417 protein-coding genes, 11 pseudogenes and 1 riboswitch (2 of these 429 running past the window's edge) are annotated in these 458,321 nt (G+C 58.8%); of the genes and pseudogenes, 204 read left to right on the top strand and 224 right to left on the bottom strand.

The window, feature by feature from the left end:
- The 5 genes from AM571_RS32245 to AM571_RS32225 form a co-directional block, all read right to left on the bottom strand.
- Positions 1 to 467: the 5' end (the start) of an alpha-mannosidase gene (locus AM571_RS32245; RefSeq protein ID WP_074064998.1), read on the bottom strand. The gene continues 2,557 nt to the left of window position 1, outside the view; 467 of the gene's 3,024 nt are visible here — the first part of the coding sequence; the start codon lies at positions 465 to 467; the stop codon falls past the left edge of the window.
- A 28-nt stretch (positions 468 to 495) separates the two neighbouring features.
- Positions 496 to 1,338, bottom strand: a complete 843-nt coding sequence (locus tag AM571_RS32240) for a carbohydrate ABC transporter permease (RefSeq protein WP_074064997.1) — start codon at positions 1,336 to 1,338, stop codon at positions 496 to 498.
- Positions 1,335 to 2,267, bottom strand: coding sequence for a carbohydrate ABC transporter permease (locus tag AM571_RS32235; RefSeq protein ID WP_081377259.1), 933 nt, complete (start codon positions 2,265 to 2,267; stop codon positions 1,335 to 1,337). Before AM571_RS32235 ends, AM571_RS32240 begins: the two co-directional genes overlap by 4 nt.
- 91 nt (positions 2,268 to 2,358) lie before the next feature.
- Positions 2,359 to 3,642, bottom strand: a complete 1,284-nt coding sequence (locus AM571_RS32230; RefSeq protein ID WP_074065706.1) for an extracellular solute-binding protein — start codon at positions 3,640 to 3,642, stop codon at positions 2,359 to 2,361.
- Between the two features lie 266 nt (positions 3,643 to 3,908).
- Positions 3,909 to 4,805, bottom strand: coding sequence for an AraC family transcriptional regulator (locus AM571_RS32225; RefSeq protein WP_074064996.1), 897 nt, complete (start codon positions 4,803 to 4,805; stop codon positions 3,909 to 3,911).
- 212 nt (positions 4,806 to 5,017) lie between these two features.
- Between AM571_RS32225 and AM571_RS32220 the strand changes: the two genes are divergently transcribed.
- The 9 genes from AM571_RS32220 to AM571_RS32175 all read left to right on the top strand — a co-directional run bounded on the left by AM571_RS32220 (position 5,018) and on the right by AM571_RS32175 (position 16,947).
- The gene (locus AM571_RS32220) at positions 5,018 to 6,484 is read left to right on the top strand and encodes an alpha-glucosidase/alpha-galactosidase (protein ID WP_074065705.1); all 1,467 of its coding nucleotides are present in this window, start codon (positions 5,018 to 5,020) and stop codon (positions 6,482 to 6,484) included.
- A 117-nt stretch (positions 6,485 to 6,601) separates the two neighbouring features.
- Positions 6,602 to 8,689 carry an ABC transporter substrate-binding protein gene (locus AM571_RS32215; protein WP_074064995.1) on the top strand — a complete coding sequence of 696 codons (2,088 nt, stop codon included), beginning with the start codon at positions 6,602 to 6,604 and terminating at the stop codon, positions 8,687 to 8,689.
- 117 nt (positions 8,690 to 8,806) lie between these two features.
- Positions 8,807 to 9,814 (top strand): ABC transporter permease, encoded by a 1,008-nt coding sequence (locus AM571_RS32210; RefSeq protein ID WP_074064994.1) that lies wholly within the window; start codon positions 8,807 to 8,809, stop codon positions 9,812 to 9,814.
- Between the two features lies 1 nt (position 9,815).
- Entirely contained in the window at positions 9,816 to 10,949 is a 1,134-nt protein-coding gene (locus AM571_RS32205) for an ABC transporter permease (protein ID WP_074064993.1), read from the top strand.
- A gap of 10 nt (positions 10,950 to 10,959) precedes the next feature.
- On the top strand, positions 10,960 to 12,627 hold the full coding sequence (locus AM571_RS32200; RefSeq protein WP_074065704.1) for an ABC transporter ATP-binding protein: 1,668 nt from the start codon (positions 10,960 to 10,962) through the stop codon (positions 12,625 to 12,627).
- A 22-nt stretch (positions 12,628 to 12,649) separates the two neighbouring features.
- Positions 12,650 to 14,020 (top strand): alpha-glucosidase/alpha-galactosidase, encoded by a 1,371-nt coding sequence (locus AM571_RS32195; protein WP_074064992.1) that lies wholly within the window; start codon positions 12,650 to 12,652, stop codon positions 14,018 to 14,020.
- Positions 14,021 to 14,377: 357 nt separating this feature from the next.
- The gene (locus AM571_RS32185) at positions 14,378 to 14,659 is read left to right on the top strand and encodes a hypothetical protein (protein ID WP_155774562.1); all 282 of its coding nucleotides are present in this window, start codon (positions 14,378 to 14,380) and stop codon (positions 14,657 to 14,659) included.
- A 217-nt stretch (positions 14,660 to 14,876) separates the two neighbouring features.
- A complete protein-coding gene (locus AM571_RS32180) occupies positions 14,877 to 15,767 on the top strand; it encodes a LysR family transcriptional regulator (RefSeq protein ID WP_074064989.1) in 891 nt (296 codons plus the stop codon).
- Between the two features lie 61 nt (positions 15,768 to 15,828).
- Entirely contained in the window at positions 15,829 to 16,947 is a 1,119-nt protein-coding gene (locus tag AM571_RS32175) for an HPP family protein (RefSeq protein WP_074064988.1), read from the top strand.
- 513 nt (positions 16,948 to 17,460) lie between these two features.
- Here AM571_RS32175 and AM571_RS32170 read toward each other — a convergent pair.
- From AM571_RS32170 to speB, 5 genes are all read right to left on the bottom strand, one after another.
- Positions 17,461 to 18,258, bottom strand: coding sequence for an ABC transporter permease (locus tag AM571_RS32170; protein WP_074064987.1), 798 nt, complete (start codon positions 18,256 to 18,258; stop codon positions 17,461 to 17,463).
- Positions 18,255 to 19,109, bottom strand: coding sequence for an ABC transporter permease (locus AM571_RS32165; RefSeq protein ID WP_074064986.1), 855 nt, complete (start codon positions 19,107 to 19,109; stop codon positions 18,255 to 18,257). Before AM571_RS32165 ends, AM571_RS32170 begins: the two co-directional genes overlap by 4 nt.
- Entirely contained in the window at positions 19,106 to 20,143 is a 1,038-nt protein-coding gene (locus AM571_RS32160; protein ID WP_074064985.1) for an ABC transporter ATP-binding protein, read from the bottom strand. Before AM571_RS32160 ends, AM571_RS32165 begins: the two co-directional genes overlap by 4 nt.
- Positions 20,144 to 20,250: 107 nt before the next feature.
- Complete coding sequence (locus tag AM571_RS32155; protein WP_074064984.1) at positions 20,251 to 21,339, bottom strand: ABC transporter substrate-binding protein; 1,089 nt, start codon at positions 21,337 to 21,339, stop codon at positions 20,251 to 20,253.
- Positions 21,340 to 21,397: 58 nt separating this feature from the next.
- Complete coding sequence (speB, locus tag AM571_RS32150) at positions 21,398 to 22,459, bottom strand: agmatinase (RefSeq protein ID WP_074064983.1); 1,062 nt, start codon at positions 22,457 to 22,459, stop codon at positions 21,398 to 21,400.
- A 168-nt stretch (positions 22,460 to 22,627) separates the two neighbouring features.
- On the opposite strand from speB, the gene AM571_RS32145 reads away from it, so the two are divergent.
- From AM571_RS32145 to AM571_RS32135, 3 genes are all read left to right on the top strand, one after another.
- A complete protein-coding gene (locus tag AM571_RS32145; protein ID WP_074064982.1) occupies positions 22,628 to 23,659 on the top strand; it encodes a LysR substrate-binding domain-containing protein in 1,032 nt (343 codons plus the stop codon).
- A gap of 24 nt (positions 23,660 to 23,683) precedes the next feature.
- Positions 23,684 to 24,847: an aminotransferase gene (locus AM571_RS32140; protein ID WP_074064981.1), complete on the top strand. Its 1,164-nt coding sequence runs from the start codon at positions 23,684 to 23,686 to the stop codon at positions 24,845 to 24,847.
- A 63-nt stretch (positions 24,848 to 24,910) separates the two neighbouring features.
- Positions 24,911 to 25,858 (top strand): lytic transglycosylase domain-containing protein, encoded by a 948-nt coding sequence (locus tag AM571_RS32135; protein WP_074064980.1) that lies wholly within the window; start codon positions 24,911 to 24,913, stop codon positions 25,856 to 25,858.
- Positions 25,859 to 25,866: 8 nt separating this feature from the next.
- Here the strand turns inward: AM571_RS32135 and maiA are convergent, their stop codons facing one another.
- From maiA to hmgA, 3 genes are read right to left on the bottom strand one after another with little or no spacing between them, the layout of a single operon-like run.
- Positions 25,867 to 26,526 carry a maleylacetoacetate isomerase gene (gene maiA, locus AM571_RS32130; RefSeq protein ID WP_074064979.1) on the bottom strand — a complete coding sequence of 220 codons (660 nt, stop codon included), beginning with the start codon at positions 26,524 to 26,526 and terminating at the stop codon, positions 25,867 to 25,869.
- Positions 26,527 to 26,535: 9 nt separating this feature from the next.
- On the bottom strand, positions 26,536 to 27,552 hold the full coding sequence (locus AM571_RS32125; protein WP_074064978.1) for a fumarylacetoacetate hydrolase family protein: 1,017 nt from the start codon (positions 27,550 to 27,552) through the stop codon (positions 26,536 to 26,538).
- A 39-nt stretch (positions 27,553 to 27,591) separates the two neighbouring features.
- Complete coding sequence (gene hmgA / locus AM571_RS32120; protein WP_074064977.1) at positions 27,592 to 28,947, bottom strand: homogentisate 1,2-dioxygenase; 1,356 nt, start codon at positions 28,945 to 28,947, stop codon at positions 27,592 to 27,594.
- 67 nt (positions 28,948 to 29,014) lie between these two features.
- On the opposite strand from hmgA, the gene AM571_RS32115 reads away from it, so the two are divergent.
- Positions 29,015 to 29,464: a MarR family winged helix-turn-helix transcriptional regulator gene (locus tag AM571_RS32115; RefSeq protein WP_074064976.1), complete on the top strand. Its 450-nt coding sequence runs from the start codon at positions 29,015 to 29,017 to the stop codon at positions 29,462 to 29,464.
- 174 nt (positions 29,465 to 29,638) lie between these two features.
- Here the strand turns inward: AM571_RS32115 and AM571_RS32110 are convergent, their stop codons facing one another.
- The 3 genes from AM571_RS32110 to AM571_RS32100 all read right to left on the bottom strand — a co-directional run bounded on the left by AM571_RS32110 (position 29,639) and on the right by AM571_RS32100 (position 32,104).
- Positions 29,639 to 30,031 carry a hypothetical protein gene (locus AM571_RS32110; protein WP_074064975.1) on the bottom strand — a complete coding sequence of 131 codons (393 nt, stop codon included), beginning with the start codon at positions 30,029 to 30,031 and terminating at the stop codon, positions 29,639 to 29,641.
- Between the two features lie 71 nt (positions 30,032 to 30,102).
- Complete coding sequence (gene groL, locus AM571_RS32105; RefSeq protein WP_074064974.1) at positions 30,103 to 31,737, bottom strand: chaperonin GroEL; 1,635 nt, start codon at positions 31,735 to 31,737, stop codon at positions 30,103 to 30,105.
- A gap of 49 nt (positions 31,738 to 31,786) precedes the next feature.
- A complete protein-coding gene (locus AM571_RS32100) occupies positions 31,787 to 32,104 on the bottom strand; it encodes a co-chaperone GroES (RefSeq protein ID WP_074064973.1) in 318 nt (105 codons plus the stop codon).
- 1,058 nt (positions 32,105 to 33,162) lie between these two features.
- Between AM571_RS32100 and AM571_RS32090 the strand changes: the two genes are divergently transcribed.
- From AM571_RS32090 to nuoG, 14 genes are all read left to right on the top strand, one after another.
- Positions 33,163 to 33,657, top strand: coding sequence for an NADH-quinone oxidoreductase subunit J (locus tag AM571_RS32090; RefSeq protein ID WP_074064971.1), 495 nt, complete (start codon positions 33,163 to 33,165; stop codon positions 33,655 to 33,657).
- A complete protein-coding gene (gene nuoK, locus AM571_RS32085; RefSeq protein ID WP_074064970.1) occupies positions 33,657 to 33,959 on the top strand; it encodes an NADH-quinone oxidoreductase subunit NuoK in 303 nt (100 codons plus the stop codon). The genes AM571_RS32090 and nuoK overlap by 1 nt, the downstream gene beginning before the upstream one ends.
- A 4-nt stretch (positions 33,960 to 33,963) precedes the next feature.
- Positions 33,964 to 35,427, top strand: a complete 1,464-nt coding sequence (locus AM571_RS32080; protein WP_074064969.1) for a monovalent cation/H+ antiporter subunit D family protein — start codon at positions 33,964 to 33,966, stop codon at positions 35,425 to 35,427.
- Entirely contained in the window at positions 35,424 to 35,678 is a 255-nt protein-coding gene (locus tag AM571_RS32075; RefSeq protein ID WP_074064968.1) for a hypothetical protein, read from the top strand. Before AM571_RS32080 ends, AM571_RS32075 begins: the two co-directional genes overlap by 4 nt.
- Positions 35,671 to 37,431, top strand: a complete 1,761-nt coding sequence (locus AM571_RS32070; RefSeq protein WP_074064967.1) for a Na(+)/H(+) antiporter subunit D — start codon at positions 35,671 to 35,673, stop codon at positions 37,429 to 37,431. Before AM571_RS32075 ends, AM571_RS32070 begins: the two co-directional genes overlap by 8 nt.
- A 9-nt stretch (positions 37,432 to 37,440) precedes the next feature.
- Positions 37,441 to 38,916: an NADH-quinone oxidoreductase subunit M gene (locus AM571_RS32065; protein ID WP_074064966.1), complete on the top strand. Its 1,476-nt coding sequence runs from the start codon at positions 37,441 to 37,443 to the stop codon at positions 38,914 to 38,916.
- Positions 38,913 to 40,352: an NADH-quinone oxidoreductase subunit N gene (locus AM571_RS32060; protein ID WP_074064965.1), complete on the top strand. Its 1,440-nt coding sequence runs from the start codon at positions 38,913 to 38,915 to the stop codon at positions 40,350 to 40,352. Before AM571_RS32065 ends, AM571_RS32060 begins: the two co-directional genes overlap by 4 nt.
- 150 nt (positions 40,353 to 40,502) lie before the next feature.
- Positions 40,503 to 40,868: an NADH-quinone oxidoreductase subunit A gene (locus AM571_RS32055; RefSeq protein WP_074064964.1), complete on the top strand. Its 366-nt coding sequence runs from the start codon at positions 40,503 to 40,505 to the stop codon at positions 40,866 to 40,868.
- Positions 40,856 to 41,359 (top strand): NuoB/complex I 20 kDa subunit family protein, encoded by a 504-nt coding sequence (locus AM571_RS32050; protein WP_074064963.1) that lies wholly within the window; start codon positions 40,856 to 40,858, stop codon positions 41,357 to 41,359. The genes AM571_RS32055 and AM571_RS32050 overlap by 13 nt, the downstream gene beginning before the upstream one ends.
- The gene (locus AM571_RS32045; protein ID WP_074064962.1) at positions 41,356 to 41,919 is read left to right on the top strand and encodes an NADH-quinone oxidoreductase subunit C; all 564 of its coding nucleotides are present in this window, start codon (positions 41,356 to 41,358) and stop codon (positions 41,917 to 41,919) included. Before AM571_RS32050 ends, AM571_RS32045 begins: the two co-directional genes overlap by 4 nt.
- Before the next feature lies 1 nt (position 41,920).
- Positions 41,921 to 43,135 (top strand): NADH dehydrogenase (quinone) subunit D, encoded by a 1,215-nt coding sequence (nuoD, locus tag AM571_RS32040; protein ID WP_074064961.1) that lies wholly within the window; start codon positions 41,921 to 41,923, stop codon positions 43,133 to 43,135.
- An 18-nt stretch (positions 43,136 to 43,153) separates the two neighbouring features.
- Positions 43,154 to 43,666 carry an NADH-quinone oxidoreductase subunit NuoE gene (gene nuoE, locus AM571_RS32035; protein ID WP_074064960.1) on the top strand — a complete coding sequence of 171 codons (513 nt, stop codon included), beginning with the start codon at positions 43,154 to 43,156 and terminating at the stop codon, positions 43,664 to 43,666.
- A gap of 4 nt (positions 43,667 to 43,670) precedes the next feature.
- Complete coding sequence (gene nuoF, locus AM571_RS32030; protein ID WP_074064959.1) at positions 43,671 to 44,936, top strand: NADH-quinone oxidoreductase subunit NuoF; 1,266 nt, start codon at positions 43,671 to 43,673, stop codon at positions 44,934 to 44,936.
- Positions 44,937 to 44,968: 32 nt separating this feature from the next.
- A complete protein-coding gene (gene nuoG, locus AM571_RS32025) occupies positions 44,969 to 47,605 on the top strand; it encodes an NADH-quinone oxidoreductase subunit NuoG (protein WP_074064958.1) in 2,637 nt (878 codons plus the stop codon).
- Here the strand turns inward: nuoG and AM571_RS32020 are convergent.
- From AM571_RS32020 to AM571_RS32005, 4 genes are all read right to left on the bottom strand, one after another.
- On the bottom strand, positions 47,599 to 48,039 hold the full coding sequence (locus AM571_RS32020) for a CBS domain-containing protein (protein WP_074065703.1): 441 nt from the start codon (positions 48,037 to 48,039) through the stop codon (positions 47,599 to 47,601). The two genes, nuoG and AM571_RS32020, sit on opposite strands and share 7 nt — an antisense overlap.
- 44 nt (positions 48,040 to 48,083) lie before the next feature.
- Positions 48,084 to 48,650 carry an NADH-quinone oxidoreductase subunit I gene (locus tag AM571_RS32015; RefSeq protein ID WP_074065702.1) on the bottom strand — a complete coding sequence of 189 codons (567 nt, stop codon included), beginning with the start codon at positions 48,648 to 48,650 and terminating at the stop codon, positions 48,084 to 48,086.
- Between the two features lie 30 nt (positions 48,651 to 48,680).
- Positions 48,681 to 49,667 carry an NADH-quinone oxidoreductase subunit NuoH gene (gene nuoH / locus AM571_RS32010; protein WP_074064957.1) on the bottom strand — a complete coding sequence of 329 codons (987 nt, stop codon included), beginning with the start codon at positions 49,665 to 49,667 and terminating at the stop codon, positions 48,681 to 48,683.
- Positions 49,668 to 49,984: 317 nt separating this feature from the next.
- Positions 49,985 to 50,464, bottom strand: a complete 480-nt coding sequence (locus tag AM571_RS32005; RefSeq protein WP_074064956.1) for an Lrp/AsnC family transcriptional regulator — start codon at positions 50,462 to 50,464, stop codon at positions 49,985 to 49,987.
- 128 nt (positions 50,465 to 50,592) lie between these two features.
- Here AM571_RS32005 and hppD point away from each other — a divergent pair, with 128 nt between their 5' ends.
- The gene (gene hppD / locus AM571_RS32000; protein WP_074064955.1) at positions 50,593 to 51,705 is read left to right on the top strand and encodes a 4-hydroxyphenylpyruvate dioxygenase; all 1,113 of its coding nucleotides are present in this window, start codon (positions 50,593 to 50,595) and stop codon (positions 51,703 to 51,705) included.
- Between the two features lie 77 nt (positions 51,706 to 51,782).
- Here hppD and AM571_RS31995 read toward each other — a convergent pair whose 3' ends face one another.
- Positions 51,783 to 52,382, bottom strand: a complete 600-nt coding sequence (locus tag AM571_RS31995) for a HupE/UreJ family protein (RefSeq protein WP_074064954.1) — start codon at positions 52,380 to 52,382, stop codon at positions 51,783 to 51,785.
- A 190-nt stretch (positions 52,383 to 52,572) separates the two neighbouring features.
- Positions 52,573 to 53,589 carry a substrate-binding domain-containing protein gene (locus AM571_RS31990; RefSeq protein ID WP_074064953.1) on the bottom strand — a complete coding sequence of 339 codons (1,017 nt, stop codon included), beginning with the start codon at positions 53,587 to 53,589 and terminating at the stop codon, positions 52,573 to 52,575.
- 320 nt (positions 53,590 to 53,909) lie between these two features.
- Here AM571_RS31990 and AM571_RS31985 point away from each other — a divergent pair, with 320 nt between their 5' ends.
- The 7 genes from AM571_RS31985 (at position 53,910) to AM571_RS31955 (ending at position 61,234) form a co-directional block, all read left to right on the top strand.
- Positions 53,910 to 55,160 (top strand): ABC transporter substrate-binding protein, encoded by a 1,251-nt coding sequence (locus AM571_RS31985; protein WP_420493407.1) that lies wholly within the window; start codon positions 53,910 to 53,912, stop codon positions 55,158 to 55,160.
- A 67-nt stretch (positions 55,161 to 55,227) separates the two neighbouring features.
- Complete coding sequence (locus AM571_RS31980) at positions 55,228 to 56,214, top strand: carbohydrate ABC transporter permease (RefSeq protein WP_074064951.1); 987 nt, start codon at positions 55,228 to 55,230, stop codon at positions 56,212 to 56,214.
- Entirely contained in the window at positions 56,214 to 57,044 is an 831-nt protein-coding gene (locus AM571_RS31975; protein WP_074064950.1) for a carbohydrate ABC transporter permease, read from the top strand. Before AM571_RS31980 ends, AM571_RS31975 begins: the two co-directional genes overlap by 1 nt.
- A gap of 11 nt (positions 57,045 to 57,055) precedes the next feature.
- On the top strand, positions 57,056 to 58,081 hold the full coding sequence (locus AM571_RS31970; protein WP_074064949.1) for an ABC transporter ATP-binding protein: 1,026 nt from the start codon (positions 57,056 to 57,058) through the stop codon (positions 58,079 to 58,081).
- 65 nt (positions 58,082 to 58,146) lie between these two features.
- Entirely contained in the window at positions 58,147 to 58,932 is a 786-nt protein-coding gene (locus AM571_RS31965; protein ID WP_074064948.1) for a ThuA domain-containing protein, read from the top strand.
- Positions 58,933 to 58,943: 11 nt separating this feature from the next.
- A complete protein-coding gene (locus AM571_RS31960; protein WP_074064947.1) occupies positions 58,944 to 60,059 on the top strand; it encodes a Gfo/Idh/MocA family protein in 1,116 nt (371 codons plus the stop codon).
- A 113-nt stretch (positions 60,060 to 60,172) separates the two neighbouring features.
- Positions 60,173 to 61,234: a Gfo/Idh/MocA family protein gene (locus tag AM571_RS31955; protein ID WP_074064946.1), complete on the top strand. Its 1,062-nt coding sequence runs from the start codon at positions 60,173 to 60,175 to the stop codon at positions 61,232 to 61,234.
- 43 nt (positions 61,235 to 61,277) lie between these two features.
- Here AM571_RS31955 and AM571_RS31950 read toward each other — a convergent pair whose 3' ends face one another.
- From AM571_RS31950 to AM571_RS31940, 3 genes are all read right to left on the bottom strand, one after another.
- Entirely contained in the window at positions 61,278 to 63,176 is a 1,899-nt protein-coding gene (locus AM571_RS31950; protein WP_074064945.1) for an ABC transporter ATP-binding protein, read from the bottom strand.
- A 23-nt stretch (positions 63,177 to 63,199) separates the two neighbouring features.
- Positions 63,200 to 65,053 (bottom strand): ABC transporter ATP-binding protein, encoded by a 1,854-nt coding sequence (locus AM571_RS31945; RefSeq protein ID WP_074064944.1) that lies wholly within the window; start codon positions 65,051 to 65,053, stop codon positions 63,200 to 63,202.
- A gap of 168 nt (positions 65,054 to 65,221) precedes the next feature.
- Positions 65,222 to 66,481, bottom strand: a complete 1,260-nt coding sequence (locus AM571_RS31940; RefSeq protein WP_081377257.1) for an acyltransferase family protein — start codon at positions 66,479 to 66,481, stop codon at positions 65,222 to 65,224.
- Here AM571_RS31940 and AM571_RS31935 point away from each other — a divergent pair.
- The 3 genes from AM571_RS31935 (at position 66,480) to AM571_RS31925 (ending at position 70,845) form a co-directional block, all read left to right on the top strand.
- Positions 66,480 to 67,409: an alpha/beta hydrolase gene (locus tag AM571_RS31935; RefSeq protein WP_074064942.1), complete on the top strand. Its 930-nt coding sequence runs from the start codon at positions 66,480 to 66,482 to the stop codon at positions 67,407 to 67,409. The two genes, AM571_RS31940 and AM571_RS31935, sit on opposite strands and share 2 nt — an antisense overlap.
- Before the next feature lie 322 nt (positions 67,410 to 67,731).
- Positions 67,732 to 69,144 (top strand): FAD/NAD(P)-binding protein, encoded by a 1,413-nt coding sequence (locus AM571_RS31930; RefSeq protein ID WP_074064941.1) that lies wholly within the window; start codon positions 67,732 to 67,734, stop codon positions 69,142 to 69,144.
- 75 nt (positions 69,145 to 69,219) lie between these two features.
- On the top strand, positions 69,220 to 70,845 hold the full coding sequence (locus AM571_RS31925) for a PAS domain-containing sensor histidine kinase (RefSeq protein ID WP_237358615.1): 1,626 nt from the start codon (positions 69,220 to 69,222) through the stop codon (positions 70,843 to 70,845).
- Here AM571_RS31925 and AM571_RS31920 read toward each other — a convergent pair.
- From AM571_RS31920 to cyoA, 5 genes are all read right to left on the bottom strand, one after another.
- Positions 70,748 to 71,437 (bottom strand): SURF1 family protein, encoded by a 690-nt coding sequence (locus tag AM571_RS31920; protein WP_237358614.1) that lies wholly within the window; start codon positions 71,435 to 71,437, stop codon positions 70,748 to 70,750. The two genes, AM571_RS31925 and AM571_RS31920, sit on opposite strands and share 98 nt — an antisense overlap.
- Positions 71,438 to 71,556: 119 nt before the next feature.
- The gene (gene cyoD, locus AM571_RS31915; protein WP_074064939.1) at positions 71,557 to 71,958 is read right to left on the bottom strand and encodes a cytochrome o ubiquinol oxidase subunit IV; all 402 of its coding nucleotides are present in this window, start codon (positions 71,956 to 71,958) and stop codon (positions 71,557 to 71,559) included.
- Positions 71,955 to 72,575 carry a cytochrome o ubiquinol oxidase subunit III gene (cyoC, locus tag AM571_RS31910; RefSeq protein WP_074065701.1) on the bottom strand — a complete coding sequence of 207 codons (621 nt, stop codon included), beginning with the start codon at positions 72,573 to 72,575 and terminating at the stop codon, positions 71,955 to 71,957. The genes cyoD and cyoC overlap by 4 nt, the downstream gene beginning before the upstream one ends.
- 2 nt (positions 72,576 to 72,577) lie before the next feature.
- Positions 72,578 to 74,584, bottom strand: a complete 2,007-nt coding sequence (gene cyoB / locus AM571_RS31905) for a cytochrome o ubiquinol oxidase subunit I (protein ID WP_074064938.1) — start codon at positions 74,582 to 74,584, stop codon at positions 72,578 to 72,580.
- A 46-nt stretch (positions 74,585 to 74,630) separates the two neighbouring features.
- Entirely contained in the window at positions 74,631 to 75,806 is a 1,176-nt protein-coding gene (gene cyoA / locus AM571_RS31900) for a ubiquinol oxidase subunit II (protein WP_420493394.1), read from the bottom strand.
- A 377-nt stretch (positions 75,807 to 76,183) separates the two neighbouring features.
- On the opposite strand from cyoA, the gene AM571_RS31895 reads away from it, so the two are divergent.
- A complete protein-coding gene (locus tag AM571_RS31895; RefSeq protein ID WP_074064936.1) occupies positions 76,184 to 77,518 on the top strand; it encodes an MFS transporter in 1,335 nt (444 codons plus the stop codon).
- Positions 77,519 to 77,592: 74 nt separating this feature from the next.
- On the opposite strand, the gene AM571_RS31890 is transcribed toward AM571_RS31895, so the two are convergent.
- The 10 genes from AM571_RS31890 to AM571_RS31845 all read right to left on the bottom strand — a co-directional run bounded on the left by AM571_RS31890 (position 77,593) and on the right by AM571_RS31845 (position 92,226).
- Positions 77,593 to 78,063, bottom strand: coding sequence for a cyclic nucleotide-binding domain-containing protein (locus AM571_RS31890; protein ID WP_022716669.1), 471 nt, complete (start codon positions 78,061 to 78,063; stop codon positions 77,593 to 77,595).
- Positions 78,064 to 78,167: 104 nt separating this feature from the next.
- On the bottom strand, positions 78,168 to 80,882 hold the full coding sequence (locus AM571_RS31885) for an ABC transporter ATP-binding protein (protein ID WP_074065700.1): 2,715 nt from the start codon (positions 80,880 to 80,882) through the stop codon (positions 78,168 to 78,170).
- Positions 80,883 to 81,076: 194 nt separating this feature from the next.
- A complete protein-coding gene (locus tag AM571_RS31880) occupies positions 81,077 to 82,225 on the bottom strand; it encodes a glycosyltransferase family protein (RefSeq protein ID WP_074064935.1) in 1,149 nt (382 codons plus the stop codon).
- Positions 82,207 to 83,454: a glycosyltransferase family 4 protein gene (locus AM571_RS31875; RefSeq protein ID WP_074064934.1), complete on the bottom strand. Its 1,248-nt coding sequence runs from the start codon at positions 83,452 to 83,454 to the stop codon at positions 82,207 to 82,209. The genes AM571_RS31880 and AM571_RS31875 overlap by 19 nt, the downstream gene beginning before the upstream one ends.
- Before the next feature lie 11 nt (positions 83,455 to 83,465).
- Positions 83,466 to 84,674 (bottom strand): glycosyltransferase family protein, encoded by a 1,209-nt coding sequence (locus AM571_RS31870; protein WP_074064933.1) that lies wholly within the window; start codon positions 84,672 to 84,674, stop codon positions 83,466 to 83,468.
- A 90-nt stretch (positions 84,675 to 84,764) separates the two neighbouring features.
- Positions 84,765 to 85,937, bottom strand: coding sequence for an ABC transporter permease (locus AM571_RS31865; protein WP_074064932.1), 1,173 nt, complete (start codon positions 85,935 to 85,937; stop codon positions 84,765 to 84,767).
- Entirely contained in the window at positions 85,937 to 86,935 is a 999-nt protein-coding gene (locus AM571_RS31860; RefSeq protein WP_074064931.1) for an ABC transporter permease, read from the bottom strand. Before AM571_RS31860 ends, AM571_RS31865 begins: the two co-directional genes overlap by 1 nt.
- 1 nt (position 86,936) lies before the next feature.
- Entirely contained in the window at positions 86,937 to 88,847 is a 1,911-nt protein-coding gene (locus tag AM571_RS31855) for an ABC transporter substrate-binding protein (protein WP_074064930.1), read from the bottom strand.
- A complete protein-coding gene (locus AM571_RS31850; protein WP_074064929.1) occupies positions 88,841 to 90,736 on the bottom strand; it encodes an ABC transporter ATP-binding protein in 1,896 nt (631 codons plus the stop codon). The genes AM571_RS31855 and AM571_RS31850 overlap by 7 nt, the downstream gene beginning before the upstream one ends.
- Positions 90,737 to 90,882: 146 nt before the next feature.
- Positions 90,883 to 92,226, bottom strand: coding sequence for an adenylate/guanylate cyclase domain-containing protein (locus AM571_RS31845; protein WP_074064928.1), 1,344 nt, complete (start codon positions 92,224 to 92,226; stop codon positions 90,883 to 90,885).
- Between the two features lie 443 nt (positions 92,227 to 92,669).
- Between AM571_RS31845 and AM571_RS31840 the strand changes: the two genes are divergently transcribed.
- A complete protein-coding gene (locus AM571_RS31840) occupies positions 92,670 to 94,010 on the top strand; it encodes a nucleotide sugar dehydrogenase (protein ID WP_074064927.1) in 1,341 nt (446 codons plus the stop codon).
- Here the strand turns inward: AM571_RS31840 and AM571_RS31835 are convergent.
- On the bottom strand, positions 94,000 to 95,175 hold the full coding sequence (locus AM571_RS31835; protein WP_074064926.1) for a DUF3095 domain-containing protein: 1,176 nt from the start codon (positions 95,173 to 95,175) through the stop codon (positions 94,000 to 94,002). The genes AM571_RS31840 and AM571_RS31835 overlap by 11 nt on opposite strands.
- Positions 95,176 to 95,300: 125 nt before the next feature.
- Between AM571_RS31835 and AM571_RS31830 the strand changes: the two genes are divergently transcribed.
- Positions 95,301 to 95,780, top strand: a complete 480-nt coding sequence (locus AM571_RS31830) for a class I SAM-dependent methyltransferase (RefSeq protein WP_074064925.1) — start codon at positions 95,301 to 95,303, stop codon at positions 95,778 to 95,780.
- Between the two features lie 120 nt (positions 95,781 to 95,900).
- Here AM571_RS31830 and AM571_RS31825 read toward each other — a convergent pair whose 3' ends face one another.
- Together AM571_RS31825 and AM571_RS31820 are read right to left on the bottom strand one after the other, a co-directional pair.
- On the bottom strand, positions 95,901 to 96,779 hold the full coding sequence (locus AM571_RS31825) for an FkbM family methyltransferase (RefSeq protein ID WP_074064924.1): 879 nt from the start codon (positions 96,777 to 96,779) through the stop codon (positions 95,901 to 95,903).
- Positions 96,779 to 98,497 carry an adenylate/guanylate cyclase domain-containing protein gene (locus tag AM571_RS31820; RefSeq protein ID WP_074064923.1) on the bottom strand — a complete coding sequence of 573 codons (1,719 nt, stop codon included), beginning with the start codon at positions 98,495 to 98,497 and terminating at the stop codon, positions 96,779 to 96,781. Before AM571_RS31820 ends, AM571_RS31825 begins: the two co-directional genes overlap by 1 nt.
- Positions 98,498 to 98,797: 300 nt before the next feature.
- Here AM571_RS31820 and AM571_RS31815 point away from each other — a divergent pair, with 300 nt between their 5' ends.
- Entirely contained in the window at positions 98,798 to 99,886 is a 1,089-nt protein-coding gene (locus tag AM571_RS31815) for a glycosyltransferase family 4 protein (RefSeq protein WP_074064922.1), read from the top strand.
- Positions 99,883 to 100,662: a polysaccharide deacetylase family protein gene (locus AM571_RS31810; RefSeq protein WP_074064921.1), complete on the top strand. Its 780-nt coding sequence runs from the start codon at positions 99,883 to 99,885 to the stop codon at positions 100,660 to 100,662. The genes AM571_RS31815 and AM571_RS31810 overlap by 4 nt, the downstream gene beginning before the upstream one ends.
- On the opposite strand, the gene AM571_RS31805 is transcribed toward AM571_RS31810, so the two are convergent.
- Positions 100,644 to 101,474 (bottom strand): MBL fold metallo-hydrolase, encoded by an 831-nt coding sequence (locus tag AM571_RS31805; protein WP_074064920.1) that lies wholly within the window; start codon positions 101,472 to 101,474, stop codon positions 100,644 to 100,646. The genes AM571_RS31810 and AM571_RS31805 overlap by 19 nt on opposite strands.
- A 660-nt stretch (positions 101,475 to 102,134) precedes the next feature.
- On the opposite strand from AM571_RS31805, the gene AM571_RS31795 reads away from it, so the two are divergent.
- Positions 102,135 to 102,659, top strand: coding sequence for a GNAT family N-acetyltransferase (locus tag AM571_RS31795; RefSeq protein WP_074064918.1), 525 nt, complete (start codon positions 102,135 to 102,137; stop codon positions 102,657 to 102,659).
- Here AM571_RS31795 and AM571_RS31790 read toward each other — a convergent pair.
- From AM571_RS31790 to pcaD, 11 genes are all read right to left on the bottom strand, one after another.
- Entirely contained in the window at positions 102,656 to 103,372 is a 717-nt protein-coding gene (locus AM571_RS31790; protein ID WP_074064917.1) for an ABC transporter ATP-binding protein, read from the bottom strand. The two genes, AM571_RS31795 and AM571_RS31790, sit on opposite strands and share 4 nt — an antisense overlap.
- Positions 103,353 to 104,117 (bottom strand): ABC transporter ATP-binding protein, encoded by a 765-nt coding sequence (locus AM571_RS31785; RefSeq protein WP_074064916.1) that lies wholly within the window; start codon positions 104,115 to 104,117, stop codon positions 103,353 to 103,355. Before AM571_RS31785 ends, AM571_RS31790 begins: the two co-directional genes overlap by 20 nt.
- On the bottom strand, positions 104,114 to 105,112 hold the full coding sequence (locus tag AM571_RS31780; RefSeq protein WP_074064915.1) for a branched-chain amino acid ABC transporter permease: 999 nt from the start codon (positions 105,110 to 105,112) through the stop codon (positions 104,114 to 104,116). Before AM571_RS31780 ends, AM571_RS31785 begins: the two co-directional genes overlap by 4 nt.
- A gap of 13 nt (positions 105,113 to 105,125) precedes the next feature.
- Positions 105,126 to 105,989: a branched-chain amino acid ABC transporter permease gene (locus AM571_RS31775; protein WP_074064914.1), complete on the bottom strand. Its 864-nt coding sequence runs from the start codon at positions 105,987 to 105,989 to the stop codon at positions 105,126 to 105,128.
- A gap of 183 nt (positions 105,990 to 106,172) precedes the next feature.
- The gene (locus AM571_RS31770) at positions 106,173 to 107,345 is read right to left on the bottom strand and encodes an ABC transporter substrate-binding protein (RefSeq protein WP_074064913.1); all 1,173 of its coding nucleotides are present in this window, start codon (positions 107,343 to 107,345) and stop codon (positions 106,173 to 106,175) included.
- 178 nt (positions 107,346 to 107,523) lie between these two features.
- The gene (locus tag AM571_RS31765) at positions 107,524 to 108,570 is read right to left on the bottom strand and encodes a 3-carboxy-cis,cis-muconate cycloisomerase (protein ID WP_074065699.1); all 1,047 of its coding nucleotides are present in this window, start codon (positions 108,568 to 108,570) and stop codon (positions 107,524 to 107,526) included.
- 111 nt (positions 108,571 to 108,681) lie between these two features.
- A complete protein-coding gene (locus AM571_RS31760) occupies positions 108,682 to 109,851 on the bottom strand; it encodes an acyltransferase family protein (RefSeq protein ID WP_074065698.1) in 1,170 nt (389 codons plus the stop codon).
- 183 nt (positions 109,852 to 110,034) lie between these two features.
- Positions 110,035 to 110,646 carry a protocatechuate 3,4-dioxygenase subunit alpha gene (gene pcaG, locus AM571_RS31755; RefSeq protein ID WP_074064912.1) on the bottom strand — a complete coding sequence of 204 codons (612 nt, stop codon included), beginning with the start codon at positions 110,644 to 110,646 and terminating at the stop codon, positions 110,035 to 110,037.
- 2 nt (positions 110,647 to 110,648) lie between these two features.
- On the bottom strand, positions 110,649 to 111,398 hold the full coding sequence (gene pcaH, locus AM571_RS31750; protein WP_074064911.1) for a protocatechuate 3,4-dioxygenase subunit beta: 750 nt from the start codon (positions 111,396 to 111,398) through the stop codon (positions 110,649 to 110,651).
- A 9-nt stretch (positions 111,399 to 111,407) separates the two neighbouring features.
- Positions 111,408 to 111,812 (bottom strand): 4-carboxymuconolactone decarboxylase, encoded by a 405-nt coding sequence (gene pcaC, locus AM571_RS31745; protein ID WP_074064910.1) that lies wholly within the window; start codon positions 111,810 to 111,812, stop codon positions 111,408 to 111,410.
- The gene (pcaD, locus tag AM571_RS31740; protein ID WP_074064909.1) at positions 111,805 to 112,617 is read right to left on the bottom strand and encodes a 3-oxoadipate enol-lactonase; all 813 of its coding nucleotides are present in this window, start codon (positions 112,615 to 112,617) and stop codon (positions 111,805 to 111,807) included. Before pcaD ends, pcaC begins: the two co-directional genes overlap by 8 nt.
- A 93-nt stretch (positions 112,618 to 112,710) precedes the next feature.
- Between pcaD and pcaQ the strand changes: the two genes are divergently transcribed.
- A complete protein-coding gene (pcaQ, locus tag AM571_RS31735) occupies positions 112,711 to 113,634 on the top strand; it encodes a pca operon transcription factor PcaQ (protein ID WP_074064908.1) in 924 nt (307 codons plus the stop codon).
- 314 nt (positions 113,635 to 113,948) lie between these two features.
- Complete coding sequence (locus AM571_RS31730) at positions 113,949 to 114,488, top strand: DUF2380 domain-containing protein (RefSeq protein ID WP_074064907.1); 540 nt, start codon at positions 113,949 to 113,951, stop codon at positions 114,486 to 114,488.
- A gap of 76 nt (positions 114,489 to 114,564) precedes the next feature.
- Here AM571_RS31730 and AM571_RS37160 read toward each other — a convergent pair whose 3' ends face one another.
- Complete coding sequence (locus tag AM571_RS37160) at positions 114,565 to 114,735, bottom strand: hypothetical protein (protein WP_165921951.1); 171 nt, start codon at positions 114,733 to 114,735, stop codon at positions 114,565 to 114,567.
- 232 nt (positions 114,736 to 114,967) lie between these two features.
- Between AM571_RS37160 and AM571_RS31725 the strand changes: the two genes are divergently transcribed.
- Together AM571_RS31725 and AM571_RS31720 are read left to right on the top strand one after the other, a co-directional pair.
- Positions 114,968 to 115,282 carry a hypothetical protein gene (locus AM571_RS31725; RefSeq protein ID WP_074064906.1) on the top strand — a complete coding sequence of 105 codons (315 nt, stop codon included), beginning with the start codon at positions 114,968 to 114,970 and terminating at the stop codon, positions 115,280 to 115,282.
- 16 nt (positions 115,283 to 115,298) lie between these two features.
- Entirely contained in the window at positions 115,299 to 115,553 is a 255-nt protein-coding gene (locus AM571_RS31720) for a glycine zipper domain-containing protein (RefSeq protein WP_074064905.1), read from the top strand.
- 4 nt (positions 115,554 to 115,557) lie between these two features.
- Here AM571_RS31720 and AM571_RS31715 read toward each other — a convergent pair whose 3' ends face one another.
- Entirely contained in the window at positions 115,558 to 116,607 is a 1,050-nt protein-coding gene (locus AM571_RS31715; RefSeq protein WP_074064904.1) for a GlxA family transcriptional regulator, read from the bottom strand.
- A 172-nt stretch (positions 116,608 to 116,779) separates the two neighbouring features.
- Here AM571_RS31715 and AM571_RS31710 point away from each other — a divergent pair, with 172 nt between their 5' ends.
- Together AM571_RS31710 and AM571_RS38585 are read left to right on the top strand one after the other, a co-directional pair.
- A complete protein-coding gene (locus AM571_RS31710; protein ID WP_074064903.1) occupies positions 116,780 to 117,856 on the top strand; it encodes a class I SAM-dependent methyltransferase in 1,077 nt (358 codons plus the stop codon).
- A gap of 161 nt (positions 117,857 to 118,017) precedes the next feature.
- Entirely contained in the window at positions 118,018 to 118,323 is a 306-nt protein-coding gene (locus tag AM571_RS38585; RefSeq protein WP_081377254.1) for a DUF1127 domain-containing protein, read from the top strand.
- Here the strand turns inward: AM571_RS38585 and pobA are convergent.
- A complete protein-coding gene (gene pobA, locus AM571_RS31700) occupies positions 118,320 to 119,492 on the bottom strand; it encodes a 4-hydroxybenzoate 3-monooxygenase (protein ID WP_074064901.1) in 1,173 nt (390 codons plus the stop codon). The genes AM571_RS38585 and pobA overlap by 4 nt on opposite strands.
- Before the next feature lie 111 nt (positions 119,493 to 119,603).
- Between pobA and AM571_RS31695 the strand changes: the two genes are divergently transcribed.
- On the top strand, positions 119,604 to 120,485 hold the full coding sequence (locus tag AM571_RS31695; RefSeq protein WP_074064900.1) for a helix-turn-helix domain-containing protein: 882 nt from the start codon (positions 119,604 to 119,606) through the stop codon (positions 120,483 to 120,485).
- A 34-nt stretch (positions 120,486 to 120,519) separates the two neighbouring features.
- On the opposite strand, the gene AM571_RS31690 is transcribed toward AM571_RS31695, so the two are convergent.
- Entirely contained in the window at positions 120,520 to 121,275 is a 756-nt protein-coding gene (locus AM571_RS31690) for an IclR family transcriptional regulator (RefSeq protein ID WP_074064899.1), read from the bottom strand.
- 146 nt (positions 121,276 to 121,421) lie between these two features.
- Between AM571_RS31690 and AM571_RS31685 the strand changes: the two genes are divergently transcribed.
- The 6 genes from AM571_RS31685 to AM571_RS31660 all read left to right on the top strand — a co-directional run bounded on the left by AM571_RS31685 (position 121,422) and on the right by AM571_RS31660 (position 128,333).
- The gene (locus AM571_RS31685; protein ID WP_074064898.1) at positions 121,422 to 122,129 is read left to right on the top strand and encodes a 3-oxoacid CoA-transferase subunit A; all 708 of its coding nucleotides are present in this window, start codon (positions 121,422 to 121,424) and stop codon (positions 122,127 to 122,129) included.
- Positions 122,126 to 122,830: a 3-oxoacid CoA-transferase subunit B gene (locus AM571_RS31680; protein WP_074064897.1), complete on the top strand. Its 705-nt coding sequence runs from the start codon at positions 122,126 to 122,128 to the stop codon at positions 122,828 to 122,830. The genes AM571_RS31685 and AM571_RS31680 overlap by 4 nt, the downstream gene beginning before the upstream one ends.
- 10 nt (positions 122,831 to 122,840) lie before the next feature.
- Entirely contained in the window at positions 122,841 to 124,046 is a 1,206-nt protein-coding gene (gene pcaF / locus AM571_RS31675; RefSeq protein WP_074065697.1) for a 3-oxoadipyl-CoA thiolase, read from the top strand.
- A gap of 203 nt (positions 124,047 to 124,249) precedes the next feature.
- Positions 124,250 to 125,044, top strand: coding sequence for an SDR family NAD(P)-dependent oxidoreductase (locus AM571_RS31670; RefSeq protein ID WP_074065696.1), 795 nt, complete (start codon positions 124,250 to 124,252; stop codon positions 125,042 to 125,044).
- 77 nt (positions 125,045 to 125,121) lie between these two features.
- Complete coding sequence (gene glgX, locus AM571_RS31665; RefSeq protein WP_074064896.1) at positions 125,122 to 127,275, top strand: glycogen debranching protein GlgX; 2,154 nt, start codon at positions 125,122 to 125,124, stop codon at positions 127,273 to 127,275.
- A gap of 14 nt (positions 127,276 to 127,289) precedes the next feature.
- The gene (locus AM571_RS31660; protein WP_074064895.1) at positions 127,290 to 128,333 is read left to right on the top strand and encodes a DNA topoisomerase IB; all 1,044 of its coding nucleotides are present in this window, start codon (positions 127,290 to 127,292) and stop codon (positions 128,331 to 128,333) included.
- 48 nt (positions 128,334 to 128,381) lie between these two features.
- Here the strand turns inward: AM571_RS31660 and AM571_RS31655 are convergent, their stop codons facing one another.
- On the bottom strand, positions 128,382 to 128,942 hold the full coding sequence (locus tag AM571_RS31655) for a DJ-1/PfpI/YhbO family deglycase/protease (RefSeq protein WP_074064894.1): 561 nt from the start codon (positions 128,940 to 128,942) through the stop codon (positions 128,382 to 128,384).
- A gap of 135 nt (positions 128,943 to 129,077) precedes the next feature.
- Here AM571_RS31655 and AM571_RS31650 point away from each other — a divergent pair, with 135 nt between their 5' ends.
- A complete protein-coding gene (locus AM571_RS31650) occupies positions 129,078 to 129,569 on the top strand; it encodes a cupin (RefSeq protein ID WP_074064893.1) in 492 nt (163 codons plus the stop codon).
- A gap of 122 nt (positions 129,570 to 129,691) precedes the next feature.
- On the opposite strand, the gene AM571_RS31645 is transcribed toward AM571_RS31650, so the two are convergent.
- Both AM571_RS31645 and AM571_RS31640 read right to left on the bottom strand, forming a co-directional pair.
- Positions 129,692 to 130,735 (bottom strand): L,D-transpeptidase family protein, encoded by a 1,044-nt coding sequence (locus tag AM571_RS31645; protein ID WP_074064892.1) that lies wholly within the window; start codon positions 130,733 to 130,735, stop codon positions 129,692 to 129,694.
- Between the two features lie 238 nt (positions 130,736 to 130,973).
- Positions 130,974 to 132,320, bottom strand: a complete 1,347-nt coding sequence (locus AM571_RS31640) for a DUF882 domain-containing protein (protein WP_074064891.1) — start codon at positions 132,318 to 132,320, stop codon at positions 130,974 to 130,976.
- A 650-nt stretch (positions 132,321 to 132,970) separates the two neighbouring features.
- Here AM571_RS31640 and AM571_RS31635 point away from each other — a divergent pair.
- The 4 genes from AM571_RS31635 (at position 132,971) to ligD (ending at position 135,536) form a co-directional block, all read left to right on the top strand.
- Positions 132,971 to 133,237 carry a hypothetical protein gene (locus tag AM571_RS31635; protein ID WP_074064890.1) on the top strand — a complete coding sequence of 89 codons (267 nt, stop codon included), beginning with the start codon at positions 132,971 to 132,973 and terminating at the stop codon, positions 133,235 to 133,237.
- A 15-nt stretch (positions 133,238 to 133,252) separates the two neighbouring features.
- A complete protein-coding gene (locus tag AM571_RS31630; RefSeq protein ID WP_074064889.1) occupies positions 133,253 to 133,483 on the top strand; it encodes a DUF2188 domain-containing protein in 231 nt (76 codons plus the stop codon).
- Positions 133,484 to 133,502: 19 nt separating this feature from the next.
- Positions 133,503 to 134,348, top strand: a complete 846-nt coding sequence (locus tag AM571_RS31625) for a Ku protein (RefSeq protein ID WP_074064888.1) — start codon at positions 133,503 to 133,505, stop codon at positions 134,346 to 134,348.
- Between the two features lie 285 nt (positions 134,349 to 134,633).
- Positions 134,634 to 135,536, top strand: coding sequence for a non-homologous end-joining DNA ligase (gene ligD / locus AM571_RS31620; protein ID WP_420493393.1), 903 nt, complete (start codon positions 134,634 to 134,636; stop codon positions 135,534 to 135,536).
- Positions 135,537 to 135,609: 73 nt separating this feature from the next.
- On the opposite strand, the gene fdhA is transcribed toward ligD, so the two are convergent.
- From fdhA to AM571_RS31585, 7 genes are all read right to left on the bottom strand, one after another.
- A complete protein-coding gene (gene fdhA / locus AM571_RS31615; RefSeq protein ID WP_074064887.1) occupies positions 135,610 to 136,800 on the bottom strand; it encodes a formaldehyde dehydrogenase, glutathione-independent in 1,191 nt (396 codons plus the stop codon).
- 131 nt (positions 136,801 to 136,931) lie between these two features.
- Entirely contained in the window at positions 136,932 to 137,747 is an 816-nt protein-coding gene (locus AM571_RS31610) for a Ku protein (RefSeq protein ID WP_074064886.1), read from the bottom strand.
- Positions 137,748 to 138,047: 300 nt separating this feature from the next.
- Complete coding sequence (locus tag AM571_RS31600; RefSeq protein WP_074064884.1) at positions 138,048 to 138,779, bottom strand: glutathione S-transferase; 732 nt, start codon at positions 138,777 to 138,779, stop codon at positions 138,048 to 138,050.
- Positions 138,780 to 139,054: 275 nt separating this feature from the next.
- Positions 139,055 to 139,369, bottom strand: a complete 315-nt coding sequence (locus AM571_RS31595) for a plasmid stabilization protein (RefSeq protein WP_074064883.1) — start codon at positions 139,367 to 139,369, stop codon at positions 139,055 to 139,057.
- A 119-nt stretch (positions 139,370 to 139,488) separates the two neighbouring features.
- Positions 139,489 to 139,659: a hypothetical protein gene (locus tag AM571_RS37150; protein ID WP_165918494.1), complete on the bottom strand. Its 171-nt coding sequence runs from the start codon at positions 139,657 to 139,659 to the stop codon at positions 139,489 to 139,491.
- A 300-nt stretch (positions 139,660 to 139,959) separates the two neighbouring features.
- Positions 139,960 to 140,214 carry a DUF2934 domain-containing protein gene (locus tag AM571_RS31590; protein ID WP_074064882.1) on the bottom strand — a complete coding sequence of 85 codons (255 nt, stop codon included), beginning with the start codon at positions 140,212 to 140,214 and terminating at the stop codon, positions 139,960 to 139,962.
- A gap of 133 nt (positions 140,215 to 140,347) precedes the next feature.
- Positions 140,348 to 140,989, bottom strand: coding sequence for a UdgX family uracil-DNA binding protein (locus AM571_RS31585; RefSeq protein ID WP_074064881.1), 642 nt, complete (start codon positions 140,987 to 140,989; stop codon positions 140,348 to 140,350).
- A gap of 127 nt (positions 140,990 to 141,116) precedes the next feature.
- On the opposite strand from AM571_RS31585, the gene treZ reads away from it, so the two are divergent.
- From treZ to AM571_RS31555, 6 genes are all read left to right on the top strand, one after another.
- Positions 141,117 to 142,943, top strand: a complete 1,827-nt coding sequence (treZ, locus tag AM571_RS31580; protein ID WP_074064880.1) for a malto-oligosyltrehalose trehalohydrolase — start codon at positions 141,117 to 141,119, stop codon at positions 142,941 to 142,943.
- Between the two features lie 76 nt (positions 142,944 to 143,019).
- Complete coding sequence (locus AM571_RS31575) at positions 143,020 to 144,483, top strand: phospholipase D-like domain-containing protein (protein WP_074065695.1); 1,464 nt, start codon at positions 143,020 to 143,022, stop codon at positions 144,481 to 144,483.
- 91 nt (positions 144,484 to 144,574) lie between these two features.
- A complete protein-coding gene (locus AM571_RS31570; protein WP_074064879.1) occupies positions 144,575 to 145,405 on the top strand; it encodes an endonuclease/exonuclease/phosphatase family protein in 831 nt (276 codons plus the stop codon).
- 340 nt (positions 145,406 to 145,745) lie between these two features.
- Positions 145,746 to 146,204, top strand: a complete 459-nt coding sequence (locus AM571_RS31565; protein WP_074064878.1) for a (2Fe-2S)-binding protein — start codon at positions 145,746 to 145,748, stop codon at positions 146,202 to 146,204.
- Between the two features lie 3 nt (positions 146,205 to 146,207).
- Positions 146,208 to 148,364: a xanthine dehydrogenase family protein molybdopterin-binding subunit gene (locus AM571_RS31560; protein ID WP_074064877.1), complete on the top strand. Its 2,157-nt coding sequence runs from the start codon at positions 146,208 to 146,210 to the stop codon at positions 148,362 to 148,364.
- An 11-nt stretch (positions 148,365 to 148,375) separates the two neighbouring features.
- Positions 148,376 to 149,029 carry an Isoquinoline 1-oxidoreductase subunit gene (locus AM571_RS31555; protein WP_074064876.1) on the top strand — a complete coding sequence of 218 codons (654 nt, stop codon included), beginning with the start codon at positions 148,376 to 148,378 and terminating at the stop codon, positions 149,027 to 149,029.
- Positions 149,030 to 149,045: 16 nt separating this feature from the next.
- Here AM571_RS31555 and AM571_RS31550 read toward each other — a convergent pair whose 3' ends face one another.
- Complete coding sequence (locus tag AM571_RS31550) at positions 149,046 to 149,396, bottom strand: hypothetical protein (protein ID WP_074064875.1); 351 nt, start codon at positions 149,394 to 149,396, stop codon at positions 149,046 to 149,048.
- Positions 149,397 to 149,813: 417 nt separating this feature from the next.
- Between AM571_RS31550 and AM571_RS31540 the strand changes: the two genes are divergently transcribed.
- The 7 genes and pseudogenes from AM571_RS31540 (at position 149,814) to AM571_RS31515 (ending at position 155,572) form a co-directional block, all read left to right on the top strand.
- Positions 149,814 to 150,803: an ABC transporter substrate-binding protein gene (locus tag AM571_RS31540; protein WP_074064873.1), complete on the top strand. Its 990-nt coding sequence runs from the start codon at positions 149,814 to 149,816 to the stop codon at positions 150,801 to 150,803.
- Positions 150,800 to 151,618, top strand: a complete 819-nt coding sequence (locus AM571_RS31535; protein WP_081377253.1) for an ABC transporter permease — start codon at positions 150,800 to 150,802, stop codon at positions 151,616 to 151,618. The genes AM571_RS31540 and AM571_RS31535 overlap by 4 nt, the downstream gene beginning before the upstream one ends.
- A complete protein-coding gene (locus tag AM571_RS31530; RefSeq protein ID WP_074064872.1) occupies positions 151,587 to 152,327 on the top strand; it encodes an ABC transporter ATP-binding protein in 741 nt (246 codons plus the stop codon). The genes AM571_RS31535 and AM571_RS31530 overlap by 32 nt, the downstream gene beginning before the upstream one ends.
- Before the next feature lie 355 nt (positions 152,328 to 152,682).
- Positions 152,683 to 152,808 carry a hypothetical protein gene (locus AM571_RS38090; protein WP_257788703.1) on the top strand — a complete coding sequence of 42 codons (126 nt, stop codon included), beginning with the start codon at positions 152,683 to 152,685 and terminating at the stop codon, positions 152,806 to 152,808.
- A 114-nt stretch (positions 152,809 to 152,922) separates the two neighbouring features.
- A pseudogene (locus tag AM571_RS37885) lies at positions 152,923 to 153,284 on the top strand (S-(hydroxymethyl)glutathione dehydrogenase); the annotation flags it as partial.
- 71 nt (positions 153,285 to 153,355) lie between these two features.
- The gene (gene gfa, locus AM571_RS31520; RefSeq protein WP_074064870.1) at positions 153,356 to 153,931 is read left to right on the top strand and encodes an S-(hydroxymethyl)glutathione synthase; all 576 of its coding nucleotides are present in this window, start codon (positions 153,356 to 153,358) and stop codon (positions 153,929 to 153,931) included.
- 312 nt (positions 153,932 to 154,243) lie between these two features.
- The gene (locus tag AM571_RS31515; RefSeq protein ID WP_074064869.1) at positions 154,244 to 155,572 is read left to right on the top strand and encodes an MFS transporter; all 1,329 of its coding nucleotides are present in this window, start codon (positions 154,244 to 154,246) and stop codon (positions 155,570 to 155,572) included.
- Positions 155,573 to 155,786: 214 nt separating this feature from the next.
- On the opposite strand, the gene AM571_RS31510 is transcribed toward AM571_RS31515, so the two are convergent.
- Both AM571_RS31510 and AM571_RS31505 read right to left on the bottom strand, forming a co-directional pair.
- Positions 155,787 to 156,581, bottom strand: a complete 795-nt coding sequence (locus AM571_RS31510; RefSeq protein ID WP_074064868.1) for a DUF899 domain-containing protein — start codon at positions 156,579 to 156,581, stop codon at positions 155,787 to 155,789.
- Between the two features lie 301 nt (positions 156,582 to 156,882).
- Positions 156,883 to 157,083: a DUF2905 domain-containing protein gene (locus AM571_RS31505; RefSeq protein ID WP_074065693.1), complete on the bottom strand. Its 201-nt coding sequence runs from the start codon at positions 157,081 to 157,083 to the stop codon at positions 156,883 to 156,885.
- Between the two features lie 85 nt (positions 157,084 to 157,168).
- Between AM571_RS31505 and AM571_RS31500 the strand changes: the two genes are divergently transcribed.
- Positions 157,169 to 157,321 carry a hypothetical protein gene (locus tag AM571_RS31500; protein ID WP_196776367.1) on the top strand — a complete coding sequence of 51 codons (153 nt, stop codon included), beginning with the start codon at positions 157,169 to 157,171 and terminating at the stop codon, positions 157,319 to 157,321.
- Positions 157,322 to 157,516: 195 nt separating this feature from the next.
- Here AM571_RS31500 and AM571_RS31490 read toward each other — a convergent pair whose 3' ends face one another.
- Entirely contained in the window at positions 157,517 to 159,310 is a 1,794-nt protein-coding gene (locus tag AM571_RS31490) for a methyl-accepting chemotaxis protein (RefSeq protein ID WP_074064866.1), read from the bottom strand.
- 474 nt (positions 159,311 to 159,784) lie between these two features.
- Between AM571_RS31490 and AM571_RS31485 the strand changes: the two genes are divergently transcribed.
- Positions 159,785 to 160,507 carry a helix-turn-helix transcriptional regulator gene (locus tag AM571_RS31485; RefSeq protein ID WP_074064865.1) on the top strand — a complete coding sequence of 241 codons (723 nt, stop codon included), beginning with the start codon at positions 159,785 to 159,787 and terminating at the stop codon, positions 160,505 to 160,507.
- 46 nt (positions 160,508 to 160,553) lie between these two features.
- On the opposite strand, the gene AM571_RS31480 is transcribed toward AM571_RS31485, so the two are convergent.
- From AM571_RS31480 to AM571_RS31460, 5 genes are all read right to left on the bottom strand, one after another.
- Entirely contained in the window at positions 160,554 to 161,486 is a 933-nt protein-coding gene (locus AM571_RS31480; protein ID WP_074064864.1) for a sugar phosphate isomerase/epimerase family protein, read from the bottom strand.
- Positions 161,487 to 161,517: 31 nt separating this feature from the next.
- On the bottom strand, positions 161,518 to 162,648 hold the full coding sequence (locus tag AM571_RS31475; protein ID WP_074064863.1) for a sn-glycerol-3-phosphate import ATP-binding protein UgpC: 1,131 nt from the start codon (positions 162,646 to 162,648) through the stop codon (positions 161,518 to 161,520).
- Positions 162,649 to 162,678: 30 nt separating this feature from the next.
- Positions 162,679 to 163,566 (bottom strand): ABC transporter permease subunit, encoded by an 888-nt coding sequence (locus AM571_RS31470; protein ID WP_074064862.1) that lies wholly within the window; start codon positions 163,564 to 163,566, stop codon positions 162,679 to 162,681.
- A gap of 7 nt (positions 163,567 to 163,573) precedes the next feature.
- Positions 163,574 to 164,464: a carbohydrate ABC transporter permease gene (locus AM571_RS31465; RefSeq protein ID WP_074064861.1), complete on the bottom strand. Its 891-nt coding sequence runs from the start codon at positions 164,462 to 164,464 to the stop codon at positions 163,574 to 163,576.
- A 76-nt stretch (positions 164,465 to 164,540) separates the two neighbouring features.
- Positions 164,541 to 165,884 (bottom strand): extracellular solute-binding protein, encoded by a 1,344-nt coding sequence (locus AM571_RS31460; protein ID WP_074064860.1) that lies wholly within the window; start codon positions 165,882 to 165,884, stop codon positions 164,541 to 164,543.
- Positions 165,885 to 166,485: 601 nt separating this feature from the next.
- On the opposite strand from AM571_RS31460, the gene AM571_RS31455 reads away from it, so the two are divergent.
- The 6 genes from AM571_RS31455 (at position 166,486) to AM571_RS31430 (ending at position 175,640) form a co-directional block, all read left to right on the top strand.
- The gene (locus AM571_RS31455; RefSeq protein ID WP_074064859.1) at positions 166,486 to 167,664 is read left to right on the top strand and encodes an acyltransferase family protein; all 1,179 of its coding nucleotides are present in this window, start codon (positions 166,486 to 166,488) and stop codon (positions 167,662 to 167,664) included.
- Between the two features lie 3 nt (positions 167,665 to 167,667).
- Positions 167,668 to 168,771 (top strand): glycosyltransferase family 2 protein, encoded by a 1,104-nt coding sequence (locus tag AM571_RS31450; RefSeq protein ID WP_074064858.1) that lies wholly within the window; start codon positions 167,668 to 167,670, stop codon positions 168,769 to 168,771.
- A 109-nt stretch (positions 168,772 to 168,880) separates the two neighbouring features.
- A complete protein-coding gene (locus AM571_RS31445) occupies positions 168,881 to 170,665 on the top strand; it encodes an ABC transporter ATP-binding protein (RefSeq protein ID WP_074064857.1) in 1,785 nt (594 codons plus the stop codon).
- A gap of 407 nt (positions 170,666 to 171,072) precedes the next feature.
- A complete protein-coding gene (locus AM571_RS31440; RefSeq protein ID WP_074064856.1) occupies positions 171,073 to 171,282 on the top strand; it encodes a hypothetical protein in 210 nt (69 codons plus the stop codon).
- Positions 171,283 to 171,637: 355 nt separating this feature from the next.
- Positions 171,638 to 173,185 (top strand): MFS transporter, encoded by a 1,548-nt coding sequence (locus AM571_RS31435; protein ID WP_081377252.1) that lies wholly within the window; start codon positions 171,638 to 171,640, stop codon positions 173,183 to 173,185.
- A gap of 265 nt (positions 173,186 to 173,450) precedes the next feature.
- Positions 173,451 to 175,640, top strand: coding sequence for a putative bifunctional diguanylate cyclase/phosphodiesterase (locus tag AM571_RS31430; RefSeq protein ID WP_074064855.1), 2,190 nt, complete (start codon positions 173,451 to 173,453; stop codon positions 175,638 to 175,640).
- 82 nt (positions 175,641 to 175,722) lie between these two features.
- Here the strand turns inward: AM571_RS31430 and tnpA are convergent.
- From tnpA to AM571_RS31405, 5 genes and pseudogenes are all read right to left on the bottom strand, one after another.
- A pseudogene (tnpA, locus tag AM571_RS31425) lies at positions 175,723 to 175,935 on the bottom strand (IS200/IS605 family transposase); the annotation flags it as partial.
- A gap of 325 nt (positions 175,936 to 176,260) precedes the next feature.
- On the bottom strand, positions 176,261 to 177,046 hold the full coding sequence (fabI, locus tag AM571_RS31420) for an enoyl-ACP reductase FabI (RefSeq protein WP_074064854.1): 786 nt from the start codon (positions 177,044 to 177,046) through the stop codon (positions 176,261 to 176,263).
- A 17-nt stretch (positions 177,047 to 177,063) separates the two neighbouring features.
- Entirely contained in the window at positions 177,064 to 178,248 is a 1,185-nt protein-coding gene (locus tag AM571_RS31415; RefSeq protein WP_074064853.1) for an acetate/propionate family kinase, read from the bottom strand.
- Positions 178,249 to 178,252: 4 nt separating this feature from the next.
- On the bottom strand, positions 178,253 to 179,209 hold the full coding sequence (locus AM571_RS31410; protein ID WP_074064852.1) for a phosphate acetyltransferase: 957 nt from the start codon (positions 179,207 to 179,209) through the stop codon (positions 178,253 to 178,255).
- A 23-nt stretch (positions 179,210 to 179,232) separates the two neighbouring features.
- Positions 179,233 to 181,434, bottom strand: coding sequence for a DUF3141 domain-containing protein (locus tag AM571_RS31405; RefSeq protein ID WP_074064851.1), 2,202 nt, complete (start codon positions 181,432 to 181,434; stop codon positions 179,233 to 179,235).
- 555 nt (positions 181,435 to 181,989) lie between these two features.
- Here AM571_RS31405 and AM571_RS38085 point away from each other — a divergent pair.
- From AM571_RS38085 to AM571_RS31395, 3 genes and pseudogenes are all read left to right on the top strand, one after another.
- A pseudogene (locus AM571_RS38085) lies at positions 181,990 to 182,097 on the top strand (class I fructose-bisphosphate aldolase); the annotation flags it as partial.
- Positions 182,098 to 182,113: 16 nt separating this feature from the next.
- Positions 182,114 to 182,272, top strand: a pseudogene (locus tag AM571_RS35960) (class I fructose-bisphosphate aldolase); the annotation flags it as partial.
- 131 nt (positions 182,273 to 182,403) lie between these two features.
- Positions 182,404 to 182,973: a histidine phosphatase family protein gene (locus tag AM571_RS31395; protein ID WP_074064849.1), complete on the top strand. Its 570-nt coding sequence runs from the start codon at positions 182,404 to 182,406 to the stop codon at positions 182,971 to 182,973.
- A gap of 206 nt (positions 182,974 to 183,179) precedes the next feature.
- On the opposite strand, the gene AM571_RS31390 is transcribed toward AM571_RS31395, so the two are convergent.
- Together AM571_RS31390 and AM571_RS36710 are read right to left on the bottom strand one after the other, a co-directional pair.
- Positions 183,180 to 185,684, bottom strand: coding sequence for a glycogen/starch/alpha-glucan phosphorylase (locus AM571_RS31390; RefSeq protein ID WP_074064848.1), 2,505 nt, complete (start codon positions 185,682 to 185,684; stop codon positions 183,180 to 183,182).
- A gap of 315 nt (positions 185,685 to 185,999) precedes the next feature.
- Entirely contained in the window at positions 186,000 to 186,494 is a 495-nt protein-coding gene (locus AM571_RS36710; protein ID WP_155774560.1) for an SH3 domain-containing protein, read from the bottom strand.
- 869 nt (positions 186,495 to 187,363) lie between these two features.
- Between AM571_RS36710 and AM571_RS31375 the strand changes: the two genes are divergently transcribed.
- The 5 genes from AM571_RS31375 to AM571_RS31345 all read left to right on the top strand — a co-directional run bounded on the left by AM571_RS31375 (position 187,364) and on the right by AM571_RS31345 (position 190,518).
- Entirely contained in the window at positions 187,364 to 187,684 is a 321-nt protein-coding gene (locus AM571_RS31375; RefSeq protein ID WP_074064845.1) for a hypothetical protein, read from the top strand.
- A 270-nt stretch (positions 187,685 to 187,954) separates the two neighbouring features.
- Positions 187,955 to 188,173, top strand: coding sequence for a hypothetical protein (locus tag AM571_RS31365; protein ID WP_074065691.1), 219 nt, complete (start codon positions 187,955 to 187,957; stop codon positions 188,171 to 188,173).
- A 477-nt stretch (positions 188,174 to 188,650) separates the two neighbouring features.
- The gene (locus AM571_RS31355) at positions 188,651 to 188,860 is read left to right on the top strand and encodes a cold-shock protein (protein ID WP_022719019.1); all 210 of its coding nucleotides are present in this window, start codon (positions 188,651 to 188,653) and stop codon (positions 188,858 to 188,860) included.
- Positions 188,861 to 189,041: 181 nt separating this feature from the next.
- Complete coding sequence (locus tag AM571_RS31350; RefSeq protein WP_074065690.1) at positions 189,042 to 189,401, top strand: DUF6481 family protein; 360 nt, start codon at positions 189,042 to 189,044, stop codon at positions 189,399 to 189,401.
- 82 nt (positions 189,402 to 189,483) lie between these two features.
- Positions 189,484 to 190,518: a fatty acid desaturase gene (locus tag AM571_RS31345; protein ID WP_074065689.1), complete on the top strand. Its 1,035-nt coding sequence runs from the start codon at positions 189,484 to 189,486 to the stop codon at positions 190,516 to 190,518.
- Positions 190,519 to 190,654: 136 nt separating this feature from the next.
- On the opposite strand, the gene AM571_RS31340 is transcribed toward AM571_RS31345, so the two are convergent.
- A complete protein-coding gene (locus AM571_RS31340; protein ID WP_081377251.1) occupies positions 190,655 to 191,935 on the bottom strand; it encodes a GGDEF domain-containing protein in 1,281 nt (426 codons plus the stop codon).
- A 305-nt stretch (positions 191,936 to 192,240) separates the two neighbouring features.
- Between AM571_RS31340 and AM571_RS31335 the strand changes: the two genes are divergently transcribed.
- The 6 genes and pseudogenes from AM571_RS31335 to AM571_RS31310 all read left to right on the top strand — a co-directional run bounded on the left by AM571_RS31335 (position 192,241) and on the right by AM571_RS31310 (position 198,267).
- Positions 192,241 to 193,020, top strand: coding sequence for a DUF1194 domain-containing protein (locus AM571_RS31335; RefSeq protein WP_074064842.1), 780 nt, complete (start codon positions 192,241 to 192,243; stop codon positions 193,018 to 193,020).
- A gap of 271 nt (positions 193,021 to 193,291) precedes the next feature.
- Positions 193,292 to 194,546, top strand: a pseudogene (locus AM571_RS31330) (diguanylate cyclase).
- A gap of 391 nt (positions 194,547 to 194,937) precedes the next feature.
- Positions 194,938 to 195,351 carry a hypothetical protein gene (locus AM571_RS31325; RefSeq protein ID WP_074064841.1) on the top strand — a complete coding sequence of 138 codons (414 nt, stop codon included), beginning with the start codon at positions 194,938 to 194,940 and terminating at the stop codon, positions 195,349 to 195,351.
- A gap of 67 nt (positions 195,352 to 195,418) precedes the next feature.
- Entirely contained in the window at positions 195,419 to 195,667 is a 249-nt protein-coding gene (locus AM571_RS31320) for a hypothetical protein (protein ID WP_074064840.1), read from the top strand.
- Between the two features lie 538 nt (positions 195,668 to 196,205).
- Positions 196,206 to 197,288, top strand: a complete 1,083-nt coding sequence (locus AM571_RS31315) for a YihY/virulence factor BrkB family protein (RefSeq protein ID WP_074064839.1) — start codon at positions 196,206 to 196,208, stop codon at positions 197,286 to 197,288.
- 577 nt (positions 197,289 to 197,865) lie between these two features.
- Entirely contained in the window at positions 197,866 to 198,267 is a 402-nt protein-coding gene (locus tag AM571_RS31310; RefSeq protein WP_074064838.1) for a hypothetical protein, read from the top strand.
- Between the two features lie 714 nt (positions 198,268 to 198,981).
- On the opposite strand, the gene AM571_RS31305 is transcribed toward AM571_RS31310, so the two are convergent.
- The gene (locus AM571_RS31305) at positions 198,982 to 199,161 is read right to left on the bottom strand and encodes a hypothetical protein (RefSeq protein WP_074064837.1); all 180 of its coding nucleotides are present in this window, start codon (positions 199,159 to 199,161) and stop codon (positions 198,982 to 198,984) included.
- Between the two features lie 148 nt (positions 199,162 to 199,309).
- Here AM571_RS31305 and AM571_RS31300 point away from each other — a divergent pair, with 148 nt between their 5' ends.
- A complete protein-coding gene (locus AM571_RS31300) occupies positions 199,310 to 199,822 on the top strand; it encodes a DUF2937 family protein (protein WP_074064836.1) in 513 nt (170 codons plus the stop codon).
- A gap of 788 nt (positions 199,823 to 200,610) precedes the next feature.
- Here AM571_RS31300 and AM571_RS31295 read toward each other — a convergent pair.
- Positions 200,611 to 200,904 (bottom strand): hypothetical protein, encoded by a 294-nt coding sequence (locus tag AM571_RS31295; RefSeq protein WP_074064835.1) that lies wholly within the window; start codon positions 200,902 to 200,904, stop codon positions 200,611 to 200,613.
- 408 nt (positions 200,905 to 201,312) lie between these two features.
- On the opposite strand from AM571_RS31295, the gene AM571_RS31290 reads away from it, so the two are divergent.
- From AM571_RS31290 to AM571_RS31265, 6 genes are all read left to right on the top strand, one after another.
- The gene (locus AM571_RS31290) at positions 201,313 to 202,035 is read left to right on the top strand and encodes a FadR/GntR family transcriptional regulator (protein ID WP_074064834.1); all 723 of its coding nucleotides are present in this window, start codon (positions 201,313 to 201,315) and stop codon (positions 202,033 to 202,035) included.
- A complete protein-coding gene (locus tag AM571_RS31285; RefSeq protein ID WP_074064833.1) occupies positions 202,032 to 203,198 on the top strand; it encodes a PLP-dependent transferase in 1,167 nt (388 codons plus the stop codon). Before AM571_RS31290 ends, AM571_RS31285 begins: the two co-directional genes overlap by 4 nt.
- A 38-nt stretch (positions 203,199 to 203,236) precedes the next feature.
- The gene (locus AM571_RS31280; protein WP_074064832.1) at positions 203,237 to 204,496 is read left to right on the top strand and encodes an ABC transporter substrate-binding protein; all 1,260 of its coding nucleotides are present in this window, start codon (positions 203,237 to 203,239) and stop codon (positions 204,494 to 204,496) included.
- 86 nt (positions 204,497 to 204,582) lie between these two features.
- A complete protein-coding gene (locus tag AM571_RS31275) occupies positions 204,583 to 205,515 on the top strand; it encodes a carbohydrate ABC transporter permease (protein WP_074064831.1) in 933 nt (310 codons plus the stop codon).
- 4 nt (positions 205,516 to 205,519) lie between these two features.
- Positions 205,520 to 206,350: a carbohydrate ABC transporter permease gene (locus tag AM571_RS31270; RefSeq protein ID WP_074064830.1), complete on the top strand. Its 831-nt coding sequence runs from the start codon at positions 205,520 to 205,522 to the stop codon at positions 206,348 to 206,350.
- 4 nt (positions 206,351 to 206,354) lie between these two features.
- Positions 206,355 to 207,410, top strand: a complete 1,056-nt coding sequence (locus tag AM571_RS31265) for an ABC transporter ATP-binding protein (protein WP_074064829.1) — start codon at positions 206,355 to 206,357, stop codon at positions 207,408 to 207,410.
- Positions 207,411 to 207,476: 66 nt separating this feature from the next.
- Here the strand turns inward: AM571_RS31265 and AM571_RS31260 are convergent, their stop codons facing one another.
- The 6 genes from AM571_RS31260 to AM571_RS31235 form a co-directional block, all read right to left on the bottom strand.
- Positions 207,477 to 208,514, bottom strand: coding sequence for an MBL fold metallo-hydrolase (locus tag AM571_RS31260; RefSeq protein ID WP_074064828.1), 1,038 nt, complete (start codon positions 208,512 to 208,514; stop codon positions 207,477 to 207,479).
- A gap of 41 nt (positions 208,515 to 208,555) precedes the next feature.
- A complete protein-coding gene (locus AM571_RS31255; protein ID WP_074064827.1) occupies positions 208,556 to 209,218 on the bottom strand; it encodes a peroxiredoxin in 663 nt (220 codons plus the stop codon).
- A gap of 195 nt (positions 209,219 to 209,413) precedes the next feature.
- Positions 209,414 to 210,457, bottom strand: coding sequence for a sulfate/molybdate ABC transporter ATP-binding protein (locus AM571_RS31250; protein ID WP_074064826.1), 1,044 nt, complete (start codon positions 210,455 to 210,457; stop codon positions 209,414 to 209,416).
- A gap of 10 nt (positions 210,458 to 210,467) precedes the next feature.
- Positions 210,468 to 211,340: a sulfate ABC transporter permease subunit CysW gene (gene cysW / locus AM571_RS31245; protein WP_074064825.1), complete on the bottom strand. Its 873-nt coding sequence runs from the start codon at positions 211,338 to 211,340 to the stop codon at positions 210,468 to 210,470.
- Positions 211,330 to 212,187, bottom strand: coding sequence for a sulfate ABC transporter permease subunit CysT (gene cysT / locus AM571_RS31240; protein ID WP_074064824.1), 858 nt, complete (start codon positions 212,185 to 212,187; stop codon positions 211,330 to 211,332). The genes cysW and cysT overlap by 11 nt, the downstream gene beginning before the upstream one ends.
- An 8-nt stretch (positions 212,188 to 212,195) precedes the next feature.
- On the bottom strand, positions 212,196 to 213,221 hold the full coding sequence (locus tag AM571_RS31235) for a sulfate ABC transporter substrate-binding protein (protein WP_074064823.1): 1,026 nt from the start codon (positions 213,219 to 213,221) through the stop codon (positions 212,196 to 212,198).
- Between the two features lie 301 nt (positions 213,222 to 213,522).
- Here AM571_RS31235 and AM571_RS36705 point away from each other — a divergent pair, with 301 nt between their 5' ends.
- Entirely contained in the window at positions 213,523 to 213,855 is a 333-nt protein-coding gene (locus AM571_RS36705) for a hypothetical protein (RefSeq protein WP_155774559.1), read from the top strand.
- A gap of 49 nt (positions 213,856 to 213,904) precedes the next feature.
- On the opposite strand, the gene AM571_RS31225 is transcribed toward AM571_RS36705, so the two are convergent.
- From AM571_RS31225 to AM571_RS31165, 12 genes are all read right to left on the bottom strand, one after another.
- Complete coding sequence (locus AM571_RS31225; RefSeq protein ID WP_074064822.1) at positions 213,905 to 214,597, bottom strand: response regulator transcription factor; 693 nt, start codon at positions 214,595 to 214,597, stop codon at positions 213,905 to 213,907.
- Positions 214,594 to 217,302 (bottom strand): sensor histidine kinase, encoded by a 2,709-nt coding sequence (locus AM571_RS31220; protein ID WP_074064821.1) that lies wholly within the window; start codon positions 217,300 to 217,302, stop codon positions 214,594 to 214,596. Before AM571_RS31220 ends, AM571_RS31225 begins: the two co-directional genes overlap by 4 nt.
- Before the next feature lie 63 nt (positions 217,303 to 217,365).
- Complete coding sequence (gene kdpC, locus AM571_RS31215; RefSeq protein ID WP_074064820.1) at positions 217,366 to 217,935, bottom strand: potassium-transporting ATPase subunit KdpC; 570 nt, start codon at positions 217,933 to 217,935, stop codon at positions 217,366 to 217,368.
- A gap of 12 nt (positions 217,936 to 217,947) precedes the next feature.
- Positions 217,948 to 220,035 carry a potassium-transporting ATPase subunit KdpB gene (gene kdpB, locus AM571_RS31210; RefSeq protein ID WP_074064819.1) on the bottom strand — a complete coding sequence of 696 codons (2,088 nt, stop codon included), beginning with the start codon at positions 220,033 to 220,035 and terminating at the stop codon, positions 217,948 to 217,950.
- A gap of 185 nt (positions 220,036 to 220,220) precedes the next feature.
- The gene (kdpA, locus tag AM571_RS31205; protein ID WP_074064818.1) at positions 220,221 to 221,924 is read right to left on the bottom strand and encodes a potassium-transporting ATPase subunit KdpA; all 1,704 of its coding nucleotides are present in this window, start codon (positions 221,922 to 221,924) and stop codon (positions 220,221 to 220,223) included.
- A 33-nt stretch (positions 221,925 to 221,957) separates the two neighbouring features.
- A complete protein-coding gene (locus AM571_RS31200) occupies positions 221,958 to 222,047 on the bottom strand; it encodes a K(+)-transporting ATPase subunit F (protein WP_074064817.1) in 90 nt (29 codons plus the stop codon).
- 446 nt (positions 222,048 to 222,493) lie between these two features.
- Complete coding sequence (locus AM571_RS31190; RefSeq protein WP_074064815.1) at positions 222,494 to 223,681, bottom strand: galactarate dehydratase; 1,188 nt, start codon at positions 223,679 to 223,681, stop codon at positions 222,494 to 222,496.
- A 12-nt stretch (positions 223,682 to 223,693) separates the two neighbouring features.
- Positions 223,694 to 224,911: a mandelate racemase/muconate lactonizing enzyme family protein gene (locus tag AM571_RS31185; RefSeq protein WP_074064814.1), complete on the bottom strand. Its 1,218-nt coding sequence runs from the start codon at positions 224,909 to 224,911 to the stop codon at positions 223,694 to 223,696.
- Positions 224,908 to 226,635 (bottom strand): ABC transporter ATP-binding protein, encoded by a 1,728-nt coding sequence (locus tag AM571_RS31180; protein WP_074064813.1) that lies wholly within the window; start codon positions 226,633 to 226,635, stop codon positions 224,908 to 224,910. The genes AM571_RS31185 and AM571_RS31180 overlap by 4 nt, the downstream gene beginning before the upstream one ends.
- A gap of 7 nt (positions 226,636 to 226,642) precedes the next feature.
- Positions 226,643 to 227,764, bottom strand: a complete 1,122-nt coding sequence (locus AM571_RS31175; protein ID WP_074064812.1) for an ABC transporter permease — start codon at positions 227,762 to 227,764, stop codon at positions 226,643 to 226,645.
- An 11-nt stretch (positions 227,765 to 227,775) separates the two neighbouring features.
- Positions 227,776 to 228,762, bottom strand: a complete 987-nt coding sequence (locus AM571_RS31170; protein WP_074064811.1) for an ABC transporter permease — start codon at positions 228,760 to 228,762, stop codon at positions 227,776 to 227,778.
- Between the two features lie 95 nt (positions 228,763 to 228,857).
- Entirely contained in the window at positions 228,858 to 230,795 is a 1,938-nt protein-coding gene (locus tag AM571_RS31165) for an ABC transporter substrate-binding protein (RefSeq protein ID WP_074064810.1), read from the bottom strand.
- A 287-nt stretch (positions 230,796 to 231,082) separates the two neighbouring features.
- Between AM571_RS31165 and AM571_RS31160 the strand changes: the two genes are divergently transcribed.
- The 11 genes and pseudogenes from AM571_RS31160 to AM571_RS31110 all read left to right on the top strand — a co-directional run bounded on the left by AM571_RS31160 (position 231,083) and on the right by AM571_RS31110 (position 240,886).
- Entirely contained in the window at positions 231,083 to 231,796 is a 714-nt protein-coding gene (locus tag AM571_RS31160) for a FadR/GntR family transcriptional regulator (protein WP_074065687.1), read from the top strand.
- A 22-nt stretch (positions 231,797 to 231,818) separates the two neighbouring features.
- Complete coding sequence (locus AM571_RS31155; protein WP_074064809.1) at positions 231,819 to 232,649, top strand: NAD-dependent epimerase/dehydratase family protein; 831 nt, start codon at positions 231,819 to 231,821, stop codon at positions 232,647 to 232,649.
- The gene (locus AM571_RS31150) at positions 232,646 to 233,521 is read left to right on the top strand and encodes an SMP-30/gluconolactonase/LRE family protein (protein ID WP_074064808.1); all 876 of its coding nucleotides are present in this window, start codon (positions 232,646 to 232,648) and stop codon (positions 233,519 to 233,521) included. The genes AM571_RS31155 and AM571_RS31150 overlap by 4 nt, the downstream gene beginning before the upstream one ends.
- 15 nt (positions 233,522 to 233,536) lie before the next feature.
- Positions 233,537 to 234,478 carry a dihydrodipicolinate synthase family protein gene (locus AM571_RS31145; RefSeq protein WP_074064807.1) on the top strand — a complete coding sequence of 314 codons (942 nt, stop codon included), beginning with the start codon at positions 233,537 to 233,539 and terminating at the stop codon, positions 234,476 to 234,478.
- Positions 234,479 to 234,561: 83 nt separating this feature from the next.
- Entirely contained in the window at positions 234,562 to 236,148 is a 1,587-nt protein-coding gene (locus AM571_RS31140) for an ABC transporter substrate-binding protein (protein WP_074064806.1), read from the top strand.
- Positions 236,149 to 236,154: 6 nt separating this feature from the next.
- The gene (locus tag AM571_RS31135) at positions 236,155 to 237,252 is read left to right on the top strand and encodes an ABC transporter permease (RefSeq protein WP_074064805.1); all 1,098 of its coding nucleotides are present in this window, start codon (positions 236,155 to 236,157) and stop codon (positions 237,250 to 237,252) included.
- A 5-nt stretch (positions 237,253 to 237,257) separates the two neighbouring features.
- Positions 237,258 to 238,193, top strand: a complete 936-nt coding sequence (locus AM571_RS31130; protein ID WP_074065686.1) for an ABC transporter permease — start codon at positions 237,258 to 237,260, stop codon at positions 238,191 to 238,193.
- Complete coding sequence (locus AM571_RS31125) at positions 238,190 to 239,047, top strand: ABC transporter ATP-binding protein (RefSeq protein WP_074064804.1); 858 nt, start codon at positions 238,190 to 238,192, stop codon at positions 239,045 to 239,047. Before AM571_RS31130 ends, AM571_RS31125 begins: the two co-directional genes overlap by 4 nt.
- Positions 239,044 to 239,790, top strand: coding sequence for an ABC transporter ATP-binding protein (locus AM571_RS31120; protein ID WP_074064803.1), 747 nt, complete (start codon positions 239,044 to 239,046; stop codon positions 239,788 to 239,790). The genes AM571_RS31125 and AM571_RS31120 overlap by 4 nt, the downstream gene beginning before the upstream one ends.
- A 177-nt stretch (positions 239,791 to 239,967) precedes the next feature.
- Positions 239,968 to 240,423: pseudogene (locus tag AM571_RS31115) on the top strand (SDR family NAD(P)-dependent oxidoreductase); the annotation flags it as partial.
- 271 nt (positions 240,424 to 240,694) lie between these two features.
- Positions 240,695 to 240,886, top strand: coding sequence for a hypothetical protein (locus AM571_RS31110; protein ID WP_237358612.1), 192 nt, complete (start codon positions 240,695 to 240,697; stop codon positions 240,884 to 240,886).
- Between the two features lie 96 nt (positions 240,887 to 240,982).
- Here AM571_RS31110 and AM571_RS31105 read toward each other — a convergent pair whose 3' ends face one another.
- The 3 genes from AM571_RS31105 to AM571_RS31095 form a co-directional block, all read right to left on the bottom strand.
- The gene (locus tag AM571_RS31105) at positions 240,983 to 241,384 is read right to left on the bottom strand and encodes a RidA family protein (RefSeq protein WP_074064802.1); all 402 of its coding nucleotides are present in this window, start codon (positions 241,382 to 241,384) and stop codon (positions 240,983 to 240,985) included.
- Between the two features lie 122 nt (positions 241,385 to 241,506).
- Positions 241,507 to 242,247: an SDR family NAD(P)-dependent oxidoreductase gene (locus tag AM571_RS31100; RefSeq protein ID WP_074064801.1), complete on the bottom strand. Its 741-nt coding sequence runs from the start codon at positions 242,245 to 242,247 to the stop codon at positions 241,507 to 241,509.
- Between the two features lie 267 nt (positions 242,248 to 242,514).
- The gene (locus AM571_RS31095; RefSeq protein WP_074064800.1) at positions 242,515 to 243,372 is read right to left on the bottom strand and encodes an alpha/beta fold hydrolase; all 858 of its coding nucleotides are present in this window, start codon (positions 243,370 to 243,372) and stop codon (positions 242,515 to 242,517) included.
- A gap of 134 nt (positions 243,373 to 243,506) precedes the next feature.
- Here AM571_RS31095 and AM571_RS31090 point away from each other — a divergent pair, with 134 nt between their 5' ends.
- Both AM571_RS31090 and AM571_RS31085 read left to right on the top strand, forming a co-directional pair.
- Entirely contained in the window at positions 243,507 to 244,076 is a 570-nt protein-coding gene (locus AM571_RS31090) for a TetR/AcrR family transcriptional regulator (protein WP_081377250.1), read from the top strand.
- Positions 244,077 to 244,207: 131 nt separating this feature from the next.
- Complete coding sequence (locus AM571_RS31085) at positions 244,208 to 245,005, top strand: carbon-nitrogen hydrolase family protein (protein ID WP_074064799.1); 798 nt, start codon at positions 244,208 to 244,210, stop codon at positions 245,003 to 245,005.
- Between the two features lie 113 nt (positions 245,006 to 245,118).
- On the opposite strand, the gene AM571_RS31080 is transcribed toward AM571_RS31085, so the two are convergent.
- The 7 genes from AM571_RS31080 to AM571_RS31050 all read right to left on the bottom strand — a co-directional run bounded on the left by AM571_RS31080 (position 245,119) and on the right by AM571_RS31050 (position 252,613).
- The gene (locus AM571_RS31080) at positions 245,119 to 246,717 is read right to left on the bottom strand and encodes an MFS transporter (RefSeq protein WP_074064798.1); all 1,599 of its coding nucleotides are present in this window, start codon (positions 246,715 to 246,717) and stop codon (positions 245,119 to 245,121) included.
- Positions 246,714 to 247,157, bottom strand: coding sequence for a DoxX family protein (locus AM571_RS31075; protein WP_074064797.1), 444 nt, complete (start codon positions 247,155 to 247,157; stop codon positions 246,714 to 246,716). Before AM571_RS31075 ends, AM571_RS31080 begins: the two co-directional genes overlap by 4 nt.
- Before the next feature lie 168 nt (positions 247,158 to 247,325).
- Positions 247,326 to 249,308 carry an amidohydrolase gene (locus tag AM571_RS31070; RefSeq protein WP_074064796.1) on the bottom strand — a complete coding sequence of 661 codons (1,983 nt, stop codon included), beginning with the start codon at positions 249,306 to 249,308 and terminating at the stop codon, positions 247,326 to 247,328.
- Positions 249,308 to 249,634, bottom strand: coding sequence for a XapX domain-containing protein (locus AM571_RS31065; RefSeq protein ID WP_074064795.1), 327 nt, complete (start codon positions 249,632 to 249,634; stop codon positions 249,308 to 249,310). Before AM571_RS31065 ends, AM571_RS31070 begins: the two co-directional genes overlap by 1 nt.
- A 27-nt stretch (positions 249,635 to 249,661) precedes the next feature.
- The gene (locus AM571_RS31060) at positions 249,662 to 250,357 is read right to left on the bottom strand and encodes a hydrolase (RefSeq protein ID WP_074064794.1); all 696 of its coding nucleotides are present in this window, start codon (positions 250,355 to 250,357) and stop codon (positions 249,662 to 249,664) included.
- A gap of 233 nt (positions 250,358 to 250,590) precedes the next feature.
- Positions 250,591 to 251,103 (bottom strand): nuclear transport factor 2 family protein, encoded by a 513-nt coding sequence (locus tag AM571_RS31055; RefSeq protein WP_074064793.1) that lies wholly within the window; start codon positions 251,101 to 251,103, stop codon positions 250,591 to 250,593.
- Between the two features lie 31 nt (positions 251,104 to 251,134).
- Positions 251,135 to 252,613: an aldehyde dehydrogenase family protein gene (locus tag AM571_RS31050; RefSeq protein WP_074064792.1), complete on the bottom strand. Its 1,479-nt coding sequence runs from the start codon at positions 252,611 to 252,613 to the stop codon at positions 251,135 to 251,137.
- A 502-nt stretch (positions 252,614 to 253,115) separates the two neighbouring features.
- On the opposite strand from AM571_RS31050, the gene AM571_RS31040 reads away from it, so the two are divergent.
- Positions 253,116 to 254,027 (top strand): LysR family transcriptional regulator, encoded by a 912-nt coding sequence (locus tag AM571_RS31040; RefSeq protein WP_081377249.1) that lies wholly within the window; start codon positions 253,116 to 253,118, stop codon positions 254,025 to 254,027.
- Between the two features lie 231 nt (positions 254,028 to 254,258).
- Here the strand turns inward: AM571_RS31040 and AM571_RS31035 are convergent, their stop codons facing one another.
- Positions 254,259 to 254,723, bottom strand: a complete 465-nt coding sequence (locus AM571_RS31035) for a winged helix-turn-helix transcriptional regulator (RefSeq protein WP_074064790.1) — start codon at positions 254,721 to 254,723, stop codon at positions 254,259 to 254,261.
- Positions 254,724 to 254,858: 135 nt separating this feature from the next.
- On the opposite strand from AM571_RS31035, the gene AM571_RS31030 reads away from it, so the two are divergent.
- The 4 genes and pseudogenes from AM571_RS31030 (at position 254,859) to AM571_RS31015 (ending at position 257,954) form a co-directional block, all read left to right on the top strand.
- Positions 254,859 to 255,812: an NmrA/HSCARG family protein gene (locus tag AM571_RS31030; RefSeq protein WP_074064789.1), complete on the top strand. Its 954-nt coding sequence runs from the start codon at positions 254,859 to 254,861 to the stop codon at positions 255,810 to 255,812.
- A gap of 132 nt (positions 255,813 to 255,944) precedes the next feature.
- Positions 255,945 to 256,343 carry a nuclear transport factor 2 family protein gene (locus AM571_RS31025; protein ID WP_074064788.1) on the top strand — a complete coding sequence of 133 codons (399 nt, stop codon included), beginning with the start codon at positions 255,945 to 255,947 and terminating at the stop codon, positions 256,341 to 256,343.
- A gap of 8 nt (positions 256,344 to 256,351) precedes the next feature.
- Positions 256,352 to 256,609 (top strand): annotated as a pseudogene (locus tag AM571_RS31020) (SDR family oxidoreductase); the annotation flags it as partial.
- Positions 256,610 to 256,910: 301 nt separating this feature from the next.
- Entirely contained in the window at positions 256,911 to 257,954 is a 1,044-nt protein-coding gene (locus AM571_RS31015) for an NAD(P)-dependent alcohol dehydrogenase (protein WP_074064787.1), read from the top strand.
- Between the two features lie 7 nt (positions 257,955 to 257,961).
- On the opposite strand, the gene AM571_RS31010 is transcribed toward AM571_RS31015, so the two are convergent.
- The 3 genes from AM571_RS31010 to AM571_RS31000 form a co-directional block, all read right to left on the bottom strand.
- Positions 257,962 to 259,359, bottom strand: a complete 1,398-nt coding sequence (locus AM571_RS31010) for an FAD-containing oxidoreductase (protein ID WP_074064786.1) — start codon at positions 259,357 to 259,359, stop codon at positions 257,962 to 257,964.
- On the bottom strand, positions 259,356 to 259,817 hold the full coding sequence (locus tag AM571_RS31005) for a DUF4126 family protein (RefSeq protein WP_074064785.1): 462 nt from the start codon (positions 259,815 to 259,817) through the stop codon (positions 259,356 to 259,358). The genes AM571_RS31010 and AM571_RS31005 overlap by 4 nt, the downstream gene beginning before the upstream one ends.
- Positions 259,818 to 260,072: 255 nt before the next feature.
- On the bottom strand, positions 260,073 to 261,260 hold the full coding sequence (locus tag AM571_RS31000) for an acyl-CoA dehydrogenase (protein ID WP_074064784.1): 1,188 nt from the start codon (positions 261,258 to 261,260) through the stop codon (positions 260,073 to 260,075).
- Between the two features lie 161 nt (positions 261,261 to 261,421).
- Here AM571_RS31000 and AM571_RS30995 point away from each other — a divergent pair, with 161 nt between their 5' ends.
- On the top strand, positions 261,422 to 261,760 hold the full coding sequence (locus tag AM571_RS30995; protein ID WP_074064783.1) for a cupin domain-containing protein: 339 nt from the start codon (positions 261,422 to 261,424) through the stop codon (positions 261,758 to 261,760).
- On the opposite strand, the gene AM571_RS30990 is transcribed toward AM571_RS30995, so the two are convergent.
- Positions 261,761 to 262,705, bottom strand: a complete 945-nt coding sequence (locus AM571_RS30990; RefSeq protein ID WP_074064782.1) for a LysR family transcriptional regulator — start codon at positions 262,703 to 262,705, stop codon at positions 261,761 to 261,763.
- A 254-nt stretch (positions 262,706 to 262,959) separates the two neighbouring features.
- Between AM571_RS30990 and AM571_RS30985 the strand changes: the two genes are divergently transcribed.
- The 7 genes from AM571_RS30985 to mmsB are packed head-to-tail and all read left to right on the top strand — an operon-like array spanning position 262,960 to position 270,040.
- Positions 262,960 to 264,165: an ABC transporter substrate-binding protein gene (locus AM571_RS30985; protein WP_074064781.1), complete on the top strand. Its 1,206-nt coding sequence runs from the start codon at positions 262,960 to 262,962 to the stop codon at positions 264,163 to 264,165.
- Between the two features lie 4 nt (positions 264,166 to 264,169).
- Complete coding sequence (locus tag AM571_RS30980) at positions 264,170 to 264,952, top strand: ABC transporter ATP-binding protein (protein ID WP_074064780.1); 783 nt, start codon at positions 264,170 to 264,172, stop codon at positions 264,950 to 264,952.
- Positions 264,952 to 265,653, top strand: coding sequence for an ABC transporter ATP-binding protein (locus AM571_RS30975; protein WP_074064779.1), 702 nt, complete (start codon positions 264,952 to 264,954; stop codon positions 265,651 to 265,653). Before AM571_RS30980 ends, AM571_RS30975 begins: the two co-directional genes overlap by 1 nt.
- 4 nt (positions 265,654 to 265,657) lie before the next feature.
- Entirely contained in the window at positions 265,658 to 266,545 is an 888-nt protein-coding gene (locus AM571_RS30970; RefSeq protein ID WP_074064778.1) for a branched-chain amino acid ABC transporter permease, read from the top strand.
- Position 266,546: 1 nt separating this feature from the next.
- Entirely contained in the window at positions 266,547 to 267,536 is a 990-nt protein-coding gene (locus AM571_RS30965) for a branched-chain amino acid ABC transporter permease (RefSeq protein ID WP_074064777.1), read from the top strand.
- Positions 267,537 to 267,553: 17 nt separating this feature from the next.
- Positions 267,554 to 269,149 (top strand): GMC family oxidoreductase, encoded by a 1,596-nt coding sequence (locus AM571_RS30960; RefSeq protein WP_074064776.1) that lies wholly within the window; start codon positions 267,554 to 267,556, stop codon positions 269,147 to 269,149.
- Between the two features lie 9 nt (positions 269,150 to 269,158).
- Positions 269,159 to 270,040, top strand: coding sequence for a 3-hydroxyisobutyrate dehydrogenase (mmsB, locus tag AM571_RS30955; protein WP_074064775.1), 882 nt, complete (start codon positions 269,159 to 269,161; stop codon positions 270,038 to 270,040).
- On the opposite strand, the gene AM571_RS30950 is transcribed toward mmsB, so the two are convergent.
- The 8 genes from AM571_RS30950 to AM571_RS30915 all read right to left on the bottom strand — a co-directional run bounded on the left by AM571_RS30950 (position 270,041) and on the right by AM571_RS30915 (position 278,075).
- The gene (locus tag AM571_RS30950; protein ID WP_074064774.1) at positions 270,041 to 270,808 is read right to left on the bottom strand and encodes a fumarylacetoacetate hydrolase family protein; all 768 of its coding nucleotides are present in this window, start codon (positions 270,806 to 270,808) and stop codon (positions 270,041 to 270,043) included.
- Positions 270,809 to 270,891: 83 nt separating this feature from the next.
- The gene (locus tag AM571_RS30945) at positions 270,892 to 272,274 is read right to left on the bottom strand and encodes an FGGY-family carbohydrate kinase (protein ID WP_074064773.1); all 1,383 of its coding nucleotides are present in this window, start codon (positions 272,272 to 272,274) and stop codon (positions 270,892 to 270,894) included.
- Positions 272,271 to 272,591, bottom strand: a complete 321-nt coding sequence (gene rhaM, locus AM571_RS30940) for an L-rhamnose mutarotase (protein ID WP_074064772.1) — start codon at positions 272,589 to 272,591, stop codon at positions 272,271 to 272,273. The genes AM571_RS30945 and rhaM overlap by 4 nt, the downstream gene beginning before the upstream one ends.
- Entirely contained in the window at positions 272,588 to 273,598 is a 1,011-nt protein-coding gene (locus AM571_RS30935; RefSeq protein WP_074064771.1) for an ABC transporter permease, read from the bottom strand. Before AM571_RS30935 ends, rhaM begins: the two co-directional genes overlap by 4 nt.
- Positions 273,595 to 274,596 (bottom strand): ABC transporter permease, encoded by a 1,002-nt coding sequence (locus AM571_RS30930; protein WP_074064770.1) that lies wholly within the window; start codon positions 274,594 to 274,596, stop codon positions 273,595 to 273,597. Before AM571_RS30930 ends, AM571_RS30935 begins: the two co-directional genes overlap by 4 nt.
- A gap of 9 nt (positions 274,597 to 274,605) precedes the next feature.
- On the bottom strand, positions 274,606 to 276,141 hold the full coding sequence (locus AM571_RS30925) for a sugar ABC transporter ATP-binding protein (RefSeq protein WP_074065683.1): 1,536 nt from the start codon (positions 276,139 to 276,141) through the stop codon (positions 274,606 to 274,608).
- A 73-nt stretch (positions 276,142 to 276,214) separates the two neighbouring features.
- The gene (gene rhaS, locus AM571_RS30920) at positions 276,215 to 277,210 is read right to left on the bottom strand and encodes a rhamnose ABC transporter substrate-binding protein (RefSeq protein WP_074064769.1); all 996 of its coding nucleotides are present in this window, start codon (positions 277,208 to 277,210) and stop codon (positions 276,215 to 276,217) included.
- A 52-nt stretch (positions 277,211 to 277,262) separates the two neighbouring features.
- Positions 277,263 to 278,075, bottom strand: coding sequence for a DeoR/GlpR family DNA-binding transcription regulator (locus tag AM571_RS30915; protein WP_074064768.1), 813 nt, complete (start codon positions 278,073 to 278,075; stop codon positions 277,263 to 277,265).
- A gap of 176 nt (positions 278,076 to 278,251) precedes the next feature.
- Here AM571_RS30915 and AM571_RS30910 point away from each other — a divergent pair, with 176 nt between their 5' ends.
- Positions 278,252 to 280,348 (top strand): bifunctional rhamnulose-1-phosphate aldolase/short-chain dehydrogenase, encoded by a 2,097-nt coding sequence (locus tag AM571_RS30910; RefSeq protein WP_074064767.1) that lies wholly within the window; start codon positions 278,252 to 278,254, stop codon positions 280,346 to 280,348.
- 4 nt (positions 280,349 to 280,352) lie between these two features.
- Here AM571_RS30910 and AM571_RS30905 read toward each other — a convergent pair whose 3' ends face one another.
- Complete coding sequence (locus AM571_RS30905) at positions 280,353 to 280,511, bottom strand: YqaE/Pmp3 family membrane protein (RefSeq protein ID WP_074064766.1); 159 nt, start codon at positions 280,509 to 280,511, stop codon at positions 280,353 to 280,355.
- Between the two features lie 79 nt (positions 280,512 to 280,590).
- Here AM571_RS30905 and rhaI point away from each other — a divergent pair, with 79 nt between their 5' ends.
- Together rhaI and AM571_RS30890 are read left to right on the top strand one after the other, a co-directional pair.
- Positions 280,591 to 281,883, top strand: a complete 1,293-nt coding sequence (rhaI, locus tag AM571_RS30900) for an L-rhamnose catabolism isomerase (protein ID WP_074064765.1) — start codon at positions 280,591 to 280,593, stop codon at positions 281,881 to 281,883.
- A gap of 395 nt (positions 281,884 to 282,278) precedes the next feature.
- The gene (locus AM571_RS30890; RefSeq protein WP_074064763.1) at positions 282,279 to 282,782 is read left to right on the top strand and encodes a GNAT family N-acetyltransferase; all 504 of its coding nucleotides are present in this window, start codon (positions 282,279 to 282,281) and stop codon (positions 282,780 to 282,782) included.
- Positions 282,783 to 283,086: 304 nt separating this feature from the next.
- On the opposite strand, the gene AM571_RS30885 is transcribed toward AM571_RS30890, so the two are convergent.
- Positions 283,087 to 284,349 (bottom strand): aminotransferase class V-fold PLP-dependent enzyme, encoded by a 1,263-nt coding sequence (locus tag AM571_RS30885; RefSeq protein ID WP_074064762.1) that lies wholly within the window; start codon positions 284,347 to 284,349, stop codon positions 283,087 to 283,089.
- Positions 284,350 to 284,377: 28 nt separating this feature from the next.
- Positions 284,378 to 285,403, bottom strand: a complete 1,026-nt coding sequence (gene adhP / locus AM571_RS30880; RefSeq protein WP_074064761.1) for an alcohol dehydrogenase AdhP — start codon at positions 285,401 to 285,403, stop codon at positions 284,378 to 284,380.
- 719 nt (positions 285,404 to 286,122) lie between these two features.
- Here adhP and AM571_RS30875 point away from each other — a divergent pair.
- The 5 genes from AM571_RS30875 (at position 286,123) to AM571_RS30855 (ending at position 291,282) form a co-directional block, all read left to right on the top strand.
- Positions 286,123 to 287,649, top strand: a complete 1,527-nt coding sequence (locus AM571_RS30875; RefSeq protein WP_074064760.1) for an ABC transporter substrate-binding protein — start codon at positions 286,123 to 286,125, stop codon at positions 287,647 to 287,649.
- Between the two features lie 82 nt (positions 287,650 to 287,731).
- Complete coding sequence (locus AM571_RS30870) at positions 287,732 to 288,673, top strand: ABC transporter permease (protein ID WP_074064759.1); 942 nt, start codon at positions 287,732 to 287,734, stop codon at positions 288,671 to 288,673.
- Positions 288,673 to 289,542 (top strand): ABC transporter permease, encoded by an 870-nt coding sequence (locus AM571_RS30865; protein WP_074064758.1) that lies wholly within the window; start codon positions 288,673 to 288,675, stop codon positions 289,540 to 289,542. The genes AM571_RS30870 and AM571_RS30865 overlap by 1 nt, the downstream gene beginning before the upstream one ends.
- Positions 289,543 to 290,751: an amidohydrolase/deacetylase family metallohydrolase gene (locus AM571_RS30860; protein ID WP_074064757.1), complete on the top strand. Its 1,209-nt coding sequence runs from the start codon at positions 289,543 to 289,545 to the stop codon at positions 290,749 to 290,751.
- An 18-nt stretch (positions 290,752 to 290,769) separates the two neighbouring features.
- Positions 290,770 to 291,282: a RidA family protein gene (locus tag AM571_RS30855; RefSeq protein ID WP_074064756.1), complete on the top strand. Its 513-nt coding sequence runs from the start codon at positions 290,770 to 290,772 to the stop codon at positions 291,280 to 291,282.
- A gap of 12 nt (positions 291,283 to 291,294) precedes the next feature.
- On the opposite strand, the gene AM571_RS30850 is transcribed toward AM571_RS30855, so the two are convergent.
- Positions 291,295 to 292,134 carry an IclR family transcriptional regulator gene (locus tag AM571_RS30850; protein WP_074064755.1) on the bottom strand — a complete coding sequence of 280 codons (840 nt, stop codon included), beginning with the start codon at positions 292,132 to 292,134 and terminating at the stop codon, positions 291,295 to 291,297.
- A gap of 102 nt (positions 292,135 to 292,236) precedes the next feature.
- Between AM571_RS30850 and AM571_RS30845 the strand changes: the two genes are divergently transcribed.
- Entirely contained in the window at positions 292,237 to 293,433 is a 1,197-nt protein-coding gene (locus tag AM571_RS30845) for an aminotransferase class V-fold PLP-dependent enzyme (protein WP_074064754.1), read from the top strand.
- Between the two features lie 36 nt (positions 293,434 to 293,469).
- Positions 293,470 to 295,305, top strand: coding sequence for an ABC transporter ATP-binding protein (locus tag AM571_RS30840; protein ID WP_074064753.1), 1,836 nt, complete (start codon positions 293,470 to 293,472; stop codon positions 295,303 to 295,305).
- Between the two features lie 344 nt (positions 295,306 to 295,649).
- Here AM571_RS30840 and AM571_RS30835 read toward each other — a convergent pair whose 3' ends face one another.
- Complete coding sequence (locus AM571_RS30835) at positions 295,650 to 295,868, bottom strand: hypothetical protein (RefSeq protein WP_074064752.1); 219 nt, start codon at positions 295,866 to 295,868, stop codon at positions 295,650 to 295,652.
- A gap of 128 nt (positions 295,869 to 295,996) precedes the next feature.
- Between AM571_RS30835 and AM571_RS30830 the strand changes: the two genes are divergently transcribed.
- Positions 295,997 to 296,620, top strand: coding sequence for a TetR/AcrR family transcriptional regulator (locus AM571_RS30830; RefSeq protein ID WP_074064751.1), 624 nt, complete (start codon positions 295,997 to 295,999; stop codon positions 296,618 to 296,620).
- Positions 296,621 to 296,702: 82 nt separating this feature from the next.
- Positions 296,703 to 296,891, top strand: a complete 189-nt coding sequence (locus tag AM571_RS30825) for a hypothetical protein (RefSeq protein ID WP_074065682.1) — start codon at positions 296,703 to 296,705, stop codon at positions 296,889 to 296,891.
- Here the strand turns inward: AM571_RS30825 and AM571_RS30820 are convergent.
- Together AM571_RS30820 and AM571_RS36700 are read right to left on the bottom strand one after the other, a co-directional pair.
- Entirely contained in the window at positions 296,888 to 297,325 is a 438-nt protein-coding gene (locus tag AM571_RS30820) for a DUF1810 domain-containing protein (protein ID WP_074064750.1), read from the bottom strand. The two genes, AM571_RS30825 and AM571_RS30820, sit on opposite strands and share 4 nt — an antisense overlap.
- A gap of 69 nt (positions 297,326 to 297,394) precedes the next feature.
- Positions 297,395 to 297,709 (bottom strand): hypothetical protein, encoded by a 315-nt coding sequence (locus AM571_RS36700; protein WP_074064749.1) that lies wholly within the window; start codon positions 297,707 to 297,709, stop codon positions 297,395 to 297,397.
- A 228-nt stretch (positions 297,710 to 297,937) separates the two neighbouring features.
- On the opposite strand from AM571_RS36700, the gene AM571_RS30810 reads away from it, so the two are divergent.
- The 3 genes from AM571_RS30810 to AM571_RS30800 are packed head-to-tail and all read left to right on the top strand — an operon-like array spanning position 297,938 to position 301,035.
- Entirely contained in the window at positions 297,938 to 299,308 is a 1,371-nt protein-coding gene (locus tag AM571_RS30810) for an amidase (protein WP_074064748.1), read from the top strand.
- Positions 299,309 to 299,356: 48 nt separating this feature from the next.
- The gene (locus AM571_RS30805) at positions 299,357 to 300,238 is read left to right on the top strand and encodes a sugar phosphate isomerase/epimerase family protein (protein WP_074064747.1); all 882 of its coding nucleotides are present in this window, start codon (positions 299,357 to 299,359) and stop codon (positions 300,236 to 300,238) included.
- Positions 300,235 to 301,035 (top strand): HpcH/HpaI aldolase family protein, encoded by an 801-nt coding sequence (locus AM571_RS30800; RefSeq protein WP_074064746.1) that lies wholly within the window; start codon positions 300,235 to 300,237, stop codon positions 301,033 to 301,035. Before AM571_RS30805 ends, AM571_RS30800 begins: the two co-directional genes overlap by 4 nt.
- Here AM571_RS30800 and AM571_RS30795 read toward each other — a convergent pair.
- The 5 genes from AM571_RS30795 to AM571_RS30775 all read right to left on the bottom strand — a co-directional run bounded on the left by AM571_RS30795 (position 301,032) and on the right by AM571_RS30775 (position 305,219).
- Positions 301,032 to 301,712: a spermidine synthase gene (locus AM571_RS30795; RefSeq protein ID WP_074064745.1), complete on the bottom strand. Its 681-nt coding sequence runs from the start codon at positions 301,710 to 301,712 to the stop codon at positions 301,032 to 301,034. The two genes, AM571_RS30800 and AM571_RS30795, sit on opposite strands and share 4 nt — an antisense overlap.
- A 100-nt stretch (positions 301,713 to 301,812) precedes the next feature.
- Complete coding sequence (locus tag AM571_RS30790; protein ID WP_074065681.1) at positions 301,813 to 302,112, bottom strand: hypothetical protein; 300 nt, start codon at positions 302,110 to 302,112, stop codon at positions 301,813 to 301,815.
- 111 nt (positions 302,113 to 302,223) lie between these two features.
- On the bottom strand, positions 302,224 to 302,865 hold the full coding sequence (locus tag AM571_RS30785) for a ThuA domain-containing protein (RefSeq protein ID WP_074064744.1): 642 nt from the start codon (positions 302,863 to 302,865) through the stop codon (positions 302,224 to 302,226).
- A 19-nt stretch (positions 302,866 to 302,884) separates the two neighbouring features.
- On the bottom strand, positions 302,885 to 303,985 hold the full coding sequence (locus AM571_RS30780) for a Gfo/Idh/MocA family protein (protein WP_074064743.1): 1,101 nt from the start codon (positions 303,983 to 303,985) through the stop codon (positions 302,885 to 302,887).
- Between the two features lie 34 nt (positions 303,986 to 304,019).
- Positions 304,020 to 305,219 carry an ROK family transcriptional regulator gene (locus AM571_RS30775; RefSeq protein WP_074064742.1) on the bottom strand — a complete coding sequence of 400 codons (1,200 nt, stop codon included), beginning with the start codon at positions 305,217 to 305,219 and terminating at the stop codon, positions 304,020 to 304,022.
- Between the two features lie 206 nt (positions 305,220 to 305,425).
- Here AM571_RS30775 and AM571_RS30770 point away from each other — a divergent pair, with 206 nt between their 5' ends.
- From AM571_RS30770 to AM571_RS30760, 3 genes are all read left to right on the top strand, one after another.
- Positions 305,426 to 306,733: an ABC transporter substrate-binding protein gene (locus AM571_RS30770; protein WP_074064741.1), complete on the top strand. Its 1,308-nt coding sequence runs from the start codon at positions 305,426 to 305,428 to the stop codon at positions 306,731 to 306,733.
- Positions 306,734 to 306,810: 77 nt separating this feature from the next.
- Positions 306,811 to 307,749, top strand: a complete 939-nt coding sequence (locus tag AM571_RS30765) for a carbohydrate ABC transporter permease (protein ID WP_074064740.1) — start codon at positions 306,811 to 306,813, stop codon at positions 307,747 to 307,749.
- Positions 307,742 to 308,590, top strand: a complete 849-nt coding sequence (locus AM571_RS30760) for a carbohydrate ABC transporter permease (RefSeq protein WP_074064739.1) — start codon at positions 307,742 to 307,744, stop codon at positions 308,588 to 308,590. The genes AM571_RS30765 and AM571_RS30760 overlap by 8 nt, the downstream gene beginning before the upstream one ends.
- Before the next feature lie 12 nt (positions 308,591 to 308,602).
- Here AM571_RS30760 and thiD read toward each other — a convergent pair whose 3' ends face one another.
- Positions 308,603 to 309,406 carry a bifunctional hydroxymethylpyrimidine kinase/phosphomethylpyrimidine kinase gene (gene thiD / locus AM571_RS30755; protein ID WP_074064738.1) on the bottom strand — a complete coding sequence of 268 codons (804 nt, stop codon included), beginning with the start codon at positions 309,404 to 309,406 and terminating at the stop codon, positions 308,603 to 308,605.
- Positions 309,407 to 309,786: 380 nt separating this feature from the next.
- Positions 309,787 to 309,883: riboswitch (TPP riboswitch) on the bottom strand.
- Positions 309,884 to 310,111: 228 nt separating this feature from the next.
- Positions 310,112 to 310,915 carry an FkbM family methyltransferase gene (locus AM571_RS30745; RefSeq protein WP_074064736.1) on the bottom strand — a complete coding sequence of 268 codons (804 nt, stop codon included), beginning with the start codon at positions 310,913 to 310,915 and terminating at the stop codon, positions 310,112 to 310,114.
- A gap of 106 nt (positions 310,916 to 311,021) precedes the next feature.
- On the opposite strand from AM571_RS30745, the gene AM571_RS30740 reads away from it, so the two are divergent.
- Positions 311,022 to 312,290, top strand: coding sequence for an O-antigen ligase family protein (locus AM571_RS30740; RefSeq protein WP_074064735.1), 1,269 nt, complete (start codon positions 311,022 to 311,024; stop codon positions 312,288 to 312,290).
- Here the strand turns inward: AM571_RS30740 and AM571_RS30735 are convergent, their stop codons facing one another.
- Genes AM571_RS30735 through AM571_RS30725 form a run of 3 tightly spaced genes read right to left on the bottom strand, consistent with a single transcriptional unit; the run spans position 312,291 to position 314,975 of the window.
- On the bottom strand, positions 312,291 to 313,016 hold the full coding sequence (locus tag AM571_RS30735) for an HAD family hydrolase (RefSeq protein ID WP_074064734.1): 726 nt from the start codon (positions 313,014 to 313,016) through the stop codon (positions 312,291 to 312,293).
- Positions 313,009 to 313,989, bottom strand: a complete 981-nt coding sequence (locus AM571_RS30730) for an ATP-grasp domain-containing protein (protein ID WP_074064733.1) — start codon at positions 313,987 to 313,989, stop codon at positions 313,009 to 313,011. The genes AM571_RS30735 and AM571_RS30730 overlap by 8 nt, the downstream gene beginning before the upstream one ends.
- 59 nt (positions 313,990 to 314,048) lie before the next feature.
- Positions 314,049 to 314,975: a methionyl-tRNA formyltransferase gene (locus AM571_RS30725; RefSeq protein ID WP_074064732.1), complete on the bottom strand. Its 927-nt coding sequence runs from the start codon at positions 314,973 to 314,975 to the stop codon at positions 314,049 to 314,051.
- A gap of 156 nt (positions 314,976 to 315,131) precedes the next feature.
- Between AM571_RS30725 and AM571_RS30720 the strand changes: the two genes are divergently transcribed.
- Together AM571_RS30720 and AM571_RS30715 are read left to right on the top strand one after the other, a co-directional pair.
- Positions 315,132 to 316,265 carry a glycosyltransferase gene (locus AM571_RS30720; protein WP_074064731.1) on the top strand — a complete coding sequence of 378 codons (1,134 nt, stop codon included), beginning with the start codon at positions 315,132 to 315,134 and terminating at the stop codon, positions 316,263 to 316,265.
- A gap of 68 nt (positions 316,266 to 316,333) precedes the next feature.
- On the top strand, positions 316,334 to 316,951 hold the full coding sequence (locus AM571_RS30715) for a sugar transferase (protein ID WP_074065680.1): 618 nt from the start codon (positions 316,334 to 316,336) through the stop codon (positions 316,949 to 316,951).
- Positions 316,952 to 317,026: 75 nt separating this feature from the next.
- Here AM571_RS30715 and AM571_RS30710 read toward each other — a convergent pair whose 3' ends face one another.
- On the bottom strand, positions 317,027 to 317,827 hold the full coding sequence (locus AM571_RS30710) for a class I SAM-dependent methyltransferase (RefSeq protein WP_196776366.1): 801 nt from the start codon (positions 317,825 to 317,827) through the stop codon (positions 317,027 to 317,029).
- 488 nt (positions 317,828 to 318,315) lie between these two features.
- On the opposite strand from AM571_RS30710, the gene AM571_RS30705 reads away from it, so the two are divergent.
- The 4 genes from AM571_RS30705 (at position 318,316) to AM571_RS30690 (ending at position 325,809) form a co-directional block, all read left to right on the top strand.
- The gene (locus tag AM571_RS30705) at positions 318,316 to 319,299 is read left to right on the top strand and encodes an acyltransferase family protein (protein WP_074064729.1); all 984 of its coding nucleotides are present in this window, start codon (positions 318,316 to 318,318) and stop codon (positions 319,297 to 319,299) included.
- Positions 319,300 to 319,978: 679 nt separating this feature from the next.
- On the top strand, positions 319,979 to 322,177 hold the full coding sequence (locus tag AM571_RS30700; protein ID WP_081377306.1) for a nucleoside-diphosphate sugar epimerase/dehydratase: 2,199 nt from the start codon (positions 319,979 to 319,981) through the stop codon (positions 322,175 to 322,177).
- Between the two features lie 69 nt (positions 322,178 to 322,246).
- Positions 322,247 to 323,563: a glycosyltransferase family 4 protein gene (locus AM571_RS30695; protein WP_237358611.1), complete on the top strand. Its 1,317-nt coding sequence runs from the start codon at positions 322,247 to 322,249 to the stop codon at positions 323,561 to 323,563.
- A complete protein-coding gene (locus AM571_RS30690; RefSeq protein ID WP_074064726.1) occupies positions 323,560 to 325,809 on the top strand; it encodes a GumC family protein in 2,250 nt (749 codons plus the stop codon). The genes AM571_RS30695 and AM571_RS30690 overlap by 4 nt, the downstream gene beginning before the upstream one ends.
- A gap of 157 nt (positions 325,810 to 325,966) precedes the next feature.
- Here AM571_RS30690 and AM571_RS30685 read toward each other — a convergent pair whose 3' ends face one another.
- Complete coding sequence (locus AM571_RS30685) at positions 325,967 to 327,241, bottom strand: glycosyltransferase family 4 protein (protein ID WP_081377245.1); 1,275 nt, start codon at positions 327,239 to 327,241, stop codon at positions 325,967 to 325,969.
- Positions 327,242 to 327,784: 543 nt separating this feature from the next.
- Here AM571_RS30685 and AM571_RS30680 point away from each other — a divergent pair.
- A complete protein-coding gene (locus AM571_RS30680; protein WP_196776365.1) occupies positions 327,785 to 328,813 on the top strand; it encodes a hypothetical protein in 1,029 nt (342 codons plus the stop codon).
- A gap of 83 nt (positions 328,814 to 328,896) precedes the next feature.
- On the opposite strand, the gene AM571_RS30675 is transcribed toward AM571_RS30680, so the two are convergent.
- From AM571_RS30675 to AM571_RS30665, 3 genes are all read right to left on the bottom strand, one after another.
- Positions 328,897 to 330,069, bottom strand: coding sequence for a DegT/DnrJ/EryC1/StrS family aminotransferase (locus AM571_RS30675; RefSeq protein WP_074064723.1), 1,173 nt, complete (start codon positions 330,067 to 330,069; stop codon positions 328,897 to 328,899).
- 51 nt (positions 330,070 to 330,120) lie between these two features.
- Positions 330,121 to 330,822, bottom strand: coding sequence for a PIG-L deacetylase family protein (locus AM571_RS30670; RefSeq protein WP_074064722.1), 702 nt, complete (start codon positions 330,820 to 330,822; stop codon positions 330,121 to 330,123).
- Between the two features lie 70 nt (positions 330,823 to 330,892).
- Positions 330,893 to 332,119 carry a polysaccharide biosynthesis/export family protein gene (locus tag AM571_RS30665; protein WP_196776364.1) on the bottom strand — a complete coding sequence of 409 codons (1,227 nt, stop codon included), beginning with the start codon at positions 332,117 to 332,119 and terminating at the stop codon, positions 330,893 to 330,895.
- Between the two features lie 460 nt (positions 332,120 to 332,579).
- On the opposite strand from AM571_RS30665, the gene AM571_RS30660 reads away from it, so the two are divergent.
- The 4 genes from AM571_RS30660 (at position 332,580) to AM571_RS30645 (ending at position 337,392) form a co-directional block, all read left to right on the top strand.
- Positions 332,580 to 333,842, top strand: a complete 1,263-nt coding sequence (locus AM571_RS30660; RefSeq protein WP_074065679.1) for a UDP-N-acetylglucosamine 1-carboxyvinyltransferase — start codon at positions 332,580 to 332,582, stop codon at positions 333,840 to 333,842.
- Positions 333,843 to 333,854: 12 nt separating this feature from the next.
- Positions 333,855 to 334,874 carry a UDP-N-acetylmuramate dehydrogenase gene (murB, locus tag AM571_RS30655; protein WP_081377243.1) on the top strand — a complete coding sequence of 340 codons (1,020 nt, stop codon included), beginning with the start codon at positions 333,855 to 333,857 and terminating at the stop codon, positions 334,872 to 334,874.
- Entirely contained in the window at positions 334,874 to 335,863 is a 990-nt protein-coding gene (locus tag AM571_RS30650; RefSeq protein WP_074064720.1) for a glycosyltransferase family 2 protein, read from the top strand. Before murB ends, AM571_RS30650 begins: the two co-directional genes overlap by 1 nt.
- Positions 335,864 to 335,928: 65 nt before the next feature.
- Positions 335,929 to 337,392 (top strand): lipopolysaccharide biosynthesis protein, encoded by a 1,464-nt coding sequence (locus tag AM571_RS30645; protein WP_074064719.1) that lies wholly within the window; start codon positions 335,929 to 335,931, stop codon positions 337,390 to 337,392.
- Between the two features lie 403 nt (positions 337,393 to 337,795).
- Here AM571_RS30645 and AM571_RS30640 read toward each other — a convergent pair whose 3' ends face one another.
- The 19 genes from AM571_RS30640 to AM571_RS30550 form a co-directional block, all read right to left on the bottom strand.
- Complete coding sequence (locus tag AM571_RS30640; protein WP_074064718.1) at positions 337,796 to 338,791, bottom strand: dihydroxyacetone kinase subunit DhaK; 996 nt, start codon at positions 338,789 to 338,791, stop codon at positions 337,796 to 337,798.
- A gap of 59 nt (positions 338,792 to 338,850) precedes the next feature.
- Positions 338,851 to 339,261 carry a hypothetical protein gene (locus AM571_RS30635; protein WP_074064717.1) on the bottom strand — a complete coding sequence of 137 codons (411 nt, stop codon included), beginning with the start codon at positions 339,259 to 339,261 and terminating at the stop codon, positions 338,851 to 338,853.
- Position 339,262: 1 nt separating this feature from the next.
- Positions 339,263 to 340,867 (bottom strand): putative PEP-binding protein, encoded by a 1,605-nt coding sequence (locus AM571_RS30630; protein WP_074064716.1) that lies wholly within the window; start codon positions 340,865 to 340,867, stop codon positions 339,263 to 339,265.
- Complete coding sequence (locus AM571_RS30625; RefSeq protein WP_074064715.1) at positions 340,851 to 341,195, bottom strand: HPr family phosphocarrier protein; 345 nt, start codon at positions 341,193 to 341,195, stop codon at positions 340,851 to 340,853. Before AM571_RS30625 ends, AM571_RS30630 begins: the two co-directional genes overlap by 17 nt.
- Entirely contained in the window at positions 341,195 to 341,596 is a 402-nt protein-coding gene (dhaM, locus tag AM571_RS30620; protein WP_074064714.1) for a dihydroxyacetone kinase phosphoryl donor subunit DhaM, read from the bottom strand. Before dhaM ends, AM571_RS30625 begins: the two co-directional genes overlap by 1 nt.
- Positions 341,593 to 342,207, bottom strand: coding sequence for a dihydroxyacetone kinase subunit DhaL (gene dhaL, locus AM571_RS30615; protein WP_074064713.1), 615 nt, complete (start codon positions 342,205 to 342,207; stop codon positions 341,593 to 341,595). The genes dhaM and dhaL overlap by 4 nt, the downstream gene beginning before the upstream one ends.
- Positions 342,208 to 342,235: 28 nt before the next feature.
- Complete coding sequence (locus AM571_RS30610; protein ID WP_074064712.1) at positions 342,236 to 343,891, bottom strand: dihydroxyacetone kinase subunit DhaK; 1,656 nt, start codon at positions 343,889 to 343,891, stop codon at positions 342,236 to 342,238.
- 52 nt (positions 343,892 to 343,943) lie between these two features.
- On the bottom strand, positions 343,944 to 344,951 hold the full coding sequence (locus AM571_RS30605) for an ABC transporter ATP-binding protein (RefSeq protein ID WP_074064711.1): 1,008 nt from the start codon (positions 344,949 to 344,951) through the stop codon (positions 343,944 to 343,946).
- Positions 344,944 to 346,041, bottom strand: coding sequence for an ABC transporter ATP-binding protein (locus AM571_RS30600; RefSeq protein ID WP_074064710.1), 1,098 nt, complete (start codon positions 346,039 to 346,041; stop codon positions 344,944 to 344,946). Before AM571_RS30600 ends, AM571_RS30605 begins: the two co-directional genes overlap by 8 nt.
- Before the next feature lie 3 nt (positions 346,042 to 346,044).
- Positions 346,045 to 346,257 carry a hypothetical protein gene (locus AM571_RS30595; protein ID WP_074064709.1) on the bottom strand — a complete coding sequence of 71 codons (213 nt, stop codon included), beginning with the start codon at positions 346,255 to 346,257 and terminating at the stop codon, positions 346,045 to 346,047.
- Positions 346,254 to 347,207, bottom strand: a complete 954-nt coding sequence (locus AM571_RS30590; RefSeq protein ID WP_074064708.1) for a carbohydrate ABC transporter permease — start codon at positions 347,205 to 347,207, stop codon at positions 346,254 to 346,256. Before AM571_RS30590 ends, AM571_RS30595 begins: the two co-directional genes overlap by 4 nt.
- Positions 347,204 to 348,169 carry a carbohydrate ABC transporter permease gene (locus tag AM571_RS30585; protein WP_196776363.1) on the bottom strand — a complete coding sequence of 322 codons (966 nt, stop codon included), beginning with the start codon at positions 348,167 to 348,169 and terminating at the stop codon, positions 347,204 to 347,206. Before AM571_RS30585 ends, AM571_RS30590 begins: the two co-directional genes overlap by 4 nt.
- A gap of 101 nt (positions 348,170 to 348,270) precedes the next feature.
- Positions 348,271 to 349,596, bottom strand: coding sequence for an ABC transporter substrate-binding protein (locus AM571_RS30580; protein ID WP_074064706.1), 1,326 nt, complete (start codon positions 349,594 to 349,596; stop codon positions 348,271 to 348,273).
- Between the two features lie 470 nt (positions 349,597 to 350,066).
- Positions 350,067 to 351,179 carry an ABC transporter permease gene (locus AM571_RS30575; protein ID WP_074064705.1) on the bottom strand — a complete coding sequence of 371 codons (1,113 nt, stop codon included), beginning with the start codon at positions 351,177 to 351,179 and terminating at the stop codon, positions 350,067 to 350,069.
- Positions 351,180 to 352,328 carry an ABC transporter permease gene (locus tag AM571_RS30570; protein ID WP_155774558.1) on the bottom strand — a complete coding sequence of 383 codons (1,149 nt, stop codon included), beginning with the start codon at positions 352,326 to 352,328 and terminating at the stop codon, positions 351,180 to 351,182.
- Positions 352,325 to 354,067, bottom strand: a complete 1,743-nt coding sequence (locus AM571_RS30565; RefSeq protein ID WP_074064703.1) for an ATP-binding cassette domain-containing protein — start codon at positions 354,065 to 354,067, stop codon at positions 352,325 to 352,327. Before AM571_RS30565 ends, AM571_RS30570 begins: the two co-directional genes overlap by 4 nt.
- Entirely contained in the window at positions 354,064 to 355,074 is a 1,011-nt protein-coding gene (hlyD, locus tag AM571_RS30560; protein ID WP_074064702.1) for a secretion protein HlyD, read from the bottom strand. Before hlyD ends, AM571_RS30565 begins: the two co-directional genes overlap by 4 nt.
- Positions 355,071 to 355,769, bottom strand: coding sequence for a CerR family C-terminal domain-containing protein (locus AM571_RS30555; RefSeq protein WP_074064701.1), 699 nt, complete (start codon positions 355,767 to 355,769; stop codon positions 355,071 to 355,073). The genes hlyD and AM571_RS30555 overlap by 4 nt, the downstream gene beginning before the upstream one ends.
- Positions 355,770 to 356,151: 382 nt before the next feature.
- Positions 356,152 to 358,713: a GcvT family protein gene (locus AM571_RS30550; protein WP_074064700.1), complete on the bottom strand. Its 2,562-nt coding sequence runs from the start codon at positions 358,711 to 358,713 to the stop codon at positions 356,152 to 356,154.
- Between the two features lie 309 nt (positions 358,714 to 359,022).
- Between AM571_RS30550 and AM571_RS30545 the strand changes: the two genes are divergently transcribed.
- The 3 genes from AM571_RS30545 to AM571_RS30535 all read left to right on the top strand — a co-directional run bounded on the left by AM571_RS30545 (position 359,023) and on the right by AM571_RS30535 (position 360,996).
- Entirely contained in the window at positions 359,023 to 359,334 is a 312-nt protein-coding gene (locus AM571_RS30545; RefSeq protein ID WP_074064699.1) for a PadR family transcriptional regulator, read from the top strand.
- Complete coding sequence (gene chrA / locus AM571_RS30540) at positions 359,306 to 360,538, top strand: chromate efflux transporter (RefSeq protein ID WP_074064698.1); 1,233 nt, start codon at positions 359,306 to 359,308, stop codon at positions 360,536 to 360,538. Before AM571_RS30545 ends, chrA begins: the two co-directional genes overlap by 29 nt.
- 74 nt (positions 360,539 to 360,612) lie before the next feature.
- Entirely contained in the window at positions 360,613 to 360,996 is a 384-nt protein-coding gene (locus AM571_RS30535; RefSeq protein ID WP_074064697.1) for a VOC family protein, read from the top strand.
- Positions 360,997 to 361,024: 28 nt separating this feature from the next.
- On the opposite strand, the gene AM571_RS30530 is transcribed toward AM571_RS30535, so the two are convergent.
- From AM571_RS30530 to AM571_RS30520, 3 genes are all read right to left on the bottom strand, one after another.
- Positions 361,025 to 361,423 carry a DUF779 domain-containing protein gene (locus tag AM571_RS30530; RefSeq protein ID WP_074064696.1) on the bottom strand — a complete coding sequence of 133 codons (399 nt, stop codon included), beginning with the start codon at positions 361,421 to 361,423 and terminating at the stop codon, positions 361,025 to 361,027.
- A gap of 69 nt (positions 361,424 to 361,492) precedes the next feature.
- Positions 361,493 to 363,001 carry an aldehyde dehydrogenase gene (adh, locus tag AM571_RS30525; protein WP_074064695.1) on the bottom strand — a complete coding sequence of 503 codons (1,509 nt, stop codon included), beginning with the start codon at positions 362,999 to 363,001 and terminating at the stop codon, positions 361,493 to 361,495.
- A gap of 148 nt (positions 363,002 to 363,149) precedes the next feature.
- Positions 363,150 to 364,109 carry a helix-turn-helix domain-containing protein gene (locus tag AM571_RS30520; protein WP_074064694.1) on the bottom strand — a complete coding sequence of 320 codons (960 nt, stop codon included), beginning with the start codon at positions 364,107 to 364,109 and terminating at the stop codon, positions 363,150 to 363,152.
- A 449-nt stretch (positions 364,110 to 364,558) separates the two neighbouring features.
- Here AM571_RS30520 and AM571_RS30515 point away from each other — a divergent pair, with 449 nt between their 5' ends.
- Positions 364,559 to 365,329, top strand: coding sequence for a transporter substrate-binding domain-containing protein (locus AM571_RS30515; protein WP_237358610.1), 771 nt, complete (start codon positions 364,559 to 364,561; stop codon positions 365,327 to 365,329).
- Between the two features lie 9 nt (positions 365,330 to 365,338).
- Positions 365,339 to 366,709 (top strand): GGDEF domain-containing protein, encoded by a 1,371-nt coding sequence (locus tag AM571_RS30510; RefSeq protein WP_074064693.1) that lies wholly within the window; start codon positions 365,339 to 365,341, stop codon positions 366,707 to 366,709.
- 120 nt (positions 366,710 to 366,829) lie between these two features.
- Here AM571_RS30510 and AM571_RS30505 read toward each other — a convergent pair whose 3' ends face one another.
- The 8 genes from AM571_RS30505 to AM571_RS30475 form a co-directional block, all read right to left on the bottom strand.
- A complete protein-coding gene (locus AM571_RS30505) occupies positions 366,830 to 367,108 on the bottom strand; it encodes a DUF982 domain-containing protein (protein ID WP_074064692.1) in 279 nt (92 codons plus the stop codon).
- Between the two features lie 985 nt (positions 367,109 to 368,093).
- Positions 368,094 to 368,252: a hypothetical protein gene (locus AM571_RS36695; protein WP_155774557.1), complete on the bottom strand. Its 159-nt coding sequence runs from the start codon at positions 368,250 to 368,252 to the stop codon at positions 368,094 to 368,096.
- 324 nt (positions 368,253 to 368,576) lie between these two features.
- Positions 368,577 to 368,915 carry a slr1659 superfamily regulator gene (locus AM571_RS30500; RefSeq protein ID WP_022717797.1) on the bottom strand — a complete coding sequence of 113 codons (339 nt, stop codon included), beginning with the start codon at positions 368,913 to 368,915 and terminating at the stop codon, positions 368,577 to 368,579.
- Between the two features lie 18 nt (positions 368,916 to 368,933).
- Entirely contained in the window at positions 368,934 to 369,488 is a 555-nt protein-coding gene (locus AM571_RS30495) for a slr1658 superfamily regulator (protein ID WP_074064691.1), read from the bottom strand.
- 4 nt (positions 369,489 to 369,492) lie between these two features.
- The gene (locus AM571_RS30490; RefSeq protein ID WP_132553026.1) at positions 369,493 to 371,853 is read right to left on the bottom strand and encodes a SpoIIE family protein phosphatase; all 2,361 of its coding nucleotides are present in this window, start codon (positions 371,851 to 371,853) and stop codon (positions 369,493 to 369,495) included.
- Positions 371,850 to 373,028, bottom strand: a complete 1,179-nt coding sequence (locus tag AM571_RS30485) for a class I SAM-dependent methyltransferase (RefSeq protein ID WP_074064690.1) — start codon at positions 373,026 to 373,028, stop codon at positions 371,850 to 371,852. Before AM571_RS30485 ends, AM571_RS30490 begins: the two co-directional genes overlap by 4 nt.
- Complete coding sequence (locus AM571_RS30480) at positions 373,025 to 373,483, bottom strand: ubiquinone biosynthesis methyltransferase UbiE (protein WP_074064689.1); 459 nt, start codon at positions 373,481 to 373,483, stop codon at positions 373,025 to 373,027. The genes AM571_RS30485 and AM571_RS30480 overlap by 4 nt, the downstream gene beginning before the upstream one ends.
- A gap of 84 nt (positions 373,484 to 373,567) precedes the next feature.
- On the bottom strand, positions 373,568 to 375,262 hold the full coding sequence (locus AM571_RS30475; RefSeq protein ID WP_074064688.1) for a putative bifunctional diguanylate cyclase/phosphodiesterase: 1,695 nt from the start codon (positions 375,260 to 375,262) through the stop codon (positions 373,568 to 373,570).
- A 508-nt stretch (positions 375,263 to 375,770) separates the two neighbouring features.
- Here AM571_RS30475 and bcsN point away from each other — a divergent pair.
- The 5 genes from bcsN to AM571_RS30450 are packed head-to-tail and all read left to right on the top strand — an operon-like array spanning position 375,771 to position 384,725.
- Positions 375,771 to 376,736, top strand: a complete 966-nt coding sequence (gene bcsN, locus AM571_RS30470; protein ID WP_074065675.1) for a cellulose biosynthesis protein BcsN — start codon at positions 375,771 to 375,773, stop codon at positions 376,734 to 376,736.
- A 51-nt stretch (positions 376,737 to 376,787) separates the two neighbouring features.
- Positions 376,788 to 378,977: a UDP-forming cellulose synthase catalytic subunit gene (bcsA, locus tag AM571_RS30465; protein WP_074065674.1), complete on the top strand. Its 2,190-nt coding sequence runs from the start codon at positions 376,788 to 376,790 to the stop codon at positions 378,975 to 378,977.
- Positions 378,977 to 381,418 (top strand): cellulose biosynthesis cyclic di-GMP-binding regulatory protein BcsB, encoded by a 2,442-nt coding sequence (locus AM571_RS30460; protein ID WP_074064687.1) that lies wholly within the window; start codon positions 378,977 to 378,979, stop codon positions 381,416 to 381,418. The genes bcsA and AM571_RS30460 overlap by 1 nt, the downstream gene beginning before the upstream one ends.
- Positions 381,415 to 382,461, top strand: coding sequence for a glycosyl hydrolase family 8 (locus AM571_RS30455; RefSeq protein WP_074064686.1), 1,047 nt, complete (start codon positions 381,415 to 381,417; stop codon positions 382,459 to 382,461). Before AM571_RS30460 ends, AM571_RS30455 begins: the two co-directional genes overlap by 4 nt.
- Positions 382,458 to 384,725, top strand: coding sequence for a tetratricopeptide repeat protein (locus AM571_RS30450; protein WP_074064685.1), 2,268 nt, complete (start codon positions 382,458 to 382,460; stop codon positions 384,723 to 384,725). The genes AM571_RS30455 and AM571_RS30450 overlap by 4 nt, the downstream gene beginning before the upstream one ends.
- Before the next feature lie 51 nt (positions 384,726 to 384,776).
- On the opposite strand, the gene AM571_RS30445 is transcribed toward AM571_RS30450, so the two are convergent.
- The 6 genes from AM571_RS30445 to AM571_RS30415 form a co-directional block, all read right to left on the bottom strand.
- Positions 384,777 to 385,871 carry a GGDEF domain-containing protein gene (locus AM571_RS30445; RefSeq protein WP_074064684.1) on the bottom strand — a complete coding sequence of 365 codons (1,095 nt, stop codon included), beginning with the start codon at positions 385,869 to 385,871 and terminating at the stop codon, positions 384,777 to 384,779.
- Positions 385,872 to 386,158: 287 nt separating this feature from the next.
- The gene (locus AM571_RS30435) at positions 386,159 to 387,904 is read right to left on the bottom strand and encodes an acetyl/propionyl/methylcrotonyl-CoA carboxylase subunit alpha (RefSeq protein WP_074064682.1); all 1,746 of its coding nucleotides are present in this window, start codon (positions 387,902 to 387,904) and stop codon (positions 386,159 to 386,161) included.
- Positions 387,905 to 387,932: 28 nt separating this feature from the next.
- Positions 387,933 to 389,543 (bottom strand): 5-oxoprolinase/urea amidolyase family protein, encoded by a 1,611-nt coding sequence (locus AM571_RS30430; protein ID WP_074064681.1) that lies wholly within the window; start codon positions 389,541 to 389,543, stop codon positions 387,933 to 387,935.
- Between the two features lie 7 nt (positions 389,544 to 389,550).
- A complete protein-coding gene (locus tag AM571_RS30425; RefSeq protein WP_074064680.1) occupies positions 389,551 to 390,357 on the bottom strand; it encodes a putative hydro-lyase in 807 nt (268 codons plus the stop codon).
- A 21-nt stretch (positions 390,358 to 390,378) separates the two neighbouring features.
- Positions 390,379 to 391,143, bottom strand: a complete 765-nt coding sequence (locus tag AM571_RS30420) for a LamB/YcsF family protein (RefSeq protein WP_074064679.1) — start codon at positions 391,141 to 391,143, stop codon at positions 390,379 to 390,381.
- Between the two features lie 10 nt (positions 391,144 to 391,153).
- Positions 391,154 to 392,419, bottom strand: a complete 1,266-nt coding sequence (locus AM571_RS30415) for an NRAMP family divalent metal transporter (protein WP_074064678.1) — start codon at positions 392,417 to 392,419, stop codon at positions 391,154 to 391,156.
- Positions 392,420 to 392,795: 376 nt separating this feature from the next.
- On the opposite strand from AM571_RS30415, the gene AM571_RS30410 reads away from it, so the two are divergent.
- Positions 392,796 to 393,458 (top strand): GntR family transcriptional regulator, encoded by a 663-nt coding sequence (locus AM571_RS30410; protein ID WP_074064677.1) that lies wholly within the window; start codon positions 392,796 to 392,798, stop codon positions 393,456 to 393,458.
- Between the two features lie 149 nt (positions 393,459 to 393,607).
- On the opposite strand, the gene AM571_RS30405 is transcribed toward AM571_RS30410, so the two are convergent.
- The 3 genes from AM571_RS30405 to AM571_RS30395 all read right to left on the bottom strand — a co-directional run bounded on the left by AM571_RS30405 (position 393,608) and on the right by AM571_RS30395 (position 396,090).
- Complete coding sequence (locus AM571_RS30405; RefSeq protein ID WP_074064676.1) at positions 393,608 to 393,829, bottom strand: hypothetical protein; 222 nt, start codon at positions 393,827 to 393,829, stop codon at positions 393,608 to 393,610.
- 418 nt (positions 393,830 to 394,247) lie between these two features.
- Positions 394,248 to 395,378: a helix-turn-helix domain-containing protein gene (locus AM571_RS30400; RefSeq protein ID WP_074064675.1), complete on the bottom strand. Its 1,131-nt coding sequence runs from the start codon at positions 395,376 to 395,378 to the stop codon at positions 394,248 to 394,250.
- A gap of 319 nt (positions 395,379 to 395,697) precedes the next feature.
- The gene (locus AM571_RS30395) at positions 395,698 to 396,090 is read right to left on the bottom strand and encodes a hypothetical protein (protein WP_074064674.1); all 393 of its coding nucleotides are present in this window, start codon (positions 396,088 to 396,090) and stop codon (positions 395,698 to 395,700) included.
- A gap of 361 nt (positions 396,091 to 396,451) precedes the next feature.
- Here AM571_RS30395 and AM571_RS37145 point away from each other — a divergent pair, with 361 nt between their 5' ends.
- Positions 396,452 to 396,904, top strand: a complete 453-nt coding sequence (locus AM571_RS37145) for a hypothetical protein (RefSeq protein ID WP_074064673.1) — start codon at positions 396,452 to 396,454, stop codon at positions 396,902 to 396,904.
- Here AM571_RS37145 and AM571_RS30385 read toward each other — a convergent pair.
- Both AM571_RS30385 and AM571_RS30380 read right to left on the bottom strand, forming a co-directional pair.
- On the bottom strand, positions 396,894 to 397,544 hold the full coding sequence (locus tag AM571_RS30385) for a response regulator (protein WP_074064672.1): 651 nt from the start codon (positions 397,542 to 397,544) through the stop codon (positions 396,894 to 396,896). The two genes, AM571_RS37145 and AM571_RS30385, sit on opposite strands and share 11 nt — an antisense overlap.
- The gene (locus tag AM571_RS30380) at positions 397,541 to 398,941 is read right to left on the bottom strand and encodes a sensor histidine kinase (RefSeq protein WP_074064671.1); all 1,401 of its coding nucleotides are present in this window, start codon (positions 398,939 to 398,941) and stop codon (positions 397,541 to 397,543) included. Before AM571_RS30380 ends, AM571_RS30385 begins: the two co-directional genes overlap by 4 nt.
- A 277-nt stretch (positions 398,942 to 399,218) precedes the next feature.
- Here AM571_RS30380 and AM571_RS30375 point away from each other — a divergent pair, with 277 nt between their 5' ends.
- The gene (locus tag AM571_RS30375) at positions 399,219 to 399,974 is read left to right on the top strand and encodes a hypothetical protein (RefSeq protein WP_074064670.1); all 756 of its coding nucleotides are present in this window, start codon (positions 399,219 to 399,221) and stop codon (positions 399,972 to 399,974) included.
- Positions 399,975 to 400,260: 286 nt separating this feature from the next.
- Here AM571_RS30375 and AM571_RS38580 read toward each other — a convergent pair whose 3' ends face one another.
- The 3 genes from AM571_RS38580 to AM571_RS37875 all read right to left on the bottom strand — a co-directional run bounded on the left by AM571_RS38580 (position 400,261) and on the right by AM571_RS37875 (position 401,308).
- On the bottom strand, positions 400,261 to 400,503 hold the full coding sequence (locus AM571_RS38580) for a diguanylate cyclase (RefSeq protein ID WP_081377241.1): 243 nt from the start codon (positions 400,501 to 400,503) through the stop codon (positions 400,261 to 400,263).
- 185 nt (positions 400,504 to 400,688) lie between these two features.
- Positions 400,689 to 401,042, bottom strand: coding sequence for a hypothetical protein (locus AM571_RS30365; protein ID WP_132553031.1), 354 nt, complete (start codon positions 401,040 to 401,042; stop codon positions 400,689 to 400,691).
- A 62-nt stretch (positions 401,043 to 401,104) separates the two neighbouring features.
- Positions 401,105 to 401,308 carry a LytS/YhcK type 5TM receptor domain-containing protein gene (locus tag AM571_RS37875; protein WP_237358691.1) on the bottom strand — a complete coding sequence of 68 codons (204 nt, stop codon included), beginning with the start codon at positions 401,306 to 401,308 and terminating at the stop codon, positions 401,105 to 401,107.
- Between the two features lie 409 nt (positions 401,309 to 401,717).
- On the opposite strand from AM571_RS37875, the gene AM571_RS30355 reads away from it, so the two are divergent.
- The 5 genes from AM571_RS30355 (at position 401,718) to AM571_RS30335 (ending at position 407,765) form a co-directional block, all read left to right on the top strand.
- Entirely contained in the window at positions 401,718 to 403,847 is a 2,130-nt protein-coding gene (locus AM571_RS30355; RefSeq protein ID WP_074064666.1) for a bifunctional diguanylate cyclase/phosphodiesterase, read from the top strand.
- A gap of 92 nt (positions 403,848 to 403,939) precedes the next feature.
- Positions 403,940 to 404,662, top strand: coding sequence for a septum site-determining protein MinC (gene minC, locus AM571_RS30350; protein WP_074064665.1), 723 nt, complete (start codon positions 403,940 to 403,942; stop codon positions 404,660 to 404,662).
- A 32-nt stretch (positions 404,663 to 404,694) separates the two neighbouring features.
- Positions 404,695 to 405,510 (top strand): septum site-determining protein MinD, encoded by an 816-nt coding sequence (gene minD, locus AM571_RS30345; RefSeq protein ID WP_040115446.1) that lies wholly within the window; start codon positions 404,695 to 404,697, stop codon positions 405,508 to 405,510.
- Entirely contained in the window at positions 405,507 to 405,767 is a 261-nt protein-coding gene (gene minE, locus AM571_RS30340) for a cell division topological specificity factor MinE (protein WP_074064664.1), read from the top strand. Before minD ends, minE begins: the two co-directional genes overlap by 4 nt.
- A gap of 717 nt (positions 405,768 to 406,484) precedes the next feature.
- Positions 406,485 to 407,765, top strand: coding sequence for a DUF3422 family protein (locus AM571_RS30335; protein ID WP_074064663.1), 1,281 nt, complete (start codon positions 406,485 to 406,487; stop codon positions 407,763 to 407,765).
- Between the two features lie 490 nt (positions 407,766 to 408,255).
- Here AM571_RS30335 and AM571_RS30330 read toward each other — a convergent pair whose 3' ends face one another.
- The 7 genes and pseudogenes from AM571_RS30330 to AM571_RS30305 form a co-directional block, all read right to left on the bottom strand.
- A complete protein-coding gene (locus tag AM571_RS30330) occupies positions 408,256 to 409,374 on the bottom strand; it encodes an IS110 family transposase (protein ID WP_074061284.1) in 1,119 nt (372 codons plus the stop codon).
- Positions 409,375 to 409,493: 119 nt separating this feature from the next.
- Positions 409,494 to 409,630: pseudogene (locus AM571_RS37870) on the bottom strand (IS30 family transposase); the annotation flags it as partial.
- A 27-nt stretch (positions 409,631 to 409,657) separates the two neighbouring features.
- The gene (locus AM571_RS30325) at positions 409,658 to 411,094 is read right to left on the bottom strand and encodes an NAD-dependent succinate-semialdehyde dehydrogenase (protein WP_074064662.1); all 1,437 of its coding nucleotides are present in this window, start codon (positions 411,092 to 411,094) and stop codon (positions 409,658 to 409,660) included.
- A gap of 55 nt (positions 411,095 to 411,149) precedes the next feature.
- The gene (locus AM571_RS30320) at positions 411,150 to 411,932 is read right to left on the bottom strand and encodes a polysaccharide deacetylase family protein (RefSeq protein WP_074064661.1); all 783 of its coding nucleotides are present in this window, start codon (positions 411,930 to 411,932) and stop codon (positions 411,150 to 411,152) included.
- Positions 411,932 to 412,795, bottom strand: a complete 864-nt coding sequence (locus AM571_RS30315) for a polysaccharide deacetylase family protein (RefSeq protein WP_074064660.1) — start codon at positions 412,793 to 412,795, stop codon at positions 411,932 to 411,934. Before AM571_RS30315 ends, AM571_RS30320 begins: the two co-directional genes overlap by 1 nt.
- A 24-nt stretch (positions 412,796 to 412,819) precedes the next feature.
- Entirely contained in the window at positions 412,820 to 414,148 is a 1,329-nt protein-coding gene (locus AM571_RS30310) for an aminotransferase class III-fold pyridoxal phosphate-dependent enzyme (protein ID WP_074064659.1), read from the bottom strand.
- Between the two features lie 88 nt (positions 414,149 to 414,236).
- Positions 414,237 to 415,358, bottom strand: a complete 1,122-nt coding sequence (locus AM571_RS30305; protein WP_074064658.1) for a C45 family autoproteolytic acyltransferase/hydolase — start codon at positions 415,356 to 415,358, stop codon at positions 414,237 to 414,239.
- 129 nt (positions 415,359 to 415,487) lie between these two features.
- Between AM571_RS30305 and AM571_RS30300 the strand changes: the two genes are divergently transcribed.
- From AM571_RS30300 to AM571_RS30280, 5 genes are all read left to right on the top strand, one after another.
- Entirely contained in the window at positions 415,488 to 416,396 is a 909-nt protein-coding gene (locus AM571_RS30300; protein WP_074064657.1) for a GntR family transcriptional regulator, read from the top strand.
- 235 nt (positions 416,397 to 416,631) lie between these two features.
- Positions 416,632 to 418,191 carry an ABC transporter substrate-binding protein gene (locus tag AM571_RS30295; protein ID WP_245520019.1) on the top strand — a complete coding sequence of 520 codons (1,560 nt, stop codon included), beginning with the start codon at positions 416,632 to 416,634 and terminating at the stop codon, positions 418,189 to 418,191.
- Positions 418,192 to 418,204: 13 nt separating this feature from the next.
- Positions 418,205 to 419,149 (top strand): ABC transporter permease, encoded by a 945-nt coding sequence (locus AM571_RS30290; RefSeq protein ID WP_074064656.1) that lies wholly within the window; start codon positions 418,205 to 418,207, stop codon positions 419,147 to 419,149.
- Complete coding sequence (locus AM571_RS30285) at positions 419,146 to 419,961, top strand: ABC transporter permease (RefSeq protein ID WP_074064655.1); 816 nt, start codon at positions 419,146 to 419,148, stop codon at positions 419,959 to 419,961. Before AM571_RS30290 ends, AM571_RS30285 begins: the two co-directional genes overlap by 4 nt.
- Positions 419,962 to 419,963: 2 nt before the next feature.
- Positions 419,964 to 421,616: a dipeptide ABC transporter ATP-binding protein gene (locus AM571_RS30280; protein ID WP_132659836.1), complete on the top strand. Its 1,653-nt coding sequence runs from the start codon at positions 419,964 to 419,966 to the stop codon at positions 421,614 to 421,616.
- 110 nt (positions 421,617 to 421,726) lie between these two features.
- Here AM571_RS30280 and AM571_RS37865 read toward each other — a convergent pair.
- Positions 421,727 to 421,869 (bottom strand): annotated as a pseudogene (locus tag AM571_RS37865) (IS30 family transposase); the annotation flags it as partial.
- 204 nt (positions 421,870 to 422,073) lie between these two features.
- Positions 422,074 to 423,084, bottom strand: a pseudogene (locus tag AM571_RS30270) (IS30 family transposase).
- Positions 423,085 to 423,858: 774 nt separating this feature from the next.
- On the opposite strand from AM571_RS30270, the pseudogene AM571_RS37860 reads away from it, so the two are divergent.
- Positions 423,859 to 423,987 (top strand): annotated as a pseudogene (locus AM571_RS37860) (ATP-binding domain-containing protein); the annotation flags it as partial.
- Positions 423,988 to 424,065: 78 nt separating this feature from the next.
- On the opposite strand, the gene AM571_RS30255 reads toward AM571_RS37860, so the two are convergent.
- The gene (locus tag AM571_RS30255) at positions 424,066 to 424,872 is read right to left on the bottom strand and encodes a sulfite exporter TauE/SafE family protein (protein ID WP_074064651.1); all 807 of its coding nucleotides are present in this window, start codon (positions 424,870 to 424,872) and stop codon (positions 424,066 to 424,068) included.
- 527 nt (positions 424,873 to 425,399) lie between these two features.
- Between AM571_RS30255 and AM571_RS30250 the strand changes: the two genes are divergently transcribed.
- Positions 425,400 to 425,849: a helix-hairpin-helix domain-containing protein gene (locus AM571_RS30250; RefSeq protein ID WP_074064650.1), complete on the top strand. Its 450-nt coding sequence runs from the start codon at positions 425,400 to 425,402 to the stop codon at positions 425,847 to 425,849.
- A gap of 74 nt (positions 425,850 to 425,923) precedes the next feature.
- On the opposite strand, the gene AM571_RS30245 is transcribed toward AM571_RS30250, so the two are convergent.
- A complete protein-coding gene (locus tag AM571_RS30245; RefSeq protein WP_074064649.1) occupies positions 425,924 to 426,433 on the bottom strand; it encodes a GNAT family N-acetyltransferase in 510 nt (169 codons plus the stop codon).
- A gap of 190 nt (positions 426,434 to 426,623) precedes the next feature.
- Here AM571_RS30245 and AM571_RS30240 point away from each other — a divergent pair, with 190 nt between their 5' ends.
- Both AM571_RS30240 and AM571_RS30235 read left to right on the top strand, forming a co-directional pair.
- Positions 426,624 to 427,139, top strand: coding sequence for an AAA family ATPase (locus AM571_RS30240; RefSeq protein WP_074064648.1), 516 nt, complete (start codon positions 426,624 to 426,626; stop codon positions 427,137 to 427,139).
- Between the two features lie 590 nt (positions 427,140 to 427,729).
- Positions 427,730 to 428,062, top strand: coding sequence for an ATPase inhibitor subunit zeta (locus AM571_RS30235; protein WP_074064647.1), 333 nt, complete (start codon positions 427,730 to 427,732; stop codon positions 428,060 to 428,062).
- Positions 428,063 to 428,458: 396 nt separating this feature from the next.
- On the opposite strand, the gene AM571_RS30230 is transcribed toward AM571_RS30235, so the two are convergent.
- The 5 genes from AM571_RS30230 to AM571_RS30205 form a co-directional block, all read right to left on the bottom strand.
- Positions 428,459 to 428,722, bottom strand: a complete 264-nt coding sequence (locus tag AM571_RS30230) for a hypothetical protein (RefSeq protein ID WP_074065672.1) — start codon at positions 428,720 to 428,722, stop codon at positions 428,459 to 428,461.
- A gap of 354 nt (positions 428,723 to 429,076) precedes the next feature.
- Positions 429,077 to 430,291 (bottom strand): 5-aminolevulinate synthase, encoded by a 1,215-nt coding sequence (gene hemA, locus AM571_RS30220; RefSeq protein ID WP_074062737.1) that lies wholly within the window; start codon positions 430,289 to 430,291, stop codon positions 429,077 to 429,079.
- A 218-nt stretch (positions 430,292 to 430,509) separates the two neighbouring features.
- Positions 430,510 to 430,962, bottom strand: coding sequence for a cytochrome c maturation protein CcmE (gene ccmE / locus AM571_RS30215; RefSeq protein ID WP_074060630.1), 453 nt, complete (start codon positions 430,960 to 430,962; stop codon positions 430,510 to 430,512).
- A complete protein-coding gene (locus AM571_RS30210) occupies positions 430,959 to 431,138 on the bottom strand; it encodes a hypothetical protein (RefSeq protein ID WP_074064645.1) in 180 nt (59 codons plus the stop codon). Before AM571_RS30210 ends, ccmE begins: the two co-directional genes overlap by 4 nt.
- Before the next feature lie 72 nt (positions 431,139 to 431,210).
- Positions 431,211 to 431,939, bottom strand: a complete 729-nt coding sequence (locus tag AM571_RS30205; protein WP_074065671.1) for a response regulator — start codon at positions 431,937 to 431,939, stop codon at positions 431,211 to 431,213.
- Positions 431,940 to 432,180: 241 nt separating this feature from the next.
- Here AM571_RS30205 and AM571_RS30200 point away from each other — a divergent pair, with 241 nt between their 5' ends.
- The gene (locus tag AM571_RS30200; protein WP_074064644.1) at positions 432,181 to 432,843 is read left to right on the top strand and encodes a Crp/Fnr family transcriptional regulator; all 663 of its coding nucleotides are present in this window, start codon (positions 432,181 to 432,183) and stop codon (positions 432,841 to 432,843) included.
- Positions 432,844 to 432,888: 45 nt separating this feature from the next.
- Here the strand turns inward: AM571_RS30200 and ccoS are convergent, their stop codons facing one another.
- The 9 genes from ccoS to ccoN all read right to left on the bottom strand — a co-directional run bounded on the left by ccoS (position 432,889) and on the right by ccoN (position 441,149).
- Positions 432,889 to 433,044 (bottom strand): cbb3-type cytochrome oxidase assembly protein CcoS, encoded by a 156-nt coding sequence (gene ccoS, locus AM571_RS30195; RefSeq protein ID WP_074064643.1) that lies wholly within the window; start codon positions 433,042 to 433,044, stop codon positions 432,889 to 432,891.
- Positions 433,041 to 435,332: a cation-translocating P-type ATPase gene (locus AM571_RS30190; protein ID WP_074064642.1), complete on the bottom strand. Its 2,292-nt coding sequence runs from the start codon at positions 435,330 to 435,332 to the stop codon at positions 433,041 to 433,043. Before AM571_RS30190 ends, ccoS begins: the two co-directional genes overlap by 4 nt.
- Entirely contained in the window at positions 435,329 to 435,826 is a 498-nt protein-coding gene (locus tag AM571_RS30185) for a FixH family protein (RefSeq protein WP_074064641.1), read from the bottom strand. The genes AM571_RS30190 and AM571_RS30185 overlap by 4 nt, the downstream gene beginning before the upstream one ends.
- A complete protein-coding gene (gene ccoG, locus AM571_RS30180; RefSeq protein ID WP_074065670.1) occupies positions 435,823 to 437,400 on the bottom strand; it encodes a cytochrome c oxidase accessory protein CcoG in 1,578 nt (525 codons plus the stop codon). Before ccoG ends, AM571_RS30185 begins: the two co-directional genes overlap by 4 nt.
- 164 nt (positions 437,401 to 437,564) lie before the next feature.
- Positions 437,565 to 437,753 carry a hypothetical protein gene (locus tag AM571_RS30175; RefSeq protein ID WP_074064640.1) on the bottom strand — a complete coding sequence of 63 codons (189 nt, stop codon included), beginning with the start codon at positions 437,751 to 437,753 and terminating at the stop codon, positions 437,565 to 437,567.
- A 10-nt stretch (positions 437,754 to 437,763) separates the two neighbouring features.
- On the bottom strand, positions 437,764 to 438,627 hold the full coding sequence (gene ccoP, locus AM571_RS30170) for a cytochrome-c oxidase, cbb3-type subunit III (protein WP_074064639.1): 864 nt from the start codon (positions 438,625 to 438,627) through the stop codon (positions 437,764 to 437,766).
- A gap of 1 nt (position 438,628) precedes the next feature.
- Entirely contained in the window at positions 438,629 to 438,781 is a 153-nt protein-coding gene (locus AM571_RS30165; protein WP_074064638.1) for a CcoQ/FixQ family Cbb3-type cytochrome c oxidase assembly chaperone, read from the bottom strand.
- A gap of 10 nt (positions 438,782 to 438,791) precedes the next feature.
- Positions 438,792 to 439,523 carry a cytochrome-c oxidase, cbb3-type subunit II gene (gene ccoO, locus AM571_RS30160; protein WP_074064637.1) on the bottom strand — a complete coding sequence of 244 codons (732 nt, stop codon included), beginning with the start codon at positions 439,521 to 439,523 and terminating at the stop codon, positions 438,792 to 438,794.
- 9 nt (positions 439,524 to 439,532) lie between these two features.
- Positions 439,533 to 441,149 (bottom strand): cytochrome-c oxidase, cbb3-type subunit I, encoded by a 1,617-nt coding sequence (gene ccoN, locus AM571_RS30155; protein WP_074065669.1) that lies wholly within the window; start codon positions 441,147 to 441,149, stop codon positions 439,533 to 439,535.
- Positions 441,150 to 441,427: 278 nt separating this feature from the next.
- Between ccoN and AM571_RS30150 the strand changes: the two genes are divergently transcribed.
- The 5 genes from AM571_RS30150 (at position 441,428) to AM571_RS30130 (ending at position 447,115) form a co-directional block, all read left to right on the top strand.
- Positions 441,428 to 442,159 (top strand): Crp/Fnr family transcriptional regulator, encoded by a 732-nt coding sequence (locus tag AM571_RS30150; RefSeq protein ID WP_074064636.1) that lies wholly within the window; start codon positions 441,428 to 441,430, stop codon positions 442,157 to 442,159.
- 28 nt (positions 442,160 to 442,187) lie between these two features.
- Positions 442,188 to 444,113, top strand: coding sequence for a hybrid sensor histidine kinase/response regulator (locus AM571_RS30145; protein WP_074064635.1), 1,926 nt, complete (start codon positions 442,188 to 442,190; stop codon positions 444,111 to 444,113).
- Positions 444,114 to 444,388: 275 nt separating this feature from the next.
- The gene (locus AM571_RS30140; RefSeq protein WP_074064634.1) at positions 444,389 to 444,835 is read left to right on the top strand and encodes a pseudoazurin; all 447 of its coding nucleotides are present in this window, start codon (positions 444,389 to 444,391) and stop codon (positions 444,833 to 444,835) included.
- A gap of 89 nt (positions 444,836 to 444,924) precedes the next feature.
- Positions 444,925 to 445,452 (top strand): YcnI family protein, encoded by a 528-nt coding sequence (locus AM571_RS30135; protein ID WP_074065668.1) that lies wholly within the window; start codon positions 444,925 to 444,927, stop codon positions 445,450 to 445,452.
- A gap of 25 nt (positions 445,453 to 445,477) precedes the next feature.
- Positions 445,478 to 447,115, top strand: a complete 1,638-nt coding sequence (locus AM571_RS30130) for a copper resistance CopC/CopD family protein (protein WP_196776391.1) — start codon at positions 445,478 to 445,480, stop codon at positions 447,113 to 447,115.
- A 41-nt stretch (positions 447,116 to 447,156) separates the two neighbouring features.
- On the opposite strand, the gene AM571_RS30125 is transcribed toward AM571_RS30130, so the two are convergent.
- Both AM571_RS30125 and AM571_RS37140 read right to left on the bottom strand, forming a co-directional pair.
- On the bottom strand, positions 447,157 to 447,609 hold the full coding sequence (locus tag AM571_RS30125; protein WP_074064633.1) for a hemerythrin domain-containing protein: 453 nt from the start codon (positions 447,607 to 447,609) through the stop codon (positions 447,157 to 447,159).
- Between the two features lie 15 nt (positions 447,610 to 447,624).
- The gene (locus AM571_RS37140; protein WP_196776390.1) at positions 447,625 to 447,780 is read right to left on the bottom strand and encodes a hypothetical protein; all 156 of its coding nucleotides are present in this window, start codon (positions 447,778 to 447,780) and stop codon (positions 447,625 to 447,627) included.
- A gap of 117 nt (positions 447,781 to 447,897) precedes the next feature.
- Here AM571_RS37140 and AM571_RS30120 point away from each other — a divergent pair, with 117 nt between their 5' ends.
- The 6 genes from AM571_RS30120 to AM571_RS30095 all read left to right on the top strand — a co-directional run bounded on the left by AM571_RS30120 (position 447,898) and on the right by AM571_RS30095 (position 453,424).
- Positions 447,898 to 448,443, top strand: a complete 546-nt coding sequence (locus AM571_RS30120; protein WP_074064632.1) for a cytochrome c oxidase subunit 3 — start codon at positions 447,898 to 447,900, stop codon at positions 448,441 to 448,443.
- Positions 448,440 to 448,724: a cytochrome C oxidase subunit IV family protein gene (locus tag AM571_RS30115; RefSeq protein WP_074064631.1), complete on the top strand. Its 285-nt coding sequence runs from the start codon at positions 448,440 to 448,442 to the stop codon at positions 448,722 to 448,724. The genes AM571_RS30120 and AM571_RS30115 overlap by 4 nt, the downstream gene beginning before the upstream one ends.
- Positions 448,725 to 448,856: 132 nt before the next feature.
- Positions 448,857 to 449,309, top strand: coding sequence for a c-type cytochrome (locus AM571_RS30110; RefSeq protein ID WP_074064630.1), 453 nt, complete (start codon positions 448,857 to 448,859; stop codon positions 449,307 to 449,309).
- Positions 449,310 to 449,331: 22 nt separating this feature from the next.
- Complete coding sequence (locus AM571_RS30105; protein WP_074064629.1) at positions 449,332 to 450,675, top strand: cbb3-type cytochrome c oxidase subunit I; 1,344 nt, start codon at positions 449,332 to 449,334, stop codon at positions 450,673 to 450,675.
- A gap of 33 nt (positions 450,676 to 450,708) precedes the next feature.
- Complete coding sequence (locus AM571_RS30100; RefSeq protein ID WP_074064628.1) at positions 450,709 to 451,521, top strand: CbbQ/NirQ/NorQ/GpvN family protein; 813 nt, start codon at positions 450,709 to 450,711, stop codon at positions 451,519 to 451,521.
- A gap of 10 nt (positions 451,522 to 451,531) precedes the next feature.
- Positions 451,532 to 453,424, top strand: coding sequence for a nitric oxide reductase activation protein NorD (locus AM571_RS30095; RefSeq protein ID WP_074064627.1), 1,893 nt, complete (start codon positions 451,532 to 451,534; stop codon positions 453,422 to 453,424).
- A gap of 62 nt (positions 453,425 to 453,486) precedes the next feature.
- Here AM571_RS30095 and hemN read toward each other — a convergent pair whose 3' ends face one another.
- The gene (gene hemN / locus AM571_RS30090) at positions 453,487 to 454,839 is read right to left on the bottom strand and encodes an oxygen-independent coproporphyrinogen III oxidase (protein ID WP_074065666.1); all 1,353 of its coding nucleotides are present in this window, start codon (positions 454,837 to 454,839) and stop codon (positions 453,487 to 453,489) included.
- Positions 454,840 to 455,066: 227 nt separating this feature from the next.
- On the opposite strand from hemN, the gene AM571_RS30085 reads away from it, so the two are divergent.
- The 4 genes from AM571_RS30085 to AM571_RS30070 are packed head-to-tail and all read left to right on the top strand — an operon-like array spanning position 455,067 to position 457,543.
- Positions 455,067 to 455,351: a DUF2249 domain-containing protein gene (locus AM571_RS30085; RefSeq protein WP_074064626.1), complete on the top strand. Its 285-nt coding sequence runs from the start codon at positions 455,067 to 455,069 to the stop codon at positions 455,349 to 455,351.
- Positions 455,317 to 456,726, top strand: a complete 1,410-nt coding sequence (locus tag AM571_RS30080; RefSeq protein ID WP_237358668.1) for a hypothetical protein — start codon at positions 455,317 to 455,319, stop codon at positions 456,724 to 456,726. Before AM571_RS30085 ends, AM571_RS30080 begins: the two co-directional genes overlap by 35 nt.
- A gap of 5 nt (positions 456,727 to 456,731) precedes the next feature.
- The gene (locus tag AM571_RS30075) at positions 456,732 to 457,247 is read left to right on the top strand and encodes a DUF2249 domain-containing protein (RefSeq protein ID WP_074064625.1); all 516 of its coding nucleotides are present in this window, start codon (positions 456,732 to 456,734) and stop codon (positions 457,245 to 457,247) included.
- On the top strand, positions 457,244 to 457,543 hold the full coding sequence (locus AM571_RS30070) for a metal-sulfur cluster assembly factor (protein ID WP_074064624.1): 300 nt from the start codon (positions 457,244 to 457,246) through the stop codon (positions 457,541 to 457,543). Before AM571_RS30075 ends, AM571_RS30070 begins: the two co-directional genes overlap by 4 nt.
- 84 nt (positions 457,544 to 457,627) lie before the next feature.
- Here the strand turns inward: AM571_RS30070 and AM571_RS30065 are convergent, their stop codons facing one another.
- Positions 457,628 to 458,321 carry the 3' portion of an NnrS family protein gene (locus AM571_RS30065; RefSeq protein ID WP_074064623.1) on the bottom strand. Its footprint extends 515 nt past the window's final position, so 694 of the gene's 1,209 nt are visible here — the last part of the coding sequence; its start codon lies beyond the right edge, outside the window; its stop codon occupies positions 457,628 to 457,630.

Here is a 458,321-nt window from a genome sequence, read left to right as displayed (position 1 = left end):
GCTTCGCTGACCTGCCGCAAGAGCAGCCACAGCCTGTCGACGGCCGTGTCCAGCCAGATGACTGCACCACGTTCCAGCCTCGGGTGCTGCACGGGTTCTCCAAAGGGCAGGCGCGCGACAGTTTCGGAAAAGATGCGGATGCTGCGCGAAGGCACGAGGAATTCCCGGTGATAGGGATCGAGGCCGAGCCGACGCTCCTTGCCCGCCTCGTCGACGATCGTGATCAGGCTTTCGCCGCCAAGGTCAAGCACGAGCCGAGCTTCGTCGAGGGGCCAATGGCCGGGCAAGGTGATTGCACCGGAAAATCGTACAGTACCGTCTTTGCGTGGCCATGAACTGCCGATTGCGATCGGCTCTCCTTCAAAGGTCCAGCCGTCTATCTCAATGGTCTCGCGAGAGCGCCAGTATTCCAGCTCTGCGATACGGACGCGAATGCGGTCGAGGCGTTGGGTCAGAGTAAGCGTCATGATGAGATCCTGAGATGTGAATGCAATGTCAGCCCTTGACGGCGCCCTCCGTCATGGCGCCGAGGATGAGCCGCTGGAGGGCGAGAAAGGCAACGATGGCGGGAACGACCGATACAAGGCAGGCGGCTGCCAGCAACTGCAGGGAGGAGTCGTTTTGTGTTCCGGCATACTGGAATATCCCGACGCCAATGGGCATGAGCGATTCCTTGCTGATGAGAAGAAATGGGACGAGAAACTGCGACCAGCCGGCGATGACCGAGATGATGAAGGCCGAGGCGATGCCTGGTGCGGACAAGGGAAGGATGATGCGCCAAAAGACGCTGAAATGACCGCAGCCGTCAATGACTGCAGCTTCGTCGAGGCTTTTCGGAATGCCGTCGATTGAGCCTTTCAATATCCACGTCACCATTGGTACCGCGAGTGCGATGTAGACCATTGTCGCACCGAAATGGCTGTCGGTAAGATGAAGTGCTGCCATGTAGCGGTAGAGGGGTACCATGATAACAAGCGGTGAAATCATCTGAAAGGCAAGCAGGACCATCATCCAAGTTCCTTTTCCGCGAAACGGAAATCGGGAAAAGGCGTAAGCTGCAGGCAGCGCCACGATCAGGCAGCCGATTGCGCTGCACGAGGACAGGATCAATGCATTCCAAAGATATCCTGCGAACTTGTCGGACGATAAGATGGCGCCGAAATTTTCCAGAGTCGGCGCTTTGGGGATGAGACGGCTCACGCCCAGAAAGATTTCCTTGCGCGTCCTTAGCGCAAGCGACAGCAGCCAAAGCAACGGCCAGGCGAAGAAAAGAAACGTTATGGCAAGGAACAGATAACTGAGCGCATCGCCGATGCGATCTTGTCTGAGAGGCCTCAAGACGGTTCTCCTCTTGGCAGAAAACGAGCATAGACGAGTGCAAGGCCAAGGCTGATTGTAAGCATCAGGATCGACAAGACCGCGCCGGCTGCAAGATCGTAGTTTCGGAACACGACGTTGAAGGTGTAGAGCGAAAGAACCTCGGTCGCGCGTCCGGGGCCGCCGCCGGTGAGCGAAATGATTGCATCAAACGTATTCAGGGTTTGGATCGTGATGAGGATCATGTTGACGAGAATAGCGGTGCGCAGCTGGGGCAGAGTGATATAGATCAGCCGTTGCCATGGATTTGCACCGTCAACTTCGGCAGCCTCGTAAAGAACAGGATCGATGGCCTTGCTCGCCGCATACATCACAACCATCGAGAACGCCGTGCCGCGCCAGACATTGGAGATCACGACCGACCACATGACCATGTGTGGATCCGACAACCACTGCACAGCCGGGACGCCGATCAGCCGCAAGAGACTGTTCAATCCGCCAAACGGCGCTTCGTTGAAAAGCATTTTCCAGATGATGCCGCCGGCAATGCCCGGAACAACCCAGGCCACAAGGGCTGTTGTTCGCACGATCGTCGAGCCGAAGAGCCGGCGCTTTTCGCTATGCAAAACGATCAAGGCGATGAAAAGCCCGAAGAATTGCTGCGCAACGACGCTCGACGCGGTGAAGACGAGTGTCACCCACAGGATTTGCAAGAGCTCGGGCTTCGACAATGTGGTGACGATCGTCTGCAGCGTATACACCTCGTCCGTGCCAAGCAGCGAGACGTTGGTGAACGCGAAGCGGAAGACGTCCAGCAAGGGATAAAGATAAAAGACGCCAAGGACAAGGATGAGGGGCATAAGCCAAGGCAGCGGGGAGGGGCTATGCCGTCCGTCGGCTTTCCTGCCGATCCTCTGGCGGCCATTGGCGGCAATGCTTGCATCCATCATCGATCCGATCCGGCCATTTCGTCGTCAGGCAGCGGTTGCGCAGGCTTCCTGGCGGCACGGAGGCATTTGTGCCCGCGCCGCCAGATGATGTTCAGCTGCGTTTGAAGGCGCTAAGCGAGGCGGCGAATGCCTCGTCCACGGCAGCCTCGGTCGGCTGGACGCCCGTCAGCACCTTGCCCATCATGATCTGAATCTGATTTGAGATTTCGGGATAGACGGGTGCGCCGGGCCTTGCCTGCCCGAACTTCAGCGCTGCAGCAAAGGTCTTGTTGGCGTCTGAGGAAAAGACCTCGTATTTGTCATAGAGATCGGCGCGGGTCGGAAGCTGTTCCTGCAGCGCATTGGCAGGTCCCATGTAGATGTCGCGGGCAAGTTCGGCGCAAAGCTTCACCTTTCCAGTATCCTTGCTGAAAGCCGCCACCGTCCACCCGCCGGTGCCCGTTGAGCGCTGGTCTGCTGTCGGGCCAGGAAGCGGAGAGAAAGCCCATTTGGCGAATTCATCGGCATCAAGCGCTGTTTTGAGCTGTGCGTATTGCCAGTTGCCACCGACAAATAGCGCCGTCGTGCCGGCCGCTGCCGCTGCATTGAAGTCGTCATAGTTACCGATGGTCGCCACGCGTTTCGGAGCGGCCCCGGACTCCACGAGATCGCGGTAGTAGTTGACGGCTTTAATGAATTTATCCCGGTTTTCGCCCTCGCCGAAGATCGGCTTGCCATCGTCATCCACCAGTTTGCCGCCTTGGGCCCAGAAGTTGGCGAGCCAGTCGAATGTCGTCCCTTCATAGCGCCCGCCGTTGAACAGAACGCCTTCCATTCCCTGCTCGACCGAGGAAAGGGCCGCCTTCTTCAAGTCGTCCCAGGTCTTCGGCGCGTCAGGAACAATTTCCTTGTTCCGGTAAAGCACGCGAAGGTCGGTCGACCACCACCATGCGTAGATGCTGCCGTCAGAGCCGGTGATGCCCTCGCGGATAAAGGGGAAGAGCTGGTCAATTTCCTCTTTGGTGAAGTACGGTGAGAAGGACTGCAGGACGCCGGCTTTCTTGAAGAGCGGCAACACGAAGGAATCGACGGCTGCACAATCGGGGGCCGAGCCCGATTTGGCCTGTTCGAGCATGCGCGCTTGTTCCTGTCCGATATCCCCGGACATCATCTGCAACTCGATCTGCCAGTCGGAATGCTTGCCGATGAAGTCGTTGAACAGCTTGCTGTAGCCTTGCGCGTAAGCCGGCTCGTTGTTGCGCGGACCATCCGTCGTCATCCGGAAAACCAGCTTGTTGGGTGCGTCGGCCTTGCCGACGATGTCGCCCGTGATGGTCTCTTGTGCCGTGCCGTCATGCGGCACGGCCAGGAAAGTGGTGGCCGCCAGTGCAAGAATGAGTGCTTTATTCCTCACGAGTATCTCCTCCCGGGGTCAAGGATCCGATTTGAGCAGCTGCCTCCAACAACGCTCCGATCCGCGAATTAGATTAAGTCACATTCATTTGGTGTCAAGGTTGCACCGGAAGCAGGGCTCACAAATGCGAGATACCGCACCTCAAAAACCTCCGTTGCAAAAAGGCCGCCGGGCCAATGGCTTGAGGAGCAAGCAGCGGTCCAAGAATGTTGCCTGTGATCTTTGGCGAGGACGAGCGCAATGATGTCTCAGTCGGGACCCGCCGATCGATGTCTGGCATTGCCGATGCTTGCATACATGCCGGTTGTTCGAAATTCCGTGGGCGTGATGCCGTAAACGCGGCGGAAGACCTTGGAAAAATAGTTGGAATCTTCGAAGCCGCACATGATGGAGACCTCCTTGACCGGCAGGAAGTCGGCTTTCGTCAAAAGTTTTGCCGCACGCTGAAGCCTTTGCTGCAGCACATATTCGGCAGGCGGCATGCCTTCGCTCTCTGCGAAGCTGCGGGAAAAATGCGCGCGGCTGAGACCGACGATGCCCGCAAGTTCGCTCACCGGCAATGGCTGATCGAGATTGGCGTGGATATGATCGATCACCGGCTGCATGGCGCTGAGATCCGCCGCTAAAGCCGCAGAGCCGAAGACGTCGTCATAAAGGGCCATGGCCGCCTCATAAGCGATCGCCGACGCTGCTCCAGGCGTTGAAGCACCCTTGACAAGGCGAAGGCTGCAGTCGGCGAGATGATCGATGGTCGATGGCTTGAGCCTTAGAACCGGACCTGCAAGCCCAAGCACCATCTTGTGGATCCTCAACGTCTCCTCGCCATGCATGGATATCCAGAAATATTCCCAACGGTCGCCCTTTTCGAGCCAGTAGCGGTGATTGTGCGGCACGAGAACCAAGAGCGTATCACCGCTTTGGAGCCGGTAATTTCGGTTCTGGTAGCGCAGGCGGCCGGTGCCGCCGATTGTGTGCTGCAGGACGGTGAAGGGGGTCTGGCCGCGCCGCCTGCCGTCCCAGTCGTAGACTTCGTTTTCCCGAACCTCGTAGCCAGCACTCGTCGGCATGGCGTGCAGTCGCTGGCGCCCGCGCGGCAGGGAGATTGTCCTCATGGACTGGCCGTTGGCGATCAAATCCCGCAGCACAAAATTACCCTCGAAAGCATAATCCTTCTCTGGCCACCTCCGCGAATATCCGCATAATCGCCCTTCATAAGAGGAAGAGATCGCGGTCGAGAGAACGGCCAGGAGGAAATATAAGCGTTATTCATGCTTGTTCGGACTGCATGCGTCTGCATGTGGTCTTTCCTCTCCTGCCCATCTTTTACCTAGCATCTGATCAGATTGAGGTGAAGATTATGAGTTTCAAAATCGCTATCATCGGGGCAGGCAGCGTCGGCTTTACCAAGAAGCTGTTTACCGACATCTTGTGCGTTCCCGAATTCAGGGATGTCGAATTCGCGCTGACGGATCTCAGCGAACACAACCTTCAGATGATCAAGGCGATCCTCGACAAGATCGTTCATTCGAACAAGCTGCCGACAAAGGTTACGGCTACAACCGACCGACGCAAAGCGCTTGAAGGGGCTCGCTACATCATCAGCTGCGTGCGCGTAGGGGGACTGGAGGCCTATGCCGACGATATCCGCATCCCGCTGAAATATGGCATCGACCAGTGCGTCGGTGACACGATCTGCGCCGGTGGCATCCTTTATGGGCAGCGCAACATTCCCGTCATTCTCGATTTTTGCAGCGACATCCGCGCAGTCGCTGAGCCCGGCGCAAAATTCCTGAACTATGCAAACCCGATGGCAATGAACACGTGGGCTGCGATCGAATACGGCAAGGTCGATACGGTCGGCCTGTGCCACGGTGTACAGCATGGGGCCGAACAGATTGCCGAGGTTCTCGGCGCAAGATCGCTTTCGGATCTCGACTACGTCTGCTCGGGCATCAATCATCAGACCTGGTTCGTCGACCTGCGTCTCAACGGCCGCAAGATCGGCAAGGACGAGCTTGTTGCAGCCTTCGAAGCGCACCCGGTCTATTCGCAGCAGGAGAAGCTGCGCATCGACGTCTTGAAGCGCTTCGGCGTCTATTCGACGGAAAGCAACGGCCACCTTTCGGAGTACCTGCCGTGGTATCGCAAGCGTCCGGAGGAAATTACCAAATGGATTGACATGTCCGACTGGATCCACGGTGAGACCGGCGGCTATCTCCGCCACTCGACGGAAACGCGCAACTGGTTCGAGACGGAGTTCCCGCAGTTTCTTGAATCGGCGTCGAAGCCAATCGATCCGTCTAGGCGCTCCAACGAGCATGCAAGCCATATTCTTGAGGCTTTGGAGACCAACCGGGTCTATCGCGGCCACTTCAACGTCAAGAACAATGGCGTCATCACCAACTTGCCGGCCGACGCTGTCATCGAGTCGCCAGGGTTCGTCGATCGCTTCGGCATCAACATGGTCTCCGGCATCACCCTTCCGGAAGCCTGTGCGGCAACGTGCATCTCGTCGATCAACGTTCAGCGCATGTCCGTCCATGCGGCGATCAGCGGCGATATCGAACTTTTGAAGCTTGCGGTGCTGCACGACCCGTTGGTCGGTGCCGTCTCGACGCCCGAAGAGGTCTGGCAGATGGTCGACGAAATGGTCGTGGCTCAAGCCCGCTGGCTGCCTCAATATGCCCACGCCGTGCCGGCTGCGCAGGAGCGCCTGTCGAAATCGAGCGTGAAGACGCGTGATTGGGCCGGCGCTGCACGCCGCAGCGTGCGCTCCATCGAGGAGCTGCGCGCCGAAAAGGCGGCCTTGAAACAGGCTGTTTGATCTTCGTGAAAGGCGGGCTGCGGCGGTGTTCGGGAGGAAAAGCTGTCGCGTCGCACTGATTTCACGCCGTTTAGGAGAACCGGAGAGCGCAAGTGCTCCGAACAGGAGGGAGAAACGATGAAACATCTTCGTAAAATTGGCATTCTTGCCGGACTGGCGCTGAGCGTCTCCGGCCCGGCCTTGAATGCCTATGCATCCGAACCGACCATTCCACCGGAACCGGCGCCGTTTCCGGCTGAAGGCAAGATCAATTACGTTGCCCGCGACTCCATTTTGGAGTTCAAGGCGTTGCCTGACTATAACGAACCCGACTGGGTGAAGAAGAATTTCGTGGATACCGGCAAGCTGCCGCCGGTCAAGGATCGGCTTCCAAAGGAGCCGCTGGTCTTCAAGACGGAAAACATGCCGGACGGTATCGGCGTCTACGGCGATACGATGCGTCATGTCATCGGCGGGAGGCCTGAAGGCTGGAACTACGGCGCCGGCCAGACGCAGGGCTGGGGCGGTATCGATATCGGCCTTTCGGAATGCCTGACGCGCACCGCGCCGCTCTTCCAGGTGGAGGCCAAGGATACCGAGCCGCTTCCGAACCTTGCCAAGAGCTGGGAGTGGTCCGAAGACGGTCACAAGCTGACGATGCACCTGATCGAAGGTGCGAAGTGGTCAGACGGCGCTCCCTTCACCGCCGATGACATCATGTTCTACTGGGAAGACGAGGTTATCGACCCGAACGTGTCGCCGCTTGGCGGGGGCGCATCGCCGGAAGCCTTCGGCACCGGCACGACCCTGAAGAAGGTTGATGACTATACCGTCGAATGGACCTTCAAGGAGACCTTCCCCAAACAATATCTATACACGATGGCCTATCCCAACTTCTGCCCGGGTCCGTCGCATGTCCTGAAGCCGCAGCATCCGAAATATTCGAAGAACACGTACGACCAATTCAAGAACGCGTTCCCGCCAGAATATATGAATATGCCGGTGATGGGCGCCTGGGTGCCTGTCGAATACCGTCCAGACGACATCATCGTGCTGCGCCGCAATCCCTATTATTGGAAGGTCGACGAAAAGGGCAACCAGCTCCCCTATCTCAACGAGCTGCACTACAAGCTTTCGACCTGGGCGGATCGTGACGTCCAGGCGGTCGCGGGCTCGGGCGACTTCTCGAACCTCGAACAGCCTGAGAATTTCGTTGCCTCGCTTAAACGCGCTGCCGAAAAAACGGCACCCGCCCGTCTCGCCTTCGGTCCTCGGTTGATTGGCTATAACCTGCGCATGAATTTCTCGGCCAACGGCTGGGGCGATCCGGACGCGCGTGGCCAGGCGATCCGAGAGCTGAACCGCAACGAGGATTTCCGCAAGGCGGTCACGATGGCGTTCGACCGCAAAGCCATCGGCGATTCGCTCGTCAAGGGACCTTTCACAGCGATCTACCCCGGCGGCCTGTCCTCCGGCACGAGTTTTTATGACCGGCAATCGACCGTCTACTATCCATACGACCTTGAGGGCGCCAAGGCCGGGCTTGCGAAGGCGGGCCTGAAGGATACGGATGGCGACGGCTTCGTGAACTTCCCCGCCGGGCAGGCGGGCGGAAAGAACGTCGAAATCGTGCTGCTCGTCAACAACGGCTATGCCACCGACAAGAGCCTCGCAGAAGGCGTCGTCGGCCAAATGGAGAAGCTTGGCCTCAAGATCATCATCAATGCACTCGATGGGCCGAAGCGCGATGATGCGCACTATGCCGGCCGCTTCGACTGGCTGATCCAGCGCAACACCACGGAACTGGCTTCGGTCGTGCAAAATACCGAGCAGCTCGCGCCTGTCGGCCCGCGCACCAGCTGGCATCACCGTGCCGGCAAGGACGACCAGCTCGATCTGATGCCCTTCGAAAAAGAGCTGGTCGATATCGTCAACAAATTCAGGACAAGCCAGGACAATGACGAGCGGGTCAGCCTGATGAAAGAGTATCAGAAGAATTCGACGGAGCATGTGAACACCGTCGGCCTCACCGAATATCCGGGGGCACTGATCATAAACAAGCGCTTCTCGAACCTCCCGCAGGGCACTCCGATCTTCATGTTCAACTGGGCTGAGGATTCCGTCATCCGCGAACGCCTGTGGGTGGCTGCCGACAAGCAGCAGAAGTATGAACTTTTCCCCGAGCTACTTCCCGGCAAGCCGGGAGAAAAGGGTCCGCTTAACTAGAGCTTCCTCCCAAATGAAAGTGAGCTTCCGGCCGCGCGTGGCGCGCGGCCGGTCATAATCAACAAGCCGGCCGCGCTGACGAAGAGCGACTGGCGGCAAGGAGAAGCGAACCGTCCGATGTTGCGATTCCTGCTCGTGCGCATAGCCTCAGCGATCCCTGTGCTCTTCATCCTGAGCGTGGTGACCTTCGCGATCATTCAGGCGCCGCCCGGCGATTACGCCGATTACATTCGCTCCCAGCTCATCAACCAGAGTGGAGCCTCCTACGCGCAGGCGGAAGCCCAGGCCCAGGCCTACCGCGTCGAGCACGGCCTCGATCAAACCATGGTGGTCCAGTACTTCAACTGGATCGGCGGTATCGTCACTCGCGGCGATTTCGGCTACAGCATGTACTATAACAAGCCGGTTGCCGACGTCGTCGCAGAGCGCCTGCCGCGCACGCTGCTCTTGGCCCTGGTCTGCCATCTCTTTGCCTCCGTACTCGGCATCAGCTTCGGCATCTGGGCAGCGACACGCCAATATACCTGGATCGATAGCCTTCTTTCCGGCGTTTCATTTCTCGGCATGACGGTGCCGCGCTTCTTGATGGCGCTGATCATCGTCTATTTGCTGGTGTTCCAGTTCAACATTTCCGAGATCGGCAGCTTCTTTTCGCCGCAGTATGGCGGCGCGCCATGGTCGTGGGCGAAGTTCGTCGATCTGGTCAGCCATGTCTGGCCGGTCGTTGCGATCGCCACCTTCGGGGGACTCGCCTACAATATGCGCGTCATGCGCGGCAATCTCCTGGATACGCTGAATGCGCAATATGTCGAGACGGCCAAGGCGAAAGGGTTGACCGGCAGCGCGGTCGTCATGCGCCATGCAGTGCCCAATGCGCTGCATCCACTCGTGATGTATCAAGGCGTCGTGCTTCCCTACATGCTGACCGGAGAAATCGAGACCGCGATCATTTTCGCCCTGCCGACCGTCGGTCCTGCCATCGTCGGCTCCATGGCGATTGGTGATGTCTATGTGACCGCGACCTTCATGATGGTGCTGTCGGCAACGCTGATTGTCGGCAACATCATCGCCGATATGCTGCTCGCCCTGCTCGACCCGCGTGTCCGTCAGTTCTCAGGAGCCTGACATGTTGGCCTTCGATTCCTCCCTGCCGCCCCCGCACGAAGAAACCGTCAAGAAGCCGCCGCACGGCAACGAAAGCTACATCGCACTTGTTTGGCGGCGCATGAAGCGCTCCTGGACAGGCATGATGGGCCTCATCCTCGTCGGGCTGCTGATTATCATGGCCGTCTTTGCGGATTTCTTCGCGCCGATGGATCCGAAGGCAACTGACGTCGGCTTCGCGCCGCCGCAGGCCATCAGCTTCCACGACAAGGATGGCAACTTCGTCTTTCAGCCGCGCGTCTATGCGCTTGCCGATTCAGAAGAACTCGATCCCGTCACCTTTCAGCCGATCGTCGGCCCGGATTATGACAATCCCCGCCACCTCGGCTTCTTTGTAAAAGGGGCCGACTACAAGCTTTTCGGCCTCATCGCCGCAAACCGGCATTTCTTCGGATCGACAGATGGCGAGCCGGTGCATTTTCTCGGCACGGACAAATTTGGACGCGACGTGCTTTCGCGCGCGATCATCGGCTCGCGCATTTCGCTGGTGATCGCTCTCACCGTCGTCTTTATCGTCACGCTCGTCGGCACGACCGTCGGTATGGTCTCCGGCTACTTCGGCGGCACATTCGACGTGTGGGTCCAGCGCTTTGTCGAACTGGTTCTGGCATTTCCTCAGCTGCCGCTCTATCTGGCGCTGACGTCGCTGATCCCGGTGACGGCTCCGACCAACGTCTTCCTTGCCTTCGTCATCGTCGTCATGTCGGCACTCGGCTGGGCGCAGATGTCGCGGGAGGTTCGCGGCAAGACGCTGGCATTGGCGCGTATCGACTATGTGCGGGCGGCGATGGCCGTTGGCGCGACGGACCGGCGCATTATCTTCCAGCATATCTTTCCCAACGTGATGAGCCACGTGATCGTATCGGTGACACTGCACATCCCCAGTGTCGTGCTGCTCGAATCCTTCCTCGGTTTCCTGGGCTTTGCGGTGAAGCCGCCACTGATCTCCTGGGGCCTCATGCTGCAGGATACGGCGAACTACTCCGTCATCGGCACCTATCCTTGGATCCTTGCCCCTGTCGGATTCGTGCTTGTGACCGTCTTTGCCTTCAATGCGCTGGGCGATGGCCTGCGCGACGCAGTCGATCCTTATTGAGGTGGTGAACATGGCCCTTTCTCTCGTCAATTCCTTTGCGCCGCCCGTTCGCCATGACCATGACGGCCGCAAAGACGCCCCAATCATCGACGCGCGCAACATCGCGGTGAACTTCAAGGTCGAAGACGGCTTCGTTGAGGCGGTCAAGGATGTCTCGTTCCAGCTCTATCGCGGGGAGACGATCGCGATCGTCGGTGAGTCCGGATCCGGAAAATCGGTAACCGCGCGCACGGTGATGGGGCTTCTTACGAAGCGCGCCGTTGTCTCGCCGAAATCGACCATTGACTATGATGGCGCCAATATCCTGAAATTTTCCGAAAGCGCCCGCCGCAAGTTGCGCGGCAACCGCATCTCGATGATCTTCCAGGAGCCGATGAGTTCGCTGAACCCGATCTATACGATCGGCAGTCAGATCGTCGAGGCAATCCGTGTACACCAGAAGTTCGGCCGCCGGCAGGCGCAAGCGCGGGCGCTGGAACTTTTGAAGCATGTGCAAATTCCCGATCCAGAAGCCCGGCTTAAGCAATATCCGCATCAGCTGTCGGGCGGTCAGCGTCAGCGCGTGATGATTGCCATGGCGCTCGCCAACGATCCGGATGTCTTGATCGCCGACGAGCCGACGACAGCGCTTGACGTCACCGTGCAGGCACAGATCCTGAACCTGATCCGCAAACTGCAGAAGGAACTGCAGATGGCGGTGATCCTGATCACCCACGATCTCACGGTCGTGCGGCAGTTCTCGGACTATGTCTATGTGATGCAGCATGGCGAGATGCGCGAGCACAACACGACCGAAAGGCTCTTTGCCAATCCGCAGCATCCTTACACGAAGCATCTGCTCGGCTCTGAACCGCGCGGTCAGGCCAATCCATTGCCGGAAAATTCCGAAATCATTCTTGATGCCAGAAGGGTGCGCGTTTCTTTCATGCTGCGCCACGGTACGTTCTTCAAGCCGGAAATGAAGGAACTTGTTGCTGTGGACAGCCTGAGCCTTGCGCTGCGCCGTCATGAGACGCTTGGGCTCGTCGGCGAATCCGGTTCTGGCAAAACGACCTTTGGCCAGGCACTGGTCCGGTTGAATGATCCGGACGGCGGGGAGATCTATTTCGACCGCCAGCCCATCCACGGCCGCTCGCGCGCCGAGATGCGACCGCTGCGATCGCGCATGCAGATCGTCTTCCAGGATCCGTTCTCGTCGCTCAATCCGCGCATGACGATCGGTCAGATCATCGAAGAGGGGCTGGTCGTCAACCGGCTCGGTGCAACCAAAGCCGAGCGCATGGATCGGGTTCGCGAGGCGTTGATTGCGGCCGGCATGCCTGGCCATATTCTCTCGCGCTTCCCGCACGAATTCTCCGGCGGCCAGCGCCAGCGCATCGCCATTGCCCGCGCTATCGCCCTCGAACCCGAATTTATCTTGCTCGATGAGCCGACTTCCGCGCTCGATCTTTCCGTCCAGGCGCAGATCATAGAGCTCTTGCGCAGGCTGCAGGACGAGCGGGGACTGAGCTACCTCTTCATCTCGCATGATCTCAAGGTCGTGCGGGCGCTGTGCCACCGGGTGATCGTCATGCAGCATGGCCGCATCATGGAAGAGGGGCCCGTCAACGAAGTTCTATCCAATCCCAAGACCGCCTACACGGAACGGCTGGTGAAAGCCGCTTTCGAGGTAGCATGATTGCCGAATGCCGGAGGTTATAATGGCACGAAATCCCAAGATCACGTTCATCGGAGCAGGCTCCACCGTCTTCATGAAGAACATCGTCGGCGATGTCTTGCAGCGTCCCGCGCTGTCGGGCGCCACGATCGCGCTGATGGACATCAATCCGCAGCGTCTCGAAGAGAGCGCCGTCGTTGTCAACAAGCTGATTTCGACCCTGGGCGTAAAGGCCAAAGCCGAAACCTATTCCGATCAGCGCAAAGCGCTGACAGGCGCAGACTTCGTCGTCGTCGCCTTCCAGATCGGCGGCTATGAGCCCTGTACCGTCACCGATTTCGAGGTGCCGAAGAAATACGGTCTGCGCCAGACCATTGCCGACACACTCGGCGTTGGCGGCATCATGCGTGGCCTTAGAACCGTGCCGCACCTTTGGAAGGTATGCGAGGACATGCTCGCCGTCTGCCCGGAGGCGATCATGCTGCAATATGTCAATCCGATGGCCATCAACACCTGGGCGATCGCGGAAAAATATCCGGCAATCAAGCAGGTCGGCCTCTGCCACTCCGTCCAGGGCACGGCCATGGAGCTGGCGCATGACCTTGACATTCCCTACGAGGAAATTCGCTATCGCTCGGCCGGCATCAACCATATGGCCTTCTACCTGACGTTCGAGCACCGGCAGGCGGATGGTTCCTTCAAGAGCCTCTATCCCGATCTTGTCCGCGCCTATCGTGAAGGCCGTGCCCCGAAACCCGGCTGGAATCCGCGCTGCCCCAACAAGGTGCGCTACGAGATGCTGACACGCCTTGGCTATTTCGTTACCGAGAGCTCGGAGCACTTTGCCGAATATACGCCCTACTTCATCAAAGAGGGCAGAGAGGACCTGATCGAGAAGTTCGGCATTCCGCTTGACGAATATCCCAAGCGTTGCGTCGAGCAGATCGAACGCTGGAAGGGACAGGCCGAAGCCTTTCGCTCGGCCGAGACGATCGAGGTCGCACAATCGAAGGAATATGCTTCCTCCATCATCAACTCGGTCTGGACTGGCGAACCGTCGGTCATCTACGGCAATGTCCGCAACAACGGCTGCATCACGTCGCTGCCGGCAAACTGCGCCGCCGAAGTGCCTTGCCTGGTCGATGGCTCGGGCATTCAGCCAACCTTCATCGGCGACCTGCCGCCACAGCTGACAGCGCTGATCCGCACCAATATCAATGTTCAGGAGCTGACCGTCCAGGCACTGATGACGGAAAACCGCGAACACATCTACCACGCTGCGATGATGGATCCGCATACGGCAGCTGAACTCGACCTCGACCAGATCTGGTCGCTCGTCGACGATCTTCTTTCCACCCACGGTGACTGGTTGCCGGCCTGGGCGAGAACAGCCAAGAAGGTGCAGGCAGCCTAGTGTGAAGGGCCACGCCGGTCGGGAATCTCGTTTGAGCCGGCGAGGCTTGTCGCCGGCTTCGCCTCCAGTTCGCCGCTCGGCCACAGCCTCTCGATCCCAGAAAGGCTAATCAAGCTGCAGGATCGCCTTCGGGTCACCATTGGGGCGAGGCTCAATGCCAGGACGTTTTACAGTTTCTCCAGTTAGCTCTGCGCAGGCGACAGATAAAGGTAAATAACGAGGCAGGTTGCCGCGATTGCGACCATGGCGGCCGGGCGAAGAATTGTTCTTGCGACCGAAGCAACAGCGAGCCCCGACGCTAGAATCGCGCCTCCCAGCAAGACGCCGCGGCCCGAAAAGGCCAGAGCGAGGGCTGAGATGCAGATCGCTGTCGCCAGCATGGTGAGCGTGATTTTCCGTGGAGCCAGTTCCGGACACGCGGCAAAAGCCGGCAAGCATCCCCGCACGCTGAAGCCGATTGCGATGCTCAGAAAAACAAAAGGCAATACCATCGACCGGAACCTTTCAAAAAGAACTGGAATGAAAAAGCAAGCGGCGTGCCATGTGTTTGCCGTGCATTACCAGTGGCGTCGTGCCGGCGCTGCCGATATATTGCGCTCAATGCTCAAAGAGCGTGCAGGGGTGTTCACTGTCCAATGAGCTATCTGCATGCCGTTGGACGCAGAAGAATCGCAGACGGCGTCGAGCGAGCTCGACCGTCCCTGCGGGTCATCGTCACAGCTGCGGCATCTGGAAAGATGCGCAATTCCTTCCCGTCAGCGACTGAAATTTTGAAAAATCCGTTCTCTGCGGCGGCTTGATCGCATTCTGTTTATGAGAATAATGGCGGCATTGTATTCTGGAATAGAGACTTTACTTGGATTTTCCGTCGCTGCGTGTCTTTCTTTCCGTCGCCGAGCATCGAAGCGTGACGCGTGCTGCCGCCGCGCTTGGGCGCGTCGCTTCGAATGTCACGACGCGCATCCAGCAGTTGGAGGAGGATTTCGGTGTCCTGCTCTTCAACCGGGACGGAAGGCAGATGACTCTGACCCGCGAAGGGCGGCTGTTCTTGTCTTACGCGAAGCGAATGGCGGCATTGGCCGACGAGGCGCGCCATTCATTGTCGGCCTCCAGCCGGCCGGCGACTTTGCGTGTCGGTACGATGGAAAGCACGGCTGCAAGCCGGCTACCGCATATTCTGCCACGCTTCGCAACCGTTGCTCCTCATATTTCTCTTCGGCTGACAATGGGTGCGACGCGGGATCTCGCGCGTGCCGTTTTGGCAGAGGAAGTCGATTGTGCCTTGATCGCGTTGCCCATCGGCAAGAATGCAGCCGCCTGGCTTGCCGACGTTGATCTTTGTCAGCTCGAGCTGGCGCCGCTCTGGAGCGAGGAGGTTCTGATCATTCTTCCTCCGGATCATCCGCCAGTTCGTCATGCGTCGGACATCACCGTTGGCGCACTCGCCGCCCTTGAGGCCGGTTGCACCTATCGCCGCATGGCCGAGGATTGGCTTGGCCGTCTTTCACCGTTCATGACGATCGAGATGTCATCTTACCACGCCGTGATTGCGAGTGTCCTTGCAGGAGGCGCCGTTGGTGTCGCTCCAGCGTCGGTTCTGTCCCAGTTGCAGCTATCCCGTGACATGGTCCAGACGGTTGTTGCGGGTTCAGCCGAAACCGCTCTTCTTTCCCGCAAGAATGGGGGATCTTCAGAGCTGGATATCTTTCGAACGGCCCTCCTTTCGGCCGGCGGGGACAATCCATAACCGTGCCATCGCCCCAATCCTTTGTCGCGGCACATCTCATTGACAAATCCACAGGTGATCTATGCGTTTCCCAAATCGGCAAGCCTTGTCTGGCTGGCGTTTTCGTTTGTTTGCGCCCATCCTTGCCGGTGCGACACTTCGCGAGCGACTGGTTTCGTGTGTGGGTGCGCTTGCATGCATCGCTTTGACCGGCCTTATTTGCGGTGGCCTCCTCGGCGAAGGTCCTCACCTTCCGCTGATTGTCGCGCCGATGGGGGCTTCTGCTGTGCTGCTCTTTGCTGTTCCGTCAAGCCCGTTGGCGCAGCCCTGGCCGATTATCGGTGGAAATACGATTTCTGCTTTCATGGGTGTCATTGCCGCAAATCTCATTCCTGACCCGATCATCGCGATTGGTGTGGGCGTTTCTCTGGCGATTGCGGCAATGTCGTTCACCCGCTGCCTGCATCCACCCGGCGGAGCGGCGGCCCTGACTGCAGTCCTCGGCGGCGCGCCCGTGGCGAGTTGGGGTTTTTTCTTCCCGTTTGTGCCGGTGGGCTTGAATTCGTGCATCCTGGTGGCACTCGGACTTCTGTTCCACAGGTTGTCCCGGCACAATTATCCGCATCGTGTCGTCAGCGCGACCAACACGCATCACACGAAGGATCCGCCCGCAAACCTGCGGATCGGATTTCGTGAGGAGGACGTCGATGCGGCGCTGCAAGTGCTGAAGGAAACGTTCGACATCGATCGTTCGGATGTGAGCCGGCTTTTGCGAGAAGTCGAAATTCAAGCGACGGTCCGGTCCAACAAGGACCTGAAATGCGCAGATATCATGTCGCGTGATGTCATTGCAGTCAGCCCCGATACCACTGTCGAGGTGGCGCATGCGCTTTTGATCCGGCACAATGTTCGCACACTGCCGGTCAAGCAGCCGGACGGCACGCTCGTAGGCAGCGTCGGACTTCGAGAACTCGCGCTTGCGTCCGGTCCGGTTAAGGCTCTCATGACGCCACCGGCGACAACTTCGGCCGACGCGCCCGCGCTCGCACTTTTGCCAGTCCTGACGGACGGGAAAACACACGCCGTTGTCGTGATCGATCAGGCCTGGCAGATCATCGGGCTGATCTCGCAGACCGATCTTCTCGCTGCTATGGCACGTCTCGTTCCGACGGACCGCGTCGTCCAGGAGAGTGTCGCCTGAAGCTTCTGACAGCTACGCGGCAAGATCGGAGCCCACGGGGCGACGTCCTCGTCGGCACCCGTCTTAACTCGTCCCGGCCGATGACCGATAAAATCGCGGCTGGCAAGAACCGGTCGTGCCCGGCTGAAGAGTTTCGTTGCGCCCTTGAGTTTTCACGGGCTTCGACAGTCAGCCCGGCTGAGGGTCTTCTCAACGGCGCGTTTTACAGCCAGGTGCACTCTTGTCATCGGCGCTACAGGCGGCATCGGACTTGCCGGGCAAGGCAAATGCCGCCGAAGAGGCGTCTGCGCGACAGGTGTCAGTGACGATCATATTGCGCAGGCAAGCAAGCTATTCCCTCCAAGGGATCTGCGAGCACGGTTGAAGTGCAGATACTCAGCCATGTGATGTCGGCCGAGAAGGTGGCCACGGTGGCGCCGGTTTACGTCTTGACGATGCCACGCTCGTTGCCGGTCGCCAATATGCCAGTCATTGCGGCTTGACGATGCGATGAAAGCGGGGCGGCCATTGTCTTCATTTTTCTGCCGCCATGGCGCCCAGCAGCTTCGGAAGGTCGCCGAAGCGCGCGATGAGGCCGAAGACGAGCGCTGCAATTGCGACAAAGAGGATCGTCACCGAAGCCATGGTCGGCGTATAGCCATAGCGCAGCGCGTTGAAGATCTTGATGGGCAAGGTTTCCATCGTAAAGCCGACGGTCATGTAGGCGACGATGTATTCGTTCAGCGATAACACGAACGCAAAGGCGTAACCAGAAATCAGGTAGGGCCGGATCAGCGGTAAGACGACCGTCTTGAATATCGTCCGCTCATTCGCCCCCATTGTCGCCGCCGCTTCGACCAAGGAGCGATCGATGGCGGTGAAGCCGAGCGACAGCGTCACCAATGGTAGTGTGACGAAGAAGATCGCGTGGCTGATCACGGCGGTCCAAGATGCGCCGTAAAAGCCGGTGGTCGCCCAGAAAGTCAAAAGGCCGAGTGCAGTGATGACCGGTGGCAAGGTGAAGGGCGCGACGCCCAAAAGCTGGAAGATGTTCGCCCATGGCGCAATTCTGCGCCACAAGAACCAGGCAAGCGGCAAAGCGATGAGCACTGCAAGTGCGGCGGACAGAACCGCAAGCGTGAGCGAAGCAATAAGCGCGTTGCGCCATTCCGGATTGGTGAATATCTCTCCGTACCAGGCAAGCGAAAAGCCCTGGGGCGGGAAGGTAAGGCTCTGTTTCACATTTACAGATACCCCGGCAACGACGATCATGGGTGCCGTCAGAAAAAGCCCGATGAGCAAGAAATAAAGACGGCGGAGCAACGTGTTCATGGCGCATCTCCCTTCCGGCCGATCAGCACCGTCAGCCCGACCATGGCAAGTGTCACCAGCACCAGAAAGACGGCCATCGCGGCGGCGAAGGGCATGTTCGACTGATAGACGGCCTGGTCAGTAATCAGCACCGACAGGGTCCAGTGTGATGGACGGCCGAGAATCTGTGGCAGCAGATAGGAGCCGAGCGCAAAAATGAAGACCATGATGAGCGTTGCGATAATGGTGTTGCGCAATGTCGGCACGACAACCGTGAAAAATGCCCTGACCGGCGATGCTCCGAGCGTGCGCGCCGCTTCCGTCAAGGTCGGGTCAAGCCTGACCAGCGCGGGATAGAGGATCAAGATCGTATAAGGCAGGGCCTGATAGACCATGCCTGCCAGGACTGCGCCGAAGCTCGGCGTCAGAGCCACGGGCTCTTGCATGAGGCCTGCCATGACAAGCAGATTGGTGATGCCGGCGGTGCGTGAGAACAATGTCGACCACGCAAAGCCGATGATGACTTCGGAAAGCGAAAGAATCGCCAGAAGCGCCACCAGCCACATCACCTGAGCTTTGCGTCCCATGCGCGTCAGCAGATAGGTGAATGGAATGCCAAGCACGATGCAGCAGATCGCCACGGCGATCGCAAGCATCAGCGAAAAGCCCAGCACCCTACCGAAAAACAGACTGACGAAGCGGGCGTAATTATCAAATACAAAGGCCGGCGTGTAAAAACCGCCCTGCTGTCGCTGGAAAAAGCTCACGGCAATCATTGTTGCGAACGGAATGACGAAGAAGACCGTCAGCATTCCGGCCGGGAAGGCAAGCGGCCAGTAATCGGCAATTTTTTGCGGTGGTTCGCGTCTCATTTCTGCAGTACCACGCAGACTTCCGGCGAGAGCTTGACACCAACCTCCTGGCCAACGGTGACGGCCGGGCGTTCGCGCGGTGTCGAAACGGCGACGACCTGTGTTCCAGATAGATCGAGGAAAGTCTCGATCGTGCCGCCGAGATCGCGAATGAAGGTTACTTTGCCAGTGATAGTGTTGCCGCCTGGCGCCGTCAGATGCACGTCCTCCGGCCGCACCGAGATCGTTGCTCTGTTGAGGCCGGGAGGAAGCAGAACGCCTTCGATGACCTTGCCGAAGACCGTCGCGCGGCCGGCGCTGTCGGCCTCCGTCGTGAGCAGGTTGGTCGAGCCGATGAAATCGGCGACGAAACGGTCGGCGGGACGGCGGTAGATTTCGATCGGACTTGCTGCCTGGCGCAGTTCGCCACTGTTCATGACGACGACGATATCTGCCATCGTCATTGCTTCGCGCTGGTCGTGGGTCACGACGATCGTCGTGATGCCAAGCGTCTGCTGGAGCTGCCGCAGTTCCACCTGCATCGCCTCGCGCAGTTTTGCATCGAGCGCCGACAGCGGTTCATCGAGCAGGAAGAGCTTCGGCGAAATCGTCAGTGCACGGGCAATTGCGACGCGCTGGCGCTGGCCGCCGGAAAGCTTGTTCACCGGCCGGTCTGCATAGCCGGGCAAATGGATCAGCGACAGCAGCTCATCGACACGCTTCTTCTGGGCTTCCTTGGCCGTGCCACGGATGCGCAGCGGATAGGCGATGTTTTCGCCGACGGTCAGGTGAGGGAAAAGCGCGAGGGACTGAAACACCATCCCCAGATCCCGCTTATGGGTCGGGACGGCCGTTATGTCGTTGCCGTCGAGCACAATGGCGCCGCTCGTCGGCATGTCGAGACCGGCAATCATGCGCAGCAGCGTTGTCTTGCCGCAGCCGGAGGGGCCGAGCAGGCAGACGAACGTGCCATGCGGAACGTTGAGCTGGACATTGTCGACGGCGGTGAAGGCGCCGAATTGTTTGGTGATATTGTTGAGTGTCAGTCCGGACATAAATCCCCCGCATGGGCCACGTGCATAGGACGATTGCCCCGCATGGGCCTTGGCCGTCAAAGGCACAAGGCGCATGCATTGTTATGGAACGGTCAGTCTCGAAAACTTCAACCGACGATAAGTTCCGTCCATTTCTGGTTCAGCCAATCGGACTTGGTCTGATAAAGATCGTAGCGCGGCGTGATCGGCTCGATGTCGGAGGCGACGGCTGCAAACTCCTTGTCGGTCAGGTCAAGCAACTCGCGCTTGATCGTTGGCGCCGTGCCGACCTTGCGCGACATCAGTGCCTGGATGGCCGGCTGACACATGTAGTCGATGAAGATATGTGCCTCTTCCGCCTTCTTGGAGGCACGCGACAACGCCCAGCAGCCGGAATCCTGGATGCCGCCTTCCTTGGGGAAAGTCGAGCGGACCGGAAAACCATCGGCCGCGGCAAGGCCGGTGACGTCGTGATAATACTGTCCCATCGGGATTTCACCGGACTTCAGCGCCTGCTCGAACTGTGCCTCGTCGCGATACCACAGGCGGACATTCGGCTTCACCTCGGCAAGCTTTTCGAATGCCTTCAGGAGACCCTCTTCCGTATCGAGTGCGTTTGTGCCGCCGAAATGGGTCTTGGCCGTCACTTCCAGCAAAAAAGAGTTGGAAACAAGAGCAAGCAAGCCGAGTTTGTCGGCATTTGCCGGATCCCAGAGGGCATTCCAGGAAGTCGGCGCTTCTTTGAAGACGTCGGTATTGGTGACGAGCGTGATGTACCACGCAACGGCTCCGACGCCGGCAATGCGGCCATCGGGATACTTATTGACGAAGCGGTCGATGAGGCCGGAGGCGTTCTTGAGCTTTGCTGTGTCAATTGCCGTCCACAACTCGGTCGCCTGACCCTTGAGCATTGCGACCTGAGACATCATCGAAAGGTCGGCAGGCGCCTGGCCGGCCTTGGCAGCCTGCTCCAGCTGCACCAGCCAGGCCTCGCCCGTCGGTTCGGCCACAGATTCGACGGCAATGCCTGTTGCCTTGGTGAATTCCGGGAAGATGTTCTTGTCGAACGAATCCTTGAAGTAGCCGCCATAGACGCCAACCTTCAGCGACTTGTCCTGCGCGCGCAGAATGGCGGGCATCGATAGCATGCTGGTGGCGGCGAGGCCGGTCGCCAGTAGGTTTCGGCGGCTCATGGCCGCCTCGAGTATGGTTTTCATGACTTTGTTCCCTCTTTTGTTTGGTCTGACATGTTGCAGTTTCCGGTCGTTGCCGTTTTTAGTCGCCCTTTCCGCCGATGGACGGGCTGAAGACCATCAGGCTCAGGATTTCGAACAGGACCTGGGCGCCGGCATGGGCGGTATTCGTGGTCGCGTCATATTGCGGGGCGACCTCGACAACATCTCCGCCGACAAGATTGATCCCTTTCAGGCCGCGGATCAATTGCAGAACTTCACGCGTCGTCAAGCCGCCGACTTCCGGCGTGCCGGTGCCGGGGGCAAAGCTCGGATCGAGGCTGTCGACGTCGAAGGAAAGATAGGTCGGCGCGTCGCCGACAATTTTCTTCGCCCTTTCGATGATCGCGGACATGCCCATCTCCGTCACCTCCTCGGCGTGGATCACCGTCATTCCGGATTCGTAGGAAAACTCCCACAGATATTCTGCCGAACCGCGGATCCCGATCTGCACCGTGCGTGTCGGATCGAGCACGCCGTCGAGAACGGCATTGCGGAAGGGACCGCCGTGGTGGAATTTTGTCTGGTCGAAGGCGCCGCCGGTGTCACAATGCGCATCGATGTGAATCATGCCGACCGGCTGCTTCTTGCCCAGTGCCTTGAGGATCGGGTGAGTTATCGAGTGATCGCCGCCGACGCAAAGCGGTGCGATTCCTGCATCGACGATCTGGCCGATGCGTTTTTCGATGTCGTCATGGCTGAGCTCCAGTCGGTAACGGCTCTGGAAGGGAACGTCGCCGATGTCGGCTGCGCGAAGATCGAAAAGCGGCGCCGTGCCCAGCACATGGTTATAAGGGCCAATGCGCTCGATTGCGCGCAGTGCCCGCGGTCCGAAGCGCGATCCCGGACGGTTGGTGACGCCGAGATCCATCGGAACGCCGGTGATTGCGACCTGCAGATTGCCGAAATCCGGCTCGTCGGCGCCAACGGGCATATAAGGAGCGCTGAGGAATGTCGGAACGCCGGCATAGGGCGCAAGGCGCGTGCCGCTTTTTGAGAAGATCTTGTCGGCTACCTTGCGGAAGTCGGGGTCGAATATCTCGCCGCCGTGGCTGTCGGCAAACTTTGCGCGCAGTTCTTCGAGCTTCGTCTGATTCCAGGCCAATTCAGTTCACCTCTCATCTTGAACGGCTGGGAAGCGGAACCTTGTTGCGGCATCACATCATTCCCCTCGTCGCTCTTGCTTTTTACCCATTACCTAACAAAATGGTTGGAAATGCAACTCACATTGTTATAGCAGTTAGCGTGAGATTTACTCACATATAGATTGGCCATGTTCAACCGACTGCCGCCGCTGAATTCCCTGCGCGCTTTCGAAGCTGCTGCCCGCCGGGGCTCGGTCTCGGCGGCTGCGCGCGAGCTCAATGTTACGCATGGTGCCGTTAGCCATCAGATCAAGGCGCTGGAGGCGGTCTTCGGCACGCCGCTCTTTGAGCGCAATGGCAAACGGCTGAAGCTTACGCCGCAGGCTGCCCTGCTGTTGCCGGCTCTGACGCATGCATTCGAGAACATTGCGGCGGCAACAGCCCTGGTGACCCGGCCTTCGACAAGCGGGAGCCTTAGAATTTCCTGCGTTCCGGCTTTGCTGTCCTTCTGGCTGATCCCGCGCATGCACCAGTTCAGCGAGCAATTCCCCGATATCAGCCTGACGCTCGTCGCCTCCAATGATCCTGAGCTGCTTTACTCTCCGGATATCGATGTCTGTATTCTCTATGGTGATGGGACCTGGCTGGACTGCTGGGCGCGTCTTTGGAGCAACCTGCAACTCTTTCCGGTCGTCAGCCCAACCCTGATGAACAGCCGGGCACTGCGTTCGGTGCGCGATCTGCGCGACCATGTTCTGCTTCACGGCGACGATGGACGCGAATGGAATACGTGGTTGGCGGCAGCCGACGCGCTGGACATGCCGCGGGGCCGGCAGCACTTCATGAGCGATGCGCGCCTGTCGACGGAGGCGGCCTTGAGCGGGCAGGGGGTCGCACTCGGCGATACGATTACGGCCGGCAGCCTGATTGCTCAAGGCGAACTCGTCGTGCCCTTCGATCTCTCCGTTCCTGCCAATGATGCCTTTTATGTCGCCTGCCGAAACGAGGTGCGCTCCGCGCCGATCGTCAAGGTCTTTGTCGACTGGTTCTTCTCGGCGCTCGAAAGCGACCGCGGAGCAGAACTGCAGGCGTCGGCCCGGCGTGCGATCCGCGGGCGCGGACGCGTCGATGCTTTGGCGGCGGCAGCTGAAAGCTTCACGCCGGTCTCCCGTGCGCGCGCTGCGGCACAACGGCCCGTCAAGCGCCGTTTGAAATCCTGATCGATCTCTCAAGGAAGCCCTGGAATGCCGCTTGCTCATCCAAATCCGCTCGTCGCCCGTCTGTCGCCGCCGCCCATCCCATCGGTACTTGCCTGGGCTTGTGACTATGATGGTGCCAAAGGGCCGCTGATTGATCTGTCCCAGGCTGTACCCGGCTATCCGGCGCATCCAGAGATGCTGCGGCTGCTCGGCGAGGCGGCCGCCTCTCCGGCCATGACCAGCTATGGTGCGATCGAGGGGGAGGAGGTGCTCAGGAAGGCTTATGCGGCACATGTGTCGGCGGTCTATGGCGCCAGCGTTTCTGCCGCCAACATCCACATTACCTCCGGCTGCAACCAGGCCTTCATGTGCAGCACCATCGCGCTTGCCAAGTCGGGCGAGACGATGGCGCTCACCAATCCCTTCTATTTCAACCACGAAACCACGCTTTCGATGCTGGGGATCGGACGTGTTCTCGTCGATTGCGATGCCGCAAATGGCTTCCTGCCGTGCCTGAGATCGGCAGAAGAGGCCCTGATGTCGGGAGTGCGAGGCCTTGCGGTCGTTTCGCCGAACAATCCGACCGGTGCTGTCTATCCGCCGGTGCTGCTTCGCGAACTCTTTCACCTCTGTCAAAAATATGGAGCGTGGCTGATTTTGGACGAAACCTATCGGGACTTCTTGCCGACCGATGCCGGAGCGCCGCACGACCTGCTCTTGATCGAGGATTGGGAAGAGACGCTCGTCCTGCTCTACAGTTTCTCCAAGTCCTTCTGTATTCCGGGTCATCGATTGGGGGCAATCACCGCAGGTCCGCGCATCGTCAGCGAGATCACCAAGATCATGGACAACATGCAGATCTGCGCCCCGCGGGCAGCTCAGGTCGCCGTAGCGGCAGCGCTTCCGATTCTGGCGGAATGGCGGGTGGCAAATCGGCTGGAGATCTTACGCCGTGCCGATGCGCTGAAAGCTGTCATGGCAGCAACAGACGGCTGGTCGATCGCCGCCGTCGGTGCCTATTTTGCCTTCATCCGGCATCCTTACGGCAACACACCTTCCGCCGAGGTGGCGGAAAAGCTGGCGAAGGAAGCTGGAGTGATATGTATCCCCGGAAGCTATTTCGGCGAGGATCAGGAAGATTATCTCCGATTTGCCTTCGCCAATGCCGAAGTTGGCGTGATCTCGCAGTTGCACGAGCGTCTGCGATAGGCGGCTTGCGCGCAATTTTGTGATAGTCTCGCCCGACGATCCGATGGAGTAGGGAGGGCACCGATGAGGCGCTCCAAAGGGAAGGCAGCTCAAAGACTTGCGCCGATCGCAGGTGCGTTCATTGCCACTTTTCTTGTCAGCCACGCTGCGCATTCCCAGCCCGAATGGAGCGTCGCGCCGTCTGCATGTCTTTATTCTCTAGAGGCTTCGGCAGGCGGGCCGGCCCTTTGCGTTAGAAAGGAGAGCTTCAGCGTCGACATTTGCACGGCGATCGATCATTTTGCCCGCGCTAACCGACTTCCTCCTGATTACTTTGCCCGGCTCATCTGGCGGGAAAGCCGTTTCCGCCCCGATGCTCTAAGTCCGAAAGGCGCTGAAGGTATCGCCCAATTCATGCCGGACACTGCCAAATTGCGTGGCCTGGAAAACAGCTATGATGCGCTCAGCGCGCTGCAGGCATCGGCGTCCTATCTTGATGAATTGCGTAACCGTTTCGGCAATTTGGGGCTTGCCGCGGCAGCTTACAATGCCGGCGAGAAAGGTCTTTCGTCATTCCTCGAACATGGCACGTTGCCTTTCGAGACACGAAGCTATGTCACGGCGATAACCGCACACAGCGTTGAAGAATGGAAAAACGGCCCGCCCGACAAAGCAGCACTGGAACTCGATAAGGACAAGACGTTCCTGGAGGCTTGTACTGTTCTTGCCGAAAGCCGCCGCCTAAAGAATGCGCCATGGCAAGGGGAAGGCAAGTGGGCGCCCTGGGGCGCGCAACTCGCCGCGCACTTCGATCCTGCGGCCGCGCGTAGCCGCTTTCAGGAAGACGTTTCCAAGTTGCCGGCGCCTTTGAACGCTGAAAAACCGCTCATTCTGCGCCAGCGTGACCGCAGCTTCGGCTACCGGCCTCGCTATGTCGCTCGGGTTGCGCGCCAAACGAGGACGGAGGCAAATCAGGTCTGCACCGAGGTGCGCAAGCGCGGCGGTGTCTGCCTCGTGTTCAAGAATGAATAAGTGCCTTTCTATTTGGCCGGAGAGTTCAGGGCCGTCGCCCGATCGGGATGAGCCGCAGCAAAGGCAGGCAGCCTTTCGCATTTTTCGGCGATGGTGCTCGCGCGCGGGAAAGCGGAAAGATCGACGTTCCATCGCCGGGCGTTGTAGATCTGCGGCACGAGGCAAAGATCAGCCATGGTGGGCTGATCTGCATGGCAGAACTCACCAGCCTCTGTCGCCTTCAACATACGCTCGAAGGCCTCAAGACCCTCGCGGATGAATTTTCCCATCCATGCCAGCCGGGCAGCGTGGGGATCGTCCGATTGCCGCATGACATGGGAAACGACGCTCAGATTGCAGACAGGGTGAATGTCCATCGCGATGGCATAAGAAAGGGCCCTGACGCGCTGCCGACCCAAAGCATCTGGAGGCAGCAGGCCGGCGTTCGGCCGCGTTTCCGAAAGATACTCGATGATGGCGAGCGACTGCGTCAGCGTCTCGCCGTCGATGGCAAGCACGGGAACCAGACCCTGGGGATTTCGCGCGAGATGAGCCGCCTGCTTGTGTTGGCTTGCCAGCAGATCGACGGGAACCGACCGATAGGGAATTGCCAGCATGTTGAGTGCGATACGGACGCGATAGCTTGCCGAAGAGCGCCAGTAGTCGAAAAGAACGGTATCGCTTGGCATGGTCTGACCTCATGGTCTTTCGTAGCTGGCAACGACCTGCTCGATGGCTCCGAAGATCGAGCGTCCCTGTGCATCCTTCATCTCGATGCGGACGGTATCGCCGAACCGCATGAAGGGTGTTGCGGCCGCGCCGGTCGCGATTGTCTCGATCATGCGGATCTCCGCGATGCAGGAATACCCGGCGCCGCCTTGGGAGATTGGCTTGCCCGGCCCGTCGTCGAGCTTGTTTGAGACGGTCCCCGAGCCGATGATCGTGCCGGCGCCAAGCGGTCGGGTCTTTGCAGCGTGGGCGATGAGTTCACCGAAATCGAAGGTCATGTCGATGCCGGCATTGGCTCGCCCGAAGGGCTGGCCGTTGAGGTTGACGAGGAGCGGCAGATGCAGTTTTCCCCCATCCCAGGCATCACCAAGCTCGTCTATCGTCACCGCAACCGGCGAGAATGCAGAAGAGGGTTTTGACTGGAAGAATCCAAAGCCTTTTGCAAGTTCGGCCGCGATCAGTCCGCGCAGGGAAATATCGTTGGCGAGCATGACGAGCCGGATGGCTCTACGCGCCTCGTCGATCGTTGAGCCCATTGGCACGTCGTCGACGATGACGGCGATCTCCGCTTCCATGTCGATGCCATAGGATTCGTCCGCCATGAGAATGGCATCGCGCGGCCCAAGAAAGCTGTCGGATCCACCTTGATACATCAACGGCTCGGTCCAGAAGCTGGCCGGCATCTCGGCGTTGCGCGCCTTGCGAACCAGCTCGACGTGGTTGACGTAGGCTGAACCATCCGCCCATTGATAAGCGCGCGGGAGCGGCGATGCGGCATGGTGTTCGTGAAATCGCACAGCAGGTTGCGCGCCGGTTTCCAGACCCTCTGCAACCGCGGCTAGGCGTGGTGCGGCGTGCGCCCAGTCATCGAGCGCGGCCTGAAGCGTCCGGGCGATATGACCGACTTCGGAGCATTGGCTGAGGTCTTTGGAGACGACGACCAGGCGGCCGTCACGGGTGGAGTCCTTGAGCGATGCAAGCTTCATGCGTTGGGGTTCCGTTTCTTTTATAGCTGGTAACCGGCTTCACTTGATCCCGGGCGTTCCGTCGAATTTGCGCTCCAGGCCATCCCAGCATTCGAGATAGTTATCCTGCAGCGTCTCCAGCTCGGCAGCGTATCGTGTTAGTTGCTGCGGATAGCGGGTCTCGAACATGAAGGCCATCGTGTGGTCGAGCTTCACGGGCTGCAGATCGACGCTGGATGCCATTTCGAAGCCAAGCGAGTCCGGTCCATGCGGCAGCATCATGTTGTGCAGGCTCATGCCGCCCGGGACGAAACCCTGCGCCTTGGCATCGTATTGACCATGGATGAGCCCCATGAACTCGCTCATGATGTTACGATGGTACCACGGCGGACGAAATGTATGTTCTGCCACCAGCCATCGCGGCGGAAAGATGACGAAGTCGACATTGGCCGTTCCCTCTTCGCCCGAAGGCGCCGTCAGCACGGTAAAGATCGATGGATCGGGATGATCGAAGAGGATTGCGCCGACGGGCGCGAAAGTGCGCAGATCATACTTGAACGGCGCATAGTTGCCGTGCCAGGCCACCACGTCGAGTGGCGAATGGCCAATCTCGGTCGCATAGAACTTGCCGCACCATTTGACGTGGAGACGGCACGGGATTTCCTTGTCTTCGTAGGCGGCCGCCGGCGTCTTGAAATCGCGCGGGTTGGCAAGGCAATTGGCACCGATCGGTCCGCGATCCGGCAGGGTGAACTTGGCGCCATAGTTCTCGCAAATATAACCGCGCCACTCGGGACCCTGGCCGAGGCGCTCTACCTTGAAGATCATCCCACGCGGAATAAGGCAGATCTCCAAAGGCTCGACATCGATGATCCCCATTTCGGTGAACACGCGGATAGGGCCAAGCTGCGGCACGACCAGCAATTCTCCATCGGCATTGAAGAAATAGTCATCAACCATGTCGCCATTGAAGACATAGGCATGGGCAGCCATGCCGGTCTGGGTCATGACATCGCCGGCTGCTGTCATCGTGCGGATGCCGGCGAGGAAGCTGAGTTCGTCCGCTGGCGCCGGGATGGGGTCCCAGCGCAACTGACCGAGCGGCAGCGAATGATCATCGAGACAGGGCGCTGATTTCCAGAAGGGATAACTGGCGTTGGAAAAGCGGCCTGTGTGGCGCACACTCGGACGAATGCGGTAGAGCCAGGAGCGTTCGTTGGTGCCGCGCGGCGCGGTAAAAGGCGAGCCTGACAATTGTTCGGCATAAAGCCCGTAATTGCATTTCTGCGGACTGTTCTGGCCCTGCGGCAGCGCACCGGGCAGGGACTCCGTCTCGAAATCATTGCCAAAGCCAGGCATGTATTTCGGATTGTTGACGACGGCATGGGCAGCCGTGCTCCTCGTCTTGTCCAGCATCGCTTGCACCTCCTCTGCAGATATAGTTACAAACGTAACTGTCGATTTTGTAACTATCAAGGAAGCCATGGACATCAGTGATTTCGATCTCGAGCAGTTCCTGCCGTTTCGCCTCAATCGCGCCGCGGAATTCGTCGCCCTGCGCTTTGCTGCCGCCTACAAGGCCAAATATGACCTGACGAGGCCGGAGTGGCGCACGCTGGCGGCACTTGGAAGTTCAGGGCGTATGACGGCAAAGGAGATCGGCGTTCATTCGACGATGCACAAGACCAAGGTCAGTCGTGCGGTTTTTTCGCTTGAGAGACGCCGCTGGCTGAAGCGGACGCAGCACGAGGAAGACCGGCGCGTCGAGTATCTCGAGTTGACGGCTGCCGGAAGCACCGCCTATCGCGAACTGACGATGCTCGCCGTTCACTATTCGGCGGAAGTAGCGTCGCTTCTCGGCGCGGAAGGCCTGAAGGCGCTCTCCTCCGGTTTGAGCGCTGTGGAGGCTGCCATGGTCAAACGGCGCCGCTAGCTTTGACCGGGTTCGCGTGTAGGACCTGCAGGTTCAAATCCTGTGGTCATCGAAGCCTCCATCGGCGAGCGTCGGAGGCTCCTTTTTCGAAACGATCACGCTTCATGTGCTGTTGTGGCGGATAGAGGAAGCACCGCCGGATTGGGGCGCCAAGCGAGTCTCAGGCAGGAGGCTTCAGGCCGAGAGCGCGGTGCTGCAGCCTTCGGCGATCTTGCTGTCGGCTGAGGTTTGTCCTGGCATGGTTGCCCATCCGCCGGCTTCGATGAACTGGCGCTTCTTATAGCTGTCTGGAAGAGCCTTGAATTCGACTAGTTTTGCGGCGGCATCCGGCGCACTGTTGAACCGGTCAACGCATATGGCCGATGCAAGTTCTCCACGGGCTGTTTCGCCCGCAGTCGTCGCCGCTTTGAGGGAAGTGCTGCCCGTCACCCAGCCCCCCCAGCTAAATCCGACGATGATCGTGGCCACTGCAGTGACGACACAAGCCCATACGAGGATCGTCTTCGATGGCTGATAAGTGTCGAAACGTTGCGAAATCGATGTTTTGCTGCTGCTTTGCACTGCCATTGGAATTCTCCTTGCAATGTTGTTTGATTCACCGCTGCGGCCGTCCTGGCCGAGCGGCTCAGGCACTTTCCTCAGTATCCCATGCCACTCATGCCGCCGCTTCCGGCCGGCAGTGCAGATTCTCTTTCGGGAATATCGGCAATCACCGCTTCGGCGGTGATCAGAAGTGCTGCGATCGAGCCGGCGTCTTGCAAAGCGGTCCGCACCACCTTGGCAGGATCGACGATGCCAGCCTTTATCATATCGACATAGGTCTCCATTTGTGCGTCGAACCCCTGGTTGTAATCCGTGCTGTCGGCGAGTTTACCAATTACGATAGAGCCTTCGACGCCGGCATTGTCGGCGATCTGCCGGATCGGGGCTTCCAGCGCCCTCAGCACGACAGAAATCCCCGCCGTCACGTCGGCGTTTTCTGCAGATAGCCCCGCCAGGACCGACTTGGCGCGCAACAGGGCGACGCCTCCGCCCGGAACGATACCTTCCTCGACTGCCGCACGCGTGGCGTTAAGGGCATCGTCGATGCGGTCCTTCTTCTCCTTGACTTCAATTTCGGTCGAGCCACCGACGCGGATCACCGCAACGCCGCCGGCGAGTTTTGCAAGGCGCTCTTGCAGCTTTTCCTTGTCGTAGTCGGAGGTGGTTTCCTCGATCTGCGCCTTGATCTGGCTGATGCGTCGAGCGATCTCGGATTTTTCACCTGCGCCGTCTATGATCGTGGTGGTATCCTTTTCGATCAGGGCCCGCTTGGTGCGCCCAAGCATATCCAGCGTGACATTTTCCAGCTTGACGCCGAGATCCTCGGAGATCATCTGGCCAGCCGTCAAAATGGCGATGTCCTCAAGCATGGCCTTGCGGCGATCGCCGAAGCCCGGGGCCTTGACGGCAGCGACCTTCAATCCGCCACGCAGCTTGTTGACGACCAATGTGGCCAGAGCCTCGCCTTCGACATCTTCGGAAATAATAAGCAGCGACTTGCCGCTCTGCACCACGGCTTCGAGGATGGGCAGCATTGCCTGCAGATTGCCGAGCTTCTTCTCATAGACAAGAATATATGGGTCCTCCAGCTCCACGCGCATTTTTTCGGCATTGGTTACAAAGTAAGGCGAGAGATAGCCCCGGTCGAACTGCATGCCCTCGACGACATTGAGTTCAGTATCGGCCGTCCTGGCCTCCTCGACTGTGATCACACCATCGTTGCCAACCTTTTCCATCGCATCAGCGATCATTTTTCCCACAGTCGCATCGCCATTGGCGGCGATTGTGCCGACCTGGGCGATCTCGCTTGATGAGCTAACCTTCGTGGCGCGCGCTTTGATTTCCGCGAGTACGGCCGCAACGCCAAGATCGATGCCGCGCCTCAAATCCATCGGGTTCATCCCGGCCGCAACAAGTTTGGCGCCTTCGCGAAAGATCGAGGCTGCGAGCACGGTCGCGGTTGTGGTGCCATCGCCCGCAAGATCGTTGGTCTTGGATGCCACCTCGCGCACCATCTGCGCGCCCATGTTCTCGAATTTGTCTGCAAGTTCGATTTCCTTGGCGACCGCGACGCCGTCCTTCGTGATGCGTGGCGCGCCATAGGACTTGTCGATGACGACGTTGCGGCCTTTGGGGCCTAGCGTTACCTTGACGGCATTGTTGAGCACCTCGACCCCGCGAAGCAGACGATCGCGCGCGTCGGTGGAGAAGATGATTTGCTTGGCAGACATTGTCTGTGGTCCAGTTCTGTCTTGAGAGTCGGGGTCGGAATTCGGTGGATCAGCCGGCCGTATCGGCGGTCGCCTCGGTCTTTTCGGCGATGCCCATGATGTCGCACTCCTTGACGATCCGGAGATCTTCGCCGTCGATTCCGATCTCTGTTCCCGTCCACTTTGCGAACAGGATCACGTCGCCGGACTCCACGTCGAGCGGCATCAGTCGCCCATTTTCGTCGCGCATGCCCGGCCCAAAGGCGATCACTTCGCCCTCCTGCGGCTTTTCCTTGGCGGTGTCGGGAATGATGATCCCGCCCTTGGATCTAAGGTCACCTTTCGCGCGCCGTATGACGACGCGGTCGTGGAGAGGACGGAATGTCATGAAGATCTTTCTGCGGTCGGCGCATAGGGTGGCCGCATCTATTACATAACATCTCTGGCACTCGATTGGTAGGAGTGCCAAGAAATATTATCTGCAAGCGAATAATCCAGATCATTATCGTTCAGAAATACAAAAAGCTCTTCGCTAGACCGTAGAGTTTTAGTTCGATTTTCATGAAGTTTTCATTTGAATCCTGAACTTATACCGCAGAACTGACCGCGAGGTCGTTAAAGTATCCAAGACGATTTTCGGACCATTAGCTCTCCGCGCTCGGGGCCATTTCCAACGCCCGGCTGGCGATATCGCTGCCGTCATAGCCGAACCCAAACTGCCTTGCCCGGTGCTGGTGGGCTCGTCGCTTGGTGGCTTCGTCGCTGGCCGCGGAACGAACGGTGGCGACGGCGGATTTCCTCGTTTCATGCTTTCATCAACCTCCAACGGGTGACAAATTGCAGGGATGCTTGTCATCAACGGCATGACGCCGCGTCGCGGTGAACGAAGGTTTCGTGAAGACCTCAGATCCGGAGCCTGCGTGCCGCGACTTTTCGCACCCCACTGTCCTGACGCACGGCAAGCACGATCGGCCCATCGGTCGGACATGTCGCAATAATAAGAGCGATGGACGGCCGCTTGTGGATCTTTGCCGAGAGCGCCGCTTCGCCCTTTTTACGACGGGGCCGACGCTTTGGGCGCGAACTGGCGATGTTCGTGAAGGCAGCAAATCGAGAGTGAATATAAAGGCTGGCCCCGGCCAAGCAGATTGGTTGACGCTGGCCGGAAGCAGACCAGGGACGAAGCCGTGGCGGCGCGCCCGTCGCAACCAAAACCTCCTTGCCGTAAGACTGGTGGACGAGCTTTCCGGCGGGCAACGCAAGCCTCTGGATTGCCTTGGCGCGCGGCCGGCCACATCACAACCGCAGTGGCTTGTCTGCCGACGACAATAATCTTGTGAAAAATCCGATACTAGGGCACAATTTATAAATGCACCTGAAGTGCGGAGCTATCTCAAATCCGGCCGTCTCGCGCCGAGTGACAGCTCGCGTGGGAGGGTCGCGTCGATGGGTCAGGGGTTCTTTCTTCTGTTCGCTGCGGTGTCCGTGATCACGGCCCTGACCGTGGTCCTGGCGCGGAATCCGGTTCACTGCGCATTGGCGCTGATGGCATGTTTCCTGCAGATTTCGGCAATCTTCGTCCTGCTCGAAGCGCCACTGCTCGCGGTCATCCAGATCTTCGTATATGTCGGCGCAATCATGGTCCTGTTCCTGTTCGTGATCATGATGATCGATGTGCGTGAAGCAATGTCGCAGCGGTTCCTGCCAGGCGGCAACCTGCCGGCTCTGGTGATGCTGGTTCTGCTGGGGATCGAGATGTCGGTATTGGTGCTTTGGAGCGATCGATTTTCCGTCACGGTTCCTGCAGGCGGCGGTGATGAGATCAGGCAGCTCAGCACGACGCTGTTCGCCGGTTATCTTCTGCCGTTTGAGGCCGCCTCCGTCATCCTGTTGGTGGCCCTGATCGGCGCCATCGTACTGGCGCGCAAGGAGCAGGGGTGATGGTTCCGCTATCGTGGTATATCCTGCTTGGGGTGATCCTGTTCGTGATCGGAGCAGCTGGCGTGCTGCTCAGGCGCAATATCCTGGTCGTGCTGATGTCGCTGGAGTTGCTGCTAAACTCGGTCAACATCAATTTCGTCGCTTTCGGGCGCATCTACGACGACTTCCGCGGGCAGATCTTCGCCATCTTCGTCATCGCAATCACTGCGGCGGAGGTCGCCGTTGCTCTTGGCATCGTGGTTGCTCTTGTAAGGAACAAATCCACCCTCAAGGTCGACGACGTGACCATGATGAAAGGATAAGGGCTTGGACCCGGTGATATCGATCAGGCCGCTGCTTGCCATCGCCGTCCCGGGCCTGACCGCTGTGGCAGTTCTTCTTCTGAATAACCGTGAGAAATTTCGCGATCTCGTCTCGCCGTTGGCCGCGATCGTCCTGTTTGCGATTGTCGCCTCTATGGCGCCCACGGTGTTGGCGGGCGGAACCGTCGATTTGCGCCTGTTCGAGATCCTGCCGGGGGCCGACTTCGCTTTCCGGGCGGATGCGCTCGGAATGGTGTTTGCCAGCGTCTCTTCCCTTCTATGGATCGTCGCCGCCGTCTACTCCCTCGGCTACATGCGGCACTTGAACGAGCATGCGCAGACCCGATTCTTTGCCTGTTTCGCCACCAGCCTCGCGGCGGCCATCGGAGGTGCATTTGCCGCCAACCTGTTCACCTTGGTGATCTTCTACGAAGTGCTCAGCCTCGTTACCTATCCGCTCGTCTACCACCACGAGGATGAAGAGGGATGGGCGGGCAGCCGCAAATACCTCGTCTATTTGATGGGCGCGTCGAAAAGCGCGCTGCTTGCCGCGCTGGCACTGACCTATTCCATCGCAGGATCGCTGGACTTTGTGGCGGGGGGGCTATTGCAGGGCGTCAATGCCTCGGCGCCGCTGCTGACGGTCGTCTATTTCTGCTATCTATTCGGCTTCGCCAAGGCTGCGGTGATGCCCATGCACGCCTGGCTTCCGGCCGCTATGGTGGCGCCAACACCTGTCAGCGCACTCTTGCATGCAGTGGCTGTCGTCAAGATGGGGGTGTTCTGCGTGCTGCGGGTGGTGTTTCATGTCTTCGGCGTCGGGCTGGTTGGAGGACTGGGCCTTGGGATCGCCACGGCCTACCTGGTTTCATTCACGATCCTGATGGCGTCGGTCTACGCCCTGACACGGGACGACCTGAAAGCCAGGCTTGCCTATTCGACCGTTTCCCAACTTTCCTACATCGTGCTGGGCGCGGTCCTGTTGTCGCCGGTCGCAATGGTCGGCGGGATCATCCATATTGCGGCGCATGCATTTTCCAAGATCACGTTGTTTTTTTGCGCCGGGTCGATCTACTGCGCATCGGGGAAGCGCAACATCAGCGACATGGCCGGCATCGGCCGCCGGCTGCCCTGGACGATGGGCGCATTCTTCGTCGCCTCCCTCAGCATGATCGGTGTGCCGCCCACCGCGGGATTCGTCAGCAAATGGTATCTGACGCTGGGGTCGGTCGATGCCGGACAGATCTCGTTCCTGGTCGTGCTCCTGGTGAGTTCGATCCTGAATGCCGCCTATTTCCTGCCGGTCAGCTATGTCGCCTTTTTCGGGACCGAGCCGCAGGAGAGCCGGGCGACGGTCCGCGAAATTCCGATGATTACGATTCCGCTCGTCGTAACCGCCATTTTATCGGTGCTGATGGGCATCTTCCCCGATTATTTCCTTACCCTGGCGGACGGAGTGGTCAGATGATCAAGCGCGTGGTCGACTTCTTTGGTGACGAGAAATGGGCAAGGCAGCGCCGCCGGCTGTTCTATCTGGCACTCGTTCTGATCGTCGCCGCCGACTTTCTGGTTATTCGCGAACACGCCGAATATCTTTGGGAGCGCCTGCCTGGCTGGTCCGCCGTCTACGGTTTCGGCTCCTGTGTTCTGCTCATCTTCGTTTCAAAGTTTCTCGGCCATCGGATCGGGCTGATGCGGCGCGAGGACTATTATGACTGAGTTCATCCACCCGGCTCTGCTCTTCATTCTCGGTGCTCTGCCGATCCCGTTCCTCAGAGGATCGATCGGCAAGGCCTATCTGCTGCTGATCCCGACGCTGGCGATCCTTGCCGTGCTCACGATGCAGCCGGGCACTTATGGCGAGGCGAGGTTCATCGGGCAGGAAATCCTGATTGCAAGGGTCGACAGGCTGAGTATCGTCTTCGCCACCGTTTTCACGGTCATGGCGCTGATCGGCACCGTCTACGCGTTGCACCTGACACGCACCGGCCAGCATGTGGCCGCGTTCATCTACGTCGGCAGCGCACTCGGCGTGGTATTTGCCGGTGACTACCTGACCCTCTATCTGTTCTGGGAAGGCATGGCATTTTCCTCTGCCTATCTGGTTTTTGCCCAGGGAGGCGACAAGGCGATCCGGGCAGGCTTCCGGTATCTCATGGTCCATATCACCGGAGGGGTCTGCTTGCTCGGCGGCATTGTTCTCCACGGGCTGGCAACAGGTTCATCGCTGTTCGGCCCGATCGAGGGGGAAATGGGCGTGGCCGTCATCTTGATTCTCGCCGGTTTCATCCTCAACGCCGCAGTGCCGCCGCTTAACGCCTGGCTCACCGACGCCTATCCGGAGGCGACCGTCACAGGCGCGGTGTTCATGAGCGCTTTTACCACGAAGACCGCCGTCTACGTGTTGGCGCGTGCGTTTCCCGGGACCGAGCTCTTGGTCTGGCTCGGCACCGCAATGGCGCTCTACGGCGTAATCTACGCGGTGCTGGAGAACGACTGCCGGCGGCTGCTTGCCTATCACATTGTCAGCCAGGTGGGATACATGGTGGCAGGCGTCGGCATTGGGACCGAGATGGCGGTGAACGGAGCCACCAGCCATGCCTTCGCCCATATCCTCTACAAGGGGCTCCTGTTCATGGGTGCGGGGGCTGTGATTCATGTCACTGGTCGGCGCAAGCTCACCGAACTTGGCGGACTCTACAAGACCATGCCGCTGACCTTGACGCTCTACATGGTCGGCGCCCTGGCGATCTCGGCATTTCCCTTCTTCTCGGGTTTCGTCACCAAGTCGATGGTGGTGGCCGCCGCCGGGCAGGATCATCGCGCGCTGGTCGTGCTCGCGCTGACGATGGCATCGTCCGGGACGTTCCTGCACACCGGGCTCAAGCTTCCGTACTACATGTTCTTCGGCAAGGACCAAGGGCTGCAGGCCCGGGATCCGCCCGGCAACATGCTCCTTGCGATGGGTATGGCGGCGGTGCTTTGCATTGCGATCGGGGTGTTCCCGCGGCCGCTTTATGCATTGCTACCCTATCCGGTCGACTTCGAACCATATACGGGTCTCCATATTACCGAGAGCCTCGGCGTGCTGATGTTCACGGCACTGGGCTTTGTCATTTTCCTGCGAGCGCTCGATCCCGAGAATACCGTCAGCCTCGACACCGACTGGTTCTACCGCAAGGGCGCGCGGTACTTCATGTGGTTCGCCGAAAGGCCGCTGGCGCGCTACGAGAAGGCGGTGAGCGAGGTGTCTGAGACCGCGGCGCTGCCTTTCCTGCACGGGTCGGCACGAGAAGGATTAAAGATCGACCTTAACGGTGTGGACGCCGTCGTCAACGGCGTCGCTCGTTCGGTCCTGCGCGGGGGCGCGGCGTTGCGGCGGGTCCAGACTGGTGTCGTGACCCATTATGTGCTGGCGATGATTGCCGGCCTGATTGCCGCCGCCGTCGTTTTCGCCGTGGCATGGCGGTAAGGGGTTGCGATGGGATTGCCGCTCCTCAGCCTCATTGTATTCACGCCCGCTGCCGGGGCAGTGGTTCTATTGCTTTTCCGCAGCGAAGATGCGGTGCGCTGGACAGCGCTGGCTATCACCGTCCTCGACCTGGCTCTCTGCATTGCAATGCTGGCCGGCTTCGACCAGACGACCCACCAGATGCAGTTCACCGAGATACACGCGTGGGTGCCCACGCTCGGGATCACCTATGCGCTCGGTATCGATGGGATCAGTGCGCTCTTCGTGTTCATGACCGCACTGCTGGGGTGGATTTGCGTGCTCGCCTCATGGGTCGCGATAAACAGCAAGGTGAAGGAGTTCATGGTAAGCCTGCTCGTCATGCAGGCACTGATGCTCGGAGTATTCTGCGCCCTCGATCTGTTTTTGTTTTACGTCTGCTGGGAGGCGATGCTGATCCCGATGTATCTGATCATCGGAGTGTGGGGCGGTGATGGCCGGGTCTATGCCGCCTTCAAGTTCTTTCTCTACACGCTGGCGGGCAGCCTCCTGTTCCTGATCGGGGTCATCGTGCTCTATTTCCACGGCGGCAGGACCTTCGACATTCTCGCGCTCACAGGTCAGGATTTGCCGTTCTGGGTCCAATCCTGGCTTTTCTTCGCCTTCCTGATCGCCTTTGCCGTGAAGGTGCCGATGGTCCCGGTTCATACCTGGCTGCCGGACGCCCATGTACAGGCGCCGACCGCCGGCAGCATCATCCTGGCCGGAGTGCTCCTGAAGATGGGTGCCTATGGTTTCTTGCGGTTCTCGCTGCCGATGCTGCCGGAGGCGTCGGTATACTATTCGACGCTGATGCTGGCGCTTTCGGCACTTGCCATCGTCTATGGCGGATTGCTCGCGCTGGCACAGGACGATCTGAAGAAGCTGGTGGCCTATTCCAGCATCAGCCATATGGGTTTCGTGACGCTGGGGGTGTTTGCGCTGAACCTCCGCGGGCTCGAGGGCGGCATCCTGCAAATGTTCAATCATGGCATAACGACGGGCGCTTTGTTCCTCCTCGTCGGCCTGATCTACGAGCGGACGCATACGCGCAATATCCCAGATTATGGCGGGCTGATGAAGGTGGCGCCGGTCTATACCGCGTTTCTGGCGCTGTTTACCTTGTCGTCGATGGCCCTGCCGGGAACGAATTCGTTCGTCGGCGAATTGCTGGTGCTGTCGGGCGGATTTGCCGCCAACCTGGCCGCCGGCGCGGCCGCGGTCGTGGGCGCCTTGCTGTCAGCGGCGTATCTTCTTGGCATGTTTAGGAGGGTAGCACTTGGTCCGGCCAGCATCGGCGCTCGCTTCAAGATACGCGACGTGAACGCTCGCGAGATGGCTGCGATCCTGCCGCTGGCCGTCTTCGTGCTTTGGGTCGGGCTCTATCCGAAACCCTTTCTCAACATCATCGACGTCTCGGTGAAGCATCTGCTGGCGCAAGTCCTCACCAAGGGGAGCGGCCAATGACCGCCACCGCGCTTTTCCAGTCGGCTTTAGCGAGCCTTCCCGAGATCGTGGTGATCACCGGCGCGTGCATCCTGCTGATCCTTGGCCAGCTTGTGGGCAAGGGGCAGGGACATGTCTTTGTCTGGGCTTCCGTCGCCGTCGTGCTGATGGCAGCCTTGGGGACACTCATGCTGGCGAGCGAGGTTCGGCCTGCCTACACGGGCATGTTCGTCGCCGACGGCTTTTCGGTCTTTTTCAAGTTCGTTTTCTACATAGCGACTGTTTTGACATTCTTCCTGTCGCGAAAATATGCCGACATTGAGGGCATTGAAAGTAGCGAATACTATGTCCTGCTGCTCTTTGCCCTTTCGGGAATGATGATCATGGCCTCGGCGACCGATCTCCTGTCGCTTTATGTGGGGCTCGAGCTGATGGTGCTCTGCACCTATGTGCTGACCGGCTTCTTGCGGCGAGAGCCGCGTTCGAACGAAGCGGCGCTGAAATATGTGATCCTTGGCGCGGTCTCAACCGCGATCTTCCTCTATGGCGTCTCGCTGATTTACGGGCTCACCGGCACGACGCAACTGGACGGCATGGCGGCTGCGGTGACGGGCGATCCGCTCGATCCCGGATTACTGCTGGCGGTGGTCTTCATCGTCGCTGGGTTGGTTTTCAAGGTCGGCGCGGTGCCATTCCATATGTGGGTGCCGGACGTCTACGAGGGCGCGCCCACGACGATCACGGCGTTCATGTCTGTGGGGCCGAAGGCTGCGGGGTTCGCGGTGATCTTGCGGGTGTTCCTCAACCCGCTGGTTGCAGCCTCGGACGCCTGGCTCGTTGTCGCAGTCATTGCGGTGGTGACGATGGCACTCGGCAGCTTCGTGGCGCTGGTGCAGGACAATTTCAAGCGCCTCCTGGCCTATTCCAGCATCGCCCATGCCGGCTTCGCCATTTTTGGCGTGGTGGCCGGCAGTGCGGACGGGACCGCCAGCGTGATGCTCTACCTCCTGATCTATTCCATGATGAACCTTGGCATTTTCGGCATCGTCATCATGATGCGGAACGGCGATTTCTCGGGCGAGATTATCGAAGACTACGCAGGCTTTGCCAGGTCGCATCCCGGGCTGGCGCTTCTGATGCTGCTTTATCTGTTCTCGCTGGCCGGCATCCCGCCAACAGCCGGGTTCTTCGCCAAGTTCTACGTGCTGGTCGCCTTGATCGAGCGGGGCTTCGTCATGCTGGCGGTGATCGCAGTGCTGCTCAGCGCCGTCGCGGCCTACTTCTACATCCGCATCGTCATGGTCATCTACATGCGCGAGCCACAAAGGGCGTTTGACCCGGCTCTGACGCCCCTGGTTCGAGCGACGCTCGCCTTCACAGCCTTAGGGACTCTCGGGATCGGCCTATTTCCGGAACGCTTCCTGAGGCTTGCTCAAGGTGCAGTGTTTGGAGGCTGATCTATTGGAATTGCAATGATTCCCCCGAGGGAATACACTGACGATCAAAGAAAGGAGCGCCCAAGTCACTTACTGGGGCGACCGCATTGCCGGCCCGAATGGCGCCGGTCGCGGCCTGAGCAAGGCCCCCGGTGACCGGGAAAATGCGACATGTCTGGAATGGAATTCCTGCCGGTTCTTTTCATGGCCGCCGGAATTGTTCTGGTGGCGATGACGACGCTTTTCGTTTCCTCGCTGCTGCGCCCCTCCAATCCCTATCCCGCAAAGAACATGCCCTACGAATGCGGCATGGACCCGTCGGGCGAGGCCGCCGGGGGCCGCTTCAGAGTGCCGTTCTTTATTCTTGCGATATTGCTGGTGGTCTTCGATGTCGAGGCAATGTTCCTCTTTCCCTGGGCCGTCGTTCTCAAAGAGATCGGATTCATCGGTTATGTCGAGATGTTCGTCTTCATGTTGCTGCTTATCGTGGGTTTCGCCTACGCTTGGCTGAAGGGAGCGTTGGAATGGGAGGAGTAAACAACGCGATCCGCGATAGCGTGCTGTTCACCACGACCGAAAGCGTCATCAATTGGAGCCGGAAATCGGCCCTTTGGCCTGAGACCTTCGGTATTGCCTGCTGTGCCATCGAGATGATCTCAGCGGGTTGCGCGCGCTATGATCTCGACCGGTTCGGCGTGGTGTTCCGCCCTTCACCACGTCAGTCCGATGTGATGATCATCGCCGGCACCGTGACCCGGAAATTCGCGCCCGTGGTGCGTCGGCTCTACGACCAGATGCCGGAACCGCGCTGGGTCATTGCAATGGGCACCTGCGCCATTTCTGGGGGCGTTTACAACACTTACGCCGTGGTGCAGGGATCGGAGACTTTCGTGCCCGTCGACGTACATGTGCCCGGCTGTCCTCCACGGCCAGAGGCGTTGATGCACGGCTTCCTCCTGCTTCAAGAGAAGATCAAGAGGTCCCGCGCGCTGGCCGGAACGTCTTTGGAACGGGCTGCAGTGTCATGAGCATGGCGCGACCTTTCAATCGTGGTCCGATCATCGAGCGTTTCGGGGACGCAATCGAGGACCTAGGCTCTGCGCACGGCATTCACGTCTTTGCTGTTCCTCCCGAGACAATCGTCGAGTTCTGCCGGTTCCTCAAGGAGGATCCAGCGCTGCAATTCAACTTCCTGTCCGACATCTGCGGGGTTGATCACTATCCCGAAACGCCGCGGTTCGAGGCGGTGTACCACCTCTACTCGCTACCCAACCGGTGGCGGATTCGCATCAAGTGCTGGCTTGGCGATCCGCCGAAGCTTTCCTCGGTTACGGGCGTCTGGCGTACGGCCAACTGGCATGAACGCGAAGCTTGGGACATGTACGGGATCAGGTTTGACGGCCATCCTGACCTGCGCCGGATCTACATGTGGGAGGGATTCGAAGGCTTCCCGCAGCGTAAGGACTTTCCGCTGCGTGGATACAAGGATAAGTTGAATCCGTTTGGAGCCGAAGGTCCGCCGCCGACACCGCCAGACCTTGCCACCAGGGAAATTCCGCAAGGGGGCCGTTCCGCGCCGGAGCGTTGAGATGACCGAAGTCACCGAACTCAGCAGGCCAGAAGGCGAAGCGCTCAACACCAGGGAAGTGCTTCTCAACCTCGGCCCGCAACACCCCAGCACCCATGGGGTTCTTCGGCTCGTCCTCGAATTGAACGGCGAATACGTCGAGCGCGTGGATCCGCATATTGGCTATCTCCACCGCGGCACCGAAAAACTGGCGGAGAGCTTCACCTATACCCAGATATTCCCGTTGACGGACCGGCTCGACTATCTCTGCCCACCGTCGAATAACCTGGCCTTTGCGCTGGCCGTGGAGAAACTCCTCGGCATAGAAGCCCCGGTACGGGCGCAGTATATTCGCGTGTTGATGGCTGAGCTGGCGCGGATTTCCGGCCATCTCCTGATCACCGGCGCACTGCCGATGGACCTCGGCGCCATGACGGCCTTGCTTTACGCGATGCGCGAGCGCGAAATGATCATGGATCTGCTGGAGATGATCACCGGGGCGCGGATGCATACCTCCTTCTGCCGGGTTGGCGGTGTGCGCGAGGATCTGCCAGACGGGTTCCTCCCCAAGATCCGGGAATTCTGTGACATCTTCCCGAACCGCATTCGCGACTATGAGCGACTGCTCGAGACCAACCGGGTGTTTTTGAACCGCACGCAAGGGATCGGCATAATCGCCGCCGAGGATGCCATCGATCTCGGCCTGAGTGGCCCGAACCTGCGCGCCTCGGGTGTCGATTGGGATATTCGCCGCGACGAGCCGTACGAGATCTACGATCGGCTCGACTTCAATGTCGTTACCCGCAAGGAGGGCGACTGCTATGCGCGCTGGCAATGCCGCGTCGCTGAAATGCGCGAGAGCATCCGGATCATTGACCAATGTCTCGACCAGATGCCCGAGGGACCGTTCCAGATCGACATGCCGACAATCGCCTACCCGGTGGACAAGGAAAGGGTGCACTGCTCGATGGAGGCATTGATCCAGCATTTCGACCTGTCGGCCTACGGCTTCAAGGTGCCGAAGGGCGAAGTCTATTCGGCGATCGAGGCGCCAAAGGGCGAGCTAGGCTTCTACATCATCAGCGACGGATCGCCCAAACCGTTCCGCATGAAGGTGCGGGCACCGTCCTTCGTCAACCTTCAGGCGCTCTTTGGAGTGACCAACGCCCGCTATCTGGCGGACATGATCGCCGTGCTCGGCAGTCTCGACCCGGTGATGGCCGAGGTGGACAAGTAGCAGGAAGGTGCAGACGCAATGACCATGCGCGAACAAATCGAGGCGGCAGCGGCGCGGTATCCCGACCAGCGCTCAGCGATCATGCCCGCGCTTGTGATCGCGCAGAGGGAGCATGGCCATTTGCCTGGTCCAGTGCTGGAAGAAGTCGCCGATATCCTTGGTGTCGAGCGGATGTGGGTCTACGAACTTGCGACCTTCTACACACTCTTCCATACCGAGCCGGTTGGCCTGTTTCACCTGCAACTGTGCGACAACGTTTCCTGCATGCTGTGCCGCGCCGAGGACCTCTTGAGGCATTTGGAAGAGGTTTTGGAAATCAAGAAGGGGGGCACGACACCGGATGGGCTGTTTACGCTTTCGACCGTCGAGTGCCTCGGTGCGTGCGAGATGGCGCCGGTGATGCAGGTTGGAAACGACTACCACGGCAACCTCGATGTCGTGCGCATAGACGCGCTCCTGGAAAGCCTCCGCGCCATGGCGAGGCAGGTCGAAACTGTTGAGCCCGCCGCTGTGCGATCGCCTGGGAAGTAGCGCCATGTTCGAACCGGTTCTTCTCAAGAATATCGACGTCCCAGACAGTCATTTGCTGTCGACATATGAGGCCGGCGGCGGCTATCAGGCGCTTGCCAAGGCGCTTCGCGAGTATTCGCCGGACGATGTCATCGAACTTGTCAAACAGTCCAACCTGCGCGGCCGCGGCGGGGCCGGGTTCCCGACGGGCCTGAAATGGAGCTTCGTGCCGAAGCAGGCCGGAAAGCCGAAATATCTGTGCTGCAACGCTGATGAGGGCGAACCCGGAACCTTCAAGGACCGGATTATCATGGAGCGCGATCCTCACCAGCTCATCGAGGGCCTGGCGCTAAGCGCCTACGCAATCGGTGCCGACACCGCCTATGTCTACATCCGGGGAGAATATGTGACGGCGATACGCCGCCTGGAGCAAGCGATCGCTCAGGCTCGCGAAAAGTCCTATATCGGAGCCAACGTCCTAGGCTCTGATTTCAAGTTCACCGTGCACGTTCACTGCGGCGCCGGCGCCTATATCTGCGGCGAGGAGACCGCGATGCTCGAGTCGCTCGAGGGCAAACGGGCCCAGCCGCGATTGAAACCGCCGTTTCCCGCCGTGGCCGGGCTCTACTCCAGCCCCACCGTCATCAACAACGTCGAGACGCTTGCTTGCGTGCCGCATATTGTAATGCGCGGGCCCGCCTGGTTTCGGGGGATCGGTCCGGATCGGAGCCCCGGCCCGAAGCTCTACTGCCTGAGCGGGCAGGTGCGCAAACCCGGCCTTTACGAGTTGCCGATGGGCATAGCGTTGCGCGAACTGGTCGAGGAGCATGCTGGCGGTCCGTTACCGGGACGCAGGATCAAGGCTGTAATTCCGGGCGGGGTTTCGGCCCCGGTCATACCTGAGGACGGGCTGGAGGTCGGGATGGATTTCGACTCGCTTGCTGCCGCCGGCTCGATGCTTGGCTCGGCCGGCGTTGTCGTAATCGACGACTCGACCTGCATGGTCAAGGTCTCCACCAGGATCGTCGAGTTCTTCCATCACGAGTCCTGCGGCAAGTGTACGCCGTGCCGGGAAGGGTTGAACTGGGCCGTAAAAGTATTGCGTCGCATTGAGACCGGGGAAGGCGAACCTGGCGATCTGGAGCAGCTGGAGATGCTTTGCAAGGGCATTTTCGGCAATACGTTTTGTGCCTTGGGTGACGGTGCCGCGATGGGATTGCGGGCGGCGCTTAAGCATTTCCGTGACGAGTTCGTCGCCCATATCGAGGAGCGGAGGTGCCCGTTTCACTGAGAGCGTGTCTTTAAGGCGGGCTTGGAGGAAGCATGGTTAGCGTTACAATCGACGGACAAGCGCTCGAGGTCGAGGCTGGCTCCACGGTGCTCATGGCGGCCGAGCGTTTGGGAATCGCGATTCCGACCTTCTGTTACTGGAAGCGGCTGCCGCCGCTGGCCTCCTGCCGCATGTGCCTGGTGGAGATTGACGGGTTGCGGCGGCTGCAGCCGTCTTGCGCCACCACCGTCACCGAAGGCATGGTCGTGCGGACGAATACGCCGATGATCGACGAAACACGGTCTTCGATGCTCGACATGCTGCTTGCGAACCACCCACTCGACTGCCCGATCTGCGACAAGGGCGGCGAATGCGAGCTTCAGGACATGGTGATGGCATACGGGCCCCGCAAAAGCGAGTTCCACGACCCCAAGCGCGTATTCCACTCCGAAGATCTCCGTCTCAGCCCGGTCGTCATCATGAACGTCAATCGCTGCATCCAGTGCCAGCGTTGCGTGCGGATGTGTGAGGAGGTGGTCGGCGCGGTCGCACTTGGCACAGTCGAAAAAGGCATGGATACGGCCGTCACCGGGTTCGAGGGTAGCCTTGCGAGTTGCGATCAGTGCGGCAATTGCATCGAGGTCTGCCCGGTCGGCGCTCTGATGAGCTTTCCCTACCGTTACAAGGCGCGGCCCTGGGATCTGGTAGAGACCGACACGGTCTGCCCGCATTGCGGCACCGGTTGCCAACTGACGGTGGGCACACGCAAGGGAGAGTTTATGCGGGTGCGCTCGAAATGGGACGAAGGGGTCAACCACGAAACGCTTTGCGTGCGGGGACGCTTCGGTCTCGATTTCGTCTCGGGCAGGGACCGGATCGAGCGGCCGATGATCCGTCGCAATGGCGCTCTGGCTCCGGTTTCCTGGGACGAAGCGGCGGACTATCTGGGCCGGCGGCTTTCGGCTGTCGAGGACAAGGCCGCAGCGGGGCTGGCCTCGCCGCGCCTGCCCAACGAGGTGCTCTATCAGTTCCAGAAGCTGATGCGGACGGTATTCCGGACCAACAACATTGATTGCTCGTCGCGCTGGTCCGTACCCTTCGATACGCTCGGGCCATTACTGGCAGCCTTCTACAGCCGCGCACCACTGGACGAGGTGATCGCCAACGACTGCGTGTTTGTCGTCGGCGGCAACGTGACCGAGGAGAACCCGGTCACCGAATACCTGCTGCGGGACGGCGCCCGACGGCGGCAGACCGCATTGCTCATGCTTTCGGCGCGGCCCTCCCGTCTGGAGGCCGATGCCTGCGCTGTGGTTCGCGTGCCGCCGGGCGGAGAAACGGCCGCTCTTGCGGCGGTTGTTGCCGGGCTCGTGGCGGCGGCAGGTCACGCCTTGCCGGGCGAGGCTTTGGCGGACATCGAAGCGACGGTCGGCAGGCCGCCGGTCGATACCGGTCGCGACGGACCCAGTCGTCTGGCCAGCGCGCTCAAGGAAAGCCGAAGCGTCTCTGTGCTTGTCAGCGTCGAGCTCTTGAGAGCATCCGCAGCGCGCCAGACGCTGCAGCAGCTCAACAACCTACTGCAGGTTCTGCGCCTGCTCGGCAAGGGCCCGGCAATGCAGTTCCTCTTTGACCGTGCCAACCAGCTGGGCGCCTGGGACATGGGAGTTTTGCCTGCTGATTTGCCGGGATCGTGGACGCTCAGCCATGATACGGCCCGTACAACCCTTGCACGGAACTGGCGGACCGAAATCGCCCCTCAATCCGGCGCGGGACTCGACGCCATTCTGGAGCTCTGCCTCGGTGGCGGGATGGGCGCGCTCTACCTTGCCGGAGCAGACCCCCTGATCGCCTACCCCGACAGGGATTTCGTCATGCGGGCGCTTGGCGCCGCCGATCTCCTGATCGTGCAGGATACCTTCCTAACCGATACGGCAGGACTGGCCGAGGTAGTTCTGCCCGCGGCAGGCTACGGCGAGGAATCGGGGACCTTCACCAACAACGAGGGTCGGATCCAGAAGATCCGCAAATTTCGCGAACCCGCCTTCGAGGCAAGAGGCAATCTGGCGATTTTCGACTTCGTCGCAGCGCTGCGCAGCAAGATGCTGCAGCCTTCGACGGAAGGCGGAATATTCGACGAGATCGCCCGGCAGGTTCCGGCCTATCAGGGATTGACGCAGGATGGGCTTGGCGCTGACGGCGCGTTCACCAAGGCGGTCCCGTTCCAACCGTCTGGTGCGTTTTTCGCGCCGCCGTTGGTTGCTCAAACAGCCGGCGGACTCATGCTGATTACCGGCAACTGCCTGTTCCACAACGGATATCTTTCCGAACGCTCGGAGATCCTGAATACCGTCGCTGACGACCCCTATGTCGAGATGAGCGCGCAGGATGCCGCCCAACTTGGTTTTTCGCATGGCGATCAGGTGGTCGTGCGATCGGCTCTGGGAGAATTGACGGCGAAGCTCAAGGTCAACCGGCGCTTTCCCAAGGGCCTCGTATTCATCCCTGAAAACTATAGGGCCCTACGCCTCAACAGACTGATGCGTCGAGGTGTATATCCATGTCCGGTCGAGGTCTACAAACTCAAAACGTCCGTCGCCCCTCTCACCGGTTCTACGTCGAGCCCTGAGGATCGACACCAAGGCATGGGCGGTGACTTGCCCGACGACCCTCAATCGCACCTTGGTCAGTGATATCTGGTTCCGCAGATGTAATCCTGCAGATCCTGCTCCGTGCGCTGCGCTTCGTCGAGCCTGTGTTTGACCACATCGCCGATGCTGACCACGCCGACGACATTGTCCCCATCCATGACCAGGACATGACGCGTACGCCGCCGTGTCATGATACCCATCGCGACCGGCAGCAAATCCCGGGTGGAACAGGTTGCTACATTGCGGTTCATGATGTCGGCGGCTCGCATCATCGCCGCCGCGGCCCCGTATTCGGCAATGGCATTGCAGCAGTCCCGTTCCGACAAGCTACCAAGGTATTCGCCGTCTGACTGGCCGACGACGACGAAGCCTATATTGTTTTCGCGAAACAGCCTCAGGACTTCCACCATCGTCTGATCGCGATCGACCGCGATGACACCGACACCCTTGTTCTTCATGATTTCGCCGACAAACATCTGAGCCTCCTTTGCGAGCGCATTGTTTGACAGCTGGCGCGTCTTCACGTTCGCCGTATATTCCGCCACCAGTTGTAGCCCTGCGTCTCTTTGGTTTCGACGAGCACATCCTTCTCCGTGTTCAGGCGCGCGGCAACTACGCCGCCACCGGTTGCCGCCTTGCCCGGTTTGTCGAGCAGATCGTCGCGCCCGATCACCAAGTCGCGCGAGGAAAAGCTCGAAAACTCGTATTGTTGGCCAAGCGCGATCGCGTCTGCCGGACAGGCGTCCTCGCATAGCCCGCAAAATAGGCAGCGGGCCGTGTCGATCTCGAATTTTGCCGGGTGCCGGTTGCCCTTCTCGTCCTCGTAGGGGATGACTTCGATGCAGTCACAGGGACAAATTCGGGCGCAGAGTTCGCAGGCCACGCATTTGATCTCGCCCAGTTCGTCGCGCTTCAAGAAGTGATGCCCGCGGTAGCGCGGGTAAGGCAACCATTTTTCCTTGTCCGGATATTGCATGGTGACGGATCTGGCGAACATGTAGCCGAAAGTCACAGCCAAGGCTCTCGCCAGATCGGCGAAGAATGCCCAGCCGATCCATGTCCCAATTCTGTCTTGCGCGCGCGACATCATCGCCCCGCTTCAGAGCCACCGCGGCCCCTAAGAAAAAACAATTCCGGTAATGATTATGTTCGCCATCGATAAAGGAAGCAAGACTTTCCATCCGATCGCCATCAGTTGGTCGTAGCGGTAGCGGGGGAAAGTGAAACGGAACCAGATAAACAAATAGACGAAGAAAGCGACCTTCAGCAGAAACCAAAGCAGCGGTGGCAAGGGGATCAGCACGCCGTTCCAGCCGCCGAAGAACAGGATCACCACCAGCACCGACACCAGCAAGACGACGGCATATTCACTGATCATGAAAAACGCAAAGCGGATACCGCTGTATTCGGTATGGAATCCAGCCCCCAGATCACCTTCCGCTTCCGAAAGGTCGAAGGGAATGCGCTGAGCCTCGGCCAGTCCGGCAACGAAGAACACCAGGAAGCCGATCGGTTGGTAAACGATATTCCAGACATCGGCCTGCGCCCGTACGATTTCGAGCAGGCTCATGGATTGCGCCAACATGACCACGCCAATGACCGCAAACCCCATCGGAATCTCATAGCTGATCATCTGCGCGCAAGTCCTGAGACTGCCCAGAACAGCGTATTTGCTGTTGGCGGCCCATCCGCCGAAGATGACCCCATAGACCTCAATGCCGATGACGGCGAACACGAAAAGCAGTGCCACATTCATGTTGGAGACGTAGAGCGTGATCTCGGCACCCAACACCGAGACGGTTTCGCCGAACGGGATCGCGACAAACACCACGAATGGTGGGGCGAGCGCCAGGATTGGTGCCAGCTTGAACAGAAAACGGTCGGCCTCGTCTGGGATGTGGTCTTCCTTGGTCAAAAGCTTGATTCCGTCCGCCACTGGCTGCAGCAGCCCGTGCCAGCCGACGCGCATTGGCCCCAACCGCTGCTGGATGTGCCCGGCGATCTTGCGTTCCAGCCAGGTCAGCGGCAAGGGCAGCAGTAGCAGGATCGCGATCAGAAATGCGACCTTGAAGATGATCAGACCGAGGGCGACGATAAGGTCCATGATCGGCGGCTACTTATTCATCGGTTGAAACGCGCGACCGGACTTTGGCCCGGGCTTTGAACTGAGGACTTGCGCAGTTATCTGCTTGATAAGGTACAGCGGCGACGCGCCACTTGCAAAGCGGAAATCAAGTCTGCCTCAAGATGGCAGGAACTGCTTTGAACAGGATTTTCTGTAAACGACCAAGGTCGATGACAGGCAGAGTTTTTCAGGTCCGGCCTTTTGCGAGGGAACGGAAACTGGCTGGAATCGAGGCGAACAAATCTGTCGCTGGAATTTCAAAAAGATCGGAATGACGAGAAGCCTTTAAACCGGGCCTACGGCCTACTGCGCTGGTGGACCGGCAATCCCTGAAAGTCCTTGAGCGTTGCGAGTACGATCGACGTCTTGACGTGCTGAACGCTGTCGTGCGGCAGGAGCACGTCGTTGACGAAGCGGGAAAGTCCGGCAAGATCAGGCGTCACGACCTTGAGGTGATAATCCATTTCGCCGGTCAGGGCATAACACTCCAGCACCTCCGGCAGGTCCGCAATCAGAGCTGCGAAGCGCTTGGCGTTGTCGCGGTTGTGGGTGGCAAGGGTTACGGCGATGACGACCATGAGGTCGAGCCCCAGCCTGCCGCGATCGAGCACGGCACGATAGCCGTGGATAAAACCCTCGGCCTCAAGCCGTGCCCTGCGGCGCGAACATTGCGATGGCGAGAGCGCGATCAGTTCGGAGAGCTCGTTGTTGGTCAGGCGGCCGTCGCCTTGCAACTGGGCAAGGATCTTCAGGTCATATCTGTCGATCTGTTCCATTTGTGCGCGTTCTCCCATCTTTATGCATGAAACGTGTATTGATTTGCCAAAACGGCGCATGAATGCAAGCACTATGCGTGAGAATCCCGTCATAATGTCTCCAGGATCCTGTTTTGGAGGAGAGAATGATGGGCCCTTATCCGCACGACGCGCCGCCGACAGGCATCACTGCCGACAATCCGGCCGGCACTGACGGTTTCGAATTTGTCGAATTCGCCCATCCGGAGCCGGAAAAACTGCGCGAGCTTTTTATGCGCATGGGCTACAGTTGCGTCGCCAAGCACCGGACAAAGGACGTTACCGTCTGGCGCCAGGGCGACATCAACTATCTGCTCAATGCCGAGCCTTCCACCCACGCCATGCGCTTTGTCGCCGAACACGGCCCGTGTGCGCCCTCGATGGCCTGGCGTGTCGCCGACGCAAAACATGCCTTCGACCACGCGGTTTCAAAAGGCGCGACGCCCTATGAAAGCAAGGACAAAGCCCTCGATATCCCGGCCGTCGTCGGCATCGGTGGCTCGCTGCTCTATTTTGTCGAAACTTACGGAGAGAAGGGCTCGCCCTATGATGCAGAGTTCGAATGGCTGGGTGAACGCGACCCGAAGCCGAAAGGCGTTGGCTTTTACTACCTCGATCATCTGACCCACAATGTCTATCGCGGCAATATGGACAAGTGGTGGGATTTCTATCGCGAGCTCTTCGGTTTCCGCCAGATCCATTTCTTCAATATCGACGGCCGCATTACCGGGCTGGTGAGCCGGGCGATTACATCTCCTTGCGGCAAGATTCGTATCCCGCTGAACGAGTCGAAGGACGATACCAGCCAGATCGAGGAATATCTGCGCAAGTACAAGGGCGAGGGCATTCAGCATATCGCCGTTGGTACGGAGGCAATCTATGACGCGACGGACAAACTCGCCGAAAACGGCCTGAAATTCATGCCCGGGCCGCCCGATACCTATTACGAACTCTCGCATGAGCGCGTGCACGGCCATGAGGAGCCGATCGAGCGGATGAAAGAACATGGCATTTTGATCGACGGAGAAGGCGTCTTGGATGGCGGCACGACCCGCATCCTGCTGCAGATTTTCTCGCGAACAGTCATCGGACCGATTTTCTTTGAGTTCATTCAGCGCAAGGGCGACGAAGGCTTCGGCGAAGGGAACTTCCGCGCTTTGTTCGAATCGATCGAGGCTGATCAGATCCGGCGCGGTGCGCTGCGCCCGACGGCTGCCGAATAACCAGAACAGCTGTTGACAAGGTCAGGAGCGGCGATTGACCGATCGCCGCTTTTGCATCTGTGCTGTTTGTCGAAAGATTATATCATGCCGGCGAGGATGCCGAGGCCTGCTGCAGCGGCAAAACCGCCGGCAAGGCGTGTGACGATGAAGCCTCTGCGTTCGCCGATGCGGCCGATCCCGCAGCCAAGCCCTAGCCCGACAGCGTGTAGAAGAGCGGTCGCGATCAAAAAACCTCCTCCATAAGCAGCGCCCGCCGCATGTTCCGGCATTTCGGTGCCGTGGGCATGGCCATGGAAGGTCGCAAACAGCCCCACCACGGCCATCGCAATGGCTGCTGGAGCCTTGACGTTGAACGCAACGATCGCGCCGAGAAGGGCGACCGATAACGCGATACCTGCCTCAACAAAGGGGATATCGATACCCACAACACCGACAGCGCCGCCGACGGCCATAATAAGCAGGAAGGTTGTCGGGACAAGCCAGGTTGCGCGACCGCCAAGCTGATAGGCAAAGACGCCAACCATGATCATCGCAAGGACATGGTCGATACCCGATATGGGATGGGTGAATCCATGCACGAACCCTGCTGCTTCGCCGGCGGCTGGATGGGCATAGGCGGCGGCCGGAAACGCTGTTGCGACCAATGCGAAAAGGCCGCTCTTAGATGCTGATTTCATTAATCAATTCCCCATTGAGTTGCAGAATGTCGTTGCCGGCGCCGGGATCCGTAAGCACGGTGATAACGGTCGGGCAATGCTATGGGAAAGAGGCGGGAAAGGTCAACGAAAAAAATCTCGAATGTGACTGTATTTCAATAGTTTATCTGTCGTGTACTTGCGGCATGTGCAATTGCCTGTCAACCGTCGCTCATCGCCTCGCAGGACGCGTCGATTCCCGCAAGTTGAGCTCGACGGGCCATAATTCATGAATATCCGAAACCGAGCGTCCCGCTAAAAGTTGCAAGGTCAAGTCGGCGCATCTTGCGCCTGCTGCTCTCATCGATGATCGGCTTGCCGAAAGTGAGGGTGCCATGTTCTCCGCCGTCAGGTAGGGAAAAACGTCGTCATGGGCGATGACGGAGACGTCCTCGCCGATAGCGAGGCCGAGAGAACGCACGGCGCGATAGACGCCGAGTGCTGTCATCATCGAACCGGCCACGATGGCCGTCGGCGGATTAGAACTTTCCAGAAAAAAACGGGCATGCCTGAAGCCGAGCTCGTCGGTGAAGGTGTCGTGGGCGATCAGCTGAGTGTCCTGCTCAACAGCCCGCCCCTCGAATGCCTTACGGAAGCCGATATCACGGTCAATGGAGTAGGTCAGTCCTTTGCGGCCGTTGATCATCGCGATTCTGCGGTGGCCGAGGTCGAGAAGATGCTCCGTCGACCGCCTTATTGCCCCTTCATTGTCGATGTCCAGCCATGCATGGGGAACGGCGATATCGGATCGCCCGTGCACGAAGAAAGGAATTCCGAGCCTGTCCAGAAGCTCGATGCGCGGGTCGTTCGGTTTCGGAGAGTGGACGATAATTGCATCGACGCGCCGGCTTTCGGCAAGCCGTCTATAGGTCTGCATCTCCTCGTTAAGATCGCGATCGGCCATCGGGATCACCAGGATGTCAGTATCCTCCGAGGCCAGTCTCTCCGCCATGCCGGCCATGAATTCGGCGAAGTGGAATTCACCGGAGCGTCCCATAATGACCCCGATCGCGCCAACGCGGCCGGTCTTCAGCCGGACGGCGTTGACGTCAGGCCGGTAGCCAAGCCTCAGGGCTTCGGCAACGACACGTGCGCGGGTCGTTTCGCTTACCTCCGGATAGCCGCTCAGCGCTCGGCTTACAGTTGTCGGCGATAGACCGACTTGTTTTGCGAATTCCTTGAGCTTCATTCGAACACGTTTGGTTGGATCCTGGCGGATCAATGACCGATTGTTGAACGCTCGGCAATCTCGTCTACCACTGGCCGCGGGTATTTGAAATCGTTTTCAATAATTTTGATGCCATGAACAGGAACAATCAATTGCCAGGTCGGTCGAAGAGAATACTTTAAATGATTGATATAGCGACATAAAAACAAGAATATTGGAGCTTGTGGATCTCCGGGATCTCGCCCTTGACGGTTGAAAAAACTTTTGCGATGTTCCGTTTAACCAAATCGATTTCAATTATTTCATCTGGCAATGGGAGGATTGACATGAAATATCGTTTGATGGCCGCCGTTTCGGCGGTGGGTATGATCTCCACCTTGAATCTTGCAACTGCGGCCGAGCTTTCCTTCGCGGCGAATTCGACGGGAAAGAACCTCGAGTTCTTCCGCAAGCAATTTGCCGTCTTCGAAGAGAAGACGGGCCACAAGGTCAATATCGTGAGCATGCCATCGTCGAGTTCTGAACAGTTCTCGCAGTACCGTCTTTGGCTTGCCGCCGGCAACAAGGACGTCGATGTCTATCAGACCGACGTCATCTGGGCACCGCAGCTTGCCGATCAGTTCGTGGATCTGAAGGAGGCTGCCAAGGACGTCGTCGAGCAGTTCTTTCCCTCGATCATCGCATCGCAGACGGTCAACGACCGTCTCGTGGCGCTGCCGATGTATACCGATGCGCCGGCGCTGTATTATCGTCGGGACCTGCTTGAGAAATACGGCAAGCAGTCGCCTAAGACGTGGGACGAGCTTGCCGGAACTGCCAAGGAGATCCAGGAAAAGGAACGCGCGGCCGGTCAAAAGGACATGTGGGGCTTCGTTTTCCAGGGCAATTCCTATGAGGGCCTCACATGCAATGCGCTGGAATGGGTGAAATCCTCCGGCGGCGGACAGATCGTCGAGCCGGACGGCACGATCTCGATCAACAATGAAAAGGCAGCAGCGGCAATCGACCGTGCCAAGGGCTGGGTCGGCACCATCTCGCCGCCAGGCGTGCTCGCTTATCAGGAAGAGGAGTCACGCGGCGTCTGGCAGACCGGGAATGCCGTCTTCATGCGCAACTGGCCCTATGCCTATTCGCTCGGCAATGGCGCTGATAGCGCGGTGAAGGGCAAGTTCGAGGTAACGACGCTTCCCGTCGCTGCGCTCGGCGACAAGCCGTCTTCAGCGCTCGGCGGCTGGAATCTCGCAGTTTCGAAATATTCAGACGAGCAGCAGGCGGCAATTGAGCTCGTCAAGTTCCTGGCCTCGAAAGACGTCCAAAAGGCACGTGCCATCGAACTTTCCAATCTGCCGACCCTGGTGGCGCTTTACGACGACAAGGATGTCGCTGCCGCGCAGCCTTTCATGCCGGAGTGGAAGCCGATCTTCCAGGATGCCGTGCCGCGTCCTTCGGCGACAGCCAAGGTGAAGTACAACGAAGTGTCGTCGAGGTTTTGGACGGCAGTACACAACACGCTGTCCGGCAACGGAACTGCGGCCGAGAACCTTGAGCTTCTCGAGGCTGACCTGACGACGCTTAAAGGCGATAGCTGGTGATGAACGGGACCGGCGGCCGACCAGCCGCCGGTCCGTCCACAGATGTCTCAAGCACGGATTGCCTTTCATGAGCGAAATCACAGTTTCACAAGCGCTCAAACCGCCAGCCTCCGCTTTGAGGTCAACGAGCGAATTACGCTTCGAGCGTGTCAGGTCGGCATGGCTGTTTCTGGCGCCGACGCTCTTTATATTGGCTGTGGTGGCCGGGTGGCCGCTGTTCAGAACAATTTATTTCAGCTTCACGAACGCGTCGCTGACCGATCTTGGCAATGCGCAATTCATCGGTTTTGGCAATTATCTGTCCTGGGTCACGCTGAAGAGCGGGCGAACCATCTATCGTGGGCTCCTTGCCGATCCCGTCTGGTGGAGCGCCGTCTGGAACACCGCCAAATTCACGCTCGTTTCGGTCATGACCGAGACGGCCCTTGGCCTTATCGTTGCGCTGGTCCTGAACGCACAGTTTGCCGGGCGCGGCATTGTACGCGCTGCAATCCTTATTCCCTGGGCAATTCCGACAATCGTTTCGGCAAAAATGTGGGCCTGGATGCTCAACGACCAGTTCGGCATTTTGAACGATATCCTCCTTGGCGTCGGCCTCATCAGCGAAAAGATCGCCTGGACTGCCAATCCGGAAACGGCAATGATTGCGGTTCTGATCGTCGACGTCTGGAAGACGACGCCCTTCATGGCGCTTCTGATCCTTGCCGGACTGCAGATGGTACCTGGCGACATCTACGAGGCCGCCAGGATAGACGGGGTCAATCCTGTCAAGGTCTTCTGGCGGCTGACGCTGCCGCTGATCCGGCCGGCCATTATGGTCGCCGTGATCTTCCGGATGCTGGATGCGATGCGCATATTTGATCTGATTTATGTGCTGACGCCCAACAATGCCCAGACCAAGACCATGTCGGTCATGGCGCGTGAGAACCTGTTCGACTTTGACAAGTTCGCCTATGGCGCCACCGCTTCGACGGTTCTCTTCCTCATCATCGCGTCCGTCACCGTACTCTACATCTGGTTCGGGCGCGTCAAACTCGGTGGGGAGGAACGTTGATGCTCTTGCAGCTCACGAAGAACACGCTTCTCTACCTGCTCGTCGCAGTGATCGTCCTTCTTGCCGTTTTCCCCTTCTACTACGCGATCCTCACGAGTCTCAAAACCGGCACGGCGCTTTTCGAAGTCAATTACTGGCCGCGTTCGATTTCATTCGGAAATTACACATCGGTGATGAACCAGGGCGGTTTCGTCCGAAGCCTTGGAAATTCCATAATGATTGCCTTGATCGTGGTTGCCGCGTCGCTGCTGCTTGCAATCACCGCATCATTCGCCCTGGCGCGAGTGAATTTCCGCGGCCGGGCGCTGCTGATGCTGACGATCCTTTCAGTGTCGATGTTCCCGCAGATCGCAGTGCTTGCAGGCCTTTTCGAGCTCATTCGGTGGATCGGCATCTTCAACACGCCTTTCGCGCTGATTTTTTCGTACATGATCTTCACGCTGCCGTTCACCGTGTGGGTACTGACGACCTTCATGCGCGACCTGCCGATCGAGATCGAGGAGGCCGCCATCGTCGACGGTGCTTCGCCTTGGGTCATCATCACCCAGGTCTTCATGCCGCTCATGTGGCCGGCGCTCGTGACAACCGGCCTGCTTGCCTTCATCACCGCATGGAACGAATTCCTCTTCGCGCTGACCTTCACATCATCGAATGCGCAGCGCACCGTGCCGGTTGCCATTGCGCTGCTTTCGGGCGGCAGTCAATTTGAAATTCCTTGGGGCAACATCATGGCGGCGTCGGTCATCGTCACCGTGCCAGTTGTTGTCCTCGTCTTGATATTCCAGCGCCGGATCATCTCGGGACTGACCGCCGGCGGCGTTAAGGGTTGAGGGAGCAGACAGTGGCACAGATCCGCCTAGATAATATCCGCAAGAGCTTCGGTGCCTTCGAGGTCATCAAGGGCGTGACGATGGACATCCGCCGCGGCGAGTTCATGGTCTTCGTCGGCCCCTCCGGATGCGGCAAATCCACGCTGCTGCGTCTCATCTCGGGCCTTGAGGACATTACGTCCGGCACGCTCTCCTTCGACGATCAGGTGGTAAACCAGCGTGCGCCGTCGAAGCGAGGGATCGCCATGGTGTTCCAGTCCTACGCGCTCTATCCACATATGACGGTTTTCGACAATATGGCCTTCGGCATGAAGCTTGCCGGACGGACGAAGGATGAATGCCGGCAGAGGGTCGAACAAGCCGCCGGCATGCTGCAGCTATCGCCCTACCTGGACCGTCTGCCGCGTCAGCTATCGGGCGGGCAGCGTCAGCGCGTCGCGATCGGCCGGGCGATCGTTCGCGATCCCAAGGTCTTCCTCTTCGATGAGCCGCTGTCCAACCTAGACGCCGCCTTGCGCGTTGCGACAAGGCTGGAGATTGCCAAGCTGCACCGCAGCATGCACAACACGACGATGATCTATGTGACACACGACCAGGTCGAGGCCATGACGCTTGCCGACCGTATCTGCGTGTTGAGGGACGGCCTTGTCGAACAGATCGGCACGCCACTTGAGCTTTACGAGAGCCCGAATTCGATCTTCGTTGCCGGCTTCATTGGATCGCCGAAGATGAATTTCCTGTCCGGAGCCCTGGCGCAGCCCTATAATACCCATACGATTGGCGTGCGTGCGGAACATATCCGGATCACGCCGCAACCGGCAGTCTGGAACGGAACCGTCATTCATTCGGAGATCCTCGGCTCCGACAGCTTTGTCTATCTGGACATCGGTGCAGATGAGCCGCTGATCGTGCGCGAGACCGGCGTTTGCGGCCATGAGCCGGGCCAGAAGCTCGGGGTTGCGCCAGCTGCCGGCCACATACACCGTTTTGATCAATCTGGCCGCGCGCTCGAAAAGCCATCCATGCGGGCTGCCTGACTGTCCACCAAGGATCGATCCACCTCCCAGGCTCGGTCCTTTTCACATCGCAAGGAGTAACCACCGTGCCTATTCGCACCATTGTCTGGGGTGAAAACATCCATGAGAACACCAATGCCGTCGTCAGGGAAATTTACCCCGAAGGCATGCACACCACGATCGCCGCTGCGCTGAACAGCGACCCGGCGATCAGCGCGACGACCGCGACGCTGCAGGAGCCGGAGCACGGTCTTTCGCAAGCGCGGCTTGCCCAAACCGATGTCCTCACCTGGTGGGGCCACAAGGATCATGGCGCAGTCTCCGACGAAGTGGTCGAACGCGTCGCCAAGCGGGTCTGGGAAGGCATGGGCCTGCTGGTGCTTCATTCCGGGCATTTTTCGAAGATCTTCAAGCGGCTGATGGGAACACCCTGCGCGCTGAAATGGCGCGAGGCGGGCGAACGCGAGCGGCTGTGGACCATCAATCCGCGTCATCCGATCACTGCTGGCCTCGAAGAGAACTTCGTCCTGGAAAACGAGGAGATGTACGGCGAACAGTTTTCGGTTCCCGAGCCGCTGGAAACAGTGTTCATCTCCTGGTTCCAGGGCGGGGAGGTGTTCCGGTCCGGGATGACCTGGCGGCGTGGGGCGGGCAACATCTTCTATTTCCGCCCCGGTCACGAGACCTATCCCACCTATCACGACCCCAATATCCGCAAGGTGCTGATCAACGCTGTCAAATGGGCTCATAATCCGCAGGGCGACCTAAAGACCATCACCGATGCCCCGAACGTTCCGGTGGAGAAGGCGCACGAACCGATTGTGGAGCGCGGCCCGAAACTGCATCAGGCCGGCGAAGCCGGTTACCGCTGAGGGGGCAAGGGATGAGGCTTCTTGTTCTTGGTACAGGCTCGATGGCAAAGAGCCAGGTCAGTCATTTCAAATCGATTGATGGCGTCGAGGTCGTCGGCGCCGTCGACACCGATCCGGCACGACTTGCCGAATTCGCCGATCATTTCAACATCGAGAAACGTTTCCTGGCGCTTGAGGAAGCAATTGCCTGGGGAGATTTCGATGCGGCCACCAATGTGACGCCGGATCGAATCCATCATCCGACGACCATGGCGCTGATTGCTGCCGGCAAGCACGTTTTTTGCGAAAAGCCGCTGGCCGAAAACTACGCTGACGCTCTGGAGATGACGACTGCCGCCGAAACGGCCGGAGTGATCAACATGGTCAACCTCACCTATCGCAACGTCGCGCCGCTGCAGCGCGCCCGCGAGATGGTGCTTGCCGGCGAGCTCGGCACCATCAAGCATGTCGAAGCATCCTATCTGCAGAGCTGGCTGGTGTCGCGGGCCTGGGGGGACTGGCGCACGGAATCGCGCTGGCTCTGGCGGCTTTCGACCGGTCACGGTTCGAACGGTGTGCTCGGCGATGTCGGCATCCATATCCTCGACTTCGCCGCCTATGGCGCGGCAACCGACATCGACCACGTCTTTGCGCGGCTCAAGACCTTCAACAAGGCGCCAGGCGGCCAGATCGGCGAGTATCTGCTCGATGCCAACGACAGCTTCACGATGTCTGTCGACTTCGCCAATGGTGCGCTCGGCGTCATTCACGCGACCCGCTGGGCGACGGGTCATCTCAATGAGCTGAAGCTTCGCATCTACGGTGAACGGGGCAGCCTCGAGGTCATTCACCGGCCGAACGGCTCGCAGCTGCGCGGCTGCCTTGGCGAAAACATCGAGACGGCGAGCTGGGCCGACATCGAGGTCGCTCCGGTGCCAACCAACTACCAGCGTTTTGTCGAAGCGGTCGCCACCGGCAAGCAGCTTGATCCGAACTTCCGTCATGCCGCCAACCTGCAGAAGGTCATCGATCTCGCGATCGTCTCGGAAAAGGAGCGCCGTGAGCTCAATCTGCTGTCGGAGGAGGTCGGCATGACGCCCGGAGGAGAAGGCGCCGGCAACGTGGAGGTGCTGCCGATCGCGGTTTGAGCGCTTGCCGCACAAAGTCCCATGCGGCCGGTGCAGAGCCGCATGGCCGGACGTGGAAGTCCCGCCTTGGTGAATCATGAGCGAGGGCCGGGCGCAAGCAGAAGGAGGCAACAATGAAGCTGATCATACTTGGCACTGGCTGGTGGGCGAACACCCATGCCACGAGTTTCTCTGAGATTGCAGACGTGGAAATCGTCGCGGCCGTCGATAGTGATGATGTGCGCCTGCGTGCCTTTGCCGCCCGGCACAATATTCCGCTCACCTTCAATTCACTGGAGGATGCGCTTGCCTGGGGTGAATTCGACGCAGCGACCAATGTCACGCCAGACCGCGTCCACTATGCCACGACCTTATCCCTGCTTAGAGCCGGCAAACATGTCTTTTGCGAAAAGCCGCTGGCGGAGAATTTCGCCCAGGCCGCGGAAATGGCCGACGCTGCCGAGCGGTCGAAGCAGATGACGATGGTGAACCTAACCTATCGCAATGTCGCTCCGCTGCAGAAGGCTCGGCAAATGGTGCTGAACGGCGACATCGGTCAGATCCGGCACTTCGAGGCTTCCTACCTTCAGAGCTGGCTTGTATCGAAGGCCTGGGGCGACTGGGCGACGCAGCCGCAATGGCTCTGGCGTCTGTCGAGCAGGCATGGGTCGAACGGCGTTCTCGGGGACATCGGCATTCATATTCTCGATTTCGTGGTCTACGGGGCTGGAAGCGATATCAAGACCGCGGCTGCGCAACTGAAGACCTTCGAAAAGGTGCCGGGTAACAGGATTGGCGAGTACGAGCTCGACGCCAACGACAGCTTCGTGATGATGGCCGAGCTGCAGAATGGCGCTCTGGGCGTCATCCATGCCAGCCGCTGGGCGACCGGGCACCTGAACGAACTGCGCCTGCGGGTCCACGGCGACAGGGGGGCAATCGAAGTCACCGACACGCCGAACGGCGCGACGCTTAGAATCTGTACCGGGGCGGATGCTGACAAGGCCATCTGGCGGCGGGTGCAGGTCGAACCCGTTGCGACGAACTTCGAGCGGTTCGCCCAGGCCGTCAGGACTGGCGTCGGGCAGGAGCCGTCCTTCCGGCATGCCGCCAATCTGCAAGAGGTCATCGACCACGCTCGCACCTCGGCCGAAGACCTGTCCCCGCGGGTTACCGCCTCTCAAAGCGGACAATAGCACATGGAAGCTGCCGGAAAGCGTCGTCGTTAGAAGGTTTCGTTCACGTCGCCGAACTGCTGACGGCGGTCTCTTCCAGAGCCTCATCCGGAATATCGTCGAAGGAGGCATAGTTCAGATTGTAGAGCCGCGAATAGAGTTTACCGTTCGTTATCAGCTGCCGGTGGTTGCCGCTTTCGATGAGCTCTCCATTTTGCAAGACGATGATACGGTCGGCCTCCCGGATCGTTGCCAACCGGTGGGCGATGACGAGGCCGGTGCGGTTTTCGAGAAGCTTAACCAGCGCCTTCTGGATCAGCATTTCCGTGTAGCTGTCGATATTGGCCGTCGCTTCATCGAGCACCAGGATCTTTGCATCGGCAACGAGCGCACGAGCGAAACTGAGCAGCTGCCGCTGGCCGAGCGACAGGTTGCCGCCGCGCTCGCCGAGCACGCTGTCGTAACCTTCGGGCAGGCGCATGATGAAGTCGTGGGCACCTACTGCCCTGGCGGCTTCGGTAACCTGTTCGCGCGTCGCCTCTGTCTTGTGATAGCGAATGTTGTCGAAGACGGTACCGGTGAAAAGGAAAGGTTCCTGCAATACCATGGCGATTTGCTCGCCGAGTGAATCCTGCGTCAACTGGCGTACATCATGGCCTGCGACCAATACCTGCCCCTGCTGCACATCGTAAAACCGGTGGATCAACGACATACAGCTCGATTTGCCCGAGCCGGTCGGGCCGACGATGGCGACCGTTTCGCCCGGATTCACCTTGAAGCTCACCTGCTTCAGCACCGGGTGCTTCGGATTGTAGCCGAAGACGACGTTGCGGAATTCGACTGAACCGTCCATGTCTTTCGAAAGTGCCGTGGCGTTCGGTGCATCCTTGATCTCCACCGGAACATCGAGAACCTCCGTCAATCTCTGACCCGAAGCCATGGCGCGCTGCATGACGGAATATTGTAGCGTCAGCGAGCGTATCGGATCGAAAAAACGCTGGATGTAGAAGAGGAAGGCAACGAGCACCCCGACATCGAGCGCCTGGTTCAGCACGCGCGCCCCGCCGACGACGATAACGAGAGCCATTGCCACGCCGGTCAAGGAATCAACGATCGGTACCATCACCTGTGCATAGCGGGCAGCCGTCAGATGCGTCTTGAGGTTCGCGTGCGCCTTGTCGTCATAGAGCGTGAAATTGACGCCCTGGCGATCCATGCTTTGCACGGCACGGACGCCATGGATTGCCTCGGCAAGCGCACCAGCTGCAACGGAGTTCGTCTCGTGCGCCGCCATGAAGGACTTGCGCGCCAGCGGCAGCCAGAAGAGACGGACGACGAAGAGGACAGGCAGGACGGAGAGTGTCAAAAGACCAAGCCTGAAGTCGAGATAGAGCATCACGAAAACGATGCCGAAGAGCAGGGTGATATCGCCGACGGAAAGCACCGAGGTCTCGAGAAATTCCTGCATGGAGTTCACGTCGCCCTGAAGACGCGACATCAACCGTCCGACCTCCGTCTTGTCCATGAAGGAAAGCGATACCCGCTGGAGATGGGAGAACATCGCCTTGCGAATGTCGAAGAGCACCTCCTCGGCGACGTTGCCGACGAGCGTCTCCTGGGCGTAGCTCGCCGCATAATTGATCAGGATCGCAATCGCAAAAGCGATGATCGAATAAATGAGGGCGGAGCGATCCCCGCCCGGCTGCATGCCGTGGTCGATTGCGTAGCGGATGATCAGGGGAATCAACAGCTGCATTGCCGTGAAGGTGAGCACGGCGACGAGCGACCACATGACTTGCGTGCGGTACGGCTCGACAAAGGCCCAGATGCGCTTGACGATGTTGCCGTCGAACGCCTTTCCGAACATTTCCTCTTCGATGCGGTGCGAGCCGACCACCGCCCGCGGCGGCCGGCGTCCGTCCTCGCGAACGTCGGAACGTTCGGTTTCCAGTTCCTCGGCCATAAAGTCCTCCCTGCGCCGGTTTCTTACGCGCTCAAAGCGTCGTCGCCCGGCCGCACCTGCAAGTCGTAAAGTGCCTTGTACCGGCCGCCGGCGGCCAGCAACTCCTCATGCGTGCCGCGCTCGATGATTGAGCCGTCCTCGACGAAGAGGATCTGGTCTGCATGCATCAGCGAACTCAGCCGATGGGCGACGATGATCGTCACGCGGTCAGCGGCATATTTGCGCATGGCGGCGCGGATGCGTTGTTCGGTGGCAGCGTCGATGGCAGCCGTCGAATCGTCAAACACCATCACCGCCGGCCTCAGCATCAGCGCGCGCGCGATCGAAAGGCGCTGGCGTTGGCCGCCCGACAGCGAAACGCCGCGTTCGCCCACCACCGTTCCGTAGCCTGTCGGCAGGCCGAGAACATAGTTGTGCAGTTGCGCACTCTCGCTGGCCCGCTCGATCCGCGGCTCCTTTGCCCACGGGTCGCCATAGGCGATATTGTTTTCGATTGTGGTCGTGAACAGGAAGGAATCCTGCTGCACGACGGCAACTGCACGGCGAAGCGATTGCAGTGTCGCCTTGCGGATGTCCTGCCCGTCGATCATGATCCTGCCCTTCGTCACGTCATAAAAGCGCGGGATCAAATGGGCGATCGTCGATTTGCCGCTGCCTGGCGGGCCGACGATGCCGACCGTTTCGCCACGCCGGGCCTCGAAGGAAATGCCGCGAAGCACCTGATGCATGTCCGAGCCTGGATAAGCGAAGTCGACATTCTCGAAACGAAGCGTGCCATCGGATACCTTCAGCTCCTTTGCATCCGGGGCATTGCGGATGGCGATCTCCAGGTCGAGGAGATTGAAAAGGCGCGTGCCGCATGTCGATGCCCGGGCAAAGGCGTTGACCATCAGGCCGAGTTGGCGCACCGGCATTTGCAGGATGGTCATGAACGTCAAGAACGAGGCGAGCGTGCCGACGGTGATGTCGCCGGCCATTACCTTTTCTCCTCCGAACCACAGCACCAGGCCCATTGCAGCAAAGAAGGAAAAGGTCATGGCGCTGGTATTGGCAACACGAATACCGACACGCTGGTGCGCAAGCGTCAGCGCGCTCTTCGAAGCCTTTTCGAACTTGGTGAGCTCATGGTCTTGAGCAGCGAAGGCACGGACGACACGGATGCCGCCGAGATTTTCCTCCATGATGCGGGTCAGCACCGAAAGCCGTTCCTGCAGATCGAGCCATGTGGCACGCAGCCGCAGCTGCGTCACTGAGGAACGCCAGCCGACGAAAGGCACGAAGCTCAGAGCCAGCAGGCCAAGAACCACATCGGTCGAGATCAGCATGTACGCACCGATCCCGATCAGCATCGAAAGCAGGAAGACGCGCACAAGCGCTGTCGAGAAATACATTCGCACGCCTTCGAGATCGAGCAGTCCGACAGTGATCAGGTCGCCCGAATGAACCGTGTCGTGAAAGCTGAAGGAGAGCCGCTGGATCTTCTCGTAACAGGCAAGCCGCAGCTCGTAGCCCATATGGTGGCCGACGCTTTCGCTGTAATAGTTCTGAACCATCGTGAAGACGCCGCGGAGCACGCTGGCACCGAGTAAAAGCAGCGCCGTCGCAAGCAGCGCCTCCTGCGCCAACTGGCCGGCCGCTCCGCCGGTCAATGCAACCTGCGTTTGGTCGACCGCCTGGCCGAGCAGGCGCGGTATCAGCAGCTGGAACGTGGATGCTACGAGGGTTGCACCGATGGCGAAACCGGCTTGCCAAGGGTGACGAAAGGCCATGACGGTAATGCGGACCAGCGTATAAAGGCCCTTGCCCCAGCCTGCCGCACTCACAAGCGCAAGCGAAGCTGAAGGCTTCGTCGCGCGTATCGACGCATCGCTGCTCACGGTATTGATTCCAGATAGACGTAGGGTTCGGACGCTGACCCGAAAAGACGGCGATTCCATGAAGGGATTGATTAGCGTGCTCAGTTTTGCCGATTCTACCTGAGCGTTCAAGTAAAGAATTCACCATTTGGTTATTTTCTCGTGAGCGAGACGATCGCAACCGCCCCCTCAGCTCGGTCCCAATTGAGGTGAGCGCCGCAGCATCAAAGGCTTCTTCATGATCCTTTCTGCGGACGTGACGAAACAGGACATCAATAGGACGGCGCAAACCGAAGCGCAGAACAATAAGCCGACGGACCCCGGCGAGACTGGCGGCAGCACTGTCGATAGCGATTGGACGATCGAGGCGCCGAACGTGTAATGATTAAGGTAGAGTGCGTAACTCAGGCTTCCGAGATATCGGAATATCGTGCGCTGCCGATGGGTAAACCCGGCTTCGAATGCGTCCGCATGCATGATGCAAAAAACCATAAAGGCTGTGGCCGTCAGCCACACCGCAACGGTCCCGGTGCCGATGCCCCATAACATGTCCCTGCCGACGAATATCTCGACAATGCACATCAGGCCTGCCGGCAGCAGGGCGCCGATCGCATTTTTGGAGCGATGGCTGCGCAGGTGAGCCCACAGCAACATTCCCAAAGCGAAGAAAACGCCGTAGCGCATGAGGAAGACCTTCGATGGGAAGCGCGATAGCGTCGCAAATAGCTCCTTGTCGAATAGAAAGGCTACAGACCATACCACGAGATAGACCGAGCTTCCGGCGCAAATGATCTTCGCCAGGTTTTCCAGGGAAAGACGCGGCGCAAAGATGATCGTGATTGCGACTGTCAGGTAGAACGCAGCCTCGACCACCAGCGACCATACGACGCCGTCGATATATGGTCCGACCGGCGAAAGGACCGAGGAACGGACGAGGGGAGCGATAAGAGACCCAATGTCTTGGCCTGCAAGCGATAAGGTGGCAAAGCCGATCACGCTGGAAATCCACAACGCCGGCAGGATGCGAAGGGCGCGCAGGTGAATAAAACGCAGGGCGCCTTGCATGCCCCTGGCGCTTTCTGCGCTCATGGAGATCACAAGGCCGGAAATCACGAAAAAGATCTCAACGCCAACGCTGCCAACGCCATCGAATGGCCAGAGGAAGGCGAAGACCGGCCCGCTAGTCTGCGGAAGCTGGAAGCTCGCAAAGTGGAATAGCAGAACCAATGCAGCAGCATAAATTCTGACTATATCTACCACATAATAATGTGTCGCAGGTTTATTTTCAGTCATACTCTCATCCAAAAGGAGTATATTTCCCGGATAATTTTCGAGTATTTGTTTCTTTGTCGTATTACTATTAATATAATTCCGTTGTCCACCCAAATTGCGCGTGGATGCAAACTTTTTATCTTGGATCACGGTGCCGACGGCGAGAGGTTGCAGCATGATTTACGGATTATCGAGGCCCATCACGGCGATACTGGCCATTGCCGCATTGGCGTTTTTCTTGCTGACGGCTGGAACTTGCGAGCTTTTGGCCTCGACCGATAGGCAAGGACCTGCCTTCAAGGACATCGCCTACGGAAGCGACGCCCGCAACAGGATGGACATCTATAAACCGCCCGGTGCCGGTCCGTTTCCGGCGATCATCTATGTCCATGGTGGCGGATGGTGGAATGGTGACAAGCAGTATCTGGCGGCCAACGCCAGGAACTACATGCTGTCGAAGGGCGTCGCGGTCGTTGCGATCAACTATCGCAATTTGGTCGAGGCAAAACGCGACCGGATATTCCCGCCTGTGCTGGCGGCGCTTGAGGATACCAGATCGGCCTACGGATACCTCATGAAGAATGGCCCGAGCCTCGGGATTGATAATACAAGGCTTGCCATATACGGCGCTTCGGCAGGCGGCTTCAATGCGCTCTGGCTGGCCTTGTCGATCGATGAGGACGGGTCGATAAAGGCGATCAAGGCGGTTGGCGGCATCGATGCGCAAACCACGATCGATCCCTTTGAGATGCGCGATTGGGTCGGTCCATCCATCAATTACGGTGGCCATGCCTTTGGCCTGCCCGAAGCAGATTTCCAATCCTTCCTGGCGCAGAGAGATAAGTTCCTAAATTACATCTCGGCGATGTCGCCCTCCTACCTCGTTCGGGCAGACTCGCCGCCGATCGTACTTCTCTATTCGGGGGGGCTGCAGGATCAGTCGAGCGATCACATGGCACTCGTTCACAGCCCGAAATTCGGCGCAGAATTTCAAAAGACCGCCGAAAGGAACGGCCATGCCGTGACCCTTCTGGAGGGGGCAGAGCGTATTCCGGCGCGCTACAGCGATTTCTTCAATTTCCTGATCGACCGCATCGTGAAATAGCCGCCCGTCCGAAGACGCGTCTTAGACAAGGAGGCGCGGTCGGAAAGACGAATCCCTCTTTTGTTTCAGTGCTCTGGCTGATCCGTCCGCAGTCATGGCGAACAAAACGCTTGCCACTTTCTCATTTTAGGGTTTTCATACACGACCAGTTTTATAGACTATGACGGCGGCAATGTTCCCTCGTTTCTGCCGAGCTCAACACTTCAACGAGCGGCAAGCATTTTAGACGGCCGCACGAACCAAACCAACGCAGGTGCGTGTTGTCCTGCGTTGAAAACCTCGATCGAGACGCGATGCGGGCTGATTCCGCAAGGGAGTTGAGATGACGGTTCAGGGTCTTTTTGCTTCGAAATTAAAGACGACGGCACGGGTTTCGCCTGTCCCGCGTATCGCAATCGTCGGTCGGGGCTTTTCCGGCATGATGAGCGCAATCGCCTTGATGAAGACGGTGCGGATGCCGTTTCATCTCCAACTTTTCGATCCGAATTCCTCGGTCAGCGGAGGCCAGGCACTGTCGTCGACGCGCGCTTCGACAATCCTCAACACCCGCGTGCGCGATCTTTCGGTGTCGCTCGGCGACGCCGACGATTTCAATGACTGGCTCTGTGGCAACACGCAATTTAGGGCTACCGTGCGTGCTGCGATCCCGGGTTTCCGCCAGATCTTCGTTCCGAAGGCACTCTTCAGCGACTACGTCTATCAGCGCTTTTCACAAGCGCTCGCAGCCCGCAAGGATATCACCGTACAGGTCTGCCATGAGCCGGTCGCAGCAATTCGCAAAAGCCAAGCGAACCGTTTTCTGCTCGAAAGCGCCCATCCAGCCAATCCGCTCTTCGATACCGTCGTGCTGGCCACCGGCTACGGGCTTTGCGAGCGCGAGCCCGAGCCGGAGGCGGAGGATCGGTCGCCGGTGCGCGCGAAGCGTCTCGTTACCCGACCGCATGCAGTTCTCCTTGGAAGCGGCATCCGTGTGGTCGACCAGTTGCTGCAACTGCGCGATAGCGGTTACGATGGGCAGATCACGGTTGTCTCCAAGCATGGGTTCCTGCCACAGAGCCATACACCGAACTCCGCCGATCCTGTTTTCCCGGCCGAGGCGTTGCCGCAAAAGCTGCCCGAGATCGTCCGCTTCATCCGCAAGGCCTGCCGCGAGGCAGAAGAAGAGGGCCGCAGCTGGCAATCGGTGATGAACGGTCTGCGCAGACATGCCCGCTCTCTCTGGCGATCGCTGCCGGCTGCTCAGAAACGCCAGTTCAACCGGCATCTGCGCGCCATCTACGACAGCCACCGCAACCGCCTGCCAGAAGCGATATATCTGCGCTTGAAACGCGAGCTTGCCGAAGGCAATACGGTCCTTCGTCGAGGTACGGCCGGGCGGCGGGGACTCAGTGGCATCTTTTTCAGGCCGGCTGGATCGGATGTCGAGGAAGTCATCTATGCGGAACGTGTTTTCGACTGCCGCTGCAACGCACCTGATGTGGCGATGCCTTTGATGCAGAGCCTGATCGGCTCCGGTCTTGCAATGCCTGACGAGCTTTCGCTGGGGCTTGCCGTCGATCAGCGCGGCCAGCTCTGCCTGGAGGACGGATCGACGGTGAACGGCCTCTTCGCCGTCGGTCCGCTCGGCCTTGGCAGCCTGCCGGATATCGATCTGGTCCCCGAAATCGTCACCCAGGCCTACGCGGCGGCGGAGAAGATCGGAGAGCAGTTCTATCCTCAAAGCAGAGCGGTTTGAATTTTTCGGACCTTTGCGGGAACCATTTCAAGGCTCTTTAGGTTTAGGAAACTGATGTTTCCGACGGGGGGGCTTATGGAAGTGATGGATCGATCTGGTGCGTCTCTCACGGGCGAGGGCCGCTTGCGGCTACTCGTCGATGCCATCACCGACTATGCAATCTACATGCTCAGTCCGGAGGGTCACGTCGCCACCTGGAACGTCGGTGCGCAGCGCCTCAAAGGATATTCACAGGAAGAGATCATCGGAAGGCACTTCTCGAATTTCTACACCGAGGAGGACCGTGCTGCCGGTGAGCCTGAACGCGCGCTTGAAATTGCCCGCCGCGACGGCCGCTTCGAAAAGGAGGCCTGGCGCATGCGCAAGGACGGCAGCCGCTTTTGGGCGAACGTGGTCCTTGACGCTATCACGGACGATTGCGGGAAGGTCGTTGGTTTTGCGAAGATCACGCGCGATATGACCGAGAAGCGCGAAATCCAGCGTGCGCTCGACCAGGCACGCGAAGAGCTCTTCCAGGCCCAGAAAATGGAGGCGATCGGCCAACTCACCGGCGGCATTGCCCACGACTTCAATAATCTCCTGATGGCCGTTCTTGGCAGCCTGGAGATTTTGAAGAAGCGGATGCCTGAGCAGCCGGAGTTGATGCCCCTTGTCGAAAATGCCATGCAAGGCGCGCAGCGCGGCGCTGCCTTGACGCAGCGCATGCTCTCCTTTTCCCGGCGCCAGGAACTGGCGGTCAAGACGATCGAGATTGCAGCGCTCATGGACGGAATGGCCGACATGCTGCAGCGTTCGCTTGGGCCGCTGACCATGCTGGAAATTGATGTGCTGCCGGGCGTCCCGACGATTGCCACCGATCCGAACCAGCTCGAAACAGCAATCCTCAATCTCATCGTGAATGCGCGTGACGCCATGCCGCGCGGAGGGAAAATCACTGTCAGAGCGCAGGAACGGACGGTCGGTGAAGGGAACGGCATTCTTGCCCCAGGTGCGTATCTTTGCCTTTCCGTCATCGACGGCGGCGAGGGCATGGACGAAGAGACGCTTGAGCAGGCGACGACACCTTTCTTCACGACCAAGGGCGTCGGCAAAGGCACCGGTCTCGGATTGCCGATGGTTCAAGGGCTCGCCGCGCAGTCAGGCGGCCGGCTCGTGTTGAAGAGCCGCCTCGGCGAAGGCACGGTCGCCGAGCTTTGGTTCCCTGCGGTGCTGGCACTGGATGACGCACCGCAAGAGCTCCCGGACGAAGGGGCCGATCATCTCGGCCCTCCGCGCTCGCTGCGCATCCTGGCCGTCGACGACGACAGTCTCGTGCTCATGAACACGGTTTTGATGCTGGAAGATCTCGGTTACGACGCCATCGAGGCAGCATCGGGTGCCGATGCGCTGGCCATTCTTTCCAGAGAACCGGTCGATCTTGTCATCTCCGACCACGCCATGCCGCGGATGACGGGTGCAGAGCTTGCCGAGGCGATTCGCCGTGATTGGCCGCACATGCCGATCATCCTGGCCACCGGCTATGCCGACATTCCGCCCGGCAGCGGCCTGATCGAGCTGCCGCGTCTCGGCAAGCCCTTCTCGCAGGCACAACTTGCCGATGCAATCACCCGGACGATTGCCACGGCCACTGCCTCCGAATCTCGCTTCGGATCACGAATGCCAGCAGGCCAGCCATCATCAGCGCCAAGCCAAACCATGTGATTGCGTAGACGAGGTGATTGTTCGCAAAGACGATGCGCGTCAGTCCACCGACCGGCAGACCGCCGGGATTTGGAGTTTTGTCGGCGTCGATGAAATACTCGGCAGCGCCTGTCACGTGCTTTTGCGCCGCGATTGCAGCGACATCGCGCGAATACCAGCGGCCCGAGGCCGGGTCGTTCGATTTTAACAGCGAACCCTTCGGTTCCGTCATCCGCATCAGCCCCGTGATCGTGACCTGACCGGAGACTTGGCCTTCCGGTCGGGTTTGCGGATCGCGCCTGTAGGTCGGCACGAAGCCGCGGTTTATCAAGACCGTTTGGCCATCGCCAAGCGACAGCGGCGTCATTACCCAAAAGCCTGGACCCAGTTCGGTCGAGGCATAGACCAGCGTCTCCTTGTCGTTCTGCAACGTCCCGGTCGCCACTATGCGGCGGTATTCGTCGTCGGCGGCACTGACTGGCCTTCGCGTAGGGGCCAGGGCCGGGACGGCGTGGACCCGTTGATCGACCAGAGCAATGAGGTGACGTTTCCAGGACAGCCGCTCAACCTGCCAGAGGCCGAGGGCGACGAAACCGGCGGTCGACAGTAGCATCAGGCTGCACAGCATTGCGAGCCTGATTGAAGATCGGCGCCGGTCTTTGGGAAAGGAACAGCTGTCTGGCATGGCGGAAACCCTGCACGGACGGCCCTGCCGCCGCCCGCTCGACACCTCTAGGGCATGTTCTTCATCATTTCGGGGCTCATCGGCATCATGTTGGTATTCAGATGATGCATGACCCAAAGCGAGCCCGAAAGGGCGATCGCCACGATCACGATCGTGAAGATCAGCGCCATCATCGTCCAGCCGCCTTCCGAGCGCGTGTTCATATGCAGGAAGCAGATCATGTGAACGACGATCTGTATTGCGCCGAGTGCCATCACAAGAGCAGCAGTCACGCCCGGGCTCTCGAAGACGCCGGCCATGACAAGCCAGAACGGAATGGCGGTCAAGATGACCGAGAGGACGAAACCGATCGTATAGCTCTTCATGGAGCCGTGGCCTGCCCCGTGACCGTGGCTATGGCCATGATGGGCTTCGTGTGCGTCCTCATGTGTGGGTGCTTGCGAACTCATCCGAGGACTCCCATCAAGTAGACGAAGGAAAAGACGCCGATCCAGACGACGTCGAGGAAGTGCCAGAACATCGAAAGGCACATGAGGCGGCGCCGGTTGGCCTCGATCAGGCCGTACATGGAAACCTGTACCATCAGCGTCGCCATCCAGATGATGCCGGACGTGACGTGCAGTCCATGGGTTCCAACCAGCGTAAAGAAGGCCGAAAGGAAAGCGCTGCGCGATGGACCTGCACCTTCGTGAATCAAGTGAATGAACTCATAGAGTTCAAGACCGATGAACGCCGCGCCGAACAGGCCGGTCAGGGCCAGCCACATCAGTGTGCCAGATTTGCTGTTCTTTTCCATCTGGAGCATGGCGAAGCCGTAGGTGATGGAAGAAAAGAGCAGCATCGAGGTGTTGACGGCCACGAGCGGCAGATCGAAAAGGTCCTTCGGCGAAGGCCCTGCCGCATAATTGCGGCCAACAACGCCATAGGTCGCAAACAGCACCGCAAAGATCAGGCAGTCGCTCATGAGGTAGAGCCAGAAGCCGAGATTTGTGCTGCCTTCGGGATGATGTTCGTCGGTCAGGTAGAACTCAGGCTTTTCGGCCGTGTCGATAGTATGATCGCTCATGGTCATGACACCTGTGTCGCAAGCAATTCGGTTCGCTTGTCTTCCGTTTTACTGACCTCTTCGGCCGGGATATAGAAGTCGCGCCTATAGTTGAACGTATGGACAATGGTAACGACGAGCAGCGCCGCGGCGCTGGCCACGACGAGCCACCACATGTACCAGATCAGGCCGAAGGCGAGTGCCACGCTGATGGCCGAAAGGATTGCGCCGGTGCCGGTGTTCTTCGGCATGTGGATCGGCTTGAAGCCTTTGAGGGGTCGTTCGTAGCCGCGGTTCTTCATGTCGTACCAGCTGTCATGATCGTGCACCACGGGCGTGAAGGCGAAATTGTAGTCGGGCGGCGGCGACGACGTCGACCACTCAAGCGTGCGGGCATCCCACGGATCGCCTGTATGGTCGGCAAGTTCCTCGCGCCTCATGAAGCTGACGACAAGCTGGACGAGGAACGCCAGTATGCCGAGCGCGATCAGGAACGCACCGAAGGCTGCGATGATGAACCAGATCTGCAGCGACGGATCCTCGAACTGCGACACCCGGCGGGTGACGCCCATCAGGCCGAGCACATAGAGCGGCATGAAGGCGAAATAGAAGCCGGTCAGCCAGAACCAGAAGCTGATCTTGCCCCAGAACGGATCGAGCTTGAAGCCGAAGGCCTTCGGGAACCAGTAGTTAACGCCGGCAAGCAGGCCGAACAACACGCCACCGATGATCACATTGTGGAAATGCGCGATCAGGAACAGCGAGTTGTGCAGCACGAAGTCTGCAGGCGGTACGGCAAGCAACACCCCAGTCATGCCGCCGATGACGAAGGTCACCATGAACCCGACGGTCCATAGCATCGGCACTTCATAGCGGATGCGGCCGCGATACATGGTGAAGAGCCAGTTGAACATCTTCGCTCCCGTGGGGATCGAGATGATCATGGTCGTTATTCCGAAGAAGGAGTTGACGCTGGCGCCCGAACCCATGGTGAAGAAATGATGGAGCCAGACGATATAGGAAAGGATGGTGATGACCACTGTCGCATAGACCATCGAGGCGTAGCCGAACAGGCGCTTGCCGCAGAAGGTCGCGACCACTTCCGAAAAGATGCCGAAGGCCGGCAGCACGAGAATATAGACCTCCGGATGGCCCCAGATCCAGATGAGGTTGACATACATCATCGGATTGCCGCCGAGGTCGTTCGTGAAGAAGTTCGTGCCGGCGTAGCGGTCGAGCGACAGTAGCGCAAGCGTTGCCGTCAGGATCGGAAAGGTGGCGACGATCAAGACGTTGGTGCAAAGCGAGGTCCAGGTGAAGACGGGGAGCTTCATCATGGTCATGCCAGGCGCTCGCATCTTCACGATGGTGGCGATCAGGTTGATGCCCGACAGTGTCGTCCCAACGCCTGCAACCTGCAGGCCCCAGATATAGTAGTCGACGCCCACCCCCGGACTGTAGTCGGCGCCTGAAAGCGGCGGGTAGGCAAGCCAGCCGGTGCGCGCGAACTCGCCGATGAAGAGCGACAGCATGATGATGATGGCGCCCGCCGTCGTCATCCAGAAGGAGAAGTTGTTGAGGAAGGGAAAGGAAACGTCACGAGCGCCGATCTGCATCGGTACAACGAAGTTCATCAGGCCAGTGACAAAGGGCATGGCCACGAAGAAGATCATGATAACGCCGTGGGCGGTAAAGACCTGGTCGTAGTGGTGCGGCGGCAGATAGCCTTCAGATCCGTTGAAGGCGATTGCTTGCTGGATCCGCATCATGATCGCGTCCGAAAAGCCGCGCAGCAGCATGATGATGGCGAGAATCACGTACATGATGCCGATCTTCTTGTGGTCGACGCTCGTGATCCAGTCGCGCCACAACGGGCCCCAAAATCTGTAATAGGTAATGAGGCCGAGCACGGCTAGGCCGCCGATGACCACGCCGATGAAGGTCGCAACGAGGATCGGCTCGTGATAGGGGATCGCCTCAGGGGTCAACCGGCCGAAGATGAACTTCAGGAGGTCAGGATTGGAAAACATGGATGAACCCGTTCATTGATGTCTCAGCGACGCAAAGCGCCAGGTTTTAATTCTTGCTGCCCGGTTGGGCCGGACTGCCGCTGCCATGATCCATGCCGGGCATCGAATGACCGTCATGCGGCATCGCGGGCATGGTCTGCCCACCCTGCTGCGGCTGGGCGTCAGGCTGCTGGGTGTTGCTGTCGGTGCCTTCGGGCTCTTGCCCGCTGCGTGCCGGCGTGCCGGTTGCGGGGAAAGTCGGGGCATTGGTGCGCTCACCTTGTTCGGCGTGGCGGTTGTCATATTCCAGCCGTTCCCGGTTTTCGGCGCTCTCCTTGCCTGCGCCGCCCATCATGTCGATGTGCATCATCTCGTTCATGCACATCTTACCGGGCGTCGCGCACATGTTCAGGATGGCCTCGTAGAGGCCGGTCTCGGTGCTGGCGTAGTAGCGCACGGGTTCCCGTTCGCTCGGTCTTTCGAGTTTCAGGTAGGCATCGCGGTTAAGCGCCGTACCTTGCGCTTTGACGCGCGCGAGCCAATCGTCGAATCCCTGCTGATTGAGGCCGTGAAACTTGAAGCGCATGTGCGAGAAGCCGTCGCCGCTGTAATTGGCAGAAAAGCCTTCGTACTCGCCTTCCTTGTTGATGACGGCGTGCAACTTCGTCTGCATGCCGGGCATGGCGTAGATCTGGCCGGCGAGTGCGGGAATATAGAAGGAATTCATTACCGAAGACGCGGTGATCTTGAAATTGATCGGAACGTCGACCGGGGCGGCCAGCTCGTTGACGGTCGCAACGCCGAGATCAGGATAAAAGAACAACCATTTCCAGTCGAGCGCCACCACTTCGACGGTCAGCGGCTTCGCACCGGCAGGAATCGCGCGTTCTGCATCCAGCCGGTCAAGCGCGCGGTAGGGGTCGAGCTTGTGTGTGCTGATCCAGGTGATTGCGCCGAGCGCGATGATGATGGCAAGCGGCGCTGACCAGATCACGACTTCAAGGCGCGTGGAGTGATGCCATTCCGGATCATAGGTCGCCGCTGTGTTCGACCGCCTGTATCGCCAGGCGAAGAACAGTGTGAGGAACAAGACCGGCACGATGATCAAAAGCATCAAGAAGGTCGAGACCAGGATGAGGTCTGCCTGTTGATTGGCGATATCACCCGAAGGCGACATCACCACCAGATTGCACCCTGCCAGCATGAATAGCGGCAACACGGATAGAAGGCGGGAAAACTTCATCAGTTTGTGCACGTCTCTAAAGCTCTTGTTGTTTCGTCCGAACCGCGACTAAAGCACGAAACGGCATGGTGACATGAGGTGTTTGGTCGCAGTGCAGCAAATATGCCGCATTGCGGCAGAATGTGGTTTCACGGGCCTCTGAAAATCCTGATAACAAGAAGGATTGTGCCAGGGTCAAATGTTTTTTCCGGCCTATATATACGCAAATACGCAGTTGGCCAGTTTAGCCAGCCGTGCGTTGCGGATTTCGCGATCTGCATGCAGTTTTGAGAATGAATGATGAACTATTTGCGCCGTGCGGACTTGATAACCCGGCGGGTTTGATGAAGATCGTCTTGAGGCGCTTCGCAAAAGCACCTCACCGAGGGAGGCGTTAAATGGCTGAAACACAGGTACGCTACGGACCGTCATCGCGCACGCTGGAACGCGACGCACGCAGAATTCACGATGATAAGCCGGTCTCGCCGGGCAGCATCGCGATCGGCGTCGTCATCGGACGCATGTCGGAGTTTTTCGACTTCTTCGTTTTCGGCCTGGCCTCGGTTCTCGTCTTCCCGCAGCTTGTCTTTCCCTTCGCGCCGGACCGGCTGACGGCGACGCTTTATTCGTTCGCAATCTTTTCGCTTGCTTTTCTTGCCCGCCCTGTTGGTTCCGTTGTCTTCATGACCATCGACCGCTTCTACGGCCGCGGCACTAAGCTGACGATTGCGCTCTTTCTGCTCGGCGGCTCGACGGCCTCGATTGCATTTTTGCCCGGGTACAACGTAATCGGCTATTGGTCGATCGCCTTGCTTGCGCTCTTTCGTCTTGGGCAAGGCTTTGCTCTGGGCGGCGCCTGGGACGGGCTTGCTTCGTTGCTGGCGCTGAATGCGCCGGAGCGGCACCGTGGCTGGTATGCGATGATCCCGCAGCTCGGTGCGCCGATTGGTTTTGCGCTGGCGAGCGCCCTGTTCGGCTTCTTCATTGCCAATCTCTCAAACGACGATTTCCTGTCCTGGGGCTGGCGCTACCCGTTCTTCGTTGCATTCGCCATCAACGTCGTGGCCCTCTTCGCCCGCCTGCGCCTCGTCATGACGAAGGAATTCGGCACGCTCCTGGAGCAGCATGAACTGGAAGCGGCGCCTATTGTCGATGTCCTTCGCATCCACGGTCGCGATATCCTGATCGGCGCCTTCGTACCTCTGGCAAGCTTTGCGATGTTCCATCTCGTCACCATTTTTCCGCTAGGTTGGATGAGCCTTTACGGCAGTCAACCGCTCGGCACTTTCATGGTTGTGCAGATCATCGGGGCCATGGTCGGCATCGTCGCCATCATCGCATCTGGGCTGATCGCCGATCGCATCGGCCGCCGCGGTCAGCTTGCCGTCTGTGCCGTGTTGATCGCGATCTTCTCCTTCATCGGGCCGATGCTGATTGCTGCCGGTGACACCGGTCAGGACGCTTTCGTCATCATCGGCTTCGGCGTGCTTGGCCTTTCGTTCGGTCAGGCCACCGGTTCGATCTCTTCACGGTTCGGCCGCGGCTATCGCTATACGGGGGCGGCCTTCACGTCGGATCTCGCCTGGCTTGTGGGTGCGGGTTTTGCGCCGCTCGTTGCACTTGGTTTGTCCAGCCGCTTCGGCCTTCCTTTTGTCGGCTATTACCTGCTTTCGGGCGCCGTCTGCACGCTTGCCGCGCTTGCCTTCAGCAAGGCGCTGGAGCAGCGCGAATAACGATCACTGAAGGATGAGACCAACGGCCTGGCCGAGCCCGCGGGCGTTTTTCCAGGGCCGGAACTTGCTGAAAATTACTGAAGCGCCGCCTGCGGCTGCTTTGCAGCGCGTGCTGCCGTCAATTCCGCCGTCGTATGGTTCAGGCGGTCGGCAAGGACGCGCATGATCTCGACGGCAATTTCGGGGAAATCGCTGAGAAGCTTCAGGAAATGCTCCTTGCTGATGCGCAGCACTTCCAAAGGAGAGGTGGCACGGACGGTCGCGGTGCGCGACACGTCACAGAGGATGGCGATTTCGCCGACGATGGAATTAACCTCGACGTCGGCGACCTTTATGTCGCCTGCAGGCGAATTCACGAGAATGTCGGCGGTGCCGGACAGCACCACATAGGCCGCGTCGCCCGGATCGCCCTGGTGGAAAAGGTCCTGACCGGCCTTGTAGGTCATCCGATCGGAGGTGAAGGCCAAAAGCTTGAGTTTTGCCGGGGCGATCCTTGCGAAGATCGGCACCCGCCTCAGCATTTCGACTTCATCTCTCAACAGCATGAGCGTCTCACCCCCTGCCGCTTCTCCTCGCCGAAGGAGAATGCGCTTTAAAAACTCTACTGACATTCCCTCAAGAATGCCGTCTCAGTTGCTGAAATAGAATATTACGATAACAGTTCCTTGAACATCCCGTTTTTCTCGGAAAGTTCGGGATAGTTTCCAGCTTCCACTAAATCTCCGCGATTAAAAAGTAGAATTCTGTCAAATATTTCTGCAAGTCTTGCGTTAGAAAGTACCCAGATGATCGCAGGGCGTTTACCCTCCTCGTGCAGGTCTTGGACGACGTTGCGGATGATTTGGTCCTGTACACGCTGATCGAGCGCGGGAAGCGGCCGGTTGAAGATGAAGTAATCCGAGCGTTTCAAAAGCGCGCGGGCAAGATTGAGTTTCTGGCGCTGAACCATCGTCAGTCGCTTACCGCCGGAACCGACGTCAAACTCAAGGCCGATCGACAAAACGTCATCGTAAAGATCAAGCGCGTCGAAGAGCTCGCTCATGATGGTGCGAATACGATCGGAAGCGTCCGCCTGCTGATAGGCAATGCGGCCGAACAGCACGTTGTCCATCAGCGTTGCCGAGGAGGTGAAGCGCTCTGGATCGTACCGCTCGATCAGAACGGCCAGATCATCCGGTATATGCTCGTGAAACTGCTTGCGGGCGCTCACGATCTTGGCCATCAGTTCATCGCTCAGCAGGCCGAAGCGATGGCGTGGCTCGATATAAGCAAAGCTCAGCCGGATGATCATCGAACGCTCATCGATGCTCGCATCCTCGAACCGGCGACTCTGCAATTTTTGCAGCAGGGCCTGATAGGTCGGAATATCATCGGCGGTCATGAAGGTCAGCTGCTGGAAAAACGGGTGGTCGGGCGGCAGGTCGTGGAAGAGTTCGACGGCGTTTTCGGCGATTTCCAGGCCCATCGCATAGAGGTCGTTGCTGAGACCTGTATGGCGGAAAAGCTGCTGGAAATAGGGGTGCGCCGCAAGCTTGCGGTTGTTCATCATCGGCCGTTTCATCGTGCCGAAGAGCAGATTTTCGCCGACCGTTGCCTGAGAATTGTAGTTATCGAAATCGAAGGGTACGACGATGGCGTCGAGGCTCTCGTCCTTCATACGCTCTCGCAGCGATCGGCGCAGATCGACGATGCGACCCGCAAGCGCCACATGAACGGTTGTATCAACAGTCGAGCGGAGGGCAAGGTCGAGGATGTCCTGCGAAATCAGCACGGCATCAAGGACCGGTCGGATCGCCGTCAACAGATCGTCCGGCCCGGTGGCCCCGGCGGCGTTGTAATCGACCCAGTCGCTGTTGAGATCAAGCGTGGGGTTGCCGGCCTTTAGCGCCTCGACGGCATGCCATTTGAATTCTTGTGCTTCCTCGCCCTCGTAGTTGGGATCGGTCAGCGGTGCATGCTTGAGACCGTAAAGCAGGTTGTCGCGCAGCGTGCCGTGAAAAAAATAACTATCGGCAGAAGCGTAGGAAATGCGACGTCCGGTAATCGATTCCGGCAGTTCCAGAAGGTCGCGGCCGTTGATGCTGATACGGCCCGAGTCCGGCCAGACGATCCGACCGAGCGCTTCGGCGAAAGCTTCCGCGCCGCTGCCGTTCGGCCCGACGATCGCCACTGTCTCGTTCGGCCTGATCTCGACCGAAACGTGGTCGACCAGGCGCGCGCCGCTATCGTCGCTGAGGGTGAGGTTGCTGACGACCAGGGCTGCCGTCAGCGGGCCGATCGCTTCTGTCGGGATTTCCTGGATGCGGCTGTCAATGAGCGGCTCGACATTGAACTGTTCATAGACCTGCTGATACTTGACCTGAACGTCCTGGCGCATCTGATCCCAGTCGATCAGTTCCTTCAACGGTCCGGGAAGATCCTTGTAGGCGCTGATGACGGCAACGAGCTGGCCGATGTCAAGGCGCCCCTGCAAGGCGAGATAGCCGCCGATCGCGTAGAACAGGAACGGCGTCACCTGCGCCAGGAAGTTGTTCAGGAACTTCACCAGAAACTTCCACTGGTAAAGGTCGTAGCGGATCGAGAAGATGAGGCCGAGACGCGTGGCAATGTCGGCGCGTTCCAGGTTCGAGGTGTCATTGCCGTGGATCGTGCCGATACCCTCGACGATCTCGCCGACGCGTCCGGAAAGCTCGCGGGCTGTCAGCTGCCGCTGGCGGCCGAGCTCGAGCAATCGTTTTCTCATGCGCGGAATGACGACTGCCTGGACGCCGACGATTGCGGCCGCAATCATGCCGAGCCAAAAGTTCTGGACAATGATGAAGGCAAGCGCTGTCAGCGCCTGTCCGCCGAGAAGCGCAGGCGAGACGAAGGCATCACCGGTGAAGCCGCCCATCGGCTCCACCTCGTCTTTGATCATCGTGGCAATTTCGGCCGATTTCACCCGCTTGAAATGGACGGGCGGGAAACGCAGCACGCGGTCGATGAGTTGGAACCTGATACGTCTTAGCATCCGCTCGCCGAGGCGGCCTTTGTAGGTATTGATGTAGAATTTGAAGAGGCCGTTGAGTACGACGAGCGCCAGGAAGACGAGGCTCAGCGCCATCAGCATCTGAAGGCGGTTGAGCTGGAACCCCTCGAAGACCTCGACATGCCCGATCAGCGGGATGTCATAGGCAAGGTGCATGAAGGTCTGGGTCGCATTCGCATTCTCGAAGCCGTCACCTTGAATCGGGCCATTGACGATCTGTTTCGGCAAATCGAAGGACAGGAAATAGGGAACCATCGAGACGGCAACGACAGCCAGAATCCAAAGCTGCTGGAGCCGCGTGTTCGACCAGATGTAGCGCGCGAGGCTTTTTTCCATGCTAACCGTCAGCCTGATTGGAAAGGGCGGGCCGGGATAGGAGGCCATTCGTAAGGGGAGATGCCGAAATCAGATTCATGCAACCGGACCGCCGGGGTATTGTAAGGAAATCAAGGCGAAGCGGATTGCTGTCGAATGCCGATTCTCGCCGGAGCGTCAGTTATATCACAGGATTTTCATAATAGGCGAGCGATTCAACCAAGCATCGAACGGATGATCGAAGCAGTTGTCTCGGCACCCGTCAGATCGAGTGTGACGTCCTTTCTGGGGGGTGCTGCCAGCACTGTTTCGACGGCCGCTGCCACATCCTCGGCGCTCAGCCCTTGTTCGGGGAGAACTGTCGCAAGACCCAGTGCCTGCAAACGCTCGGCCCGCACCGTCTGCTCCGTTTCGCCGCCGGCGACAAAGGGAACGAGGATCGAACGACAATCCGTTCGCAGCAGGTCCCCGACCGTATTGTAGCCTGCCTGCGAGATCGAGACCTTGGCGCCGCGCAGCAGCGAGGGGAAGTCCTTGCGGAAGCGTGCAAGCGTGATGTTGGCAGGTGCGGCCCGGCTCAGCCCGATGAAATCCGCCTCCGGCAGATTGGGACCGGTGACGAGCAGCCAGCGATGACTTGCCGACAGCATGGCCGCCGCGTCGCGGGCCGCGCAGATGAGCTTCAGGCCAACGGCCCCGCCACCAGCTGAGGCAATGATGTCGAAATGGTCGCTCGGAGCGTCCGCCGGTGGTGGTGCAACGAGACCGGTATATCGCACCTTGTCTGCGATTTCGGCCGTCAGCGGAAAGGTATCTTCAAGCCGCACAAAATCCGAATCACCGTGGACGAGGACGGCGTCGAAGTGTCGTTTCACCAGGTCGACGGTTTCCTCGTCCCGGCCCGGCTTGCGGTTTTCCTGAAGGATGTCGCGCACCGAACTGAAGAGCTTGGGCTTCGGATCCGTCCGGCCGATCATGTCGAGCAGCGGCAGCAGTTCGAAGCGCATCTGACGCCTGCCAAAAGGGAAAGCCTCGGTGATGACGGCATGCGGCCGCACCTCCTGAAACGAGGCAAGCAGCAGGTCGCGCCGTCTTGACAGAAAGCCGTCGCTGGCGACATTGCCGTTGGCGTCCGCAAGACCCGAAAAGCCGGCATTGCTGGCAACGACCGGCGGCAAGGCCAGGGTCTTTATTCCTGGGCCGGGAAAGCCTGGAACCGCTAATCCGCCCGTTGCGACCGTTACGTCAAAACCGTCCTTGACCAATGCGTCGGCAATGCGGCTTGCGCGCGCGATGTGGCCGATGCCGAGCAGGTGCTGGACATAAAAGAGGATGCGGTTTGCGCTCATGAGGGTTGTTGCCATTCCTCTTCGAAGAGATCTATCAGCTGCCGTATGCCGGAATGGTAGTCGAAATGCTCGCGCACGCGTTTTTCCGCCGCCTCGCCCAGGCGTCTTCGCAGCGCTGGATCGCGCATTGCTGCCTCAAGCGCGCCGGCGAGCGCCATCGGATCTTCCTGTGGAACGACGAGACCGTTCTCGTCGTCCGTCAGCAGTTCCGGCACGCCTGAAACATCGGTCGAAACGCACATCAGCCGCTGGCTCGACGCCTCGACCAGCACGTTTGGCAATCCATCCCTATCGCCGTTGGCTGCAATGCGGCAGGCAAGCGCAAACAGGTCGGCGTTGCGGTAATGGGCGAGCACCTCCTCCTGCGCCATCGCGCCTTTCCAGGTGATGCTGCCGGTAAGCCCGAGTTGTGCAGCGAGCGCCTTCAATCTGGCCAGGTCGTCACCGCCGCCGATGTGTTCGAAACGCCAGTTGAGGCTTTCCGGAAGCAGGGCGAGGGCGCGCAGCAGTACGTCGTAGCCCTTCTTTTCGACGGCTCGGCCGACGCTCAACAGAAGAACCGGGTCGGAAGGATCGCTGCCATCGCGGTTGGAGTGCTGGCCTTCGAAACGGCTGAAGCGGGCCAGATCGAGGCCGTGATAGCTGAGGTGCACCGCCTCGGGCCGCCCCGTCAGGCTTCGCATATGCTCAAAGCCGCTCCTCGTGCACGTTACCGCCCAGCGTGCGGTGCCAAGCTTGGTGTTAAGCTCCCAGTCGGGTGACGTCCAAATATCCTTCGCATGGGCTGAGACGGTCCAGGGCACGCCTGTGAGAATGCTTGCGTAATCGGTGACAGAAGCAGGTGTATGGATGAAATGTGCGTGCAGCCACTGGCCGTTGTCCGGCCACTCGCGGGCAAGCACGAGTGCCTGGCCGAGGCGGCGCAAGCGGTTGCGGGACATATCGCGTGGCAGATCGGTCAGAAAGCGTTTCATCAACGCCATGAAACCAGGCTTTCCAAACCCTGCAAACAGCCCCTTTAGGACGCGCAGCGGCTCTTCGTGCAGGTATTCCGGCAGGTAGACGACTCGCGCCTTGATCTCGTCGTGCACCGGGTGGCGTTTCGTGTCGGTCGGCCGCCTCATCGAAATCAGCGTCAGATGGAAGCCTGCCTTTTCCAGCCCCAGCAGCTCTTGGGCAATGAAGGTTTCGGAAAGGCGCGGATAGCCTTTCAGCACGACGAGAATCCTGCGACGCTCCGGCAAGGCTGTGATCTTTATTCTGCGCCGACGACGGCAAGATGGCTGCCACGATTGTCGAGCCAGTGGCCGACTGTCTGCGAAATATGGTCGAGCCCTTGAAGTTGCATGTCGCGTCCGCTCTTTGATGGTGGCAGGCGTTGCGGCAGCCGTTTCAGCGCCTCCGCCATGATGGCCGGATCGGCCGACTGGTCGGGCAGAAGCACGTCCACCAGGCCGAGTTCGCTGGCGCGCTGGGCACGCAGCAGCTGCTCTTCCCGCGGCTTGACCCGCGGCACGACGAGCGCCGGCTTGTCGAAGGACAGGATTTCGCAATAGGTGTTGTAGCCGCCCATGGCAACGACGCCTGTGGCGCCGACCATGAGTTCTTCCATGTGGTTGTCGAACTCGATCACTTCGATATAGGGGATCTTTTCGCCTTTCCTGACGAGCTTCGAGCGCTCGGCTGCCGGCATGTAGGGTCCGAGCACGACCAGCGCCTTCTGCTCAAGCGTCGCATCATGCTCGTAGGCGTTCATCACGTCATGTACGAGGTCGGAACCATCGCCGCCCCCGCCGGTGGTGACGAGGATGTAATCGTCCTGGCGCGCGTTGACCGAAGTCTTGCCGACCGACACGCTGCGTTGCAGGAAGCCGACGAAGTCCATCTTCCGGCGCACGCTGTGGGGAACATCGAGGCCGATCAGCGGATCGTAGAAATCAGGCGGCCCGTAGACCCAGACGCTGTCGTAATACTGGTCGATCTTCTGCATGATGCCGTTCCTCTTCCACTCGGCATCGAGCAGATGCGGCGCATCCATGATCTCGCGCAGACCGAGCACCAATGTCGTGCCCCGTGCCTTCAGGTAAGCAAGCGTGTCCTCGATCTCACCTTTGAGGCCCATCGGCTCCTTGTCGACGATGAAGATGTCGGGTTGAAATGTCTCCGCCGTATGGCGGATGCTCGATTCGCGCATATTCAGCGTTTCGTGAAGGTCGATGTGGCTCGCCATCGAAGTATATTCGCCGTTGTGAAGCTTGATTACGCTGGGGATCTTCACGAAGTCGACGCGCGCCCGATAGTCGAACGCACCGGCAATCGTCGCGCCGGAAATGATCAGTACATTAAGACCACGATAATCCTCAACGAGCGCATGTGCAATTGTCCGACAGCGGCGCAGGTGACCGAGGCCGAACGTATCGTGGCTGTACATCAAAATGCGAGCATCTTCCACGCGCCTGGCCATGGGTACTTCCTTCGGGGCGAACGACATAGTTAGGCCCCCAGTCTTCCGGAGGGGACAGGGCGGAGCGGCAAAGCTCCACCAGGTCTGCTGCTATTTGTAGGGATCTGCTGCATCGCGCAACCCATCTCCCAGAAAGTTGAAGGCCAAAATGACGAGAACCACTGGAATAATCGGGAAAAGCAGCCACGGATAAAAGGCAATGACGCTGACGCTCTTGGCCTCGGTGAGCAAGATACCCCAGCTGGTGATCGGCGGGCGAAGGCCAAGACCCAGGAATGAAAGCGCCGTTTCGCCGAGGATCATGCCTGGGATCGAGATCGTCGCCGAGGCAATCAGATGCGACATGAAGCCGGGAACAAGGTGGCGCGCGATGACGCGGGGCGTGCTTGCCCCCATCAGCTGGGCAGCCTGCACATAATCTTCTTCGCGCAGCGCCAGAAGCTTGGAACGCACAGCACGCGCAAGCCCGGTCCAATCGATGATGCCAAGGATTACGGTAATGCCGAAATAGATGACGATCGGGCTCCACGTCACCGGCATGATGGCTGCAAGAGCCATCCAAAGCGGTAGGCTCGGCAGCGACTGCAGCACCTCGATCACCCGTTGGACGATCAGGTCGAAGACGCCGCCCCAATAGCCGGCAAGGCCGCCGATGACGATGCCGAGCACGAAGCTGATTGCGATACCGAGCAGGCCGATCGTCAACGAGATCCGGGCGCCGTAGAGGATGCGCGACAGCACGTCGCGGCCGAGGCGATCGGTGCCGAGCAGATACATCTGGCCGGCTTGTGACGGGCAGACGAGATGCAGATCGGACTGAACGATGCCCCAAAACCTATAGGAATCGCCACGGCAAAAGAAGCGGATTGGCTGAACGTCGTTCGGATTGTCGGTGTAGACCCGCCGCAGCGTATCAAGGTCAAGCTGCATCGTGCGGCCATAGACGAAGGGACCGACGAACTCGCCCTTGTCGAAGAAATGCACAGGCTGGGGCGGGGAATGGATGAAGTCGACATTGCGCGTGTGCAGGCCGTAAGGCGCCAGAAATTCAATGACCAGTATCATCAGATAAACGACAAGCAAAAAAATGCCGGAAGCCAGCGCCAGACGGTGCTGCTTGAACTTCCACCACATCAGCTGCTTTTGGGAAGCCAGGTGAATACGCGAACTGGCAGCCGTCATGGATTCCGTGGCGATGGGATCGAACGGTGCGTTCGAGACATAATGCTGCAAGGGAGCGCCGGGCGGTGGCAAGGGCGACATTATTTGGTGCTCCTGCCTTGCAGACGGATGCGTGGATCGAGGAAGCCGAGGGCGATATCGGAAATCAACACGCCTATGACGTTCAGGAAGGCAAGGAACATCAGGAACGAACCGGCAAGATACATGTCCTGGCTCTGCAGAGCCTTGATCAGCATCGGGCCGGTCGTCTCGAGCGACAGCACGATGGCGACAATCTCGGCGCCGGAGATGATCGACGGCAGGATCGAACCGATGTCGGCGACAAAGAAGTTGAGCGCCATGCGCAGCGGATACTTGATGAGCGCACGGGTCGGATGAAGACCTTTGGCGCGCGCAGTCGTGACATATTGCTTCTGCATCTCATCCAGCAGATTGGCACGAAGGCGGCGGATCATGCCGGCGGTACCGGCCGTGCCGACGATGATGACAGGGATCCACAGGTGCGACAGGATCGATCGCGCCTTCTCCCAACTCATGGGCTCGGAGAGATATTTCTGGTCCATCAGATGACCGATCGAGATGCCGAACCAGATATTGGCGAAATACATCAGGATGAGTGCCAGCATGAAGTTCGGAATGGCAATGCCGAGCAACCCGAGAAACGTCAGGCCGTAGTCGCTCCAGCTATACTGATGGGTAGCGGAATAGATGCCGATCGGAAAAGCGATCAGCCACGTCACCAGGATGGTCGTGAAGGAAACGAGAATTGTCAGCCACAGGCGGTCGCCGACCACTGCGGAAACCGGCAGCTGGTATTCGAACGAATAGCCGAAATCGCCGTGCAGCATGCCGCCGACCCAATAAAAGTAACGGACGATCGCCGGTTTGTCGAAACCGTATTGCTGCCGCAGCTCTTCGATTTCCTGCAGGTTCGCGCTCTCGCCCTGCGCGCGCAACTCGGCGATCTGGCTTTCGAAGAAATCGCCCGGCGGCAACTCGATGATCGTAAAGACGAGCGCCGAGATCACGAGCAGGGTTGGGACCATGGCGGCAATCCGCCATAGAATGTATCTCAGCACGTCACGTCTCCTTCAGCCAGAACGCATCCGGCATGTAAATGCCGAGATAAGACGTTGGATCGAAGCCGTAGAGGGCACGCTCCGGCACGTTCTGCATCTTGGCAGAATGCAAGATCGGCTGCAGCGCGCCATTGATGAGCCCAATCGAAAACACCTGCTGGGTATAGATCGACAGCATCTTGTGCCAGATCGCTTCGCGCTCGCGGAAGTCGGCAGTGGCACCCCACTGTTTCAGTAGGTCGACGAGCTCGGCCGCCTCAGGCAGGTCGGGCGCGCTGCCCTCCTGTCCGGCAGATAGATAGTACATGCCCCAGATGGGCCATTGCAGTTGATCGTCAACGGTCGGCGCCAGCTGGCTTGGCGCCATGTCGGCGGTCGGAACGCCGTTTTCGATGCCGAACCACGTCGACATCAAGATCGTGCCGCTCATGGCGCGGCTCTGGAAAACGTCACGCTGCGACGTTCGCGTATAGAGCGCAAGCCCGATATTCTTCCAATGATCGTGGACGAGTTCGAGCACGTCGGTGTCGAGTGTGCTTTCGCCGGCGGTTTCGACGGTGATTTCGGCTCGCCGTCCGTCCGGCAGCAGACGGAAGCCTTCGCCGTCACGCGCGTGGAGACCCATTTCGTCAAGCAGGCGGTTAGCTTCATCCGGATCGAACTGAATGAAGGCGTCGGCGTATTCCTGCTTATAAAGCGGGCTGTCTCGCAAAACGGTGTCGGCGCTCGGCTTGCCGAGCCCGTAGAAGGCGACCATGTTGATTTCGTGCCGGTCGATCGAGAGTGAGAGCGCCCGGCGGAAGCGAACGTCGCGGAAGAGCTTGCGCCAGGTTTCGTCGGCGCAATTGAGGTTCGGGAGCAGCGCGATCCGCGATCCGCGCGCCTGTTTCCACAGATTGACCTTGACCGGGAAACGCTTCTCGGCCTCTTTGAGGAAGGTATAGTCGTTGAAGTCAATGCCGGTCGCCTGCAGGTCGGATTCCCCCGCACCCGCTTTGGCCGCGATGATCGAAGACGAGCTGACGTTCAGGATGAAGCGGTCGATATAGGGCAGTTGCATGCCGTTTTCATCGACGCGATGGAAGAACGGATTGCGCACGAAAACGAATTGATCTGCTGGCGGTGCTGTCGTGTTGCGCCACGGATCAAGCGTCGGCAGCTGCGGATTTTCCGGACGCGAGGCGCGCGACATCTTGATATGCAGATCAACCCACTTCTTCACCCGGTTTTCCCGCATCAGGGCCGAAAGGCGGAAGTCATCCTGGTATTTCTTGTGGAACTGCTTGAGGTAATGGGCTGGACCGAAGATCACGAGCGGCAACGGGCCGGCAAGCGCCGGCAGGAAATTCGGGTTGGGCTTATCCCAACTGTAGCGGACGGTGATTTCGTCCAGCACCTCGAAATGCGGAAGCACGCCGTGCGGGCGCAGCTCAAGCGCCCCGCCGCCGGGCGTCAGGGATTTGTCGGAAATAACGTCTTCCCACCAGTAACGGAAATCGTCGGCCGTGAAGGGATGCCCATCGGACCACTTGTGGCCCTCGCGCAGGTGGAAGGTGAAGATGCTATCGTTTTCCGATGTGTAACCGCCGAGAATATCGGCCTGGAACCGCAGGTGCTTGTCATATCCGACAAGGCGCGAATAGCCGTAAACGGTCATGTAGCGGATGTCGCGGGCGGCGCCGATGATGGTGCGCACGGAACCGCCGTAGACGCCGGGCGTCAGACCGGCCTCTTTCATGTTGATGATGCGCGGATGCTTCGGCAATCGCTCGGGCATCGGCGGGATGCGATCTGCTATCAAGAGGTCACGCAGGAATTCAGGCTCTATATCGCGGTCGCCCATATCACGTGCAGCAGCCGGTCCGACGGCTGCGCCAAGAAGACCGCCGAGAAAGGTTCGGCGCGTTACCATGCACGCAGTTCCTTTGCATCTGCACCCTTGCGGGCGCGTACCAGATGACCGTTGCCAAGATCGGCGTAAGCTAGCTCCGACGCATCGTCATGTTCGGCGGTAAAGGTGAAGCCCCAGTTCTGTTTGTCGGCGGCGCCATTTTTTTGCAAGGCTTCGAAATCGAGCGGCCGGTCGAGATCGGGGAAGGGGACGGCGGCAAGCAGCGATCTCGTGTAGGGATGCACCGGATCGCGCAAGATGATCTCGCGCGGGGCGATTTCGACGATGCGGCCCTTGCACATCACGGCGATGCGATCGGCCATATAGTCGACGACGGCGAGATTGTGCGAAATGAAGAGGTAGGTCAGGCCGAGTTCTTTTTGCAGATCCTTGAGAAGATTGAGGATTTGCGCCTGCACGGAAACGTCGAGGGCCGAGACCGGTTCGTCCAGGATGATAAGTTTGGGACCAAGAGCCAGGGCCCGGGCAATACCGATGCGCTGGCGTTGGCCGCCCGAGAAGCTGTGCGGATAGCGGCTCAGGTAACGCCGGTCGAGGCCGATCGCGCCCATTAGCGCTTCGACCTTCTGCTTGCGTTCGGCATTGTCCCCGCGATCGTGGATTTCGAGCGGCTCGCTCAGGATGTTGCGCACCGTCATGCGCGGCGACAGCGACGAAACCGGATCCTGAAACACCATCTGGATCTTGGTACGCAGCGCCTGCAAATCATCGCCCTTGACGGCAAGAACGTCGATCACGTCCTTGCCATCATTGAAGATCACAGAGCCGCCATCGGGCGTGATTGCGCGCATCAGGATCTTGCTGACGGTGGTCTTGCCGCAGCCCGATTCGCCGACGAGCCCCAGACACTCGCCGCGTCGGATATCGAAACTGACGTCATCGACCGCCCGCATGACTGCCGCTTCGCCTCTGCTGAAAAGACTGCGCTTGCGCGTCGCAAACGTCTTGGAGAGATTGTTGACCGAAAGCAAAAGCTCCGGTCCGCTGGCACCCACCATTCGCTCCTTGCCGAGGAACGATTCCAGATTGACCGGAACATCACGCAGTGCTTTCAGCCGCTCGCCCGGCTTCATGTCAAAATGCGGCACCGCAGCCATGAGGCCCTTGAGATATGGATGCTGCGGATCGCGAAATATCGAATTGACGGGTCCAGCTTCCATGATTTCGCCGTGATAGATCACGACGACCTCGTCTGCCATGTTGGCGACGACGCCGAGATCGTGAGTGATGAGCAGCATCGCCATGCCGAGCTTATGCTGGAGGTCGCGCAGCAGCTCGAGAATTTGCGCCTGGATCGTCACGTCGAGGGCTGTGGTCGGCTCGTCGGCGATCAGCAGAGCGGGGCTGCAGATCAGCGCCATTGCAATCATCGCGCGTTGTCGCATGCCACCTGAAAGCTCGAACGGATACATCTCGTATGTGCGGTGCGGATTGGCAAACCCGACGAGGCCGAGCATTTCCTCGGTTCTTTCGCGTGCCTCGATCTTGTTTGCATCCGTGTGGATCAGCAACACCTCGCTGATCTGGTTGCCGATCGTGTGGAGCGGCGAGAGCGACGTCATCGGCTCCTGGAAGATCGTCGCCATGCGCTTGCCGCGCAAATCCCGCATTTCCTCGCTGTCGCGGCCGAACTGCAGGATATCGGTGGTCTCGCCGTTGAGCGGATCGGTGAAGAGAATGCGGCCGCTCGCCTTTGCGGCGTTCGGCAGGATGCCCATGATCGACTGGCTGATGACCGATTTACCCGAGCCAGATTCGCCGACAAGTGCGGTCACCTTGCCCGGAAGAATGCGCAGTTCAGCATTCTTTACGACGCGCAGCTTGTCCCCGAACACTGAGAATGAGACGTCGAGATTTTCGATACGCAATAAGTCGGACGCGGACGCCATACCAACGATATTCCCCAGTCTCTTTTGTGTTCCCGTTAAGGCACACTATCGTACCGCAATCGGGGTGTCCAGTTGATGACAAGGCATGCGGAACCGATCAGGTTTCGTCTGATTTACAAAAGCAAAACAAGCATTTCAGCCGCAGCTTACTGAACGAAGCCCTCGGCCGTCGTCCGCTTGGCCTGCTTCTTGGCATCGCGATGGAGGAGGATGACCTGCTCGGCTTCGGAAAGGCCATTTGGGGCGACTTCGCGGAAATTCCCGTCGATGGCGCGTGCCGGCGCGGACGCGCGCGGCTGAAGTATCGTCACCTTCTGGCGGATGCCGCGCAGCTTCTCTTCACCAAGAGTCGTCCATTCACCGCCGCAATAACCCGCAAACGCCTGGCTGGCGACGACCTCGCGATTGTACTTCTTCGTCAGCGCCTGCAGGCGCTGGACTTCGTTGACAGCCGAGCCGAAGGCCGAAAACGTCAGGCGGTCCTTGAGCCCGACATTCCCGAGCATCACGTTGCCGATATGCAGTCCGATGCCGTAATTGATCGCGCCAAGACCTTTTTCGGCGCGTTCGTTGTTGAGTTCGACAACGCGTGCCTGCGCCTGGTGGACGGCAGAAAGGGCCGCCTGCGAGGCGATTTTCGACGGGTCCTTGTGACGGCCGCAGGGGTAGACAGCGAGAAAGCCGTCACCGAGGAAGCTTAAGATCTCGCCGCCATTGCGGTTGAAAGGTGCTGCAATCGCGTCGAAGAACTCGTTCAGCGTGTCGATATAGGCCTGCCGGCCTTCCTTTTCGGCATACATTGTCGACTGGCGCATGTCGCCCATGACAAGGGCGGCCCGGATCGTTTCTCCGTCGCCGCGGCGGATCTGGCCGTTCAGCACGCGCTTGCCTGCGTCGCCGCCGAGATAGGTCGTCAACATGTTGTTTGCGAGCTTGCCGAGCACGGCCATCTTGGCGGCAACGGCCAGATGGTTCTGCATGCGTAGCAGCGCATCGATCATATCGTCAGAAAAGCCAAAATGATTATCCGTCGACCACGAGCCCATCATGCCCTGGACGGAGCCGTCGCCGAAGGGCTGCACGAAGGCGAGATAGTCGGTGATCTTCTCGGCGCGCAGGTCCTCGAAGATGGGGAATTCCGCAAGGCCATCAAGCGAGATCCGGCGGCGGATATGCTGCAGGTTGTTGTCGAGAAGATAGTAATACGGGCTTTGGAGAAAACGATCGGGCTTGGCGCCCACGGAATGGCGATAGCCTTCGATCGTGACCCCGCTCGCACGCCGCCAGGTGAAGCCCAAGGCGTCATAGAGCGGATGAAGCATCGAAAAGGTCAGGTGCACGCGCGCGATCGGAAGACCGGCGGCAGCAATCCGCTCGCAGAACCCGCGAACGATGTTTTCAAGATCATCACCGGCAAGCGAAGAGTTTGTCAGCCATTCGGCGACGCGGTCCAGAAGGATGGAGGACACGCTGGATTCGATCGTGCTCATTCTCGGTATTATCCTCATAAAGCACGTCCGTTCCTGAAGACGATAGAAAACCGGCCCGCGGCACTTTCGTGCGCAGGGCGGAAATTCAAGATGGACGAGCGGTATTATCGTGTCAACGATCTGCCGAAGAACCGGCAGACGTACCTGTCAAACCCACAAAACCGGGAGGACGGGCAGCCCTTTCCGTCATTCACTTATTCGATTTAAATAGGCGCCCCGGGAATGCGAGACAATGGCATAGGTGCATTTTTCTCCGCTTGAACAATCATCTCGAGCAGCGTGCGAGTCTTTTTAGTCACACCGGAAAGACCTGCCTGCCAGCGGGCCGATGCGGGCATGGCGATCACGCCTGCTTCACATCGCCGTTAGAAGACGGCGGGTTTCAATCTCGGTAATCTTGCATTATCTCACGGCCTAACTTCCTCTTATTGAAGAGAACTGTCTTGGCTAGCCCATCCTCTTTCGCCGACCTCTCCGCAAAGATCAAAGACCGCTCGGCCCGGGCGGGCGTCATCGGGCTCGGCTATGTCGGCCTGCCGCTGGCGATTGCAATTGCGCGCAGCGGTTTTGAAGTCACTGGTTTCGACGTCGATCCGAAGAAGATCGTGGCGCTCGATGCCAGCAAATCCTATATCGACGCGGTGGCCGACGAGGCATTGAGCATCGAGAAGCAGGCGGGCCGCTTTTCAGCGACGGTGGACTTTGCCGGCCTTGCGGCCTGCGACGTAATCGTCATCTGCGTACCGACGCCGCTTACGAAGCATCGCGACCCGGATCTTTCCTATGTCGAAGCGACGTCGCGCTCCATCGCAGCGCATCTTCGTGCCGGCCAGCTCGTGGTCCTGGAATCAACGACCTATCCCGGGACCACCGACGACGTCGTGAAGGTCATCTTGGAAAAGACGGGCCTGAAATCGGGCGTGGATTTCTTCGTCGGCTTTTCTCCAGAGCGCGAGGATCCCGGCAACCAGCACTACCACACCGCGACTATTCCGAAGGTGGTCGCTGGCGACGGGGCGCAAGCGCTGGAGCTGATGAAAGCCTTTTACGGCGCGGCGGTGAAGACCGTGGTTCCAGTTTCTTCCAACGCGACGGCCGAAGCGGTGAAACTTACTGAGAACATCTTTCGCTCGGTCAATATCGCACTCGTCAACGAGCTGAAGACCGTCTATGCGGCGATGGGCATCGATGTCTGGGAAGTGATCGACGCGGCAAAGACCAAGCCGTTCGGCTATATGCCATTCTATCCCGGGCCCGGGCTCGGCGGCCACTGCATTCCGATCGACCCGTTCTATCTGACATGGAAATCCCGCGAGTACGAACTGCCGACACGCTTCATCGAACTTGCAGGCGAGATCAATTCGGCGATGCCGCGCTATATCGTTGGCAAGCTTGCAGAAGCACTGGATATCCGTTGCGGGAAGGCACTCAGCCGAAGCAAGGTTCTGGTCCTCGGTCTTGCCTACAAGAAGAATGTCGCAGATATCCGCGAGAGCCCGTCGCTACGCCTGATCGAGATCATTGAGGAACGAGGCGGCACGGCGGATTATCACGATCCTTTTGTGGCCGAAATTCCGCCGACGCGCGAGTATCAGGCCTTGAAAGGACGTAAATCCGTGGCGTTGGCGCCAGAGGTTCTCTTGGATTTCGACGCGGTGCTGGTCGCCACCGATCACGACCAGGTCGATTACGCCATGCTCGTCAAAAACGCGCCGCTGATTGTTGATACGCGAAACGTCTTCAAACGGCTCGGCCTTTCGGCGGGCCACGTCATCAAGGCGTGAGGCTTGCCGCCGAAACGGCCTTGCCGGTGATCTTGCTGGCGGCAACGGCATAACCGCCGTTTGCGCCATCTATGAAATGCATGTGGTCGCGTAAGAGCGGCGTCGGCACGAAACAGGTCATGAGCGCCGATTTCTGCCGGTGCAGGCCGTAACGGGCAATGCCGCCGGCTTGCGCTTGATCGAGCAGCTTTTCGATCCGATCGAGACGTGCGGCATCTACATCGATCGTCATTTTCAGCCCGTCGTCAAATTTGCGGAAATCCGAGTTTCCGGCAACATCCTCCTTGTAGCGCCGGGCGTCGAATTTGCCGAATGGCAGGCCGATCTTATTGAGCGCGGAAAGGAGGACGAGCTGCAGCACGATGAAGAGCTTGGTCAGGAAGCGCTTTCCCTTCGGTGCCGTCACCTTGACTTCGCGGTCGATGCCCTTCATCGAAAACGAGAGCCTAGGACCATCTGGGGGTATCGGATGGCCGCCGCGGCCCTGCTCGGCGGCAACCGCGACGATTTCCGTAACCAGTTGCTGAAACTCCGCGCCCTGCCCCATTGCGCCGGGAACGGCAATGATGGAGACGATTTCTCCATGCCGCGATCCAATCGGGTTCCAGCGGCAGGAGAGGCCGGCGAGGTTCGGCCGGGTGCCCGGCGCGGCGCGCGCAATGGCGTATTTGCCCTCCTTCATCTGTCGTTCGGCCCAGCTGTTGCCGCCTCCCGAGAACATCGCGTAGCTGACGTAGGGGCTTGCGGAATAACGGGCGATCAGGACGTCGAGACCTTCGCGGCGGATATCGGCGAGCGGCACGATGGCGGCGCGCAACATGAAGCCGAGCTCCTCTTCGGCCCAGATCTGCACGGCTGCGAGCGCATCGCGCGCAACCATTTCGAGCGATCCCGGCAGGGCAATGAGTGCCCCGTCGCCACCGAAGACGAAGGGATAATCGCCCTTGCTGACGGCATTCAACACGGCAGAGATGACAGAGGCGCCCGCCATGTTGACGTCCTTGTAGCGTCCGGCTTCGATCGCCTGCGTCGATCCGACGATATCGGCGAGCGCCAAAATCCAGCCGTCCGGCAGTGGCCGGTAGTTTCCAGCATCGGTCACGTCCTCGAAATCGGTAAAGACCGGCACTGTCGCGAAGAATTGTTGATCCGGAACGGCATTCATGATCCGACCTTATCACAGACGCATGTCGCCGCGGCAATGGTCATTTTGATTTGCGGTTGTCGACTTTGGGCGGTTTCATGTGATAGCACCGGATTGCAAAAAAGAAATGACGGACAAGGACATAGATGAGCCGCCTCGACAGCTTCATCCGCCGTTTGACGGCTCAGCGCGACATCCTCAATTCCATCCGTGACCTGGTGAAGGAGACCGAAGGCCCGGTTTTGGAATTCGGCCTTGGAAATGGCCGGACCTATGATCATTTACGCGAGCATTTCCCGACCCGCCGCATAATCGCATTCGATCGAGAGGTGCATTCCTATTCGGCCTCGACCCCGCCTGCAAATGACATGGTGACGGGCGATATCCGAGAAAGCGGCCAAGCCTTCATCGGTATCGGTGCAGCACTTGCACATGCCGATATTGGGACGGGCCATGACGAGATCGATGCAATAACGCTGACCTGGCTTCCGCAGCTGGTGGCCGGCGTTCTTACAAGTGGGGGCGTCGCCGTCAGCGGTCTGCCGCTCGATTGGCCGGAGCTTGAGCCGCTGCCGCTTCCTGACGGCGTCAAGGAAGGACGGTATTTTGTCTACCGGCGGAAGTAAGCCTGAGATGCGCAGGTTTTCCGTGCCTTGGGCCCAGATGCGTAACGCCACGCTTGCCTCGGCTCGACCGCCCTTGCTGGTCGGCCACCAACCCGTTTTCATGCATGCGCAAGCGAGGAATCACGGCAGCAAGAGGACGTCGTACTGATCAATGCCGCCTGGCAGGTCGCGAACCTTCATTTCCTGCTCGCCCTCCTCGAAGAAGACGATGCAATCCTCATAGCAGCCGGCAAGCATCCTTACGAAATCACGGGTCTGTTCGAGCCCGTAGAAAATCGGTGTGAATTCCATGTAGAGCGGCACGCGCCGCGACATCAGCGGAGCCATTGAGCGGCAGGCGACAGGTTCGTAGCCTTCGATGTCCATCCAGACGAGGCTGACGTCGTCCGCATTGAGACCTGTCTCGCTCAGGATGTCGCTCACCGGCCTTACCGGGACGCTCACCTTGATGTCCGATGAACTCTGCCGGATGGCGCTGCTCTTTCCATGGTTTGTTGCGTTGAGAAAGAAGTCGATTTCCCCTGCAGTCTCGCCCGCGGCGCAGTTGACGAGCGTGACCGTCTCCCCCAGCCGATTCTGGCCAATGTTGGTTTGCAGCAGCCGGAAATTGCGAGGATCAGGTTCGACGCTGACGATGCGCGAATAAGCGTTGCTCAGCGCGAAATAGACGGTCTGCGTGCCGATATTGCCGCCAAGCTCGAGCAGGACGCCGTCCTTTCGCAAAAGGCCGCGCTCGCGCAGCACCGCCAGGAGCCGATCGACGTTCCCGCGCTCGAAATGCCCCTTGCGGAAGACCTTGCGGCCGATATAGTCGGATGGCGAAAATGTCATCAGATGATCGCCGGCATCAACGGTCATGGAAAGGACCCGTGGCCCGATGTTTTCGATGAGCAAGCGCCTGCCGAAGCGCGTATCGAAGAAGCGGCTTGCCACGGCATTTTGCGCTCTGCGCAGGCGCTTTCGCCAGTATTTTTTTGATCTCAACGCATCAGCGGCCATCAGGCTTTTCCATTGAGCGGTCGACCCGCCTGTTGCTTGTAGATCACATAGACTTTCAAAGGCAGCGCCCGGCCGCGCACACTGATGTCACGGCTTTCGATGCCGCCCATATCGGCGCCCGACAGATTGGCCACCGGCTCGGAAATGACGAGCGCCGCACCGAATTCCTTGGCGGCACTTTCAAGCCGGCTGGCAACGTTTACCGTGTCGCCGACGGCGGTGAGGTTTCGCACCCTGCCGTAGCCCATCGTGCCGACGACGGCTGGTCCAAAATGAATGCCGATCGCAATCTGAAGCGGTATCGTCAGTTCGTCGGCGAGTTCGGCGCCGAGTTTTTCAATTTCCGACGTGATCGTTTCGGCCGCCTTCAGCGCCTGGCGGCAGCCCTCGCCGGGCGAAGTGCCGATGCCAAAAAGGGCCATGGCGCCATCGCCGATGAACTTGTCTATCCTTCCGCCGGCTTGTTCCACTGCCTTTCCGACAAGGGCGAAATAGCGGTTGAGCAGGAAAACGATGTCGAAGGGCAGCCGGGTTTCCGTCAAACTCGTGAAGTTGCGAATATCGCAGAAAAGCACGGCAATTTCACGCTCCCGGCCAGGACTTGCTTCCTGTGTGTTGGCTGGAAGGGCCGGTTCGGTCGTCGGGATCAGAAGCGGCGCGACGGTGATGTCATGATCCGGGCGAAGCTGACAGGCGAGACGTACGTCCGGCGACGCATTGATGCGCTCGAGCGTCTTCTGCTCCAGTTGATCAGGTTGCGGCAGGCGCTGGTAATCGCTAAGGATCTGAACGCGGCAGGTGGAGCACTGTCCCTTGCCGCCGCAGACCGAGTAATGTGGCAGCCCGCCGAGACGGCTCGCCTCCAGCACCGTGAAACCGCGCGGCACCTTGATCGTCTCGCCTCCCGGATAATGCACGGCAATCTGGTCCGTGCGCTCCTTCCACTTGCGGCGGCCGCGCGCGGCGATGACGGACAGAAGCGCCAGCGAAAAGCTGCCATAGAGCCCGGCGCGTATCATCGCGATCTGCCGCTGGGCGTGAGGGTCGGAATAATAGCGGGTATTGAGGTTTTCCTGATAGCGTCCGGTGTCGACAAGACCCTCATAGTCCGGCTCGGCGATCGTGCGGCCCATCTCGATGAAGCCGAGCAGCGAAAGCACGGGCAGCAGGATCGCAATTGCCAGAAGCAACGGTGCAAGACCGTCGTACCAAGGCCGGTAGCGCAGCCAGAAATGCAGGCCGATGCAGCCGTGGACCCAGACGACAACAAGCGCGACTGCCTGCCGGATGCCGTTGCCGAAGGAGAGTATCCACAGCTGGCGAACGACCGTTTCGTAGTTGTCGGCATAGCTGTAGAGTTCATGGACGATACGGGTTCCGATCACATGATCGATCAAGAGCAGCGGGATGGCGAGGCCGAGCACGATCTGGGCCATTTCACCATTTGGCATGACCAGGCTGCGGCGCATGTATAGCGAGCGGAGCACCAGCGCGATGTGAGTGAAGATCGCGCTGTAGAAGATCAGCGTGCCGAGCGGATTTCGCCAAAGGGCGACAAACAGCCGGCGGCCGTCATCGGCAGCAGCGACGGAAATGAGCCCGAGTGCATGGTTCGACAGGTGGAGGACCACGAAGGCGAACATGACAAGGCCTGAACCGAGGCGGGCGCGCCGGATGTTACTCTCTGAAAAAATGCCTGTATGCGCGACGGTTACCATTCAATTCCGTTCTTGACGTTCACCTGAATATGCCGAAAGTCGGTTAACTTTAGATCGTCTTTACGAGATCGGAATTCGCCACCAGATAGAGACGCTGGAGCTTGACCCGCGGAAAACCGTTCACAGCTTCGAGCATCATGCTCTAGAGGTGATCAGGTGAAAGCGAAATGCCATCTTCTCCAGCCACGATCACTTCCATATGTTTATCAGTAACTTTTAAGGAAAACGGACAATAGCGGTAATTTTCGCGATAGGCCGGACGGGCGGCGCAATGAAACGCTTTCTCAACGGAGCGTCCTGATGCGGATTGCATTTTACGCGCCGCTGAAGTCTCCAAACCATCCGACACCGTCCGGCGACCGCCTGATGGCGAGGCTGCTTGTCGAGGCGCTGCATCGTTCCGGTCATTCGGTCGAGATCGCCTCCGAATTTCGCAATTTTGCGCCAACTCCCGAGGCGGCAACTCTGCTTGAGGGCGAGAGGCAGGCGGAGCTTGTCCGTCTAAAAAGCATTTGGCGCCGTGGACCAAAACCGCATCTGTGGTTCTGTTATCACCCGTATTACAAATCGCCGGATCCTTTCGGACCCGTGCTTGCGGCCGAATTCGCCATTCCTTACGTCACGGCGGAGGCCTCCTATTCCCGCAGACGCGACGCCACCGGCTGGGCATCGGCGCAGGCGACGGTGGCGGCAGCAATCCGGCAGGCGGCGGTCAACATCGTACTCACGGAACGCGACGCGGCTGGGATCGGCCAGGCCATTCCTGAGGCCCGTCTTGCTTCAATCAAGCCGTTCATAGACACGGTATCGAGCAAGAACATCGATCTGCGGCCGGATCCGAAACGGCTCGTGACCGTCGCCATGATGCGCGCCGGTGACAAGATGGCGAGCTATAGGGCGCTGGCTGCGGCACTGCGCGTGATCAAAGACAAGGCCTGGACGCTTGGGATTATCGGCGATGGCCCGATGCGGGCGCAAGTCGAGGCGCTGTTTTCGGATTTTTCGCCCCCCCGCATCGATTGGCTGGGCGAACGAAGTGCGTCGGACGTCGCAAGTCTTCTCGCCCGGTCGGGGATCTATGTCTGGCCCGGTTGCGGTGAAGCCTATGGCCTTGCCTATCTTGAAGCGCAGGCGGCCGGCCTGCCTGTGGTGGCGCAGCGAACAGCCGGCGTGCCAGCGGTCATTGAAGATGGGGTGACTGGCATATTGACGGCAGATGGCGATGTCGACGCCTTTGCCGCCGCCATCGCCCGCCTGCTGGACGATCCGCTGCGACGCCAGGAAATGGGCGCGGCGGCGCGGGACTTCGTGCTGGAGGAGCGATCGCTTGAGGTCGCTGCCCGGGACCTCGAAAAAATATTGAAACGATACACAGGAGTTGACCCATGAGCGGCAATTCGATCTGGAAACCCCTGCGTGAGGAACTCGCGCGCTGGCGCGAGGCAGGAAGGGTGGCTCGCTTCTGGTGGCGTGATGACGATGCGATCGAGCCGACGGCGGCGCTCGACAGATTGCTCGGACTCGCAATTGCGCATGAGACGCCGTTGACCGTTGCCGTCATCCCGGCAAAGACCGGCCCCGCACTTTCTCAGCGGCTTTCAGGTGCGCGCGGGGTGAGTGTTGCGGTGCATGGATGGTCGCATGAGAATTATGCGCCGCTGCAAGAAAAAAAACAGGAACTTGGCGGGCACCGGCCGGCGGAGGCCGTGCTTGGCGAACTCTATGACGGTCTCCTGACGCTGCAGCGGCTGCATCCGGCCAGATGCATTCCCATGCTGGTGCCGCCATGGAACCGCATCGACGGCAGCCTTGTTCCCAAGCTCCCGGCGCTTGGTTTCGAATGCATTTCGACGTTCGGCCGGGCGACTGCGGAGGGGCCGATGCCGCTGCTCAACACACATATCGACATCATGGGACGGAGAGCGGATGGGAAGGGCCCGCGCGTCGGGCGACCGCATGATGAAGTGGTAAGCGAACTTGTGAGAGAACTGCAGGACCGCTTCGAGGGCCGAAACGAGCCGATCGGCTTGCTGACGCACCACCTCGCGCATGACGAGACGGCGTGGACATTCGCCGAGGCATTTCTCAAAGAGACCGACGGTCATCAGGCGATTTCGTGGAAACCGGCAGCAGAGCTGCTGAAGGATCAGATGTCGACGACCTGATTGTCACGCGCGGCAAAGGCGCTGGGGAATGCCGCCTGGGCATTCTTTTCCATCTCGCCGAGTTGATCGTCCGTGCGCGATGGCGCGTGATGGAAGAGCGCGAATCGTCTCGTTCCTGCCATCTTGGCCAATTCGATCCCGTGCTGCCAGGTCGAATGGCCAAAGCCCTTGAAGCGCTGCATCTCATCTTCGTTGTAGGTGCAGTCGTAGATCGCCAGATCCGCATCCTTCATCAAATCCAGAGACACCGGGTCATAAGTGCCGGGGATGTGCTCGACGTCGAATACAAGCGCGACGGCGCGCCCGCCCCACTCGATGCGATAGCCGATCGCACCGCCTGGATGGTTCAGCTTGTAGGTCTTAATGCGCACACCCTCGCGCGGAGAAAGCATGTCGCCGGCATGGAAATCGCGGAAGTTCATCGTCGCCTGACAGATATCGGTCTTGACCGGGAACCAGGGAGGGCTGATGAACTGATCGACCATATCCTTGGTGCTCATCTTGCCGTCGAGATGGCCGGACCAGATGTTGAGATTGATCGTGGGATAGTAAATCGCCTTGAAGAAGGGCAATCCGATGATGTGGTCGTAGTGACAGTGGCTGAAGAAAAGATCGACCTGCGTGACGCCTTCGTTGAGCATCGCAAGCCCGGCCTCGCGCAGTCCGGAGCCTGCGTCGAAGATCAACCGGTGGGCGCCGCAGCGCAGTTCGATGCAGGTGGTGTTGCCGCCGTAGTGATCGAATTCGGGGCCGGATACCGGGATGCTGCCGCGAACGCCCCAAAATTTTACCTGAAACTGATCGTTACTCATGGTTCTTCAAAATCGGGCTCCAGCACAGCGCTATCGTAATCATAGTTTAACCCTGATGCGAAGTGCGGAATTCCGCGAGGTGCCTCTATCTTGCCTGTTCTCACAATCGCTAGCAGCAGAAGGAGTATATTTTCCTAAGGCAGCAGGAGTCGGATCCGACAGCAGCCGGATATGGTTTGCTTTGCGTAAACGGAGATGCCGGAGTCTGAAAGCTAATGGACATCTCCTGTTCTAATAGGTGGCTCTTCCGGGGCGAAAATACAATTCTCCGCATTTTCGAGCCATCTTCGTCAATTGCATGTCACAATCGATCAAACGATGGCAAGGCGGTCATATTGCAGATCTGCGAAATGTTACCGTGCGTGCGCGACGATACCGGAGGCCGGCGGCGGCCATCGAGCATCCGCAATTGGCCACTGACGAATGAGGGAGGTTCCGAAGCGAGAAAGACCGCTGCGCCGAGCAATTCTGCGACATTGCTCAATCGGCCTGCAGTGTCCGCGTCTCCAGCCATGCCGAGAATTTCGGATCGCCGGCGCCTGGTTGTCGGCTCCCTTTACTGCGGCGACCGATTGGAGAGGAGTGCTTGGAGCGATGCAAGCATCGTTTTGACCCCGGGGCTCGGGTTTGTTATGTGCGGTACTGCAATGGAGGCTCATCATGCGCATCCGCAATGAGACAATAGCCGATATCCCAGCGATCCGTGCGCTGATCAGCACGGCCTTTGCCGCCAAGGACCACAGCAGCCAGACGGAAGCGGCAATTGTCGATGCCCTGCGCAGGAATAGAGCCTTGTCGGCGACGCTCGTTGCCGAAGATGAAGGCCAAATCGTCGGCCACATCGCGTTCTCACCGGTGATGATCAACCGCAGGGATTTGGGCTGGTACGGCCTCGGTCCACTCGCGGTAACACCCGAAAGGCAGGGCGAGGGGATCGGTACTCGTCTGGTGAAGGATGGACTTGGTGCCATCCTTAAACTCGGCGCCCAGGGATGCGTCCTGCTTGGCGATCCCGGGTACTACGGCCGGTTCGGCTTCAAGGCGGATGCTCGCCTCAGGCTTGCAGATTATCCGGCCGAATATTTTCAGGCACTGTGTTTCAGCGGTGAAATGCCGTCCGGCATGGTCACCTATGACGCGGCTTTCGACCTCACGAATGACGAAGCGTCTCGCCACAAACCCTAGTGCAGCCCGCCAACCCCGAGCAGACGTTCCACGGCGGCTTGATCGGTCGATAACATTTCGGGCGTGCCGGTCCAGGCAAGGCGTCCCCGTTCAAGGATGATGACCTGATCGGCGAAGTCGAGCGCACTTTGGATGCGTTGCTCGACAAGAAGGATCGTCATGTCGCCGGTCTTGGCGAGTTGGGAAAATGCCGCCATCAGCTCTTCGCAGATGACGGGTGCAAGACCTTCCAGCGGTTCGTCAAGCAGCAGAACGGAGGGACGGCCGAGAATCGTGCGGGCAGTCGACAGCATCTGCTGCTCGCCACCGGAGAGTTGGCCGCCCAGATTGCGGCGGCGCTCCTTAAGACGTGGAAACATCACGTATGCCTCTTCGAGCGCCGTCTTCGGCCGTCCTTTGAGGCCGACGAACAGGTTTTCCTCAACCGTCAAGGTCTGAAAGATGCAGCGTGCCTGCGGCACATAACCGAGCCCTTGATGGGCGCGAGCTGCGCTGGTCATGGATGTGAGGTCTGCGGAGCCGAGGCGGATGCGGCCGTCATAACGTCTGGTCTGTCCGGCAAGCGTCGCAAGCAAGGTCGTCTTGCCCATTCCGTTGCGGCCAAGGATGGCAAGCCGGGCGCCTGCGGGCACGGCGAATGAAACGTCTTCAAGAACCCGCGTCGGTCCATAGCCGGCGGAGAGGTTGTCTACCTCAAGCGACGTGGCTGGCATTCGCATAGCTCCCGAGATAGGCCTCGCGCACGCGGGCATCCTTGGTGACCTCGACCGGCGAACCGTCGAAAATGATGGTACCTGCCGCAAGCACGATGACACGTCTGGCAAAGCGGAACACGAGGTCCATATCGTGCTCGATCATCAACACGGCGAGATCGGCTGGCAGATCGGCGAGCGCCTGCTCGATGCGGGCGGTATCGCTTTGAGGCACGCCGGCAGCAGGTTCGTCAAGCAACAGCACCTTCGGTTTCAGTGCCATAGCGACCGCAATCTCGAGGAGACGCTGCTGTCCATAAGCAATTTCACTGACCCTGCGGCACATGAGGTCGCGAAGGCCGAGCGTGTCAAGCAGATCGGTGACTTCTGCCATGAGGTCGGCCATTGCGAGAAAGTTGCCGAACATCTGGCCAGTGCGTCCGTCACGCTGCAGGATCGCGAGCGCGACGTGTTCGGCCGGCGTCATTTCCTGGAAGAGCCGTGTGACCTGGAAGGAGCGGACGAGGCCGCGCCTGACGCGGCCCGCCGCACCAATTCTCGTCACGGTCTCGCCACCGAGGCGGACATCGCCGGCGTCCGGCGATAGGTTGCCAGTGACGAGATTGACGAAAGTGGTCTTGCCAGCGCCGTTCGGGCCGATGAGCGCAACACGGTCACCTGCTGCCATCGAGATCGATACGTCATTGGTCACCACCAGGCCGCCGAAGGATTTCCGGAGATCGACGACTTCCAAGACGGGGCTCATTGCGCAGTCTCCTTCCGGCGGACGAAAAAGGCAGTTGCTGTCCCATAAAGGCCCTTCGGGGCGAAGAGGACGACAGCAACCAGTAGCGCGCCGACCATCGTCAGCCAGTGGAACGGGTTTGCAGCCGAGACATAATCTTCAAAGAGCATGAAGATGACGGTGCCGCAGAGCGCACCGAAGAGGGAGCCGGTGCCGCCGAGAACGAGCATCACGAGGCTTTCGGCCGAAAGCGTGAAGGAGAGGCTGTCGAGGCCGACCACCTGCGTGGAGATGGCATTGAGGGCGCCACCGACACCGGCGACGGCGCCTGAAATGACGTACATCTTCATCAGCGCCGCCTTCGGCGAGGCTCCCATGGCCCGGACGCGCAAGGCGTCCTCCTTGATGCCGCGGCACAGCATGCCAAAGGGCGAACGCACGACAAGGCGGAGAAGAACGAAAACGACAAGCAGCAAGACCACCCCGAAGACATAGGCGGTATGGCCGTAAAGGTCGAACTCGAAGGTGCCGAAGATCGGATCGGCCGAGATGCCGGAAAGGCCATCGCTGCCACCGGTCCAGGAAGATGCCTTGTTGGCGAATTCGTGGAAGAGGTTGATGAGCGCAATTGACAGGACAAGCTGCGGGAGGCCGTGGGCACGCAAGATGACGATTGCGCAGACGAGGCCTGCAGCAGCGCCACCGGTGATACCGGCAAGCGTCATCAAAAGGGGATCGGTGATGCTGTAATGGGCCGAGACAATGCCCGCCGCATAGGCGCCGGAACCGAAGAGTGCGGCATGGCCGAGCGTCGCCACGCCGCAATATCCGGTTACGAGATCAAGGGCGAGAACGAGCAATGCGGTTGCGATGACGCGCGTCAGCAGCGCGAGGTTATCAGGAAACAGCAAATAGCCGATGCTGGCGAGCACGACGATTGCGGCAATGCCGGCGATATCGCGGCCGAAAAAGCGAATGCGCCGCATGGGTACTGCTGTCGTGGTTGGGATGTTCATGTCGAGCGTCGTCCTACTGCACTCTTCCGGCAAAGCCGCGCGGAAAAACGCAGACGATTGCAATAACGGCGAGATAGAAGAAGAATTCTCCGTATTCCGGCATCAGGTAACGGCCCGTGGTGTCGATGCCGCCGAGAACCAGGCAGGCGATCAATGCGCCGCCAATCGAGCCTGCTCCGCCGACCGAGACAACGACGAGGAAAGTCACCATGTAGCGCAGCGCATAATAGGGCTCGACCGGCAAGAGCTCGGCGCCGACCACGCCGCCAAAGGCAGCCAGGCCGACGGCAACTGCAAAGCTCAATGCATAGATGATCTCCGTGCGCACCCCAAGCGCGGCGGCCATGGCGGCATTATCGACGGATGCGCGCAGCTTTACGCCAAAACTTGTCTTTTCGATCGTGTACCAAAGTGCGCCCGCGACGGCGAGGCCGCAGAAGATGGCAAAAAGCCGATGCACCGGAATGGTGCGGAATCCAAGATTGGCCGAGCCTTGCAGGGCGTCAGGCAATGGAATGGTTTTCAGCGTCGGACCCATGACGTAGTTGGCTATCCCGATGATGCAGAAGGTGATGCCGATCGTCATCAGAACCTGCGTCAGTTCCGGCGCACCATAGATGCGCCGGTAGAGGAAGCGTTCGACCGGAATGGCGACGACGATGGTTCCAGTGACGGCGAAAAGAACTGCGATGCCGTAGCCAAGGCCGAGATCGCGCGCGGCATAGGAGGCAATGTACCCGCCGATCATGGCAAAGGCGCCGTGGGCAAGGTTGACGACGCGCATCAGGCCCATTGTGACCGAAAGGCCGATCGAGATCACGAACAGCACCATGCCATAGGCCAGCGCGTCGACGGCAATGCTGAAGACAGTCTGCATGAGGCTCGTGTGTTCCTTTTCTCGTTCAGCAGGTGCTGAAGCCCGCTTGGCGTTCTTGTGCCGAAACCCTTTCTTCCGAGAAAGGAGAGACTTGCGGTTGCGCCAGATGCCCTTTTGTTCATCGAGGCGTGGATGGGGCTGACGAGCGGTCCGGACAAACGCTTTGAGAAAGCCTTGCTCGTCCTACTTCGTCGCCGCCAGACCTGGATCCCCCTGCCTTTCAAAGACCTGGATTTCCTTGTTGATGTATTTGCCGTCCGCATCCTTGGCGACTTCGCGCAGATAAATATTTTCAGTGATGTGGCGGCTTTCGGGATCGATCGAAACGGGGCCGCGCGGGCTCATCCAGGAAAGGCCCTTTACGGCTTCGACAGCTTTTTCAGCATCCTGCTTGCCGCCAGTTGCCTCGATCATCTTGTAGATGACGTGCATGCCGTCATAGGCCCCGACGGCTGGGAAGGTGAGTTCGGCCGGATTGCCGAGTGCCTTGCCGGCGGCCGCAACGAATGCCTTGTTTTCGGGAGAGTCGTGCGAGACCGAGTAGTGGTATGTTGTCAATATGCCGAGAGCGGCATCGCCGAGTGCCGGAAGGTCGGATTCCTGCGTCAAGTCGCCGGTCGCAAAGAGCTGGATGCCGGCGCCTTTCAGGCCGTTTTCGCTATAGGATTTCACGAAGCCAAGCGTCGGCGGACCGGATGGCAGGAAGGCAAACACGCCCTCAGCACCCGAATCCTTGATGCGCTGCATGATCGGGCTGAAATCGTTGGTGGCGAGTGGCATACGGATCGCTTCGACGATTTCTCCGCCTTGCTTTTCGAAGCCCGCCCTGAAGGCGTTTTCAGCGTCGACCCCAGGACCGTAGTCGCTGACAACCGAGATGACCTTCCTAATGCCCTTGTCGAATGCGACCTTGGCGATGGGCATCGAGGTCTGCCAAAGAGTGAAGGATGTACGAACGACCAGAGGGCTTTTGGTGACGATGGCGGAGGTTGCGGCGTTCATGATCACGAGCGGCGTATTGGCCTGTTTCAAGATGGGCGTAACGGCCATTGCGTCAGGTGTGAAGTAAAACCCGGCCAGATACTGGACCTTCTCCTTGACGACGAGTTCCTGGGCAAGCGCCTTGGACTTGGCCGGATCGGCGGCCGGCAGGTCGCGATAGATGACTTCGACCCTATTGTCGCCGATCTGGGCGCCATTCGTCGCCATATAGGCGTCGATCCCGGCCTTGAAGTTCTTGCCCTGCAGCGCGAACGGACCCGAAAACGGCCCAACGACCCCGACCTTGATCGTCTCGCAATAGGCGGCAGTACCCATGACGATTGCCGCCGCAGCGGCCAGAACCAGCTGTTTCATTTTCCTCTCCCTTTATGCCCGGCGGACTCCACCGCCGAGTTAGCGCGCAGCTCAATTTCACGTTAGTGTGTCATGCGAAACGGTAATGTAAAATGAAATAAATACGGTAATTCATAACTGGTGCATTATGCTACGCATCTGCACCAGCTTGCCACGAACGGTGAGGAAGCAAGCTTGTCTACGAGCCCCCGAGGCGTAGAATATTGCCGGTCAGTTCGCGCGCAAGTCGCAGGGCACCGGCCGTCGCCATGATCATCTGCGGCAGCACGAGCCATTCAAGTGTCCAGGCGGCACCCGAACGTTCCTGTTCGTGAACTAGCGCTTGGTGTATGGCTGAAAGCTGAGTGGCGTTGAAGCGGGAAAATGCCACAAGCGCTTCGGCACCGACGGGGTTGTGTTTATGCACCATGGCTGACGAACTTCCGCCGCCGGCAAGTTCGATCTCGCCGCCGGCCTGCGCCAGAAGCGCTATGTCCTGGCCCATCTTCCCCAGACTGCCGGTGATCAGTGAAAAGAGGTTGGCAAGGTCGGCGACGGGCGCGCGCTGGCTTTGCCATTGTGGCTCGTCAGTCAGTCCAAGTTCCTGGGCGAGCGAAGCGCGTATGGCGGCAGCCTTGTCGCCCAGCCTGTCCAGTGTCCCGGCCGCGCCACCGAACTGGACGGGAAACCTCTGTACCCTTAGCCGGCCATGATGACCTTCAAGCGGCGCTCGCCATGTCCGCAGACGATCCGAAACGGCAATTGGGATTGCGGCCTGCATGCGGGTATGGCCCATCAGACTGTTCTGGCCGAACCGGCGATCGAGTGCGTCGAGAGCGCGAACAATGGCATCGAGCCTGCCGGAAAATAAGAAGACAATCGACTTTAGCCTGATCATCAGACTGGTATCGATGGCGTCCTGGCTTGTCGCCCCGAGATGGACATACTGGGCCGCCTCGCCACCCACGAAGGTGCGCAGTTGCGCGACGAAATCGGGAACGACGACGCCGTCTCTGGCGGTCGCAACCCTAAGAGAGGTGATATCGGCGGTGAAACCTCGACAAGCTTCGGCAATGCGGCGTGCTGCCTTCTGCGGGATCAGGCCAAGGGCGCCTTCGGCCTTTGCAAGTGCAGCCTCGAAGGAGAGCATAGCTGTGATGTCGGCATCAGCCGAAAGATAATCCGAGATTTCAACGTCCCCGCAAAGGCCGCTGAGAAATGGATGGTCGAAGGCGGATGCGGTCACGTGACCTCTCATTTGTTTTGCCTACTTTTGCCGCCAGCTTGCCGTTTGAAAACCGCGGCGGCGGCAAAAGATGGCGGTAGAGATGGCACGGAATGTCCTTTCCCTTGCCAACTATGCCTTTACCGGTTTTTCGACCGGCAGAATCCTTATATCGGCATTCTCGTCGACGCCTCGCGCCTTTGCAACGAACGAGAATTTCTTTCGCATGCCCAAGATCGGCTTCTCAATGACATGCCAGGAAAAGACAGCGATGCCCATCGCGGCGCAGATGCCGATAGCATAGAGCGCGATCGCCCCGGTTTTCGGGATCAGGAACAGGCCCGGCGCCAGACTGATCAAAATCTGAAGAAAGGGGTCGTGATACAGATAGACGCCATAAGAGTAGTCGCCCTTGTGAAAGAAGGAGGGCAGGGGCACCGGCGTCAGACCGACGAATATCGTGATATAGACGAGCGCTGGTATTACCAGCAATCTGTTTGGCACGCTCTCGATGGAGGAGCTGCTCAAGAACAGCATCGCCAGGATGGAAACTGCCACGCTCGCCAAGAACAATGAGTTTTTGTAAGGAATGAAATCCCGCAATTGGTAGGCCAGGATGCCGAGCAGAAATGCAAATACCAGCTGGGCGCCGCGGCTGACGAAGAGCGTGCTCAAAACCAGGTCAACGCGATAGGGCAGTAGTTGTCCGAAGGACTGGACGACAAGCCCGCTCAGGATAAAGCCACCGGTCAAAAGCGCCAGCTTCTGCCATGACTTGATGATCGAGGTGATCATGAGCGCAGACATGATGATGTAGCAGAAGATTTCCCACGGGACGGTCCACAGAGCTCCGTTTACCCGATGTGTCGGATTTCCCTCAAATACACCCGGCAGGCTGTAATGAATCCAGCCGATGATGTTGAGAAAATACTTGTAGAAGTCGACGCCGAGAAAATAGTCACGCAAAGCGACGGTCGTCACAAGAGGGCCGATAATGAGCGCGCAGACAACGATATCGACCGCAAGAGCAGGAACGATACGCAGTCCGCGGTTCAAGAGAAAGTTCTTCAGGCTGAGGCGCTGAGCGCTTCCTGCGATCAGAAAACCGCTAAGAGCGAAGAACATCGGAACCAGTGCGTATTCGGCAAACCACAATGGGCTCGAACGAAAAAAAGCGTCATTTCCGGTCAGCAAAAATGAATGTGCCAATACGATTGAAAAAGCCAGGGCAATTCTAAGGAAGTCAAAACCTGGGCCGAGACCCTTGTGCACCGTCAGGACGTGCCCGAATGTTTTCTGCATGTTTCCACCATCGACGTTCAGCCCGTGAAAAGTCTTACTGCGGTGCAGCATTTTTAACAACCCGCCTATCGTCGTTTTGATAGCCGCGCTGCTCGCTTTGATTGCATTCGGGGTGCCGTCGGCATGGGCTTTTGGCAGGGATCGCCTGCACCAATGGGCACAGAGCCTGACTTTGTATCCTCGTCAAATGTCGAGAAATACCGTTTCCTTCTCCCCCTGAAGTCGGATATTAAACGTATAGGTTGTGCCATCGCGGGTCGCGATCATTGTTGCAACGCGCTCGCCGTGTTCGACACGGGCAAGCAGTGGATCGGCCTTGTTGGCGTCTGCCTCCTCCGGAAAGTACATGCGGGTGTGGAGCCCGATATTGACGCCGCGTGCAACGATCCAGAAAGAGATGTGCGGCGCCATCATGCGGCCGTCCTTGAAGGGCACGCAGCCAGGTTTGACAGTTTCGAACCGATAAACGCCGTCTTCGACGCTGGTCGGACAGCGACCCCAACCGGCAAAATTCGGATCGGCCGCGCCGCGCATTTCCGACGGGCTGTCGTAAAGCCCGGCGCAGTCGGCCTGCCAGATTTCGACGACCGCGTCACGCACCGGCGCGCCTGCTCCATCATAGATGCGGCCGGTCACGGTGATTCGCTCGCCAAGGGTCTGTTCGTTGACCATCACGCTGCCGAGATCTTGTGCGAAGACACCCCCGATATCACAGAAATTTGGCGTGAGGCCGATATGGACATAAGGACCTGCCGTTTGCGACGGGGTTTCCTTGAGGTAGCCGAGTTCCTGCATGATCAGTTGCCCTCCAGCCGGTTTTCGAACAGGGTCGATCGGCGACCGCGCAGAACGATGTCGAACTTGTAGGCGCGCGCGTCCATGGGGATGGTGTTGCCCCAGTCGAGCAGTGCAATCAGCTGCTCGATTGCGGCCTTGTCGGGGATCGTGCCGACGATCGGACATTTCCAGATCATCGGATCGCCTTCGAAATACATCTGCGTGATCAGCCGCTGAGCAAAGCCGTGGCCGAAGATCGAAAAGTGGATGTGTGCCGGGCGCCAATCGTTGGCGCCGTTTGGCCAGGGATAGGCGCCGGGGCGAATGGTGCGGAAGGAGTATTGACCATATTCGTCGGTAATACAGCGCCCGCAACCGCCAAAATTCGGATCGATGGCCGCGAGGTAGGATTCTTTCTTGTGGCGATAACGCCCGCCGGCATTGGCCTGCCAGAATTCGACCAGCGCGCCGGAGACCGGCCGCCCACGCTCGTCGATCACCCGACCGTGAACGATAATCCGCTCGCCGAGCGCGCTCTCGCCGGGGCGGGCGAAGTTGTGGATCAGGTCATTGTCGAGTTCACCGATGATCGAATGACCAAAGACCGGCCCGGTAATCTCTGAGATCGTGCCGTCGAGCGACAGCAGCGCGCGTTGTGGGCAACGCAGCACCGAGGTCTTATAGCCGGGAGCATAAGCCGGTGGATGCCAGGTGCGGTCTCGGGCGAAAAAGGCACCGGTTTCCGGCTTGCGGTTCGATATATCGGACATCTCTTCCTCTCAGGCTGTCTTTTCGGCGTCCATCTGCTCGAAAACCTGTTTGGCGATCTTGATTGCGTGATTGGCAGCCGGAACACCCGCGTAGATCGCCACGTGCAGGAGCGCTTCGCAAACATCCTCGCGGCTGGCGCCGGTATTGGCCGTCGCGCGAACATGCATCGCAATCTCGTCATCCTGGCCCAGTGCGGCCAGAAGCGCGATCGTAACGATCGAGCGCTCGCGTTTCGTGAAGGCCGGGCGCGACCAGACATGTCCCCAGGCAGCCTCCGTAATGAGGTCCTGAAACGGCTTGTCGAAAGCCGTCGAGCCTGCTTCGGCCCGATCGACGTGGTCATGGCCAAGGACCGCGCGGCGGGTCGCCATGCCCTGCCGGTAGCGTTCGGACGGAATAGAGGCTTCATTCATCGGCCTGATCTCCATGCAAGGCGAAATCGATGAAGGCGCGGATGACGGCGGTAAGGGCCTCCGGTTGTTCGACGCAGGGGATGTGACCGGCATCGCGGATCGTTTCAAACCGTGCGTTCGGGATCAGATTTGCGGTGTGTCTCACCAGGTCCGGTGGCGTCGAACCGTCCTGATCGCCGACAATGCAGATGGTGGGAACCGCAATCTTGCCTGCGGCTTCTGTGAAATCGGCATCGCGAATTGCGCCGCAGGTTGCTGCATAGCCTTCGACGGGCTGACGGGCGAGCATGTTGCAGTAGCCGGCATAGGCCTGATTTTCCGGGCGCCGGAAGGCGGGCGTGAACCAACGCTCCATCACCGCATCGACGATGTTGCCGATACCGTAATTTTCGACCGCCTCGATGCGGGCGTTCCATGTTTCGGCGGTGCCGATTTTGTGAGCCGTATCGCAAAGGATGAGACCGCGTACGAGGTCCGGGCGCTGCTGATAAAGTGACTGCGCGATGAGGCCGCCAACCGACAGGCCGCAGATGAAGGCCCGCTCGACCTCAAGGGTCTCCAGGAGGCCGATGAGGTCGGAGGCATGGTCGTCGATCGAATATGGCAACTGGCCTATATCCGAAAGACCATGCCCGCGCTTGTCGTAAAGCACGATATTGAAATCACCTGCCAGCCGCACGATCACATCGCGCCAGATCCTGAAATCCGTACCGAGCGAATTGGCAAAGACAATGACTGGCTTGCCGGCAGGGCGACCAATGATCTGATAGTGAATCGTGACATCGTTGACGCGGGCAAATTGCACGGAACTTCCTCCTCTCACGAAATTTGAATGTTTAATTCGGTTCGGTAAAATGATATTTCGTGGCTTTCCGATAACTTATGGGTTATGTGACCAATGATCGATAGCCGTATCAAGTTTCGCCATCTGCAGACCTTTGTCGAGGTCGCGCGGCAGAAAAGCGTCATGAAGGCAGCTGAACTCCTGCGGGTGAGCCAGCCTGCGGTGACAAAGACGATCCGCGAACTGGAAGCAGTGCTGAGCGTTGCTGTTTTCGAGCGCGACGGGCGCGGCATCAAGATCACGCGGTACGGCGAGGTGTTCCTTAAACATGCGGGCGCGGCGCTGACGGCGCTCCGCCACGGGCTCGATTCGGTCACCCAGGAGCGGGTGGGCGACGCTCCGCCGATCCGCATCGGCGCACTTCCGACGGTATCGACGCGCGTCATGCCGCAGGCCATGGAGCTCTTCCTCAAAGAAAATACCTGGAGCCGCATCAAGATCGTGACTGGCGACAATGCGGTGCTTTTGGAGCAGCTTCGAGTGGGCGACCTCGATCTTGTCGTCGGACGCCTTGCTGGAGCGGAAAAAATGGCAGGCTTTTCATTTGAGCACCTCTATTCCGAACAGGTGGCGTTTGCCGTCCGGGCCGGGCACCCGCTTCTGAAAACTGGGCAATCGCCCTTTGCCGCGCTCGCAGAATACACGGTGCTGATGCCGACGCGGGCCTCAATCATTCGTCCCTTCGTGGAAAGTTTCCTTATCGCCAATGGTGTCCCGAACCTGCCGAACCAGATCGAGACGGTTTCCGATTCTTTCGGCCGCGCCTTCTTGCGGTCAAGCGACGCAATCTGGATCATCTCGACTGGCGTTGTGGCAGCCGACATAGAGGACGGCGTGCTGGCAATACTGCCGATCGATACGAGCGAAACCAAAGGGCCTGTGGGTCTGACGATGCGCACGGACGCGATCCCTTCGTTACCGTTGTCCATTCTGATGCAGACCATCCGGGAGGCCGCGCGCGAGATTTCGGCAAGATGAGGTGCCAAGGACGTCGAGCGACACTGATCGGCCCGCCGCCCACGCGCCGCCTGGCGAGACCGCAAGAGTGTTCTTCAATCGAGTCGCTATCCTGTGGCGACGAGTATTACGTTGTCGACGCTCTTTTCAATGTGCTTGGCACGACGAATATGGACAGGCAAACGGCGGCGCTCCGCATCTTGAATGACACAGACTTATAACGCACGATCGCTCGCGCAGTCCTATTTTTGCCGGTCCTTGCACCAGACTTCTGATCAATGAATGCATTGGCGCAGGCCTCACCCCTGTCGTCGATTTTCAGGTAGGAGGAGGACGTGGTACAAGCCAGCTTTCACGTAAAAAGTAGGTTGTGCGCCCCAGGTTGGTGGCGCGCCATAGCGTTGGCGGGTGCCACCGTCCTTGCATCAACCGCCCTTGCCGAGGCGATTGAACCCTTAACGGTAGCCGTTGCCAATTTCGACTTCAGGGACACGTCCGGCGAAGCTGATGGCCAGATCGACGGCCACGATGAGCGGCTGACGGCGTTCGGCGCAACCCTACGTGACAGTCTTTCGAGACGTAAAAAGTTCAGCATCACTTCGTTGGTATGCCGGAATGGGCAATGCACGGCGCGTGATCCGGGGATTGCGGAGCTTTACGAAGAGGCGAAAAGGGCTGGCGCGAATTACCTGCTCATAGGCGAGATCCATAAGATGAGCACCTTGGTGGGCTGGGCGAAGTATGTCCTGCTGGACATCAACGCCAACAAGCCCACCTGCGACCGGTTTATAACGTATCGTGGCGACACAGACGAAGCCTGGAAACGCGCTGCAAGATTTGTGGCAAATGACATTGAAAGGAACTGCATTCCGTGAGGCATTTCTGGGAGACTGGTCTGAGCGTAGGATGGATGGCCACACTGCGGGTCACCTCGTGTGCTTTTCGGTTCCTTTAACTTCCATCGGCGGTGGTCGTGGCTTCGCGAAGGCTCCGCGTCAATTGCTCGCTGTCGCCCGACAGGAGCTGACCGTAGACGTAGAGCAGGCCGGCAAGGGCGATGACAATGGCGACGGCCGCCGCGCTCCAGCGGCTTTTAACGCGGGTGGATCCGTCGTCCTTCATTGCAAACCTCCTTGATCGCTCTTCCGTCACACCAACCCAATGCTGGGCGTTGAATGACGTTCCGATCTGGGGCCACAGTCTGAAGTTGCGAAGGACTTTGGACTTGGTTCTCCATGGGCTAAAGTCCGATCGATCTGCGACTGAAGTCCAACCCAGGAGATGGGGTCGACGCGCTAGCGGAACAAACAAGCCGTCCAAAGCTTCCCTTTCTCACCGAAAGCGGAGAATGAAGATGACATACGATCCTAACAATCCGAACGATCCTAATCGCACAATCACTCCCAACCCGGATCTGGACCTTCGCACAACGCCGGTGGAGCACACCCGATCCAGCGCATGGGTGGGCTGGGCGGCCGCCATTGCAGCGATCGCCGTTGTCGCGTTTGCTTACACTTTGTGGAACGATGCTCCGGATACGGATCCGCAGCCTACGGCATCCACGACGAATTCCGAGCCAACCCCTGATCCGGCAAAGCCGATGGCACCAACTGATAACAACGCGACGCCGGCACCGGCTACGCCGCCGGCCGCTCCTGCTCAACGGTAATACTAAGGAGTTCAAAATGATGAGAAGAATTGTCCTTGCCAGTGCCTTCGTTGGTGCCCTGGCATCTTGCACAGCGACGGAGAGGGGGACGGCCATTGGGGCCGGCACCGGAGCAGTTATCGGCGGGGCCGTCAGCAATAGCTGGGAAGGCGCTGCGGTCGGAGCCGTCGCTGGCGGCGTCGCCGGCGCGCTGATTGGCCGCTCGACCGAACGTCGCGGCTACTGCGTGTATCGAGATCGCTACGGACGAACCTATGAGGCGCGTTGCTAGGAGTTTAATCCTTTAAGCCGGTGCGTGCATACTCAGGTATTCTAAAGCGCCGTCGGTAACCTCCCGGCGTCAAGCCGGTCACGCGTTTGAAGAGACGGCGGAAAAAAGCCGGTTCCTCGTAACCGACCTGCCAGCCGATCTCGTCGACCGATGCCTCCGTCCGCTCCAAACGGCGTTTCGCGTCCTCGATCCTTAGACGCTGCACGTAGGCGATCGGGCTCAACCCGGTCGCCGCTGTGAAACGCCGCTTGAAGGTGCGCTCGGCCAGCCCCGAGCGACGGATCATCTCCTCTAGCGGGTTGGCCACCGGAAAATGCGTGGACACCCATTCCTGAACCGACCGAACGGCGATGTCTCCATGATCGCTGCGCCCCTCGAAGACTATGTAGGGCGTAAGGCCGTCCTGATGCCATTGGAGGGCGAAGCAGCGCGCGACCGCCTGTGCCGCGGTCGATCCAGCATGTCTTGCGATGAGATAGAGGACCAAATCATGCCAGGTCATGGAAGCTCCTGAACTGACCAGTTCTTCGCGCAGGCCCGAGACGACCAGGACCCGCTCAGGGTGGCTATGGACACGCGGAAATTCCGCCTTGAAGGCGTTGGCGTAACCGAAATGCACCGTAGCTTCCGCACCATCGAAGAGCCCTGTTTCCGCGAGAAGGAAAATACCGGAGCAAGCCGAGCATAGGAGCGCGCCGCGTTGGTGCATGGCTCGAAGCCATTCCACAAGTTCCGGGTGTCGTCCTTTTTGCCAACCCTCCGGGCCAAGTAGGATGGAAGGGACGATGATGATGTCGGTCGTCTCGACCGCCGCAATGCTGCGTTGGACCATAACAGGAATGCGACTGGCAAGAGCCAGCGGTCCTGATTCGAGCCCGACGATCTCGACCTGAAACGGTGGCGCGTGGCGCTTTGCGTCGCCCAGCGGCGGCATGATAGAAAAGGCGTTCATCACGTCGAAGATGCCACTCAGGGTCGACACCACGGCCTCGGGAATAGCAACGAGGCTGACATGGAGCGGCTCCGGGCCAGCCTGCTCAGTATTATGCGGCATAGTCAATTCCTTGGACGCAAGCACGGCACGATAACGCGGAAAGGGCAGCCACGCCACGCCCCGTGGCACGATCGGCCCGATTCTGGAAAGTTCCGCTCTGCCGATCCCTCCTTTTAACTGCGATGCTCTCCTCAACCTCCGCTTCCGAAGGTTCTTGAACAGGAGAAATGACATGGAACATGTCCAGATCAACACGATCGATTCTGCAAAGCTTGACGCGCTTCTTTCGCGCGTGGTCGAAGACCTTTCTGCTGGTTATGGCGGGGTCATGGTGAGTCTTGGCAACCGGCTCGGCCTCTATAAGGCAATGTCCGAAGCCGGCCCGCTTACATCGCACGAGCTTGCCCACCGTGCCGGCTGCGCCGAACGCTACGTTCGCGAATGGCTCAATTCACAAGTCGCCGGCGGCTACCTCGCTTACCACGCGATCAGTGGTACCTACGAGATCACGCCGGAGCAAGCGCTTGTCCTTGCCAACGACGATAGCCCGGTCTTCATCCCTAACGCCTGGGCAGTCCCTGCTTCTATGTGGGCGGACGAGGACAAGGCGGTAGAGGCCTTTCGCACCGGCAACGGCGTGCCGTGGGGCGACCATAACGGACGTCTCTACTGCGGAGTTGCCGCCTTCTACCGCAATGCTTACAAGGCAAGCTTGGTCTGCGAATGGCTGCCCGCTCTTGATGGTGTTGTCGAGAAACTGAAGGTCGGGGCTTTTGTGGCCGATATCGGGTGCGGACACGGGCATTCTACCGCGCTCATGGCACAGGCATTCCCGGCTTCGACATTCCGTGGCTTCGACGCGCACCGGGACTCCGTAATCGAGGCGCAAAAAGTCGCCACCATGACAGGCGTTTCCAAGCACGTCACCTTCGCGGAAACTCGAGCCGACAACTATCCCGGAACCGGCTACGACCTCATCTGCTTCTTCGATTGCCTACACGACATGGGAGATCCGGTCGCCGCTGCGGCGCATGCAGCCAAGGCCATTGCGCCAGACGGCACCGTGATGCTCGTGGAGCCCTTCGCCAATGATCGGGTCGAAGACAATATCTCGCCTGTCGCGAGGATGTATTATGCGGCCTCCACGACGATCTGCTGCGCTCATGCGATTGCAGATGGCGGCCGTATGGTGCTTGGCGCGCAGGCCGGCGAAGCCCGGCTGGCGGGCGTGTTCCGCAAGGCGGGCTTCACCCGTTTCCGCCGCGCCATGACAACGCCTTTCAACCTGATCCTCGAAGCTCGACTCTAATCTGACGATCGTCAGCGCCTTCAACAGGCCGCACCAAGGCGGGAGATGTTGTCTTCTTTTGCGAGCACATCCGCTGGAGTTCACCTTGCGGGAACAGAGCGACTGGCTCGCATTTGCCTCACCCGTCATCTCCAAAAACTTCGCCGATCGCAGCAGCCAGAATGGAGATTGCTATGATGCCAGCCACAGAAAGATCGGACCGAGCGGCGGAGATGACGCTGCTCAGAATATTCCGAGCCGGCTTCGGAACTTTCTGGGGCCGCGGAGAACGGTTGGCCACCGCCCGTGCACTTTCGGCCCTCAATGATCACCTGCTGAAAGATATAGGAGTTAGCCGGCTGGAGATCGATCTTGGCCATCTAGCCCACCGCGATTGCTGCCGGCACCGCGAGGCAATTGATGGAGGCCCATCCGTAACCGTCGAGCACAGTGCGCTCATCCGGTTGGAAGGGAAGCGCTTCGGCTAGTAGGCAAGTCCAACATAGTTTTCCGCAAGCGCTGTCGCGGCTGCCCGGGAATGCGTCAAATAGTCGAGTTCGGCTTCCTGGATCTTCTGGTCGAAATCACTCGTATCGGGGAACCGGTGCAGCATCGTCGTCATCCACCAAGAGAAGCGAACCGCCTTCCAGACGCGTGACAGCGCGTGTTCGGAATAGGCATCGATGCCGGCGTTCGAGCCCTCCTGATAGTGTTCGATAAGGCCCTTGAAAAGGTAGTATACGTCGCTGGCAGCGAGATTGAGGCCCTTGGCGCCCGTCGGCGGGACGATATGGGCGGCATCCCCGACCAGAAACAGCCGATTAAAACGCATAGGCTCGGCGACGAATGACCGGAGCGGTGCGATCGACTTTTCGAACGAAGGTGCGGTACGCACAGCGTCTGCGTGGTGAGCTGGAAGGCGGCGCCGCAGCTCGTCCCAGAAACGGACGTCGCCCCAGTTCTCGATTCTTTCATCAAGCGGGCACTGGATGTAATAGCGGCTGCGGGTCTGCGAGCGCATCGAGCAGAGCGCGAAACCGCGCGGATGGTTGGCATAGATAAGCTCGTGGCTGACAGGCGGCACCTCGGCCAGGATGCCGAGCCAGCCGAAGGGGTAGACCTTTTCGAAGGCGCGCAACGACTTTTCCGGCACCGCCTTGCGGCTTGCACCGTGAAACCCGTCACAACCGGCGATGAAATCGCAATAGAGGCGGTGCGTTGTGCCGTCCTTATCATAGGTGAGGTAGGGAAGTTGACGGTCGAATTCGTGCGGCTGGACGTCAGCGGCTTCGTAGATCGTCAAGGCGCCGCTCTTTTTTCGACGGTCCATCAGGTCGCGTGTGAGTTCCGTCTGGCCATAGATCATGACGCGCTTGCCTCCGGTAAGCCCAAAGAGATCTATGCGGTGATCGCGACCGTCGAAAGCAAGCGAAAAGCCGTCATGCGGCAGGCCTTCGGCATGCATTCGGGCGCCGGCCTTTGCCTGGTCCAAAAGGCCGACCGTGCCTTCCTCCAAGACGCCGGCACGAACGCGTCCGAGAATGTAGTCCTTGTCGACCCGATCTAGAATGACGTTTTCGACGCCGGCTTCCGTCAAAAGCTGGCCGAGCAGGAGCCCGGATGGCCCGGAGCCGATAATTGCGACCTGTGTGCGCATGCTTCCTCCCGCGCTTGTCTTTCGTCAAATTCTCCTCTTGGTCGACGGCCGCGGCAATGGACATTTTACGCGAGAAATTGCACGAATCGAACATCGAGGAATCTGCGTGTGATGACGAAATCGGCTCCGACCTATGATCTTTATGGCGAGAGCGCCGGCAAAAAGCCGGATTTCTGGCTGCATTGCGAGACAATTCCGTCGCGCAGCAGCCTTCATGGCTGGGAAATCCGGCTGCACCGTCATGAAAACTTCCTTCAGATCTTGTACATCAATGCCGGATCGGGCGATGCAATCTTCGCACAGGAGCGGCATGCGATCCGTCCGCGCTCCGTGATCACAGTGCCGCCAGGCCTGAAGCACGGTTTTCGGTTTTCGAAAGATATCGACGGCTTTGTTATCACGGTTCTTGCCTCGCATCTGAAATCCACGCCTGGTGATCGCAGTCGGTTCGGGCAGTGGCTGGCGAAACCGCAGCTGACCGGGCTCGATATGCAAGACCAGGATGCCGCTTACGTAGCGCAGACGCTGACGCGGTTGGGAGAAGAATTTTCCGGGCGGCGGAGCGGCCGGAGCGATCTGCTGGATGCGTATCTGACTTCGGCACTGCAACTAACGGCACGGATTTGCGAAGGTGCCGAGAGTGAGGTGGCCGATGAGAATAGCCGGCGCATGGAGGTTCTGAGCGGCCTGGTTCAACAGTATCTAAGGGCACATAAGCCGGTAGCCTTCTACGCTCGCGAGCTCGGCATCTCACCGGCGCATCTGAACCGCATCGTGAAGACTGCAACGGGAAACAGCGTGCGCGAACTCATCGCCCGCAAGCTGACGGAGGAGGCAAAACGCGAATTGCTTTTCACCCTCGCCAGCGTACAGGAGATCAGCTACCGGTTGGGCTTTGCCGATTCAGCCTACTTCTCGCGCTTTTTTCTGAATCGGGTGGGCGAGACGCCGCGCACATGGCGCATCGCCGAGCGGACGAGGCTCGCGGTGTGATGTCCCCAATTGCGGAGGAGGGATCTCCGCACTGCTATCGCAAGACCAGCCGCAAGGCCTTTTGTGTCTCCTGCAAAAGCGGCAGATAGCGGCTCGCCATTTCCGATGCAGGGGCGTGGACTGCGGGCGCTCCGATGTTGATTGCTGCAACCGTCTGGCCTCGATCGTTTTCGACCGGAACGGCGATGGAGCAAAGGCCGATTTCAAGCTCCTGATCGATAATGGCATAGCCTTGCGAGCGGACGCGGCGGAATTCGGCAATCAGATCTTCCAGGTCGGTCTTTGTGTTCGGCGTGTTTTGCCTCAACGCTGTCCGACCAAGGATAGCACGCGCTTCGTGTTCCGGTAGCGCTGCGAGCAGCACGCGGCCCATCGAGGCGCAATAGGCGGGCAGGCGGCTGCCGGGCGTCAGATTGATCGACATGACGCGGCGCTGAGAGGCGCGTGCGATATAGACGATGTCGGTCCCTTCAAGAACTGAGGCCGAGGAGCTCTGCTGCGCCTTTTCCGACAATTGGTCGAGATGCGGTTGGATCTGCACGGGCAAGGGTGTTGCCGACAGATAGGCATGGCCGAGGCGCAGGATCTTCGGCGTCAAAGTGAAAAACTTGCCGTCGTAATCCGCATAGCCGAGCTCTGCGAGCGTCAGGAGCGAACGACGCACTGTGGCGCGGTCAAGGCCGGCGAGTTTGGAAGCGTCAGTGATCGAGAGACGTTGGTGCGTTTCACCAAAGGCTTCGATTACTTTTAAGCCGCGGGCAAAGCCGCTGACGAAATCCGTTTCGCGCATTTTGTTGACTCCACATCAAGTCGGCAGAGTTTGTGCGATATACGAACAAAAGTCAAATAACGCACAAAATACTTGCCGCCGATTTCGTCTCGTCTTATTCGTGACTAGGAATGCGTCCCGCCATAGCCGGCAAGGAGAAATTCCGCATGGACAAGACGACCGGGAGCGCGGCGGAAGCCATCTGCGAAATCGGTGACGGTGCCAGTATCATGATTGGCGGTTTCGGGGGCTCAGGTGCGCCGATCGAGCTTATCCACGCCCTCATCGACAAGGGGCCGAAGAACCTGACCGTCATCAACAACAATGCCGGCAACGGCCGCATCGGCATCGCCGCGATGATCGACGCCGGCATGGTGGGAAAGATGATCTGTTCCTTCCCGCGTTCTTCGGATCCGCGTGCTTTCACGGATAGATATCTTGCCGGCGAGATCGAGCTCGAACTCGTGCCGCAGGGGACTCTTGCCGAACGCATCCGTGCCGGCGGCGCCGGCATCCCGGCATTCTACACGCCGACGGCCTACGGCACCGAGCTTGCCGAAGGCAAGATAGTCGCTGAATTCGATGGCAGGCCCTACGTCCAGGAACGCTGGTTGAAGGCCGATTTTGCGATCGTAAAGGCGCATATCGGCGACGTACACGGCAATCTCATCTACAACAAAGCCGGCCGCAACTTTAACCCGCTGATGTGCATGGCGGCCGCAACGACGATCGTACAGGTCTCGAAGATCGTGCCTGCGGGCGGGATCGATCCCGAACAGGTCGTCACGCCCGGCATCTTCGTCGACCGTCTCGTCGAGATATCCAATCCGCAGCAGGAAGAAGAGCTCGTTCGAGCCGGAGTGGCTTACGTATGACCGTCGATACCCGAACTGCGACAACTCGCGAGGACATCAAGCTTTCCAATGCCCAGATTGCCTGGCGTGCCGCTCAAGATATTGCCGACGGCGCCTATGTGAACCTCGGCATCGGCTTTCCCGAAATGGTGGCCCGCTACCAGCCGCCCGGCCGGCAGGCGATCTTCCATACCGAGAACGGTATCTTGGGCTTCGGTGAGGCACCACCTGCCGGCGAAGAGGACTGGGACCTGATCAACGCCGGCAAGAGGCCTGTGACGTTGAAGGCTGGTGCGTCTATCTTCCACCACGCCGACAGTTTTGCCATGGTGCGCGGCGGCCATCTCGACGTCGCCATCCTCGGTGCCTATCAAGTCGCCCAGAACGGCGATCTCGCCAATTGGCGCGTCGGCAGCACGGGCGTGCCGGCCGTCGGCGGCGCGATGGATCTTGTCCATGGCGCCAAACAGGTCTTCGTCATTACAGAACACGTCACCAAGAACGGCGAGCCGAAGCTCGTCGCCGGATGCACTTTCCCTCTGACCGGCGTCGGCTGCATCACGCGCGTCTATACGAGCCACGCAGTCGTCGACATTGTGGGGGGGCATTTCGTGCTGCGTGAGAAGCTAGCGATGATCTCGATGGAGGAACTGCAGGCCATGACCGGCGCGCCGCTTTATGTCGAAGAGCCGGTTTCCGACCTTTTCGCGCCGGCACTTTGAGGAAACGATCATGAGCGACGCCTATATCTGCGACTACATCCGCACGCCGATCGGCCGCTTCGGCGGCTCGCTGTCATCGGTGCGTGGGGACGATCTCGGCGCGGTGCCTCTCAAGGCACTGATGCAGCGTAACCCATCGGTCGATTGGCAGGCCGTCGACGACGTCGTTTTTGGCTGCGCGAACCAGGCCGGCGAGGACAATCGTAACGTGGCGCGGATGTCGCTGCTGCTTGCGGGTCTTCCGATTGCAGTCCCGGGAACGACGATCAACCGACTCTGCGGCTCGGGCATGGATGCGGTCATCACCGCTGCGCGCGCCATTCGCGCCGGCGAGGCGGAACTGATGATAGCAGGCGGCGTGGAGAGCATGTCGCGCGCACCATTCGTGATGCCGAAGGCGGAAACGGCCTTTTCGCGCAATGCCGAAATTTACGACACGACGATCGGCTGGCGCTTTATCAACCCGCTGATGAAGACTCAGTATGGCGTCGATTCCATGCCTGAAACAGGCGAGAACGTCGCCGAGGATTACAAGGTCAGCCGCGAGGATCAGGATACCTTCGCGCTGCGTTCGCAGGCAAAAGCCGCCGCCGCTCAGGCAAACGGCCGGCTGGCAAAGGAGATCACGCCAGTCGTGATCCCACAGCGCAAAGGCGCTGCCGTGGTAGTCGAGAAGGACGAGCATCCGCGCGCAACGACGATGGAAGCATTGGCAAAGCTTGGCACGCCGTTCAAAAAACAAGGCGGCACGGTCACGGCCGGTAATGCGTCTGGCGTCAACGATGGGGCCGCGGCATTGATCGTGGCCTCCGAGGCCGCGGCGAGGAGGCATGACCTAAAGCCGATTGCGCGAATCCTGGGCGGTGCTGCCGCCGCCGTGCCGCCCCGCATCATGGGAATCGGACCGGTTCCGGCATCGCGCAAGCTGATGGCGCGGCTCGGCATGAGTGAGGATCAGTTCGACGTCATCGAACTGAACGAGGCCTTTGCTTCGCAGGGGCTGGCCGTGCTGCGCGAACTTGGCATTGTCGATGACGATCGTCGCGTCAACCGCAATGGCGGCGCCATTGCGCTCGGCCATCCGCTTGGCATGTCGGGCGCGCGCATTACCGGAACGGCCGCACTGGAGCTCATCGAATCGGGCGGGCGTTATTCACTCTCGACGATGTGTATTGGCGTGGGACAAGGAATTGCGATAGCTCTCGAAAGAGTTTGACGGCGCATAGCGGCTCAAACGCACACACACACACACACACACACACACACACACACACACACTCTCTCTCTCTCTCTCTCTCATTCTCTTTCTCTCTCCTCTTTCGTTCTGCAGTGGGTGTCGTCCGCAATTCACCTGCTAAATCGCTCGTCAAATCGATTTCACTATCTATTTTTATGTTTTTTCGGGAGGCTGTTGCTGCCATGGCTAATCTTGCTCAATCACTCGCGTCCATAAAAATACCTGATCTGAATGGCAAAGCGGTGCTGATAACCGGTGCATCGACTGGCATCGGTGCGGCTCTTGCGCGGGCGTTCGCGGCGCAGGGCATGAAGATCGGCATCCACTACAACACAAGCCGCGAGCCAGCCGAAAAGCTTGCCGAGGAGATCAGAGCGACTGGTACCGTTGTGCATCTGGTACAGGGCGACGTTTCTAAGGAAGGCGAGACGGAACGCGTTGTAGAGGAGACCGCTAAGACCTTCGGACATCTCGATGGCCTCATCAACAATGCTGGCGGCATGCTTGGCCGCAAACTGACCGCGGAATATACCGACGAGCATTATGCCAAGGTAATGGATCTGAATGCCCGTTCTGTTCTTGCCGCAACGCGCGCCGCCCATCCCTGGCTGAAGAAGCAGGGCGGCTTCATCGTCAATACGACTTCGATCGCTGCACGAAACGGCGGCGGCAACGGTGCGGTTCTCTATGCGGCCTCCAAAGGCTTCGTTTCGACGATCACCCGGGGCCATGCCAAGGAGTTCGTCGGCGACCGCATCCGCGTCAACGCCGTCGCACCCGGTGTCATTGCTACGCCGTTCCACGAGCGCTATACCAACGACGAACAGATGGAGATGCAGCGCAAAACCATTCCGATGGGCTTCATCGGCACATCGGAAGACTGCGTCGGCGCTTATCTGTTTCTAGCTTCGCCGACCCTGTCAGGTTACATCACCGGCCAGATCATTGAGGTGAATGGCGGCCAGCTCATGCCGTAGCGCCCTTGGCGTCGGCGCAGGGAACTTTCGCACTGCGGTAACGTTTCCAGCTTGGCGATCCACCAAGCGGAGTGATTATGAGTTTTTCTTTTTCCGAACTCGATTTCATGAAGCCAGAACTGGGCGCCGAATATACCGGGACGGGGACTCATTTTGCTGTCTATTCCGCTCACGCCGAGCAGATCGACCTTTGTCTGTTTTCCGATGACGGCAAGACGGAAATGGCACGCATGCCATTGCCCAAGCGCGAGGGCGATATCTGGTCGGGCTATGTCGCCGGTCTGAAACCGGGCACCGTCTATGGCTATCGCGCGAGCGGTCCCTATGATCCGAAAAACGGCCACCGTTTCAATCCAAACAAGCTTTTACTCGATCCCTACGCCAAGCAGGTGATTGGCGATCTAATGTGGGACGATGCGCTCTACGGCTATACGATCGGCAAGGACGATCTCTCCTTCGACGAACGCGACAGCGCTCCCTTCATGGTCAAGGGCGTGGTGCAGGATCCCGATTTCGACTGGGACGGCGATGAGGCAATCCGACGCCCATGGACCGAAACGGTCATTTATGAGACCCATGTGCGCGGTATGACGATGACCCATCCGAAGGTGCCGGACCGATTGCGCGGTACCTTTCTTGGCATGTGCAGCGACCCGATCATCGATCATCTGACGAAACTCGGTGTCTCGGCCGTCGAATTGCTGCCGATCCAGTTCTTTCCGAACGATCGCTATCTGGAGGAGAAGCATCTCACCAATTACTGGGGCTACCAGACGCTCGGTTTCTTCGCGCCGCAGTCGCGTTATATGTCGAGTGACAAGATCACCGAGTTCAAGACGATGGTGAGAAAGTTTCATGCCTCCGGCATCGAGGTCATCATGGATGTGGTCTATAACCACACGGCCGAAGGCAGCGAGAGAGGTCCGACGCTTTCCTTTCGCGGTCTCGACAATGCAAGCTACTACATCCTATCGCCTGACGATCCCCGCCACACCTTCGATACGACCGGCACCGGCAACACGCTAAACGTTGCCAATCCCATGGTGATGCGCATGGTGCTCGACAGCTTGCGCTATTGGGTTGGCGTCATGCACATCGACGGTTTCCGCTTCGATCTGGCGAGCACTCTCGGCCGGCAGGATATGGAATTCGACCGGCAGGGCATCTTTTTCAGCGCGATTCGGCAAGATCCGATGCTTGCGGGCGTGAAGCTGATTGCCGAGCCTTGGGATGTCGGCGAAGGCGGCTATCAGGTCGGTGGTTTTCCCCATCCTTTTCGCGAATGGAACGACAAGTTCCGCGATGACGTCCGACGTTTCTGGAAAGGCGATGGCGGCCAGGTCTCGGAGATGGCAGAGCGTGTTACCGGTTCGGCGCTGCAGTTCAATCATTCGGATCGCGGCTCGACATCGTCCATCAATCTGCTTTCGGCCCATGACGGCTTCACGCTTATGGATACGGTCTCGTTCAACGGCAAGCATAATGAAGCCAACGGCGAGGACAACCGCGACGGCCATTCCGACAACCATTCGGACAATATGGGTGCGGAGGGCGCGACCGACGACGCCGATATCAATGACGCGCGCCGCAGGCGGCGCCGCAACATGATGGCAACGTTGCTGCTCAGCCAGGGCGTGCCGATGATCCTTGCAGGTGATGAGGTCGGCAACAGCCAGGGCGGCAACAACAATGCCTATTGCCAGGACAACGAGATCGGCTGGATCGACTGGAGCGGGCTTGACGATCCGTTTCTGACCTTCTGTCAGAGAATGATTGCTTTCCGCAAAGCGCAGCCGGAGCTTCGGCAGGAGCGTTTTTTAACCGGTGAAACCACAGAGGACGGACGGATCGAAATCGCCTGGTACAAACCGGATGGCGACTTCATGGACGATGGCGCCTGGAACGACAACGAATTGCGAGTGCTGAGCGTTTACGTGTCACGGAGTGTCCTCGCATCGGATGCGGAAAAGATGGATGGCCTCTTCATGGTATTCAATGCTGGCGGTGATTGCGAAGTCACCCTTCCGGACGTGAACGGCATCAAGACGTGGCAGCGGGTGGTCGATACCGGTGCCGACGATCCCTTTACGGTATTCAACCCGGAAAACCCGGTGATGGTCTACCGCGAAAGCGTTGCCGTCTTTGCGCCGAAAGGTGCCTCGCAGTCACCGAAGAATGCTACAAAGACCCAACGTCAGCGTTGGTTCCACTTCGGCCGCCGCAACACTTAAAATCGAACAAAGCGATGAGTGCTGAAGCCCTAAGCGACATTGGCCTGGTCTATGTGAGCGACACCGAACCCGGTATTCGCAGGCAGAAAACGGGCCGAGGCTTCTGTTACCGCCTGCCGGATGGGTCATTGGTATGCGAACCGCAGCAAAGGCGTCGTATCGCCGCACTCGGGCTGCCTCCCGCATACGAAAACGTCTGGATATGCCTGAAGGAGAACGGTCATTTGCAGGCGACCGGCTTTGATGCACGGGGCCGAAAGCAATATCGCTATCACAAGGATTGGCAGTCCTTCCGCAGCATAGCAAAATTCGATCAGCTGATCGCCTTTGGCCACGCTTTGCCCAGGATACGACGACAGGTGCAGCGTGATCTTGAGGTCGGCGCTGAAAATGTCCGCGGTGTCCTTGCGGCGTTGACGACATTGCTCGATGAGGCACATCTTCGCGTCGGCAGCCAAGCCTATCTTAAGGAAAACGGCACCTATGGCGCAACGACGCTGTTGAAGCGGCACATCACCTTGGCGGAGGACCGGATCGAACTGAAATTTCGTTCCAAGGGCGGAAAGCGTGTCCGGCGTAGCCTCAAGCACCCCAGATTGCAAAGGATTCTGGAAGAAATCGCCGACCTTCCCGGTCGCCAGCTATTCGTCTGGAAGGACGAGACGGGCGCGTTGAAACCGATCGAATCCGGGCGCTTGAACAGCTATCTGGCGGAAATTTCAGGTATTGCGATCACCGCGAAGACCTTTCGGACGTGGGCCGGCTCGCTCGCCGCCTTCGCCGTTGCGCGCAACGCACTTGAAAAGGGAAAACGGCCGACCGTGAAGGACATGGCTGAGGCTTCGGCCGCCGTCTTGCACAATACGGCTGCCATCTCGCGTTCAAGTTACATTCACCCTGCCATCATTGCGCTTGCCGACAAGGACTGTTCTGGAGGCGAAGTCATCATGCCCGCTGCTAAGCCGTTGTGGGGACTACGGGCGGCGGAGAACCGGCTGCTCGATTTCCTGTCTCGCGATCGGCAATCGGCGGAGACGCCCGTCCGTAAAGCCTCATAAAAAGAGCCCGCGCTGGGTGTGCGCGGGCTCAGTGAACAGGAGGTCCTATCAAGCGGCTCGCTTCTCGTGGCGGCCTTCCTCGATCTCTTCGACGATCTTTGCAACAAATGCGTCCAGATCGTCCGGGGAACGGGAGGTGATGATGCCTTGGTCGGTCACGACTTCCTCATCTTTCCAGGTGGCGCCGGCGTTCTCCACATCGGTCCTGATCGACCTGTAAGAGGTTGCCTGCCTGCCTCGCAGCGCGTCGGCTTCGACAAGCAGCCAGGGCGCATGGCATATGGCGGCGACAACCTTACCGGATTTAACGAATTCGCGGACGACGCGCATTGCATTCTCGTCGGTGCGCAGCTTGTCAGGATTGATCTGGCCGCCAGGCAGGACGAGGGCATCGAAATCGATAACGTTTACCTCGTTTGCCAGAAGGTCGACACTGATGCTATCTCCCCAGTCGCCATTGCTCCAGCTCTTGATGCTGCCCTCCTTGATAGAGGCAATCTTAATGCTGGCGCCACGCTTTCGTAGCTCCTCATGCGGGACCCGTAGCTCGGAGCGCTCATAACCGTCAGTTGCAAGAATAAGTATTTTTGCAGAACTGATGGAAGGCATGGACACGTCCTTTCCTTCTGCTGTTGATTTGAAAATGCATATGGACAACTACCCGAAGCGCGGTTGGTTCCCCAGATTTTCGGAAAGCACCAAAGGCAATGTCCATTATTGTTCAGTGGACGAGGAGGCGCACAAATGAAACCCGAAGCAATCTGGCTTGAGCCGGGCGATGTCATTCCGAACAATCCAACATTTCCGCTTCTGCTTTATCGTGGCGTGCTGAAGGTTGATGACCGGGCAGCCGGCTTTGAAGCACTGTTCAGACGAAACGGCTGGGGCAATATGTGGCGAAATGGCGTCTATCCGTTCCATCACTATCATTCGAAAACCCATGAGGCGCTGGGTTTTTCAATCGGTACCACCACGTTAATGCTCGGCGGGCCAACGGGACCGAAGATCGAGATCCATGCCGGCGATGCGGCAGTATTGCCTGCTGGAACCGGCCATTGTCGACTTTCGGCAAGCAGCGATTTCCTGGTGGTGGGTGCCTATCCGGCGGGAGCCGACTATGACCCCTGTCGTGACGAGCCAACGCCGGAACAAATGAAACGGATACAATCCCTCGCCGCGCCAAGCACCGATCCCGTTACCGGCGGAAGCGGCGGGCTAGTTGCATTGTGGTGTTGAAGTGGCCGAACGTTCTGATTGAATTGAAGGCAGCGGGAAGAGGGAGTGTAAGGAACTGGCCCCTTGTCGGATCTGCGAGGCGGTTTGCCGTGTGCAATTACTTCGCGGCCGTGACAAGCGGGTCAGTCCTTTTCGTAAGGGTCAGCCAGCGCTGCATCTGGCCTGCTGACAGGATAGTCGATGTTGGAGATCTTCTCTGCCAGCTTCCTAGGGCCGTCCTGCTTGAGAAGCGCCCGAAAGCTTGGATGCATGCCTCCGTCGACATAGGCTGTTAAATGAGAAGGGCCGTTCTTCTCTAGCAGCGCGGCCAGCTCGGCATCCTCCGTCTGCATCCTGGCGGCGACTGCAGGATCGGGGGTGTCGATGCGCGCAGGGCATGCGGCCAACGGATCTTCTGGATCGCCTCCCTGAAACTCGGCGTTAAAGACGTATTTTGCCCCACAGGCTGAAATCCTGGGTTCTTTCCTCGTCGCCTCGAAGGCGTCATATCCCGGCTTCAATGTCTTCCAGAATTCGAAATTGGGGTCGTTTCTGTGTTCGGCCATGTTTTTCGCCGTCATACGGAAGGGGAGCGCCTGAACCTGGAACGATGTTTGGCCGCCGGCCAGCGAGGCGTTGACGATGGCATAGATCTCGGCCACGCCCTGGTCGGTCATCGCATAGCAGCCGGCCGAGGAGCACGCACCATGCACCATCAGCGCCGTGCCGCTATATCCAAGAGCGGATTCAAGCCTGTTGGGATAACCCAGGTTGAAGGAAAGGTAGTACTGGGACTTAGGGTTCAGCATGCTCCTGCTGACCGAGTAAAAGCCTTCGGGAGCTTGGCGGTCGCCCTCGGTCTTCTTCGGCCCGAGCTTGCCCGACCACCGACATATCGGAAATGTTTTTAGCAGGCGATAACGCCCGGAAACGTCCTGCTTCCACACCTCGAGCTCGCTCTCCTCCTTGAAGGTTCGAACGAGCACCGGGCTTTGAGGCGAAATTTTCTTCTTACGCATCTCGGCCATTGTCTTGGTCGAGATCTGGGGAGCCGCGTCGCCGAGATCGTCCAGAGCGGTCTGAACGCAGCCGCTGGTCGCCGTCAAAACCAGGATCATCACGGCAGCCGGCAGGACGCCTCGCAGGCGTGACAGGCGGTCAATAGGACTGGAACAGGTATCATTCATGTCTTGTCTTCCAGGGCGGCATCACGCGGATGCCTCGAGGTGGTTTCTTTGCCGGGAAGACAAAGACAGCGGCAGTTATTTCTTATCTGAGTCCGTTTCGCAACTCGACGGGAAAGGTGGAACGGGGGATATGGATGCCGGCACCTCTGCAGTCCCCCAGCGCGGGGCTGACCTCCACACCAGGGGTGGATGGAAAAGACCCGCCGATGGACCATAGCCGCCGCGATGTCGAATGCGATTAGCCCTCGGGGAGGGAGGCAAACCGGTCAGTGTCGAACCGGTCAGTGGTGGCGACCGGAATGATGTTCGTACCGGATGCGGCATCCGGATTATGCTGAACCGTGCGGCGGGAAAGGCGAGGCGCTCTCATTCCAATCACCGCGCCCGGGGGATGGAGTGCCCAATTCATCAGCGCAAGGTCCGAAATCGAGCCAAATAGATCTGCTCCTTCCCAGGCGGCAGTCATTGGCAGAGAGGCGATCACATGCGCGTTTTCTTGCCAGGGGCGGTGTGCGGCAGTGAAAGGTTTGAAACCGGTATAGGTCGGCAATGCAGATGTCAGTTTGTCCGGGAAAACCCCGATTGGGCCGATCGAAGCGATCTCCAGCTTGCCATCGCCCCCCAAGTCTGTTGGCCGCATTGCCGGTATGGGGATCGGGAAAGATGAGAGATCAACGGGCGACCGTTCGTCGTCCCGCTCGGCCGCGTCTGTCTGCAAAGCCAGAGCATCCAATCCGCGGCTTCGCGGTATGGGCAGGAGGGCCGTCACGAGGCTATTGTCTTTCGTGTCGCGGCCCGACGCGGCTGCTGTTCCTGCGTCATCGTCTTCTTGAGCGGTGCTGGCGGTCTGGATAAGGGCGGTGCTGGCGCGCTTCCTGTGGTTCGCAATCGCCTGATTATATCCTGGCAGCGGCCGGCCGTCGGCTGGAAGGTGCATCGTCTGCCCGTTCGGGAATATCCGAGCAAGTTCTTGCCGCGACATGCGGGGCCAAGCACGGACGTTGCCGACGTCGAGATGCACGAAGGGCGATCCCGATGTCGGGTAATATCCGACACCACCGGCCTGCATCTGCATTGCAAGGGCACGCAGCGTCGAAAGCTTCACACCTGGAATGTAGAAGTCCATCGCCTTGCCAAGCATGTGCTGGCTTTTTTTGGCGACGCCCGTGCTGCGCGAACGGTTGCGAAGCATGTTGTTGGTGGCCGGAGAACGGTAGGCGGAGACGATGTGGATGTAGTCCTTCGCGCCGCTGCGCTTGTACACGTCCCAGACCAGGTCAAGCAGCCGGGGATCCATCCGGGTCGGCTCGTTGCGTCGCCAGTCGCGCAGAAACCGATTTATCTGGGACAGGCCCTTCGGATCGAACCTTCCGTCGCGCTTGTAGGTAATCGTGGCTCTTTCGCCCGTATGGGTAAAGTACAGCTTCAGCGTACGATCCTCCGCGAAGGCAAAAGATGGCGAACTGATAAGCGCAGAAAGCGCGAGCAGAGTTGTCTGCGCCACGAACCGTTCCACGCGCGAAAGGAGTGCGGCGACCACGCCGTCAAATGCTCCACCCCAGAACCTTTTGACTCGACATCTCACACGAACAATCCCGTCTTACACAAAAACACTCGACGACGTGCGGGAACGTCCGCATCCATCATGTTCAGTTGAACCACTTTATGGTCAACAAATCCCTAACAGGCGGACGTTTAGTCTCGCTCGCTTGCTTGCCATTCGAGGACGGCAAGCTTTGCCGCAAATACCGTTTGGCTACTGGCGGTGACGTCATCGCGGAACAGGCAGAAAACCGACAAGGCAAGTGCGGCGGCCATCGACCTCATCTGCCGTGCTCGGGACAATTCTGACCACCCTCCTGATGGTTCAGCCTCGGATTAGAGGGATTGAGCAGCTTGCCGTCACGAAGAACAGCTCGTTAGCCTCAATGCGGCATACCCGCTTGCAGATCCGCAAAAACCGAACGATGGAAGGGCGTTAAATCAGATGTCGGGCGAGGTGACAGACCGCATCCCGTCTTCATTCGTTTCCGAGCATGCTGCAGTCATGTGGCTCTTTCGCGGGAAAACTCGGGCTTCGTGATGGATTTTGCTCATGGCACCTGCCCTCCCGAGAGCCAGGTCATTCACGGCCAAGCAGGACCCAATCGGGCTTTGGACCTGAAATAGCGGAACTTTTCGGGCTCCAATCAGTTGAAAAGCTTTGATCGGGAGAAATCTTGAAGGGCCACCTGCATGCCGAATATCCCGAACATGGCGCTAAAGAGTGGGTTCGATCACCGCGACCGTCTGATCGTAGCGCTCTATGCGCAGCTGAAGGCGGAGCGGGAAACGCGTGAAACATTGGAATGGGCAATCCGCAAAGGCGCGCTTTCAGACGAAGTGCTCGAAGCGATCGCCTCCGATCCCGTGCGGCCCGTTACCAGTGACGATCTCGCGTCTGTCGAAAGGATAATCGCCTTGGATGAGCGCCGCAAAGCAGCGCCACGCGATGACGACTGAAGAGAGGACAGGATTATGGTCGACATTACCTATCAGATCGTGCCCCATGACGAAGGCTGGGCATACAAGCTCGGCGGCACGCTTTCCGAAACCTACGCGACCGTCGAAGAGGCGATCAATCACGCAAAACGCGCAGCGTCCCGCCAGAAAATCGGCGACGGAGATGCTACGTTGGCGTTTCCGGCTCCGGACGGCGGTTGGCGGTTTGTGCCGCTTGAAACGGACAAGAGTGGAAGCCGGCTCTGAGCGAACGCGGAGGACGACGATGGCAGCGCGGGCCAGCTGGAAGGGTCATCTGAAAATCGGCGACCTTGTCTGCGCCGTCGGGCTTTATACTGCAATTTCCGGATCTGACCGGCTCTCCTTCAATATCATCAATCGGAAAACTGGCCATCGCGTCGAGCGTCAGTTCGTGGACAGCGAGACCGGCAAGCCCGTGGAGCGCGAAGATCAGGTCAAGGGTTACCAGTTGGACAATGGCGAATACATCGTCATCGAAGGCGAGGAGATTGCCAATGTGATGCCGGAGAGCGACAAGATCATGGATGTAAAGAGTTTCATAGCGCTCGATGAAATCGACAAGCTCTACTTCGACCGTCCTTACTATCTTGCACCTGTCGACGAGAGTGACGAAGAGGCGCTGCGCCTGATTGCGAGGAGCATGCGTGAAAATAATGTGGCAGCACTTGCCCAGGCCGTGCTCTTCCGGCGCAACCGGACCCTGCTGATCCGTCAGCGTGAGGACTATGTCATCGCGACGATGTTGAACTTCGACTACGAGGTTCGTTCTGCCGGTCCGGTTTTCAAGGACATTCCGGACATCAAATTCGACAGGGAGATGCTCGAGCTTGCCGGTCATATCATCGGTACGAAGCGGGGCGTGTTTGAGCCGAGCGAATATGAGGATCGCTACGAGGCGGCGCTGACCGAACTGGTGAAGGCCAAGATCGAGGGCAGGGCGCTGCCGAAGACGAAGCCGAAGCCGGAGGGCAAGGTTGTCGATCTGATGGAGGCGCTGCGCCAGAGTGCCAAGTTGAGTGAAAAGAAAACGCCTGGGAAAGGGACGGCGCACCGCTCTGCCTCCGATAGCCGCCGCAAGAAAGCTGGCTGACAATGGCGCTCGAGACCTGTCTGCTCAAACTCCTGACGATCATCCGTGAACGCGCTGCGACAAAGGCGCATTCGGTGAAACGGATTCGTGCTTCAAAAGCACGATGTGACGCGGCTGCAGTATGACGGCGATATTGTGATCAATGCACAGAGCTCATCGGAGGAAGGGCGCGGGTTCATTTTTTGCAGCCGGAGCTTGTCGCGAGAATATCGCATGTGGTCCGCCAATGGTAACCTGCGGCACCGCTTTGCGCGAGGACAGACTGGCGAAGGACGTGTCCGCGAGATGGAAAAGACTCCCGCTAAAAACCTGCCGAAATCCCATGTGACGCTGACCCATCCGGATCGCATTTACTGGCCGGACGAAGGCGTCACCAAGGAAGGGTTGGCCAACTATTACGCCCAGGTCTGGCGCTTCATGGAGCCTTACGTGGTCAATCGTCCTCTGGCTCTGCTGCGTCTGCCAGACGGCATTGAGGGACATCAGCGTTTCTTCCAGAAACACGCCTGGAAGGGCATGAACGAAAACATCGAACAGATCACAGATCCGAAGGACAGGGGCGGAGAAAAGTTGCTGCGCATTGCCGATTTCGATGGTTTGGTGGCCCTCGTGCAATCGGCTGTGCTCGAAATTCATCCCTGGGGCGCAACGACGGACGATTGGGAAAAGCCGGACATGATAACCATGGATCTCGATCCGGGCGGCGAGGTTGCGTGGGATAATATCATCGCTGCCGCCGGCGAGATCAAAGAGCGCCTGGAGGCAGAGGGACTTGCCGCATTTGTCAAGACCTCGGGCGGCAAGGGGCTGCATGTGGTCACGCCACTGAAGCCAAAAGCAGGTTGGGGGGAGGTGAAGGCCTTTGCGAAACGGCTGGCGGACACCATGGCCGCAGAAAGTCCGAACCGCTACATCGTCAAGGCGACAAAATCCGAGCGCACCGGCAAGATCTTCATCGACTACCTGCGCAATGGCCGAGGCAACACTGCAGTCGCCGCCTACTCCACGCGTGCCCGGGCGGGCGCGGCCGTCTCGATGCCGCTGGAATGGAGCGAACTCACCGCCGACATCGGCCCGGCCCATTTCACCATCGACCACACGCCGCCGCGGCTCGAGGCGCTGCCGCACGATCCGTGGGACGGGTTCTTTGCGGCAGCAAAGCCGCTTGAGAAAAAAAAGAAGCGTTAGACTAGCGCCTGGCATTTGCCAGCCGTCAGTCTCTCCCGTGGAGGAAAGACTGACAACGCGATGGTTTCAGCAACTAGGCTGCCTTCGCAACCTCGCCGTGCGGGTCGAGCACGAATTTGGTGGCGGCGCCTTGGTCGAAGCTCTCATAGCCTTGCGCAGCATCCTCCAGTGAGATCACCTTGGCATTGACGATGTCGGCGATCGGAAGGCGGTCATGGAGGATCGCCTGCATCAGCTGACGATTGTACTTCAGGACAGGCGTCTGGCCGGTGTGGAAGGATTGAGCCTTTGCCCAGCCGAGGCCGAAACGAAGCGAGAGGTTGCCGTGCTTTGCGGCATTGTCGACGGCGCCTGGATCTTCGGTGACGTAGAGGCCAGGAATGCCGATCGAACCGGCTGCACGGGTGATCTCCATCATCTGGTTGAGCACGATTGCCGGCTGCTCGCCGCCCGAATGACCGCGAGCTTCGAAGCCGACGGCGTCGATGGCGCTGTCTACTTCATTGGAACCGACGACCTGAGCGATCATGTCGCCGAGGCGGTCGCTCTTTGAAAGGTCGATCGGTTCAAAGCCAACCTTGGCGGCATGGGCCAAACGATCCTTGTTGAAATCGCCGACCATGACGACGGCTGAGCCGAGGATGCGGGCAGATGCGGCAGCGGCCATGCCGACCGGACCGGCGCCTGCGACATAGACCGTCGAGCCGACGCCGACGCCGGCGCGCACTGCGCCGTGGAAGCCCGTTGGAAGGATATCCGAAAGCATGGTGAGATCGCGGATCTTCGCCATTGCCTTGTCGCGGTCGGGAAGCTTCAGCAAATTGAAATCGGCATAGGGAATGGTGACATAGCGGGCTTGGCCGCCGATCCACCCGCCCATGTCGACATAGCCATAAGCTCCGCCAGCGCGCGCAGGATTAACCGTCAGGCAGACGCCGGTGTCCTGGGCTTTGCAGCAACGGCAGCGGCCGCAGGCGACGTTGAAGGGCACGGAAACGATATCGCCGACGCTCAGCATTTCGACATCGACGCCCTTTTCGATGATTTCCCCGGTAATTTCGTGGCCGAGAACGAGACCGGGCATGGCTGTCGTGCGGCCACGGACCATATGCTGGTCGGAGCCGCAAATATTGGTGGAGATTACCTTCAGGATGACGCCATGTTCTATGCGGCGGCCATCTGGGGCTTCCAGTTTCGGATCGTCGATGTCGCGGACCTCGACCTTGCCAGGCCGCATATAGACGACGCCTCGGTTCTTGCTCATTTTCATCTCCTCCGTTGAAAGATCAACTGAGCATGGCTCCTCTCCATGCCGGCTGCTTCGAACAGATTAGTACAGAATAGCGGGCGCGCCGTTCCGTTTACGACGATTTGGGGCCGGAAATGGCCGTGCCCTCAGCGAGATCTCGGTGATCTCGGCTTTTCGCCGTCGGCGGCCAAGCTCTTCTTCAGGGCGTCCATGATGTTGATGACATTGCCGGTCGATCTGACAGCGGGCCGCTTCGCTGCGGGCGCAGCCTGTTTCAGGCTCTTCGTCTTGTTGCGGATCATTGTCTTCAGCCGCTTCTGAATCGGATCCTGCACCATGGAGACACTCCACTCTTTCGTCTCTTCCTTGACAAGGCGCGTCATCATGGCGAGCACCTTGGTGTCGACCTTGGTGTCGATATCGAGGTGTGCGACCGGTTCTCGGACCTCGTTGCCGAAGTGCAACGTCCACAGAACGATGCCTTTGCCTTGAGGCTCGAGAAGCACCGCCCGTTCACGGCGATAAAGCACCAGCCTTGCGATGCCAACGACGTTGTTTGCCCTCATCGCCTCGCGAATGACGCAGAAGGCCTCTGTGCCGACCTTGTCCTCCGGCGCCAGAAAATGCGGCTTGTCGTACCAGATCCAGTCGATCGAGCCACGCGGCACGAAGGTGTCGATGTCGATGGTTCGTGTGCTTTCAAGCCCCACCTCGTCGATCTCGTCGTCTTCGAGAATGACGTAATCGTCCTCGCCCTTCGGAAAACCCTTGACCTGTTCCTTTCCGGACACGGCCTTATGGGTAACGCTGTCGACATAGCGGCTTTCGACCCGGTTGCTGGTCTTGCGATTGAGAACATGAAAACGGACCTTGTTGCTCTCCGTCGTGGCTGGCGTCAGCGAGACTGACGCCGTGACGAGCGACAGCTTGAGATAACCTTTCCAGAAAGTCTGCCGCGCCATGGCCGTCTCCAATGAAAGAACTCAAGGAAAACACCTTCATGGGCGGCTTTTCCTTGGCTCCGGTTAGGTTTTGACCGGCATTCGCACCGATCGACAAAGTCTCTCTTTCCGCTGGACAGATCGCTCTGCTGTCCTTCGGACCTGAACCAGCCTCCACTGGTGCCCGAACCCGGCGCAAACGCCGATATGGTAATCATAAGGGGCAGTCATGCAGAAAGGCCGCAAGCGTGACGGTCCCTCGATCATCACCTGCATCTTAGTGATCCTCTCAAAGGGTACGGCCTTTTTCATGCCTCCTCCTTAACCCCCCTTGTCGAGTTCTGGATAGTGCCGGAAGATTCCGTCCTCGTTGAAAGCGATGCGCCGCTCCGATTTCAGGTAGGCGGCAATGTTCGGGCGCCTGGCCACTGTATCATGCAGGGTCGATAGCGCCGGGTATTTCGCCTGATAGCCTGTCATGGCGTTGGGGAAGGCATAGTTCAGGCCCTCGATGATCTGAAAGAGCGAGAGGTCGACATAGGTGAGCGCATCGCCGAGGATATGTTGCGGGCCTTGCGGGTTCTGCCGCAGCACGCGTTCGAAATAGCCGAGAAATTTGGGCATGCGTTCCTTGATAAATGCGGCCGAGCGCGCCTTTGCCTCGTCCTTCTGATCTTCATAGTAGAGCGAGGTGGCGATCGGATGGTGCGTGTCATGTACCTCGGCGACGAAATCGGCGACGGTGAGTTGCAAGCCGTTCAACACGTAGAGTAGGCCCTCCTGCTTGGGCACCAGACCGAGCTTCGGTCCGAGATAAAGCAGGATATTGGCGACGTGCGGGATGACGAGGTCGCCATCTTTCAAAAAGGGAGGCGCAAACGGGATATGCGGATCTGAGCCGCTCCGCATGAGGTTCATCATTGCGCTGGTTCCCCGGCCGCTCCCGGATTCGCGAGCGACGTCGACATACTCGGCCCCCGCCTCCTCCAGTGACAGGCGGACGAATTCCCCTCGTCCCTGGATGCCGTCCCAGTAATAGAGCTCGTATGTCATCCATACCCTCAATGCCTGGTTTTGTAAGTGCGCTACTTTCCTTCTTCGTCAACCGGTCGCCGGCGCAATTTATATAGAAGCTCAACATCGACATAGCCGCGTAAGTGCCCGCTTTTTACGGCCATTCGCCTCCGGGGCGTGTTGATCGATCAGGCGATTGGATCGTCGGAGTTGAAAACGCGTTCCTTGAGGCTGATGCGTCATCGGCCACCTGTTGCGACCATTTCAAAAACTCCTCGAGCAGGAACGGCTTTGGCGGCGCGCCAATCCAAAGATCAGTGATGGGCTTGATGTTCGTGGCGCTTGCGCGTCGCGGCGGCCTTCTTGGCGGATGCCGAACGCTCGGCTGCGGAGCGGGATGCCGATGCCGCGCCGCCTTTGCGGCCGCCTTTTTTAGAGGCTTCGTGCGTGTCTTTCTTCCCGCGACCCGAACCGGACTTATTGCCGCCGCCGCTTTCCTTGTTGACGGTCGCCCAGGCCCGGCGCTCTGCCTCTTTTTCGGAGACGCCACGTTCCTCGTAGCCTTCCTCGATGTGCTCTGCCTTGCGCTTCTGCTTGTTCGTATACGTGGATTTGTCGCCTCTTGGCATATATGCCTCCTCTTGTCTGCAAAGAGATTGAACCGCCAGGGCCTGTAAAAGGTTCCGGAGTAAGCCCGGATTTTGACGCAGGAGTAACGTGCTTGGCAAAGCTAAGCGATCGGTCGGTACTATTTTCGAGATGGGCGTTGGAAACCGGACAATGCTTTGCTGAAATTAACCAGGCGGCCGGACGGAGATCGGGTTTCGCGGAAGACAAGGCCGACCATGTTGTCGATTGCGACGACGAGACCGAGCGCAAGGACAAGGTAGAGAAAGGCGGCTACAGACAAGATCAGCATCTGCGCCCTCACAACGGCGCGATCAAAACGAAGAGACCTGCTACGACAAGTGAAACGAGAACGCTGTCGAAGTAACTGTTCATGGCAAGCCTCCCATTTTCGCCACTAACAGCGCACGAGAAAATTGGTTCCGCCATCGCTGGCCGTTTTGCAGCTTTTTTGGAGCCAACACCGTGTTAGGGTCATTGGGCGATCTATTCCTACGAACACCCTAAAGCGCGAGTAATTCAGTCGTATGACAACAGATGCGTACGCAGCTGGCGCAGCGTCCGCATCTTGAAGCTGAGATGTCGAGTGCGTTCAGGCAGACTTGCGGCTGACCGCACGCTTTGGAGTAGGCTTTGCAGCGCCGTTGCTTTTTGTCCCGGGCGGTGCGGTGCGTTTGCCCCTGGTCTTGACTTCCTTGCCGTCTTTGGACGCAGCAGAACTTTCGAGCTTTTCACGCTCTTTCTTTGCCTGCTCCCAATGTATTGAATCTCGTCCGGTAGGATGTCCCTCTTCTTCCCAGAGGGCGTATGCACGTTTTTTAATCCACTCTTCCCGAGTTTCTGTCATCGCTGATCTCCAGTCACATCATCCCGCAGTCAAACGCTAGACCGGGCGGGATGGTTCCAGAGGAATCGGGGATATTCAAGAAGAATTTTGACACAGTGCAAAATATTATTTGCGCCGCAACATGAAATGCCGGTCAACCGCCTTGGAATGCAACGGCCTTCGCCAGATCCCGCACGAAATGCTCGCGATTGGCGCGGGCATCTTCCTCGTCGCGAATGCGCAGGAGGTAGGAAGGATGAATGGTCACAAGAACCGGAGGATGGTTTGCCGCCTGAAGTACCTGGCCTCGCTCGACGGTAACCTTCACTTTGGGGCCAAGCAGCGAATAAAGTGCAGTAGCACCCAGCGCAACGACGAGTTTCGGCTGGAGAATGTCTAGCTCGGCACCGAGCCACCACGCGCAGCGCTGGATCTCTCCGGCATTTGGTTTGGAATGCATGCGGCGTTTGCCGCGCGGCTCGAACTTGAAGTGCTTGACGGCATTGGTGACGTAGCAGCGAGAGCGGTCGATGCCCGCCTGTTTCAGACACTGATCGAGCAGGCGTCCAGCAGGGCCGACAAAAGGCTTGCCGGCCAGGTCTTCCTTGTCTCCGGGTTGCTCGCCCACCAGCACGATCTCGGCCGCGGGGGGGCCTTCGCCGAATACGAGCTGGGTGGCGTTCTTATAGAGATCACAACGCGTGCAGGTTTCGGCCTGCCGTTTCAATTGATCAAGGCCCATGGCCTCTGCATTCTCAAGTGCGAAGGCCGGACCGAATTTGGGCACGATGGTCATGGAGGTTCCTCCTTATGTCTTCATCTGCAACCGATCCACGCCGATGTTTGTTCCAGCACGGGAACAAGCGGCGCCCTTGATGAATTTCACGAGGAGTTAAAGCATTCACGTCAATCAGGGGCAATCCATGCATCAGGTTTCGAAAGCAGGCTCTGTCGCGGAAGGCGAAAAAGGCTGGGGGCCCACGATCAGGGCGAACTGCGTTGATTTCCGCATCTGGGCGCCCGGACAAAGGGAGATGGCACTCCGTTGCGGCGGCAAAGACAGGCTTATGAACCGGTCTGCCGGCGGTTGGTTTGAGCTGACGGTTCCAGAGGCGAAGGTGGGCGACGCATATGCCTTCGTTCTTGGAGATGGCGGTGTCGTGCCCGACCCTGCTTCTCGGGAGCAGGCCGGCGATGTGCACGGTCCGTCGCTGATCGTGGAGCCTTCCTATCAGTGGCTGAATGACGACTGGAAGGGAAGGCCGTGGGAAGAGGCGGTGATCAGCGAAGTCCACATAGGCGCCTTCACAGGGGAGGGCACCTTCAAGGCAGCCGCCGAAAAGCTCGGCCATCTGGCCAAGTTGGGCTTTACGGCAATCGAAGTCATGCCCGTGGCCCAATTTTCAGGCAAGCGCGGATGGGGCTATGACGGTGTCCTGCACTATGCACCGCATTCAGCTTATGGAACGCCGGCCGACTTCAAGGCATTCATCGACGCAGCACATGGCCACGGCCTCATGGTGCTGCTCGATGTCGTCTATAACCATTTCGGCCCGGATGGAAACTACCTGCACAGGTATGCGCCCGAGTTCTTCCGCTTCGATCGCAACACGCCGTGGGGTGCGGCGATCGATTTCGGACAGGAGCCGGTACGCCGCTACTTCGTCGAAAATGCTCTTTACTGGATCGGCGAATTCCGGCTCGATGGCCTACGGCTCGATGCGGTGGAGCAGATTTACGACACGTCGAAGCAGCACATCCTCGAGCAGTTGTCGGCAGAAGTCGGCAACGCCTTTGCCGATCGAGCGGTGCATCTCGTCGTCGAGGATCAGCGCAACCTCGTGAGCCTGCTCGAGCGCGACGGCGACGGAAGGGTCAAGACCTTTACAGCGGAATGGAACGATGACTTCCATCACGTCGCTCACATCATCGCGACCGGCGAGACGGAAGGTCACTATCGGCCCTTTGCATCTAATTTGTGGGAAAAGACAAAGCTCGCGATGCAGCACGGCTTCGTATTTCCAGACCGTGGCACTCCGCCTGAAGTGCCGAAGGGTGAGCGGGTTTATCTCCCGCCGCAGGCCTTCATCAACTTCCTCCAGAACCACGATCAGGTCGGCAACCGTGCCTTCGGCGAGCGCTTGGTCAGCATTGCGCGTCCCGATATGGTCGAAATGCTGGCCGCGATACTGATCCTCTCGCCGCAGGTTCCGTTCCTGTTCATGGGGGATGAATATGGCGAGACGCAGCCGTTTTTCTTCTTCAGCGATTACGCCGGCGAGCTTGGTGAGATTGTCCGCAAAGGGCGGGCGGCGGAAGCGGAAGGTTTCGGCGGCCTGAAGCGAGGCAAGACGCCAGACGATTTGCCGAATCCGAACGCGGTCTCGACTTTTGCATGTTCAAAACTTCAATGGCAGCGTTGCGACAGTGATGAAGGCATAGGCCAGAAAACCTATCTAAGCCAGCTCATCGATCTGCGGCATAACTATGTCGTGCCGTTGTTGAAGAAGCCGGAACGTGTCGCAAGCGCGGCATTGGAAAGCGTCGATGGCGCGCTGGCAATCGACTGGACCTTTGGTACCAGCAAGCTGGAGCTTCGGGCCAACTTGGCCGACACCCCGCTCGCCGTGCCGGCCTTCGACGGTGCGGTAATCTTTGATCGCCTGGGGAGCCACCTTGTTCAGCCGGGGGATGGTAAACTTGCAGCTGGTTCTGTGGTGTTTGCGATCGATCCTCGGCTGATAAAATAGCAGCCTGGAAATTTTCGCGTCCTGAGGGAGCGGTGGCGAATTGAAGGCCGCCGCTTTCAAGCTATATCTTTCTGCAATGTTTTATCTCATATCGACCTATTGGCCGCATTTCCTTTTCGTCATATCTCTTGGCATGGGGACCGCCGCGGCAATCCATGCGGCTATGACGAAGGAAGAGGTACGCGCCGCAATCGGCTGGGTCGGCGTCATCATCCTGTCTCCAATCATCGGCGCGGTGCTTTACGCCATCGCCGGGATCAACCGCATCCGTCGCAAATCCTTGAGTCTGCGGCGCGATGCCTTGCTGCCGGCAGCCGACCTCGATGAGCTTGAAAGTTTCGATGCGGAGCCGGAGACGATCATCAGCAATTACGGGCGGCGCTTTGCAGCCTTGCAAACGCTTGGAGATCGCGTCGCCCGCTATCCGCTGACGACCGGCAATTCGATCGACATGCTGGAAACCGGCGATGATGCCTACACAGCCATGAAGGCCGCGATCGACGGGGCCGAGCGAAGCGTCCTGCTTGAGACATATATTTTCGATCGCGACACGATCGGCCTGCGCATCGCCGACGCGCTGATTGCGGCGGCAAAGCGCGGCGTCGAGGTGCGCGTGCTAATCGATGCCGTCGGGGCCCGATACTCGGTGCCCAGTATCCTTGGCTATCTCGCCGACGGCGGGTTGACGGTTTCAGTCTTCAACGGCAATGTCATCATGGGCCTGCGGCTCCCCTATGCAAATCTGCGCACGCACCGGAAAATCATCGTCGTCGACGGGCGTGTGGCACTGACGGGCGGCATGAACATACGCCAGGGCTTCAGCCAGGCGATGACGGGCGATGATTTTGCGCGCGATACCCATTTCTCGGTCACCGGTTCTGTTGTTGCCGATCTCTTTGATGTCGCAGCCGAGGACTGGCGCTTCACGACAGGCGAGGTTCTGAACGCAGAGGCGTGGCGTATCGAAGCGCCTGAACGCCAGCCCGGCGATCCTGTCATCATGCGCGTCGTCGCGTCCGGACCGGACCGCAGCGTCGAGACCAATCACAAGATGCTGATGGGCGCCTTTTCCGTTGCGCGGCAATCGATCCGCATCATGTCACCCTATTTCCTGCCGGATCGTGAGCTGATCAGCGCGCTGACGACAGCCGCACGGCGTGGCGTCGAGGTCGATATCATCGTCCCGGCAGTCAACAACCTTGTCCTCGTCGACCGGGCGATGACGGCGCAGTTCGACCAAATCCTCAAGAATTACTGCCGCATCTGGCGTTCGACCGGGAGCTTCAGCCACTCGAAACTGCTGACGGTCGATGGCGTCTGGACCTATGTCGGTTCGTCCAATCTTGATCCGCGTTCGCTCAGGCTGAATTTCGAGGTGGATCTTGAAGTGCTAAACGAGGGATTTGCGGCGGAGATCGACGAGCATATCGATCAGATGCTGAAATCTGCAGCCCCGGTGACGCTGGAGAGCCTGCGGTCGCGGCCTTTCCTGGTGCGGCTTGTTGAAAAGATCCTGTGGCTGGGTTCGCCTTATCTTTGATTTTCTGAGACAGAAGCATGGCAAGTTTTACCCGTGGGCCTATACTCCGAACCCGAGCCGTTTTCGACCAACGGAGCCCGTGTTGACTTCGATGCATGCCAAAAAGGACAACCTCCCCGCCAGCATTCTCGCCTCGATCCGCAACCGGAAAAAACGGCTGGAGGCCGTGCTGGCTGCGGCAAAGCCGCGGGCCGAAGGTACGTTGATCGCTTCATATAACGTCCATAAATGCGTCGGCGCCGACAGGCGCTGCGATCCCGAGCGGACGAGCCGGGTTATCCACGAAATCGGCGCCGACGTGATCGCCCTGCAGGAGGCCGATACGCGCTTCGGGGAGCGAACCGGGATCCTTGATCTGACGCGCCTGGAGCGCGAGACGGGGCTTATTCCGGTTCCGGTTTCGGGCATGTCGAAGGCACACGGCTGGCACGGCAATGTCGTGCTCTTCAAGAAGGGGCTGGTGCGCGACGTGCACCAGATCAAATTGCCGGGGCTCGAACCGCGCGGGGCGCTTGTTGCGGAACTCGAACTGGAAAATGGCGGTGAGCTCCGCATCATCGCTGCCCATTTCGGGCTTCTGCGCCATTCGCGGGCGCGCCAGGCGCAGATGCTGGTCGAGCTGATGGCCGATCGAAGCGAAGCGACGACCGTTCTGCTTGGCGACCTCAACGAATGGCGGCTCGGCGACCGTTCCTCGCTCAACACGCTTCAATCCGCTTTTGAGGCCCAGCCCCCCGCCGTCGCAAGCTTTCCGGCGCGCCTGCCGATCTTGGCGCTCGATCGTATCATGTCGAACCGCAAAGGTGTGCTGACGAATGTCGAGGCGCATGATACGCCGCTTGCCCGCGTCGCCTCCGACCACCTTCCGATCAAGGCGGTTCTCGACCTCAAGCGAGTAGAAGAACTGACAGCGACTGCATGATCCGCAGCTCTGTTTTGCTTTCTAGTTCAAATCGCGTGAGCTTCTCCATGAACGTCTGTCAGGCGCCCAATGGACCCTCGGAGCCAGGCCGGGCATCCTTTGATCGGCGCCGTTTCGAGACAAAGATCGAGAGCAGGGGACCGAGGTTGCATTTCACTGGCTGGCGCACGGGTTGACTGCCGGATGCCCGGTTTTCCTAAACGGAGCCGCCTCCGGGTAACGGAGGTGTTACCGGTGCGACCATGGCCAACGGGCAGACTCTGCCGTAATTTGGGCACCGTAAAGACGCTGCGATGCTTGCTGGAGCCCTTCTGGCTCAAGCAAACCAGGAGGTTCGGCCATGGTTACTTTTACGCTCAACGGGCAGACGAAGACATTCGACGGTGACCCGGACACGCCGCTGCTGTGGTTCATCCGCGATTTCGAGAAACTCACCGGAACGAAATACGGCTGCGGCGTGGCGCAATGTGGGGCCTGTACCGTTCATATGGACGGCTTCACGCGCCGTTCCTGCATCACGCCGATCTCGGCTGCCGAGGGCTCGGAAATCTTCACCATCGAAGGCGTGGAGGGCAAGGAGGCCGAGGTCGTAAGGGCGGCCTGGGTTGCCATCGATGTCCCGCAATGCGGATATTGTCAATCCGGCCAGATCATGTCGGCTGTCTCCCTTCTGCAGAACATTCCAAAGCCGACCGACGAAGATATCGACGGTGCGATGGCCGGCAATATCTGTCGATGCGCCACCTATCACCGGATCCGTCAGGCAATCCACAATGCCGCCGCTGCGATGGAGGGTTGAGCCATGACAGTGCAGCATATTTCCACGACGCGCCGGGCGTTTCTTGCCGGCAGCGGTCTGGTCATCGGTTTTGCGCTGGCGCCGGGGATGCCTGCCCTTGCGGCCGTGAGCGGTGTTCAGGCCGGCGGCGAAGATGCGCTTGCGACGCTCAACACCTTCGTCAGGATCGGTACCGACGACACGGTGACGATCCTCTCCAAGCATATCGAGTTCGGCCAGGGACCGTTTACCGGCCTTGCGACATTGGTCGCGGAAGAACTCGATGCAGATTGGGGGCAGATGCGCGCGGTGCACTCGCCGGCGGACGACAAGGTCTTCGCGAACCTCGCTTTCGGGGTGCAGGGCACCGGCGGCTCATCGTCGATTGCCAATTCCTACGAGCAGTTGCGCAAGGCAGGCGCCACGGCCCGCGCCATGCTGGTTGCGGCGGCGGCGGATGAATGGAAGGTTGCGGCAGGTGAAATTACCGTCGAAAAGGGCCGCATCCGCCATTCGGCCACGGGCAAGGAGAGCGGCTTCGGGGCTCTTGCCTCGAAGGCGGCTGCAATGACGCCACCGGCTGAGGTGAGCCTCAAGGACCCGGAGAAGTTCGTGCTGATCGGCCAGGAACTGCCGAAGCTCGACACTGTTTCCAAGACCAACGGCACCGCGATCTTTACGCTGGACGTCATTCCTGACAATCTTCTGGTCGCCGTCGTTGCCCATCCCGATCACTTCGGCGCGACCGTCAAATCCTTTGACGCCAGCGAAGCGCGCAAGGTGACGGGCGTCATCGACGTGAAACAGATGCCTCAAGGCGTGGCCGTCTATGCCGAAAACACCTACGCAGCCCTTAAGGGACGTTCGCTGCTGAAGGTCGACTGGGACCTTTCCGCCGCCGAGACGCGTTCCAGCGAAGAGCTCGCCGCCGATTACGCCAAGATGGCCAGGGAGAATGGCTTGAGCGCCGCCAGCAAGGGCGACGTCGACAGGGCCTTTGCCGGCGAAGGACTTGAAACGCTGGAAGCGGAGCTTGTCTTTCCGTTCCTTGCCCACGCGCCGATGGAGCCGCTTGACGCGGTGTTCATCAAGGCGCCAGACGGCAGCCTCGACGTCTATACCGGGGCGCAATTTCCAGGCATGGACAAGACCGTGGCTGCAAAGACCGTCGGTCTGGACCCGTCGAAGGTCAGGATCAATACCCAGATAACGGGCGGCAGTTTCGGGCGCCGGGCACAGTTCGGCTCGCCCTATATGCAGGAGGCGGCCGCCGTCTTTGCGGCAACGGACCAGTCACGCCCGGTCAAGCACATGTGGACGCGCGAGGACGATATCCGCGGCGGCTATTACCGGCCGATGTATCTCCACAGAATGCGCGGTGCGATCGACAAGAGCGGCCAGATCGTGGCCTGGGACCAGACGATCGTCGGCCAGTCGATCCTGGGCAAGGCCGATCTCGACGAGACCTCCGTCGAGGGTGCGTCCAACCTCCCCTACAACGTGGCGAACCTGCGGGTGAGGTCGCACAACGTGAAGCTCGCCGTGCCGCCGCTCTGGTGGCGGTCGGTCGGCCATACCCATACAGGTTTTGCGGTCGAGACTTTCCTCGATGAGCTTTTCCAAAAGATCGGCAAGGACCCCGTCGAGGGCCGTCTCGCGCTATTGACGGAAGATCCGCGTTACGCCGACGTCTTGAAGAGGGCGGCCGAGATCGCCGATTGGGGCGCGAAGACTGCCGAGGGGCGGCAGCGCGGCGTTGCCGTCGTCAAGAGCTTTGGAACCTATGTTGGCCAGATCGTCGAAATCTCCGTCGGCAGCGATGGTACACCGCGTGTGCACAAGGTTTGGTGTGCAGTCGATTGCGGTGTCGCAATCAATCCCAATGTCGTTAAGGCGCAGATGGAAGGCGGTATCGGCTATGGTCTCGGGGCCGTCCTCTTTGACGCTGTGACGCTTGGAAAGGGCGGCGCCATCGTACAGTCGAACTTCCATGACTATCGCTCGATCAGGATCAACGAGATGCCGGATGTAGAAGTGGCGGTGATCAAATCTGCTGAAGCCCCGACGGGTGTCGGAGAGCCGGGAGTTCCGCCTGTCGGCCCCGCTGTTGCCAACGCCTGGCGGCGGTTGACGGGGAGTCCGGTGCGCAGCCTGCCGATCGTCAGCGTCGCGACGAGCTGAGGGAGATCACGATGAAAAGCAGATTAGTTCTCGCCTGCACCGCAGGCGGCATCTCGCTCCTAGCGGCCCTGCCGGCATCCTTCATGGCGCTCGCGCAAGGCGCGCCTGCCGCGGATAAGCCATCCTTGAAACCGGCTGCTTCCTTCTCATCGATTGCCGATGAAAAGGCCCGATCGGTGGCTTTGTTTGAGGAAGCGGGCAAGGTCATCGAGCATCCGCGCTGTCTCAACTGTCACCCGGCAACGGACCGGCCACTGCAGCGCATGAGCATGCAGCCGCATGAGCCGCCGGTCACGCGCGGCGAGGCCGGCATGGGTGTTCCCGGCATGATGTGCAACACCTGTCACGGCGCCGAAAACGCAACCGTCGTCGGGCAGTCGCCGACGCTGCGGAGCATACCCGGCAATGCGGCCTGGCACCTGGCGCCGATCGAGATGGCCTGGGTCGGCAAATCACTCGGCGAAATCTGTCAGCAGTTAAAGGACCCGGCGCGGAACGGCGGCAAGGACCTGAATGAGATCGCCGAGCACATGGCGCATGACGGCCTCGTCGGATGGGGCTGGAGCCCAGGCGAGGGCCGCGAGCCCGTGCCGGGCACGCAGGCAGAGTTCGGCGAGCTTATCAGGGCCTGGGTGGAAACCGGCGCGGCTTGTCCTGTCGAATAACGAAGCCGTCGCGGCATCAAATCATCCTTTCAGCGCGGGTGCGTGGCTGTTTGCGGCGAAATTGTTTCTCGACGATCGCTTTTTCGGCCAGCAGATTCCGAAAGGCCGATATTGCCTTGTGGATCGCGGCAATGAAATTCGCGGCTACCACCAATTGCGATCGGCTGGTATCTCCAGAATCCCGGCGCCGGCTTTCTTTGCGGCCGCATCGCCATTGCATGTGAATAGGTTTGCCGCCGTCGCTTAAGCTGCGCGTGACCGCGCTCGTCCCGTTCACCTCCTTTGCCGGCCTGCCGAACATGACGATCGATAATCCGAACGCGGGCTTGCCATGATGCGTGACATGACCTTGCCATCGCCCGCCCATGCAACGCACAAGGCGGTGCGGTCTTCGCCGAATGATTGACGCTTCTTTGTGGCACGCGTATCCTATAGACAGGCTCTCCATCGGGCACCTTGGGAAAGCCGGCAACCGGACGGTATGCAAAGCATCCGGACGGGGGTTTTTGCATGCGCATTCGTGCAGTGAGAGGTGCTCAATTGAACTTCGTCGATCTCGTCCTCACGGTGTGCACGTCGGCCGATCCGATCAGTTGCCGCACCGAAAACCTGCATTCTGAATGCCGTGGCTTGTTCGCCCAGTGCATCGATCTTGGCGCCGGCAGTGATCGCAAAGTGGTCGGAAAGCCGTCCGTCACAGAAGTTCATCAGTTGAGATCCGTCTTTTCCAGCATGTGCCTGGAAATATGACGCTGCTGCAACCATTTCGCCGGGAGGTGTCATCATGAACATATCGAGGCGCGCGCTTTGCGGAGCAGCCGTTCTGGCTGCGACAGATCTTTTGAGCTTCCATGTCTTGGCCACACCGTCCGCGCCGAAGATCCGGGTCGGAATCTTGAAGTTCGGGACAGTGAATTGGGAACTCGACACCATCAAGCACCACAAGTTTGACTTGGCCAACGGGATCGATGTGGAGATCGTATATTTCGCGGGAGAAGACGCCAGCAACGTCGCCATGTTGGCAGGCGATCTCGACATCATCGTTTCCGATTGGCTGTGGGTTTCGCGCCAGCGTTCGCAGGGTGCGGATCTGACGCTCGCACCTTACTCGACGGCGGTTGGCGCCATCATGGTCAAGGACGATGCGTCCATTCGCGCCATTCCGGACCTTGCAGGAAAGAAAATCGGGGTGACCGGCGGGTCGCTCGACAAGAGCTGGCTCCTGATCCAGGGCCTGGCCCGGCGTGATCACAAGATGGACCTGACCAGAGAAAGCGAGATCGTTTTCGGTGCACCGCCGCTGCTGTCGGAAAAGGCCGTTTCTGGTGAACTCGATGCTGTGTTGAACTTCTGGCATTTCTGTGCCCGCCTGGAGGCAAACGGTTTCCGCCGCCTTGTGGGTGCCGACGATGCCGCTAAGGCGCTCGGCGCATCGGGCCCGGTTTCGGCGCTCGGTTATGTTTTTCATGACAAATGGGCGAACGAAAACCCGAACGTCACAATGGGCTTTCTGCAGGCAAGTGGCGCGGCCAAGAAGCTCCTGGCACAGTCTGACGCAGAATGGCAGCGGCTGGCGCCGATCGTGCGAGCCGAGGGCAGGGAACTCGAGGTACTTCGCGATCGCTACCGCCAGGGCATTCCGGACAGGCCGATCGCAGAGGAGGAGAAAGATGCCGCCAAGCTATACGCAATTCTGGCCGAATTGGGTGGGGAGAAGCTTGTCGGTGGGGCGCCCCAGATGGCTCCGGGAACGTTCTGGGCCTTAAAGACATGACAGCAGGACCCGAACGGGAAAGCGCGCCAGTTGAGGGCCGATTGGCGGGTGCCTTTTCTCATGGTCTTCTGCCGGCGGCAACGGCTTTGGTATCCCTTCTCGGATTATGCCTGCTCTGGAACCTCGTGGCGGGAATCTGGCCGAGCCGGGCGTTTCCGCCGCCGATCGACGTCTGGCGTGTGCTGATCAAGGAGGCGGCAAGCGGCGATCTCGCCTATCATCTCGCCATGACGCTGTCCCGGGTCGCTGCCGCCTATGTTGTTGCTATGCTGGTGGGATCCGTCATCGGTGTCTTGCTCGGCGTGCACCGGCGAGTGGATTCTTTCTTCAATCCGTGGCTTATCCTTTTTCTCAATCTTCCGGCATTGGTCGTCATCGTTCTTGCCTACATCTGGTTTGGCCTGACGGAAGCGGCCGCGATCAGCGCTGTGGCGATCAATAAGATACCCAACGTCGTTGTTACCATGCGTGAGGGCGCGCGGGCGCTCGATCCGCGTTACGCCGAAATGGCAAAAGTCTATCGCCTCAGCCGGCTCGACAGGATCCGCCATATTCTGATGCCGCAGCTGCAGCCTTATTTTGCGGCCGCATCGCGATCCGGTATCGCGCTGATCTGGAAGATCGTGCTGGTTGTCGAGTTGCTGGGCCGTTCAAATGGGGTGGGCTTCCAGATCTATTTGCACTTCCAGATCTTCGATGTCGCCGCCATCCTTGCCTATTCGCTGGCTTTCGTTGCCATTATGCTATTGATCGAACTCCTTCTGGTGCAACCATTTGAACGACATGCAACACGCTGGCGCCGCCGCCCCGCTTAAGGTCGATATCGCCGAGAAGACGTTCCTGTCGGCCGAAGGCGTGACCATTGATGCCCTGCGCGGACTTTCCTTCGAGGTGCGGCAGGGGGAGTTTGCCTGTTTGCTGGGGCCGTCCGGCTGCGGCAAAACCACGACCTTGCGCATTCTGCTGGGGCTCGATCAGGCGTTTTACGGCAGCTATCAGTTGCCCAAGGGCGGTTCCAATCGCATCGCTGCGGTATTCCAGGAGCCCGTGCTTTTGCCTTGGCGAACCGTCGAGCAGAATGTCCGCCTCGCGCTGCCTCCAGGCACGCGGGACATGGACTTGGATGGGCTGTTCGACATTCTGGGCTTATCCTCTATGCGGTCGCTCTATCCTTCAGAACTTTCGCTCGGCCTTGCGCGTCGCGCTGCCCTGGCGCGTGCCTTTGCGACAGAACCTGCGATCCTTTTGCTGGACGAGCCTTTCGCCTCGCTCGACGAACGGACGGCTGACAAATTGCGGCGTCTTTTGATGACGGTGTGGTCGGTGAGGCCCACTACTGCCTTGATGGTGACGCATAATCTTCGAGAAGCGCTTCTGTTGGCAGATCGTGTCATCGTGCTGTCACCGCGGCCGGCCCATGTGCGAGGCATCTTCGATGTCGATGTCCCGCGCCAGGCCCGCGACGTAAAGGCGCTGGACGAACTGGTTTCGGATTTCGGGAGGACGTTTCCGGACGCCGGCTGACTTTGCAATTTGCTTGCCCGGCCTGCGGCATCGCAATAAAAGCCGTTTACACGGGTTAACATTCGAGGAAATATTGCAGAGCAACATTTCCCTCTGTTGCTCTGTGTTGCGAAGTTTATTTATGATTGCTTAGGCCATTTGAAAGGCTTATCGTATATTATGGTTTCCGGCTTCAAGGCCTTGCCGAATGGGAGCGGCAGAGTCTCGTAGGCACGAGGACAGGCAACGATGGTGCCTCCTGCCCACCTGGCGAACCATGACACCCTGACGGAAGCGAACGTCCCATCACAGACAACAAATTGGACGCTTGCGTTGGCCTTGGGGTCTCCCGCGGTCGGGCAATCGGTGATGTGATGTGTATCCATCCGTGTTCCCCAATACGATCCATGCTCTCGATGTCAATGGCGGCAAGGAAACGTCATGCCAGGCGTTCGGTGAAAACAAGAACGTCTCCCGCAACCGAGACGACATCTACGAATAACTGCGCGCCGCGATCGTCGGCGACGCGTCATGCGGTCGTTCGGCCTAGTCCCACCTGTATGGGTCATGGTGCGCGGCAGCAATGCGATCAGGGAGTGAGTGTTAGAAGGGCATTAAAGAGGTCGAGTGCGCCAGCGTGCCGCACTTCGTCAACATGACGAAGTGCGGCGCCGACCAGATCGGTGGCGCCGACTAGACCTTCGAGTGCACCGGCAACACCCGCGGGCCGGGCGCAGGGAGCCAGCCATTGCGGCTGGGGCAACCCGGCCGTTCCAGCTGGTGACCGACTGCAGCTGGACGGGCACCGCCTTTGGCGGCGCATGCGGCCGCACCGACGATCGCCGACCTATACACGGAAGCAAATGGTACATGGAAGGCAGGATAGAGATCGATCCGAGGATCACCCATACGATGCCGCTCGTAGACATCAACAGGGGCTTCGAAACCCTGTATTCCGACTTATCCGCAGAGCAGTGAGACGAAAATCGAAGTAGGCCTATATCCGGGGCGCCGGACGGGCTTCGGTGCAACAGGGGAGGAAACATGCAATGGAAAGTGCAGTTCATATTCATCCGGCGGTCGACCAGGGATTAAAACCGGCCGACCCCGGCTTTGCCGGTGGCACGCTAGTTTGTGCCTGCACGGACCGGCCGGTCAAGATCAGGATAGAGGGGCAGGTCGCCCACAACCACGTTTGCGGCTGCACCAAATGCTGGAAGCCGGAAGGTACTGCTTTCTCCATGGTCGCGGTCGTCCCACACGACAAGGTGACTGTGCTCGAGAACGGCGACAAGCTGCAGGTGGTCGATCCGACCGCACTGATCCAACGTCACGCTTGCCAGCAATGCGGCGTGCACATGTACGGACCGGTCGAACGAGAGCATGCGTTCCAGGGGCTGGACTTCGTTCACCCCGAGCGGTTCCAGGAACAGGGCTGGGCTCCACCGGAATTTGCAGCCTTTGTTTCCTCCATTATCGAAGCGGGTATCGATCCCAGTCAAATGGACGGAATACGGGCCCGCTTGCGGGAGCTTGGATTGGAGCCCTATGACTGCCTATCGCCAGCCCTTATGGACTATGTCGCCACCTGGGTCGCGAGAAAATCCGGCGCGCTTGCGAGTTGATCGAGCAGGCGGAGTTGATGAAATCTGTCAGCGGACAAGGATAGCTGAGACCTTTTGGATCGCGCACAATGTAGTCGGCTCGACCGAACGCTAAGGCACGTCTCAGCGTTCAAGCAGCCAAAATGTAAACGTCCGACCGGCATCCCAGGCGAGCGTGCGTGTCGGTCGTGGTGGCGTGTTGTTTGCCGTCACTGTCGACCGGCTGATTGTCGGCGTCCCCCAACCATGGAGAGTGGGCTCCCGTTGGGATCGGGATGCTTTCGTGCTAAATTACAAGAAGTTGGAGGGCGATGTTAAACGGGAGGAAGAAACATGCCCACACAGGTTCCAAGGGATTTCCGCCGCGTGATCATTGCCGCGTCGGTAGGAAACATAATCGAATGGTATGACTTCTATATCTTCGGAAGCTTGGCCGCGGTTCTTTCGGTGAAGTTCTTTGAGCAATCCCATCCAGTCGCAGCGCTGCTGAGTACGATTGCGCTCTTCACCGCAGGATTCCTGATCCGTCCACTGGGGGCGTTCCTTTTCGGCTGGATGGGTGATCGGGTCGGCCGCAAATATACATTTCTCATTACGCTCAGCGGCATGGGGTTGGGCACAGGTGCGATCGGCTTGATGCCGACCTACGCGTCGATCGGACTAACCGCTGCCTTTCTTCTCTTCGGCTTACGGATGATCCAAGGCTTGTGCTTGGGTGGCGAGTACGGTGGCGCTATCACCTATGTCGCCGAGCATGTCCCCGACGAACGCCGTGGCTATTACACCGGGTGGCTTCAGACCTCTCCGACACTCGGAATCGTCGTATCGCTGGCCGTGATCATCGCGACGCGCACCTATTTCGGAAACGAAGTCTTCGACGAATGGGCGTGGCGCATTCCGTTTTTGGTCTCCTTCCTGCTGGTTGCCATTGCAATCTACATCCGTCTTCAGCTCCAGGAGACACCGATCTTTGAGGAGATCAAGGCTAAGGGGCAGACGACCAGAAATCCATGGAAGGAAGCCTTCCTTAGCTCCAACATCCAATATGTCGGGATCGCCACCATCGTGCTGATCGGGCAGGGAGTGGTCTGGTATAGCGGTCAGTTCTGGGCATTGTACTTCCTGCAGCAAGTTTCCAAGGTAGACTCATTGACTTCGTCCTACATCGTTGGAGCTGCGCTGCTCATTGCAACGCCGAGCCTGATCTTCTTTGGATGGCTGTCAGACATTATCGGCCGCAAGCCAGTGATCCTGGGAGGAATGTTGCTCGCCGCGACCACGTATTATCCGCTGTACTTGTGGCTGGGATCAGTCACGCAGCCTGGCAACATCAATTATCCAGCCGCGATCTTCATCATCTTCATCCTGGTTTGCTACGTCGGGATGGTATATGGCCCGGTTGGTGCGTTCCTTGCTGAATATTTCCCCGGTAGGATCCGGTACACGTCTGTATCGGTGCCGTATCACATCGGCAATGGTTGGGGTGGCGGATTGGTGCCGTTCATTACCTCAGCGGCGTTCGCGGCCACTGGCAGCATCGGCTACGCGCTGATATACCCGATCGCGGTTCCTGCCGTATGCTTCCTGCTTGCCCTTTTCTTGATGCCAGAGACGCGCAAGATAAGCATCTGGGAGCCGATCGAGCCGAAAGCTGAATTGTAACATGGCACAATGTGCGGGCCGCAAGGGCCCGGCACATTGTCGTCGCACTGCTGTTTCGATGGCCCTTTGGAATGCGGTGACCTCGACGAGGGCAGGCACAATGCCAGCCCTCGCAAGATCGTATCGGATGCCTGCGCGGGTCCGCTGGCGCCTATGCGCAGACACCATATTCTGCGCGACCTATTCCTCACTTCTCCACTATCTGGACCATGGCTCAGGGCTTTGCGCTCGCGGGTTGATTCCGGAACGCCGCCTCTCCAGCGTTTGAAACCTCGACCCATTTCTCGTCGGGCATTGCGTTTGCAACGTAGCTGTCATGCCAGTTCCACCACTTGTACGTCGGGGTTTTCGGATAGCCCTCGGGCGAGTCTTCCCAGACCTCCTGCCGGCCCAAAGGAGTGATGTCGAGGTAGTTCCACGTGCTCCCCATTTGCTCGTCGCCGCGGTTATTGACGAAATAGGTGCGGAATACGCGGTCGCCGTCACGGTAGAACACGTTCGTGCCATGCCACTCGTCCACGCCGAAGTCGGCGTCGAAGCTGTCGGTGAGAGTATACCACGGCATCTCCCAGCCCATCCGCGCCTTCAGGCGCGCGATGTCGGACTGAGGCGCACGCGAGGCGAAGACGAGAGTGGTATCACGCGCGTTCAGGTGCGCGACATGGGCGACTTGATCGGCCACCATGGAGCAGCCCCGGCACGCGTGGTCGGGCCAGCCGAATACGCCCGGCTCGAAGAAGGCGCGGTAGACGATCAACTGTCGCCGACCGTCGAACAGGTCAAGCAGGCTTTCCCTGCCCGCAGGTCCCTCGAATCCATAGGCCGTCTCCACGGCCATCCACGGCATCCGCCGGCGCTCGGCGGCCAGGGCGTCACGGGCGCGGGTCAGATCCTTTTCTTTCACAAGCAACTGCTGCAAGGCCGTCTCCCAGGCCTGTGGCGACACGACCGGTGGCGTGTGCATATCCGGCTGTGTGCCTTTTTGACCATCGTCCGTTAACCTCGTCATGGCTTTCAATCTCCTCGATTTGGGCGAATTTTCGCGCTTGCTGGCTGACATCCGGTTCGTCGTAGTTGCTCGTCAGATAATTTGGCACCGGAAAGCGAGCAGGGGGAGTAACAAGTGTGACGCTATTTCGTCGGCGTCGCCGACAAAGCCGCGCCGCGCGCACCCGACGCGCAAGCAGGGGGTCTGTATCGTGAGCGTCGTGCAAGGCTTCCGGCGATCAACGTCGGCGCGTAGCAAGCCGCAGAGTGAACCCGACACTCTTGGGTAGGTTGTGTGCGATCGCTCCAACTGGCATTGCTTCCTATCGACCGAGGAGCCAGAGCATCACGGACAGCAAAATGCTGAAAAGCAGGCCGGTGGTAATAGGGATATAGATGGAGAAATTCTCGCGCTCGATAAGAATGTCGCCCGGCAGTCTCCCCAGGCCGATGCGAACAAGCCACGGCCACAGAATACCGACCACGACGACAGCAAGCCCGACAATGATGAGGACTCTGGACATGGCGCACGACGCTATAAGAATTCGGTCGATTGGATGATAGCCCAGTTTCGATACAGCGTCTTTCTTTCCGGATCGCGTGGTCGTCATGAGCTCACGTCCCGGTTCGATCGCCGAAATCTATGATGTCGACTTGCCTCGGCCGAGAGGCTTGGATGTCATGGCGTCGCCCGAGTTTGCCGCTTATACAGGATCGACCCGCAAGCATTTCTACGCTCAGGGTTCACTCGACGACCATTGAGCAGCGCAGTGACGTTGCCGGCGCGGCGCCGAGACGCAAGAAGATCGCTTTGCCGGGGAAGACGACTTGGCGGTTCTGCCACCGCCAATGCCAGAAATCCTTTCCTGGCATCGCTCGTCCGCCGAGGCGGTCAATTTTTCGCACGTCAGCCAAGCCGCTGGATGTCGCCTCGCTGACAGGGGCGATGCTCACCCGTCAGAATTCTTTCCAGGCGTCATTGGCAACCGCCGCATTGTCGTGAAATGCTGCACTCAATTTGGCGGCAATGCTTCGGGCTGGGGATGTGAAAGGCTTCGAGGCGGACGTTATTGCCACCGGGTGTTTCTGAGGCGAAGACATTCCTGTTCCGATGTTGAACTGACCGAGCAATCTGAACAGTGCGTCGGCTTCTTTCGCAAGGCTGTGAGCAGCGGCTGTGGATTCTTCGACCATTGCGGCGTTTTGCTGCGTGCCTTGGTCCATCGTGTTGACTGCAGTGTTTATCTCCTTCAGTCCGGTTGCCTGCTCCTTCGCAGCCTCGACAATCGCCGAGACATTGCGATTGACCTGCTGGACCTGCGATACCATCGCATCAAGAGCCGTTCCCGTTTCACCCACCAGTGAGACGCCGCTTCTTACATGAGCGGCTGAAGCGGTGATCAGTTCCTTGATCTCCTTGGCCGCCTTCGCCGAGCGTTGGGCGAGTTCGCGCACTTCTTGCGCCACGACTGCAAAACCCTTGCCGGCGTCACCGGCCCGCGCGGCTTCCACACCGGCGTTCAATGCCAGCAGGTTGGTTTGAAAGGCGATCTCGTCGATTACGCTGATGATGTTGGAGATCTCCGCAGACGAGGATTCGATTTTCCCCATGGCGTCAATGGCCCCGCGCACGACCACCCCCGAACGCTCGGCGTTCTCACGGGTCTGGCGAACGAGCTGACCAGCCTCGTCCGCTCGCCGGCTGGAGTCAGCGACGGTGGTTGTGATCTCCTCCAGGGCCGCGGCCGTTTGTTCCACCGAAGCGGCCTGCTGTTCTGTTCGCTTGGCAAGGTCATCCGATGCGGTACGGATCTGCTGCGCGCCGGCTGCGATTGCATTGGCGTTTTCGGCTACGGTTTGCATCGCAAGACGCAGTTTTTCGACTGTGCTGTTAAAGTCAATTCTTAGCTTTTCCAGCGTGGGAATGAAGGGGGAGGCGATGTCTTGTGTCAGGTCGCCGCCGGAGAGCTGCCGAAGTGCCGCCGCGAGCTGATCGACGTTGTTCACGCGGCTGGTGACGTCGGTCGCGAACTTAACGACCTTGAATACTTTACCATTCATGTCGAAGATTGGATTGTAGGAGGCTTGGATATAGACCTTTTTTCCACCTTTGCCGATGCGCAGGAATTCGTCGGCAATGAATTCGCCATCAGCCAGGCGCCGCCAGAAGCGTCGATAGTCGTCACTGCTCGTGTAAGCACTTTCACAAAACATCGAATGGTGCCGACCCTCGATTTCCGAGATCTGATAGCCAAGGGCGGAAAGGAAATTCTGATTTGCCGTCAGGATTTCTCCGCTTGGAGTGAATTCGATGATCGCTTGAGCGCGGGAACACGCATCAAGCTTGCCCGCATCCTCAGCACTCTTGAGTTTTTCAGCCGTAATGTCCGTTGCAAACTTGACGACCTTATAGGGCTTGCGGCCGCGAAAGATCGGGTTGTAGGAGGCTTCGATCCAGATTTCCTTGCCGCCCTTGCCGATGCGTTTGTACTGGCGCTGGTCAAACTCGCCGCGATTGAGTTTCTCCCAGAAGTTCCGATAGTCGGAAGACGAGGCCTCAGCAGGATCGACGAACATGCGGTGATGCTGACCGACGATCTCCGATAGCTCGTAACCGAGTGCTGCACAAAAGTTCGCGTTAGCAGCGAGAATTTTGCCCGTAAGATCAAATTCGATAATAGCCTGCGATCTGCTCATCGCCGCCAATACGGCCTTGGCGTCAGACCGGAAGACGGATGCTATTCCTGTCATGCTGTTTCCTCCTACTCAGGACTGGAGAGCCGAGACCGCTTTTGCCATGGCCATGCGCGCAAGCTCCGAATGGGCCATCTAAAGATAATATCCGCCAAATTGATAAAGGATCTGTTAACCGCATTGCCGCGACAGCGTTTCGTCGCTGTCTGGAGAGTGGCCTTCTAAAATAATATGCAAAAACAAAACGATGATCGACTGTGGATTGGCGATGTCGATAGGCGAACAGGTTCAGGCGCGACGTTTTGGCACTTGCGATTGGTATGTTTCCTGTACTCTACGAGATGGAAAATCGAAAGAATTGTTTACCATTTGTTAAGGGTGACCGTGGGGTAATGCGGCGCGAAGAAGGAGTTGCTGTGCCTTCAACTTCGACCAGATCTGCGCTCAATAGCAGGGGCGTCATCCCCGCCATTGTCCTCAGGCCCGAGAGACCTTGATCGCGAGGCGTTTTGAAGCAAGCCGGAGAAGGAAATGACGCTGGAAGCGGTGTTCAACCAGATCGAGGAGGTCGCCGACGACTTTCGCACTCATTACGAAGTCTTCAAATATATGAAGAGCTTGACGCAAGACCTGGGCATGAGCGCTTTCTTGATCATGATATTGCCTACGGTTGACATTGTCGAAATTGGTGCGACGAAGATCATTACCAATTGGCCGGCAGAAATGGTTGATTATTACGATTCCCACAATCTGCTGATAGACAGTCCGGTCGTTCGCCGGATGCTAAGATCGACACGTCCGTTCAATTACGATGTGGAAGCCATCAATGCTGATCGGGGAGGAAGCAAGAAGTCCGCCGTCATCGACCTTTTCAAACGATATGGAATGGATAAGGGCGCTTACTTTCCTGTACATGATGCTGCAGGTGGCCGCGGCGCCCTGTCTATTTCAGGGCAGCGGACCTTCAGCACGATCGAGTTGGCCCAGCTCCTTTTTATAGCGACGCATGTATACGACAGGCTCTCACAACTTACATTGACCGAGAAACATCGTCCGATCGGCTTCACCCAGAGCGAGCTGGACTGCTTGAGGCTGACCGCTGGCGGCAAGAAGGGTAGCGAAATCGCAAAACTTCTTGGTTTTTCGGAGCATGCTGTGAGCAGTCACATCGGCAATGCCATGAAGAAATTGGGATGTACGACGAGGACTCAGGCGGTCGTGAACGCATTGCGTCTAAACATCATTCGTGTGTAGGCCACGTGTGGCGAGGGTCGAGGTGGCACGTTGATCAGGGCGGCAGCTACGCCAGCTGCCGCATTTGCGCTTTCCCCGCCATGTTGATCAATGCCACCAGACCGCGTGCTTTTTCCAAGCAGGCCGGCTGCTGGTCACCGAACCGCTCCGCGTTAATTTCCATGATCAGCGTCGTATCCGGAAGGAACGTGAGCTCGCCGAAAATACCCTCCCAGGGAATGTCACCCCAGCCGATCGGCAAGTGGAGATCGCCGATGCCGAGGGCCGTTGCCTCGGCCGGATGGTAGAAGCGCGTCATGGAATAGGGAAGGCCAAAGCTGTCATGAACATGCAGGTGACCGGTTACCGGCGCCATTGCGCGCAATTCTTCCAGGAAATCAAGGTTGCGGTATGTTGATTCGATATAGGCATGCGAGAAGTCGATTAGTGCAACAACGTTGTCCGAGCCGATAGCCTTGACAGTAGCGGCCACTTCGCTCGGCGTCTGGCGGTACTGGCCGCTCTCTGTGGTGAAGATGTTTTCCAGTGCGATGCGTACGCCGTAGCCCTTCGCGATATCGCCCATCTCGGCCAGAGCCTCGCGCTCCATTCGATCAAGATCTGCCGCATTTTCGCCGTCGGCAAGCTGTCCGGCGCCTGAATGATGGACGAGTATGCCTGCACCAAGCCGGTTGCAGAGTTCGAGCATCGACCGCACGACCTTCTTTTGCAGCTGCAAATGCTCGCGGTCCATGAAGTTGGATAGGATCTGGCCATGCAGCGACAATTTCTTGAAAGGATGCTGGCGAACAATGTCGGCGACGCGGCGCGTCCGATCCTCGATGATGCGGCCGCCGCTGATGATTTCCTCGGCATAGATGCCGATTTCGCAGGCGTCGGCCCCCGTTTCGGCGATTTCCCGCAGCGAAGTGTCAAGCGCGCTGAGGTCGCCCTTGCCGGTCCGGTTGCAAAAGCCGACGGCGGAAATGATGTCGTTCATGCGGGTGTTCCTTCTGGAGGCTCTAGAAAAATCAGTGCACTATCGCCAGCGTCGAGGTCGCGGCCGCGTGATGCGGGGAACTGGGATTCATCTTCGTATCAATCCGGCGACCGCTATCGCGATCGAAGACATGCAAGTGGGAGGGGGGTAACTCCAGGCCTACTCGATCGCCTGGACGCAAGCTCATGTGGTCGCCGATGACGGCTGCAAATGGTTCGCCGTCGATCTCGGCATGGGCGACCCGACCGGAGCCAAGTTCCTCGACGAAGTCTATTGTTGCGCGCACGCCGCTGCCGTCCAGTGAAACGGCACATTGCTCTGGTCGAATGCCGATCGTGACATCTCTTCCGCGCAAGCTGGCCGCAAGGGCAGGGTCGATGGGAACCTGCACGCCGCCGACGCGCACCGATGCTGTCTCGACCTCGACGCGGGTATTGACGAGATTCATCGCGGGAGAGCCGATGAAGGATGCGACGAATATGCTTGCGGGCCGATGATAGATGTCAAGCGGTCGACCGACCTGCTCGACATGCCCCTTATTCATTACCACGAGCTTGTCGGCAAGCGTCATCGCCTCAATCTGGTCATGGGTGACGAAGATGGATGTTGCTGAAAGGCGCTGGTGCAGTTTGCGGATTTCCGCGCGCATGGACACCCGCAGCTTGGCGTCGAGATTCGACAGTGGCTCGTCGAAGAGAAACACTTGCGGCTCACGAACAATGGCGCGTGCCATCGCCACGCGCTGACGCTGGCCGCCGGACAATGCTGCTGGTTTGCGCGCAAGATATTCGCAAAGCCCGACGATCTTCGCCGTCTCCTCGATACGCGTTTGGCGCTCGGCCTTTGACACGCCGGCTACCTTCAGCGCGTAACCGATGTTTTGGGCCACGGTCATATGCGGATAAAGCGCATAGTTCTGGAACACCATGGCGCAGCCGCGTTCGCGCGGTTCCAGCCTGTTGACGATGCGACCGTTAATTGCGATTTCGCCGGCGGTAATCTCTTCAAGTCCAGCGATCATACGTAGAAGCGTCGACTTGCCGCAGCCAGAGGGACCGAGAATGACGACAAATTCGCCCGAGGCAAAAGACAGGTCGACGCCGTGCAGCGTCTGGATCTTGCCATAGGACTTGTGCACGGCGCGAATATCGATGTCAGCCATATTTGAACCTCGTTTCTTAAAATCATCGGGTCATTTTTCGGCAGCGACCAAGCCACGAACGAACCACCGTTGCAGCACCGCAACGACGACGAGCGGCGGTGCCATAATGATGAGTGAGCCGGCCAGCGTGACATTCCAGTCGGGCAGGCTGTTTTCCGAAGGGAGCAGGGCGCTCAGCGACATCATGGTGGTCTTGTAGGCTGGGTCTGTGATCATCAGCAGCGGCCAGAGATACTGGTTCCAGCCATAGACGAACATGATGGTGGTGAGCGCCAACATGTTGGTGCGCGAAAGAGGTATCAGCATGTCGACGAAAAAGCGCACTGGTCCGGAACCGTCCATACGGGCGGCTTCGACGAGCTCATTTGGCAGCGTCATGAAGAATTGTCGGTACAGGAACGTACCTGTTGCGGTGGCAATCAGCGGCAGGGTGAGGCCCGCATAGGAATTCAGCAGGTTCCATTCGACCGATACCTCGATGCCGGTCAGTGCCGAAATCAGTAATCGAAACGGCTGGAAAAGGTCCGCGGCCACCGCATAGGTCGGCACCACGCGAACTTCGAGCGGTAGCATCAGCGTGATGAACACCATCCAGAAGAAGAAGTGCTTGAGTGGCGTGCGAAAAAACACGATGGCGAAGGCCGTGCAGGCAGAAAGTGCCACTTTGCCGACGGTGACGAGACAGGCCATGATGAAGCTGTTGATCATGGCCGAGCCGAGATTGGCGCGCGACCAGGCAGCCGATGCATTTTCGAGGAAGCGGTCCTGGGGGAGGAAATGGAAGGGCACGCTGTTGATCTGTTGCAGCGTTTGACTGGCACCGGCCAGAATGACGAGGAACGGGCCAATCAGCAGGATAAAGCCCAAGACCATCAACAGATAAGTCAGTGCATCGGCGATCGGCGTGCGCTGGATCATGGCGGGCTCACTTATAGTGCACACGCTTCTCGATGAAGCGAAATTGGATGAACGTGAAGATCATGATCAGGCCGATCAGGACGATGCTCTGCGCAGAGGCGCCGGAGTAGTTCAGTCCTTTGAAGGCTTCGTCCACGATGCGAAATACCATCACCTCCGTGCCATGATTTGGTCCCCCGCCAGTCGTGCTGTGTACGATACCGAAGGTGTCCGAACCGACGAACCCCTCCGTCATCATGATGACGAGCAGAAAGAACAGCGTCGGCGCCAGCAGCGGAACCTGTATATCGATCGCGCGGCGGATCGGTCCGGCGCCGTCCATGGCGGCGGCCTCCGTCAGAGAGCGCGGCACCGATTGCAGACCGGCCAGCAGGAAAATGAACGTGTAACCGGTCCATTTCCAGGCAAAGATGATGATGACCAGGATGAGCGCGTGGGCACCGTATTTTGCCGGATTCCAGAAATCAGGGAACGCGGCATTGAGCGAGGCCATCAGCCCGCGTTCTGGCGACAGGATGAAACGGAAGGCCATGCCCGCTGCCGGTCCGGCGATTGCATATGGAAGGATATAGAGGAAACGGAATAGGCCAGAACCGGGCAGTCGACGGTCCACCGCAATCGCCAGCACGAGACCGACCAGGATCGTGAAGCACGTCCCGCAAAGGGCGAAGATGAGGCTGACGGCGACGGAATTCCAATAGAATGGATCGGCGAACACCTCTTCAAAATTCGTCAGTCCGACAAATTCCGCTATCCCGCCAAAGGGAGGCTCAAGTGTGAAAGCCCATTTCATCACAGCGATCGCCGGCCAGTAGAAGAAGAGAAGGATCAGAAGAATCTGTGGCAGGGCGAAAAGAATTGGCAGCCACCAGTTTTTGAAAACGGCCCGCTTTTCCATGGATCAATCAAACCAAAAGTACTTCAGGGACAAGAGCCTGCCATATGCGACTGGCAGGCTCCTGCTGACGAGAAACTCAGTTCAGCTTCTGGCCGGCATAGGTTTTTTCAAATCGGCGAAGCACGGCGTTGCTTCGATCGGCGGCCTGGTCGAGTTCAGCTTGCACGTCGGCATTCTGCATGAAAATCGCCTCCAGCGCCGTGGAGACCTCCTTGCGGACCTGGGTGAAACCACCGAGGCGGATACCGCGGGTATTCTGCGAGGTCGGCGTGTAGGTAAGGCTGGCAATCGCGAGCTCGCGGCCCTTGTAGGGAGCCTTGTCGTAAAAACCATTGGCCTTCATGGCCTCAAAGCCGGTCTTGGTGACCGGAATGTAGCCAGTGACCGTCGACCACCATTGCGCCATGTCCGGCGTGGCGAGGAAGTTCAAGAAAGCGGCCGCGCCCTTGTACTCACCTTCGGGACGGCCGTCCATGACCCATAGCGAGGCGCCACCGACCAGTGAGTTCTGTCGCTGCGTGCCTTTCCAGACCGGCAGCATCGCAACCTCCCACTTGACGCCTTCCGGCAGCGTCTTGCCAATCGTGCCATGGTCAGCGATCGAGGTCTGAATCATCTGGCATGTCTGCGAGGTGAACGCGGGGACAATGTCCATGCCGAGCTGTTTGGTTTTGACGACGAACAGCTTCTCGTCGACCATTTTCTTGAAGAATTTCACATGGTCGACGAATTTGGTCTTGTTGAAGACCAGTTCGGCGTCCAGACCCTGGTAGCCGTTGCCCTTGGTTGCGATTGGCTGATTGTGGATGGCAGAAAATTGCTCCATCATCTGCCATGTATCGAAGTTAAAGCCGAGCGGGCAATCGAAACCCGCCGTCTTGAGCTTGCGGGCGGCTTCCTCGACCTCTTCCCAGGTTTCCGGCTTGAAGTCGATGCCGGCCTTTTGGAAGGCGTCGGCATTATAGTAGAACATGGCGGTTGAAGAGTTGAACGGGAAGGAATTCAACTCCCCTGCAGCTGTCGCGTAATAATTGGCGATACCGCCGAAATAATTGGTCCAGTCTATCGTGTAGCCATTGTCGGCCATCAGTTTCTTGGCCGGTACGAACGCTCCGGAGAGCATCATGTCGAGCGTGCCGGCGTCGTAGATCTGGGTAATCGCCGGCTGCTTCCTGGCACGATAGGCGGCAATCGTGTTCTGAAGCGTCGTGTCATAGCTGTTTTGCGAAGTGCAGATGATTTCATAGTCAGCCTGCATGTCGTTGAATTTTCTGCAGGCGTCTTGCACGCGCTCTCCGAGGTCGCCCGACAGGCCATACCAGAACTCGAATTTGGTCTTTTCGGCATGGGCCGGACCAGCACCAAATACGGTGGCGGCCAGGACGGATGCCAGAGCTGATTGAAGAACAGTGAGTCTCATCGTAAATGCTCCTTGCACGTAAAAAGATGACCGCTGGCGCCTTACGTGGCCATGGATCTTTCGCTGCTTCTGCTAGCAGTCCAATGTGACAGTCAGCGTTAACTTCCGTGAAACTTGGATGACGACGTCTTTCGTTCACCGCACCGAGTGCTATCTGTGCGTCTGCGCGACCGCGTAAATCCGGCAGAAAGGCCGCTTGCGGCCTGCTGGTGGTGAGGCCTGATAGAGTCGCTCGCAGATGTGAGCAGAATCGCTTGCGCTGGCCAGTGACGACCAGGTGCTGCGGCAACCTGCCGCTGATTCGTCACCTTCATGAATCTGCCGTCCGTGTGGAATCGCTCGCAAGCACCGTCCGACATCTGCCAAAGGGCATGGCTGCACAGGACACACTCGAAATGGAGGCAACAACCACGAGACCATATCAGACTAAAGTCTGATAATGGCGTTGGCGTCACAGTTTGGCCCGATTCCCCCGAATTTTAAGGGACGCGCTTTGATACTTCGATCCGCCTCATCGGCAACGGAATAACAGCAGCAGGTTGCAGGAGTGCAGCCGGGCGTTGCTTCGGCGACGAGGGGCCCACGAGACTGAGGGGGATCCATGTTTCATGCACGCGACCGGCAATTGGATGGTCTGCGGACTTTTGCCGTTTCAATGGTGCTATACGACCATTTCTTGGCAGCCGAAGGATCAGTATTGGGCCATCTCGGCGTCCGATTGTTCTTCGTACTCAGCGGCTTCTTGATAACACGGCTTCTCTTGGAAGCGCGCTCGGCAGCCCAATATGAGCCAAGCAATGCGCTGAAATCGTTCTATCTTCGCCGTGCACTTCGCATATTTCCTCCCTACTTCGCAGTCCTAGGCTTCGTCTGGCTTGTCAACCTTGAAGGCGCTCGAGGCAGCCTCAAATGGCACGCGTTATATCTCTCAAACTTCTGGTATGCCCTTCGTGATGAATGGACGCCGTGGGTGTTGTGTCACACCTGGAGCCTAAGCATCGAGGAGCAGTTTTACATCATTTGGCCGCTGGTCATCCTATTTGCTCCGCGCCGGTTGATCGTACCGATTTGCATCGCCGTCATCACATTTTCGCTGGGTTATCGGTTCTACTGGCCACTGACAGGTACACCATCTCTCGCGCGTGACCTTCTTCCTCCAGCCTCGATGGATGCACTCGTCGCAGGCGCGCTCCTGGCAGCCCATCGAAGCAGAACCGATGTCTGGCCACAATGGATCCGGCTAAGCTGGGTCCCCTTGACTGTCGTCGCCGTCATTTTCCTCTGGCTGAAGTCAGCCGCCATGCCGCCGGCGCTTGAATGGCTGGCGTGGATCGGTCGCGAGATTTGTCCCCTCGTACCATTCGTATTGCTGATTGGATGTTGTTCGTCAGGTCTGCGGGGCGCCTCCGGCCGGCTTTTGGAACTCGCGCCGATTGTCGCCATCGGGCGCGTAAGCTACGGCGTCTATCTTTTCCATCCAATTGTCCTGTCTTTGATCGTCAAGGCTCAGCCCTGGATTCCGGTGAATGTCTCAGAACAGGGTCCTTCACGTTTTGTGATTGGAACAACAGCCACCTTGATGGTCGCTTCAATCTCTTGGCTGGCTTTCGAAAGGCCGATCAATCGGCTCAAACGCTACTTTCCCTACGTCCGCTCCGGAAGCTTCGCCAATCTTGCGTCGTCTATCAAGCAAAGTGGGGCAGGGGGACGGGAATATGATGCTTCGGCTTATCGCCGCCACTATGTCAATCGCGGCATTTCCGACGAACATGCGAGCTGAACGATGTCCGTTCCATTGATCTCTGTTGTGCTGCCTGTCTATAACGGCGAACCTTATATTGCTGCAGCGCTGGAAAGCATTCTGCGCCAGGACTACGGCCGCTTTGAAGTGATTGCACTTGACGACGGCTCGACTGATCGATCGTTGAGTATTCTCCAACAGTATCGAAAGATCGACGATCGCGTGCGCATCATTTCGCGGGAAAATCGCGGACTTGTTGCGACCTTGAATGAGGGCATCGCCTTGGCCAGGGGTGATCTGATCGCCAGGATGGATGCAGACGACATTTCCTATCCGTCGCGCTTTTCACGCCAGGTGGCACTCTTTACCCAGCAGCCCCAGCTCGCCATGAGTGGAACGGGCATCGATCAGCTTCTCGGTAATCGCGTGGTGCGCGGGCAGCCAAATCCGATCTATCAGTCGGGGGATTGGCATATACTGTCGCTGTTCTTTACGATCTTCTTGCACTCGACTGTGATGTTTAACAGAAGGGTCGTTCCTGAAGACATGCTGGTCTATGACGCCGGTTATGTGCATGCGGAGGATTTCGATCTTTTCAGGCGAATCGCACGAGAGTTCCCGGCGGCCATGATCGATGATAGCCTGGTCGCCTATCGAATTCACTCTGACAGTGTCACAAGCAGACACAAGCGCCAAATGCGTCGAACCCATCTGAAGATCGTTGCCGAGAATCTCGAGCGGCAGTCTCTTAACGATGACCCCGGCGCTCTTCTTGACATCGGCGCCGATGTCACACTGGATACCGTACGCCGAGCGGCGGATTGCATTCTCACGCTGGAAAGAAAAATTGCCAAGCAAGCTGCGCCGGTGTCTTCCAGTTATGCGGACGGAGCCTTGTGTTTCTTCTATTTCCTCTATCAGCTCATTGCCGATGAGCAGCGTCCCGCACTCACCCATGAGTTCCTCACGCGAACTGGAAAGTGGCAGTTCATAAGACGGCGGGAGCGGTATGGACTTCGCTCCGCCATTCTTGCCCCGTGGCTGTGCCGCTTTTCAGACGAGGCCACCCGGCGAGCGGATGCGCTGGCGCGTTACTACCAGTCGGTCCCGGTCAAAATGGTCCCGCCGCTTCAGGGACTTGCATAGTGGCGGGGGGTGCTGCCGGGCTTGCACGTCCCGTCGCCGACATACGACGGGAGCTGTCAGAGGCAATCCCGATCGACCAGATAACTCGTCTGCTGAGGTCACAACCGCCATGCTAGAATTCATCATGTCGAGCTTTCGGCTATTGCGCCAGGCGCTGGACAAACAGATCGGCCTCATTGCGGTTGTCGTCGTACTTGGGCTCAGCAGCGCTGTCCTTGAAGGCACTGGCATTGGCCTTATCATTCCCATGCTCGGCATCATTGGCGGCGAGAAGGATCCCTCCGGCATGGGCGGATTCTCAGCCGTCTTCCAGCAAGTGGGTGCCGGCCTGGATGATCGCGCAAGGCTGACCGCGATCGCCGCCGCCATCCTTGGACTGATCACGCTGAAAAATGTGCTGGCGTTCGCCAACGCCGTGCTTGCCAATTTCATCTACGGCAAAGCCGGCCATGCGATCCGCAGCTCTCTTGCGGGGCAACTCCTGACGATCGGATACCCGTTTTTTCTCCAGCAAAGCCCCGGGCGACTGCTCAATATCATCTCCAACGAATCCTGGCGGGCTTCAGATGCGATACAAACTATGCTCGCTTCGATCGTGTCCGCCTCCGCCGTCGTCATTTTGCTTGCCTTTCTCCTGCTTCTTTCATGGCAGATGACGCTGTGTGTTGCATTGGGGCTTGTTCTCATCCAGGCCATTCATGCGATTTTGTCAGCCAGTCTGAAAGCCCCGAGCCGCAACGTAACTTCGTTCAACGGTGACCTCGCCGCCAGGATGCTTCACCTCGTACATGCCGGACGGCTCATTCGTGCTTTCGGACAGGAGCAGCGCGAAAAAGCAATCTTCGGTTTCGCTTCCGATGCCGTACGAAAAGCGGGTTTCGTTCTTCAATCCCGCCAGGCTGCACTGCCGCCGCTGACCGAGACGCTTCATTCGGGTCTGTTTCTGGCAGTCGTCGTCGGCGCCTGGCTTTGGGGAGTGAGCTTTCCGATTATCGTGGCTTTCGTGGTCCTGCTCTATCGGCTGCAGCCACACGTCCGTGCACTGCAAATGGCATGGAGCCAAGTGCAAAGCTGGAGCGGCTCTTTGGAAGAGGTCAAGTGGCTTCTGGATTCGTCTGACAAGCCGCCGCCGCCTGCCGGCGACGGCCAGCTTCACGCGCCAGTTCAACGAATCAAATTTGATCGCGTCACTTTCAAATATCCGGGGTCTGGCTCGCGACCCGTCGTGCTGCGCGCCGCCACTTTCGAAATTCACCAAGGGCGTTCGACGGCCATTATCGGACGGTCGGGTGCTGGAAAAACAACGATTGTCAATCTTCTGTGCCGATTTGTGGAGCCCGATGAAGGAGAGATTCTGGCCGATGGCACCCCGCTTAATCAAATTGATCCGGTCCTGTGGCGAAGGCAAATTGCGCTCGCAAGCCAGGACCTTGAGCTGATTGACGGGACTATCCTCCAGAATATTATCTATGGTCACAATGCCTCGTTGGCCGAGGCGGAGGCCGCAGCCAGGCTTGCCGAAGCGCACGATTTCATCGAGAAGCTTCCTGACGGGTATGAGACGATCGTCGGCTACAGGGGGGCCAGCCTTTCGGCTGGTCAACGGCAGCGCATTGCTCTGGCAAGGGCCCTCGTGCGTGATCCGGAAATCCTCATCCTGGACGAGGCTACGAACGCCATGGACGGATTGTCTGAAGCAGCGATCGTCGAGACCTTGAAATCAAGAGCCGGTCGTCGTGCGACGATCGTCATCAGCCATCACCGCAGCACGATCTCATTCTGCGACGAAGTCGTGATCCTTGATGGCGGCCGCGTCAGGAATCAGACCCCGTTTGCCGAAATAGCGACGTTAAGCATGGACCAACTTTACGAACACGAAAGGCTCTCTTCCTGAGCGCTCTAGGGTGTCGGCCCTTGATAGCGGATGATTGTCGCTCCGCCTTCGCCGGAAGCACGAACCTTTCCAATACAAGGCGTAATGGGTAAGTCCGGCGGCTTGGCGCGCTGAACGATGATCTGCTCGAGCGTCGAACGCAGCGAGCCAAGGGCTGCCGGTCGGCTGTGATACCACTGCTGCGTTCTTGGAGGGTTGTTATCCCGCTAACATTTTCTGTTGACCCCTTCAGCACGCGCCCTAGCTGACGGTTGAGGCAACAGCGCAAAGATCATTTTGACGCGCGAACAATCGCTTGGGTGTCAAGTTCATCCACAAGGATGATTCCCGCCCTTGGTGACAAGAAGCAACGATCGTCTACGCGGCGACGGGCAAGGCTTCAACAGAGCAGCTATGCGGAGATCAACATGCCACAGCTTGAAAGAATTCCCCATGTCGTACCCCACGACGAACATGTCGTCACTGCAAGAGAAGCTCTTGAGGGCCTCTATTTGAAGCTTGAGCAGGAAGCTGAAGTGCGTCTGATCGCAGCTGCGCTTCGTGCGGGCTGGTCTGCCGAAGAGGCGCTGGATGCCATCGACCAGTTGCGCCAGGAAGACATGCATTCGACTCATTGACGGACTTCGCAAGTGCAATACCCGACAGGTCGGCCGCGCAGCTACCCACGCTCGGTGAGTCTGGCCTCTGCACCCGATTACGACCGGCCCGTCTGCTGCAAGAGCCTGACAACCATCTGCCGGTGCCTCGTTCAGTGATTAAGCAAGGCAAATCGGATAGCCGCGACTGCCCTCGCCTTGTGATGCCGGGTCCTCCGTCGGGCCTGGCAATAGCCGGCGAGGGTCTGGCTTGATCGCGCGTTCCGATCCGCACGGACCTCTTATATCTCTTCCCTGGATCTGTGGACAATCGTCGCTGGTTGCCAAAGTCTCGAGCGGAGACGAGATTTGCAAACTCACAGCTAGGGAGGCAGCCGTGCAGGAACATCTTGCAGAACAACCTCAGCCCACCGCCGGTAGCCGCGAATGGATCGGCCTCTATGTTCTGTCGATCGCCTGCCTTATCTACTCGATGGATTTGTCAGTCCTGTTTCTCGCGATGCCGGCAATCGTCGCAGATCTTGATCCGTCTGCATCGGAACTGCTCTGGATAAACGATATCTACGGCTTCATGGTTTCCGGATTTTTGTTGACCATGGGCACACTTGGAGATCGAATAGGACGAAGGCGGGTACTGCTCATCGGTGCTTTCGCCTTCGCCGTCGCGTCCTCGCTTGCGGCGGCAGCCAGCACCCCTCAACAACTGATCATTGCACGTGCTCTGCTCGGTGTCGCCGGTGCCACGATCGCTCCTTCCACATTGTCACTGGTGGTCAATCTTTTTAAGGACGAGGCCGAGCGCAACCGGGCGATCGGTATATGGGGCACGGCCTTTGCCCTTGGTGGCCTCGTTGGACCGCTTCTCGGAGGCGCGTTACTTGAATATTTCCACTGGGGGTCGGTCTTCCTGATCAATATTCCGGTCATGATGGCCTTGCTGATCGCAGCTCCCTATCTTCTGCCAGAGTATAGAAATGACGATGGCGGCAAGATCGATCTTCTGAGTGTCTTGTTGTCGCTCGCAACCGTTCTGCCAATCATCTACGGCTTAAAACATATGGCCGCCGATGGTTTCAAACCGGGCCATCTGCTTCCCATCCTTCTTGGCGTTTTCGTCGGTATCCTGTTCGTGCGCCGCCAGAAGCGCCTTGTTCACCCCTTGATCGATCTTGGTCTCTTTGGCATTCCATCGTTTACGGCGTCGCTGGTGGTCAATCTCGCCGGTGTGTTTTTCGTCTTTGGTATTTTCCTGTTCCAGAACCTGTTTCTGCAACTGGTGCTCGGGCTTTCGCCGCTGGGAGCGGCGTTGTGGTCGGTGCCCTCGGCGCTGGTCTTTGCCGGTATGTCTTTTCAGGCCTATCGCTTTACCAACCGGTTTGGCCCGGTCAGTACCGTCATCGGGGGTCTGATCGTCAATGCCGTCGGAACAACTGCCATGGCGGCTGCGGCATTCGCTGAAAGCCTCGTTGGCATCCTGATGGCAAGTATGCTTATCGGGCTGGGTTTCGTGCCGGTTATCCTCACGACGACGGGGCTGATCGTCAGCACCGCGCCGCCAGAACGTGCGGGGTCTGCATCTGCAATTTCGGAAACCAGTGCGGAATTCGGCGGCGCGCTCGGAATCGCCTTACTCGGCAGTCTTGGAACGCTTGTCTATCGCATGACGATGGACCAAGTGAACTTAAGCGGTTTCAACGAGGAGCAGGTCGTGGCGATCTCCGCGACGCTTGCTGGAGCAGTGGAAATCGCAAGGACATTGGGCGAATCGGCAGAGCTTCCTTGGCTCGAGACGGCAAAACGCGGCTTCGCGCTCGGATTTGCTGCCTGCTGCGCGCTTGCCTCGGTAACGCTGCTGATTTTGGCCGCTGTGGCTCGCAAAGTGTATGCAGGCGCTGCTATTGATGAAAACGACGCGCCGGCCTAGGTCATTAAAATCGTCCGCGCTCGAAATGCCGTCGCTGCCGACGGCATCAGCCAGAAATGTCTTAACGTCGACGAGGATCCTGCCAGAGCAGAAACGGGATGATCGAGACGTCATCCAACCTCTGCATCGTTCTTTTTTGATGTATTTGCTTAACGCAAGTTGCCGAGCCGCCACTTTGGAGGTGTCGCGTAAACTTGGGTCTGTTTTCTTAGGTGGGACTTAACATTCACGAATTAAGCATGTGCTCATAATAGGGCAGTGGCATATGAAACATCCCAAGCTTCGTGCGGTCTTCCTTCTCCTGATACTTCCCGCTGCCGCGTCGGCATCCATCTGGGCGGCGCTTGCGATTGTGCTCTCGGTCGCAACAGGAACCACCGACGAAGCTGCCATCGGACGCCAGCGGCATCTTGCGGAAATGGTGGTTGCGAAGCTGCAGGAGGGCGTGGCCCATGACCAGGAAAGCGTGACGGTTTGGGACGACGCCGTACGCAAGGTCTCCGCCGGTGATCAAGACTGGATGGAGATGAACCTCGGCAAGTGGATGTTCACGTATTTCCAGCACGAGCGGGCGTTTGTGGTCACTCCGGAGGGGCGGGCCGTATATGCCTTCGCCAATGACGAAGCCGACCGCAAGGAAGCCTTTCGCCAGGTCCATGACATAGTTATCCCGCTTGCCCAGAAGCTTCGAAGGAGGTTGGTCGCCGGTGACGAGAACGGCGTCTCCGACCAGGTCCTAAGCATCGGTGAAAGCGATCTGGCCCTCGTCAACGGACATCCTGCCGTCGTCAGTGTGAAGCCGATCGTATCGGATTCAGGAGATATCGAACAGGATCCGGCGCACGTATATCTTCATGTCGCCGTGCGCTATCTCGATGGAAACTTTCTATCCGGCATGGCGCAGGAATACCTGTTTGACGACCTCCGCTTCACATGGGCACGCAGTGACGAGGACGGCCGTTCCTACGCAAAATTGAAGAAGGTGACAGGAAACGACTTCGGATATTTTTCCTGGCGACCGTTCACACCGGGCGCTGCCGTGGAAAGCCGTGTCGGTCCGACCGTCGCAATGGCTGGCATTGCGGTGTTTGCCGCTATGAGCGCGATGGGAGGAGCAGTCCTGTTGCGAAGCCGTCACCTGCAACACAGCCGGTCCGAACTCGAGCGTCTTGCCGCACATGACGGCCTTACCGGGCTGGTAAACCGCTCTCAATTCCAAAGGCACCTGTCACAGGCGCTCGCCGCTTCCCTTCCCGGAAAATCCATCGCGGTGCTGTTCATCGATCTCGACCGATTCAAGCAGGTGAACGACACGCTCGGCCATGCCGCAGGCGACGAACTCCTGGTGGCTGTTGCTGGCCGCCTTCTTCAAGTTTGCGCCGGACGCCTTGTAGCCCGCCTCGGCGGCGATGAGTTCACCGTTATCCTGGACAATGTCTGCGAAGAGGACGTGGTCGGCGTCTGTGAGCATCTGCTTGAAGCGATGAGGCGACCCTTCGAGATGGGTGGAGGTTCGATCAGCATCGGGGCGAGCATTGGCGTGGCGGCCGGCGAGTTTGGAACGGCCGCTCAGGAGCTAACGAGAAAGGCCGACATCGCGCTCTATAGCGCGAAGGGAGCCGGCCGAAACTGCTATGCCATCTTCGGTGCTCACATGGATGATCTTCTCCAGGCGCGCCGTGAGATCGAGTACGACCTGCGGCGAGCGGTAACCGAAGGAAAAGGGTTGGAGCTTCATTTCCAGCCGGTCTATTCGGCGGACAACGGTGCGCTCTGCGGTGCGGAGGCGCTTCTGCGCTGGTCCCATCCCACGCGTGGTAGGGTCGGTCCGGACATATTCATCCCGATTGCGGAAGAGTGCGGCCTCATAAATGCGATTGGAGAATTTGTCCTGCGGGAGACGTGCCTTGCCGCGCAGCGCTGGCCCGCGCTCAAGATCGCAGTCAATGCCTCCCCAAAGGAACTGCAAAACGAAAGCTATGCGCTGAAGGTGATGTCGATGCTGAAACACTATGGCATCAACCCCGAACAGCTCGAAATCGAGATTACCGAGGGCACTCTGCTTGACGGCGGCGGACAGTGCCAGAAAAACATCGAAGCACTTCGGTCAATTGGCGTCCACTTCGCGCTCGATGATTTCGGAACGGGGTTTTCGTCGTTCGCACGCCTTCAGAACGTCAGTGTCGACCGTATCAAGATCGACAAGAGTTTTGTCGACCGGTTCGGAAGGGAAAAGGATGGGCGGGCGATCATCGAGGCAATGATCGGATTGGCGCGTGCCAAGGGCCTGAAGACCACGGCCGAGGGCGTCGAGACCGACGACCAGCGCATGGCGCTAAAGGAACTCGGCTGCGATCACCTTCAAGGATACTTGCTCTCCATGCCTCTTTCGAAAGAGCAGTTCGACAAACTCGTTGGTGGCAACGTTGTCAACCTGCGTTCGACGAGGATGTGAATGTTTGTTCAACGGGTCAAGCAGTCAGGCCGAGCAGCAATGGCTGTTAAAGCGATTACGGCAGCCGGAAACTTGGCGGCTGAGGCCGGCTCGTGCGCAGAAGTCGGCTGGATACGCCCTTTAGGCTGTTGACCAGCTTGGACAGGGCGAACTTCGCAGGGTAATGCACCATCAGGTAACATGGTCGTCCTCGCCGTCGCGTTCAATCAATTCGGGCTCGAAGTCGCGACACACCTTGGCGAAGATGTGCGGTCAGGTAACGGATTGCCGGTTCTGACAGAACGTTACGGCGGTAGCCGACGAAGCGCGTCGGATCGGGGATCTTGATTTTGCGGGATAGGGGATTTCACACTCCTGGATCAGCGAGCGCGCTTGAAGAGCGTCGAGGCGCGCAATCAGGCAGCTTTCTTCAATGTTTTGCGCGAAGTGGTGCGAAGGTTCGTTGATCCCGTGTCGACTTGCCTCGTCTGAAGGGACGAGCCGAGTCGATCGACATATTCGATGGATGACAAGGAAGCCGGCGCGGAGTTAGCGAATCGACCGGATCGAATGAAGCCAATCACCACTGAAATCATTGGCAATCAGCGGGTGTTGCATGGCGAGCGTGTCGGCCGCCGGCATCAGTCGATGATGTGGTAGCCACCATCGACGTAGAGCACCTGGCCGGTAATCAGTCGCGCTGCATCGTGCGCGAGAAAGGCCGTCGCCATACCGACGTCATCGATGTCGACGAGTTCGCGCGTCGGCGCCTTCAGCTTTGTCTTTTCAAGCAGTGCGTCGAATTCAGGGATGCCCGAGGCGGCCCGAGTTGCAAGCGCTCCGGGGGATATGGCATGCACGCGGATGCCCTTGGCGCCGAGTTCGGCTGCCATGTAGCGGACGGCGCTTTCGAGCGCCGCCTTGGCGACGCCCATGATGTTGTAGTTTTCCACCACCACCTGTGACCCGTAGTAGGTCATGGTGAAGAGCGTGCCGCCATTCTTCATCAACGGCTCGGCGAGCTGGGCCATGCGGATGAAGGACCAGCAGGATATCTCCATCGTCGTCAGGAAACCCTCGCGCGGAGCGTCGGTGACGCGCCCGCCGAGCGTGTCTTTCGGAGAGAAAGCGATCGAGTGGACGAGGAAATCGAGCTCTCCCCAGACCTCACCGATGCGCTCGAAGACCGCTTCGATCTGGCCTGGCACAGCAACGTCCAAAGGTAGGAAGATCGGCGACTCGAGCTCGCGCGCCAGCGGCTCGACATAGGGTCTCGCCTTGTCGTTTAGGTAGGTCACGGCAAGTTCCGCTCCGAGGGCGCGAAAGGCCCTGGCGCAGCCCCAGGCGATCGATCGATCATTGGCAATGCCGACGATCAGGCCCTTGCGACCTTCGAGAAGCTTGGTCTTGACGGTGGGAATGGACATCGGCTTGCCTCCGGGGTTCAGGCGTTGGGGGCACTGATGATCGTGAGCGTGTGGCGCGCGATCATCAATTCCTCGTCGGTCGGAATGACATGCAAGGCAACGCGGCTCCTGGCCGTGGAGATCAAACTGGCGCCAGCCTCATTCGCCAGCGGGTCGAGCTCCGCCCCGAGCCACGCGAGGCCCTCCACGATGCGTGCGCGGACACGAGCGGAATTCTCGCCGACGCCGGCCGTGAATACGAACGCATCGACGCCCCCCAGTGCCGCTGCGAGCATTCCTGAATTGAGAACGCATCGATATACGAAGTGGGCCATAGCAAGTTGAGCATGGGGATCGTCGCTCGCGAGAAGATCGCGCATGTCGTTTGACAGGCCGGAAAGCCCTTTGAGCCCGGCATCGTGGTAAAGCAGATCCGAGACGGCTTGCGCGCTCATGCCCTTGTGGATGATCAGATAGAGCACGACGCCCGGATCGAGCTGGCCCGGCCGCGTTCCCATCGGCAGACCATTGAGCGCCGTGAAGCCCATCGTGCTCTCGACGCTGTGGCCTTCGCGCAGCGCGCACATCGACGCGCCACTACCGAGATGCGCGACAATGACCTTGCCGCGCGCCGCTTCGGGGGCAATCTCGCTCAGCCGCTCGGCGACGTATTCGTAAGAAAGGCCATGGAAGCCGTAACGCCGCACGCCCTGGTCATAAAACGCCCGCGGTAGCGCGTAGCAATCGGCATGCTCGGGGTGCCCGCGGTGGAAGGCCGTATCGAAACAGGCGACCTGCGGCACATCGGGATTGATCTCCATGGCGAGCCGGATTGGCGCCAGATTGTTCGGTTGGTGCAGCGGCGCAAGATCCTGGTAGCTGGCGAGACGGTCGAGCACTGTCGTATCGATCAACACAGGCTGCGCGTAGTCAGGGCCGCCGTGGACAACACGGTGGCCGATCGCCCGCAGTTCGAACCCGTCGAGTGTCAGCAGCCATTCGCGTGCTGCGGCAATGGCGGCTGGAAGGTCGCGCACTGCTTCCGCGGCGTAGCTTCGATCAATGAGGACCGTTCCATCGGCCTTCTTTGCCTGCAGTCGTGGCCGCGTACCGATGCCGCCGATCTGGCCGCGCACCTGGCGCGTCAGGTTGGCGTCGGCGATGCCGAAGACCTGGAACTTCAAGCTCGATGAGCCGGCGTTGACGACGAGGATTGCGTCCATGGCGTTAGACCGCCGCTACTTGTGTCGCGCGCCGCCGAGCCGCGAAGAGTGCCGCGACTGCGCAAGAAGCGAGGCGGGTTCGCACCGAATCGGCCCGCGACGTCAGCACGATAGGCACGCGCGCGCCTAGAACGATACCGGCCGCGTCGGCATGGGAAAGAAAGGTCAGGTTCTTGGCGAGCATGTTGCCGGCCTCGAGGTCCGGTACAACGATAATCTGGGCGTGGCCGGCAACCGGGGACCTGATGCCCTTGATGCGGGCCGCCTCAGGGTCGATCGCATTGTCGAAGGCGAGCGGCCCATCGATGAGGCCGCCCGTGATCTGGCCGCGTTCGGCCATCTTGCACAGCGCCGCCGCTTCTATTGTCGAGGGGATCTTCGTCGTGACCGTCTCAACCGCCGAGACGATCGCGACCCGCGGCTCGCCGAGACCGATCGTCACCCAGAGGTCGATTGCGTTCTGCACGATGTCACGCTTGGCTTCGAGGTCCGGAAAAATGTTGATGGCGGCATCCGTGATGAAGAGCGTGTCGGCATGGCCGGGGACATCCATGACGAAGACATGGCTGATCCGCCGATCGGTCCTGAGACCTGTGGCGGAGGCGGCTACCGCATGCATCAATTCATCGGTATGCAGGCTCCCTTTCATCAGAAGCTCGCCCTTGCCTTCACGAATGAGCGCAACCGCCTTGGCCGCGGCGGCGTGACTGTGCGGTACATCGACGATCTCGATGCCACCGATTTCGAGCCGATGCTCCGCCGCCACATAGCGGATCTTCGCTTCCGGTCCAACGAGTATCGGCTTGATGAGCCCCATTTCCGCCGCTTCAAGCGCTCCGCGCAACGAGGTTTCGTCGCAGGGATGGGCAACGATCGTGACCGCGGGCGTTTCGGCCTGCGCGGCGGCAATCAGGCGGTCGTACTTGGACGGCTCTGACGTCAGTGCAATTACCTCGGACACTACGGACCCTCCTAGCAGCTCAATCAGGATGTCTTGCGCTCGCGCGCGGTCTTGCGCGCCACGAACGGCACCGTTTCACTCCCGAGACCAAAGAGCGTCTCGACGCGCTCCAGTCGCTGGGCGGCGGCACCGGTCACGGCTCCGGACGCCTGTAGGACCTCCCGCAGCGAATTGAAGGCGGAGCGGCGTTCCTCGAGGTCCTCCGGCAGCAGGTTCGGGATTGCCGAAAGGGCTGCCTCCTCGTCGACCAGGAGTATGAAATACTGCTTGCGCAGCAGCGCCTTGAACTCCGGCAGCGTCAACTGACTTGCCGTCGGATGGGAACGGCGCAGCCGGCGGATTGCCTCGAAGCCACGCTCGTCGGCACCACCGCGCGCCATTCCGACGAACAGTAGGCCCCTGGCAAGGGCCTCTCGAAGGCCACCCTCGGAAATCTCGGCTCTGAGCGAAGCGATCCTTGCTTCAACCAGCGCCTCATGTAGGCTGCTTTTTGCCGGCTTGCGCGGGCGGCGGTCAGATTTGCTGTCGATGCCGAGCGCGGTCTGCAGCACAGGCGAGCCATAGACGGTGCGGAACGCATCCTCCGAAAGGCGTTCGATCGTCCGACGCCAAGCCTCCAGCCCGTCGACGATCTGCCGCGACACGTTTTCCTGCAGCGCCAGGAATGGGTTCTCTGAGGATGCGTGTTTGCGGTTTTGGCTGGCATGCTCGGCGGCCGCCTGAATCCAGGCCATGAACGGATTGCTCGGGCCGAAGATTTCGTACTGCAGGCGCAGCGGATGCATGCGGCGCATCGCTTCGGCCATGGGCGGTGTGACCACGGCCCTGATCGCGGGTTGCAGGTAGGTTCGGTAAAGTGCCAGATTGATATCGGAGACCTTGGCGGCTGCGGCGAAGCTACGCTCGTCCTCGAGATCGTTGCCCCCGAGAGCGCGGATATCGTCCAGCGTTCGGGCTTCGCAGCGCATCACCCATTCGCCGGCGATCAAGTCCCTGCCTTCAACAACTTCACTCACGGGCTCCAGCACCGCTTCATAGAGACCCGGCGGCAGAACATCGATCAGATCGATGTTGGACGCGAACTCGTCGTGCTCCTTGCGCGCGACGCCGGCGGAGACGAAGATGCCGAGGTGCCCTATTTTCTCATGCACGGCATAGACAATGGTCTGGCCGTGCGCGCGAATCTCGTCGACGCTGTCGTAAAGGTCGAGGATCCAGTCGAGTGCCTGCTGCGGCGGTGTGATGTTGTCGCCCTTCGAGCAGAAGACGACGATCGGAGCGTGAATATTGCGCAGGTCGATGGCGGTGCCGTCGGAGGTGCGGATCTCGCCGGCGGCGAGCTTGTTGCCGACGAAGAGCTCATCGACGATGAACTGCATCTCTTCGGCATTCAGCGTCACATGGCCGCCCCACCAACGCTCGAAGCCGAGGTAGCGCTCGGCCTCGGTGTCTATTTTCGAGTAGAGATTGTACGGCTTGCTCCAGAGGGTATTGGCGGGGTTCTGGTTCTCGAAATTTTGGACCAACCAGGCGCCATCGAATATCCCGGCACCAAGATCGCCCGTGAGCGCCGTCAGCCAGCTGCCGCCGAGCAGGCCGCCCGAATAGCGCATTGGGTATTGGCCCCTGACCCCCGCCCAATAGGAAAGCGGTGTGCCGGCAATAATGATCGGACCGAACAGTTCTGGACGCAGCGAAGCCAGGATCATCACCGCCCAGCCCGCCTGGCAGTTGCCGATCGCGCAGGGCTTGCCGTCGGCCTCGGGATGGCGGGCAATGACCGTTTCCATGAAGATCGCTTCGGCACGGACGATATCCTCGATGGTCTGACCAGGAACGGGTTCTGGAAGGAAGCCGATGAAATAGCAGGGGTGGCCGGCCTTCATCGCCACGCCGATCTCGCTGTCGGCCTTGAAGCCGCCAATTCCGGGTCCGTGGCCGGCGCGCGGGTCGACAACAACGAAGGGTCGTTTCAGTGAGTCGACCACAATGCCTTGGGGCGGGATGATCCGGACGAGCGCGTAATTGACCGGTCGATTGAGCTTGCGGCCGTCAACGACAAGTTCGGCGTCGTAGTTCAGAACGTGCGGCGCAGTCTGCGCCGTATGTTCCTCGTACTGTTCGCCACGCTTTCGCATGACGTCTAGAAACAGGACGGAGCGCTGCCAGGCATCGAGCGAATAGGCGAAGGCATCTGCGAATGTCGGGATGGTGGGCTGAGGCATAAAATCCACTCCTCGGCTTGACCGAAGTTCGGTCCCAATCTCCGATTGCATGTAAAGCAATGCTGCGTGTCAAGCATTGATCTCGATCAAACAATACCGCATTGAATGGCAACTTCGCCAAAGGGTTTTCGAGATCGCGGCCCTGGGCCGGCTCTCTCCAGCCATCCACCCGTGAAGCCGGCGCGGCGCAGTAGGCGGTGCAGATCGGTTTCCGTTGGGGACAAGTTGGTCATGATCTTCAGCCGAAAAGGCGGGAACCCGCTAGGTGTCATCCTTGCCGAGCCGAATGACTTCGTCGCCTAGTTCATGGCGCGCTCATCTGTACATGCCGCCCTGGATTGCCGAATCGGCCGCGACCGGAGGAAAGCCTTCAGCCGCCCATCGCGCATTGTCTCCTTCATTTGACGTTGAGGTTCGCTGAACTGCCACAAGGCTAGCGCAGGAGCGCGGTACAAAGCATCCGTAAAACGAGCTGGTGAAACGGGCGGACCTTCTCTTTTGAAGGGGTAAGGTACTATAATGTTCTCCCCGTGCCAGAGGAGGTAGGGACCCACAATGAATCACGATCTGGGGAGCATCGCGGCGGCGCTCGTCGCAAAGGGGAGGGGTATTCTAGCTGCGGATGAGACCGTCCCCACTTTGACCAAGCGTTTCAACGCGCTCGGGATCCAAACTGCCTGGGCCAAAGCCGTGGAAGATCGCCTTTTCATATGGGCGCGCACTCCAGGACCTGGCGCTGAAGGCGTGGCATGGGCGCGACGAGAACCTAAAGATGGGTCAGCGGGCCCTTTGCCACCGGCTCGCTGTACCGGGGCGGCCAGTGTCGGCGCGTAGATGAGATGGAGGCAGTGCCAGGCGGCGGATAGTCCACCGCATCGCGGTGAGGCGGTCGACGAGTAGTTCCACTGGCGGCGCATCCGGGCGCAGGTTGGACGGAACCCCGAAATTCCTAAGCGAGGAGGGCGGGACGTGAATGTATTCGTGATCAGGCATGGTGAGACCGAGTGGAGTCTGAGCGGACAACACACCGGTACAACGGAAATCGCCTTAACCGACAGCGGGCGACGGCAGGCGGAACGAATGCGGCCGCTGCTGGCTAGACAGACGTTCGCGCTCGTTCTCGTAAGTCCTCTGCAGCGGGCACGGGAGACTTGTGACTTGGCGGGCCTCGGCGATAGAGCCGCCGTCGATCCAGGCTTGATGGAGTGGAACTACGGCGAATACGAGGGGCTAACGCCCAAGCAGATCGAGGCGAAACAGCCGGGCTGGTTGATTTTCCGGGATGGATGCCCGGGTGGCGAGACACCGTCGCAAGTCCTTGCGCGTGTGGATCAGGTCGTGGGGCGGGCGCGGGCTGCTGACGGCGATGTTGCCCTGTTCGCACATGGGCACGTACTGCGCGTGCTTGCGGCGAGATGGATTGGACTACCAGCGCGTGCGGGACAGCATTTCCTCTTAAATACGGGCACGGTAAGCGTTCTCTCCTACTATCACGAGATACCCGCAGTGAGGGTCTGGAATGGCCAGCTCGCCAATTAGCATCGCGTGGAGCGCTGGGCGTCTGGAGAGTGGGAGACGATTGCATACCGGTTTGGCGTTCGCGTCAGGCGGCTATGGACCAACACGACATCTCGGGTCCCTCTGACGCAGGCTTCGTCGGCGCTCCGAGTGGTCGTTAAAATAGGAAGCGTTCCACGAACCTGTAAAACGCACAGTTGAACCATGAGGCGCTCCCACCCGTCGAGTCAAGGCACGGGACAGGGTTTGGCGGTCCAGATTTCGGCCGCATATTCGGCGATCGTGCGGTCGCTTGAGAACCTTCCCGAATTCGCGACGTTGAGCAGCGCTTTCCGGGTCCATGCTTGACGATCGCCATAGAGAGACTGCAGCCGCTGGTCTGCTTCCAGATACGAGGTGAGGTCCGCCAAGTGCCTGAAGACGTCGCCGCTCGTCAGAAGGATATTGCGGAGCACATCGACGACATCGGGATCATAACGGCAAAAATGCCCGGACAGGATCAGATCCAGCACCGCGCGGGTTTCGGGTTCGTTGTCATAGTGCCAGCGCGGACTGTACCAGCCGCGGCTCCCCGCGACCTCGTCCGCCGTCAGCCCGAACAGGAAGAAGTTCTCCTCGCCTGCCGCCTCGGCCATTTCAATCGTCGCTCCGTCGCGCGTGCCGATCGTCAGCGCACCGTTCATCATGAACTTCATGTTGCTGGTGCCACTCGCTTCATATCCTGCCGTCGAAATCTGGTTGGAGACGTCGCTGGCGGGGATGAGACGCTCCGCCAGCGAAACGCAGTAATCCGGCAGGAAGACGACCTTGAGACGCCCGCGCACGATCGGGTCGGCGTCCATCGTGCCGGCGAGATTGTTGACGAATTTGATTATCAGCTTCGCCACGTGGTAGGCGGGCGCCGCCTTGCCGGAGAAGAAGAAGGTGCGCGGCACCATATCGAGGCCGGGATCTTCACGGATGCGGTTGTAGAGCGCGACGATCCTCAGCGCATTCAGTAATTGCCGTTTGTATTCATGGATGCGTTTGACCTGGCTGTCGAAGATCGCCTCGGGGTCGACAATGATCCCTGCGCTTACCTTCAGCCATTCGGCAAAGCGCTGCTTCGCCATTCGTTTGGCTTCACGGACGGCCTCGACAAATCCGCCGTCGTCGACGAGCGGCTTCATCTTTTCAAGTTCGGCGAGATTGGTGATCCATCCATCGCCGATGCCGTCGCTTATGCAGCGGGCAAGGTCTGGATTGGACAGGAGCAGCCAACGCCGGGGCGTCACGCCGTTCGTCTTGTTGTTGAACCGTCCGGGGAATATCTCGGCAAGGTCCTTCACCGTCGTTTCGCGCAGCAGCCGCGAATGGATCTCGGCGACTCCGTTGGTGCTGTGCGAGCCGACAATGGCGAGATTGGCCATGCGAACCAGACAATCGGCGCCCCTCTCGATCAGGCTCGCCCGCTCGACGCGGCCTTGGTCCTCGGGAAAACGGGCCAGAATCTCGTCCCTGAGCCGTCGATCGATCTCCAGAATGATTTCGGAGTGGCGCGGCAGCATCAATTCGAACCACCGCAGCGGCCATTTCTCCAGCGCCTCGGGCAAAAGGGTGTGGTTGGTGTAGGCGAGACAACGCCTGGTGAGATCCCAGGCATCATCCCAACCCAAATTCGCGTCATCGAGCAAGATACGCATCAGTTCCGCAACTGCGAGGCTGGGATGCGTGTCGTTGAGCTGGATCGCCACCTTGTCGGGCAGAGAATGCCAATCGGAGTTATTCGAGCGAAACCGCCGGATGAGGTCGGTGAGCGAACATGCGACCAGGAAATATTCCTGAACGAACCGCAGGCCCTGTCCCATGCTAGTCGTATCATCGGGGTAAAGGACCCGCGTGACGGTCTCGGCCGTCAGCCTCTGTGCCAGCGCGCTAACGAACTCGCCAGCGCTGAAGGCCTGGAAGTCGAAGCTATCCGGCGTTGCCGCGGCCCAAAGCCGCAGCGTGTTTATGGTCCTGCCGCCATAGCCCGCGATCGGCCGGTCGTAAGGTATGCCGAGCAGGCGGGACGGCATCCCGGCAGCCACCCGCAAATACCCGCCGCGGACCTCGAAGGAGCAGCCGAGCTTGATTTCGACCGCCTCCTGCGGCCGGGCGACTTCCCAGGGATCCGGTCGGCGCAACCAGTTGTCGGGCTGTTCGCGTTGCCAGCCGTCAACTATCGTCTGCTTGAATATCCCGTACTCGTAGCGCAACCCGTAGCCCATTGCCGGCAATTGCATGGTCGCCATCGAGTCCAGGAAGCAGGCCGCGAGCCGGCCAAGCCCGCCATTGCCCAAACCCGCGTCGGGCTCTTCGACGAGGATGGCCAATTCATCTATGTGCTCCTGATCGAAAAGCCGCTTGGCCAGTGGACCGAGACCGAGATTGGCGATGTTGTTAATGAGAGATCGCCCGATCAGGAACTCCATAGACAGATAGTAAATCCGCTTGGGGTTCTCTCTGACATAGGTCTGTTGCGTGTGTTGCCAGCGCTGCGAGAGCACATCTCTGACCGATCGAGCGATCGCCTCGTATCGCTCGCGGTTTCCCGCATCTTCGGGGGCGATGACGTTGTCGAAGAGGAGATGACGCTCGTAAAGTCCGTCATCGCTTCCCCTGAATTGGATCGGACCGCAGCGATAGTGTGTGGGTAGTTCATGAGATCCAGGTAAATTGGAAGTTTGCGGTCGGGCCTTCTCGCGGCTCATGGTGGTGCCCCTTTTGGCGGTGCTGTAGCGGGACCTTAGCCCCCCAGCGGTCTCAACTGATAATTTCTTCCGGTATTCACGACTGTGGTGCGACGAGGATCGACAGCAGCTCGACGAGCCGTGGCGCCCAGGTAAGTTCGATCGCTCAGCGTCCTCGGCCGTCACAGCCGCGCGCGCCAGCACCGCGGAAGGCTGCTCCGCCACCGCGACCACCGCCTCCATGGAACCTGCGGCCACCGCCGCTGTACCCGCCGCCGCGATCGAAGTTCTGGAAGTTACGACCAGAACCCTGATGAAGCCGGCCATAATGGCGGCTCAACTCATTCCGATTGCCGAACTGTCGCCCGGCCCGATCGATGGAAAGATGATCCGGTGCCCGTTGACGAAACTGCTGATTGCGGCGTGGTGCGGGCCCGGTTTCCGCCCGGTTCTGGATAGGCTGTGTTGCCTGTGGCCTGTTTGATACTGCGAGCTGGCAAAGCCCCAGGGCCCTTCGAGCAAGGCTGATGAGTAACTTGCTGCGCACCAGGAGGCTCCCGCATCACACTCCTTGATATCGACTTCCTCGCCCTGAGGAATAACACGCATCGCGTCAAATCCGGTGCCGGGGCCAACCCTGAAATTCACGTTTGCAGCTAGGGCGGCAGGATCTGCGAAGGCAGAGGTCGAGAAGAACGTAGCGATCGTCAGGTACGCAAATGTTCTGCGCATGATCACAATCCTTCGGTAGGAGTACCTAAAGGTAAAAAATCTTGCGGAAGGCGGCTCGCTGCCCAACGTCGTGTCGGTGTTCGGCGTTGAAATTAACATAGTTTGGCGACTTCCGCATTTTTTAATGCCACTGCTCCAGCAAACCCAACATGGTCGATACCTCGTCGGCGAGCTGCTTACTGCAGCTCTGAAGATGGTGTGCAACACCTTTGCACCGGCCCTCTCGACGGCCTCTGCCATCGTCGGGTCGACACCGTGAGCGACGTACTTGCTCCCCCTTCCTCCGCCGCTGCGTCTCCCAGCGGAAGAGGTGCGAGCTCGAGCTCAAGCGCAGGACTTTGTAGGCGCGTCAGCCCTATTTCTACTGATCCTTATGCCTACCTTACTGGTCGTCTCCCCCGTCTTGTTCATATCAGACGCTGCCATTGCCCTGCGCCTCTCCAATGCCATAGTCATCGCCTCGTTGTTTTCGATCGGTTATGCTGTGGGCGTCATTGGAAAGGTCGCTGCAGGTAAACGGACAGTCATGGTCGAGGCTGCTCCGGACGGCGGACCGGGAACCGTTTGGACTCCATCGCCCGGGCGCAGGAATTGATGATACTGCGGGGCGATTCATGCGATGACAAGCGGCGACATCAATGTGTACGGTTCTCGAAATTCCTTTTCTGCCGAAATCGCCTGCCGGTACCAATGACCCTACCGAAGGCGCGCTTCCCGCCCAACTCATGCCAGCGTCTCATCTGGGCAGCATGACGACGTGCTTGCGAGCCGTATCGATGCCAGGCGATCGTAGCGCCGGTGGCAGATCTGCGCGAAAATGACCGAACCGCATCAGATTTGGTCGGGATCGGATGTGGCTATCAGCCAACCCGCCGGGGCTAGTGGGCACTACCTCATGTTGGTGAGTCGACACATAGCCCGCTATAAAGGATCGTGGCACTTGGTTCGATATTTGAGCGGATATCTGCATGAGCATCAAAAGTCGTCGGTTGGCTGTCAATAAAGCATTTGGGCGCGCGCGCAGGCTCGGTCTCGAAATTGATGCCGATCCAGCCTTTCATGCCTTGATCGAATGTTGGGTCACTGGTGAATTGACCATGCCACAAGTTCGCGAGCGGTATCTTGCACTGCTAAAAGAGCGGGCGCAGTTTAATCGCGAGCGCTCTAGCCATCCGGATCCCGCAGCGCCCGAAGGCGGGGCAAAGCCCTCGACGGCAGAAGTGGAACCCGGGGAGGAATCAAGTCTGCAGCGCGTGCGAAAGCGACGCCGGACACGCAAGAGCGAATGACTACCTTCGTGGACCCCAAGGTTGACTTTATGAAGGGTCGGGTGGTCACGCACGAAGGTGCTTGGCGCGGAGATACGCTGTGGCGGCGCCTTGAAAGGGGTGGTCCGCGTCACCATCTCTCTGTTATGTCTTCAGCCTTTGGGCTTCCTGATTTCGCCGGTCCGGGCGAGTGCTTGGCTATCCAGGAACTGCGACGTTGCGAATTCCACCTGGCGAAGATGACTGCGCTGGACGCTACTGCCTCGCGCATCCATGTTTAAGGATATCTTTATGATAGATACGACCCGCCACACGGCGCAGAGCCTGTTCCAACGCGTAGCGCCAGAAGGTTCCAATGCTGCCAAGCTACAGGACATACGCGCCAGGCAGATCCTCAGAATGAGAGAACTAAGGCCCGTTGAAAGGCAGCAGCGGCTCGAAAACCGCACGAGAAACGCCAACCTCGTGACGCCGCTTGCCCGTAAGGAGCCTTCCCATGGCGCCGTTTGATTATAATGCTGCGGCAGGACTTTATCCGTGCAAGACCGTAAGGAGAACGAGCCACCTTCGGTACAAAAGGTTTGATTCAGCCGCTGAAGCACTTCGCTTTGCGATCGAGGACATGCCCGCATCGATGCTTCGCGGTTCCGTTCTGGAAGTTGAGGAAGCCCGCTTCGATGGGCAGCAGATGCAGAGGTTTTACGAAGACGATGCATATCCACTGCCCAGGCGGAAGAACTGAAGCAGCGTGGTGCCCTCAACCTGAGTGGCGCGTCCAGTTCTACCGAAAGTAGAATATTCCTAAAGCGCCCAAACAAGAAGTTGACGTGATGATCAAAGCGTCTATAGTCCGGCCATCGATACTTTGTTTGCCGATATTTGTTTTTGCTGCGCCCAGCGCTTCGTGACGAACTTCCCTCTCTCAAAAGTCGAAAACGCGCTGTGCATCGCACAGCGGTGAACAATCTTGCTAAGAAAGGCTTCGTTATGACGACCGGCACGGTTAAATGGTTCAATTCCACCAAAGGTTTCGGCTTTATCCAACCTGATGACGGCAGCGCCGACGTTTTCGTTCACATTTCTGCTGTCGAACGTGCAGGGATGAATTCGATCGTCGAAGGCCAGAAGCTCGGTTTTGAACTCGAGCGCGACAGCAAGTCGGGCAAGATGTCTGCCAGCCAGCTCAAGGCCGCCTGAGCTTTAGCCGCCGGTGACCGGGGATTTACTGGCATGAAGCTTCAAGGGGCCAGGCCCGTGTCTGGCCTCTTTCCGTTCTGGAACTCCTTCAGGAGTGCACGATACCAGTGCGGCACCGGGCTTCCATTGGCTGCGCATTCTTTCCACGCATGCAACGTTACGAGATCCAAAGGAATATCTGTTGAGACGTCCCACCGACAATGGCTTTACCGAGCGCCGCAATGCTGCGGCTGATGCAAAACGAGAGCTTTTGGCAAAGTTTGCCTCCGCCCCGAAATCGGCCGATCCTGCCATGCAGGCCCGACTTGCCGCGCGTGATGCGGTGACCCAGGCCCGTGCACTCCGTCGGGCCGAACGGGAAGCATTGAAGGCGGCACAGAACCGTCGAATTCTTGCCGATGCGGCGGCCGAGGAAAAGGCAGAAGCCGAATCTCGTCAGGCAGAAATTGCCGATCAGGTTTCACGCGCCGAAGCCACCGAAGCCGCACGCAAGGCCGAACGCGATCGCCGTTATGCCGCGCGCAAGGCTCGTCAGGCCTGACGCTCCGACCATTGCGTTTATGGACGCAAACAGGTCATGCGCGCACAGATGGTGCAAGATGCGCGAACAGGAACCGCTTTTAATGAATGCAAATGTCTATACACCTGCCTTACGTCCTGAAGACGACGTCGCAGTTTGGTTGAAAACCCTGTCGAAATACCGTCAGCCGCGGGTTCGTCGCAGCGCCTTCGAGCTGATTGTCACTATCATTCCGTTTGCACTATGCTGGGCTGTCGCCTCTTTTTCCCTTGCTTACGGATTCTGGTACGGACTGGCGGCAGTCTTTCCGGCCGCAGCCTTCCTGCTGCGCCTGTTTATGATCCAGCACGATTGCGGCCATGGCTCGTTCTTCGCTCGTCGCCGCATTGACGATTGGACCGGGCGTGTGATTGGCGTGCTTACGCTGACCCCTTACGATTACTGGCGCCGGGCGCATGCCGCCCATCATGCATCGGCTGGCAATCTGGACGAGCGAGGTGTTGGCGACATCACGACCCTGACGGTTGCAGAATACCGCGCCCTTTCGCCCATGAGGCGGCTCGGCTACCGCCTTTACCGGCACCCACTCGTGATGTTCGGCATCGGCCCGGCCTGGCTCTTCCTCTTCAAGCAGCGCCTGCCGATCGGAATGATGAATTCCGGAGCGCTTCCCTGGGTATCGACGATGGGAACAAACCTTGCTGTCGTCACACTTGCGGGCTTGATGATGTGGATTGTCGGGATATGGCCATTCCTGCTGATCCACCTGCCGATCGTGCTTATGTCGGGTGCGGCGGGCATATGGCTCTTCTATGTCCAGCATCAGTTCGAGGATACACATTGGTCGACGGGTAACGAATGGCAGTTTCCGCAAGCTGCCCTTCACGGTGCGTCCCATTACGACTTGCCGCTGGTGCTGCGATGGATGACTGGCAACATCGGCATTCACCACATCCATCACCTCTCCAGCCGCATACCCTATTACAGGCTGCCCGAAGTGCTGCGCGATCATCCGCAACTTGCCGGAATCGGACGCATTACACTTTGGCAAAGCCTGCAATGCGTCGGGCTTGTGCTATGGGATGATCGACGCCAGAAACTCGTTTCATTCCGTGACGCGGCGACAGCGGCGGCTTAATCCCGACACCCGGAGGGGCTCGGTTTCCGGTGTGAGCGGCCGTGGCTGTCTTCGAAAATCCCAAAGTGACTGGCGAAGGCGAGACTACGACTGGGCATACTGGCCAAGTGTCCGCTCCGTATCGGGACAAGCGAGCTTAGATGCTCGATGGAGCCGCTCCGTGGAGCACCACGCGATTGCGACCGGCCTGTTTGGCAATGTAAAGCGCCGCGTCGGCTCGATGCTGAAGCTGCTCGGGCGTTGCCGCTTCTGCGGCTGGCGCCTGTACCGCCACTCCAATGCTCAAGGTGACGTAACGGGAGACGTGCGATCCGGGGTTGGGAAACGTGCCGGCTTCGACGCTCTTGCGAATTTGTTCAGCCACAGCGATGGCCCCGCGCGCGTCCACACCTGGAAGCAGGACAAGGAATTCTTCGCCGCCGTAGCGCGCCACGTGATCCCGATCGCGCCGCACGCAGTCCTGGATAATATCGGCAACCTCGACGAGACAGCGATCGCCTTCAGCATGGCCGAGACGATCATTTAGGGTCTTGAACTCATCGATATCGCACATCAGCATGGCTGCGCCTGCAGGGCATTTGGTGCCACCGCCCCAGAGCCGATCGAGCGTTTCCATCATCCAGCGCCGGTTTGCGATCCCGGTTAGAGGATCGGTTCTTGCGAGATGCTCAAGTCTGGCATTGGCGTCGGCCAGTTCGGCGACACGGCTGCGGTCTCGAAGCTCAAGAAGGAATGTCTTCTGGGCCAGAATCGTCATGGTTCGTCTGGCAACGACCGTTGCGATGATACCACTGGCAAAAAACAGCGTCGCAGCCAGGGCGCTCCCGATTTCAAGGTTTGGGTTCAGCAACTGAAAAACGAGATAAAGGCCGAGGGCCCAAGCGGCGATCGTCGCCGTCCACGCCAATGGTATGCCAAAGATGATGATGGCTGTAATCGCCACGAAAAGCATGATGTTCAGGTGCCGCTCGTAGAACTCGCCACCCGCACTCACGCCCACCAATGCGATCGACAAGAGAATGAGAAACATGCCGGCAATCAGCGAGAGCCCTTGGAGCCAGGGGGCGCGCGGCCTTTGCCAAACAACGGCGACGGCCATTGTGACGGCCGGAAGGACGCTGCTCGCTGGCAGCATCGGCAGGGTGACGGCTCCTGGAAGCATCAACATGTTGAGCGACAGCGTCAGCACATCCAACAAAGCTACCCATATCATCCAGGCGCGAACGATCTTGGCCGTTCGCGACCAGGAGCGCTCCCGAAACAGGCGACGAAGCTCGCCTTTGAGACGGATGTCACGTGTCCGGCGTGTGAGAAGCCGTTCGACTTCCGCCATGGCAGCTGGGTCCTGCACGTGAAGCGGCACCTGTTGGGACGTATTCAACGAACCAGTGGGAACTGCATTCTCCTGGACATCCATTCGAACCCAACTAGCGGAACATCTGCCGCAGGCAAGCATGGCATACCAGGTACTTTGAAGATGGCCTGCCATGATCGCAACCATTTGCGGTGCAGCCGCAATTCGCTCAGTCAGTGCCGCGGCACAGCCGACGATCGGGCGGGTCGCGTCGATCCGGTTGTCGAGATGCTGATCACCCGTCGGAACCCGGCGACAAGGCCATATTTTTCTCTCACTGAAAGTTGAAGGAACGCAGGCAGTCGAGGGTCATTCTCTCGCCAGGCTGTGTTACAGTCCTTTATGGATTACGCAGTGATTGGTTGACGATGTTTACGACACTCGCGGTTCTCATCAGCCTCTCCGGTCTCGCCTCGACAGTGGCGCAAGCCACGGAAGGCGAGGTCGATGTCGAGCTTGTCCTTGCTGTCGATACCTCACGGTCCATGGATTTTGAGGAAGTTCGCATCCAGCGTGAGGGCTATATCGACGCGCTCAAGCACAAGGAATTCATCGAAGCAGTGAACAGCGGTCTCACCGGCCGCATCGTCATCAGCTATTTTGAATGGGCAGGCTATGTTGTACCCGATTCCGTGATCGAGTGGCAGCTGATCGAGACGCAGCAGGATGCAATCGATTTCGCCGATAGGCTGGAAGCGCGACCGATCAGCACGCAGCGTCGCACTTCGATCTCCGCTGCGATAGCCCAAGGCGCCACAATGATAGCCTCAAGCCCCTACGACAGCGTGAGGAAGGTGATCGACGTTTCCGGGGACGGGCCAAACAATTCCGGCGATCCGGTCATGACCACCCGGGACAAGGCCTTAAGGGCGGGCATCGTCATCAACGGTCTCGCGATTATGCTGAGACCATCCGATGCTCCGAGCGGGCTTGACAAATATTATGCCGATTGCGTGATCGGTGGCCCCGGATCCTTCGTGCTGCCGGTTCGCAAGATCGAGGATTTCGCCGTTGCTGTGCGCCGCAAGCTGGTGATGGAGATCAGTGGCCTTGGCCCGCCTGAGGTGATGCAAAAAATTGCCGGCGAGGTACCGGCTACCGACTGCATGATCGGCGAGAAGCAGTGGCAGGATATGTTCAACCGCTGAGTTTCAGCAGCCGTCAAACGCCGAGCGCGCAGAAAAACCAGTTCACGATACTGCTGAAGCGACGTGATCGGCGCTGGGAAATGGTTGACAAGTCTGAGCTGCCACCACAATGGCTGCGGAGACTGCGGCTCGACGGATATTTCAAGCGCGTCAGGCGCTCAGTAGGCGGCCAACGAATCCCTCAGCGTCAATTTTTCGCCATCGCCGAATTCCTTTGTTAATTTTTCGATTGGATCATCGACGCCATGAACCTTTGAGGAGAGACGCGGAAATGGCAGGGGCAAGACCATTCGGGAAGTCAGTTGCAGAGGCCGCCCAGCGGGAAAGAGCCCGCTTGGCTGCACTGGAACGCTTCGACCTGCTCGACACGCCAAGAGACGAAGGTTTCGATCGGGTGGTGCGGCTGATCAAGGAAATCTTCGCAATCGATATCGGAATCGTCTCGGTGATCGATGCACATCGTCAATGGTATAAGGCCTGCTCGGGCCTTTCATCCGATGAGGTGCCGCGCGAAAACACGTTCTGCCGCTACGTCGTGGACTGCGAAGAACCAATCGTCGTGGAGGATTCCACCAAGGATCCGCGGTTTTCGAAGCATCCGGGCGGTGACGGGCGAGTCCCACATCCGTTTTTATGCAGGCGTCCCGTTGAAAACGCATGACGGACACGCAATCGGTACGGTGTGCGCGATAGATCGCAGGCCAAGATCATTCGGCAGCAAGGATCTGGCGATCCTCACCGAGCTTGCAGGTGCCGCCATGGACCGGATCGAATTGCTGCAATCGGCAGCCACCGACAGCCTGACCGAAGCTCTTACGCGGCGCGCCTTCAAGCAGGAAGCGGAGCAATTCATCTCTCTGGCTTTGCGGCACAAACACAGTCTTTCCTGTGTCGTCTTCGACATCGATCATTTCAAGCGGGTCAACGACACCTATGGTCATGCTGCCGGAGACGAGGTTCTCAAAACTGTCGCTTCAACATGCAGGACAGCCCTGAGGGCCAGCGATCTGTTCGGCCGCCTCGGAGGCGAAGAGTTTGCCATTATCCTTCCCCATATCGACCGGGAAGGCGCAATTGCAGTCGCAGAAAAACTGAGGACTGCGATCTCGTCGCAGGAAGTCTGCGGCGACTATGGCACGCTGAGCGCGACAGCCAGCTTCGGAGTTTCGGCACTCTCGATCGTCAGCAAAGACATCGAGACACTTCTGGCCCAGGCGGACGCGGCGATGTATCAGGCCAAGCATAAGGGACGAAATCGTTGCGTTTCGTGGAGTTCCATTCAAACGGACCCGACGACGGGTAGCCGTCGTCGGGTCCTGAAGGCCGGTTCCATCATTTTTAACGATCGACGTTCAACCATCGACTGCACCATTAGGTCTCTTGGTAGCGATAGCGCCGGGCTTTCCGTTTCAAACTCGGCCGGTATTCCTCCCGAGTTCGTTCTGGCCATTAAAGGAGAAGGTTTCGAAACGGGTTGTCAGGTGATCGCCCAGGACCGGCAACACATGGAGGTGGCGTTCAGATAACGTCAGGCACGTTTGAAGTGCACGCATAAGCGAATGAACTGCCGAGGGCAGTTTCGCGCGCCGCCTATGAAGGGCTGGACCAAAAGACCATGATGGAACTGGAGATGGTCCGCTACGACAAAAACGGGTGAAGGACCTCGACAGGTTGAGGACCCGGAAAGCTGCAAGCGCTGTATGCCGGACAGTTCCATAGGTTGCAGTCCTTCCGAGGCGGTGCATCGCTGGGATCCGCTTTTACAGCGCAGCCCATCGGGCTGGACTGCGCACCCAGACGCTGCATCATCCAGTTCGGTGCCGTAGCAATGCCACTGCGAGGTCCAAAGTCTAGTGCGCTTGAACCCAGGACCGGCTGCTCCAGTTAACGTGGAAAGACCATATTAGGGAGACCGCCATGCCGCCTCGCAAAAGAACCGATACCGCGCCCTTGGTTGCCAAGGGTGCCAAGATAGGCGAGCCTGTCCCCAAGGCGATTGTCGACACCAAAACCGCCGCGGTAGGCATTCCGCCTCAGCCGGACTATGATCCTCGTGAAGAGATCAGCGCCCTGCGAAAGCAGATGGAGGTGTTGCGGCAACAGATTTCCGAAGCCGCGCAAACCGTGAGGGGTGGCGCAAGACAAGCCGCACGCCAGACTGAAGCAACGGTCAAGCTCTATCCTGTTTCATCACTCCTGGCCGCCGCGGCGGTCGCCGGTGCGTTTGCCTTTGCGATCGCCAGTCTCCGGTCATCGACCCCTCGTTCACGCTACGACCGGGTGCTCGACGAAATCCGCGATCTTTACGACCGTATCCGCGACCGTCTTTAGTGACATTTAGGGATTGCCTATCGATCGATTCTCCCCCACGCTGCGTCATGCAAGCGAGGGGACACGCATGCTCGAAGTCATTATACGCCGCTGCCTGGACATCGTCGACCGGACCGAACGCTTGATCGAAAAGGCGAGAAGGCTGATCGGAAGTGGAAGTCTCGACGACGTCGAGGCATATCGAATACACACGGAGATCGAGCGCCTTACGGACCTCGTCTTCATTATGGACGACGCAGCGCGGATTCTTCGCCGGACATTCGAGCAACGTCCGGAGATGGCTCGTGCATATCCGGCTCACGTGACCCTGCAGTAAGACCGCCGCCACCGCCCCGATATGACGCACGCTGCTATATTCATTCGGGCGCATCTGGTGCCGTCAAGCTGCCTCCCAAGAAGCGGCTCCGTGACGCTGCTTCCGTGGCAGCAGAAAAAATCGGTCCAGCGAGATCGCTTACTCGTTGATGGGCAGCAATCCCTCATGATCTGCCGACACAGAGAAGCTCGCAGGCGCGAGGTTTTGCGAACCTTGTCACTGGCGAGGAACAAACCTACCCATTGATGGTTCATGAGATGCGGCAGCCGCCGTGCGTGATGCCGCATGCTGAAACCGAAGCACAAAAAACTCGGCGAAGCCAGGACGCGGAAAAAACACGCGCGTGGCTCTGTATTCGAAGATTGATCAACGCTGAAGATCGCAACAGAAGTCTCTAACAAGGCTGTTCAATCGCATACGACGTTCATGATGCTTTCAGGTCGGTCGAGGTGACGGACAAATCTTAGCGTCAGCAAGGCAACAGCGACATCAAGAAGAAGCGTGGCCAACTGCTATTTCTGCTGAAATGGAATTACCTATGCTCAGTCGTCCGCACATCAACCTGTCGAGCATCGCCACCCTCCTTGTCGTTGCGGGCTGCGTACTCGTCGCACTGAAGGGTACGCACGCAGACACGCCAAATGGATCAGTGGAGACCGAGCTCGAGGCTGGCCGAGGAAGGGACGCAAGCGTCCCCGAGGCGATACCTGTGAAGGGCTTACGCGACGTCTTCTGGCGGGTGGTTCACGAAGTCGTCGATGATCGTGTGACACTCATCGCAGCCGGAGTGACGTTCTACCTCTTATTGGGTTTGTTCCCCTCGCTGTCGGCACTCGTCGCGCTATACGGGCTGATTGCGGATCCGGCCACCATGGCTGACCATCTCCGCGAGCTGTCCGGACTGCTTCCGCCGGGCGCTTTCGATCTCATCGCCGATCGCATCAAGAGCCTCGCCGAAAGCCGCAACTCGACGCTTGGCATCACTTTCTTCATTGGCCTTGCCATCGCCCTTTGGAGCACCCACAGCGGGACTTTGGCGATCTTCGATGCGATGAACGTGGCTTATGAAGAAAAGGAAAAGCGGGGACTGATCAAGCTTAACCTCGTCGGGCTGTGCTTCACTTTCGGCGCGATGCTTTCTGCTGCCCTAATGATAGGGCTGGTCGCTGTCATGCCTGTAGTGCTTTCCTATCTTTGGCTCGACCTATTCAAGGAGCACCTGGCCCTGCTTCTGAGATGGCCGTTGTTGCTTTTGATAGCGGCGGCAGCGACCACCGCCGCCTATCGCTTCGGTCCGAGCCGCGAGCCCGCCAAGCTCCGATGGATGACATGGGGTGCCTTTCTCGTTACCCTTTCATGGTTTGCAATGTCGGTTGTATTTTCGTTCTACCTCAACCACTTCGCCAACTACAACGCGACCTACGGCACCCTGGGTGCGCTGATGGGTTTTCTGGTCTGGATCTGGCTGTCGATCGTCATCCTGATCGTGGGAGGCGAGCTGAATGCGGAGCTTGAACACCAGACGGCGAAGGACACTACCACGGGGGCGCCATTGCCAATGGGATCACGCGGAGCCTATGTGGCGGACACTCTCGGCGAGACCGCAGACGGGCTGCGCTGAGGGATGCCTTCGCAGCCAGTTTGGCGCCATCGAAATCTTCGAGAACCGCTGCCCCCTTATGCGAGTCTGCCCAATATTGGCAAAGAAAAGCCAAGCAGCCGTCGTAAGTCGCGCGTCCGCTTCATCGCCGCCGAAACTTCGATAGGAAACCAGTCCGTCCGCGTTTCCTTTGTCCATGAAGGACCGGTGGAACGAAGCCAGGGTTTGCTCCCAGCGCAGGGCAGGCGATATGACGCCGATGCTGGCACGAGAGAAGCGCGTGGAACACACCCGCTCGATCCGGCGGGAACAAGGATTTTGCCCATTCTGTCCGCCGTTCAGGGCCCCAAGCCTTGGACGTTTTAGGATAGTTCGACCTGAATACCGCTTGCCATTGAACAGTCTGATACCTGCATCTTGCCTTTTAGGCAGAGGCCATAATGCGTTCTCCAAACGCCGCCAGCCAGATGAACGGGCGCTCGAAGCACTGTAAGAATCAGAAACACTTTGTGACTAAGTTACTCCGAATGCTACGTTTTTCTCTCTTGTCGTCCTAACGGTCCTGACGGATATTAGCGAGCGATGAGAGGTAGTCACCATGATCAGAATGATTAATGACCCGGCAGAGCTGGCGGGCGAGGACATCACAGGAAAATATATACTGCGAAAGTTGAACTACCACTGGTTCGCCTATGGCAAGGCCGCCATTGTCACCGCGTGCAAGGGGACCATTCTGCACCTCGACCGTGAAGAGACTGTTTATTCGCAACGTTGGGGTCGCCGCGCTTATACCGGCACTGGCAAACGTTATCCAGGCGGCGTGTGTCCTATCTCGGCGGTCGCTTGCGTCTGTGACACGCCAGACGATGTGAACGCCGTTATCCAGCTGGACGTTGAAGCGCAGGACGAATTCTACCAGCTGATCGCCAAGACTGAAGCCAGGGTTCATGGCCTAGCCGCTTCCTCACAAAATAGGGTCTATCTAGCGGCTGCCGAATAAGGCGGGGGAACAGTCGCTGGTCCCAGATCTCCAGTTCGCCTACTCGTTAAGGGTATGGTCGTCTGCGGCCAGCTTAGTAGGCGTGCGGCAGAAAGTCAGCGATGACGGTTGGGTGGATGCGAAGAAGGTCTGGCTGCCACATTCTACTAGGTTGCGTCCGTTCATTGGCATCCCGACGACACACGCAGACCATCCAGGCCCTCGATGACCTCGACATTTGGGCGTGTCCGGTGAAGCGTTATCGCCGGGTTCTGAGCGGGTAGCGTCCTCAAGCAGGCGCTCACCGCGCGCTAGCAATCTCGTCTGTCGACTTTTAAGGGCATCCAGGTCACCGCGTGTAAGGGCTGAGCGCGTTGGGTAGCCGTCGCCATGTCTAGAATCCGACCAAAGGAGGAGCCCTCGACGCACGGCTGGTGATTGAGAAATCGCTCAGGTGGAACGTGAAGACTTAGAGTTCGCGCCGCGAGGGCCGGAATCTTCTCCGCCAGAGACCTTCAGATAGGCTGTGCCCTGATGCCCTGGACGGTCTGGGTCTCGCCGATGCACGACGCGTGCTAGAAAATATTGAACGTAGAAACAAGGCGATCATGTCGGCTCGCACCACCGGCTGGGCGTCGCATTGGCGGCACCTGACCAGAGTAGCCAATTTGTGCGCCACCGTGGCCAATGCGACGTCAAGGTCGATATGCACGGAGCTAGCGATTTCATGACGGATCAAAGGGAGACGCCGGTCACCGGGTCGACGATCGGACGCTCGCTCTCGTCCCGCGTACCGGCTGGCGGAACGGTGGGTGCGATCGACTCCTTGTCGGCAGGATCAGGCTTCTCGGGTACCGGCTTGACGTCTTTTGGACGGCGCTGTTCTCGAGTGGCGTTCGTGTCGTTGGTGCTCATGGCAATCTCCCTTGCACCAAGAACACCGATGGTGGCGATCTAGTTCCAAGAAGCCGCCACGCACGCCAGGATCGGACAAATTTCATCGCTCACACGCAACCATCCGAGGATCGCAGTCGTTTCGATATTTGACGACGCGAGGCTTCGGATGGGACTTCTGGCACGAGTGTTGACAATAGTCATGGCGCTACTGGGTGGCGTCGTTTTCTCGCAAGGACCTGAATTTGCCCAACAGTACCGCCAGCGCATCGGTGGGGCCCTGGACGAATTGAGGAAGATCGTCGATGCATTTGATTCACAGGCCGTCCAAAACGGCCTCGACCGTCAGGAAGCCCTCAGCGTATATTCAGCCTCTCCTGAAGTGTTCCTCCGCAATCAAGGCGACGCGATGCGCCGGATATTCGGGCGTTACGACAGGCTTTCGGCACAGCAGCGGGAGTTGGCACTGGAGCCTCCAGTCACTAGACCATTGCTGCTGCTGCGCCGCCCCGACCTGACACTTGCCAAGAACACTTGGAATGACTTCGTTCCAGCGGTTCCCGTCGATCTGGCAGGGCTGATCTGGGGGGCAGCGGGATGCGTCTTGGGCTGGGCAACGGCAGCCGGTTTTGGTGCTGCGCGTCGTGGAATGACACGGGCGGCACGCGTCCGCAGGGCGTGATCTGGCAAAGAATTGTGCCGCTACCATGAATTGCCTCGGCCGGGGCGGGTGCCTGACGCGGACCATTGGAGCCGGCGAAATCGTAATACGTTGGCAAATGGAGACGACGCTTTCGTAGAGATAGGCGACCCTTTGTTCATCGATAAGATCCGTGAAATCGTCGATCTTTATCTGTCGCCGAGCTGTCGTCGCTGGTGCTTTTGAGGCCCTTTTGGAGGGTGCAAAAGGACATTTTGGGGAGCGGGTCCATCTACATCAGCTGCTAGCGAGGCTCTCTAGGTCTTCCTTCGCAATAATATAATTTTGATTTTATTACATAATATTCCTGACCTGATTGACTGTTCTCGCAGAAATTGGGCGGTCATGAGACTGGTCATGCGGCTTGACGGAGTGCGAGTCTCTTGTGCTCGAGCAGGTCGTCCATATTGATGTCATAACCGCGCAGAACGTGAATTTTGCGATACGCGCGTCGTAGGAAACACCGCATCGACCAATGCTTACAATCTTCCGGCCGCCGGTCGCTTAGTCGGCTGGTGGGCGCCGTGCGATTACACCCCCACGACTTAAGCCCCTCTGTTTAAAGGTGTCGGTGGCGCGACGCCGCTTCCCGTCGGAAATCACGAAGCATCCGCTTCTGCCAGGCGTGGCGGCCTTCGAAGGAGATGCCGCGCAGGCTTTGGTTCTATGGCAGGTATTCGCCCCAGTTCTCGATGGGCATTCCCGTTCTTAACGAAACAACCTCGCTGATGAGGCTTGGGGGCAGCCAACCAAAAAAGAGAAACCATATGTCAGCTTCGCGCCCGCCGGCGGCAATGAGCCGCTGTCGCAGAGACGTTGTCGAGAGCCCAGTCCAACCATTTTTCGAGCCTGTCATCATTAGACAGATTCACGGTCAACCGGAATTCGGTTTTGTCGATAGCACTCCAGGAGAGACCGTGACCGAAGGCGTTCGGCGACGAGGTGAGCCAAACGGCGATCCTGCCGCCCGGCTTATGGAGATCGGTAACCACATCGCCCACTGTAAGCCCGTACTTATGAATGCCGCGCAGGTGTGCGGACGAGGTGAAATGGTAGAGTTGCAAGAGTTCTCCGGTCATACGCCATACAGAACGGCGCTTTGAAAACCGACGTCAACATCCAGGGCGACCGCCCAGCGGAGCCGGCGGACTAGATGAGTGTGAAAGTTTTTGGGGCCAGCGCCTTCGGAGGGAGCCCTGCCGCCAGGTTTACAGGCTCGGAGCAACGCCAAGCTTGGTCTTTGCATAAAATGATTGGAAGTCAGTTGGTTAGGCTTGCATTGCTAAGGGAGGGCGCGAGCGGGACATTGATAAAGTGAAAACACGGAAGAAGAATCGGGAAATGTGGCCACTGTGAAAGGGAATCCTCACCACCAGCTGCTCTGCCCACCTTGACGGCAACGGTTCTTTGCGAAATGCTAAGACGTCAGACCAATTTGACAAGCTGCTGCTTTAAGAGGTTACTGGGGAACCATGAAGGCAAATGTCAGCGATACCCCCTTGATCCGGCCGCTTCCCGCCATGGATCGGGCGCGTCAGGTGACTGAGGCGCTGGCTCATTATGTTGAAGCGGCGAAGCTTAAGGCAGGCGACAGGCTGCCTGCCGAGCGTGAACTTATGGCAGCCCTTGCCGTGGGCCGTTCGACTATTCGCGAGGCGATCCGACACTTTCAGGCCCTTGGAGTGATTGAGACGCGCATGGGAAGCGGCACCTATCTCTTGAAGCCGGTTTCCAAGGCGACCATCCACATGCCGCTGTCACTTGACACGGCGCATCTTCGTGACGTCCTTCTGCAGACGCTGGAGGTTCGCCGCGGTATCGAATGCGAAGCAGGCATGGTGGCTGCGCGTCGCAGGACGGCCAGTGACCTCGCCATCATCGAAGAGAAGCTCGACGAGATGGAGCGCGTGCACCAAGCGAAGGGCACGTCCGGTCGCGAAGACCTCGCATTTCATATGGCTGTTTATCACGCAACCCATAACCCGCTGTTCGGTCAGCTCCTCGAGCAGATGCGCGAGACCTTCGAGCGCTTTTGGACCCATCCATTCGACCGGGAGGATTTTGCGCGCCGGTCCTTTCCCTTCCACCGCACGCTTTTCAACGCCATCGCTGCCCAGGATCCAGAGGCTGCCCGCGCAGAAACATTGAAAATCCTCGAGATTGTCGAGGAAGACATCAAGGAAATGTCCAAATGAGCAACGGCTTGGAACCCTTCGAGCTTGCTTCGCTGATCACTGCGCATGACGAGGGTAACATCGCTGATGCGGTCGTTCCGCCGATTTTTCAGACTTCGCTTTTCACCTTCTCCGACTATGATGACATGATCGCTTCCTATCGCGGCGAGAAGGTGCGGCCGATCTATACCCGTGGGCTCAATCCGACTGTGCGGACGTTCGAGGAGATGCTTGCCAGGCTCGAAGGCGCCGAAGATGCGCTTGGTTTTGCGAGCGGCATGGCGGCGATCTCATCGGCGGTGCTGAGTTTTGTGGAGCCCGGTGACCGGATCGTCGCGGTCAGGCACGTCTATCCGGATGCATTCCGCCTGTTTGGCACGATCCTCAAGCGGATGAGGATCGAAGTCACCTATGTCGACGGACGAGACGAGGAGGCGGTCGCCAAGGCGCTTCCAGGTGCGAGGCTGTTCTACATGGAAAGCCCGACGAGCTGGGTCATGGAGGCCCATGACGTTGGCGCGCTTGCGGCACTCGGCAAGCAGCACGGCGCCGTTACGATGATCGACAACAGCTGGGCAAGCCCCTTCTTCCAACGGCCGCTGACGTTAGGTGTCGATCTCGTGATCCATTCGGCCTCAAAATATCTCGGCGGCCACAGCGACGTCGTCGCCGGCGTCATTGCCGGTTCCAAGGAGATGATCGCGCGCATCAAGGCCGAGGCCTATCCCTATCTCGGCGCCAAGCTTTCGCCCTTTGACGCCTGGCTTCTCATCCGCGGTATGCGCACGTTGCCGCTTCGCATGAAGGCACACGAGGCTGCGGCGATGGCCATCGCCCAGCGCCTGCAGAAATACGACATCGTCGAGCAGGTCTGTCATCCGGGACTTTCCAATCGCCTGCCCAATGGCCTCAACGGCACATCGGGGCTCTTTTCGTTCATTTTTCGCGAAGGTGTGGATATCCGCGTCTTTGCCGACCACCTCAAGCTTTTCAAACTGGGTGTGAGCTGGGGTGGGCACGAAAGCCTGATCGTACCGGGCGAGGTTGTGCTCCAGCAGAAAGCGCAGCCGAATTCCGCGCATGCCTTTGGCATTCATCCGCGGTCCGTACGCCTCCATGTCGGCCTTGAAGGAACCGAGGCGCTGTGGAGGGATATCGAAGAGGCGATTGCCGCCGCTTCATAACCGTCAACTGAAAGAACACCGAAAAGGGGGAACTGAGCATGAAAAGATTGATAACCGCAACGCTCTTCGCAGCGATGATGGCCGGCACTGCGTTTGCCGATACGACTCTGAAACTCGTCGAAGTCATCACCAGCCCGGAGCGCACCGAGACACTTAAATCGATCGTCGGCAAGTTCGAGGCCGAAAACCCGGGCACCAAGGTCGAAATCATCTCGCTACCGTGGAACGAAGCCTTCCAGAAGTTCGCGACAATGGTGTCGGCGGGCGATACGCCGGACGTGATGGAAATGCCGGATACCTGGCTTTCGCTCTACGGCAACAACGGCATGCTTGAAAGCCTTGAACCCTATCTGGAAAAGTGGGAGCACACCAAGGAACTGACGCCGCGCGCGCTCGAACTCGGCCGCGATGTCAAGGATACGGCCTATATGCTGCCTTATGGCTTCTATCTGCGTGCCATGTTCTACAATAAGAAGCTGCTCCAGGAGGCAGGCGTTAACGAACCGCCGAAGACAATGGACGAATTTGCCAAGGCCTCCGAGGCGGTCTCCAAGATCTCCGGAAAATACGGTTACTGCATGCGCGGCGGCCCCGGTGGCTTAAACGGCTGGATGATATTTGCAGCCTCCATGGCAGGCGACAACAAATACTTCAACGAAGACGGCACTTCGACCATGAACAGCCCCGGCTGGACAAAGGGCATCGAGTGGATGGTCGATCTCTATAAGAAGGGCTATGCGCCCAAGGATAGTGTGAACTGGGGCTTCAATGAGGTCGTTGCCGGCTTTTATTCCGGCACCTGCGCCTTTCTCGACCAGGATCCGGATGCTCTGATTGCCATTGCCGAGCGCATGAAGAAGGAAGACTTCGGCGTCATTCCGCTGCCCAAGGGGCCCGACGGCAAATCCTTCCCGACGATCGGCTATGCGGGATGGTCGATGTTTTCCACGAGCCAGAACAAGGACCTGTCCTGGAAGCTGATTGCAACGCTTGAAGGTCCTGAAGGCAACATTGAGTGGAACAAGAAGATCGGCGCGCTGCCGGCCTATACTGCGGCCGAGAAGGATCCCTTCTATGCCGGCGACCAGTTCAAGGGCTGGTTCGAGGAACTGGCTGACCCGAACACGGTTCCGACCGTGATGCCGACCTATCTCGAAGAATTCGCCTTCTTCAAAGATTCGCTGGCGATCAAGACCTCGCAGCAGGCACTTCTTGGCGACATTACGCCGAAGGAGCTGGCCGATCAGTGGGCCGACTACTTGACCAAGGCACAGCAGAAGTTCCTGGCCAAAAAGTAGGTGCCAGGGGCGGCGGAGCGATCCGCCGCCAGTTCTTCCCCACGAGACAGACGGCGCCCTCAGCGCCGCGAACCGGAATTTGGCCGATGACTATGATCGCCGACACGTTGCACAGGCACCACGATCGCAGGCCGTGGCTGAAGCGTCTGGCAGATGCCTCCCAACCCTATCTCTACAGCGCACCGTCGCTGATCCTCATCATCGCGGTAATGTTGGCCCCGCTGGCGGTGGGCATTTCCTACGCCTTTCGCGATATCCAGCTTCTGAACCCATTTTCCGGTGGTCTCATCGGACTTGAGCACTTCCGCGCCCTTTCGAAGGACGAGGCCTTTTACGGTGCGCTTCGCAATACTCTATGGTGGACGGGTGCTTCGGTGATCTTGCAGTTCGCCTTCGGGCTCATCCTGGCGCTTCTGCTCGACAAGCCGTTCTGGGGCAGGGGCATCGTGCAGGCACTCGTCTTTCTGCCCTGGGCGGTTCCGTCCTTCCTTGCGGGTCTCAATTGGGCCTGGCTTTTCAATCCGGTGATCGGGCCAATTCCGCACTGGCTCTTCGGCCTTGGGCTGACCGGCGCGCCTGGCAACATTCTTTCTGATCCGCAATATGCGATGTGGGGACCGATCATTGCCAATGTCTGGTGGGGCATCCCGTTCTTTGCGATCACGTTGCTTGCAGCGCTTCAGGCAATTCCTCGAGATCTTTATGAAGCCGCATCGATCGATGGAGCCGGCTGGGTCCAGCGCTTCCGTTCGATCACGCTTCCCTTCCTTGCTCCAACGATTGCCATCACCGTCTTGCTCCGCACCGTCTGGGTATCGAACTTTGCTGACCTCATTGTCGTCATGACCGGCGGCGGGCCGGCGGACCGGACGCAGATCGTCGCCAGCTATATCTTCACCCAGGCGTTCAGACGGCTCGATTTCGGTTACGCCTCGGCAATCGCACTGGTTCTGCTCGCACTGCTGCTTGCCTATTCCATGCTGATCATCCTGCTGCGGCAGACCCTGCTGAAGGATTGAATAGATGAGACGACCCACTATTGCGACCATCGCCCACAGGCTGGCAATCGTCTGCTATATCGGTTTCGCGCTCTTTCCGCTTTTCTGGCTGCTGAAGGTCTCGCTCACGCCGAACGACCTTCTTTATACCGAGGGCGTGCGCATGTGGCCGTCGCGGACGACCTGGGAACATTATTCCTTTGTGCTTCAGCACAGTGCTTTTCCAACCTTCTTCAAGAACAGCCTCATCGTGTCGGCTTCGACGGCGGTGGCGGTGACGATCTGCGCGTCGCTTTCCGGTTATGCGCTGTCGCGCTTCCATTTCCGGGCAAAATACTGGATCGTCGCGCTGATGCTTTTGACGCAGATGTTCCCGCTGGTCATGCTCGTCGCACCGATCTTCAAGATACTCTCGCCGCTGCACTTGACCAACAGTCTGACCGGCCTCGTCGTCGTCTATACAGCCTTCAACGTGCCCTTTGCGACGTTCCTGATGCAATCCTTTTTCGACGGCATTCCAAAGGATCTCGAGGAGGCTGCGATGATCGACGGAGCGACGCAGTTCACGGCCTTCCGGCAGATCATCTTGCCGCTGACACTGCCGGGAATCGCGGCAACACTTGGCTTCGTGTTCACCGCGGCCTGGAGCGAACTGCTCTTCGCGCTGATGCTTATCAACGGCAATGACGCGGCAACCTTTCCGGTCGGCCTTCTGACATTCGTATCGAAATTCTCTGTCGATTTCGGGCAGATGATGGCGGCGGGTATCATGGCGCTCATTCCAGCCTGCCTCTTCTTCCTGCTCATTCAGCGTTATCTCGTCCGCGGCCTGACGGCCGGTGCGGTCAAGGGTTAGTCACATGGCATCGATCGATATCCAGAACATCAAGAAAGCCTACGGCCACGTCCAGGTGCTGCATGACGTTGATCTCCAGATCAAGGATGGCGAATTCGTCGTCCTTGTGGGCCCGTCGGGCTGCGGCAAGTCGACCCTGCTGCGCATGATCGCGGGGCTCGAAGAGGTCACCGGCGGCGAAATCCGCATTGCCGGGAACCGGGTCAATGAGTTGCATCCGAAAGACCGGGATATCGCCATGGTGTTCCAGTCCTACGCGCTTTATCCCCATATGAACGTAGCCGGCAACATGAGTTACAGTCTAAGACTGAGGAAGACGGCGAAGGAAAAAATCGCCAGCGCGGTTGCAAATGCCGCCTCCAAGCTCGGCCTCGATCCGCTGCTTGAGCGGCGACCAAAGGCGCTTTCGGGCGGGCAGCGGCAGCGTGTCGCCATGGGTCGGGCCATCGTTCGCCAACCCAAGGCCTTTCTTTTCGACGAACCGCTCTCGAACCTCGACGCACGTCTTCGCGAACAGATGCGTGCTGAGATCAAGAAACTGCATGCCGACCTGAAGGCGACCTCGATTTATGTGACGCATGACCAGATCGAGGCAATGACGCTCGCCGATCGGATCGTCGCCATGCATGGCGGCGTGGTGCAGCAGGTCGGCAGCCCCCTCGAGCTTTACGATCGGCCTGCCAATCTTTTCGTCGCAGGTTTCATCGGTTCTCCTGGCATGAATTTCCTGGATGCAACATGCGAAGCGGGCGGGGTCAGGTTGAAGGACGGGACGCTTGTTGCGCTGTCGGCGCCGCTTTCGCTTGCGGGCGGCGCGAAAGTCACGCTCGGCATCCGTCCGGAGCATGTGATCATGTCGCACCCAGGCGGAATGCCTGCCAAGGTCGAGCTGGTCGAACCAACCGGCTTCGGCATCATCCTGCATCTGTCGCTGCATGGCCTGCCATTCAAGGTCTTTACGCTTGATCGCCAAGCGCTGACGGCCGGGCCTGAAGTCAGCGTATGTTTTCCGCCGCAACATCTGCACCTATTTGACAGCGAGGGAAACAGGGCCGGCTGATGTATGCTGTCCGCCTCGACCAAATGACGACAATGGCCGTGGCGGCCGGCGAATACCTCAGCCAGGCTATCGGATCACCGGACCGTTCGCCTTCTTCCAGGCGTCGATTCCGCCTTCGATGTGGCAGGCGCTGGCCAAGCCGGCGTCCTGGGCTGCCTGCACGGCCATTGCTGAGCGCTCACCGAAAGCGCAGTAGAATACGATTCGCTTGCCGGTTGCCTCTGCCAGTTCGTGCAACATGCCGCCGGTGCTGATGTTTTCCAGCAAATCCGGATAGGGCGCATGAAGGGAGCCAGGAATTGTTCCATGCTTTTCCCGTTCTCCCTTCTCACGAAGGTCGACGATTGTAATGTCGGGACGCCCGCTGAGCGCCAGGGCCTCTGCCGCCGAGACGGCCCAGCCCTTGCGTGCAATCTCGTCCTGATGCAGGCCGATATGGATATTTGCAGGCACGGCGACATCCATCATCTTCGGATTGGGAAGCTTCAGATTATTCATGAGGTCGGCGTACTCGTCGGCTGATCTGACCTTCAGGCGTGGATTGAAACGCTTTTCCTCGCCGATGGTGGAAACGGTGTCGCCCTTATAATCATGCGCCGGATAGACCAGGGTCTCGTCAGGCAGTTTGAGGAGCTTGTTGAAGATCGAGTCGTATTGCTGAAGCGGATTGCCGTTCTGAAAATCGGTACGGCCGGTGCCGCGGATAAGCAGGGTGTCGCCCGTAAAAACGCGGCCATTCATGAGGAATGAGTAGGAATCGTCCGTATGGCCCGGCGTATAAAGGACGTCGAGGCTCAGTCCCTCAATCGCCACGCGGTCGCCCTCGGCGACGCGCATGGAGACAACATCGGCAAGCGTCTGCTCGCCCATGACGGTAACGCAATGGGTCCGGTCGCGCAGGGCACCCAGTCCGGTAATGTGGTCAGCGTGGAGATGAGTATCCACAGCCTTGACCAGTTTGAGGTCGAGCTCCTCCACCAGCTTGAGATAGCGGTCGACCTTTTCGAGCACTGGATCGATGATCAGGGCCTCGCCACCCTTGCGGCTGGCGATGAGATAGGTGTAGGTGCCGGAGACACTGTCGAAGAGTTGGCGGAAGATCATCGGCACCTCCCTTTTGCGAACTGCTCCACCCCCTGCCGCACCTATGCCTCTGGTTGCGGTACGATCCGGATATAGGGCTTCGGTGCGGTCCATCCGCTCGGATAGATGGTCCTGGCCTCGTCGTCACTCACCGAACCGGCGATGATGACGTCCTCGCCCTGTTTCCAATTCACCGGTGTGGCAACCCTGTGCTTGGCGGTCAGCTGCAGCGAGTCGATTACACGCAGCACCTCATCGAAATTGCGGCCGGTCGTCATCGGATAGACGAGGATCAGCTTGATCTTCTTGTCAGGGCCAATGACGAAGACATTGCGCACGGTCTGGTTGTCGGCTGGCGTGCGCTTTGTCGGGTCGCCGGAGACTGCTGCAGGGAGCATGCCATAAAGCTTCGATACGTTGTAATCGGTATCGGCAATCATCGGGAAATTCGGCGCTGCGCCCTGCGTTTCCTTAATGTCGCTTGCCCAACCGGCATGGCGATCGACGGGATCGACCGACAGGCCGATGATCTTCACGCCACGCTTGTCGAATTCGGGTTTGATCCTGGCCATGTAGCCCAATTCTGTAGTGCAAACCGGCGTGAAATCCTTGGGATGCGAAAACAGGACAGCCCAGGAATTGCCGATCCAGTCGTGAAATCTGATCTTGCCGTCGGTCGTTTCTGCCTCGAAATCCGGTGCGGTATCGTTGATCGCGAGAGACATGAACCCCTCCATCTGACACATGGTTGCCGAACGTTTTAGCCGGTAGTGCTGGTCTATATTCCGCTAATTTAGGAAATGCGCAATAAGTAAGTGTAGCGGCTCCGATGAAAGCCGCCGGCAATATATTTCCAAAGGCGCTGGCAATAGGCTTGAACTTTCGGTTGCGCCATTCACCTATTTGGACGGCAAGGGTCGTCAGGCGTTCCTGAACAGCTTCCAGCGTTTGGGGCGGAAGGCGATGCGATTGCGGTCAAGGCTGTCAGCTTGCTCGGGCGGCAATTCGAGCTCGATCGACGGATGATCCTTGCCGATGTCGACCTCGATGTGGCGCGTACCGGCAACGCGGCGGCTGGAGACGAGAAGGCCGGCGATGCAGCCACCGCAGCCGTCGCGCAGTTCGATGTCGTGCGGGCGGAAATAGAGCTGCGCGCTGCCGTCCTCCTCATTGCCCGCCTTCAAGCCAAGGGGACGGTCTTCGAACCAAAGTTCGCCGTCGGCAACGCGCACATCCAGACAATTCGACTGGCCCACGAAACCGAAGACGAAGGGCGAATTCGGATTGTCGTAGACCTGGTCCGGTGTGCCGACCTGTTCGATCGCGCCCTGGCTCATGACGACGACGCGGTCGGCAAGTTCCATCGCCTCGTCCTGGTCATGCGTGACGAAAACCGTGGTGTGACCGGTGCGGTCATGGATCTCACGAAGCCATTTGCGCAGGTCCTTGCGCACTTGAGCGTCGAGCGCGCCAAAAGGCTCGTCGAGAAGCAGTACGTTCGGCTCTACCGCAAGAGCGCGTGCGAGCGCGACGCGCTGTCGCTGACCGCCCGAGAGCTGGGCCGGATAGCGCTTTTCCAGGCCCGAAAGCTGCACGAGATCGAGCAGTTCCAGTGAACGGCTGCGAATTTCGGACTTTGTGGGGCGGCGCGTTGCATCGCGCACCTTGAGCCCGAAGGCGATATTGTCGAGCACCGTCATGTAGCGGAAAAGAGCATAGTGCTGAAACACGAAGCCGATATTGCGCTGCTGCACGGTCTTTTTCGAGGCATCTTCATCACCAAAGTAGATCCGACCTTCGGTCGGGCTTTCGAGGCCGGCAATCAAGCGCAGGAGCGTCGTCTTGCCGGAGCCGGACGGGCCGAGCAGCGCGATCAGCTCTCCTGAACGGATATCGAGCGAGATGTCATGGAGCGCCGGGAAGCGATCGAATTCCTTGCGCAAGTTTTGAACGCGTACTTCCATTCTATTTCCTTCAGTGCCGCCGGCTGGCAGCGATTTCTTCGCTGTATCGCATTTCGAGCAGCGTCTTCAAAACAAGAGTCACAAGCGCAAGCAAGGCAAGCAATGTTGCAACGGCAAAAGCGCCGGTGAAATTATACTCGTTGTAAAGGATTTCCACCTGCAACGGCATGGTGTTCGTCTGGCCGCGGATGTGTCCGGAGACGACTGAAACGGCGCCGAACTCTCCCATGGCACGGGCGTTGCACAGAAGCACGCCATAAAGCAGGCCCCATTTGATGTTGGGCAGCGTCACATGCCAGAAGGTCTGCCAGCCGCTGGCACCCAGTGACAGGGCCGCTTCTTCATCCGCCGTTCCCTGTTCCTGCATCAATGGGATCAGTTCGCGCGCCACGAAGGGAAAGGTAACGAACATTGTGGCGAGGATCAGTCCGGGGGCTGCGAAGAGAATCTTGATGTCGTGCGCGTCGAGCCATTTTCCGAGATAGGTATTTGCACCGAAAAGCAGCACGAAGACGAGGCCGGAAATAACCGGAGAGACGGAGAAAGGAAGGTCAATCAGGGTCGTCAGGATGGCCTTGCCCTTGAATTCGAACTTGGCGATCGCCCATGCGGCTGCGACCCCGAAAAATAGGTTCAACGGCACGCTGATACCGGCAACGATGAGCGTCAGTCTTATCGCCGAGAAAGTCTCGGCGTCCTGCAGCGCCTCGAAAAAAGCACTCCCGCCCTTGCGGAAGGCCTCGACGAAGACGGCCGCAAGCGGCAGCAGCAGGATAAGGAGCAGGAAGACCAGCGACAGGACGATAAGCGTCCAGCGGGCGAGCCTTGTTTCGGTGACGACGGAGCGGACCTTGGTTGAGCGACCGGTTGTGTCAGATGCCATTACCGTACCTCCGCCTGCTCCAGCTCTGGATGAGATTGATCACGAGCAGCATGATGAAAGAGATGATCAGCATGACTGCCGCAATGCCTGTCGCGGCCGCGTAGTTGTATTCTTCCAGCTTGATGACGATCAAAAGCGGCGCAATCTCTGACTTGAACGGCAAGTTGCCGGCGATGAAGATGACCGAGCCATATTCGCCGACCCCGCGTGCAAAGGCCAATGCAAAGCCTGTCAACACGGCAGGCGCGAGTGCTGGAAGAAGGACACGGAAGATCGTCTGGAAACGATTGGCACCAAGCGTTGCGGCAGCTTCCTCCACCTCCTTGTCGATCTCTTCCATCACCGGCTGCACGGTGCGTACGACGAAAGGCAGGCCGACAAAGACGAGGGCAACGACGATGCCGACCGGTGTAAAGGCTATCCTGATGCCAAGCGGCGTCAGGAACTGGCCTATCCAGCCGTTCGGCGCGTAGAGCGTCGTCAGAGCGATACCGGCAACTGCGGTCGGCAGCGCAAAAGGCAGATCGACCATAGCATCGATTATCCGCTTGCCGGCAAAACGGTACCGCACCAACACCCACGCAAGGACGACACCGAAAACGGCGTTGACACAGGCCGCGACAAAGGCGGCGCCGAAGCTGATGCGAAGTGCGCTCAGCGTTCGCGGATCGAACGCAATTTGCGAGAACTTGTCCCAGCCGAGTTCGCTCGAACGCCAGGCGAGACCTGACAGGGGGATGAGGATCAAAAGGGTGAGCCAGGTCAAGGTAAGGCCGAGCGCCATTCCAAAGCCTGGAATGACGCTCGGCCGTTTGAACCGCCACCGCGTGGGGCTATGTGCTTTCATGCGAGGTATTATTGGGCCGGCTTGTAGATTTGGTCAAATACGCCGCCATCACCGAAGAATTTCGGCTGTGCTGCCTTCCAGCCGCCGAAGTCGTCGATGGTGGCGAGCTTCAGCTTCTGGAAGCGGTCGATGTCTGCCTTGTCGGCGACCTCCGGCCTGCTCGGGCGGTAGAAGTGCTTTGCAGCGATCTTTTGGCCTTCGTCGGAGTAAAGATAGTTGAGATAGGCTTCGGCAAGCTTGCGCGTGCCCTTCTGATCGACATTGCCGTCGACCACCGCAATCGGTGGATCGGCGCGGATGGACAAGGTCGGAGTAACGATTTCGAACTGGTCCGGCCCGAGCTCCTCCAAGGAGAGGTAGGCTTCGTTTTCCCAGGCAAGCAGAACATCGCCCAGGCCACGCTGGACAAAGGTCGTCGTTGCGCCGCGAGCTCCGGTATCGAGAACGGGAACGTGCTGCAGGAGCTTCGTTACGAAATCCTGCGCTTTGGTTTCGTCACCGCCGTTTGCCTGCTTTGCCCATGCCCAGGCGGCGAGGAAATTCCAGCGCGCGCCGCCCGAAGTCTTCGGGTTCGGCGTGATAACCTGAACGTCATCCTTGGTCAGGTCGCCCCAGTCCTTGATACCCTTCGGATTGCCCTTGCGAACCAGAAAAACGATGGTGGATGTGTAGGGCGCCGAATTATTCGGGAATCTGGATTTCCAGTCGGCTGGGATCTTGCCGGTCTTGCTGGCGATCGCATCGATGTCGCCTTCGAGTGCGAGGGTCACGACGTCGGCGTCAAGACCGTCGATGACGGAACGCGCCTGGGCGCCTGAACCGCCATGGGACGTCTGGATCGTGACCGTCTCGCCGGTGTCCTTCTCCCACTTCGCGGCAAAGGCAGCGTTGAAATCCTTATACAATTCACGCGTTGGATCGTAAGACACGTTAAGAAGCGTCTGATCGGCGAAAACCGGGGCAGTGGCGCCGATTGCGACGCTGCTTGCGAAGACAGCGGCCGCGAGGAATCGGGTCATCCGTATTGACGGCATGGGGGATCTCCTTCGTTCTGAGTAAACTCTATCAACTTGGTCGTATAACGAAAACGAAAGTTCTTCCGGTTCCTCGTGTGCTTTTAGAAACCCATCCCATTCCACCAGCAAAATTGAAACGGACGTGCCGACCTCAGCCCGCCCCGCCTGCAACACGCTTTCAAGCCAGGCTCAACAAACACAAGCGCGGCGCTCAAGCCGCGCTCGCCCGTGAATCTCCCATGAAACGCGGATAGAACGCAACGCGTTTATCGCCTCATGCATCGACTGAAGGACGCCTTCCGATTGCAGGGGTCGCGCCATGGCGGCAGGCACGCTGAGACACTTACCAGGGTTGCTTTCACCAAAATGCAGCAATAAGCCGATTTCGGTCGGCAGATCTTCGATCGCCTCCTCCAGCTACTGGGCGAAGCGACCGGAAGGCCGCGCGGGCTCGTCATGCCGGCAATCGCCGGCATGTGGTTCGGCAATGCCATTGACGATGCCTTTTGAGCAAAGGGTTCACGGCTTCCAGCACCTGGAGGATCGTCTAATCCCCAATGTCAAACGCATTGCCGGCTTTTTCGGCGAGGTTTTGCAGCGCGCGCCGCTTCGTCGTCACGGAAACGCCGATGAAGGTGCTCCGGCCGGTTGATGTCTGCGAGCTTCATGTCTTTGCGTATCGGCTGGTAAGATGCCGGAACTCAATCCGGCTCCCTGAGCCGATAGCCGACGCCGGTCTCGGTGGTGATGTATTGCGGCTGGTCCGGAATCTGCTCCACCTTTTGCCGCAACTGGCGGACGTAGACGCGCAGATACTGAACGTCGGCAGCCGGCCCCCAGACCTGTTTCAGGAGGAACTGATGCGTCAGCACCTTGCCAGCATGCTGGGCAAGGACGCGCAGGATATCGTATTCCTTCGGAGACAGCTTGATCTCCTTGTCGTCCCGCTTGACGATCCGCTTGACGAGATCGATGGAAAGACCGCCCGTCTGGAAGATTGCCTTTTCTCCCTGCTGTTGCAGCCGATGGCGGAGCGCCACGCGAATGCGGGCCCCGAGCTCATTGATGCCGAAGGGTTTCGTCACGTAGTCGTCGGCACCGGTTTCAAGCGCCTTGACAATGCCCGCTTCGTCGGTGCGGCTGGAAAGAATGACGACGGGCATCGAAAGACCGTCCTCGCGCCATTCGCGCAGCAGATCATGGCCAGGCTTGTCGGGAAGGCCGAGGTCCAGAACGATGAGATCCGGCTCACGATCCTTTACCGCCTGGTGGGCGCTGGCGGCATTCGGCGCCTCTTGAACCTCGTAGCCCTGTGCGCTGAGCCCGACACGAAGAAGTTTACGGATCGGCGGTTCGTCGTCGACGACCAGAATTTTCACGGCTGAACCGGTCATTTGAGTTCGTCCAGTTTTGGAATGTCATTGGGTTTTGGCATGCGGATGGTAAAGATGGCACCGGAGCGGTCCTTGCGGTTTCCGGCGAAGATCGTGCCGCCCATCGCTTCTATGAAACCGCGGCAGATGGAAAGGCCAAGGCCCGTTCCGGCGCGCACCTGATCGCCCTTGCGGAAGCGGTAGAAGGTGTCGAAGATGCGCGTCAGGTCAGCGGGTGGAATGCCGGGGCCCTCGTCGGCGACCTGAATGACGACCTCTCCGGCGTCGGACCATCCCTCGATGCGGATCGCCGAACCTTCGGGTGCATATTTAGCTGCATTGTCGAGCAGGTTGAAGAGCGCCTGTTCGAACAGCACCGGATCGACGCGCACCATCGGCAGGTCAGCCGACATGATCATCTCAGGCTTATGACGCTCAAGGATCTTGGCGGCCCGCCTCAGTGCGCTGCCGGCAATGTCGCCGGGATAGTGCAGACCATAGTTCGCCTCCATGGCTCCGGATTCGATTTTCGTCATGTCGAGCAGGTTGGCGATGAACCGGTTCAGCCGTTCGGATTCATCGACGACCGTCGCCAGAAGGTCGTTTCGGTCCTCCATCGGCATGGAACCGAAATAGTTGCGCAGCGTGCCGGCGGCGCCGAGAATTGCTGCGAGCGGGGTCTTCAGATCGTGCGAGATCGATGTCAGCAAGGCAGAGCGCAGGCGATCGGCTTCGGCGGCAAGCTTGGCGCGATCGACATCGGCCACAAGCTGTATGCGCTCGATGGCCAGTGCTGCCTGATCGGCAAGCGCATCCAGGAGCCGCTGCTGTTCGGGTGTAAAGAGCGGGCCGTCGCGGCGATCGCTATCGAGACCGATGACGCCGACGGCTGTGCGCCCGGTTCTAAGCGGCACATAAAGGCGCTTGGCGCCGGGGAGCGTATCGGCGCCGCGCCCGGCGGCGTGGTTGTGTTCCCAGGCCCAGCGTGCTGCGGCGATGTCGGCATCGTCCAGCGTATCGTCGGGCGGGTATCCAGCCTTGACTGCGATCGTATCGGCTTCGGGCAGGAGCAGGACGACCCGCACCTTGAGCATCGAGGCGATCTGAAAGGCCGTTGCCCACAGTACATCGTCGAGCGTGCCGGTGCTCGCGAGCTTGCGGGAAAAAAGATAAAGGTCCTCGGTGGTGCGCGCACGCTGGCGAGCGGCCGCTGCCTGGCGCTGAACAGTCGCTGTGAGATTGCTCGCAATCACGGCAACGCCGATGAAGAAGAAGAAGGCGACCACGCTTTCGGGGTCGCTGATCGTCAGGGTGAAACGCGGCGGCAGGAAGAAGAAGTTGAAGGCAAGTGCGCCCAAAATGCAGCTGTAGAGCGCCGGTCGCAAGCCGTGGAGTACGGCGGAGGTGAGCACGGCCATCAGGAAGACAAGAGCAAGGTTGCGTACATCCAGAACCTGATCGAGCACCGTGCTGAAGGCGAGTGCTGCCGCAACGTAGATCGTTGCAAGTAGATAGGCCCTGATGTTGAAGGCCGGCAATGCGGGTGCCGGCTTGACGCCGCGACCTTCATTGCCGTCCTTCTCGTTGCCGGAGATGACGTGAACGCTGATATCACCGGCGCCCCGGATCAGCTCGTCGACCGGCGAGTGCTGAAACCATTGGCGCCATGTCGCCTTCTCTGGGGACCCGACGACAATATGTGTTACGTTGTTGGCGCCTGCGTGGCGAAGCAATTCCTCGGCGACCCCTCGGCCGGGAAGCGTGAGAGCCTCGCCGCCTAACCGCTCGGCGAGCCTTAGCGTGGCAGCGATCGTATCGCGCTGTTCTTCTGTCAAACTGATCGACTGATTGGTTTCGATATAGACCGCTGACCACGGCGCGCGCAGTGGCGAAGCCATGCGCGTAGCATAACGCACCAGCGAGGCTGATCGCCGATGGTGATCGATCGAAACGAGCACACGCTCGCCGGCTGCCCAGGGACCGGAGATGGCATGCGCCTGCATATGGCTGACGAGTTGGTCGTCGACGCGCTGTGCGGTCTTGCGCAATGCGAGTTCGCGAAGCGCCGTCAGATTTCCTGGCGTGAAATAGTTGCTCAGCGCGCGCTCGGCCGTTTTCGGCACATAGACCTTGCCGTCGTGCAGGCGTTTGATCAGGTCGTCGGGCGTCAGATCGATGATCTCGACATCGTCAGCCATGTCGATCACCGAGTCGGGTACGGTCTCGCGAACGCGGATACGGGTGATCTGCGACACGACGTCGTTCAAGCTCTCGACGTGCTGGATATTCAACGTCGTATAGACATCGATGCCGCGGTCCAGCAGCTCCCTGACATCGAGATAACGTTTCGGGTGGCGGCTGCCTTCTGCGTTCGTATGGGCGAGCTCATCGACGAGGACGAGATCCGGATTGCGGGCGAGGATGGCGTCGAGATCCATCTCCTCCAGGGTGTGGCCCTTATACTGGACCTTCGCCCGCGGAACGATACTGAAGCCGTCGAGCAGCGCCTGCGTTTCCTTGCGGCCGTGAGTCTCGACGACCCCAACAACGACGTCGATGCCGTCTGCAAGCTTTGCCCGTCCGGAAACCAGCATTTCATAAGTCTTGCCGACGCCAGGGGCGGCGCCGAGAAATATCTTCAGCCGTCCGCGCGTTTCGGCCCGCGCCTTCTCGAGAAGCGCGTCCGGCGAGGGCCTTGGGGCCCGGTCGCTTCTGTCGTCCGGCATGTGTGTCGTCTTTCCTCAAAGCCAGGCCCGGCCCGCTCAAGTGAGTGCCGGGGCCCTCAGCCTTTACTCAGTCATAGAAGCATCAAGGGACAGGTTCAATGCCAGCACATTGACGGTGGGTTCGCCAAGGATGCCGAGTTCACGATTGCGAAGGACGCTGTCTACCAGGGCTTTCACCGCGGCCTCGTCCATGTCGCGAGCCTTGGCGACGCGCGGCACCTGGAAGTAAGCCGCTTCCGGCGAGATATCCGGGTCAAGCCCGCTTCCGGAGGCGGTCACGAGATCGATCGGGACCTCTGCACCAGGGTTGATGGCCTTGGCCGCTTCGTAGTCGGCCTTCACGCGGTCGATCAGCTTTCGGCTGGTAGGGCCAAGGTTCGAACCGCTGGAGCTTGCCGCATTGTAGCCGTCGCCTGCCGCCGAAGGACGGCCGTGGAAATATTTGTCTGTGGTAAAGGCCTGGCCGATCAGCGCCGATCCGATAATCTGGCCGTCTTTCTCGACCAGGCTGCCGTTTGCCTGCGCCGAAAAGAGTGCTTGCGCAGCGCCTGTCATGGCGAGTGGGTAAAGCAGGCCGGTGATGGCCGTGGTGGCAAGGATCATGACGATTGCCGGACGAAGTTGTTTCAACATTGCTCGTACTCCTTAGGCGAGGTGGGCAGCAGAGATCAGCATGTCGATCGCCTTGATGCCGACGAAGGGGACGACGATACCGCCAAGTCCATAGATCAAAAGGTTGCGCGAAAGCAGCGCGCCGGCACCAATCGGACGGTAGCGCACGCCTTTGAGCGACAAGGGGATCAACGCAATGATGATCAGCGCATTGAAGATGATTGCCGACAGGATAGCGCTTTGCGGCGACGACAGACCCATGACGTTCAGTGCGGAAAGCTGCGGATAGAAGGTCAAGAACATCGCCGGGATGATGGCGAAGTACTTGGCGATATCGTTGGCGATCGAAAAGGTCGTCAGCGCGCCGCGGGTCATCAACAGCTGCTTGCCGATTTCGACGATCTCGATGAGCTTCGTCGGATCGCTGTCGAGGTCGACCATATTGCCTGCCTCACGGGCGGCGACCGTGCCGGTATTCATCGCAACACCGACATCGGCCTGGGCAAGGGCTGGTGCGTCGTTGGTGCCATCGCCGCACATGGCGACGAGCTTGCCTTTCGCCTGCTCCTGGCGGATCAGTGTCAGCTTGTTCTCCGGCGTTGCCTGTGCCAGAAAATCGTCAACGCCGGCTTCTGCGGCGATTGCAGCAGCGGTCATCGGATTGTCGCCGGTGATCATCACTGTGCGGATACCCATGCGACGCAATTCGGCGAAGCGTTCGCGGATGCCGCCCTTGACAATATCCTTGAGCTGGATGACGCCAAGCAGACGGCCGTTGCGGGCGACGGCGAGCGGCGTGCCGCCGGCCTTGGCAATCTGGTCGGCAATTGCCTGCAGCTCCCTCACCACGTCGCTTTTGTTTCGAATGGCGACCGAAGCCGTGCCCGAGATGGACGCAGAGCTTGAGCCGACATAGGAAAGCACTGCGTCGACTGCGCCCTTGCGTATTGACGAGGCCTCGAGGTCGACGCCGCTCATGCGGGTCTGGGCAGTGAAGGGCACGAAATTTGCCTTCAGGTTCGCCATCTCCCGGCCGCGGATTGCGTACTTTTCCTTGGCGAGCACGACGATCGAGCGACCTTCGGGCGTTTCGTCGGCAAGCGAAGCGAGCTGGGCTGCATCGGCAAGCTCCTCTTCGGAAACGCCGCCGACTGGATGGAATGCGGTCGCCTGACGGTTGCCGAGGGTGATCGTGCCGGTCTTGTCGAGCAAAAGCGTGTCCACATCGCCGGCGGCTTCGACGGCGCGGCCGGACATGGCCAGCACGTTGAAGCGGACGAGGCGGTCCATGCCGGCAATTCCGATCGCCGAGAGCAGGGCGCCGATCGTCGTCGGGATCAATGTCACGAAGAGTGCAACGAGGATGATGACCGGGATCGAGCCGCCGGCATAGATCGCAAAGCTCGGGATCGTCGCGGTGGCAAGAACGAAGATCAGCGTCATGCCCGCGAGCAGGATATTGAGCGCGATCTCGTTCGGTGTCTTCTGGCGTTGCGCACCTTCGACAAGCGAGATCATGCGATCAAGGAAGGTCGATCCGGCAGCCGCCGTGATGCGAACACGGATCCAGTCGGAAAGCACCTGCGTGCCACCGGTAACAGCCGAGCGGTCGCCGCCGGATTCGCGGATGACCGGGGCAGACTCGCCCGTGATGGCGGCTTCGTTGACCGAGGCTACACCTTCGACGACTTCGCCGTCGGACGGGATGATGTCGCCGGCCTCGACGAGGACGAGATCGCCGACCTTGAGGCTCGTACCGGGCACCAGGCGATAGCCGCTGCCGTTGTTGTCGGTAAGCAGCTTGGCCTGCGTCTCCGTGCGGGCCTTGCGGAGTGAGTCGGCCTGCGCCTTGCCGCGGCCCTCGGCGACAGCCTCCGCGAAGTTCGCAAAGAGCACCGTGAACCAGAGCCAGAGATTGATCTGGAATGAGAAGCCCAGGTCTGAGCCGCTGCCTACAAGATCGCGGATAAAGAGGATCGTTGTGAGGGCGGAAACCGTGGCCACGACAAACATGACGGGGTTCTTGGCAAGGGTGCGCGGGTTAAGCTTCTTGAAAGCGGCGCCCACGGCCGGAATGAAGATGCGAGAATCCACGATGCTCGCTGACTTTGCCTGGCTCATAAGAGACTCCAGCTTGAAAGAGTAAGGTGACCGTTGGGGCGGTCAGCCGTGAAGAATTGGAACGGCGGCGAGGATGACGAGGATGATGTTGGAGGCGCGCGTCATCCGCTCGCTTTCACGTCCCGGCAAACCGGGACGTGAATTGAAGAACGTCGGAGCCTGTGATGAAGGATCATGACATCACCTCAGAAGGCCTGGCCGGTGATCATCATCAGGTGCTCGACGACCGGGCCGAGGGCCAGCGCCGGAAAGAAGGTGAGGCCACCGACGATCAGGATCGTGCCCGTCAGAAGCCCGACGAAGAGCAAGCCATCGGTCGGGAAGGTGCCTGCGGAGGCCGGAACCGTCTTCTTGGTGACCAGCGAACCTGCGATTGCCAGCGCCGGAATGATGACTAGGAAGCGGCCCATCAGCATGCCGATACCGAGCGTGATGTTGTACCAGGGGGTATTGCCCGTCAGGCCACCGAAAGCCGAACCATTGTTTGCTGCTGCCGACGTGTAGGCATAGAGGATTTCCGAAAAGCCGTGCGGACCCGTCGTGCCGACTGAGGCAACGGCGGATGGTAGCACCGTGGCAATCGCGGTGAAGACGAGCATCGCCAAAGGCAGGCAGAGAATGGCAAGGACAGCCATCTTCATTTCCTTGGCTTCGATCTTCTTGCCGAGATATTCCGGTGTGCGGCCGACCATAAGGCCTGCCACGAACACGGCAACGATGATGAAGAGCAGGATGCCGTAGAAGCCAGCGCCGACACCGCCTACGATGATCTCGCCGAGCTGCATGTTGACGAGAGGGACCAGCCCGCCGAGTGCCGTAAAGCTGCCATGCATGGCATTGACCGCGCCGCAGGAAGCGGCAGTCGTGATGACCGCAAAGAGCGAGGAGAGCGAAATGCCGAAGCGGACTTCTTTGCCTTCCATATTGCCGCCATTGAGGCCGAAGGCGTGCATCAGCGGGTTGCCGGCGGCCTCTGCCCAGTAGGTGATGCCAACGCCGACGACGAACAGGATGCCCATGGTGGCAAGGATCGCCCAGCCCTGACGCTGGTTGCCGACCATGCGACCGAAGACGTTGGTCAAGGCTGCGCCGATCGCAAAGATCGACAGCATCTGGACGAGGTTTGAGATGGCATCGGGATTTTCAAAGGGATGGGCGGAATTGGCATTGAAAAAACCGCCGCCATTGGTGCCGAGCATCTTGATTGCGAGCTGCGAGGCGACGGGGCCAACAGCGATCGTCTGTTTGGCGCCCTCAAGGGTCGTCGCTTCGACGTAAGGGCCGAGCGTCTGCGGCACGCCGAGGTAAACATAGATCAGCGTCAGTACAATGCAGAGCGGCAGAAGCACGTAGAGCGTGCCGCGGATCATATCGACCCAGAAATTGCCGATTGCCTTGCCGGAGGCGCGCGCAAAGGCGCGGATCAAACCGACGGCGATGGCGATGCCGGTTGACGCCGACACGAAGTTCTGAACCGTCAACCCTGCCATCTGCGTAAGGTAGGACATTGTGCCTTCGCCGCTGTAATTCTGCCAGTTCGTATTGGTGACGAAGCTGACGGCGGTGTTGAACGACAGGTCCGGCGGCACGGAGGCCATGCCGGCGGGGTTATAGGGCAGACCGGCCTGCAAGCGCATCAATCCATAAAGCATGAGTACGCCCAGGAAATTGAAAAGCAGCATTGAAAAAGCATAGGAGGTCCAATGCTGTTCCTCGCGATCGCTGGTGCCGGCAATGCCATAGAGCCCCCGTTCGATCGGAACGAGGACCGGCGAGAGGAACGTGCGCTCACCGTTGAAGACACGCGTCATGTAGCCGCCGAGCGGTTTGACGAGCACGAGGACAATCCCGCAGTAAAGCAGGATCTGAAGCCATCCGTTGAGGGTCATGGGAGGTAACTTTCAGTACCCGGTGCTTCCTAGTCAGAAGCGCTCGGGGCGAATGAGGGCATAGGTGAGGTAAACGGTCAGAAACACCGTCACCGCACCGCCTAGGATATGATCGAGCGTCATGATGTGTTTTTCCGTTCAGAGCCGGTCGCAGGCGCTGGTATAAGCAGAGCACAGTGCGAAGAATGCCACCACGATGCCGAGCAGGATGATGTCCATCATTGATCTTGGCTCCTGTTGTTGTTCTTTGGAGTCAGACAGGACGAGAGGCACCGTTCTTAAAAAAGACGGACACCTTTCATGCTTTCTGGCGCGAAGATGATCTTGTCGATCTCTCGGCCTTCAATATGTGGCCGAACCGCATAAAGGTTCGAGACGGGGTGAAGGACGCCAATATAAAAATCTCATAAGTGCCTTGGGCTGGCCCTTGCCTGCTACCGCATCCCGGATGAGGGGTTCAGCACGAACAAAACCAGCATTTTACAATGACTATGGTGAAAAATGATGTGGCAACCCGTTGACCGCCGGATGCGCCGGTCAGCGGGCTGCTCTTGGAGCGTGTCTCGCTCTCAAGCAAAGGCATAGGAGCCGTCTGGCCGTTTCGGGACGCGCCGTTGCCAATGAACGTAGCCTTCCTCAGTCATTGCCTCTTCGTCCATCTCCACGCCCCAGCCGGGCCGATCGGGCCGAAGCTCTAGATAGCCGTCCTTCGGCAGATAGGGATCGAGGACATATCGCGTCTGCCCCTGCCGCTTCTCTATGTCGTTGCCGCCATAGACATAGGCCTGGCCCGTCGGCAATCGGTACTCGAGAATGCGGAAGTTCTGGGCGGCTGCCGAAAAGTGAACGTTGACCGCAGTTGCCAGCGGGCCCATCGGATTGTGGGGTGCCACGCCGACGAAGAATGCCTCGGCGAGAAACGCAATCCGCCGCATTTCGCTGATGCCGCCGACCACGCAGATGTCGGGTTGTATCAGATCGGCGCCCTTCACCTGCAGCAGACGCAGGAACTCGTTTCGATTGTAGAGCGATTCCCCGGTAGCGAGCACACAGTTGAGCCCCTGCTTGAGGTCGCCCCAGGCTTCGATGTTTTCCGGACGAAGCGGTTCCTCGTAAAACAGCGGATCATATGGTGCAAGCGCATTGCCGAGCTGGCGGGCTGCAATCGGCTCGAAGATCTTGGCATGCGCGTCAAACGCGATTTCATAGTCGTCGCGCACGGTCTCGCGCAATGTGCGAAAATAATCCGCCGAGGCTTTGACGACGTTGCCCCAGCGATGGGTGTGCATGTCGATGCGCCACGGGCTGAGCTTGAAAGCGGTAAAACCCCATTCAGCGTTCAGTCGGTCGAACTCGTCGCGGGCCGCCGGCGCATCCGGTGCTGTATAGACGCCCGCATAGACCTTGATGCGATCGCGCACTTCGCCACCCAGAAGCTTGTAGACGGGGACGTTTGCGGCTTTGGCCGCAAGGTCCCACAGGCAGTGATCGAGGGCGGAGATTGCTGCCAGCCCCAATGCGCCAGGCGGAAATCGGCTCTGCTGGATGAGCAGATTGACGAGATAGTCGACACGTGTCGGATCCTGGCCGGACAGGAAGGCGTAGAGATAATCCAAGAGCGGCGGAAGCGCCTTGTCCGGACCATGGTTATAGCATTCGCCCCATCCTGTCAGGCCGTCATCCGTGTCGAGTGCGACGATGACGCGGGGACGGTCCTTGTCGCGGGTCATGAAAACCCGCATGCGGTCGATCTTCATCTTGATGTCCTTCTACCGATTGAAATAGGCGCGGCGCGACAGTCGCGTCTGCACATAGAGATGCTCGTTGTAGGTTCCGGGATTGTACGAGCCGGCATCCTCCGGCACGGGTATCGAGACGTTGCCGCCACTTGGGAAGCGAGCCACGAAAGTCTCATCGATGTCGCAGCCGAGCCCTGGCGCATCAGGAACTGCAACCAATCCGTCGACCTGCTCGGGATGAGGCACGATCGTCTGCCGGCGGCCGTCCCAGTCGTCATCGATGCGCTCGAGGATGAGGGCGTTGGGGATCGCAGCAAGCACGTGCAGGGCCGCATATTCGGCGACCGGGCCAAGCGAGCCGGAATGTGGTGCCATCTGGATATGATGCGCCTCGGCCATCGCCGCAATCTTCTTCATCTGCGTAATGCCGCCGGCCCGGCCGGTATCCGGCTGGATCACGTCGACCAGTTCTTCCTCGATAAGTTCTCGTTCGCCGAAGATGGTCGCCGAACGCTCGCCGGCCGCCAAAGGCACGTGCGCCGCATCGCGAATACGCCGATAGCCATCGGTGTTGTCAGGGGCAATCGGATCTTCGACCCAGAAGAGTTCGTAAGGCTCCAATGCACGCACCAGCCGGCAGGCATCGGCAGGCGTCAGCCAGGGCGGTCCGTGCAGATCGATCGCAATGTCGATATCGTTGCCGACGGCCTCGCGCAAAGCAGCGACCTTGCGGACCGGATCGGCTACCCCGCCACACTTGATCGCCTTGATGCCGCGCTCCTTGGCTGAAAGCGCCCGCTCGGGGGAGTTTGCATGGGTGTAGATCGGGATCCGGTCGCGCACCTTGCCGCCGAGCAACATCCAGACCGGCACGCCGAGGGTTTTTCCCTTGATGTCCCAAAGCGCCATGTCGATGCCAGTCATGGCGCCGGCGCCAACTGTTCCCAGCATGCCGTGGCTCATCATGGCGATATGCATCTTCTGCCAGAGCCGTTCGATATTGGCGGGGTCCTCGCCGATAAGCAATGGTGCGAGATCGTGTATCGCCGTCTCGATGACCCGCGGCCAGCCTGAGCATTCACCGATGCCGGTGATGCCTTCGTCGGTATCGAGCTTCAAGAACAGCCAGTTTCTGGTGCCCGGCAGCAGTTTGGGCGCGTCGTCTCGCGAGAGCGCCTCCAAGGCCCATTTCGAGGAAAAAGGTTGGCCCGCATGCATGAGAAAGGTTCTAATTCCGGTGATCTTCATCGCACAGAACTCCCGTTCTTCAAGTTGCCTGGTTCGACGTAGCGAAAACGCCGCGAGCGATCGCGATCGCGCGGGTCGGGGCGCGGAATGGCGGAGATGAGGGCTTGGGTGTAGGCGTGCTCGGGCGCTTTGCAAACCTTGTCCGCATCCCCGACCTCGACAAGCCGGCCCTTGTACATCACGCCGACGCGGTCGCACATGTAGCGAATGACGCCGATGTCGTGGCTGATGAAGATGTAGGCAAGGCCGAGTTCATCCTGCAGGCGCATCAAAAGGTCGAGCACCTGGGAGCGGACGGATACGTCGAGCGCCGAAGTCGCTTCGTCTGCAACGATGACCCGCGGGTTGAGCGTGATGGCGCGGGCAATTCCGATGCGCTGACGCTGGCCTCCCGAAAAGGCATGAGGATAGCGTTCACGGCTCGCAGGATCGAGACCGACTTGTTCCATCAGGTGGCAGACGCGCTCGTCGAGCACCCGCCCGCTCGCGACGCCGTTGACAAGCAGTGGCTCGCCGATGATTTGAGAGACAGTCATGCGGGGATTGAGCGAGCCGAAAGGATCCTGAAACACCATGCGCAGTTCGCGTCGGGCCGTGGCAAGCGTCGGTCCCTTCGCGGTCGCCAGATCGATCGTGCCACCATCGGCGCGGCGATAGACGATCTCGCCTGCCGTCGGATCGATGAGGCGCATGATCGAGCGGCCCATCGTCGTCTTTCCTGAGCCGCTTTCGCCGACGATACCCAGCGTCTCGCGTGGCAGGAGCGAAATGGAAATATCGTCGAGCGCTTTGACCTCTCCGAAATCCACGGAGACGTTGCGCAGTTCGAGGATAGGCGCTGCCGTCGTGTCGAGCGGCGTTCGCGCCAGCCTGATTTCGGCCTTGGCCTCAAGCTTCAGTACGGAGCTGATCAGCATTCGGGTGTAGCTGTCTTTCGGCGCATGAAAGATCTGCTCGACCGGCGCATATTCCTTGGCAACGCCGTTGTGCATGACAAGCACGTCGTCGGCGATTTGCGCCACCACGCCCATGTCGTGCGTTATGAAGAGCACCGCCATCCCATAGGCCTTCTGCAGCCGGGCAATCAGGTCGAGGATTTCGGCTTGCGTGGTCACGTCCAGAGCCGTGGTTGGCTCGTCGGCGATGAGCAGTTGAGGTTTGCATGCAAGTGCCATTGCGATCATGGCGCGCTGGCGCATGCCACCAGAATATTGGAAGGTATAGCGATCGACCGCTTTTTCCGGGAAGGGAATTTCCACCTGCTGCAGGAGGGATATCGCTTCGCGGCGTGCTTGCGTCTTGCTCATCCTGGTGTGAAGGCGGAGGGCTTCGATGATCTGGTCGCCCACCGTGTGCACCGGGGAGAGTGACGACATTGGTTCCTGGAAGATCATTGCGATATCGCGGCCACGTATGGCGCGGATTTGACGCCCGCGCGGGCTGAGGCTGACGAGGTCAATGGGGCGGCCGTCTTTGCCGTTCAGGACGATGGAGCCTGCGGCGATGCGGCCAGGCGCGTCTACAATCTGCAGAATGGAGCGCGCCGTCACCGACTTGCCCGAGCCGCTCTCGCCGACGACGCAGAGGGTTTTTCCCGGATCGATCGAAAAGGTAAGACTGTCAACTGCGCGAAAGACGCCGTTGCGCAAGGCAAAGTCGACGGTCAGGTTGTTCACCTGCAGGAGCGGCGGTCTGCTGCCGGCGATGGGAATCACGTCAGTCATGCCGGTCTCACTTGTTATAGGGGTCGGCTGCATCACGCAGGCCGTCGCCGAGAAGGTTGAGCGCCATGACGGCGACGACGACGGCAACCCCTGGCATGAACAGCCACGGCGCCGTAGCGATTGAGCGTATGTTTTGAGCCTCGCGCAAAAGGACACCCCAGGAAATGGTCGGCGGCTGCAGGCCAAGGCCCAGGAAGGACAGGGAGGTTTCCGCAAGGATCATCGCCGGCACGGCAAGCGTGATCGACGCTATGACGTGGCTTGCGAAACTCGGCAGCATGTGACGAAAGATGATGCGCCTTTCGCGAACACCATCGAGTCTTGCGGCGGCTACAAATTCCTCGGTGCGCAAGGACAAAAAACGGCCGCGCACGACACGGGCAAGCTGCGCCCAGCCGGTCAGCGACAGAATGATGGTAATCATCATGTACTGAAGCGTTGCTGGCCAACCCTGGGGCAGGGCCGCCGCCATCGCAAGCCAGATCGGGATCGTCGGCAAGGAGAGTACGAAATCGATCAGCCGCTGCATGAAGAAATCGATGCGGCCGCCGTAATATCCGGAAATGCCGCCGAGGACGACGCCAAGCATCAGCGAGAAGAAGACGCCGACAAGACCGATCGACAGCGAAATCTGAGACCCTTGAACCGTCCGGCTGAAGACGTCGCGCCCAAGCCTGTCGGCTCCGAACAGAAGAAGGGGCGAGGTCTTCTCGGATGACGCGAGCAGATGGATGTCGGTGCTGAAGAGGCCGAGCACGGAATATTCATACCCGCGCCCGAAGAATTGCGCGTCGATCCGCTTCGTCCTGTCCTCCTTGTAGATCGCCGCAAGCGTTTGCGGATCACGGGTAAGCTTCAGCGGGTAGTAGTGCAGGCCAATGGAGATCCCGTCGCCGGTATCGACGAGGTGCAATCTCTGCGGTGGATGAAAAGTCGCCCGAGCGTTCTGCAGGTTCGGATCGTTGATGGTGAAGAACCCCGGAATGACGGCTACGGCGTACATCAAGAAGGTGACGACGAGGGATATCATGGCAAGCCGGTGCCGACGGAAAGCCCACCAGATGAGCTGCCATTGCGAGGCGACAGCGGCGCGATCCGGCGCGAGATTTGTGACTGCAATGTCGGCCATGAGGCCTCCCCCTATTCCAAGCGGATGCGCGGATCGACCAGCGCAAGCAAGATGTCGCTGATCAACGAGCCGATCAGAGTGAGCGCGCAGATCAGCAGTACGAAGGCGCCAGCCAGGTACATGTCCTGTGCCATCAGCGCCTGCAGCAACAAGGGCGCTGCCGTCGGCAGATTGAGGACGATTGCCACGACGACGGAGCCGGAAATCAGGTTTGGAAGGAGCCAGGCGATCGTCGAGATGAACGGATTGAGCGCAATTCTTAAGGGGTATTTCACGAGCAGCCTGAACTCGGAAAGACCTTTTGCCCGTGCCGTGGTGACGTAAGGCTTCGGCAGTTCATCGAGCATGTTCGCGCGCATCACGCGGATCAGGCTCGCGGTAGAAGACACGGCCAGAATGATGACGGGAAGCCATATATGTGAAAGAAGGTCGAGGACCTTGGCGATGCTCCAGGGCGCGGTTTCGAACTCGGATGAAAAGAGGCCTCCGACATCCTGGCCGAACTCGACGGCCGCGATATACATGAGCACCAGCGCCAGCAGGAACGATGGAATAGCCAGGCCGAGGAAGGTGAAGGCGGTGAAGAAATAGTCGCCGATCGAATATTTGCGAACCGCAGAAAAGACGCCGATCGGCAATGCGATTGCCCAGGTGGCGATGAGTGTCGAAAGAGCGAGCACCAGCGTCAGCGCCATGCGCTCCCAAATGAGGCCGGAGACCGGTTGCTGCCATTCAAAGGAAATGCCGAAGTCGCCGCGGGAAAGGATGCCCCATATCCATTTAAAGTACTGCACGAGCATCGGCTCATCGAGTCCGAAGCGCTCACGCAATTGCGCCGCGGTGTTCTGATCGATGACTTCGTTGGATGCCGCAAGCGTTGCAATATAAGTCGTGACGTAATCTCCCGGCGGCAGCTGGATAAGCACGAAGGCAAGGAAGCTGACGGCGAAAAGGGATGGCACCATCCATAAAAGGCGTTTAGCGATGAAGATCAGCATGAGACGTCTCTTGCATTAAACACCGCGCCCGAGCTGCGGGCAGCGCGCTTGAAAGGAGCGCCGTCGCGCAAAGGGACGGCGCTGGAGCGGCAAAATCAGCTCGTGAAGCTAAATTGCTGGGGCAGTGCAGGGCCTGGATTCGGCCAGGACCAGCTGTCGGGCTGCTTTTCTGGAACGTTGTGAAGATTGTTGCGGATGATCCCGAAACCGCCGACGGCAAGGCAAAGACCCACTGTCTCGAATTCGTCAGCGGCAATGTCGAAGATCTGCGTCATGATTGCGCCACGCCTGGAAAGATCGGCGGTGGAACGGGCGTCGTCAAAAAGCTTCATGCGTTTCTTCTGACTTTCCGGCGGTTCTTCGCCGCGAGCGCCGTTTGACGTATACCAAAGCGACCAGGGAATGGCGTAGCGCGAGCCCTGCGGGTGGAAGGCGAAGAAGTCGCGCGGGTCAAGCATCGGATCGAGACCTCCAGGACCTGGCCAGACTGCCGCATCATGCGCGTTGTCGTCGCCGCGTGTGTAATAGAGGGCACGCTCGATCGTGTTGACCTTCATCTCGATGCCGATCTGTGCCCAATGCGCCTTGACCAGTTCCAGGGCGTCAACGAGATCGGGATAGAGCGTCGGAATGACGTCGACTGTGAAAAACACCTTCTGACCGTCTGGCCGCAGGCGCAACCCGCTCCCATTCATCTTGTAACCGGCCTCATCCAGCATCGCGCCGGCCCTATCAGGATCATACTCGCAAAACTGACGCGCGAGCCTTTCGTGGTACCAAGGATGTTCCGGGCGGGGGCCGGCCTGGTAGGATTCGCTTTGGCCGAAATAGACGATGTCGATCAATTCCTGCCGGTTGATCGCAAGCGAAAGCGCCTGTCTGAACGACTTGTCGGCAAACATCTTGCGCAGGGCCGGATCCTTGTGGGTCATGTTGAAGTAGATCTGGCACTGCTGGGAGGCGGAAGGCACCAGCGACAGCAGGCGATAGCCGCCTTTTTCCATGTTTTGGGAGAGTGTCGGCTTGTTTGAAAGAACGCTGATATGGCGCTCCTGGATGTCGATCTTTCCCGAGATGACATTCAGCATCAGCGACTCTACATCCTGCGAGATGCTGAAATTGATCTCGTCGATATAGGGAAGCTGGTTGCCCTGAGTGTCGACCTGCCAGAAATAGGGGTTCCGGGTCATGACGACGCGCGTCGCGCCACCGCTATAAGGCTCCTTCACAACCCATGGATCGAGAGTCGGCTTGTCGGGGTTGCCCCATCGCGACGGGATCTCGATATCGCCGCAACGCGCGCGGAAGAGATCGGTCCAACTGCCCACTCCTGCTTTTTTCACTTCCTCGGCGATATTGGGATTGTACTTCGGAAGGAACTGGCTGCAGTAGTGCTTCGGAAAGAGTGTCGGATGCTGGCCAAGCGGTGTTGCCAGGTTTTCCAGATAGAGTGCGTTTGCCGCAGCAAAGGTGAACTTCACCGTAAAATCATCGATCTTCTCGACCTTGACGGCTTTGCCGGCAACAGACAGCTGCGCAGGTGTCGAGCTGTAGAGCTCGCTGTTCTTGACGCAATCCTCAATGGCGAAGACGATGTCGTCGGCGGTAAAAGCATGTCCATCGGACCAGCGCACCCCTTCGATCAGGTAAAAGGTGAATTGCGAGGCGTCGTCGTTGATCTCCCAGCGTTCAGCGAGGTTGGGCACAACTTGCGTGAATTCCAGGTTCCAGCGCACGAGGCTTTGGTTGCCGACCATGCGCAGAATGCCGTTATGGTCGGATGAACCTCTGAGGCCGCGGCGGAGCGTTCCGCCATAGGTTCCGGCCTTTTCGAAAGGTGTCACGATCATCGGCTTCTTTGGCAGCCGTTCGGCAAGCGGCGGCAGCTTTCCGTCCCGGGCAAGCTGCGCCCATGCGGGCGCCTCGCCGCCTGCCGCAACGACGCGTCCGGCAATCGACAGAGCTGCCACACCGGCCATACCTCCGAGCACGGCGCGCCTGGTCACGCCGCGAGACAATAGTTCATCGCGCATTGAAGTTCCTCCCCTTTTTGTGCCGGAACGACTCTGGTGTGAACCGGCGCGACGAGCTCCCACTCGGCGCAAGACGCCCTTCTCGGCGCCATGAGCCGACCATAGACATGTTCTCAAATAATTACAAGAGTTGACAGATAATGACAGATTTAGTAGCCCTTCGACATGGAAAATGGTTGCAGTCGCCGCAAAAGACGGTCGCGCCGGAGCATATTCGACCCTGACGCTCCCGGTGATGGGGCCTTTGCGGAATTTGCTGCCTGGCGGCAGAAAGAAGAAGGACGATGATGAAACTGTCGGCCGTTGCCGACCCCAACAGGGGCGCAACACGTTTCAGCGACATCATCTACGAGAAGATCGTGGGGATGATCGCGGACGGTAACTTTCCGGTGAATGAACGGCTGCCGCCCGAATCGAAGCTTGCCGTCATGTTTGGCGCATCGAGGCCGGTCGTGCGTGAAGCGCTCGAGCGTCTAAGGGTCGACGGGCTGGTCGTGTCGCGCAAGGGGTCCGGCTCCTATGTGCGGCAGCGGCCGGACTCGTCCATGCTGAAAATGGTTCCGGTCGGCTCGCTTGCCGACGTGCAGCGCTTTTTTGAGTTCCGTGCCGGCCTGGAGGCCGAGGCTGCCGAACTTGCCGCACGCAACTGGCAACCCGCCGACAAGGAAAGGATAACGGCTACCCTTTCTGCGATTGAACAATGCTTGAGAGACGGCAAGCTTGGCGCCGAGGAGGATCAGGCGCTTCACGATGCGATTGCCATGGCGACGGGGAACCAGTTCCACATCACGGTACGCGAATGGTTCAGGCCGCATTTCGCAATCGGACATTCCGTGACGCGAAGCTTGAGCCTCAAACGGACACCCGAACAGATACGCAGCGTCCAGGACGAACACGCCGTCATCGTGGCGGCGATCTTTGCGCGAAACGAAGCCGAGGCCCACGACGCTATGAAGAGGCACATATTGAATGCGCGCGCTCGCATGTTCCAGGGCGTTTGAGCGACAACGGGAGGAAGACACGATGAAACGGCTGGCCCTCACAGGCGCTGCCGGACGCGTAGGCACATTGCTGAGGCCGCTTCTTCGGCCGCATGCCGAATACCTGCGTCTGATCGACATCGACGAGCCTGAAGCGCTGGGCAAGAACGAAAGCTTCGTGAGAGCCGACCTTGCAAGGCGTGACGAGGCAAATGCTGCCCTGCAAGAGGTAGATGGCGTGATTCACCTGGCCGGGATAGCAAGCGGCGTCGACATGCGCGCTATTTTGGATGCGAATGTCCTGGGCACCTACAATCTCTACGAGGCAGCGAGGATCAACAAGGTTGAACGGGTGGTTTACGCCTCAAGCAACCATGTGACCGGATTTTATCCGCGCGGCCAAGTCGTCTCGCCGCTGGATCCTATGCGTCCCGACAGCCCCTACGGGCTTTCCAAGTGCTGGGGCGAACTGGTGGCAGGCCTGTATTACGACACCTGCGGCATTCGCACTCTTTCCATCCGCATCGGCAACGCGGGCACCTATCCGACCAGCGAGCGGTCCGTGGCAATCTGGATCAGTGCACGTGACCTGGCACAACTGGTGGCGATCGGCCTTACCCATCCCCTCATCGCCGCAACCGTCGTCTACGGCGTTTCCGACGCCGAGGAGAGGTGGTGGAACAACGGATTGGCAAGCAGGCTTGGCTACCAGCCGCAAGACCGGCCTCGTGACTATGCTCGCATCGAGGAGCCGTCCGAAGGGGCGATCGCCCGTGCATTCCAGGGCGGAGCGTTCTGCGAAACCAACCACGACGGCAACATCCGCATGCGCAATGGCGAGGGTTTGGCCATGAGCCCGGAGACGGTTCCATGACGCCGCCGCGGATCGTCCGTCCGCACGTCCGTCCGGTGCTGCAACAGCCGCTGGGAGTGGGTGAATCGCCTGTATGGGACGAAGAGAGCGGTACGCTCTGGCTTGTCGACATACAAGCGCCAGCCGTCATCCGGATCTCGCCGCAAGGAAAGGTCGATCGCTTTGACATGCCGTCGGCGATCGGCAGCCTTGGGCTTTGCCGCGACCGGCGTGTCGTGGTCGCGCTTCGAACAGGCCTGCATCTTTTCGATCCAGTTTGCGGAGACTTCGAGCTTTTGTGCGATCCGGTGGGGGGCGCCAACTGTCGTCTCAACGATGGGAAGGTTGGCCCGGACGGCCATTTCTGGGTCGGGTCCATGAGCGAGGCCAAGCCGCAGACCAATGACGCGGCGCTCTACCGCCTGGGGGCGGACGGCAGCGCACGGACCGTCGCAACAGGGCTGACCAGCTCCAACGGGCTTGCCTGGTCACCAGACGGCCGGCGCATGTATCACTCCGACAGCCGCCAATGTTTCCTGCAGGCTTTTGATTTCGACCCGGAAAGGGGCGAACTCGCCAATGCCAGCCGGCTTCGCGTTTTTTCGGAGGAGGAGGGCCGGCCCGATGGCGGCGCAACCGACCGGGATGGCTGCTATTGGAGTGCGGGCGTTTCGGCGGGCCGGCTTAACCGGATTTCTCCTGCCGGTGAGATCCTCGAAATCTACATTCTGCCGGTCGCCGCGCCGACGATGCCGTGTTTTGGCGGTCCTGACATGCGAACGCTCTTCGTCACCAGCCTGTCGACCAACCGCAGCGGATATTTCGAAGCGGGCACGGTCGTTGCTTTCGACGTGGACGCTGAGGGCTTGGCGCCCTTCCGCTTCGGCAATTGATGGAAAGGGAAGAAGATGGGCATTGCAACCATACGTCGGGCGCTGTTGGGTGTGTCGGGTGTGCCGGTGACGGCCTATGACGAAAATGGCGAAGTCGAACCGCAAATCACGGCAATGGTCTACCTCAGGGTGGCAGCCGCTGGGATCCACAATATTGTTGCTGCAGGAAACACCGGCGAATTCTATGCTCTGACGCCGCAAGAGATCCGCCGCGTCCATGAAGCGGCGGTTTACGGCGTTGACAACAAGGCGCCGGTGACTGCGGCGGTCGGCAGATCGCTGCGCGAAGCAATCGGGATGGCGAAGGATGCCGCCAGCATCGGCGCATCTGCGGTGATGTCGCACCAACCCGTCGATCCCTTTGCTGCACCGTCGGCTCAGATCGACTATTTCTGCAATCTTGCGGACGCTTCGCCGTTGCCGTTGGTCGCCTATGTGCGGGCGGATGGCTTTAGTGTCGATGATATGATCCGTCTTGCCGGTCACGGCAACATTGCCGGCATTAAGTTCGCAACGCCGGACCTGATGCTGCTTTCCAGGGCGATTGCGGCGTCGGATCCGGCAGGCGCGCTGTTCGTCTGCGGTCTTGCGGAGAGCTGGGCGCTGTCGTTCACCGCCGCTGGTGCACGTGGCTTCACATCCGGCCTTGTCAATGTTGCGCCGCAATTGTCGCTCGCCGTCCACGATGCGCTCTCCAAGGGCGATTTCGCTGCCGCACGCGCCATCATCAACCGCCTCGAACCGTTCGAACGCATGCGCACGAAGTTTCGCAATGGTGCCAATGTGACGGTCGTGAAGGAGGCTGTGACCCATTGCGGCCTCGACGTCGGGCCCGTGCGCGTGCCGGGACTGCCACTCCTCGATCAAACGGACCGCGAAGAATTGGTTCGCTTGCTCCAAGGTTGGGAGGCTGCAGGCGACATCCACGGGCTTGGAGATCTGCGGCCTTCCCGCTGAGGCGGCGGGCTGAGTTCGACACCATGATTTCAGGCAGGCAAGAGGCGCTTAACCACTGCGCCACGAGATTGGGAGGTCTTGAGATGCTGAAGAACTTACTGACGACGATCGCACTGGCCGGTGCTTTGGTCACGGCACAACCGTCCTTTGCGGCGTCACCGCCGAACATGCTGGTGATCGGTACCAATCTTACCGGTATTCGAACGCTCGATCCGGCCCAGAACAATGCCCGCACGGTCTCCGAGCTGATCTCCAACCTCTATGACAACCTCGTCCAGTTGTCGCCCGATGATCTTAAGACACTGAAGCCGATGCTTGCCACAAAATGGACTGTCTCTGAAGACGGCAGGCTCATTACGCTAACCTTGCGCGACGACGCGGTCTTCCAAAGCGGCAATGCTGTCACGGCCGAAGACGCCGCATGGTCGATCCAGCGCGTCATCAAGATGGGGCAAGTCGGCTCCACCGATGTCGCGCTTTGGGGTTTCACGTCCGAAAACGTGGACAAGCTCGTCCGGGCCAAAGACGAGCAAACGCTGGAGATCGAACTGCCACACGCCGTTAATACCGATCTTGTGCTTTATTCTCTCGCGGGCTCTTCGATCGGCATCATCGACAAGAAGACGGCACTGTCGCATGAGGCGAACGGCGATCTCGCCGGCGCGTGGCTGTCGGCCAACTCGGCAGGAAGTGGACCTTTCACCCTCGCGCAATGGCGGCCAAACGATGTCGCGATTTTCAACGCGCAGAAGAATTATTGGGCTGGCCCGCCGGCCATGGCACGGGTTGTCGCTCGCCACATCCCGGAATCTGGCAATCTGCGCCTCCAGCTCGAAGCCGGCGACGTCGATGTCGGGCAATATCTCGCAAGCGGCGACCTGGATGCATTGGCCAATAACAAGGAAATGGTGATCGATAGCGTTCCGGGGCTCGGTTTTTACTATATCGCTCTCAATCAAAAGGATCCGGACCTGCAGAAGCCCAAGGTCCGCGAAGCATTCCAGCATGCTTTCGACTGGAAGGCGATCTCCGGCAATATCATGCGTTATACCGGTTTTCCGTGGCACTCGATGATCCCTCGCGGCATGATTGGCGCACCACAGGACGCGACGTCCCGCCACGATTACGATCCCGCCAAGGCCAAGCAATTGCTGGCCGAGGCAGGATACCCGAATGGCTTGAAGAAAGTGCTCAATCCGTCGGGAGCGGCGACCTTGCCGTTCGCCGAAGCGCTGCAGGCGAGCGCCCGTGCCGCCGGTCTTGATCTTAATCTCGTGCCCGGCGAATTCACGCCCGCATTTCGCGAACGGAAATATGAAATCCTGCTTGGCAATTCGGGTGCCCGGCTGCCGGATCCTTTCGCGGTTGCCACGCAGTACGCCTACAATCCCGACAACAGCGACGAGGCGCGTCTCGGCAGCTATTATCTCTGGCGAGCCGGGATGAAGGTGGACGAACTCAATACTCTCGTCGATCAGTCCATGAAGGAACCTGATGCGGGAAAGCGCACGGAAATCTTCCAGAAGATGGACGGCATCTACAGCGGCATGAACGCCCCGCTCGTCATCTTCTTCCAGCGCACCGACCCCTATGTCATACGTGCCAATGTCAAAGGTTATCATGGGCATACGACCTGGTCGACGCGCTGGCATGGCGTGACGAAGGAGTAATGGGCCGTGGCGAGCGCCGATCTGACATCGAAACGGGATGCGGAGCGCAATCTGGATGAGGACGGCCTGGTACATGCGCCGTCCCATCCGCTTGCGATGGCCCTGCGACGGTTGGCAGGGCGCGTCTTGGCGGTGATAACCACACTCCTTGGCCTGCTCTTCCTCACCTTTTCGATGGGACGTCTGCTTCCTGCCGACCCGGTGCTTGCCATCACCGGAGCGGAGGTCAGCAAGGAGGTCTATGATCGCGTCTACAACGAACTGGGACTGGGGCGCCCGATCTGGGCACAATTCCTAGACTATGTGCAGAAGGTTGCAACCGGCGACCTCGGCACATCGGCAACGACCGGTCAGCCGATCCTCACCGATCTGCTGACCATCTTTCCCGCAACCATCGAGCTTGCCGTCATCGCCATGATTGTCGGTGCCCTTGTCGGCGTGCCGCTCGGCATCACCGCTGCTGTCAGGCGCGGCACCATCATTGATCACATCGCACGCATCATCGCGCTTGCCGGCCACTCCATCCCGATCTTCTGGACCGGGCTGATGGCGCTTTTCGTCTTCTATGCGAAGTTGAAGCTGGTCGGCGCATCCGGGCGGGTCGACGTATTTTACGAGGGGCTCGTCACGCCGGTGACCGGTTTTCTCCTGATCGATTCGGCAATCGAGAGACAGTGGGACGTCTTTCGAAGCGCGCTCGGACATATCATCCTGCCGGGCACGATCCTTGGCTATTATTCGGTGGCCTATATCAGCCGCATGTCACGCAGCTTCATGCTGGAGCAGCTCGGCCAAGAATACATTACAACGGCGAGAGCGAAGGGGCTTGGACTGCGGAAGGTCGTCTGGCGTCATGCCTTTAGAAATATTCGCGTGCAGCTTCTGACCATCATGGCGCTCACCTTCGGGGGCCTCCTTGAAGGGGCAGTGCTCATCGAGACCGTTTTCGGCTGGCCGGGACTCGGCCAGTATCTTACCCGGGGACTTCAGATGAACGACATGAACGTCGTGATGGGCGCTGTGCTGACGATCGGCGCCGTCTTCCTAACCATCAACATCCTTTCGGATGTCCTTTATCGCATTCTTGATCCGAGAACACGGTGATGCCGATGACAATGTCCGCCCAACATGCAGATCGCGTCAATGCAAGCAGCCTTCGCAGATGGTTGCTTGCGCCCGAGCCGCAGGGCCGGTTTCAGTCCTCGGTGCAGCAATTCCACCAGGGCTGGCTGAAGTTCAGACTTCATCCCCTCGGCCTGGCGGGGCTCGCAATCATCACCCTGCTGATCCTGGTCGCGCTCGCTGCGCCATTGCTGACGCGTTACGATCCGATCGTCCAGGATATGGCAAGGCGGCTCGCACCACCTTCGGCACAACATTGGCTCGGCACCGACAATTTTGGCCGCGATGTCCTTTCAAGGGTAATTTACGGTGCGCGCACGACGCTTTACATCATCATGCTGGTTTCCGTCATCGTCGCTCCGATGGGTCTTATGATCGGCACCTGTTCGGGTTATTTCGGTGGTATCGTCGATGAAGTGCTGATGCGCATCACCGACATCTTCCTTTCTTTTCCAGGCCTGGTACTTGCGTTGGGATTTGCCGCAGCACTCGGTCCCGGCATCACCAACGCGATCATCGCAATTTCGTTGACAGCATGGCCACCAATCGCCCGGCTTGCGCGCGCCGAGACGCTCAGTCTGCGCAAGGCCGATTTCATCGCCGCCGTGCGTCTGCAAGGGGCGACGCCAATGGCGATCATCACTCGCCACATCCTGCCGATGTGCATTCCCTCGGTGATCGTTCGCGTGACCCTGAACATGGCCGGCATCATCATTACGGCGGCTGGCCTGGGGTTCCTCGGTCTTGGCGCGCAGCCGCCTTGGCCGGAGTGGGGAGCAATGGCCGCGACCGGGCGTGAATTCATGCTCGACAGCCCATGGGTCATTGCAGCGCCCGGCATTGCCATCGCGCTTGTCAGCCTTGCGTTCAATCTTGTCGGCGATGCCCTTCGCGACGTTCTTGACCCGAGAGGTTCGGAATGACGTCTTCGCTCATCGACATCCGCAATCTCGAGATTGCCTTCGGCGGTGGAACCGTGCGCGCCGTGCGCGGCGTCAGCTTCTCGCTGGGACACGAAAAGCTAGGCATCGTCGGCGAATCCGGGTCGGGCAAGTCGACTGTCGGGCGCGCCGTCATGAAGTTGCTGCCGCCGAAGGCAATCGTGCGCGCCGAGAAGATGACGTTTCGCGACATGGATCTGCTCAAGGCCGACGAGCGTATGATGATGACAATAAGGGGACGGCGCATTGGACTGATCCTGCAGGATCCGAAATATTCGCTGAACCCTGTTATGCGGATCAGCGAGCAGATCGCCGAAACCTTTCGCTTCCACTATCCGAAGTCGACTGCAAAACAGGCTGACCGGAAAATGATCGAGATGCTCGAAGCGGTCCAGATCCGTGATGCCGAAAGGGTGGCTCGGCTCTATCCTCACGAAATTTCAGGCGGCATGGGTCAGAGGGTCATGATTGCGATGATGCTGATTGTGGAACCCGAGGTTCTGATTGCCGACGAGCCGACGTCTGCCCTCGATGTGACGGTGCGGCTCGAGATCCTGGCACTCCTTGATGAACTCGTGGCCCGCCGCAACCTCGGGCTGATCTTCATCAGTCACGACCTGAACCTCGTCCGCAACTTCTGCGATCGCGTGCTCATCATGTATGCCGGGCGGGTCGTCGAGGTGCTCAAGGCTTCCGAGCTTGAGAATGCAAGGCATCCCTATACGCAAGGGCTGCTTGCATCCTTGCCCTCGATCGAAAACCCGCCCGCCCGACTGCCGGTGTTGAAGCGTGATCCGGCCTGGTTCGATGACATCACTTTGGAGACGCCGCATTGATCGAAATTGACAATCTCACGATTCGTTTCGGTTCCGGTCAGAGGCCGGTCGTCAGGAATGTCAGCCTGCGCATCAAGAGGGGCACGGCATTCGGTCTGGTTGGTGAATCCGGCTGCGGAAAGTCTACGGTCCTGCGGGCAATATCCGGTCTCAACCCGAACTACGAAGGGGGAATCAAGCTGGATGGAGACATGTTGGGTCGGCAGCGCGACCGGCAGTTCTTCCGCCGCGTGCAGATGGTCTTTCAGGACCCTTATGGTTCACTTCATCCCCGCAAGACGATACGCTCACAGCTTAAGGAGCCGCTCCGCAACCAGGGGCTTGCCACCAACTCGGTGGACATAGATGCCCTGCTGCTGGCGGTTGGCCTCGATCCGTCGCTAACCTACCGCTTCCCGCACCAACTTTCGGGAGGGCAACGTCAGCGCGTGGCCATCGCTCGAGCCCTCGTGCTCAATCCGGCCGTGCTGTTGCTCGACGAGCCGACGTCGGCGCTCGACGTATCGGTTCAAGCGGAAATTCTCAATCTGCTGGAAGACCTGCGCAAGGATCGCGGCCTGACCTATCTGCTCGTCAGCCACGATCTGGCCGTCGTCTCCCACATGTGCGGTCGCGTCGCCATCATGGAGGCAGGCGAGATCGTCGAAGAGGTGGATATCGAACGGCTGCGCAAAGGAGCCGTCGAGCACGGCTATTCCAGGCACCTGCTGGATGCGAGCAGAAACTACGGAAAGACGCATTGACTGAGCAGCGAAAAGACAGAACGCTCCGGATATCCTTCAGACATGTGGTCAGATGGCGCGAACCCGGCGCCATTTCCAAGCATTCGTTGAAACTGTTGAACGCCATCAACAACTAATCAGCCCGGCTGAAACGCGCGATACTTGCTCCATCGACACCGAACCTTTGGAGTTATCGCTATGACCGAAGCAATCGAGAACCTTTCGGGAAAGACTGCCCTTGTCACCGGCGGCTCGCGCTCGATCGGAGCTGCCATCGCAAAACGGCTGGCGGCTGCGGGCGCTGCCGTCGCCATCACCTACAATCAGTCGCCGGAGAAGGCCGCAGCGGTCGTAACGGACATCGAGAAAGCCGGCGGACATGCCATTGCCATCAAGGCCGATGCCGGCGATCCGGGGGCTATGCGCGCCGCCGTCGCCAAGACCGAGGAAACCTACGGCCGGTTCGACATCCTCGTCAACAACGCCGGTATCGCACTCGGGGGTGCGATCGAAGATATCAAGTTCGAGGATTATGAGCGCATGGTTGCCGTCAACGTGACAGGCGTCTTCGTCGCCACCCAGGAAGCAGCACGCAGAATGAAACCGGGCGGCCGCATCATTCACATCGGATCGTCGATGTTCCGCTATGCGGCGATCGCCGCCGTGCACCCTGATTTGTGGCCGATAGAGTCATTCGGAATCCCTGCATAGGGCGCCAACTCACGGGCATGGTGGAGCGGCATGGCTTCCACGTTTCGAAAGTTTTGCCCATGACGACGGTTTTTCGGAATGTCACCGATGCCGACCAAATACTTGGTCTTTATCGTGTGACAGAGCGTGCTATTGCCCCGCGCTATATCAAGCCGATGCTGCCCGGGTGTGGCTTGATAGCTTGGCTAATGCAACATTTTTTGCGTCGGTTACTTTGTTTCTTACAGTTGCCTTCGTCCCCACCAAACCGGAAGCGCAGGCGGGCACGAAAAGCTGGGACAAGGCGCTGCTCGCAGTCATCCTGCCGGCGATGGTGGCTGTCCTGCCGGTTGCGGCTCTCGATGCCGGACGGTTCCACTGGTCGGCTGTCCCGGCCTGGGTGTTGCTATCGGGCTATGTCGACTGATCGCGTTGAGGCGGTCAGCTGGCTACAGCCATGGTTCGGCCGTTGCTCAGCGCGACTAGTCATTGCGCACTAATGCGGCCGTGGCAGGCGCCAGTGTCATTCCAGGATGGCAGTGACACGGATCTCAATTCGCATGGCGGGGAGCCCAAGGGCTTCCACACCGGTTTGCGTCCAAATGGGAGCGCGATCGGGCATGTACTTTCGGAAAAGACCGGCAATCGTCTCGTTTACAATCGGTGGAAAGCCTCCAACGTGATAAGAATTGACATGGACGACATCCCTCCACTCCGCGCCGGCCGTGGCCAAGGTTCGCTGGACATTCTCAAACGCTCTCTCGATCTCGCTCACCATCGAATCCGGGATTTCGAGTTCATCATTCCATCCGCCCTGGCCGGAGATCTCAATGCGATCACCAATCTTGAGCGCTTGTGAAAAGTGCAAAAGCTCATGGAATTTCTGCCCGTACCCGGGTGTGACGAAAAGTTCAGGCTTGGCCATCAAGGTCTCCTATTGTCAAAAGTAAAAGCATGGAGAAGGCGCCCACCGAAGTGATCAATGGCCGGCATGCACAGGCGATCAACGGTGGGTACCATTATCCTATTCGGAATTTTACGAGAAAATCAGGCTATCGCGCCGCCGTCTGCGGTCAGAATAGCACCCGTGATAACACTCGCAGCCGGACTTACGAGAAATACGACGGCGTTGGCGATTTCGCGCGGTTCGCCGTAGCGCCCCAGGGACGTCAAGCTCTTCTGCAAGTCTGCAGCTGGTCCATCCGCCGGGTTGCTCTCCGTGTCGGTTGCTCCAGGTTGCACGAGATTGACGGTGATACCACTCGGACCAAGTTCACGCGAAAGACCGCGTGTGAAGGATGTGAGTGCAGCCTTGGACATTGCGTAGGGTGTAATGCCGCGAAACGGTACCCGCTCACCCAGAGCCGAGCCGATTGTGACGATGCGGCCGCCTTTGCCGAGATGCGGGATAACGGCTTTCGCGAACAGGACCGGACCCCGTACGTTGACATCCATCAACGTCTGATACGCTGAGACGTCAAGGTCCGCGATCATTCCATTGTGGCCAATCGCTGCGCTGTTCACAAGGATGTCCAGCCCGCCCAAAACGGAGACGGCCTCGCTTACTGAGCTAGAAATCGCCTCGGGGTCGGCACTATCGGCCTGGATTGCAGCCACGCGACGCCCCATCTTTTCGATCGCTTCCGTTACCTTTGAAGCCTTTTCGGCGGAGCGTTGGTAGGTGAACGCGACATCCGCGCCGTTTTCCGCCAGCGCCAATGCGATCGCAGCACCAATACCTCGCGACCCGCCAGTTACCAATGCTCGTTTGCCTTCAAGATTGATCATGTATCTGTTCCTTTCTTCGAACGATAAGTTGATGTGTTTCAAGTCATTTGCGAAAGACGCCGAAGGCGCGAACCGAACCAACGAACAATATTTCGTGGAGCTTGCTGGCATCCTGTAGGTGCGCGACGCGCAAAACTCTGTTGCGTGAGCTGGAACGCTGGGACTGGTTCATAAAACCCGTACCTGTCTCCCCCGCGAAGCTTCACCCATTGTTTCCTTTTCAGTGATCCTGGAGCCAAACTCGACCACGAGACTGTCGTATTGAGCTTAGACGTGTCTGATCAGGAAGCTCCGGATGAACTGAGCGATCTCATCAGCATGTGTTTCCAAAGCGAAATGGCCGGTATCGAGCAGATGGACCTCCGCGGCGGGCAGGTCACGCTTATAGGCGTCGGCACCCGCCGGTACGAATGCTGGATCGTGTCTGCCCCAGACCGCCAGGAACGGTGGTTGGTGATCCCGGAAATACGCCTGAAACTCTTCATACCGGTCGATGTTTGTTCTGTAGTCGAGGATTAGATCCAGTTGAATGTCTTCCGCGCCAGGCCGCGACATGAACGCGGTATCAAGCTGGTAACCATCGGGCGAAAGACGCTCTTTTGATGCCCCGGTGCGGTATTGCCATTTCTCGATCACCTCAGGCGAGAGGGATGCCCTACATGCCTCCCTGTTTTCGGCGGAGGGGTCACGCCAATAGGCCTCCCACGCCGTCCATTCATCGCTGAACCCTTCCGTGTAAGCGTTGCCATTTTGGCTGATTAAGGCGGTGATCCGCTCTGGATTGGCCGTCGCCATCCTGAACCCGACCGGTGCGCCGTAGTCGAACACGTAAAGTGCATAGCGGCTGAGGCCGAGCGCCTCTGTGAACCCAGTCACGACAGCGGCGAGGTTATCGAATGTGTAAGCAAACTCCCCACGTGGAGGTGTGATCGTTCGACCGAACCCGGGAAGGTCTGGTGCGATGACGCGGTACCGATCTGCCAACAGCGGGATCAGATCACGGAACATGTGGCTGGATGACGGAAAACCGTGGAGCAGGAGTAGGACCGGCGCTTCCTTTGAACCGGCCTCTCTGTAGAAAACCTCGATGTCTCTAACCTTTTGCGTTTTGTAGCTTACGACCATTTTGGAACTCCTTCTCAAAGGTCTGGGCAAACCAACAGTCGACGGATGGATGTAAAATACGACCGAACGGTCGGTTGTCAACCTTTCAAGGTTCCTGTATCAAGTGTCGTAGAACCTCAGCTCGGAGAAGACGTATGAAAGTCATGAGAGAAACGATCGTATCGACTGCGAGGGAATTGTTTCGATCAAGAGGGTATGCTGGCGCGTCGATGAACGACCTCGCGGACGCCGTGGGCCTGAAGAAATCATCGCTATACGTCCGCTTTCCCAACAAGGAAGCTCTCGTTCCGGCGGTCCTGGATCTCACCTTGCAAGAGACATTCGGTCAAAAAGACCTAGGATCAAGGCAATGGGACGCCGAGTTCGTCGAGGTCATAGAACTGATTGCAACCACTCTCACCGATCGCGGGCGATGCGTAGGCCTGCATCTTGCTTATGGCACGAGTGACGAGACCCCGATTGCCAAGGATGCAGTCCGAGCCTTTTTTCAAGCGCATCGCGATTATCTGTCCAGCATCTTGTCCCGCGCGATGCCTGTCGATGTAGCTCGAGACATTGCGACAGACACGTTAGCCCGTTTGGAAGGTGCCACGGCTTTTGTTGCGATATTCGGGGAGAAGGATGCCATGAAAAGGGCCGTTCGCCTTTCCATTGCTGAAGCCCAAAAGGCAGCCGCCGCGAATTCACTTTCTAGCCCATCCTAAGCAATGCCAGTCACGGTGATCCGCTACCTCATTGAGAATACCGGGCCGTCCAGCGGGAAGCTCATGGCAGCCCAGGAACTCTGACCTGCTACGCCAAGCACTAATCTCAATCTCTTGAGTTGGAGGAAATAATGCCTGTTTGTGCTTACGTCGAGATGACGGATGGCTTGCAGCCGCATGGAGCGGCGTGGGACCAATTTGCCCAGGCTCTTGCCAAGCGCCGGCCCGATATACTGGTGATGAATGAGATGCCCTTCGGCCAGTGGCTGGCTCGAAAGGAGGATTTTGCCATGGAGGACGCACGGCAAAGTGTTGAGATCCACGAAGCTGGAACTGCTGCTCTCGCCGCACTGAACATTCCGGCTGTTATAACAAGTCGCCCAATGCTGCTCGCCGACCGTCTTGTCAATGAGGCGATCGTCATCGAGAACGGCCAGGTTCGCCCCCTGCATACGAAGACATACCTTCCGCAGGAGCCCGGTTGGTCCGAGGTGTCCTGGTTCAGTCGAGGCGATGGGCGCTTCAACATCCAGAATATTTGCGGGCTAGGCGTAGGCGTCCTCTTGTGCACCGAACTCATGTTCAACGAACATGCCAGACAATATGGCCGACGGGGAGCCGATTTGATTGCCGTTCCTCGAGCGACCGGTTCTTCCCACGAAAGCTGGATAACTGCCGGCAAGATGGCCTCAATCGTCTCTGGGAGTTATGTCGTCAGTTCGAACAGAATTGGGCAATCTGGGGATGGTCCACGCTTCGGCGGAGGCGGCTTCGCCATCACTCCCGGGGGCGGTCTGGTTGGGCGGACTGAAGCCAGTTCGGCCGTCATGCTCATTGACATTGACGCGCAGGTCTCTGCCCGCCAGCGGCAGGAGTATCCCTGTTACGTGGACGAACTGCATGACGCTGTCGGCATCGAGGTCCCCTGATATCGATATTTAGTTGTCAAAAAACTCAGTCACCGTAGTTCTCGGCAGGACTGCCACTACGTTGCACTGCAATGGACTCGATCCTGCCTGTTCCTCTTAAAGACGGCTTCGGATCAGGTTTTGCCGGGCCGGTTGATCGCCAGGAAATGGCGCACGACCGGCTTGCCGGGTCCTTTGTGATAGGTCAGAAGCTTGCCCTGCAGATCGGCATCGGCATTCGAGACCCGCCTGTGCTGGCGCAGGTGCTCGGCCCAAGATTCGACCATGAACCATTCGACCATCTTTTGCGGATCGGCGCTGTCCTCGGTCACGCCCCATCCATAGGCGCCATCGCGTCGTCTTTCGTGCGAGAGCCGATCGATCGCATGGAGAAACGCCGTGCGATTGTGCTTTTCGACATGGTATTCGATGAGAATGAGGACCGGGCCGCGATCATGGCCGACCGGTTCCGCAACAAGCGGTTCGGGCCAATGGTTGGACGGCACCATGTCCGCATCGCCGGCCGGCAGTTTCAGCCGGTGCATGACGATGCCGGCGACAGCTAGGCCGGCGGCGCTGATCAGCAGCGTACCGGATAGGCCGGCGGCCTCGCCGACCGCGCCCCAGCCGATACTGCCCGCCGTCATCGCGCCGTTGAAGACGGTCAGATAGACGGCAAGCCCGCGCCCGCGCACCCAATTGGGAAGGACGGCCTGCGCAGTGCCGTTGAGCGTCGTCAGTGCCGTGATCCATGCAGCTCCTAGGAACAGGAGAGCGACGATGGCGATCCATTTCGGCGGGGCAAGCGACAGGGTGGCCATGACGGCCGCAGCGGTCAGCGCAGCACCAAGCAGAAGCCCGTCGGGGCTCAACCGTTCGCGCAGCTTCGGCATGACGAAGGCTCCACCGATCGCGCCGGCCCCGACGGCGCCGAGCAGGATACCGTAGAAGCTCGCATCCCCACCAAGCATTTGTCGGGCAACGAGCGGCAGGAGAGCCCAGACGGCGCTGGCGAAGGCAAAGAAGACTGCCGCGCGCAGCAGCACGACATGCAGCGGTCGGCTGGCGCGGGTGTATCGCAGGCCGGCCCGGAAGGCGCCGAAGAAACCTTCGGCCAGCGCATCATCGGTTTTGCTCGCCCTCGGCCACCAGATCAGTGCGGCGATGACCACGAGATAGCTCGCGACATCGACGCCATAGGTCACGCCCGCTCCCAAAGCGGCGAGCAGCAGCCCGCCGGCCGCAGGGCCGATCGACCGGGCTATGTTGATGCCGAGCGAATTGAGTGCGATGGCGCTTTTGACATCCTCGCGCTTAACCAGTTCCGGCACGATTGCCTGCCAGGTCGGCCCCATCAGCGCGGCGCCGACGCCGCCAAGGAAGGTGAGCCCGATCAGGGCGCCGACCGAGAGCATTCCCGTCTGCGCCAGGATCATCAGCGTGATGCTGACGGAGGCCAGAAGGAGTTGCACCGCGATCAGGAACTTGCGGCGGTCAAGGATATCGGTCAGCACCCCGGCGGGGATGGCCAGCAGGAAGATCGGTAGGGTTCCCGCCGCCTGGACCATCGCTACGGCGGCGGGTGAGGCGGAGAGATCCGTCATCAGCCAGGAACTCGCAACGTCGCGCATGAAGCTTCCGGTATTGCCGAGCACCGTCGCTGCCCAGAGCACGGCGAAGACCGGCTGGGCGAGCGGCGCGAAACTTCCCCCCGGGGGGCTTGCCGGGCTCATGCGCCCGCACCTTTCTCTAGATCGAAGGCGGCCACGAGAATAAAGGCGCCGGCGAGCCCGACATGCTCGAAAAAGGCATTGGTGGCCATCATGCGCTCCATGCCCGGTGCCATTTCCCAGAAACGGAGGGCAATAAAGGTTGCGAGGAGCGTGAAGCCGGACAGGGCAAGCGCGCCTGCCCAGCGCAGGATGCCGGACACCACCATGGCAGAGGCGACGAGTTCGAAGACGATGACGGAGACAGCGAAGAATGGCGCCGGGTGCAGGCCGAAATGCGTCATCTCGGCCAATGCGCCGTAGAAATCTAGGATCTTGGTAATCGGACCCTGGATATAAGCGGCGCAGAGGGCGAGCAGTGCCAGCGTGCGGATCGGCGAAGCGGAAACGAGCCGGGCGGTCAACGAGCCCAGGCGCCTTGCGGATGGAAGGTTATCGGTCATCTGTGCGTCTCTCAAAGTGACCTGCCCGACCGGGTCGTCGGTGTCAGGAGGGGCAACCGCCGATAAACCGGCTTGGACGAGCAACTGAAAATCGAAGATGCAATTCTATCGGAGTTGGTCGATCAGGGATGGGCAGCGATCGCCGCTGCCCATCCGGTTCTCGCCGGATCACACCGCCCAGCAGGAGCAGCCGAGAGCGCCGAAGAAACCCTTCAGGTCCGCGACCGGCAGTTTCGAGGTCCAGGCACCGGCATGATCGTGGCCATGGACGCCGCAATCGCTGGCGCAGCCGCATGTCGAGATCGCCGTTCGGCGTAGCGAGTTGCGGCCGGCGCCGTCGGGTTCGCCCCAGGCGGCATAACCGCCGAATGTACGCACCGGAGACCAGTCTGGCATCGCGGGCGGCACGTTGTTCTCGTCCAGCGCCCTGAAATCACCGGCGCCGTAGACGACCTTGCCGCCGACCATGGTGAGATCCGACGTGAGGAAAGAGATCTCGTCCTCGGGGCAGGAAAAGAAGTCCTTGTCCGGCACGATCAGATCGGCGAACTGGCCTTTCTCGATGCGTCCCTTCTTGCCTTCCTCGTTGGAAAACCAAGTGACCTTATCCGTCCACATCCTGAGCGCCGTCTCGCGGTCGAGGCAGTTGGCGCGCGGATAAAGCTGCATGCCGCCGATGGTCTTGCCGGTGATCATCCATGACAGCGAGACCCATGGATTGTAGGAGGCGACGCGGGTCGCGTCGGTTCCGGCAGAGACATTGACGCCCTTGTCCAGCATCTTACGGATCGGCGGGGTCGCTTCGGCAACACCATGGCCATAGCGCTCGACGAAATACTCGCCCTGGAAGGCCATGCGATGCTGGGTGGCGATGCCGCCGCCGAGCGCCGCGATCCGATCGATCGAACGATCCGAGATCGTTTCCGCATGATCGAAGAACCAGTTCAGTCCCTGGAAGGGGATATCCCTGCTGACCTTTTCAAAGACGTCGAGCGCGCGCGAAATCGTTTCGTCATAGGTGGCGTGCAGACGCCAGGGCCAGCGGTTTTCGGCAAGGATGCGGACGACGCCCTCAAGCTCGCCCTCCATTTCGGGCCGCAAGTCGGGCCGCGGTTGACGGAAGTCTTCAAAATCTGCAGCCGAGGCCACCAGGTTCTCCCCCGCACCATTGTGGCGGAAATAGTCGTTGCCCTGCTTGTATTTGACCGACGACGTCCAGTTGAGGAAGTCCTCCTTTTCCTGCTTCGCCTTCTGCGTAAAGAGATTGTAGGCGAGGCGTACCGTCATCTGATTTTCATCGGAGAGCTTCTGGATGACCTGGTAGTCGTCCGGGTAGTTCTGGAAGCCACCGCCGGCGTCAATAACGCCCGTCACGCCAAGCCGGTTGAGCTCGCGCATGAAGTGCCGGGTGGAGTTGACCTGATAGTCGAGCGGCAGTTTTGGCCCCTTTGCCAGTGTTGCATAGAGAATGGTGGCATTGGGTGTAGCGATCAGCATGCCAGTGGGATTGCCGTTGGCATCGCGAGTGATCTCGCCGCCCGGCGGGTTCGGAGTATCCCGCGTGTAGCCGACAGCACGCAGAGCTGCGCCATTGAGCAATGCGCGGTCGTAGAGATGCAATAGGAAGACTGGCGTGTCAGGCGCGACAGCGTTGATCTCCTCGAGCATCGGCAGTCGCTTTTCGACGAACTGATGCTCGGTGAAGCCGCCGATCACGCGGACCCATTGCGGCGCTGGCGTAATCGCCACCTGTCGCTTCAGCATGTCCATGGCGTCGGCTAGTGACCGGACACCGTCCCAGCGCAGCTCCATGTTGTAGTTCAGGCCGCCGCGAACGACGTGGGTATGGTTGTCGATCAGACCGGGCAGCACGCGCTTGCCCTTGAGATCGATGATTTTGGTCTCGGGACCGGCAAGACGCATGATGTCCCCATCCACGCCCACCTCGAGAAAGAAACCATCCATGATGGCAACGGCGGTTGGGCTCGGGTTGGTTCGATCGAGCGTGGTTAGCTGTCCGTTGTGCAGGATGATATCAGGATGCATCTTACTAGCCCCGGTTCTCACGGGATCGGCGGCATGGGCCGATGAGAAGAGCGATGGAAAGGCGAGGCTGGATGCTGCGCCGAGAAGGGTTCTGCGTGTAGGCATCAGATTTTCTCCTTTGCGGGCGGTATCTGGCGACCGGCGATCTCGGCGCTGCCATGATTGCCCTTCGGCAGATGGCCGAACATGTGGGGCTTGATGTCGTTGAGCCACGAGATGGCTGCGGGTTGCCTGCCCCAGATTGTTTTCGCAAGCGGGACGATCTGCTCGCCGACGAGAATGCCGAGCGGCCCCACCAGCGCGATGACCGGCGGCGCCGGCGAGCGGACATTGAGCAGGCTATAGACGACGCCGACGAGCAGCCCAGCGCCAAGCGACAGAAGTAGAGTTTCACGGCAAAGCTCCTCCGGCGGCGGAAACCGCTCCGACAGGGACTATCGGAGCGGTGCGATCAGGCCTTACCGTGCAGCCGGGTTCGGGCCGATCCGCTTGCCGTGCTTGACGCGCTCAGCGCCGCCATGGACGTGAGTGACGGCGTAGTCGATGCCCATGCCGTAAGCGCCGGAATGTTCGCGCACCAGCGACGTGACGGCGTCGTAGGTTTCCTTGCGCGCCCAGTCGCGCTGCCATTCGAGCAGCACCTGCTGCCAGGTCACCGGGATCACACCGGCTTGCACCATGCGATCCATGGCGTATTTGTGCGCGTCGAGCGAGGTGCCGCCCGAAGCGTCTGCGACCATGTAGATCTCGTAATCCGGCACATCGTGGAGTGCGGAAAGCGCGAAGGTGATATTGCATACCTCAGTCCAGAGGCCCGCCACGACGATCTTCCTGCGGCCATCGGCAGCATTCTTCGCCAGCGCATCGCGCACATTCTGATCATCCCACGAGTTCATCGAGGTCCGCTCGAGGATGTCGTGTTCCGGGTAGACGGCAAGCAGCTCAGGAAAGGTGTTGCCGGAAAAGCTGTCCGTCTCGACTGTCGTAATCGTCGTCGGAATGTCGAAGATCTTCGCAGCCTTGGCAAGGCCGACGACATTGTTCTTCAGCGTTTGACGATCGATCGACTGGACGCCAAACGCCATTTGCGGCTGTTGATCAATGAAAATAAGCTGAGAGTTTGATGGAGTTAGCACCTGTAGATAATTTGCCATCTGGATATCCTTGCATTCAGCCACGGCGAAAGGCGCCGCCCAGCCTAAGTGGCCATCGGTTGAGAGAAAGCTGCTCGGCAAGAACCTAGGCAGCAATTCGGATCAGGATTGTTTTCTTCGGCGCTGCATTCCGAAAACTGGCCGAAGTTTCGTGAGCTCGCCTTCCGAATACTTCCCACTCAAAAACCTATCTTATCGAGTGAGTGATCGATGCGGGCGAGGCGGACTTACCTTCAGACGGTGATTTCGGACCCGTCTGGGCTCGCTTTAATGGAATACTCGCCGCCATCTCTGAAACTGCGGACGGTTGCGAAAGTATCTTCCATAAACTGCACGTAGGACAACTTGCCGTTCTCGCCGCGCGCCAGAACCGAGAAGGGCGACGTCACCGTTTTACCCAAAACGTTTGATGTGTAGGTGAATGTGCCGAAGATCGCCGCGCCGTTCTTATTTTCGAAACTGTCCTGGATTTCGAAGTTGTCTGTCGTCCAGTAACGGCCGACATCGATGAAAGTCTGAACCAGCCCTTCGGTACCTTCGTTGGTACCTGCCCAAGGCATGATCCGTTTCAGCTCCGGGTGCTCATAGTTCAGCGAAACATAAATGAAATCGTCCGTCGTGAATTGTTTGACGAACTCCAGGTCGGTCGGGTTCGACAAGATCGACTGCAACACCCCCAAAGGCGATGTCGGCGACGCTGGTTCTGCTTTCGATAACTTCTTCTCGGCGTTCGTATCGGTAGACATGGTTATTCCTCCTTTTGAGTGACTTTGGGTGTCAGCGATGCGTCAAGCCCGGCTTGAGCGCGATATGCTTGTGTTCAATGAAATCGTCGAGCGCAGCCAGACCGTTCAGGCGGCCAAGGCCAGACTGCTTGAACCCGCCCTCTTCGGTACCGTCGTAAACTTTCGCCCAGTCATTGATCCACACTGAGCCCGCCTCGAGCGCCTGCGCAACGCGCAAGGATCGATCGACATCGCGTGTCCAAATGCTGGCCGACAGTCCGTACTCATTGTCGTTGGCAAGCCGGATCGCTTCCGCCTCGTCAGCGAACCTCTGAATCGTCAGCACCGGACCAAAAGTCTCCTCTTGGACGATAGCGAGACTGTTGTCGGAAACTTCCAGAAGCGCCGGACGGAAGAAGGCGCCGTCCGCAAGCGGACCAACATTGATGGGACCGCCACGCTCGACGACCTTCGCCCCGGCTGCGATAGCGGCCTCGACAACACCATCGACCCGCTCGACGTTGGCGCGGTCGATCAAAGGCCCCATGTCGCTGGAGAGGTCGGCGGCGGGGCCGACCTTGACGTTGCGCAACCTCTCCGCCAAGCCGTCGCGAACGGCCTCGTATTTGCCATTCTGCACGAGCATGCGGGAGCCCGTCATACAAAACTGGCCGCTGAAGACTGTTAGTGCCTTTTCCAGGACCGGCAAAGCGGCATCGAGGTCTGCATCGTCAAAGACGATCATCGGCGTCTTGCCGCCGAGTTCCATGCCGAAACGCTTGAGATACCTTGCGCCAGTGCTGCTGATGGCTCGGCCGGTACGGGTGGATCCTGTGAAACTGACGACCGGAACCTCCGGCGAGTCCACGAGATAGGCAGAGCCTTCAGGCCCGCTCTCGAAGAACAGATTGATCACGCCGTTCGGAAGATCTTCTGCTTCAGCCATTATCTCCGCCATAACGCTTGCAGTCTGTGCGACTTGCGCCGGAAGCTTGATGACCGTGGTGCAACCAGCAGCAAGCGCTGGAGCCAGCGAGCGGATAGTCAGAATAACCGGAGAGTTCCAAGGGGCGATAACTGCGGCGACCCCCATCGGTTGCCGAAGGATCAGGGAAATGCTCCCCGGCTTGGGTGTCATCGCCCGTCCGCCTTCGACCAGAGCAGTTGCGGCCGAATAGCGAAGCTTACTCGCAACCATGTCCAACTCGAACGCGGCTTCTGCCTTCACCTTGCCGTTCTCCAACGACAGAATCTCGAGCAGTCTGTCGCGATTGCGCTCAAAAGCGCACGCTAGTTGGTCGAGCACACGCGCCCGTAGTTCGTGATCGTGCGCCCACAAAGTCTCACGAAAGGCTTTTGAGGCTGCTGCCACGGCAAATTTCGCGGCCTCAAGGCCGTAGTCGGGATAGTGGCCGATTACGTTGTAAGTCGCCGGGTCGATGGATCGCTTCAACTCACCTTCTTGGCACTGGGATCCGTTGATCCAATTGAAGGCTTTCCGGCTCGTTGCGCTGTCGGGAGTCATCGTCATATCTCTGGATCCTTCGACTTTTGAGTGATCGTCCAAGACGGACGAGGTTAGAGCCGGCTTCTCGATTGCCACCGCACAATTTCCTTTTCGATTTTCCCGACAATCGTCCTCACTGCGGGCTGGCTAATGTTTGTAACAATCGGCACGATCAAGAGCGTTGCGCCCAAAACACGCAGTGGCGTTGGCCAGTTCTGCGTACGGTCGCCCACAAGCCAGATAACCAGAAGGACGCTCGGGTAGACGGCGAGCCAATCCATCACGGTCGTTTTCAAGCGTTCCAAGATCACCTGCCGCAACCGGGTCATTGCTTGCTTGATCCGTTATTCGGCGCGTGAGATGATCAACGATGGGGGAACGTGTGCGTGAGTGAAATACAAGATTACTTCCTCCCAAAGCTTAGCTCGGCACTCTGGAGGCGGTTGCCCCAGCGTTTGCTGTTCAGATATTGGAGGATCGCAGCAGTTGACGGAATAGGGGTACTCGTCGCATCATACCGGCCATAATGTCGTCAATCGTCTCCATAGAGTCCCTCAGCGGCCTTGTCGCATTTTCAGTCGCCGTCGAAACCGGAAGTTTTGCGGCTGCGGGAAGGAAGCTCGGCCTATCCGCATCGGCCGTGGGCAAAGCGGTAGAGCGCCTTGAAGCGCGTCTAGGTCTGCGGTTGTTAAACCGTACGACCAGGTCGCTGGCCGTGACCGGCGAAGGTGACATCCTGTACCGATACGTCACCCGTATCGTGAAAGAACTGCAAGATGCTGAGCAAGAGCTTCATCTGGTCCAGAAGGCGCCCCGAGGTCGCCTCAAGGTGAGCGTGCCCACAGTGTTAGGTCGCAAGATCGTCATGCCGGCGCTCCTTGATTTTCGAACCCGGTTTCCAGAGGTGACGACCGAAATCAGCCTCGATGACGTGAAGGTTGATATCATCGAGGGCGGATATGACGTGGTGCTGCGACTTGGAGAGCTGGACGACTCAACCTTACGCGCACGAAGGATCGGACCACATACATTCACAACATGCGCCTCACCTGGATATCTTGCCCACCGCGGCATTCCGCAAAGTCCAGCCGATCTCCATAGTCACTGCTGTATATACTATCGTTTTCCAACCACCGGCCGGCCAGAGGTTTGGGCGTTCAGGAATTCACCCCAAGCAACGCCAATCAAGCCGTCTACGATATTGAACGACGGCGAGGCACTTGCATCGGCCGCACTGGGTGGATTAGGAATCATTCAGGTGCCGAGCTATCTCGTGAGCGATGACATTGCGGCGGGGCGTCTCAAAGCCGTTCTCGCAGATTACACGGGCGAACGTGGCAGCGTTTCGCTCGTCTGGCCCCCTATGTCGGCAAGAGCGCCTAAAGTTCGCGCTTTCATTGATTTCATGGCCGAGCACATTTCTCAAAAACTTTATTAAGGAAACACTCAAGATCTGTCGTCCTTCCCAAAAGACAATTTGCGGTTTGGATGATGTTCGCAGAATCGGTCACGTGAGAAATGCGCTTCAATCAAATCGCTTAGCCGCTGAAGTGCACGGGCCGAAGGTTCGTATCTGGTTCGTATCTGTTCAAGGCGATTGAGGTCTGGCGAAGCGTACAGTCGCCGGCACCAGCCTGTAGGAGCGAACGCACCGCGACAAGTCCGCAAATCATGGCCCCTCAGTGAGAGGTGGCTCATCTGTAGCCGAGGTCCAGCGATTAGGCCCGCCCGCCAAAACCCGCTTCTGAGACCGAGGTCTGCAGTTTCCGATGTCGCAGGGAATACCATGCAACGCCTGAAGTCTCTCGCCCCATTCGCACATGCTGACGAGCAATGGCTCCAATGATAGCCCGAGTTCCGTGAGTTCGTATTCTACCCTGGGCGGCACCTCCGGATAGATAGTCCGGCTAATAATGCCGTCGGCCTCCAACTCCCGCAATTGAAGCGTGATCATTCGTGGCGTCGCAGCAGGAGTGAGACGACAGATTGCGTTAAATCTCATTTTGCCATCGAGCAAATGAAACAAGATGACGGGCTTCCAGACGCCACCAACAACCGAGATCGTCGCCTCGACAGCGCATCCCGTTTTCGTTGCTGCGCGACGTGTCCGCTTTAGGGGGGCACTATCATTCATGATACTACATGCGCTCTTTGTACGTACTTATCGAGCAAGCAGCTTATCCTTATGTAGTTCGCATGGAAAGACGGATGCACCAAAGCCAGCGTGCCTGTTTCCAATGGCTGAACCTACACAAGGAACTGAGTTTTGATGCCTCAAAAACAAAAACCGCTTATTTCGGTTGTCGGCGCAACTAGCAAGCAGGGCCGCAGCGTTGCGGCGACGCTTCTTAAAAGCAATCAATATCGAGTCCGCGCACTGACCAGAACCCGCGATTCTGCAGGATCCCGCAGTCTGGCGGAACTAGGGGCAGAAATTGTGGTGGCGCCCCTCAGTCTCGGCCATGAGAAGGAACTCGTTGCGGCATTTCACGGTGCCGACGGTGCCTATCTGATGACCCCCCAGCTCGTACCGCAAGACAATGCCGAATTTGCGCTTGGCAAACAGATTGCCGATGCGGCAGTCGAGGCAGGCGTGAGCCACATCGTTTTTTCGACTTTGGACAATGTCGACAAAATTACCACGGGAACGAAATTCACGCCGCACTTCACTGACAAGGCACTGGTTGCTGACTACATTCGCACGTTGCCCGTTACGCATTCGTTCGTGTCGCTTGCGTTTTTCTACACGAACCTGCTCGAATATTACGTTCCCCAGATGCAAGGGGACACGCTCCTTATGCCAATCTACCTTCCGGAAGACTTTCGTGCACCGTTTGTCGATCCGACGACGGCGACGGGACCAGCTGTGCTCTCTGTATTGTCTGACCCGGACACGTTCAAGGGTAAGACACTTCCGATCGTGGGTGACATCATTTCGCCTCGCGAGATGGTTGAAACCTTTCAGCGAGTAACGGGCATCAAGGCCGAATACCGCAGCGCCTTCAAGCGCGAGGACCTCCTGCATTTCTTTCCTGGCTTCGGCGCCAACGATCTCCTTGTGCAGGAGCTAATCGGAATGGTCGAATATGCCGTAGAATATGGTTACTTTGGCAAGGAACACGATCTGGAATGGAGCCGGCGCTTGGACCCGGAAACGCTCTCCTGGGAAAAGTTCATTCAAACCTCGGGCTGGCGCGGTGGTAAGCATCAGTTTGGCCCTTGACGAACCTTGATGCCCAACATGGGGGGATCTTATCCCGCCTAAATCAAAAAGTTCGGCCCTCCCGCAATTCCCTCCGGCGGCCGGCCTTTGCTTAAACTCAGAAATCAGCTCCAACCAATATTGGGAAACGAAATGAGCGTTGAAGACAACAAGCGCGTCGTGCGCGAGTTCTGCGACCACTTCAGGAAGTCCAATGCCGACGGTCTGATCGATGTGATGACAGACGATGCGACCTGGTGGGTCAACGGCAAGCCGCATCTCTTTCCGTCGTCGGGCACGAAAACTAAAGAGGAGGCCGCAAAGATGTTCCGTAACATGCTTTCAGCCTATACCGACGGCCTCGATATGCAGATCGTCAGCATCATCGGCGAAGGCGACATCGTGGCGGCCGAAACTCGTTCACACGCTACGACCAGAACCGGGAAAGTATACGAAAACGAGTACGCGCTCCTTTTCACCATCAGGGGCGGCAAGATCGCGAAGGTGCGCGAATACACCGACTTGCTTCACGTCCTGGAAGTGTTCGGGTGATCAAGCCTGTCGCCGGCTTCAACCGCAGTCTCGTGCGTGACCTTGGGCCTAAGGGGATCACCGTTAACACCGTCCATCCTGGTCCAACGGACACCGATATGAACCCCGATGGAGGTCCGGTCTCGAGGATCGTCGGTCCCGGCATGGCGATCGGCCGCTACGGCAAAGATTATGAGATCGCAAGCGTCGTCGCCTACCCCGCGAGCCCGGAAGCAGCCTTCGTGACAGGCGCCGACATCGTCGCCGATGGCGGCTTCACGGCGTGATCCGATCAGCCTCATCTTGATCTTAAGGAAGAAAAGATGTCCACCGGCGTCATCGGTGCCGGCAATATGGGTGCGGCCTTCGCCCGCGCGCTTGTGCGATCGAGCATCCATCGCCGGCAGGTTTGCACAGGTCCCGGGCAGCCGCTACCTGCGCCCAACCTGGTCGGGATTAACTGAGCAAATCATCACATCGCGAGCAAAAGCCTCGTTATTCTGTTGCTCTGTTGGCCTGGTGGGTCGTATAGTCGGTCAAACGACGTCCAGGTGAACCGGACGAACTATCAGGGAAGGAAACCGACTTATGGCCAAAGTCCGTGCGCTGGTACTGGAGCGTCAGCATGAGCTTGCCCTTCGCGAAATTGATCTACCGCTGCAAACCGGACCGGGACAGGTGAAGATCAAGATCCACACCGTCGGCGTGTGCGGTTCGGACGTGCATTATTACACCCACGGCAGGATTGGGCCATTTGTCGTCCGTGAGCCGATGGTGCTTGGGCACGAAGCGGCCGGTACAGTGGTCGAAGTCGGTGAAGGCGTGGCACATCTGAAGGCCGGCGACCGCGTCTGCATGGAACCCGGCATTCCCGATCCGAACTCCAAGGCAAGCCGGCTTGGCATGTACAATGTCGATCCTGCCGTCACCTTCTGGGCGACGCCCCCGGTTCACGGAGTCCTGACGCCAGAAGTGGTTCATCGCGCCAACTACACCTACAAGCTTCCGGACAATGTCAGCTTTGCCGAAGGCGCGATGGTCGAACCATTTGCGGTCGGCATGCAGGCCGCGGCCAAAGCAAAAATCGCACCCGGCGACACGGCCGTCGTTCTCGGCGCCGGCCCGATCGGTACGATGGTGGCGATTGCGGCGCTAGCCGGAGGCTGTGCCCGGGCGATTGTTGCCGATCTCGCCCAGCCGAAGCTCGACATCGCCGCGCAGTATCAGGGCGTCATTCCGGTCAACATCCGCGAGAAAAATCTCGTCGACGAAGTGAGCCGCCTGACCGCCGACTGGGGCGCAGACGTGATCTTCGAGTGCTCCGGGTCGCCAAAGGCTTGGGAAACGATCATGGATCTGGTGCGCCCGGGAGGGGTCATCGTTGCCGTCGGCCTGCCGGTGGATCCCGTCGGCTTCGACATTTCGACGGCTTCGACCAAGGAGGTTCGCATCGAAACGGTCTTCCGCTACGCGCACCAGTACGAGCGATCGATCGCGCTCCTCGGCTCCGGCCGCGTCGACCTCAAGCCGCTGATTTCGGGGGTCTTCCAGTTCGAGGATTCGATCAAGGCTTTCGATCGTGCCGTCGAAGCGCGGCCGACGGATGTCAAGCTGCAGATCGTGATGGAATAAGAGCCTCTCAACTTCTTTCCGGGGCAGAAGGAAATTTCTCAACCGCCTTTAAATCTCCCAGCACCGTCGGAATCAGTTCCGAGACGGTCGGATGGATCGGCACCGACCATTGCAGGGCAGGGTAGGTCGTTCCGGCATTCATGGCATCGATGATGCCGTGGATTGCCTCGTCGCCTTCGATGCCAAGGATTGCGGCACCGAGAATTCGCTTGCTTTCGACCTCGGCGACGATCTTCATGAATCCCATGGTCTCGCCTCGTTCGCTGGCACGACCGACGCGGCTCATCGGGCGGGACGAGACCATGATGTTTTTGCCGGAAGCGCGCGCTTCCTTCTCCGTCATGCCGACGCGGCCGAGTGGCGGATCGATATAAAGTGCATAGGCGGGAATGCGGCTGCTCACCTTGCGATCGCCACCATCAATCAGGTTGGCTGCGGCGATCTCGAAATCATTATAGGACGTATGCGTAAAGGCTCCGCGGCCGTTGCAGTCGCCGAGCGCGAAGATGCCCTCGACATTGGTCATCAGCCTGTCGTCCACCGTAATGTAGCCGCGCTTGTCCGTCAAAACGCCGGCGGCATCGAGGCCGAGATCGTCGGTGTTCGGCCTGCGGCCGGTTGCAATCAGCACATGACTTGCCTCGATCACCGGCTTGCCGTCGCCGGTGCTGACGGCAACAACATCGCCATTCTTTGCGAATGCGATACGATCTGCCTGAGTGTGAACTGCAATACCTTCGGCGCCGAGTATCTGCGCGATTGCATCGGAGATATCCTCGTCTTCGCGGGAGGCAAGCTTCGGCCCGCGTTCGATGATTGTGACTTCGGCGCCGAAGCGACGGTACATCTGCGCGAATTCGAGACCGATATAGCTGCCGCCTATGACGGCCAGGTGGCGTGGCAGCGTGTCGAGGTGGATGATCGACGTGCTTGTGAGATAGTCGATGTCCTCGATACCGGGAAAATCCGGAATGACCGGGCGAGCACCGACATTCAGAAAGATTTGCGGCGCCGACAGCATCTCGCCGTTGACCATGACTGTCTTCGGACCGGCAAATCTGGCCTGGCCGTAGATCACGTCCATCGTATCCATGCTGCCAAGCCAGCTGATCAGGCCGTTGCGGGCGTTCATGGTAACGGTTTCGGCGCGCTGGCGCACGATCATCATGTCGATCTCGATCTTGCCAGCGATCTTCACGCCGTAATCGCCGCCGCGGCGCGCGACATGGGCGGCCCGGGCACTGGCGACCAGGGTCTTCGTCGGCATGCAGCCGGCATTGACGCAGGTACCGCCAAGAAATTTTCGCTCGATCAGCGCTACGTTCATGCCCTTTTCGGACATGCGGGCGGCGAGGAAGGGGCCGGACTGACCGGCTCCGATAAAGATCGCGTCGTAACTTTTCATGGCACGGCCACCAAGATCAACAGCGCGCCGCCGATGGCGACACCATCTTCGATAAGTGCCGCCGGCAAATCCTTGCCGAAACCCTTCGCAAGCTTGCCGCGGATAAAGGCACCGCCGAGCGTTCCGACAACGGCACCGACGATGCCCGCAATGAGCCCCGCTGTCAGGGAACCATCCGAAGCGCCGATCGTTGCGCCTGCCAATGCACCCATGATCAAACGGGCGCCGAACTGCATCGGCACCTTGCGGCTTGGCGTTGTCGGCAATTGGTCGGTGATCATTTCGACGGCGGCAAGCACCGTGAAAATCCACGGCGTCCACCGGTAGCCCATAAAGGCGAGAGATGTTTGAGAAACGTTGAACCCGCCAAGTGCGGCGCCCCAGGCAACGGCGGCGGGCGCAGTCATGGCCCTGAGGCCGGCAATAATTCCGATCGAAAATGCAAGGAATAGAAGCATATGAGAAACCCCTTCCCCTATTGGTGCTGTATCGGCGACGGCAGCGTTGCACAATCTCCATACGGTTGCAATTGACGCCCCGGCCCATTTTCGAATGCGGAGCTGAGCTTCGATTGGATAAGGATCTTGCATGTCCGATCACGATCGGCATTGCCTCAAGGGGCAGGCTCGGTGCCACTTAAGGGCAACGATGCGCTCGGGCATCGCGGGAAATCTTGTTGCTTCGGTTGCCTCTCGCCGCCGCCGGGCGGAACGCTAATTCGCGAAGGCCTGTATTCCCGTGATGGCGCGGCCGAGGATGAGGGCGTGGATGTCATGCGTACCCTCGTAGGTATTGACGACCTCGAGATTGACGAGGTGGCGGGCGACGCCGAACTCATCGGAGATGCCATTGCCGCCGAGCATGTCGCGGGCGGTGCGCGCAATGTCGAGTGCCTTGCCGCAGGAGTTGCGTTTGAGGATTGAGGTGAGTTCCACCGGCGGACGGCCCTCTTCCATCATGCGGCCGAGCCTCAGGCAGCCCTGCAGGCCGAGCGCGATCTCACTTACCATGTCTGCTAGCTTTTTCTGGATCAACTGATTGGCGGCAAGCGGCCGGTTGAACTGCCTGCGATCGAGGGTGTATTGCCGGGCCGTCGCATAACAGGCTTCGGCCGCACCGAGCGCTCCCCAGGCAATGCCGAAACGGGCGGAATTCAGGCAGGTAAACGGCCCCTTCAGACCGGTCACATCGGGCAGCAGGTTTTCCTCCGGCACGAAAACATTGTCGAGCACGATCTCGCCGGTGATCGAGGCGCGCAGACCCACTTTGCCGTGGATGGCCGGCGCCGTCAGGCCCTTCCAGCCCTTTTCCAGGACAAAACCGCGGATCACGCCGTCCTCAGTCTTGGCCCAGACAATGAAGACATCGGCGATCGGCGCATTGGTGATCCAGGTCTTGGACCCGGTTAGGCTATAGCCGCCATCGACCCTTTTGGCTCGCGTCGCCATCGATCCGGGATCGGAGCCGTGATCCGGTTCGGTGAGCCCAAAGCAGCCGATCCATTCGCCGGTTGCAAGCTTTGGCAGATATTTCTGTTTCTGCGCCTGCGAGCCGAACGCCTCGATCGGCACCATGACGAGGGACGACTGCACGCTCATCATCGAGCGGTAGCCGCTATCGACGCGCTCGACTTCGCGGGCAATCAGGCCGTAGGCCACATAACCCAAGCCTGCTCCGCCGTATTCCGATGCGATCGTCGCACCGAGCAGGCCAAGTTCGCCCATTTCGCGGAAGATCGCCGGATCTGTCCTTTCGCTGCGGAATGCATCGAGCACCCGGGGAGCGAGCTTTTCCTGCGCATAGGCGTTTGCCGTGTCCTGCACCATGCGCTCCTCGTCGCTCAGCTGTTCCACCAGCCGGAAGGGATCGGCCCAGTCGAAGGTTTCGCGGGTATGCTGCATGACGGCGTCTCCTCACCGGTCTTCAGGCAAGCCTGATCAAGCCCGCGATAAACCCGGGCAGCTTCAGCGTCAATTGGAAGGAATATACCGTTGCGCCCTTTTCAAACAGACCCCAATGCTCCAACTTGCCGCCCGATGGGAATCGAAGTGGGGAGTTGAACATGACATCGAGTGGTCTTTTCGTGCATGCCGAAGGCGCTGACTGGATCAGTCCGGAGCCGGGGGTTACCCGCCGGATCATGGTCTACCTGCCCGAGATGATGATGGTTGAAGTCGCCTTCGAAAAAGATGCAATCGGTGCTGCGCATTCGCACCCGCACATCCAGGCGAGCTATGTTGCCGAAGGCAGCTTTGCGGTCACCATCGACGGGAAGACGGAAGTGCTGAAAGAAGGCGGCAGCTTCATCGTGCCGCCCGACCTCGTTCACGGCGTCAAGGCATTGGAGAAGGGGCGGCTGATCGACACCTTCGCGCCGCACCGCGCCGAATTCCTGAAATAGTCATCCGGGCCTTCGCCCGGAATGGATTGCGGCCGCAAACGGCGGGATGAAACGTGCGTCTTCGCCTTTCACGGCCTCCCGCAGAAAGTCGATAACGGCTCGCACGCGCGGCGCTTGTCTCATATCCTGATGACAAGTGACCCAGTAGTTGCGGCAGAGATCCACTTCATCCGGCAGTACGCGCACGAGTTCAGGATAAAGGCTTGCGAAGAAGTAGGGAAGCACGCAAAGCCCCAGGCCGTTTCGCGTCGCCGTCAGCTGCGCAAAGATACTGGAACTTTGGAACTGCGGCTTGATGCGCGGATGCACGTCGCCAAGATAGTCAAGCCCCGGCGCGAAGATCATCTCCTCGATATAGCTGATGAAGGGATGGTTCAGCAGATCGTCGCGGCAGGTGACCGGCGGGCTCTTGGCAAGATAATCCCGCGAGCCGTAAACCTGCAGATGGTAGTCCGTCAGCTTTTCGGAAAAATACGGGCCGCCCTTCGGCTCGTCCAAGACGACGGTAATGTCCGCTTCCTTGCGCGACAGGGACATGATCTGCTGGATCGTCACAAGCTCAAGCGACAGATGCGGATGGAGAGCTGCAAATTTCGGCAGCACGCTCGCAAAGAAGAAATTCGCAAAACCCTCCGGCGCACTCAATCGCACGACGCCGCGCTGCGTCATCGACCCTGCGGCAAGGTCGGCTCGCAGGCGTTCGGTCTCCTGTTCCATTTTTTCAGCGGTGTCCACGAAGCGCGTACCCATCGCAGTCAGCACGTAGCCGCGCGCGTTGCGCTCGAAAAGCTTGACCTTCAGGGAAAATTCAAGCCGGTCGATGCGTCGCGAGACGGTGGCGTGGCTGCTGCGCAGCTGCCTTGCGGCCGTCGATAGCTGGCCGGTGCGCGCCACGGCTAGAAAAAACTGAAGATCGTCCCAAGTAAATTGCGGAAGATTGCTCATGCAGCGTCGCGCCGTCCAATCTGGGTCTCTGGTCTCATCGCCGATCGCTGCCCAAGAATGGAAAGCGCCCTAGCGTGTCGGTTTCAACCTTCTGTTCAGAAATGAACAGATACTGTTTGTAATTAGCTGTAAACCACCGGTTGCCTCAAGGCCGATTTTCCTTGATCGTAGGCGAAGCGCCGGCTGACTTGAGGAGAGCGGCTGGCCAATTTTGAACAGACGCGCGATCTGGCCATCTCTGGGAGGAGAGACATATGCGAAAGAATCTCATTGCGTCCGTGGCATTCCTGCTTGCCAGCGGCACCGCCGTACTCGCCGATGGAGCTTCCGACGGCAAGGTGAAGATCGGCATCCTCAACGACCAATCCGGCGTCTATGCCGATTTCGGTGGTAAATCGTCCGTTGAAGCCGCCCAGATGGCCGTCGAAGATTTCGGAGGTAAAGTGCTCGACTCTCCAATCGAGATCGTCGACGCCGACCATCAGAACAAGCCGGACATTGCATCGAACATCGCCCGGCAGTGGTACGACACCGAGCAGGTCGACGCTATCATGGAACTGACGACGTCGTCGGTTGCGCTTGCTGTCCAGGCAATTGGCAAAGAAAAGAAGAAGATCGACATCGTCACGGGTGCCGCGACGACGGATCTGACGGGCAAGGCCTGTTCGCCCTACGGCTTCCATTGGGCCTATGATACGCATGCCCTTGCCGTCGGCACCGGTGGCGCACTTGTGAAGCAGGGTGGCGACAGCTGGTTCTTCCTGACGGCGGACTATGCCTTTGGCTATTCGCTGGAACAGCAGACGAGTGATTTCGTAAAGGCCAATGGCGGCAATGTCATCGGCTCCGTCCGGCATCCGCTCGCCAGCCAGGATTTTTCGTCTTTCCTGCTGCAGGCCCAGTCTTCCGGCGCCAAGGTCGTCGGTCTTGCCAATGCAGGCCTCGACACGTCGAACGCAATCAAGCAGGCGGCCGAGTTCGGCATCACGCAGGGCGGCCAGCGCCTGGCGGCGTTGCTCTTCACGCTCGCTGACGTCCATGGCCTTGGCCTCGAAGCCGCTCAAGGCTTGACGCTTACGGAAGGTTATTACTGGAACCGTGACGACGAGAGCCGCGCTTTCGGAAAGAAATTCTTCGATCGCACCGGCAAGATGCCAAACATGATCCACGCCGGAACCTATTCCGCCGTGCTTCAGTACCTGAAGGCAATCCAGAAGGCCGGAACAGACGATACGGATGCCGTCGCCAAGCAACTCCATGAAATGCCGGTCGACGACGTTTTCGGCCGCGGTGGCACCGTCGGCCCGAACGGCCGCATGATCCATGACATGTATCTCCTGCAGGTGAAAAAGCCGGACGAGAGCAAGGAGGCCTGGGACTACTTCGACGTTCTCGCCACCATCCCCGGCAAGGACGCCTACATCGATCCCGCCAAGAGCGGCTGCGATCTGGTGAAATAAGCTCATGGCGGTTCCCGCAACAGAGACGAATGCAACGCCGCGGGTGGTACTCTCCGCCCGCGGCCTTCGCCGGGATTTCGGTGGCTTCACGGCCGTCAAAAATGTCGATCTCGACGTCTATGATGCCAGCGTCCATGCCCTCATCGGACCGAATGGCGCGGGCAAGACGACGGTCTTCAACCTGCTGACCAAGTTTCTGCAGCCGACGCACGGCACGATCACGCTGATGGGGACGGATATCACCAGGACATCGCCGGACAAGGTGGCGCGCATGGGGCTGGTGCGTTCCTTCCAGATTTCGGCGGTCTTCCCGCACCTGTCGGTGCTCGACAATGTGCGTGTCGCCCTGCAGCGTCCGAACAATCTCTCCACGCAGTTCTGGCGGCCGGTGTCTGCACTCGATCGCCTGAACGACCGCGCCGAAGAATTGCTGGCAAATGTCGGCCTTTCCAAGGAGCGCGACCATATTGCCGCTGATCTTTCCTACGGCCGCAAGCGCGTACTGGAGATCGCAACGACGCTTGCGCTCGATCCGAAGGTTCTGCTTCTCGACGAGCCGATGGCCGGTATGGGGCAGGAGGACGTCAGCGTCGTTTCGGCCATCATCCGCGAGGTTGCGCGCGTGCGGGCGGTACTGATGGTCGAACACAATCTTTCTGTCGTTGCCGATATCTGCCAGCAGGTGACCGTACTTCAGCGCGGCGAGATCCTCGCGGAGGGCGATTACGCCTCCGTCAGCCAGGATCCACGCGTCCGCGAGGCCTATATGGGCACGGAGGAAAGTTGATGGTTGCCCTGCTGGAAGTTCGAGGCCTCAATGCCTGGTACGGCGAAAGCCATATTCTGCACGGCGTCGACATGTATGTCGGCGAAGGCGAAACCGTCACTATCCTCGGCCGCAACGGCGTCGGCAAGACAACGACGCTTCGCACGATCACCGGCATCGTGCGGGCCCGCAGGGGCAAGATTAGCTTCGCCGGAGCGGATATGATGCAGGTGCCGCTGCACAAGACGGCACACAAGGGCATCGGCTTCGTGCCTGAGGAGCGCGGCATCTTTTCGACACTGAGCGTGTCGGAAAACCTGCTCTTGCCACCGGTCGTGGCCGAAGGCGGCATGAATCTCGACGAGATCTACGAACTTTTCCCGAATCTTTACGAGCGCCGCGCGAGCGCCGGGACCAAGCTTTCCGGTGGCGAGCAGCAGATGCTGGCGATCGCTCGTGTCCTGCGCACCGGAGTCAAGATGCTGCTGCTCGACGAGCCCACCGAGGGGCTTGCGCCCGTCATCGTCCAACGTATCGGTGAGGTCCTGCGGAAGCTGAAGGAGCGCGGCATGACCATACTGCTCGTCGAACAGAATTTCCGCTTTGCAAGCCGCATTGCAGACCGCTTCTATCTGATGGACCATGGCCAGATGGTGACCGAGTTCCCGGTCGGCGAATTGCCGCAGCGGATGGATACGCTGCACAGTGTGCTGGGAGTGTGATGCCATGACGATGATATTCGGCATCCCCGTGCAGGCCCTTCTCGGCCAGTTGCTGATCGGCCTCATCAACGGTTCTTTCTACGCGCTTTTGAGCCTTGGCCTGGCAATCATTTTCGGCCTGTTGCGCATCATCAATTTTGCCCATGGCGCGCAATACATGCTCGGCGCCTTCGTCGCCTACCTGATGCTCGCCTATGGCGGTATCGGCTACTGGCCCGCGCTTATTCTTGCTCCGCTCGCAGTCGGTCTTTTCGGCGCCGTCGTCGAGCGGCTCTTCTTGCGGAGGCTCTATGGCCTCGATCCACTCTATGGATTGCTGTTCACGTTCGGCATGGCGCTCGCGATCGAAGGGACGTTCCGCTATCTCTACGGTTCTTCCGGCCAGCCCTATGCCACGCCGTCAGCCCTTGCCGGTGGTACCAACCTCGGTTTCATGTTCCTGCCGATCTATCGAGGCTGGGTGGTCGTGATGTCGCTGGTGGTCTGCATCGGCACCTGGCTTCTCATCGAGAAGACCAAGCTCGGAGCCTATCTTCGGGCGGCCACGGAAAATGCCGTGCTTGTGCAGGTCTTCGGGGTCAATGTGCCGGTCCTGCTGACGCTGACCTATGCGTTGGGTGCCGGACTTGCAGCCTTTGCCGGCGTACTGGCTGCACCTGTCTACCAGGTCTCGCCGTTGATGGGGTCCAACATCATTATCGTCGTCTTTGCTGTTGTCGTGGTTGGCGGCATGGGCTCGATCATGGGGGCGATCGTCACCGGCTACGTTCTAGGCGTTGCCGAGGGGCTGACCAAGGTTTTCTATCCGGAAGCGTCGAACATCGTGATCTTCGTGATCATGGCGATCGTGCTTCTCGTCAGGCCCGCGGGCCTTTTCGGCCGGGATGCGTAAGATGACGGACATCACCGAAACCATTCGTGCAGAAAAGAGCCGCACCGCACTGTCGGTACAGGCCGGCTTCCTGATCATCGGCCTTTTGCTCCTGCTGCTCGCACCGTTCTTCTTCTACCCGATCTTTCTGATGAAGCTGCTGTGCTTTGCACTCTTTGCCTGCGCGTTCAACCTTCTGCTCGGCTATACCGGATTGCTTTCCTTCGGGCACGCGACCTTCTTTGGCGGGGCGGCCTATTTCACTGCCTATACCGTCAAGACATGGGGAGTGCCGCCGGAACTCGGCATCCTGATCGGCGTTGCGGGTGCTGCGCTTCTCGGCCTCGTCATGGGCTATATTGCAATTCGCCGGCAGGGCATCTATTTCGCGATGATCACGCTTGCGCTTTCGCAGATGTTTTTCTTCTTCTGCCTGCAGGCGGAATTCACCGAAGGCGAGGACGGCATCCAGTCCGTTCCGAGGGGGCATCTCTTCGGCTTCATCGATTTGAATAATTCCACCAGCATGTACTACTTCGTCCTGGCGGTCTTCGTCATCGGCATGCTTTTGATCTGGCGTTTCATCCATTCGCCCTTCGGCATGATCTTGAAATCGATCCGGGAAAACGAGAACCGAGCGATTTCGCTCGGCTATTCGGTGGCGCGTTACAAGCTCGGCGCCTTCGTGATGTCGGCAGCCCTTGCCGGGTTGGCGGGAGCCTTGAAGTCGCTGGTTTTCCAGTTCGCGACGCTGACGGACGTCGCCTGGCAGATGTCGGGCGAGGTGATCTTGATGACGCTTCTCGGCGGCATAGGCACGCTAATTGGTCCGATCTTCGGGGCGGGGCTTGTCGTGACACTGCAGAACTATCTCGCGACTTCGGAATTTCCCGTTACGATCATCACCGGCGTCGTTTTCATGATCTGCGTGTTGATCTTCCGCCGCGGGATCGTCGGCGAATTCTACGCCTCGTGGATCGGCCGGAAACTGGGCTTCGTGTATCGCCGTTGAGCGGCCGGTGACATCAGATGGATCGCTACGACTATATCATCATCGGCGCTGGCAGTGCGGGCTGTGTGCTGGCAAACCGCCTATCCGAAGACCGCAATAACCGCGTACTACTGCTGGAAGCCGGCGGCAACGACAACTACCACTGGATACACATCCCGGTCGGCTATCTCTACTGCATCAACAATCCGCGCACCGACTGGTGCTTTACAACTGCACCCGAGGAAGGGCTGAACGGCCGGGCTCTGGGCTATCCGCGCGGCAAGGTGCTCGGCGGCTGTTCGTCGATCAACGGCATGATCTATATGCGCGGCCAGGCCCGCGACTACGACCTTTGGCGGCAGATGGGATGCAGCGGCTGGAGTTGGAGCGACATCGTGCCCTTCTTTCGCAGATCGGAGGATTATTACCGCGGCGCCGACGAGATGCATGGTGCAGGTGGCGAATGGCGCGTGGAAAAAGCGCGGGTGCGCTGGGCCGTGCTCGACGCATTCCAGCAGGCGGCTCGGGAAGCCGGCATTCCGATCACGGAGGATTTCAACCGCGGCAGCAACGAAGGCTCCGGCTATTTCGACGTCAACCAGCGCTCCGGTATTCGCTGGAACACGGCAAAGGCCTTCCTCCGGCCGGCTATGAAGCGCGCCAATCTGACTGTTCTGATGAAGGCGCAAGTGCGACGGCTGCTTGTGGAGGAGGGTGCCATTTCCGGCGTCGAATACCAGCACGACGGCATCGCCAAGCGCGCATATGCGGCCAAAGAGACGATCCTTTCTGCCGGTTCCATCGGCTCGCCGCATATCCTGGAGCTCTCCGGCATCGGTCGCGGCGATGTGCTGAACAAGGCCGGGGTCGATGTCGTTGCCGAGGTCAAGGGAGTCGGGGAGAACCTGCAAGACCATCTGCAGCTTCGCCTCGCCTACAAGGTCACCGGCGTGCCGACGCTGAACGAGAAGGCGACAAAGTTGATCGGCAAGGCGGCTATCGGGCTCGAATACCTGATCCGACGATCCGGGCCGATGGCCATGGCACCGAGCCAGCTTGGCATCTTTACGCGCTCGGGGCCAGATAAGGAAACTCCCGACCTGCAGTATCACGTACAGCCGGTCTCGCTCGACAAGTTCGGCGATCCGGTGCACGCCTTTCCGGCCATCACCGCAAGCGTCTGCAATCTGAGGCCGGAAAGCCGCGGCTCCGTGCATCTTGCGAGCCCGGATTTTGCAACGCAGCCGACGATTGCTCCGAAATACCTCTCGACGGAGCGCGATCGCGACATAGCTGTTCGATCAATAAGGCTGACACGGCGGATCGTTTCACAGCCATCCTTTGCGCGCTTTCAGCCCGAGGAGTTCAAACCCGGTCCCTCCTATCAGACGGAGGCCGATCTGGAGCGGGCGGCGGGCGACATCGGCACGACGATCTTCCATCCGGTCGGAACCTGCCGAATGGGCGCAGACAAGGACAGTGTCGTTGATCCGCGGCTGAAGCTGCGCGCGCTCGCCAAGCTCAGGATCGCGGATGCCTCCATCATGCCGTCGATCACGTCAGGCAATACGAATTCTCCAACGATCATGATCGCCGAAAAGGCGGCCGCAATGATTATCGAAGACAACAGATAGGAGGCCACCATGGCACGGATCGCATTTATCGGGCTTGGCAACATGGGCGGGCCGATGGCGGCCAATCTCGTCAAGGCCGGGCATGAGGTGACGGGTTTCGATCTCGCCGCGCCGGTTCTCAAGGCGGCAGAGGAAACCGGCGTGAAACCTGCAAGCCACGCGAGCCAGGCGGTGGCCGGTGCCGAGACTGTCGTCACGATGCTGCCGCAAGGGAAACATGTGCTGGCCGCCTGGTCGGACATTCTCGCTTCCATTGCCGCAGGAGCGCTGGTGATCGACTGCTCGACCATCGACGTCGAAAGTGCGCGTAAGGCCCATGCGATGGCCAAGGCGGCAGGCTGCCTTTCGCTCGACGCTCCCGTCTCCGGTGGAACGGGCGGGGCTGCGGCGGGAACGCTTACTTTCATGGCGGGTGGTTCGCAAGAAAGTTTCGCCAAGGCCAAGCCGATCCTTGAAGCCATGGGCAAGAAGATCGTCCACTGCGGCGAAGCGGGCGCTGGGCAGGCGGCCAAGATCTGTAACAATATGATCCTCGGAATATCGATGATCGGCGTCTGCGAGGCTTTCGTGCTGGCTGAAAAACTCGGCCTCTCGCACCAGGCGCTTTTTGATGTTGCATCGACATCGTCCGGTCAGTGCTGGTCCATCAATACCTATTGCCCGGTGCCGGGACCGGTTCCGACCTCGCCGGCAAACAACGCCTTTAAACCGGGCTTTGCCGCCGCCTTGATGCTGAAGGATTTGCGCCTTTCGCAGGAGGCGGCACTTTCGAGCGGCGCATCAACCCCGCTTGGTGCCGAAGCCGCGCAGCTTTACGCGCTCTTCGAAAAGCAGGGCAATGGCGGAAGGGACTTTTCCGCCATCATCGAGATGTTTCGCAGCAAGGTCTGATTATTTCGCGACTAGCGAAAGGTGAAGCTTGCTGGTCTCGCCAAGAAGGATGTCGATCTTGCCGGGCGAGTTCAGTTCGATCGCGCCGCATAGGGTCCCCGTCGTAATCAGCGCACCTGACTTCAGCGCGCTTTCCGGCCGCAACCTGTCATTGGCGTAGCCGACAAGCCAGGTGAGCACGTCGCCCTTCGGATGCTGCGCGGGGGCATCGTAGACCGGCTGGCCATTGACAGTGACTTTCAGTGGCGTTCCGGTCGCCGTGTCGATGAGCGTTTTCGGCACTTGCGGACCAAGTACATAGCCGCTGTTTCCGAGGCGATCGGCAAGGAAAAGCAAAAAGCAGGCCCTGCCGCTTTCCTGAATGGCGGAAACCAGGAGTTCTGCGCCGAGATGGACGGTCGCGACTGCATCGGCGACTTCAGCCCGGCTGTAGCCGCTATCGCGGATCGGCAGATCCGTGCCGAGCCGAATGGCAATCTCCGCTTCAAATTTCATGCCGTCGGACCAGATTATTTCGGCACCCGAATCGGCTTCGATATAGGGATGAAGCGGCGCAGCCACAGCCTGGCCATCCGGCGAGGCCGCCACTTTCCACGCACTGCTGGTAATGGCTTGCTCGGCTGCAAGCATATTCTGCGCGTCCATGGCGTGGCGGAGGTCGGTTGGAAGTGCGAAATCGGCAGTCTTTGCCTGCTTGCCTGCATTGCGGAGGCTAAAAAGCCGCGCGGCAAGGGCACGCGGATCGAAGAGCGCGTTTGAATCCGTCATGATATCTCCTGCGCCTGATTCTGAATGAGCCGACATTAGCTGCCGGCTCGAGATGAGGTAAAGAGCACGAATGGAAAGAGCCGTTATTCCATCGCTTTATGCCAGGCGCAACGATACTCCTTGAGACCGGTTATCGTGGCTGGCGTGAAACGTCTTTGCGGACCGGGCGCGGGGCTGATACCGGTCAGCAATGCGGCGCCCTGGCTGGTGCCGGTCGAGCCAGGCAGCGCGCTCACCTCCCGTCCCACCAATGCCGCGAGGACCTTGAGATACGTCTCGTTCAGCGCGAACGGCCCTTCGACGATGACTGGCCCATCGGCGCCAACCAGGCCGAGGCAGGTCTCGGTCATCAAAGCAAGGTAGAGGCACATGGCGGCGTAGCGTTGCGCAGGGCTTGCGCCATCGGCATTCAGCCAGTGCCTCTTGCAGTCGGGAAAGGGGCCGGAGCCGGGGGCCACGTTCGGCAGCAGCATCAGATGTCCTGCAACGACCGGGTCGAGTGCTGCGGCGACGTCTTCCAGCCGAACATTGCCAATTTCTGCGGAAAGAATTTCGAACTCGCGCCCGCCCATGAAGCGGGAGGACGGCACGGCCCGGCCATAGGCATCGACATTGGCGAGCGCATCGCGCTCCGGGTCGAGATGGGTGAGATCGCCGCCGACGCCGAAACTTACAACCCATGTTCCAGTGGAGACAACCGCAAAGGGCGCCCTGCGCGCAACGAGATGCGGCAGCAGCGAAGCATTGGAATCATGGATCCCGCAATAGACCGGGACCTCTGTGGCCAGGCCGATCTCGGCGGCGATGACCGGCAGGACGGGGCCGAGCGCGTCGAAAGCAGAGCGGATCGGCGCCATGAGATTGCGAATGCCGAGCCGATCGACGAGCGATGAATATTCGCCTTTTCTTGGGTTCCAGAGATCTGTATGGCAGCCGAGCGAGGTCAGCTCGTTGGCTGTAACGCCCGTCAGCCGTGCCGCCCAATATTGAGGATAGGTGACGATTGTTGCCACCTTTGCGAATTCCAGCCTAAAGGCCGTCTTCTGATAATGAAGCTGGGCGCCGACATTCAGCCCCATCGACTGGCGCGGTGAATAAGTCTCCTCGAAGGAAGGGCGCAGCGCCGTATAGGCGTCTTGGATTTCTTGCGGATATTCATGCTCGTAATCGAGAACCGGCATCGCAATCTTGCCGTCTGCGCTGAGCAGCGCTGCTGACGCGCCATGGGTCGTGATCGAAATCGCGTCGAAGCCGGGCTTTGCCGCGAAAGACTTCAGCGCACCGACTGCAAAATCCCAAAGGCTGTCGATATCATAGTGGGGATAGATGCCGGACCGTATGACTGTATTCGCCGTTTTTGCGGCTGCCGTTTCCCTGCCGGTTTGACCGTCGAGCACGACGACTTTTGCATTCGTCTTGCCGATATCGAAAACGGCGATACGGCGGTATTCGGGCGGCTTGGTCATGGCATGTGAAAGACGGTGACGAGGTCGCTCTGTCGCGGTGAATTGTCCGGATTTGTTTCCATGATGTCGGCCATATGGCCCCACCACTTTTTCATGAGAGGATGTTCCGGCAAACTCGCCATCGTGTGATCCTTCGGCCGCGTCAGCACGCCGAAGAGCGTGTTCGTCTCGCGGTCGAGATGGATCGAATAGTCGCTCGCGCCGGACTTGTGCAGCAGCTCGACGAGATCCGGCCAGATCTCGTCGTGCCGCTTCTTGTACTCCGCTTCCATGCCCGGATTGAGCTTCATCTTGAAGGCGTGTTTTTCAAGGGTCATCTGGAACTCATGGCTTTGATACGTCGGGCGACGATCGGAATGGCAATTGTGATGATGAGCAGCAAGCCGATGAAGATCGACATGACGATGCCCGGAACGTTGAGGAGGCCCAGGCCGAAGGTAACGAGACCCATGACGAAGGCTGCGATGACGACGCCGCCGATCGTGCCCGAGCCGCCGAGGATCGAGACGCCGCCGAGCACGACCATGGTGACGACTTCGAGCTCCCAGCCCTGCGCAATCGAGGGACGGGTGGAGCCAAGGCGCGAGGTGAGACACACTGCTGCGATACCGCTCATCACCCCGGTCAGCATGAAGAGGATGAATTTCACGCGTTCCACCGGAATTCCGGAGAAGCGGGCGGCAAAATCGTTATTGCCGATCGTATAGACCTGGCGGCCGAAGTTCGTGGCGTGCAGCAGGATGGCAAAGAGGATTGCCAGCAGGAAGAATAACACGAATTCAAAGGAAAACACCCAGACAACATAACCTTGGCCGAAGTAGGCGAAATCGGCGGGATATTTGCCATATGCCTGGTCCCCCAGCACGATATAGGAGATGCCGCGGAAGAGGCTCATCGTGCCGATGGTGACGACGATCGACGGCAGTTTCAGCACGGAAACGAGGACGCCGTTGAAAACTCCGCACACCAGACCTGTACCGACGCCGATCAGCACGAGGCCTGGTGTCGCGATACCGGCCTGCGCAGCCGCTCCCATGGCCGTCGATGCAAGCGCGATGATGGCTGCAACCGAAAGGTCGATCTCGCCTGCGATCACAAGCAGCGCCATGGCAAAGGCGATCATCGCTTTTTCGGTGAAATTGAAGGTTGCGTCCGAAAGGTTCCACGCATTCAGGAAGTAGGGTGATGCCATGGAGTTGAAGACGAAAATCAAGATGGCAACGCCGAAAAGCAGTACTTCCCAGCTGGCCATGATGCGGCGGAACGGTGTGCCGAGACGATCGGGAATGACGCGCTTTTCGGTTGGGGCGGAAATGGTGCTCATGCGACGACCTCCGCTGGAGTTTCTGCAGCTGCCTTGTCGCGCAGGATGATACGGCCGCGACTGCGCTCGCGCCGGGCATTGAAGACGACAGCAAGGATGATGACGGTGCCTGAGATCGCCATTTGTGTGAAGGGCGAGATGCCGATGACGGGAAGCGCATTCTTGATGACGCCGAGGAAGAGTGCGCCGAGCACCGTGCCGATGACCGACCCGACGCCGCCGGCGATCGAGATGCCGCCGATGACGCAGGCGGCGACGCTGTCGAGCTCAAAGCCGCTGGCGATATCGACATAGGCGACCGCATAGCGCGAGACCCACAGGTAGCTTGCAAGGCCGGCAAGTGAACCGGACAGCACGAAGGCCAGGAATTTCGTCCAACCGGTATCGATGCCAGCATAGACGGCCGCCGTCGGGTTGCCGCCAGTCGCATAGGCCGATCTTCCGAACTGGGTATGTTTCAACAGAATGTACATCACGAGTACGATTGCGATCCCGACCCAGCTCAAAACCGGCAGGCCGAGGATGGGCGTGCGAGGCACGGAAAGGAAGGCCGGTGTCATCTGGTGGGCGTTCACCCAAGCACCGCCGGAGAGCACGAAGGCCATGCCGCGGTAGATGGTCAGCGTCCCGAGCGTGACGACGATCGGGGGGATTTCAAGCGCCCAGACAAGAAAGCCGTTGATCGCACCGAGGCAGGCGCCGATCGCAATCGCTGCAAGGATCAGGACGACCAGGGGCAGACTGGGAAAGGCAGCATTCATCATCGCGATTGCCATGCCAGTGAAGGCGAGATTGGCGGCGACCGAAAGGTCAATCGATTTGGTCAGGATGACGGTCATCTGCGCGAGCGCCAGGATGACAAGGATGGAGGTATCGTTGAAGATGCCGGCGAGGTTTGAGGGCGTCGCAAAATCTGCAGCGCGCACCGAAAAGACCCCGATCATCAAGACGATGATGAGGAAGAGCAGGGTTTCGCGTTTTCTGATCAGTCGTGCCATTCCATCACCTCATGCATTTCCCGTCGCTGCACGCACCAGTGTCTCTGGCGAAAGCTCTGCGCGCTCGAACAGACCGGCCGACAACCCCTCCTTCATCACCAGGACACGGTCCGACATGCCGATGATTTCCGGCAGCTCAGAGGAGATCATGATGATCGAGAGCCCTTCGGCGGCAAGCTCGCTGATGAAGCCGTGGACGGCCGCCTTGGAACCGATATCGATGCCCTTGGTCGGCTCGTCGAGGATGATGACCTTGGGCTGCGTCGCCAGCCATTTTCCGATGACGACTTTTTGCTGATTGCCGCCAGACAGCGTGCCAACGGGGACCGACAGTGCGGCTGCGCGAAGGTCAAGCCGCTCGGCGTATTTACGGGCCAGCGCAAATTCGTTGGCGGCCTTCAAGAAGCCCTTGCGCGAAGTGCGCGTCAGTGAAGGCAACGTCATGTTCTGATAGATCGGCATCGGCAGCGCCAGGCCATGGCGGCCGCGCTCTTCCGGCACATAGACGATGCCGGCACGGATGGCCTCGAGGGGTGAAGCCATCGAAATTTCCTTGCCGTCGAGCATGAGCCGGCCGGAGAGCGGCTTGGTTATGCCGAAAAGCGACTGGCAAAGTTCCGAGCGTCCAGCGCCGATCAGGCCATAGACGCCGAGGATTTCGCCCTTGCGAAGCGTGAAGGAAATATTCCGGAATTCCGTTCGGTGACAATAATCCTGGACTTCGAGAACGGGGCCGCCGATCTCTACCGGAAACTTCGGAAACACGTTCTCGACATCGCGGCCGACCATGAGCTTGACGATCGCGTCCTGCGGCGTTTCCTTCAGCCTGCCGTTTCCCACGGCGCGCCCGTCGCGGAAGACGACGAAGTTGTCGGCAATCTCGTAAAGTTCGTCGAACTTGTGGCTTATGAAAAGGATCGCTTTGCCCTTTTCCTTCAGGGCCTCAATGATGCGGAAGAGATCGTCGATCTCCTTGCGCGAAAGTGCAGCCGTCGGTTCATCCATGATGACGATGCGGGCTTCGATCGAAAGCGCGCGTGCAATCGCAACCAGATGACGCTGTGCGATCGAGAGGTCCTTGAGCCGGATTGTCGGATCGATGCTGCTTTCGAGTGAAATCAACAGCTCCTTCGAGCGGCTGTTCATCGACTTCCAGTCGATGGTGCGCAACTTTGTGAGCGGGGCATGGCCGAGAAAGATATTTTCGGCAACCGTCAGTTCGTCGAAGAGGACAGTTTCCTGATGGATGGCAGTGACGCCTGCATCGATTGCGGCTTGCGCACTGGCGAAGGTGACGGGCTGGCCGTCGACGAAGATTTCGCCTTCGTTCGGCCTGTAGATGCCGGTCAGGATCTTGACGAGCGTGGATTTGCCTGCGCCGTTTTCGCCGATCAGCGCGGTCACCTTGCCGCTATAGAGTGCGATGCTGACCTTGTCGAGCGCCTTTACGCCTGGAAAGATCTGCGAAATGCCCCGCATTTCGAGAATGGCAGGCGCCTGTGCGGCCTTGCGGTCCGTGGCGGTTTGTTGAAGGGCAGTGTTCATCAGCGCTTTACCGGTGTCGAATGAGAAATCCCGGCGGCCCAAGGCCGCCGGGCTTTTTGCGTGATGGTCCGGATCAGAAGACCTTGGAGAACTGGTCGATGTTCGAAGCGTTGTAGACGAAGGGATCTGCCATTGCGGCCTCGCCATTGTCGCCAACCTTGATCTTGCCCATGCGCCCGGTTTCGATCTCGCTGCCGGGTTTGCCGTCGGTCTCACCCTTGACGAGGCGATAGGCGATCTGCGTGGCCGAATAGCCGAGGTCGATCGGGTTCCAGATGGCGAATTCCTTCGTGGCGCCCGACTTGATTGCACCGGCCATTTCAGACGGCAGGCCGAGACCCGTGACATAGACCTTACCGATGAGGCCCTTGTCTTCGACGACCTTGGATGCCGCCAGAACGCCGACCGTCGTCGGAGCGACGATGACCTTCACATTCGGGTTCGACTTCAAGAGGCCTTCGGCTTCGCGGTAGGACTTGTCGGAAAGGTCGTCGCCGTAAACGGTCGTGACGAGGTTCAGGCCGGGGAAATCCTTGAGCTGCTTCTTCATCTGATCGATCCAGATGTTCTGGTTCGTCGAGGTAGTCGTTGCCGAAAGGATCGCGAAATCTCCCTTGCCGCCGTCGAGGTGGTTTTTCGCAAGAGTGAGGCACATCTTGCCGATCAACTCGTTGGACGACGGGTTGAGCTGCAGGATGCGTCCTTCAGGAGCGACACCGGAATCCCAGGAAATGACCTTGATGCCGCGCTGGGTAGCCTTCTTCAAAGCCGGAACGACTGCGTCAGGGTCGTTCGCCGAAATCGCGATGGCATCGACGCCCTGTGCGATCAGCGAATTGATGACTTCGATCTGGCCTTCGGCCGTCGTCGAGGTCGGGCCGGTATAGATCACTTCGACGTCGCCGAGCTCCTTGGCGGCTTCCTGGGCGCCCTTGTTGGCCGCGTCGAAGAATCCGTTGCCGAGTGACTTGACGACAAGGCCGATCTTCATGTCGGCAGCACTGGCCGTGCCTGCCATCATGGCGACGGCGAGTGCGACGCCCACAGCGAGTTTCTTTGCGAGTTTCATGCTTTCATCCTCCCACTTTGATTAAGACTAACTACACCCTGGACGGCGCTTCTCAGGCGACCGACGAGGAATCCTCCTTCACCGATTGCAGGCCAGCGCTCGCGACGACGAGCTTGATGCCTGCATCCTCGATCATCCTGACGGAATCTTCCTGGATGCCATCGTCTGTGATGATCGTCGAAACACGCTCGAGCGGGCACAGAATGAGGCTCGACCGACGTCGAAACTTGCTGGAATCGACCATGACGACGAGTTCGTCGGCCTGATGCATCAGCTTCTGTTCGCTTTGAATGATCTGCGCGTCGGCTTCCATGATGCCGAGCGGGCCGACGCCCTGAGCCCCTATGAAAAAGCGGCGTGCATAGAAATTGCGAATGGCGTCATTGTCGAAGGGCGACAGAATGAGGCTCTGTTCACGATAGATCACGCCGCCCGGCACCGTAACCGTATTCTTTGTGTGCTTTACCAGGTGTTCGGCGATCGCGAAAGAATTGGTCATGACCTGCATGCGGTGCGCCGACATGAAGTGTACCATCTGAAATGTCGTCGTGCCGCCATTGATGATGATCGCATCGCCTGGGTCGCACAGATCCACGGCGACGCGCGCAATTGCGCGCTTTTTATCGATATTGACCGATTCTGAAACTCTAAAGGGGCGTCCTGCGAGATTGCCGAGCTGCGGCGGATGGACGGCTTCAGCGCCGCCGCGAACGCGTCGGATCTTGCCCTGCACATGGAGAGCCGCGATGTCGCGCCGGATCGTAGCTTCGGAAGCTCCGGTCAGCTCGGCAATATCCTGGATCGTGACCACTGACTTTTCCTGAACTGCGCTCAGGATGATGCGATGGCGTTCGCGTTCGTGCATTTGGCTCCTCCCCTGTGCGTATTTATTTCGTATCCATTAACAGCTGTCAATCAAAAACGATCAGAAATTTTCATATTGCGCTGCACAATAGTCGTTTCTGATCGTTTTCGATTGACAATATGCATTTTGATGAGCGATACCGTCACCGGTTACATAGGCACACAAGGGAGGATGACATGGCGGCCACCGTCCGGCTACTTGAGAACCGTTGGGATGATTCTTACGCAACAGGGCTCGATGAGCCCGGCAAGCTGCTGTACCGGTCGAACCTCCTTGGCGCTGACAAGCGCATCACCAATTACGGCGGCGGCAACACCTCGGCAAAGGTGATGGAAACGGATCCACTGACCGGCGAGAAGGTGAAGGTTCTCTGGGTCAAGGGGTCTGGCGGCGATGTCGGGACCATTAAGCTCGATGGCTTTGCGACGCTCTATCAGGACAAGCTTGATTCACTGAAGGGCATCTACAAAGGCGTCGAAGACGAAGATCGCATGGTCGGCTTTTTGCCGCATTGCACCTTCAACCTGAATTCACGCGCCGCCTCGATCGATACGCCGCTGCATGGATTTGTGCCCTTCACGCATGTCGACCATATGCATCCGGACGCCATCATTGCGATCGCAGCAGCCAGGAACTCCAAGGAACTGACGAAAGAGGTCTTCGGCGACGAGATCGGCTGGCTGCCCTGGCGCCGCCCCGGCTTTCAGCTCGGTCTCGATCTTGAAGCCTTCGTCAAGGCAAACCCGGATGCCAAGGGTGTCGTTCTCGAAAGCCACGGTCTCTTCACCTGGGCGAACGACGCCAGGGCCTGCTACGAGCTGACGCTTGCCGTCATCAACAAGGCAATCGAATGGTTCGCCCAGCAGACTGAAGGCAAAAAGATCTTCGGCGGCCAGGCAACGCAAAGCCTGCCCTTGGCTGAACGCCGGGCCATCGCTGCCCGCCTGATGCCGGAAATCCGCGGGCGGATCGGCAAGCAGGAGCGCAAGCTCGGCCATTTCGATGATCAGGATGGCGTGCTCGAATTCGTCAACTCGAAGGATCTCCGTTCCCTCGGCGCGCTCGGTACCAGCTGCCCGGATCATTTCCTGCGCACCAAGATCCGCCCGCTGATCCTCGACCTCGACCCGGAAAAACCGGACGTGGAGTCGATCGTTGGCGGTCTCGACAAGGCTCTGGAAGACTATCGTGTCGATTACGCGCGCTATTACAATGACTGCAAACACGACAATTCACCGGCGATGCGAGATGCCAATCCGGTCATCTTCCTTATTCCCGGCGTCGGCATGGTGTCCTTCGCCCGCGACAAGGCGACGGCCCGCATCGCAAGCGAATTTTACGTCAACGCCATCAACGTGATGCGCGGTGCCTCGACGGTCTCCCAATATCAGGGTCTGCCTGAACAGGAAGCCTTCGATATTGAATACTGGCTCTTGGAAGAGGCAAAGCTGCAGCGCATGCCAAAGCCGAAGAGCCTTGCCGGCAAGGTGGCCTTTGTTACCGGCGGCGCCGGCGGCATCGGCCGTGCGACGGCGGCCCGTCTGGTAGGCGAGGGCGCCTGCGTGGTTCTTGCCGATATCGATCAGTCGGCACTGGAGGCGACGGAAGCCGAATTCGTGAAGAAGTATGGTGCGGATGCGGTGCGCAGCGTCAAGCTCGACGTCACCAAGGAAGATGCGGTGGTCTCGTCCTTTGCCGAATCCTGCGTCGAGTTTGGCGGCATCGACATCCTCGTTTCGAACGCCGGTATTGCGTCTTCAGCGCCCATCGAAAACACCGAGCTCTCGATGTGGAATAAGAACATCGACATTCTGGCGACCGGCTACTTCCTGGTTTCGCGCGAAGCCTTCCGCCTGTTCCGCCGCCAGAACCTCGGCGGCAACGTCGTCTTCGTCGCCTCCAAGAACGGCCTTGCCTCCTCGCCGAATGCGGCTGCCTATTGCACGGCGAAGGCAGCCGAGATCCACTTGGCCCGCTGCCTGGCGCTGGAAGGGGCAGAAGCAGGCATTCGCGTGAATACCGTGAACCCGGATGCGGTGCTGCGCGGCTCGAAGATCTGGAGCGGCGAGTGGCGCGAACAGCGTGCAGCTTCATCGAAGATCGAGGTAGACGACCTGGAGGAACACTACCGCAGGCGCTCGATGTTGAAGCTCAACGTCTTTCCCGAAGATATCGCAGAGGCGATTTATTTCCTCGCGTCGGATCTTTCGGCGAAATCCACCGGCAACATCATCAACGTCGATGCCGGCAACGCCCAAAGCTTCCCGCGCTAGAGATCTACTTCCGCAGTATCACCCAGATTGCATGAATGATCCCGGGCAGGTAGCCGCAAAGCGTCAGTAGGATATTGAGCCAGAAATGCAGGCCGAGCCCGACCTGCAGGAAGACGCCAAGTGGCGGCAGGATGATCGCGAGAAGGATGCGGATGACGTCCACTGAAGCCTCGTGGCGGGTGGGATAATAAAGCAGTTAAACGCACAACAGGGCCTATGGTTCGTGTTTCAGGGAGGATTTGATGGCCGAGTTCAAGATTGCGCAGCATCTGATTGCCGAGGAAAATGCAAAGCGGGCGGCGGCTCACAAGGCCGATTACGACGCCCTCGGAGCAAATCTTGCACGCCGCGGCGTCGATATCGACGCCATTACAACGAAGGTTTCGGCGTTCTTCGTGGCGGTTCCTTCTTGGGGCGTCGGAACGGGCGGTACGCGCTTTGCCCGCTTTCCAGGCTCTGGCGAACCGCGTGGCATCTTTGACAAGCTGGACGACTGCGCCGTCATTCACCAGCTGACGCAGGCAACGCCGACCGTTTCGCTCCACATCCCCTGGGACAAGGCTGATGTCGGCGAGTTGAGGGCCAAAGGCGACGCGCTCGGTCTCAGCTTCGATGCAGTCAATTCCAATACCTTCTCGGACGCGCCGGGTCAGAAGCACTCCTATAAATATGGCTCACTCAGCCATACGGACGCCGCGACGCGACAGCAGGCCATCGAGCACAATCTGGAATGCATCGAGATCGGCAAGACGCTCGGCTCAAAGGCGCTGACGGTCTGGGTCGGCGACGGTTCGAATTTTCCCGGCCAGAGCCATTTTACCAAAGCCTTCGAGCGCTATCTTGCGGCTATGGCGGAGATCTACAAGGGGCTGCCCGACGACTGGCGGCTGTTTTCCGAGCACAAGATGTACGAGCCGGCCTTCTATTCGACCGTCGTGCAGGATTGGGGCACGAACTATCTGATTGCGCAGACCCTCGGGCCGAAAGCTCAATGCCTGGTCGATCTCGGTCATCATGCTCCGAACACCAATATCGAAATGATTGTCGCCAGGCTGATTCAGTTTGGCAAGCTTGGAGGCTTCCACTTCAACGATTCCAAATATGGTGACGATGACCTCGATGCCGGTGCAATCGAGCCTTACCGTCTGTTCCTCGTCTTTAACGAGCTGGTCGATGCCGAGCATCGCGGGGTGAAGGGCTTTTACCCGGCTCACATGATCGACCAGTCGCATAATATCACTGACCCGATCGAAAGCCTGATCAATAGCGCCAGCGAAATCCGCCGCGCCTATGCACAGGCCCTGATCGTCGATCGCGAGGCGCTGTCCGGCCATCAGAATGAAAATGATGCGCTGATGGCGACGGAAACGCTGAAGCGCGCGTATCGAACCGACGTCGAGCCGATCCTCGCCGAAGCGCGTCGGCGCGCCGGCGGCGCCATTGATCCGGTGGCGGCTTATCGCGCCAGCGACTACAGGAAAAAGGTTTCTGCCGAACGTCCGGCCTCTGTGGCTGGCGGCGGTGGTATCATCTAGGCCTCCCAAGGCGTTGGGGCCGCCGCTTCGACAGCGGCGGCCAGGCAAGACCTTAAGGCATCCCATTGGCCGCGATCTGGCATCGCGATGTTCAGCCGTTTCAGACATTCATGGTGGCGTGGCGAAGCCGTAGGCCGCAAGGCTCTTAGCGTCGCAATGGCGTGCCGCCTCGTCCCAGATTTCGTCCGCACCGGATCGACGCAGTCGCCGATGCGGGTGCGGCTTCTCTCAGCGTCACGCTGAAGCGAGCGCTGGCGGAACGGCTCGCGGATGAACAAAGCGACCTGTACCGAAAGTCCGCGCATCGGACCAAACGATGTGGACCATCGAACTTGTCCTTTGCGGTCGCCGCTGCCAATCTCCCGTAGCCCAAAGGACACGTACTCGGATCGAACATGCTAATCAAACAGGCCAGCCGCGATCACTTTTGCGCCTTGCGCACCATAGAGCTGGCATCATTTGAAACATTGCGCGACGCACATGCCGTCAGCGGCGAGCCATCGGCAAGCAGTGACGAAGAGTTGCAGCAGTACCTCGACCACGGGTTCCTCTACGCCGTGTTCGATGAGAATGGTGTCCCGGTCGGTTACGGGGGAGCGTACGTTACCGAAGGCTGGCTCCACATCGGAGAGATAGACGTGCATCCTAGCTGGCAACAGAAGGGTCTTGGAAGAAGGCTTATGGAGACGCTGCTTAGTGAGGGCCGCTCAAGACAGCTGGGTGGAGCGACGCTCACGACGGATCGGTTCGCGCCGTTTAATGCACCCTTCTACACATCTCTCGGGTTCCAACTCATTGCACGAGACAAATGTTCGCCGCGCCTCCGGTCCGTTCTCCGTTCGGAGGTGGAAAAGGGTGCCGATCCACTTCGGCGGGTCGCCATGGTTTTGATGTTCTGATGTCTTTGATAGCCTTGGTTTCGTCCCGATGCCCGCTCTTGGCGCTTTCCGGCATAGGCTTATCTTCGGCTTATGGCCCAAGCAGCCTTCGCCTTGATCCTTTTCAATCGAGCAACTGCTTGATCTGGAAGACGGTTTGGGAAGGCTTTGATAATCGCGGGCTGCAGGGCAAAGTTTTCAGAAACACCATAAGCTGATGCCGCCGTCTGGTGAAAAATCCGGCCGAAATATCGTCAGCTGTCGGCCCCAAAGCCGCCATCAGCCGGCGGAACCTCCGCCGAGGGCAAGCAGATACCGCTATCGGTCAGGTTTTTACAAGGCCACGCATCGAGGCTACTCCCTCCAGAGCACGTTGGATGTGGGCCTGTGTATTGTAAATGTGGGGGCAAAGTCGTAACCCGCCACTGGAAGAGGCTGCTATCCCGAATTTTGTATAAAGGGTGTCGACCACCGTTTTTTGGTTTTCCTTAGGAACCTCTATCACAACAACCCCGCCGCTCATCGCCGGATTTTCCGGAGTGACAAGGGTAGCCCCGAGATCCTTTAATCCCTGCTTTAGTTGGCTCGCGAGTTCCGCGATGCGGGCTTCTACACGCTGCGGGCCGATCTGAGTGTGAATATCCGCAGTGTCCGCGATCGCTGCGATGGCCGCATCGTCGCGTTGCCCGAGCGTTTCAAACTTCTTTGCGTTGTCGAGGTCGAGTTCGACCTTAATCTCTCCAGTGTAGCCGATCGTGTTTGGCCATATTCCGCCGGCGCGTCCTTTGCGCACGTAAAGGATGCCGACCTCCTTCGGACCCATGAACCACTTGTGCGCGCTGGCTGAGAAGCTATCGCATCCCATGTCGTGAAGGTTGAGCGCCGACGCGCCCCAGCTCTGAGCCCCGTCGACATGACAATGGATGCCCTTCTGGCGAGCCATCGCCGCAATTTTCTTGGCCGGGAGCTTCAGTCCGCTCACGTTGGAGCATTCGGTGAAGCTGACGGCCTTCGTTCGGTCGGTGCAGGCCTTGGAGAACAGCTCGACGATTTGTTCGTCGCTCTCGGGTCGTCGCGGCAATGCCACGCGCACGACCTTCAGGCCAAACCGCCTGGCCCGGATATCCCACGCCTCGTTGTTTGTGACGTGGTTCTGATCCCAAATGACTACCTCGTCTCCCGACTTGAAGTCGAGACCGTTGGTGATGACGCTGTTAGCCTCGGAGGTGTTTCGAACCAGGGCGATTTCATCCGGATCGGCTCCGATCTGGGCCGCGACCTTCATTCTTGAACTGGAGAGCCGGTCGTTGAACTGCGCCCGGTTATTCAATGAAACGTCGTAGTCCACGACGCGGGTCAACTCTGCCACCTTCGATGCCACAGACTCGAAGGACGGGCAAAGGTTCGCGCTATTCATCGGAATTGCGGTGTCCGGGAAGATGAACTGGTGGCGGACGAGTTCCCAGTACATGTCCCCGCTAATCGTGTCTGCACGTGCCGCGGACGTGAGCAGGTTTGATGTCGTCGCGACTGTGGCGGCTGCGCCTGCGAACCGCATCAGCGTGCGTCTGGTCATATAGCCTTGCATTGCACTTCTCCTTGTGTTCCGTGACGAGCTACTGGAGGTCGATGACGACGCGGCCGTCGATCTTGCCGTCCTCCATGCGCGCGAAAATGTCGTTGATGTTCTCAAGCTTGTCCCAACTGAAGTGGGACGCCACCTTCCCGTCAGCGGCAAAGCCGATGGATTCTTCAAGGTCCTGGCGTGTGCCGACGATCGAGCCTCTCACCGTGATGCGCTTGAGAACCGTGTCGAAGACGGGAAGGCTGATCATGGACGGCGGCAGTCCGACGAGCGACATCGTCCCTCTGGAACGCAGCATGTGGAAAGCCTGCTCCATCGCCTTCGGAGACACAGCCGTCACCAACGCGCCATGCACGCCTCCGACTTCCTTTTGGACCTTCGCAACTGCATCAGGCTTGCGTGCATCGACCGTCATATCCGCACCAAGTTGGCTCGCAAGGGTGAGCTTGCTTTCGGAAACGTCGACGGCAACGACGTGCATTCCCATCGCTTTCGCATATTGGACGGCCATGTGTCCAAGGCCACCGATGCCTGAGATCATTACCCACTCACCAGGGTTCACCTCGGTTTCCTTGAGGCCCTTGTACACCGTAACGCCAGCACACAGGACAGGGGCTGCCGGGCCGAAATCGAGGTTGTCAGGGAGAATGCCGACAAAGTCGGGGTCGGCGAGGCCGTACTCGGCGAAGGAGCCATTGACAGAATAGCCCGTGTTCTGCTGGCTTCCGCACAATGTTTCCCAACCCGTCCGGCAATGAGAGCAGTATCCGCAAGCAGTATGGAGCCACGGAACGCCGACCCGGTCGCCCTCCTTCAACCGCTTCACCGAACGACCGGCCTTGGCGACATATCCAACGCCTTCGTGGCCTGGGATGAACGGTGGACTTGGTTTGACGGGCCAATCCCCACGGGCGGCGTGAAGATCGGTATGGCAGACGCCTGTCGCAGCGAAACGCACCAGTATCTGATCATCCGCAGGGTCTGGTATCGGCATTTGCTCAATAACCAGTGGCTTTTTGAAATCGAGGACAACCGCTGCTTTCATCATGTTCGGCATGGTCTTCTCCCAACGATAAGGACAGCGGCCGAAGCAGAGCACCGCCAGACCTCTCATACAAGAGAGCATCATGTTTGTTACACGTATCGAAGGGCTGCCCAGGATCGTTCGGACGGCATGGCGGAGTGGCCGAATTTCCCGGCCTCGTAACTTGCCGCTGCGACTGCGCCGCCTGCCTCTGGGCCATCGACCCTGACTGGGGGTCGGCGACCGATAATCTCCAGTGACCGCCGCCGGACGCCGACGAGACCCACGACTTCTACTCTGGGTGGGGCTCCTCGTACGTTAGGCAAAGCCGTCGTTATGTCCGGAGTTGGGCGCGAAGCGGGAGTGAAGGGCCCTGTGTAGGTCCCACTGGGTCGGACTGGCCGCAATCATCTCACAGGGACAGCGGGTATCGAACCGCAGAGGCCCTCCATCTGCGAAGAATTGGTGTCCGCGTCTGGGCCACCAATCGTTTGCGTTCGTCGCGCGAGACGCCCTCCGATGAAATTCGGCATTCAATGATGAGCGAAGGAACCGGCTTCAGCGATGGCAAGCAAACCTGGGCCGTTTGGTCCGACGGGTGCGCTGATGATCGTCTCGCGCAGCAGCCCTAGCGCGCATTCTCGTTTCTCAGCCCAGGCCCACATTCCCGGTTGACAGGACCATCATGGCCGATATTCTATTATAAAGACCTATATAACATAAATATGGAACAATATAATCGGGAGCAAGAAATGAAGAGTCTAATCGCATTTCTCCTCGGCACGGCACTTTTCGCCTTGCCGACCACACTGATGGCGCAGGAAAAAGGCGGCATCATCAATGTCGCGACGATCGGCGAGCCCCCGACGCTCGATCCGATGTCCTCGACTGCCGACCTCGTCGGAATCGTCACGCAGCACATATTCGAGACGCTCTATACGTTCGACAAGAGGTGGAACGTCACACCGCTTCTGGCCGAAAGCCTGCCCGATATCAGCGCGGACGGCAAAAGCTACACGATCAAGCTGCGCAGCGGCATCAAGTTCCACGACAACAGCGACATGACGTCGGAAGATGTCGTTGCATCGCTCACACGCTGGACGAAGATCGCCTCGCGCGGCAAGCAGGCTGCAGGCTTCATCGAAGCAATCGCTGCAGTCGATCCGGCAACCGTCAAGATCACCCTGAGGCAGCCCTATGCGCCGCTGACCTCTCTGCTTGCCTTCAACAATTCCGCTGCGATCGTCATTCCTTCCGACAAGCAGGACGAGCCGATGAAGGATTTCATCGGAACCGGCCCCTACATGCTGAAGGAGCGCAAGGCCGATCAGTACATTCAGCTCGTTCGCTTTAGCGGCTACAAATCACGCGGTGGCGACAGCGATGGCTATGGCGGCGCGCGCCACCAGTATCTCGATGAAATCCGTTTCGTTCCGGTGCCGGATCCGAACACCCGCGTCGAGGCTGCAGTATCCGGCCAGTTTGACTATGTCGATTCCATCCCGGTCGAATCCTTCGACAAGCTTAAGGCATCGACGGCCTCGCAGCCGATCATCCTCAAGCCATTCGGCTACCCGGTTTTCGTCTTCAATACCAAGGAGGGCATTGCGAAGAACATCGAGGTCCGCAAGGCGATCCGCCAAGCCCTCAGCATGGAGGACATGCTGGCCGCTGCCTTCGGCAATACGGATTTCTATACGCTGGACGGCGATATCTATCCGGAAGCCTATTCCTGGCACACGGATGCCGGCGTTGAAGGAAACTACAATATTGCAAAGCCCGAAGAGGCTGGCGAAGCCCTGAAGAAGACGGGCTACAACGGCGAGCCTCTGCGTATCCTCACCAGCCGCCAGTACGAATTCCACTACAAGATGGCGCAGGTTGCAGCGGAGTATCTCAAGCTCGCGGGCTTTGCCGTCGACATGCAGGTCGTCGACTGGGCGACGCTGACGCAGCGCCGCGCCGATCCGAAGCTCTGGGACATCTATATTAGCCACAGCCCATTCCTGCCGGAGCCGGCGCTCATTGGTTCGCTGTCGACCAGCTCACCGGGATGGTGGGATACGCCCGCCCGAAAGGCCGCCGTCGATGCCTTCACCTCTGAAGTCGATTCTGCCAAGCGGATCGAACTATGGGCCAATGTCCAAAAAGCGATCTATGACGAGGCGCCTTTCATGAAGATCGGCGACTTCAACGCCGTCTCGGCGGAATCAAATAAGCTCGAAGGCGTCGATCCGGCTCCGTGGCCGTACTTCTGGAACGCTTCGATCAAGAAGTGACGACTGATCATCGGGATGCCGGTTCCTGCCGGCCGGTATCCCTTTTCGACGGTGCCCGGCCGGGCATAAGGGCCGCAAATCAATGATCCGTTACATTCTCCAGCGCCTCTTCGGGATGATCGTTGTGATGTTCCTCGTCGTCACGATCGTCTTTGTCATCGTGCGCGTGACGCCAGGTGATCCGGCAGCCGTCATGCTGGGACCAGATGCAACGCCTCAGGATATTGCCGAGCTTCGCGGACGTCTCGGGCTCGATCAGTCGCTCCTGGTGCAATATGTCTATTACATCAGTCAGCTCCTGAGAGGCGATCTCGGGCAATCGATCTTCTTGAACATGCCGGTCACCGCAGCCCTTCTAGACCGCGCCGAGCCGACGTTTTTCCTGACGGTGTTCTCGCTGGCGATCGCCTGCGTCATCGCTCTGCCAATCGGCATTTACGCTGCCTATCGCCGCGGGTCCTTCATTGATCAGGCGGCTACGACGCTAGCAATGTTTGCGGCTAGCATTCCGAGCTTTTGGCTTGGGCTGATTCTGATGCAGTTCTTCGCCGTGCGCTTCAACTTCTTTCCGGTTTCGGGCTATGGCGGACCGGGCGCGAACTTCTTTGGGCGCATGTATCACCTGACGTTACCAGCCTTTGCCCTCGGCATAGTTTCCTCGGCGCTGATCCTGCGTTTCACCCGTGCCTCGATGCTTGATGTGCTCGGCGACGACTATATCCGCACGGCACGCGCCAAGGGCCTGATCGAACGGCGGGTGATCCTCAAGCACGCGCTCAAGAACGCCCTGATCCCGATCCTGACCGTTATCGGGTTGACTGCGGCGGTGCTGATTTCGGGGGCGGTCGTGACCGAAACGGTCTTCGGCCTTCCAGGTGTCGGCAATCTGGTCGTCTCGGCGGTCCTCCGTCGCGATTACCCGGTGATCCAGGGCGCGCTGCTCATTATCGCGGCCCTCTACGTGCTGATCAATTTTGCAATCGACATGCTCTATCTTCTGGTCGATCCGAGGGTGCGCTACTGATGACGGATATTTTAACAGCACCTGCCTTGAGCGAGGGCAGCAAGTTCGTCCGGCGTTTCCTGAAGCGCAAGACCGTTGCCTTTGGTGTGCTCATCCTCACGATCTTCGTGCTCTTGGCGATCCTTGCTCCATGGGTCGCTCCCTATTCGCCCTCCAAGCTTTCGATCGTCAACCGGCTGAAGCCTCCGAGCGGAATGTTCTTCTTTGGAACGGACGAATTCGGGCGCGACGTCTTCTCGCGAACGATCTTTGCTGGGCGCCTGTCGCTGCTCGTCGGCGCAGCCGTCGTCGTTTTATCGGCGTTGATCGGGGTGAGCCTCGGCCTGCTTGCCGGCTTCTTCAAGCAATTCGACACGCCAATTGCCCGGCTGATCGACGCAATGATGGCCTTTCCGGACATTCTGCTGGCGATCGCGCTGGTCGCAGCCCTTGGACCGTCGCTGACCACGGTCGTCATCGCGTTGTCGATCGTTTATTCGCCACGCCTTGCGCGTATTGTTCGTGCATCGACGCTGGTCATCCGCGAACTGCCCTATGTTGAGGCAGCACAAGCGCTCGGGATTTCCACCTTTCACATCATGACACGGCACGTCCTGCGTAATCTGCTTTCGCCGATTCTAGTGCAAGGCACCTTCCTCTTTGCCAGCGCCATGCTGGCTGAAGCGGGCCTTTCCTTCCTCGGCCTGGGCGTCAGCCCCGAAATTCCGACCTGGGGAACAATGATCGCCGCCGGACGCCAGTATATCGGCCAGGCCGACTGGATGACGTTTTTTCCGGGCGTCGCCATCGTTCTTTCCGTGCTCTCCTTGCAGATGGTCGGCGACGGACTGCGCGACATGCTCGATCCCAAACTTCGAAAGGACCTTTGAATGATCGGGCAACAAGAGCGCAAGCCGCTCCTGCTCACCAATGTGAGGCCTATAGGCTTTGGTGCTGAAACCCCAGGCAGTGCAGTCGATATCCTGATCGACGGCAACGGCCGGATCGCACAGGTCGGTCCACAGCTTTCAGTCTCTTGCGAGATGATCTGCGTCGACGGCAAGGGCGCCTGGATTTCGCCGGGCTGGATCGACCTCCACGTGCATATCTGGCATGGCGGCACCGACATCTCGGTCCGTCCGTCCGAATGCGGCGCCGAGCGCGGCGTGACCACGCTGGTCGATGCAGGTTCTGCCGGTGAAGCCAATTTCCACGGTTTCCGCCAATATATCATCGAGCCATCGCGCGAGCGCATCAAAGCCTTCCTGAACCTCGGTTCGATCGGTCTCGTCGCCTGCAACCGCGTCTCCGAATTGCGGGACATCCGCGACATTGATCTTGACCGCATCCTTGAATGTTACTCTGAAAACAGCGAGCACATCGTCGGCATCAAAGTGCGCGCCAGCCACGTCATCACCGGCTCGTGGGGTGTAACGCCGGTAAAGCTCGGCAAGAAGATCTCCAAGATCCTCAAGGTTCCGATGATGGTGCATGTTGGCGAACCGCCGGCGCTTTATGATGAAGTGCTGGAAGTCCTAGGCCCCGGCGACGTCGTCACCCACTGCTTTAACGGCAAGGCCGGTTCGAGCATCTTGGAAGACGAGGATCTTTTCGATCTCGCGCAGCGTTGCGCGGGTGAGGGCATTCGCCTCGACATCGGTCATGGCGGCGCCTCCTTTTCCTTCAAGGTGGCGGAAGCCGCAATCAAGCGCGGCCTCATGCCGTTCTCGATCTCGACGGATCTGCATGGCCATTCGATGAATTTTCCGGTTTGGGATCTGGCGACGACCATGTCGAAGCTGCTTTGCGTCGGCATGCCTTTCGATAAGGTGGTGGCAGCGGTCACGCATGCGCCTGCCTCCGTCATCAAGCTCTCGATGGAAAACCGGCTCGCCGTCGGACAACGCGCCGATTTTACCGTCTTCGATCTTGTCGATTCTGATGTCGAAGCGACCGATTCCAACGGCGACGTTGCCGTTCTTGAGAAGCTGTTCGAGCCTCGCTATGCGGTGATCGGCAGCGAGGCGATTGCCGCAAGCCGTTACATTCCGCGGGCCCGCAGGCTCGTGCGCCACAGCCACGGTTATTCCTACCGCTAAAAGCCAGAAGAAATCCGCATGACAGGAGTTTGCGTGAACATGTCTCCAGCCAACGCCAAGCAGGCAAGCTCGCCCTATGAAAGGCTTGTCGCGCTCGGCATAGAGCTTCCGCCCGCCCCGCCGCCGATCGCCCATTTCGTGACGCATGTGCTGGAGGGAAACATTCTCTATCTTTCCGGTCAGGGGCCGCGCGAGGCCGATGGTTTTTTGTATTCTGGCAAGGTCGGCGCTGAAATCGGTGTCGAGGAAGCCTATAGACATGCGCGGCTCACCGGCATCAATCTTCTTGCCGTCATGCACGATGCGCTTGGCGATCTCTCCCGGGTAAAGCGCGTCGTGAAGCTGCTCGGCATGGTCAACGCCGTGCCGCAGTTTGCGGACCATCCAAGCGTCATCAATGGATGCTCGGATCTCTTCGTCGACGTTTTTGGACGAGATACTGGCAGTCATGCTCGTTCCGCGGTTGGCTTCGGCTCGCTTCCGGGTAACATCACCGTCGAAATCGAGGCGATCATCGCCTTGCGTGATTGAAGAGGGGAAAGCCTAGTGGTTGCGCCAGCCCATGATCTTTTCGATGCGTTCGGCCGATGTCCGCACCTGCGCGGTATAGTGGTTCTCGTCAGAAAAAGCCTTCTGTTCTGGAAGGACAATGGAAATGGTCGCGACGCATTGGCCTTCTCTGTCGCAGATCGGCGAAGCGATGCAGGCGACCGCATAGTCGGACTCGCCAGCCTGGATCGACAGGCGCGACTGAAACGCCGCGCCGGCGGAAGCGGAAAGCACGCCTGGGTCAACCTCGGCGCGGCCGGTGGGCGAGGATTTGGCGCAGCGCTTGAAAAGTTCGATGCGCTCTTCTTCCGGCAGGTGGCCGACAAGCAGGCGGCCGGATGCCGTCCAGTTCAGAGGAACGCGTGTGCCGACACGCGAAGCGACCTGGAAATGACTGGGGCCATCGGCCATGGCAAGCACGAGCATATAGTCGCCGTCGCGACCGCAAACCTGAACGGTTTCGCCCGCCTGCCGGCAAAGATCGTGCATCTCGCGCGTCGCGACGCTCATGAAATCGAGCGATCGGGCATAGGCAAGGCCGTAATGGTAGAGCCGCGAACCGAGCCAGATCGTGCCGTCGCCATTGCGCGTCAGCATGTTCTTTTCGACCAGATCATCGACGATGACATAGACGGTCGAGAGCGGCGCCTTCACAGCCTTGGCGATTGCATAGACCCCCGTCGGAGAGCCTGTTTCGTAAAGATGATCAATCACCTGCAGCGCTCGGTCGATACCGCTCACCCGCGAGCGACGTGCGCCCTTGCCGGCGGGTTCTTCAATAGATGCCTCGTCTTCGGAGAAAACTACTGATGATGTCTTGCCGTCCAATTCCACGCTCCTCGTATGGGGCCATGAGTCTATTACATTACTATGGGATAGCCGTCGAGGATACAAGCTGCAACACTCGCCATATGGCCATTCAATCTGGAGATACACATGTCTGATGACATTTGCGCGTCGATCGGCCTTCGTCCGGTCATCAACGTTTCCGGCACAATGACCAGCCTCGGCGCATCGATCGTCGTCCCCGAGGCAATCGCGGCCATGTCGTCGATCCTGCCGCAATTTGTCGAAATCAACGATCTGCAGCGCAAGGCGAGCGCCGCCATTGCCCGACTGACGGGTGCCGAAGCCGGTTTCGTGACGGCATCGTGCTCTGCGGGCATTTCCCTGGCCGTCGCAGGTGCCATCACCGGCAACAACCTGCTGGCGATCGAGAAACTGCCGGATGTGACGCCGGAAAAGAACGAAGTTCTGGTGCAGATGGGCCATGTTGTGAGCTATGGCGCACCCGTCGATCAGGCGATCCGCCTAGCTGGTGCTAAGCCCGTGCTGATCGGTCAGGCAACATCCACCCATCATTTTCACATGGAAAATGCAATCACCGAAAGAACGGCCGCAGCCGTCTACGTCGTGTCGCATCACGTCGTCGATTATGGTCTTTTGAACCTTAAGGAGTTCGTCGAGATCGCCCACGCCAAGGGCGTGCCGGTCATCGTCGATGCAGCGTCTGAGTACGACCTGCGTGTTTTCCTGGAGCAAGGCGCAGACATCGCGCTCTATTCCGGTCATAAATTCCTCGGCGGTCCGACCTGCGGCATCGTCGCCGGCACAAAGGAACTAGTGCGCAACGCCTTCCTGCAGAACATGGGCATCGGCCGTGGCATGAAGGTCGGCAAGGAAAGCATTTTCGGCGCCATGGCAGCCTTGGAGGCCTGGGAAAAGCGTGACCACACCGGTATTCGCGAGCGCGAAACGGGCTACCTCAATTTGTGGAAACAGATGCTGGACGACCGCCCCGGCGTAACCGCTCTGATCGAACCCGATCCGACCAAAAATCCGCTTGATCGTCTGCGCGTTATCCTCAAACCGGAGGAAGCACATATTACCGCCTGGGATTTGGCCGACGCGCTGGCGGGCGGGACGCCGCCGATAATCGTCCGGGACCACGAAGTCGAGCATCAGTATTTCTATCTCGACCCCTGTAACCTGCACCCGGGTCAGGAAAGGATCGTTGCAAACCGCTTGGCCGAAGAACTGGACAAGGCGCGCGCCTCCAACGAAATCATAGCATCGCCAGTCGAAAACCGCGGCAAGCGCCGGTTCGACGCTGTGTTGCGCTGGCCGGATTGATCTTTTCGGCATTTGGCAATCCAGGAGGAACGGTACATGGCAGGCTTTCAGGCGCAGTCGATCCAGCAGGGAGAGCCCGTTCTCTCCGTCGAGAACCTGACGACATCGTTTCTGGTCGGGGGCGAGTGGAGGCCTGTCGTCCGCGATGTGTCCTTTCGCGTGGCGCCGGGCGAAACGGTTGCAATCGTCGGCGAGTCGGGCTCTGGCAAAAGCGTTACGTCGCTGTCGATCATGCGGCTGCTTGAGCCGGATACCAGCCGGATCGAAGGAAAGATCATGCTTGGCGACCGCAATCTGCTGGCGCTTCGCGAAAGTGCCATGCGGCAGGTACGCGGCAATGACGTCTCGATGATCTTCCAGGAACCGATGACGAGCCTCAACCCGCTCTTTACGATCGGCGACCAGATTTCCGAAGCGCTGCTTTGCCATTCGGCCATGTCGAAGACCGAAGCGCGAGGCGAAGTGATACGGCTTCTGGAAAAGGTCCGCATTTCCTCCGCTGCTTCGCGCTTCGACGAATATCCACACCGGTTTTCAGGCGGCATGCGCCAGCGCGTGATGATCGCCATGGCGCTTGCCTCCAAGCCGAAGCTGCTAATTGCCGACGAACCGACTACGGCGCTCGACGTCACCATCCAAGGACAGATCCTCGATCTCATCAAGATGCTGCAAGAGGAGGAAGGAACCTCTGTGCTCTTCATCACCCACGACATGGGAGTCGTTGCCGAAATAGCCGACAGAACGGTGGTGATGTATCGCGGCGAGCAGGTTGAAACGGCGGCTACGGCCGACATCTTTTACCGCGGCCGCCACCCCTACACGCGCGCGCTGATTTCCGCCGTGCCGGTGCTGGGCTCAATGCAGGGGCACGAAAGGCCGCTGCGTTTTCCCGTCGTCAATGCAGCGACAGGCCAATGCGACGTTCCGGTGGAAGTCGGCGACACGGTTTCTGTTTCAGCAAGGCCGGTCTTGGAGGTGCGGAACCTCACCAAGCGCTTTGATATACACTCTGGTCTCTTCGGTCGCTTGAGCGGACGCGTGCATGCCGTTGAAAATGTTTCCTTTGATCTCTTTGCCGGTGAGACGCTGTCATTGGTCGGCGAATCGGGCTGCGGAAAATCGACGACCGGCCGCGCCATAATGCGGCTGATCGAACCGCAAAGCGGGTCAGTGAAGGCCGATGGCAGGGACGTGCTGGCACTCGACAAGAACGGGATGCGCGAGATGCGCAAGACCGTGCAAATGATCTTTCAGGATCCGTTCGCCAGCCTCAATCCGCGAATCCGCGTCGGTGCGGCGATCGCCGAACCTTATCTTGAACACAAGATGGGAACGGCAAAGCAGGCCAAGGAGAAGGTCGCTGACCTTCTGGAAAAGGTCGGTCTGAACGCGGATATGATGACGCGCTTTCCGCACGAGTTCTCCGGGGGGCAGCGTCAGCGCATCTGCATTGCCCGGGCCCTGGCGCTCGATCCGAAGGTGATCGTCGCCGATGAAAGCGTCTCGGCCCTCGACGTCTCGATCAAGGCGCAGGTCATCAATCTGATGCTGGACCTGCAGCAGAGCCTCAACCTCGCCTTCCTGTTCATCTCGCACGACATGGCCGTCGTCGAGCGCGTCAGCCATCGTGTTGCGGTCATGTATCTCGGCGAGATCGTCGAGATCGGTCCGCGCGCTGCCATCTTCGGCAACCCGCAGCACCCTTATACGAAGACGCTCATGGCAGCCGTTCCCGTGCCCGATCCGGATCGCCGGCACATCAAGCGGATGGCGGCCAACGACGAGATCAAAAGCCCGATCCGGGCAGTGGACTACAAGATTTTGCCGCGGCAGTATCGGCAGGTGTCATCAGGGCATCTGGTGGCGCTTTGAGCGAGATTTCGAAATACAGGTGCTTTGCGGCAATCATTGCCAAGGCCCGTGCAAGGGCCCTTTCGGTCCCGACGTCGCATGATGCGTTCAGATGGCGACCGTCCAGCGCTGAGGAGAACCGACATATCAATGTCGAGCATCAGTAGCGGCGCGCCGCGTATCTGTAGCGGTATCGCCCGCCTCAATGCAGTGGCCCAGTTCACCTGGATCGGCCCACGGGTGGTGGCATCCGGGAAAATCTGGACGCAATCACTTGCCGTTTCCACCGTGGCGCAAATACAGCGAAAGCTGCCGTTGGGGGAAGACGGCAGCTCTCGCACGGGGCAGGGAAGGTCCCCGGGAAGTCAGCAGAAGCAGGAAACCGTCGGCGGGTTCACGCCGGCGCGATTGGCAATCGCATTAACGAAGCCACCCACCTTGGAGGCATTCGGTTGGCGTTTGCGGGCTGCCGTTTCAAGGAGTTGCTTGAAATCGTCAAGCTTCACGCCATCGGCGCGCATCACCATGGCAATCAGCGGGTCGCGAAGGGCTTCGGATATCGTGAGGTCACTGGTCTTTCTCATGGTTCGTCCTCCTTTCGTGGGCAGTCGCCCGTGTTCCGCTGACGCCGCCAGCCCTCTCGGCATTGACTTGTGCAATAAGCGGTGTTACCGGTAAGTAACAATGCATTTGTTACCGATCGGTCACATCTATGTCAAGGACTTCGTCCGTAAAAAAATCCGAAACTTCGCATGAAATCCCAAGCGTGCTGACAAACGAGAAAATCCCCCCGAGGGAACGCATCGTCTCGACGGCTTCCGAGCTTTTCCGCGAACATGGCATACGCGGCATTGGCGTCGATGCGATTGCAGATGCGGCGCTCACCAACAAGATGACGCTTTACCGGCATTTCGGCTCGAAGGACGAGCTCGTTTGCGAGACGCTGCGTCGCGCCTGCGAAAAGGCCGAGGCAATATGGCGTGAACTCGAGGCGATGCATCCCGGCAACCCGCGCGCCCAGCTCGACGCCTGGGTTCAGGGGCGAGCCGAGTGTCTCAACGGGGAGCCGGCCGGTTGCGATCTTGCCAACGCGGCGATCGAACTGAAGGGTGAGGGACACCCTGCCCATGACGTGATCGAGCGCCATAAGGCACAGCAGCGTCAACGCCTTGAAGAACTCTGTTCCGCCGCCGGGGCTCGGGAGCCTCAACTTCTTGCTGACACTCTCACACTTCTTCTGGAAGGCGCCCGCGTCACCCGGCAGGCGATGGGCAGCGACGGTTGCTGCAGCCATTTCTCAAAAGCCTGCAGTGCGGCAATTGCATCTCTCGGCTGAGCCTTCAAAGGCATCGGAACCTTCCATCTTCGAGATCGTTTTTGAACTTGATGAGGAAGGCAATATCGGAGGTGGTAGAGATATGAACTACACCTATCTCCATCGTCTGTATGCCAAGCGCGCCGAATTGGAATCGAAACTCGAGCTTCACGATGCGCGCAATTGCTTTGGCGATGAAGAACTCGAAGATGGCACGCAATCCGATCTGCGCGAGCGCCTCAATGAAATCTCAGAAGAGATTGCAGCGATGGAACAGTCTCCCGGTCGTTAAGTCGCGGCGTTGAGGATTTTCATCGTCCGCTCGTCGAATTTCCCCCCGTAGAACCGATCGATTGCTTCGTGGAACAACGAGCCTTGCTCGCTGACGGCTGCAAAAAGCGTCAGTGAGGAGCGAAGTTTGAGATCATCCGGGGATCCGAGAATGTCGTGGGCCGTGCGTCCTTCCACTGAAAGGATCGCTTGGACGCAGCGAAGAAGTCGCCCGCCCAGTATTGGGTCGCTCAGATAGGCGGCAGCTTCCTCTGCCGAGCGGATCGCGTATTTCTCGGCCATCGCCGATGAGCCCAGCCCGGCAGCCTGCGGGAAGATGAACCACATCCAGTGCGAGCGTTTGCGCCCGGCGCTAAGCTCCCGCAGCGCCTGGTCATATATCCCGTTCTGTGCAGCGATAAACCGCCCGAGATTGTATTCGACGTGACCGGCCATGGTTTTTTCCTTCTGGTGCGACACATCGAGGGCGGCTGACTTCCAAGAGTGGACCGCAGCGATCCGAAGTCAGCACCTCTTCTCTGCGTAAGGGCTGTATTCCCGGCAAGAATCCAGGCTGCCATGAGATGACGCGGGTGTCGCGGGCGCAGCAATTGCGCCAGTGACCTCAGGCGATACCGAAGAATTAAGGTGCCCGGTCAATCCGGCAATACCGAGAAGGACCAAAGCCCCTACCACAAGCAGCCGTTCTCCCAGAGAGAGCTTCTGTGCGTTGAGGTGCTCAACATAATCGCGCTCGCCCTCGCTGGTGGCTTGTGCGTTTGTCGGGTGATGTGCCACCATAGTGTTGTGGCGCGGGTTCAAAATATCATGGCGTGTCATTTTTTATTACTCCTGCGGCACAGCGGGACCGGGCGGTCAAAATATGATGCCCGTTGGGGGTCCGCATGTCGGGTGCATGTGGTCTTGCATGTGGCAGAGTTGAAGAGCCGATCTGCAAACTCAGTGTTCAGAAAATCGGACCAATCGGGGATACCACGGTAAACAGGCTGGTCGGCAGCGACGATCCGCGATAGGTCAAGGAAAACGATACCGTTACGGATTTCTCCCATGACCAAGCCATTCGGCGCGATGACTGTCGCGCAACTGTCGGTCCTCATTCAGAGCGGCGCTGCTGATCCAGTCGAGGTCGTGCGGTCGATCTTTGAGAATATCGAAGGCCATTCCGACAAGGCGGTCTTCACGGTGCTTCTGAAGGAACGGGCCATTGACGAGGCCAAAGCTTCCTCGCTTCGCATCCGCAAGGGTTGCTCGCTGGGCGCTCTGGACGGTATTCCGATCGCATGGAAGGATCTCTTCGACATCGAGGGCCTTGCAACGACGGCCGGATCGAAAGTTCTGGCGAGCACTATGCCAGCGGCAAGTGATGCAGCGATCGTTATGGCGCTCAAGCGGGCCGGAATGATTACTGTGGGGCGAACGAATATGAGCGAATTCGCCTTTTCGGGCCTCGGCATCAATCCGCATTATGGTACGCCGCATAACCCGCACGGCATCGATGTGCCGCGTATCCCGGGGGGCTCATCTTCAGGGGCAGCTGTGGCTGTCGGCGCCGGCCTCGTACCGGTGGCGATGGGAACCGATACGGGCGGGTCGGTCCGTATCCCCGCCGCGCTCAACGGGGTGGTAGGCTTTAAGGGATCGCGCCGCCGATATTGCATGGATGGCGTCTTTCCGCTTGCAAAGAGCCTGGATTCGCTCGGTCCGCTGTGCCGAACGGTAAAGGATGCCGTGTGGATCGATGCCGCGATGCGCGGTCGAACCTCATCGGAGGTACGTGCCCGTCCGCTGAAGGGCATTGAGATTGCCATTCCCGAAAACGTGGTCTTCGACGACGTCGAGCCCGGCGTTGCGGCTGCCTTCGACGCGGCGGTGGAACGGCTGGCAAGAACCGGGGCGATCATCAGCCGCGCGGCGATGCCCGCTTTCGACCAGATCCTGACATCGATGACCCGTTACGGCGCGCTGGTGACCGCCGAAGCTTTCGCACTGCATCGAGAGCGCCTGGCAGGACCGGAGGCTGCGGGCATGGATCGTCGCGTTGTCATGCGCACGCGTCTCGGCGAAAAGACAGGAATGCCGGACTATATTGCAATCCTCGAGCTTCGAGACCGGCTCATCGCCGAATGCCAGCAATTGATCGGCGACCGGCTGCTTGCATTCCCGTCCGTCGCCCACGTGGCGCCGCCGATCGCGCCTCTGGAGATGGATGACGATCTCTTCTTTGCGACGAATGCCAAGACACTGCGAAACACGGCGCTCGGCAATTTTCTCGATTGGTGCGGCGTGTCGATCCCATGTGGAGCCGGCGATGCCGGAATGCCGGTCGGCTTCCTATTGTCGGCGCCGGCCAATGGCGATGACGTGCTGCTTGGCGCCGCACTTTCCGCGGAAGCCGTCATTCGCGGCGATTTCGTTTGAAGGGCCGAGCCTTTGATGGCTAGGATGGAACAGACGAGGAGGGCGATGATGGCACAGGCTTTGCCGAACGGCCGTTTTGCAGTTTCCACATGGTCGTTGCATCGCCTCCTTGGACCGATTTATCCCTATAGTCCTGATCAGGAAAGAAATGCGGCGCGCAAGGAACCTTACGGCCCGGGTGCGGCCTCGCTGGTCGGGTTGCCGCAGCAGCTTGCCGAGCGTGGCATTCACCGGCTTGAGGTCTGCTCCTTTCATCTGCCGAGCCTTGAGGCCGGTTATCTCTCAGACCTTCGCGGTGCGATGAAGGCATCGGGCGTGCTGTTTCAGACCCTCCTGCTTGAGGATGGCGACCCCAGTCACCCTGATCACGCCAAACGCGACGCAGCGTGGATGTCCGGCTGGATCGAAAGGGCGGTCGTGGCGGGAGCGCAGAACTTGCGCGTAATTGCGGGCAAGCAGCAGCCAACGGAAGAAAATCTCAGCCGGGCTTTGAGGCATCTGAGGCAGCTGGCGAAGGAAGCCGATGGCAGTGGGGTGCGCATCGTCGTCGAAAACTGGTTCGACCTTCTGCCTTCGCCTCGGCAGATGAACTGGCTGCTGGACGGGCTTGAGGGCACGGTCGGCCTCAATGGCGACCTTGGCAACTGGACTGCGCCCGAAAAATACGCAGATCTTGCCGATATCATGTGCCGTGCGGAGCTTTGTCATGCGAAGGCAGATTACAATGCCGCCGGTCTGGATGGTGCTGACTACCTCATGTGCCTTGAGGCTTGCGACGCTGCCGGTTACGTCGGACCGTTCACGCTGATCTACGATTCACCGTTTTTCCCGGACGAGTGGGATGGAATCTTGTTGCAGAAAACATTCATCGAGGAATTTCAAGATCAGCAAACAGGCGCTCGCCTGAGCGGGGAATGGAGAACGACATGACGCAGAGACCGGCAATCGAAAGCTTCGCGGACAGGATCAGGGCAGACGGACATGCTGGCTTGGTTTCTGCTTGGATCGGTATACCCGAACCGATGGTCGTCCATCATCTGGCGCAGGAAGATTTCGATTCCGTCGTGCTCGATATGCAGCACGGCATGTGGGATATGGCTTCAGCATCGAATGCCGTTACGCAGTGCCGTTCTGCGGGAAAACCCGCACTCGCGCGCATCCCGGTTGGCGATTTCGCTTCGGCCTCCCGGCTGCTCGATGCTGGATGCACCGGCATCATCGCGCCGATGGTCAATTCGGTCGCCGATGCGAAGGCGCTTGTGCGGTTTGCCAAGTATCCACCGCTTGGCGAACGAAGCTGGGGACCGACGCTGGCGCTCAACCATATGGAGCTCTCGGCAGACGAATACCTGCGCACCGCCAACCGGCTGACGCTGACGATTGCGATGGTGGAGACGCGCGCAGCACTTGATGCCATCGATGGCATCCTTGGTGTCGAAGGCATCGACGGCGTCTTCGTCGGTCCCTCCGATTTGTCAATTGCCCTTTCGAACGGTGCAAGGCTCGCGCCGGACACCGACGAGATCGACAAGGAACTGGCCCACATTGTCGCGCGGTGCCGAGCACACAAGAAATTCACCTGCGCCTTCGGCAGCAATGGAAAGCGTGCTGGCGAGCTGTTGAAGCTCGGTTGCGATCTAGTTGTTGCGAGCGCAGATACGACGCAAATGCGCGCTGGCGCTGCCAGTGCAATCGCCGCTGCCCGGACGTTTGCTGACGGCCGCTAGGCAGACGATTTGACAGCGAGCCAGATGACGTGGCGCGCTCCTCCGCGCGTGCCGTTGGCGCGTGTATTGACCGCATCCACCAAAAAGCCGCTGTCGCGCAGCTTGCGGCTGAAGCTCGGATCGGGGCCGGACGACCAAACTGCAAGAACGCCGCCAGAGCACAGCGCTTCGCGCGACGCTCGCAGGCCGTTGAGGTCATAAAGCCGATCATTGGACGTGCGGGTCAGCCCGTCCGGCCCATTGTCGACATCGAGCAGGATTGCGTCGAAGCCCGCTTCGACTGAGCAGATGACCTCTGCGACATCGCCTTGATGGAGGACGACGCGCGGATCCTCGAGGCATCCCTTAAAAACCTCCGCCATTGGCCCGCGCGCCCAGGCGACGACCGCCGGAACCAGTTCAGCGACAACCACTTCGGCGTCCGCAGGTAGGACCGCGAGCGCTGCACGCAAGGTGAAGCCCATGCCAAGGCCGCCGATGAGGATCTTCGGTCGTGTGTGGTCTTTGATGCGATCCCAAGAAAGCGTGGCAAGCGCTTCTTCGGATCCGCTGAGACGGCTGTTCATCAGCTCGTTGGAACCGAGCATGATGGAGAATTCGCTGCCGCGCCGCTTCAGGCGCAATTCTCCGCCGTCCCCGGGGATGATCGTGGAATCGAGCTGTATCCAAGGTAGCATTGCGGCAAGGCCTCACGGAAATTCGTGGTCTCCCCTAACACGAAATTCATGCCGGCGAGATAGAAATTGGCGTGGCGGACTTGCTGCGCCCGCTGTTGTCCTATTGCGGGCACGCCCGGCCATAGCGGCTTGTCTTGGCGGCAACGCCGCGTTTTGGCGTCGGGCAACGCCTGACATCGGTCGGGCCGGCGTTATGCGGTATGACGACATCGACACTGCCGGTTTCTATCGGATCAAGCGGAATGACGAGACCATTCGTCGTTGGGCTCTCCGGCGAGGTGCCAAGAGGAGGAGTGCCGTCAATGCGCCCGGTATAATCCGTGCCCATATTGGATTGCGCCAACACGGGACCGGCTATGCCGAGAAAGACAATCGAAGTCACCGCGAATATCGTGCGCATGATCAAAATCCTTTCGAGCTGATCAACGCGGCCACAACGGCAAAGGCGCCCATTTGTTCCGAACCGTTCCGATCACATCGCAGAGAGCGCTTCGCCTTATGGGCAGCGGTTCTAGCGCGCTGCCCAATTGGCGCCGCGCCGGAAGATGGACTTCATCTGCGGCACGCCGAATTCCTGGGCCCGATGGCCGAGCGAAGAATAGAAGACGCGGCCCTTTCCGTACTTCCGCTTCCAGACGACCGGCATTACCACGCCGTCGATCCAGTAGGCATGATCACCTGTGAACGTCGTCGTTGCCAGCACCTCGTTTGAGGGGTCGACATGCATGTAATATTGCTCCGACGTATAGGCAAAATCGCTCATCCCCTCCATGACCGGGTCGTCCGGCCGCGTAATATTCACTGTGTAGTCGATGATGTTGCCCGGATGGGCGACCCATTGACCGCCGATGATGAACTGATATTCGACGCACTCGCGGAAGCTGTCGCCCGCGCCGCCGTGATAGCCGGCGATGCCAACGCCGTTTTCAATCGCAGCAGCAAGATTCTTGATCTCTTCCTTTTCGATCTTCGACATTGTGACGATGGGCACCACGAGATTCAGATCATGCACCGACGGATCGGCCAAGGCTTCAGTGCTGTGCTCGACATAGACCTTGAAACCGTCCTCCTGAAGCATGTCCTTGATGATGGCCGCGCATTCCTGCGGTTCGTGGCCGCTCCAGCCACCCCAGACGATCAGTGCTTCGCGCATGTTCTTTCCTCCTGAATAATTACTTGCCCAACCGTCCGTCGATAAGGGAATCCGACAGCGCCGCCGGGCGCTGCGTCTCTGTGGCAATCGTGACCGTGCGGCCGGTTTCGGAGGCGGCTTGAAACGCCTCCATGACTTCGAGAACGTGCAGCGCGAGGCTGCCGTTTGCCCGGTGCGGGCGATTACAGCGAATGGCGTATCCAAGATCTGCCACGCCGAGCGAGCGGTAGTTGGCGTCTGCGTAAGGCGCTGTCAGTTCCTGCACTTCGAAGCTTCCGCCCTTTTTCAGAAGCTGGACCTCCCCGCCGAAATGGTTCGGGTCAGGAACGATCAGCGTGCCTTCCGTGCCATAGAGTTCAAGCGGCACATGCTTGTGGCCGGCGACGTCAAAACTCATGCCAATCTGAACGATCGCCCCGTTGGCAAAGGCCATCACGCCGACGACATGGGTTGGCACATGCACTGGAATGTGCTCGCCGCTGTGCGGCTCGCTGGTGATGGTCCGCACCTTGCGGGGCGCGATCGCAAAGCCCGCGACCTGCGCTACCGGCCCGAAGAGATTGACGAGATCAGTGATGTAGTAAGGTCCCATGTCGAGCATCGGCCCGCCGCCGACCTCGTAGTAAAAGGCCGGGTTCGGGTGCCATCTTTCGTGGCCGGGGCACATGAAGGTGGCCGTACCGCCGACCGGCTGGCCGATCATTCCCTTGTCGATCAGAGCACGTGCCGTCTGATGCCCGCCGCCCAGAAATGTATCGGGTGCCGCGCCGATGCGGAGGTTTTTCGCCTTCGCGGCTTCAGCAAGTTTTTTGCCTTCCGCAAAATTGATTCCGAGGGGCTTTTCCGAATAGGTATGCTTTCCTGCTTCAAGCGCCTTCAGGCCGACGGCCACATGCGCTTTCGGTATGGTCAGGTTGACGATGATTTCGACTTTTGGATCGTCAAAGAGCTCGTCGACGTTTTTTGCCGGGACGCTGAATTCGGCAGCCTTTGCCTCCGCCAAGGATCGGTTGAGATCGGCGACGCCGCGGATATCGAGGATCGGGAACGAGGCCATGGCCTTGAGATATGCGCCCGAAATATTGCCGCAGCCGATGATGCCGATGCCGACCGTGTCCATGATGACCTCCCAATCGATTTTACAGTTACAGCGTTCACAGTGCCGGCCCCGTCGTGTTCCAGGGCGACTCATAAAGTTCGTAAAGGGCAACGGCTGCCGCACCTTGCGCCCAGAAATCGTCTGTGGAGTCGTCGAAGACCAGTTCGGTGACGCCTTTCAAGGATGGCGGGATCGCAAGTGCATAGGCATTGCGCAGACTGTTCAGAAATGGCTCGCCCAGCGCCAGGCTGGAGCCGACGAGGATCACGCGCGGCGGGGCAAAGAGCGTGACGATGTTGGCGATCGTCAGCCCGACGGCCTCGCCAGCGCGTATGGCGGCGCCGATGAGGACATTGTCCTGCTGCTTGATTAGCGCCTGAGCGTGAGCCATGCCGCGGCCGAGACGGATTGCTTCGGCAAAACGCCCGTCGGCCTGATGGTCGCCAAGGATTGCACTTTCGCCGGCCTGGCTCGACAGGCGCACGGTGCCCTGCGATCCCGTGCCGAGCACGAGGTCGCCGAGATTGTGGCTGAGGCCGCCGGCACCGCGAAAGAGTTGGTTGCCATGCAGCACGCCAAGCCCGAGCGTCTGTTCCAGGGAAACCAGCACCATATCCTCGAGATCTCGTGCCTTGCCGAACCAGTGATGGGCAAGCGTGATGGCATGCGCATCGCTCTCGATGATCGTCGGCGTCCCAAGCCGCGCAGTCATTTCCGAGGCGAAATCGACATTCGTATCGCGAAAGATGGGGCTGCTGCGAACATGGCCGGTGCGATGCTCGATTACGCCTGGAAGGCCAAGACAAACGATATCGACATCTTCCAGCGACAGGCCGGCATCCACGACGCAACGGCGTACGCCATCTTCCACCAGGTCGGCGATGACTGTGATCGGCTGTCGGTCGATGCGGATTGGCAGGGTGAGCTTGGAAAGCACGTCTCCGCGGAAATCGGTGAGCACGAAGACGAGCCGGCTTGCCGCAATCTTTGCACCGACGACACGTGCCGCATCCGGGTTCAATTCGAGCATCACACGGGGACGGCCGCGGGCAGCCTCGTTGCGGATGTCTCCTTCATGACGCGTCAAAATGAGCCCGTCATCGAGAAGCGAGGCGGTAATTGCCGATACCGTCGTGGTCGAGAGTTCGGTGCGTTGGCTGATCTCCACACGTGCGATCGGCCCGTGGCGGCGGATCGTGTCCAGCACATTCAAGCGATTGATCGCGCGCATTAATTCAGGATCTGCGGTCTTCATGAAACTAGCCGGGCAATCGCTTTGCGTCAGGGCAATGCCCCGATGATTTGGACGGGATACAAATTAAATAACAGGCAGTTTGCGGATGCTGTCAAGCGAATCTGGCTGAAATTTGGACTATCGGGTTGACATCGGTCAAGGCAGCGGTGAATTATTCCGCATAGGGGACAAAATAGTGAGGACATTGGCCCCCGGGAGGAAAAACCATGACCTATAATCGCATGAATGCCGCTCTTTGCGCCAGACGCATCGCATTCCTGGCTGCGGCCGCAGGCATTTCCGTGATGTTCGGAGCCGGTGCAGCTTGCGCCACAACGGTCGTAAAGTGGCTGCATCTGGAGCTCGATCCGAGCTATGTGGCCAAGTGGGAGGAGATTGCCAAGGCTTATGAAGAAAAGCACTCCGATGTCGACATACAGATGCAGTTTCTCGAAAACGAGGCCTTCAAGGCAAAACTGCCGACGCTTCTCCAGTCCGACGACATACCGGACTTCTTCTTCAGCTGGGGCGGGGGCGTCCTCAAGCAGCAATCTGAGACCGGCGCGCTTCAGGACGTGACAGCCGCCCTCGATGCAGATGGCGGCAGGCTGCGCAACGCCTATAGCGCGGCCTCTGTCAGTGGTCTGACCTTCGACGGCAAGGTCTGGGCAATGCCATACAAGGTCGGTCTCGTCAGCTTCTTCTACAACAAGGAGCTCTTTGCAAAGGCAGGCGTGAAGGCCGATGGCATCAAGACCTGGGCAGACTTCCTGGACGCCGTAAAAAGGCTCAAGGACGCCGGCATCGTGCCGATCGCAGGTGGCGGCGGCGAAAAATGGCCGATCCATTTCTATTGGAGCTATCTCGTCATGCGCGAAGGCGGACAAAAGGTCTTCGACGCTGCCAAGAAGGGCGAGGGCGAAGGCTTTCTTGATCCGGCGGTCATCAAGGCCGGCGAGGATCTTGCCGAACTCGGGAAGCTTGAACCCTTCCAGCCTGGCTATTTGGGGGCGACTTGGCCGCAAACGCTCGGTGTCTTCGGCGATGGTAAGGCCGCCATGATCCTCGGTTTTGAAAATACCGAAGCCAATCAGCGCAAGAATGCCGGTGACGGAAAGGGGCTTTCGCCGGAAAACATCGGCCGCTTCAATTTCCCGGCCGTAGAAGGCGGCGCCGGCAAGGTAACCGATACGCTGGGAGGCTTGAACGGCTGGGCGGTAACCAAGAAAGCGTCCAAGGAAGCGATCGATTTTCTCGCCTTCTTGACGAATGCAGAAAACGAACGATCCATGGCCAAGGCCGCGATGCTTCTGCCGGTGGCGGTCGGCGCCGATGATGGTGTGACCAACTCGCTTCTGGCTCAATCCGCCAAGCAGCTCGCCGCCTCGACCTGGCACCAGAACTATTTCGATCAGGATCTCGGCGCTGCCGTTGGCCGTGTCGTCAATGACGTCTCGGTTGAAATCGTCTCCGGGCAGATGAGTTCGCAAGACGGCGCCCAGCAGATTCAGGACGCCTTCGAACTGGAGCAATAACCCGCTCCGCTTCCTTTGTCCCGGCGCCTTCTCAACTGGCGCCGGGATCAAACCAGGAAAATGCGAAGGCGAAACAGATGGCCAATATTTCGATTTCACCGGCGATCGGAGCGGCACGGCCGGCCAGGAAAGCGGCGAGAAACCGCAGTTCGGCTGCGCACGACCGCTGGGCCGTACTTCTGTTCTTTCTGCCGCCGGCTCTGCTGCTCTTTACGCTCTTCGTCATCATGCCGATGGGCGAGGCGGCCTGGTACAGCCTCTACAAGTGGAACGGCTATGGTATGCCGACGGAGTTCATCGCGCTCCGCAACTTCCAGGTGCTTTTGCGCAACGCCGCCTTCACACAGGCGCTGGTCAATAACGGCCTGATTATCCTGATATCCATCGCCATCCAGGTTCCGCTGGCGATCTGGCTGTCGACAATGCTGGCTCACCGCATCGCTGGCGTCGTCGTCTTCCGCTTGATCTTCTTTCTGCCCTACGTTCTTGCCGATGTCGCAGCTGGCTTGATCTGGCGCTTCGTCTATGACGGCGACTACGGCCTCTTTGCCGCAATCTCGAATTTCTTCGGTCTCGCAACGCCCTATGTGCTCGCCGACAAGGACCTCGCCATCTACGCCGTGCTTGCCGTTATCGTCTGGAAGTATTTCGGCTTTCACATGATGCTCTTCATCGCCGGGCTGCAATCGGTCGACAAAAATGTGCTCGAAGCAGCTGAGATCGACGGGGCGACAGGCTGGCAGAAGTTCCGCTATGTGACGCTGCCGCTGCTTGGATCCACGCTGCGCCTTTCCATCTTCTTTGCGGTTATCGGCTCGCTGCAGCTCTTCGACATGATCATGCCGCTGACAGGCGGCGGACCGTCGAATTCGACGCAGACGATGGTGACCTTTCTTTACACCTACGGCGTCATGCGCATGCAGGTCGGTCTCGGCAGCGCCGTCGGCGTTGTTCTCTTCATCATCTGCATGACACTCGCCTTCGGCTACAAAAGGATTTTCATGCGCAATGATTGATACCGGCTCCACCATTCGCATGCCGCTGCGAACGCGCGTTTATCTCTACGTGTCGCTGACGCTGATCGCGGCGCTGGTTCTCATACCGTTGCTGACGACGGCGCTCGGCGGTTTCAAGACGCTGGGCGACCTGCGCACCAATCCCTTTGGGCTGCCTGCAGAGTGGCAATGGTCGAACTATACCGACATCCTCTTCGGAGACCGATACTGGCTGCAGATCTTCAATTCGCTGGTCATTGCAGCGCTCACGGTCTCTCTGACGCTGATCGTCTCATCGATGGCCGCCTTCGCCTTTGCGCATGTCCGCTTCTTCGGATCGTCATTTCTGCTGAACTATTTCCTGCTCGGCCTGATGTTTCCTGCAGCAACGGCGATCCTGCCGCTCTTCATCCGCATCCGCGATCTGGGCCTACTCGATACCTATTGGGGTGTGGTGCTGCCGCAGGTGGCATTCGGCCTCGGAATGAGCATCCTGCTTTTCAGGAACTATTTCCGCAACCTTCCGGAGGAATTGTTCCAGGCGGCCTTTGTCGACGGTTGCGGCTATCTGCGCTTTTTCTGGTACATCTCGCTACCGCTGGCGCGGCCGATCGTTGCAACCGTCAGCATCATCTCCTTCGTTGGCAGCTGGAACAGCTATATCCTGCCGCTGATCATGCTGAATTCGGAGCCGAAATATCCGTGGCCGCTCGGCATCATGGTCTATCGTGGCGAGTATGGCACCGAATGGCAGCTGGTGCTCGCCTTCATCACGCTTACCATCCTGCCGACGGTAATCGTGTTCTTCATTGCCCAAAAGCATATCATTGCCGGTCTGACGGCCGGCGCCGTGAAGACCTGAGCAGCCTGTGCATCATCCTGCCCAGAGCTCATGAAAATGCTGAACCGGACCCTGGCCCGAACCGACGCTGAGCATGCCGGCTCCGGCAACGGCTGCAGCCAGGTAATCCTTGGCTGTGGCGACCGCTGCCTCGAGCGATCTGCCCTTTGCGAGCTCTGCTGCAAGCGCGCTCGAAAGCGTGCAGCCGGTGCCGTGCGTGTTCTTCGTCGGAACGCGTGGAGCTTCGAACCAGGTAATCTTGCTTTCGCTTATCAGAACGTCGGGGCTTTCCATCCCGCCAAGATGACCGCCCTTTACGAGAACGGCAGAGGGACCAAGCGCGTGCAGCTTTTCCGCTTGCCACTCCATGGCATCTCGGGTGCCTGCTACCTGCTCTGCGAGCAGGGCGGCGGCTTCTGGCAGATTGGGGGTCAGAAGCGTTGCGAGCGGCAGAAGCCGGGTCTTGAGAAAGCCGATGGCTTCAACATCAAGAAGTGCCGCACCGCCTTTGGCAATCATCACCGGATCGAGCACGATCGGGATCCCGCGGTGCGGCAAAAGCGCTTTGGCGACAGCTTCGGCAATCGGCGCATTGGCGATCATGCCGATCTTCACCGCATCGACGCGGATATCGGCGAAAACCATGCCGATTTGCTCGGCGACGAACTCCGCTGGAACTGCATGCACGCTGGAAACGCCATGGGTATTTTGTGCCGTCAAGGCCGTCAAAACGGCCATGCCGTAGGTGCCGCGCGCCGAAAATGTCTTCAAATCGGCCTGGACGCCGGCACCGCCCGAAGGGTCAGAGCCGGCAATGGAAAGAACGTTGTAGATCATGCGCGTGCCTTTCGGATTGCCTCAGTCAAGCTTGCACCAGCCTGCCGCGGATCCGCGTGCCACAGATGACAGATACGAGGACAAGCCACTTGACCCTGTCGCAAGCACCCGAAGCGGCGGCGATCGCGGTATTGACCATGCTGGCGCCGCGCAAAGGCTCGGGGGGAGGGATAAGGGGATAGATTGAAACGCCTCATATCGATGTTACTCTCGCAATCCGCGAGTGTGTCCCATCGAGCTGCATCGCGACAATCGATGGTGATGCAATGGACAAGTGGCGGCGTCGCGCGCATGGCCGCAAAGAGTTGCCTGGGTGAATTTCGTATCGGCATTTGCCCCTTTCGGGCGGGGCAAAGACGCGGGGAGCCTTACTGAACAAGCGAAGGCTCCGAGCGACTCCCTCCGCCAGCATTATCCGGTTCAGGTTCGAAGGGTACTTCTCAGCCCGTCTTTCAACGAACGCCCCTGTCTCTCATCGCGGTCTTCATTGCAGACAAATCTCTGTCTGTCACCCCTAAAAACGGCATGGCCCGTATTGCTTGAAGCCAGGGCCCGTGCCAACGTCTTCGCTTGTGGAGCCCGATTTGGCGAAGTCGCGAATAAAGACGTCCTCACCATTCTGTGGTCGAGCTATGGCCGCTTGCTTTTCCAAGCGGCGGAGTTTGCAAGCCCGCAACGACGGCGCTGACGAGAACGAGAGGGCGCTCAATGCGTCGATATTTGTTGAAACGCTTCGACGCGTTCGGCCGGAATGCATACCCACTCGGGGCGGCTGCGATCATGTATGGCGTAGTCGTTTTCGCGAAATATTCTGGCTACCTCGTCAAAGTCCTCGGTAACTTCCACCACTATGAGAGGCCTTACATTTGCCAGACAGTGTGAACTACCGAGAAGCACACGGTGTTCAGCTCCCTCCACATCTATCTTCAGCAGCGCCGGACGAAGGCCCGTCTCTTCCAAGTATGTGTCAAGCTGCATCATCTCGACCGTAATGGATTCCATGAGCGCATCGCTGAACGCATTCTCGCGGTTTTGTTCAAAGTTTTTATAGTTTCTGTCCAACGAATTGTTCTGTCCCGACAGCCCTTCTATCCAAAACTCCACGGGGCCATCGAGATCTCCACACGCAGCCTCAACGATTTTAATGTTCGCAAAGCGCTCTGTGTTGGTTCGAAGATACGGCAAATTGTTGGGCCCAGGTTCGAAAACGACAACAGTACCGTCATCGCCAACAATCTTTGCTAAATGCACCGACAGATAACCAATGTGACCGCCGAGCTCGACAACGGTATCTCCCGGCCTTGCAAGCTCGGCGAGCGTCTTCATGATATGCTTCTCGCGGTGCTTGCCTTTGAACCAGTATCCCCGATGCTTGTAAAGGTTCAATCTCAGGGGCGCATCGCGCCACCAATGATGGCGCACGACAATGTCGCGCGTTCCCCACTTGCGAAGGAAATGGAGTGCAACGCGCCGCAGTGGGCGGTATCTTGCCAGACTTCGCAGCGGCATAGCACGGTCTCCGACCGAAGATGATCTAAGGGCAAGTTCTCCTCGTTTTGAAGTTACTTCACTTTTTTGCGTTTTAGAATACCCTAAACCAACGGAGGCGTTGGCGATGAGCTTAAATGACGTTGCATCGGATGCCAAAATCGATGAACGTGCGAAAAGGCATGAGCAACCTGCGGTCGCGACAATTTCGCGATCTTTGGAATTATATGCGTTTTTTGCTGCTATATTTCTCTGTTCGATGAATTATTTTAGAAGTGACTATATTTATTTCACACTCGCAGATCTGTCTTTTCTTCTTTGCTTTTCTCTTGCTGTTGCGAACGCGAATGTCGTCGTCAATGTCATTGGCAAGCTGAGCACGGCCGTCTGGTGTTTCGGGCTTGCCCTGCTGCTTTTGGGATTGACTGCCAGCAGCACGGTAAGCGCAGCGCCGGAACGCGGTCTCGTGGTCGTCCTGCAGTATTTCTACGCCTATTTTATCGTGCTGCTTTTGTTTGGTGGACGGAGCTATGACGAGCTCTTAACGGCGGCAAAGATTTATGTTTTTTCGATAGTGATAATTTGTATACACGGCATTTTTCTCATCCATGTTATTGGAGAGACAAATACGCAGTTCGTCACCGGGAGCGGACGCTTCAGCGGTTTGATGGAAAGAGAAAATGCGTGCGCCGCCGTTATTGCGCTCGCAATTCAAGTCCTGCTTCTGCTCGTTTCCTTGAGACAATTAAACAGGTTGCTCGCGCTTTGTGCCTTTGTGATCATGTCCTACGGTCTTCTTCTGACTGGCTCGAATACCGGGCTCATCGGCTGCGGGATCGGCATTGCGATCTTTGTCCTGTTCAATCTTACGTGGAAGACGGTTTTGCCTGCCGCTGCTCTTTGCCTCTGTGTTCCACTTATCGCGATTACGCCGTTGCGTGATTATCTACCGGACGTTTTCCAAAAGCGCGTGCTTACCGCTGTCGATACAGGAGACATCAGCCAGGCGGGAACGTTTGGTCGTCGCTTTGAACTCATACAGGAGGCGGCCGGTCAGGCGGGGTCCACGCTTTTGCTCGGGATTGGAGCGGATCAGTACAGAGTAAGCAGCGCCGTACAGAAACCCGTACACAACATTTACTTGCTCCTTTGGACGGAGGGGGGCTTCATCGCGGCTCTTGGCTTTGTCGTCATGGTGATCAGCCTCTCGGGGCCGGCGCTTGCGGCTACTCGCATCAAGGACGGCTTTCCGTTCGCCATCTGTATTTTTGCGACCGTTGCGGCGTTTTTGGCTATGGGCAACGCAATGACTCATATGTATGGACGTTTTTGGCCGGTTCCGCTGCTCATTCCTGCCGTTCTCGGGCAGGCCTTTGTGAAGCGATCGCAAGCCTAGTCACTCCGGATTGGTCGGGATTGTAAACTGTGGCCCAGCGCGGAGCGTCGCGAGGCACGCGTCGAGATCAACAAGACTGGTTATCACCGCATCGGCTCTATGGTCAGGCTCGCTGGCGTCTTCCATGTGGATGCGGCCCAGCCGGGCAATCTGGATCGTCCTCCATCCCAGACGCCGCGGAGCGATGAAATCCTTGGCGGGATTGTCAGCGATGTAAACGAGCTCCGTGCACGGTACTCCGGACCATTCCTGGATAGCCTCGAACGCCCTCGGATGCGGTTTCCAGAACTTGGAGCCCCAGACATCGGTATAAACGATGCGGTCAAAGATCGCCTCAAGACCCAGCGCCTTGACCTTTGCCATTTGTGTTGCTGCATGGCCGTCGGTTATGAGGGCCAGGCGTGCCGTCCTGGCTGGATTGCAAAGATACTCCAACGCATCGGGCGCCAACTGTATGCGCGGATGATGTTGCCGGTAAACTTCAATCAGTTTTACAGTCAACGTCCTCTCGCCGGCCAAACCTGCAGCAACGAGCGCCTCATCGAACACGCGTGAGCGCCTGCCGGTGGCGAAGATTGCCTGGCAATGAGCAGCGAAATTCGCAACACCCATTTCTCGATCCAGCCAGGCGGATGCCGCCTCGAAACCACTCTTGGCAAAGTCGCTTTCGAGATAGAGCGTGTCATCCAGATCGAAGACTAGAACGCCACCTTGTAATTCACTCATCTTCGCCGTCCACGAAGATCGCTTCGTCGTAGCGCAGCATCAGTACGCCAGAACGCCAGTTGTCATGACAGCTTGCAGGTGAGCCTGAGACTTCCTCGAGCAGCCATTTTGCAAATTGCGCGCCTGCATGATCAGCCAGAGGATAGCCACCTCCGAACCGTGCGTTGATCTCGATCACTTTGGGGCCGGCAACGCCGTCGTCCATCATCTGAAAGCAGAACGCACCTCTAAGACCCGGCAGCGCGCCGACGATGTCATGGGCGATGCGGGAATGTCGCGCCTGGCGCTCGGTGATGCCTTTTTCGACCTCGCCGGCCCTGACACGAACGCGACGATGTGTAATGGCTGTCTGTAGTCTACCGCGCGCGTCTACAAAGCCGTTCACCGTGTATTCAGTGCCCGTCAGGTTTTCTTGCACAATCATCGGTTCGCTGATCTTGGAGGGCAGCTCGTCTCGCGATCCGGCGACGCTGATCGCGCGGCTGGCGCTTCCAGACCGTGGCTTGACGAAGACCGGCCAGGACCATTCGCTGGTCGAGGCGAACTCCTCAAGTGCGATGGTGCGTGGGACGGGGATTCCCGCCGCGCCAAGCACATTCATCGTTTCAAGCTTGTCGCGAACGATGTCGATCACCGCCGGTTGGCTGACATGCACGCGACAGCCGATTGCCTCAAAATCGTCCATCGCCCTTGCGAGAGCCGGGAGTTCGGGATCGATCGTTGGAACGATCAGATCTATTTTTTCACGCAATGCAATTTCCTGCAACGCCCAAACGAAGTCGGGATCGTCACAGGCCGGGACAGCGTAGCTTGCATCCGCGGATCGGCAGGCAGGGCTCATTCCTGGATCCAGATCACATGCAATAACCGTCAGCGATATGCCGACCTCCTTCGCCGCCCTGCGAAAGCAGTTGATGAGCGCGACCCGTCGGCCGGCGGACGAAATCAGGATCTTGACCGCTTCTGACGTCATTGCCGCTTTCCTCTAGGAGTGCGAAGCTGCGAAGTCTTTTCCAGACGCATTGATGCCTATTACGGCCAAGCCTGGAGCGAGGACCCGGACCGCAAGTGGTCGTGCATCCGCAGCCGCGATGTTTCGGGGCGCCAAGCGCTGACATCAACGCAATTGCCGTCGCCACACATGACCAGAAAACCGCTGGCGCCGACGGTTTGAATTTGTCCGGGAAGGCCGATGTAGCGATCCGGATTGGGGAATAGATCAGCTGCATCGATATATATCCTTTCGCTTCCAGAATGGGTAAAAGCGCCGGGGTAGGGGTCTCCGACCGCACGGATGAAGCGCGTAATGTCTGCGGCCGGCAGGCGCCAGTCAATCAAGCCGTCTTCAGGCCGGCGCCTCGCGCAATAGGAGGCCTTCTCCTCGTCTTGGGGGATCCTGGGCGCGCTGCCGGTTTCAACCATCCTGATGGCCTGGGGGACCATTTCTCGAATATTCAGCAGGTGCTTATCGTAGAGGCTGCGGGCCGTCTCATTTTCAGCTACGTCAAAGACGCGCTGAAGCAGGATCGGTCCGCAATCCACACCGTCATCAAGCCAGAAAAGTGTCGATCCCGTCGTCTGTTCGGAGCGAAGAATGGTCCAGGGTATGACGCCCCGACCCCTTAGTCGGGGAAGGGCGGCGGGATGAAAGCCAATCGCCCCGTTGCTTGCAAGCTCGCGTAACGTGCGCCCGCATATTTGGGACCACCCGACGACAAGGATCACATCCGGACCGATACTGGAAACCTTCGCAAGGGTCTCGGCAGAGTTCACATTCGTCGTATGAAAAAAGGAAATGCCGATCTCGCGACCCATTGAACCGAGATCGGCAAAATCCGAGTGACGATCAGCAGCGGTTGGCGGCAGGGTTACGACAAGGGATGGCGGCCGCCCAGAGGAAGCGAGCGCTTCAAGGGCGACTTTTGAACCTTCCACTGCTCCGACGAGAACGATCCGCATTCTGGGGCCACGACAGCGAGTTATGCCGAGCGATTGTTGTATCAAGCAAGGCTTGCCTTCACGGAAGGCTCTTTAGAAGCTATAAAAACACGAGCGCACAATTCCTGTCCAGAGGACTTGCGGGCTCTGTCGTCTTGCCACGCGCTGAGGGGCACTATGGCCAAGGCAGATGTCATGCATATCATTACCAATTTCACAGCGCATGCCGGCGCTGAGACGATGCTGGCACGGCTGCTACATGCCTCGGTCGACCAGCGCATATTGGTCGTTTCGCTCATGGGGATCTCGGAGCGAAATCTTAATATTTCGAGCAATCCCAGTGTCGAGTACGTATCGCTCGAAGCCACGAAGTTGAGGTCTCTCGCACGCGCCTTGCCGAAGCTTGCCAGGTTAATCAGGCACGAGAGACCACCCGTCATTGTGTGCTGGATGTATCATGCGATGATCGTCGGCACGATCGCGGTCCTGCTGGCACACAGGAGCACCGCAGTGATCTGGAACATCCGCCAGTCGTTGGATGATCGGACATCTTTGACCCGGAGTTCGCGCGCCGCTGTGATTGCGGCCAAGTGGCTATCGTGGCATCCGAAGGGCTTTATCTTCAATTCAGCCAGGGCGCTCGAGATGCATGCGGCGGCTGGTTATCGAACGCACAATGCCGTCGTCATACCGAACGGCTTTGAGCTGCCGCAATCCGTGACCCCTCAGCCTCGATCGGTAAATCGGATCGGCATTGCAGCGCGTTTCCATCCACAGAAGGATTATCCCACTTTTTTCAAGGCGGCGGCGCGCCTTCTTCAAACCCATCAAGGGCTGACTTTCGTGGCTGCGGGACGTGGTCTGTCCTGGAGCAATCCAGCCGTCCCACAGATGATCTTGTCCGCAGGTCTGGCGCCGGAAAATGTCCAACTCCTGGGCGAAGTCGATGACATGGCTGATTTCTATCGATCGATCGACATTCTCGCTCTCTCTTCGAGAACAGAAGGTTTTCCCAACGTCTTGGCGGAGGCGATGAGCTATGGGCTACCGGTTGTTACGACTGACGTGGGTGACGCTGCAAGCATCATCGGCGACGGCGGCCTTGCAGTCCCCTCCCAAAATCCGGAGGCGCTGGCCGCAGCGCTTCGAACTCTTCTTGACAGCGGAACGGATCGATATGCCGAATATGCGGCGGCGGCACGACGGCGTATCGAGGAAGAGTACGACCTGGGCACAATAGTGCGGAAATACGATTGTTTCTTGAAACAATTCAAGGCTGCAGTCGAAGGAAAAGATCACATCACTCTTTGAGATTGCGGGCTGATGCGCATTGTTCGTTCTTTGTGTGCTACGGTTTCGACCGTTCGAGGTTGCTGGCGATGTTGAAACGGCTGTTCGATGTCCTGTTTTCCATTGCCGCAGGACTATTGGCACTGCCAGTGTTTATCATCCTGGCTGTTACTGTAAGGATCGTTCTTGGTTCCCCTGTCATGTTCAGCCAGGAGAGAGCTGGCAAAGAGCGTCGACCATTCATGATGAAGAAGTTCCGGTCAATGACCAGCGATGTGGATCCTCACGGAAAGCTCTTGAGCGATGACGAACGCACCGGGAAATTCGGCGCGCTGTTGCGACGTTCCCGACTGGATGAGCTGCCCGAATTGTGGAGTATCGTCATTGGCGACATGAGCGTCATAGGACCAAGGCCGATACTCTTGAAAAAAATACATGCCCTTGGCGAGCGCGGGATCTTGCGCTGTTCGGTGAGGCCGGGATTGACCGGGTGGGCGCAGATCAACGGGAACACCAAGCTTACCGACGATGAAAAGGTTGATCTGGATATCTGGTATATCGAAAACCGCACATGTCTGATGGATGCCGAGATAATCGCTAAGACCGTTTTGGTCATGATTTTCGGTGAGAGACGGAACGAGAAACGCCTTGCTGCGGCCGTTTCTGCTGCGAGGAGTCGCGACCGGCCTCGTAAGGGTTCACAGTAGAGCTCGTTTGAAGATCGACGTCCGTCAACCTGCCGCAAGCGTCTATTATGCTTTCAGGAACGCTGAGTGTTCTTTTTATCCCGAGGTGTCGTCAATACCTGACCTCTCAGGGGATGTTTTTACCATGAAGCCAATATACTTGTTCCTGCTTTTTACAACGGAGTATTTGTGCTGAACAGTTTCTGAGAAATGAAAGAAAGCGAGATTGTCCTGAATGTCATCGGAGATAAATACACCACCAGATCGCAGCGCCTGCCAAAGGCGGCTATAGCCAAACATTCTTCCTGAATAGCTCTTATCGCTATCGTAGTGACACATATCCAACGGATGTAAGCGCCCCAGCGCCTTGCCTATCCCGCTGCGGTCGGCTTCTCGGATGAGCTCCCAACAACTGCGAAGGTGTAAGGGGACCGCTGCCCCAACATGCTTTTCGCTCCCTAAGCGCAGGTAGGGTCGATCAACACTGACGAGCTTTCCCCCGCTTCGCTTGGAAACGCTCGCAAGAATTGCGAGACTGGAATCACCCAGAGCGACTCCCGTTTCAACAACATGCTTGGCCTTCAACGATTGCGCCATGCTATAAAGGAAGGACATATCGGCTCCGCCCCCAATGTATTGAGGGGCGACAGTTCGGGCCTTGCCTACTAGGCGTGCTAGTTCAGGCTCCGCGTCCTCGAACGGGGTCCAAACAAATCCGGACATGACCGAAGGAAGGCGATCACATTCGATCGCCTCTCTTGCGCAACGAGCCTTTGCAATGGGACCGGTTGCCTCACCTTCGGCAGGAAACAGTGTACGGGAAACCAGTGATGGGATGGTCGGCCACAATGATGGCCGCAAAGCATAACCGGCAACAGACTGAAACGCAGCCTTCATCATCTGCTCCTATTTGAGGCGAGCGTGCTGGCGAATGTGATTACATTCAGCAGATGGCAGGCCGCTGCAGACAAACGCTCCCAAGAGTGTGATAACCATCTTATTTATAGAATGCTAATATTCAAGTGGGCTGATTGAAGTATTTCCTTTGCGGTCATTTTTCCGACGACCTGTTTGCGCCCATGCTTGGATCGTTTGCGGCCACGAGCCCGCAGCTGAAGCAACGGCTAGAGGTCAGTTATCATCCTCCATTGAAGAGGCCTGCTGACGAAAGCTGTGCCGTTTGCGCCATACATTCCAAGCCGTGCTCTAGCTCGTGCGCTTCGTTATCCTGCGCCATCGCGGGTCCTTTGGGGCCAGGCGGTATTCTCAGGTCGTTTCATCATGGTGATCATCAAAACCGCATCAACGGGAATAATAACTCGGCCACCTTGACACAATGGGCTGCGACGCCGATGAATTTCTAACATGCGCCGGGGATTATTTGGATGATGCAACACGGCAATCTGAAAGACCTGGGGCGAGTTGCAGCAATACCAGCGCGGAACACTACAGTTGACTTTTTAAGGGCCGTAAGCGTCCTTTGGATCGTTGGCTTCTGGCACCCCATTGGATATTCACCGATCAGGGAAGTCGGCAAGAACGCTGTGACCCTGATGGCGACGGTCGCCGCCTTGGGACTTTTTGTGCTTCTGTCTGGCTACCTGCAAGGAGGCCGCGGCCGTAGTTTCTTCGACTTTTATAGGCGACGCTTTTGGAGGATCTACGTACCATTCGTTGGTGCCAGCTTGCTATTCATCATCATGAATATTGGAGATCATCTTTCGCTGATCAAAGGCGTCTTCCTGGTGGCAATGCTGGATGAGCCGGCAGCGGTTACGCTGTGGTTCATCAATATGATTATGCTCTTTTACCTTTGTACGCCAGCGCTGCTCTGGATCAAACGCAGGTCGCTGACGTTGTTGTTGATTATATCGGCCACAATCTTACTGGGATTGCTGGCCGCCGACTGGTTTTGGGAACGTCTGGACAATCGGCTGGTGATCTACTTCCCCTGCTTCGTGGCCGGGATCGTTTTGTCTGGATCAGCTCCGCCAAAGATGGTCTGGCCGGTAGTGTTCGTCGCCGCAGTCGCTTGTGTCGCCACGCTTCCTGCGCCGACCGATGGAACAGATATTATCCTTCTGCCTTGGGCTGTGCTCGCCTCGCTCTGCGTGTTTTGCTTAACCTCGGGGCGGCTTGACGACCTATCGGATACGGCGACGATGTGGATCGAGCGAGCCGCCTATGCCAGCTTCTTCGCCTATCTTCTGCACCGGCCCGTATACAGGATGCTGGAAGCACTATCGGCTGCAATCGGGCTTGATCCCTTGATCTTGATTGTCGCGCTTGGAGTACCGACAACCGCTATCGCGGCGTACTTCCTACAGAAAGGCTACGATCGCTTGCTCGCATCCGCCAGAATTGCCTAACGTGATCCGTCACCTTCCTTCATCCCGCGCGCGATCGTTAGGCCCACATGCGGCTGCAGAGCGGACGGTCTGCTTGGGGCTCTCCTTTGACGGCAATGCCTGATGAGATGCCGTAAGATCGCCATGCCGACCGGGTTGCCTTTGAGCCCGGCGCCATGAAATCCATCATAATTGTTATCGTGTGAGATGCAGCTTCAGCACGTGGATCTTCAAGCGGGAACCTCAATACAGCACCCCAGAGCAAAAAATCACGGTGTGATTGAAGGTAACGGGAGCTCCAGGCCTTTCTTCCATTTAAGCGGTAGGAGCGCTGGCCGACGCAAATCAGACTCACGTTAAAATTGAATTCAGCTGGCGATGCCTAATGCAATGTTATCGCGTCCGTATATAAAACTAAATGATTAATCAGTATAACAAAGTATTAATATAAGAAAGCTTTAATATAATATGGCTTTACAAAAAAAATTGCTGATGTACCGTCTTAAGACAAATAGAAGACTTGATTAAACTGTCACGGAAACGTCACGGTACGCTTATGTTTTACCGGCTAACGCCGGGGTTCGCAAGGCATCGGAGTTTATCTTGCCATTCGCGTTGCGACAACAGCGCGCGTTGCAGTTGTACGGGGGATGCATGCATGGAACGGGGCGAAAAAGCCGTCTCTGCTCGGCGGCAGGAGATGGATGCTAGACGGGACGACGTGTTGGCGGCCTGGAAGGCTGCGGTTGACTATGCCGATTCTGTGGTCAGCGCGGCCGTGCTTCTGTCAAAAAAGTCGGCCCGTTCTCACGTTCGCAAGGTTAGGCAGGCACCTTTGCTGTTTGCGACGGACCTCGTATCCGCAGGCTTCGCCCTGAGCTTTGCATTCGTCGCGCGCTATGGATTGGAGCAGGTTCAGGCAAGTCCGGAGCTGATCGAAACGCTGTTGTTTGCAGGTCCGCAGTATCTTGCGATCTGCATTGTCGTCTTTCCAATGGCCGGTCTTTATAGCCGCAACTGGCGATACGGTTCGATCTCCGATCTTTGGACGATCCTGCGGGCAGTCCTCATAACCACGGCCCTTTTGGTTTGCGTGCTGTTCTTCATAACAAGGCTGGAAGATATCCCGCGCGCTGCCTTGCTTCTCGAGGCGCTCCTGCTCTCGCTATTCCTTTCGGCGTCGCGGCTGAGCTTTCGTATGAACGAGTTGTCCCTGCCGGATAACACTGGCTGGCTGAAGCAAGCCTCCGGGCAGGAGCAAATGATTCCGACGCTGCTGGTGGGTGCAGGAGATGCTGCCGATCTCTATTTGCGCGCCGTGAGCCGCGACCGCAGCTGCTTCCATCGTCCGGTTGCCATCATCGAGCCGACTGGCGCCTGTGAGGGGATTATGTTGCACGGCGTGCCGATTGTGGGTGCCCTGACGGATTTTGAGAGGGTCGTTAGGGAACTGTATCTGTCCAATTCCTTCCCGCGGCACCTTGTGTTCACCGAAGCACCTTCCGTGTTTGGCGAGGAGGTCAGCGAAAAACTCATCAGACAGGCCGAAGCGCTCGGCATTACCGTTTCCCGATTGTCCCAGATGACGGAGTTGAAAGATGCCAAGCGGGAAAACAGATTTGAACTCAAATCCATCGAGCTGACGGATCTGCTGGAACGGCCGCAGGCCACTTTGGACCGGGACGCCATTCTCAGGCTCATCCGGGGGCGCCGCGTTCTCATCACCGGTGCCGGCGGCTCGATTGGCTCCGAACTCACGCTTCAGATCGCCGCCTGCGAGCCGTCACAGCTCGTTCTGGTCGAGAATTGCGAGTTCAATCTCTACACAATCGACCTTGAGCTTGCAGAGCGCTTCGCGACGCTGCCCCGCGCAACCTGTCTTTGCAATGTTCGGCGGGCCAACCGTGTCAATGACGTTTTCGAGGAATACAGGCCGGAGCTGGTTTTCCATGCGGCAGCGCTGAAGCACGTGCCGATGGTGGAGATCAATCCGTGCGAGGGCGCGCTTACAAACGTGATCGGCACAATGAACGTCGCCAATGCTGCAAGGCAGGTCGGTGCCCTGGCGATGGTTCAGATTTCTACTGATAAGGTGGTCAATCCGACGAGTGTCATGGGAGGGACGAAACGTCTGGCGGAGCTCTATTGTCAGGCGCTCGACCTTGAAGGCGTGGAGCGGGGAGGCGGGCCTCGTTACATGACCGTGCGGTTCGGCAACGTTCTTGGCTCGAGCGGCTCGCTCATTCCTTTGTTTAAGAGACAAATCGCCAGCGGTGGACCGTTGACCGTGACCGACCCGGACATGACGCGGTTCTTCATGACCATTCGGGAAGCCGTGGAACTTACCCTCCAGGCCTCCGCCTACGGGCTCGAGGGCGACATCGGAAAAGGCGAGATCTTCGTTTTGGACATGGGAAAGCCGGTGAAGATCATGGACATAGCGCGCAGGATGATCAGGCTTGCGGGCCTCGTTCCCGACAAGGACATAGCGATCAAGGTCATCGGGTTGCGTCCTGGTGAAAAGTGCTACGAGGAGCTTTTCGACATCAACGATACTCCGGTTCCCTCACCTGTTCCGGGGGTTTTCGGCGCAATTCCGCGGCCTGTGCCGCTTTCGAAGCTTCGCACGACGTTCGCCCGGCTGGAGCGCTTTGCCGAATTAGGCGATGCATCCATGGTGCTCGCGCTCATCAGCAGCCTTGTCCCAGGTTATGCGTGGAAGCGTCCCGCATCCGCTGGTCCTGCGGCCCTGGCTGCGGCGCAGGATGAAACTCCTCGCGAAGAGGGCGAGGATCATGACGCGGGCCTCCCGGACAACTTACTTGCAGCTCTTGTGGCTGAGACTGATGCAGGACGTACTGAGGTGTCTGGGCGGATCAGCCCTTCACGGCTGCAATGAAACGAAATCAGTGGCGGGCGCCGGTCGCTCCCACGAAGCTGGTCTATTGGATCTCGTCTGGAGACAACTGTGTTGAATGTGGATGCAGCACCAACGGATAACATTCCATTGGATCGCCTGCTTTGGCGCCAGCGGGAACGAAGCCAGCGCATTCTGGTACTGTCCAGCTATAGCCGTTCGTTAACGAATTTCCGTTTGGAACTTCTAAAGTCCATGGTGCGGGCCGGCCATGTCGTGGTCGCTGCAGGTCCCGAAGACGACGCGGAAGTGAAGGCCGATCTTTCGAGGATCGGCGTTGAGTTCGCCAGAATTCCTATGGCCCGTGCCAGCTTGAGCCCGGTCAGGGACATTGCGACATTCTTCCAGATTCGGCGGCTATTGAAAACAGTAAGGCCTGATGTCGTGGTCCCCTATACGATGAAACCGATCGTCTACGGTGGAATCGCAGCCCGCTCAGCAGGTATTGCGGGGCGTTGCTTTCTGATAACCGGCCTGGGGCATGTTTTTTCGGAAGCGAGCCTGAGGACTCTAAAGGGTCGTTGGATCAAACGACTGAGCGTGTGGCTTTATCGGCGGGCGATGGCAGGAGCGAAGGCGGTTTTTGTCTATAATGATGCAGACCGCTCGGACATCCTTGAAAATTCATTGGTCCACGACCTTTCCGTCATTCATCGCGTTGCCGGCTCCGGCGTGGATGTCGATCGCTACGCCTTCGCACCGGCCCCGTTCGAAAAGCCTGTCTTTCTGATGGTGACCCGGCTGATCAGGGACAAGGGCGTCTTCGAATATGTGGAGGCGGCACGACGCTTGAAGCGGCATCGGCCTGATGCCGAATTTCAACTTCTCGGACCGTTTGATCCCAATCCAGGGGCAATATCGCGGCTGCAGGTCAGGGAGTGGATCGAAGAGGGGATCGTGAACTACCTTGGCGAGACAAACGATGTCCGCGCCTTCCTGGCGCAGTGCAACATATTCGTGCTGCCCTCCTACTACCGAGAGGGAATACCCCGCGCCATCCTGGAAGCGATGGCCGTCGGGCGCGCGATCATTACAACGGACCTTCCCGGTTGCCGGGACACCATCGAACCCGGCGAAAACGGTTACCTTGTCACGCCGCGAAGCGCAGACAGCCTTTACGGCGCCATGTGGGCGCTTGCCGACCGCCTTGGACTGGCCGTTGAGATGGGTCGGCGTTCGCGCGAACTGGCCTGCACCCGGTTCGACGTCCACTCAATCAACGCAATACTCATCGAACGAATGGGTCTCTCAAACCATGACCACGCGGGCCGAGGGGCTGCAGGAGCTTGTGGACGGGAGGAAAACCAGGCTGACACTGTCAACCGATCGCTCGATGCAACTGGGAGGGTCATCTCTTGGAGAGGGTGAAGATAACAGCACATGGGCTCGCTCCATCGCCTTCAGGCAGGCACCACAGCATCACGTATCAGCGGCGCGTGCTCCGCCCGCGTTCAGGCTATGGACTTGTCGATCTGCTGGAACTGGTGCGCAGGCACCGATGGTCCTTCTTTTCAGTCCTTGCGGGCGGGCTGGTTCTGACCGTCTTGACCGCCGCCTTCATGACAAGGGTCTATGTCGCTTCGTCTGCCATTGTTTTCGATCGCAATGATGCCCGTCCCTATGAGGCCGTCGAGGAACTCCGCAAACAGGAGCGCGACAAATCCGTCATGGAAACGGAATTGGACGTCATCAAATCGCGGGTGTTCGTGGGCACTGTGGTGGACGCGCTCGACCTGGTGAACGACCCCGACTACAATACCTACCTTCCGCGCCGCGACGACGAAAATGAAGGAGGCATCAGCCTTCTCGTTTCTGCTACGACCAAATTCTTTGCCCCGGAGCAGACCCCCGACATGGTTCGCAGCCGACTGGTTTCGAAGAGCGTTCAGCGCGACAGGGCGATATCGGCGCTGCTGGGCTCCTTCACCGTCGACCGCAACGGTGACAGCCTTGCGATGACGATCCATGTGCGGCAGACAAGGGCGCTGAAGGCAGCGGCGATCGCCGACGCCATTGCTCAACATTATGTAGACTGGACTGCCAAGCTTACGGATGAAGCAACGAAGAACACAATCGACTATCTTCGAGGTCAGGCGAAGGAACTTGGCAGCCGCATAGCGACAATGGAACGTGAAATCGCAGCGTTTTCGGCTAATCGCGATCTCACTTTCGATCCCAAGGATGACATTCTCAGGTCTCGATTGGAGCTTCTCAACGAGCAATTTGCAGTAGCAAGTACTGACGAGACCGCCGCTCGGTCGAAATATCTCGAGGCCAAAGCACTGATCGCGTCGGGCGATGTGTCGGCCGTCGTACGTGTGGTCGCGTCAGAGCCGTTGGATCGTCTTCGCACCGAGCAGTCACGTCTGGAACGGCTGAAGGCGCAGCTGAGCTCTAAATTCGCCAAGAACCACCCGTTGATCGCTGATGCCGACGCCGAGCTCGAAGCCAATCGACGGATGATGACGGACGAAGCAGAACGAATTGTCCAGGAATTGGCAAATAGCGCAGACGTCGCAGCCGTCCGTGCTGCCAAGTTTAGTACCGATGTCGCAGTGCTCCAGAAGCAGATACAGGGCCGAAGTCTTGCGGAAATTCGTCGGCGGGAACTTGAGCGAGATCTGCTGGCCGAGCAGAAGCGTTATGATCAGGTCGTGCTTCGACTGGGGGATCTAGATCCCGAGCGGGGCGAACACAAAGCGTCAGCCAGTGTCGCGTCCTATGCGGAGGTGCCGACGAGCCCGACCTTTCCGAAGCCGGCCCTGGTTGTCGTCTCGGGATCGCTGGGTTCTCTCATCCTCGCGGTCCTGACTGTCATCATTGTCGATGTGCTCGACGATCGCCTGTATCGCTCGAACGACCTGGAAGACATTCTGGGCCGGCCTAACCTGGTAACCGTTCCACGCGTGAACCGGCACTTTCGCAACGGTGCCAGCTCGTTCGAATTTGCCGTCGATCATCCATCCTCGCCCTTCGGAAAGGCAATGCGAAACTTGTGTCTTGCCTGGCGGACAATCGAACGCTCGATTGGTGGAAAGATCGTGATGCTTTGTTCACCGTCGCCTGGCGACGGCAAGACTGCGCTCGCCCTCGGCATGGCTGCCGCGGCGGCAACGAGCAGTCTTCGCACGGTTCTGGTTGACTTCGACCCATCGGCGAAAGGTGCGGGCGCTCTTCTTGGCATAGCCGCTCCTCGTCTGGTGCCGAAGATCGAAGAATCACCCGATTTATGCATCTCGAGCATGACGTCACCGGCTCATCCTCGCCTTGACGTCGTCTTTGCAAGCTTCACCGCCGACGATTTAGGACCACTTTGCTCCTATTTGCGCAAAATGTATGATCTGATCATCATCGACGCGCCGAATTTGGACAGCGAGGAAGGCGCTGTTTGGCTCGCCGCCCATGTGGATTCCATCGTTGTGGTCGCCTCGGCCGGATGCACAACGGAACGAAAGCTGGTGAATGCGCTGAACCGCCTCTCGGTCAACCAACCCTTCATACTTGGGGGAATTCTAAACCAGGGCGCGATGTCTGAAGCAGGCAATGCAGGACTGGTGGACCCCTGGCCGTGGGCGCAATTCAAAGCGCGGTTTCGCAAGAAACAAACCGCATAAGTGATTTTCCAGGTAATAAGCGCCGTCGCAAGACACCGGACACAGATGGCAGAAGAAAGGGCGGGCAACGACGGCTTGAGCGGCCCGCCATTGAAAAACGGTCCTTTGCACTGACTGGCAACTCGCCTCCCTCAAGCAGGTTTAGCCAATTCATGGATCATGCGGTTCTGCCGGCAAGCTCACGATAGATATTCATTATTTTTTCTGTATGGGAACGAACGCCGTAATGCGCCAATGCAGATTTCTGTGCGTTTGCGCTCACGCGCTGCCATTCAGGCGCATCCTTCAAGAGCTTGGCCATCGGCGGCACAAAGGCGTCCGGCACTTCGGGCTCGACCAGATAACCGGTCTCTCCATCAACGATTGCTTCGGGATTTCCGCCGTGATTCGTCGCAATAACCGGCGTTCCAACGAGCATCGCTTCGATGAGGGTTCTTCCGAACGGTTCGTTGATTGCCGGTACAAGTAAAATGTCCATGGCGCACATCAAACGGTTGATCGGCGAGCGGAAGCCCATCAGGTGAATGGCATTTTCTATGCCCAATTCGCGCGCGCGTGCCGTCACCTCGACATCGAGTCGCTCGCCGCAATGGCTGGGCGCTCCAAACAACAAGCCTGCGATCTTCGGTTCCGGATGTTGCGCGCAAAACGCGTGGATGGCTTCGACAAAGCGGATTGGACGCTTACGATCGATGAGTGTGCCGAAGAATCCTACGAGGCGTGTTTTCTCATCCAGTCCGAGTTCCCGCACGAGATCCATACGGCACTCTTCTCTGTCAAGCAGAGGTTCTGGATGGTCAAAAGGACTGTGGATCACCGAGGTCCGGTCGTTGATGGGTAGCAGAGGCGAGGTTGGCTTTGCATAGTTGGAGACAGTTACGATGTGACTGGCAATAAACGGTGCGAGGAGATTTATCCCCCGTCCGGCCGGATCCCCGCGATGGTGCCATAGGAGGCGTGCTCCAGAAAGCACCGTTGGGAGCCCCCATGTCGCGTGAATCGAGCCATCATTGGTGTGGACGATGTCTGCCTTGTGTCGGCGAAGAAAACGGATCAATCGGGCGATGGTGTAAAGATAGCCTGCCGCAACAGCGCTTCTAGTGGCGCCGCGATATCGAGGTCTGAGGATGGAAACCTTCACCGTCAGATAGTCAATCTTGCGCTTGTCCAGATACTTTGCGAAATCCCCGTTTGGCCGATGGACGACGACCACGGGCCGCACCTCGGAAGGCTGGAGCGCTTCGATCAGCTTGATTGCCGAGATGTCGCTTCCGCCGAATTTATCTCCGACAAACGGATAGACCACGACTATTGGCTTCGAACCCAATGGATTTACCCCCAAAATTCGAAAGCTTGTATGCGCCAGAGCCTGTTTACCTGTGTAAACCGTATCGGCGATAGTATCGCCGAATGGAGCGATATTTGATATCACCCCAATTGGTTATTGATTGTACTGAAGCCCGGCCCAATTCGACAGAGCGCGCTTCGAAAAGGCTCATCCTCGTCGAGCTGAACGGCCAGCTAACGATAGCGCGAGGCGCGTTCTGTTCACCTGGTATCGGTTGAGGTGGTGGCTTTGGATGCGAACGGCATGGACCCGCGAGATGGCATGCATCGGCAAAGGCCCTGCTGCTCTCCAATGCGCTTGGCTGCAACCTACCTAGTCACATTCACCTTCATCTGGCTGGAGGCTGTCGGCTTTACTCAGGCAGCAAACGCAGCGTCCGATGCGTTCCCTGGCGCCGAGGGTTACGGAAAGAGCGCGCAAGGCGGAAGAGGGGGCGCGATCATCGCTGTCACAAATCTGGAAGACAGCGGGCCGGGAAGCCTCAGAGCCTGCATCGAGGCGGCCGGTCCGAGGAACTGCGTCTTCCGGGTTGGCGGTACGATCAAGCTCAAGCGAACGCTCATCGTGCGCAGCGAAAATGCTTTGGTATCCATCCTCGGGCAGACGGCACCGGGCGGTGGCATCGTCTTGACGATTGAGCGGCCTGACAAGAAGGGAAAAAATACGCTATTGGGAATCAAGGGAACGAATGACGTTATCGTGCGGCATATTCGCATCCGGCCGCAGCTCCCAAACACTGTCAAGAACGTTGACGGACTGGTCATCGAGAACAGCCAGAGAGTATATGTTGACCATGTCTCGGTTTCCTGGGCAACGGATGAAAACATCAGTACCCACGCTGACGCCACGGAGGTCACGATCGCAAATTCGATTCTTGCGGAGGGCCTCAACAAACATAGCAAATGCACGCTGCTTGGATCCGATCCTCGGGCGCCGCAAAAACTGACGTTTCTCCGAAATCTGTGTCTGTCGAACAATGATCGGAATCCAGACAACAATCACTACGGGCAGTCCTGTATCGAGATCGTCAACAACGTTTTCTTCAATGCGCGGTCCGAGTGGGCGGAGATCTTCTCGCAATTTCCAGGCGGAACCCCGATCGCATACGCCGGGAACTATTTCAAAGCAGGCCCGAGTACTAACGATCTGACCTACGCCATTCGGTCGAAAGATGCCGCCATGGTTGCGGAACCGCAGATCTATCAGGAAGGCAACGTAACCTGGGCACCGCCTTCCAAGACGATCGTCACCGTGGCGCCCGATACGGAGCGCTTTCTTGTTTCCAGTCCGCCCTGCGCCTTAAGCGTGACTGCGATCGCACCGGCAGCAAAAGCTTACCATGACGTTCGAACACGATCGGGCGCGTTCCCACGCGACAGCCTCGATCGTGGCTGGGCCAACGATATGGGACCGGAGGGGGAGAAGGGCGACGGCAAGATGGTGAGCGAACCCGGTCAGATTCCGTCGATGGATACCGGGGCTGCCTATAGGGATGACGATCAAGACGGGATGGCCGATTCCGTCGAGGCCAGGTTTGCCGCCAAGCCCGGGGTAAATGATGCCTGGGCGGTGACCACCCCTGACGGCCCAGCCCATTTCGACGAATTCATGGAATGGCTCTCGGAAGAACGGATCGCTGGTCGGTACCCACAGTGATGCAGGCACCGACCAACCCGGTCGTCGGGCAATGAGGTCCATGCAGAGGCGTGCGATCCCAGTTCTGCGTACAACGGTTGGGCCTAAGCCGATTTTCTGGCGCTGTCGGTCGCCGCAAGGACCGCATCCCGAAGCGCTCTGGCATTTTGAAGAACGGCCACTTCGCTCAAGCTGGGATCGACGAGGAGAGCTAGGCTCGTTTCGCCGAGTTTTTGCGCGACAGGCAACCTCCCCACCGGTTGCAGGTCGGCGAATGCTTTTTCGAGGTAAATTTCTGAGCAGCTTCCGGTAAAGCAGGAAACGCCTGCGCTGTTCAGGCTCGCCAGAATCTGATCGCGATCATAGCCCATCTTCAGTCGATCAGGACGAACAAACGTGTAGAAGCGGTAATACGCATGGCGAATGCCGCGACGCGGAACTGGTGTGCGAAGAGCATCGAGGTCGGCAGTCGATGTGATTAGTATGTTCGCATTTCTTTCTCTTGTCGCTTGCCACTCCTTTAGCCGGGCGAGTTGGCAGAGGCCAAGCACCGCCTGATACGACATCATCCGCAAATTGGTGCCGACGGACTCGTGAAGCCAGCGAAAACCGCTTCGGCCCGCCTTTTGATGAACGGCATCATACGATTTTCCGTGATCCCTTCTGCTCCACGCCTTCTTCCAAAGTGCTGTGTCGTTCATCGCGATGAGGCCGCCTTCGCCGCCTGTGGTGATGATCTTATCCTGGCAGAACGAAAAGGCAGCAATATCGCCGAAGGACCCGACCGGCCTCCCATCGATTTCCGCGCCATGCGCCTGGGCGCAATCTTCAATGACCCACAAACCTCTTTGGCGGGCAAAAGCCATGATCTCGGGCATGTCGCATGGCCATCCTGCAAGATGGACGGCGATGATGCCCTTGGTCCTCGATGAAACCTTCTGTGCTATCGCGGCTGGCGTGATATTCTGGCTGTTCTCATCGATATCTGCAAAGACCGGCATTCCACCGCAAAAAGGGACGCAAGCGGCTGATGCGACGAAACTGCGTGGGGTCACGATGACCTCGTCCCCGGCACCCAAGCCGAGGGCGAACAATGCCAGTTCGAGGGCAGCGGTTCCATTGGTGACGGCGATGGCGTGTTCAACGCCTAGAAAGGCGGCATAGGCTTCTTCGAACTGCGCAACATAGGGGCCTGTCCAGGCATTGACCTGACCGGTGCGAAGCATGGAAGCGACCGCTTCGATCTGCTCTTCATCAAAAACCGGCCACTTCGCCATTTCGCCCTCCGTGTTAGATGCGATATCCGCTTCTCGAAACCGGCTCCTGCGTCACAGAACCTGGCGAACCATCACGAAGGCTTCCGCGGCTTGACTGAAGACGGTTGCGCCGCGCAACGTCGCCAGCGCCCTCAAGGTTTCGATCGCGCGCTCATGCGGTGGTGGCCGCAGCTGCGACTGAAAAGCCGACATCGCTTCCAATTTGGTTTCGAGATGCTCCTCGATATCGATGAAGACGTGTGGAACGAAACTGGGCGTCACATAGGCCGCGTTCCAATTCGTCTCCGAGAGGGTCTCATATGCCAGAATCAGTCTCGGATATTGCTCCTGATGAGGTCTTGCCGCCACGAGCGCAGACGTAAAGACGATCTGATGATCGACATGCATGTCTCCGACGAAAGGGAGGAGAAGCGTTTGCGGGGAATATGCCGTCATGATCTCGAACAGCGAGCGGTTCAAATCGGAAACGGCCGTCTCGGCCAGGCCGGCTGCGGGGAAACCCATCCAATCGGTTTTGCCGACACCAAGGATAGCGTGCGCCAGGCGAGCCTCGTCCCTCAAGCGAGATACGGCCTCGGATGGGTATTGCGGCGGCTTACCCTCGGTTACGATGACGATCCGAACTTCGGCTCCCTCCGAAGCGAGCCGTGCAATTGTACCACCTGCCCCGAGGACCTCGTCGTCCGCATGGGGCGCGATGACAAGCGTCCTACCGAAGACATCGCTCAACATGCGTTCGCAGCCTTTTTCCATCGGCTTTTTATCCCCGCGTTCATATAGGGAGGTGACGCTGATGCTCGAGACCACGTTCGCTCCTCGATTGCTACATGCCCGCGATCGACACAGCGACAACATCCCCCGGAAGCAACTCCGTATATGGCGCACCATCGATCACGGTGTTGACCCCTTTTTTGGGGCGGCGAACCTCGTAAGTGAAGGAGATCTGGTCACGATTTCTTTCGTCGGCGGCCACCGAAGCAATGAGATAGAATTGCTCTTCGGCGGATTGGCGCGTGGACTGGAGCTTCTTGATCGCTGCTTCGCGCTCCTGGAGCTTCAGTAATATGTCTTTTTCCCGATCTGCCTGCAGTTTGGCGAGCTCCAGCTTGAGGTTGCCGAGTTCGCGCCTCGAGCGTGACATCTCCGCGTATATCTCCAGAAGCTGGGTTTTTTCATTGGAGGTCGTATTCTTGACCCGCGCGATCTCGGTCTCCGTATTCAATTCGCGTTTGCGTAGCGCGGTCACACGTTCAAGATCTCGCTCGTTCATCTCGACGACACTTTTTTGCTCGACTTCAAGCTGGGCGAGGATCTTCAAGGCTGCCTCTGTTTCGGCAATCCCCTGCGTCAGAATCTGGACTTGAGCCTGTGTGGTAATCAGATCGGTCTTCAGGATCTTCTCCTCGATCTCGAGCACGCTCTTAAGTGATGTTTTTTCGAGAAAGGGTCGCGCGGTCTCTGGAGCGTCGCGCAAGTCGATGGTTTCGGCACCACGTAACTGGGCCGCCAAACGTGCTGCGTAGATCGCCTCATGGACGATTTCCACCTCGGCGCCGTCCATCGTCCCACGCAATCTCGCGCGGGCCATGATCTTGTCAGACGCACTCGACGCCGCCGTCAAAGTCCCACCTGCAAGGCCGACAGCCTGTTCGACCGTCAAGCCCGGATAAAAGGGAAAGGATCCGGGATTTTTGACCTCGCCCAGGACAAACACCGGCTTGTAGGTCGCGATGTTCAAAGCAATTTTAGGATCGACCAACATCTGCCGGTTCTTGTACTCGGTCCGTAACTTTTCCAGCGCCTGGCTAACACTGAGACCCCCGATTTCAACGCCGCCGACCAAGGGAAATTGCGCAGTCCCATCCGCGTCAACTGTCAACAGAACTGGCAGCAGGGCGTCGTCAAGAAAATCAAAATTTACGACGTCTCCGGGCTGCAGCTGGTAAACCTCCGATCGCGTACCGTTCGCGGCCGCGACAAGGATGGCCAGGGCGACCCAGATCGACCGGCAAGACGCAAGGCGTTTGCCGGAAATTGCGTCGCTTTTCATCCAAGGATGAGCTGACATCACGTCCTCCCATTGACGCAGCGGTTGCGCGCAACCGGCGTGGGTCCGATCTCTATCTAAGAAAGTTGTTACTTTTAACGTCAAGTAAATAAATGTTAAACCCGTGCACCTAATAGTATATGAGAATGAATATAATTTGGGCTATGAAATTCGGTTGCGTAACCCGTCAGAATTATATTCTATTTGATGCGATACGCTCCGAGTATCAATTTGTGGGTGTGCTTCGCTTGTCGTTTATTTGATTCTTTGATGGTATGTTGTTTTTTAAGGTTAGATTTTCTGCCAGTAATATTCTAACATAAATTATTCCACCTTCGGGCAGCTGATGTGCATACTGATACTCTGTTGCATTCTAGCGGAAGATATCGAGTGCCTCACCAGGAGTTGAGAGATGCTCATCGAAAACAAAGCTGAGTTGGGAGCCTATCAGCCACTTTCGCAAATGCACAGCGAACGGCAAGTGTCTATATATCGCGTCCATGCCTCCCGCCTCGAAGGGGAAGTCTTGGTAAGTGGAGCGAAGAACAGCGTGCTGCGTCTTCTCGCAGCCTCGCTGCTGACATCTGGTAAAGTCGAGATCTCGAACTATCCCGGGATGCTCCTGGACGCGCAGGTACATCTTGGGATGCTGGAGGCGCTTGGAAAGCATTGCGTTGTCGAAGGCGAGATTGCCTATATTGAGGAAATTGTTCCCCCGCCGGCGGAGCTGGTGTGGAGGGGCCGCTCTATTCGCAACACGCTGTTGATATTGGGTGCCCTTACAGCTCGTACCGGGAGAGGCTGTGTGCCATTGCCGGGTGGCTGCAAATTCGGAGAGCGGAAGCATGACCTGCATGTTATGCTTCTCAAGGCACTTGGCGCGACCGTTACAGAAACAGACACCAGTCTCGAAGCCTATGCCCCTAAGGGTCTGACAGGCGCCGACATCCGCTTGCCGATCCGCTCAACCGGGGCTACCGAGAATGCTCTTTTGTGCGGCGCATTGGCCCGCGGTGTTACCACCGTTTGGAACCCGCATATCCGTCCTGAAATAATCGATCTGATCGCCATGCTCCGGACGATGGGCGCAAAGATCAAGGTGTTCGGTCAGGAGCGCATCGAAATTGAAGGGCGAGAAGAGCTCACAGGTGTTCGACACAGGGTCATTGGCGACAACATGGAAGCTCTAACATGGTTGGTCGGGGCGTGTATCACCAACGGCGACGTTGAGATCCATGGCTTTCCGCTATCGGACCTGGAGGTTCCCCTCATACACCTCAAGGAAAGCGGTGCGCGTGTTTATACCGGTCAGGAGAGCATAATCGTTCGCGGCGGCAACTGTTATCCTGTAGAGATCAGTACCGGCGCCTATCCCGGAATAAATTCGGACATGCAGCCCCTCTTTGCAGCCTTCGGTGCGATGTCGCGCGGGGAGAGCAAGATCATTGATTTGCGTTTCCCTGGACGCTACCTCTACGCGCAAGAGATGGGCTTGATGGGACTTGACTATTCCATCGAGGACAATCTCCTGCGAATTCGCGGCGGCACCAAGTTGCGTGGCGCGGAAGTGACAGCACGTGACCTTCGCGCAGGCATCGCCCTGACGTTGGCCGGTCTTGTTGCCGACGGAGAGACGGTCGTTCACGATGCCTGGCAAATTGAACGTGGTTACGATCGATTCATCGAGAAAGTTACATCGTTGGGTGGGGACGTCCTGGCCGAATGAAGACAGGCGGAAATGGCGCTGTTGGTCATCGTGGAACTGACTGTGAACACTCCGAAGATATCAAGCAAAAATGTTGTGTCGCTTCTCGGGACAATCAGGAACGTTGAGATTTCAACTCATGTCCCGCTGAAATATGTCGGGCGATGGCAAATTGGTGGGCCGGCTGACGTCGTGGTGGAACCACTCGACGGGCGCGCGGTCAGCGAGGTTTTGAAGTGCCTGGGTGCAGAGAAAGTGCCATTCCTGGTGATTGGCGATGGCACGAACCTTCTCTTTGATGATGCAGGGTTTCGAGGTGTCGTTCTGCGGATCGGCCGGAAAATGTCGCAGATCGCGATCAATGGCACACACGTCGTCGCTCAAGCTGGAATATGGACTCCTGTTTTTGCCCGAAAGGTCGGATCGGCCGGATTGACAGGTGCGGAGCACACTGTGGGGATTCCTGGAACTCTAGGCGGCCTGGTTGTTATGAACGGCGGCAGCCAGCGAAAGGGGATCGGCAGCAACCTTGTAAGCGCCACCGTCGTCGACATTGATGGCAAGGTGAACATCTTGGATCGAAATGCATGCGAATTCTCATATAGAAAATCCAACCTGCAGCGGCCGAACCTTGTCCTGCTGGAAGCAGATTTCGAGTTTGCCACCGCCAACAAGTCCGACGTGCGAAGGACAATGATTGAAATTATGGTGTCGAGACGAAAGAAATTCCCCCTTCGCTTGCCGAACTGCGGCTCAGTTTTCCTCAGTGACCCCAAGATGTACGACGTGGTCGGCCCGCCGGGAAAAGCGATCGAGGATGCCGGGTTGCGGGGACGTCGCATAGGTGGAGCACAGATTGCCCCCGGTCATGGTAACTTTATCGTCAACCTCGGTGGTGCGACGAGCTCGGATGTGCTGGGCCTGATCGATTTGGTAAGAAGGACGATCTTTGAACGAAGCGGCTTTTTACTGGACTGCGAAGTCCGTCACGTTCGTCCCGACGGAGTGCTCCAACCAGCTCATCTGTCGGTTCAGTCAGGAAAGTGGAACTGATGCCTCGCGTGGTCGTAGTGTCCCCATACTACAACAGGGCTCATCTGGTCGATGAGACCGTCACGGCAATTCGAGATCAGACATATCAGGATTTCGAGGCTTATTTCGTTGACGATGGGTCGCAAGATGGCACCTTCCAGGCACTTTTGAAACATGAGTCGGATAAGATCCGCGTTTCGACGCAACGCAACGCCGGGTTCACGCGGACTATGATTTCGACTATCGCCTGCACAGACAGCGAGTTCATCGCGGTGCAGGGATCAGGCGACATATCCTATCCAACACGACTGCAGAGCCAAGTTCGATTTCTGGACGAGAACCCCGGCGTGGTTGCAGTGGGTTGCTATCGGGAAGTCGTATCGGACATAGCTTCGAAGAGTTACATTGTTAAGCCGGTCGTCGATAAGAATATTAAAGTACAACTCTTTAGCGGCAATCCTTTTTCCCAGGGCGAGGTTCTTATGCGACGCTCTGTATATGAAAGAGCCGGGGGATATAGAACCTTCTTCTTATATCGTCAGGATCTCGATCTGTGGCTGCGCATGACGGACTATGGAGCGATGGCTGTCGTTCCCGAGATTTTATACAAAGCTTGGAAGCGCAAGGATTCTGTAACCGGCGATGCGCGCAAGTTAGCAGTTGCGATGAGCTGCAGAGATTTCGCCTTGTATTGTGCGCGAGAGCGCATGGCAGGCAGACCCGATCCCCTGGATGCGAATGGGCCGATTTCCGCGTTGATGCGACCGCGCTCAAAGGATCTTGCGACACGCCTCGCCTCAGAGGCCAGGCGGCGGGCCTTGATTGGACTTGAGGATGATGCAAGGCATTTGCTCAAGGCGGCTTTCAACGAGAAACCAGTCATCTCAGCCTGGATTACACGCGTTATTTTATTCGCTCCGTGGCTGGGGCCACTCACTCCGCTTGCCAATCGTCTTGTGCGCCTACTCAAAGGGTGGGCGGCAGCGCACCGCGCGGACAGGGCCGCTTGATCTGGATGACTTCGTCAGAGCCCGCAAACAAAGGTCTCAGTCACCAAGTCCGATCCGAGGTCGCGATGACCTCGATATATCAAGGCGCAGGCATAGCCATCGACTTGGCTTACATGGCCACCTTATCACGCCTGCTGTCGCCAGCGGATTTTGGCGTCATGGCAACGGCGATCTTGTTTCTCTCATTTTGCAATCTTCTGCGTGAGATCGGGCTCGGCGCGACGATCGTTCAATTGCCAAGCCTCACGGAAGTTGAGCAGCGGACAGCACTCACGTTGGTTCTGATCTCGTCTGCCATTCTCTTCATTCTGGCGCAGGCTTGCGCTGCGCCATTTGCGCGGTTCATGAACATGCCCGCGTCGGAAGTTGTTGTTAGAGCGCTGTCGTTCATCATCATCGTTCAAGCATTCACCTCGATATCCGAGGGCCTCCTCTTACGCCGACTGGAGATGCGCCGTATCCGAATGAGCGAGATTGCGGCCAAAACACTCGCATACGGCACAACCGGCATCGGTTTGGCATTTGCGGGTTTCGGATATTGGGCCCTTGCCGCGGCATCGATATGTGAGGCCAGTTTCCTGGCCCTCGTTCTGGTTTATGCCGCTAAACCGAACCTTCGACCGATATTTGATAGTCCATCCAGCCGTCGTCTGATGGGAAAGGGATCCGGCTTTACTGCATCACGAGTAATCAATTTCATCGCGCTTCGCGCCGACATCGCCATTGTCGGCCGATCCTTGGATGCAGTTCACCTTGGCCTCTACTCTCGAGCATATCGCCTGATGAGTCTACCGACGGACGTTTACGCCCGTATGGCGGATCGAGTCGTCTTTCCTGCGATGGCCAAGGTGCAGTCTAACCCAGCGCGGCTCAAGAAAGCCTATCTGCGAGGCGTTGGTCTAACCGCTCTTTTTGGAATGCCAATGAGCGCAGTAATCTATATTCTCGCTCCGGAGATTGTTTTGTCCCTGCTCGGCAAGCAGTGGGGGGAAGTAATCCCCGTGTTTTCCTTTCTCGCAATTGGAATGTACTTTAGGTTGGCTTCACGAGTGAGCGGATCTCTTCTGCGTGCGACGGCGGCCATACGCGCGCTTATCCTGTCGCAAGCTGTTTATGCATGCCTGACGATATGCGGTACGTTGTTGGTTGTAGGGCATGGACTGTCAGCCGTGGCGACAGCAGTGGGACTGGCGATTTTTGTATATTTTTGCGTAATCACAGCGTTTGCCTGCAAAGTGGCCCGCGTCTCCCTCATCGAGTTGATCATAGAGCATCGATACGGCATGCGTGTATCGGCTATGGTTGGCATTCCTTGCTTTGTCATCGCTTATGTGCTGCGGCTCGAAAACGCGCATGCGAGCATCATACTGCTTTGCGAAATCCTGTATCTGGGTCTCTTCTCGCTTTGCTTCGTATATCGGATGCCGATCAATCTGATCGGCAACGAGGGCGCTGAATTTAGTGGCCACATGCGCAGCGCAATTCGTTCAATGCTGCGCTCTGGTAGAAATGATCCATCGTCTTTGTGAGGACCGGCCCCGACAGGCCTCGACGCTGTCGATGCTGACTGCGCCCCTTGGCGCCACGCCCGCATACCATCTGATAGCTCACATATGAAGGATCGGACCAGAATATCCGCCAGAAGGCAAAGAATTCAATCTGCTGCTCGACGAGGGCCGTGCAAAGGGTGAGCGAACGCGGGCATCATCATTGCCGTCGTTTGTAATGAAGGCCGCGGTCTCTTGACGATCCCATTCAACGGCTCATGAGGTTCGCCCGTTCGGCGCACGACCAGACGCGCGACGTCCAGCATCGCGACATTTTTGATGATCGTCCATGGTATGGAATGCCTGCCGGTTTGCGACGGTTGCCCTTCCTTTGGACAAATGCGCCGAGCGCTCAGCGGGTGGCGTGAGACGGCGGCATGCCCAGTCAAGGCGACGAATTCAGCGCTGCCGTCGCCACAGGCGAGTCCCACAATGCGATCTCATCGTCGGTCAGCAAAGCCAGTGTGACCGACAGTCCCTGCATGTCGAGGGAGGTGACATAGGTGCCGACCAGTGCGCGTTTAATGTGAAACAGCCGCTCTTCCATGAAACGGTGAGCGGCGTTGTAGGCAAGATAGAGTTCGGCCGGCGGCGTGCTGCCAAGGCCGTTGACGAAGAGCAAGGCTTTCGTATCCGGCTGGATGGAGATGTCTGCCGAGATTGTTTCGCAGAGATGACGGATGATGTCGTCAGCGGCCAGGAGGCGTTGTCTCGAACGGCCCGGCTCTCCATGGATGCCGACGCCCACTTCCATTTCGTCCGTGTCCACTGAAAATGTCGTGCGCTGGATCTGTGGTATCGTGACCCCGTTGAGCGCCACTCCCATTGTCCGGACACGTCCGTCCAGCCGGGCGCCGATCCGCTTCAATTCGGCGAGCGGCAGGCCCCGTTCCGCCGCCGCACCGATGATTTTCTCGAAGATCAGCGTGCCTGCGACACCGCGGCGTCCTCGGCCTTCATCAGCTCTTCCTGTCTCGATATCGTCGCTGACGATGACAGTTTCGATCCTGTGGCGGTTGGCGGCCATTTCTATCGCCATCTCGAAGTTCATGATGTCGCCGTCATAATTCTTGATGATGAGCAGGCATCCGGCTCCTGTGTCCGCCTCCTCTATGGCGCTCACGATCTGGTCAGGCGTCGGCGAGGTAAAAATATGCCCGACGCAGGCCGCATCCAGCATCCCCTTGCCGACAAATCCGATATGCATAGGCTCGTGACCGGCGCCCCCTCCGGAGATGATTGCGACCTTACCTGGTGTGAAGTGTCGACGGCGGACGCATTTTCGCCCTGCGCCGAACACGACCAATTCCCCATGGGCGCGCACGAAGCCTTCCAGGCTTTCAGCGACCATGGTTTGCGCAGTGTTCATGAACCTCTTCATCCAGCCCTCCCCAAGGCGGCGATATGTTTGCGGTCCTTAGCCGGTCCGCGAAATTCCGATTAATCCGTTCCTCCGCAAAGGGCGGCGATCTTCTGCACCAGATCGGAGATGGCCTCCTCCAGCAGGCGGTTCTTCCTCTCGTCGCCGAAATCCGGAACCATGATGGAAAATTGCCGCAACTTTTCGGCATGGCCCAGCTCCGGAAGTTTCCCCGGATGCGCCGTTTGATAGGCGTCCAGAAAACGCTCCTGTTCGGCGGCACTGAAGTGGCACACCTGAAAAACCGTCGCCAAGTGCCGGGCCGGCAGCGGTGTCGCGTAGGTCGGACTTGTAATTTGCGTAACGAAGCTACGGTGCTTTCCGAGCTCCGTGGCAAGCCGCTGACGTGTGCCGGAGGGACGATTGTCGATGATCTGCGCCAGGATGGACTTGTAGGCGATAATGGCGTCCTCGGTGTCGTCGCGCGCCATCTTAATCTCCGGCTGCCTTTGTTCCATCGGCTCTCAACCCGACGATCGCCGATCTTATCGCGGGAAGCTGTACGGGCGCCACGGAAAAGTGCCGCAAGCCGATCGCAAGCAATCCCGGAAGCCATTGGGGGTCGCCCGCGATGTTTCCGCAGATGCTGACAGGTTTGCCGCCCTTTGCCGCAAGTCGCATCGCTCCTTCAAGAAAACGAAACAGCGCCGGTATGGCAGCGCGATGAAAGGTCATCGAGTTGGCGCCATCGCGAGTGGAGGCGGCGAGCTGCTGTGTGAGGTCATTGGTTCCGAGTGAAAAAAAATCAGCGGTTTCAAAGGTGTCAAGCATCAGTGCAGCGGCCGGCACTTCCACCATCATGCCGATCGGCGGGATGGGGTGAGGCATGCCGCGGCTGGAGAGCCGTTCGGCTTCCTCACGGAATATGCTCCGCATCTCGTTGATCTCTGACGGAAAGGTGACCATCGGCAGCGTCACGCGAAGATCGCCGTGGACTGCGGCACGCAGCAGGGCGCGTGCTTGCACGCGCGCAATTTCGGGGTGTGCGAGCAGGAGACGGATGCCCCGCAGATCCGTTGCCGGTCCGCCAGGTGGCACACTGAGCCCGGCAAGTGGCTTGTCGCCGCCGATATCCAGCATGCGAATTGTCACAGGCTTGCCAGCCGCCCATTTCAGGACGTGACGATAGATGACGATCTGCTTCTCTTCGCTCGCCGCCTCCGCGACCGACGAGACCGCAAATTCCGACCGCATCAGGCCAACGCCGGCCGTTGTCACCGGCTCAACTGAATCCAGATCGGCCGGGTCGTTTACATTGATCGACAGCAGGATCTTCGTCCCATCGGCCGTGCGCACCTCACCATTGTCACAAGGACTTGCGTCCGTGAACATGGAAATCAATTTCGTCGAAGCCGATTCGGCGCCTGCACCATCGGCATGGATGGTGATTGCACCGCTGTCTGCATCGACCCGAATATCATCGCCTTCCGTAACGTTGAAATGCCCTGTGTTGACGACCATGGGGATCGATTTCGCCCGTGCGAGCAGCGCGACATGGCCGATGGCACTGCCATTAAACAGCGCGATGCCTCCGCCCTGCGACCAATCATGTGCCAGGAAGCGGCTCGGCTCCATATCCCTGGCAACAAAGATCGAGCCTGCCGGAAAGTCCGCGATGGGTGCTCCGGCCAACGCGCAGAGCACGCGGTTCTTGATGTCCAGGATATCGACGGCGCGCGCCCGTACCTGCTCTTCGTCTGCCGTCTCCAATTCGCCGATGTAGTCGTCGAGCGTACCTGCCCACGCAAAGACGATATTTTCTCCGGCATCCATACGCGCTTCGGCTGTTTCCGCTATCGTCGGGTCGCGAAGAACCTCGATCTGAAAATCGATGATGTCTCGGCTTTCGGCGTCCGACCTTGCGGCGAGGGCTTCAAGCTCGCCGACCGATGCTTCGATGGCGTCGATGAGCGCCTGATATCCTGAAGCAGGCTGCAGTGACGAAGGGGCGGCAACAGGCATTTCTGCCAAATGCGCCGGTCCGTAGGCGACGCCGGAAGAAGCGCTCGTTGCTTTTAGGCTATCCCGTTCGGCCATGTTTCTTGTCCTCGTCGAAGTTGCGTTCGACAAGTTCCTTCAATTCCTTGACTGCCTCTTCCGCCAGAATGCCGTCCGCTCTTATGCGTAGAACCGATCCCTTGCGGATTCTGGCGCTCATGATTTTGATAATGCTCTTGCCGTTCAGCCAGACATCGCTGCCGTTCACGGCGACTTCGATCGAACATGGGAACGACTTTGCAAGCCGGGTGAATGTCACGGCCGGGCGCGCGTGCAGTCCAACAGCATGCTTGACCTCCACGTCCGTCTGGTAGCTGACATGCAATCGTGTAGTCTCCGTCGTCTCTATTCGAAATTCACTGCTCATCAGGGCGAGAGCTCCTCGGCCGTAGCGACGACTTTTGACAGCGAAGCGCCGCCGGAGGCCTCCGCCGCCGCGATGACGGCGCCTTCCACCAAAGGGGCGTTGCAGATCGCAACGAGCGCCGAGCGCGGCGCGCCGAGCATCTCGATCGCCATTTCGCTGTTTGTTTCCGCCCCACCGAGATCGACGAAGACGGCGACCCCTGCATCCGACCAGGCCGTCTCGATTGCCTGCAGGATGCCGCCAGCGTCGGTGCCGAGCTCTCCGCGAACATTGCCTCCCGACCAGGCGAGCGGCACGCAGTCACCGACCATCTGCCGCACCATGTCGGCAATACCTCGCGCGACCAACGGCGAGTGGGAGACGATCACGATTCCGACGTTTGCGGTGTTTCCAGTCGTCATGCCCGATGGTTCTCCCCGAAATAATGGCAGATAGCCGTAGTCAAAAGCGCGCAGCTTGATGCACCCGGATCGACATGACCGATCGAACGATCGCCGAGATAAGAGGCGCGGCCGCGCCTGGCCCGCATGGCGGCGGTCAGGCTGGCGGAGCGTTCGGCGTGCCGCGCGACATCGATCAGCGTCGAAGATCGGGCAAGCGCATCCTGTACCGGATAGAGCACGTCGAGCAGCGTCTTGTCGCCTTGGTGCGAACGTCCGCGCCTTGCAACCGCATCGATCGCCTTTTTCAGCACGATCGCGAAATCGTCAGTCCGGTCCCGTGCCCGCAGCTCCCGGCCGATTTCCATCAGCAGTGTCCCGTAAAGAGGACCCGCAGCACCGCCGATATTCATCACCAAAGTCATTCCTATCTTTTCCACGGCATCAGGCAAGGGGAGGTTGGAAAGGGCAGTTCCTTGCGCGCTCACCGCCTCGCATCCTCGCTGCATGTTGCTGCCGTGGTCTCCATCTCCAATCGCGCAATCGAGCGCGCAAAGGTGATCGGTGTTTGCCGTGATGACCGCCCGGCAAGCTTCGATCAGTCCCAAAACAAGCACGGGTTCTGCCTGCACCTCATGTCCTCCCAACGGCGGCACGTTTTTACGCCATGGCTGTCGCCGCAATGGCTGCCGCGACCTCGAATGCGCCCGCGACCGCCACCGCACCAGGGTCAGGCACTCCTTTCAGATCCTCCTCCCCGACATACGAGGCGCGTCCAGCCTTTGCCTTCTTCATCGACTTGGTCGATTCCGCGCCTGCCACAGCCGCCTTCGCCGCCGCCGCGAGGTTGCCGGAGGTAAGTGCTGCAAGCGCCGGGGCCAGCGCATCGACCATGGTGCGGTCGCCGATCCCGGCTCCACCATAAAACGTCATCCGATCAAGGCCGGCAAGAAGGGCCGCGGCGATATCGGCTTTATCCGCCATAGCCTTGGCTGCGGCGGTAAAGAAGATCGACAGCAAAACGCCGCTCGAGCCCCCCATGCTCATACTCAGAATGTCGCCGATCGAAGCCAGGGTGGCGGCGGGCTCCTTGAGCGGCAGGGTGTCAATACGGGCAAGCACGCTGCGAGCGCCGGTTGCGACCGTGGAGCCAGTGTCTCCGTCGCCGAGGCGGCCGTCCAAGCGGTTAAGCTCGCTTTCGAGCGAAATCAGGTGCTCGCAGAGCGCTGTTATCAGGCGACGGCTATGGCCGTCGTCGCTGGCTGCGGCCGTTTTATCCGCAACGGCGCCGCTTTGGGGACCTGCAATGACATTGATCCCACGATGTTCGACTGCAGGTACCCAGGCATGCGGGTCGACCGGGGCCTTCAAAGCGACCTCGCGCGCGTCATCCAGCGGGATCAGGGAGAGCGAGAAACCGTTCATGTTGAGCGCCGTCATCATCGGCGCCGGCCCGACAATCAGTTTGACACGGCGTGCGAGAGGGCAAGACAGGACGGTATTGGCAATCAGGCCCATTTCGAGAGGCGGGACGGCGCCAAGATTGTTGATGAGAAGGGCATGGCTTCGCGAATCGTCCACCTTTGCGGCAAGCCGCCCGGTCATTGCGGCAACGATATCGGCGACCGGTTGAAGTGCGATGCGCTCGACGCCTGGTTCCCCGTGGATACCAAGGCCAAGTTCGCCTTCGTTCGCGCCAAGCCGGTCCTCATGCAACTGGCCGGGTACACTGCAAGTCGAAAGCGACATGCCGAGCGAGACGGTATCGGTTGCTGCGGATGCAGCACGTGCGGCGACTGTCTTTAAATCCGTTCCGATCTCGGCGTAATATCCGGCAATCTTGTGAACGAACAAGGTGCCGGCGACGCCACGCGGTTGGATGATATCCGGGATCGCGATGTCGTCTGCAACAATGACCATCTCAACGTCGAAACCTTCGGCGCGGGCCCTTTCGGCCGCAAGCCCGAAATTCAAGCGGTCGCCGGTATAATTCTTGACGATCAACAGGGCTCCGCGGGGTCCGGTAACGGCGCGGATCGCCGTCAGGACCGCGTCGACGCTCGGCGAAGCAAATATCTCCCCAGATACCGCTGCCGTCAGCATGCCCTTGCCGACGAACCCGGCGTGCGAAGGCTCATGCCCCGCACCGCCGCCTGAAATGATTGCCACTTTCGAATGATCCCAGTCCGCGCGCAATATCACCTTGATTTCGGGAAATGTATCAAGACGGGCAAGGCGGCCCGGGCCGCTTGTGAGCAGCAGGCCGTCCAGAGCGTCCGTGACGATGTCTTCCCGACGATTAAAGAAATGTTTCATTGATTGAGACCCGTCTGTTTTTCGCATGCCTGCGTTGCTCAGTATCTTCGGTTCAAGCCAGCCGCTGTCCGCTCGCATCGAAATAGAGCGGGTCGCGGAGTTTAAGATTGATCCTGTCGCCCGGTCTGATTGACAGATATGGATCTGCAAGCGTGACGAGCTTGTGATCACGAACACGGATATGCAGATGGTTCTGGTCGCCCAAGTGCTCGATCCAATCGACCTCTGCGTTTGCATCCTTGGCGACAATGATCTCGAGATGCTCGGTGCGTGCGCCGATTGTCTTCGTACCCTTTGGAGGACTTGCGCCAGGAAGCAGGTCGGCAGGCAGCAGGTTGATATGCGGTTGCCCGAGACGGGCTGCAACGTGAAGGCTGGCGGGATTGCCGTAGATTTCCCGAGGCGTGCCGACCTGCAGGAGCCTGCCTTGGGCGACAATGCCGATGCGGTCCGCCATCGTCATGGCCTCTATCTGGTCGTGGGTCACATAGAGAAGGGTCGAGCCCAGTTCCCTCTGAATGCGCTTGAGTTCCAGTCGAAGCTCCCCCCGAAGCTTGGCGTCGAGAGACGAAAGCGGTTCGTCCATGAGGTAGATGGCTGGTTCGCGCACCAGCGCGCGGCCGATTGCAACGCGCTGCATCTCTCCGCCGGAAAGACGCGTTGAGCGGTTTTCCAACTTATGATCGATCCTCACCATCTGTGCAATTTCGCGAACGCGCCGATCGATCTCGTCGCTGCTCATCTTTCGAACCGCCGCCCTGAGGGGAAAGGCAAGATTTTCGTAAACCGTCATATGTGGATAAAGCGAATATTGCTGGAACACGAATGCCACGTCGCGTTCGGCAGGGGATTGGCCAGCAACGTTGCGGTTGGCGATCTCGATATGGCCACTGTCGGGCCGCTCTAAACCGGCGATCAGACGGAGCGTCGTCGTCTTGCCGGCCCCAGTCGGCCCCAGCAGCACGACGAATTCGCCATCGCGGATCGTCAGATTGAGGTTGCTGAGCGCCTGCGTGTCGCCGAAACGCATGTTGAGATCTCTAAGAACGACATCAGCCATTACGGACCTCCGAATAGAGCGATGAAGCGACCGCACGGCCCGACTGGCAGTCAAAGAGCGCAAGATTGGCAGGATTGAATTCGAGACCGACCGTTTCGCCGATGCGAAAGTTGCGGTTCGCCGGAACGCGGGCTTTGATCAGTCCGCTGCGGGTTTCGATCGCCACGATCTGATTTGTTCCAAGATACTCGCTGCCATATACGGCGCCGCGCAGGTCGGAGGCATCGCTGAAGCGGATGTGCTCGGGCCGCACGCCAAGCGCCAGCTCGCCGACCCTCAAGTCCTGGAGAATCTCGGGAACGGCGACATCGACGCCATCGAGAGAGATCGATCGGTCTCCCTGCTTAAGGCCGCAGGTGAAGCGGATGAAATTCATCGGTGGAGAGCCGATGAAATCCGCGACATACATGGTCGCAGGCTTGCTGTAAATTTCCTGTGGCGTCCCGAATTGTTCTATGACGCCATGGTTCATGACGGCGATCTTGTCTGCCATCGCCATCGCCTCATGCTGATCGTGCGTGACGTAGACCGTCGTCGCGTGGATGCGGTTGTGCAACTCGCGCAGCTCATGAACCATGACCTCGCGGAACTCCGCATCGAGTGTACCGAGCGGTTCGTCCATCAAAAAGCATTTCGGGCGCCGCACGATGGCGCGGGCGAGCGCCACACGCTGGCGATCGCCACCGGCAAGCCCGGAGACGGACCTGGCGAGAATATGATCGATCTGTAGCAGGCGCGCGGTCTCCTGGACGCGTTCGCGTATTTCAGCCTTCGGCATCCCTTGAGATAGCAACGGAAAGCCGATGTTCTGGCGCACGTTCATGTGCGGATAGAGCGCAAAGAGCTGGAAGACAAAGGCGATGTCGCGGGCGCTGGCGCGATTGAAGGTGACGTCTTCGCCGTGGAGATAGATCTTGCCGCTGGTCGGCAGTTCAAGACCGGCGATCATGCGAAGGGTGGTCGTCTTGCCGCAGCCGGATGGCCCGAGCAGGGCAAGAAACTCGCCGTCATGGACGACGAAGCTCGAGTCTTCGACCGCAGCGAAGCTGCCGAACTGCTTGCGGACATTTTCTACCCTGATCTCCGCCATGGTTCACTCCGGAAATTTCGAGACGACGATGAACAGGGCGGTCCCTGTCAGCAGTGTGACCAGCGAGTATGTGTAGACCACCAGCAGGAAAGGTTGAAACAGCATCACGAAACCTGCTGCAATCACCACGGTTGCGATGTTTTCCATCGGACCGCGCCGCAGGAAAAAGGGACGTTTCGGACGGGCAGGGCGGGGCGTTTCGATCATGTTCATCATTTGCGGACCGCTCCGAAGGTGATGCCGCGCAGCAACTGCTTGCGCAGGAGAATGGTAAAGACCAGGATCGGGATCAGGAAGATGGTGGTTCCCGCGGCAACAGCCGGCCAGTCCTGCCCGCCTTCGCCGATGATCGTCGGGATGAATGGCGGTGCAGTCTGCGCGCTGCCTGATGTCAGAAGTGCGGCGAAGGCATATTCGTTCCAAGCAAAGATCAGGCAGAAGATGGCGGTTGCGGCGATCCCGGTCGTTGCCTGCGGCAGCACGACCTTCCGGAAGGCCTGCAGCCGGGTGTAGCCGTCGATCATCGCGGCCTCCTCGTATTCACGGGGGATCTCGTCGATGAAGCCCTTGAGCAGCCAGACTGCGAGCGACACGTTGACCGCCGTGTAAAGCAGAATCATCCCCAATGCAGTGTCGGACAGCCCGAGCTCCCGGTACATTAGGTAGATCGGGATCGCGACGGCGATCGGCGGCATCATGCGCGTTGACAGGATGAAGAACAAAAGATCGTCAGCGAGCGGCACCCGGAAGCGCGAAAAGCCGTAGGCGGCCATCGTGCCGAGCAAGACGGCGAGAAAAGTTGATCCGAACGCAATCAGCAGCGAATTGAAGAAGCGCGGCAAGAAATTCGAGGGGCCGGCGATGACCATATTGCGCTTGCGAGTCACCTCGTCGCAGGTGCCTGTCGGCTCGGGCAAGGAAGCGATGTATTCAGGCGTCTGCCGCGTTCTCGTGGTCAGAAGATTGCAGTAGCCTTCAAGTGACGGGGTGAAGACGATTTTCGGCGGGTAGCTGATGGAATCTGGAGGCGATTTGATGCTGGTCAGGAAAATCCAGACCAGCGGTATCAGAGTGATCAGCGCGTAGAGGATCACGATCGCGCCGGCGATCCGCTTGCTGGTGAAGCTCGGCTCAACGACCGAATGGGCGGAGTTCGCGCAGCTCATCGTTGCTTCACCTTGTTAAGGGCCCTGACGTAGATGTTGGCGAGACCGAATACCGCGACAAAGAGAACGATAGCGAAGGCGGAGGCGCGGCCGGTGGCCCAGCTCTCGAAGGCCGCTCGCTTCAGCGTGATCGAGGCGACTTCAGTAACCGAGCCAGGCCCGCCGCCGGTTAAAAGCGTTACCATGTCGAACATTTTGAAGTTCTCGATGCCGCGGAACAGGACGGCGAGCATGATGAAAGGCAGCGCCATCGGCACCGTGATCGACCAGAATTGCCGCCATGGGGAGGCACGGTCGACCTCTGCGGCTTCGTAGATATAGTCCGGGATCGAGCGCAGGCCGGCGAGGCAGATCAGCATTACATAGGGCGTCCACATCCAGGTATCGACGATAATGATTGCCCAAGGCGCAAGCGAAACGTCGCCGAGCATCCGAATATCCGACGTCGCAATGCCGGTGAGCCAGGAGACTGCATAGGCGAAAAGACCGATCTGCGGCTCGTACAGAAAACGCCAGAAATTGCCGACCACAGCCGGAGACAGCATCATTGGAATCAAGATGATGGTCGTCCAGAAGGCGTGGCCGCGAAATTTGCGATCGATCAGGTAGGCGAGTGTGAAGCCGATAACGGTCTGCAGCACAATCGTCCAGAAGACGAAATGCGCCGTCGTCTGCATCGCCTGCCAGATGTCCGGATCAGTCAGGACGCGCTCGTAATTTCTCAAACCCACCCCTTCGACAGCGGCATTCGGCCGGTTGGCACGATAGTTCGTGAAGGAAAGATAGATTGCCCAGATGAGCGGAAAAATGTTGATCGCGAGCAACAGGACGATAGCGGGGGCGATGAACAGCCATGCTATCGCTCGATCGGACAAGCCGCGGACGCGCCGGACCACCGAAATCGGCGTTACCTTTGCAGTCGCATCCGCTGCCTTCTCGACGATGGAGTTGGAAATGTTCAAGATGTCACCTGGTCTCTGCTTATGTGGGACATCATGCGGCCCGGCTCCTTTGCCGATCCGGACCGCCGTCCAGACAAGAACTCCACGTGTCCAGCCACGCACTAGATCTTGCCGTCATCCTCGAACACCTGGGTCCAATCCTTCACCAAGCCGTCGAGCGCTTCCTGAGCGGTCCCATTGCCGGCAACGACATAATTATGAACCCGTTTCTGCATGGCCTGGAGAAGCGAAGCGTAGCTCGGTTCGGCCCAGAAATCCTTGACGATTGCCATGGAGTCCAGAAACGCCTGGGCGTAGGGCTGGCTGCCGGCGAAGCTGGGTGCATTGACGACGGAATTCAAGCAGGAGAAGCCGCCGAGCTCCCACCACTTGGCCTGCACATCAGCTTGTGCGAACCACTTGATGTATTGCAGCGCGGCGTCCTTCTTGTCGGAATAGGAAACCACCGAGATGCCTTGGCCGCCGAGTTGTGCAAAGTGCGCCTTCTCGGCAGGATTAGGAAAGAAGCCGATGCGGTCGCCGCCGACCTTCTCATCCTTGTAAAGGCCGGGCCAAGTAAAGGCGAAATTCATCTGCATGGCGACCTGCCCGGATTTGAAGGCATCCGCGGATTCGACCATGTAGACGTTTGAGCTGCCCGGCGGCGTGCAGCAATCGTAAAGGGACTTGTAGAATTCAAGGCCCTTTACCGCGTCGGGTGAATTGACGAAGCTTTCCATCTCGTAGGGCTTCTTGGGGTTTTCATATTGGAAACCCCAATCATAAAGGACGTTGGTCACGCCCATCGTAATGCCCTCCGAGCCGCGCTCGGTATAGATCGAAGCGCCGTAGACGGTCTTTCCGTCAATTTCGCGCTTCTGGAAGAATTCGGCGATCTGCTTCAGTTGACCATAGGTTTTCGGCGCGACGAGATCCGCGCCATATTTCTCCTTGAATTCCTTTTTCAGTTCGGGACGCTCGAACCAATCCTTGCGGTAGGTCCAGCCGACAACGTCGCCCATCGCCGGAAGCGCCCAGTAGTTCGGGGTGTTCTTCGGCCATTCGGAGTAACCGACGACTGTTGCCGGCACGAAGTCATCCATCTTGATGCCTTCCTTGTCGAAAAAGTCGTTGAGCTTGACGTAGTGGCCATTTTCCGCCGAACCGCCGATCCACTGGCTGTCGCCGATAATCAGGTCGCAGAGCTTGCCGTGAGAGTTGAGTTCATTGAGAAAGCGATCGGCATAGCTCGTCCAAGGGACGAACTCGAACTTCATCGTCGTGCCGGTCTTGGCCGTGAAGTCCTTTGACAGTTCCACGAGCGCGTTGGCGGGGTCCCAGGCGGCCCAGCACAGTGTCAGTTCATCGGCTATTGCAAGGTTGGGCAATGCCGACGACAGCATGAGCGTCGAGGCCAGCCCGAGAAGGGCTTTCGATTTCCTTTGCATAAGTTCCTCCCAGAACCAGGCCGGCTCCCACCGGCGTCGCAACTTCACCCACTTCCAAGGAATGCTTACATGAACTTCACGATGTTCATGTTTAGCAATGTGTTTAGTAAAACTCATTTTAGTAAACAATGCAAGCGGCAAAATCGCAGGCGGTACACATGCCAAGCGCCCCCTGCGCCGATTGGCGGCACAGGCCAGTTGATATCGCCCGTCGCTTCAAAACGGTCGTGCTGTAAGACCTCGCCACGGCCAAGAGTCGCGCAGCGCCTGGGGAACCATGGACGCGCCCGGAAGCGTCATCTGCCAGAAGGCGAGCCTCAATCCGGCGATCCTCGAACAGGGCTGGCAAGGCTTTGAAACCTTGGTGGCCTACAGGCTCGAAGAACGGGGCGGATACCGGTGCTGGGTCAATCCCCGCCACACCTGGCAGACCTGTTCGGCCTGCCGAGCCGCGCAAGCGGGGGAAGATGTTACTCGAGCCTTCGGCGAAACAGCCACGAGGCTGCGCTCAAGGTTCCGGCGGCAATCGCGGAAAGCGGCCATGTCTGGTGCCACACCTCCATCAAGGGCATGTCTTTGAGGAAGATGCCCTTCACAATCACCAGGAAATACCGCAGCGGGTTGATTAGCGTGACCGGCTGCAGCCAGTCTGGCATGTTCTCAATCGGCGTTGCAAAGCCTGAAAGAAGCATCGCCGGCACCATGAAAAGGAAGGCGCCGAGAATTGCCTGCTGCTGCGTCATCGACAAGGCGGAGATGAAGAGCCCCAGACCGGCGACCGACGCGAGATAGAAGAGCGAACTGCCGTAAAGAAACAGCAGCGAACCGCGCAGCGGCACGGCGAAGATGAAGATCGCCGCTAGGATATAGACCGTCATGTGAAAGAGCCCGATCATCATCGGTGGGACAAGCTTACCGATCAGGATCTCATGGGTGCGAAGCGGCGAGACCATCAATTGGTCGAAGGTACCGAGCTCGCGTTCACGAGCGATCGAAAGGGCGGTGACGATAAGCCCGATGAGCAGCGCGATGCTGGCGATCAGGTTCGGCACCATGAACCATTGGAAGATCAGGTTGGGATTGAACCAGTTGCGCGGCACTGTCGTGACGGAACGGACAGCTCCTCGCACACCTGCAGGCGTCTCGGCGGATAATGTCGCGACAATCTGCGCAATGTATCCCGAAACGATCTGCGACGCATTGGAGCGCCGGCCATCAAGAATGACCTGCAGATGGGCCGGCTCTCCTGCCTCGATCTTGCGTGAGAAATCGGCCCCAATTTCGATTGCGGCTGTGACCTTCTGTCTATCGATAGCATCCCGCACGCTGGCGGGCGTGGCGGCGATGAGCACCTGGCGAAATGTCGGTGAACCCTCGATGCGCCGCACGAGTTCTTGCCCCCAATATCCACTGTCGCGGCTGAGGAGCATCACATCGACATTTCGAACCTCGAGCGTTGCTGCATAGGAAAAGACAAGGAGCTGCACGATCGGCGGACCGATCAGGATGGTACGGCCTTTCGGATCGCGGAGCACTGCCAGCAGTTCCTTGACAATGAGCGCTTTCACACGCGTCCACCACATTTAAGCAATCCTCTTTCTGGTGCTGCGGGCGGCAAGCAGGAACAAGACAAAGCCGATCAGAAACATCACCGCGATTGCATGGAGGAACATCGGCCAGATATCGCCGGCCAGGAACACCGTCTGCAGGCTGGGTATCAGGTAACGCGCCGGCACGATGAAGGTGATCCATTGGATTGGTTTCGGCATTGAATTGATTTCGAAGAGAAAACCGGAAAGCAGGAAAGCGGGAAGGAAAGCGGTAATCAGCGCCAGCTGCGAGGCAAGAAACTGGTTCTTGGTGGCAGCGGAAATCAGCAGGCCCTGGCCGAGCGCCGGCATGAGGAAAACGGCCGACAGGGCATAAAGCGCCAGGATGGAACCGCGAAATGGAACGCCAAACAAAAAGACCGCAAGCAGCACGCAAAGCGTCATCGATGAAAGGCCGAGCAGGAAATAGGGAAGTATCTTTCCGGCAAGCAACTCGGCGGCCGTTACCGGCGTTGCCATCATCGCTTCCATCGTGCCCCGCTCCCATTCTCGGGCAACGACCAGCGATGTCAAAAGCGTTCCAACCAGCGTCATGACGATTGCGATCGAGCCTGGCACCAGAAATGACCGGCTGGTCAGTTCTGGATTGAACCAGAAGCGTTGCTCGGCCGAAATCGGCACCGCGCTCGCGGCCATTTCGGACTGTTGCTGGAGGCGCCAATTTGTCATAGCGCCCTGGACATAATTCTGCACGAAATTGGCGGTGTTGGGATCGGAACCGTCGACGATTACCTGGACCTGCGGCCGATTGCCTGCTGCATAGTTCCGCGTAAAACCCGCCGGGATGACGATGATGCCGCGGATGCGGGAAACTACCAGGTCTTGTGCGAAGAGCCGCCTGTCGCGGCCGGTCGTCACGGAAAAATAACGGGATGCCTGGAAGCTTGCGGCAAGATCATTCGTCAGCGGTGTTGTTTCTTCGAGGACCAATCCGACCCGCGTCCGCGTCGTGTCCAGCGAAACGCCGTAACCGAATAGAAAAAGCAGGATGAGCGGCAGCACAAATGCAATCAGAATGCTGCTCGGATCACGAACGACCTGAAGGCACTCCTTGCGAACCAATGCTGCAAAACGACGGTATCGGCTGGAGCGGGACACTGGCGCGGGGGGAGGGAACGTCATGCCGCAATCCTCTCCTGCCAGGCTTGAACAAGCGCGATGAACGCGTCCTCCATCGTCGGATCGGGGTTGTCCGCATTTGAACAACGCGCCTTCAGCTCGTCCGGCGTACCGAGTGCGATCGAACGGCCTCGATAAATCAGCGAAATGCGATCGCAATACTCGGCCTCGTCCATGAAATGCGTGGTGACGAGGACTGTGACGCCCATTTCCACGAGCCCGTTGATATGTGTCCAGAATTCGCGGCGCGTGATCGGATCGACGCCTGATGTGGGTTCGTCGAGAAAGAGCGCCTCAGGTTCATGCATAACGGCGCAGGCAAGCGCCAGCCTCTGCTTGAGCCCGAGCGGCAGGTCCTTTGCGGACATTGCAAGACGCGATTGAAGATCGAAGATGGACGTCATCAGCTGCGTGCGCTCGCGCTTGCGCGGGCCGCTCAATCCATAGACGCCGGCAAAGAAATCAAGATTCTGAGCGACGCTGAGATCGCCATAAAGCGAGAATTTCTGCGCCATGTAGCCGAGGCGGTTACGTGCCTCTGCTGCATCGCGGCGCAGATCAAAACCGGCCACCTTTCCTTCGCCGCTCGTCGGCCTCAAAAGTCCGCACAGCATCTTGAATGTCGTTGATTTGCCCGCGCCGTTCGGCCCGAGCAGCCCGAATATCTGGCCGCGCGGGATGTCGAACGTAATGTCGTCGGCTGCTGTGAAGTCGCCGAAGCGTTTGGTAAGGCCTTTCGCTACGATCACCGGGCTGTCGTCCTTGCCGGTCACAGGTTTCTGCGCCTCTGCAAGCCTCGAGCGACCACCTGGCCCTCCACCCAGCATGTCGACGAAAGCATCTTCGAAGCGCGGTTCAGTGGGGCTGACTTTTGCGACACCGGCTGCGGCAAACAGGCCATCGTGGCCGGTAGCGGTTACCAGCCGGATCGCTTCGCCCTGGATAACACCGTCGATAACGCCGTCCTCGTCGAGAAGCTTCGCAAGCAGCTGACGGCGCCGACCAGAAACACCGGTCAACCGAAAGACACGGCCTTTGACCTGGTCCGTCAGATCCTTCGGTTTACCGGAGAAAAGCAGCTTGCCCTCATTCATCAGCAGGACGCGATCGCAGGCCTCGGCCTCGTCGAGGTAGGCCGTCGACCAGACGACACCGATGCCTTCTGCTGTCAAATTCTCGACCATCTTCCAAAGGTCGCGCCTGGAAATCGGATCGACGCCCACGCCGGGCTCATCAAGGAGCAAAAGGCGGGGTTTCTTCAAAAGCGCGCAAGCAAGGCCCAGCTTCTGCTTCATGCCGCCCGAAAGCTTTCCGGCGAGACGGCCGGTGAAGCGTTTCAGATCCGTGAAGGTCAGAAGTTCATCGAAGGTCGCCGCTCGTTGGCGTTTTGGCAACCCGCGAAGCTCGGCGTAGAGTTCAAGATTCTCCTGGACCGACAGATCCTCATAAAGCCCGAAGCGCTGCGGCATGTAGCCGATCGAAGCTTGGATGGCAGCCGATCCGTCAGGCGGTTCGAAGCCCAGCACCTTGACCGTACCTTCTTCCGGCAGCATGAGACCGGTCATCAGGCGGATAAGCGTGGTCTTGCCTGCTCCGTCGGGTCCCACGAGCCCGGTGATCTCGCCGCCGCGGATCGAGGCCGAAATTGCATCGAGCGCCGGCTTTGCCTCGCCGAACCGCTTGGTAACGTCCTTCAGGTGAACGAGTTCGGCGGTATCGCGAGGACTTTCTGGCGCACTCATCTTGTCGCTGCCTGCAACGATGGAAGGCGCAGCGTCACCGGCATGCCCTGGCGAAGATCCAGCCCGGGCCTTTCGATGACGACGCGCAGACGATAGACGAGGTCGGTTCGAAGTTCCGGCGTCTCGACGGATTTCGGCGTGAACTCCGCAACCGGTGAAATGAAGCCGATCCTGCCTTCATAGGCCTGATCCGGTTTGGTGTCGGACGTGACCTTGACCTTCATACCCGGATAAATCCGTCCGAGTTCTGCTTCTGCAACATAACTGCGGACCCATACAGGCTCGGTCAGCGATAGCACATAGACTGCATCGGCGGACGATACGATCGCCCCGGGCTCCTTGATCCGCGACAAGATGATGCCGTCGTTGGGTGCCCGAAGCTCCGTATCGTCAAGCGATGTCTGCGCCGTTGCTAGAGTGGCTTCGGCCGCTTTCAACTGTGCCGCCGCGGCTGCGATGTCTTCGGCGCGGCTGCCTTCCCTCAACAAAACAAGCGCCTGATTTGCCGATTCCGCACGTGCCGCAGCCATTGCCCTTGCGGCCGTTGCCTGATCGAGACCCGCTTGAGAAACCGTACCCTGCGGCCGCAGCTGCCGGGCGCGGTCGTAAGCGAGATTGGCGTTTTTCAGGTCAGCAAGGCTTTCGTTGTAAGATGCGCTTGCCTGCGCGATCTCAGCGGGCCGTGGACCGGCCTTGAGCTTGTCGAGTGTGGCACGCAGCGCGGCGACGTTTGCCTGCGCCGAACGGACCGCATAGTCGTAAGGTTCGTTGTCCAGCCGCGCCAGAATAGCACCGCGCTTGACAGTATCGCCCTCGTCGACGCGTGCCTCTTCGAGCCGGCCGCTCACCCGGAAAGCGAGCGAGACCTGGCGGATATCGACATTTCCATAGAGGGTGAACTCCCCTGGATCTTGCGGGCCCCAGCCGAGCCTCGACGGCGCGTCGAACCACCAGCCGGCTGCGGCTGCGCTGGCGAGAAGGATCGCAGCCGGAACGAGCTTGTTCATTCTGTTTCTCCTTTCGCAGGTTCGAGCAGCGCGACAAGACTGCGCGCGTGGGCCCGCAGCGTTGCGATCTGCTCCTCGCCGATGGAATTCCATTCCATCTGCGCGAGCACTGCAGCGTTCGCCATCCGGAAAACCAGAAGGCTGCCGACGAAGGAGAGAGTGCGCAGACGCATGTTCTCGGAGGCGGGGTCTTCTTTCAAAATCGTCCCGATGAGCCGCCGTGCCATGTTGATCACCGGTCCCATGATGCCAGCATAGACCCTTTCGAAAGCCGCCGTCGGCTCCAGCTGCTCGCGGATGATGAAGCGGGCCCAGGCCTCCGATTCCTTGCTGACGAAAAGAACGATCATCGTTTCCACGATCTCCGTCAGAAAGAGCCGTGCCTGCGAAGCATTCAAAGGCGTGTTCGTCGCATCGATTTGCGCAAGATGGCGGCCGACGCGATGGCGGATGCCGGCGACATGTCCGGCGACAATTCCCGCCAGGTGATCGGCCGTTGCGACGTAGAGCCCCTCCTTGCTGCCGAAGTAATAGGGGATGGCTTGCAGGTTGACGCCTGCCGCGTCGGCAAGCTTGCGCGTACTGGCTCCGTCAAAGCCGTATCGGCCAAATACGTCAAGCGCCGCCGCAAGCAGTCTCTCGCGGGTAACCTCGCTTCGGGATGCCTCGACTTTTTTGTCAGGATTTTCGTTCATGAAGACATGATATACGCATTCTATTGTAAGTCAATCGAATGAATTATAGGAGGCCTGCCGAAAATGGCCAAGGATGGCGCTAAAGGAAGACGATGGCGCGCAGTGTTGTTGCTACCGAAAACGTAATGTGGATCAAGGGTCGGATGGGGTGGGGCCATCGCTGCCACAGTCATGATGAAAGCAAGCGAATTGCAAGGGACTGCGACGACGTAAGATCGCACGCCGCGTCGTTTACTCGGCGCTTCTTTCTGGCGGCAGGCACAGATCGGTTACTTGAGGGTGGCCATCACAGCTTTTGTGGTTGGCGCCAACGATCCCGTCGTAGCGCCTCGGCCCGTCATGGGGCGGGGCAACGGGTTTCCTCAGCCCGTTGCCCTTGACGTCAGCTCCGGGGCTTCGAATTTTCGGGGTCGTAAAGCGGCTTGTAGCCAACGGCGACGACTTCGACGGGATAGATCTCGCCGAAGTAATCGACGTTTAGCCCGCGGCCCACCTGGCAATAGGACCAGGGCAGAAATGCCAGCGCGATATTCTTGCCGATGGTCGGGCCATAGGCAATCGACGTCGTATAGGAGCGGCGGCCGAGTTCGTCGACCAGCGTTTCGCCCGTGGCCGGATCCATGACCGGCAATGAGCCTACCGGGTAGCGGGCAACTCCGCTCCTGTCGACATTGTCTGTCATCACCAGCGTGCAGAGCATGGCCGGCTGGTGCTCGCGAGCCTTGTATTCCAGATGCTTGGATTTGCCGCGGAACTCGGCTTCCTTGACCTTCGGACGGGCGAGGTCGGATTCGATCAGATTGTACTGCGTAAGCAAATCGGCGTTCTGCAGGCGCAGGCTCTTTTCCATGCGGCGGGAATTGGCATAGGTTTCCACGCCGAAGGCCATGACGCCGGTGGAGCGCAGCGCATCCCAGACAGAAAGGCCGTCTTCGTATTTCATGTGCAGTTCCCAGCCCTGCTCGCCGACATAGGAAATGCGGAAGGCAGTGACGGACTTGCCGGCAATCTCGATCGGCTTTATCGCCGCGAAGGCGAAGTTGTCGGGATCAAGGCCGGCCGGATCGGCGACGACCTTTTTCAGGGTTGCACGCGCATTGGGACCCCAGATGCCGATGGTGACGTACTTCTCTGCCACATCAGTGACGGTCACGTTGAAGCCCTTGTCTTCTGCGATCCGCTTCACGTAATGGAAATCGCGCGGGCCGGCATCGGCGCCGTCGATGACACGGCAGCGGTCGGCCATGCGGATCACGGTCAAGTCGGCACGGACCATGCCCTCGTCGTCTAGGAAATGCGTGTAGATTCCCTTTCCGATGTTGGCATCACCGCCGATCTTGGCCGCGCAGATCCATTCCATCAGCGCCACATGGTCCGGGCCTTCGACGTCGAACATGTAGAAGTGGCTGAGGTTGACGATTCCACAATCCTCGCTCATGGCGAGATGTTCAGCATTCGATACGCGCCAGAAGTGCCGGTTGTCCCACTCGTTCTCGCGAACCGGAACGCGCTCGCCATATTTTTCAAGCAGATGCTCGTTGGCCTTGTAGCCGTGCGCGCGTTCCCAGCCTCCGAGTTCCATGAAGTATCCGCCGAGCTCCACCTCGCGCTCGTAGAAGGGCGAGCGCTTGACGTTGCGTCCGGTGGCATAGGGCTCGCGCGGATGTATGGCGGGAAAGTAGATCTTCTGGGCAGCCTCGAACGTACGGCTCTCGATGAAGTTTTCCTCGAGCTGGTGCGGGTAGAAGCGCGCATAGTCGATACTGGCATGGTCGATCTCTGTGCGGCCGTCCGTCATCCAGTCGGCGATCAGCTTGCCGTAGCCTGGCCCGTCCTTGACCCAGATGGCGACGCAGTACCAGAGGCCGCGAACCTTCTGGCTTTCGCCGCAGGACGGGCCGCCAGCTGCAGAGACCTGCAAGAGGCCGTTGAAGGAATGGCCTTCGTTGTAGCCCAGTTCGCCGAGGATCGGGGTGAGCTCCATGGCGCGCTCCAGCGGCTCGAGGATCTGCTCCATTTCGAGGTCGCGTTGCGAGGGCGAGAGGCGAGCTTCATGCTTCTCCAGTATGTCGCGCGGATGGCAAAGGCGAGGATTGGTCGTTTCGTAATAGCCCCATTCGATCTGGCCGCCTTCGGTGGTCTTCGGGTCGCCGGTATCGCGCATGTAGGCGGAATTGCCCTGGTCGCGCAAAAGCGGAAAGCCGATTTCCTTGCCCGTGCCTTCGAACTCGTTGTAGGGGCCGAAGAATGTCAGCGGATGGTCGACCGGCATGACCGGAAGGTCTTCGCCGACCATTTCGGCGATCAGGCGACCCCAGATGCCGGCACAGACGACGACATGATCGGCCATGATCGTGCCGCGATGGGTGACGACGCCCTTGATGCGGCCATTCTCGACGATCAGTGATTTGGCGGGCGTATTGCCGAAAACCTTGAGCTTGCCGGCCTTTTCGCCAGCATCGACCAACTTGCCCGCGACGGTCTGCGAGCGTGGAATGACGAGGCCGGCATCAGGATCGAACAGGCCTCCCTGGACCATGCTCTCCTCGATCAGCGGGAATTTTTCCTTAATCTCGGCCGGGCTGACGTAATATGCTCGGGTGCCGAAGGCCTTAGCCGAGGTCAGCTTGCGCTTAATCTCCTCCATCCATGTGTCGTCGCCGGTGCGTGCAACCTCCAGGCCGCCGATGCGGGCGTAATGGCCCATTTTTTCGTAGAAATCGATGGAGTATTGCGTCGTCCAGACCGAGAGATAGTCATGGCTGGTCGTGTAGCAGAAGTCGGAGGCGTGCGCCGTTGAACCGATGTCGGTAGGGATTCCCGACTTGTCGATGCCGACGATATCGTCCCAGCCACGTTCGATCAGGTGATGCGCAATCGACGCGCCGACAATGCCGCCCAACCCAATAATTACGACTTTCGCTTTCTGTGGAAATTCTGCCATCACATGTACCCTCGAATTGTTCCGTCGAATCTAGTACACGCAATGACGCAACTACAGTCGATCCACGACATAAAAATGTAGCGATCCGTCAAAAGTCTCGCTTGTTCAAGACCTATTGGCGGAAGCCATTCTCCTTTACTCCGCAGCCTCTTTCCCGATGCCTTCTCGCAGCTCGCCTCACGGACCACCGGTATGTTCCTGTGGACGATGGTCGAGCGGCTTCGTGCTCGCGGGATTGCAGGCCCAACTTTTTCCCAATATTATCGGTTCGCGATATCGAATGTCGACTATCTGGTTTGATGGCAAGGAATGGAATATCAGGATCTTCTCTCCGGTTTTGTCCGGCTCCACGTCCTCTATCACGCCGCCAAGGGCGATCTGCACGGCCTATGGATGATCGAGGAACTGGCCAGGCACGGCTATAAAGTCAGCGCCGGAACGCTCTACCCCATGCTGCACTCCCTGGAGAAGAAAGGTTATCTGGCCTCACGTATCGAACGCATAGGCCGCACGCGCCGGCGGACCTACAACGCTACGCCCTACGGCCTTGTCGCTCTCGAAAGGGCCAAGGAAAAAGCCAAGGAGCTCTTTCGTGAAATCCTCCCAGACAGCACCGGCTGAGTTCGAAGTCGAACGCCCCCGTGGCAATCCGGCTGAAGTCTTTCGCGTCTTCCTGAAGCTCGGGTTCACCTCCTTCGGCGGACCGATCGCGCATCTCGGCTATTTCCGGCACGAGTTGGTGGTGCGGCGCAGATGGATCGACGAGGCCGGCTATGCCGATCTCGTGGCGCTTTGCCAATTTCTGCCGGGACCGGCGTCGAGCCAGGTCGGCTTTGCGCTCGGTATCTTGCGCGGCAACGGCTTGGCCGGCGGGTTCGCAGCCTGGTTCGCTTTCACCATGCCATCGGCTTTCATCCTCCTTGTTTTTGCGCTCGGTGCCGAGGCTTTCAGCGGACCCGTAGCAGGAGGCTTTCTGCACGGCCTGAAGCTGGTCGCCGTTGCCGTTGTGTCGCAGGCGATCTCGGGTATGGCGAAGGTTCTAACCCCTGACCGCGAGCGGGCCGGTATTGCGCTGTCCGCAGTTGCCGTCACTGTCTTCATCGGCGGAACGTTCGGCCAGACCGGGGCGATCGCATTTGGTTCTGTTGCTGGGCTCTGGCTTTGCCGCGCCGACGTCCCTGTTCTGGCCGGACGTCTCAGCTTCCCGGTCTCGCGCCGATGTGGAGTGATCGCACTCGTCTGCTTCGCGGTCTTGTTCTTGGCTCCGCCGATTGTGGCAGGCGTCACCGGCCATGAGGCTGTCGCGCTGTTCGATGCCTTCTATCGCTCGGGGTCTCTGGTGTTCGGTGGCGGACATGTCGTGCTGCCCTTGCTTCAGGCGGAAGTGGTGGCGCCCGGTTGGGTCACCAAGGAGGCCTTTCTCGCCGGCTATGGCTTGGCGCAGGCAGTTCCCGGACCGCTCTTTACCTTCGCCGCCTATCTCGGCGCGGTCATGGGGCCTACACCCAACGGGCTCGCCGGGGCGGTCATCGCACTTGTCGCCGTCTTTCTGCCGGGCTTGCTGCTGGTCTACGGTATGCTGCCGTTCTGGGACGCGTTCCGGTTGCGACCCGCCGCACAGGCCGCCATGCGTGGCGCGAATGCCGCTGTCGTCGGAATCCTTGGTGCCGCCCTCTACAGCCCGGTCTGGACGAACGCTGTACTCTCGCCCGTGGATTTTGCACTGGCGCTCGCAGGGTTCCTCTTGCTTGTCGTGTGGAAGATGCCGCCGTGGATTGTCGTCTTGTTGCTGGCAGCAAGCGGTGCGCTCCTTCAGCTCGTCTAAGGACCTTTGGGCAAGGGCGAACCTTTGCCATTATCGGGGGTGAAGCAACGAGAAGTAAAAAGGAGGAAAATTCCATGTCAGGCATCAGTGTGCGTTACATCGTTGACGACGTCGACGCAGCAGTCGCTTTCTACCAAAAGCATCTCGGCTTCTCTGTCTCGTTTCGTCCTGCGCAAGGCTTCGCCATTCTCGAAAAGGATGGTTTTCGCCTTCTCGTCAGCGCAATGACCGGACCAGGCGGAGCGCCACAGGCGATGCCGGATGGGCGCAGGCCCGAGCCCGGCGGCTGGAATCGCATCCAGATCGAAGTTGCAGATATAGAGGCGCAGGTCACAGCACTGCGTCAAGCCGGCGCACGGTTTCGGAATGAAATCGTGCAAGGAATGGGCGGCAAGCAGATCCTTCTCGAGGATCCCGCGGGAAATCCGATCGAACTGTTCGAAGCGCCGAAGAAATGAGCTTGAACATGTGCGGCCGACAGGCCTCTCAAACGACGGGGACGTCGGGAGCGCTTGGCATCCCGATGGCGCAGGTCTCGCCGCCGAAAAGGCGCGAACGGGTGAGGAAACGCTTCTCGCGCCCGTTGTCCAGCGAAAACATGCCGCCGCGGCCGGACACGACATCGATGATCAGTTGCGTATGTTTCCAGGCCTCGAACTGGCTGGCGCTGATATAGAAAGACACGCCGGCGATCTCGCCGACTTTCACGTCTGTCTCGCCGACGCGGAATTCATTTGACGGGTAGCACATGGGTGACGACCCATCGCAGCAGCCGCCGGACTGGTGAAACAGGATATCGGGATTGTCGCGGCGGATCTCGTCGATGAGAACAAGCGCCGCATCCGTTGCAAGCACGCGCGGTTCACCGGTAACGGTCGTTTCCATGCTGGTTCCTTCATGCCAAAACCTCCTCCCCGACGAGGGAGGAGGCAGCAGTTTGGTTAAACCTGTTGCTCAAAAGAAGCCGAGCGCCTGCGGACTGTAGCTCACGAGCATATTCTTGGTCTGCTGGTAATGATCCAGCATCATCTTATGCGTTTCGCGGCCGATACCGGACTGCTTGTAGCCGCCGAAGGCTGCATGCGCCGGATAGGCGTGGTAGCAATTCGTCCACACGCGGCCCGCCTGAATCTCGCGGCCGAAGCGATAGGCGCGGTTTCCGTCACGCGTCCAGACGCCTGCTCCCAGGCCATAAAGCGTGTCGTTGGCGATCTCCAGCGCTTCCTTCTCGTTCTTGAACGTCGTGACCGATACCACCGGGCCAAAGATCTCTTCCTGGAAGATGCGCATCTTGTTGTGCCCCTTGAAGATCGTCGGCTTGACGTAATAGCCGTTGGCAAGTTCGCCGCCGAGATCGTTACGCATACCCCCGGCCAGCACTTCGGCGCCCTCCTGCTTGCCGATGTCGAGATAGGCGAGGATCTTCTCCAACTGTTCGTTGGATGCCTGCGCGCCGATCATCGTCGCGCTGTCGAGCGGGTTGCCCTGCCGAATGGCTTCGACGCGCTTGACGGCCTTCTCCATGAAGCGGTCATAGATCGATTCCTCAATCAGGGCGCGGCTGGGGCAGGTGCAGACTTCCCCCTGATTGAGCGCAAACATCGCAAAGCCTTCCAGCGCCTTGTCAAGGAATTCGTCGTCTTCGGCCATGACGTCGGCAAAGAATATATTTGGCGACTTGCCGCCGAGTTCGAGGGTAACCGGAATAAGGTTCTGGCTGGCATATTGCATGATCAGTCGGCCGGTCGAGGTCTCGCCCGTGAAGGCGATCTTGGCGATGCGCGGGCTGGTCGCAAGCGGCTTGCCGGCTTCCAGGCCGAAACCGTTGACGATATTGAGGACGCCGGGCGGCAGCAGATCGCCGACGAGTTCGGCCCACACGAGAATCGAAGCCGGTGTCTGTTCAGCCGGCTTGAGAACGACGGAGTTGCCGGCCGCAAGGGCCGGAGCAAGCTTCCAGGCTGCCATCAGGATCGGGAAGTTCCAAGGAATGATCTGGCCGACGACGCCAAGCGGCTCGTGGAAATGATAGGCGACAGTATCGTGGTCGATTTCGCCGATAGAGCCTTCCTGTGCACGTATGCAGGCAGCAAAATAACGGAAGTGGTCGATGGCAAGTGGAATGTCGGCCGCCATCGTCTCGCGGATCGGCTTGCCGTTGTCCCACGTCTCGGCCTGGGCGAGCAATTCCAGCTTGTCTTCCATGCGCTGGGCAAGCTTCATCAGGATATTGGAGCGCTCGGCAGGCGAAGTTCTCGCCCATTTGTCCTTGGCGGCATGGGCCGCATCGAGCGCCGCGTTGACGTCCTTTTCGTCGGAACGTGCAATTTCGCAAAGCTTGCCGCCTGTGACCGGCGTGATGTTGTCGAAATATCTGCTTTCAATCGGCTCGCGCCACTCGCCCCCGATGAAGTTGCCGTATTTCAACTTGAACGGCGATTCGACGATCTTCTGATGCAGCATGTCATCCTCCCTGATGAGCCAGGTTCATGAGTGAACCAGTGGAAGAAATCTGCGCGTCTTTTGCAGAACGAACCAGACTGTCGGGGGATTGTTGCAGTGCACAGTGTCGCAGTGTTGCGACATCGCACTTCGAAAAGAACAAGGGACGTCAGTGGAGATCAAGCTTCTTCATCTTGCGATGGAGGGTCGCCCGGCTCATGCCAAGATCAATCGCTGCCCGCGAGACGTTGCCGTTGGTCCGGGTAAGGGCGCGCAAAAGTGCCGCACGCTCTGCTTCCAGAAGATCATCGCCGCTTGCGGCGCTTCTTTCATGAAGAGCATCGGCGGCGGGAACGCCCGCGGCAATCTGACGGTCGTCGAGCTTCAGCGCCAGCCGCGCCGCGCGGGTGGCTCCGAGCACGAGGTCGTGCTTGTCCACGGCAAGCAAGGCGGCCGCCGAATTCGCCCCTGCGGGGACCATCAGGAAACGTGCACCGCTAAAGGCGCTTCGAAAGATGTTGAGCTCGATGCGAAGGGCCGCGTCGCGCACGGTCTGCGAAAGGATCGACAGCGTCATCTCGTTGACATCGTCGCGGCAGGTGGAAATGTCGAGTGCGGCTGCGAGCTGGCCGCGATGATCGCGGATCGGCGCGGTCGTGCAGCTGAGCCGGATATTAGAGCAGAAGAAGTGCTGGTCACGGAAGATTGCAACGGCACGCTCGTCGGCCAGCGCAGTGCCGATGCCGTTCGTTCCAATGCTTGCCTCCGTCCAAATCGATCCCGTCCAAAGGCCGAGGTCGTAAAACTCCTTGTCGTCGCCGGCATTGCCCCGCCGTTCCAGCGCAATTCCGTTGCGGTCGGTGAGCAGCAAGCAGCAGCCCGCCTTGCCGACCGTCAAGAAAAGCCGATCGAGCTCGTCTGTCGCATCCTTGACTAGCTGTTCTGATTGCTCGCGTGCCTGCCGGAACTCGTGCTCGGTCAATTGCAAAGGTGTTCGCACATCCTCCGGCGCCAGCTGGTGCATGGTCATGCAACGGCGCCAAGAAGCCACAATGGGTGAACTTGCCGCCGCTGATTTCTGTTGCGCGCTTGTATAGACATGACCGGCATGTGCGGAGTGTTCGTGCATCGGCTCCTCCCACGGAACGCCATACCAATCTGGCGGAAATCAGGAGCTTCTGCAATGCTTGTGAAATATGAAGATTGTCGCATGCGGTGACTCAACTGTCGCATTCCTGCGACAGTTGGTGTTTCTGAGGGCATCCGGCGCAGCGTCATCGGGGCAGCGTTGAGGCTGTATTTGCCTGATGTTGCAAAGCGCCAAAGATTGAAAGGGTCCTGCCGGCGCCGTTCGGGCACGACAGGTCCCGACGATCTGGCCGCGGCAAATGTTGCCGATATTCCGCCAACGTCTTGGTCCTGCAATGCTGTGCGCTGACGTCCTCTAAAATGAGGTGCTGCCGAATGACGCTCTGAGTGCAATTGGGCCTCGGCTTTGGCTCCGAATTCATTGAAATCGATGGGATGCCATCATCGTTTGTTATCTATTTTCTCCTAATATGATCGAAAGGACGGAAGATGGGGGAACAGATGATCGGCCGGTTCGCACTTGCAGCAGTATTGTTTTTCGCAGGCTCGATTGATCTCGCGACGGCGAATGAAAAGCTCCGGGTCGCGACGGAAGGCGCATACCCGCCATTCAATTTTCAGGATTCCTCCGGTCAGCTTGCTGGTTTCGACGTGGATATCGCCAAAGCGCTCTGCCAGCAAATGGCGGTCGATTGCACGTTTGTCGCCGTCCCCTGGACCGAGATCGTCCAGGGCTTGTCGGATGACAAATACGACATGATCGTCGCGAGCATGGCGTTTACCGAAGAGCGCGCTAAAAAAATGGAGTTCTCCGCTCCATACTACCGATCTCATTCAGTGTTGGTCGGCGACGCTGAAAAGTTTCAGGACAGTGCGCCTGCTGCCCTGTCCGGCGTCCGCATCGCGGCAGCACAGGACACGATCCAGGCGGAGTATTTGCAAAAGGCCTATGGTGCAAGCAAGGCCGTGCTGGCCAAGGACCAACCCGGTGCCCAACGTCTTCTGCTGGACAACCAGGCCGATCTCTTGATCGGCGATGCCATTGAACTTTTGAGCTTCCTGCAGACCACGGAAGGGGCGCGCTTTGGATATGTGGGAGATCCAATTTCCAGCGAATTTCTTCAAAGTTCGGCGCACATCACCGCGAAGAAGGGAAACTCGGCCCTGATCCAGAAGGTGAATGCCGCACTGAAGCAAATCAAACTCAACGGTGTCTACGACCGAATCAACGACGCTTATTTCCCCTTCAGCATTTATTGAGCCGATGGAATGGAAGAAAACAACGCCCCGAAACGGCGTCAGCTTTCACTTAGCGCCGTTGCAAGATTTCTTCTGATCGGCGTCGTCGCATATACGCTGATCGCGGCGGTCTTTTCGTTCGTCTTTCTGAAAAGAATTGAGACGCAAGCGAACTTTACGCGCGATGTACAGATTCCCCTGATCCTAACTCAAACGCGCAATGCGGTTAAAATCGAGCGCCTCTCGTCTCTTGTCCGGTCCATATTCTTGGCGAAAGACCGCAGACTGGAGCGCCAGATCCAGTTACAAATCCAGGCTCTTGCGCAAGGCTTTTCGTTCGATCACAACGGTTTTCTGATCGAGAGATCTCAAAAAGTCGCCGACGAAGCCAAGACGATCGCTAAGCTTCGCCAGCAGGCCCGCGACAAAGAAAGCTCGACGCAATCGCCCTCCGCCACTTCCATTGACGTCCCGGCCGCTGATGAACTCGACCGGCTGGCGACGCAGGCCTATGAGAGGGCCATACACGATCTCGATGAAATGGCGGCTCAATTGAGCGGCGATGCTGCCGTCGTGGCGGACAATATCGCCAGCGAAATCCAAAGCAGTGCAGGCTACATGCAGGTCGGTTGGCTCTTCATTCTGGTCGTTCCCGGCCTTTTCGCCGTCACGACACTCATTGCTGCAAAGCATCATCTTGCAGCGCCTATCGGCGCTGCGATCAAGAACTTGGAGTGCATTGGCAGGAACGAACCCGTCCTAACGCTGGAACGCCTTCCACTCATTTCGGAACTCGCGATGATTGATGCGGCGATAGTAGCCTACGGCCAGGTCTCCGACGATTTGCACCGCACCAATTCGATCCTGCAAGGATTGGCAGAAAAAGATCCTTTGACGGGCCTAGCGAACCGCCGCACCTTTGAAAGCTATCTCGCGGCAGTCTTGACCCATCCGGCAATAAGCTCGCCCAGCGTTGCGATCATGATGATCGATATCGACCACTTCAAATCTGTCAACGACACCTTCGGCCATCTTGCAGGCGACAGGTCTCTTGTGGCTGTCGCGAATGTGTTGACGTCGGTGCCATGGCAAGCGAACCACCTTGCCGCGCGATACGGCGGGGAAGAGTTCGTGGTCGTCCTGGAGGAGTGTTCGCTCGAGCAAGCGATTGAGCGGGCGGAATGGCTGAGGCGTTCTGTGCAGGAGCTCAACATTGAGACAGGGACAGGGCCACTTCTGAAATTGACCGCCAGCGTGGGCGTCGCTGTCGCCAACAGTGTTTCCGATCAGCCGCCAGACATAATCGCCAGAGCAGACCGTGCCCTCTACACTGCAAAGAAAAACGGACGCAACAATGTCCAGGTCGCATCGCTCGATATCGGAATTTCAAAAGCGGGCTGAGCATCTGTCAGCAGTCGTTTCGTCAATCCTCAACCTGAAGCCTTCGCATGGCTTCGGCTTCAAAACTCGTCCTTTCATGTGTCGCTGGTGATGTGTCGCTGGCACCAACAGGCGCGGGCATCAGTTGCGCGGGTGCGCGGATCTCACCAACTCGACGACGATAATGTTGGCTTCATGCGCAGCCTTGATAAATGCTGCCCGCACATCTTCGGGAGGTATTCGGTCGTACAAACCGTCAAGGCAGGCCATGACTGCCTCAGAAAAATCCTCTCCGTCATCGGTTGGCCAGTGCTGCAGTAATGTGTCGGCCGCAAGACCCACAGAGTTAACGACGCGATACTTGCCGATGCAATGCATCGCCAAACCAACCGGCTGAAACGCCAAACCGTTCCTTTTCATAACACTTGCCTCCGTTTAAAGCGCCGTACCCGTACGCCTTGCAAAACGCGTGCCCGATGCCGCGGCCTCCTGGAGGACGCAATCAACTCCACGGCGCCAAACAAACAGGCCCGTTGCGCGTTTACCCAGTTGCCCATGCCTATATTCGTGGCTGGTAGAGCGCTGGTCACAGGCAAAACGGGGTCCGGGTTAATTCAATGCTTGGCCCACGCACTGACCGAAGCGGAAAGGACAAGGGAGACAAGGATCGCCCAAGGCCAGACATTTTACGATATTTGCGTGATGCGATGGCCGGGCTTCATCCAGGTATCGGGTGGACAATTTACCTCGCTCTGGTGGTGCTGATCTTTCTAATGGGATCACTGCCCAAGTGGTGGCTGTTATGACACCGAGGACAGAGCGAATCATTCTCGCCGTGCTTTGCCTTATAGGCATCGTGGCACTGGTCTATGAATTTGGCTAAGGCTGCCGCTTTGTTATGCAGGCCGGCCGAGCGTCCGCAAATGGACTGACGGCTCACTATCGCCTCTTACTGTCAAACGCCCCGTATCGGCTCCAGCAGGTAATCGCCGGCCTTGCTACCATGCCGCCGCAGCTGCATCCGACCAGGAGGGTCGGCCCCTGCAAGTCCAGTTTATCCTGGTTTCCGCCACATCGTCAGTCAGCGCCAAGGGCTTCTGAAGTGGAAGCAAAGCGCCATCAAAAGGACTTGGGTGGTCAACGCGCCATGGACTGTGGCAATGTTCATGAGCTTAGTGCCAGGCCGCAGACGCAATCACGCCGGATATTACCAAGCCTGAAGTAGCGAGCCGTTTCAAGTAAATAGCCATATCGGATAACATCGCGAATAAAGGCCTTGAAGTGCTTTCGAGGTTTCGGCCGAAGGAAACAGCGAATGCTTCCACGCCCGTCGAGGGGATTTCGAAATTGCGGATCTGACCTGGCTTCGTTTCCCTGAGAGTGCCGTGTCCACCGGCATCGATATCTAGGCGCGATCGTAAACCTTGCCGTCGATCGTCAACTGGAAACGGACCCGCCTTCCGGAGGTGCCAGGGACGAGAATGAGATCAAGGTCGCCGGCGCTGAAACGATCGGGCAATGACGCCGCCCAATAATGCCCGCGGCGCTTCCTGCGCCAGATCATGGCCGATCACCTCCGGTGATGGTGCGATGCTTTTTGTCTTCCTTCTGACGGGTCTGGTGATTGCATGTGGTCGCTCCTTCGGCGTCCTTTGACTTCTAACGATACATGTCGGCAAAGGCTGTGATGCTTGCCAAGCTCGCGACAGAATATAGCCACCTCATCGCGGTTTTGGACTGCTGCCTGCCGGAAAGGGATCGGTGTGACGGTCCCGAAGGCATTATCACGTTCGATTTGCCGGTTGCGCCGGCCGCAAGTTGCAGTTCCGGTGAACTTCACGCAAAGGCGCAGATCACTCGGGCGTCGAACGGGTCTGGGCGACAGGTGTCAGGTCAGCCGCAGATCCACGCCTGGATGCAACTTCTTGAGGTTGGGCAATGATTTGATCTGCCAAGGAACTTGGGAAGAGCCGCGCACGGTCAAATGAATGTCCGGGTGATTGCGGGCCTCGATCGTCAATTTGGCAAGCAGGTTTATACCGGAGGAGTTCAAGAATTGGAGTCCTGTCACGTCGAAGGTGGCCTTGCCGGCCCCCTCTTCGAGCGCTTTCATGGCCAAAGCATGAATGGGTGCGTAGGCATCCGGGCCTGCCAGCCGCATGGTTCCGTCAAAATAAACGGTACCGCCCTCGGACCAGACGCGGAACGCTTCTTCTCTGATTTCCATAGCACTTTTCTCGCGGTTCTATGACGGTGAAATTGGCATTGCGGCATATGTTTCGATTTTCGCACGGTTGCGGGCGCGGTCCTCCTCAAAGAGCCAAGCCAGGTCTGCTTTGTAATCGCTCATCAAGGTCAGCAATCCCAAACCGGAGCCGCTGTCGGCCATTTTCGCGCTCGCCTCGATCCGCTGGATGAGAAGATCGCTCGGATCGCCCTGGGTTATGGTCGACAGCAACCGCTGGAACCTGGCTGCCGTCTGTCGGTCGACGAAGTTCGATATTCTCATCTTGAAGTTGTCGTCTTCCGCCATGGCTTCGATCGCGATCTCGCCTGGGGCGCGGAACTTGATGGCATTTTCGATCAGTTCGTTCGTCAGATAGCCGATATCATGTCGGACCTGATTATAGCGGCGCCTCGAAGATAAAAATCGGAGTGCCATCATCTCGGCGATGAAATCCGACGTCATGCCGGAATGTTTCCAGGCAAGATCAAGCGGGCCATCGTGTAGCCGCAGCTGAACGGCGTGCGTCGCGTCAAACGAAGCGAGATGCTCCTGCCCATATAGGACCGTTGCCATGTTGTCACCTATGTCGCACTACGACGAGCGTAATGTCATCATGTATCTTCTGCGTCCCGATATAGGCCATAAGGCTTTCGAGAATGCCGTTCATCACCTGCTCTGCGGTGCGGCCCTGCAGGCGGCGGGCGTTTTCACAAAGCCGGTCGATGCCGAAGAGTTCGCCTTCGGGATTTTCGGCCTCGGTGACGCCATCGGTATGAAGGACAATCAAATCGCCGCTGTGAAAGGGTATTTCGCGAGTATTAATGAAAGCCGATATATCAGATTCGAGTCCCACCGGAAGACCGAGGTCGCTGGTGTCTATCCGTTCGACCGCGCCGGTTTGACGAATGATAATCAGATCCTCGTGCTGGCCCGAAATGGTCAAGCGCTCGCCATCATAATCCAGAAATGACAGCGTGACGTGCTTGTCGGTTTTCGTCCGCTCGATGTTCTTGTAGATCGTGCGGTTCAGGTAACTGAGGAACCTTGAGGGGTTCGTTTCGCCGGCTTCCTGTAGCGCCCTTGCGACGGACTGCACCATAAGCATCAAAACACCGCTCTCGAGGCCGTGGCCCGTCACGTCGCCAATGCCTATCTTCAGATGATCTCCGTTTTGCAGGATATCGTAGTAGTCGCCGCCGACCTCGTCGGCGGGACGCATATAGGCGGCAATCTCCAACTGCTCGATTGCCGCAAGCTCCTTGGCGCGTGGCAGCACCATAAGCTGAATCTGCCGAGCCACATCCAGTTCGGCACCGAGGCGTAGGTTTTCGCTCGTCAACTGGCCGTTCAGGATCGAGATTTCTTCCTTGGCCTCCTCAATTTCCTTCGTGCGCTCAACAACCAGGTTTTCGAGATTTTCGGTATGGAAGCTTATTTCCTCGGCCATGCGATTGAAGGCGAGACCGGCCTCGCCAACCTCGTCCTTGGTGGATATGTCCACCCTGACAGAATAGTCCTTTGCCTGTATGCGCTTGGCGGCACCAGCCAGTGCGCTGATCCCGCTTGTAATTCGCTTTGACACCGCAAAGACCGCCCCCGTGACGACCAGCATCGACACGAGAACCGCGAGGATCTGATAAATCAGAATGCGATTGGTTGCCCGCGATATTTGGTCCCTGGCGGCAGTGAGAGAGGCATAGATTTCACGCTCGGGCACCACGATGCCGAGCGACATGACCTCGCGCTGAACCGGTCCATTTATCCAAAGATTGGTTGCGTTTAGCTGTTTTGTGACGACAAGGTAGGGAACATCTTCGCCCCTTTCATTCAGCGAAATGTGCCTTATGACGCCATCGGCATCTAGCGGCAGCGAGGCGATCTGATTTTGCGAACTGTTGCGCAAAGATCGGTCAAGGCCGGTCACGCCCTTGTTCGTGGCGTCGCTAGCAGAACGAAGACCGATTATCTTTTCACCGGCAGGGTTGATTGCAACGACGTTGCCGTCCGACATGGTTAGAAAGCCAAAGCCGCTTTCGGCGACCTTGACGCGCTCGACGATTTCGGCGAGCTGGTCAAGGGTGATGTCTGCTCCGGCAGCCCCCGCCACGCCACGCCGATCAGAAGTCCAAAGCGGGTGGAAGAAGCTGACGATCAGTTTTCCGGTGATCGCGTCCGTATAAGGAGCGGTCTGGGTGATATTGTCAGGTACCGGCCGCAAGGATGGATCGCTTGCCCACTTCTGCCAGGATTCATAAAGACCGGGGAAGAAGAAATCCCAAAAGTCTGCGCTGTTGTGACCGGGATAGAGCCGATCGAACGTCTGCGCCTGTTCCGTATAAGGTGCCGTCCTGAAGATCGGGCGTTCCTTTGGCCCGATATAGTACATCTGCAGCTTCGAGGCACCGTTTTTCAGGAGGTCGGGGGCGACAAGATCAAGGACCGCACTGGTCTCGATATCGGTCTGGACCTGCGGTAGCGGATGATGCTCCTTGTCCAGGAGGTAGCTCCAGACGCTGACGACCGACGGCGCCCCTGGAAGGTTCTGCGCCCATTGACCTTTGGTGTCGAACGTCACTGTCACCGCACCTGGAGCTGCCCTGGCCATGGCGGCTCCAATCTCCCCGTTCCTGGCGGGTAGATCAATCTGACCCTGAAGCACACCTGCCAACGCCTTGACGTCGGAATGGACCTGATGAAGAAGCAAATTAACCTGCGCGGCCGTGGAATCGGTATAGGAGCGGATATAGTCTTGGCTTGCCCGCTCAAGGCCGTGTCCTACTTCTGCCGTCGCATCGCGAGAAAGACGCTGGACATTCCAAAGGGCGAGACCGCCGCTGATGAGCAGGTCAAAAAGAACCGCCCCACCGACAACGATCATGAATTTGGCGCGAAATGAGCGCAGGCCGAGGTTTGCCTTCCTGATCGGCGCGGTCATCATAGCGGTTTTCGCCCGGACGCTGCCCAAATGGGCCAGCCAGCGTAGCCCTTCGGATGAAGCGCCGCAAAGATATGGTCGGCGAATCCCTGTTTGAAACGTTCGATGAACTCCGCCGAATCGCCTCGGCGAACAGACATTTCGTCCGCATAGACATCGCGCCATGCCGCGATGACGTCCGCGAACTCCTGGGGATCGCCATCGAGGTTGGTGACCATGAAGCTCTCCATTTTCACCGCATCGAAGCCAGCTTCCAGCAGAAGACGCAAGCTCTTTGGCCCCATTTCGACGTCCATGTCGAAATAACTGAAGAGCTTGGCAACCTCGTTATAGGTCCATTGGATGCTGTCTGCCCGCGGTTCCCCGAGGCAATGGGAGTTTTTCTCGTTGGTAATGTAAACCCGTCCACCAGGTTTGCAGATCCGATAGAGCTCCCTGAGCAGCAGTTCGGGACGATCGAAGATTTGCAACGAGTGCCGGCAGGTCACGAAATCGAACTGGTCGCTTTCGAACAGCATCTGCGATGCATCGCCGTAGGTGTATTCGATATCGCGGACATCGAACCTGTCGGCAACATCGCGGGCATAGTCTAGGCTTGGCGAGGAATGATCCAGCGCAACGATCCTTGCCGGAGCGAACTCCTTTCTGACGAGCATCGCGAAATCGCCAATTCCGCAACAGATGTCGGCAATTACCATGCCGTTGCGAAGCCCGTGGCGCGGCAATATCTCTCGTTCATGCCGCCAGGTCATCTTGGTCTGGGTTCTGAGGATTGGAATGAAGCTTTGGTTTTCAACGAATGTCTGGCCGGGATAAAATGCCGAATCGTAGATCTCGATGGCAATGTTGGGCGAAAGATCGCTCAGATGCCGGAACATCCGTGCCGCCCAGGCGACAACGCTTGATGCGACGATGACAAATTTGACCTCGGGCCTTGAACGCGAAGCATCGACCAAGACGCGCGTCAAGGCACGAAATGCCGTGCTGTTCATATGCGTAACGCGCTTCAGATTGATATATAGAACACCGCTGACGGTCTCGATTCCATTTCGCAGCAGCAAGAAATCGTCGGCAATTTCAGCCGGGGAATGAGGGCGAAGCACGCCTGCGAGGGAGAATTCCTGATCGTTGATATTGAATTGCGCTGTAAAGACAGGCGAAGGACTTTGTGCAGTCAATTCAGTAGCCTTTCGAGCGGCAGGTCGACAATGAATGCAACCGTGCCGACACCCAAATCGCGGACCTGGATTTCCGCGTCATAGTTCACAGCCAGTCCGAGCAGGATCGCCTGGCCATCTGAGGCGGCATCGTTGGTGATCACGTTGAGATAATTTGCACGGGCCTGACTAGATTTAAGTCCCAGGGCAATCTTCTTGTAGAATTGTCGCTGTTCTGGCGGACAAGGAAAGATCAGCTCGATGCGCTCGATCTGCTGACGGCGATAAAAATTGCAAACGAAGTCGCCATCATCCGTCTGGGAGCGAAACGACATCTCAAGAAGCTCGTTGAGGGCTGATGAGAGCAGGTTGGAATGGCGCACGGGATCGCGACGGTCATGGCTGACCATTCGAGCGACGTAGTTCGACAACTGATCGCAATGCAGCCAGTCGGCGGTAAAGCTCGCCATGTCCATCTTCAGACTGAGCAACTGGTCAAATGATGGGCCTATTGCCGCTTCTCGATTCGTCAACCGACACCTCCTCGGCGAATTGCCATTTCACCTTTCAGCATTTGGCCCGGTCATTCCAGGTCCGTCGTCACTATGCTTGCGAATAAATTCATCAACCATGTCGGCCCCCAGAGGAGAGCTCAGGAAATAGCCTTGCAACCGGTCACATCCCTCTGCCTGCAGCCAGGCGGCCTGTTCGGCCGTCTCAACGCCTTCGGCCGTCACGCGCATGCCGAGCCCATGGGCCATTTCAATGACGAAGCGGACGATCGTCTGGCTCTTCTGATCGCCGGGCAGGTCGTTGATGAAGTACTTGTCTATCTTGATGTTATCGAAGGGAAAGTTCTTTAAATAGCTCAAAGAGGAATACTCGGTCCCGAAGTCATCGAGGGAAATCTGGATCCCCAGCACGTTAAGTGTGTTCAGCGTATCAAGATTGTTGATCGTGCGCTCCAGCAGCACGGTTTCGGTGATCTCGAGCTCCAAGCGCTCCGAGGGCAGTCCGACGACGTCGAGGGTCTGCGACACTCGGTCGGTCAGCCCCGGGGTTAGAAATTCGGCGGGAGATAGGTTTACCGCAATAGTATAGTTGGCCGGCCACGTCAGGGCCTGCCGGCACGCTTCTTCCAGCACCCATTGACCGATTTCGCTCATAAGCCCGTCTGCTTCAGCCATCGGTATAAAGGCGATCGGGGAGATTACTCCGAGGATTGGGTGGCGCCAGCGCAGCAGTGCTTCGAAGCCGGCTATCGCCATCGATCGATCGACCAGCGGCTGATATTCAATAAAAAATTCATGGTGTTGCAGCGCAACCCGAAGGCTCCGTCTCAATAGTTCTCGCTGTTCCAGTACCTGCAGCATGCTCGGATTAAAGGTTCGCGCACGTCGCCGTCCATCCTTCTTGGCGGCATAAAGGGCAACGTCGGCAGCCTTCATCAGCTGTTCGCTCTCATTGCCGTCGCGAGGTGCAATCGCAACGCCGATACTGGCACCGACAAAAACGGTAATTCCGTCCACCGTGAAGGGCTTGCGAAATTCGCTGATCAGCGACTCTGCTAATTTTTCGGCTTCGTCGGGCTGCCCACGGGCGATCTGTATGACGGCAAATTCGTCACCGGCAAGGCGGTAGGCGGTCTCGTCTTTACCCAGTGCCTTTCGAATCCTCTCGGCCGCAAGCTTCAGGACGATATCCCCGGCTCCATGGCCTAGCGTATCATTGACGGGCTTGAAATCATCCAGATCGATCTGCATCAGTGCAAGGCCCGCCTTTGCACGGACCGGGAGAATCTTTCCCAGTTTGTCGCTGAATTGGCGGCGATTGGGCAGCCCGGTCAAAACGTCATGGGTCGCCTGGTGAAGGAGCAACGCCCGGTCCAGCTCTTGGGCTTTTGCGGTATCAATGTCATTGCCGCCAACTTCGACGATCGCAAGGCCGTCCCTGGCCTGGAACAACAAAAGATTGCGCCGATCCGATTCATGCGAGCGGAGACGAATGGTGCGAGGCTTGCCGCTACTGACGACAAGCTGAACGAGGGCGGCGAGGTCGGGATTTGCCAGGTCGGGATACACATCCGCCAATGTTACGGGTGCCTCGTCAGCAAGATCCAGGCGCTCCTTGAGCATTTCGGAGCAGTCGACAAGCCTGAGATCATGATCCCAGACCGAAAACAGACCCTCGGCGCGGCTACCGAATTCGGACTTCTGCGGACCCGGCTGACGCCAATTCGCACGATTTTCCGGCATAGGGTTACCACCCTCCTTAACCCGCCTTGCTTCACTTGGTCCGTTATCGATACATCCCGTCGAACCCAATCCTGTTCCGTATCAGAACTAGAGCGAGCCCCGTTGTAGTCAACGCAGAGCTCTACCAGAACGCGCCGTCTTGCGGCCGTGTGACGACCGGGTTCTCGATCGTATATGACAGAAAGCTTATCCAAAGAATAACAAACCAACTACGGACCTGGTGGTCCGGTGGCGGTGGAAACGCTGAGATCTTCGCACTCGTCATCGGCATCAGTCTCACCGGATGGCATGGAATGGCCACGTCACACGATGAGAACGCACAGCGTGTTTAGGGAGCCGGCTGCGTCATTGCGGCCGGTTGACTGTCGCAAGGGTGCGATTTTAACGTTTGATTAACCATGTCCGCCGTTTATTCCCCGTCAACGGCCGGTCGGGTCGTTGATTCGAACATCCATTGCACGAAGTGCCGATGGATATCTGGAAAGACGATTTTGCGGCGGCACCCAAAATGCGCTTGCTGGGGTTGATATCGGGGGTCGCGGCGGTCTTGTTGGCCGGTTGTGTGTCGACGAGCGGCAGTGTCAGGCAGCCCTCGGCGCCCGAGACCGTGGCCAGCGAAAAGGCACTCATTCTTCCGCCCCCCGGCGGGCCGGCCATCGTCAGTGTCGTCGAAACAAGGCGCGGTAACGGCGTGGAGCAGATGCTTTGGCTGTCTACCTCCTCTTCCGTGCCGGGGCAGAATTTCCTGAAGGTGCAATTCTATGGGGCCAGCGGGTCCAATCCGGGGGCGGGAGGCGATTCCTACAAGATGATCAACGAGAGGGGGGTTTCTCGTGAAGCATGGGTGGCCGCCCCGGGCGTTGCGATGGCGAGGAACTATACCTTCCTGCAAAACAACTATGGGCCCTTCGCTTATGCCGCAGGTCGCAGCCGCGCCGGCGATACCTGCCTCTATGGCTGGCAGCAGATCCGATCGAACCAGGCGGCACACTCGCAAGCGCGCAATTTCGGGATGATCCAGGTGCGGCTTCGCCTTTGCGACGGGCGTGCCAGCGAGCGTCAGCTCTTGAGCGTGATGTATGCCTATACGCTCACCGGCACTCTCAATGGAGAGATATGGAACCCTTACGGTGAGGTAAAGGGCGCCGATGAGGTTCTCGGCCGCGCCGGCAGTCCCGTCTACCCCGATGACGGCGGCCCCCGCCAAGGCGCCATTGAAATCGGCTATGAACCGGCCCCGACCGCCGTGCGCCGTCGGCAACGTCAAGTCAAGGCGCCGGTAACAGCGACCACGCCGACACCGGTCGGGGTGCGCGTACCGCTGCCGGACGAAGCTTTCGAAACACCTGGGGCGAGTACGCAGCCGATGCCGGCGCCAGACCCCGTTCAAGAAGCGGCAAAGGCAGGTGGTATCACCGTGCCTTCGCCCGACTGCATAGGCGATGTGGCCATGACGGCCGCATGCCGAAGATAGGAAATGCATAGCCGGCGCCCGATGCCCGGCAATGCTTTTGAAGGGACGTCGATGCATAAGGCTCGAAGCATCTTCACCTGGGCGATCGTTTCGCTCTGCGTCATAGTATTGATCACCTTGCCGGTGAACCTGCAGACTCAGCTCATTGCCAGTATCACCGTCGTCACGATCATGGCCGTGATCAAGGTCCTGAAGGGGGAGGGCACATGGCGCCTGATCGCGCTTGCCTTCGGTACTGCCGTCGTCTTGCGTTATGCCTACTGGCGCACCACGAACACGCTGCCGCCCGTCAATCAGCTTGAAAACTTTATTCCCGGTCTGCTGCTCTATCTCGCCGAAATGTACAGCATCGCAATGCTGGCGCTCAGCCTCTTCATCGTCGCGACCCCACTACCGCCGCGCCGCTCGCGCCCTGTCAAGCAAGAGGATTTCCCCCATGTCGACGTCTTTGTGCCCACCTATAACGAAGACGCCCATCTCCTCGGCAATACGCTCGCCGCCGCAAAGGCGATGGATTATCCGACCGACAAATTGCAGGTCTGGCTGCTGGATGATGGCGGCACGCTGCAAAAACGCAATTCCAACAAGCTGCTCGAAGCCCAGGCTGCCATTGCCAGGCACAATGAACTGAGGCAGCTGTGCCAGGCACTCAGCGTCAATTACCTGACGCGCGACCGCAATGAGCATGCCAAGGCGGGCAATCTCAACAACGGCATGCAGCATTCGACGGGCGAGCTCATTGCCGTCTTCGACGCCGACCACGCACCCGCCCGGGATTTCCTGCGCGAGACGGTCGGCTATTTCGACGACGACCCGAAGCTCTTCCTCGTGCAAACCCCGCACTTTTTCATCAATCCAGATCCGCTGGAGCGCAATTTGCGTACCTTCGACAGCATGCCGAGCGAAAATGAGATGTTTTACGGCATCATCCAGCGAGGCCTGGACAAATGGAATGCGGCCTTCTTCTGCGGCTCAGCCGCAGTTCTAAGCCGTCGCGCGCTGCAATCCACCAATGGCTTTAGCGGCATCAGCATCACTGAAGACTGTGAGACCGCATTGGCGTTGCATGGCGCCGGCTGGAACAGCATCTATGTCGACAAGCCGCTGATCGCAGGTCTTCAGCCTGCCACCTTCGCAAGTTTCATCGGCCAACGTAGCCGCTGGGCGCAAGGCATGATGCAAATCCTGCGATTTCGGTTTCCGCTGTTCAAGCGCGGTCTGTCGATTCCGCAGCGCCTCTGTTACATGTCCTCGACGCTGTTCTGGCTCTTCCCGTTCCCGCGCACGATCTTCCTGTTCGCGCCGCTCTTTTATCTGTTCTTCGATCTGGAAATATTCACAGCCTCCGGTGGTGAGTTTCTTGCCTACACACTTGCCTATATGCTCGTGAACCTGATGATGCAGAATTATCTTTATGGGTCGTTCCGCTGGCCGTGGATATCGGAGCTTTACGAGTATGTGCAGACAGTCCACCTTCTGCCTGCCGTCGTTTCCGTCATGATCAACCCACGAAAACCAACCTTCAAGGTCACGGCAAAGGACGAATCGATTTCGGTCAGCCGCCTTTCGGAAATCAGCAGACCCTTTTTCGTTATATTTGCCGTGCAGATCATTGCGCTCGCCATTACGATCTATCGCATCTACGCCGAGCCCTACAAGGCGGATGTGACGCTCGTTGTCGGCGGGTGGAACCTTATCAATCTCATCATGGCAGGCTGTGCGCTTGGCGTGGTGTCGGAGCGCGGCGAGCGTGCCGCATCGCGGCGTGTGCGGGTCAATCGGCGATGCGAATTCGGCGTCAACGGCAAATGGCATACTGCCTCCATCGAGGACGTCTCGGTCCATGGAGCGCGTCTCCATGTGTTCAACAAGCAGCTGGACCCGATGACGATCGGCGCCGAAGGCGAAATCCGCTTCCGCCCCTATAGCGGTGCTAACCTTGAAACTCTGCCGCTCATCGTTCGCAACATGGAGCGTGACGGCGATATCATGGCTGTTGGCTGCCAGTATATTCCGAAGAGCGCGCTAGATCATCGCCTGATCGCCGATTTGATCTTTGCCAACTCCGATCAATGGGCGCAGTTTCAGGAATCGCGCCGGCGCAATCCGGGCCTCATCCGCGGTACCATCTGGTTCCTCGGCCTATCGCTTTATCAGACAAGCCGCGGGCTCATCTATTTGTTCCGCAGCATGCGGCCGGAGCGCGAAGCGCAGCAGCAGATGGCAAAGGTGAACGGCTGATGAGGACGTGTCTTGCCGCTGCACTGTTTGTCGTCACCACCTCGACGCTTACCTCGGCTCAGACTGCACAGGCGCCTGCGCCCTTTGACATGTCGCCTGAGCGCCCGGCCGGTCTTCATCCCATGGTGCCGCGCCTGTCGTTGCCTGCTCAAACCGTGACGCCGCCCGTTGCGGTTCCAGCCGCACCGTCGGCAACTGCCGCCCCGCCGCAACCTTCCAGATCATTTCCGGGCTCCGCAAATCCCGATCAGCTGCAAGCCGTCCAGCCGCCCGGCACCCCGCCAGAGGCGGCCAGCGGCATGCGCCGCTACGTCGTTCCCTTCGACAAATTCACCCTGGAGGGCGAATACGACCGGAAGTCCTGGAGCGTCTACCTCACCCCGGAACAGGCATCCGCGCCGGCACGATTCAATTTCGCCTACCAGAACTCCATCGTCGTTGCGCCGGAAGCCTCGCAGATCACCGTGCTCATCAACAACCGTCCGATCGGTCAAAAGCAGATCGCATCGCCCGACACACCCGTTCAAGTCAGCTACGATGTTCCGCGCGGTCTCTTGCAGCCCGGCGCAAACCTCTTGACCTTCGAGGCGAGCCAGCGTCACCGCACGGACTGTACGATCCAGTCGACTTATGAGCTCTGGTCGAATATCGATCCGGCGCAGTCCTATCTGAGCTTCGAAGGGCAAGACGCTGCAAAGCAGTCAAGCATGGATGCCATTCGTGCGGTCGGCGTCGACGGGGCCGGCAGAACGGAATTTGACCTCTTCGTTCCAGCCCTTGAGCAGCCTGGCACGACGAAGCCACTGCTGCGCCTTGCACAGGGACTCTCCGTGCTGAGTGGTATGCCGAACCAATCCATCTCCTTCAGCGTCGACACGCTGCCGGCAGCCGGTGCCGGCAAGCTTACCGTTCTGGTCGGTACGACGTCCGAGCTGCAGCCCTATTTTCCAGATCTGCCACCGGCGGCTCAGTCCGCAGCGCTCGCGACATTCGTCACCGACCCGCATACCGGCTCGCCCGTGCTTCTGATCAGCGGCCCTTCGTGGCAGGCAGTCTCCTCCGCCATCGATACCATCGTCTCCCCAACCGACATCGCCCCGGGAATCAGGCGCGATACCCTCACAACAGAGCGCTGGAGCGCGCCAAACGCACCTTTGATACTTCGCGACACGCGGCTTACATTCGCCGATCTGGGCGTGAAGACGACCGAGTTTTCCGGGCGGCGTTTTCGTACGAACTTCAATGTCGCGGTTCCTTCCGACTTCTATGCGAATGCCTATGGAGAAGCGACAGTTCTGCTGGACGCAGCCTATACTGGCAGCGTCCTTCCCGGTAGCCATATCGACATCTATGTCAACGGCAATATCGCATCGACGATGCCGATCACCGGAACCGGGGGCGGCATCCTCCGTCATCTGCCGATCCGCGTGGCGATGCGCCACTTCAAGCCGGGCCTCAATTCGCTCAGTCTTGAAGCAATCCTCACGACGAGCGATGACAACATATGTGTGCCCGGTGCGACCGCCTCGACCACGTCGCGATTTGCCTTGTTCGATACGACTGAGTTCCGCATGCCGGATTTCGCCCGCGTCGGGCAGCGTCCCAATCTTGCCGCCATGGCTGGTACCGCCTACCCCTATGGACGGCTTGCCGGTCCGATGCCGCTCTTCATAGACCGAATTGATGCCGACACGCTTTCTGCCACGGCCACGCTGCTTGGCCAGATGGCCGTAGTTTCCGGTCGTCCGATGAACGTAGAGCCGACGGCTTCGCCAGGTTCAATCGGTGATCAGGACGCCGTGTTCATCGGTTCCATCTCGCAATTGCCGGCGGCGGTATTGTCCCAGCTGAATATCTCCGCCGCAAGCCAGGCCACCTGGCGCCCGGTACCCGATACGCAGGTGGTCCAGCCGGATACCCATTCCGCTTTCGAGCAATGGCGCTCGAAGGTAAGCAGCGGCGCATGGCGCGGTCGGGTCACGGCATTCCAGGAGTGGCTGCGCAGGAACTTCGACATTTCGCTGAGTTCGCTGCAATTCGTACCGAGAGCAGAAGCCGTCTACAGTCCGTCCAATGTGGCGAGCCTGATGATTGCGCAAGGCGCCAGCCCGACCGGAGCCGGGGCCTGGACAGTCGTCGCTGCCCCCTCGGCAAAGGACCTGCGCGAGAGTATCGATGCTATGACGGAGCAGCGCAACTGGCCGCAGATTTCCGGGCACATCACCACCTATTCCGAAAAAACGGGCGAGATCGAAACCGTGCCGGTGTCGCGTTTCGACTTCGTGCCCTCCCAGCCCTGGTCAGTTGCAAATTTTAGGCTGATCGCCGCCAACTGGCTTTCCACCAACATCCTTTCCTATGCCTTTTTACTTGTCGTTCTTTCGATTCTCCTCGGCATGGCGACCTCGGGCATGCTCGGCAGACTGGGCAGGGGCAAATGAAGAGGATCGCGGCAACGGCGCTGGCTGGTGCACTCGCTTTTGCGATTGCTGTCGAACCCGTTCAGGCCCAACAGGTACTCGTCGATCCAAAGGCGTGGACTGCATACAAGGCGCTGTTTGTCGATAAGAGCGGCCGTGTCATCGACAACGGCAACGGCAATGTCAGCCACAGCGAGGGCCAGGGTTACGGCCTGTTGCTTGCCTACCTCGCCAACAACCCCGCCGATTTCGAGCAGATTTGGTATTTCACCCGCACTGAACTGCTTCTGCGCGATGACGGGCTTGCTGTATGGAAATGGGACCCTTCAGCCAAACCGCATGTGACAGACACCAATAACGCCTCGGACGGCGACATGCTGATTGCCTATGCGCTTGCGCTCGCCGGCAACTCCTGGAAGAGGAGCGATTATATCGAAGCCGCTGCCAGGATGGCCCAAGCGCTGCTTTCCGAAGCAGTTGTGGAGGCCGGTGGCCGCACCGTGCTCTTGCCTGGCGTCGAAGGTTTTACAGCTTCCGACCGCACCGACGGGCCGGTAGTCAATCCCTCCTACTGGATCTTCGAGGCGATCCCGGTGATGGCGCTGCTTGCGCCGTCAGGCCGGTGGCAGAAGCTTTCCGATGACGGCCTTGCACTCCTGAAATCCCTGCAATTCGGGCCGCGCAAACTTCCAGCTGAATGGGTAAGCCTTGCCCGCCGGCCAGCACCAGCGGAAGGTTTCGATGCGGAGTTCGCATACAATGCGGTTCGTATCCCGCTCTATCTCGCAAGGGCAGGGATTATCGACAAGGCCCTGCTTTCCAGGCTGCAACTTGGCATGACGGCGGATGGTGCTCCGGCCACAATTGATCTTGCCACGGGTAGCGTGAAGACGGTGCTGTCCGACTCGGGTTATCGAATTGTTAACGATGTTGTGGCCTGTGTGGTCAACGGCAAGAAACTGCCCCCGACCGCCCGGCAGTTTTCGCCTGCACTCTACTATCCGTCCACGCTCCAGCTGCTCGGGCTGGCCCTCGTTGTGAAGAAACATCCGGAGTGTCTGTGAAGTCTTCCCTCATCGCATTGTCGGCTGCAGCGGTGGTGGCCCTCGTGATTACCGGGGTGAAGGACCGTGGAGCGCTGCTGGGGAAATTCGGCATCGGACGCTCGAACCTGCAGACGGACCGTCCGATGCAACCGGGCACGCTCGACAGCCAGCCGATCGACGTCCAGGCAGTCGCCGATCGCCTTCAGGAGGCGGCACCGGTGCTGAAGGCGCAGGCGCCTCAACCTCAGCAGGCGGCCGCCCCAGCGGCTCAGCCGCAGCCGGCCTGGGAGGGGCGATCGGCCCAACAGCTGCCAGCGCCGCAACCGGCAGCTCAGCCCAAGGTCGACGAAAGCGCGCTGCGTTACTTTGCAAGCCGCGGCGACAAGGTCCGCCTGCAGGCCGAAATCTCCCGTCTTCAAGCACTTTATCCGGACTGGGTGCCGCCCGCCGATCCGCTGGCCGTGCCGCAAGGCGGCGACAAGCAGCTCGAAACCATGTGGCAGCTTTATGCAGAGGGTCGTTATGCAGAGCTTCGCAAAGCGATCACCGACCGCCGGACTGTCGATGCCAGCTGGCAGCCGCCCGCTGACCTCATCGATCGCCTGGATGTCGCCGAAGCCCGGGCGCGGCTTGTCAATGCGTCCGACCTCAAACAGTACACAACCGTCATCGAGATCGGCGCTGCGACCCCAAGCCTTCTGACCTGCAGCGACATAGACGTCTTGTGGCGCCTCGCCGAAGCCTTCGTCCATACAGGACGAGAAGCGCGCAGCATAGATGCCTACAGCTACATCCTGAAGAACTGCACGAACCCGCAGGAACGCGTTGCCAGCGTCCAGAAGGCTTCGGCATTGCTGCCCTATCAGGCCATGCAGCGGCTGCTTGCCCTCGAGCAGCCTGCCGTGAGCGGTGCGCGCGAGTTCGATAGCATCCGTGACGAGCTCGCTCGCCGCTTCGTCGCTGAAGGCAACGCCGATCCGAAGCTCGATGTCGCGGCAGACTATGTATCGCGTGTAGCGCGTCTGGCGCAAAACCAAGGGCTCGCCTCCGACGCGCTCCTGCTCGGCTGGTATCAGCTTCGACGCGAGAATGCGCCAGAGGCGGAGAAGTGGTTTCGCGCAGCTCGTGCCAAGCAGGATTCGGCATCCGCATCGCAGGGCCTGGCACTGGCGCTTGTCGCCCGCAAGGCGCCTCAAGAGGCCGAGGATGTGATGTACAGGTGGCGCAGCGATACCAAGGATGCTACCGATACCTATCTTGCCGCTGCTGCCAATCTGATGGCTTTGCAGCCGCCCGCCGATATAAGCGAAGACGTCCTTGGTCGCATGGCAAAGGAGACCATTGCGCACAAATACGTGCCGGCCGCGCAGCAATTCGGCTGGTATGCGCGCTCGCTCAATCAGCCACACACGGCAGCGCGCTGGTTTGAAACCGCACTTCGCTGGAAACCGGACGACGAACCTTCCGCCTATGGTCTTGCCATCACGCATGAGCAACTGAACAACCGCAAGGGCGTTGCGGAAGTCCAGCGGATTTGGGCCGGCCGCTCGCAGCGTATCGCCTCGCTTGACGATGCATCGCAATCGCCGCCCTCGGTCGAGGCGCCGCTTCAAGCGCCCGCCCCACAAGGGGTTGCGCGGGCAGCTGTGCGGGCTCAACCGGCTGACGGGGGAGGCGCAACCGAGCGCCCTGGCCCGGTTGTGCGAACGGAAAAGTCGGCAACGCAGACAGTGATTGAGCAGGGAGGCACCCGTCAGCCGCGCGGCTGCTCGACCACGGCGGATGCGAACCTCCTCAGCCCCGATGCCGCGCTCAGCCGCGGCTGGTGCCTGATGGATCTCAATCGTCCGATGGAAGCTGTCGCCGCTTTCGAAAGAGCCTTGAAGGGCTCTGCGCGACAGACACGCGAAGACGCCGCCTATGGACAGAGTCTCGCTTACCTGCGCGCCGGGCTGTCCAATAATGCAGCCGTTGCTGCAACACGCGCGCCTCAAAGCCGTGAGCGCGCCGCCGAACTCCAGGTTTCAATCCTTGCTGACCGGGCACTGGCCGCTTATGGCGCCAAGCGGTATCGCGAGACGCTGATCTATCTCGATCAGCGAGCGCAGCTCAAACGCGAGACGATCGATCTCATGGTATTGCGCGGCTATTGTTATCTGAACCTCGAAATGTATGGCGATGCCGAACGGATATTCAATGCGGCCGCCGCCACTGGCAGTAAGGATGCCAACAGAGGGCTAGCCGACCTCAAGCAAGCCACGCGCCCGGAGACATCGGGCTGATCGGCTTTTGCACGCAGCGTCGCTGTCGGCGTCCCGGCACAAACTTCGTTCTCACGCAGCCGTTGCCAGTTCGACGCGGTTTCGTCCAGCCGTCTTGGCGCGATAGAGCGCTCTGTCTGCGGCCTCGATTGTTGCACGAATATTGGTGCTGCTCGAATCGAAAGCCGCGACGCCGATGCTGACCGTAACCTTGATCGTGGTAACACCGACGATCAAGTCTTCTGACTCGATTGCATGGCGGATCTTCTCGGCAACGGTTGACGCGTCGGCCTTTTTGGTATCCGCAAGCAGAATGATGATCTCTTCGCCCCCGTAGCGAGCCGCGACATCGGTGTTGCGCACGGTCCGGCGGATGAGATCGGCAACCCGGGACAGTACGGTGTCGCCCACATGGTGCCCCCAGGTATCGTTGATCTTTTTGAAGTGGTCGACATCGAGCATAATGATGGAGAAAGGCCGCCCGCGGTTGTTCGCCTCCTCGGCGCAGCGGTCGGCCGCCCGCTGGAAGACGCGGCGATTGGGTAGCTTCGTCAAAGGATCGACGCTTGCCTCATTCTCGAGTATCCGCACCATCCGGACCCGCTGCTTTTCGCGCTCGAGCAGATCGGCAAGGAGGAGGACGCCGAGAATATTGGCAAGCATGACGGGTGCTGCAGCGCTCAGAAACAGGTCTTTGGCGACCTCCGGAGGTAGAAAGACAAGGACGATGAATGAAGACACCGTCGCAAGACCGAGCAACAGCGACCTCAGCCAGCCGGTGCCGACGCGGTGACGGGGTATGAGCGTGCTGGCGTAACCACTCAGTGCTACAATGATGACGCTCACCGCGCCGCCCGTCGCGCCGACGCCGCCAAGAACCAGGCGGTGCGCGCCAATCATTGTTGCAGCAATGATCGTGCCAATCGGTCCGGTGTAGAGGGGGGAGAGAATGAGAAGTATGGACCGGGCGTCATAGATGAGACCCGGTCTCATCACGATCGGGTCATTCATGGAAAGTATGCCGCCGAAGCCAAACAAAAGACCAGCAGCAACACCCCTCATCAATCTTTGGCTGATGGTGCGAATGACCCACGCATAGCCATAAACGACTAACACAGCCAGCGCCAGGACACGTATGTAAGCGGCGACGATTTCGCTGATTTCCATGCTTCTCTGTTAAATGTCCGATGACACGGGTACGTGATTGCAAATGAGCACCGATAGATGGCGGCCGTCCGGCACAAGACAAGGGTGCTGCGCTGCCGAACGTGCCACAGTCGCGCTTTGGATTGCGGCGCCGCCGACCTCTGCGGAGAGGCCGCGACCCGGCAGAACGCAACGCACATCCGCTCCGGCATGGCCGGAATAACCAGTCATCGCCGGATGCGTCCAGCCCTTTCTGTTTCGGCCTTTTGACATCCGATCGCCAGACGACATCGGCTCCATTCGCCGGTCTATCCGACCGGCGGTGCGACCTCGAAGCGTGCGATCTCGGCACCGGCCTGTAGGTAAACGCCGACTTGGGCCTTGAGCCGGATCGTGCCGGCCCGCGATGCCGTCACCTGGGTTTCCATCTTCATCGCTTCCATCACCGCGATCAGGTCGCCGGCCGCCACTTGCGCGCCATCCTCGACCTTGAAGGCCTGCAGCGTACCTGAGATCGGCGTAGTCACGCTCGAGGTGTCTTCCGCCCTTGCGGCGGTCGCCGGTTCGGTGTTTTTGCCTGCAAGCGCGCCGAGACCGGCCAGCAGTGCGCCCGGAATGCCGATCTCATGGCGCCTGCCGTCGATTTCCACATGGGTGCGGACCAGCGAGGGGTCGGCAACCGGTTCTGGCCGGGCTTGCGCTTCAAGACGATTGGCGAAATCTGTCTCGATCCAACGCGTATGCACCTTAAAGCCGCTTTCGCCCCTAAAATCCTTCGTCTCGACCGCGGCGCGATGGAAGGGCAGGACAGTCGCAATGCCGTCGATCTTGAATTCTCTGAGCGCGCGGCGCGAGCGGCTGAGCGCCTCGTCGCGAGTAGCGCCGGTGACGATCAGTTTCGCCATGAGCGAATCGAAGGTGGCAGGCACCATCGAGCCGGAGGCGACGCCGCTGTCAACACGGATGCCAGGCCCCGCGGGCGGCTCGAAGACGGTGATTTTGCCCGGGGTTGGCAGGAAGCCCCGGCCTGGATCCTCGGCATTGATACGGAACTCGATCGAATGGCCCCGCGGAACAGGCGTCTCGGTCAAGCGCAGCGGCAGGCCGTCGGCGATACGGAACTGTTCGATGACGAGGTCGATGCCTGTAGTCTCCTCGGTTACGGGATGCTCGACCTGCAGGCGAGTGTTCACTTCAAGGAAGGAGATCGTGCCGTCGGAACCGAGCAGGAATTCGACCGTACCCGCACCAGAATAGCCGGCGGCAGCGCAGATCTTCTTCGCAGAATCGTGGATCGATCGGCGCTGGGTGTCGGTAAGGAAAGGGGCGGGTGCCTCCTCGACCAGCTTCTGATTGCGCCGCTGGAGCGAGCAATCACGGGTGCCAAGCACCAGCACATTACCGTGCTTGTCGGCCAGAACCTGCGCTTCTATGTGGCGCGGACGGTCGAGGAACCGCTCGAGGAAACACTCGCCACGGCCGAAGGCGGCTGTGGCCTCGCGGACTGCAGATTCATAAAGTTCGGCTACGTCCTCCATCCTCCAAGCGACCTTCAGGCCACGGCCGCCGCCGCCGTGGGCAGCCTTGATGGCAACGGGCAACCCATGCTCTGCGGCAAAGGCGATGACTTCGGCAGCCGACTTGACGGGGCCGACGCTACCGGCAACCAGCGGCGCGCCGACGCTGGTGGCGATCCGCCGCGCTTCGACTTTGTCGCCCAATGCCTCGATAACATGCGGATCGGGTCCGATCCAGGTGAGGCCAGCATCAATCACTGCACGGGCGAATTCGGCCCGTTCGGACAGAAAGCCATAACCGGGATGCACTGCATCTGCACCCGAGCGCCTGGCAATGCTGATCAATTTGTCGATGTCGAGATAGGTCTCGTCCGGACGAGAGCCGACGAGCCCATGAGCCTCGTCGGCCGCCTTGACGAAAAGCGCGTCCACATCTGGATCGGCATAGACGGCGACGGATTGCAAGCCGTGATCGCGACAAGCCCGGATGATGCGCACTGCGATCTCGCCGCGATTGGCGATCAGGACCTTCTTCATGGAGTGTCTCCTCACTTGATTTTGGCCGTCATCGATCTCGATCCGTGGCGGGCAGAATATCGCCGAAAGTCGTCACCGGCCGGAATCGAATTTTGGCATCAACCGGAATCTGTCCGGCGAGATCGAGATGGTATTCGGCGACCGTGCCGATGACGGGATAGCCGCCAGTCAGCGGATGGTCGGCAAGGAAAAGGACCGGCTGGCCGCTGTGCGGCACCTGGATTGCGCCGGTCGCCGTACCTTCGCTCGGCAATTCAGCCCTGTCCTTGCGCTCCAACGGGGCTTGGCCGGAAAGGCGGATGCCGACCCGGTTGGACTGCGGTGTCACCTGCCAGAGTTGGCCGGAGAGGGCAGCGATACCAGCTGCGGTAAACCAGTCGCTGCGCGGCCCCATGATCACGTCGAGCGTGACGGTTTCGTCGGCTGCCGGAAGGTCGAAGGCCGGCGCTTCATGAAGCGAAACGCTGGTCAGGGCCGAGCTATCGTTGTCAATGGCCAGCACTGCGCCTGCGCTGACAGGGGCGGGGCCGACCACGGCCAGCGTATCGGTCGAAGCGCTGCCGAGTACCGGCTTCACAGAAAATCCGCCGCGCACGGCGAGATAGCTGCGTATACCTCTCGGTGCATGGCCGAGCGTCACGACATCGCCCGGTTCAAGCGAGATCGGCTGATAGGTCCCGGCGCTGATCGTGCGGTCAGCTGCGTCACGGATGCTGATCGGGCAGGGCGCGCCGGTGAGCGCCATGACGGTGCGGCCAGAAACTTCGAAGGAAAAACCGCCAAGCGTGATCTCGAGGCAGGGCATGCCGGCCGGATTGCCGACCACCCGATTGGCCGCCTTGAGTGAACCCTGGTCAAGCGCACCGGAGGATGACACCCCCTGGCCGGTCTTGCCGAAGCGACCAAGGTCCTGAAACAGCGCCGGCATAGGGGCGGCACGAACCTTGAGCGCAGGGCCCTCCGAGGCAACGTCCGGGGAGCGGACTGCCAGGGTCTTGGTCGTGGTCCTGGTAGTTGAGACTGCTTTCTTTTTGAGGTCGAAGAAATGCACGCGGTAGCCGGGCTGAAGGAGTGCTGGCGGACTGCGTGATAGATCCCACATCTTTTCCGGCGTCGTGCCGATGATTTGCCAGCCGCCGGGGCTTGCCTGCGGATAGACACCGCTGAAGGCGCCGGCCAAAGCAACCGAGCCGGCCGGGATCCTTGTGCGCGGGCTCTGGCGGCGCGGCACCTGCAGTGCCGGATCGCCGCCCGTGAGATAGCCGAAGCCGGGCGCAAAGCCGCAGAAGGCGACGGTGAATTCGCTCTCGGTATGGCGGCGGATGACGTCCTCGACGGACAGGCCTGTAAGGTCGGCCACATCTGTCAGGTCCTCGCCGTCGTAGCAAACGGGAATTTCGACGGACTTGTCGGAGGGTGCCGCGCGAAGCGACAGATCGCGCGTCGCGATCTCGCCGGCCAGCTTTTCCAGCGTCAGCCTTTCCGGCCGCAAGCGAATCATCAGCGTGCGGGCCGCAGGCACCATGTCCTCTATACCCTCCAGCGGATCAGCCTTGAGCGTGGCAAACAGCGCCAGCGTCTCGTCGAGATCGGCCAGTTCGACAAGCATGGTTGTCAGGCTGACAGGCAAAAAACGCATCTGAACCTCAAGCGTGATAGGCGCAATCGGGTATGTCGGTGATGAACATGTGTCCCGGCGCATGAGTGATCGCAAAGGGGACGCAGGAGGCCATCACCGCCGCCTGCGGGGTAACGCCGCAGGCCCAGAAGACAGGGATTTCCCCCGGCTCGATGCGCACCGGATCGCCGAATTCCGGCGTGGCGAGATCATTGATGCCGATTTCTTCCGGTGCGCCGACATGTACGGGCCCGCCATGCACTGCCGGGAAGCGTCCCGAGATGGTCGCGGCGTCGGCAACGCGTGACGCCTTTATCGGCCGCATTGAAACGACCATGTTCCCATGCAGGCGGCCAGCCGGCCGGCAGGGCATGTTGGTCAGGTACATCGGCACATTGGACTTGTCCGTGATGTGGCGAATCTCGATCCCGGCCTCCGCCATGGGTGTCTCGAAGGTGAAGCTGCAGCCGATGAGGAAGCTGACGAGGTCGGGATATTCGCTCCAGGCTGCTGTCGCATCCGTGGTCTCTTCGGCGAGTTTTCCTTCACGCCAGATGCGATAGAGCGGCAGATCGCTGCGAAGGTCGGCGCCAGGCGCAAGCACGGTCGCATGCGAACCCGGATCGGCGACATCGAGCACCGGACATGCCTTTGGATTGCGCTGCGCATAGAGCAGAAAATCGAAGGCCCAGTCGCGCGGAAGCACGATCATATTGGCCTGGGTGAAGCCTGGCGCGGCGCCAGAAGTCGGCTCGATGACGCCTGCCCGGTAGCGTTCGCGGGCCTTTTGCGCAGGCCCAGCATCGATGTGGCGAAGGTGTTCGATGGCGATCATTGTATGTCTCTCGCAGGTTGGTCAGGCAGACAGGAAGGAGCGGACGGCAATCCCGTTCACTTCGAAGACGCGGCGGATCTCCATGGCGATGGAGACAGCGCTGGGGCTGTCGCCATGCACGCAGATCGACTGGGCGTCGAGCTTGATGGTCGAGCCGTCGATCGCTTCGAGCGTACCTTCGTGTGCAAGCTGCAGCATGCGTCGAGCAATCAGTTGGGGGTCATGCAGGACGGCACCCGGTTCACGACGTGAGACGAGGTCGCCATCGGGCGTATAGGCCCGGTCGGCAAAGGCTTCCGCCACCACCTTCAAGCCGCAGTCGCGGGCGAGCTTGAGAATTGGCGCGTTTGCTAGACCCATCAGCATCAAAGAGGGATCCACTGACTTGATGCCGTCGATCACTGCCTGGCCCTGCTTCGGGTCGCGGGCGATGCGGTTGTAAAGAGCGCCGTGCGGCTTGACGTAACCGACGGTGACACCCACTGCCGCTGCCAGGCCCTTCAGTGCGCCGATCTGGTAGATGACATCGGCGGTCAGTTCGTGGCTTGCGACATCCATGTCGCGCCGGCCGAAGCCGACGCGATCAGGATAGGAGACATGCGCGCCGATCATGACGCCCGTTTCAGCTGCGGCCCTGACGGTCTTCAGAATACCGAGCGGGTCGCCGGCATGAAAGCCGCAGGCGACATTGGCGCTGGAGACGAGGGCGAGCATCGCGGTGTCATCGCCCATGCTCCATGCGCCATAGCTTTCGCCGAGATCGCTGTTCAGATCAATGGTAGTCATGTCAGGCTCCCTAGGCGGCCAGAAGCGCGAAGATCGGGCCGATTGACTTGTAGCCCATGTACCAGGTGAGGAGGCAAGCCAGCACACCGAGCACCAGCAGCCAGCGCGGATAGCGATAGCCACCCATCAGGTCAGAACGAGCCCAGGCGGCATAGATGAAAATCGACAGGCCGATCGGCAGAATGAGGCCGTTCAGGCCGCCGACGAAGACCAGCATCTGAGCCGGCGGGGTGGTGATGACGACATAGAAGAACAGCGATACGGCGATGAAGATTACGGTCGCGATATTGCGGGCTCTCTCACTAAGGTCTTGCTTGAAGATCGTGATGAAGGAAACCGACGTATAGGCAGCGCCGATAACCGAGGTGATGGCGGCAGCCCATAGGATGATGCCGAAGATGCGCATGCCCAGGGTGCCAGCGGCTGCCTCAAAGGCTTGGGCAGCCGGATTGGCACCCTTGCCTGTGACATCGATGACGACACCGCTGGCGACTACGCCAAGCACAGCGAGAAAGAGCACGTAGCGCATGATGCCGGTGACGGCGATGCCGGTAAGCGCTGCGCGGTTGACGGCGCCGAGATTCTCGATGCCGACCGTGCCCTTGTCCAATAGGCGATGGGCCCCGGAATAGGTGATGTAGCCACCGACGGTGCCGCCGACGATCGTGGTGATCGTGGCAAAATCCACGGTCGCTGGCAAAAAGGTCTGGAACAGTGCTTCGCCAACCGGCGGGGCCGATACGATGGCTACATAGAGCGTCAATGCGATCATCAAGATACCGGCGAAGATGATGAAGCGGTCGACGGCCATGCCGGCGCGCTTCGACAAGAAGATGCCGATCGAAAGAACTGCGCTGATTGCGCCGCCGATTTTCGGATCAAGCCCGATCATAGCATTGATACCAAGACCCGTTCCCCCGATGTTTCCAATATTGAAGAATAATCCGCCGACGATCACCAAAACAGCAAGCAGATAGCCGGCGCCCGGGATTGCCGCATTGGCGAGATCGGAGGCGCGCATGCGCGTCAGCGTCACGATGCGCCAGATGTTCAGCTGCACGACGAAATCAATGACAATCGAGGAGAGGATCGCAAAAGCGAAAGCCGCGCCGAGTTTGGTGGTAAATGTTGCCGTTTGGGTGATAAATCCCGGGCCAATGGCCGAGGTTGCCATCAGGAAGACCGCAGCCGTTAGTGCTGCGCGCCGCGACTTGACCGACATGCCAGACGTTGCGGCCGATGCACCGTCTGTAGATGAAATAGATAGCTGTTCCATAAACCCTCTCCTTATGCGGCCCGCCCGCACTTCCTTGGGCAGGCCATGTGAGATTTGACAGGAACCAGCGTCGTCGGGTTTCACTGCGATGTCAATATTGTTCAACGATTTAATTTTATCGTTCTACTATAATGCCGAAGTGTTGAGCAATCTGAGCAGTTATTAAGCGACGGTCTCTTCGGTACCCGTTTGCAAACTGCCCGCGTGCTTGTCACTTTTCGTGCCTTGAGGAAAAGCCTGACTGGCCGCGAATGACATTGGCCGCTGGGCCTGGCTGGTCTTGTCGTTCAGCCCATAGTTCCCATTGAGCAAGAACCGCTATATCGATGCGAATGGAAAGGGATGTTTCATCCATTTCCATTCAGAAGGGGCTTTGATGGCTGAACAGGATACCATATCGGCGCTTGCGCCGCGTCTGGCGGAGGAGATCCGCGACATGCTGATTGCGGGCGAATTGAAGCCGGGGCAGCGCCTGTCTGAGGCAGCGCTCAGCGCCGGCCTGGATGTGTCGCGCAACTCACTGCGCGAAGCCTTCCGGCTCTTGACCAAGGAAAATCTCTTGCGCCACGAGCCCAATCGCGGCGTCTTTGTCGCCACGCCGAGCATGGCCTCAATCATCGACATCTACCGTGTGCGCCGCATGATCGAATGCCAAGCGCTTGCAAGGGCCTATCCCAGGCATCCGGCCGTGGCGCGCATGCGCTCGGCGGTCGAGCGCGCCAGGGTGGCGCGGGACCGAAAGGATTGGACAATGGTCGGCAGCGAAAACATGGTCTTTCATGCGGCGATCGTCGATCTTGCAGACAGCCAGCGCCTGAATGCCTTCTACGCGCAGATCGCCGCAGAATTGCGTCTCAGTTTCGGCCTTCTTGCCGATCCCGAATTGTTGCACGCGCCCTATGTCGACCTCAACGGCGCAATTCTCGAAAAGCTCGAAGCCGGATTGACGGCCGAAGCTTGTACAGCGCTCGAAGCCTATCTAATACAGTCCGAGCGCACGGTGCTTGCCGCTTTCTCCCGGATCGATCCTGGCAGATGACCCCCGATGAAACCGGCACCTATGTCCCAGACCACGCACGCCGCCGGCGAGCCGCTTCGTCGTGAAGCAACAGCGCCGGCGGGCTTGCCGAAGATTGCTGGCACCATTTCGCGCTCTTTTTCGTGCGAAGCGCGAACGGACACTCAATACTAATTTGCCGCAATTCTTCGCGCGAGCGCCATCACATAGTCGTCTGCGATGTCGGCCAAGGTCAAAGCGACCTCCGGCTCCTTCCACCCCGCAGCAAGAGCCCTTTGCACGAATTCTTGAAATGCCGCTGCAAGAACTTCCTCGCGCTCGACGGCTCGATAGGGATCACTTGCGCCATGTTGCGGGTTGCTGATCTGTATTGTCGGACGGGTAAATTCCATTGATATGCCCCCTCAAGGTTGCGCTATTTGCATGGAGAGTACATTTCATCATGTACTCGGGTTCTCTCGCCTGAACTGCTATTATGCTTCTTTTCTAATAACTTAAGTGTCGCCTGTCGTTAGCCATGCATCCCGAAACTTGCAGCAGCGTCCATTTTTGCAATCACCGATCGCCAGTTTGGAATTTTACCCTCCTGGCCTTGATATTCTCTGAAGCAAACCTCGCCCACGGCTCGTGCAACGACCAGAAGACCAGTAGAAGGCCGATCATGAGGAGGTAGCCGGGCTCTTTTGGATCTGTCGCATCGGCTGGACAACGCAGCACTCGTTTATGTGGCGGCACAGGATCGATGAGTGCGGCAAGAGACAGAGCATCTTCGATGCCACGATCCCCGCTTTGGCGGCGAACGGGCCGCAACTAGCGGCTATGGCCGAGCGTCTTTAGCCATTTGTCGAAGGAATGAGCGCTTTCGACCTCTGACACTGGTGCGACAGCATGCCCAAGATAAAGTGGAACGGCTACATTTCTCGCCTCGCGCGGGCTGTAACCGAACTCCTTGCTGAATGCTCGGCTGAAATGAGCAGCAGAAGAAAAGCCCACAGCAAAGGCGATGTCGACGATTTGCTGCCGGTTGCTGACGTCACTCAGGGCAGCGTGAGCAGACAAAAGCCGCCGGCGCTGAATATAGTGATGAACGCCGCCATCCGGCTCGAACACCTGATAGAGGCGGGTGCGCGAAACTCCGAGCTCCCTGCATATGCGGTCGGTCGTGAGATCGGGTGACATCAAGTTTCGCTGGACGAAGCGGCGCACGCGCTCCATCAAAGCCAAGGTGCTGTGTTGCTCCGGAGCGACAATATTCGAAGCCGATGCCGAAACGCAGGTCAAAATCATGTCACGTGTGGTCTGGACGACGTAGGGTAGGTCCACTGCAGCCAGACGTGGAAGGTTTGCCTCGACACCATCCAGATATTCGATCAGGAGTTTGGTGTAGGTTCCGGACAAGGCGACATTGTTTTTGATTTCGCTGGAGGCGGGGACAGCAAAAAGCAGTTCGCGCGGCAAATAAAGCGAGAGGGTTCTGGCCTCGGTTGATCGACCTCGAAAGGGGTGGCCCAAAGAACGCAGCTCCACCTTTCCTGGCTCACCCTCCGAGACATACCCGGCAACTTCTGTCCATGTCCGGCCGTTGCGCAGGATCGAAACATGCCAATGATCGATAAGGTTTGACCGCACCTTTGCCTCCGAGCGCATATAGCTATGGGCAGGTGTGCTTTGTTGGACGATCAGCATGCCGCCGAGATTCCAGGCCGCATGATCGGCTACAAACCCCACTTCTTGCGATGGACCATCCGGACGTCGAATGTCTATCAGGGGAGCGACATAGGCCTGCCAGGCTCCAAATTGATCTGCCGGTTCCAGCCCGCGCGTGGAAAACAGCAATGGTTCCAACGCTGGCGGAGCCGGAGGCGCTTCGGCGCTTGGTTGTGCCGATCTCGGATAACGACGGCGTTCGACCTTTACTGGCGCAGTCTCGTCGCTCCGCACGGCATTTTCGGTGTCGGGACCATTAGGTCCGGATTGTTCTTTACGTCGATCATCTGACAATCTGGTCCCCCGAACTGGCGTCAAGACAGCGCCAAATAGTCACCAAAACCCCATTCACGTCACCGAATCGGCCGAAGCAGACGCAGAACGCTGTCCACTCCAGGACACATTAGGCCGCTCGATCAAGCTAAAGATTGCGAAGGTTGAAAAGCTCGGCGGCATGCCATCTCTTTAAGCGACCCCGACGGTATGGTCGATCAGGAACCGGTCTGATTCTGCCAATGGTTCAGTTCAAGTCATTCTCTAGGAAATTTCTTGTCTAGATTGTGGCATTTAGCCCATGCACGACCACCTGCGCGTCCGATTTCGGCCCGGCGCGTGAACCGGAGCCGAGATGGTCGTCGGAATTGATGAAAGCCTCAACGGACGCGGAGGCCGCGTGCATTTCCGCGGTCAGCATTTCCAAAGCATTGGCCAATTGTCGTTCAGCGTTGACGGTTGATCCTGAGCCGGCTTCGCGCAATTCGCCATAGAGCTTTGTTCGCTCGTACACCTCCTCGGCTCTTGCCAGACACTCTGCCGTCGGTTTGACCAGCCTCAAGGCGAGACGTAGATTGATTGCCGCCGTAAGCTCAAATGCAGCAGCCGAGAAATTTGTCACCGCACCCGGGGGGTGGGTCCGGTTCAAAAACGCCAGCCATTGAGGGATCATTAAGGTCTCCGAGGAAAAACGAGAGTACGCGATCACATATCTCTCGTGGGTTGATCATGCCCTCCCAGTCCTCATCTGTCCTCGGACTTTGGTCCTATCCGAAGGCGGACGAAGGTCGGAACCCATGCGCAGGAAAGGTCTGATCTTCCTCTATCAGCCGCTTGAAGGGTTGACGATCGGCATGCGTCATGAGCAATCTCAAGAACTTGGACTGGCCGTTTAGGCTCCGGATCTTGGATGCTGCATGTAAATTTGCTCAGCAGGTTTGCCCACCCTTCCGAGCCGAATATTCGCCATCGATCCAAGTGCACTTTTAATTGAAAAAAGGACGTGGGCCTTTAGCCCACGTCGGGTAACAGCGATGACGACGCGTCGGAATCTTCTAGCCACGTTGTGTTGGGCTTTGGTTGGTGTCTCCCTTTCCATCCTTCCCTACAGGATTGAAGTATCGGGATCCGCATTCGAGGTTGCCCCCCAATCTGCCCTGGCCAAGAGTGGAAACAACGGCAATGGCGGCGGCAACGGCAATGGCGGCGGCAATGGCGGCGGCAATGGCAATGGCGGCGGCAATGGCAACGGCGGCGGTGGCAACGGCAAGAGCGGCTCGAACAACAGCTCTTCCGGAAAAGGCTCTGGTGTGTCGGCAACGACAAGGGGCGAAGACAACGCCTCCCTCGAAGTACTACACGTCGATGGAATGACCGAGGAAGTCAAAAGGGGACGCTACATCATGAAGGATGCGAAAGGGCGCACCATCGTCAACCGGCGCGCCACTTTTGATGATGTAAAGCGGCTGCAATCATTCAGTCCCTGATCGGCCTTCGATCGATCGCATCGCGAAAGACCATCGCCGCCTCTGTCCTGTTGTTGACATCAAGCTTCGCCATGACCTGTGTCATGTGATGCTTGATCGTTTTCTCGTGCAGGTCGAGCTTACGAGCCACCTCTTTATTGCTAAGGCCCGTCGCGACAAGCTTTAGAACTTCGTGTTCACGGGCGGTAAGCGCAGCGATGGCGTCGACATTGGAGGGCTCGGATGGATTGTGAAGCAACTTGGCAGATAGGGTCGGAGCGACATATCCGTCCCCGTCAGCCACCGTGCGGATGATGTCGGCGAGTGCTCTGGAGCCGACGCCTTTGAGAACATAACCTTTCGCGCCCGCCTTCAAGGCTCCGGTAACATCATCATTGGCTTCCGAGACCGTCAGCATAATGATCTTCTGCGATGGCGATGCTTCAAGGATCGGACCAATCGCGTTCAGTCCTCCGCCTGGCATGGAAATGTCGATGAGAATGATGTCGGGTCGCAGGTTCTGTGCAATACGCAACGCGTCATCCTTCGAACCGCCTTCGGCGATCACCTCGAAACCATCGATTTCCGACAAGCTTCTCGTTACGCCCTCTCTAAACAGCGGGTGATCGTCGATAACCGCGACCCTGATCGTTTCGCTCATGCTTGCTCGGTCTCCTCGATGTTGAGTGTCATCGTAACGATCGTACCTGGCGCGGCAAATGTGATCTCGAAAGTGCCGCCAAGACTTTCCACGCGTTCCCTGAGACCGGCAAGTCCAAGGCTGGTAGGTCCGACGTCGTCGATGCTGAAACCTGGCCCATCGTCTGCGACTTCTACGCTGACACGATTACCCTGCAAACGCTGAATAACACGCTGGCCCGCGCCGCCGCCATGGCGATAGGCATTATTCAACGCTTCCTGCACAAAGCGGTAGATGCATATCTTCGCCGATGGCGATAGACAAACATGTGTGCTGGACATCACCAGGTCGACGATTGTCCCGGTTCTCTGGCGATGGGCGTGAACACCCCGCTCCAATATTTCAGAAAGGCTCGCTGCCTCGATCTGCGGCAAGACCAGGCCGCTGCAAATCGTACGGATTTCGCGCATGGCTTCGTCGAGACTTGCCTTGATGGATGCAATCTCCCGCTCGCGGTTTGCAGGAGAGGTCGATGCGCTGACGACGGTGCGGCTATCCAGGCGAAGCGAAGCATAAGCAATAAGTTGGGCTGGGCCGTCGTGAAGATCCGCGCCGATGCGCCGCAAATAGCTCTCGTTCAACGCGGTGACGCGCTCGGAAGCGCGCTGGACACGTTCCCGTAGGGCCTCGTTCTGGGCAAGCAAAGCGGACAGATCGTCAATTCGCTGCCTCAACGCATGACGCTGATTTTCGATTGTTCGGCTACCCCTTAGAACAATCGCCGAGAGCGTCGCGAAGAATACAAGGGTAAAACCCGCCACCGCGAGCCAGGTGTGAAGCCTTGCCTGGCTGAGGCTGTGCTGGAAGTCATTGGCAATTTCGTAGAACTCGGAAACAGCGACCACCTGTCCCGACCAGGGCTGCAGGACGGGGTTGTAGATCTCAAGAAGCGGTTTACCGGCAAGACGCTCTGTCTTGTCCTCGACGTCGTCGAGCTCGTTGAACTGAGCCGCCATCTTGCCTGCAAAGGCCGTCTTGAGCTCATCACTGAGCGGGAACTTCTTTCCAATCATGGTCTTGTCGTTCGAATAAAGGACAGTACCATCCGAGCGCCATAAACGGAATGACAACAGCCGCTCGCCGAGAGCACCTTGCCCGAGTGTCTCGTCGAGAGCCCGCGCGACGGTATCGTCAAGTGCTTGGCTGGTCTGCATGTCAGGCAGCAGCGGAGCAATGACACTGTCCACGTAAAGGGCAGTCGTTGCGGCAGAATTACGTGTAACTGCGTCCTCGATCAAGCGAGTGACGAACGCCCCGACCAGAAGCATCGCTACAATCGAGACAATGCCGCCGATCACCAGGAACTGCTTGGCCAGCGACTGCGAATTCCATTTTGAAATCAGGTTGGGCCGACGCACGAGTTATTCTCGGGGATTGGTCGCATGACGTGGCGACCCGTTTCGATCTTGCAGATAGCCTACCTTCTCCGTTGCGGCGGTCAATGGCGGGCTTTTCAAGCGTGCATTATCAGACGTTTGGAATCCATCCATCGGACCTAAGTCCTAACCGCTATGGCATTGGTCTGAGGATCATGGAATCGCGGCCGCGCGCAAGCTATCGTTGCGTTTACTGAAGCCGCTCATCCGCGGCTGGCTGTGATATGCATCGCCGCCGCTTTAACGAGGAGACCATCGCATGCCTATCAGAAAACTGATCAGCCGAAGCATTCTTGCGCTTACCATCACAGTCGCTCCGCTAACAGGCGCTTGGCTCGGGGGCTCGAATGAGGCCCTTGCCAAGGACGGAAATGGCAACGGCAATTCTGGCGGTGGTGGAAACGGCAATGGGAATGGGAATGGAGGCAACCGCGGTAGCTCGGGCTCGAACCACGGCAAGTCTGGCAACGCCCATTCGAAAACGAGTTCAAAGTCGAAAGAAAGCACGCCGACACTCGAATCGCTTTTCTTTCAGGGCAAAAAAACTGATAAAGCAACAAAGGCAGATAAGCCTGTAAAGAGCGGCAACGCTGCAAAAAAGAGTCTGAAGAACACCAAATCGGACACGGTCGGGCTGAGTTCGTTGAACCGCAACTATCACGCCTACCTGAATTCCAACGACCCTCGACTGGCTCCCGTTGCGGCCTACGTGATGGCATATGCTGAATTCGAAAACGTAAGCGGGCCCGATGTGGTTCCGACCGATCCGGCGCTGAGCGATGAGGCGCTGCGCGAGGCCCTTGCTGGATTCACGAAAGGCGGCGTCGTGAGCGACGATGCTCTTGCTGAAGCCAAGGAAATCCTTGGCGTGGGACCGGCAGTCGGCAAAATCGACGAGATTCGCGAAACGCTTCCCGATCCGGAGACGGTGGATACGGTTGAGGAGCCAGCAACTACGGAAACGACCACTACAGTCACGATCGTCACGGAGACGCCGGTCGAGCCGGCAAACTGAATATCGGCGACGTACTCGCCGGCACCTGAGGTGCCGGCGCACCTGATCCTTTCACTTGGCGGAAGTTACCAACCTTCTTCAAGATGAGGTCAGGATGCCGGAATTGAATGGCTCACAGCTGTTGGCCAATAGATCGACTATCTGGAGTTTAGAGTTCTCAGTTGGCCGCTCTCGCAGGCGAGCTGGATTCGTGACTGCCGTGAAGGCGGGCGAGGGGAGCGGGAAAGATAACGCAGCGCGCGAAGATTTTCACACAGAGCCCGGAGTAGTGCAATCATCTTGGGCACTATCGCGCCTTTTGCCGACGCTCATCCCATTTTTGGGCTCTCCAGGCGCTGACCTGGTTGCGACCGTTGTGCTTGGCATCATAAAGCGCATCGTCGGCGCGTTTGATCAGTTCCGAAGATACGAGTTCGGAAGATGAACTTTGCTTCGTCGAAACACCCACACTTGCAGTGACAAACCGGAATTCGCTGCCCGCATGCGGTATTTCCAGCGCCCGAAGACCTGTCACGAATTTGCGGGCCAGCGCCTTTGCTGCGCCTCACAGAATGTCCCTGATACTGGCTCCGGGAATGCGCGCTGGAGCTGACAAGGGGAAAAGGCACCGGTACTGTTCGTTGCAAAATAGCAGCGTACCGTCACGAGCAAACATCGCAAATCCATCCGTCATGCCGGCCATGGCGTGCGACAGCAGGTTACGGCTCGGTCAGTTCATGCTGCGCGCCGTTGCGTCGCAAGCTGAAAATCGGTGAGGCCGATCATCGCTGCCGGCGAACTGAAGTGATGATGTTCGGCGACATTGCGGTTGACGATGACAAACTGGCTCTGGCTATTCTTGACGTAGTGGTAGTCGGATGTCTGGGTGAGGGCGGCCGTCAACAGATCACGTTCGAGTGCAATGCGTTCGAACTGCAACAGGACGAGCCCGCAGATGATGATGGCGCAGAAATTGAGGAAGACAGCGGGTGCAATGATTGTCGCAAGCGTTTGGTCATCGGCGTAGCTGAGCAATACCAGTGTCGACCCCGCGAGTATTACGCAAACCGCAACAGCCAAGAGCACCACATCTGTAATCCCGATCTTTCGGTCTTGAGCGACCATATGAGCGGCAAGACCAACGGCGCCGATCAGCAGGATGCTGGTGATGCCGCTGATTGTTCCGGCTCCGCCTGCAAATATCTGAAAGGCGCCCGCTTGGCCATCGTGGCAATGGCTGCGACTGGCCCGCCAAACAGCCCGGAGATCGCAATGAGCGACGATCTCAAATCGATGAATGCGCCGGAGTTAACGGGGATCGAAAGTAGCATCGACGCAATGGCGCCAAGCCCCATAGTCAGACCGAATGCAACCCTCGACTGAAGCGCTGAAAGATTGCGCAGACGATAATAGAAATGTGCCCAAAGCGACATGACGAGTGCAACGACGGCGAGGTTTCCCGTCAATATCTGCCAGGTTGTGCTCATGATCGTTTCAGCAGCTCGAAAACGTGGATCAATTTGATCTATCTACGCTTTTTTTCTTTCGGCCAGCTTAACGCTGTGTTCGCTTCGAGGTCCGGTCGCCGGGCAATCATTTCGCCGCCGCCATCTGCGTTGAATGCTTACTCCTGTCGTTAACCACGCTCCTTAAGCACGCTTACATGGTCGAATGCTAAAACCGAAATGCAGCGCATTGCGGACATGATGTCTCCTGCCGTCCCCAGGACATGATCCTTAAACTCTCGGATTTTTTGGACCCTTCATGTCGTCCAGTTTTGCAGCGAAATATGCTCGTGCTCAAACGACTTCCATCATTGCTGCAACCATCTGCTTCCTTGCGGTTGCTCTTTTGCTGACGGGCCTGATGGCCCACGTTGTTGCAACCATGACCCGCTCGGGCAATGAAATCGACGATGCGCGGGCCACGCGTGCCGCAGATGCTGCATTCGCAGCCTTTGCAGTCCGCCTCAGTGGGACCGTAACGGACAATGCCGTGTGGGATGATGCCTATGCCGCCATTGCTTCATCCGGTGCCGCCGCCTGGGCCTATGACAACTGGGGGAAGACCAGCGAGGACTATCCGCTGTATGACGGCGCAATCGTCACCGGCCCCGATGGAAAGGTGATTTCTTCCTATGCGAAGGGCAAGTCTTTCGGGCCACGCGACTATTTTGGCGAGGCCTTCGCGCGGCAGAGTAAAGCTGCCGCGATCGCTAGCGAAGCTCCTCTGGTCAACTTCTTCAAGACCGGAAACGGTGTCGCGCTGGTCGCATCGCAGGCAATTCAGCCCTTCTCGACAGATGCCGAGCTTCCGAGGCTGAGCGTACTGAGCTTCTACAAGGACATCACGCGCGACGTCCTTGGCACGTTCTCCAGTGAATACGAGCTTGAGGGGCTGCGGCTCCAGGCAGTGGCCGAACCAGGCCTCCTGAGCACCCCGATCAAAGACATGGACGGCACTGCCATTGCCTTTCTTGCCTGGCCCAGCAAAGCACCGGGTAACGCGGTCTTTACGACGGTCTATCCATACATCCTGGCTGCCGCGGTCATCCTTTGCCTGTTTCTGGCAGCCGTCCTTTTCGCCGGGGCCTCTGAAGCGCGTCGCTTGCGTCGGCTGGCCGACGTGGCACGTTTCGAAGCAGATCACGACAGTCTGAGCGGTCTGCTCAACAGACATGGTCTTTTGAATGTGCTGGAGCATCTCAAAAGCTCGGCTGTGCCGGGGGTATCGCTCTATCTCGTTGATCTTGATGGCTTCAAGGCTGTCAACGATGCTTGGGGGCATGCAGTCGGCGATGATCTGATCTGCATCGTTGCGAAGGCCATGGCGACCTGCCATGAGGAAGTCTTTGCCGCCGCGAGACTGGGTGGCGACGATTTTGCGCTGGTGCAAGTCGGATCGGCCGCGCTCGGCGACTTCAAACAGGCAATTCTTGCCCTCTTTGCCGGGTCGTTCAAAATCGACGGGCGAACGATCGAAGTCGGGGCAAGCATCGGAGCCGCAACCAGAAGCGAGGACATAACACCGCTGGAACTGCTTCGACGGGCCGACATGGCTCTCTACCGCGCCAAGGAACATGGCAGAGGTCAAGCAATTGGATACGATCCCGAGCTCGACCGCGAATGCGTGCGTATCGGCGAAGTGGAAGGCGAATTGAGAAACGCCATAAGAAGTGGAGCAATCGAACCCGTCTTCCAGCCGCTCGTTTCTGCCGCCACAGGTGAGATCACCGGCCTTGAGGCCTTGGCGCGCTGGCACAGCGCCACCGGAAAGGTCAGTCCGGAGGTTTTCATCCCGCTTGCTGAAAAATCCGGCCTCATAGACGCTCTCGGCGTTCATATGCTGCGTGCGGCGATCTCCCATGCAAGAGCTTGGCCCGGTCTGACGTTGTCCGTCAATGTGTCGCCAATCCAGCTATGTAACCCCGACTTTGGGGCGCAAGTGATTGCGGTTCTGAAAGAAACAGATTTCGACGCCAGCCGCTTGACTTTGGAAATAACCGAAGGCGTCCTCATGACCAATCCTGATCAGGCCCGCCGGTCCATAGACCAGCTTAAGCGCGTCGGAATCAAGTTCGCGCTTGACGACTTCGGTTGCGGCTATGCGAGCATTGGCGCTCTGCGGCAGTTTGGCTTCGATCGGATGAAGATCGATCGATCGCTTGTTTCGGGTGTCGAGGACACTGCAAACGGCATTGAGGTACTTCGCGCGACGGTCTCCTTGGCGACGGCTCTAAATATTCCGGTAACCGCCGAGGGAATCGAGAATGCTCGTCAGGCAGCGATACTGCGCGATACAGGATGTGATCAGCTTCAAGGATATCACGTCGGAAAGCCCATGTCGGCACGGGAGATTTCGAAGAAACTTCGCCAAGAAGATCCAGCCGCATGACATTGTCCAGCGGCTGTGCAACCTTTCTCTAGCCTGTTAACTTTTTGTTAACCATGGCAGCGGTAGACATGGTCAACGATTTCTTAACATAGATGACCATAGTGCTAACAGACGCTCGCTCTATCCGCATCAAGGGCCGCTCTTTCCTCGCGGTCATGCTTTCTCCAGACCTCCCGCTCGATGATTGGCTGGCGAGGCTGGATGATCTCGCAGCTCGCTCAGCGGGATTTTTTCTGGGCCGACCCATCGTGCTGGATGTCACGGACCTGCAGATCGACCGATCACAATTGAAGGACCTGATTGCGCAACTGACGCAACGCAATGTCAGCATCATGGGAATCGAGGGAGGGCGGCCGTCAATCCTCGGGCCAGGCATGCCGCCTTCATTGAAAGGCGGACGGCCGGTTTCCGACTTTGAGCTGCCAAAAGCCGAACCGATCATCGATTTGCAAAGCAAGGCGCCGGCAAGCGAAGCGCGGCCGGTACTCCAGTCCATCGTAATCCGGCAGCCCGTGCGTTCGGGCCAGTCGGTGATTTTCCCAGAAGGCGATGTCACCATCGTCGGTTCTGTTGCCTCCGGTTCGGAGGTCATCGCCGGAGGTTCGGTCCATGTTTATGGGACCTTGCGGGGCCGGGTAATGGCAGGGTCGGTCGGAAATGCGTCCGCGCGGATCTTCTGCCGAAAGCTGGAGGCAGAGCTGGTTGCGATTGATGGCGTCTACAAGACCGCCGAAGACATGGCCCCGGGCCTTCGAGGAGAAGCTGTCCAGCTCTGGCTGGAAGGCGACACGATCATGGCAGAGAAACTTATCTGAGCCGAAAGCCGGCTAGGACACAGGAGAGCAAGATGGGGAAAGTCATCGTCGTCACTTCAGGCAAAGGCGGAGTTGGCAAGACAACTTCCACCGCCGCGCTTGGAGCGGCTCTGGCGCAGAGGAACGAAAAAGTGGTCGTCGTCGATTTTGACGTCGGGCTTCGCAATCTCGATCTGGTGATGGGTGCAGAGCGAAGGGTCGTCTATGACCTGATCAACGTCATACAAGGCGACGCCAAGCTCCCCCAGGCGCTGATACGCGACAAGCGGCTCGAGACGCTGTTTTTGCTCCCGGCATCGCAAACACGCGACAAGGACAACCTGACCCCGGAGGGTGTCGAACGTGTCATGGCCGACTTGAAGCGCCACTTCGACTGGATCATCTGCGATAGCCCTGCAGGCATCGAACGTGGGGCGACCCTTGCAATGCGCCATGCCGATATCGCCGTCGTCGTCACCAACCCGGAAGTTTCTTCGGTCCGTGATTCGGACCGCATCATTGGCTTATTGGACGCCAAGACCGCCAAGGCAGAACGCGGCGAGCGGATGGAGAAGCATCTGCTTCTGACCCGCTATGATGCCAACCGAGCCGAACGCGGCGACATGCTCAAAGTCGATGACGTTCTGGAGATCCTTTCCATTCCGCTGCTCGGCATTGTTCCCGAAAGCATGGATGTTCTACGCGCCTCCAATATTGGCGCGCCTGTGACGCTCGCTGATAGCCGCAGTGCACCCGCAATGGCGTATTTCGATGCCGCGCGCCGTCTTGCCGGTGAGGAAGTGCCGATCACAATTCCCGGGGAAAAGCGCGGTCTCTTCGGCAAGATTTTCGGACGGAGGGCCGCATGAACATCTTCAGTCTTTTCGGCAAGAAGAAAACAGCCCCCGCGGCCCGTGAACGCCTGCAGGTGCTTCTGGCCCACGAACGCTCGTCGGTGGGTTCAGACCTTGTATCTCTGCTGCGCGAGGAAATCCTTGCGGTCATTGCCAAGCACGTGCAGCTCGACAATGATAAGGTCCAAGTAAAGATGGATCGCAATGAGCACGTGTCGATTTTGGAAATCGACGTCGAGATCCCTTTGAAGGCAGCTGCGCAAGCTGCTTGAAACGGGAAAAGCGGCCGCATGCCGAAGCAGTGCGGTGGATATTAAGTGCCGGGTGGGCGAGGGAAGGGCGACAAGCCTGCCGCAACCGTCACTATCGGTTGGCTGATAGGCGCCGCGCTGCCACTTCCGGCATGCGGCGCCCGATAGCAACCATAATCTCTGGACGACCGGGGCAATCGGGCAATGGCGCTTGCATGAGCTCGTGTTCGGCATGGCGGGGGCGCTGTCGGCTGCTCGCTATTCATTCGCGCTACCCGCCTGGACAAAGCAAGGTCCAGGTTCGCTTAGGCGGCACGATGATTGTCGTGCTCCTGTGGTGTCTTGCCTGGCGACGATGATGGCCTTTGCATTTTTGCATTGGTTTTCCTCGCATTGCTGCGGATACTCGCCGGCACGATTGCAAATTTCCATGTCGATCTATTTGCAGCCGGCTGATATCAGCTAATCGCGAGCGCGCCGGGTGGAGATCTTGTTCACGTGTTCAACGCTGAAGCGTTTGGGGCCGCCATGGAGGCTGGCCGTGACGATCCAACGCTACAGCGATCCGCACCAGCTGCCGAGTTCGGCGGGATGCAAGTGACGAGGCGGCCATATACATCGGCGTTCAAGCGGACCGCTGCGCTATAATCGATTAAACTCAAGCTAGCTTAACAAACTGATTTACATGACATTTGAGGCGTGGCAACGGGTAGAAACTCAACTGTTTCCGGGGGTCAAATGAGCAGGGGTGTTTTTGCTTTCAGACCGGCCGCTCTTCGTGAAAGAGCGGTGGGCGAAATCCACGCTCGGCCATATGCCCTAATTTCAGTGCCTCGCGTCATCTTTCAGCTTGCCTTCTTGACGGACAGCGAGCCCGATCAGGATCATGATATCGTAAAGCGGCTGTCCCAATCGAGTGGATCGCCGCCTCCGTCTCACGAGACCAATCATCATGCGATCAGCTGGGGACAAGGGACGCTGAGATGGGAACGCCACACGGAATTCTCGACCTATTTTTGGGACAGCCCCGCTCCAGAAAAGTTTGGAGCCGAGGTCCCTGTGCATCCATTTGGCGACGGGTTTTCGCAACCGGGACCCTTTATCTCGGGCATACGACTGGAGATCAGACCCGACACTGAAGAGACACAGAAAGACCTCGCCGTTTTCGACCGGACGAGCCTCTGCCGCAGCGATCTGAGAAGCGGGGAGGCCACCATTCTTACGGATTTCCGTCCGGATGGAGATGGCTTGACGAAGATCCTCGTCATTGACCGCGGTCTATCCGACAGCTCGCGCGGCGCGCTCGTTCAGAAGCTCCTGGATATCGAGACCTATAGAACACTTGCAATGATGGCATTGCCTTTGGCGCAATCGCTGTCGCCCGAGATCCGGCGGATAGAAGCTAGCCTGACGGCAGTCACTCAGCGGATGAAGCAGCACGCTCGCGACGAAGCCGATCAACTGCTTGCGGAAATTACTCGTCTGGCGGCCGAACTCGAAGCGAATGCTGCAATGAGTCTTTACCGGTTCGGCGCCAGCCGCGCCTATTACGAAATTGTCCAGGAGCGAATTCGGGCACTTGCCGAGACAGCGACGTCCGGGAGCGAGAGCCTTGGCACTTTCTTGGAGCGGCGCCTGGCACCGGCGATGCGAACCTGCCAATCGGTAGAGGAGCGCCAGGCAAATCTCTCGCGCAAACTGGCTCGTGCCACGTCCTTGCTCAGGAGCTGGATCGATGTCGAGTTGGAGCAGATCAACATGACGTTGCTAAACTCCATGGACCGAAGGGCAAAAATGCAATTACGCCTGCAGCAGACCGTTGAGGGCCTCTCCGTTGCTGCCATTTCATACTATGTCGTGGGGCTGATTGGATATGTCGCCAAAGGAGTACCCTTGTTCGGCATCAAGTTTGGACCAGAAATTGTGACGGCGATCTCGGTCCCTGTGGTCGTATTGGGAATTTCCCTTGTTGTGCGAAATATCAGGCATAGGCACTCGGAAGAAGACGACGCGCAATAACCCATCAGCGAGTCTGCTGGATCAATTCAAAACGATGCAATTCCTTCTGCGACTCACGATCAAACAAGACATGATGCTCCGAAGGCTCACGGGCTCCGCCTGCTTCACGCAGCCATCCTTCCTTCGAAATGCTTACGTTTGACGAGCATCCCAAGAGGCGACGACTGTCGCATCTCTCTTATGTTCGTATGCAAGCTCTTTCGTCATGATTTTTTCCTTCCGGCTTTGACGACGAAAGCACATGCGTGAAGCTGTTGAACAAAGGAGGAGACAGGGCATTTTGACGACGGCTGGCATACTCTTATGCGCGGGCTGGGTACCGCATTTCCGTATGTTCGTCTGGGGCTGCCTCTATCTAACATCGGGCATGGATTTTATCCGCCACATAGAGATGACGAGGGTTCCCCACCGGAACCCTGCCTCCATCTTTGTTCAACAGCAGATGTTTGCCTCTCGACTGGTTTGTCGCGCCTTGCACCGACGATAGGCTTTAGATTTTTGCTGTGGGAGCGACTTCCTGTCCAATCGCCCAAAGAAAAGCTGCCATCTCCCGGGCAATGGCGGTGACCGCGACGACCTTCGGCTTGCCTGCCGCCATCAGCTTGCGGTAGCGCGCGCAAAGCCTCACCTGGCCTTTCCAGGCAATTTCTCGAACGCTCCTTGGTAGTCCCTCCAGCCGCGCCTGGATCGTCGGGCTTACACGTGCAGGGAAGCGATACGTCCAGGCGCCTTCGATGAGGACCCGACGCGCCCTTGTGTTGCCTGCCTTGGTGATCCCACTACGCTTGACCCGTTCGCCCGTCGAGCTTTCCGACGGCACAAGACCAAGATACGCCATCAACTGACGAGGATTATCAAAGCGCCTGACGTCGCCGATTTCGACCACAAAGGTGACCGCTGTCATGAATGCAACACCGCGCATCGCTTGGTAGGCGGCCACAACCGGGGCCATCGACCAGGATGCTGCAGTCTCCACCACCAGCTCGGTCAGTCGGCCCAGGCGCACGTCTGCATCCTCGATGGCCTGGCAATATTCCGCCAACAGGATGTGGTGGGCGGGATGATCGAAGGCCTGGCACGTCAGCCATCTTGTATGGGCGCGCGTCCATGGTTTGCGGCCGGTATAGATCCGGCCATGACGCAACAAGAAAGACTGAAGTTGCTGGCGTGCCTGTTTCAGCGCATCGCTGGCCGCCTCGCGAGCCCGCACCAGGTCGCGGATCGCCTCATGAGCTTCATCCGGAATCCAGACCGCGGTCAGCTCGCCGGCGCGGTGCAGGCGCGCCAGGCTTACGGCATCCCGGCGGTTGGTCTTCACCCGGTCGCCCGCTCGCTTAGGCACCAGCGACGGCGCCACCACCACGCAGTCATGCCCCAGCTCGACAATTTGACGGTAAAGGCCGTAACCGGTGGGACCCGCCTCATAGCAAAAGTGAAGCTTGGCTCCACGCTTGGAAAGCTTGTTGACCAGCGATGCCACAGACGCCGGCTCGGAAGAGATGTCGCCGAAAAACCGGATCTCGCCGTTGCGTTCTCCTTCGGCAACGGCCACTGAAATCTTCAACTTGGACGTATCCAAGCCGATGAAAATTACGCTATCTTCTTTCATGGTTCGCCCTCGTTAAACTATGGGGCTCGGCTTTGGCTCTATCCAGAGCAACCCCCGAATTTAGTTTACCGCGGGGGCGGGCCACCGCCCACGAACATACGGTCTAACTGGTCCATGTGACCGTGGCGCCGGGCATGCCGCGGTCTGCGTCTGGCGCGACGCTCCGGCAGATGCCGCCAAGCTTGATGGCCTGGCCGTCTGCGGAATAGGCGAATTTGTAGATTGTCTCGTAACTGACGCAGAACAGATGGCGCTTGGCACTATGCGAGAAAGTGCTCGGGCGTCAGATCATCTGGCTGACAAAGCGCGTTTCAAGATAGGCCTCGACGGCTTCCGAACCGCCCTCAGTGCCGTATCCGGAATCCTTGATACCGCCGAAGGGCACTTCCGGAATGGCGAGGCCATTGTGGTTGATGGTCAGCATACCGGCTTCCACGCGGCGGCCGAGTGAGTGGGCGGTCGTCACCGAACCGGTGAAGGCATAGGAGGCAAGTCCGAAGGGGAGGCGGTTGGCTTCGGCGATCGCCTCGTCGAGATGCGAGAAGCGGTTGATGACGGCTATAGGGCCGAAGGGCTCGTCGTTCATGATCCTGGCCGAGGTCGGTACGTCGGAAAGCACTGTGGGCTCGAAGAAATAGCCTTTGTTGCCGATGCGTTTGCCTCCGGTCATCAGTTGGGCGCCATGCGATATGGCGTCTTGGAGCATGTCCTCCATGGCCGGTATGCGGCGGTCATTGGCGAGCGGCCCCATGGCGACGCCGTGTTCCAGGCCGTTACCGACCTTGATCGCTTGTGCTGCCTCAACGAAGCCTTGCGTGAACCTGTCGGCGATGCCGTCCTGCACGAGGAATCGAGTGGGGGCGACGCAGACCTGCCCGGCATTGCGGAACTTCGCAGGAGCCGTCACCGCGATGGCCCTTTCAAGATCGGCGTCGTTGCAAATGATGGCCGGCGCGTGTCCCCCGAGCTCCATTGTGGCGCGTTTCATGTGCTTGCCGGCGAGTGCTGCCAGATGCTTACCGACCGGCGTGGAGCCGGTGAACGAAATTTTGCGGACGACCGGATGCGCAATGAGGTATTGGGAGATGTCCGCCGGCACGCCGTAGACGAGGTTGACGACGCCGGCCGGAACGCCGGCATCGGCAAAGGCGCGGATTAGCTCGGCTGGCGAGGCGGGAGTTTCCTCGGGTGCTTTAACGATAATCGAGCAACCCGTCGCAAGAGCAGCGGAAAGCTTGCGGACGATCTGGTTGATCGGGAAGTTCCAGGGTGTGAAAGCCGCCACCGGTCCGACCGGAAACTTGATAGCCATATTGGACACGCCGCCGAATCGGGCGGGAATGATTTGCCCATAGGTCCGGCGAGCTTCTTCCGCGAACCAGTCGATCGTGTCGGCGCCGTTCATGACTTCCGCCTTGGACTGGGCGATCGGTTTGCCCTGCTCGCGCGTCATGATATGGGCAATGGCATCGGCCCGCGAACGCAGGATATCCGCAGCCTTGCGCATCAGCTTGGAGCGGTCGAAGGCAGATATGTCGCGCCACAGTCTAAAACCCGCGTCGGCGGCCTCCAGGGCGAGGTCGAGGTCCGGCTTGCGCGCGTGAGCGATTCTGCCGATCACTTCCTCCGTTGCCGGGTCGATGACCGGAATGACCTCGCCGCCGATGGCATCGCGCCATTCTCCGCCGATGAAAAGCTTCACGTCAGGATAGATATGCATAGTTCACCCGTGTAGACGCCGCAGAGTGCCGCTTCGGCGGCCTGCGGCACTTGATCTAGAGGACATCGGACTGGTGGCGTCGAGCCGCCTCCGCGCAGGTCATCAGCACGGTATCCTCATGCTTTTGCACGTCGGCCAAGAAATGTTCGAGGGACGCAATCCGGCTGGCCCGGCCGCTTCCATAGTCGGAGCGGGGACTGACGGTTATTGCGGCGAAGCAGCGCTCGGCATGCATTGCCTGGAATTCCTCCCGCCACCAGGCCAGAAGCCTTGCATGGGTCGCGCGTCGAGAATAATGCGTCTCGTCGATCAGCATTTCGTTCTGCGGCAGTTCCACCATCCGGTCCGCACCGTCTGCGGCAAGTGAATAGGGAAAGTCGTCATCCTGATTGCTGGAATCATAGACATAGCCCATGTCTTGTAAGACCTTCAACGTGGCAGGTGCCAGCGACCCGGTCGGCGCCCGCCAGCCTATCGGCGCAGTACCAGTTGTGCCTGTCAGGAGGTCATGCGTCCTTTGCAGCAGTACAGTTTCTTCCGGTGCCCCGATATAGGCCTCGTGGGCAAAGCCATGCGCGGCGACTTCATGGCCTCTTGCGGCGATTTCGCGGACAAGACCGGGATTGTCCAAGGTCTCCTGGCCAGGCACGAAGAAAGTCGCCTTGATCCGCAATCGGTCAAACATCGCAAGCAGCCGGGGAGTACCGGGATGGGCCGTGTACTTGCCGTAGGATTTCTTGCCGAAGAGGGTTTCCTCGGTCTCCGCCCCGGCGCGGGTCTCGACCACGGAACCCTGGAGATTGACGGTGATTGTGACGATCATGAGTTGAGGTGTCATCAGGCCGCTCCGCCGTTCACGAATGGAGGGGTCTTCAGCCATCGACGTGGCGACTTGAGGCACCAGTCGGCGAACTGCGCGAGGTTCACGAACTGGGCGTCGCCGCTCTCCTTGATGTATTCGATCAATTCCTTGACGATGTGCGCCCGGGCTGGCGAGCCGGAACCATAACCAACGCGCGGATGCAGCGTCAGATTGAAATAGCCGCCTTCGGCGCGGATCGCCTCATACTCCTCGATCCAGTGCGCCAACACTTCCGACGGGGGCGTATAGCTGACCCGATAGAACGGGAAGTCGTCTAGGCTCGAGGTGTTGTTCGGCAGGATGATCAGGTTGTCGTGGACGCGGCCGCCGAACTCTGCCAGGTAAGGCAGGTCCCGATCCTTGTCGCTGGAATCGTAGATATAGCCGAGGCGCTTCAGCGCGCGCATCGTGTGCGCCGATTTGTGACCCGATGGCGAGCGCCAGCCAAGCGGCGCCGCGCCAACGAGATCCGTCAGGATTTCATGTGTCTTCTGAAGGAAGAAAGGCTCCTCGTCACCGAGATCCCAGCCCTCGTGAACGTAGCCGTGCGCGGCGACCTCATGACCGCTGCCCACAATTTCCCTCACGCTCTGCGGGTGCTGTTCGGCGTCGTAGCCCGGCACAAAAAAGGTAGCGGGAATACCCGTCTCCTCCAGGATGCGCAGGTATCGCGGGATGCCGCATTTGGCGGAATATCGACCATGCGAGTAGATACCGAGGGTGTTGCGTCCGCGACCTATTTCGAGCGATGGCCCGTCGAAATCTATGGTGATCGCAACCACACATCTGGCAGCATTTGGCCAGCGTGATGAATGGTCGGCGCTTGTCTGGTCGATCATCGCTGTTTTCCCGCGCTATCCGCCTCAGAGCTCTTTCAGGACGCCTGCAATGGTCTCGAAAATCGTCTCGATTTCCGCTTGCGAAACGATCAGCGGTGGCGACAGCACGATAGTGTTGGCAACCGGGCGGACCAGCACACCCTTCTCGAAGCAGAAGTCATGAACCTTTTTGGCCAAGAGCTTACCGCTTGCGACGTCGGCACCAAGTTCAATCCCGGCCAGAAGCCCGAGATTGCGGATATCGACCACACCCGGCAGCCCCCTTAGCCGGTGGGCGCAGTCTTGCCACACTGGCTCGACTGCGGCGGCATGTTCGAACAAGCCTTCCGAGAGATAGACGTCCAGCGCGGCCAGGCCGGCCGCGGCGGCCAGCGGATGGCCGGAATAGGTGTAGCCATGGGCAAACTCGACGGCGCCGGGCGCAGCGCTGCTGGTCAATGTCTCGTAGATGTTGCCGCTGGCGATCACCCCCCCCATCGGCACGGCGCCGCTCGTCATCCCCTTGGCGATCATCAGGAGGTCCGGCGTCACGCCAAAGCGGTCCGCGGCGAAGGGACGGCCGAGCCTGCCGAAGCCGGTGACGACCTCGTCGAGGATGAGCAGGATGCCGTTGTGGGAGCAGATCTCACGCAGGCGTTCCAGATAGCCGATGGGCGGCACCAGGACGCCAGTCGATCCGGCAACGGGCTCGACGATCACCGCAGCAACGGTCGAAGGATCATAGGTCTGCAGCATCTGTTCCAGGGCGTCGGCGATCTCGGCGCCATGCTGCGGCTGGCCTCGGCTGAAGGCATTCCGCGCGGGATCATGCGTATGCGGCATGTGTGCAGCGCCGGGCAACAGCATGCCGAACTGCTTTTTGTGCGGCCCCATGCCGGCGGCCGAAAGACCGCCGAAACCGACGCCATGATAACCGCGCTGCCGACCGATGATGCGCATGCGCTGACCCTCGCCGCGGGCATGGTGATAAGCCAGCGCCATTTTCAGCGCAGTATCGGCTGCCTCCGAACCCGAATTGGTGAAGAACACGTGATCCAGCCCCTCGGGTGCAATCGACGTCAGCCGATTGGCATAGTCAAACGCCAGCGGATGGCCCAGTCCGAAGGAAGAAGCAAAATCCAGTTGCGCGGCCTGTTTCTGAATGGCTTCAACGATCTTCGGATGGCTATGTCCGGCATTGACGCACCACAGGCCCGCGATGCCGTCCAGCAGCCTGTGGCCATTCGTCGTGTAGTAATACATGCCGGATGCGCTGGAGACGAATTGCGCGTGTTTCTTGAAATCACGGTTCGGCGTGAACGGCATCCAGTGGGAGTCGAGATTGTTGGCGCCATGCATCAGGGGCGTATCCATTTTTATTCACCTTCCATTGCAACTGTAGTGACTGTGGGCTCGTCGCTGCACAGGCGCACCGGGCAGCCGGATCACTCAAACGCCGTTTTTATTCCGTGGCTTCAGAGTCGTTGCGGGTGGGATAGCGGGTGAATTCCGGATTTTCGGCGGGCAGCACCGCCAGTTCCATCTCCCCCGAAGCGGGGCGCATGACGATCGTAGCGACCGTCGCCGATACGTGGCCGCGCGAGGTGCGATAGGGGGGGCGGCAGACGCTGTAGGGGTAGCCGAACTTGTCAGCCAGCGCCTTCTTTACCTCCGCGACCCCGATCTTCGGCAATTGTTCCAGTTCGTGGCGGACCCGCCAGTCGCGATAGAAGCTGTCGGACCAACTGCCATGCGCCTGTTCGCGCAGCTTGAGAAGCGCTGTTGGGCTTTGCCAATGGTTGGCATGTACGATCAGGCCGTTTTCCGGATAGATGTTGAAGGCCTCGTCGGGGGCGCATTCGAAACTGATGCCGAAGCCGTCTTTGTGGCTGACGATGATGTTGTTTGAGGCCGATTTCCCGGTGGCGGCCACGGCACGCATTGCCATAGCCATATGCTCCTGTTGCAACACCATGCGTCGGATGAGGGAGAGCGGGACGCCATCCTGAGCGAAGTCGCGGTCGCTCTCGAGGTAGTTGGCGGTGATCGCGATTCCCCGGTCGTTCATGCCGCTTCTGGCAAGACCGCCCGCCTCGGTAAAGGTCTGGTAAGAAGGACCTTTGTCCGGCTGGACACGAAGGACGATCGCAGTTTCTGCACACTCGGCAATCCAGTCCCAATTTTGGGCATGAATGAGTTCGCCGGTTTGACTGCGCTCGGGCAATACGACGACACCGGTGCAGCCGTCGCCGGAATGTTCGGCTTGGGCTGCCTGCCGGCGGCGGGCTTTTGCCAGGATCTCCGTGCGGGCGTTGATCAGGACGATCTGATCGAAGGAAAGACCGGCGCCCTCTGCGATGCCCGTCATTTCTTCGATGAACGCGGGATCAAACGCTTCGATCACGGGAACATAGCTTCCAACCATGTCCGTCAGGTCTTGCTCCGAAATGCCGATCTGCCCGAGACGTCCGGAATACAGCGCGACGCTGCGGCGAACCCTGTCTTCCGCCTGCCGACCATACTGAAGGCCGCGCTCGCGGGGTGAGCCGAAAATGGAGATCAGAGGAAATGATGTGGCGGGCATTTTTTTCTTCCCAAGCTAATGTATTTTGTGTAGTTAAAAAGCACGTATTTCGCTGGTTGTCGAGAGCAAATCTCAAGTCTATTCGGTAGGGACGACATCGAGGCAGACTTCGGAACAGGGACCCAAGGCATGGACAGCGGACACAGCGCCCTACAGATCGATATCGCCCGGCAGATCCTCCTTCAGGCTCAAAAGGAAGGTTGGCGGGCAGGGCACCAGATCGTCGAAAAGTCGTTGGCTTCGGCATTCGGCGTTTCCCGCTCGCCAATGCGGGGTGCGCTCGAAATTCTGGAGGAGAAAGCGCTCGTGCGGCTCATTCCGAACAAGGGATTTGTCGCAGCGGTCGATCTGGGCTCCGAGAAGCTTCTGGAATCCTTGACGACGAGCGAAACGGAGCGGCTAAAGCAGCAAGTCCTGCATGATCGGTCCCGAGGATTGATCCCGCAGGAGGTCTCCGAGAACGAGTTGACCGAACGCTACCAGGTGGCGCGTGGCATACTTCGCAAGGCGCTTGCGCAACTCTCATCGCAAGGGCTGATTCACAGGCAGCGGGGCCACGGATGGGCATTCGTCGATTCCCTCGACAGCGCCGAAAGCCTAGCCGAAAGCTACCGTTTCCGTCTTGCGGTAGAGTTAGCCGGCCTCTCGGAGCCAGATTACCGCGCGGAACCAGAAGCGCTCGACGCTCTGATCGCCGCACATGAGAACGTGCTCGGTCAGCTCCATGAAAAAGGCGAAATCGGCCGCCCCGAGTGGCTGCAGCTCAACGCTTCCTTCCATGAAGCGCTCGCCAGATGGTCCGGTAATCGTTTCATTCTGCAGGCGGTCCGCATGCAGAACGATCTGCGGCTTCTGCGAGAATCCTCGGTTTTCGACCGACTGCAGCGCGAGAGGATCGAGGCCTCGCTCGATCAGCATCTTCAGATCCTGCACCACATCAAGGTGGGAGACCTGGAGATCGCGCGGATCGTGTTGAAGCGCCATCTCGAAGTCATCCTCAGGAATGTCGAGCAAAGAATCGCTGCCGGCGACCGCTAGGCTTGATCTGTAGGCCTGCAACAGCCGCTTGCTGCGAACAAATATCGGCGCTGAAGCCAGACGCGACTCAGGCTCACGGCTCGGATTTCTTCGCCGGATTTTCCCGCAGGTGAATACGGCTCCACGGCAGATGAATCTGTCTATTTGATTTTTGTATTGCATTTTGGTGATGTAGAAGGCAATGTGAGCAAAAGGCGGACGAAATCGCCGGATAACGATCAAGAGGAGAACGCACGTGAACAAGCATTCTGCTGCCATGGCATCCGTCAGCCTGATTGGCTTGATGCTTGCGGCTGCGCCGCTGCAAGCCAAGACGCTCAACATCGCCCTCAATGCTGATATCCGTAGCCTCGACCCAGGCGTGAACCGGGATTCGAACAGCGACGCGGTGGTGCTTCATATGGTGGAAGGGCTGGTTGCCTACGGCGAGGATGCTTCCGTGAAGCCTCTGCTGGCAGAGAAGGTCGCCGTTTCTAAGGATGAGCTTACCTATACCTTCACTCTGCGCGACGGCGTCAAATTTCACAATGGCAAGGAGTTGACTTCGGTCGACGTGCTGTGGAGCTGGAACCGCTACATGGCGGAAGCGACCAAGTGGCGCTGCCGCCCCGACTTTGCGGAAGGCGGCGCCTCGCACGTCGTTGCCGCCGACGCTCCGGACAAGAAGACCGTCGTTTTCAAGCTCGAGCAGCCCAACGCCCTTTTCCTGGCGACGCTCGCCCGGCTCGATTGCGGCATGACCGGCATTCTCGAAAAATCGTCGCTCAATGACGATGGTTCCTTCAAGCAGCCAGTTGGAACCGGCCCGTTCAAATACAAGGAATGGAAGAAAGGAGAATTTGTCGATCTCGAGGCTTTCCCCGAATACAGCGCGAGGGCGGGCGAGGGCCGTGATGGACTTACGGGATCAAAAAGGCCCTTGGTGGAGACGGTCCACTTTCCCATCATCCCCGATCGGTCGTCGGCAAAAGCCGCCCTTCTCAGTGGCGATGTCGATGTCGTTCCGGACGTGCCCTATGCAGATATTGCCGAGTTCAAGCAAAATGCGGATCTCGACGTCTCCCTCGCCAGCAATCCCGGCATCACCGCAGTTCTCTTCCAGACCCGCGACCCGCTCCTCAAGGATGTCCGTATTCGTAAGGCGATTTCCATGGCGATCGACACCAATGCCTTGGTCGACGGCATCACGCTGGGGCTCGGCAAAGCCAACAATTCGCTTGTGCCTGCAACCTCGAAATTTCATTCGGCCGAACAGGCAAAGGGATACAAATTCGATCCTGAGGCGGCAAAGACCTTGCTGCAGGAAGCAGGATACGACGGACGCCCCATCAAGCTCATCGCCAACACCCGTTACGCAAACACCTACGACGCGGCGGTCATGGCGCAGGCCATGCTTCAACAGGCCGGCATCAATGTCGAGATCGAGGTGCTGGAGTGGGCGGCCCAGCTCGATCGCTACCAAAGCGGCAACTACACGGCGATGACGTTCCCCTATTCGGCGCGCTTCGACCCCGCGCTGACCTACGATTCCGTCATGGGCAACAAGGAGAAGGAGCCTCGCAAGGTCTGGGACGATCCCGAGGCGCAGGCCTTGCTCGCCGAGAACGTCCGTTCTTCCGATCCCGCGAAACGCCAGGAACTGTTCGACAAGCTGCATGCCCGCTTCCTGGCAAGCGTGCCGTTCCTGATGCTGTACAACGGCCTCGAAGCTTCCGCCTTCCAGAAGAGCGTCCAGAACTACCAGGCGTCCATATTTTCCATGCCGCGGGCCTGGGAAGTTTCGATAGCCGATTAAGGGAGACTGCCACGTGCTGCGCTTCGTCCTGTCCCGAATTGGAATGGCGGTCCCGACCGTCATTCTGGTGTCCGTGCTCGTCTTCTTTCTCATACGCCTGATACCCGGTGACCCTGCCACTCTGATGCTGGGTGATATGGCCGACCCGGCAAGCGTGGCCGCGCTGCGCACGAGCCTTGGGTTAGACAAGGACTTGCTGACGCAGTTCGTTCTCTGGGTATCGAATGTCCTGCGAGGCGATCTCGGCACGTCGATCACCACGCATGAATCGGTGACCCATCTCGTGCTGCAGCGGTTTCAGGTGAGTGCCGGAATCGTCCTGGTTGCTGTAGCGCTTTCTTCGCTTGTTGCCGTACCTGCCGGCCTCGTCGCCGCCCTGAAGCAGAATTCAAAATTGGATCTCGGTCTGGTGACGATCGCCGCACTGCTCCTTTCGGTACCCACCTTCTGGCTCGGGCTCATCATACTGCTGGTCTTCGGTCTCAAGCTCGGCTGGCTGCCGGTGGTCGGCTACGTCTCCATTGCCGAGGACCCGGCTAGAGGTTTGCTCTACGTTCTGATGCCGATCGCAACCCTGTTCCTGCATGAGATCGGCGTCCTGCTGCGCATGGCGCGTGCCTCGGCACTCGAGGTGTTGCGGCTCGATTACATCACGCATGCGCGGGCGAAGGGCCTCCCGGAGTCGACGGTGCTTTGGCGCCACGTGTTTCCGAATGCATTTGCGCCGACATGGACGCTGATCGGTCTTGTGCTGGGTAATATGTTGGGTGGCATTGCGGTCATCGAAACGGTGTTTACCATTCCCGGTCTGGGTCGGCTGCTGGTCGATGCGATTTTTGGACGTGATTATCCCGTGATCCAGGGATGCTTACTCTTCATTGCGGTCATCTACGTACTCGTTAATCTCATCGTTGACCTTTGCTATCCCCTGTTCGATCCGCGGGTAAGAATGTCATGAGACATCTGTCACCCAATGCGGTGGTCGGCAGCCTTCTCGTCGGCCTCTTCGCGGTGGTCGCCGTCGTCGGATCATTCTGGACGCCCTTCGACCCCATGGCGCTCGACATGCGGGCGCGGCTCGCTGCGCCGTCCTCAGCGCATCTGCTCGGCGCGGATGAATTCGGGCGCGACGTGCTCAGCCGCATCATGCGTGGCGCATCTGCGAGCGGTATCGTCAGCCTGCTGACGGTAGTCGGCGCCACGATCTTCGGCACCGCGATCGGCGCTGTTTCGGGATATGTCGGCGGCTGGACCGATCGGACCCTCGCGGCCATCACCAACGCCCTGCTAGCCTTTCCCGGCATTCTACTGGCACTCGGCCTGCTTGCTGTTTTCGGTGCGAACAAATACGGCATCGTCCTCGCACTCGGTATAGCCTATACTCCCTCGGTCGCGCGCATCGTGCGGGGCACAGTGCTCTCTCTACGCGAGCGCGAGTTTATCGATGCCTCGCGCGTGGCTGGCGATTCCGAACTATATACGCTGCTGCGGCACGTATTGCCCAATTGCATTGCGCCGCTGACCGTGCTGACCACGTCGATGTTCGGCTGGACCCTGCTCTCGGAAAGCGCGCTCTCCTTCCTCGGACTAGGCGTGCCCCCACCGGCGCCGACATGGGGCAACATGCTCGCTGGCGCCAGACCTTTTCTCAGCCAAGCAATGTGGCTGGGCATCTTTCCCGGCCTTTGCATCTCGGCCGTTCTGCTGGGTGTCAATCTGCTCGGCGACGCCTTGCGCGACAGGCTCGATCCGACGATGAGGGGCATTTGACGATGAACCAACCGCTGCTCAAGGTAGACAATCTGGCGCTTGGTGCCGCCCGGCTCCAGAACCGCGTCGTTGATGGAGTCAGCATGACCCTTAAACGTGGCGAGCGCGTCGGCATCGTCGGGGAGTCAGGCTCGGGCAAATCCATGATGATGCGCGCGGTCATCGGTCTCTTGCCGCCAGGCATAGTAAAGTTTGCCGGCTCGATCGCTTTCGACGGCCGCGACATGGGCTCTCTTCCGCCGCGCGACTTGCGTGCCCTGCGTGGTGCGGGGATCGGTTTGATCTTTCAGGAACCGATGACATCGCTCAATCCTGCTCTTCGCATCGGAACGCAGATGGAGGAGGGACTGGCTCTGCATAAGGAAGTCGACGCCGCGGCACGCCGGGCGGCGATGGTCTCCATGCTCGAACGTGTCGGCATCCCGGATCCCCAAACCGCGCTGACCGCTTTTCCGCACGAGTTTTCTGGCGGTATGCGCCAGCGCATCATGATTGCCTCGGTGATGTTGCTGGAGCCCGCCCTGCTCATCGCTGATGAACCGACGACCGCCCTGGATGCGGTAGTGCAGCGCGACGTGCTGGAGCTGCTACGAGATCTGGTGAAGGAGAAGGGCACCGCCATGGTGCTGATCAGCCACGACATGTCCATGGTGGCGCAATATACCGATCGGCTCCTGGTAATGGAGAAGGGCGTTTGCGTTGAGCAGGGCGAAACGAGGGATCTGCTGAGCGCCCCCCGCCACGATTACACGAAGAAGCTTCTCTCGGCTTTGCCGCGCCGTGGGCCGGCGCGCGCAATTGCCGACCGCCAGCCGATCGCCAGCGTCAGGGACCTGCAGTTGACTTACGGCAGCGGCAAGAACGCCAAAGCAGTGCTTCACGGCATTGATCTCGACATTCGGCCCGGTGAGATCGTCGCCCTGGTGGGTGGCTCCGGTTCAGGCAAGACCACGCTCGGCCGCGTTATCGCGGGTCTGTTGAAGCCAAATGGCGGCAGCATGACCTTCCGTGGCCGCGAAATCAGCCGCAGGAACGGGAACTACGACGACTACCGCGCCAACTGCCAGATGATCTTTCAGGACCCGTATTCGTCGCTGGACCCTCGCATGCGCGTCCGCGACCTGGTCGCCGCGTCGCTCCGCCACGAAAAGAGCCTGACGGCTGCACAGCGCAAGGCGCGCGTCGACGAAGTGCTTGTCGATGTCGGCCTCGGTCCGCAATTTGCCGATCGCTTTCCCCACCAGCTTTCCGGCGGGCAGCGCCAGCGCGTCGCAATAGCCCGGGCGCTTGCCCGACGCCCGGACCTCGTCATTGCCGATGAGGCCGTTTCGGCGCTGGACCTGACGGTCAAGGCGCAGATCCTGGAACTGCTGGCGCGCCTTCAGGAAGAGCAGCGTTTTGCCTGCCTGTTCATCAGCCATGATCTGGGTGTCGTGGAGCAGATAGCCGACCGCGTCATCGTCATGCATAGGGGGCGGATCGAAGAGCAAGGCTTGAAGGCGCGGATTTTCGACCAGCCCATGTCTGACTATACCAAACGGCTGCTGGCCGCGGTCCCGACCTTGGTTTCGACTGAGGAGGGCGGCGTCAGTCTCGAATGGCGGTTTTCCGGTCCCGCCACCCCGCGATTGCATCGGAACGCTGCGGCAAATTAGGCCATCGCGCGTTTGACCGATCGTTCGTCGATGCCTTCTCACCGCTGCCGGCCTTTGCTCGTCAAAGCTCGCCTTCGACCACGGTACCGAGTTTTCTCGTCTTCAGGGCCGACCAGCGAGGTGACATTGGCGTTCCCTAAAGCGCGGTCGAAGATCAGGAGATTGTCTTCCCAGCGCCTGAATTGCGAGCGTCAATGAAATCAGGATGTTGACTGATCTTGCTATCAAACGGGATCATGTCATCTCGGGGCTTGCCTGCCGTTGGAGCTTGTCGAAGCCCATGATGCTTGGTTCGCGCGAAGGCATTGCAGGCTCTCGAGGATACCGACCTGACCTCGATGATGCCGAGGCCGGTGCGCGCTTTCGCGGGGGCCGGGAGGCGGCCTTGCGTAAAGCAGGAGCGGGTGGCCAATGAGGTGTGTGAGTTCAAGCCGAATTGCGACCTGCGCCTGTGACGCTAACCGACACGTCGGATGTGCGCGAGCAGTTTCTTGCGGAATACTTCCGCGGGCGTTCGGTAGCCCAGGCACTTCCGCGGCGTCGAGTTGAGCCGGTCGCAGATGTCTCTCAGCTCGCCGTCGCTGATCGACGGGGCATCCACCTCTCGCGAAAGCCATTTGCGAACCCGGCCATTGGTGTTCTCGACCGTGCCTTTCTGCCAGGGCGACTGCGGGTCGCAGAACCATGTCTGCGTTCCGATGCCGGCTTGCAGATAGGGCCATTCGCTGAACTCAGTGCCCCGGTCGAAGGTGATCGAGCGTCGAGCAGCGTGGGGCAGGGGTTGGAGCACCTCAATCAGCCCGTCCATGATCGGTTTCGATTGCCGGTCGTTGTTGCGCAGGAAGACCGCAAAGCGGCTGACCCGCTCGACCAGTGAGGTCACGTTGGCCTTGCCGAACTTCTTGCGAAACTGAATGAGATCGCACTCCCAATGCCCGAACTGCTTGCGTTCGGCGACCGTGTCAGGACGGTGAAGAATGTTGAGTTCCGGGCTGAAGCGGCGACCGTGACGGCGTCGGGCATGCCGCGGTCTCCGTCGCGCGCGACGCTCCGGCAGGTGCCGCCACAGCTTGATGGCCTGACCGTCTGCGGAATAGGCGAACTTGTAGATCGTCTCGTAACTGACGCAAATCGGATGGCGCTCCAGCCGCATGCGACCGGCGATCTGCTGTGGCGACCAGCCATGCATGATCCGCTCGATCACCGACTGGCGCACATGGACGAAGCGGGCGAGCTTGCGCAGCTTGGCTCTGCGTTCACGTGCCATCTCGTTGGCGGTCACGCAATAGTAGCCGCTCAGATCCGGCATTTGCGGATCCTCAAACGCATTCCGCTTGAGCTCGCGGAAAATCGTCGAACGATGCCGTCCAAGCTTCTAGGCAATGACCGTGGCGCTCAGGCCGGCCGCTCGCCAGCGAGCGATCTTACGACGTTCATCCATATCGATCTGGGAGTAGGTGCGTGTCATGAGCATTCCTTGCGAGTTATAACCCATTGGTATCTATCGCAAGTCGCACTTCATCCTTGAACCCACCCGGCTACAGCCCAAAGTCACATAATCTATCTTATGGAACCAGCGCGAGGACAGCCTTGGCCGTCGTCTGTGGTTTCAGGTTCTCGAGCGATCCCTTATGCCGTCTCCGGATGTCGTGACCGCCCTTGAGGACACGTTGCTTGACGCACTCAACGTTCATCTCGACGGAATCCAGGGCGATGTAATAAAGGCCGACCTTGAAGCCGGCCGAGTTTCAATCATCTCCGCGATCTTGCGGAGAGCAATCTCGGAGGCGCGCCGTTTCTTTGATTTGCCGTCGTCGATTTCAGGGAGTGTCTTCGCGATCTCGTCGGCATTGATCCAGACACCTTCGAGCTTCAGCTTAGCAAAGGCGGATGATTTGCCGGAACCTTCCGGCCCTGCGAGGAGGATGCACGACAGTTCCGGCATAGAGCGATTACTGCCTCATGGCAGCGGGAACGCGCTCTTCCTGCTCGTGTTCGGCTCGATCTTGGCTTCGTTTCGAGATCCTTGGCAGAGATCGGCAGGCCGAGACGGCGGCTCTCAGCAAGAGCTTCCCGCCCGATCTGCTTCAAGGCTTCCTTGTTCTCGCGATATTTCTGCAAGAGCATCGTCGATCTCCTATTACTGGTTAACAGGAAGATCAAGCGTGAGTGGGGACCGCTCTTCAACGAAGCAAAACGCCGGGAAGACGGCATCCTTCACCGCGGCTAGGCGCTCAACGTCCATAAGGCTCAGGGGTCGGCCTTCCGGAGGGTGATCGTGCCGCTCGTCGGCTCGAAGCTTCTCGACCGGACCCTGCTCTATACGGCGATCACCAGAGCCATCGATTCGTCATCGTCGGCGATCCGGTAGTTCTGCGTCGGACGATAGACGAACCGCCTGGAGCCCTTGAACGAACCAACGCCATGGTCTTTGCGAGGCTGTGATCGGTCACTTATGCCGCCAGACCTTCCAAGCCGACACCAGCAGGATTGCGGCAAGGAGCGGTAAAAGCAGTCCGTTCGGAACGATCCACAGCAGGAGCCCACCAATGAATGTGCCGACTATCGAGCCTGCCGCCATCGACAGCAGGAACACCTTGTTGCGGCCGAGGACTGAAAAGCTCTGGTCACGGCTGTAGCGGGTGAATCCGACGAGCATGGTCGGAAGGCTGACCGCCAGCGAAAGACTGCCCGCCAGTTTGATGTCCACGCCAAACAGAAGGACGAGGGTCGGTATCAGTAGCTCGCCCCCGGCAACGCCGAGCAACGAGGCTACGACGCCGATGATGAAACCAGCTACGATCCCCGCAACAAGCTGCGCCGTCCCCTGAAGAAGCGGCTGTCCTGCCTTCGTGTCGTGTCCGAGCAGGAGCACCATCGCGATAACGACCAGAAGAATGCTGATCACTTTGTAAAGCGTGTCCGACCGAAGCTTCACTGCCCAGCCAGCCCCGAACCATGCGCCAAGCAGGCTCCCTGCCAGGAGGTTGACGACGATAGTCCAGTGCTCTGCGATGGAGCCGAACGGAACGGTCGAAGCTCGGAACGGAAGAGCCGAAGCCACTACAACAAGGCTCATCGCCTTGTTCATGATGACGGCCTCCAGCGGGGCGATATTGAAAAAGCCGATCAGGAGCGGCAGCCGGAACTCTGCGCCGCCGAGACCGATAAGCCCGCCAAGCGTCCCGATCACGGCCCCTCCTCCGAAGGATGCTGGAGGGCTACGAGGCGCCATTCGAGCGGCAGGTTCGGACATCGAGAATCCCTTGGGAGCGTTATAGCCACGGGAACCTATCGGGCAACGCTTCGCACGTCGACTAGAGATTTGGCCGCCCGCCGCTCGCCGCGCTCAAAAAGCAACAACGGCATGGTCCGAGCGTAGCAACAATGTTGCCAAGTGTAGTGAAACAGGGTGACTTCAAAAGCAACAAATCGGGTCGAAAACGCGTTGCAACACCCTTCCGGAGGATTTGCGGCCGCCTCCACTGCATCGTAAGGAAATCTCGCCACTCACTCACCGAGCTACAATGCCGAAACCGCACTCTTTGGAAACTCCACGAGCGGTTTTGTTTCTGCTTTTTGAGTTTAAACCGCGGTTCACGCGAGCCGGTTCGAAGACCACGTCATCATCGGCCGCGACGAGACAGCAGCTCCGTCACGCCTCGTTCCTTCGAAAAGGTCACCGCGCGATCCGGCCGTGGGCGAGACGTGGCGTGTGACGGACTCCGTCCAGCTTCATCCCGAATACGGACCGCAGCTCAATGCCAAGGGGGCCCTGCCCTAATGACCAAGGGGCGGGCGACCATCCGAAATCTTGCCACTGGCAAACGCTTCGTCGGTATCGGCTGGGCAACGGCGGAGAAGGTCTGGGAGCGCTTCGGCGAGACCATGTACGACATCATTCGGGATCGCGATCTGAAGGCGTTGGCCGACATGGTCGGCGCGGATCGGGCTATCGCTATCGCTGACGGGGGCGACCCCTCTACGATGACATTGCTGGAGCCGTGGAAGGACGTGGACGCGAGAGCGCTTCGCCTGGGCATCGCCCTCGACGATCCGAGGCGGCTGATGGCCGCCGTCGAGGAGGCGTTGGCCATCCGCTTCCGGGCAGGGCACATGGCCTCCCCTTCCCCTGGACCGTTCTCCAGTGGGCGAAGTCGATCTTATCAAGGAGATGATCGCTTCAGCTCCAGCGAGTCTTACGAGAAATACGGCTCTTCGCTTCTCATTTGAATCAGCCAGCGCCGCCCCTGGGACATGACCAGCATGGGCAAGACGGCCCAGTTCGGCTTTAAGTCCCAATCCCTCTAAATCGGTCGGTCGAACGAAAGTAGCAGACTTTCCACCCCGCCCTCGATGACGTCTCGACACGGTAGAAACCCTGCGGACAGCGAACCACGAATGGCTATCATGTTCTCTTTAGCGTGACAGATGAAGCATTTGCTGTCTTGAGGAAAAATGGAAGGAACCACGTTCAGCACATAGGAGCGAAGCATAGCCTTCCCCAAGCCCCTTCCTATAAAACGCTCGTCACCGATAAATAGGTCGACCGCTATGCCGTCGTGCTCGCCTATATCAGACGCGAAATCGGGATAGTTGCGAAGCAAATAGCACTGCAACGTTCCAAAAGGCTCACCATTATAGCAGGCTATATGGCAATGGATGGGATGGCTCGGTCTCAGGCGCTCAGAATACTTCCCCTGAACTTCCTCGATCGTTATTGGCGTCTTCTGGTAGTGAGCACGCATATGAGAGCTATTCAACCATCCACACAACATCGGAAAATCTGCTTCGGTCAGTGATCTGAAATCAATCATCTGGGGCTTTACCTTTGGGTCGTGACCAGCAGGCGTTATTTTGCTCGGGCATCCCTACCCGCGTAAAGTACCGAAATCTGTTGTGGTCGGAGTGACCGCCTCGGGCAACATTGCTCGCCATGGAATTTGTAAACATAACATCGAAATCGTGAACACCTGATCGAGGCACCAGGAAGGAGAAGGACGCACCATGCCCGTCGCTATCTTGATTGGAGCTTCTGGGTCGGGCAAGACCACGATTGCTCAGGCCATCTCGGAACGCTTCCGTGACAATGTCGAAGTTCTCTTCTTCGACCGGATAGGCGTGCCTGCCTTCGAGGACATGGTGAGAGAATATGGGTCGAGTGATGCGTGGCAGCGGGCCAAGACCATTGAATGGATGAGCGTGCTGGCCAAGATTGCCGAGACTGGACGGAAGGTGGTCTTCGAAGGCCAGACTCGCCTTACATTCGTAGCTGAAGGGGCAGCGGCGGCAGGTTGGTCCGATTACATCCCAATCCTCGTTGATTGCGATGATGAGACAAGAGCGAGGCGGCTGATCATCGACCGTCAGCAGCCCGAACTCGCCAATTCCGAGACGATGAGTTGGGCGAATTATCTCAGAAGAGAAGCGAAAGCGAGTGGGTGCGATATTCTTGACACCTCCACAGTGTCGCTGGACCAAGCCGTCTCTTACGTCATTGCGCGTGCCTCCCCACGCTTATGACTGATAGCCGAGGGCTACCGTGAGAACGCGTGCGAGGGCTTGTTCTCCGCAATCGGTCAGACGCAACGCAACATCGCGTAGGTCTTCGTAACACCACCGCTCGTGTTGCGTTCCAATGTGCGATGAAAAGCAACAAACGCGGCGAAATGTAATGTGCAACGCCTCTGTGAACGTCCCCGCCCGCGAACTCATGCCAAGCATAGAATTTTGGTTACTCACTCACCCCGCTACAGAGCCGACCCGCATTCTTTGGAACTTATGGAACTCGGGATACGGCATCGGGCTTGGACAGCAGCAGCCGCCTCCGGTGGCAGACAAGAGCGAGTGGCCATCCGTCGGGCCGCCAAACACCGGCCCCTTATGGTGAGCGCCGTCAGTAACATAATAAGCCCTGAGCTCATTTGGGAACGGCGAGGCCTCTCACAGCGTTTTCAGAAGGTCGGGTTCGCCATCAACGCGCCTTGCTTCTCGAGCACATCGCCGCCTCAGATCGGAGGTTACAGCATGATGCACAGCAAAGTCCTGTTTCGGCCCGGCCGCACTCGACGCCCACGGCCATTTGCGCCGCGGCAGGGAAAAGGAGTTTTCGCATGACATCCTTGGACGATAGAAGACGGGCGCTTGAAGAAACATACATTCTCGACTTTGAGCGGTCGCTAAAAGTTCGTGCCCGGCGGAACCGCCTGCTGGCGGAGTGGGTTGCCGCTGAAATCGGCCGCAACGACGTCGACGCGTATGTGAACGAGGTTATGACAATAGCGATCGCTTCGCCGGAAGACACGGGTCTGATTCAGAAGATCCGCGCCGACTTCAGCGCAGCCGGCCGGGTTGCCGATGAAGCACTTATTCGCGAGAAGATGCACGAGCTGATGTACACGGCTGCCGAAGCCTTGGAGAGCGAGCAGGCAAGGCAAGGCTATTAGCGGACGACAGACGGGACCATAGCATCCCATGTGAGCAAAGCGCCCCCGCCTTTATCGCAGCTCTCGGTCACCTCCTGGCGGCGCCGGCTTTAGGTTCGGCGACGGCGTAAATGCGTGCCGATGTCCGGACAAGCAGACCGCCTCCGTCGGCTCGCTTACTTCTTTGATCAACCCTATGCCTGGGTCGATCCCCTTGGCGGTGTGGTGTTCATTGGCAATATCCCCCTCGACCATGTTCTGCCTGGAGCACGCCCCAGGGTTCCTCAATGCCTCGGGCGACCAATCCCGGGATCATCAATGAGGCCGAAGATCCGTCGCCTTTGGTTGCTTGAGGTGCTTGGCCGAAGTCACAGCATTCCTTTCTGCCCATGAGGAAGTTCCCGCTGGGCGTTATGATCAGTGACGGGCCACGAACTTACTAAACCGGCTTGTCTGACCAGACTCTGTCTTTTCCTGATAAAGGAAAGCGAGCTTGTTTTGATCGAAGATACGGAAGAACTCGTCCCAGGAAATTTCCTCCAACGCTTCTTCGGGTTCTCCAAAATCAATGCGTAGAATACCCCCCGGCTTCTTATCCTTTACCCGTGCCGGATGGCCTTTGCGGGCCTCCACCCACTTGCGGATCACGTCATGATTCGTCGTCGTGTTCGAAGCGCTCATGAAAACCTCCGTCGCGTTTAAGAATGTTGAACTAACCGCCACCGGCATGGATTGTTCCCGGAACTTCTCGCAGCCCTTTGGCACCTTGGCCAACCGATCGAGCGTGACGACACAGCACCTTCCTTTGCAAGCATCGGGCAGTCACAACATGGTTCCTGCCGCTTTGAAAACATAGAGGACATTCGCGTTTCCGCGCTTTCGCAGGAAGCTGCCATGACAGGAAGTGTCCGGGGCCGAGCAATTGTTTCATGGTTGCAAGGCGAATATCTGGATGGCCGCACGGCGACATTCCGCCGGCTAGCTGCTTTCGGCATCGTCCCGGTTCGAAAGTCATCCTATCTGGACGTGGCGCCCTTATGCGACCTGCCTTGCGAGCGCGCACCGTGACCAGAGGGAATGGAGTGCTGCGACCAGTTGTTCGATGTCGGCATCGGAATGCAGCGGCGTCGGGGTGATGCGCAGCCGTTCGGTCTTCTTCGGCACCGTTGGATAATTGATCGGCTGGACATAGACGCCGAAATTGTCGAGCAGCAGATCCGAGATCCACTTGCACTTTGCCGCATCGCCGACCACGACCGGCACGATGTGGCTCGGGTTCGGCATATGCGGGATGCCGCGCTGGTCGAGCAGTAATCTCAGCTTGCGCACCCGGTCCTGATGGCGGGCGCGCTCGAACTGGCTGACCTTCAGGTGCTGGATCGAGGCCACCGCCCCGGCAGCAAGTGCTGGCGGCAGCGCCGTCGTGAAGATGAAGCCGGAGGCAAACGAGCGGATGAAATCGCAAAGCGCGCTCGAGGCGGCGATATAGCCGCCCATGACGCCGAAGGCCTTGCCGAGCGTGCCTTCGATGACGGTCAGCCGGTCCATCAGCCCCTCGCGCTCGGCAATGCCGCCGCCGCGCGGACCATACATGCCGACGGCATGCACCTCGTCGAGATAGGTCATCGCGCCATACTTGTCGGCGAGATCGCAGATCTCCCTGATCGGTGCGATATCGCCATCCATCGAATAGACGCTCTCGAAGGCGATCAGCTTCGGCGCCTTCGGATCGGCGGCCGCGAGCTTGGCTTGGAGATCGGCCACGTCATTGTGCTTCCAGATCACCTTGCTGCATTTTGCGTGGCGAATGCCTTCGATCATCGAGGCATGGTTCAGCGCGTCGGAAAAGATGATCAGCCCGGGGATCCTGGCGCCGAGCGTGCCGAGCGATGCCCAGTTGGAGACATAGCCGGAGGTGAAGATCAGCGCGGCTTCCTTGCCGTGCAGATCGGCAAGCTCGCGCTCGAGCAGCACGTGGTGGTGATTGGTGCCAGAGATATTCCGGGTGCCTCCCGCACCCGCGCCACAGTGGTCGATGGCCTTCTTCATCGCCTCGACCACCTTCGGGTTCTGGCCCATGCCGAGATAGTCGTTGGAACACCAGACGGTGACGTCCTTCTGACCGTCTGCCGTATGGCGCGTGGCGCGCGGAAAGCTGCCGCGATGACGCTCGAGATCGGCGAAAACCCGATAGCGGCCTTCCTTGTGAAGCCCGTCCAGCTCGCTCCTAAAAAATCCTTCGAAATCCATCCATGTGCTCCATGACCACCACCAAGACCTAACGCTTGCCGAACCGGATGGTCTTGACATAAATCAAGAACGGACCGCCAAGTGGGCACCATTTTCCGCTGAAGGCGCAGCAGCGGCACCAGCGAATGCGAGTTCCCCCAGACGTTCCTGACGGTAAAGTCAGTGACCGATCGCTGCCGCCAGCGCCAGGACAAGTGCGTAGTGGCCGATCTCGATGATCATTGCGTATCCTCGCCTTCCTGCCACAGACCCTGCGCCTTCAGCCGGTCGGCAACGTCCTTCGGCATGTATTTCTCGTCGTGCTTGGCAAGCACCGTGTCGGCGATGAACTCCCGGCTGCCGGCCGCAAACGTGCCTTCCGTCACAACCCCCTGCCCCTCGCGGAACAGGTCGGGAAGGATGCCGGTATATTTGACCTTCACCGCGTCGCCGCTGCCATCGGTGACGGCAAATTCCACCGTCGAGCCTGCGCCGCGCACGACGCTGCCCTCGCCGACCAGCCCGCCGAGGCGGATGCGCGTCTGCGGCGCCACCGGTGTTTTGGCAAGGTCGGCCGGCATGTAGAAATAAGCGACCGACTGGCTGAAGGCGAACATGACGAGCAGCACCGCGGCGAGGATGAAGCCCATGCCGCCGCCAATCACCGCCAGGCGCTTCTGCTTGCGCGTCATTGCGTGCCTCCTTCCGCCGCATGGTCGCGGTAGACCATCTGCTCGCAGGCAACGTGCCGGTCGATCGAGGCGCGCCGTCTATCGAGCGGCGCAAGCAGCACAGCTGCAACGGCAGCTGTCAGTCCTGCAAAAGCAATCAAAGGAACATCTGCATCGGGTTCTTCGAAATGTTTCATTTTCAAAGGACATACGTGCTTCAGCTCCCGCCAACATTGACGGGAATCAATTAACCGGCGTTGTTTTGAGGATTATCGGCTGCCACCCGTAAAGACATAGCCGACGCCGCGAACGGATTGGATGATTGTCGGGTTCTTGGGATCCTGTTCGATTTTTCTGCGCAGCCTGGCAATCTGCGCGTCGATCGTTCGATCAAACGCTTCGAGATTGCGGCTGCGTGTCAGGTCCATGAGCGTTTCGCGCGTCAGCACGCGCCCGGGGTTGCGCGCAAAGACGAGCAGCATATCGAATTCGCCCGTTGTCAATGGGGTGTCTTGTCCGCAAGGATCGGTCAGCTTGCGCCGGTGGATATGAAGTTGCCAACCATCGAATTCCAGGACACCTTCGTCCGCAGCCTGCTGCCCGGCGTGTCGATCGGGAGGCTGGCGGCGACGCAAGACGGTTCTCAGCCGCGCAAGAACCTCGCGAAGGTGGAATGGCTTTGCGATGTAGTCATCGGCTCCGACTTCGAGACCCACGACTTTGTCAGTCACATCATCGCGGCCGGTCAGCATCAAAATCGGCACGTCCGAATTCGCGCGGACTTCCCGCACCAATTGAAGCCCGTTTTGCCCGCCAGGTAAAATCAGATCGAGGAAAATCGCGGTAAAGTCCGTCTTTGCGAGCTCAGCGTGCATGGCAGTCCCGTCGGCGACGGCAGTCACGCGGTACCCTTCGTCTTCGAAATAACGGATCAGCATTTGCCGGATCCGTGCGTCATCATCGACGACCAATATATGCTCGGACTGCTTGCCCGTCATTTCCATCATTCCCCGGGCTTCTTTGAGAAACGTGCCCGCGCACCGCATGTTGCTTTCTCAATTATCGAATTTTTCGGGAAATGGGAACGTCGCCGGTGATGCTTCCCCAAAAGAATGGCGAAGCGGTTCGCCCGGGCCGCGAGCTTTGGCGCTCTTTTCTCGCCTGGGTCCTTGATCGAAATCAAACAGGAATTCGCTTGCGGAGGCTAAATGGGGTTTGGGATTCAACGAGGGTAGGAAAATGTCCGTTGAGACATCCGTATTAGCGCGTTCAAAGCTTTTTGCCGGGCTAGGCAGCGACACTGCCAACAGGCTGCTCAAGCTGGCTGACATCATCAGGTTCGAGCCTCGCGTTTTCATCATCCGGGAAGGTCAAAGAGCCGATGCGTTCTTTTGCGTTGTGCGTGGCTATGTTCGCTTGTTCAAGACGAACGAGATCGGCCGCGCTGCAGATATCAGGATCTGTGAACCGCGCGATACCTTTGCCGAGTGTCTGATCGGCGGCGGTGGCATCTATGCCTACAATGTTCAGGCGGCAGATAACGTTGTGCTAGCACGCTTTGCTATTGACGGCGTAAGACGACTGGCGGAAGAGGACCGAGCTCTTGACAGGAATATCATGCGACTGATGGCCGACCATCTGCTTGCGACGATGGAATGCGTCGCCAGCGACCGTCTGCGAACTTCCTCGCAGCGGGTTGCCAACTATCTTTTAAGCCAATGTTCGGCAGGCAACCCAAGCCAAACCTTTCGCCTCCCCTACCAAAAAAGTCTGCTCGCCGGTAAGCTCGGCCTTGCACCTGAAGCGCTTTCGCGTGCATTCGGTGCGCTCAAGGAAGCGGGCGTCACTGTCAGAGGCAGAACGGTGCGGATTGATGATATTGCGGCTTTGCGGCAAATGTAGCAGGACAGCGGCAATGATCCGCCGCTCCTGGCGACCGTCAAGCCCTTAAGGCCGGGGCCTTTCATCCTCGTCATCGAGAATGCGCCACGACGCGCCCTCGAGATCGTCATACTGGCCGTTCTTCAGAGACCACAAAAAGCCAAAAAGGCCCAATCCCCCCATGAAAAGCGCGATCGGAATGAGGTAAATCAGCATGTTCATGGTGAAACGACCTCCACCGTCGAAAGCTTCGAATTGCAGATCGGATGGCGCCTGCCGGGGACTTTCGCCTTGTCGTTCAAACGCAGGGCATTTGCAACTACGATGAGCGACGATGTCGACATCGCCACGGCCGCGACCAGCGGCGTCGCATAGCCCGCGATCGCGATCGGTACGGCGATGATGTTGTAGCCGATCGCCAGCGCGAAGTTCTGCCGGATGAATCGGGCCGCCTGGCGCGACACGGAAATCGCCTCAGGCACGGCCCCAAGACTATCATGCATGAAGACCAGGTCTGCAGCCTGCCTGCCGACATCTGCCGCTGTTGCCGGTGCCATCGACACATGAGCGACCGAGAGCGCCGGTGCGTCATTGATGCCGTCACCCACCATCAGGACGCGATGGCCGAGCTTGCCCAGACGTTGGCATTCCTCCATCTTTCCCCGGGGTGTCAATCCGGCAAGCCAGTGATCGACCTCGAGCGTTTTGGCTGTCGCCTCGACGACGCACTCCCGGTCGCCTGACATGACAATGGTGGCAAAACCTTGGCCCGCAAGGCTTTTGATGGCGAGATCGGCGTCTGGCCGCAGCGTATCCTCGAAGTAAAAGCGTGCAAGCTCGATCCCGCCCTTCGATAGGACGACCTCGGAGAAGGCGTCGCTTAGGTGTTGGCCAAGCGGATTTCCGGGGCAAGCGAAGGTCGCATTGCCCAGACGGTAGATTTCCTTTCCGCTTTTGGCTTGCAGTCCAGCGCCTGGGATCTCCTCGACCCCGTCAAATGCCAAGGCCCTTGATGGCGCGTCGCGCAAAAGCGCCTGTGACAACGGATGCCGGGAATGAGCCGCCAGGCCGGCGGCAATAGCCAGTTCGCGAGGCCCAGCTTGGGTGAGGGAAGCGAGACGCGGCCGACCCATCGTCAAGGTTCCGGTCTTGTCGAATGCAATCATATCGATCTCGGCCAGTCGTTCCATGGCCGAGCCGTCCTTGACCATGATGCCTCGCCGGAACAGGGTTCCGGCAGCCACGACCTGAACAACGGGAACCGCCAGGCCCAGGGCGCAAGGGCAGGTGATGATCAAGACGGCCACGGCCACCAGCATCGCTTGCTTCCAGTCGCCGCCGATCAGGCCCCAGCCGAGAAACGACATCAGTGCCAGGAGATGAACGGCCGGCGAGTAGTAGCTTGCGGCGCGATCGGCAATGCGCCGGTAGCGGGCGCGCCCGCCTTCTGCGGCTTCCATCAACCCGATAATCTCGGCCAGCAGTGAGTTTCTTGCAGCCGCCGCTGCCTTGATCGTCAGTGATCCCGTCAGGTTCATCGCACCGGACTTCAGTTCGCTTCCCGTTGACACCGCCAACGGAATGCTCTCCCCCGTGACGATAGACAGGTCGACCTCACTCTGGCCAACAACGACGGTGGCATCCACCGGAATACGTTCGCCGGCCGGCACGGCAATCAGGTCTCCGACATTGATTTCGTCCAACGGAACATAACGCCTGGAACCATCCGGGTTGATCAGCAGCGCGCCTCGCGGGGCAAGTCGCGCCAGGCCGGTGATCGCCGCGCGTGCCTTGTCACGCATGACGTGATCGAGTGTGCGGCCAATCAACAGAAAGAACAGCAGGGATACGGATGCATCGAACCAGGCGTGTTCTCCATGATGGATCGTTTCCCAAAGCGACATTGAATAAGAAAGCGTCACGGCAAGCGATATCGGCACATCCATGTTGGTGCGGCCGTGCTTCAAGGCGTTCCATGCGGATTGGTAGAAGAAACGTCCGGCATAGATCAGCGTGGGCGCCGCAATCATTGCCGATATCCAATGGAACATGTCGCGCGTTGCAGCCTCCGCCCCAGACCAGATCGATACGGAAAGCAGCATGATGTTTGCTGCTGCAAAGCCCGAGACGCCGACTGCCAGCAGCAGTTGACTGCGAATCCGATCATCGTCGCTCAAGTCGGCCGTGAACAAATGCGCTTGATATCCGCAGGCCGCAATTTCAGACAGAATGCCGGCTGGACTGACCGGGCTGCCGTTCATCTCCTCGTACCATACGCAGCTCACGCGCTTTGCCGTCAGGTTCACCCGCGCGCTCTTGACATATGGCAACTTTATCAGCGCTTTTTCGATGGTCGAGATGCAGGCACCGCAGTGGACGCCTGGAACGCTGAAATCCGATTGCCTGAGACCTGAGCCCAGAGGCTGGCTGGCAAGCAGGGCTTCCTCGGAGCTGATCACGTTGCTGCTGAGCGACAGCACGCCTTCCACATCCATGGTGCAGCATGTCATTGGACGAACCCCGCCCTATTGATCCTGATGGCCTCGTGCATCACGGTCGTGCCCTCGTTCTTCGAAACGATCTCAACGATCCAATCGCCCGACAGGACGCGGTGGCGCGTTTCGAAATGCCCGTCACGGTTCTTCGACAATCGAATGACGAAATCCTCGTGGTCGCCGACCGGCCGCTTGAAATGCGCCGTGACCGCGTCAGCGGCGGCTGGCGAACCGTCGCGATTGCGCAACCTGTAGACAATCAGCCCGTCTTGAAGCGCGAATTCGCCGGAAACGCCGCTCTTGGCCATTGCTTGCATTGCCTGCGCCTTCTTGTTGAATTCCTGGCTCGCGACATAGGTATTTTCCACCACAAGGCCGCTCCAGCTCGACGAGGCGTACCAAGCCATCGTCATGTTGACGGAAATGATGATGCCGAAGAAGACAAGCATGATGAAAAGCATGTGGCGGCCGGTAAAGCCTTTGCCGTTGGTGATCGGGTAGTCGCTCATTTTCTGGCTCCTGGCGCATTGAAGGCGGCTTTGTAGACCGAGCGATCCGTGCCGGCCGGGTCGTCGGCCACGAAGAGAAACTCGTTGACGGCACTGGAGGAATTCCTGTTTGTGACGAAGACCTTGAGCGCCATTGCCGCGTCAGGCTTAGTCTCAATCATGAACTGCCGGCTTTCCTCTTCCGACAGTTCCGGGATCCTCATCGTCGCGCCGTCCATCCCTTCGAGATGCAACGCAATCTTACGGGGCTGCGGCAGCATGTTGAGAATGCGCAGGGTATAGCCGTTGCGGATCGAGCCGTCAGATTCGAGAACGAACTGAGGGTTCCGGTCGTGCACGACGTTGAGGTCAAGCCGCTCTCGCAGTGCGAGATGAACGAGCATACCGATGCCAACTGCTGCCCAGACGGCTGCATAAAAGACCACGCGCGGCCTGAAGATCACCCGCCAATTGAAATGGCGGATTGCGGCGAAGAAGTTTCCGTCGCCATCGCGAACCCGCTGAGGCTGCACGCCTGTCTTTCCGTTGTCTGTGGCAAGGGCCATGTTGGCGGCGTATTCGCTCAGCGTTGCATAAGCGATGAGGCCGCGCGGCTTGTTCAGCTTGTCCATGATGTCATCGCAGGCATCGATGCAAAGCGCGCAGGTGATGCACTCCATTTGCTGTCCGTCGCGAATATCGATCCCCATCGGACAGACGGCCACGCAGGCATTGCAATCGACGCAGTCGCCAACGGCCTGGCCCGAGAGGGCTGCCTTCTTGGCATGGCGGGAGCGCGGTTCGCCGCGCCAGTCGTTGTAGGTGACGACGAGGGAATTTTCGTCGATCATGGCGCCCTGTATTCGCGGCCACGGACACATGTAGGTGCAGACTTGCTCACGCATCAGGCCGCCGAGCACATAGGTGGTCGCGGTAAGCGTTGCGACGGTCGCATAGGCAACAGCCGGCGCCTGGCCCGCCAGGAAATTCAGCGCCAGTGTTGGTGCGTCAGCAAAATAGAATATCCACGCGCCACCGGTTCCTGCACCGATGACAAGCCAGATCGAGTGCTTGGTGACGCGCTTCAGCAGCTTGGTCACGCTCCACGGCGCGTTGTCGAGTTTGATCCTGGCGTTGCGGTCGCCCTCGATGGCGCGCTCAATAACGAGAAACAGATCGACCCAAACCGTCTGGGGACAAGCATAGCCGCACCATGCTCGCCCGACGGCGGAGGTCACCAGAAACAAACCAAACCCCGCCATGACAAGCAAGCCGGCCACATAGAAGAACTCCTGCGGCCATATCTCGATGAAGAAAAAGAAGAAGCGGCGCGACGACAAGTCGACCAGAATAGCCTGGTCGGGCGCGTAAGGACCCCGGTCCCACCGCAGCCATGGTGAGAGATAATAAATCCCCAGCGTAATCAGCATCACGATCCATTTGAAGCGACGGAAACGCCCCTGCGCCCTTTTCGGGAAGACTTTCTTGCGCGCGGCATAAAGGGCCTGACGATTCCGTGCTGCGTTGACCGGCTCCACCTGGAGATGTTCCACCGTCTTGGTGTCGCTCGGATTGGGGGCGGTGTAGAGGTTCATGATCACTAACCATCCAAATTGATGCGCCGTTGTCGCATTCCGCAACGCTGCCTTCCTTGACGTAGGTCAAGAAGCGGGATGTATGCCAAATGAAAAAAAGCCACGCCGAGGGCGTGGCCAGGAGGAATTGCAGAGATAGAGCCCCGCGTGGGACGCCCACTTACTCAGCGGCTTGTGGTCGAATGATCCTTGAGGCAAGTCAAACTGATCATCGCCTGGCCAAGTTTTTCGGTCTCTTGCTCTTCTTCTTCTGCGGTAACGGGCATCTTGGCCCGCACGGAAACTCGCGTGTGGACGACTGAACGCGGTGTTCCATACAGCGAGATCAGCGGATTGGTATCGCGCGTTGACATGTCGGCCTTCCTATTTTCCGCCGCCGAGCGAATGCACGAAGACGGTGAGTTCCTTCACGGTCGTCTCGCCAAGGCGGGCGGACCAGGCCGGCATCATGCCATGTTTTGGCGCGTTGATCTGCCGAACGATCGCCTCTTCGCCCTCCCCCTTCAGCCAGATGGCATCAGCCAGATTGGGCGCACCCATGTCGACGTTGCCCTTGCCGTCTTGCCCGTGACAGGCCGCGCAGTTGTCGAGGAAAGCCTGTTTGCCGGCGCTTGCCATCTTTGTATCGGAGGGCGTTTTCGTCAGGCTCCAGACATAGGCCGCGACATTGCGGGTTTGCGTTGCATCGAGAGCGTCAGCAAACGCCGGCATCTCAGAGGCGTGGGTATCGCCGTCACCGTCGAAACGAACGCCATGCGCAATGGTCTTTTGGATTGATTGAAGATCGCCACCCCACAGCCAGTCGTCGTCGTTCAGGTTCGGGAACCCCGGACCACCGGCTGCGCCACTGCCGTGGCACGGTGCGCAATTGACTTTGAACGCGGAGGCGCCGCCAGAGATGGCAAATTGCCGCAGATTGGCATCCGCGTCGATTTCGTCGACCGTCTTTGCGGCGATCTGTTCGAGATAGACGGTTTGGGTCGACCTTGCTGTCTCCACCTCCTGTGTGAGCTCGGCGCGGCTCGAAAAGCCGAGCAGTCCGTCCGTTGCCTTGGTCAGCAGCGGAATGGAAGGATAAGCGATGGCATATCCCACCGCCCACAGGATCGTTGCATAGAACGTCCAGACCCACCAACGCGGCATGGGATTGTTTAGCTCGCGGATACCGTCCCATTCATGGCCGGTGGTTTCGACGCCGCTGAGCTCGTCAACATGTTTGTCCGACATATCAGTCATCCTTCAAAGGTATGCTTGCGGCTTCATTGGCGTGTTCCCGGCTGCCCGGCCGGAGCGTAAAAAGGACAACGCCGATGAAGAACAGCGTCATGGCAAGGAGGCCCCAACTGTCCGCGAAGTGGCGCATTGCTGTGTAGGTTTCCATGGCGTATTCCTCAGCGATATCCGGTTGCGTCGTCATAGGTCGAATAATCGACCAAAGTGCCGAGCATCTGCAGGTAGGCCACCAGAGCGTCCATCTCCGACAGCTTCGAAGGATCCCCGTCGAAGTCGCCCGTCCTGGCCTTCGGATAGCGTTCGAGCAGTGCCGTGGTGTCGGAGTTCGGATCCGCCTGCATTTTCATATCCGCCTCAGCATTGGCGATCATGTCTTGCGTGTAAGGCACACCGACAAGCCCATTTGCCTTGAGGTCCATGCCGACATCCTTGACTGTGACCTCGTTTGTTTTGAGGAAGGCGTAGCTCGGCATGATCGATTCTGGCACGACAGCGCGGGGATCGGCGAGGTGCTGGACCTGCCATTCGTCCGAGTAGCGCCCACCGACACGCGCAAGATCCGGTCCCGTGCGCTTTGAGCCCCACTGGAACGGATGATCGTACATCGATTCGGCTGCGAGCGAATAATGTCCATAGCGTTCCACTTCGTCGCGGAATGGCCGGATCATCTGGCTGTGGCAGACGTAGCAGCCCTCACGCACGTAGATATTGCGGCCGGCCAGTTCCAGTGGCGTATAGGGGCGCATCCCTTCCACCTTTTCAATCGTGTTCTGCAGGTAGAACAGCGGTGCGATTTCGACGATACCGCCAACGCTGACGACCAGGAGCGATCCCACAAGCAGGAGCGTCGCGTTCTTTTCTATGATTTTGTGTTTCTCAAGTATCGACATGGTCGTTCCTCACTCGGCAGGCTGGGCGACGAGGGTACCTGGCATCGGCGCCTCATTGCGTTGGTAACCACGAATGGTCATGTAGACATTGATGGCCATGATCAGACCGCCGGCGAGATAGAGAATTCCGCCCAAGGCTCTAAGCAGGTAGTATGGGAACATGGCAGCGACGGTCTCGGCGAAGGAATAGACGAGGAAGCCCTGGCTATTATATTCGCGCCACATCAGGCCCTGCTGGATACCGGCAACCCAAAGCACGGCGGCATAGACGACGATGCCGAGCGTTGCGAGCCAGAAATGCCAGTTGACCATGCGAAGACTGTAAAGACGCTCCCTCCCCCACAGTCTTGGCGTCAGGTAGTAGATAGCGCCGAAGGAGATCATGCCGACCCAGCCGAGTGCGCCCGAATGGACATGACCGATTGTCCATTCCGTATAGTGGCTGAGCGAATTGACCGCCTTGACCGACATCATCGGGCCTTCGAATGTCGACATCCCATAAAAGGCGATCGCCATGATCATCATGCGGATGATCGGGTCGGTGCGGATCTTGTCCCAGGCACCCGATAGTGTCATCAGACCGTTGATCATCCCGCCCCAGGAGGGCATCCAGAGCATGACGGAAAAAACCATGCCGAGGGTCTGTGCCCAATCCGGCAGAGCTGTGTAGTGCAGGTGATGCGGTCCGGCCCAGATATACATGAAGATCAGGGCCCAGAAGTGGATGATCGACAGGCGGTAAGAATAGACCGGCCGGTTGGCCTGCTTCGGCACGAAATAATACATCATGCCCAGGAAGCCGGCGGTCAGAAAGAAGCCAACCGCGTTATGGCCGTACCACCACTGGGTCAGCGCATCCTGGACGCCAGAGAATGCCGAGTAGCTCTTCGATCCGAGCAAGGAAACCGGAACCGACAGGTTGTTGACGACGTGCAGCATCGCCACCGTGACGATGAAGCCCAGGTAGAACCAGTTCGCGACATAGATGTGTGGTTCCTTGCGCTTCAATAGCGTTCCGAGGAATGCAAGAAGATATGCCACCCAGACGATCGTCAGCCAGATGTCGACATACCATTCAGGCTCTGCATATTCGCGCCCCTCGGTGATTCCCAGGAGATATCCTGTCGCGGCCATAACGATGAAGAGCTGATAGCCCCAAAATACGAACCAGCCGAGGTTGCCGCCGAAGAGGCGGGCCCGACAGGTCCTCTGGACGACGTAGAAGGAGGTGGCGATCAGCGCGTTGCCGCCGAAAGCAAAAATGACGGCGGATGTGTGGACCGGCCGCAGGCGCCCGAAGTTGAAATATGGGGCGATGTTCAGGTCGGGATAGGCGAGCTGAAGTGCGACCACGACGCCGACGAGAAAGCCGACCACGCCCCAAAACACGGTAGCGATGACACCATATCGAACAACGTCATCGAAATACTCAGACGAATCCGGCTTGCGCCGCTGACCGGCCGGTACGAAATTGACGCGGCGAAGGAGAACAAGTGTGCTTCCCATCAGCACGAAGAACAGCACCCACATATGTGCTGCAAAGAGTTGGTCATGCGCAAAAGCGGCGCCCAGCAGCGCGAAGAACGCGCATATGGCGATGACCACGGTTTCCGTCGTATAGTTCATGTCGTTGTCCCCAAGCACAGATGATCACGCAGACGCGCAATCTTCTTTCCGATCTTGTCCGGGCAGAGCTGACACGAGCGCCGGGTCCGATCCTTGATCTATGTCAACGACGGCAGTGTTCGGCGCAGGCGCACGCTGGATTATTCTTCAAAGTCTGAAGCAAACCGGCGTGCTGTTACAAACTGTTACACATTCGCACCGATACGCACGCCGCCAGCATTCCGGTGTAACGCGAACCGTTTCTACTGCCCTCATCAAACGGGACAGAGGGTTCAAATATGTTGATGCAAAAAAATATTGCGTTCGAAGCCATTCAAGGTTCGGTGAATGACAATTCGGGACAGCTGTCTCTGAAATCGCTTTTTCACTCTATTCCGCAGGAAGTGGTCCAAGCCGGTAAGGCCCTTTTCTGGGAAGGAGACGGGGCAAACCATCTTTTTGAACTCGTCGAAGGCGTGATGCGCCTCTACCGCATCATCGGCGACGGTCGGCGCGTCATCACGGCATTTCTGTATCCGGGCGATCTTGTCGGCACGTCGCTCCAGGAGCGCTACCTCTATACGGCCGAAGCCGTCACCGATTGCAAAATCCGCCGCATCGCACGGAAGAATTTCCATGATGAAATCTCCCGCTCTGCCTGTCTGCGTCCCGATTTCATCTCGCTGCTGTGCCAGGAAATGGCCGCTGCGCACGATCAGATGGTGCTGTTGTCGAAGAAGAATGCAGAAGAGCGCTTGTGCAGTTTCCTGCTGCAGCTCATCTCCCGTGATATGACCAACGCGGCAGGCGACCTCGTGATGCTGCCCATGAACAGGCTCGATATTGCCGACTATCTTGGTCTCACCATCGAGACAGTGTCGCGCACTATCAGCAAGCTTGCCAGCCGGAACGTTCTCGTCCCGGTCGGACGCCACGACATGAAGATCCTGAGCCTCAAGCGTCTCATCCAATTGTCCGGCAATGGCGATGATTTCTCATTGGAAAATTGCCATAGCAGCAGTATTCACTAACGGGCTCGGGACAATCGAGTTGACCACTATGTCGCATCGCTTCACTTCGCCGCGCACAGTATCAAAGCAAGAACTCGAGGCCATCGTTCGCATTATGGGCGGCGCCAATAACATCATCGTGTATGGCGTTGACGGCATCGTTACCGACTGGTCGGCCGGCTGCGAAAACCTGTACGGCTGGACGCGTGACGAGGCTGTCGGCAAAGCCCTTGAAGAGCTGCTTGATGCGCAGTTTTGCGAACCGCGCGAAGATGTTAGTGAGCAGCTGCGACAGCAAGGATACTGGCAGGGCGAAATCATCCATCGCCACAAGGACGGCCATGATGTGTATGTGACGTCGCGCTGCATGGCGGTGAAACCTTCCGACGGCGAAGCGGTCATCATCCAGACCGACAACGATATCAGCGATCTGAAGCGGGCCGAAAGCGAGGTCAACGCGCGCGAGGCTCACCTCCGGTCCATCCTCGCAACGGTTCCCGAAGCGATGATCGTCATCGATGAGCGAGGAATTGTCATCTCTTTCAGCACCGCTGCAGAAAAGCTGTTCGGCGTTAAAGCAGACGACATCTGCGGCCGGAATATCAGTAATCTGATGCCGAATCCCGATCGTGATGCGCATGATGATTATATCGCGCGTTACATCAGGACGGGCGAGCGCCGCATCATTGGCTACGGCCGGGTGGTGACGGGTCAACGGGCCGACGGTTCAAAGTTCCCGATGGAGCTACATGTCGGTGAGACGACGGCAAACGGCGAGCGGATATTTACCGGCTTCGTCCGCGATCTGACGGGCCGGTACAAGATCGAAGAGGATCTCCGGCAGGCGCAAAAGATGGAAGCCGTCGGGCAGTTGACGGGTGGGATTGCCCATGACTTCAACAATCTTCTGACGGTGATCAGCGGCAATCTCGAAATGATCGAGGCGAAGCTTCCGGAAGGGCCGCTCAGCCTGCTGCTGCGGGAGGCGCAGGACGCGGCCGGCGATGGCGCGAAGCTGACGGAGCAACTCTTGGCATTCGGGCGCCGACAGCCTCTCAATCCGACGCTTGCGGATCTCGGATTGCTGGTATCGAGCTTCTCAGATCTGTTGCGGCGGACGCTCGGCGAGAATATCGACCTGAAGACGGTTATCGTCGGCTCGAACCACAACGTGCTGGTCGACAGTTCCCAGCTGCAGAACGCCCTTTTGAACATCGCGTTGAATGCCCGCGACGCAATGCCGCGCGGCGGAAGCCTGACAACAGAGATCAAGCGCGTCTATCTCGATGCGGACTATGCAAAGATGTATCCGCAGGTGCGCACTGGAAATTTCGTTCTCATTTCCGTCACCGATACCGGTGTCGGCATGTCGGACGAAGTCAAGGAACACGCCTTTGAGCCGTTCTTCACCACCAAGGACGTTGGTTCCGGCACCGGCCTCGGCCTCAGCATGGTCTATGGTTTCGTGAAACAGTCAGGCGGTCATTTGCAGCTCTATAGCGAGGTCGGACGCGGCACGACAATCCGCATCTATCTTCCCTGGGTACAGGCAGCTGCGGCCAAAGTCGAGACCTCCGACACGAGGCCCGACCCGCGCGATGCGCTGCCAGGCGGAGCCGAGACGGTACTGGTCGTCGAGGACGATGTGCGCGTGCGCCGCGTTGCGGTCGCGCGCCTGTCGTCAATGGGCTACAAGGTCATCGAGGCAAGCAACGCCCAGACCGCGCTCGAGATCCTGGCCGAAGATCCCACGATTGCCCTTCTGTTCACCGATATTGTCATGCCCGGTGGCATGACAGGCAACGAGCTTGCCAAGAAGGCGCGTGTTGTACGCTCCGACCTGAAGATCCTCTTTACGTCGGGCTACGCCGAGCCGGGTCTCGGCGGCCGCGAATTTGCGACGCCGGGCAGCTGGCTGCGCAAGCCCTATACCGCAAAGGACCTAGCCATGCGGGTTCGTGAGCTGCTCGACTGATCACCCTTGGGCTCCATAGTGTGCTGATTGATGAAGCGCTCGCAGCAGTGTGTGAGGGCCGTCAGCGCTCGACGGCTACGAAGGCAGAGTCGGAGGATCGACTCTGCCGCGAAGTCTTTTCAAGCACCATTCCGCTCAGTGTTCGTCCGCGATCACACTCTCGGACTTGCGATGTTGATGGCTCCTGTTTGACCAACGTCAAAGAAGCACCCGATCAAGACGCCTATCAAAGCAGCGACGGCCAGTTCGGCCATCGTTCAACTAGGAGATATGAAATGCATTCGATTACTGCGGGTCTTGTTGCCGCGACGGCCGTGCTTGCTGCTACCACCATGCCGCTGATGGCAGCCGACCATCAGGTGCAGATGCTCAACAAGGGCGCCGCCGGCGCCATGGTGTTTGAGCCGAGTTTCACCAAAATCGCTCCTGGCGACACAATCACCTTCGTCCCGACTGACAAGTCGCACAATGTCGAGGCCTTCAAGGGTTTGATTCCCGAGGGTGCTACCCAATTCAAGTCGAAACCGAACGAGCAGGTTCAGATCAAGTTTGATGCGCCTGGCGCCTATGTCATCAAGTGCACGCCGCACGTTGCCATGGGAATGGTCGCACTGGTCCAGGTCGGTGATGCGCCGGCAAATCTGGAGGCCATCAAGACCGCAAAACTTCCAAACATGGTGCGCAAGCGCCTTGATGCGGACATCGCCAAAATCACCCAATAATGCGTTTGTCGCCGAAATGCCTGCAGCTGGGCTCTGACGGCCCTGCGGCAGGCGGGCGGTTCAGCAGCAATCAAGGCAAGGAGAACGCAATGCTGAAAACGAGCCTCATCACACTTGGTCTTTGCACTGCAAGCGCAGCTTCCGCCAGCGCCCATGTGACGCTGGAAAAGGTGCAAGCGTCTGCCGGCAAGGCCTATAAGGCGATCTTGCGTGTCGGGCACGGTTGCGACGGCAAGTCGACCACCAAGATCCGCGTGCAGATTCCCGAGGGCGTTCTCTCGATTAAGCCGATGCCGAAACCGGGCTGGACGATCGAAAAAGCCAAGGGCAAGTATGCAAAAGCCTACGATCTTTATGGCAAGCCGGTAGCCGAAGGCGTTACCGAACTCGTCTGGTCCGGTGGCAATCTTGCCGATGATGAGTTTGACGAGTTCATATTCCACGGTGTCGTTGCCAGCGACATCGCTGCCGGCACCAAGGTTTACTTTCCGGTTGTCCAGGAGTGCACCGATGATGCCGTCAAGCGATGGATTGACATCCCGGACGCCGGCAAGACTTCGCAAGATTACGAGACGCCGGCTCCGTTCTTCGAGATCGTCGCTCAGCCCCGCTCATAGGAATGCGCGAGCGGGGGAGCACGTCATGGCTGAGTTGCGAAAGCGGATCGCGGCGCTTTCCTCCGTCCCTTTTGTCACTTTTTCTTGGCTTGCGGCTCTGGCTATCCTGACAACGCTGCTTGAGCCTGCCGCAGCGCTTGCACATGCCTCCCTCATCCGGTCGAAACCCGCGCAAGGGGCGGTGCTCGCAGCGCCGCCACCTATTATTATTTTGGAATTCAATGAAGCGGTTGCACCTCTCGCGCTGACCTTGGTTGCGCCGGACCGAAGCACTCGACCACTCCAGGCGACGGCAGACGGCTCAAGACTTGTCGTTTCCAATCCCGACCTTGAGGCGCACGGGACCTACCTCGTCAGTTTGCGCGTCGTCTCCGAAGACGGCCACCCGGTCGTCGGCACCATTGCCTTCTCGATCGGCGCACCGAGTGCCTCACCCGGAGCTGTGACGGGTTCGAACCCTGCCGCCCTTCACTGGTGGATTTGGGCGACGCGTTGGGTGCTTTACCTCTGCTTCTCCTTCGCAGTCGGAGGCGCTTTTTTCGAAGCTTGCCTGAAGAACACAGCACCTGCATCTTGGCTCAGCCGCAGCTGGGCGCCGCTTGGCCTGACACTTCTTGCGGGCTCCGCCTATCTGCAGGGCCTTGACGAACTTGGTCTGCCCGTTTCGGCAAGTCCCCAGCTTGCTTCGTTCATTCTCGCCCTCAATGGCGGTTACGGCATCTCGATAGCCTCTGGCGCCGCAGCGTTTTTGCTCGCCTGGTTGAAGTCGATGCGCCGGCATGGAGACGGCGGCGGCTGGATCGGATTGACCGCACTGCTTGCCGCGGCCGCCGCTTTTTCATCGACCGGCCATGCAGGCAGCGCCGAGCCGAGATGGCTGGCGCGTGCAGCTATCTTCATCCACAGCGGTTCGTCGATGTTCTGGGTCGGCAGCCTGCCCGTTTTGCTAAGACGCTGCCTGGGGGCGCATCGCAAGGAAGTAGGCGTCCTACGCGTCTTTTCGCGCCTTATCCCGCTCCCGCTTGCCGCTCTTATTGTATCTGGCGTTGTCGCCGTCAGCCTGCAGGTTCCGGAACTGTCGTCCCTGTGGCCATCAACCTACGGTCTGATTTTGACGATCAAGCTGCTGTTCGTCATGACGTTGCTTGCCCTGGCCTGCGTCAATCGGTTTTGGCTCACGGCGCCAGCCATCCGGGGCGACGAGCGCGCGCGTCTTGCTTTGCGCCGCTCTGTCGCTGCTGAGGTGGTCCTTGTTGTGGCGATCTTCGCGGCTGTCGCCGGATGGCGTTTTGCCGAACCGCCGCGTGCTGCATTGGAAAGTCAACCAATGAGATTGCGTACGCACTTGCATTCTTCGAGCGCAATGGCACAGCTCGAGATCACTATTCGGTCGGCCGGCACCGGCTCGGCATCAATTTCGGTCGTAGACCAAAGCCGACGTGAAATGACCGTAAAGGAGCTGGGTCTGCAGCTATCAAACCTTGAACAGGGAATAGAGCCGTTGAAGTTCAGGGCCACTCCGGCAGCCGGCCGTGGCTGGATGGTTAACGGCATTCCTTTCGTGCGCAGCGGACGATGGGCGGTGACAGTCGATATCCTGATATCGGATTTCAAATCAGTTCATTTGGATGGGTTCGTCACCGTTCCCGAACTTGGGCTTTGACGACATCCTCGTTCTTCCTGCAGGGGATGAGCCAGCCATCCCTACCGGGCGAGTTTCGCGTTCTTGAGCATTCGCAGCACCTCCTGCTCGGCGATGATATGACGCCGCATGCAGCAAAAGAACGACCGCAGCATGTAGCCGATTGCATCCCACGACATCCTTGAGCCGCCCGTCTTCAACTCGCCAAGCGTGAGGACGACCTCTTCGGCGGCGATGCGATCCCGGTGATGATCGTCGCGGCGCCTTGCAATCGCAACGGCGGCATTTTCATAAAAGAGGCAGCTTTCCATGCGCGGAAACACCAATCTTTCTTCCAGCGCCTGCGTTGTCTCCAAAACAGGAACAAGGCGCGAGCAGATTTGTTCGCAGACCTGCTGATCGATGCGGCATGGGAGAAAGTCTGCAACGGCCTCCAGAACGGCGCACCATGACAATAGCTCGCGATAGTTCTCCTCGAGTTCGGCAAAATCACCGGTTCTCGCCATCATGTTCATGACTGCGTCTCTCCATCATCTCTGTAAAAACAGGCTGGCAGCGATGACAACGGCGGCAAGCACTGCCGCAATCGTCGCGCCGCGTTGCAAGACGCCCATGCGGTTTAGCGTCATCGCAAAAAGAATGATGACCGGCGTGGCCACTGTTAGACCGATCTGTGCGTCTGTCATTTGCGCCTCCAAACAACCAGTGACCTAGCGAGGAAGGCAGCAAAACTCTTTGCGCTGGATCAAAGAGGTCTTGCCGCTGAGGCAATAAATCGGCTGAGACCAGAGAAATGGACACAAATGCAAGACACTCGTGCGCACCCTGCCTTTGAGGACAATGACATGCTCCTGGCCTGGGTGCTTGGATGGAGCGAACTTGCCGCCTTCGGCGCTCTCCTTGGCGCGTTCCTGGTCGCCGGCTACCTGCAGCCGGCCGCCTTCTCTGAGGGACGCGGTCATCTCGCTCTATCTTATCCGCTGTTCAACACCATCATCTTGATTTCAAGCGGCTGGTGCGCCGCAAAGGCTGCTTGTTATCCGGCCGGCGCGCCGAAGCAGCGAACGGCGTTGCTAGGTGCTGCGGCTGGCGGTTTTGCATTCACTACCGTCAAGATCACCGAATATCTGGGCGAGCTGCCGCTCCTGAGTGGTGAGCGGCTCGAGACTTTCAGCCAGCTCTATTTTCTGACGACCGGATTTCATCTCGTTCACGTGATTTTCGGGTCGCTGGTCCTCATCGTCGTCGCCTGGCGGCCGAGGCGCGAAAACGTCGCGATCATCACGACGCTCTGGCATGTTATCGACATCGTCTGGCTGGTTATGTTTCCGGTGGTTTACGCGATATGACATCGGAGAAGCTCACCGATCGTGCGCTTGTGTATCTGATCGCCCTGACTGCGCTGACATCTGCAATCGCTTACTTCGCCCATGCAGTGGCTGGGCTGGGTGTCCTCATCATAGCCGCCGCACCGGTGGCGCTTGTGAAGGTGCGGCTCGTTCTAACGGAATTCGTGCATTTGCGAGGGCGGGAAAGTCCGCTTGTTCCCTCCGTCGTTGCCTGGGCGGCGCTTGTGCTGACGATGGCCTGTCTCAGGCTGGTTGCCCTTGCTGTCACCGGCGCCAGCTAGCGCGCTTTGGATTTTGTTTGCGCGATAGCAAAGACGATTTCGATCGATCCTTTAGATGCTGACGCTCACGAGCCAGATGGCTCGACGGCCGAGTTGCGGCATTTGCGCTCCTCGACGATGAAAGGATGATCGATGGCAGAACGCCTAACAAAAACCGGGGCCCGGAACGTCTTTTACGGCGGGTCTATTTTCTTCTTCGCGATCTTTGTCGGTCTGACGGCCCACAGCCACTATTATATCCGCACGACGTCGACCGACGAATCCACCCTGACCGCAGGTGTCGCTCGTGGAAAACATGTCTGGGAAAAAAATTCCTGCATCAACTGTCACACACTCCACGGCGAGGGCGCCTATTTCGCGCCTGAGCTCTCGAATGTCTGGAAGCGGTGGGGCGGCGATACCGATCCTGCCAGTGCGCGCGAGACCCTTGGCGCCTGGATGGCGTCGCAGCCCTCGGGGATAGAAGGGCGCCGCCAGATGCCGCAATTCAACCTCAGCGAACAGGAAGTCAACGACCTTGCAGATTTCCTCGAGTGGGTGAGCCGCATCAAGACCCAAAACTGGCCGCCGAACCAGGCCGGATGATCGGCGACAAAGGACCATACATATGAAGTACAAGACACAAAGCGTCGCCATGCTCTACTTCTACGGAGCGCTTGGCCTTTTCATCGCACAGCTGCTGTTCGGCGTCCTGGCCGGCACAATCTATGTCCTGCCCAACACCGTCTCGGAAATATTGCCCTTCAACATCGTGCGCATGGTCCACACGAATGCGCTGATTGTCTGGCTGCTGATGGGCTTCATGGGAACAACCTATTTCCTGCTGCCCGAAGAAGCCGAGACCGAGCTCTATAGCCGCAAGATCGCGATCGCGCAGTTCTGGATCTTTCTGATCGCAGCGGCGGTCGCCGTTGCAGGATATCTTTTCCATATCCATGAGGGGCGCGAGTTTCTCGAACAGCCTTTCGTGATCAAGGTCGGAATCGTCATCGTCGCGCTCATGTTCCTGTTCAACATCACGATGACGGTGCTCAAGGGCCGAAAGACGACGGTCACCAACATCTTGCTGTTCGGTTTGTGGGGCGTTGCGATCTTCTTCCTGTTTGCCTTCTACAATCCGGCGAACCTGGCGCTCGACAAGATGTACTGGTGGTACGTCGTCCACCTGTGGGTCGAGGGTGTGTGGGAATTGATCATGGCCTCCGTGCTCGCATTCTTGATGATCAAGCTGAATGGCATCGACCGCGAAGTGGTGGAAAAGTGGCTCTATGTCATCATCGGACTTGCGCTGTTCTCCGGCATTCTCGGGACTGGTCATCACTATTACTGGATCGGCGCTCCCGGCTACTGGCAATGGATCGGCTCGCTGTTTTCGACGCTTGAGGTCGCGCCGTTCTTCACGATGGTCGTCTTCACCTTCGTCATGACGTGGAAAGCCGGCCGCAAGCACGAGAACAAGGCCGCGCTCCTTTGGTCGATCGGCTGCTCGGTCATGGCCTTCTTCGGCGCAGGCGTCTGGGGCTTCCTGCATACCCTCTCTTCGGTCAACTACTACACGCATGGCACGCAAGTGACCGCAGCCCATGGGCACCTTGCCTTCTTCGGCGCCTATGTCATGCTCAACCTGGCGGCGATGGCCTATGCCATTCCTCAGATTCGCGGCCGTGCGCCCTATAATCAGTACCTGTCGATTGCAAGCTTCTGGATCATGTGCGGAGCGATGTCCGTCATGACCTTCGCCTTGACCTTCGCCGGCGTCATTCAGGTCCATCTGCAACGCGTGCTCGGCGACCCCTACATGGACGTCCAGGACCAGCTTGCGCTGTTTTACTGGGTACGCCTCGGATCCGGCATCTTCGTTCTCATCAGCGCGCTGATGTTCCTCTGGGCGCTCTTCGTGCCCGGGCGACAGCGCGCCGCCGCAAATGTCGCAGCACAGCCCGCCGAATAAGCGGGCTGCCCTTCCCTCAAATTGGAGTTCGTCATGACGATCGCCCTCACCACGCCGCTGCCTCTGCCGTCCGACATTCCAGCCTATGTTCCATCCGGCAACGAGTGCGCCCTCTTCGAGAGCGCCTGGATGCGGCAGTTGCCGCTGCTGCTCAAGGGCCCGACAGGATGCGGCAAGACGCGGTTTGTCCATCATATGGCCGCGCGTCTGGGCCTGCCTTTGTCGACCGTCTCCTGCCACGACGATTTGACTGCTGCGGATTTGACCGGGCGTTATCTCCTCAAGGGCGGCGACACGGTTTGGGTGGATGGACCGCTGACCCGTGCCGTCCGCGAGGGCGGGCTTTGCTACCTCGACGAGATTGTCGAGGCACGCAAGGATGTCGCCGTAGTGGTGCATCCTCTCACCGACGACAGGCGAATCCTGCCGCTTGAGCGGACTGGCGAACTTCTGCAGGCCCAGCCGGGCTTCCTGCTCGTCGTATCGTACAATCCCGGCTACCAGAACCTGATGAAGGCGCTGAAGCCCAGCACCCGCCAACGCTTCGTTGCAATCGAGTTCGACTTCCTGCCAAAGAACCAGGAGATCGCAGTGGTGTCGTGCGAAAGCGGGCTGGATGAAGCCCGTGTGGCGCCGCTGGTCGAGCTCGCGCGGCGGCTGCGTGCTCTCAAGGGGCACGATCTTGAAGAAGGCGTGTCGACGCGTCTGCTCGTCTATTGCGCCAGCCTCATTGATAGCGGCCTGCCGGTGCGCGAAGCGGTGCGCTCAGCATTGATCGAACCGCTGACCGACGAGTCGGACGTCAAAGCAGCCCTGATCGAGGTTGCAAATGCGGTTGTTTCTTGAAGGATCGCACATGCTGGAATTTCTCGAACTTGAAGAAACCGTCGGCCGGGTCTGGCACCGGTGGGTGGGCGACACCCGTTCATGGCCGCGCTCTCCGGACCACGCTGTTGCCTTGAATGATCTGAAGGCGCCGTTGGCGGTGTGCTTTCGCGGGTTCGGCGGAGAGAAAACGGTTCTATTGCAACCGATGCGCCCGCAAACCTCGTTGCATCGACTGAAGCTGCGCCAAGTCATCGGGCTTGGCGAAGAGCGCAGCGATCATCCCCGGCGGGACGAGTCTGCGATTATGCTACCTGCAAAGATCGACATTTTTTCGGACAGGGGCCTTAACCGTGACCTCTATTTCTGGATGGCCGCCTACATGGCAGTGATGGGCGGGGCCAACTTACCCTTGCCTGCCGATCCTTTGCTCCTCGATCTGCACAAGATCGCGCTTGGCCGCAGCATCGCGGCGCGCGTGGTCGAGGCATTTCCCGGCATGGGCTCGCGTTACGACCGCCTGTGCAAGGGGGTGCTTGCGGCGCGAAACCGCGGCCGACTGCCGGGTGTCGAGAGACAGATAGAGACTCTGGTCTGTCTGGCAATGGCCCATCCCCTTGGCCACCCCTTGCCAGAAGATGCGATGCCATCGGTTTTGCGCGCTCCGGCGGGCTATCTGCCGATGCTGCCTGTTCCTCTGTGGCCCGACTTCGTGGCGAAGTTCGAGATGGCCGCGAGAAAACGCGAGGACCTTCCCTCGAAAGGCGACGCCGCCTCCAATGATCGCCAGGCGCACGCAGCGACCCGAAAGCAGGACAGCGACGACCGCAAACGGGATCCGTTCATTCTCAACCGGTTCGAGAAGATCCTTGCGATGGCCGAGATGGTCAATGTCGACCGGCCAACCGATGACCGCGATGATGATGACGCCCAGACAGCCAACGAACTGGATGAGATGTCGCTCAGCGAAACGAAAGAGCGTCCGAAGTCGCGGTTCCACTTCGATCTCGATCTGTCACCTGAGGCCTTCGATCCGACGCGGATCGAGGCCGAATTGACCTATCCCGAATGGAACCACCGCACGCAGTCCTATCTCGAGGACTATTGCCGTGTCATCGTTGCGTCGATGGAAGAGCCCCTCCCGTCGTCCGCAGCCGCCTTCGACACTATGCTCGTGCGCAAGGTAAAGCGGCAATTCGAGACATTGCGGCCGCGCCGGGAGCTCCTCAGATCTCAACTTGATGGCAACGAGCTCGACCTCGAAGCGGTGGTTCGGTCCCGGGCGGATTACCTGGCGACGGGACAACCCGACGATCGCATCTATCAAGCGACGCGGCAGATGGCTCATGAACTTGCGACGTCGATCCTTGTCGACGTTTCGCTGTCGACCGATTCGTGGGTTGACAATCACCGCGTTCTCGACGTCGAGAAACAAGCGCTCGACGTCTTTGCCCGCGGCCTCGACGCCTGCGGCGACAGCTTCGCCATCAGTACTTTCACATCGCGGCGGCGCTCCTGGGTTCGGATTGAGACGCTGAAAGCCTTCCACGAAGCTTTTTCATCCCGAACAGTCTCGCGCATCAACGCAATGCGGCCCGGCTACTATACGCGCATGGGAGCGGCGATCCGCCATATGACGGCGGAACTCTCCAAGCAAACCAGCCGCAAAAAGCTGCTGCTGGTGCTTACAGATGGAAAACCCAACGACGTCGACCACTATGAAGGACGGTTCGCGTTGGAGGACAGCCGTCGCGCTGTCGGCGAAGCACGGGCGTTAGGGCTTTCCGTTTTCGCAGTGACGATCGACCGCAATGCGCAGGATTATCTTCCAGCCGTCTTCGGAAGAGGCGGATTCGCTCTCGTTTCAGACATCACCAAGCTGCCGAGCGCCTTGCCGGCTATTTATCGCGGGCTGGTTTACTGAGGGGTGCCAGCCCCGAAGGAGAGACCCGGCCGGCGGGGCGGCCTCGGGTCTCTCCACCCCCTTCAAGCTGCTTTGCTATGAGTACGGCCGGACACACCGATATAGGCATCGAAGGCTGCTGCCACCGCCCTGATCATGAACCTGAGATCCTTGCGAACAGTGACAAGACCCTCACGGATCGTCACGACGCCATCGTTTTCAAGCGCACGCAGCCGGTCGTTGCCGTTAAGGACCGTGCCGGTTTCGTAGCCATAACGTGCTCCAAGCAGATTGAGGTCGACGGCGAAATCACACATCAGCCGCTCAATGATTGCCGCCCGGAACCGATCCTGCCCGGTCAGGCGATACCCTTTCACGGTGGCCAGGCTGCCGGATGCGATCCGTTGCGCGTAGGCTCCGGGAGCGACTTCATTTTGGACATACCCCGCCGGCAGCTTGCCGATTGCGGATGCCCCGAGGCCGATAAGCGTCTCGCAGGTATCCGTGGTGTAGCCCTGAAAGTTCCGCCTCAAATCCCCACGCGCGCCGGCCATCGAAAGTTCATCTGCCGGCAGGGCGAAGTGATCAAGTCCGATCCGCACGTAACCGGCATCGACCAGTGCATCGGCGATCGCTTCGGCCTGGGCGTTACGCTCTGCGGCATCCGGCAAGGTCGCCTCATCGATAAGGCGCTGATGCTTCTTGAATGCCGGGATGTGCGCATAGCCGAATACCGCGAAGCGATCGGGGCGTAACCGGACCGCCGTCTGCACGGTATCGACGCAAGATGCGACCGTCTGATGCGGCAGGCCATAGATCAGGTCGAAGTTGATGCTGCCGATGCCGGCCTTCCGCAATTGCTGAACGGCGGTCTCCGTCTGCTCGAAAGTCTGAATACGGTTGATGGCCGCCTGGACCACCGGATCGAAACTTTGGACTCCCAGGCTTGCGCGACAGACGCCGCCCTCAGCGAGCGCGTCAACCATTTCACTGGCGAGTGTACGCGGATCGATCTCTACGGCAATTTCTGCCCCTGGCTTGAATGCGAATGCGTTCCTCATATCCTTCGTCAAACCCACGAACTCGTCCGGTCGCATGATCGTCGGCGTGCCGCCGCCAAAGTGCACATTTTGCACAGGCAGCGGTTTCTTCGCCTTCGATGCAACCAGATCGATCTCCCGGCGGAGAACATCCAGGTAATCAAGGATCGACCGATCCTGCTTCGTGATCGTCGTGTGACACCCGCAATACCAGCACATCGACCGGCAAAAAGGGATATGAAGATAGAGCGAGACCGGGGCCTCGTTGTCGAGCTCTGCCAGCCAATCTCGATAGGTATCGGCGCCGACCGCGGAAGAAAAGGCGGGCGCGGTCGGATAGCTGGTGTAGCGCGGCAGGCGTGTTTCGCCATACTTCCCGACGAGGGGGTGAGACATGATGCGTTCCTTCATAAGACGTTCTGGCGACTTTGAAGACGCTGCGCGTTTAAGTCCTTGTCATAGGTCAATGACGACGCCTGCGCATTTTCGAGAATCCAGGAAATTGTTTGTTCACAGTCAAATTGCCGCAGCGAGATTACCGCTAGTCTTTCAAACACCGGCAGATCACGGCTGCAGTTTGGCCGGCAGTCCATTTCGCATGCGGCTTATAAGGGTTTATATCCATGACTGAAGCGACGATCGCTGAAAGCAACAAGCCACTGATCGATGTCCGTACGCTGGCGCCGACTGAACGGCATCCGCGCATTTTCAACACTCTCGATGCGCTTGCGCCAGGCGGTTCGCTGCTGATCACCAGCGATCATGATCCCACGCCGCTGCACTATCAACTCGAAACCAAATTTCCTGGCAAGTTCTCTTGGGAATATCTCGAGCAGGGTCCGGCGGTATGGCGCGTGGAGATCGCTCGGCTGGATGCAGGGTGCGACTGCTGCTGCGGCAGCCACTAACAGGCATGAAGCGGGCGCGACGATGATCCCCGGTGCAACACTTTCGCGATGGACCATGTCCTATTTCGCTGCCGCGCTAATCTTTCTGCTTCTGGCAGAGGGGATGCTGGCGGCAGGTCTTTGGAAACCATCCGTCGATACCGGTGACCCCATCACGCTCATCATCGTGCACTGCGTGACTATCGGCTGGCTCGGCCTTTTGATGATAGGTGCATTGTTGCAATTTGCACCGGTATTGACGGGGGCGGGGCTGGTCACGGAACGCTTCAACCTCCCTGCCCTCGCCACGATCGTCGCCGGCCTTGCGGGACTAATCTGCGGGTTTGCCGCAATCAAGAACGGATCGTCAGCGGCCGCTTTGACAATGCAGGTCGCTACCACACTGCTCGCCGCGGGCCTGTTTGGCATAGGTGCCGTGCTGTTTACCGGACTGTGGCGCGGGCGCAGCGCTCATGGCGCCGCACCATTTGTTCTTCTCGGCATTATTTGCCTGGCCGTGACCGTGATACTGGGTATTGGCTTGGCGCTGGTGCTATCGGGGGCAACGGATGCTCCCTTGATCGTCGACCTCGCCCTGCGCGCCCTGCCCTTGCATGCCGGTTTTGGACTCGGAGGATGGATGAGCCTTGCCGCCATCGGCGTCACTTACAAGCTCACGAGCATGTTCCTGCTGTCATCCGATACGCCAACAACGCGGGCCGTACTGGCGGGTGGCGCTTGCACCGTCCTGATGCTCGGCGCCACCCTGTCCTGCCTTTTTACGCGCCGGGAGATGATCGAGCCGCTACTGTTCATGTCGGCTGTCGCGTTCTTGGCAACGATTGCAGTCTACGTGACGCAAATGCGCAGGCTCTACCGTACGAGACGGCGCAAAACGCTGGAACTCAACAGCGTTGGTTCAATTCCGGCATTTGCGCTGCTTGCACTGGCAACGGCTGCCCTCGTCATTTCCATGCCGCTCAATGCGGATGACCGTATCCGCGCCGCGATCGTCTATCTTTTCGTATTCGGCTGGCTAACCGGGCTCGGTCTGGCACAGTTGTTAAAGATCGTGCCCTTCCTGACCTGGCTTGAAGCCTTCGGTCCTCTGCTCGGCCGACGCCCCACGCCACGGCTGCAAGACCTGATCAAGGACCGCCGCGCCAAGTCTTGGCTCGCCGGATATTACCTTGCTGTCGTTTCAGCCGCCGCATCCATCGCAGCAAACAACGATGCGGGTTTCCAGATTTCGGCCTTTGCTCACCTGATATGCTCTGGGGGCCTGATCTTCGAATTGTTCCAGGTTCGTATCCTTGCCCATGTCGATGCCGTCGCCAAGAGCAGCCCCTTCCAACAACCCGGTCTGTTGATCGCCAAAATCAGTTCAGAGAGGTAACGACAATGCCAGTTCGAGAACTCGATGTCAGACAACTCCTGAAGGACGGCGGCATGCCGTTTCAGGTCATCATGGAAACAGTGGAATCGCTGCATCCGGATGAAAGTCTCCGTCTCCTCGTGATCTTCGAGCCTATTCCTCTTATTCGCCAGCTGAGCGAGCGGGGATATAGGCACTGCAGCACTAAGCTTGCGCAAGACGATTGGGAAATCGTGTTCACGCCGAAGGCGGCTGCAGCCGCGGCCGACAATGCCAATGCTCCGGCGCCAGATATCTGGCCGGAACCGGAATGGAACCTCGACCTGACGGATCTGCCGCCTCCCGAGCCCATGGAGCGGATCCTCGCCCGCATCGAAACGATGAACCCGGGTGAAGTCCTGTTTGCGCTCCTCACCCGCGAACCGGTCTTCCTGTTCAATGAACTGAGGAGGCGCGGCCATGAATGGGCTGGCAATTTCGACGCGAGCGGCTCGACGTATCGCATCATGATCCGCGTCAACGCGTCAGCGAGAGTCGCATGACTACGCCTCAACCGATTACCGCTTCTGCCGTTCTGCTCGCGTTGCGGGCCATTCAAGATCCCGAAATCGGGACCGACATCGTCGAGCTGGGCTTGATCTATCTGGTCGAAATCAAACCGGACGCAGCGGTAAGGATCGCAATGACGACAACCACACGCGCCTGTCCGGCTTCGGCTTTCATTGCGGACGCTGTCCGCGAACGCCTTGGCACAATCCCGGGCATTGGGCGGATAACGGTTGACTTGGTCTACGAGCCGCCGTGGTCGCCGGATATGATCGGCAAGCTGGTGGCTTGAACCACTGCTTTGAAGGCCGGGCCTGAACGCCCGGCCTTATACATTGGAAGGCGGAGCATCGGGTATGATGTTCCGGCGTCTTTGTCAGCGCAATGATTTTGTCTTCCTGCAAAGAAAGGGTGCGTGTTCGGCCAGGAAGAGTGCGAAGGCCATTATCCATCCCAGAGCGGCGACCATCAGGATTTCATAGGTGTATGCCGGCACGAGTTCGGCGGCGGGCCTCACGACTGCAACGATCGCAAGGACAGCATAGGACGTCGTCGTAAGAGCGCTTGCCTTGAGCTTGCGGCCCGTATGTCCCCGCGTTGCACGCGTCATCACAGCGAGCATCATGAGAGCCACCACGCCGATCGCGAGCGTATGAAGGATTGACACTTGACTGAGGCCCAATGATCCGAAGGCGATCATCCCGAAACCGAAGGGCACGAAGAGGTAGGCGAGGTGAAGCACCGAGAGGATGGCCTCCCGGCGTGTCGTCCAGCCGCGCCAGCGGCAAAGCCGGATGAGATTGATAACAGCAGCTGTGGCGCTGAGGCCACCGGTTGGGACTGACGCCGGTGCGATCGTCCAAGATGCCAGCGCAACGACGCCGACGATGATTGCCGCCGCGTCGAAACGATTGTAGGGGACGGGAAAGTCGGTTCGGCCGAACTGGTTGAGCCAGTTGCGAGTAAAGCTTGGGAGGATCCGTCCGCCAACGATCGTAATCAATGCGACGTAAGCACCAAGAGCCAGGCGGACCGGAAGCTCCGGCCTCACGCCTTCAATGACCAGGATG

The organism is Rhizobium etli 8C-3, assembly GCF_001908375.1.
In the GTDB taxonomy this organism is placed as follows: Bacteria; Pseudomonadota; Alphaproteobacteria; order Rhizobiales; family Rhizobiaceae; genus Rhizobium; species Rhizobium etli_B.
This window is presented reverse-complemented; position numbering and strand designations above follow the sequence as displayed.

Excerpts from the sequence above, each read along its gene's own strand:
- AM571_RS31715 (WP_074064904.1), bottom strand. The coding sequence starts at position 116,607 with ATGCCGCATAATACTGAGCAGGCTGGCCCGGAGCCGCTCCATGTCAGC.
- AM571_RS31455 (WP_074064859.1), top strand. The coding sequence starts at position 166,486 with ATGTTTCATGCACGCGACCGGCAATTGGATGGTCTGCGGACTTTTGCC.
- AM571_RS31485 (WP_074064865.1), top strand. The coding sequence starts at position 159,785 with ATGACGCTGGAAGCGGTGTTCAACCAGATCGAGGAGGTCGCCGACGAC.
- AM571_RS30715 (WP_074065680.1), top strand. The coding sequence starts at position 316,334 with ATGTTGAAACGGCTGTTCGATGTCCTGTTTTCCATTGCCGCAGGACTA.
- AM571_RS30535 (WP_074064697.1), top strand. The coding sequence starts at position 360,613 with ATGTCAGGCATCAGTGTGCGTTACATCGTTGACGACGTCGACGCAGCA.
- adh (WP_074064695.1), bottom strand. The coding sequence starts at position 363,001 with ATGCTGCATCAGAAGATCGTCGAATCGCCGTTCAAGTTGAAATACGGC.
- AM571_RS31335 (WP_074064842.1), top strand. The coding sequence starts at position 192,241 with ATGTTTACGACACTCGCGGTTCTCATCAGCCTCTCCGGTCTCGCCTCG.
- AM571_RS37875 (WP_237358691.1), bottom strand. The coding sequence starts at position 401,308 with ATGGGGCTTGGCGCCATTGCGTCGATGCTACTTTCGATCCCCGTTAAC.
- AM571_RS31250 (WP_074064826.1), bottom strand. The coding sequence starts at position 210,457 with ATGGAAGTACGCGTTCAAAACTTGCGCAAGGAATTCGATCGCTTCCCG.
- AM571_RS31690 (WP_074064899.1), bottom strand. The coding sequence starts at position 121,275 with ATGCGCGAAACGGATTTCGTCAGCGGCTTTGCCCGCGGCTTAAAAGTA.
- AM571_RS31790 (WP_074064917.1), bottom strand. The coding sequence starts at position 103,372 with ATGCCAGCCACGTCGCTTGAGGTAGACAACCTCTCCGCCGGCTATGGA.
- AM571_RS31890 (WP_022716669.1), bottom strand. The coding sequence starts at position 78,063 with ATGCTGTTGAGAGATGAAGTCGAAATGCTGAGGCGGGTGCCGATCTTC.
- AM571_RS32125 (WP_074064978.1), bottom strand. The coding sequence starts at position 27,552 with ATGAAGCTTGCATCGCTCAAGGACTCCACCCGTGACGGCCGCCTGGTC.
- AM571_RS30130 (WP_196776391.1), top strand. The coding sequence starts at position 445,478 with ATGGCTGAGTTGCGAAAGCGGATCGCGGCGCTTTCCTCCGTCCCTTTT.
- AM571_RS36700 (WP_074064749.1), bottom strand. The coding sequence starts at position 297,709 with ATGACACGCCATGATATTTTGAACCCGCGCCACAACACTATGGTGGCA.
- ccoN (WP_074065669.1), bottom strand. The coding sequence starts at position 441,149 with ATGAACTATACGACGGAAACCGTGGTCATCGCCATATGCGCGTTCTTC.
- AM571_RS30820 (WP_074064750.1), bottom strand. The coding sequence starts at position 297,325 with ATGGCCGGTCACGTCGAATACAATCTCGGGCGGTTTATCGCTGCACAG.
- AM571_RS30645 (WP_074064719.1), top strand. The coding sequence starts at position 335,929 with ATGACCTCGATATATCAAGGCGCAGGCATAGCCATCGACTTGGCTTAC.
- AM571_RS31995 (WP_074064954.1), bottom strand. The coding sequence starts at position 52,382 with ATGAAATCAGCATCTAAGAGCGGCCTTTTCGCATTGGTCGCAACAGCG.
- AM571_RS31005 (WP_074064785.1), bottom strand. The coding sequence starts at position 259,817 with ATGCTTCTATTCCTTGCATTTTCGATCGGAATTATTGCCGGCCTCAGG.
- AM571_RS30545 (WP_074064699.1), top strand. The coding sequence starts at position 359,023 with ATGGAATATCAGGATCTTCTCTCCGGTTTTGTCCGGCTCCACGTCCTC.
- AM571_RS30760 (WP_074064739.1), top strand. The coding sequence starts at position 307,742 with ATGATTGATACCGGCTCCACCATTCGCATGCCGCTGCGAACGCGCGTT.
- AM571_RS30410 (WP_074064677.1), top strand. The coding sequence starts at position 392,796 with ATGGCTGAACAGGATACCATATCGGCGCTTGCGCCGCGTCTGGCGGAG.
- AM571_RS31955 (WP_074064946.1), top strand. The coding sequence starts at position 60,173 with ATGAAGCTGATCATACTTGGCACTGGCTGGTGGGCGAACACCCATGCC.
- cysW (WP_074064825.1), bottom strand. The coding sequence starts at position 211,340 with ATGGCATCTGACACAACCGGTCGCTCAACCAAGGTCCGCTCCGTCGTC.
- AM571_RS32210 (WP_074064994.1), top strand. The coding sequence starts at position 8,807 with ATGTTGCGATTCCTGCTCGTGCGCATAGCCTCAGCGATCCCTGTGCTC.
- AM571_RS31465 (WP_074064861.1), bottom strand. The coding sequence starts at position 164,464 with ATGGAAAAGCGGGCCGTTTTCAAAAACTGGTGGCTGCCAATTCTTTTC.
- AM571_RS30885 (WP_074064762.1), bottom strand. The coding sequence starts at position 284,349 with ATGCAAGGCTATATGACCAGACGCACGCTGATGCGGTTCGCAGGCGCA.
- AM571_RS30975 (WP_074064779.1), top strand. The coding sequence starts at position 264,952 with ATGGTTGCCCTGCTGGAAGTTCGAGGCCTCAATGCCTGGTACGGCGAA.
- AM571_RS30475 (WP_074064688.1), bottom strand. The coding sequence starts at position 375,262 with ATGCCGGAAAATCGTGCGAATTGGCGTCAGCCGGGTCCGCAGAAGTCC.
- AM571_RS31695 (WP_074064900.1), top strand. The coding sequence starts at position 119,604 with ATGACGAAATCGGCTCCGACCTATGATCTTTATGGCGAGAGCGCCGGC.
- AM571_RS31930 (WP_074064941.1), top strand. The coding sequence starts at position 67,732 with ATGACGGTTCAGGGTCTTTTTGCTTCGAAATTAAAGACGACGGCACGG.
- AM571_RS31820 (WP_074064923.1), bottom strand. The coding sequence starts at position 98,497 with ATGGTAACCGTCGCGCATACAGGCATTTTTTCAGAGAGTAACATCCGG.
- AM571_RS30830 (WP_074064751.1), top strand. The coding sequence starts at position 295,997 with ATGTCAAGGACTTCGTCCGTAAAAAAATCCGAAACTTCGCATGAAATC.
- AM571_RS30575 (WP_074064705.1), bottom strand. The coding sequence starts at position 351,179 with ATGTGGTGGACGCGTGTGAAAGCGCTCATTGTCAAGGAACTGCTGGCA.
- AM571_RS31590 (WP_074064882.1), bottom strand. The coding sequence starts at position 140,214 with ATGACAGAAACTCGGGAAGAGTGGATTAAAAAACGTGCATACGCCCTC.
- AM571_RS31650 (WP_074064893.1), top strand. The coding sequence starts at position 129,078 with ATGAAACCCGAAGCAATCTGGCTTGAGCCGGGCGATGTCATTCCGAAC.
- AM571_RS31265 (WP_074064829.1), top strand. The coding sequence starts at position 206,355 with ATGGCATCGATCGATATCCAGAACATCAAGAAAGCCTACGGCCACGTC.
- AM571_RS30660 (WP_074065679.1), top strand. The coding sequence starts at position 332,580 with ATGCACAGCGAACGGCAAGTGTCTATATATCGCGTCCATGCCTCCCGC.
- AM571_RS31985 (WP_420493407.1), top strand. The coding sequence starts at position 53,910 with ATGGCCGCCGTTTCGGCGGTGGGTATGATCTCCACCTTGAATCTTGCA.
- AM571_RS32050 (WP_074064963.1), top strand. The coding sequence starts at position 40,856 with ATGGGAGGAGTAAACAACGCGATCCGCGATAGCGTGCTGTTCACCACG.
- AM571_RS31550 (WP_074064875.1), bottom strand. The coding sequence starts at position 149,396 with ATGGGCGGGCGATGGCAAGGTCATGTCACGCATCATGGCAAGCCCGCG.
- AM571_RS31685 (WP_074064898.1), top strand. The coding sequence starts at position 121,422 with ATGGACAAGACGACCGGGAGCGCGGCGGAAGCCATCTGCGAAATCGGT.
- AM571_RS32205 (WP_074064993.1), top strand. The coding sequence starts at position 9,816 with ATGTTGGCCTTCGATTCCTCCCTGCCGCCCCCGCACGAAGAAACCGTC.
- AM571_RS31475 (WP_074064863.1), bottom strand. The coding sequence starts at position 162,648 with ATGGCTGACATCGATATTCGCGCCGTGCACAAGTCCTATGGCAAGATC.
- cyoD (WP_074064939.1), bottom strand. The coding sequence starts at position 71,958 with ATGAGTTCGCAAGCACCCACACATGAGGACGCACACGAAGCCCATCAT.
- AM571_RS32135 (WP_074064980.1), top strand. The coding sequence starts at position 24,911 with ATGAGGCGCTCCAAAGGGAAGGCAGCTCAAAGACTTGCGCCGATCGCA.
- AM571_RS30145 (WP_074064635.1), top strand. The coding sequence starts at position 442,188 with ATGTCGCATCGCTTCACTTCGCCGCGCACAGTATCAAAGCAAGAACTC.
- AM571_RS30635 (WP_074064717.1), bottom strand. The coding sequence starts at position 339,261 with ATGGCGCGCGACGACACCGAGGACGCCATTATCGCCTACAAGTCCATC.
- AM571_RS32020 (WP_074065703.1), bottom strand. The coding sequence starts at position 48,039 with ATGTTTGTCGGCGAAATCATGAAGAACAAGGGTGTCGGTGTCATCGCG.
- AM571_RS32160 (WP_074064985.1), bottom strand. The coding sequence starts at position 20,143 with ATGTCCGGACTGACACTCAACAATATCACCAAACAATTCGGCGCCTTC.
- AM571_RS30865 (WP_074064758.1), top strand. The coding sequence starts at position 288,673 with ATGACGGATATTTTAACAGCACCTGCCTTGAGCGAGGGCAGCAAGTTC.
- AM571_RS31845 (WP_074064928.1), bottom strand. The coding sequence starts at position 92,226 with ATGAGCACGATCGAATCCAGCGTGTCCTCCATCCTTCTGGACCGCGTC.
- AM571_RS30135 (WP_074065668.1), top strand. The coding sequence starts at position 444,925 with ATGCTGAAAACGAGCCTCATCACACTTGGTCTTTGCACTGCAAGCGCA.
- hmgA (WP_074064977.1), bottom strand. The coding sequence starts at position 28,947 with ATGCTGGACAAGACGAGGAGCACGGCTGCCCATGCCGTCGTCAACAAT.
- AM571_RS31810 (WP_074064921.1), top strand. The coding sequence starts at position 99,883 with ATGAGCGGCAATTCGATCTGGAAACCCCTGCGTGAGGAACTCGCGCGC.
- AM571_RS30480 (WP_074064689.1), bottom strand. The coding sequence starts at position 373,483 with ATGGACATGGCGAGCTTTACCGCCGACTGGCTGCATTGCGATCAGTTG.
- AM571_RS31170 (WP_074064811.1), bottom strand. The coding sequence starts at position 228,762 with ATGCTGATCTTCATCGCTAAACGCCTTTTATGGATGGTGCCATCCCTT.
- kdpB (WP_074064819.1), bottom strand. The coding sequence starts at position 220,035 with ATGAGCCAGGCAAAGTCAGCGAGCATCGTGGATTCTCGCATCTTCATT.
- AM571_RS32045 (WP_074064962.1), top strand. The coding sequence starts at position 41,356 with ATGAGCATGGCGCGACCTTTCAATCGTGGTCCGATCATCGAGCGTTTC.
- AM571_RS32155 (WP_074064984.1), bottom strand. The coding sequence starts at position 21,339 with ATGAAAACCATACTCGAGGCGGCCATGAGCCGCCGAAACCTACTGGCG.
- AM571_RS32055 (WP_074064964.1), top strand. The coding sequence starts at position 40,503 with ATGTCTGGAATGGAATTCCTGCCGGTTCTTTTCATGGCCGCCGGAATT.
- AM571_RS30555 (WP_074064701.1), bottom strand. The coding sequence starts at position 355,769 with ATGAACGAAAATCCTGACAAAAAAGTCGAGGCATCCCGAAGCGAGGTT.
- dhaM (WP_074064714.1), bottom strand. The coding sequence starts at position 341,596 with ATGACGACTGGAAACACCGCAAACGTCGGAATCGTGATCGTCTCCCAC.
- AM571_RS32235 (WP_081377259.1), bottom strand. The coding sequence starts at position 2,267 with ATGATGGATGCAAGCATTGCCGCCAATGGCCGCCAGAGGATCGGCAGG.
- AM571_RS30515 (WP_237358610.1), top strand. The coding sequence starts at position 364,559 with ATGGGGGAACAGATGATCGGCCGGTTCGCACTTGCAGCAGTATTGTTT.
- AM571_RS31500 (WP_196776367.1), top strand. The coding sequence starts at position 157,169 with ATGAGCTCACGTCCCGGTTCGATCGCCGAAATCTATGATGTCGACTTG.
- nuoD (WP_074064961.1), top strand. The coding sequence starts at position 41,921 with ATGACCGAAGTCACCGAACTCAGCAGGCCAGAAGGCGAAGCGCTCAAC.
- fdhA (WP_074064887.1), bottom strand. The coding sequence starts at position 136,800 with ATGAGCAAGAACCGAGGCGTCGTCTATATGCGGCCTGGCAAGGTCGAG.
- AM571_RS31505 (WP_074065693.1), bottom strand. The coding sequence starts at position 157,083 with ATGTCCAGAGTCCTCATCATTGTCGGGCTTGCTGTCGTCGTGGTCGGT.
- cysT (WP_074064824.1), bottom strand. The coding sequence starts at position 212,187 with ATGAAAGCACATAGCCCCACGCGGTGGCGGTTCAAACGGCCGAGCGTC.
- cyoA (WP_420493394.1), bottom strand. The coding sequence starts at position 75,806 with ATGAAGTTTTCCCGCCTTCTATCCGTGTTGCCGCTATTCATGCTGGCA.
- AM571_RS30775 (WP_074064742.1), bottom strand. The coding sequence starts at position 305,219 with ATGAAGACCGCAGATCCTGAATTAATGCGCGCGATCAATCGCTTGAAT.
- AM571_RS31775 (WP_074064914.1), bottom strand. The coding sequence starts at position 105,989 with ATGCAGACTGTCTTCAGCATTGCCGTCGACGCGCTGGCCTATGGCATG.
- pcaC (WP_074064910.1), bottom strand. The coding sequence starts at position 111,812 with ATGAATGAAGCCTCTATTCCGTCCGAACGCTACCGGCAGGGCATGGCG.
- AM571_RS30325 (WP_074064662.1), bottom strand. The coding sequence starts at position 411,094 with ATGCATATCTATCCTGACGTGAAGCTTTTCATCGGCGGAGAATGGCGC.
- AM571_RS31625 (WP_074064888.1), top strand. The coding sequence starts at position 133,503 with ATGGCAGCGCGGGCCAGCTGGAAGGGTCATCTGAAAATCGGCGACCTT.
- AM571_RS30800 (WP_074064746.1), top strand. The coding sequence starts at position 300,235 with ATGACGCAGAGACCGGCAATCGAAAGCTTCGCGGACAGGATCAGGGCA.
- AM571_RS31190 (WP_074064815.1), bottom strand. The coding sequence starts at position 223,681 with ATGAAGATCGACCGCATGCGGGTTTTCATGACCCGCGACAAGGACCGT.
- groL (WP_074064974.1), bottom strand. The coding sequence starts at position 31,737 with ATGTCTGCCAAGCAAATCATCTTCTCCACCGACGCGCGCGATCGTCTG.
- AM571_RS30805 (WP_074064747.1), top strand. The coding sequence starts at position 299,357 with ATGGCACAGGCTTTGCCGAACGGCCGTTTTGCAGTTTCCACATGGTCG.
- AM571_RS30425 (WP_074064680.1), bottom strand. The coding sequence starts at position 390,357 with ATGATCGCCATCGAACACCTTCGCCACATCGATGCTGGGCCTGCGCAA.
- AM571_RS30230 (WP_074065672.1), bottom strand. The coding sequence starts at position 428,722 with ATGAGCGCTTCGAACACGACGACGAATCATGACGTGATCCGCAAGTGG.
- AM571_RS31140 (WP_074064806.1), top strand. The coding sequence starts at position 234,562 with ATGCTGAAGAACTTACTGACGACGATCGCACTGGCCGGTGCTTTGGTC.
- AM571_RS31935 (WP_074064942.1), top strand. The coding sequence starts at position 66,480 with ATGATTTACGGATTATCGAGGCCCATCACGGCGATACTGGCCATTGCC.
- cyoC (WP_074065701.1), bottom strand. The coding sequence starts at position 72,575 with ATGAGCGATCATACTATCGACACGGCCGAAAAGCCTGAGTTCTACCTG.
- AM571_RS30185 (WP_074064641.1), bottom strand. The coding sequence starts at position 435,826 with ATGAGCGACTACCCGATCACCAACGGCAAAGGCTTTACCGGCCGCCAC.
- AM571_RS31275 (WP_074064831.1), top strand. The coding sequence starts at position 204,583 with ATGACTATGATCGCCGACACGTTGCACAGGCACCACGATCGCAGGCCG.
- AM571_RS31105 (WP_074064802.1), bottom strand. The coding sequence starts at position 241,384 with ATGGCCAAGCCTGAACTTTTCGTCACACCCGGGTACGGGCAGAAATTC.
- AM571_RS30720 (WP_074064731.1), top strand. The coding sequence starts at position 315,132 with ATGGCCAAGGCAGATGTCATGCATATCATTACCAATTTCACAGCGCAT.
- AM571_RS30965 (WP_074064777.1), top strand. The coding sequence starts at position 266,547 with ATGACGGACATCACCGAAACCATTCGTGCAGAAAAGAGCCGCACCGCA.
- AM571_RS30725 (WP_074064732.1), bottom strand. The coding sequence starts at position 314,975 with ATGCGGATCGTTCTCGTCGGAGCAGTGGAAGGTTCAAAAGTCGCCCTT.
- AM571_RS30840 (WP_074064753.1), top strand. The coding sequence starts at position 293,470 with ATGGCAGGCTTTCAGGCGCAGTCGATCCAGCAGGGAGAGCCCGTTCTC.
- AM571_RS30990 (WP_074064782.1), bottom strand. The coding sequence starts at position 262,705 with ATGAGCAATCTTCCGCAATTTACTTGGGACGATCTTCAGTTTTTTCTA.
- AM571_RS30125 (WP_074064633.1), bottom strand. The coding sequence starts at position 447,609 with ATGAACATGATGGCGAGAACCGGTGATTTTGCCGAACTCGAGGAGAAC.
- AM571_RS30580 (WP_074064706.1), bottom strand. The coding sequence starts at position 349,596 with ATGCAAAGGAAATCGAAAGCCCTTCTCGGGCTGGCCTCGACGCTCATG.
- pobA (WP_074064901.1), bottom strand. The coding sequence starts at position 119,492 with ATGCGCACACAGGTCGCAATTATCGGCTCCGGGCCATCCGGGCTCCTG.
- AM571_RS31235 (WP_074064823.1), bottom strand. The coding sequence starts at position 213,221 with ATGCCGTCAATACGGATGACCCGATTCCTCGCGGCCGCTGTCTTCGCA.
- rhaI (WP_074064765.1), top strand. The coding sequence starts at position 280,591 with ATGGCCGAGTTCAAGATTGCGCAGCATCTGATTGCCGAGGAAAATGCA.
- AM571_RS30870 (WP_074064759.1), top strand. The coding sequence starts at position 287,732 with ATGATCCGTTACATTCTCCAGCGCCTCTTCGGGATGATCGTTGTGATG.
- AM571_RS30405 (WP_074064676.1), bottom strand. The coding sequence starts at position 393,829 with ATGGAATTTACCCGTCCGACAATACAGATCAGCAACCCGCAACATGGC.
- AM571_RS30980 (WP_074064780.1), top strand. The coding sequence starts at position 264,170 with ATGGCGGTTCCCGCAACAGAGACGAATGCAACGCCGCGGGTGGTACTC.
- AM571_RS31345 (WP_074065689.1), top strand. The coding sequence starts at position 189,484 with ATGAATGCAAATGTCTATACACCTGCCTTACGTCCTGAAGACGACGTC.
- AM571_RS31220 (WP_074064821.1), bottom strand. The coding sequence starts at position 217,302 with ATGCCGGACGACAGAAGCGACCGGGCCCCAAGGCCCTCGCCGGACGCG.
- AM571_RS32100 (WP_074064973.1), bottom strand. The coding sequence starts at position 32,104 with ATGACATTCCGTCCTCTCCACGACCGCGTCGTCATACGGCGCGCGAAA.
- AM571_RS31670 (WP_074065696.1), top strand. The coding sequence starts at position 124,250 with ATGGCTAATCTTGCTCAATCACTCGCGTCCATAAAAATACCTGATCTG.
- AM571_RS31070 (WP_074064796.1), bottom strand. The coding sequence starts at position 249,308 with ATGCCTACACGCAGAACCCTTCTCGGCGCAGCATCCAGCCTCGCCTTT.
- AM571_RS31725 (WP_074064906.1), top strand. The coding sequence starts at position 114,968 with ATGACATACGATCCTAACAATCCGAACGATCCTAATCGCACAATCACT.
- hppD (WP_074064955.1), top strand. The coding sequence starts at position 50,593 with ATGGGCCCTTATCCGCACGACGCGCCGCCGACAGGCATCACTGCCGAC.
- pcaH (WP_074064911.1), bottom strand. The coding sequence starts at position 111,398 with ATGTCCGATATATCGAACCGCAAGCCGGAAACCGGTGCCTTTTTCGCC.
- AM571_RS30355 (WP_074064666.1), top strand. The coding sequence starts at position 401,718 with ATGTCGTCCAGTTTTGCAGCGAAATATGCTCGTGCTCAAACGACTTCC.
- AM571_RS31030 (WP_074064789.1), top strand. The coding sequence starts at position 254,859 with ATGCCTCAAAAACAAAAACCGCTTATTTCGGTTGTCGGCGCAACTAGC.
- kdpC (WP_074064820.1), bottom strand. The coding sequence starts at position 217,935 with ATGTTGAAACAACTTCGTCCGGCAATCGTCATGATCCTTGCCACCACG.
- AM571_RS31155 (WP_074064809.1), top strand. The coding sequence starts at position 231,819 with ATGAAACGGCTGGCCCTCACAGGCGCTGCCGGACGCGTAGGCACATTG.
- AM571_RS30200 (WP_074064644.1), top strand. The coding sequence starts at position 432,181 with ATGTCCGTTGAGACATCCGTATTAGCGCGTTCAAAGCTTTTTGCCGGG.
- nuoE (WP_074064960.1), top strand. The coding sequence starts at position 43,154 with ATGACCATGCGCGAACAAATCGAGGCGGCAGCGGCGCGGTATCCCGAC.
- AM571_RS31825 (WP_074064924.1), bottom strand. The coding sequence starts at position 96,779 with ATGGCCGCTGATGCGTTGAGATCAAAAAAATACTGGCGAAAGCGCCTG.
- AM571_RS31365 (WP_074065691.1), top strand. The coding sequence starts at position 187,955 with ATGATAGATACGACCCGCCACACGGCGCAGAGCCTGTTCCAACGCGTA.
- AM571_RS30175 (WP_074064640.1), bottom strand. The coding sequence starts at position 437,753 with ATGTCAACGCGCGATACCAATCCGCTGATCTCGCTGTATGGAACACCG.
- AM571_RS37160 (WP_165921951.1), bottom strand. The coding sequence starts at position 114,735 with ATGAAGGACGACGGATCCACCCGCGTTAAAAGCCGCTGGAGCGCGGCG.
- AM571_RS31555 (WP_074064876.1), top strand. The coding sequence starts at position 148,376 with ATGAAAAGCAGATTAGTTCTCGCCTGCACCGCAGGCGGCATCTCGCTC.
- AM571_RS30305 (WP_074064658.1), bottom strand. The coding sequence starts at position 415,358 with ATGCCCGCCACATCATTTCCTCTGATCTCCATTTTCGGCTCACCCCGC.
- mmsB (WP_074064775.1), top strand. The coding sequence starts at position 269,159 with ATGGCACGGATCGCATTTATCGGGCTTGGCAACATGGGCGGGCCGATG.
- pcaF (WP_074065697.1), top strand. The coding sequence starts at position 122,841 with ATGAGCGACGCCTATATCTGCGACTACATCCGCACGCCGATCGGCCGC.
- AM571_RS32115 (WP_074064976.1), top strand. The coding sequence starts at position 29,015 with ATGGACATCAGTGATTTCGATCTCGAGCAGTTCCTGCCGTTTCGCCTC.
- AM571_RS30285 (WP_074064655.1), top strand. The coding sequence starts at position 419,146 with ATGAGACATCTGTCACCCAATGCGGTGGTCGGCAGCCTTCTCGTCGGC.
- AM571_RS31050 (WP_074064792.1), bottom strand. The coding sequence starts at position 252,613 with ATGACGATGACTCCCGACAGCGCAACGAGCCGGAAAGCCTTCAATTGG.
- ccoO (WP_074064637.1), bottom strand. The coding sequence starts at position 439,523 with ATGTCGATACTTGAGAAACACAAAATCATAGAAAAGAACGCGACGCTC.
- AM571_RS30315 (WP_074064660.1), bottom strand. The coding sequence starts at position 412,795 with ATGATCGACCAGACAAGCGCCGACCATTCATCACGCTGGCCAAATGCT.
- AM571_RS31160 (WP_074065687.1), top strand. The coding sequence starts at position 231,083 with ATGAAACTGTCGGCCGTTGCCGACCCCAACAGGGGCGCAACACGTTTC.
- AM571_RS30080 (WP_237358668.1), top strand. The coding sequence starts at position 455,317 with ATGCAGGGTGCGACTGCTGCTGCGGCAGCCACTAACAGGCATGAAGCG.
- AM571_RS31340 (WP_081377251.1), bottom strand. The coding sequence starts at position 191,935 with ATGGATGTCCAGGAGAATGCAGTTCCCACTGGTTCGTTGAATACGTCC.
- AM571_RS30110 (WP_074064630.1), top strand. The coding sequence starts at position 448,857 with ATGGCAGAACGCCTAACAAAAACCGGGGCCCGGAACGTCTTTTACGGC.
- AM571_RS31075 (WP_074064797.1), bottom strand. The coding sequence starts at position 247,157 with ATGACCGATAACCTTCCATCCGCAAGGCGCCTGGGCTCGTTGACCGCC.
- AM571_RS31035 (WP_074064790.1), bottom strand. The coding sequence starts at position 254,723 with ATGAATGATAGTGCCCCCCTAAAGCGGACACGTCGCGCAGCAACGAAA.
- AM571_RS30670 (WP_074064722.1), bottom strand. The coding sequence starts at position 330,822 with ATGGAAAAAGGCTGCGAACGCATGTTGAGCGATGTCTTCGGTAGGACG.
- AM571_RS37145 (WP_074064673.1), top strand. The coding sequence starts at position 396,452 with ATGACGACGCGTCGGAATCTTCTAGCCACGTTGTGTTGGGCTTTGGTT.
- AM571_RS30375 (WP_074064670.1), top strand. The coding sequence starts at position 399,219 with ATGCCTATCAGAAAACTGATCAGCCGAAGCATTCTTGCGCTTACCATC.
- bcsN (WP_074065675.1), top strand. The coding sequence starts at position 375,771 with ATGCGCTTGCTGGGGTTGATATCGGGGGTCGCGGCGGTCTTGTTGGCC.
- bcsA (WP_074065674.1), top strand. The coding sequence starts at position 376,788 with ATGCATAAGGCTCGAAGCATCTTCACCTGGGCGATCGTTTCGCTCTGC.
- kdpA (WP_074064818.1), bottom strand. The coding sequence starts at position 221,924 with ATGACCCTCAACGGATGGCTTCAGATCCTGCTTTACTGCGGGATTGTC.
- AM571_RS31655 (WP_074064894.1), bottom strand. The coding sequence starts at position 128,942 with ATGCCTTCCATCAGTTCTGCAAAAATACTTATTCTTGCAACTGACGGT.
- AM571_RS30945 (WP_074064773.1), bottom strand. The coding sequence starts at position 272,274 with ATGACCAAGCCGCCCGAATACCGCCGTATCGCCGTTTTCGATATCGGC.
- AM571_RS30790 (WP_074065681.1), bottom strand. The coding sequence starts at position 302,112 with ATGCGCACGATATTCGCGGTGACTTCGATTGTCTTTCTCGGCATAGCC.
- AM571_RS30930 (WP_074064770.1), bottom strand. The coding sequence starts at position 274,596 with ATGGCACGACTGATCAGAAAACGCGAAACCCTGCTCTTCCTCATCATC.
- AM571_RS30500 (WP_022717797.1), bottom strand. The coding sequence starts at position 368,915 with ATGGAAATCAGAGAAGAAGCGTTCCGCGTCTGGTCCGAGGGCGGTACC.
- ccoG (WP_074065670.1), bottom strand. The coding sequence starts at position 437,400 with ATGAACCTCTACACCGCCCCCAATCCGAGCGACACCAAGACGGTGGAA.
- nuoG (WP_074064958.1), top strand. The coding sequence starts at position 44,969 with ATGGTTAGCGTTACAATCGACGGACAAGCGCTCGAGGTCGAGGCTGGC.
- AM571_RS30165 (WP_074064638.1), bottom strand. The coding sequence starts at position 438,781 with ATGGAAACCTACACAGCAATGCGCCACTTCGCGGACAGTTGGGGCCTC.
- AM571_RS30115 (WP_074064631.1), top strand. The coding sequence starts at position 448,440 with ATGACATCGGAGAAGCTCACCGATCGTGCGCTTGTGTATCTGATCGCC.
- AM571_RS30785 (WP_074064744.1), bottom strand. The coding sequence starts at position 302,865 with ATGCGCGAAGCACTGATCGTCTGGGGTGGCTGGAGCGGCCACGAACCG.
- AM571_RS32215 (WP_074064995.1), top strand. The coding sequence starts at position 6,602 with ATGAAACATCTTCGTAAAATTGGCATTCTTGCCGGACTGGCGCTGAGC.
- AM571_RS36695 (WP_155774557.1), bottom strand. The coding sequence starts at position 368,252 with ATGATCTGGCGCAGGAAGCGCCGCGGGCATTATTGGGCGGCGTCATTG.
- nuoF (WP_074064959.1), top strand. The coding sequence starts at position 43,671 with ATGTTCGAACCGGTTCTTCTCAAGAATATCGACGTCCCAGACAGTCAT.
- AM571_RS31795 (WP_074064918.1), top strand. The coding sequence starts at position 102,135 with ATGCGCATCCGCAATGAGACAATAGCCGATATCCCAGCGATCCGTGCG.
- AM571_RS31515 (WP_074064869.1), top strand. The coding sequence starts at position 154,244 with ATGCCCACACAGGTTCCAAGGGATTTCCGCCGCGTGATCATTGCCGCG.
- AM571_RS32070 (WP_074064967.1), top strand. The coding sequence starts at position 35,671 with ATGACTGAGTTCATCCACCCGGCTCTGCTCTTCATTCTCGGTGCTCTG.
- AM571_RS30915 (WP_074064768.1), bottom strand. The coding sequence starts at position 278,075 with ATGCACGAACGCGAACGCCATCGCATCATCCTGAGCGCAGTTCAGGAA.
- AM571_RS31490 (WP_074064866.1), bottom strand. The coding sequence starts at position 159,310 with ATGACAGGAATAGCATCCGTCTTCCGGTCTGACGCCAAGGCCGTATTG.
- AM571_RS31255 (WP_074064827.1), bottom strand. The coding sequence starts at position 209,218 with ATGTCTCTCGCGATCAACGATACCGCACCGGATTTCGAGGCAGAAACG.
- AM571_RS31530 (WP_074064872.1), top strand. The coding sequence starts at position 151,587 with ATGCAACACGCTGGCGCCGCCGCCCCGCTTAAGGTCGATATCGCCGAG.
- AM571_RS32090 (WP_074064971.1), top strand. The coding sequence starts at position 33,163 with ATGGGTCAGGGGTTCTTTCTTCTGTTCGCTGCGGTGTCCGTGATCACG.
- rhaS (WP_074064769.1), bottom strand. The coding sequence starts at position 277,210 with ATGAAACTCGCAAAGAAACTCGCTGTGGGCGTCGCACTCGCCGTCGCC.
- AM571_RS31055 (WP_074064793.1), bottom strand. The coding sequence starts at position 251,103 with ATGTCTACCGATACGAACGCCGAGAAGAAGTTATCGAAAGCAGAACCA.
- AM571_RS31805 (WP_074064920.1), bottom strand. The coding sequence starts at position 101,474 with ATGAGTAACGATCAGTTTCAGGTAAAATTTTGGGGCGTTCGCGGCAGC.
- AM571_RS30570 (WP_155774558.1), bottom strand. The coding sequence starts at position 352,328 with ATGACGTTCCCTCCCCCCGCGCCAGTGTCCCGCTCCAGCCGATACCGT.
- AM571_RS31830 (WP_074064925.1), top strand. The coding sequence starts at position 95,301 with ATGAGCCGCCTCGACAGCTTCATCCGCCGTTTGACGGCTCAGCGCGAC.
- AM571_RS31720 (WP_074064905.1), top strand. The coding sequence starts at position 115,299 with ATGATGAGAAGAATTGTCCTTGCCAGTGCCTTCGTTGGTGCCCTGGCA.
- AM571_RS37140 (WP_196776390.1), bottom strand. The coding sequence starts at position 447,780 with ATGACAGACGCACAGATCGGTCTAACAGTGGCCACGCCGGTCATCATT.
- AM571_RS30550 (WP_074064700.1), bottom strand. The coding sequence starts at position 358,713 with ATGGCAGAATTTCCACAGAAAGCGAAAGTCGTAATTATTGGGTTGGGC.
- AM571_RS31025 (WP_074064788.1), top strand. The coding sequence starts at position 255,945 with ATGAGCGTTGAAGACAACAAGCGCGTCGTGCGCGAGTTCTGCGACCAC.
- AM571_RS31600 (WP_074064884.1), bottom strand. The coding sequence starts at position 138,779 with ATGACATACGAGCTCTATTACTGGGACGGCATCCAGGGACGAGGGGAA.
- AM571_RS30770 (WP_074064741.1), top strand. The coding sequence starts at position 305,426 with ATGACCTATAATCGCATGAATGCCGCTCTTTGCGCCAGACGCATCGCA.
- AM571_RS31125 (WP_074064804.1), top strand. The coding sequence starts at position 238,190 with ATGACGTCTTCGCTCATCGACATCCGCAATCTCGAGATTGCCTTCGGC.
- adhP (WP_074064761.1), bottom strand. The coding sequence starts at position 285,403 with ATGCCGAACATGATGAAAGCAGCGGTTGTCCTCGATTTCAAAAAGCCA.
- AM571_RS31200 (WP_074064817.1), bottom strand. The coding sequence starts at position 222,047 with ATGACGCTCGATCATATCCTAGGCGGTGCGGTGACGGTGTTTCTGACC.
- treZ (WP_074064880.1), top strand. The coding sequence starts at position 141,117 with ATGCATCAGGTTTCGAAAGCAGGCTCTGTCGCGGAAGGCGAAAAAGGC.
- AM571_RS30460 (WP_074064687.1), top strand. The coding sequence starts at position 378,977 with ATGAGGACGTGTCTTGCCGCTGCACTGTTTGTCGTCACCACCTCGACG.
- AM571_RS30095 (WP_074064627.1), top strand. The coding sequence starts at position 451,532 with ATGCTGGAATTTCTCGAACTTGAAGAAACCGTCGGCCGGGTCTGGCAC.
- AM571_RS30455 (WP_074064686.1), top strand. The coding sequence starts at position 381,415 with ATGAAGAGGATCGCGGCAACGGCGCTGGCTGGTGCACTCGCTTTTGCG.
- AM571_RS31010 (WP_074064786.1), bottom strand. The coding sequence starts at position 259,359 with ATGAAAAGTTACGACGCGATCTTTATCGGAGCCGGTCAGTCCGGCCCC.
- AM571_RS31760 (WP_074065698.1), bottom strand. The coding sequence starts at position 109,851 with ATGCAGAAAACATTCGGGCACGTCCTGACGGTGCACAAGGGTCTCGGC.
- AM571_RS31540 (WP_074064873.1), top strand. The coding sequence starts at position 149,814 with ATGAACATATCGAGGCGCGCGCTTTGCGGAGCAGCCGTTCTGGCTGCG.
- AM571_RS31440 (WP_074064856.1), top strand. The coding sequence starts at position 171,073 with ATGCCACAGCTTGAAAGAATTCCCCATGTCGTACCCCACGACGAACAT.
- AM571_RS31710 (WP_074064903.1), top strand. The coding sequence starts at position 116,780 with ATGGAACATGTCCAGATCAACACGATCGATTCTGCAAAGCTTGACGCG.
- AM571_RS31980 (WP_074064951.1), top strand. The coding sequence starts at position 55,228 with ATGAGCGAAATCACAGTTTCACAAGCGCTCAAACCGCCAGCCTCCGCT.
- AM571_RS30300 (WP_074064657.1), top strand. The coding sequence starts at position 415,488 with ATGGACAGCGGACACAGCGCCCTACAGATCGATATCGCCCGGCAGATC.
- AM571_RS31060 (WP_074064794.1), bottom strand. The coding sequence starts at position 250,357 with ATGGCAAATTATCTACAGGTGCTAACTCCATCAAACTCTCAGCTTATT.
- AM571_RS30505 (WP_074064692.1), bottom strand. The coding sequence starts at position 367,108 with ATGAAAAGGAACGGTTTGGCGTTTCAGCCGGTTGGTTTGGCGATGCAT.
- AM571_RS32185 (WP_155774562.1), top strand. The coding sequence starts at position 14,378 with ATGCAGATCGCTGTCGCCAGCATGGTGAGCGTGATTTTCCGTGGAGCC.
- minC (WP_074064665.1), top strand. The coding sequence starts at position 403,940 with ATGACCATAGTGCTAACAGACGCTCGCTCTATCCGCATCAAGGGCCGC.
- AM571_RS30075 (WP_074064625.1), top strand. The coding sequence starts at position 456,732 with ATGCCAGTTCGAGAACTCGATGTCAGACAACTCCTGAAGGACGGCGGC.
- AM571_RS30310 (WP_074064659.1), bottom strand. The coding sequence starts at position 414,148 with ATGGATACGCCCCTGATGCATGGCGCCAACAATCTCGACTCCCACTGG.
- AM571_RS30795 (WP_074064745.1), bottom strand. The coding sequence starts at position 301,712 with ATGCTACCTTGGATACAGCTCGATTCCACGATCATCCCCGGGGACGGC.
- AM571_RS30210 (WP_074064645.1), bottom strand. The coding sequence starts at position 431,138 with ATGAAACATTTCGAAGAACCCGATGCAGATGTTCCTTTGATTGCTTTT.
- AM571_RS30590 (WP_074064708.1), bottom strand. The coding sequence starts at position 347,207 with ATGAGCTGCGCGAACTCCGCCCATTCGGTCGTTGAGCCGAGCTTCACC.
- AM571_RS31260 (WP_074064828.1), bottom strand. The coding sequence starts at position 208,514 with ATGATCTTCCGCCAACTCTTCGACAGTGTCTCCGGCACCTACACCTAT.
- AM571_RS30745 (WP_074064736.1), bottom strand. The coding sequence starts at position 310,915 with ATGCCGCTGCGAAGTCTGGCAAGATACCGCCCACTGCGGCGCGTTGCA.
- AM571_RS30595 (WP_074064709.1), bottom strand. The coding sequence starts at position 346,257 with ATGATGAACATGATCGAAACGCCCCGCCCTGCCCGTCCGAAACGTCCC.
- AM571_RS31610 (WP_074064886.1), bottom strand. The coding sequence starts at position 137,747 with ATGGCGCGGCAGACTTTCTGGAAAGGTTATCTCAAGCTGTCGCTCGTC.
- AM571_RS31585 (WP_074064881.1), bottom strand. The coding sequence starts at position 140,989 with ATGACCATCGTGCCCAAATTCGGTCCGGCCTTCGCACTTGAGAATGCA.
- AM571_RS30240 (WP_074064648.1), top strand. The coding sequence starts at position 426,624 with ATGCCCGTCGCTATCTTGATTGGAGCTTCTGGGTCGGGCAAGACCACG.
- AM571_RS31145 (WP_074064807.1), top strand. The coding sequence starts at position 233,537 with ATGGGCATTGCAACCATACGTCGGGCGCTGTTGGGTGTGTCGGGTGTG.
- AM571_RS31415 (WP_074064853.1), bottom strand. The coding sequence starts at position 178,248 with ATGGACGCAATCCTCGTCGTCAACGCCGGCTCATCGAGCTTGAAGTTC.
- AM571_RS30730 (WP_074064733.1), bottom strand. The coding sequence starts at position 313,989 with ATGACGTCAGAAGCGGTCAAGATCCTGATTTCGTCCGCCGGCCGACGG.
- AM571_RS30985 (WP_074064781.1), top strand. The coding sequence starts at position 262,960 with ATGCGAAAGAATCTCATTGCGTCCGTGGCATTCCTGCTTGCCAGCGGC.
- AM571_RS30835 (WP_074064752.1), bottom strand. The coding sequence starts at position 295,868 with ATGAGAAAGACCAGTGACCTCACGATATCCGAAGCCCTTCGCGACCCG.
- AM571_RS31925 (WP_237358615.1), top strand. The coding sequence starts at position 69,220 with ATGGAAGTGATGGATCGATCTGGTGCGTCTCTCACGGGCGAGGGCCGC.
- AM571_RS30330 (WP_074061284.1), bottom strand. The coding sequence starts at position 409,374 with ATGAAAGAAGATAGCGTAATTTTCATCGGCTTGGATACGTCCAAGTTG.
- thiD (WP_074064738.1), bottom strand. The coding sequence starts at position 309,406 with ATGATCTACAACGTTCTTTCCATTGCCGGCTCTGACCCTTCGGGCGGT.
- pcaQ (WP_074064908.1), top strand. The coding sequence starts at position 112,711 with ATGATCGATAGCCGTATCAAGTTTCGCCATCTGCAGACCTTTGTCGAG.
- AM571_RS31960 (WP_074064947.1), top strand. The coding sequence starts at position 58,944 with ATGAGGCTTCTTGTTCTTGGTACAGGCTCGATGGCAAAGAGCCAGGTC.
- AM571_RS31855 (WP_074064930.1), bottom strand. The coding sequence starts at position 88,847 with ATGGTAACGCGCCGAACCTTTCTCGGCGGTCTTCTTGGCGCAGCCGTC.
- AM571_RS30610 (WP_074064712.1), bottom strand. The coding sequence starts at position 343,891 with ATGAAACATTTCTTTAATCGTCGGGAAGACATCGTCACGGACGCTCTG.
- hemN (WP_074065666.1), bottom strand. The coding sequence starts at position 454,839 with ATGTCTCACCCCCTCGTCGGGAAGTATGGCGAAACACGCCTGCCGCGC.
- AM571_RS32075 (WP_074064968.1), top strand. The coding sequence starts at position 35,424 with ATGATCAAGCGCGTGGTCGACTTCTTTGGTGACGAGAAATGGGCAAGG.
- AM571_RS30910 (WP_074064767.1), top strand. The coding sequence starts at position 278,252 with ATGGCGGCCACCGTCCGGCTACTTGAGAACCGTTGGGATGATTCTTAC.
- AM571_RS30250 (WP_074064650.1), top strand. The coding sequence starts at position 425,400 with ATGACCAAGGGGCGGGCGACCATCCGAAATCTTGCCACTGGCAAACGC.
- AM571_RS31835 (WP_074064926.1), bottom strand. The coding sequence starts at position 95,175 with ATGAATGCCGTTCCGGATCAACAATTCTTCGCGACAGTGCCGGTCTTT.
- AM571_RS30605 (WP_074064711.1), bottom strand. The coding sequence starts at position 344,951 with ATGGCTGATGTCGTTCTTAGAGATCTCAACATGCGTTTCGGCGACACG.
- AM571_RS31865 (WP_074064932.1), bottom strand. The coding sequence starts at position 85,937 with ATGTCGCCCTTGCCACCGCCCGGCGCTCCCTTGCAGCATTATGTCTCG.
- maiA (WP_074064979.1), bottom strand. The coding sequence starts at position 26,526 with ATGCCAAGCGATACCGTTCTTTTCGACTACTGGCGCTCTTCGGCAAGC.
- AM571_RS31405 (WP_074064851.1), bottom strand. The coding sequence starts at position 181,434 with ATGCCTCAGCCCACCATCCCGACATTCGCAGATGCCTTCGCCTATTCG.
- AM571_RS30845 (WP_074064754.1), top strand. The coding sequence starts at position 292,237 with ATGTCTGATGACATTTGCGCGTCGATCGGCCTTCGTCCGGTCATCAAC.
- rhaM (WP_074064772.1), bottom strand. The coding sequence starts at position 272,591 with ATGACCCTTGAAAAACACGCCTTCAAGATGAAGCTCAATCCGGGCATG.
- AM571_RS30430 (WP_074064681.1), bottom strand. The coding sequence starts at position 389,543 with ATGCGTTTTTTGCCTGTCAGCCTGACAACCATGCTTGTCGAACTGGCC.
- AM571_RS32065 (WP_074064966.1), top strand. The coding sequence starts at position 37,441 with ATGGGATTGCCGCTCCTCAGCCTCATTGTATTCACGCCCGCTGCCGGG.
- AM571_RS31635 (WP_074064890.1), top strand. The coding sequence starts at position 132,971 with ATGCCGAATATCCCGAACATGGCGCTAAAGAGTGGGTTCGATCACCGC.
- AM571_RS31780 (WP_074064915.1), bottom strand. The coding sequence starts at position 105,112 with ATGAACATCCCAACCACGACAGCAGTACCCATGCGGCGCATTCGCTTT.
- hemA (WP_074062737.1), bottom strand. The coding sequence starts at position 430,291 with ATGGATTTCGAAGGATTTTTTAGGAGCGAGCTGGACGGGCTTCACAAG.
- ccmE (WP_074060630.1), bottom strand. The coding sequence starts at position 430,962 with ATGACGCGCAAGCAGAAGCGCCTGGCGGTGATTGGCGGCGGCATGGGC.
- AM571_RS31310 (WP_074064838.1), top strand. The coding sequence starts at position 197,866 with ATGATCAGAATGATTAATGACCCGGCAGAGCTGGCGGGCGAGGACATC.
- nuoH (WP_074064957.1), bottom strand. The coding sequence starts at position 49,667 with ATGGACCTTATCGTCGCCCTCGGTCTGATCATCTTCAAGGTCGCATTT.
- AM571_RS30890 (WP_074064763.1), top strand. The coding sequence starts at position 282,279 with ATGCTAATCAAACAGGCCAGCCGCGATCACTTTTGCGCCTTGCGCACC.
- ligD (WP_420493393.1), top strand. The coding sequence starts at position 134,634 with ATGGAAAAGACTCCCGCTAAAAACCTGCCGAAATCCCATGTGACGCTG.
- AM571_RS31560 (WP_074064877.1), top strand. The coding sequence starts at position 146,208 with ATGACAGTGCAGCATATTTCCACGACGCGCCGGGCGTTTCTTGCCGGC.
- AM571_RS32165 (WP_074064986.1), bottom strand. The coding sequence starts at position 19,109 with ATGAGACGCGAACCACCGCAAAAAATTGCCGATTACTGGCCGCTTGCC.
- AM571_RS31785 (WP_074064916.1), bottom strand. The coding sequence starts at position 104,117 with ATGAGCCCCGTCTTGGAAGTCGTCGATCTCCGGAAATCCTTCGGCGGC.
- AM571_RS30070 (WP_074064624.1), top strand. The coding sequence starts at position 457,244 with ATGACTACGCCTCAACCGATTACCGCTTCTGCCGTTCTGCTCGCGTTG.
- AM571_RS32175 (WP_074064988.1), top strand. The coding sequence starts at position 15,829 with ATGCGTTTCCCAAATCGGCAAGCCTTGTCTGGCTGGCGTTTTCGTTTG.
- AM571_RS30100 (WP_074064628.1), top strand. The coding sequence starts at position 450,709 with ATGACGATCGCCCTCACCACGCCGCTGCCTCTGCCGTCCGACATTCCA.
- AM571_RS30320 (WP_074064661.1), bottom strand. The coding sequence starts at position 411,932 with ATGACACCTCAACTCATGATCGTCACAATCACCGTCAATCTCCAGGGT.
- AM571_RS30415 (WP_074064678.1), bottom strand. The coding sequence starts at position 392,419 with ATGGAACAGCTATCTATTTCATCTACAGACGGTGCATCGGCCGCAACG.
- AM571_RS31165 (WP_074064810.1), bottom strand. The coding sequence starts at position 230,795 with ATGCGCGATGAACTATTGTCTCGCGGCGTGACCAGGCGCGCCGTGCTC.
- AM571_RS31000 (WP_074064784.1), bottom strand. The coding sequence starts at position 261,260 with ATGCAGCATACCCGCGAAACCTTCGACTGGGCCGATCCCTTCCGGCTG.
- AM571_RS30190 (WP_074064642.1), bottom strand. The coding sequence starts at position 435,332 with ATGACATGCTGCACCATGGATGTGGAAGGCGTGCTGTCGCTCAGCAGC.
- AM571_RS31630 (WP_074064889.1), top strand. The coding sequence starts at position 133,253 with ATGGTCGACATTACCTATCAGATCGTGCCCCATGACGAAGGCTGGGCA.
- AM571_RS31565 (WP_074064878.1), top strand. The coding sequence starts at position 145,746 with ATGGTTACTTTTACGCTCAACGGGCAGACGAAGACATTCGACGGTGAC.
- AM571_RS31815 (WP_074064922.1), top strand. The coding sequence starts at position 98,798 with ATGCGGATTGCATTTTACGCGCCGCTGAAGTCTCCAAACCATCCGACA.
- AM571_RS32170 (WP_074064987.1), bottom strand. The coding sequence starts at position 18,258 with ATGAACACGTTGCTCCGCCGTCTTTATTTCTTGCTCATCGGGCTTTTT.
- AM571_RS36710 (WP_155774560.1), bottom strand. The coding sequence starts at position 186,494 with ATGTTAATTTCAACGCCGAACACCGACACGACGTTGGGCAGCGAGCCG.
- AM571_RS30530 (WP_074064696.1), bottom strand. The coding sequence starts at position 361,423 with ATGGAAACGACCGTTACCGGTGAACCGCGCGTGCTTGCAACGGATGCG.
- AM571_RS32145 (WP_074064982.1), top strand. The coding sequence starts at position 22,628 with ATGTTCAACCGACTGCCGCCGCTGAATTCCCTGCGCGCTTTCGAAGCT.
- AM571_RS32110 (WP_074064975.1), bottom strand. The coding sequence starts at position 30,031 with ATGGCAGTGCAAAGCAGCAGCAAAACATCGATTTCGCAACGTTTCGAC.
- AM571_RS31185 (WP_074064814.1), bottom strand. The coding sequence starts at position 224,911 with ATGAAGATCACCGGAATTAGAACCTTTCTCATGCATGCGGGCCAACCT.
- AM571_RS30960 (WP_074064776.1), top strand. The coding sequence starts at position 267,554 with ATGGATCGCTACGACTATATCATCATCGGCGCTGGCAGTGCGGGCTGT.
- AM571_RS30855 (WP_074064756.1), top strand. The coding sequence starts at position 290,770 with ATGACAGGAGTTTGCGTGAACATGTCTCCAGCCAACGCCAAGCAGGCA.
- AM571_RS31080 (WP_074064798.1), bottom strand. The coding sequence starts at position 246,717 with ATGAGCCCGGCAAGCCCCCCGGGGGGAAGTTTCGCGCCGCTCGCCCAG.
- AM571_RS38585 (WP_081377254.1), top strand. The coding sequence starts at position 118,018 with ATGGAGATTGCTATGATGCCAGCCACAGAAAGATCGGACCGAGCGGCG.
- AM571_RS30435 (WP_074064682.1), bottom strand. The coding sequence starts at position 387,904 with ATGAAGAAGGTCCTGATCGCCAATCGCGGCGAGATCGCAGTGCGCATC.
- AM571_RS31570 (WP_074064879.1), top strand. The coding sequence starts at position 144,575 with ATGCATGCCAAAAAGGACAACCTCCCCGCCAGCATTCTCGCCTCGATC.
- AM571_RS30735 (WP_074064734.1), bottom strand. The coding sequence starts at position 313,016 with ATGAGTGAATTACAAGGTGGCGTTCTAGTCTTCGATCTGGATGACACG.
- AM571_RS30140 (WP_074064634.1), top strand. The coding sequence starts at position 444,389 with ATGCATTCGATTACTGCGGGTCTTGTTGCCGCGACGGCCGTGCTTGCT.
- AM571_RS32060 (WP_074064965.1), top strand. The coding sequence starts at position 38,913 with ATGACCGCCACCGCGCTTTTCCAGTCGGCTTTAGCGAGCCTTCCCGAG.
- AM571_RS30740 (WP_074064735.1), top strand. The coding sequence starts at position 311,022 with ATGAGCTTAAATGACGTTGCATCGGATGCCAAAATCGATGAACGTGCG.
- AM571_RS31150 (WP_074064808.1), top strand. The coding sequence starts at position 232,646 with ATGACGCCGCCGCGGATCGTCCGTCCGCACGTCCGTCCGGTGCTGCAA.
- AM571_RS30150 (WP_074064636.1), top strand. The coding sequence starts at position 441,428 with ATGTTGATGCAAAAAAATATTGCGTTCGAAGCCATTCAAGGTTCGGTG.
- AM571_RS31325 (WP_074064841.1), top strand. The coding sequence starts at position 194,938 with ATGCCGCCTCGCAAAAGAACCGATACCGCGCCCTTGGTTGCCAAGGGT.
- AM571_RS30710 (WP_196776366.1), bottom strand. The coding sequence starts at position 317,827 with ATGAAGGCTGCGTTTCAGTCTGTTGCCGGTTATGCTTTGCGGCCATCA.
- AM571_RS31480 (WP_074064864.1), bottom strand. The coding sequence starts at position 161,486 with ATGAACGACATCATTTCCGCCGTCGGCTTTTGCAACCGGACCGGCAAG.
- AM571_RS31460 (WP_074064860.1), bottom strand. The coding sequence starts at position 165,884 with ATGAGACTCACTGTTCTTCAATCAGCTCTGGCATCCGTCCTGGCCGCC.
- AM571_RS31850 (WP_074064929.1), bottom strand. The coding sequence starts at position 90,736 with ATGGCGTCCGCGTCCGACTTATTGCGTATCGAAAATCTCGACGTCTCA.
- AM571_RS30495 (WP_074064691.1), bottom strand. The coding sequence starts at position 369,488 with ATGGCAACGGTCCTATATGGGCAGGAGCATCTCGCTTCGTTTGACGCG.
- AM571_RS31375 (WP_074064845.1), top strand. The coding sequence starts at position 187,364 with ATGAGCATCAAAAGTCGTCGGTTGGCTGTCAATAAAGCATTTGGGCGC.
- AM571_RS30825 (WP_074065682.1), top strand. The coding sequence starts at position 296,703 with ATGAACTACACCTATCTCCATCGTCTGTATGCCAAGCGCGCCGAATTG.
- AM571_RS30860 (WP_074064757.1), top strand. The coding sequence starts at position 289,543 with ATGATCGGGCAACAAGAGCGCAAGCCGCTCCTGCTCACCAATGTGAGG.
- AM571_RS30675 (WP_074064723.1), bottom strand. The coding sequence starts at position 330,069 with ATGGCGAAGTGGCCGGTTTTTGATGAAGAGCAGATCGAAGCGGTCGCT.
- AM571_RS31285 (WP_074064833.1), top strand. The coding sequence starts at position 202,032 with ATGAGCAACGGCTTGGAACCCTTCGAGCTTGCTTCGCTGATCACTGCG.
- AM571_RS31225 (WP_074064822.1), bottom strand. The coding sequence starts at position 214,597 with ATGACCGGTTCAGCCGTGAAAATTCTGGTCGTCGACGACGAACCGCCG.
- AM571_RS36705 (WP_155774559.1), top strand. The coding sequence starts at position 213,523 with ATGGCGGCAGGCACGCTGAGACACTTACCAGGGTTGCTTTCACCAAAA.
- AM571_RS30395 (WP_074064674.1), bottom strand. The coding sequence starts at position 396,090 with ATGATCCCTCAATGGCTGGCGTTTTTGAACCGGACCCACCCCCCGGGT.
- AM571_RS30665 (WP_196776364.1), bottom strand. The coding sequence starts at position 332,119 with ATGAAAAGCGACGCAATTTCCGGCAAACGCCTTGCGTCTTGCCGGTCG.
- AM571_RS31180 (WP_074064813.1), bottom strand. The coding sequence starts at position 226,635 with ATGACTGACGTGATTCCCATCGCCGGCAGCAGACCGCCGCTCCTGCAG.
- AM571_RS30280 (WP_132659836.1), top strand. The coding sequence starts at position 419,964 with ATGAACCAACCGCTGCTCAAGGTAGACAATCTGGCGCTTGGTGCCGCC.
- AM571_RS31950 (WP_074064945.1), bottom strand. The coding sequence starts at position 63,176 with ATGGCCGAGGAACTGGAAACCGAACGTTCCGACGTTCGCGAGGACGGA.
- AM571_RS31510 (WP_074064868.1), bottom strand. The coding sequence starts at position 156,581 with ATGACGAGGTTAACGGACGATGGTCAAAAAGGCACACAGCCGGATATG.
- AM571_RS31990 (WP_074064953.1), bottom strand. The coding sequence starts at position 53,589 with ATGAAGCTCAAGGAATTCGCAAAACAAGTCGGTCTATCGCCGACAACT.
- AM571_RS31300 (WP_074064836.1), top strand. The coding sequence starts at position 199,310 with ATGGGACTTCTGGCACGAGTGTTGACAATAGTCATGGCGCTACTGGGT.
- AM571_RS31595 (WP_074064883.1), bottom strand. The coding sequence starts at position 139,369 with ATGCCAAGAGGCGACAAATCCACGTATACGAACAAGCAGAAGCGCAAG.
- AM571_RS31390 (WP_074064848.1), bottom strand. The coding sequence starts at position 185,684 with ATGAGCCGCGAGAAGGCCCGACCGCAAACTTCCAATTTACCTGGATCT.
- AM571_RS30565 (WP_074064703.1), bottom strand. The coding sequence starts at position 354,067 with ATGAGTGCGCCAGAAAGTCCTCGCGATACCGCCGAACTCGTTCACCTG.
- AM571_RS31975 (WP_074064950.1), top strand. The coding sequence starts at position 56,214 with ATGCTCTTGCAGCTCACGAAGAACACGCTTCTCTACCTGCTCGTCGCA.
- AM571_RS31870 (WP_074064933.1), bottom strand. The coding sequence starts at position 84,674 with ATGGCCAGGCGCGTGGAAGATGCTCGCATTTTGATGTACAGCCACGAT.
- AM571_RS31315 (WP_074064839.1), top strand. The coding sequence starts at position 196,206 with ATGCTCAGTCGTCCGCACATCAACCTGTCGAGCATCGCCACCCTCCTT.
- AM571_RS30120 (WP_074064632.1), top strand. The coding sequence starts at position 447,898 with ATGCAAGACACTCGTGCGCACCCTGCCTTTGAGGACAATGACATGCTC.
- AM571_RS31880 (WP_074064935.1), bottom strand. The coding sequence starts at position 82,225 with ATGGCAACAACCCTCATGAGCGCAAACCGCATCCTCTTTTATGTCCAG.
- AM571_RS30205 (WP_074065671.1), bottom strand. The coding sequence starts at position 431,939 with ATGACGGGCAAGCAGTCCGAGCATATATTGGTCGTCGATGATGACGCA.
- AM571_RS31885 (WP_074065700.1), bottom strand. The coding sequence starts at position 80,882 with ATGGAAAAAAGCCTCGCGCGCTACATCTGGTCGAACACGCGGCTCCAG.
- AM571_RS32015 (WP_074065702.1), bottom strand. The coding sequence starts at position 48,650 with ATGTCGCGCGCGCAAGACAGAATTGGGACATGGATCGGCTGGGCATTC.
- gfa (WP_074064870.1), top strand. The coding sequence starts at position 153,356 with ATGGAAAGTGCAGTTCATATTCATCCGGCGGTCGACCAGGGATTAAAA.
- AM571_RS31940 (WP_081377257.1), bottom strand. The coding sequence starts at position 66,481 with ATGCTGCAACCTCTCGCCGTCGGCACCGTGATCCAAGATAAAAAGTTT.
- AM571_RS30650 (WP_074064720.1), top strand. The coding sequence starts at position 334,874 with ATGCCTCGCGTGGTCGTAGTGTCCCCATACTACAACAGGGCTCATCTG.
- AM571_RS31660 (WP_074064895.1), top strand. The coding sequence starts at position 127,290 with ATGAGTGCTGAAGCCCTAAGCGACATTGGCCTGGTCTATGTGAGCGAC.
- AM571_RS31645 (WP_074064892.1), bottom strand. The coding sequence starts at position 130,735 with ATGAATGATACCTGTTCCAGTCCTATTGACCGCCTGTCACGCCTGCGA.
- AM571_RS31280 (WP_074064832.1), top strand. The coding sequence starts at position 203,237 with ATGAAAAGATTGATAACCGCAACGCTCTTCGCAGCGATGATGGCCGGC.
- cyoB (WP_074064938.1), bottom strand. The coding sequence starts at position 74,584 with ATGTTTTCCAATCCTGACCTCCTGAAGTTCATCTTCGGCCGGTTGACC.
- AM571_RS30640 (WP_074064718.1), bottom strand. The coding sequence starts at position 338,791 with ATGAAGAGGTTCATGAACACTGCGCAAACCATGGTCGCTGAAAGCCTG.
- AM571_RS30630 (WP_074064716.1), bottom strand. The coding sequence starts at position 340,867 with ATGGCCGAACGGGATAGCCTAAAAGCAACGAGCGCTTCTTCCGGCGTC.
- AM571_RS31575 (WP_074065695.1), top strand. The coding sequence starts at position 143,020 with ATGTTTTATCTCATATCGACCTATTGGCCGCATTTCCTTTTCGTCATA.
- hlyD (WP_074064702.1), bottom strand. The coding sequence starts at position 355,074 with ATGAACAAGCTCGTTCCGGCTGCGATCCTTCTCGCCAGCGCAGCCGCA.
- AM571_RS31305 (WP_074064837.1), bottom strand. The coding sequence starts at position 199,161 with ATGAGCACCAACGACACGAACGCCACTCGAGAACAGCGCCGTCCAAAA.
- pcaG (WP_074064912.1), bottom strand. The coding sequence starts at position 110,646 with ATGCAGGAACTCGGCTACCTCAAGGAAACCCCGTCGCAAACGGCAGGT.
- AM571_RS32140 (WP_074064981.1), top strand. The coding sequence starts at position 23,684 with ATGCCGCTTGCTCATCCAAATCCGCTCGTCGCCCGTCTGTCGCCGCCG.
- AM571_RS30235 (WP_074064647.1), top strand. The coding sequence starts at position 427,730 with ATGACATCCTTGGACGATAGAAGACGGGCGCTTGAAGAAACATACATT.
- AM571_RS31895 (WP_074064936.1), top strand. The coding sequence starts at position 76,184 with ATGGCTGAAACACAGGTACGCTACGGACCGTCATCGCGCACGCTGGAA.
- AM571_RS30245 (WP_074064649.1), bottom strand. The coding sequence starts at position 426,433 with ATGATTGATTTCAGATCACTGACCGAAGCAGATTTTCCGATGTTGTGT.
- AM571_RS30335 (WP_074064663.1), top strand. The coding sequence starts at position 406,485 with ATGAGCAGGGGTGTTTTTGCTTTCAGACCGGCCGCTCTTCGTGAAAGA.
- AM571_RS30255 (WP_074064651.1), bottom strand. The coding sequence starts at position 424,872 with ATGTCCGAACCTGCCGCTCGAATGGCGCCTCGTAGCCCTCCAGCATCC.
- AM571_RS30385 (WP_074064672.1), bottom strand. The coding sequence starts at position 397,544 with ATGAGCGAAACGATCAGGGTCGCGGTTATCGACGATCACCCGCTGTTT.
- AM571_RS30970 (WP_074064778.1), top strand. The coding sequence starts at position 265,658 with ATGACGATGATATTCGGCATCCCCGTGCAGGCCCTTCTCGGCCAGTTG.
- AM571_RS31100 (WP_074064801.1), bottom strand. The coding sequence starts at position 242,247 with ATGATCAATCTTGAAGGCAAACGAGCATTGGTAACTGGCGGGTCGCGA.
- AM571_RS30490 (WP_132553026.1), bottom strand. The coding sequence starts at position 371,853 with ATGATGACCGCGCCGATCAGGAAGGCAAACCTCGGCCTGCGCTCATTT.
- AM571_RS31430 (WP_074064855.1), top strand. The coding sequence starts at position 173,451 with ATGAAACATCCCAAGCTTCGTGCGGTCTTCCTTCTCCTGATACTTCCC.
- AM571_RS31095 (WP_074064800.1), bottom strand. The coding sequence starts at position 243,372 with ATGGTCGTAAGCTACAAAACGCAAAAGGTTAGAGACATCGAGGTTTTC.
- AM571_RS32195 (WP_074064992.1), top strand. The coding sequence starts at position 12,650 with ATGGCACGAAATCCCAAGATCACGTTCATCGGAGCAGGCTCCACCGTC.
- AM571_RS31290 (WP_074064834.1), top strand. The coding sequence starts at position 201,313 with ATGAAGGCAAATGTCAGCGATACCCCCTTGATCCGGCCGCTTCCCGCC.
- AM571_RS31355 (WP_022719019.1), top strand. The coding sequence starts at position 188,651 with ATGACGACCGGCACGGTTAAATGGTTCAATTCCACCAAAGGTTTCGGC.
- AM571_RS30510 (WP_074064693.1), top strand. The coding sequence starts at position 365,339 with ATGGAAGAAAACAACGCCCCGAAACGGCGTCAGCTTTCACTTAGCGCC.
- AM571_RS31320 (WP_074064840.1), top strand. The coding sequence starts at position 195,419 with ATGCTCGAAGTCATTATACGCCGCTGCCTGGACATCGTCGACCGGACC.
- AM571_RS31175 (WP_074064812.1), bottom strand. The coding sequence starts at position 227,764 with ATGGCCGACATTGCAGTCACAAATCTCGCGCCGGATCGCGCCGCTGTC.
- AM571_RS31535 (WP_081377253.1), top strand. The coding sequence starts at position 150,800 with ATGACAGCAGGACCCGAACGGGAAAGCGCGCCAGTTGAGGGCCGATTG.
- AM571_RS30600 (WP_074064710.1), bottom strand. The coding sequence starts at position 346,041 with ATGGCGGAGATCAGGGTAGAAAATGTCCGCAAGCAGTTCGGCAGCTTC.
- AM571_RS31920 (WP_237358614.1), bottom strand. The coding sequence starts at position 71,437 with ATGCTACTGTCGACCGCCGGTTTCGTCGCCCTCGGCCTCTGGCAGGTT.
- glgX (WP_074064896.1), top strand. The coding sequence starts at position 125,122 with ATGAGTTTTTCTTTTTCCGAACTCGATTTCATGAAGCCAGAACTGGGC.
- AM571_RS31470 (WP_074064862.1), bottom strand. The coding sequence starts at position 163,566 with ATGATCCAGCGCACGCCGATCGCCGATGCACTGACTTATCTGTTGATG.
- AM571_RS30085 (WP_074064626.1), top strand. The coding sequence starts at position 455,067 with ATGACTGAAGCGACGATCGCTGAAAGCAACAAGCCACTGATCGATGTC.
- AM571_RS30445 (WP_074064684.1), bottom strand. The coding sequence starts at position 385,871 with ATGGAAATCAGCGAAATCGTCGCCGCTTACATACGTGTCCTGGCGCTG.
- AM571_RS31085 (WP_074064799.1), top strand. The coding sequence starts at position 244,208 with ATGCCTGTTTGTGCTTACGTCGAGATGACGGATGGCTTGCAGCCGCAT.
- nuoK (WP_074064970.1), top strand. The coding sequence starts at position 33,657 with ATGGTTCCGCTATCGTGGTATATCCTGCTTGGGGTGATCCTGTTCGTG.
- AM571_RS30700 (WP_081377306.1), top strand. The coding sequence starts at position 319,979 with ATGGATGCTAGACGGGACGACGTGTTGGCGGCCTGGAAGGCTGCGGTT.
- minE (WP_074064664.1), top strand. The coding sequence starts at position 405,507 with ATGAACATCTTCAGTCTTTTCGGCAAGAAGAAAACAGCCCCCGCGGCC.
- AM571_RS30935 (WP_074064771.1), bottom strand. The coding sequence starts at position 273,598 with ATGAGCACCATTTCCGCCCCAACCGAAAAGCGCGTCATTCCCGATCGT.
- AM571_RS37150 (WP_165918494.1), bottom strand. The coding sequence starts at position 139,659 with ATGCTGATCTTGTCTGTAGCCGCCTTTCTCTACCTTGTCCTTGCGCTC.
- ccoS (WP_074064643.1), bottom strand. The coding sequence starts at position 433,044 with ATGAACATGCTGATTTACCTCATTCCGATCGCGCTTTTCATGGGGGGA.
- ccoP (WP_074064639.1), bottom strand. The coding sequence starts at position 438,627 with ATGTCGGACAAACATGTTGACGAGCTCAGCGGCGTCGAAACCACCGGC.
- AM571_RS30765 (WP_074064740.1), top strand. The coding sequence starts at position 306,811 with ATGGCCAATATTTCGATTTCACCGGCGATCGGAGCGGCACGGCCGGCC.
- AM571_RS30950 (WP_074064774.1), bottom strand. The coding sequence starts at position 270,808 with ATGACGGATTCAAACGCGCTCTTCGATCCGCGTGCCCTTGCCGCGCGG.
- fabI (WP_074064854.1), bottom strand. The coding sequence starts at position 177,046 with ATGTCCATTCCCACCGTCAAGACCAAGCTTCTCGAAGGTCGCAAGGGC.
- AM571_RS30995 (WP_074064783.1), top strand. The coding sequence starts at position 261,422 with ATGACATCGAGTGGTCTTTTCGTGCATGCCGAAGGCGCTGACTGGATC.
- AM571_RS30780 (WP_074064743.1), bottom strand. The coding sequence starts at position 303,985 with ATGGACACGGTCGGCATCGGCATCATCGGCTGCGGCAATATTTCGGGC.
- AM571_RS32200 (WP_074065704.1), top strand. The coding sequence starts at position 10,960 with ATGGCCCTTTCTCTCGTCAATTCCTTTGCGCCGCCCGTTCGCCATGAC.
- minD (WP_040115446.1), top strand. The coding sequence starts at position 404,695 with ATGGGGAAAGTCATCGTCGTCACTTCAGGCAAAGGCGGAGTTGGCAAG.
- AM571_RS31090 (WP_081377250.1), top strand. The coding sequence starts at position 243,507 with ATGAAAGTCATGAGAGAAACGATCGTATCGACTGCGAGGGAATTGTTT.
- AM571_RS30520 (WP_074064694.1), bottom strand. The coding sequence starts at position 364,109 with ATGCACGAACACTCCGCACATGCCGGTCATGTCTATACAAGCGCGCAA.
- AM571_RS30925 (WP_074065683.1), bottom strand. The coding sequence starts at position 276,141 with ATGAACACTGCCCTTCAACAAACCGCCACGGACCGCAAGGCCGCACAG.
- AM571_RS30705 (WP_074064729.1), top strand. The coding sequence starts at position 318,316 with ATGATGCAACACGGCAATCTGAAAGACCTGGGGCGAGTTGCAGCAATA.
- AM571_RS31040 (WP_081377249.1), top strand. The coding sequence starts at position 253,116 with ATGTCGTCAATCGTCTCCATAGAGTCCCTCAGCGGCCTTGTCGCATTT.
- AM571_RS31130 (WP_074065686.1), top strand. The coding sequence starts at position 237,258 with ATGACAATGTCCGCCCAACATGCAGATCGCGTCAATGCAAGCAGCCTT.
- AM571_RS30105 (WP_074064629.1), top strand. The coding sequence starts at position 449,332 with ATGAAGTACAAGACACAAAGCGTCGCCATGCTCTACTTCTACGGAGCG.
- AM571_RS32005 (WP_074064956.1), bottom strand. The coding sequence starts at position 50,464 with ATGGAACAGATCGACAGATATGACCTGAAGATCCTTGCCCAGTTGCAA.
- AM571_RS31015 (WP_074064787.1), top strand. The coding sequence starts at position 256,911 with ATGGCCAAAGTCCGTGCGCTGGTACTGGAGCGTCAGCATGAGCTTGCC.
- AM571_RS31450 (WP_074064858.1), top strand. The coding sequence starts at position 167,668 with ATGTCCGTTCCATTGATCTCTGTTGTGCTGCCTGTCTATAACGGCGAA.
- AM571_RS32220 (WP_074065705.1), top strand. The coding sequence starts at position 5,018 with ATGAGTTTCAAAATCGCTATCATCGGGGCAGGCAGCGTCGGCTTTACC.
- AM571_RS31445 (WP_074064857.1), top strand. The coding sequence starts at position 168,881 with ATGCTAGAATTCATCATGTCGAGCTTTCGGCTATTGCGCCAGGCGCTG.
- AM571_RS30625 (WP_074064715.1), bottom strand. The coding sequence starts at position 341,195 with ATGAGCAGTGAATTTCGAATAGAGACGACGGAGACTACACGATTGCAT.
- AM571_RS30420 (WP_074064679.1), bottom strand. The coding sequence starts at position 391,143 with ATGACTACCATTGATCTGAACAGCGATCTCGGCGAAAGCTATGGCGCA.
- AM571_RS30875 (WP_074064760.1), top strand. The coding sequence starts at position 286,123 with ATGAAGAGTCTAATCGCATTTCTCCTCGGCACGGCACTTTTCGCCTTG.
- AM571_RS30810 (WP_074064748.1), top strand. The coding sequence starts at position 297,938 with ATGACCAAGCCATTCGGCGCGATGACTGTCGCGCAACTGTCGGTCCTC.
- AM571_RS31770 (WP_074064913.1), bottom strand. The coding sequence starts at position 107,345 with ATGAAACAGCTGGTTCTGGCCGCTGCGGCGGCAATCGTCATGGGTACT.
- AM571_RS31680 (WP_074064897.1), top strand. The coding sequence starts at position 122,126 with ATGACCGTCGATACCCGAACTGCGACAACTCGCGAGGACATCAAGCTT.
- AM571_RS31270 (WP_074064830.1), top strand. The coding sequence starts at position 205,520 with ATGAGACGACCCACTATTGCGACCATCGCCCACAGGCTGGCAATCGTC.
- murB (WP_081377243.1), top strand. The coding sequence starts at position 333,855 with ATGGCGCTGTTGGTCATCGTGGAACTGACTGTGAACACTCCGAAGATA.